Raw genomic sequence first — 461,373 nt, forward strand, 5'->3', positions numbered from 1 at the left:
CATCGGCTTGTACGCCAAGCTCGATGCGTACCGCCTGCAGGACACCGGACTGGACACCTTCGAGGCCAATCGCCGCCTCGACCTGCCCGAGGATGGCCGCGACTTCGCCATCGCCGCCGGCATGCTGCGCGGCCTGGGCATCACCCGTTGCCGGCTGATGACCAACAACCCTGACAAGGTCTCCACCCTCAGAAAGCACGGCATCCAGGTGGACGAGGTGATTTCCACCGGCGTGTTCCTGACCGAGCACAACCGCCATTACCTGGCCGCGAAAATCGCCAAGAAGAACCACGACATCAATTTGGGTCTGGATCGTTCAGCTTAAGGAAAAGTTGCGATGAAACATTTTGCCCCCATCAGCGGCATCGCCAGTTTTGCCGAGCAATACGTTGCCACTGCCGGTTACGACAATCAGGTCATCCTCTGGGATGCGCCGCGTAAACAAGCCTTGCACCGGGTGTTTCACGATCACCTGGCCAATCAATGCGCCTTCAACGCCAGCGGTACGCGCCTGGTCACCGCCAGCAGCGACTACACCGCGCGCGTCTGGGAAGTGCCGTCGATGCGCCTGAAGGCGGCGCTGGTCGGTCACCGCGACGACGTCGAGATGGCCGCCTTCAACCCGGCCGGCGACCGCATCGCCACCTGCTCGCGGGATCACACCATTCGCCTGTTCGAGGCTGAAACCGGTGCCTGCCTGCGCACCCTCGAAGGCCACAGCGCCGACGTGATTTCCATCAGTTGGAGTGCCGACGGCCAGCAACTGGTATCCAGCAGCGACGACGGCACCATTCGCCGCTGGAACGTGCAGACCGGCGAGCAAGTGGAGCGCATCGACCTGGGTGGCGTGGAAACCGACACCATCGCCCTGGCCAGCGACGGCACCATCTTTGCCGGCGACGACGAAGGCCGCCTGACTGTCATCGACGCCAGCGGCACCACCCGCCTGCAGGCCCATGCCGCTGGGGTGAAACGGGTGGTGTGGGACCAGCGCAAGGGTTGGCTGATCAGCCTGAGCTACGACCGCTCGGTGGTGCTGTGGCGCTACGAGGCTGGCACCCTGACGCGCCTGGCGCACAGTTCCCTGCCGAGCATCATCTGGCCGCGCAGTTGCGCGTTCCTGGGCGATGAGCGCATCGCCTTCGTCACCTTCGGCTCCACCTATGCGGTCTGGGATCACACGACCGACACCTGGGACCTGGAGGGCATCGACCACGCCATCAGCCTCAACGCGGTCTCCATTCACAACGGCCACACCTATGCCATCGGCGATGCCGGCAAGCTGCTGATCGATGGCCAGCCCAGCACCCTGATCGGCAGCCTGTGCAACTTCCTGCTGCCCTTCGGCGAGGAAATGCTCACCGGCGGGCAAATGGGGCAGGTCTACGACGCAGTGACTGGCCGGTTGATCCACCAGCATCGCTCGCCGCTCAATTGCGCCACGGCGTTCACCCGGCACGGCGTGGCCCACGCGGCGGTGGGCACCTACACCGGCGAGGCGCTGATCTTCAAACGCGATGTCCAGGGGCAGGCCGAGTTCGTCTGCGAAGTGTCGATGCATGACAACGCCATCAAAGGCATTTCCGCCGACGAGGAATACCTGTTCAGCGTATGCGCCACGGCCGCTGCCGCCTTCCACCGGGTAGACGACTTCTCCCTGGCCCGGCATGTGGAACAGGCGCACGAGCGCATTTCCAATGGCTGCGCCACGGTGCAAGGCGGCTTCGCCAGCATCGGTCGCGACCTCAAGCTGCGTATCTGGTCCGGTGACGCCTCGCAGGTGTACGAGACGCCGCATGTGCACTCGGTCAAGTGCATCGCCGCTTCGGCTGACCAGCAGGTGATCGCCACCGGCAGCTATGGCGGCACCGTGGCGCTGTTCGACCTTCAGCAGCGACGCTGGACGCACCGGGTCAAGCCCACCACCAGCGGCATTTCCTGCATCACCTACTCCCCGCAGGACGGCCTGTTCCTGGCCAGTTCCTACGATGGGCAGTTGTACCCCATCTCCGTCAGCGCTTGATGCGCACCCGCGCCGGCCTGCACGGCGGCGCGGGTTTTTCCGTCTGGGGGCTTCATGACCGAACACGCGGATCACCGTTACATGCAGCAGGCGCTGGACCTGGCGCGGCGCGGCAGCTTCACCACCCGTCCCAACCCCATGGTCGGCTGCGTCATCGTCAAGGACGACGGGGTGGTGGGCGAGGGCTGGCACGTGCGCGCCGGCCAGGCGCATGCCGAAGTCCATGCCCTGCGCCATGCCGGCGCCAAGGCACAGGGCGCGACGGCCTACGTGACCCTGGAACCCTGCGCCCATCATGGCCGCACCCCGCCGTGCTACCAGGCGCTCATCGGCGCAGGCGTGGCGCGGGTGGTGGTGGCGTGCGAAGACCCGTTCCACAAGGTCGCGGGCCGAGGCATCGCCGGCCTGCGCGAGGCGGGCATCGACGTGCACGTCGGTGTGCTACGCAGCCAAGCGCAGGCCCTGAACAAAGGCTTCATCAGCAGTGCACGGCGCGGCAGGCCATGGGTGACGCTCAAGCTGGGCATGAGCCTGGATGGCCGAACCGCCCTGGCCGATGGCCAATCGCAATGGATCACCGGCGCGGCCGCCCGCGCCGATGTGCATCGGCTGCGGCGTGAGCACTGCGCGATCCTGACCGGCATCGGCACGGTGCTGGCGGACGACCCCGCCCTCACGGTACGGCTCGATGACCCGCAAGCCTTCGTGCCGCCGTGGCGCGTGGTGCTGGACAGTGCCCTGCGCACGCCGCATACGGCCCAGCTGGTCGATGGCGCCGTGCCCACGTTTATTCTTCATGGTGTGACCGGTGGCCAGGCGCCCCGGGGCGCTGAAGGTATCCAGGTCGCCAGCCAAGGTGGTCGGCTGGACCTGCTCGATTGCCTCACCGCCCTGAACGACCGCGGCGTGCACAGCGTGCTGGTGGAGGCGGGCGCCACGCTGGCCGGTGCGTTGATCCAGGAAGGCCTGGTGGACGACCTGGTGCTGTACGTGGCGCCGAAGCTGCTCGGCAGTGCGGCGCGGCCATTGCTGGTGGGCGATTTCGCCAGCTCGCTGACGGCACCGGCAGGGTTGCGCCTGGTGACGGCCGAGGCGGTGGGAGAGGATGTGAAAATCAACTGGCGTTCGCTGCGCTCCGAGTCGGAGTGCTTCGCGCCGTAGCGATCAGGAGGCAGTCATGTCGGTATCCATCAGTCATCTACGCATCGCCCGCCCGGTGTCCGATCTGCAGCGCGCGGTCGCGATGTACCGCGACGGGCTGGGGCTCGAAGTGCTGGGCGGTTTCGAGGATCACGCCGGGTTCGATGGCGTGATGCTGGGCGATCCCGCGCGGCATTGGCACCTGGAGTTCACCCATTGCCGGCGGCAGAAGGTCGAGCCCCGGCACACGGTGGAAGATCTGCTGGTGATCTACGTCGACGGGCTGGAGGCGTTCGAAGCGTTTTGCCTGCGATTGAGCGGGAGTGGGTTCGAGCGCGTGGCGCCGTTCAATCCGTATTGGCGGGAGAACGGGGCGACCTTTGCCGATGGGGATGGGTATCGGGTGGTGGTGTCGCGGGTGGCGTGGCTGGCGCTCTTTTCATCCACCCGCGATGCTGCTGCGTCCGCTGCGCAGCCACACCGCTGATGCTCAGGGCACGCGCCAGTGCGTCATGCCGCTGCTACCTGGGTGTGGCTAGTAAGGCTCGAACCTGCCCAGCAGAGCCATTGCCTTGTTGGCTTCCATACACGCCTTTAGAATGGTCGGCCCTCGCAAGGCAGGAAATACCATGTGGTTCATGAGTAAAAAAACGCTCAGTGACGAGCAAGCGACTGCGCTCCATGAGCAGGCCTGGGCGGCGTTTCGCGAGCAGGATCTGGACACCGCGCAGGAGTGCTTCCAGATCCTTGCCAAGGCGCGTCCCGCCGACGCACGCTGGATGAATGGCGTTGGCGCGGTGAGCCTGGCACGTGACGATCGCGCCGATGCCCATCGACACTTCCAGATGGCCGCCGATCGTGATTATCCCGGCAGCCACTACAACCTCGGCATCATGGCCTACCAGGACGGTGATCACGACGTCGCCCGCCGACACTTCCAGAGGGCTGCCGAGCACAATTATCCGGGCAGCCACTACAACCTCGGCAGCATGGCCTTCCAGGAAGGTGATCACGACACCGCCCGCCAATACTTCCAGCAAGCCGCCGAGTACGATTGTCCCCGCAGCCACTTCTACCTTGGCAGCATGGCCCACCAGGATGGCGATCACGATGCCGCCGTCGAGCACCTCAACAACGCCGTGCGCCACGATCATCCGGAGGCGCTGAACCTGCTTGGCGACGTCCATCTGCATGCCGAGCGCTATCCGCAGGCTGAGCAGGCCTACCGGCGCGCGGCCGAGTTGGGCAATGTCGATGGCTACAACAATCTTGGCCTTCTTTACTTGCAGCTCGAAGACTATCAGCAGGCCAAGCAGGCGTTGTTGCAGGCCCTACAATCCGACCACGTCTACGCCCAGCACAACCTGGCTGTGGCCTATCACCGCCTGGGCGAGCTCGAGGAGGCCGAGCGCTGGTACCTGATCTCCTTCTCTGTGCACGGCAACCTGCAGTCGCTGGAGAATCTTGGGCATGTTTATGGCGACAGTGGGCGTGAGGTCGAGGGCCAGGCGCTGATCGCGGCCTCCGACAAGCTCTACGAGGATCAGCCTCTCAACGATTACGAGCAGGCGTTGATCGACCGGTTGCTGGCCTGAGCCTCAACGACTATTGAGACGCGCTGGGGTGCTGTTGCCATATAGGGTGACCTGAGCCTGCCGCCCGATCAGCAGATCAGCAAGATTGCCGTGCTGACACACCGATCTGTCGACACATCCGGCGAAGTACGCGATGCGCCACCGTATCCCGTACATCAGCATCGCCACTCAGTTCACCGAGCTGGCGTCGAAGTTGGCCGTGCATGTGGGCGGCTGCGCCCGCGCCGCCGGCCTGATAGAGGCCACGAACATCGCAGGCGTGCTGGTGCGCTGTCGCTGATGCAGCGCTTCTCGCGCATCGAGCGCATCGCCATCGGCGCGGTGATGGACGACCAGGACCTGGGCGGGCCGAAAAGCCAGAGCGACGTAGACGACTTTGCGACCTTCTGGTCGATCGCTACTAGCCTTAACTTTTTATTTGTCCCCGAATGCTGCAGACGGCGTGATGCATTTGGTGGTTCTGGTGGTAGATGTTCGAAGTATCTGCGGGGATTTGGCTGCGGGAGATTGCAGTCTGGGCGAAGAGGGCGTCACGTGCGGGCGATACTTTGCTAATGGGAATTGTTATCGATAGTGGGACGGTTCCTGTGGGAATGCAAGATGTGTTTGACCCGACATTGACTGCTATCCCGGTCGTAATCTGTGCCATGAGAGGCACCCTCACTCTCTGAGGAGCGGAAGCGTTTATTCGCGTCCGGCTGCTTTCGACCCAGGCTGTGTGAAAACGCAAGTAAGTACGTCGAGTAGCTAAAGAAGCTGGGGCAGCCTGTTAATTCAGCAGATGTAGGTGCAGATTTACTTCAGTCGGGTATCAGGTGCGGCTTGTACTATCTGGGTCTCGGCAGCGGCCCAGATAGCCGTATACGGACGTAAAGAAACGCTTGGACTCATGTCCTGATCACTTCAATCAGTCCAGCGATGCCAAAGATGCTCATCATTCGTTTGAGGTTGTAAGCCAGCACGTGAAGGCTCATCTCGGTGCTTACCCTCGGTAGGGTTTTGGTCAGGAAGTGGGTGCTTCCCATCCAGTATTTGAGCGTTCCGAAAGGATGCTCCACCGTCTGCCGGCGAACCTTCATTTTGCCGGGATCATGCTCTAATCGGTTCTGCACCGCTTCGACTACCGTTTCATGCTCCCAGCGCTTTAACCGGCGTTCCTTACCCGTCGTACACTGCTTCTGCATGGCGCAACTTTGGCAGCCCGAGAACCAGTAGCAGTGCAGCAACATGCCGTCTTCCACCGAAGAATGCCGGCGAGTCAGTAGCTGATCCGCAGGGCATCGGTATTCATCCGATGCAGCAATGTAGATGAAGTCCTGCTTGCCGAATCGGCCTTCCGCTTTGCTGCTTGATGTCAGCGGCTTCGGTACAAAAGTGGTGATCCCGGCCTGTTCGCAAGCAAGGATCTCCGGACCTTTGTAACAGCCTCGGTCGGCGACGACTGTCAGCGACTCAGCGCCGATCTCTTCGCGCGCCTGATTCGCCATATTGCTCAGTTGCGTTCGGTCATTGCCAACATTGGTGACTTCATGGGCAATGATCAGATGGTGTTTGTCATCGACTGCTGTTTGTACGTTATAGCCAACCGTGCCACTACCTCGGCCACTCGTGGCCATTGAGCGTGCATCAGGATCGGTAAGAGAGATTTGCTGATCTGGGCTGGCGTGAAGCTGCGCTTCAATGTCCTTGAGCTTCGTCATTTGCTGTTTCAGCTTCTCTATTTTTTCGCTCAGCCGTTCAACCTTGGCCTCGGCGACCTCGGGCGCTGCTCGATCCGCCGAATCCATCGCCGCAAGATAGCGGTCAATGCTCTGCTCGATCTGCTGTATGCGCGCCTTGATCTTGCCCTGGGTGAAGTTGCGGTCGCGGTTATTTACGGCTTTGAATTTGCTGCCGTCGATACAAGCGTATAAGCGCATTTTTCTTTGACAGCCAATAGCGCAACTGCGTTGATCATCGATAGACCGGATAGGCGGGAGCGGGACTGCACTGCGCGCCCGCGTCCGCTCAGGGGTGTTCGATCACCATGACAGCCGTGGTGTCCGCCTCGAACGCCTCGAACACATGCGGCAGGTTGGCCGAATAGCTGATGTAGTCACCGGCATGCAGCAGCACGGGCTCGTTGGCAGGGCCGACATTGGCGCTGCCGCTGCACAACACCACGTGTTCCACCGTGCCCGGCGGGTGCGGTTGCGACAGGCGCGCTTCCCCGGGCTGGACCTTCAGGCGGTAGATATCGCGCTGTACGCCAGCAGGGCAGTCGGCGAGCAAGGTGGCCGCGTAGTTGGACGCTTCGGCATAGGCGGTCATCCCTTCGTTGGCGCGGATTACCCGAAGATGCTGCTGGGGCTGTTCGAAAAAACGCGTCACCTGCAAACCCATGGCCATGGCCAACGACCACAAGGTCTCAATGCTGGGGTTACCAATGCCGGATTCCAACTGCGAAAGCGTCGACTTCGCGACACTGGCCCGCTTGGCCAGCTCCGTCACCGAGAGGCCTGCCAGCTGACGCTCGCGCTTGATTGCCAATGCCAGCAGGTCGATACGGCTTAGTGAATTACCGACTGATTCGTTCGTTATGTCATTCATTTGTTCTTTAAATCATCCTTAAACGGATTGACGGCCGGGCATGTGTTGTTCAGTATGTCGGCAGAAAGTTCATTATATCGATCACTTTTTTGGCCTTTGGGCCAGCATAAAGATGGCGCAGCTTACGCCATCACCCGCTGCAAGGAAGCCGTACAGATGAAGCCACATGCCCGCGGGGCAGTAGAGATGATATTGGCCATGATGATCTCCGGCACGGTGGGCTGGTTTGTCGTTATGTCCGGGCAAACGCCGCAGGCGGTAGTGTTCTGGCGCTGCCTGTTCGGCGCCCTGGCAATGCTGGTCGCGTGCCTGACGCTGGGTATCTTTCGGCGCTCGCGGCTGGATCTGAGGCAGTTCGCCCTAGTGTGCCTGGGGGGCGCGGCGCTGATGCTCAACTGGGTGCTGTTGTTCAGTGCCTACAGTTATTCATCGGTTGCAATCGCGACGGTGATTTATCACGTCCAGCCATTCATGCTGGTCGGCCTGGGTGTGGTGTTCTTCGCCGAGCGGCTAAACGCGGCAAAGGTGGGATGGCTGCTGCTGGCCTTTGCCGGCCTGGTGCTGATCGTCGTGGCCAAGCACGGCGGTCAGGCGGTGGGTTCAGATTACCTAGTGGGTATATGCCTGGCACTAGCCTCGGCGTTCTTCTATGCCGTTGCGGCGGCGATCACAAAGCGCCTCAAGGCACTGCCCGCGCACCTGATCGTGCTGATCCAGATGGTGGTCGGCGTCGTGTTGCTTGCGCCTTTCGTGGATGTGAGCACGGTGGACATTGCGGTCGACACATGGACATACCTGGTGATCATCGGGGTTGTCCATACCGGCGTCATGTCGACGCTGCTTTACAGCGCTATCCAGAAGATTCCCACGGGGTTGGTGGGGGCGCTGTCCTACATCTATCCGATCGTCGCAATCCTGGTCGACTGGATTGCCTTCGGTCACCCCCTGGGGATCCTGCAGATGGCTGGCGCCGCCGCCATACTGCTGGCCGCGGCGGGGATGAATTTCGGCTGGACAATGGCGCGGCATGGCGCCGGCCTGAGCAATTCATCATCTAAACAAGGGAGTTGATCGTGGCTGTGATCCTGTGTGGACTGGGAGGTTGCCTACCGCCCCAGGCAATTGACAATCAGGAGATCTCCAAGGGGCTGGATACCACCCCCGAGTGGATCGAATCGCGTACCGGCATTCGTGAGCGGCGCATGGTCAGTGCAGGCATTGGCGTGCGTGAACTGGCCATCAAGGCGGGTGCACGAGCCATCGCTTCGGCGGGTGGTCGTCGCATTGACGCCCTGGTGGTCGCGACCACCTCCCCGGAGCGAATCTGCCCAGCCGTGGCGCCGGAAGTAGCCGCCAGGCTGGAGCTCGGCGATATCGCCGCCTACGACATGACGTCCGCTTGCAGCGGTTTCGTCTATGGGCTGGCGACGGCGGCAGGGCTGATCGCTGCCGGTATCGCCGACACGGTCCTGCTCATCGGCGCCGAAGCCTTCACCACCTTCGTCAATCCGCATGACCGCAGTACGCGGCCGATTTTCGGAGACGGTGCCGGCGCCGTGGTGCTGCGCCGCGGTGAGGCCGAGGAGGCTGGCTCGCTCGGTTGTTTCGACCTGGGCAGCGATGGCGGCCGTTCCGACTTGCTGGCGATACCCGCCGGTGGCTCGAGGCAGCGCGGGGCCAGTGGTGGGCTGGGTCATGGCAACGTGGCAGCGGATGAGTTTTTCCTACACATGGAAGGTCGCGCCGTTTATGAGCAAGCCGTTGCGCGTATGGCCGCCTCGGCTCAGGCCGTGCTCGACCGGGCGCAGTGGTCGATGGAGCAGGTTGACTGGTTCGTCGGCCACCAGGCCAATGTGCGCATCTTGCAGACCGTGGCCTTCGAATTGGGCCTGGAGCCTGAAAAGGTCGCCGTCAACATCGAGCGCCTGGGCAACACCCTGACCGCCTCGATTCCCTTGCTGCTCAACGACCTTGCACTTCGCGGCGACTTGCAGGCCGGCCAGCGCGTACTGGTGAGCGCCTTCGGCGCGGGCCTGTCGTGGGGCTCTACGGTGCTGCGCTGGCCGCAGCTCAATACCCGCGACAGCGAGTGGCAGGACTGATCTCGCTTTTTCCAACCCCGCTTTACCAAACAACAGGAGTTATGTGATGACCGTTAGCAATGAAGCAATCGCCCAGGCTATCTCCGCACGTTTCAACATCGAGGAAAGCCGTATCCTGCCCGAAGCCTCCCTAGAGGACCTGGGCTTCGACTCACTGTCTCAGGTCGACCTTGCGCAGTTGCTGCGCAAGAAGCTGGGTGTGCAGATCAGCGATGCCCAGCTGTCGGACGTCGCCACGGTGGGTGACGTCCTGGCGCTGGTCAACGGTAAAGCGTGATGAGCGCTGATTCGGTGGTGGTCACTGGGATTGGTCTGGTGACCCCGGCGGGTATCGGGGTCGAGGAAAACTGGCAGCGGATCCTCGCCGGCCATACAACGGCGGCTACGGACAAAGCCCTTGAGGGTTTACCGGTGCAGATTGCCTGTCGGGTGCCAAGCTTCGACACGGCACTGCTGGGGCTGAAAAACCCCTGGCAGTGGGACCGCTATGCCCAGTTCGCGTTACTCGCGGCGCGTCAGGCGCTGGCCGATGCCGGCCTTGAAGCGAGACAGTGGCGCGATGAAAGCCGGGTGGCGGTGATCATCGGCTCGGGAGCCGGCGGCACGGCCACGCTCGAACAGCAGCATGCGCTGCTGTTGAGTGAAGGCGCCGACGAAATCTCGTCGCTGACCCTGCCCATGGGCCTGCTGAACATGGCCGCCGGGCAGGTAGCCATAGAGCTGGGCGCCCGTGGCCCATGCCTGGCGCCGTGCTCTGCCTGTGCTTCCGGCGCGTCGGCTCTGGGCATGGCCAAGGACCTGATCGACCGCGGAGTGTGCGACGTCGTCGTCGCCGGTGGTGCCGAGGCGCCGATCACGCCGCTGTACGTGTCGGCGTTTGCCCGCATGCGTGCGCTGTCCGCCAACCCTGATGCGGCGACGGCATCGCGCCCGTTCGATGCGCAGCGCAACGGCTTCGTCATCGGTGAAGGCGCCGGTGTCTTCGTGCTTGAGTCTGCGGCACATGCCCGTGCCCGTGGAGCAAGAAGCCGAGGGCGCCTGCTGGGCTATGGCGCATCGGCTGACGCCCATCACGTCACCACGCCGCACCCGCAGGGGTTGGGCGCGCGCCTGGCGATGCAGGGGGCTTTGCGCGATGCGGGTATCGAATCCGCAGAGGTCGACTACGTCAACGCTCATGGGACCTCAACGCCAGGTAATGATGTGGTCGAATCGAGGGCCATCGCCGAAGTGTTCGGCAGCCGCATGCCGGTCAGCTCAACCAAAGGAGTCACCGGCCACCTGCTGGGTGCAGCCGGTGCCATCGAGGCAGCCTACACGCTGCTGGCACTGGAGCACGGGCAACTGCCACCTACGGCCAACCTGCGAGACCCTGACCCGCAGATCACCGTCGACCTGGTACGTGCCGCGCCACGCAGGCAGCCGATCAAAGTGGCGCTTTCCAATTCATTCGGATTCGGCGGACAGAACGTCTCACTGGTCTTCGCCCCCTGAAGACGCCCGTTCATTGCAAGGACTAGCCATGACCCACCCAAGCACTGCGCAGGCGCGCGACGAGCTTCGCGACCTGCTGTTCGCTGGTACCTTTGAAAGCCACCATCAGAGCATCCGTGATGCGCTGTTCGACCCTGTCTTCGACCCACGCCAAGGCTTGAATCTCGAGCAGGCCGGGCGCCTGGCCTATGCCCGCAGTCGGCATGTGCATGCGGCGCTGGAGCGCCCACTGCAGATCCTGGCCAACCCGCGTCGCCTGTTCGCCCTGGCGGAATGGCCGAGCCTGCTGGATGTCGCCAGCTTCTCCTTGCTGATGGTCCATTACAATCTGTGCCTAGGCACGGTGTACGACCATGCGCACGGGCGCCAGGACATCGCCGAGCTTACCGAGGCGCTCGACGTGCTCACCTCGTTTGGCCCCTACATGGCCACCGAGCTGGGCTACGGCAACAATGTCGCGGCGCTGGAAACAGAAGCTGTCTACGACCCGCAGAGCCAGACCTTCACGCTCAACACACCGGGTGCGCACGCGCAGAAGTACATGTCCTACAGTGGCTTTGGCGACATCCCCAAGGTCGCCACGGTCATGGCCAGGCTCAAGATCGATGGCAAGGACCTGGGCGTCTTCCCCTTCCTAATCAGGTTGTCGACTGAAGCAGGGCTGTGCCCGGGTATCCGCGCCGCGCTGTGCCCGGAGAAGCCCGTGCAGGGGCTGGACAATGGCCTGACCTGGTTCGACAACGTCCGGGTGCCCCGCAGCAGCCTTTTGCACGGGGACATGGGCCACTTCGCCGATGATGGCCGCTTCGTGCTCGGCTCCGGCAATGCCCGGGCCCGCTTCCTGCGCGCCATGTCGCGAATCATCCCCGGTCGCCTTTGCGTGGCCAGTGCCGGCCTTGGCGCCAGCCGGGCCAGCCTCTACATTGCATTGCGCTATGGCCAGCAGCGCCTGACCAACGCGCCGGGGACCAACGGCATGCCGGTCATCGAATACCGCAGCTACCAGCGCCCGATGTTCTCGGCCCTGGCCAGCGCCTACGCGATGACCTTGCTGCTCAACGAAGCCAAGGCGCGCTTCCTGGCCTGCGAGGATGAGCCCTCGGCCGAAGTGGTCAGCCTGATCAATATCACCAAGGCCCTGGCGACCTGGGACGCCAGCGCCGTGATCGCCGAGTGCCGCGAGCGTTGTGGCGCGCAAGGCATCTTCAGCACCAACCGCATCGCTGACTACGGCTCGCTGCTGCAAGGGCTGGTGACGGCCGAAGGCGACAACCTGGTGCTGCTGGGGACCGTCGCCGGCCAGCTCCTGGCTCAGGATTGGCAGGGTGACGAGCCGGCACGGCCAGGCCGGGTGAGCAATCTGGCCGAACCAGAGTGGTTGATCGCGGCACTGGCCTACCGTGAGCATCAGCTCTGGCAGACCATCCGCGAGGACATGGCGGGCGACGAGCGCGGTTACTTCGAGGCCTGGAACGATGCCATGAACCCCGGGCTGGCGCTTGCCCGCCTGCGTGGCGAGCGGATCGCCCTGGAGCAGCTGTGGGGCGCGTCCTTGCATGCCTGTCAGGACCAGACCAAGGCAGCGCTGGCAGCGCTCGCCAGCCTCTACGGGCTTAACCTGCTGCAGCGCGACGCTGCCTGGTTCCTGGCCCACGATCGGATCGATGCCGGCCAGGCGCTGTCGCTGGAGGGTGTGATCGATCGCCAGTGTGCGGTGGTCCGTCCGCATGTGGCGACGCTGATCGATGGCTTCGCCTTGTCGCCCGAACTACTGCGCGCCCCCATCGCGCAGGACGATTACATCCAGGCATTCTGCAAGGAGGTCAACGCCAATGTCGACTGATACTCGCCGCGCCCGCATGGCGCCGCTGCCCGCCAATGTGCACACTTATCGATGCCCAGTGCGCTGGTCCGACATGGACGTCTATGGCGTTGTCAACAATGTTTCGTTCCTGCGCCTGCTTGAAGAGGCTCGGGTGGATTTCATCTGGCGCCTGGGCGCCGAGCAGGGCGACGCGTTCTTCAGCGGCGGTTCGGTGGTGGTGCGCCATGCCATTGAGTACAAGCGCCCCCTGGTCCACCGACATGAACCGGTGGACATCCATATGTGGGTGTCTGACATCCGTGCCGCGGCAGTCACTATCGAGTACGAGGTGCGCGATGGCGACACCCTGTGCGCCCAGGCCAGCACCACCATGGCCCCATTCAATTACGAAGGGCGCTACCCACGGACCATGAGCGATGAGGAAAGCGCATTCTTCGAACGCTTCCTCGACCCGCGCAAGGCGGTCGCATGAGCGGTGTCATGACATGCGCCTGCTGAGGGTCGGGGCCGCTGGCCAGGAGCGCCCGTGCGCGCTGGCTGGCGATGGTTCGGTACGAGACATGGGCAGTTGGGTCGACGACTGGGCAGGGCCTGCGCTGGAGATCACGGCTCAGCGTGAGCTGGCCGAGCGCTTCTCGCGCCTGTGGCGGAGCCTGCCGGAGGTGGACGTGCAGCGCGAACGTATCGGCCCGGCGTTGCGCCCGGGGCAGATCCTCTCGATCGGCCTGAACTATCACCGGCATGCACGCGAGGCCGGCATGCAGGTGCCGGACGAACCGATCGTGTCGAGCAAGTCGGTGCATGCTCTGGCCGGGCCTTGCGATGTGCTGCAGTTGCCACGCGAGGGCAGCAAGACCGACTGGGAGGTCGAGCTGGGTGTCGTCATCGGTTGTCGTACGCAGTATCTGGCAAGCCCGGAGCAGGCACGAGCCTGCATTCTCGGTTACTGCACCGGCAACGACCTGTCCGAGCGCAGCTGGCTGCTTGAACGGGGCGGGCAATGGATCAAGGGCAAGTCCTTCGATGGCTTCGCGCCGTTAGGCCCGTATCTGGTCACGGCCGATGAGGTGCCTGCGCCGCAGCGCCTCGAATTGGTGTGCAAGGTCAATGGTGTGATCATGCAGCATGACAGCACCGAGGACATGATTTTCGACGTCGATCGGCTGGTGCATTACCTGAGCCAGTTCATGACTCTGCACCCTGGCGATGTGATCCTGACCGGCAGCCCCGGCGGCATGGCCCTGGGGCGGCCCGACCAGCCCTTCCTGCGCGAGGGCGATGTGGTCGAGGCCGAAGTGGTCGGCCTCGGTGCCCAGCGTCAGGTGTGCCGTGCGCCGCACGGCTGAACGTATACAAGGAGTTGAGATGAGCTTGTCTGCCAAGGTCTGTGCCAATACAGCCGTGCGAGAAGCCACACCGGGGTTGATGGCTGCGCTTGCGGAGCGTTTCGTCGAGCGCTTTTCCACCGCACGAGCGGTCAGGGAGCAACATGGAAGGGACGAGTCGGCCTATGTTGATGCGCCTCTGCCACAGGGCGTGGTGTTTGCCCGCAGCACTGCCGATATCGTCGATACTGTGCGGCTTGTCGGCGCGCATGAGGTTCCGCTGATTCCCTATGGCGCGGGTTCGTCGGTCGAGGGCCATCTGCTGGCGGTGCAAGGAGGCATCAGCCTCGACCTCAGCCAGATGGACCGGATCCTAGCCATTCACCCCGAAGACATGACTGTGACCGTGCAACCCGGGGTCACCCGCAGCCAGCTCGATGAGGCACTCAAGGGCAGCGGTCTGTTCTTTCCCATCGATCCGGGCGCCGATGCGTCGCTGGGCGGCATGTGCGCCACCGGTGCCAGCGGAACCAATGCGGTGCGCTACGGCACCATGAAGGAGAACGTTCTCGCGCTGGAGGTGGTCACCGCGCATGGCGAGGTGATTCGCACTGGTACCCGGGCCAGGAAGAGCAGCGCTGGCTACGACCTCACCCACCTGATGGTTGGCAGCGAAGGCACGCTGGGCATCATCAGCGAAGCGACCTTGCGCCTTCACCCAGTGCCAGAGTCGATCAGCGCAGCGGTGTGTTCGTTCGGCAGCCTCGACCAGGCGGTGAACACAGCGATTCAGGTCATTCAATGTGCGATTCCAGTGGCCCGCATCGAACTGGTCGATGCAAATACCGTGCGCATGGTCAATGTTCACAGCAAGCTGGCACTGCCCGAGGCCCCCATGCTGCTGATGGAGTTTCACGGCAGCGCCAGTGGCGTGCAGGAGCAGGCCGAGGCGGTGCAGGCCATCGCCAAGGAGTGGGGCGGGCAGGCATTCCAGTGGGCGACCCAGGCCGAAGACCGTCGTCGCCTGTGGACGGCCCGTCATCATGCCTACTTCGCCGCGATTCAATCGCATCCCGGGTGCCGGGCGATCAGCACCGATACCTGCGTGCCTATCAGCCGCCTGGCCGAATGCCTGCTTGAATCCACAGCCGAAGTCAATGCCACGGGCCTGCCGTACTTCCTGGTTGGCCACGTGGGCGATGGTAACTTCCACTTCGGTTACTTGGTGGACCCTGAAGACAGCCGGCAATGGGCCCAGGCCGAGTCGCTGAACGATCGACTGGTGGCGAGGGCAATCCGCCTGGGAGGTACTTGCACCGGGGAACATGGCATCGGCCTGCACAAGCAGGGCTACCTGCTCGACGAGGCGGGTGAGGGGAGCGTCGCGATGATGCGTGCGATCAAGCGCACCTTGGACCCGCACAACATTCTCAACCCCGGCAAAATCTTTGCTTTCGACTGAACCGCTAACGAAGGTACGCGAATGAACGACCTCACTCCTTCCGCCCCGCAAACCATCCTGGTCACCGGTGGCTCACGCGGCTTGGGTGCCGCCATGGTCATGGACCTCGCGGCACGTGGCCGCAATGTCTGTTTCACCTACCTCAGCAGCCATTCACAGGCCGAGCAACTGGCCTCCTCGTCCAAGCCTGGGCAGGTGTTGCCGGTGTGCGCCGATGGCCGCGACGCAAGCGCTATCGAGCAGGCGGTGAAGCGCTGTGTCGAGCACTTCGGCAGGCTCGACGGTCTGGTCAACAACGCCGGCATCACCCAGGACCGCAGTGCATTGGCCATGACCGCCGAGCAATGGCACGCGGTGATCGACGGCAACCTGCACAGCGCGTTTCATGCCTGCCAGGCGGTGCTGCCGCTGTTCGTCGAACAAGGCCATGGCGCAATCGTGAATATCGCTTCGGTTTCGGGGCTGATTGGTGTACCGGGCCAGGCCAACTATGGTGCGAGCAAGGCAGGGCTGATTGGCATGACCCGCTCGATGGCGGTCGAATTCGCTTCGCGCGGCGTACGCTGCAATGCCGTGGCGCCGGGTTTCATCGACACCGACATGACCCGCAAGCTGAACGAGCGCAGAGTGGCCCAGATGCTCGAACGCATTCCGATGCGCCGCTTCGGCAATGGCAAGGAGGTAGCTAGGGTGGTGGCGTTCCTGCTGTCCGATGACGCGGCCTACCTGACAGGCCAGGTGCTGGCGGTAGACGGTGGCCTGCTGGCCTGAGGGCGCTGGCCAAGCCTTGCGATTACCTGCCTTGAGGAGATTTACAAGATGACCATGGATGCCGGTCTCACGTGCCTGCGCACGGAAGCTGCGCCGCTGTTGCCCGCCGACGTCGACCCTGAAGAAACCACGGAATGGCTCGATGCGTTCGATGGCGTGGTCCGCCATGTGGGGGTGGCACGTGCACGCTACCTGTTGTATCGCCTAATCGGGCAGGGCTTGCGGCATGGTATCGAGCCTGCCGCTGCGATGCGCACTGCCTATCGAAACAGCGTGCACCACAGCCAGCAAGCCCCATTCACCGGTGACCTGCAACTGGAGAGCGAGCTGGCTGCCCTGGTGCGGTGGAACGCACTGGCGATGGTGGTGCAGGCAAATCGCCAAGAAGGCTCTCTGGGTGGCCACATCGCCAGCTATACCTCAGCGGCGGATCTGTTCGAGGTGGGGTTCAATCACTTCTTCCGCGCCGGGCCGTCCGGTAGCGCCGACCTGGTGTTCTTCCAGGCACATTCGGCGCCGGGAGTTTATGCACGGGCTTTCCTTGAAGGGCGTCTGAGTGAGCGCCAACTTGCCAACTATCGACGTGAGGTCGGGGGCGATGGCCTGTGTTCCTATCCGCACCCCTGGTCGATGCCCGACTTCTGGCAATTTCCCACCGGTTCCATGGGCCTGGGACCGATCACTGCCATTCACCAGGCGCGCTTCATGCGATACCTGCAGCATCGCGGCCTTGCTGAAGCGTCCGAGCGTCGGGTCTGGGGATTCTTCGGCGACGGCGAGATGGACGAGCCTGAGTCGCTGGCTGCACTGGGGCTGGCCGCGCGCGAAGGGCTGGGCAACCTCACTTTCGTGATCAACTGCAACCTGCAACGGCTCGATGGCCCGGTGCGCGGTAATGGCAAGGTAATCCAGGAGCTGGAAGGCGTGTTTCGTGCCGCCGGCTGGAATGTGCTTAAAGTGATCTGGGGCAGCGAGTGGGACGCACTCCTGGACCAGGACCCACAAGGGTTGCTGCAGCAATGCTTGGAGTTGGCCGTCGATGGAGAATACCAGTCGCTATCGACGCTGGACGGCGCTGCGCTGCGCAAACGCTTCTTCGGCCAGCATCCACAGCTGTTGCAGTTGGTTGCCCATCTGGATGATCGACAGCTCGAACGCATGCGCCGAGGTGGTCACGATCCGCTGAAGATCCACGCCGCCTACAGCGCTGCCGTGGCCTGCCAGGGGCGCCCGACGGTCATCCTGGCTAAGACCGAAAAAGGCCACGGCATGGGACGTTGGGGTCAGGGCAAGATGACCTCCCATCAGCAGAAGCAGCTTGATGACGAAGCCTTGTTGGCATTTCGAGACCGCTTCGCGCTGCCGTTGAGCGATGACGATGCCCGCAGCGCACGGCTGTTCAAACCGCCTGCCGATAGCGCGCCGATGCGTTACCTGCAGGCGCGGCGCCAGGCTCTGGGGGGCTACCTGCCCAGCCGCAGTAGCCAGGCGCCAAAGTTGACGCCGCCTCTTGCCGACAGCTTTGCCGCGTTTGCCCGGCAGGTTGAGAGCAAGCCGATGTCCACCACCCTGGCGTTCGTACGCATGCTCGGTGCGCTGCTGCGTTCGGCGCCGCTGGGCGAACGTATCGTGCCCATCGTCGCTGACGAGGCACGCACCTTCGGTATGGCCAACCTGTTCCACAAACATGGCATCTACGCACCCGCAGGCCAGCTGTACGCGCCAGAGGATCAGGACTCAATCGTGTCCTACAGGGAAGCGCAGGACGGCCAGATTCTCGAGGAAGGCATTACCGAAGCGGGCGCCATGGCCGCGTGGATCGCCGCTGGCACGGCCTACAGCAACCACGGCCTGGCCATGCTGCCGGTGTACATCTTCTACTCCATGTTCGGTTTTCAACGTGTCGCCGATCTCATCTGGGCGGCCGCTGACCAGCGCAGCCGCGGCTTCCTGATCGGCGCCACCTCGGGGCGAACCACCCTTGCCGGTGAAGGCCTGCAACACCAGGATGGTTCCAGCCTCCTAGTCGCATCCACCGTACCCAATTGCGTAACCTACGACCCTGCATTTGCCGGGGAGCTGGCGGTTATTGTAGAGAACGGCCTGCAGCGTATGCTGCAAGCGCAAGAAGACGTTTTCTACTACCTAACGGTGACCAACGAAAACTACCAGCAGCGACCATTGCCCGCCGGTGCCGAATCCGATGTGCTCAAAGGTATGTACCTGCTCGAAAACCACGATGCCTCAGCCGGCGCTCCCGAGGTGCGCTTACTGGGCAGCGGTGCCATCCTAAATGAAGTGCTGGAAGCGGCGGAGGAACTCAATGCGAGTTGGGGCATCAAGGTGCAGGTATGGAGTGTCACCAGCTTCAGCGAGCTGGAGCGTGACGCCCGATCAGCAGAGCAGGCACGCCTAACGGGAGAGGGGAGGCGGCCAACTCATGTGCAACGTTGTTTGCCAGGCGCCGTGCCGGTGATCGTCGCCACCGATTACGTGAGAGCCTGGCCGCAGCTGATCGCACCTTATGTGCAGGCACCGTTCAGGGTGCTAGGTACTGATGGCTTTGGCCGCTCCGATACTCGGCACACGTTACGCAGGGTGTTCGAAGTAGACCGCCAAGCGATATGCCTGAGTGCCTTACAGGCGCTGGTGGATCAGGGACATCTGGACTCTTCGGTGCTCAGCGAGGCCCGGACGCGCCTAGCTGGCGCGGAAGAGCCTGCTGACTGACGGCAAGAGGCGCCAACCGTGAGTCTGACTCTACTTAAAGTCTCGTACCATGGCGCATGCCTATTTTGGCAAATGCTGCCTATCGGCCTTAGCGACCTGCAGGCCTGGCTGGTCGCCGAGAATTTGGGTGCACAGCAGTGCACGCGGATCTACTGCGGGCCGTTCTGAAGGAGTAGTCGTAGATCAGCACTCATAGATTGGGCACCGCTGTGTAGCCTAAGGATCAAGGGATGAGTTCACCTCCAGGCTGTGTGAAAACGCAAGTAAGTACGTCGAGTAGCTAAAGAAGCTGGGGCAGCCTGTTAATTCAGCAGATGTAGGTGCAGATTTACTTCAGTCGGGTATCAGGTGCGGCTTGTACTATCTGGGTCTCGGCAGCGGCCCAGATAGCCGTATACGGACGTAAAGAAACGCTTGGACTCATGTCCTGATCACTTCAATCAGTCCAGCGATGCCAAAGATGCTCATCATTCGTTTGAGGTTGTAAGCCAGCACGTGAAGGCTCATCTCGGTGCTTACCCTCGGTAGGGTTTTGGTCAGGAAGTGGGTGCTTCCTATCCAGTATTTGAGCGTTCCGAAAGGATGCTCCACCGTCTGCCGGCGAACCTTCATTTTGCCGGGATCATGCTCTAATCGGTTCTGCACCGCTTCGACTACCGTTTCATGCTCCCAGCGCTTTAACCGGCGTTCCTTACCCGTCGTACACTGCTTCTGCATGGCGCAACTTTGGCAGCCCGAGAACCAGTAGCAGTGCAGCAACATGCCGTCTTCCACCGAAGAATGCCGGCGAGTCAGTAGCTGATCCGCAGGGCATCGGTATTCATCCGATGCAGCAATGTAGATGAAGTCCTGCTTGCCGAATCGGCCTTCCGCTTTGCTGCTTGATGTCAGCGGCTTCGGTACAAAAGTGGTGATCCCGGCCTGTTCGCAAGCAAGGATCTCCGGACCTTTGTAACAGCCTCGGTCGGCGACGACTGTCAGCGACTCAGCGCCGATCTCTTCGCGCGCCTGATTCGCCATATTGCTCAGTTGCGTTCGGTCATTGCCAACATTGGTGACTTCATGGGCAATGATCAGATGGTGTTTGTCATCGACTGCTGTTTGTACGTTATAGCCAACCGTGCCACTACCTCGGCCACTCGTGGCCATTGAGCGTGCATCAGGATCGGTAAGAGAGATTTGCTGATCTGGGCTGGCGTGAAGCTGCGCTTCAATGTCCTTGAGCTTCGTCATTTGCTGTTTCAGCTTCTCTATTTTTTCGCTCAGCCGTTCAACCTTGGTCTCGGCGACCTCGGGCGCTGCTCGATCCGCCGAATCCATCGCCGCAAGATAGCGGTCAATGCTCTGCTCGATCTGCTGTATGCGCGCCTTGATCTTGCCCTGGGTGAAGTTGCGGTCGCGGTTATTTACGGCTTTGAATTTGCTGCCGTCGATGGCAATGATCGACTGAGAGAAAAGATTGAGGTTGCGGCACAGCACTACGAATTGCCGGCACACGCTGCGAATGGCTTTACCGTTGTCTCGGCGAAAGTCGGCAATCGTTTTGAAGTCAGGAGCCAACCGGCCCGTTAGCCACATCAGCTCGACATTGCGCTCTGTCTCGCGCTCAAGCCGGCGGCTGGACTGAATCCGGTTGAGGTAGCCATAGATGTAGATTTTCAGCAGGACTGCTGGATGGTAGGCCGGACGCCCCGTTGCAGCCGGATCGACACCCTCGAAGCCGAGTGCTCCCAGGTCGAGTTCATCGGCGAAAACGTCGACCACCCGAACTGGGTTTTCTTCGGTGATGTAATCATCCAGGCACTCCGGCAGCAGCGTGACTTGCGTCCGGACCTCACCTTCAATGAACCGCTTCATGATCGTCCCCGCCACGATCTCGACGATCAGAAGGTTAGACAATCGCAGGTGTTTTCACACAGCCTGGACCCAAAGCGGTCATAGCTGCAGGCTTGGCCAAGTCTTCAGAAAGCTTAGCCATCCCAGCCTAATCGCTGCTACTGCCCATCAAAATCCATCTTTTACCACCCTGCTGAATATCGAAAGCGAAGTCCCAGAACACTGGGTATGCCGGATGGCCCTTGGTTAGCCAAAATGAAGTTAGGGTGCTGGCCTGGTCTAGGCGCAAATGCGTGAATAGGTCCTCGAGAAGACTCAGGATTTCGGACCGTTTTGCATCCAGATCCAGTGGGCCGTAACCGCCATCCCCCGCGTGCAGCAGTTGCTCGGTAACCTCAATGCGAGCCCCGCTTGCGGTCACGCAGGACTGCCCGCCGATGATCACTTCGTTACCGGTGGAAAAAGCGAGTTGCTCTTCAAGCGTTCTATCCAGGTCAAAGGGCCCATAGGTGTTGATCCAGACCGAATAGTTAAAACCCTCCAAGAGATGCTCAAGCCTGAGGATTTCGTTTGCACGTAAATCTTGGGTGATACGCATACTGGCTCCTTTAATCAAAGCTTTGAAGCCTACCTGAGAGCTTTCAAGGCGTTCTGGCGCCAGGCCACTCGCAAACCCACAACAGAAGCCTAATTGCTCTTCAGTTACTCGTAAATTTTTCCGCAGTAAAGAAATGTCGCGAACTGCGCCCACAGGTTGGAAGGTGGAAGCCCTTGGCGAATACCAAATTCACTGTCTTCTGCCCAAGATATTGCGGCATCCAGGAAGGCTTCAACGCTGATATTCTCCCAATCGTTGTTTGCGCGCTTATCAGCCGCTAGGGCGTGGACGAAAGCCAAGAAGGTCGTCGCGTCCATGACCTCGGCCAACTGTTCATGAAGGTCCAAGAGTTTCTCCCTCGCTAAGGTATACGTAGATAGGCATTGTCTTTCAGACGCTGAATGACCGCTTGGGGTCGGTACCCGCCGCTCTTAATACTCATCTTCATACGGAGGCGTCAGTCTTATTCCGGCTATGCCGCCATCGAAGTTCCGTCCGCAGGCTTTTATCCTCACCACCTTCCGCACCTCCCAAAACCTGAGCCATCAGCCGATCACGTACCTTCGATCATCGATCAACGTCGCACGCCATACCGACAGTGTTCGCCCCGAGCATGATGCAAGCCGTTGAGCCCACCTATCCTGCCACCCCATCACAGGCGTAACTCCCGAAAACTCCCATCCGATCCCTGCGAGCACTGCACATGCCCATCGAATTCAGACCCGCTCAAGCCTCGGACGCACCCGATATCGCGCGTTTCTTTCAACTGACATCGGAGGGCATGGCCGACTACATCTGGAGCAAGCTCGCCGCACCTGGAGAAACACTGCTGAGTGTGGGTGCGTCGCGCTATGCCAGGGAGCAAGGCGACTTCTCCTATAAAAACTGCTTGATGGCTACTTCCGAAGGGCGCGTCATCGGCATGATGCATAGCTATGCCCTGCATGAAGTCCCTGACAGGCCTGTCGAAACAGACCCGGTTCTGGCGCCCTATGCCGACATGGAAATACCCGACACGTTGTACATATCCAGCCTGGCCTTGGATGAAGCCTGGCGCAGCCAGGGGTTGGGCGTTGAGTTTCTTCGCCACGCCCAACAGCGTGCCGAGGACACTGGCCTGAAGGGGCTGTGCCTGATCGACTATGCAGAAAACCACGGCGCACGCCGCTTCTACGAGCGCCACGGTTTTCAGATCGTTAAAACCTGCCAGATCGTGCCGCACCCGATGCTGGGCGTAACCGGTGAGGCCTATTTGATGTATCGCCCCAACCACAACCTGATCGAGAACAAACCATGAACAAGACCCTGACCGTGTTCCGCGAACTCGATATCCAGCCGGTGCGCGACCTTCCTTTTTTTGAAGAAGTCGTGGAAGGCGATCCTCATACACTGACGTCCAAGTACTATCACGACGAACAGCAAGGTCGCATTTCCGGGGAGTGGGAAGCCAGCACCGGTGCGTGGCGCATCGACTATAAAGTCTGGGAGTTCTGCCATGTCCTGAGTGGACGCTGCGTCATCGAACTCGAGGGTGGCGCCCCCGTCACACTGGCTGCTGGCGACACGTTCATCATCGAGCCGGGCGCCAAGGGTAAGTGGACCGTGCTGGAAGACATGAAAAAGAACTTCGTGATTCTCCTGCCCGCGAACTAGGCACGCGGCCGCTTTATCGAGCGCCACGCCTATCCTGTGTGTGGCGCTCGAGCGTTATTTGGCGTGCCGCAACAGCCTTCTACCTCAGCCCATCCACGATCCGCTTCCCATAAAGCCCAACCGCCAGCCCCGACACGATCAGCACCACCGCAACGATCTTGCTGAATGAAAGCGCCTCATCAAAGACCATCACCGAACCCACCATACCGAACACCGGTACCAGCAGTGATAACGGTGCGATGGTCGAGACTGGGTAGCGCTTCATCAGCGAATTCCACACCCAGTAGCCGAACAGGGTATTGGGGTAGACCTGAAACAGAATGGATAGCACGGCGCTCGAGTCCAGGTGGGTGAGTAGGGCGCGATACCCGCGGGTGCCGTTCACGGCATAGTCGAGCGCGAACAGCGCAAGGGGAGAGAACGCGCTGGACCACACCAGAAACGCAAACACTTGGGTGGTCTGCGCTTTCTTGTTGATGACATTTGCCACGCTCCACGCCAATGCGCCCAGCAGCACTAGCGCCAGGCCCGTCATCGTCACGCTGCCGTCGACGATGGAGGCGATGCTGAGCAACCCGCACAGGGCGATGATCATTCCGGCCACCTGGTAGCGCGACACCTGTTCGTTGAACACCTTGGCGCCCAGCACAAGGGTGAAAAACGCGCTGAACTGCAGTACCAGCGACGCGATGCCCGCCGACAGTCCCGACTGGATGCTTAGATTGACCATCCCCCACAAGCCAACGCCGAACGCGAGTCCATACCCCACCAGGTAGCGCCAGGGCACATCGGGCTTGGGGATGAACAGGATGGCGGGAAGCGCGCAGAGGGTGAAGCGAAGGCCGGCCAGGATGAAGGGATCGACGCTGGCAAGTCCCAGCTTGATCACCGAGAAATTCAGGCCCCAGATGGCGGTGATGGAGATGGCGAGCAGCAGGTGTCGGAATTTCATTGCGAGCTTCCTGGGCGGGCGGTTGAGCTGCGGACGGTCAAGCACCACAGGATCAACGCGGCAGCGCTGATCGTGGCGCCCAGCAGGCATACGGCAGGCCATCCCCAGTGCACGTAGACCTGGGTCGCGGCGGCCGCGCCGAGTGCGCTGCCGATGGCGTAGAACAGCATGTAGGCGCCGACCATGCGGCTCTGGGCATCCGGTCGTGCGGCGAAAATCAGGCTCTGGTTGGTGACGTGGACGGCCTGGACGGCGAAGTCGAGCACCACCACACCGCACACCAGGGCGATCAGCGAATGTTGGGCGAAGCCGATGGGCAGCCATGAAAGCGTCAGCAAGACCAGGGCGATAGCGCTGATCCGTTGGCCCAGGCCCCGGTCTGCCCAGATGCCGGCCCGCCTGGCGGCCAATGCGCCAGCAACACCTGCCAAGCCGAACAGGCCGATGGACGTGTGGGATAAAGACAGCGGCGGGGCGCTCAGCGGTAGCACCATCGCCGTCCACAGAACAGAGAACGCGGCGAAGACGAGCAGCGCCAGCAATCCCCGAATCTGCAATACCGGTTCGGTCAGTAGCAGCGTGAACACGGAGCGGAGCAGCGCACCATAGGTGCTCCCGCGTCGCTGCGGCGGGGCGTCGGGCAAGCACTTGGCTAGCACCAGGGTGAGTATCAGCATCAACCCCGAGGAGAGGCCGTAAACCGCGCGCCAGTCGGCCAGGTCAGCGATCAGCCCTGAGGTAAAGCGCGCCAGGAGAATCCCCAGCACGATGCCGCTGGTGACGGTGCCGACCGCCTGTCCGCGTTCTGACGGCGTCGCCAGCACGGCGGTATAGGCCATCAGCACTTGAGCGACCACCGCCATCAGACCGACGACCACCATGGCGCCCAGCAGCATCAGCCAGGTCTGCGACGCGCCGACCGCCGCGAGCGCGAGGGCGCAGAGTGCTGTCTGGGTGAGTACGAGCCGCTTGCGATCGACCCGATCGCCCAAAGGAACGAGCAGCAGCAGCCCCAGCGCATAGCCGACTTGCGTCATCGTGACCACGCTACCGATCAGCCCCGGTGCGACGTGCAGGCTTCGAGCCATCGAGGCGAGCAGGGGTTGGGCGAAGTAGACGTTGGCGACGGCCAAACCGCAGGTCACCGATAGCAGCAGCGTGAGGGAAGGGTGCAGGCCAGGGAGGTGCTTGTCATGACACTGGTCGGCGGGTGATGGCCGCCGCGATGGGTGAGGTTGCGATGGTCGATCCTTTGGGAGCTTGAATTCGGCTGTCATAACGCCTTCCATCCGGGTAGTCTGGTTGCAAATTGAAACCATTTGAAATCATGGTTTATTCCTGTTTCAAATTGCAACCAGATTTTTGTGGGACGAAGTCGCGTGATTTGAAAAGTCCCCTATTTCAGAAGGTGAGAAATGGCTGAGATATCTTCGCCCGATCCTCGGGAATGCCCTGTCGCCCGGTCGCTCGAGGCGATTGGAGATCGCTGGTCGCTGATGATCGTTCGTGATGCGTTCGACGATGTGCGTCGGTTCAGCGAATTCCAGAAAAGCCTGGGCGTTGCCAAGAACATCCTGGCATCGCGGCTCAAGGCATTGGTGGAAGTGGGGGTTTTCGACATCCGTCCGGCTTCGGACGGCAGTGCCTACAAGGAGTACGTGCTGACGGAGAAAGGACGCGAGATCTTTCCGATTGTGGTCGCCCTGCGGCAGTGGGGCGAGCGGTTCGCGTTCGAGCCGCATGAGACACGGTCGGTGTTGCTGGATAACGCATCGGGCGAGCCGGTGATGAGGATGGCGGTGCGCTCGGTGAGCGGAGAGGTGCTTGGGCCGGGGGATTGTCATCGGGTGAGGGTTGTCAGCGAGCCATGAACAGCGCATTCACAGTGGCCATAAAGCGACGCGCTTTGATAGAAGGCGCTCGGGTACCGTGTGCGACACGGATGGGTTGCATGTCAGTTCGCGGCCGTATCGGTCGGATGACGGATACGGATTTTTCTCATAACCTATGTTGTTTTTTTAAATTTACAGCGGATGGGTCGGTTCATAGACTCGAGCAGTCACTCTCTTGGTAAATAATCATCTCTTTTTAGAAAAAATTGCGGTGAAGCGCAGTTCGATTTATTGCATGGGCAGCGTACGTGTCATGCGTTGGCTTCATAAGCGATATCAAGTTCAAACAATAAAAAGTGGAGTCTTCGATGGGCATCTCAAGCGCAATTGCAGCACCTGGTCAGGAACGTCTCGATGAGTTGAAGCTCTATCGCCGCGTGGCCTGGCGGATCTTGCCTTTAACGGTGGTTTGTTATTTTTTCTCCTATTTTGATCGTATCAATATCAGTTTTGCAAAAGCTCAAATGCAGGCGGACTTAGGTCTCAGCGATGCGGCGTATGGTATTGCAGCAAGCATCTTCTTCGTCGGCTATGTGTTATTCGAAGTGCCTAGCACGATAGGCTTGAAAAAATATGGGGCCCCGAGCTGGATTTGCCGCATCATGATCTCGTGGGGTTTGGCGACAGCGGCGCTGATGTTTGCCTCGAGTGAGTATGTACTTTATTTCCTCAGGTTCCTGATTGGCGTCATGGAGGCTGGATTCGGCCCAGCGATTCTTTTCTACTTGGCGTGCTGGTTCCCGCGTAGAAAGATGGCTTCCATTAACGGGCTGTTCTTCCTTTCCGGACCGATTTCAGGTGCGCTCGGTGCGCCTGTCGCCGGTTTCATTCTTTCGCATATGAATGGCGTCATGGGTCTTGCTGGCTGGCATTGGCTCTTCTTGATGTCGGGTCTCCCTTGTGTATTGCTCGGCCTCGTCACCGTCTGGAAGCTGGATCGAGATATCAGCTCAGCCCGTTGGCTTGCTGCAGAGGAAAAAGCCTATCTTATTGAGCAACTCGGCGATGCTAAAGCAGCGGCCAAGCCAGCGCACGGCTCTATTCTGAAAGTGCTCATGAGCTGGGAGGTTCTTGCACTTGGCTTGATTTATTTCGTTGTCAAGGTTTCAGCATACGGTATCAATTTCTGGATGCCAGATCTCATCCGCCGTTCTGGCGTTGAAGACTTGACGACGATCGGTTTGCTGACCGGGATCCCCTATGCATTCGCCTTTGTTGGAATGCTGGTTGTGACACGATATTCTGATCGTAAGGGTAACCGTCGTACGCCTCTATGGGTTTCCTTGACCGTTGCAAGTGTCGGTTATTTCCTGGCGTGTACCTATCCCGAATACCCCGTGTTATTCATGAGTGCGCTGATCTTGGCAACGGCGGGTTCGTTTGTTGCGATTCCTGTGTTCTGGGCTATTCCTCAGACTAAATTCAATGGCCTTGCTATTGCGGCTGCAATCGCGGCGATCAATTCCCTGGGGCAACTGAGTGGGATCGTGGCACCTTCTGCTATTGGCTTTATCAACGAACTGTCCGACAACAAGTATTTGGGTATGCTCAGTATTGCCCCTGTTTGTCTCGTCGGTGCACTTATCGTGTTGAAGGTTGTTCCTCGCAAAATTTGATCGATTCCAGCGCGGCACGTTATGTGTCGCGCTATTTGATCGAACACGCGACCTCAGCGCCAATAGGGTCAGTGCTTTCAGGCCTCGCTCATCCGCTCGACCCGCGCCGCCAGCCCTGAGCGCATATCACTCCCGCTCGGCTGCTGATACACGCTCAACCCAAACTCCGGCAACACCGCCAGCAGGTAATCGAAGATATCCCCCTGAATCCGTTCGTAGTCGGCCCAGGCGGTGGTGCGGGTAAAGCAGTACACCTCCAGGGGTACACCTTCGGCGCTGGTCTGCATCTGGCGCACCATGCAGGTCATGTTCGGGTGCACGTCGGGGTGATTCTTCAGATAGGCGAGGGCAAAGGCGCGGAAGGTGCCGATGTTGGTGAGCTTGCGGCGGTTGGCGGCCAGCTCTTCGACCAGGCCCTGGGCCTCGTTCCAGTCGTGCAATTCCTTGCGCTTGGTGGCGAGGTAGTCGCCCAGCAGGCGCACGCCGGACAGGCGCTGTTCTTCCTGCACGGTGAGAAAGCGCACGCCGGTGGCGTCGATGAACAGGCTGCGCTTGATGCGGCGCCCGCCCGACTGCTGCATGCCGCGGTAGTTGCGGAACGACTCGCTCATCAGGCGCCAGGTGGGGATGGAGACGATGGTCTTGTCGAAGTTCTGCACCTTCACCGTGTGCAGGGTGATGTCGATCACATCGCCGTCGGCGCCCACCTGGGGCATCTCGATCCAGTCGCCGACGTGCAGCATGTCGTTGCTGGTGAGCTGCACGCTGGCTACGAACGACAGCAGGGTGTCCTTGTACACCAACAGCAGCACCGCCGACATCGCACCCAGGCCCGAGAGCAGCAGCAGCGGCGAGCGGTCGATGAGGGTGGCGACGATGACGATGGCGCTGAACACCCACAGCACCATCTTCGCCAACTGCACGTAGCCCTTGATCGAGCGGGTGCGGGCGTGCTCGGTGCGGGCGTAGATGTCCAGCAGTGCGTCGAGCAGGCACGACAGGGCCATGCTCAGGAACAGCAGGGTGAAGGCCAGGGCCAGGTTGCCGAGGAAATGCTGCGCCGTGTCGGACAGTTCCGGCACCAGACGCAGACCGAATTGCATCACCAGCGACGGGGTGGTTTGTGCCAGGCGCTGCAGCACCTTGTTATGGCGCAGGTCTTCGACCCAGCGCAGCGCCGGTTGCCGCGCCAGCAGACGGCTGGCGTGCAGCACCAGAAAGCGCGCGATGCGTCCCAGCACCAGCGAGATCAGCAGCAGCACGCCCAGGCCCAGGGCTGCGTGCAATAAAGGGTGCTGGTCGAGGGTGCCCCAGAGGTCCAGGGCGTCGACCCAGAGTCGTTGGATATCCATAGCGAAAAACGGTCTGCAATTGCCTGACGAGGCGCCATTAGAGCGCGGAAGCGGGGCAGGGTGCCAAAAGAAATTCGGCGTCGGCAGCGGAAAACGTTAACCTATGCAGCCGAATTGTCCGCATCTACCTGAGGTACACCCGTGTTTTCCCAATTCGCCCTGCACGAACGCCTGCTCAAAGCCGTGGCCGAGCTGAAATTTGTCGAGCCGACCCCGGTGCAGGCGGCGGCCATCCCCCTGGCCCTGCAAGGGCGCGACCTGCGCGTGACGGCGCAGACTGGCAGCGGCAAGACCGCCGCCTTCGTGCTGCCGCTGCTCAACCGTCTGGTCGACCTCAGCGGCCCGCGCGTGGAAATCCGTGCGTTGATCCTGCTGCCGACCCGCGAGCTGGCCCAGCAGACCCTCAAGCAGGTGCAACTGTTCTCGCAGTTCACCTACATCAAGTCTGGCCTGATCACTGGCGGTGAAGACTTCAAGGAACAAGCGGCGATGCTGCGCAAGGTGCCGGACGTGCTGATCGGCACGCCGGGCCGCCTGCTCGAGCACCTCAACGCCGGCAACCTCGACCTGTCGCACGTGCAGGTGCTGATCCTCGACGAAGCCGACCGCATGCTCGACATGGGCTTCGCCGACGACATGGAGCGCCTGTGCAAAGAGTGCGAGCAGCGCGAGCAGACCCTGCTGTTTTCCGCCACCACTGGCGGCGCGGCGCTGCGCGACATCATTGGCAAAGTGCTGAAGGATCCTGAGCACCTGATGCTCAACAGCGTCTCCCAACTGGCCGAAGGCACCCGCCAGCAGATCATCACCGCCGACCACGACCAGCACAAAGAGCAGATCGTGCAGTGGTTGCTGGCCAACGAGACCTTCGACAAGGCGATCATCTTCACCAACACCCGGGCCCTGGCCGACCGCATCTACGGTCACCTGGTGGCCAAGGACGTCAAGGCCTTCGTGCTGCATGGCGAGAAGGACCAGAAGGACCGCAAGCTGGCCATCGAGCGCTTCAAGCAGGGCAGCTCCAAGGTGCTGGTGGCCACCGATGTGGCCGCGCGCGGCCTGGACATCGATGGCCTGGACCTGGTGATCAACTTCGACATGCCGCGCAGCGGCGACGAGTACGTGCACCGCGTCGGCCGCACCGGGCGTGCCGGTGGCGAAGGTCTGGCGATCTCGCTGATCACCCACAACGACTGGAACCTGATGTCGAGCATCGAGCGCTACCTCAAGCAGCAGTTCGAGCGCCGGGTGATCAAGGAGGTCAAGGGCACCTACAGCGGGCCGAAGAAGGTCAAGGCGTCGGGCAAGGCGGCGGGCGTGAAGAAGAAAAAGACCGACAAGAAGGCCGGTGACAAGAAGGCAGTGGCCAAACGCAAGCCGAGCGCCAAGCCGCGTCCGAATGCCCCGCTGACCAGCGCTGATGGCCTGGCGCCGCTGAAAAAGCGCGCGCCGAAGGCCGAGTAATTGCACAACGGTGCAGGAGCGGCGCGAGGTCGCTCCTGCACAGGCATGGCCCGTGATTATCCTGCCTTGCGCTCCGCTTCCTTCAACTCCTGAATCCGCTTGTCGATCAGCTGGCATTTGTCCGGCAGGTCTTTGCTCGCCGTGCCCAACTCCATGCCTTGGAGTTCTTCGTTGATTTCCTTGGCCTTCTGCGGGTTCTGCTCGGTCAGTTGCGTCACCAGCCCTGCCAGTTCCTCTCGTTTTTGCGTCGCCTCGTCGGGCGTGCACGCCCAGGCGGGCAGGGCGCAGGACAGGCTGGCGAACAGGGTCATGCGGCACAGAACGTTCATCGTCGTTTCCTCCTTGTGCAGTCACAGGGTGGAGTAGCGCCCGGCGGCAAAGGTTCAGGTCAATGACCCAGAGGGCTTGGTAGTACAGCTGATGGCAAATTGACGTCAAAAAGCCATGAGGTTATGCTTCGCCCCCCGTTTTTTACCGTCCAGGGACTGGAACATGGCGACATGGTTTCGCACGCGTGCCGCTCACGCGCTCCTGCTGCTGACTGTTGGTTTCTCCGGCGCCGACGCCCTGGCCGCCACGCCGCTGGAGCAAGACCTCATTCGCGATCGTCAGGACCGCCTGCTGCAAGAACAGCAGCGGCGCCTCGATGAGCTGCGCGACCTGCCTGGTAACACGCCGGCGCCCAGCACCCAGCCGCTGCCCGAAGACACCCGCTGCTTCACCATCCGCACCCTCGAAATCAAGGGGGCCGACAGCCTCAGCGCCGCCGACCGCGAGCGTCTGACCAAGCCCTTCATCGGCCAGTGCCTGGGCGTCAGTCAACTCAATGTCCTGCTCAAGGCCATCACCGACCTGTACCTGGACCGTGGCTTGGTCACCAGCCGCGCTTATCTGCCGCAGCAGGACCTGTCCAGCGGTCACCTGCAGGTGCTGGTGGTCGAAGGGCGTGTGCAAGGTCTGCGGGCTGACCCGGCCAGCGGTCTGTCGCCGCGTGAGATCGCCATGGCCTTCCCCGGCCGTGAAGGCGAGGTGCTCAACCTGCGCGAGATCGAGCAGATGGTCGACCAGCTCAATCGCCTGCCTTCGACCCGTGCGCAAATGGAGCTGCTGCCCGGTGACGCCGTCGGCGCCAGTGTGGTGCAGGTCAAAGGCCAGCCCGACAAGCCCTGGCGCGCCTCACTGTCGCGCAACAACGAAGGCCAGCGCAGCACCGGCGAGCAGCAGGTCAACCTGGGTTTCGAATGGGACAGCCCCCTGGGCCTGGCCGACCAACTGAGCCTGCGCGGCGGTCACGATGTGGTCAGCGACCACACGCAAGGGTCGAAGAACGGTACGCTGGCGTACAACCTGCCCTGGGGGTGGTGGAACTTCAGCTACAGCTACAGCGAGTCCGATTACCGCTCCGAAGCCCAGGCCAACGGCTTCACGTTCAAGCAGACCGGAGACAGCCAGAACCACCAACTGCGCGCCGACCGTGTGCTGCACCGCGATGCCACCAGCAAGACCTCGGTGAACGTCGGCCTGGCGCACCTGCGCACCAACAACTACATCGAAGACAGCCGCCTGCAAGCCAGCAGCAACCGCCTCAGCGAAGCGCAGTTCGGCATCAACCACGGCCGGCGTATCGGCACCGCCTTCGTCAACCTTGACCTTGGCACTCAGTCGGGCATCGGCGCCTTCGACGCCCAGAGTAACGGCCATCCCCAGCCCGGCGAGCCAGTGGCGCGCTACCGCAAGTACACCGCCACGCTGAGCTACGTGCAAGGCTTCCAGGTGCTTGGCGAGAACCTGTCCTTCTCCAGCCTGGCCACCGCCCAGCGCAGCGAGGACGTGCTGTTCAGCCCGCAGCGCATCAGCCTCGGCGGGCTGTCGTCGGTGCGTGGCTTGAAGGATCAATCGCTGTCCGGGGACAGCGGCGCCTACTGGCGCAACGACCTGCGCTGGACCCGACCGGTGACCTGGCCGGTGTTGCAGCCGGCGATCGCCGAGTACGGGATGGGCCTGGGCTATGACCTGGGCGTGATCCGCAACGACCGCTACAACGGCGACCGTCACGGCCGCGCCAGTAGCCACTCGCTGGAGTTGTTCGCCCGGGGCCGGCACCTGGCTGCCAGCGTCACTTTCGCCCAGAGCCTGGAGCGCCCGGACGCCGTGCCCGACAAAGAGCGTCCGGTCTACTTCCGGCTCGACTTCTTCATCTGACGGTCGAGTCGTACGCCTTGTCCATTCTTCGTGAAAGGGCCATCGCCTGGGGACGTGTGCCTCGGGGATTCGAGATATGGAGGGGCTGCCCTGAGCAGTGCTGCGTCTTTGCGACCTGCGCCGAAGGTGGCGAAGATCGCGCTGTGCTGAGGTGTTTCAAGCTTGGGGGGTGATGGCACGGCAGCCAGTCAGCACGCCCGCTGTGACCGACTCCAGAAGCCCACCGGTACGTGATCCACCAGCCACACACCATTGTCCGCTTGATAGAACCTCGCGCCAGCGTCGCGCATCTTCGCCGTATCGATCTCCAGCAACACGGGCTCCCCGTAGCGTTTGCCCACGCCCAGGGCAGTCTGCGGATCTTCGCTGAGGTGCACATGGTGACGTGTGCCCGCTAGCAGCCCCTGGCGTTCGATGGAGGCCATGAAGCGGCTCGCGGTGCCGTGATAGAGCAGGGCCGGAGGCGTTTTCTCGACATGCTGGACATCCACCTGATCGGTGCTGTGGCCTTGGGCGGCGCGGATGTAGCAGGCGTCCTGCGAAAGGGTGAAGCGCTTCTTGTCGTTGGTATCGACCACCTCGCGCAGCGCAGCGAGGTCGAAGTTGCGCCCGTGTTGGGCGGCGTTCTGCAGCAGGGTATCCACTTCGGCCCAGCCATCGCGGTCCAACGTCAGGCCGATGGCGTGAGGTGCATGGCGCAGTACATAGCTCAGGAATTTGCTTATTTCGTCACGCTGTTTCTTGTTCAAACTCGAGTTCCTTTTTGTCTTTTCCTTTTTTGGCGTAGGAATTGTCGCCTTTGCACTCCTCGTGCTCAAGGCATCAGTGCTCAAGGCATCGGACTGACAAGCGCTTTGCCTCCTACCGCTATCGACCGAGCGGTGCCCCGCCTGAACGCACAAGGTCATTGACCAGCAGACGTTTTGAACGCCAGCGACACGCCGCCGGTCCCACCCTCTGTACAGCCCTTCGCCCATTGAACGAGGCCACCGCCATGAGCACGAGCACCTACGACTGGGATCTGATCGAACGCCTGCTGCACGAAGTGCAGAACGGCGCAGGTGAACATTTCACTCCGCGCCCCTACGCCGAACAGCACGCGGCAGCGCTGGCCAGTGCCGGTGAGCCAGTGGGCGATGTGGACCGGCTCAAGACCCGCGCTTGCGAATACGAAAAGCTGCTGCTCGACCGTGGCTTCATCGCCCCGCGCCCTGAAGAGGAGGGCGGTAATGGCGAGAATTTCGTGCTGACCGAACGCGGTTCGCGCCTGCTCAGCCTGATCGACAGTGCCATTCCGGGCGCCGACAGCCCGCGCCTGCGCCTTGATCAGGAGAGCGATGCCTTGGACGCCGCCACCTTCGACAAGGTGTCGGCCAAGCCGCAAATCACCCCCGGAGCGGTGTAGGTATCGCCATCGCAACAAGGTGAAACAGTTAACCGACCGTCGGCTGGCGCCTTTCGCGCTTGATCTGCGGCAGAATCGGCCCTATGTGTAGGATTAGACGCAGGCGACAATCAGAACATCCGACTATGATCTGTTTGACGCACCGCAGAACCGCTTCGCCGTGAGGCTGACCCGTAAAGGGGGCAATGATGAATAAACCAATGACCAACTGGCTCCATGACCTCGGCGTCGCCTTGGGTCTGATTCCGCCACCGCTGCAGCCGGTGCCGGTTCCCAGCGACGCAGAACAGCGCAAGCGCCAGCCCCGTCGGCGCTGACCGCGACAGGAAAAAGGCCGCCGCCTCCTTGAGCAGGAGGCGGCGGCCTTTTGCGTTGCGGGCGAAAACGCCAGTCGTGGATCAGGCCAGGTTGACCGCTGCCATCGGCTTGCGCGACAGCAGGCTGACCACGATGAAGCTCACCAGACCGACCGCCAGGCTGTAGTAGATCGGCGAGTTGGCTTCCAGGCCATCCTTGACCATGAACAACAGTGCCGTAGCGAAGCCCAGCGACATGCTGGCGATGGCGCCGGCGGTGGTCGCGCGTTTCCAGAAGATCGCCCCGATCAGTGGGATCAGCATGCCGCCGACCAGCAGGTTGTAGGCCAGGGTCAGTGCGGCGATCACATCGTCCACCACCAGGGCGATGGCCAGCATCGCCAGGCCGGTCAGCAGGGTGAACAGCCGGTTGACGTTCAGGCTCGACTGCTTGCCGCCGCGCAGCCGTGGCAGCAGGTCCTCGGTGAGGGTGGTCGAGGCGGCCAGCAGGCAGGCGCTGGCGGTGGACATCATCGCCGCCAGGGCCGCGGCCATCAGCAGGCCACGGATGCCGTCGGGCAGGGTGGTCTTGATCATTTCGGCGAAGGCGTTGTTGGGGTTGGCCAGGTCCGGCAGCAACACATGGGCGGCCATCCCGATCAGCGCGCAGGCCAGGCCGTAGATCACGCAGTACACACCGGCCGCGGTGCCGGCGCGCTGGCACACCTTGGCGTCACGTGCGGTGAACACTCGCTGCCAGATGTCCTGGCCGATGAGGATGCCGAAGAAGTAGATCAGGAAGTAGGTGACGATGGTGTCCCAGCCGATGGTGGTGAGCTGGAAACTCGCCGCTGGCAGCTTGGCCACCAAGCTGTCCCAGCCGCCGACCTTGAACACGCACACCGGCAGCAGGATGAACATCAGGCCCACGGTCTTGATGACGAACTGGACGATGTCGGTGAGGGTCAGCGACCACATGCCGCCGATGGTCGAGTACACCACCACCACGCCACCGCCGAACAGCAGCGCCATCCAGAACGGCACATCGAGCAGCACCTGCAGCACGGTACCCATGGCCAGCGTCGAGACCACCGCGATCATCAATGCATAGACCAGCATGATCACCGCGCTGGCCTGGCGCGCCATGGGGTTGTAGCGGCGCTCCAGCACCTGGGTCACGGTGAAGATGCGCAGGCGCAGCAGCGGTTTGGCCAGGAACAGGTTGAGGGCGACGATGCCCAGGCCCAGGGCTGCGCACAGCCAGAAGCCGGAAATGCCGTGCACGTAGCCCAGGCGCACGGTGCCGACGGTCGAGGCGCCGCCCAGCACGGTGGTGGCCATGGTGCCCATGTACAGCGTGGGCCCCAGGTTGCGTCCGGCCACCAGGTAGTCTTCGTGGGTTTTCGCCCGCCGCATGCCGTACCAGCCCAATCCCAGCATGCCGACGGCGTAGATCAGTACAACGATGATGTCCAAGGCCATGGGTGTCTCCGATTATCTTTATTATGCGAGATCGATCCGGGCACGCTGACCGCGCCCGGTGCTCCTCATCGAGTGTTGGCGGGCCTCTATGGCCCTGTCCCACGGCTCCTGCCCGGGGTGTCGCATGGATTCGGGCCTAGCGGTGCACCACGCCCGGCAGCACGCAGAGCATTTCGAACAGCAGGTTCGCTCCCAGCAGCGAGGTGTTGCCGGTGGTGTCGTAGGGCGGCGAGACCTCCACCAGGTCGCAGCCGATCAAATCCAGGCCCTGGCAGCCACGGATGATCTCCATGGCCTGGATGGTGGTCAGGCCACCGATCTCCGGGGTGCCGGTGCCGGGCGCCCAGGCCGGATCGATGCCGTCGATATCGAACGACAGGTACACCGGGCCACCGCCGACCTTTTCGCGCACTTCGGCCATGAGCGGTGCCAGGGATTGGTGCCAGCACTCCTCGGCCTGCACCACGCGAAAGCCCTGGCGGCGGCTCCAGTTGAAGTCGTCGGCGGTATAGCCCTGGGCGCGCAGGCCGATCTGCACCACGCGCTCGCAGTCCAGCAGGCCTTCTTCGACGGCGCGGCGGAAGGTGGTGCCGTGGGCGATCTTCTCGCCGAACATATGATCGTTGACGTCAGCGTGGGCGTCGATGTGCACCAGGCCGATCTTGCCGTGTTTCTTGTGCAGGGCGCGCAGGATCGGCAGGGTGATGGTGTGATCGCCGCCCAGGGTCAGCGGGATGATGTTGTGTTCGAGGATCTGGTCGTAGGCTTCTTCGATGATGCGCACGGCGTCGAGCAGGTTGAAGGTGTTGATCGCCACGTCGCCGATGTCGGCCACCGACAGTGAGTCGAACGGGGCGGCGCCGGTGGCCATGTTGTAGGGGCGGATCATCACCGATTCGGCGCGGATCTGCCGAGGGCCGAAGCGGGTGCCGGCGCGCAGCGAGGTGCCGATGTCCAACGGTACGCCGATGAAGGCCGCGTCCAGGCCTTCGGCGCTCTGCAGGTGGGGAAGACGCAGCATGGTGGCGATGCCGCCGAAACGCGGCATTTCGTTGCCGCCCAGTGGTTGGTGGAGAATCTTGTCCACGGTGGGCCTCATCAGTCGGTCGATTGTTGTGTTTGTTCGAACCTGTGTCGCGGCGCGCTCGAGCCAGGCACGGGGCCGGCGACCAGGGACATTTCGGCCGAGTGTGCGAGAGGTAGTGGCGCGGAAGAATCGCTACCGACAAATACTTACTTCAGGAATTTCTAAACTATCACTCTCCAGGCGCGGTAGACTCTGTCGGAATTTTCCGAGTGGACCGGTGTGTCATGGCCTCAACGCTGCCCGACCTGAAGCTGCTGCGCATCTTTGCCAGCGTGGTGCGTCACCAGGGCTTCGCCAATGCCCAGCGCGACCTCAACCTGTCCACGTCGGCCATCAGCACCTACATGAGCCAGTTGGAAAGCAGCCTCGGCCTGGTGCTGTGCCACCGCGGCCGTGGCGGTTTCAGCCTGACCAGCAAGGGCGAGCTGTTCCATCAGGAGACCTTGCGCCTGCTTGGCGAGCTGGACGGCTTCGAGCAGTACGCCGCCGCGCTCAAGGGCGAACTGCGCGGCACCCTCAACCTCGGCGTGATCGACTCCACCGTGGGCGACCGCGCCCTGCCGCTGGCCGAGGCGATCGGTGCCTATAGCCAGGAGCACCCGGCGGTGCACCTGCACCTGTCGGTGTCCAGCCCCTACGAGCTGCAACTGGGGGTGCAGGACAACCGCCTGGACCTGGCCATCGGCGCCTTTTCTTCGCGCATGAGCGGGTTGCTGTACCAACCGCTGTACCGCGAGCAGCACTGGCTGTACTGCAGCAACCGTCATCCGCTGTACGCCGAGCGACGCATCCCCGCCCAGGTCATCACCCAGCAGCGCATGGTCGGGCGCGGCTACTGGAGCCAGGCGGAACTGGCCCGGCATGGCTTCAAGCACAGCGCGGCCACGGTGGAGAGCATGGAGGCGCAGTTGATCCTGATCCTCTCCGGCGCCTACATCGGCTACCTGCCCGAGCATTACGCCCAGGCCTGGGCCGACAAAGGCGACCTGCGTGTGCTGTCGCCCGCGACCTTCGGCTACCAGGCGCCGTTTTCCCTGATCATTCGCCGGGGCCGCAGTCGCGAACCGCTGATCCAGACTTTTCGTGACTTGCTCAAGTCGCAGTTGAACGTCGGTTGATGACCGGCGCCACCCTGGGCCTGATCGGCCTTTTCCTATCACCGCGTCGTCGCGTCGGTGGCTGTTCGTCGAATGGCGTTATCCGGCACTGACGCGCTCTGCTAAACCTGTAAACGTTTTGTTCAATCCCTACACCCGAACCAGCAAGGACCGCCCGCGATGCGCACGAATTTGCCCGTGACCGAGCAAGAAAGAACTTTCCCCAGTGAGCAGCGGCTGATCTCCACCACCGACCTGGACAGTCGGATCACCTATTGCAACGAGGCCTTCGTGGCCATCAGCGGTTTCACCTACGAGGAACTGGTGGGCCAGCCGCACAATCTGGTGCGCCATCCCGACATGCCACCGGCGGTATTCGGTCACATGTGGGACACCATCAAGCAAGGCAAAGCCTGGATGGGGGTGGTGAAGAACCGGGCCAAGAACGGTGACTACTACTGGGTCAGCGCCTATGTCACGGCGGTCTACGAGAACGGTCGGCTCAGCGGCTACGAGTCGGTGCGCTCGGTGCCCAGCCGCGAACAGATTCGCCGCGCCGAGGCGCTCTATGCACGGCTCAATGCCGGACGTTCAGCGGTGCCGAAGGTGGCGCACCTGACCCAATGGCTCGGCACCGGTGGACCCCTGCTGGTCGCGGCAGCGATCGCCGCCGCGGGCATGCTGTGGCTGCCGCTGCCGGGCGCCCTCGGCGTGCTGCTGGCCAGCCTGCTCGGCGCCGGCTGGCTGATCGAGCACCGCCAGAACCGGGCCATCCGCCGCACCCTCGCCGATCACCCCAAGGCCTTCACCAGCCCGCTGGTGGCGCTGACCTACAGTGACAACCCGGGTCTGCGCGGGCAGCTCGACCTGGCCATCATCAGCGAAGAGGCGCGGCTGCAGACGGCCCTGACTCGCCTGGTGGACGCGGGCGTCGGGGTCAAGTCGCGGGCTGCGCAGTCGGCTGAGCTGTCCGACGCCCAGGCGCGGATGCTCGACCGTCAGCGCAGCGAAACCGACCAGTCGGCCACCGCCATCGCCGAGATGGCCGCGACCATCCAGGAGGTCACCCAGAATGTGCAGAGCACCGCCCATGCTGCCGGCGATGCCGACCAGTTGGCGCAGCAGGGCAGCGAACTGGCGCGCCAGAGCCTGCGCGCCATGGGCAGCATGAGCGAGGCGGTCGGTGACATCAGCCAGGCGGTCGACGCCCTGGCCGAGCAGACGCAGAGCATCGGCAGCGTGGTGGACGTGATCACCGCCATCGCCGAACAGACCAACCTGCTGGCGCTCAACGCCGCCATCGAAGCCGCGCGTGCGGGCGAGCAGGGACGCGGTTTCGCGGTGGTGGCCGATGAGGTGCGTTCGCTGGCGCAGCGCACCCGCACGTCCACCGAGGAAATCCACCAGATCATCGATACGCTGCGTGCTGGCGCCGAGCGTGCGGTGACCAGCGCCGGGCGCGGCGAGCAGATTTCCCGCGACAGCATGCACAGCGTCGAGGCGGTGCAGACGGCGCTGACCGGCATCGTCCAGGCCGTCAGCCGCATCACCGGCATGAGCCAGCAGATGGCGACGGCCTCCGAGCAGCAGAGCCATGTGGCCGAGGACATCAACCAGCAGATCGTGCGCATCGCCCAGTTGTGCGACGAGAGCGCCGGGCAGGCCAAGCAGGGCGCCGAGATAAGCCAGGACCTGGAGCGCATGGCCGAGTACCTGCACAGCTTGGCGGAGCGCTTCAGCCGGTAAGCGCGAAGAGGGCGTCATCACGGCGATCAGCAGCCACACCGCAGGCCGGTGTGGCACACTGCGCGCCTTGAGGAGAGCCCATGTCCAGACCCCGCTGCACACGCTGCCAGCGTCCGCTTGCCCACTGCCTCTGCGCGCTGATCCCATCGCTGCCCAGCCGTACCCGCGTGGTCCTGCTGCAGCACGCCAGCGAGGCCACCCATGCGCTGAACACCGCGCGACTGGCCGCCTTGGGCCTGCGCAATGCCGAGTTGCTGAGCGGCGAGGTGTTCGACGAGTTGCCCGCGTTGCTGGCCACGCCAGGCTATCGCCCGGCGCTGCTGTTTCCCGGCGAGCAGGCAGAGATCGTGCAGCCCTACGCCGAGCACGACGCGTTGCCGCTGCTGCTGATCGTGCCCGACGGTACCTGGCGCAAGGCGCGTAAGCTGCTGTACCTCAACCCACTGCTCGACGCGCTGCCACGCCTGACCCTGGGCCAGGTGCCGCCTTCGCGTTATCGCCTGCGCAAGGCGCCGCAGCCGGGGGCGCTGTCGACGATCGAGGCGGTGGTGCAGGCGCTCGACGTCCTGGAGGCGCCGGTCCGGTTCGATGCGCTGCTGCGCCCGTTCGAGGCGCTGATCGAAGGGCAGATCCAGGCCATGGGCGCCGAGACCTTCGAGCGCAATCACGGCCAGGGCCGGGCCTAGCGTTCACGCAGGGCCTCGGTGCGCGCCTTCAGCACCGGCTTGAGCAGGTAGTCCAGTACGCTTTTGTGTCCGGTGATGATGTCCACCGTCGCGGTCATGCCGGGGATGATCAGCAGCGGTTTGTCGGTCGTGCCCAGGTGATTGTTCTCGGTGCGCACCTGGATCAGGTAGAACGCATTGCCCTTGTCGTCGCTGACGGTGTCGGCGCCGATCAGTTCCAGGCGCGCCTTGAGGCCACCGTAGATCGTGTAGTCGTAGGCGCTGAACTTGACCATCGCCGTCTGCCCCGGATGCAGGAAGGCCACGTCCTGCGGGCGCACCTTGGCCTCGATCAGCAGGTTGTCCTCGATCGGCACGATCTCGATCAGGTCGCTGCCGGGCTGGACCACGCCACCGATGGTGTTGACCTTGAGCACTTTGACGATGCCCCGCACCGGCGAGACCACCGTGGTGCGGTTGACCCGGTCGTCGATGGCGATGCTGGTGGCGGTCAGTTTCGACAGCTCGGTGCGCTTGTCGTTGAGCTCCTTGGCGGCGTCGGAGCGAAAGCCGGCATCCGATTCCTGGATCTTGCTGCGGATTTCGGCGATGGCCGCTTCGGCGCGGGGGATGGCCAGGTTGGTGGCGTTGAGCTGCCCGCGCGCCTCGACGCTGCGTTGCTTGAGACGCAGGATCTCCACCGGTGAAATGGCACCTTTGCTCACCAGTGGCGAAGACATGTCCAGTTCCTGCTGCAGCAGCCCGACCGCCGAGCGGTACTGGTCCACCTTGGAGCGGAACGCGGCGAGCTCCTGGGTCTTCTGTCGCAACTGCTCGTTGAGCGTCTGCTTCTCGCTGGCCAGGCGGCGCTGGCGCGATTGGTACAGGGCGATCTCGTCCTCGGCCACCTGGGGCGCCTTGGCGCGTACCGGGTCGGAGAGCACGAAGGGGCGTCCTTCGGCCTCAGCCGACAGACGCTCGACCTGCGCAGTCAGGGCATAGCGGTCGGCCTCGCTTTCGCCCTTGTTCGACTTGAAGCGGGTGTCGTCCAGGCGCAGCAGGGTCGCGCCTTTATCGACCATCTGCCCTTCGCGCACGAAAATCTCGGTGACGATGCCGCCCTCCAGGTTCTGGATCACCTGCACCTTGGAGGAGGGAATGGCTTTGCCGTCGCCAACGGTAACCTCGTCGAGCACGGCGAAGTGCGCCCAGATCAGCGCCACCAGCAGCAACGCGCCGGCCAGCCACACGGTCAGGCGCGACAGGCGCGGCGAGTCCTGCAGCGTGGCGCCGGCCAGCTCCGGCATGTAGTCGCGCTCGGCGTCTGCGGGGGCAGTGCGTGCAGTGTCGGTCAGGGACATGGTTCACCTCACGCCAAGCGGACGCTCATCACAGCGCCGCGCCAATACGGCCCTTGCGCAGGGCCTCGATCACGGCATCCTTCGGCCCATCGGCCACCACCTTGCCGTTGTCCAGCACCACCAACCGCTGCACCAGCGCGAGCATCGAGCTGCGGTGGGTCACCAGCAGCAGCGTCTTGCCCGGCACCCAGTCCAGTAGACGCTGGCGCAGTTGATCCTCGCTGCTGTTGTCCAAGTGGCTGGTCGGCTCGTCGAGCATCAGGATCGGCGGCTCCAGCAGCAGCGCGCGGGCCAGCAGCACGGCCTGGCGCTGGCCGCCGGAGAGCAGTTGCCCGCGTTCGCCCACGGGCCGGTCGAAGCCCTGCGGGTGCTGGCGGGCCAGCGCGTCGACGCCGGTCAACGCGGCCACCTCGAGCAGGCGCGCGGTGCTGACGTGGCGGGCGCCGAGTGTGAGGTTGTCGCGCAGGCTGCCGGCCAGCAATGGCAGGTCGTGGGCCACGTAGCCGAGTTGGCGGCGCAGGTCGGCGACATCCAACTGACGCAGGTCCAGGTTGTCCAGGAGCACCTGGCCTTCGTCGGCGTGATACAGGCCCATCAGCAGGCGACCCAAGGTGCTCTTGCCCGAGCCGCTGCGGCCGATGATGCCGATCCGTTCGCCGGGGGTGATGCTCAGGTTGACGTCGTTCAGGGCCGCCGTGGTCTGGCCGGGATAGCGAAAGCTCACATGACTGACGTCGATGCCGCCCTGCAACGCGGTGTGTTCCAGCACCTGCTGGTCGGGCTGGCGCTCCTGGGGCAGGGCCATCAGCGCGTCGGTGCTGCGCATGGTCAGTTGCGCCTGCTGGTAGCGGGTGATCAGCCCGGCGATCTGCCCCAGTGGCGCCAGCACCCGGCTGCCGAGCATGTAGCAGGCGACCAGGGCGCCGACGCTCAGGGCGCCGGCGATGATCGCGTAGACCCCGGCGACGATGGTCGCCATGCCGCAGAACTGCTGGATGAACAGCGTGCCGTTGGTGGCCAGCGACGCCAGGTTGCGGGCGTGGGCGTCGAGCCGGGCGATGGCGCCGTTGGTGTGCTCCCACTGGTACTGGCGCTCGCTCTCGGCGCCACAGACCTTGAGGGTTTCCAGGCCGCCGAGGGTTTCGATCAGCAAGGCCTGGCGTACCGCGCCCAGGCTCAAGCTCTTGTCCACCGTGTCGCGCAAGCGGGCCTGGATCAGCAGGGCGGCGCCCATGGCCACGGGAAAGGCCAGCAGCGGGATCAGCACCAGCCAGCCGCCGAGCAGGCCGATCACCAGCAGCATCAGCAGCACGAAAGGCAGGTCGATGAGGCTGGTGAGAGTGACGGCGGTGAGGAATTCGCGCAGGCCCTGGAAGTCGTGGATGCTCTGGGCGAAGCCGCCGATGCTGGCGGGGCGCGCTTTCATGGCCATGCCGGTGATGCGTTCGAACAGCGTGGCCGAGAGGATCAGGTCGGTCTTCTTGCCGGCCTGGTCCAGCAAGTGCGCGCGCACCATGCGCAGCACCAGCTCAAAGGCGGTGCCGATGAACAGGCCGATCACCAGCACCCACAAGGTCGACAGCGCCTGGTTGGGCACCACGCGGTCGTAAGTCTGCATCACGAACAGCGGTACCAGCAGTCCGAGCAGGTTGATCAGTAGGCTGGCCAGCAAGGCGTCGCCGTACAGCCCGCGCGAATGCTTGAGGGTGTCGCGAAACCAGGCTTCGACCCGGGGCAGCAGGGGCGCGCGCAGCGCTTCGAGGGTATGCCGAGGGCGGGCGAACAGGGCGTGCCCGCTGTAGACCTGTTCCAGCGCGTGACGCTGCACCCACTGCTCGCCGCCTTCGGCCTCGCAGGGCAGGATCAGCGCCTGGCCGTCATCGCCCCAACGTTGCAGCACGGCGCTGCGGCCATCGCTCAACAGCAGCAGCACGGGCAGGTTCAGCGCACTGATCGCGCCCAGTTCACGGCGCAGCACCCGCGCCTGCAGCCCGGCGCGTGCGGCGGCACGCGGCAGCAGGGCCAGGTCCAGGCGCTGCTCGGGCAGCGGCAGGCCGGCACACAGGCTGGCACGGCTGGCCGCGCAGCCGTGCACCTTGCACAGGATCAGCAGGCCATCGAGCAGGGGGTCGTCCGCCGCCTCGGGCGGCGGTGTGCGGTGCAGTGACGTCACGATGGCCTACTCCTGTCGCGCGGGACGGGAAGCGGTCGAGGCGCACGCCCGACCGCGTCGCAGGGCTTAACGCATTTCGGGCAATTGCGCCTGAGTACGGACTTCGGTGGTGGCGATGGCTTCCGGCGGCAGGGTGATGCGCTGCTTGGTCAGCAGCTCGCCCATGGTCGCCAGCACGCGGTACATCGAGTACTCCTCGGTGTAGCGCACTTCGGTGTAGCGGCGGTTGGCGTTGTACAGCTCGTTTTCGCTGTCGAGCACGTCGAGCAGGGTGCGTTGGCCCAGACCGAACTGGTCCTGGTACGCCGCGCGCACCCGCGTGGTGGTCTCGGCGTATTCGCGAGCGCTCGGGGTCTGCTTGCGCGCATTGTTCATGGCGTTCCACGCCAGGCTCAGGTTCTCGGTGAGCTCGCGCAGGGCGTTGTTGCGGATGTCCATGGCCTGGTTAATCTTGTACGAATCAGACTCCAGGCGCGCCTTGTCGCTGCCGCCACGGAACAGGTTGTAGCTGAGCTCGACGCCGGCTTGCCAGTCGTTGTTGCTGTGACCGCGCTCACCGCCGGTGTTGTTGTTGGCGCCGGTGGCCAGCACCGCATCCAGGCGCGGGTAGAAGGGCGACTTGGCCACTTCGTACTGCTTCTCGGCGGCATTCACGTCGGCTTGTGCCGATTTCAGGTACGGGTTGTTCTCGCGCATGCCCTGGCGGGCTTCGTCCAGGGTGTTGGGCATCTGGATCTTGATGCTGCTCGGTGCTTCCAGCTCGTCCGGCTGACGGCCGACGACGCTGTAGAAGTTGGCCTCGGCGTCGGCCAGGTCCACTTCGGCGGTGTCCAGGTTGTTTTCCGCCAGCGCGCGTCGGGCGCGGGACTGGTCGAGGTCGGCGGTGCTGCCTACGCCGCGTTCGCTGCGCAGGCCGATCTGATCGTTCACGCGCAGGTGCGCTTGCAGGTTGTTACGAGCCAGGGTCACCAGTTCGCGGCGCTTGAGCACCTCCAGATACACCTCGATGGCGCGCAGCGCCACGTCCTGGGCCACGGCCTGGGTGTAGTAGGCGCGCGAGGTGGCCACCGATTGCGTGCGACCGACTTCGTTGGAGGTGTTGAAACCGTCGAAGATCATCTGCCGCAGGCGCAGTTCGGACTGTGTGTAGTTCAGGGTCGCCTTGTCGTGGTTGCGCGTGCCATCAGGGTTCACCCCACGGGTGTTCTGGTTGTCCGAGCGCTGGCGCCCGTAGCCGGCGACCAGGTCGACGGTGGGGAAGTAGCCGCCGCGCGCGAACTTCACATCCTCATCGGCCGAGAGCTTGCTGTTGCGGTTGGAACTGATCTGAGGGTGGTAGTCCACGGCACTCTGGACGGCCTCGGTGATCGACATCGCCTGTGCGTTGGCACAGACCATGGCCAACAAGATGGCACTGGTGATGGGGGTTGGAACGCGCATCGGGTACTTCTCCCTGATCGAATAAGGTGCTGCACTCGCCAAAAAAATGACGGAAATGCATGTTAAAACCGTTTCAGGTTTGTAACAACAGAGCTAAGAACATTTCGTGGCAAAGCTAAGAAGATTTCTTCATAAGTGATATGCGAAAAAAAACTTATGAGCTCTAAGAAAACCGGGACATTGTTCTACACAGTCGCTCGGTTAATTGGCTGAAGTACCTGATTTCCGGGCTTTACTGAAAGTTCCACGCTTGTTTGCAGTGCGGGCGCCGGAAAGCAAAATTTAGGCGTATTTTGGCGACAAAATATTGGCGATTAATTGATGGCTACTTGGTATTAGTCCCTGCGTATTAGGTCCAAAGTGAGCGGGATTTCTCACGGATCTGACAGGTGAAGTGGTTGAACCTGATCGCGTCGCGCGGTTTCCGGAATCGCCTGTAACGAGCACCAGCATCGGAGGCGTATGTTCATGGCGGGTTCAATCGGGGTGGTGAGCAAGGTGATCGGTCAGGTGTTCGCGGTCGCCAGTGATGGTGCCCGGCGCTTGCTGGTGGAGGGCGATCGGCTGTTCGCTGGGGAGCAACTGGACACGGGCCTGGGTGGTGCCGTGGCAGTTCGTTTAGCCAACGGTGCCGAGCTGACCCTCGGGCGAGGCAGCAGCCTGACGCTCACGCCGGACCTGCTGGCCAATCATGCGCCCCACGTCCAGGCGCCCGATCCGACGCCCACCCAGGCCCAGCTCAGCGACGTCGAGCGCTTGCAGCAGGCCATCGCCGCGGGCGGTGACCCGACCCAGGAAGGCGAGGCGCCTGCCGCCGGTCCCGGTGCCAATGGCGCACCGGGTGCGTTGGGCGGTGGGCACAGCTTCGTGCTGCTGACCGAGGTCGCCGGGCGAGTCGACCCTACGGTCGGTTTCCCCACCGCCGGTTTCAATGGCACGCCCGAGTTGGCCAATCGTGACCTCGGCGGACTCGACCCGAGCGGTAATCCCCCAGGCGCGGGCCCCGCGACCAATCCGCCACCTGTCACGCCGCCTGTCACGCCGCCTGTGACTCCACCGGTCACTCCACCTGTTACACCGCCGGTGACGCCTCCGGTGAATCCGCCTGTCACTCCGCCGGTTACGCCCCCAGACCACCCTGTCACCCTGGGCGGTCTCGACCTGAGTCCCGCAGAGCTGAGCTTGAACGAAGCCAATCTGCCACAAGGCTCGGCGCCCAATCCCCAGGCCCTGACGCAAACCGGCAGTTTCACCGTGGTCGCGCTCGACGGGCTGTTCAACCTCAGCGTCGGCGGCATCAACGTGGTCATCGCCGGCGTGGTGACCGGTGTTGGCCAGTCGATCACCACCGGCCTTGGCAACCAACTGACCATTACCGGCTATGACGCGGGCAACGGCCTGGTCAGCTACAGCTACACCCTCACTGGCGCCGAGCAGCAACCCGCAGGCGACGGCGCCAACCTGCTGGGCGAGCACTTCGCGGTGCTGGCCAGCGACACCGACGGCGATACCGCCAGCGGCTCGCTGGATGTGATCATCCGCGACGACGTGCCCACGGCGGTCAACGACAGCAATCCGCTCAGCGCCAACGAGCAGTCGGTGCAGTTGACCGGCAACGTGCTGGACAACGACATCCAGGGCGCCGACCGCATTGCCAGCGGCCCGGTGGTCGCCGGCACCTATGCCGGCACCTATGGCACCCTGCAATTGGCGGCCGACGGTTCCTACACCTACACCCTCAACCCCGACGCTGCGGACTTCAAGAACCTCCACGGAGGCGGGCGCGGCACCGAGACCTTCACCTACACCCTGCGCGACGCCGACGGCGATACCAGCAACGCGACCCTGACCCTGAACGTCACCAATCTGGACGATCCGGTGATCCTCCGTGGCCTGGACGTGGACGGCGGTGAGCTGACGGTCTACGAGAAGAACCTGAGCACGGGCACCTCCCCCGATCCGGCGGCGTTGACCCAGCAGGGCAGCTTCACGGTCAGCGCGGCAGACGGCCTGCAGAGCCTGAGCGTCGGTGGCATCGCCGTGGTCAGTGGTGGCGTGGTCGCGGGCTTCCCGCAGTCGATCGTCACGGCCCTGGGCAACACCTTGACCCTGCTCGGCTACGATCCGGCCACCGGCGTGGTGAGCTACAGCTACACCTTGCGCGGTAACGAAGGCCACCCTGACGGCCAGGGGGCGAACAGCCTGAGCGAGCATTTCAGTGTGATTGCCCAGGACACGGACGGCAGCCGCGCCACGGCCAGCCTGGACGTCAACATTGTCGACGACGTGCCCCAGGCGTCTAGCGACGTCGCCACGGTCTACGAGGGCGGCACCGTCAGCGCCAACGTGTTGGTCAACGATGTGATCGGCGCCGATGTTCGGGCCGACGGCCAGTATGTGGTGGGCGTGCGCGCGGGCGCCGACACCTCGACGTCGGCCAGCGGCAACCTGGGAACTGCCGTGGTGGGCCTGTATGGCACCCTGACCCTCGATGCCGCCGGTAATGCGGTCTACCACGCCAATCCCAATGTCGCACCGCCCTCCGGTGCGGTCGATGTCTTCGTCTACACCCTGCGCGACGGAGACGGCGACGAGAGCACTACCACCCTGACCATCGATGTCCGCGACTGTGCACTGATCGTCGGTCCCAACGATGGGGTGACGGTGTACGAGAAGGCGCTCGATCTGATCAAGGACGGCAACGACCTCGCCCCGGGCACCGTGGTGGGCAGCGACCCGCAGTCGAACGCGGAAACCGCGTCCGGAACGTTGGCCGGAACGGTGAGTGGCGGCGTAGGGGCCTTGACCTTCGCGCTGGTGGGCAACGCTGTCGGCCAATACGGCCAGATCCAGCTCAACGCCGATGGTTCCTACACCTACACGCTCACTTCGGCGCCGAAGTCGCCGGACAACCTCAATGACGGGGCGAATACGCTGACGGAGTCGTTCACCTATCAGGTGAAGGATTCGCTGGGTAACTCGACCACGGGCACCGTGGTCATCAGCATCGTCGATGACGTGCCGAAGGCGGACAGCGACTTCGTCAATGTCTACGAGGGTGGCAGCGTCAGCGGCAATGTGCTGGTCAACGATGTGATCGGTGCCGATGTACGGGCCGACGGCCAGTATGTCGTGGGCGTGCGCGCGGGCGCCGACACCTCCACCTCAGCCATTGGCCAGCTTGGCGTGCAGGTGGTCGGCCAGTACGGTTACCTGACCCTCGACGCCCAGGGCAACGCCACCTATCACGCCAGGCCAGACAGCGTGACGCCGGCCGGTGCCACCGACGTGTTCGTCTACACCATCCGTGATGCCGACGGTGACGAAAGCACCACCACCATCACCATCGATATCCACGACTGTTCGCTGGTGGTTGCGCCAGGCGGTGGCGTGACGGTGTACGAAAAGGCCCTCGATCTGGTCAAGGACGGCAATGACCTGGCGCCGGGCACGGTCACCGGCAGCGATCCGCATTCCACCGCGGAAACCGCCTCTGGCTCACTGGCCGGGTTGGTCAGCGGCGGCATCGGTGCAATGACCTTCGCGCTGGTGGGCAACGCTGTCGGCCAATACGGCCAGATCCAGCTCAACGCCGATGGTTCCTACACCTACACGCTCACCTCGGCGCCGAAGTCGCCGGATAACCTCAATGACGGGGCGAATACGCTGACGGAGTCGTTCACCTATCAGGTGAAGGATTCGCTGGGTAACTCGACCACGGGCACCGTGGTCATCAGCATCGTCGATGACGTGCCGAAGGCGGACAGCGATTTCGTCAACGTCTACGAGGGCGGCAGCGTCAGCGGCAATGTGCTGGTCAACGATGTGATCGGTGCCGATGTACGGGCCGACGGCCAGTATGTCGTGGGCGTGCGCGCGGGCGCCGACACTTCCACCTCGGCCATTGGCCAGCTCGGCGTGCAGGTGGTCGGCCAGTACGGTTACCTGACCCTCGATGCCCAGGGCAACGCCACCTATCACGCCAGGCCGGACAGCGTGACGCCGGCCGGTGCCACCGACGTGTTCGTCTACACCATCCGCGATGCCGACGGCGACGAAAGCACCACCACCATCACCATCGATATCCACGACTGCTCGCTGGTGGTTGCGCCAGGCGGTGGCGTGACGGTGTACGAAAAGGCCCTCGATCTGGTCAAGGACGGCAATGACCTGGCGCCGGGCACGGTCACCGGCAGCGATCCGCATTCCACCGCGGAAACCGCCTCTGGCTCACTGGCCGGGTTGGTCAGCGGCGGCATCGGTGCAATGACCTTCGCGCTGGTGGGCAACGCTGTCGGCCAATACGGCCAGATCCAGCTCAACGCCGATGGTTCCTACACCTACACGCTCACCTCGGCGCCGAAGTCGCCGGATAACCTCAATGACGGGGCGAATACGCTGACGGAGTCGTTCACCTATCAGGTGAAGGATTCGCTGGGTAACTCGACCACGGGCACCGTGGTCATCAGCATCGTCGATGACGTGCCGAAGGCGCACTGCGACGTCGCCAGCGTGACCGAAGGCGGCGCGGTCAGCGGCAATGTGCTGGACAATGACATCGTCGGCGCCGACGTGCGGGCCGACGGCCAGTATGTCGTGGGCGTGCGCGCCGGGTCGGATACCTCGACATCGGCGATTGGCCAGCTCGGTGTGCAGGTGGCTGGCCAGTACGGTTACCTGACCCTCGACGCCCAAGGCAACGCCACCTATCACGCCAACCCGAACAGCGTATCCAAGGCCGGTGCCACCGACGTGTTCGTCTACACCATCCGTGATGCCGATGGCGATGAAAGCAGCACGACTCTGACCATCAACGTGCAGGACAGCCGCTTGCTGGCCTGTGAGAACAGCGATGTGACGGTGTACGAAAAGGCGCTGGATCTGGTCAAGGACGGCCACGATCTGGCCGCGGGTACGGTCATCGGCAGCGATCCGCAGTCCACCGGCGAAACGGCCACTGGCAACCTGGCGGGCTCGGTCGGCGGTGGCGTGGGTGCCGTGACCTATAGCCTGGTCGGTAGTACGGTCGGTCAGTTCGGCCAGATTCAGGTCAATGCGGACGGCACCTACACCTATACCCTCACCTCGGCGCCGAAGACGCCGAGTGGTGCCGATGACGGTGCCAACCGGGTCATCGAGCAATTCACCTACAAAGCCACCGATTCGCTGGGCAACAGCGTGACCAGCACCATCGCCATTTCCATCGTCGATGACGTACCCAAAGCTGTGTGCGCCGAGCGCAGCATCACGCCAGGCCAGTTGGACTCCAACATCCTGCTGGTGATCGACGTGTCCGGCAGCATGAACTTCGCCTCCGGTGTTCAAGGGCTGAGCCGACTGGACCTGGCCAAGCAGTCGATCAACGCGTTGCTCGAGCGCTACGACGAGATGGGCGACATCAAGGTGCAGGTGGTGACCTTTGCTACCGGCGCCTGGGTCAAGACGCCGGTCTGGGTGTCGATCGCCGAGGCCAAGAGCGTGGTCGCAGGGCTGACCGCCGACGGTTCCACCTACTACGACTCGGCGGTGACCAAGGCCCAAGAAGCCTTCCTCAGCAGCGGAAAGATCGCCGGGGCGCAGAACGTCAGCTATTTCTTCTCCGATGGTGTACCGACCAATGGGCACGCTATGACGTCGGTACGCGAGGCCGCTTGGGAGCGGTTCCTTGACGACCAAGGCATCAAGTCCTACGCAATCGGTATGGGCACCGGGGTCAATCAGGCCAATCTCGATCCCTTGGCCTACGACGGCAGCAGCCATGTCGACACCGGCTCGGTGGTGGTCACCGACCTCAGTCAGCTCAGTGCGGTACTCACCGGCACCGTGCAGGGCGCGCCGATCACCGGCAGCCTGTTGAGTGGCGGGCACTTCGGTGCCGACGGCGGTTTCATCAAGGCATTGCTGGTCGATGGCACCACCTACACCTTCGACCCCAAAGCCAATGGCGGGCAGGGTGGCTACAGCGTGTCGGGCGGACCGGACAAGGCCAGCTTCGACACGCAGGGCAATACCTTGGCAGTCAAGACCGCACTCGGCGGTACGCTGCTGGTGGACATGGACACCGGCGAGTTCACCTACGCGCCGCCCAAGGACGATGGCAGTCGCCACGTGGAGCGCTTCGGTTTCACCGTCAGCGACAACGACGGCGATACCAGCAGCGCCAGCCTGGTGGTGCAGCTCAACAGCAACAGCGCGCCGGTCGCCGGGGCCGACCACATCATCACCAACATCACGGGGGCCAGCATCAGCGTGCCGATGCAGGCCCTGTTGGCCAACGACAGTGATGCTGACCATGATCGCCTGAGTGCCGCGCCGACCACCTTCACCACCGGCTTCGCCGACAAGGGGGCCGGCTTCGCCGCCGCCGGTCAGGTGCAGACCCTGCGCTTCGACGGTACGGCCAACACCACGGCCAACCAATTCAAGGAACTGCTGCGCAGCGACTTCACGGCGGTGTCGGGCAGCATGACCGCCGCGCTGGTGGTCGCGGGCTACCTGGGCGCCATCAGCACCAGCAATGCCAACGACGAAGACACGCTGACGGTCAGCTTGCGCAAGGGTGAGAGCCTGACCTTGGACCACGACCGTCCGGCCGGCAATCTGCAGATGCAGTGGAAGGACACCACGGGCAATTATCAGGCTATCGACGATGGTGGCCGCTTCACCGCCAGCCATGACGGGGTGTACAGCCTGCATGTGATCAACACTGAGAATGCGCAAGGCAACAGCAAGGCGGCCGAGAGTTACAAATTGAGCCTGGTGATCGATTACAGCCAGGCCGAGAACGAAGTCCGGCACGACAGTTATACCCTCAGCGACAACCATGGCGGCGTCGCCACTGGCGCTGTGGACATCACCTATCAGGCGGGGGCCACCTTGGTGGGGAGTGCGGGCGACGATGTGCTGTTGGCGGGTAACGGCGACGACACCTTGATCGGTGGCGCCGGGCACGATGTGCTGGTGGGGGGAGAGGGCAACGACCGGTTGTACGGTGGGGAGGGCAACGACCTGCTGATCGGCGGGCCAGGCGACGACCTGCTCGACGGCGGCGCGGGCAATGACACCGCCAGCTATGCCAGCGCTGGCACGGGCGTGACCGTGGATCTGGCCCATGTCGGGCAACAGAATACCGTGGGTGCTGGGCTCGATACCCTGGTCAGCATCGAGAACCTGATCGGTTCTGACCATGACGATCGGCTGTTCGGCAACGACGGCGACAATGTGCTCAATGGCGGCAAGGGCGACGATCTGCTGGTCGGCGGCGCGGGTAACGATACCCTGATCGGCGGGCCGGGCAACGATACCCTGACGGGGGGCAGCGGCAACGACACCTTCGTCTGGCAGCAGGGCGACAGCGGGCACGACCGCGTCACCGACTTCACCCCAGGCAGCGACACGCTCGACCTGTCGCAACTGCTGCAGGGCGAGAACGCCACGGCGGCGTCACTGGACGACTACCTGCATTTCAAGATCAGCGGCAGTGGTGCCGGGGTGGTATCGACCCTGGAAGTGAGCAGCGTGGCGGGTGCGGCGCCGACCCAGACCATCGACCTGGCGGGTGTCGACCTGGCGCAGCACTACGGGGTGACCCCGGGCGCTGGCGGCTTGATCGCTGCCGGCTACGACACGGCGGCGCTGATCAACGGCATGCTCAACGATCATTCGTTGAAGGTGGATACGGTCTGATTGCCAGGCGGCTGCGCCGGCCTGTTCAGGGCCGGTGCAGGGTCTTCTGCTTGAGGATGTAGAGACTGACCAGCACGGCGCTGGTGAGCATGAAGGCCCGTGCCCAGAACAGGGGCACCAAGTAGCACGACAGGCCGATGCTGGCCCACATCAGGCCGATGGCGTACACCTTGCCCTTGAGTGGAATGCCCTGTCCATCGAGGTAGTCGCGGATCCAGGGGCCGAGCCGGGGATGCTCGACCAACCACGCGTGAAAGCGCGGGGAGCTGCGGGCGAAACAGGCGGCTGCCAGCAGCAGGAACGGGGTGGTCGGCAAGACCGGCAAGAAGATGCCGATCACCCCCAGCGCGACACTGAGCCAGCCAATGGCCAGCAGCAGATAGCGCACCACCGCCGATCAGTGGTGGCGTGGCTTGAGCAGTGCCGGCTTCTCTTCCGGGGCGTGCAGCAGCAGGAACAAGGCGCTGAGGGCCTCGGGAATCTGCACGATCATGTCGTCCTGCAAGTTGGCGTTGCTGGCGATGTCGGCGAACTCCGGCTGTTCGTCGAACAGGCCCGAGCCGACCATGATCGGCAGCAGCATTTCGCTGACTTCCTCTTCGGCATTCTCGAACCAGGCTTCTTCGCGCAGGAACACGCCTTCCATGAACCCGATGCACCAGCCGCGCAGTTCGGAATCGTCCGGCTCGTCGGTCAGGTCGAGCTCGCAGGGCAGGTCGAATTCCTCGTCGCTGGCCAGTTGGCGGGCGATGTGGCCTTTGAGGGCGACCAGGGTGGCCTCGATTTCGACGTGCTGGGCTTCGCTGGCGTAATGCGGTTCCTCGGCGAACAGCGCGTCGATCCATTCACGTTCGGGCACCTCCTCCGAGCAGATCGACAGCGCGGTCAGGTAGCCGTGTGCGGCGACGTAGTCCAGCGCCTCTTCGTGCAGCTCGTCGGCGTCGAGGAAGGCTTGCAGGCGGGTCAGTTGCTCGGCGAAGGACATTACGGGGCTACCTTGGGGAATAAACGATGCTGAATTCTAGCACCTTGCAGCGATGGCGGGGCAAAGGGAACGTCTGTCATCCCAGCCTGCCGCAGGTCAGGGCAGTGGGGTATACTTCGCCGTTTTCGAGCCAGGTGGCGCCTTGGCGTCATTCGGCAAAAAACGCTTACGCATCCGGCGTGTGCGCAGCGGATTTATCGTCCAGCCTGTCTGCGGGATGGTACGACGATCGTGGAGTGGCAAATGCTCGAACAGGCTCAGCGCGTCCTCAAGGACATCTTCGGCTACGACAGCTTCCGGGGTCGCCAGGCGGCGATCATCGAATGCGTGGCCAACGGTGGCGATGCGCTGGTGCTGATGCCCACCGGCGGCGGCAAATCGCTGTGCTTCCAGGTGCCCGGCCTGTTGCGCAACGGCCTGACCGTGGTGGTGTCGCCGCTGATCGCGCTGATGGACGACCAGGTCGCCACCCTCGACGAACTCGGCGTGGCGGCGGCGGCGCTGAACTCCACCTTGAGTGCCGAGCAGCAGCGCGACCTGGCCGCGCGCCTGCGCCGCGGCGAAGTGAAGATGCTTTACCTGGCGCCTGAGCGCCTGGTGCAGCCGCGCATGCTGGACTTCCTGCGCGACCTGGACATCGCCCTGTTCGCGATCGATGAAGCGCACTGCGTGTCGCAGTGGGGGCACGACTTCCGTCCCGAGTACCTGCAACTGGGTCAGCTCGCCGAGTTGTTCCCCCATGTGCCGCGTATCGCCCTGACCGCCACCGCCGACATGCGGACCCGCGAGGAAATCGTCCAGCGCCTGCACCTGCAGGGCGCCGAGCGGTTCCTGTCGAGTTTCGACCGGCCCAACATCTTCTACCGCATCGTGCCCAAGGAATCGCCACGCAAGCAATTGATGGCCTTCCTCGCCGAGCGTCGGGGTAACGCCGGTATCGTCTATTGCCTGTCGCGCAAGAAGGTCGACGAGACGGCGGCCTTCCTCTGCGAGCAAGGCTTCCCGGCGCTGCCGTACCATGCCGGCCTGCCCGCCGAGACCCGGTCGGCCAACCAGCACCGGTTCCTCAACGAGGAAGGGCTGATCATGGTCGCGACCATCGCCTTCGGCATGGGCATCGACAAGCCCAACGTGCGCTTCGTCGCCCACCTCGACCTGCCCAAGTCGCTCGAGGCCTATTACCAGGAAACCGGACGTGCCGGCCGTGACGGCCTGCCCTCCGATGCCTGGATGGCCTATGGGCTGCAGGACATGGTGATGCTCAAGCAGATGCTGCAGAACTCCGAAGGCGACGAGCGCCACAAGCGTGTCGAGCAGCACAAGCTCGATGCCATGCTGGCGCTGTGCGAGGAAACCCGCTGCCGTCGTCAGGCGCTGCTGGCGTACTTCGACGAAGTGCTGGAGCAGCCTTGTGGCCATTGCGACAACTGCGTCGACCAGGTGCAGACCTGGGATGCCACCGAGCCCGCGCGCCAGGCCCTGTCGGCGGTGTTCCGCACCGGACAGCGCTATGGTGTCGGGCATCTGGTCGATGTGTTGCTGGGCAAGGACAACGAGAAGGTGCGCAGTTTCGGTCACGAGAAGCTCTCGGTGTTCGGCGTCGGCAAGGCCTTGGGCGAACACGAATGGCGCTCGCTGTTCCGCCAGTTGGTGGCGCGCGGGTTGGTGGACATCGATCTGGAAGGCTACGGCGGCCTGCGGCTTTCCGACACGTGCCGGCCGCTGCTGCGCGGCGAGGTCAACCTGCAACTGCGCCGCGACCTCAAGCCGCAAACAGTCGCCAAGTCCTCGAGCGGTGGCGGCAGCCCGGCCAGCCAATTGGTGCGTGTCGAGGAGCGCGAGCTGTGGGAGGCGCTGCGCACCCTGCGGCGCAAGTTGGCCGAGGAGCACAGCGTGCCACCGTACGTCATCTTCCCCGACTCCACCTTGCTGGAGATGTTGCGCAGCCAGCCCACCAGCCTCAGCGACATGGCCCAGGTCAGCGGCGTCGGTGCACGCAAGCTGGAGCGCTATGGCCAGGCCTTCCTCGAGGTGCTCAACGGCGCCGGTGGCACCGAGGAGGCGCCCAAGGTGGTGCTCGACCTGCGCCACGAGTTGGTCAGTCTGGCCCGTGCGGGGATGACGCCGGCGCAGATCGCCGGGCAACTGGCGTGCAGCGAGAAGAATGTGTACAGCCTGCTGGCCGAGGCCATCGGTCGTCAGGAACTGAGCCTTGAGCAGGCGCTGGACCTGCCCGAGGAGCTGATGATGGAAATTCAGGACGCCTTCCTCGACGGCGAAGGCGAGCTGCCACCGGTGTCGGCCTTGTTGCCACAGTTCGCGCAGCGGGTGCCGGAAGGCGTGCTGTACTGCGTACGCGCAGCACTGGCGGCCGAGTTCGAGCTCTGAGCTGACCGGCGTCATGCTCTGCGTCGATTTTCGGCGCATTCCCACAGGCTGAGCCTTGCCTGATCCTGTGGGGCATGATTAGCTGACTAACTATTAGTTTCCATCCACGAGTTGCCTATGCCCCTCACCGACAATCAACACCGCTTCGGCATGCAGCTGGCACAGATGTCCCGAGGCTGGCGTGCCGAACTGGACCGTCGTTTGGCCGGGCTCAATCTGTCCCAGGCGCGCTGGCTGGTGTTGCTGCACCTGGCCCGGTTCAGCGAAGCACCCACCCAGCGCGAGCTGGCGCAGAGCGTCGGCGTCGAAGGTCCGACCCTGGCGCGACTGCTCGACAGCCTGGAAAACCAGGGGCTGGTCCGTCGCCAGGCCGTCATGGAAGACCGCCGCGCCAAGAAAATCCTGCTGTGTCCGCCGGCCAAGCCGCTGATCGACCAGATCGAGACCATCGCCAACGCCTTGCGCGCGGAGCTGTTCACCGGCGTCGACGAGGCAGACCTGGACGTGTGCATGCGGGTGCATGCGAAAATTCTCGGCAACCTGGAGAAGCCTTGAGGTTCAACGGCGCACCCGCGCGCGCACGCAAAAGCGGATGGCGGCCCCATCCGCTTTTTCCATTTCTTTGGCCGGGCCCGTCGACACTCAGAAGCTGCTGCCCAAATTCAAGTACACCGCCTTCTGATGCTCGGTGTTGATTCCGTAGCTGATGTTCAAAGGCCCCAGTGGCGTCTCCAGTCCCAGGAACACGCTGGCCGCGTTGATGTAGCCGCTGTCGAAGTCGTTGTCGTTGTTCCACGCGCGGCCACGCTCCAGCGACCCGCCCAGGTACAAGGGCAGATCCAATGGCACATAGGCCCGAGGCGTCAGCCGGCGGTAATACACCATGCGCATCAGGCTGATGTTCTGGCCTGACAGCGAATCCTGGCGGAACCCCGACAGTTGCCTGGCTCCCCCGAGCACGAAGCTGGAAGTCACCACCTCGGTATCGTCCAGGGTGCGTCCGTAGCGGCCACCCAACACCCAGGTATTGGCGCCGTAACTCAAGGCTTTATCCAGGTGGAACTGCCATTGGCGGTAGTCGCTGTCCGAGTCCAGCGAGCGGTCGAACTTGCGCAGGCTCAGGCCGATGTCTTCGCCGCTGTGGGGGAAGTAGACGTTGTCGAAGGTGTCGAAGGAGTACTTCAGTTCGTAGAAGCCCTCGTTGAAGCTGACTTTGGGCAGGCTCTGATCGCCAATGCGCACCTCAGCCTCGCCCCAGGCCTTGCCGACGCCGAGTCGCACTTCGCCGTAGGTGCCGATCTGTCGGCCCAGGTTGAGGCCGAACCCGTAGCGTTCCAGGCGGTACTCGGCGACCGGATCGTTGTCCAGGGTGGCTTCGATGTTCTGCGAACCCAGGGACAGATAGGGGGCGACGAAGTAGCGCGAGCCCACGTCCAGCGGTTGGTAGAACTCGCTGTACAGCTCCTGCTGGTCGCCGATCTGCGCGCGCGTGAGCCATTCGGCGCCCAGCCGGTTGATGCCATTGACGCGGTAGCTGGCACCGAGGTTGAAGGCGCTGTCGCCGCGCATGTCGTCCGAGAGGTTCAGGCCCAGACGCAGGTAGTCGGTGCCGCCACGCCGGCCACGGGCATTGATCACCAGGGTATTGTCGTCGCCCTTGTGTACCACGCGGTACTGCACGCGGTCGAAGTAGTCCAGCCCGTACAGGGTGCCCATGTCGGTTTGCAGGCGATCCAGCGCCAGCGGCTCGCCGATGGGCTGGCGGATGTAGTAGCGGATCACCTCGTCGCTGACCTTCGAGTCGTTCTCGACCTTGATCGCCGTGATCACCGGCGTGCGCTGGCGCGGTGAGCGGGCCACGGCCAGTTCGGCGTCACCGGCCTGGCGCAGCCCGGCCAGGCGCGCGTCGAGGGCGCGGGTGGCTCGGTAGCCCGCGTCGATCATGTCCTGGGCGCGGCCGAAATCGGTGACGCCGAAGGCGCTCAGCGGTGGTTGCACAAGAATGTCTTCGCGGCCCAGGCTGGCCAGCTGTTCTTCGGAGTTGCGCCGGGTCATCAGGGTGATCGACTGATTGAGCACGTCCACCACAGTGGCCAGTTGCTTGCGCGAGCGCAGCGGGGTGCCGATGTCCACCACGATGGCCAGGTCGACGCCCATTTCCCGCACGACATCCAGCGGAATGTTGTCGACCATGCCGCCGTCGACCAGCAGGCGGCCGTCCAGCTCCACCGGCGCGAACACCGCTGGAATCGACATGCTGGCCCGCACCACCTGCGGCAGGTGGCCACGGCGGAACACCACCTTTTCGCCACTGGCGATGTCGGTGGCGACGGCGCGGAACGGGATGGGCAGTTTGTCGAAATCGCGGATGTCGGCGGTATGGGCCAGCTTGCTTTCCAGCAGCAGCGACAGGTTCTGGCCCTGGATTACCCCCAGCGGCAGACCCAGGCTGCCGTCGTCGCGAAAGCTGAGCTTCTGCTTGACCAGGAAGTCGCGGTCGTCCTGCTTGCGCCTGAACGGCACGTCCTTGCGCGGTGGCGCATCGGACAGCGCCTGCTGCCAGTCGAGGGTCAGCGCCAGGTGTTCGAGTTCCTCGATGCTGTAGCCCGAGGCGTACAGCCCGCCGACCACCGCCCCCATGCTGGTGCCAGCGATGGCGTCGATGCGCACGCCCTGTTCTTCGAGGGCCTTGAGCACGCCGATGTGGGCCAGGCCTCGGGCGGCGCCGCCGGACAGCACCAGGCCGACCTTGGGCCGGGGCGCGTCGGCCGCGTGCAGGACAAGCGGGGTGAGGGTCAGCAACAGGCATAACAGCAGACGGCGCATCGTGAGTCTCAAAACCGTGGGCAAAGACCGCTAGTATAAGCGGCCCATTTCAGCAGGAGACGTTTGACCATGGCCGATGCCAAGCCCGAAATCGTCATCGAGTATTGCACCCAGTGTCAGTGGCTGCTGCGCGCCGCCTGGTTGGCGCAGGAATTGCTCAGCACCTTCGCTGACGACCTGGGCCGGGTCACGCTGCAGCCGGGCAGCGGCGGTGTGTTCCGCATCACCTGCAACGAGCGACAGCTCTGGGAGCGCAAGGCCGACGGCGGCTTCCCCGAAGCCAAGGTGCTCAAGCAGCGGGTGCGCGATGGCATCGACCCGCAGCGCGACCTGGGCCACAACGACCGCTGAGGGGGTGTCGGTGGGCAGCGGTGACTCGTCACACAACTGCCACCAACCTGTCATCCGCACCTGCCAGTCTCCTGCAAACAACGCCGGAGGCCGCCCGATGACACACGCCGAACTGCTCCGCCCGTCACGCAAGCAACGCGTGCGAACCCTGTGGATCTCCGACGTGCACCTGGGTACTCGTGACTGCCAGGCCGAGCACCTGTCGCAGTTCCTCAAGGGGTATCAGGCCGATCGCATCTATCTGGTCGGCGACATCATCGACGGCTGGAAGCTGCGCAGCGGCGTCTACTGGCCGCAGGCTCACACCAATGTGATCCGCCGCTTGCTGACCATGAGCAAACGCGGTACCGAGGTGATCTACGTCACCGGCAACCACGACGAATTCCTGCGCCGTTACTCACGGCTGATCCTGGGCAACATCCAACTGGTGGACGAGGCCGAACACCTCACGGCTGACGGCCGTCGCCTGCTGGTGGTGCATGGCGATCAATTCGACGTGATCACCCGCTACCACCGCTGGCTGGCCTTTCTCGGCGACCGCGCCTATGAATTCACCCTGGTGCTCAACCGCTGGCTCAACCACTGGCGCGCCCGTTACGGCTATGGCTACTGGTCGCTGTCGGCGTACCTCAAGCACAAGGTCAAGGGCGCGGTGAACTTCATCAGCGATTTCGAGGATGCGATTGCCCACGAGTGCACCCGGCGCGGCTTTCAAGGCGTGGTCTGTGGGCATATCCATCACGCCGAGATTCGTCAGGTGGGCGATGTGCAATACCTCAACTGCGGCGACTGGGTCGAGTCGTGCACCGCGCTCATCGAGCACTGGGACGGTCATATCGAGTTGTATCGGTTGGCCGAGGCGCAAGCCCAGGAAAGCGAGCGCCTGGCGGCGCTGCGCGAGCTGGTCTGAGACCCGTGCTCAGAGGCTGATCTTGCCGCGCAGGATGTCGCGGAACATGGCGAAGTCGCCGGTCAGGCTATAGAGGGGATAGGTGAAAGTGGCCGGCCGGTTCTTCTCGAAAAAGAAGTGCCCGGCCCAGGCGAAGCCATAGCCGGCCACCGGCATGGCCAGCAGCAATAGCCACTGACCGCTGCCGATGGCATACGCCAACAGTGCGATGACCAGGCTGGTGCCGACGAAGTGCAGGCGTCGGCAGGTGGGGTTGGCATGCTCGCCGAGGTAGTAGGGATAGAACTCGGCGAAACTGCGAAACTGCGTCGTGCTGTTCATGGCGGGGTTCTCGCCGCTGCGTTTTTGTTCGGGGTATACGGCGTGGAGCCTGTTTCGAGTCTAGAGTCACTGGGAGCGCCCACCAGTGACAATTGGCGCCATTTGAGTATCCTTTCGAATCACCGCAGGAGCGGTCAGCACAAGAAGCCTGTCATGAGCGAAAGAACCACGTCGGCCAGCTGGGCCTCAGGGATCGTCAAAGCGCTCGAGCTCGAAGGACTCGATTGCCGGGCCATGTTCAAGCAGTTGGGCCTGGACTTCGCGGCGCTGGACGACCCGGATGCACGCTTTCCACAGGATGACATGACCCGCCTGTGGTTGCTGGCGGTCGAGCTGTCCGGGAACCAGGCCATCGGCCTGAACATGGCGCGGGTGGTGCGCCCGGCGTCGTTCCATGTGGTGGGTTATGCGCTGATGTCCAGTCGTACCCTGGCAGAAGGCTTCGAGCGCCTGGTGCGCTATCAGCGCATCATCGCCGAGAGCTCCGACCTGAGCTTCACCCTCGGCCCTGAAGGCTACTCGCTGACCCTCACCGTGCATGGCGATCACCTGCCGCCGACCCGCCACAGCGCCGAGGCGTCGCTGGCCTGTGCGCTGTCGTTGTGCGCCTGGCTCAGCGGCCGCCCGGTGCAGCCGCGGCGGGTGCTGATCCAGGGCACGCAGCCCAAAGACATCGAACCCTACCGACAGGCCTTCCGTGCGCCTCTGGAGTTCGGCGCGCGGCACGATGCGCTGGTCTTGGAACGCGCGGACATGGAGGCGCCGCTGCCCACCGCCAACGAGGCGATGGCCATACTGCACGACCGCTTCGCGGGCGAGTACCTGGCACGCTTTTCCGAAAGCCGAGTGACCCATCGGGTGCGCCAGACCCTGTGCCGCATCCTGCCGCAGGGCGAACCCAAGCGCGATACCGTGGCCCAGGCCCTGCACCTGTCGCAGCGCACCCTGCAGCGCCGGTTGCAGGAGGAGGGCACCAGCTTCCAGACGCTGCTCGACGACACCCGTCGGGAATTGGCCGAGCAGTACCTGGCGCAGCCTGGCATGACCTTGCTGGAAACCGCCTACCTGCTGGGTTTTGCCGACCCGAGCAATTTCTACCGGGCCTTCCGTCGCTGGTTCGACGCCACGCCCAGCGAGTACCGGGCGCGCCTGGAGGCGTCGCTCAATGGCGCCAGAACGCCGGCATGCACAACACCAGCACGGTGATGATCTCCAGGCGACCGAGCAGCATGCCGCCGGCCAGGATCCACTTTGCCGCATCCGGCAGGCTGGCGAAGTTGCCGGCCGGGCCGATCACCTCGCCCAATCCCGGGCCCACGCCGGAGACGGTGCTGGCGGCACCGGTCAGCGCGGTCATCCAGTCCACGCCCAGCAGCGACAGCAGCAAGGCGATGACGCAGATGGTCACGGCGAAGAAGAACGAGAAGGTCAGGATCGAGCGCACGATTTCTTCGTCGAGGCGGTGACCGTTGTACTTCTGCTTGATCACCGCGCGCGGGTGGATCAGTTGGTTGAGGCTGGCCTTGAGCAGGATGTAGGCCACCTGGAAGCGGAAGATCTTGATACCGCCGGCGGTCGAGCCGGAGCAGCCGCCGATGAAGCCTAGGTAAAAGAACAGCATCAGCGAGAAGTTGCCCCACAGGCTGTAGTCGCCCAGGGCGAAGCCGGTGGTGGTGACCACCGAGGTGACGTTCAGCGCCACGTGGCGGAAGGCGTCCAGCCAGTGCAGGTCGGTGGTGGCCCAGTACCAGGTGCCGAGCACTATCCAGGTGGCCACCAGCAGACCGAGCAGGCCCTGGACCTGTTGGTCGCGCCACAGCGCGCGATGGTTGCCGCGCAGGGTCGCCACGTACAGCGTGAACGGCACGCTGCCGAGGATCATCACCACCACCGCCACCCAGTGCACGGCCGGCATGTCCCATTTCGCCAGGGACAGATCGGAGGTGGAGAAACCGCCGGTCGAGATCGCCGACATGGCATGGTTGATGGCATCGAACAGGCTCATGCCGGCCCACCAGAACGCCAGGCTGCCGAGCACGGTGATGCCCACGTACACCGCGACGATGTACTTGGCCACCATGTGCGAACGCGGCATGACCTTTTCCGAACGGTCCGACGATTCGGTCTGGAACAGGCGCATGCCGCCGATGCGCAGCAGCGGCAGGATCGCGACCGCCATACCGATGAAGCCGATGCCGCCGAGCCAGTGCAGCATCGAGCGCCAGATGAGAATGCCCGGCGACACGCTGTCCAGGCCACTGAGCACTGTCGAGCCGGTGGCGGTGATGCCTGACATGCTTTCGAAGAAGGCGTCGGTGTAGCTGATGTGCTGGGTCAGCAGCAGGGGCAGGGCGGCGAACACGCAGACCACGACCCAACTGCTGACGGTCAGCAGGTACATGTCGCGCGGGCGCAGGTGCACGTGTTCCGGTCGCCCCTGCAGCACCATGGCCAGGCCGGCGATGAAGGTGATCAGGCTCGACCACAGGAACGAGGGCAGATCGGCCGTGCGTTCGAAGATCATCAGCGTGGCCATGGGCACGACCATGCTCACGGCCAGGGTAATCAGGAAGATGCCGATGATGAACGCGATGATCCTTAAGGTCGGCAACGCCATGTGATCTGACTCGAAACGGGAAAGGGCGACATTTTAAGCGGCGAGCCTCAAGCTGCAAGCGGCAAGTTGAAGCGAGCCGGCGTTGGCTGACCGCTTGCAGCTTGAAGCTTGCGGCTGAGCACCTGAGAATGGCGGCACTTTCAATTTGCCAGGAGGGTAGCCCGTGGAGGCTCTCGACGCTTTGCTCAACCGTGTTTCCGTGCCGCGCCTGACCGATCCCGCGCCCAATGCGGCCCAGCGTGAAGGGTTGTTTCAGGCGGCGCTGCGTGCACCGGATCACGGGCAGCTGCGACCGTGGCGATTCCTGACCATCGAGGGGGCGGCGCGCGAAGCGTTGGGCGAGCTGTTCGCCGAGGCGATTCAGGCCCAAGGCGATGCCAGCCAGGCTGCGCTGGACAAGGCCCGGGCCATGCCGCTGCGTGCGCCGTTGCTGGTGGTGGTGATCGCACGTTTGCAGGCGCATCCCAAGGTGCCGGCGTCCGAACAGCGCCTGGCGGCCGGTTGCGCGGCCCACGGCATCCTGATCGCCGCCCATGCCCAAGGCATCGGTGCGGTGTGGCGCACCGGCGACATGGCCTTCGACAGCCATGTGCACAAGGGGCTGGGGCTGGCCGACAATGAAGAGCTGATCGGCTATCTGTACCTGGGCACCCCGACTAGCGAGCCGCGCACACCGCCGGTACTGGACACCGCCGACTTCGTCACCGCCTGGGGCGAGTGACCAAGGCCTGATGGCGTGCGCCCTTAAACGGGCGCCTGAGTGACCGGCAGCGCCAGCCGGGCCTCGAACCCGCCTTGTGGGTGGTTCTCCAGCACCAGCGTTCCGCCATGGCGCTCGGCGGCGCGGCGGGCGATTGCCAAGCCCAGCCCATGCCCCGCCGCCTGCTGCCCCGGCGCGCGGAAGAACGGCTCGCCCAGGTGCAGCAAGTGTTCCGGAGCTACCCCAGGGCCATGGTCGCGCACGCTCAGCAGCACCTGCTCGTGCTCGCGGCGGGCATGGATTTCGATGGGCTGGCCCGCCGGGTTGAACCGCAGGGCATTGCGTACCAGGTTGTCCAGCGCCCGTTCGAGCAAGGTCGGCCAGCCCTGCAGGGTCAAGCCGGGTTCTGCTTCCAGGCGCACCTCCTGCTCCGCTTCGCTGAGCTGAGCGTCCCGGCGCACACTGCCCAGCAGTGCGTTGACGTCCACCGGCTCTGGGTGCGCCTGCTCGGCATCGACCCGGGCCAGCACCAGAATCTCGCTGATCAGGTCTTCCAGGCGATCGCACTCGCGGGTCAGTCGTGGCCAGAGCGTCTGGCGCTGCTCGGGCTCGGCCCGTTCGGCCAGGGCCAGGGCGATGCGCAGGCGTGCCAGCGGCGAGCGCAGCTCATGGGACACGTCGCGCAGCAATTGGCGCTGGCTGGAAATCAGGCTTTGCAGGCGCGCGCCCATCTTGTTGAAGTCGTTGGCCAGTACGCCGAACTCGTCGCGTCTGACCGACAACTGCGCCAGGCTGTTCTGCTGATAAGTGGTTTGCCCCAGGTCGTGCACCGCGCCGCGCAGACGGCTCAGCGGACGGGTGATGGACAGGGTGACCAGCAAACTGAACAACGTCAGCACCACCAGCGCGATGCCCAGGGCGCTCAGCGGCCAGATCAGGCTCTCGCGGTGCCAAGCCATCAGTTCCGGATGAGGAATGCGGTAGATCAGCAGGTAGGTCTGGCCGGTGGTGGGGCTGGTGTACTCCTCGGTGAGGCGACGCCAGGGCAGGCGCTCGTCATTGTGCTGACGGCGCTCGAAGTCTTCGGCGCGCCGCGGGAAGGTACCGGGCACCACGGCATCGCCACTGTCGTCGAGCACCTGGACGTCGATCTTGTAGCGCTGTTTACGCCGTTCCAGGAAACGTTGCGAGGCTTGCAGGCCTTCCTGCTCGTAGTGCTGGACCCAGCGGCTGGCGAGGGTGTTGAGGCCCGGGTGACGACTGAGGATCCAGGCATCCTGATTGAGCATGTGGCCAAGCAGGATCGACAGGCCGGCGACCAGGGCGATGGCCAGCCAGAAGCTGGCCAGGATGCGCCAGAACAGTGAGCGCAAGACGAGTACCTCCCAGGCATGAAAAGGCCCGGCCCGCTGGAGTGCGGGCCGGGCGTCGAACGTGCAGCTTACTGGGCCTTGGCGGCTTTTTCAGCTTTCCAGGCCTGGAACTGCTCCCACTCGGCCTTGTCGGCCGCGCGTTTGCTTTGCAGTTCGTCGAATTGCTTCTGCTGGTCGGGCTTGAGCAGGGCGCGGATCTGGGTCTGGGTCTTGTCGTGACCGGCCTTGATCTCGTCCTTCATGGCCTTCTGTTCAGGGGCCGGCAGCTTGTCCAGGTAGCGCTCGGTGATCTCGCGGCGCTGTTTCATCTGCTCGCCCATCAGCCGGCCGATCTGCTGGCGCTGCTCCGGGGTCAGGTCGAGCTGGGCGAAAGCCGCAGGGCCACGGTGATGAGGGCCTTCGCCGTGCGGGCCGGGTTCAGGCATGGCCATGGCGACGGTCGGCAGGGCGGCAGCGAACATCAGTGCGGTCAGGGTCTTGCGCATGGGTGTTTCTCCTTTTTCAGGCCGGTGGTTACCGGATGAGCCCAGTCTAGGGTGCGCAAGGTCAAGCGCGGTCAGGTCAGGGTAAAGGCTCGGTAAAGACCGCCCTCGACGTCGATCGCGGCTGGCGCCCGGATCGAACCGGTTTGGGCTGTGTTCAGCGACGCACCTGCTTGAGGGTTTCGGCGATCAGGAACGCCAGCTCCAGCGACTGGTCGGCATTGAGCCGCGGGTCGCAGTGGGTGTGGTAGCGGTCCGACAAGCCGTCTTCGGTGATCGGGCGCGCGCCGCCGATGCACTCGGTGACGTTCTGCCCCGTCATCTCGATATGAATGCCGCCGGCGTGGCTGCCCTCGGCCTGGTGCACCTGGAAGAACTGCCGCACCTCGTCGAGGATCTGCGCGAAGTCGCGCGTCTTGTAGCCGCTGCTGGCCTTGATGGTATTGCCGTGCATCGGGTCGGAGCTCCACAGCACCTGGCGCCCCTCGCGCTCGACATGACGAATGAGCGGTGGCAGGTGGTCGCCGACCTTGTTCGCGCCCATGCGCACGATCAGGTTCAAACGACCGGGGTCGTTGTCCGGGTTGAGCACGTCGATCAGGCGGATCAGTTCTTCAGGGTTCATGCTGGGGCCGACTTTGACCCCGATCGGGTTGTGCACCCCGCGCAGGAACTCGACGTGAGCGCCGTCGAGCTGGCGGGTGCGGTCGCCGATCCACAGCATGTGCGCCGAGCAGTCGTAGGCGTCGCCGGTCAGGCTGTCACGGCGCACGAACGCTTCTTCGTAATTGAGCAGCAGCGCCTCATGGGCGGTGAAGAAGCTGGTTTCGCGCAGTTGCGGCGCGCTGTCCAAGCCGCAGGCGCGCATGAAGGCCAGGGTCTCGTCGATGCGGTCGGCGAGTTGATGATACTTCTCGGCCAGCGCCGAGTTGGCGATGAAGTCCAGGTTCCACTTGTGCACTTGGTGCAGGTCGGCGAAGCCGCCCTGGGCGAAGGCGCGCAGCAGGTTGAGGCTGGCTGTGGACTGATGGTAGGCCTGCAGCAGGCGCTCGGGGTCGGGAATGCGACTGGCCGAGTCGAAGCCGATGCCGTTGACGATGTCGCCGCGATAGGCGGGCAGGGTGACCTGGCCCAGGGTTTCGTCGTTGGCCGAGCGCGGTTTGGCGAACTGCCCGGCCATGCGCCCGACCTTCACCACCGGACAGCCGGCGGCGAAAGTCATGACGATCGCCATCTGCAGCAGCACCTTGAAGGTGTCGCGGATCTTCGCGGCGGAGAATTCGGCGAAGCTCTCGGCGCAGTCGCCGCCTTGCAGCAGAAACGCGCGGCCCTGGGTGACCTCGGCGAACTGGCGACGCAGTTCGCGGGCTTCGCCGGCGAACACCAGCGGCGGATAGCTGGCCAGGGTCTGCTCGACCTTGTGCAGGTGTGCGGCATCGGGGTAGATCGGCTGCTGCTGGATCGGCAAGGCGCGCCAGCTGTCGGGGGTCCAGGGTCGGTTCATCATCGGCTCGGTCAGGTCGGTACGGGCATGCTGGCCATGTTAACAGTTGCCCGCCGGCTTGTTGCACTGCAGGCATTGGCGGACAATGCCGGTTTTGCGCGGGCAGGTGGCGGCGATGGCGATGGATCGGGAAGAGCGGCGGCTGGCCCGGGTTGAGGATGCCTACGGGGTCATCAGCGTTTACGAGGTCGAAGACTACCGTTTCCTCGAGTTCGGTGACGCCATCGAGCAAAGCTGCACCTTCACCGCCGATCCGAGTTGGCTGGAGTACGACTACACCCGGGCGATGCTGGTCGGCGCGCTGTGCCACCCACACCCGGAAAGCGCGCTGTTTCTCGGGCTGGGCGCCGGCACCCTGACCCAGGCCTGTCTGAAATTCCTGCCGCTGGAAGACGTCGAAGCCATCGAACTGCGCGCGGATGTGCCGCGTCTGGCCATGGAGTACCTGGGCCTGGACGACGATCCGCGCCTGTACGTGCGCATCGGCGATGCACTTGAACTGCTGCCTACGGCGGAAAAGGCCGACCTGATCTTCGTCGACCTGTATACCGACTACGGGCCGGGCGTTGGCCACCTGGCGTGGGGCTTTCTGGAAAAATGCCAGCAGCAGCTCAATCCGGGGGGCTGGCTGGTGATCAACCAATGGGCCGCCGATGACGGTCGGCCATTGGGGGCGGCGCTGTTGCGCGGCTTGTATCACCGCCATTACTGGGAACTGCCGGTCAAGGAGGGCAACGTGATCCTGCTGGTACCTGCGGACCTCGAGCAGAGCCTGGATCAGGACGCGGTGGGTGACCGCGCGGCAGCGTTGGCGACGCGTCTGGGCTATTCGCTGGAGTATCTGATCAAGGCGATCAGGCCCGCCAGTTGAGCGAAACGGAAACGTTTCAGTCGGCGACGCCCGTGTCGTACCCACTGCGGGTTCCCGTAGAAATTTTTCTCACGGTGCTAAACGAATTCGTATATAGTACGCGCCGGTCTTTTAGCGGACCTCAAAACCAGGCGGTGCAAATCCTCCGAGTCCAGCTTCGGCTGCACGTCCGCTAGGCGGACCTTCCCACGTAATTCTTTTTCAATCGTTTTCGCAAATCCCCGCCGCCAAAGCTGCCTGGGTGACCTTCGGGTCTTTCAAGGCATGTGCAGCTTTGGAGCATGGGTCTTTGCGGATGCACATAGAGGCAGACCCATGACCCAGGAAACCGGCGGATTCGCCGCTCTCGATCTTCATCCGAACATCGTTGCTGCCGTATTGGCCACAGGCTATGAAGAGCCATCGGCCATCCAGCAACAGTCGATCCCGATCATCCTCGCCGGTCACGACATGATCGGCCAGGCGCAGACTGGCACCGGCAAGACCGCTGCCTTCGCCCTGCCGATCCTCAACAAGATCGACGTGAGCAAGCGCGAACCGCAAGCCCTGATCCTGGCGCCAACCCGTGAGTTGGCGCTGCAAGTAGCTACCGCTTTCGAAACCTACGCCAAGCAGATGCCGGGCGTGAATGTCGTGGCCGTGTACGGTGGTGCCCCGATGGGCCCACAGTTGCGCGCCATCCGCAATGGCGCCCAGATCGTGGTCGCCACCCCAGGCCGTCTCTGCGATCACCTGCGCCGTGACGAGAAAGTGCTTTCCACCGTTCAGTACCTGGTACTCGACGAAGCCGACGAGATGCTCAAGCTGGGCTTCATGGACGACCTCGAAGTGATCTTCGACGCGATCCCAGCGACCCGTCAGACCGTGCTGTTCTCCGCGACCCTGCCGTCGTCGATCCGCTCGATCGCCGAGCGTCATCTGCGCGAGCCCAAGCACGTCAAGATCCAGAGCAAGACCCAGACTGTCACCGCCATCGACCAGGCACACCTGATGGTCCATGCCGACCAGAAGATCCCGGCCGTACTGCGTCTGCTGGAAGTCGAGGAATTCGACGCGCTGATCGCCTTCGTGCGTACCAAGCAGGCCACCCTGGATCTGGCTGCTGCGCTGGAAGCCAAGGGTTACAAGGCCGCTGCGCTGAACGGCGACATCGCCCAGAACCAGCGCGAGCGCGTCATCGACTCGCTCAAGGACGGTCGTCTGGACATCGTCGTCGCGACCGACGTCGCTGCCCGTGGTCTGGACGTCCCGCGCATCACCCACGTGTTCAACGTGGACATGCCGTACGATCCTGAATCCTACGTGCACCGTATCGGTCGTACTGGCCGTGCCGGTCGTGAAGGTCGTGCCCTGCTGTTGGTGACCCCGCGTGAGCGTCGCATGCTGCAGGTGATCGAGCGCGTCACTGGGCAGAAGGTCGCCGAAGCCCGTCTGCCTGGCCCGCAAGCCGTGCTGGATGCGCGCATCAAGAAACTGACCGCCAGCCTGGCACCATTGGTGGCCGAGGCCGAAGCGACCCACGGCGAGCTGTTCGATCGCTTGACTGCCGACTTGGGCTGCTCGGCCCGTGCGCTGTCCGCCGCCCTGCTGCGCAAGGCGACCAACGGTCAGTCGCTGGACCTGGCCGCCGTCGAGCGCGAGCAGCCGCTGGTGCCGACCCACACGCCGCGCGAGCGTAGCGGCGAGCGCAGTGACCGTGGCGAGCGCGCTGAGCGCGGCGACCGCGAGCGTCGTGCACCGATGCCACTGGCTGAAGGCCGCGTGCGTTGCCGGACTGCCCTGGGTGCACGTGACGGCATCGCCGCCAAGAACCTGTTGGGTGCGATCCTCAACGAAGGCGGTCTGGCCCGCGACGCCATCGGCCGCATCCAGGTGCGCGACAGCTTCAGTCTGGTCGAGCTGCCTGAGGAGGGTCTGGAGCGTCTGCTGACCAAGCTCAAGGACACCCGCGTAGCCGGCAAGCAGCTCAAGCTGCGTCGCTATCGCGAGGACTGAGTCCCGCGGTCATGAAAAATCCCCAGCTCAGGCTGGGGATTTTTTTGTCCGTGCGATCAAGCGCAAGGTGGTCTCAGTCGAACCGATAGATGTCCATGCCCAGCGCACCCAGCGTGAATCCCTGATGCACGATGCCAAAATGCTGGCCTGCGCCCATGGCGAAGAACAGCGGCAACAAGTGCTCGTCGCTGGGGTGGTTGCGCACCGCAAAGGGGGCCTGCTGGCGATAGTCCTGCAGAGCCGCGGTGTCGCCGTCGACCAGTCGCTGGACGATCCAATCGCGGAAACTGCGCGCCCAGGGTTCGATGACCTCCGGGCCAGCCTGCCAATCCAGTTCGCCCAGGTTGTGGGTGATACTGCCCGACCCCACCAGCAGAACGCCCTGGTCGCGCAAGCCGGCCAACGCCCGGCCAATCTGCACATGCAACGCGGGAGGGCGATGGCTGGGCAGCGAAAGCTGGAGCAGCGGAATGTCGGCTTCTGGGTACATCAAGGACAGCGGTACCCAGGCGCCATGGTCGAACGGCCGGTGGGCGTCGAGGTGCGCAATCAAGCCGGCCTGACCGAGCTGGTCGACGATCTGCCTGGCCAGGTCCGGCGCGCCGGGCGCCGGGTACTGCACCGCGTACAGCGCCGCTGGAAAACCGCGAAAGTCGTGCCAGGTTTCGGGACGAGCGGCGCTGGTAAGCATCAGCTCACGGCTTTCCCAGTGCGCCGATACCACCACGATCGCTTTCGGCCGCGGCAGGCCGGCAGCCAATCCGGCAAGCGCCGGACCGCTGGCACCCGGCTCAAGGGCAAGCATGGGGGAGCCGTGGGAAATGAACAGGCTGGGCAACATGGCGGTGTCCTGGGGCGTTAAGATGCTGCCATCTTCGATCAGGCAAAGATCGATATCCAATATAAGATTTGCGGTAAATCAATCGAAAAAACTGGAGAAATCATGGAGCCGGCGTTTTGGCACAAGCGGTGGGCGGATAACCAGATCGGTTTTCATCAGCCTCAGGTGAATACCTATCTGCAGGACCATTGGCCGACGTTGGCGCCAGGCAGTCGGGTATTCGTACCTTTGTGCGGCAAAAGTCTGGATATGGTCTGGTTGGCGGGGCAGGGCTATCGGGTGCTCGGCGTGGAGCTGTCGCGGCGTGCAGTCGAAGACTTCTTCGCCGAGCAGGGGCTGGCCGCCGAAGTCGAGCGACAGGGAGCGTTCGAAGTATGGCGCAGTGCAGACTTCGAGTTGTGGTGTGGGGACTTCTTCGCACTGCGTGCGTCGGACCTGGCAGACTGCACGGCGGTGTACGACCGAGCCGCGCTGATCGCGTTCCCCCTGAGCATGCGTGAGCGCTATCTGGACCACCTGTCCCGCTGTTTGCCAGATCGCTGCGAAGGCCTGTTGGTGACGCTGGAGTACAATCAATCGCTCATAGAGGGGCCGCCGTTTTCAGTGCCACAAGCGCAGGTGAGGCAAGGGCTCGGCGGATGGCAGGTGACGGAGTTGCAGGCGCCTCAGGTCATCGCCAGCAGCCCCAAATTTCAGGCGGCGGGTGTCACTAGCCTGCTGGAGAGGGTCTACGCTGTGCGGCGCTGAGCGTGCACTTCATTGAAAAATGAAACATGAAAAGGGCGACCGAAGTCGCCCTTTTTTGCACTGCCGATTGACTCAGCCGCGGCGACGCAGCGCGTCGATACGGTCTTCCAGCGGCGGGTGGCTCATCAGCAAGCCCGCCAGGCCTTGCTTCAGGCCGCCGTTGATGCCGAAGGCCTTTAGCGTATCGGGCATATGCACCGGCATGCCCTGCTCCGAGCGCAGGCGTTGCAGTGCCGCGATCATCGCCCCTGTGCCTGCCAGTTGCGCACCGGCTTCGTCCGCGCGGTATTCGCGACGGCGCGAGAACCACATGACGATGATGCTGGCCAGGATGCCCAGGATCAGTTCGGCGACGATGGTGGCGACGTAGTAGGCAATGCCTTGGCCTTCCTCGTTCTTGAACACCACTTTGTCGACGAAGTTGCCGATGATTCGCGCAAAGAACATCACGAAGGTGTTCACCACGCCTTGCACCAGCGCCAGGGTGACCATGTCGCCATTGGCCACGTGACCAATCTCGTGGGCCAGCACCGCACGCACCTCGTCACGCGAGAAACGCTCGAGCAGACCTTGGGATACCGCGACCAAGGCATCGTTGCGGTTCCAGCCAGTGGCGAAGGCGTTGGCCTCGTAGGCGGGGAACACGCCCACCTCGGGCATCTTGATGCCCGCCTCGCGGGACAGCTCCTCGACCGTCTGCAGCAGCCACTGTTCGTGATGGGTGCGCGGCTGGGTAATGATCTGCGTACCCGTGGTCATCTTCGCCATCCACTTGGAGATGAACAGCGAGACCAGCGAGCCGGCGAAACCGAACACGGCGCAGAAGACCAGCAGACGGCTCAGGTCGAGGTCGACGCCGTTGGCGGCCATGAACCCGTTGAAGCCGAACAGGCTGAGGGTAATGCTTGCAACCAGCACCACCGCAAGGTTGGTGGCCACAAACAACAGAATGCGCATCATGGTTGTTACGTTCTCCTGACGGATGAAAATGTCGCTCTACTGCGGGGTATATAAGGGGGCGGCCTGGGCGATTCAACCGGCCGACTATTTCAAACTGTGTACCCGGCAGTATGCCAGAGGCGCAAAGGCGCGCCGGTGGATAGACCGTTGCAGGATGTAAGAATTCATCCGTGGGGGAGGGCGCCTATTCCTGCGGGCACCTTGGATCAAGGTGCCGCAGGCGTCAGAAAGCTTACTGCGAATAGGTGCGCAGGAAGTTGCCGATACGGCCGATGGCCTGTTCGAGATCATCCACCCGTGGCAGGGTGACGACGCGGAAGTGGTCCGGCCATGGCCAGTTGAACGCAGTGCCCTGCACGATCAGCAGTTTTTCCGACAGCAGCAGATCAAGTACGAACTTCTCGTCGTTATGGATCGGGCAGACCTTCGGGTCGATTTTCGGGAAGGCATACAGCGCGCCCATGGGCTTGACGCAGCTCACGCCGGGGATGTCGTTGAGCAGTTCGTAGGTACGGTTGCGCTGTTCGAGCAAGCGGCCCGGCGGCAGTACCAGGTCATTGATGCTCTGGTACCCGCCCAGGGCGGTCTGGATCGCGTGCTGGGCCGGCACGTTGGCGCACAGGCGCATGTTGGCCAGCATGTCGATGCCTTCGATGTAGCTGCGTGCGTTGTGCTTGGGTCCGGAAATGATCAGCCAACCGGAGCGGAAGCCGGCGACGCGGTACGACTTGGACAGGCCGTTGAAGGTCAGGCACAGCAGGTCGGGCGCGAGCGAAGCGGTACTGATGTGCACGGCCTCGTCATAGAGAATCTTGTCGTAGATTTCGTCGGAGAACACCACCAGGTTGTGCTGGCGAGCCAGTTCCAACATACCCAGCAGCAATTCCTTCGAGTACACCGCACCCGTCGGGTTGTTGGGGTTGATGATTACCAGCGCCTTGGTATTGGGGGTGATCTTGGCCTTGATGTCGTCCAGGTCGGGGAACCAGTCGGCCTGCTCGTCGCACAGGTAATGCACTGGCTTGCCGCCAGCCAGGCTGACGGCCGCCGTCCACAGCGGGTAGTCAGGCGCGGGGATCAGCACTTCATCATGGTTGTTGAGCAACGCCTGCATCGACATCACGATCAGTTCCGAGACGCCATTGCCCAGGTAGATATCCTCGATGCCGACACCGTCGATCTGCTTTTGCTGGCAATACTGCATGACCGCTTTACGGGCGCTGAACAGACCTTTGGAGTCGCTATAGCCCTGGGCCGTCGGCAGGTTGCGGATCACATCCTGGAGAATTTCGTCCGGCGCCTCGAAACCAAAAGGTGCCGGGTTGCCGATGTTCAGCTTGAGGATGCGTTGGCCTTCCTCTTCCAGGCGTTTGGCGTGCTTGAGCACCGGGCCGCGAATGTCGTAGCAGACATTGGCGAGCTTGTTCGATTTGCTGAACTGCATGATGTGATCCCGAATGGATAAGTCGCGGGGCGCGGGCGTCTAAAGATTTGAAAAGGACGCGGCGCGGGTGCCAGACTGACCGTCTGCACACAAGCCGACTAATATACGTGCCACCCGCGCCAGGGAAAAGACGGCGCAGGGTGAAATTCAGCCTGCCGAGGTCCAGCCATGCAAAAGATCGACAAAACCCTGGAAGAATGGCGCGAAATGCTCGACCCCGCGCAATACCAGGTGTGCCGCCTCAAAGGCACCGAGCGGCCCTTCACCGGCAAGTACAACAGCGAAAAGCGCGCGGGCACCTACTCGTGCATTTGCTGCGGTCTGCCGCTGTTCGATTCGCAGACCAAGTTCGACTCCGGCTGCGGCTGGCCGAGTTTCTACGCCCCGATCGAAGACAGCGCGATGATCGAGATTCGCGACACCTCCCACGGCATGATTCGCACCGAGGTGACCTGCGCTCAGTGCGATGCGCACCTGGGCCATGTGTTCCCGGACGGTCCGCCGCCGACCGGGCTGCGTTACTGCATCAACTCGGTGTGCCTGGATTTCCAACCGCGAGACTGAACGGAGAGCCCCCATGACCGATGCGCTGCTGGACATTCCCTGCCTCACCCTCGGCGGTGAGCAGAAAACCTTGGGCGACTTTGCCGGTAAAGCGCTGCTGGTGGTCAACACCGCCAGTCAGTGCGGCTTTACCCCGCAGTACAAAGGGTTGGAGAAACTGTGGCAGGCCCACGCCGGTCGCGGCCTGGTGGTGCTGGGCTTTCCTTGCAACCAGTTCGGCAAGCAGGAGCCGGGGGATGCGCACGAGATCGCGCAGTTCTGCGAGTTGAATTTCGGTGTGAGCTTCCCGTTGTTTCGCAAGATCGAGGTCAACGGACCCGGTACCCATCCGCTGTTCGCCGAGCTCAAGCGCCGTGCCCCCGGCGTACTCGGCACCCAGAAGATCAAGTGGAACTTCACCAAGTTTCTGTTCGATCCCTCTACCGGCAACGTCACCCGCTACGCACCCACCACCAAGCCCCAGGCACTGGAGGCCGACATCGAGCGGCTGCTCAGCCGTTGAACGGTACCCAATGGTCGATGAGTGCCAGCAGTTCTTCGCGGCGGAACGGCTTGGCCAGGTAGTCGTCCATGCCCGCTGCGCGACAGCGCTCGCGCTCCTCAGGCATGGCGTTGGCGGTCAGGGCCACGATCGGCAATTGGCTCCAGCGACCGTCCTGACGAATGCGTCTACTGGCTTCGTAACCGTCCATCACTGGCATGTTGCAGTCCATCAGCACCAGGTCGAAGCGGTCGTGTTCGAGCATTTGCAGCGCTTCTGCGCCGTGGGCGGCCACTTGCACTTGGCAGCCGAGTTTTCCCAGCATGCCGATGGCCACCAGCTGGTTCACCGGATTGTCTTCGACCAGCAGGATGTGCGCCCGCCGCTCGGCCAATAGCGCTGTACCTGCCGGCAGTGGGTTACCGTTTTCCCCTTGTAGCGTTCGGCGCAGCAGTTGATAGAGCGTATTGCGTGCCAGCGGGCGTGCGAGTTGATGCAAGGGCGCCAGGCGCAGGGCCTGCTCGGCGGCCAGGAAATTGCCATACGCGGTGATCAGCAGGATCGGTGCGTGTGTTCGCTTGCGCAGGTCAGGTAGTTGCTCGGCATCGTCGCAGATCAACAGGTCCAGGGCAGCATTGTCGAGCTCCTCGGTGTGCTCGCAGCGCCCGTAGTCCAAGCCCCAGTTCGGTAGCAGGCGATCGAGCAGTTCGGCCAGACCGCTGGCGGCATTGGTCAGGGCCACGATCCGTCCATGCAGCGCAGGCGGGGGGACCGCCTCCAGGTGGGCGGGCAAGGGCAGGTCGGCGCTGAAGCGGCTGCCGAATCCGGTCTGCGACTCAATGGTCAGGTGCCCGTGCATGGCCTTGCACAAGTTGCGGGTCAGGGTCAGACCCAGACCGGTACCGCCGTATTGGCGGGTGATACCTGCACCGGCCTGGGTAAAGGGTTGAAAAATGCGCGCCTGAGCATCTTCGGGGATGCCGATGCCGGTGTCCGACACCTCCAGACGAATGCCGCCGACGATGCTCGAGAGGCGCACATCGACCCGCCCGAAGCGCGTGAACTTCAGCGCATTGGCCAATAGATTGCTGACGATCTGCCGCACGCGGGTTGGGTCGCCCAGCACACTCGCCGGAAAATCCGAGGCGATCAGGCAGGTCAGCTCGACGTTGGCCGCGGCATTCTGCGACAGCAGGCTGGCGGTGTCCTCGAGCAAGGTGCCGAGGTCGAATGGAATGCGTTCCAACTCCAGTTGCCCGGCATCGAACTTGGACAGGTCGAGAATATCGTTGAGCAGTTCCACCAGCACCTTGCCCGAATCGTGGGCGATCGACAGTTGCTGACGTTGCTCGCCGCTCAGGCCGCTGTCCATCGCCAGGGAAAGCATGCCGAGCATGCCGTTGAGGGGTGTGCGGATCTCGTGGCTCATGTTGGCCAGAAAGGCCGCGCGTGCCTGGGCCATGTCCAGGGCGCGGCGACGGGCATCCTCCAGTTCCTGATTGGACTGACTCAAGCGGCTGTTGCTGGCTTTGAGTTCGTCGGTACGGGCCGAGACGATGTCTTCCAGTTCGTTCAGGTATTGAGTCAGGCGATTTTCGGCGTTGCGTCGCTGCTGAATCTCGGTGGCCATGCTGATGAATTGTTGGTTGGCGACCTTGACCAGTACGCCGATCTCATCGTGCTCGTGGCCTTTGGGGTAGTCCAGGCGCGCCTGTCCGGGTTGGCGCGGATCGCGGCTGCTCAGCGCGCTGATGACCGTGACCAGCGGCTTGGTCAGCATGACGTAGAACAGCCCCAGCAGGATCACCGTCAGCACCAGGCTGCGGGCAAAACCATTGAGCAAGGTGATGCCGGCGCGCTCGAGGAAACGACTGCCGAAGGCGTAAGTGTCGACGTCCAGGTACAACGTGCCCAGGTAGTCCTTGGGCATGTGCGCCAGATACAGCGGGTCTTTGAATTGGCGCTGCTCGCCGAACAGAAAGTCGCTTAGCGGCCGGTAGCTGTTTTCCTGGCGCAGACGGCTGACATCGGCCAGCACGGTATCGTTGTTGTCGATCAGCCGAGCACGCACGATGGCGGGCGACTGCAGCAGACCCCGAGTCAGTTCCTGAGCCAGTTCGGCGTCGATGTTGTAGGCGATGCGTGATGCCGGGTCGTGGCTTATTTGCAGCAGCGCCTGCACTTCGCGGTTGATGGACGCGTCTTCGCTGGCATAATCGATGCCGATCTGGATGAGACTGAGCAATGTCCCCAGGATGAAGCCGACCAGGACTGTCAACCGGGCTTGCTTGTATGACAGGCGATTGGTGAACTTGATATCCATGCTTCCCGAGCCGGCTCTACGCCCTTTGCGCTGCGCAAGCATAGCCGATCAACCTCGGCTGCTGGCGGGTCTGTCTGTTCATTTCAGTTGATTCCCTGGTGTGCCGTCGTCGGGCATGCCTCACTGAAAATCGTAGGAGCCATCATGGACGCCCGCTTGACCGCATTTCTGGAGCGCGCCGAATCGGTGCTGGCGCGCCTTGAGCCGCTGCTTCCGGCCCAGCGGCCGACTATAGACTGGAGCGAAACGCTGGCCGCCCGTTGGCAGCATGATGGCCGCAGCGGCTATTTGATGCCGTTGCAGGTGAGCCTGGATATGCGCCTGAGCGATCTGATCGGCGTCGATCAGCAGCGCGAGCAATTGGGTCGCAACACGCACCAGTTCATTCAGGGCATGCCTGCCAACCACGCGCTACTGTGGGGTTCGCGTGGCACCGGTAAATCGTCGCTGGTGCGGGCGTTACTGGCCGAGCACGCCGGTCAGGGGCTGCGCCTGATCGAGATCGAACGCGATCATCTGGCCGACCTGCCGCGGGTGGTCGAACAGTTGCAGGGTCTAGACCAGCGTTTCATCCTGTTTTGTGACGACCTGTCGTTCGAGGCGGGCGAGGGTGATTACCGGGTGCTCAAGAGCGTACTGGACGGCTCCCTCGAACAGGCGCCGGACAACGTGCTGCTGTATGCCACGTCTAACCGTCGACATTTAGTGCCGGAGAAGCAGAGCGATAACGAGAACTGGAAAATGGTCGATGGGGAACTTCATCCCAACGAAGCGGTGGAGGACAAGATTGCACTGTCCGACCGCTTCGGCCTGTGGTTGTCGTTCTATCCATTCACCCAGGAACACTTCCTCGATGTGGTCGAGCACTGGATCGGTCAGCTTGCCACGACCGCCGGGCTGACATGGCAGCGCAACGAAGCGCTCGACATCCTCGCCACGCGCTGGGCGACCGGCCGTGGCAACCGTAATGGCCGTTGTGCCTACCAGTTCGCCCGCTATTGGGTCGGACTGCAATTGCTGGAGCAGAATCAATGATCGACCTCAATGCCAGTGGCAAAGGCCTGGATGGCTACGAACTTCTGGCGGCGCAAGTCCAGGCGCTGTTCGCCGACGAGCGCGATTTCATCGCCAATGCCGCGCAGTTCTCGGCGTTTATCTATCACCAAGTGGCAGACCTTAACTGGGCGGGCTTCTACCTCAATCGCGACGAGCAACTGGTGCTCGGCCCGTTCCAAGGGCAGGTGGCCTGCGTGCGCATTCCTTTCGGCAAGGGCGTGTGCGGCGCTGCGGCAGCGACCCGGCAGACCCAGCGGGTCGAGGACGTGCATGCATTCCCCGGCCACATCGCGTGCGATAGCGCGTCCAATAGCGAGCTGGTGATACCGCTGGTGAAAGAGGGCAGGTTGATCGGCGTGCTGGATCTGGACAGCCCGACCTTGGCGCGCTTCAGCGAGGCTGACCAGCGCGGGCTTGAGCACTTGGCCTCGATCTTCCTCAGCTTGAGCGACTGCTGAAAGACAGAAGGGCCGCAGCGCGGCCCTTCTTCAGGTGAATTCGCGGATCAATCGTAGATCACGCGCTTTTTCCAGGTTTCGTCTTCATCGGTCTTGAGGCCTTCGGTCAAGGCGTTCTGTTCGTCCTCGGTCGGCTCCATCTGGTCGAGTACCTGGGCATTGGCCCGCGCCAGTAGCTTCTCCAGGTAGATCAACTGTTCTTCGTACTGCTTGGGCTCAGGTTGCTTGCGCAGATACTGTACGCCGCGCTCGAACGCCAGTCGGGCTTGCCCGGGTTGGCCCTGCTGCAAAGCCTGTTGTCCCAGGTTATTGAAGAACTCGATGTGCAGCAGCACGAGGATGTGGCGGATTTCCTTGACCCAGTACTTGCCTTCATTGGACTGCAGGAAGTTCTCCTGGGTCGCCCGGACGATCTGGTTGTGCAGCGATTCAAGCAGAAACCGCACGTCCTTGGCCTTGACCTCGGTCTGGATCGGGCTAGGCGGATTGTTCACCGGCAGCTTGTCGCCCAAGGCGATCAAGGCTTCCAGTTCGCCGATTCGCGCCTTTATATCGCTATTTTGCTTGTCCAGCGCCAACTGCCGCTGATTGATGTTCAACTCCAGGCGCGTGAGCAGCAGCTTGAGCGCCGGGGTCATCAACTGGCCGGGAAAGGTCTCGGTGATCTCACCGCACCGGCGCAAACGATCGGTGAGCTCGATTTTCAAGCGCGTGCGTTCGAGCTTGGCGTTTTCCACGACATTGTTGAGGTAGCCGATCACGATCAGCAACGCGATACCCGCCACGATGAGCAGGGTGATCAGAAGTGGTGTCACCGTTAACGCCTCATGAAGAAGTTTTGCATCATTGAGTGTAGTGAGTCCGCGGGGGCGCGAACAGTGCAGCCTGGCGGGCAGCGCATTCAAGCGCCCATAGCGTTGTCGGCACGGGCGCATAAAACTACAGTGCTGGCACTTTGCAGCGAGCTTGCCGGGCCGCCGCCAGAAAAGCAACGTCAATCCCCGGGCACCTGTGCGGGCACACTAGGGAATTACGGAAGTCATTGATTTAAATAAATTTCCACAAAGGGGTTGACGGCTTCCGAGTGCATCCCTAGAATGCGCGCCACTTGCAGCGTAAAGCTCTTCGCCAAGCGCCGCAGGCAGTGAAAAGATCTAGCGTGTCCCCTTCGTCTAGTGGCCTAGGACACCGCCCTTTCACGGCGGTAACAGGGGTTCGAGTCCCCTAGGGGACGCCATTGCGGGAATAGCTCAGTTGGTAGAGCACGACCTTGCCAAGGTCGGGGTCGCGAGTTCGAGTCTCGTTTCCCGCTCCAGTTTCACGACGCTGCCGTCTGGCAGGGTTGGAAAAGAAATCCAGGGTCAGCCGTAAGGCTTTACACCTGGTGCGCTGAAAAGCGTTGGGTATGTCCCCTTCGTCTAGTGGCCTAGGACACCGCCCTTTCACGGCGGTAACAGGGGTTCGAGTCCCCTAGGGGACGCCATTTGCGGGAATAGCTCAGTTGGTAGAGCACGACCTTGCCAAGGTCGGGGTCGCGAGTTCGAGTCTCGTTTCCCGCTCCAGTTAATTCTGTGGCGTTCATGACGGTACAGCGGTGTTGAAGGGATCAGGTCACTTCAAGCCTCAAGTGGTTGGTTTACATTGCGGGAATAGCTCAGTTGGTAGAGCACGACCTTGCCAAGGTCGGGGTCGCGAGTTCGAGTCTCGTTTCCCGCTCCATATCTTGATCTTCAACGTTTTCAAATGTTGTTGGATCACAAAAAAAGACGCTTCGGCGTCTTTTTTTGTTTCTGATGCAAAGGCCATTCTTTGCAGGCCCGTCTATTCGATCACGGCCTCAGTGTTACGCCTGTTCGCATTTTCCCGAGGCGTTGTTGGTGATGATGCGGATGTATCGGGCCAGCCCTTGCAAGACTTGGGCGAAGCGATGCGCCATCAATCCACCCTCGGCTGGCCGCAGCCAACTGCTGTTGATCTCCAGCTGAATCGCGGGTACACCCTTGGCATGAGAGAAGCGCGTGATAGTGCGGTTTTTCTGGGCCGCGAAGTAGTTGCTGGACAAGTTGAGGATGCCTTCTTTATGCAGGCTTGCGATCAACTGGTGCAGACGCGTCGAGTCGCCGAATAAAGATTTTCCTTCCAGAGTGCCGAAATCGACCTCGTAAGGCCGAGAGTCGTGGCTGCCGTGAATGTCCAGCACGAGCATTGGCTTAGAGGTGTGAATGAGTTTGGCGAGCGCATCCTTGAACGCATTGTCGTCGTAATAATTGGCGTCGGAGCGGGTGCGGTACTGTGTATAGATCACCGTCGCACAGGTCAAGCTGTTCAGCATTGTAGCTAACGCTGCAGTGCCTGCGCCGTCGGACATGCGATAGCGGCCTTCTCGAAAGGATTCCGTGGCATGTGGGGCGGTGATGATGACTTTGTTATTGCCCGGTATGATGACCACCGGTGATGTGCCTTCTGGCGCGTCGAGGCGGCTCTGGCTGGAAATGCGTTGTTCCAGGTCGATCGCGCTCTGGACCATGCTCGGCTCGACGATCGCTCGCTCTAGTTCCTCCTCGGCAAGCGCGCTTCGAATGTACAGCGCGCTCGCGCCCAAACCCAATATTGACACTGCCAGCGCGACCCAGTGCATCTGTTTCAACGGCGATCCCTTTGCCGAGCGATTAATCATCTATCCATGCTCCTAGTGCGTGCTCACTTAACTAGTCGAGCAAGATAAGGGCATTAGGGGCCGATACACAGGGGGTGAGATTGCCCTATCAGACATCCGGTCTGGCCCAAGAAAAACGCCACTTCAACGAAGTGGCGTTTTGTACATCAAGCACTTAGCTATTGGGCACGAAGCTAATGGCGCTCGCCTTGATCAGGGGCGCTCAACAGTTGCTTCTCCAAATTCCAGTCAAACGGCCCGCCATGCTGCTCGGCCTCATAACGCCGCTCTTCCAGGGTCTGATAAAGATCCAGTTCGTCATCCGGCATGTAGTGAAGGCAGTCGCCAGCGAAGAACCAGAGCAGATCACGCGGCACCAGGTGTGCGATCTGCGGGTAGCGGGTGATGACTTGGCAGATGATGTCCTGGCCCAGGTATTGGCTTTCCAGCGGATCCTGCGGCAGTAGGCTCAACAGTTCGTCGAAGCGTTCCAGGAACAGCAGATGGCTTTCTTCCGGTACCTGCTCGGCTTCGCCCAGGGCCACCAGGATGGTGCGCAGATGTCGAAGCAGTTGCAGGTGATACTCCAGGTGGGAATTGGCCATGGGGCTGTCCTCGGTATTGAAACGGGGGGGCGGAGTATACGCAGGTTTTATTCGCGGGGGCAGGGTGGGAGATTGGCGTCGATCACCGACCGGCAGGGCGGTCGGCAATCGAGTCAGAGATTTACTTCAGCGAATCTTGCCTTCAGTGGGTAAGAGCTGCTCTTTGTCGAACGCATCCACATCGATCACGACACGGCGTGCAGCCTCCGCCGCTCGCAGCCGCTCGGCCTCGGCGGTCTGCAGCACACCTGATTGCACTGCCGCATCGATCAAGGACTGGCCGGGCGCAGGGTGCAACTTGCCTTCCTTGAGCGCTTGGTGAACAGCCTTTTGCAGCGGCTCGGTGTCGTCCAGTAGATCGCAAGCCTGTTGCAGCGCTGCTACCGGATCGCCATCCGCCTGAGGGCGGAAGCACCCTGCGAGCAGTTCTTCCAGAGCGGGGTCACCTTTGTGCCGGCCGATCAGTGCAGCCACTTCAGCGTCCAGTTCATCGCTGGGGCCGGTATGCCGCCGACCGAAGGGGAACACCAGTACCCGCAGTGCGCCGCCGACGAAGCGATTGGGGAAGTTGTCGAGCAATCGATCCAGGGCCGTTTCTGCCTGTCCCAGACTCTCTTCCAGCGCCCAGCGCAGCAAAGGCTGCATGTACTCGGGCGCGCCGAGATCATGGTAGCGCTTGAGTGCGGCGGACGAGAGGTACAGGTAACTCAGCACGTCGCCCAGTCGTGCACTGAGGCGCTCGCGACGCTTCAAGGCGCCGCCCAGGAGCATCATCGACAGGTCTGCCAGCAGCGCGAAGGCCGCTGCCTGCCGGTTCAGTGCACGGAAGTAGCCCTGGCTGAGTACATCGCCCGGCACCTTGTCGAAGTGTCCGAGACCTAACCCCAATACAAAAGTACTCGCCGCATTGCGGGTGGCGAACATGATGTGCTTCATCAGCAAATCATCGAACTCTTTCAGTGCCTGATCGCGGTCCTCACGGCCTGCCAGGGCCATCTCCTTGAGGACGAACGGATGGCAACGGATCGCTCCTTGGCCGAAGATCATCAGGTTGCGCGAGAGGATGTTCGCCCCCTCGACCGTGATGAAAATCGGCGCGCCTTGCCAGTTGCGGCCCAGGTAGTTGTTGGGGCCCATGATGATGCCCTTGCCGCCATGCACGTCCATGGCGTGCTGGATGCACGCTCGACCGCGCTCGGTGAGGTGATACTTGAGAATCGCCGACAGGACAGAGGGTTTTTCACCGAGGTCTACCGCCTTGGCGGTGAGCAGGCGCGCACTGTCCATCAGCCAGGCATTGCCGCCAATCTGCGCGAGCGATTCCTGGATGCCCTCGAATGCGGCCAGCGGCACATTGAACTGCTCGCGAATGCGCGCGTATTGTCCGGTCACCAGGCTGGTGTACTTTGCGGCGCCGGTGCCGACGGCGGGCAGCGAGATGGAGCGACCCACGGACAGGCAGTTCATCAGCATCATCCAGCCCTTGCCGAGCATGTCCTGGCCACCGATGAGGAAGTCCAGTGGCACGAACACGTCCGTTCCGCTGTTTGGACCGTTCATGAAGGCTGCGCCCAGGGGCAGGTGGCGCTGGCCGATCTGTACGCCGGGGGTGTCCGTGGGGATTAGCGCCAGGCTGATGCCCAGTGATTCTTCCTCGCCGAGCAGATGGTCGGGGTCGTAAGCCTTGAACGCCAGGCCCAGGAGCGTGGCGACTGGGCCGAGGGTGATGTAGCGTTTCTCCCAATTCAAGCGCAAACCGATGACTTCTTCGCCGTTCCATTGGCCCTTGCAGACGATACCGGTGTCGGGCATCGCGCCGGCATCTGACCCGGCCAGCGGTCCCGTGAGGGCGAAACAAGGGATCTCATCGCCCCGCGCCAGGCGCGGCAGATAATGGTTGCGTTGCTCATCGGTGCCGTAATGCAGGAGCAATTCGGCGGGGCCGAGCGAGTTGGGTACCATCACCGTTGAGGCCAGGTCGCCGCTGCGGGTAGCCAGTTTCATCGCCACCTGCGAGTGAGCGTAGGCCGAAAAGCCTTTGCCGCCGTATTCCTTGGGAATGATCAGGGCGAAGAAGCCGTGCGTTTTGATGTGCTCCCAGGCAGCCGGTGGAAGATCCAGGTCCTGGCCGATCTGCCAGTCGCTGACCAGTGCACAAAGTTCCTCGGTCGGCCCGTCAATGAAGGCCTGTTCCTCGGCGGTGAGTTGGGGAGCAGGGTAGTCGAGGAGGGTATTCCAGTCTGGCTGGCCGCTGAACAGCTGGCCGTCCCACCAGACCGTGCCTGCGTCGATCGCTTCGCGTTCAGTCTGCGACATGGGTGGCAACGTGCGCTGGAACCAGTTGAACACCGGGGCGGTGAACACCCGGCGCCGCCACTCGGGCAGTACCAACAAGGCAACCTTGGCCGCCAGCACCAGCCAGATCAGCGTCAACAACCACCCTGGGGCATCGGCGAAGACGCCCATCAGCAGTACATAGACGGCGATGGCACCGATGATGTGCAGGGGCGCCAGACGCCGATGAGTGAGATACGCGGCGCCGATCACCAGCACCACCAACCACAACAGCAACATAGACCTTCCTCCTTGGAAGCTAGGGCTCGAGGTATCCCCGCAAGCATAGACGCGCTGCGCAGGAAGACTCGCTCTGAACAGTGACAGGGTATGGCTACAGGAGTTTCAGAGGAGCCCGCTGCCGGTACAGAGGTCAGGCACAAGGAGTAAACTGGTCGGCTCTGCCTTCCTGAGGACGTGGTGATGATCAAGATATGGGGTCGCAAGAATTCCAGCAACGTGCGCAAGGTGTTGTGGGTCGCGCACGAACTGGGCCTGTCGTTCGATTTGATCGACGCTGGCGGCGCGTTTGGCATGGTCGACGAACCCTACTATCGCCAGCGTAACCCTAACGGCCTGGTGCCAATGCTCGAAGACGATGAACTGATACTGTGGGAGTCCAACGCCATCGTGCGTTATCTCTGTGCTGAATATGGCAGCAAGCAGGGTTGGTACTTGGATCAGCCGCGTCAACGCGCTCAGGCAGACAAATGGATGGATTGGACGACTTCATCCCTCGCTGCGCCATTCAGACCTCTGTTCTGGGGGTTGCTACGCACCCCCGAAGAGCAACGCGACTGGGTCGCCATCAACGCGGCGCACAAGCACTGCGCACAGTTGCTGTCCATTGCTGACCAGGCTCTGGCGACGCAACCCTATTTGACCGGTGAGCACATTGGTATGGGCGATGTTCCCTTGGGCAGTTTCGCCTACGCCTGGTTCGAGTTGCCCATCGAACGTCCAGAGATGCCTCACCTTGAGGCCTGGTACGAACGGTTGAAAGTGCGGCCGTCTTACCAGACAGCTGTTATGACGGCCTTGACCTGATCGAACACTCCAAGTGCTTCGATAGTCACTATCGATACGCATGACTGTACTTGTGCGGTCAGGCCTTGCACCATGGCCGCACCCTCTACTGCGCTGGCGCTTCAAGTCGGCGTGTTCCGAACCCTTTTTTCGGTACGTGATCTGCTATGAGTTCTGCTCTGTCCATCCGACAGTTGACCAAGACCTACGGCAACGGCTTCCAGGCCCTCAAGGGCATCGATCTGGAAGTTGCCGAAGGCGACTTCTTCGCCTTGCTCGGCCCCAACGGTGCCGGAAAATCCACTACGATCGGCATTCTCTCGACGCTGGTTAACAAGACCAGCGGCATAGTGAATGTCTTCGGCCACGATCTGGACCGCCAGCCTGCCGCGCTCAAGCGCAGCATCGGTGTTGTGCCTCAGGAGTTCAACTTCAACCAGTTCGAGAAGACCTTCGACATTGTCGTGACCCAGGCCGGTTACTACGGCATCCCGCCGAAGCTGGCCAAGGAGCGGGCCGAGCAGTACCTCACTCAGTTGGGGCTGTGGGACAAGCGTGATGTGCAGTCGCGTTCGCTGTCCGGCGGCATGAAGCGCCGGCTGATGATCGCCCGTGCATTGATCCACGAGCCGCGCCTGTTGATCCTCGACGAGCCCACGGCGGGTGTGGATATCGAGTTGCGCCGCTCGATGTGGAGCTTCCTCACCGAACTGAACCAGAAAGGCATCACCATCATCCTCACCACGCATTATTTGGAGGAGGCTGAGCAGTTGTGCCGCAACATCGGCATCATCGACCACGGCACCATCGTCGAGAACACCAGCATGCGCCAGTTGCTGGGCAAGCTGCACGTCGAAACCTTCGTGCTCGACCTGCGTCAGGATCTGATCGCCGCTCCGGTCCTGCAAGGTTACCCGTGCCGGCTGATCACGCCACACACGCTGGAAGTGCAGGTGGACAAGGACATTGGTATCACTGCGCTTTTCGGTCAGTTGGCGTTGCAGCGCATCGAAGTGCAAAGCTTGCGTAACAAGACCAATCGTCTCGAGGAGTTGTTCGTGTCCCTGGTTGAAAAAAACCTCTCGAAGGTGGCGGTATGAGCATCGAATTGCGGACCAATTGGGTCGCCCTCAACACCATCGTCTACCGTGAAGTACGTCGTTTCCTGCGCATCTGGCCGCAAACACTGCTGCCGCCAGCCATCACCATGGTCTTGTACTTCGTCATCTTCGGAAACCTGATCGGCCGGCAGATCGGCGACATGGGCGGCTTCACCTACATGGAGTACATCGTGCCGGGGCTGATCATGATGTCGGTGATCACCAACTCTTATGGCAACGTGGTGTCGAGCTTCTTCGGCAGTAAGTTTCAACGCTCCATCGAAGAGCTGATGGTCTCGCCGGTGTCGCCGCATACCATCCTGGTGGGCTATGTGCTGGGTGGCGTGTTGCGTGGTCTGGCAGTGGGCGTGATCGTGACGATCCTGTCGATGTTCTTCACCCATCTGCAGGTTCACCATCTGGGCGTGACGGTTGTGGTGGTGCTGTTCACCGCGACGATCTTTTCGCTGCTGGGCTTCGTCAACGCGGTTTTTGCACGGAATTTCGACGACATTTCGATCATCCCGACCTTTGTGCTGACACCGCTGACCTACCTGGGCGGGGTGTTCTATTCGATCAACCTGTTGCCGCCGTTCTGGCAGACCGTGTCGCTGGCCAACCCGGTGTTGCACATGGTCAACTCGTTCCGCTACGGCATTCTAGGGGTGTCGGATATCAGCATTGGCACCGCGATCACCTTCATGGTGGTGGCCACTGCACTGCTCTACGCACTGTGCATCCGACTCCTGGTCAGTGGGCGTGGCATGCGGGCGTGAGCTTCTGAGCTTGCGCCGACGCCACTGGCGACCGACCCACCAGCGCCAGTAGAACAGTGTGCTGAAGTAGGCGGCGATGCCCAGAAGTACGCCGCATACCACCGACCCCAGCAGGAAGGGCTGCCATACGGTGGAGAGCTGGTCGGTGATCCACTGAAAAGTCAGCTCGTCTGGCAGCGTGCGCGGTGGCACTTGCATCAGCCAGGCCCCGGTCATGTAAGTGACGAAGAACACCGGTGGCATGGTCAGCGGGTTGGTCAGCCACACCAAGCTCACGGCAATGGGCAGGTTGCCCCGTACGGGAATGGCCAAGGCTGCAGCCAGCAGCATTTGCATGGGAATGGGGATCAGCGCCGCGAACAGTCCGACACCCATGGCACGAGCCACCGAATGGCGGTTCAGGTGCCAGAGGTTGGGGTCATGAAGTAATCGGCCGAAGAAGCGTAAGGATTTGTGTTCCCTGATGCTGGTCGGATCCGGCATGTAGCGTTTGAATAATCGGCGCGGCATGTAGGCCCCCGGGGCTGGAGTAGGGCGAGTATGCCGCGATTTCACCGCAATCTCGTTCAGAGTTTGTGACAATTATTGAGTGAGCTCTGAGGGCATTGGCGCCTAGGCTGCAGGGGCGTTGATGCTTGCGGAGCTCTATTTCTATGCGCACAGGGATGTTTGCGCTGGTGCTCGGGTTGTTGAGCCTGGGTTTGTGGCCTGCCTTGCCATCGGTCGGGTGGCTTTTCCTTCTGTCGTTGTTGGCGCTGTTGTGCCTGCGCAGCCGCGCCTGGCCGCTGGGCTGGCTGTTGCTGGGCGTGTGTTGGGCCTGCTGGTCGGCGCAGCAGGCTCTGGACGATCGCCTGGCCAGCGGTCTGGATGGCCGCACCTTGTGGTTGGAGGGCAGGGTGGTGGGGCTTCCGGCGTACTCCGGCGGCACTGTGCGCTTCGACCTTGAGGATGCGCAGTCGCGGCGTGGTGCGCTGCCTCGGCACGTCCAGTTGAGTTGGTTCGGCGGCCCGACGATCAGGGCGGGTGAACGCTGGCGACTGGCGGTGACACTCAGGCAGCCGAGCGGTCTGCTCAACCCCCATGGTGCGGATCGCGAAGCGATGTTTCTGGCTCGTCGCATTGGTGCCACCGGAACAGTCAAGGCCGGCGAGAGACTGGAGCCGGTCCGAGGCGGATGGCGGGATCGCTTGCGTCAGCGGCTGCTGGCAGTGGATGCGCACGGACGTGAATCGGTGCTGGCGGCTTTGCTGCTGGGGGATGGCTCGGGCCTGACGCGCACGGACTGGCAAACCTTGCAGGCCACTGGCACCGTGCATTTGCTGGTTATTTCCGGACAACACATCGGTCTGCTGGCAGGGCTGATTTACGGCGTCATTGCCGGCTTGGCTCGTCTAGGCGTGTGGCCTGGGCGCTGGCCGTGGCTACCTTGGGCGTGTGGTCTGGCGATGGCTTCGGCGTTGGGCTACGGGGCGCTGGCTGGATTCCAAGTGCCCGTGCAGCGTGCCTGCCTGATGCTGGCTACGGTGCTGCTCTGGCGTCTGCGCTTTCGCCACTTGGGCGCCTTCTTTCCGCTATTGCTGGCGCTGACCGGTGTGCTGCTGCTCGAGCCACTGGCAAGCCTGCTGCCAGGTTTCTGGTTGTCCTTCACTGCCGTGGCCACCTTGATCTACTGTTTCAGTGGGCGTCTGGGCCGCTGGCGTCCTTGGCAAGCCTGGAGTCGCGCGCAATGGGTGATCGCGATCGGTTTGCTGCCTGCATTGCTGGCGCTGGGCCTGCCGATCAGCCTCAGCGCACCGTTGGTCAATCTGCTGGCCGTGCCCTGGATCAGCCTGGCTGTTTTACCTCTGGCGTTGCTCGGCACGGCCTTGTTACCGCTGACGGGCGTCGGCGAGAGTTTGTTATGGGCGGCCGGCGGGTTGATCGACATCATGTTCCGCACGCTCGGCCTGTTGGCCGAATGGCAACCGGCGTGGCTGCCTCGTCCCTTGCCGCTGTGGCGTTGGAGCCTGGTGTGTGCCGGTGCGCTGCTGCTGCTGTCACCGCGCGGCGCGCCGCTCAAGGGTCTGGGGGCGGTGATGCTCCTGGCGCTATGGACGCCCCGCGATCACATCCCGCATGGACAGGCAGAGATCTGGCAGTTGGACGTCGGCCAAGGCCTGGCGGTACTGCTGCGTACGCGGCATCACAGCCTGCTCTACGACGCCGGGCCAGCCACCCGTTTCAGCGATCTTGGGGAAAGCGTGGTACTGCCAACGTTGCGCAAGCTCGGTGTCGATCAGCTCAATGTGATGTTGATCAGTCATGCCCATGCCGACCACGCGGGCGGTGCTGCGGCGGTGTATCGAGGACTGCCGATCGCGCGCGTGCTGGCAGGCGAGCCGCTGGCGCTGCCAGCCTCGCTGCAGGCGCAAGCGTGCGCCAGCGGCGAGCGCTGGGAATGGGACGGCGTGCATTTCTCGCTGTGGCACTGGCCGCAGGGCAAGAGCAGCAACGACCGCTCCTGTGTATTGATGGTCGAGGCTCAGGGCGAGCGCTTACTGCTCGCTGGCGATATGGAGACGGCCGCCGAGCGCGTCTGGCTGAAAGAAAACGTATCGCCACGCATCGACTGGCTGCAGTCACCGCATCACGGCAGCCGCAGTTCCTCCACCGAGCCGTTCATGCGCGCAACGGCGCCACGTGGCGTATTGATTTCCCGAGGGCGACACAACATGTTCGGTCACCCTCATCCCCAAGTGATCGAACGCTATCGACGGCATGGTCTGACCGTGCATGATACGGCTCTGCATGGCGCGTTGCGCCTGTCGCTGGGTGCCCATGGCGACGTCGAGGGGCTTGGTCTGCAGAGGCGTTTCTGGCGCGGGCCACCGTCCTGAACCTGCCTTAACGGCACTGGCTCAATCAACCTGAGGAAGCCCTGACCTCCGGCAGATGAGCGTCTGGCGCGCCTATGGTAGAGTGGCGACCATTTTCAGGGGGAATGCTTACTGTGTGGGAACTGGTCAAGTCTGGCGGCTGGATGATGCTGCCGATCATTCTGAGCTCCGTCGCTGCCATGGCGATCGTGGTCGAGCGCCTGTGGACCCTGCGTGCCAGCCGCGTCGCGCCCTCCCATTTGCTGGGGCAGGTATGGATGTGGATCAAGGACAAGCAGTTGACCAGCGACAAGCTCAAGGCGCTGCGTGCCGATTCTCCACTGGGCGAGATTCTTGCGGCAGGTCTGGCCAACTCCCGCCATGGCCGAGAGATCATGAAGGAATGCATCGAAGAGGCCGCTTCCCGAGTCATCCATGAGCTCGAGCGCTATATCAGCACGCTCGGCACCATCGCCGCCATGGCGCCTCTGCTCGGTCTGCTTGGCACAGTGCTGGGCATGATCGACATCTTCAGCGCCTTCATGGGCTCGCAGATGACTGCCAATGCCGCCGTGCTCGCTGGGGGTATTTCCAAAGCCTTGGTGACCACCGCAGCCGGTCTGATGGTGGGCATCCCCGCGGTGTTCTTCCATCGTTTCCTGTTGCGCCGCATCGATGAGCTGGTCGTTGGGATGGAGCAGGAAGCGATCAAACTGGTCGAAGTGCTGCAAGGCGACCGCGAGGTCGAGGTGGCCGGAGGCGATGCGTGAAGTTTCGGCGTAATCGACAGCGCGAAAACGTCGACATCAACCTGGCGTCGCTGATCGATGTGGTGTTCGTCCTGCTGCTGTTCTTCGTAGTCACCACTACCTTCACCCGCGAGACGCAATTGCGCGTGGAACTGCCCGAAGCTGCCAACGGCGCGCCGGCGGTTGCCGATGACGCCAAACTGGTTGAGGTGACCATCAGCGCCGATGGGGTGTATTCAGTGAACAACCATCTGCTGCCCAAGAGCGATCTGGGCACTTTGACCGAGGCGCTCGAGCGCGAATCCGGCGGGGACAACACCCTGCCACTGGCCATCAGCGCGGATGGCAAGACCCCGCACCAGGCCGTGATCACGGCGATGGACGCTGCCGGCAAGCTCGGCTTCAGCCATCTGCGCATGACCACCGTCGAGGCGGCCCAGGGGACACCCTGATGAGCATCGCCGATCGTTTGCTTGCCGCCTGGTACGAAGGGCATCCGGCGTTGGCGCTGCTGCGCCCGCTCGAAGCGCTGTACCGGTGTGTCGTCACCCGCAAGCGTGTGCGCTTTCTGCAAGGGCAAAGCCCCAGCTACCGTGCACCGGTGCCAGTGATCGTGGTCGGTAACATCACCGTCGGCGGTACCGGCAAGACGCCTATGATCCTGTGGCTGATCGAGCATTGTCGGCGCCAGGGGCTCAAGGTCGGTGTGGTCAGTCGAGGCTATGGCGCCACGCCGCCCAGCTTGCCGTGGCAGGTCACGCCCGATCAACACGCCTCGCAGGCCGGAGACGAACCGCTGCTGATCGTGCAGCGCACAGGCGTGCCGCTGATGATCGACCCGGACCGTTCGCGCGCTGTGCAGGCGCTGCTGGCCTGCGAGCCATTGGACGTGGTGCTCTGCGATGATGGCATGCAGCACTACCGGCTGGCGCGTGACCTGGAACTGGTGCTGATCGATGCAGCACGCGGCTTGGGCAATGGTCGTTGCCTGCCGGCCGGCCCCTTGCGTGAGCCTGTTGAGCGTCTGGCGCAGGTCGATGCGGTGCTGCACAACGGTGCTTCGTCCGATCCCGAAGGTGGTTTCGCCTTCGCCTTGCGCCCCAGTGCCCTGGTCAATCTGCGCACTGGTGAGCGGCGCGCGCTCGATTACTTCCCTCCCGGGCAAGCTGTCCATGCCGTGGCCGGCATCGGTAATCCCCAACGTTTCTTCAATACGCTGCTGGGACTAGACTGGCAGCCCGTACCTCATCCGTTTGCCGATCATGCTCAGTTCAGCGCGCAGAACCTCAGGTTCACACCCGCGTTGCCGTTGGTCATGACAGAAAAGGATGCGGTGAAATGTCGAGATTTCGCAAGTGACGACTGGTGGTATCTGGCTGTCGATGCCGAACCTTCTTGCGCGTTCGTCGCTTGGTTCGATCGGCAACTCGACCGCCTGTTGCCTTGACCCCTTTCATTCTTTCGGCCTCCGGCCTCTAGGACACCCTCATGGACACCAAACTGCTAGATATCCTGGCCTGCCCGATCACCAAGAGTCCGCTCAAGCTCAGTGCCGACAAGACCGAACTGATCAGCAAGGCTGCTGGCCTGGCCTATCCGATCCGCGAGGGCATCCCGGTGATGTTGGAAAGTGAAGCGCGCACTTTGACTGACGATGAGCGTCTGGACAAATGAGTGTGACGTTCACGGTCGTTATTCCCGCGCGACTGCACTCCACCCGTCTGCCTGGCAAGCCACTGCTGCCGATTGCCGGTAAACCGATGGTGCAGCATGTCTGGGAGCAGGCCTGCAAGAGCAGCGCCAGCCGTGTGGTGATTGCGACCGACGACACCAGTATCGTCCAGGCGTGCCAGGCGTTTGGCGCTGAAGTGCTGCTGACCCGCGCCGACCATGAGTCCGGTACCGACCGACTGGCCGAGGTCGCCGCCCATTTGGGATTGCCCGCAGAAGCCATTGTGGTCAATGTGCAGGGTGACGAGCCGTTGATTCCGCCTTCGATCATCGACCAGGTGGCGGTCAATCTGGCAGCTCATCCGGAAGCGGGCATCGCAACCCTCGCCGAGCCGATCGACGAGCCGCAGACCGTATTCAATCCCAACGCTGTCAAGGTGGTCAGCGACAAGCACGGGCTGGCCCTGACGTTCAGCCGGGCACCACTGCCCTGGGCGCGCGAAGCGTTCGCCCGTGATCGTGAGCAACTGCCCCATGACGTGCCCTATCGCCGACACATCGGCATGTATGCCTATCGGGTGAGCTTCCTTCAGGATTTCGTCGGCTGGGGGCCTTGCTGGCTCGAGCAGACTGAATCGCTGGAGCAACTGCGTGCGCTTTGGCATGGGGTGCGTATCCACGTGGCCGATGCGCTGGAGGCCCCGGCCGTCGGTGTCGATACGGCCGAAGACCTTGAGCGCGTGCGGCGCTTGCTGGAGGTATGATGCGTATCTTGTTCGTCTGCCTGGGCAATATCTGCCGGTCGCCGACCGCTGAGGGCGTGCTGCGCCAGCAGTTGCAGGCTGCCGGGCTTGCTGACCGCGTGCAAGTGGCCTCGGCCGGCACCGGCGACTGGCACGTGGGTAACCCCCCCGACAGCCGCACCTGCGCAGCTGCCCGGGCGCGCGGCTATGATCTCAGTGCGCAGCGCGCCCAGCAGGTCAAGGCGTCCCATTTCAGCGAGTACGACCTGATCCTGGCCATGGACAACAGCAACCTGCGCGACTTGCAGGCCCTGCGTCCGAGCGGTACGAGTGGTGAGCTTGATCTCTTTCTGCGCCGCTACGGCGCCGCGCTGGATGAAGTGCCGGACCCCTATTACCGCGGCGCCGAGGGTTTCGAGCAGGTCCTCGACTTGATCGAGGCCGCGTGCCGTGAACTGGTGGTGGATATCAAGGGGCGGATATGACGATGCAGTGGCAGGAGCATGCGTCGCTCAAGCCGTTCAATACCTTTGGCATCGACGTCAAGGCGCGGTGGCTGGCACAGGCCCACAACGACGCGCAGGTGCGTTCGGCCTTGGAGAGTGCTATCCAGCGACAGATCCCGGTGCTGGTCATCGGCGGTGGCAGCAACATGCTGTTCACTCGCGACGTCGACGCCTTGGTACTGCACATGGCCAGCCGTGGTCGACGGATCTGTAGCGACGATGGCGAACGGGTCGTCGTCGAGGCCGAGGCCGGTGAGCCTTGGCATCCATTCGTCCAGTGGAGCTTGGCCCAAGGGCTATGCGGTCTGGAAAACCTGAGCCTGATTCCGGGTACGGTTGGCGCTGCTCCCATGCAGAACGTCGGCGCCTATGGGGTGGAGATCAAGGACGTCTTCGCGGGTTTGACGGCCCTGGATCGACAGACCGGCGAGTTGTGTGAGTTCACGCTCGAACACTGTGCGTTCGGCTATCGAGACAGTGTGTTCAAGCGTAACCCAGGCCGCTGGTTGATTCTGCGTGTTCGTTTTCTGCTCAGTCGCACGCTGAGCGCGCACCTGGATTACGGGCCGGTGCGCCAGCGGCTGCAGGAGCAGGGCATCGAAGCGGTGACGGCGCAGGCTATCAGCGATGCGATCAGCAGCATTCGCCGTGAGAAGCTGCCGGACCCTGCTGAGTTGGGCAATGCCGGCAGCTTTTTCAAAAATCCTGTCGTTTCAGTTGCCTTGGCTGAGCAGATTCGCACGCATTATCCGAATCTTGTGGCTTATCCACAGGCTGACGGTGGGGTGAAACTGGCGGCGGGCTGGTTGATCGAGCAAGCGGGATGGAAAGGCCATCGCGAAGGTGACGCAGGCGTGCACCGTTTGCAATCGCTGGTGCTGGTCAATCACGGTCTGGCCTCGGGCGCTCAGATGCAGGATCTGGCCCAGCGAATCCAGGCTGATATCCTCGAGCGCTTCGGTGTGGCGCTGGAAATGGAACCCAACGTCTACTAAGCCACGGCTACCTCTCGTGCTGGAACGTTGAATAAGAAAAGGCCCCGCCAGTTCGCACTGGCGGGGCCTTTTCATTCAGCAGGCTGAATCAACCGTGGTGAGGCTTGTGCTCATTCTCGGAGGTTTCCAGTGCGGGTGCAGCGGCGGCCGCAGCGGCTTCAGCCTCGCGTTTGCGGCGACGTACCTCACGCGGATCGTTCGGTGCACGACCGTTCGACAGCATGACAGTCGAGGCTGGCGCCACGGCTGGCTCTTCGACCACTGCCGTTTCGGCTACGGCAGGAGCGGGCTCTTCGGCAACTGCAGGCGCGGCAGGGGTAGCAGCGGAAGTCTCGACTTCGGGCTCGACCGCAACCGGTTCGACCGTTGCAGCCTCGACGGAGGACGCGGGCACTTCCTTGCTTTCGATGACCGGGGCCTTCTCAGCGGCGACCACTTCCACGGCCGGTGCTTCAAGGGCTGGCGTCTCAGCAGCCGTTTCCGGCTCGCTGGCAGCGATGTGTGCTACCGGTTCAGGGACGACCTCGACAACTGGCTCGACGCTCGGCTCAACCACTGCGACAGGCTCGCTGAACGGCTGTTCAACGACTGGCGCAATAGTAACGTCCTCAGCCTTGACCTCAGCCTTGACCTCAGCCGGCTGCGCCTGCACCTGAGTCTGCTCGACGGGTTGAGCTGCTTCGTGCTGCTCGGTCTCGGCGACAGCGGCAGTCGCGCGCTCGGCTTGCTCATTGGCCTGGGCTTCGGCATTGGCGCTGACCGCGCTGGTAGCCACAGCGGCAGTTACCGCCAGGCCTGCAGCCAGTTCGGCGCCCAGTTCTGTGGCCTTGTGCTGCTGAGCTGGCTGCTCTTCGCTGCCTTCTTCCTCGCTGCCTTCGATCAACTCGCCATTGGCGTTGCGCTGGCGCTCGCGGCGATTGCTGCGACGACGTTGACCGCGCGAACGACGACGTGGGCGCTCGCCATCGGTGCTTTCCTGATCGTCCTGCAGGTGCTCTTCGTCAGGCAGTTGCTCTTCGCTGGTCTCGGCGGCTTGTTCGGCAGTGCGTGGCTGACGCTCTTCGCGCGGCTGGCGTGGTTGGCGTTCCTCGCGCGGTGCGCGCTCTTCGCGAGCTGGGCGCTCCTCACGTGCGGCCTGCTCTTCGCGGGCCGGACGCTCTTCGCGCACAGCAGTGTGCTCTTCTCGCGGAGCACGCTCTTCACGGGTTACACGTTCTTCGCGAGGAGCACGTTCTTCGCGCGGTGTGCGTTCTTCGCGAGGGGCACGTTCTTCGCGAGGGGCGCGTTCTTCACGTGATGCGCGTTCTTCACGTGGCGCACGCTCTTCACGGGCCACACGCTCCTCACGAGGGGCGCGCTCTTCACGGGCCACCGCAGGGGTGGCATCCAGCGGCTCGCGCAGTTCGCGCACGCGCTCTTCGCGGTTGCCACGGCGATCTTCACGCGGTTGGCGCGACTGGCGCTCTTCGCGAGGGGCGCGTTCTTCACGAGGGGCACGCTCTTCGCGCGGCTGACGCTCTTCACGAGAGGTGCGCTCGCTGCGCTCTTCACGCGGCTTGCGTTCTTCGTCGCGACGGCCGTTACGATTGCGGCTCTGCTGACGACCGTTGCGGCGCTCTTCGTTGCGCGCGGTGCGCTCGGTGGCAGGTTTCTGCACAGTGGCGGCCGGTGCGACGACGGGCTCTTCCTTCCCGGCGAACAGGCTGACCAGCGACTTGACCAACCCCTTGAACAGGCTCGGCTCCGGGACGGCGACGTGTGCTGGAGCAGGCGTCGGCGTGCTTGGTTGCTCTTCGCTAACGGTCGGCGTCGGTGCGTTGGTGCGGGCCGGCGCAGTCTTCACGGCGGCTTCCTGGCGAACCAGTGTACGGGTGGCGGTGGGTTGCGGCGCTTCTTCGGTCTCGCTGGTGGCGATCTCGTAGCTGGATTGGTTGGTCAGCACGTCCGGGTTGTCGTCGCGCAGGCGCTGGACTTCGAAGTGAGGGGTTTCCAGATGATCGTTGGGCAGGATGATGATGCGCGCACGGGTGCGCAGTTCGATCTTGGTGATCGAGTTGCGCTTCTCGTTGAGCAGGAACGCGGCAACCGGAATCGGCACCTGGGCACGCACCTCGGCGGTACGGTCCTTCAGTGCTTCTTCCTCGATCAGGCGCAGGATGGCCAGCGACAGGGATTCGACGTCGCGGATGATGCCGGTGCCCGAGCAGCGGGGGCAGACGATGCCGCTGCTCTCGCCCAGCGATGGGCGCAGGCGCTGGCGAGACATCTCCAGCAGGCCGAAGCGCGAGATGCGGCCGACCTGTACACGGGCGCGGTCGGCTTCCAGGCATTCGCGAACACGTTCTTCGACGGCGCGCTGATTCTTGGCTGGCGTCATGTCGATGAAGTCGATGACGATCAGGCCGCCGATGTCACGCAGACGCAGTTGGCGGGCGATTTCTTCGGCCGCTTCCAGGTTGGTCTGCAGGGCGGTTTCCTCGATGTCGCTGCCTTTGGTGGCGCGCGCCGAGTTGATGTCGATCGAGACCAGTGCTTCGGTCGGATCGATGACGATGGAACCGCCGGATGGCAGGTCAACCACACGTTGGAAGGCAGTTTCGATCTGGCTTTCGATCTGGAAGCGATTGAACAGCGGGACGCTGTCTTCGTACAGCTTGACCTTGCTGGCGTACTGCGGCATGACCTGGCGGATGAAGGTCAGTGCTTCTTCCTGGGCATCGATGCTGTCGATCAGCACTTCACCGATGTCCTGGCGCAGGTAATCGCGGATGGCGCGGATGATGACGTTGCTTTCCTGGTAGATCAGGAAGGGCGCGGCGCGGTCAAGGGAGGCTTCCTTGATGGCGGTCCACAGTTGCAGCAGGTAATCGAGGTCCCACTGCATTTCTTCGCTGCTGCGGCCAAGGCCAGCGGTGCGCACGATCAGGCCCATGTCGCCCGGTACGGTCAGGCCGTTGAGGGCTTCGCGCAGTTCGTTGCGTTCTTCGCCTTCGATGCGACGAGAAATACCGCCAGCGCGTGGGTTGTTTGGCATCAGCACCAGGTAGCGGCCGGCGAGGCTGATGAAAGTGGTCAGGGCTGCACCCTTGTTGCCACGCTCTTCTTTTTCGACCTGGACGATGACTTCCTGGCCTTCGCTCAGGACTTCCTTGATGTTGACACGGCCTTCAGGGGCCTTCTTGAAGTACTCGCGGGAGATTTCCTTCAGCGGCAGGAAGCCGTGACGTTCGGAGCCGAAGTCGACGAAAGCGGCTTCGAGGCTGGGTTCGATGCGAGTGATCTTGCCCTTGTAGATGTTGGCCTTTTTCTGCTCGCGGGCACCGGACTCGATGTCCAGGTCGTAGAGGCGTTGGCCATCCACCAGTGCTACACGCAACTCTTCGGGTTGAGTCGCGTTAATCAGCATTCTTTTCATGTTGTACCGTCGGTTTCCGGGCTGCCGGAAACGGCGTTCGGCACACACGACGTCTCATGGTCGGTGCCAAGGTGCGCAAAGGGTGGCATGCCACCCCCGTGTCCAGCGACGTTCGGCACCAGCCGGTTGCCCAGCCTGCCGTTGTCGCGACGACGCGTCCTGTTTGCTGCGGTGCCTATCGCACTCAGTCAGGAGGAGGAATCAGCCGAGGGCCGTGGACGCCTCTGGGGCGTCTGCAAACACCGGTTCCGCTCGCCGGGCCAATACAGTGGGCCGGTGCCGGCCGTGCTTCACGGTCCGGGCTGTACATCTCCACCCTGCACGTATCCCTGATAATTCGGGTGCTGCCGCGCGCTGAATCCGCAACGGGTTGCATTTTTCGCCAGCGCCGTATCTGCGCTGACGCCATTCATGTCCAAGGCTGGTGTTTCCGAAGTGTTCGCCAGGCGCTGCACGGAAGCGACAAGGCGGGGCAGGGGCATGCGAAAAAGAACAGGAGGGAGATGGAACACCGCACTTGTCGTTTTTTTCGTTCTTCTCTGCTCGGCGCTGGTGGCGATTCCAGGCATCTCGGTAAACTGGCACACACCCCGTCGGACGGCCTCGCGTCCTCGAGAATTGCGTTGGCCAGAGACGGTGCGAAACCGTGCGTTACTGGCCTACCGCTTTGGGCGGCGTTCGCGACTATAGCAGCAATGATTAAGTGCTTCAATTCCATAAAAATTGTTATGATCCTGCGATGACGACCAATAATCCCCCGACTTCCGGCGTTCAGCTGATCGAAGTCGCGCCGGAACTTGCCGGCCAGCGTATCGACAACTTCCTCATCACCGCGCTCAAAGGCGTGCCCAAGACCCTTATCTATCGCATCCTGCGCAAGGGTGAGGTGCGTGTGAACAAAGGGCGCATCAAGCCCGAGTACAAGCTGCAGGCCGGCGATATCGTGCGCGTGCCGCCCGTGCGTCTGCCCGAGCGCGACGAGCCGGCGCCGGTGGCGCCAGGGCTGTTGCAGCGCCTGGAGGCGGCGATCGTCTATGAAGACAAGGCCCTGATCGTGATGAACAAGCCGGCTGGCATCGCCGTGCACGGCGGCAGCGGTCTGAGCTTCGGTGTCATCGAGGCGCTGCGCCAGCTGCGCCCCGACGCCAAGGAGCTGGAGTTGGTGCACCGTCTGGATCGCGATACCTCAGGCCTGCTGATGATCGCCAAGAAACGCAGCATGCTGCGCCACCTGCATGCCGCGCTGCGCGGCGATGGCGTGGACAAGCGCTACATGGCCTTGGTGCGGGGTCATTGGCCGACCTCGAAGAAGCAGGTCAATGCGCCTCTGCAGAAGAGCAACCTGCGTTCCGGCGAGCGCATGGTCGAAGTGAATGACGAGGGCAAGGAAGCGCTGACGCTGTTCCGTGTGTTACGTCGCTTCGGCGAGTTCGCCACGCTGGTCGAGGCTCGTCCGATCACCGGGCGCACGCACCAGATCCGTGTCCACACCCTGCATGCCGGGCACATGATCGCGGGCGACAGTAAATATGGCGATGAAGATTTCACCCGCGAAATTCGTGATCTGGGGGGTAAGCGCCTGTTCCTGCACGCCTATGCGCTGACGGTGCCGCTGCCCGATGGCGGCGAGCTCAAGCTCGAGGCTCCCGTCGATGAGGCGTGGGCCAAGACAGTCGAACGCCTGGGGGCAAGCTGAGCGGCCATGCGCAAACCCTATGAATTGCTGATCTTCGACTGGGACGGCACCCTGGCCGACTCCATAGGCCGTATTGTCGATTCGATGAATCTCGCCGCTGAGCGCGCGGGTGAGATCCCCAGTGCCGAGGCTGCCGTGAAGGGAATCATCGGTCTGGCGCTGGATGAGGCGATCTCGGTGCTCTATCCGCACCTTGACGCGAATGAAGTGGCACGTTTTCGACAGCATTATGCCGATATCTATACCGACCTCGACCGGCAGCCTTCGCCGTTGTTCGAGGGTGTGGCGCAATCGCTGGAGGTCTTTCGGGCGCAGGGCTATCGCCTGGCGGTGGCCACCGGCAAGGCGCGGCGAGGGCTGGATCGGGTGCTCAAGGCCAATGGCTGGGAGGACTTTTTCGATATCACCCGTGCTGCCGACGAGACCCGTGGCAAGCCTCATCCGCTGATGCTTCAGGAAATTCTCGCGCATTGCCGGGTCGAGGCGGGCGAGGCGTTGATGGTTGGGGATTCGGCATTCGATTTGCAGATGGCCAACAATGCTGGCATGCACTCGGTGGCCGTGGGCTACGGCGCGATGTCGCTTGAGGCGCTCGCCGAGTTTGGGCCGCAGGTGTGCATCGAGCATTTTTCACAATTGCGCGAGTGGCTGGCTGGCGCTGCGCGCTCCAATTCCAAGGTAGGTGAGCATGGCTGACGAGTGGAAGGCGCCTGCATCCGAAGATGCAGTCGAGGGCAAGGAAGAGCGCAAGAGCTGGAAGCTGCTGGAGAAGACGCTCCTGGCCAGTGTTCAAGAGCAGCGGCGTGCGCGGCGTTGGGGGATCTTCTTCAAGTTGCTGACGTTCATCTATCTGTTCGGCATCCTGTTCCTGTTCTCGCCCTTCATGGACATGGAGTCCACGGCCTCGCGCAGTGCCAGTCATACGGCGCTGGTCGAGGTGCGTGGGGTCATCGCGGATCAGGAAGCTGCCAGTGCCGACAACATCATCAAGAGCCTGCGGGAGGCATTCAAGGATGCCAAGACCAAGGCGGTGGTGATGCGCATCAACAGCCCGGGCGGTAGTCCGGTGCAGGCAGGGTATGTCTACGACGAGATACGTCGCCTGCGCGCCGAGTACCCCGCGATCAAGCTGTATGCGGTGATCACGGATCTAGGGGCCTCTGGTGCGTACTACATTGCCAGTGCGGCTGATGAGATCTATGCCGACAAGGCCAGTCTGGTGGGCTCGATCGGCGTGACGGCGGCAGGCTACGGGTTTGTCGGGGCGATGGAGAAGCTGGGAGTGGAGCGTCGCGCTTACACCTCGGGCGAGCACAAGGCGTTCCTCGATCCGTTCTCGCCGCAGAAGCCGGATGAAACAGCGTTCTGGCAAGGTGTGCTGGATACCACGCACAATCAGTTCATCGCGATGGTCAAGCAAGGTCGTGGCGATCGCCTGAAGGACAAGGAACACCCTGAGCTGTTCAGTGGTTTGGTCTGGTCTGGTGAGCAGGCCAAGGCTTTGGGGTTGGTCGATGGCCTGGGCAGCGCCAGCTATGTGGCGCGTGATGTCGTCGGCGAGAAAGAGTTGGTCGACTTCACCGTGCAGGAATCGCCTTTCGATCGCTTCTCCAAGCGCATGGGTGCCAGCGTGGCTGAGCGTCTTGCGCTGTACATGGGGCTTCAGGGGCCTTCATTGCGCTGATGCGCGCTAGCGGGGCTGCTCGACGGCCCCGCCGGTTTCAGGGTACTTGCACGCCCTCCTTGAGCAACATGTCCACCAGGCGTATGAGGGGCAGGCCGATCAAGCTTGTCGCGTCGCTGCCGTGTGTGCTCTGAAAGAGCGAAACGCCCAATCCCTCGGCCTTGAAGCTGCCGGCGCAATCCAGTGGTTGCTCGGTCTGTACGTAGCGCTCCACGCGCTGGCGGTCCAGTTCGCGCAACGTCACGGTGAAGGGGATGCAGTCAACCTGGCAGTGGCCTGTGGCGCTGTTGAGCAGGGCCAGGCCAGTCAGGAAAGTGACGGATTGTCCGCTGGCGGCCAGCAGTTGCTCACAGGCGCGCTCGGCGCTGTGTGGTTTGCCGAGGATACGTTCGCCGAGCACGGCGACCTGGTCCGAACCGATGATCAGGTGCTGTGGGTGATGTTCGGCCAGGGCTTGGGCCTTGAGTCGAGCGAGTCTGCGGACCAGTTCAGCAGCGGTCTCGTCGCCTTGGCGCGCTTCGTCTATGTCGGGACTCGCCCAGGTGAAGGGCAGGTGCAGGCGCTGGAGCAGTTCGCGCCGGTAGGGGGAGCTCGAGGCGAGCAGCAGAGGAAGCATGGTGGACTCCTTGGCAGTTGCCGTGATTCTAACATGCGTCAAGCTGCCGAATTTCCTTTGACAGAGGCGGGGGGCGTCCCTAGAATGCTGCGCCTATGTTGAATGACCCGATTCCACCTCACGTTGACCCGCGCAAATTAGCCGATCGTGGCGTAACCCTCGAGGGTTCGCTGCAACTCGCTGATTTGGAAAGACTCTGCGACCCGCTTTCCGACACTGTCGGTACGGTGCAGGCGAAGTTCGATTTTGAGCGAGACGAACAGCACGTTGTGGTTATCCACAGCGATTTGAATGTCGAAGTCAAAATGGTTTGCCAGCGTTGTCTTGAGCTGGTCACCCTGCCGATCCATAGCGAATGTACGTACGCTGTGGTGAAGGAGGGTGCGAATACCCAGTCGTTGCCGAAAGGCTATGACGTGCTGGAACTGGGCGAAGATCCTTTGGATCTGCAGGCGCTGATCGAGGAAGAGCTTTTGCTCGCCCTTCCTATCGTGCCTGCTCATCATCCGGAAGAATGCCAGCAGCCGGCGGGCGCAGACGAGCCCGAATCGAGCAAGGACGAGGTATCGCGGTCCAACCCGTTCAGTGTCTTGGCGCAGTTAAAGCGTGACCCAAACGTTTAGGAGTTAATCAATTATGGCTGTTCAGCAGAACAAAAAATCCCGCTCTGCCCGTGACATGCGTCGTTCGCACGATGCCCTGTCGGAAAACGCGCTGTCCGTAGAAAAGAGCACTGGTGAAGTTCACCTGCGCCACCACGTGTCGCCAGAAGGCGTCTACCGTGGTCGCAAAGTGATCGACAAGGGCGCTGACGAGTAATCCTTGTCCGCTCAGATCATCGCGATCGACGCAATGGGCGGGGACTTCGGTCCCCGCAGCATTGTTGAGGCCAGTATCGCTTGCCTTTCGGCTACCCCCTCGCTCCATCTGACCCTCGTCGGTCAAACCTCCCTTCTCGAAGAACTCGTCAGTGGCCTTGCAGCCATCGATCGCGCGCGCCTGCGGATCGTGGATGCCAGCGAAGTGATTGGTATGGATGAGCGGCCCTCGCAGGCCTTGCGCGGCAAGCCTGACTCTTCGATGCGTGTCGCGCTCGAGCTGGTCCGTGATGGCAAAGCGCAGGCGTGCGTAAGCGCCGGCAATACGGGCGCTTTGATGGCCTTGTCGCGTCTCGTGCTCAAAACCTTGCCGGGTATCGATCGGCCGGCCATGGTGGCGGCCATTCCTACACGGCAAGGTTACTGCCAACTGCTCGACCTGGGTGCGAACGTCGACTGCAGCGCCGATCACCTCTACCAGTTTGCTGTGATGGGGTCGGTGGCGGCGCAGGCGCTGGGCGTGCGCCGCCCACGAGTAGCTCTGCTGAACATCGGTACCGAAGACATCAAGGGCAATCAGCAAGTCAAGCTGGCTGCCAGTTTGCTGAAGAACGCCCGTGGCCTTAACTATGTCGGTTTCATTGAAGGTGACGGGCTGTATCGCGGCGAGGCCGATGTGGTGGTGTGCGACGGCTTCGTGGGCAATATCCTGCTCAAATCCAGCGAAGGGCTGGCAACCATGGTCGGCGAGCGTCTGGAAGCGTTGTTCAGGGCCGGTTTGTTCGCCCGTGTTGCGGGTGCTTTGGCCAGGCCCTTGTTGCGGCGCCTGCAATCGGACCTGGCGCCGGCGCGGCACAACGGCGCAAGCTTTCTGGGATTGCAGGGTATCGTCGTGAAAAGCCACGGGTCGGCGGGTGTGCAAGGCCTGCAGAGTGCTATCCAGCGGGCGCTGATCGAGATTCAGGAAAATCTACCGCAGCGTTTGCATGGTCGCCTGGAAGACCTGTTGCCTTAGGTGTATCGGCCATGAAGTGGTTAAATGTGACCGCTTGGTCTGCGTTTCCATCCAAGTTTTCAGATTCCGTGCCCTGCCGATGGCAGGGTGCACCCCATTCGACGACAAGATCATAAGGGCTTGTTCAATGTCTGCATCCCTCGCATTCGTCTTTCCTGGCCAAGGTTCCCAGTCACTGGGCATGCTCGCTGAACTCGGTGCCGAGCAGCCGCTGATCATCGAGACCTTCAAGGAAGCTTCCGAGGCTCTGGGCTATGACCTGTGGAAATTGGTCCAGGAAGGTCCCGAGGAACAACTCAATCAAACCGACAAGACGCAGCCAGCTATCCTGACGGCCTCCATCGCGCTATGGCGCCTGTGGCTGGAGCAGGGCGGCGCGCGTCCGGCATACGTTTGCGGTCACAGCCTGGGTGAGTACAGCGCCCTGGTCGCCGCGGGTAGCTTGTCGCTCAAGGACGCCGTACGTCTGGTCGAGCGCCGCGGCCAACTGATGCAGGAAGCGGTGCCGGCCGGTCATGGCGCCATGGCTGCCATCCTGGGGCTGGACGACGCCGTGGTGGTGGATGTCTGTGCGCAGGCGGCCGAAGATGACGTGGTCAGTGCGGTCAATTTCAACTCGCCTGGCCAAGTGGTCATCGCTGGCAACAAGGCTGCAGTCGAGCGTGCCATCGAGCTGTGCAAGGCCAAGGGCGCCAAGCGTGCATTGCCTCTGCCGGTCAGCGTGCCGTCGCACTGCGCCTTGATGAAGCCAGCCGCCGAGCGCTTCGCCGAGGCGGTCAGTGCCGTCGAGTGGCAGGCTCCGCAAATCCCGGTGGTGCAGAACGTCTCTGCCGCCGTACCTGCCGATCTGGACGCCCTCAAGCGTGACCTGCTGGCACAGTTGTACCAACCAGTGCGTTGGGTCGAGTGCGTGCAGACCCTGGCTGCCAACGGCGCGGTCAATTTGGTGGAATGCGGTCCTGGCAAGGTACTGGCCGGCCTGAACAAGCGGTGCGCCGAGGGCGTCACCACTTACAACCTCAATACCCCTGACGCCATCGCCGCCGCCCGCGCGGCGCTGGTCTGACATCTGGAGAAGCTTGCATGAGCCTGCAAGGTAAAGTTGCACTGGTTACAGGTGCCAGCCGTGGCATTGGCCAGGCTATCGCCCTCGAGCTGGGTCGCCAAGGCGCGACCGTGATCGGCACCGCCACTTCCGCCTCTGGCGCTCAGCGCATCGCTGAGACACTCAAGGAACACGGTATCACCGGTACCGGCCTTGAGCTCAATGTCACCAACGAGGCATCCGTGACTGGCGTCCTGACCTCTATCCAGGAGCAGTTCGGCGCGCCGACGATTCTGGTCAACAACGCCGGGATCACGCGTGACAATCTGATGTTGCGGATGAAAGATGAAGAATGGTTCGATGTCATCGACACCAACCTCAACAGCCTTTACCGTTTGTCCAAGGGCGTGCTGCGCGGCATGACCAAGGCCCGCTGGGGTCGTATCATCAGCATCGGCTCGGTGGTCGGTGCGATGGGTAACGCAGGTCAGGCCAACTATGCCGCCGCCAAGGCAGGTCTGGAGGGCTTCAGTCGTGCCTTGGCGCGTGAAGTGGGATCGCGCGGTATCACGGTGAACTCGGTGACGCCGGGTTTCATCGATACCGACATGACCCGCGAGCTGCCAGAAGCACAACGCGAAGCGCTGCAGACGCAAATTCCGCTGGGTCGCCTGGGTCAGGCTGAGGAAATTGCCAAGGTGGTTTCCTTCCTGGCATCTGATGGCGCGGCCTATGTCACCGGCGCTACAGTGCCGGTGAACGGCGGGATGTACATGTAACAGCCGCAACTCAATGTGACGGATTGCTTAAAAAAACAGTCATACTGCGTGCCTAAAATCCGTTATAAAGCTGCAACCAGATTCCAGGCGGCAGGCCAGGCGACTCTCGTGAAGGCGCGTTACGCTTGAAAAGCAGGCGTCTTCCTATAAACTTGGGCACCGGCCAGCTGCCTGACATATATCCACTAGGAGTGAAAACTAGGTATGAGCACCATCGAAGAACGCGTCAAGAAAATCGTCGCCGAGCAACTGGGCGTGAAGGAAGAAGAAGTGACCAACAACAAGTCCTTCGTCGATGACCTGGGTGCCGATTCGCTTGACACCGTTGAGCTGGTGATGGCTCTGGAAGAGGAATTCGAGACCGAAATCCCTGACGAAGAAGCCGAGAAGATCACTACCGTTCAAGCCGCCATCGACTACGTCAACAGCCACAAGGCCTAAGACGTTGTAGTCGACGCTTCTTGTCGGGAAAAACCGCACTGCCTTCGGCGTGCGGTTTTTTCTTTGCGAGCCCTGCTGTCGATACTCGAGCAACCGAGAGCCTGTTGCCATTTCATTCCGGATGGATGAATGCAATGGCAAGAGACTCTGTTATTAGAAAAGGAGAGTGCTGTGTCGCGTAGACGCGTCGTGGTCACCGGTATGGGTATGCTGTCGCCACTGGGTACTGACGTACCGAGCACCTGGCAGGGCATTCTGGCTGGCCGCAGTGGCATCGGTCCGATCGAACACACGGACCTGAGTGCCTACTCCACCCGTTTTGGCGGCTCGGTGAAGGGGTTCGAGGTCGAGCAGTACCTGTCGGCCAAGGAAGCTCGCAAGCTTGACCTGTTCATTCAGTACGGCCTGGCGGCCGGTTTCCAGGCGGTGCGCAACGCCGGCCTGGAGGTCACTGACGCCAATCGCGAGCGTATCGGCGTGGCCATGGGTTCGGGCATCGGTGGCCTGACCAATATCGAAGACACCAGCCGGACCTTGCACGAGCAGGGGCCGCGGAGGATCTCACCGTTCTTCGTGCCAGGCTCGATCATCAACATGATCTCCGGTTTCCTGTCGATCCACTTGGGGCTGCAAGGTCCGAACTACGCCATCTCCACCGCCTGCACCACGGGCACCCACTGCATCGGCATGGCCGCGCGCAACATTGCCTATGGCGAGGCGGACGTGATGATTGCCGGCGGTGCCGAGATGGCTGCCTGCGGTCTGGGCATGGGCGGTTTCGGTGCCTCGCGTGCACTGTCGACCCGAAATGACGAGCCGGCCCGCGCCAGTCGTCCCTGGGACAAGGGGCGTGATGGTTTCGTACTCTCCGACGGTGCAGGCGCACTGGTGCTCGAGGAGCTTGAGCACGCCAAGGCGCGCGGGGCGACCATCTACGCGGAATTGGTTGGCTTTGGCATGAGTGGTGACGCCTATCACATGACCTCGCCACCGGACACCGGAGAAGGGGCTGCACGGTGCATGATCAACGCCTTGCGCGATGCGGGTGTAGCACCATCGCAGGTCAGCTACATCAATGCCCACGGTACCTCGACCCCTGCTGGCGACATCGCTGAAGTCGCTGCTATCAAGCACGTGTTCGGCGAGCATGCCTATAAGCTGGCGGTCAGCTCGACCAAGTCGATGACCGGTCACTTGCTCGGCGCCGCGGGTGCCGTCGAGGCGATCTTCAGTGTGCTGGCGATCAACAGTCAGATGGCGCCTCCGACCATCAACCTGGATGAGCCGGACGAAGGCTGCGATCTGGACTTCGTGCCGCATCAGGCGCGTAGCATGCCGATCGACGTGGTGCTGTCCAACTCCTTCGGTTTCGGCGGGACCAACGGTTCCCTGGTATTCCGTCGGTTCGCCGACTGATGCACAGCTGGATCGACGGCCAGCCTGGCTCTGCGGTCAACCTGCAGAATCGCGGCCTGGCTTACGGCGATGGTCTGTTCGAGACCATCGCCGTTCGCGGCGGCAGGCCTAGCCTGCTGCAGCGTCACCTGGATCGGCTGGCGATGGGGTGTCGGCGCCTGGCGATCGATCTCGATGTGCCGCTCGCTCGCGACGAATTGGTGGCCTATGCGGCGCAACTGGGTGAGGGTGTCGTCAAACTGATGGTCACTCGCGGCGATAGCCCACGCGGCTATGCGCCCGCGCCCGGAGCCCCGGCCCGACGAATCCTGCAGAACAGCCCGCTCCCGGCCTATCCGGCAGCGCATGCCGAGCAAGGTATCTCGCTGTTCGACTGTCAAACGCGCTTGGCTCGGCAACCCCTGCTGGCCGGGCTGAAACACCTCAACCGCCTGGAGCAGGTGCTGGCGCGTGCCGAGTGGCAGGATCCTGCCTACGCCGAAGGCTTGATGCGCGATGCCCAAGGTCTGTTGATCGAAGGTGTCTACAGCAACCTGTTCCTGGTGCGCGATGGCGTGTTGACCACGCCTGAACTGAGTCACTGCGGGGTAGCCGGGGTCATGCGCGGCGCACTCTTGGATCAGGCTCGTGCGCTTGGCATCGAGGCATGCACCGCCGAGCTTGCACAAGCCGATCTGCAGCAGGCCGATGAAGTGTTCACCTGCAACAGCGTCTACGGTATCTGGCCAGTGCGCAGCGTTCCGGCGCTCAAGCTTGACTGGCCGGCCGGGCCGCTCACCCGTAAACTGCAGGCCGTCGCCCGTACGTTACTGGATACCTGATTCGTGAGACGTAAATTCCTGCTGCTGCTGGAGATGGGCCTGGTACTCGCTGGTCTGGCGCTGGGCTGGTCGGCCTGGAAGGTTCATTCGGCCTTGCAGCAACCGCTGCACATCGCTGAGGAGCGACTGATCGACGTGCCCACCGGCACTAACCCCAACCGTATGTTCTATCGCATGCAGAGCGAGGGCTTGATCGACGATGCGCTGTGGCTGCGCCTGTACTGGCGCTTCAATATGGCTGGCACCGCTCTGCACACTGGCGAATACCGCCTGACACCGGGGATGACGGTGGAAGGCCTGATCGACGCCTGGCGCCGTGGCGACGTGGTGCAGTACAACCTGACGCTCGTCGAGGGCTGGACTTTCCGGCAGTTGCGTGCCGCGCTGGCCAAGCATGACAAGATCAAGCATACCCTCGAGGGCTTGTCTGACAGCGAAGTGATGGAGAAGCTCGGTCACGAGGGCGTTTTTCCCGAAGGTCGATTCTTTCCCGATACCTATCGCTTCGTGCGCGGGATGAGCGATGTCGAGCTGTTGCAGCAGGCCTATCTGCGCCTGGATGAGGTGCTGGCCAAGGAATGGGCGCAACGCGCCGGTGATCTGCCCTACAGCGACCCGTATCAAGCCCTGATCATGGCCTCTCTGGTGGAGAAGGAAACCGGCATTGCCCAGGAGCGTGGGCAGATCGCTGGCGTATTCGTGCGTCGGTTGCGCCTGAACATGATGCTGCAGACCGATCCGACAGTGATTTACGGAATGGGTGAACGCTATAACGGCAAGATCACCCGTGCCGACCTGCGTGCGCCAACGCCCTACAACACCTACACCAATACCGGACTGCCACCGACACCGATCGCCATGGTCGGACGCGAGGCGATTCATGCTGCGTTGAATCCATCTGCGGGCACCAGCCTGTACTTCGTTGCCCGTGGCGATGGCAGTCATGTGTTCTCCGACGATCTGAACGATCACAACTCCGCAGTCCGTGAGTATCAGCTCAAGCGCCGGGCCGACTACCGCTCCAGCCCCGCCCCGCGTGCGCCGGCCGGAGCGTCGCCGCAGGCCCAGGACGCCGAGCTTCCTGCCAGCAGCCCGTCACCCTCGAGCGAGGTGCCGGACAGTGTTCCGGGCGAAACCTCCGAATCCTCCGTGTCGGGCGATGCGCCGGCAACCCACTAAGCACATCAAGGAATGCCTGTGAGCGGTCTGTTCATCACCTTGGAAGGCCCCGAAGGCGCGGGCAAAAGCACCAATCGCGAGTATCTGGCGCAGCGCCTGCGCGAGCACGGCATAGATGTCGTGATGACTCGCGAACCCGGCGGCACGCCGCTGGCCGAACGCATTCGCGAGTTGCTGCTGGACCCTAGCGATGAAACGATGGCGGTCGATACCGAGCTGTTGCTGATGTTCGCCGCCCGCGCTCAGCATCTGGCCATGATCATTCGTCCTGCTCTGGCGCGTGGTGCTGTGGTGCTGTGTGATCGTTTCACCGATGCCACTTACGCATACCAGGGCGGCGGTCGCGGTCTGCCCATCGAGCGCATCGCCACGCTGGAACACTTCGTTCAGGGCCAGTTGCGTCCCGACCTGACGCTGGTCTTCGACCTGCCCGTAGAGATCGGCCTTGCCCGCGCAGCGGCTCGTGGGCGTCTGGATCGCTTCGAGCAGGAGGGCCAGCCGTTCTTCGAGGCGGTGCGTCAGGCCTACCTGCAACGCGCTGCTGCGGCCCCCCAACGCTACCATCTACTGAATGCGGCGCAGCCACTGGCTGCGGTGCAGCAAGCCATCGACACGTTGCTGCCCGACATCCTGGAGCGCAGCCGTGGCTGAGGTGTTTCCCTGGCAACAGGCGCTCTGGCAGCAGGTGGCCGGGCGTCGGCAGCATGCCCATGCCTACCTGTTCCAAGGGCCACAGGGTATCGGCAAGCGCGCCTTGGCCGAAGGGCTGATGGCGCTGCTGCTATGCCAGAAACCGCACGCTTCGCAAGCGTGCGGCCAGTGTAAATCCTGCCTGCTGCTCAAGGCTGGCAGCCATCCCGACAACTTTGTGCTCGAGCCGGAAGAGGCCGACAAGCCGATCAAGGTCGATCAGGTGCGTGATCTGGTCGCGTTCGTGGTTCAGACCGCCCAGCAAGGCGGACGCAAGGTGGTGCTGATCGAGCCGGTCGAGGCGATGAACGTCAATGCCTCGAATGCATTGCTCAAGAGCCTGGAAGAGCCCTCGGGCGACACGGTGCTGCTGCTGGTAAGCCATCAGCCCAGTCGCCTGCTGCCGACCATCAAGAGTCGCTGTCAGCAGATTGCGTGCCCGCAACCTACGCCTGCGCAGAGCCAGGACTGGTTGGCTGCGGCATTGCCCGACGTCGATCAGGGCGAACGTGATGAGTTGCTGAGCCTGGCTGCCGGCTCGCCATTGATGGCGCTCAGCTTGCAAGCTCAGGGTGTGCGTGAGCAACGCGCATTGGTCACCGAGGGCATCAAGAAACTGCTCAAGCAACAGCAATCACCTACGCAATTGGCCGAAGCCTGGAATGCAGTGCCGCTGCTGTTGCTATTCGACTGGTTCTGCGACTGGTCGCACCTGATACTGCGCTATCAACTGACCCAGGACGAGGATGGGCTGGGCTTGGCCGACATGCGCAAAGTGCTGCAGTACCTTGCGCAGAAAAGTCGTCAGAGTCGCGTGCTGGAGATGCAGGCCTGGATTCTGGAGCAGCGTCAGAAAGTCATGGGCAAGGCCAACCTCAACCGTGTGCTGCTGCTCGAAGCGCTGCTTGCCCATTGGCTGCAGTTGCCGGGTGCGCGCTGATTCTTCCACCGCTTTTTTCAGATATGTGCCAATCCCATGCTTGTAGATTCCCATTGCCACCTAGATCGTCTTGACCTGAGCGCCCACGCAGGTTCGCTCGACGCTGCCTTGCAGGCGGCTCGCCAGCGCGGGGTCGGGCATTTTCTATGCATTGGCGTGAGCGCCGAGAATGCTGGAGCAGTCAAAGCCCTGAGCGAGCAGTATGGCGATGTCGACTGCTCGGTTGGCGTGCATCCGCTCGATCTGGCGCCGGGCGAGACGCCGGCGCTCGAATGGCTCCTGCGCGAGCTGGCTCACCCTCATGTGGTCGCAATCGGCGAAACGGGTCTGGATTACCACTACGAGCCCGAAGCTGCGACACTTCAGCAGGCGTCGTTCCGCCTGCATCTGGAAGCGTCGCGACAGACCGGCAAGCCGGTGATCGTGCATACCCGTGCCGCGCGGGCCGACACCCTCGCGTTGCTGCGCGAGGCCAACCTGCCACAGGCCGGCGTGTTGCATTGCTTTACCGAAGACTGGGACATGGCGCGGGCGGCACTGGATCTGGGCTATTACATCTCACTTTCCGGGATCGTCACCTTCCGCAACGCCGATGCCTTGCGCGAGGTGGCGCGCCAGGTTCCGCACGACCGCTTGCTGGTCGAAACCGACTCGCCTTACCTGGCGCCGATTCCTTATCGCGGCAAGCCCAACCTCCCGCAATACGTGCGTGAGGTTGCCGAGTACGTAGCGTCGTTACGCGGGGTGAGCTACACCCAGTTGGCCGATCAGACCACCGCCAACTTCAAACGACTGTTCCCGCTGGCACGCGTCGCCTGATCAAGGTTTGCAGCGAGCGATTGATCGATCGCTGCAAACGGCAAAAAAAACCCGGCTTCTGGGGGAGGAATCCGGGTCAAGACCATTAGGAGTAATACACAGGCACGCGGTCCCTAGGTGCCTTCATCAATGCTTCGCTTGGGGGGAAGCTCAGCATCGACACATCTAGTATTGGTCAGTCTTGGCGCTGTGCCAGCGTCGATTGATGATTTTTTAAACAGATTTGGCATACGTTCTCGATGCGACATGCCTTGACCGCATGAGTCGAGGGCGGAACTGCCGTTTTCAGTACCCACCGCACGCACACTCACGATGAAACACTCACGTCAGCGGAAGAACCGTGCAATTTGGCAGCACTTAGGCATAATAATCCGCTTCGATTGTCATCCCAGTCCTTCCTATGCAGAAAGAACCTCGTAAGGTCCGTGAGTTTCGCCGTCGCGAACAAGAGATCCTCGACACGGCGCTCAAGCTGTTTCTCGAACAGGGTGAAGACAGCGTCACCGTCGAGATGATTGCCGACGCGGTCGGCATCGGCAAAGGCACGATCTACAAGCACTTCAAATCCAAGGCAGAAATTTATCTGCGCTTGATGCTCGACTACGAGCGCGATCTGAATGCGCTGCTGCATTCGAGCGATGTCGACCGCGACAAGGAAGCCCTGTCGCGCGCCTATTTCGAGTTCCGCATGCGTGATCCCCAGCGCTACCGTTTGTTCGACCGGCTTGAAGAGAAAGTGGTCAAGGGCAATCAGGTGCCGGAGATGGTCGAGCAGTTGCACAGCATCCGTGCCTCGAATTTCGAGCGTCTTACCCAGTTGATCAAGGGACGGATCAGCGAAGGCAAGCTCGAGGACGTTCCGCCGTATTTCCATTACTGTGCAGCCTGGGCGCTGGTGCACGGCGCGGTCGCCCTGTATCACTCGCCGTTCTGGAGCAACGTGCTGGAAGACCAAGAGGGTTTCTTCCAGTTCTTGATGGATATCGGTGTACGCATGGGCAACAAGCGCAAGCGTGATCCGGACCCCGCCACTTGACCACCCTGTTCCCGGCGGGTTGTGATGAATGCATGCACGAGTCGTTCAACCGGGGGCAGTGATCAGCGAACTGGCGTAAAAGCTGCATCACGCGGCTATTCGCCGGTTTTTCGTCACCGGTCACTGGAGGAAAGATGCGTAGCCTGGTCTTGCTGCTGGCGCTGATGGCGTTGGGCGGCTGCATGAAAGTCAGCGACATGGGGGAGGGGGTGCGCTACCAGTTGAGCGATGCGGGTCTGCTCGACCACAGTGACACGACGCGCACCCTGTCGGTCCGTCTGCAGCCTGACTCTTTCATCTTCATTGGCCAAGGCGCATTCGTTCCGCCGGGTAAAGGCCCGGTACCCAGACAGAACGCCGTCGCTGACGAGGCGTTCAAGAGCTTCGTCGAGTACTTTCCGCTGGTACGTCGCGCGAAGGCTCCCCTGGGTCTGGAAGAAGCCATTGCTGAAGCTCGTTCGGTCGGCGCCCATTATGTGCTCTACACCCGGTTCGCCCGTACGGATGATCGCATCGGCAACGGTGACGAATGGTATGACGAGCAGGCTGTAGATCGTCTTGGCTGGGACACTGGCGTCGTGCAGATGATGCTGATTGAAACCAGCACTCGATATCTGATCGACACTGCGCGGATCAAGAGTCGCGGCGGTTTGTTGACGTTCCACGACAATACGCCCCAGGATTTGCTCGCTGAGCCGATGCGCGAGTACGCTCGCAGTCTTCTTGGGATGAGTCGTTAAGGAGTACGCGATGACGGGTGAGGGCAAGGCCAGTGACATCCTCGGGCAAATTCCCAAGGACAAAGGGCTGCCGCCCGTGCATCTCTGGAACCCTGATTTCTGCGGCGATATCGACATGCGCATCGCCCGTGACGGTACGTGGTATTACTTGGGTACCCCCATCGGGCGCAAGCCCATGGTTCGGCTGTTTTCCACTATCCTGCGGCGTGATGGGGACGATTACTTCCTGGTGACGCCGGTCGAGAAGGTCGGCATTCGTGTCGACGACGCGCCGTTCGTGGCTGTCTCGATGCAGGTCGAGGGTGAAGGCGAGGGTCAGGTATTGCGTTTTATCAGCAATGTCGACGACCAAGCCGAAGCCGGACCAGAACATCCTTTGCGCGTGCACACCTGCGCTGACACGGGCGAGCCAGCGCCTTATCTGCTGATGCGCAGCAACCTGGAGGCACTGATCCACCGCAACGTGTTCTACCAATTGGTGGACCTTGCAGTGCCACGGATGATAGAGGGCCAGTCTTGGCTTGGCGTGTGGAGTCACGGTCAGTTCTACCCGTTGGGGCGAGCCGACTGAGTTGGGGCTGCAGAGAGAAAACGTGCGCCCGAAAACGAAAAACCTCCAGTGCTTGCGCCTCTGGAGGTTTTCAATGTGTGGCTCCGCGACCTGGACTCGAACCAGGGACCCAATGATTAACAGTCATTTGCTCTACCGACTGAGCTATCGCGGAATCTGCGCGTATCTTAATGAATGCCAAGGGGAAGTCAACCCGCCCCTTGGCAAATCAAGCGCTTACAGCACTTCGACGATAGCTTTGGTCACCACGTGGATGTTGCTCTGATTCAGCGCAGCCACAGCGATGCGTCCGGTGTCCAGCGCATAAATGCCGAACTCGTTCTTCAGGCGTGCCACTTGCTCGACGGTCAATCCGGAGTACGAGAACATTCCGACCTGACGGCCGACAAAGCTGAAGTCGCGCTTGGCGCCATATTGGGCCAGCAATTCGACCATCTGCTTGCGCATGCCATGGATGCGTTCGCGCATCTCGCCTAGCTCGGTTTCCCACATCTGCCGCAGTTCGGCGTTGTTGAGTACGGTGGCGACGATGGTAGCGCCATGGGTCGGTGGGTTGGAGTAGGTGGTGCGGATCACACGCTTGACCTGTGACAGCACGCGGGTGCTTTCGTCCTTGGAGCCGGTGACGATCGACAGGGCGCCTACGCGCTCGCCGTACAGCGAGAACGATTTGGAGAACGAGCTGGAGACGAAGAAGTCCAGACCCGATTCGGCGAAAAGACGCACCGCGAGCGCGTCTTCGGCGATGCCGTCGCCGAAGCCCTGGTAGGCCATGTCCAGGAATGGGATATGGTTTTTGGCTTTGACCACTTCCAGCACGTTCTTCCAGTCGTCGAGCGACAGGTCGACACCCGTTGGGTTATGGCAGCAGGCGTGCAGGACGATGATCGAGCCCGAGGGCAGGCTGTTCAGGTCTTCGAGCATGCCGACGCGATTGACGTCGTTATTCGCAGCGTCGTAGTAGCGGTAGTTCTGCACAGGAAAACCGGCCGACTCGAACAGGGCGCGGTGGTTTTCCCAGCTCGGATCGCTGATGGCGACGGTGGCGGTGGGCGACAGACGCTTGAGGAAGTCGGCGCCGATCTTCAGGGCGCCGGTACCGCCGACGGCCTGTACGGTAACCACGCGGCCGGCAGCGAGTAACGGGGATTCTGCACCGAACAGCAGCTTCTGCACGGCTTGATCGTAGCTGGCGATACCGTCGATCGGCAGGTAGCCGCGCGAGGCCCGTTGGGCTGCACGCTGGGTTTCAGCCTCGATCACCGCACGCAGTAGCGGGATGCGACCTTCCTCGTTGCAGTAAACACCAACGCCCAGATTCACCTTGTCGGTGCGTGGGTCGGCATTGAAGGCTTCGTTGAGGCCCAGAATGGGATCGCGGGGTGCCAGCTCGACAGCGGAAAACAGGCTCATTGTTACCTTGGCTCTGAAGTGGAGAGTGATGGGAAAAGCACGCTCCAGCCCAGTGCACTGAAGCGGTGCAAACGGGGAGTCAGTATAGAGATACCGCTGGGTGACCGCGACAGTCCGGCGCAGGTTTTTGCCACAGTTGGCGCAAATATTTTTCGACCCTTGGGTCAATTGCCCGGTCCACTGCAATGAGTGTTCACACGTAGGGACGGGCGGATTCGCCCGATGCGCATTTTTGCGTATAGACTACTGGCTAAACTTACAGTTGCCGCGATTTCCACGAGGTCCTTCATGTCCGAGTTCCAGCTCGTCACGCGCTTCCAGCCGGCCGGTGATCAGCCCGAGGCCATTCGTCTGATGGTCGAGGGGCTGGAGGCGGGGCTGTCGCACCAGACGCTGCTCGGCGTCACCGGCTCTGGCAAAACCTTCAGCATCGCCAACGTCATCCAGCAGGTGCAGCGTCCAACCATGGTCCTGGCGCCCAATAAAACGTTGGCAGCCCAGCTGTATGGTGAGTTCAAGGCGTTTTTCCCGAACAACGCGGTCGAATACTTCGTTTCTTATTACGACTACTACCAGCCCGAAGCCTATGTGCCGTCTTCGGACACCTTCATCGAGAAAGATGCGTCGATCAACGACCACATCGAACAGATGCGCCTGTCGGCGACCAAGGCCCTGCTCGAGCGACGCGACGCGATCATCGTTACGACGGTGTCCTGCATCTATGGTCTGGGCAGCCCGGAAACCTACCTGAAGATGGTGCTGCACATCGACCGCGGCGACAAGCTCGATCAGCGCGCGTTGCTACGCCGGCTGGCTGACCTGCAGTACACCCGCAACGAGATGGATTTTGCCCGTGCGACGTTCCGTGTCAGGGGTGATGTGATCGATATTTTCCCGGCTGAATCGGACCTCGAAGCCATTCGTATCGAGCTGTTCGATGACGAGGTGGAGAACATCGCCGCTTTCGATCCGCTCACCGGCGAGGTCATTCGCAAGCTGCCGCGTTTCACGTTCTATCCCAAGAGCCATTATGTGACCCCTCGGGAAACGCTGCTCGACGCGGTCGATGGCATCAAGCAGGAGCTCAGCGAGCGCCTGGAGTATCTGAACAAGGCCAACAAGCTGGTGGAGTCACAGCGCCTCGAACAGCGTACTCGTTTCGACCTGGAGATGATTCTCGAACTGGGCTATTGCAACGGTATCGAAAACTACTCCCGCTACCTCTCCGGTCGCCCATCGGGGGCTCCGCCGCCCACGCTTTATGACTATCTGCCGGCCGATGCCCTGTTGGTCATCGACGAATCCCACGTTAGCGTGCCCCAGGTCGGGGCCATGTACAAAGGCGACCGTTCGCGCAAGGAAACCCTGGTGGAGTACGGTTTTCGGCTGCCTTCTGCGCTGGACAACCGACCTATGCGTTTCGACGAGTGGGAGTCGGTCAGCCCGCAGACCATATTCGTTTCTGCGACACCCGGGCCCTACGAAGAGGCGCACGCCGGCCGAGTGGTCGAACAGGTGGTGCGCCCGACCGGCCTGGTCGACCCCGAGGTCGAGATTCGGCCGGCCTTGACTCAGGTCGATGATCTGTTATCCGAGATCGGCAAGCGTGTGGCAGCCGGTGAGCGAGTGCTCGCCACGACCTTGACCAAGCGCATGGCCGAAGACCTGAGTGACTATCTGGCCGATCACGGCGTGCGCGTTCGCTATCTGCACTCGGACATCGACACCGTGGAACGCGTTGAAATCATCCGCGATCTGCGTCTTGGAACCTTCGATGTGCTGGTGGGCATCAACCTGCTGCGCGAAGGTCTGGACATGCCCGAGGTATCGCTGGTAGCGATCCTCGACGCCGACAAGGAGGGCTTCCTGCGCTCCGAGCGTTCACTCATCCAGACCATTGGCCGTGCGGCGCGAAACCTGAACGGCAAGGCCATCCTGTACGCCGATCAGATCACCGGATCCATGCAGCGGGCGATCGACGAGACCGAGCGGCGCCGTACAAAGCAGGTGGCCTTCAACGAAGCCAACGGCATCGTGCCCAAGGGTGTGGTCAAAGACATCACTGACATCCTTGAGGGCGCCACGGTACCGGGCGCGCGCAGCAAGAAGCGCAAAGGAATGGCCAAGGCGGCGGAGGAGGCTGCGCGTTACGAGGCCGAACTCAAGACGCCTGGCGAAATCACCAAGCGCATCAAGGTGTTGGAAGAGAAGATGTTCCAGATGGCGCGCGACCTCGAATTCGAAGCCGCCGCACAGTTGCGCGACGAGATTGGACAGCTGCGTGCACGGTTGATCAGCAGTTGAGTCACTGATCGCTCAATCGCTTACCTGGCGTACGGGCCCTGCGCGCGAGCGCGTCCGATCCGATGTTGCAAACGCCTTTGCTGGAGCCCGCAGCCTGCTCCCTGCTAACATTCCGTCTTTGTTTCATCCTTCGTCCGAGACTGTCCATGACCACCGTTCGCACGCGCATCGCGCCATCGCCTACCGGCGACCCCCATGTCGGCACCGCCTACATCGCTCTGTTCAACTACTGCTTCGCCAAGCAGCACGGCGGCGAATTCATTCTGCGTATCGAAGACACCGATCAGTTGCGTTCGACCCGTGAGTCCGAGCAGCAGATCTTCGATGCCCTGCGCTGGCTGGGAATCGAGTGGAACGAAGGTCCGGATGTCGGTGGTCCGCATGGCCCATATCGGCAGAGCGAGCGTGGCGAAATCTACGCGCGCTATGCCAAGGAATTGGTCGATACCGGTCACGCTTTCTATTGCTTCTGCACGGCGCAAGAGCTGGATCAGATGCGCGCCGAACAGATGGCCCGCGGCGAGACGCCCCGCTATGACGGGCGTGCGCTCAAGCTCAGTGATGAGGAGGTCCAGCGCCGTCTGGCGGCAGGCGAGCCTCATGTGATCCGCATGAAGGTGCCCAGCGAAGGTATCTGCGTGGTGCCGGACATGCTGCGTGGCGATGTCGAGATTCCGTGGGACCGCATGGACATGCAGGTGCTGATGAAGAACGACGGTCTGCCCACCTACTTCCTGGCCAATGTGGTCGATGATCACCTGATGGGGATCACCCACGTCTTGCGCGGTGAGGAATGGCTGCCTTCGGCGCCGAAGCTGATCAAACTCTACGAGTATTTCGGTTGGGAACAGCCCAAGCTGTGTTACATGCCGCTGCTGCGTAATCCAGACAAATCCAAGCTGTCAAAGCGCAAGAATCCGACCTCCGTCACCTTTTACGAGCGCATGGGCTTCATGCCCGAGGCGATGCTCAATTACTTGGGGCGCATGGGTTGGTCGATGCCCGACGAGCGCGAGAAGTTCTCCCTGGCGGAAATGGTCGAGCACTTCGATCTCTCGCGCATCTCGCTGGGTGGGCCGATCTTCGATATCGAGAAGCTGTCCTGGCTCAATGGCCAGTGGCTGCGTGATCTGCCGGTCGAAGACTTCGCTGCGCGTGTGCAACAGTGGGCGTTCAACTCCGACTACATGATGAAAATCGCCCCGCACGTTCAAGGTCGGGTGGAAACGTTCAGTCAGATTGCGCCGTTGGCCGGTTTCTTCTTTGAAGGTGCGCTCAAGCTCGATGCCAAGCTGTTCGAGCACAAGAAGCTGACGCCTGAGCAGGTCCGCCAGGTGATGCAGTTGATCTTGTGGAAACTCGAAAGTTTGCGTCAGTGGGAAAAAGAGCGCATCACTGGCTGTATCCAGGCAGTCGTCGACGCGCTTGGCTTGAAGTTGCGTGACGCCATGCCGCTGATGTTCGCTTCGATTTCCGGTCAGGCCAGTTCGGTGTCGGTGCTTGATGCCATGGAGATTCTTGGCCCTGACCTCACGCGCTATCGCTTGCGGCAGGCGCTGGAGTTGCTGGGGGGCGTGTCCAAGAAAGAAAACAAGGAGTGGGAAAAGCTCCTCGCCAGTATCGCCTGATCGTTTGTGAATGGTCATCGCCTGGGCGGCGGCGGTGGAGCAAGCCTTCACTGCCGTGGACAGCTCTTCTTGGGGCGCCAGGGCAGGGCGGTAAGTGATTGTTATCTGTGAAAAAAATTTTGAGTTTTTTCACGAATTCGTTTGACAGCCCTTCAATCCACTCTTAATATGCGCCCCGTCCACAGCGATGAACGAAAACGAAACATTTGGCGCCCAGTCGATGCTTCGGTTCACCGCGACATTGTGGGGCTATAGCTCAGCTGGGAGAGCGCCTGCATGGCATGCAGGAGGTCAGCGGTTCGATCCCGCTTAGCTCCACCACATTCCGCTTCATGTCCAGCAACATGAAGCAAGATCGGGTCTAGTACACGGTCTTGAAGGCAAGAAGGTTCGTCCCCTTCGTCTAGTGGCCTAGGACACCGCCCTTTCACGGCGGTAACAGGGGTTCGAGTCCCCTAGGGGACGCCAGTTTCACACAAGCGATGCTGCAAGGGTCGCTGGGCCGCGAGGCTAGAAATCTGGGGCTATAGCTCAGCTGGGAGAGCGCCTGCATGGCATGCAGGAGGTCAGCGGTTCGATCCCGCTTAGCTCCACCAATTTTGCCGCGGCTCGTGAAAACGGGCCGGCACGAAGGTCAACGTCCCCTTCGTCTAGTGGCCTAGGACACCGCCCTTTCACGGCGGTAACAGGGGTTCGAGTCCCCTAGGGGACGCCACTTCTTCCCGCGTATTGCGGGGTTGAGAGGCTCATTCGGTTGTTGGATGGGCTTTTTGTTTTGTTTCGGGGCTATAGCTCAGCTGGGAGAGCGCCTGCATGGCATGCAGGAGGTCAGCGGTTCGATCCCGCTTAGCTCCACCAAATCTGCCAGGATTCGTGAAAGCGAGTCTGCACGAAGGTTTCACGTCCCCTTCGTCTAGTGGCCTAGGACACCGCCCTTTCACGGCGGTAACAGGGGTTCGAGTCCCCTAGGGGACGCCACTTTTACCCGCGTTTTGCGGGACTTCAAAGGCTCATTCGATTATTGAATGGGCCTTTTGTTTTTCTACTTCTCGGCATTGGTTACACTCTGCCTCTTCACTCATTGGGGAGCAGGCATGAGCTGGGATCTGGCAGCGCCGTTCATCATCGACCTTCGGGTCGGCAGCGAAGACATCGACGGCCTTGGCCACGCCAACAATGCGGTTTACGTGACGTGGCTGGAGCGTTGTGCCTGGCGTCATTCGCAGCGCCTGGGCCTGGACTTGGCCGAATACCGTCGGCTGGACCGAGCCATGGCCGTTGTTCGTCATGAAATCGACTATCTGGCGGCCGGCTATGAGGACGACGAGCTGCAACTAGGCACGTGGATCGTCGAATGGGACCAGCGTCTGCGCATGACTCGTCGTTTCCAGCTCAGGCGTCCAAGCGACGGCGTCACGCTGCTTCGTGCGCAGACCACCTTCGCCTGCATCGAGCTGTCCAGCGGCAGGCCTCGGCGCATGCCTGCCGAGTTCATCGAAGGCTATGGTCCGGCACTACTCGGTGCCTGATCGTCCCGTCTTTTTGCTAGACTCCCGCTTTTTCTCGAGACCCCAACATGCAAATTGCCCTGGCCCCCATGGAGGGTCTGGTCGACAACATCTTGCGCGACGTGCTGACCCGTGTCGGTGGCATCGACTGGTGTGTCACCGAGTTCATCCGCGTCTGCGATCGCCTGCTGCCGCCCTCGTCATTCGACAAGTTGGCGCCTGAGCTGCGCCATGGGGCTCAAACAGCGGCAGGTGTGCCCATGCGTGTGCAGTTGCTGGGCTCGGACCCCGTATGCCTGGCAGAGAATGCCGCGTTGGCTTGCGAGCTGGGTGCGCCGGTTATCGACCTGAACTTCGGTTGTCCGGCCAAGACCGTCAATAAATCCCGCGGTGGCGCCGTGCTGCTCAAGGAGCCTGAACTGCTGCACGCCATTGTCCATGAAGTTCGCCGCGCCGTACCTGCGCATATCCCTGTGACCGCCAAGATGCGTCTGGGCTTCGACAGTCCAGACGGTGCGCTGGAGTGCGGTACGGCGCTGGCCGAAGGCGGGGCAGCGCACCTGGTGGTGCATGCGCGAACCAAGGTCGAAGGTTACAAGCCGCCAGCCCATTGGGAATGGGTGGCGCGGGTGCAGGACGTGGTTCAGGTACCGGTGTTCGCCAACGGCGAAATCTGGACGGTCGAGGACTGGCGGCGCTGCCGCGAGGTCAGCGGTGCCGAACACATCATGTTGGGGCGTGGTCTGGTGTCTCGGCCCGACTTGGCACTGCAGATCGCAGCAGCACACGAGGGGCGCGACTACCGACCTTTGGCCTGGTGCGAACTGTTGCCGCTGTTGCGCGAATTCTGGCGTCAGGCCCAGGCCAAGCTGTCGCCGCGCTATGCGCCAGGACGGATGAAGCAGTGGCTGGCCATGTTGACTCGCAGCTATCCAGAGGCTGTGGCACTGTTCGCCCAATTGCGCCGTGAAGACGACTGCCAGCGGATCAGTCAGTTGCTGGGCGTTGGAGTACTCACCGGGCAAGGCGTTGAACTGGATGTTGCCTGAAGGGCACACGAATTTTTTGCCGATGTCCCTTGAAACCGTTGTTGAAGACCTTATCTCTTGAGTACGCGATGCCGAAGTCGGGTCGCGAAGTGACTTACTTGCTGAATCTCAGGAGTTAATGACTATGACTACCGCTTTCTCCCTCGCACCGCTGTTCCGCCACTCCGTTGGCTTCGACCGTTTCAATGACTTGTTCGAGTCTGCGGCACGTAACGAGGCTGGTAGCAGCTACCCGCCCTACAACGTTGAAAAGCATGGTGATGACCAGTACCGCATCGTTATTGCTGCCGCCGGCCTGCAGGAGCAGGACCTCGATCTACAGGTCGAGAAGGGTGTACTGACGGTCTCGGGTGGCAAGCGTGACAAGGCCGCCACCGAGGTGACCTATCTGCATCAAGGTATTGCCCAGCGCGCGTTCAAGCTGTCGTTCCGTCTGGCCGATCACATCGAGGTCAAGGCCGCCGACCTGGCCAACGGGCTGCTGAGCATAGACCTCCTGCGTGTCGTGCCGGAAGAAGCCAAGGCCAAGCGCATTCCAATCAATGGCGATAAGCCAGCGCTCAATTGATACCTTGAAACTGCTCGGTGAGCATCGATCGGGGCCGCTTTGCGGCTCCGATCTTGTTGGCGTTGCGCATCGTTCTACCTGATTTCTCTCGCCAGCCAGTCATGTGCGACCGCTTGTCTCAGCCAATAGACGGCGAAACTCAGCCAGAGCCAGTGGTCGGCTGAACAGATAACCCTGATAGAGATGACAGCCTTGGCGCTGGAGGAACGTCAGTTGTTCGGTCAACTCGACACCTTCGGCGATTACCGTCAGCCCGAGGCTGTGTGCCATGGCGACGATGGCGCGAACGATTTCCGCATCGTTCGAATCGTTGGGTGCATCGCGCACGAAGGTCTGATCGATCTTCAGTGCATCGACGGGCAACCGCTTGAGGTAGGTCAGCGAGGAATAGCCCGTGCCGAAATCGTCCATGGCGAAGGTCACGCCGTGACGCTTGAGCTCGCGCATCTTGCCGATGGTGTCCTCCAGGTTCTGGATCACGATCCCCTCGGTGATTTCCAGCTTGAGCATGTAGCGGGGCAGATGATGCTCGTCCAGGCTGCGCAAAACCCTTTCGACGAAATCATTCTGGCGAAATTGTTTGGGGCTGATGTTCACGCACAGGCTGAACTCACCAGCATCGATCAAGCCCTCATCCAGCAGGCGCGCGCAGGCCTCGCAGGCCTGGTCGAGGATCCAACTGCCCACCTCGAGTATCAGTCCGCTTTCCTCCAGCACCTGTATGAACAGCGCAGGGGATTGCTGCCCCAATTGTGGGTGATGCCAGCGCAGCAAGACCTCTACGCCCACGATGCGATTGGCGCGCGCGTCAACCTGGGGCTGGAAGTGCAGCGCCAGTTCGTCACGCGACAGCGCCAAGCGCAGGTCGTTTTCCATGCGCAGCCGTTCGCTGGCGGCTTCCTGCATGGTGGTGTGAAACAGTTGCGTGGTGTTGCGTCCCGAGTCCTTGGCCCGGTACAGGGCGATGTCGGCACGTTTGAGCAGGTCGGCCGGGGTGGAGCCATGATCCGGAATCAGCGCTACGCCAATGCTCGGCGTCACCTGCAGGCGCTGACCATCCAGCGACATCGGTGCGGCCAGCAGCTCGCGCAAGGTGTCGGCCAGTTCGCGCACCTGGGCCTCGACCCGTTCGCGGCTGCCGGCCAGGCCGCTGAGCAGCACCACGAACTCGTCGCCACCCAGCCGCGCCACCGTATCCTCCAGACGTACGCTGGCTTCCAGGCGTGCGGTGATGATCTTGAGCACGGTATCGCCGACCGGGTGGCCGAGTGAATCGTTGATGTGCTTGAAATGATCCAGGTCCAGGAAGAGCAAGGCGCCGCGCAGATCATGGCGTTTGAGCAGGGCGATCTGCTGGCTCAGCCGATCGGTCAGCAGGGCGCGATTGGGCAGGTTGGTCAACGGGTCGTGGTAGGCCAGGTGACGAATCTGCGCCTGGGCATTCTTCAGTTGGCTGACGTCGCGTGCAGTCATCAACAGGCAGTCGGTGTCGTTGAGGCTGATCGGTTCGACCGAGACTTCCACGGTCAAGACCTCGCCCTGCTTGTTATGTCCGAGCATTTCCCGATGGTGCACCCGGCCATGCTCGCCGAGGTCTGCCAACAGCGCCGCGCGCTGCTTTTCGTCGGTCCAGATGCCCAATTCGAAAACGGTCCGGCCGACCACTTCGTGGCTGCTAAAGCCGGTCAGTCGGCAGAAGCCGTCGTTGACCTCCAGGTAACGACCGCTTTGACGTTCGGTGATGGTGATGGCATCGGGGCTTGAATGAAACGCTTTGGCGAACTTTTCCTCGCTGGCCTTCAGGGCGGACTCGGCGCGTTGTTGCTGGGTAATGTCGCGTAGCGTGGTCACGCTGCAAGGTCGGTTGTCGACTGTGATCAAGCGGCTGGAAATCATACAGGTCAGCGGTATGCCGCTCAGGTGGTTGACCACTACGGCAATGTTGCTCAAGCCCTGTTCGCGAATGACCCGCTCGATACGTTGGGCGCGGGCGTAAGGTTCGGCCCACAATCCGATCTGGTCGGGGCTGCGCCCTATCACCTGCGTGGCGGTCCAGCCGAACGTTTGGGTGAAGGCCGGGTTGATTTCGATGAACTGGCCGCTGTCCTGATCCAGAACGCAAATCGGATCGGGGCTTACCTGGAACAGGCTGGCGAATTTTTCCTCCGAGGCGCTCAGGCGCTGCTCGCGTTCGACCTGATCGGTAATGTCCAGCAATGTACCGGCCATGCGCAGCGGAGTGCCCTGATCATCCCGGTACAGCCGTGCTCGGCTTTCGATGTAGCGCGAGGCGCCGTTTTCCAACTGCACCCGGTAGGTGATCTGGTAATTGCCCGCCGGCCCTTCGCGCAAACTGCGGTAGGCCTGGCGCATGGCGCTGCGTTCTTCTTCCGGCACACCTTCGAAGAACGCGTCGAACGACTCGTGGAAGGGGGCAGGGTCCAGGCCATGCAACTGCGCGGCGCGCGCTGAGCCATAGAGCATGCCGCTGGGGATGTGCCAGTCCCAGGTGCCCAGTTGTGCGGAGTCCAGCGCCAAGTCCAGGCGCTCTTGGCTGTCCTTGAGGGCTCGCTCGGCGCGCTTGCGCTCAGTGGTGTCGACAAAGGTGCTGACCAGATAAGTAATACCTTCGAGTTCAATGCCCTGGGTGCACAGAATGCCGTCCTGGACCCGGCCGGTCGCGGTGCGGAACTGCACTTCCATGGTCACCGGCTTGCCGCTGTTGCGGGTGGCGTCGAGCATTTGCTGGCGTTGTTCGGCGTGGACCCACATGCCCAGTTCGACACTGCTCTTGCCGATCACCAGCGCGCCGGGCCAGCCGAACATGGCCTCGAAGTGCTGGTTGACCTCGAAGATCATGCCGTCGTGGCGACGGGTCAGCAGGATCGCATTGGGACTGAGGTGGAAAAGGGTGGCAAAGCGCTTTTCCGAGTTGACCAGCGCGGCCTCTCGATCGCGCTGGCGGGTGATTTCGCGAATCACCCCGATCATCTGGCGGCGACCATTGTGATCGTGGGTCAGGCTGCCGTTTATTTCCAGCCAGTGCAGGCTGCCGTCGGGCCAGCGGATGCGATGGCGCATGGCTTGATCCGCCGGTTCGCCATCGACCACCGCCTGGAACAACTGGCGGGTTCGCGCACGGTCTTCTTCGGGGAGCAAATCCAGGTAATCGATACCTTCTGCCAGTGGGTGCTGCGGATCGAAGCCAAATAGCGCCTGGGTGCCGCGCGACCAGCTCACCCGGCCTGTTTCGATATCCCACAGCCACGCGCCGAGGCGCGCACCGTTGAGTGCAGTGAGCAATTGCGGGGCGTTCTGCCACGCCTGCTCCGATTCCAATGGGTCGACTGCAGGAATATGAGGCAGGCGCGGGTAGGTTTTGTCTGGTTTGGGCATGGCTCGCAGACCTTCGGCAGATGAAGCTCGCTATGGATCACACGCCGTACCGCGATGCAGTCAGGCAGGCTCGCGCTGGCTGTCGAGCAAGGCCATGAACGCCCTGGCCGCATTGGACAGCGTTCGTTCCGTATGCAGGATGTAGCCTAGCTGGCGAGACAGGCATATGCCGGGCAAAGCGATGGATGCGACCTGCCCATCGAGCATGGTGCGCGGTAGAACGCTCCAGGCCAGACCAATGGACACCATCATCTTGATAGTCTCCAGGTAGTTGGTGCTCATGGCGATGTTTGGCGTCAGTCCCTGGCTCTCGAACAGGCGTTGCACGATGTGATGAGTGAACGTATTACCGCCGGGGAACACGGCGGGATGGCGTGCGACATCGGCCAGTCGAACATGGCTGTCGCGTGCCAGTGGGTGCTCTGGGGCGGCGACGAAATCCAGTGCGTCGTTCCAGACAGGGGTGGCCCGAATCAGGTGATGAGGCTCGGGGGCCAGGGTGATCACGGCAATTTCTGCGCGGCCGTGGAGAACTTCGTCGTAGGCCGCTTCTGAATCGAGAAACTGGATATCCAGCGCCACGCCAGGGTATTCCCGGGTGAACGCCCGCAGGACCGGGGGCAGGCGGTGTAGGCCGATATGGTGGCTGGTGGCCAGAGTTAGGCGGCCCGTCACTTCTCCTGTCAAATTGGTCAGTGCACGCCGTGTGTCGTCCAGTACATTGACGATCTGGTAAGCACGCGGGAGCAGGGCTCGCCCGGCCTCGGTCAGGCTCACCTCGCGGCCGAGTCGATCGAAAAGGCGTACGCCCAGTAGCTGCTCCAGGCCTGCGATGCGTTTGCTGACCGCCGGTTGGGTCAAATGCAGGCGCTCAGCGGCACTCGAGAAGCTGCCGGTTTCAGCAATCGCAATGAAGGCACTGAGGTTTGCCAGATCCACGCTTTCGAATTCCTTTTGGTTATCCAAAGCATAAAAATTATGAATTTGAGTTATTCAATCTAGCCCTTTAGCATCGACCGTACAAGCCAAGGGGTTATTGGCATAGAAATACGCTGATGAGGAACAGTCTGATGGCTGGCAAAACGCTTTACGACAAACTCTGGGATGCGCACGAAGTCAAGCGACGCGACGATGGTTCGTCCTTGATTTACATCGACCGTCACATCATCCACGAAGTGACTTCGCCCCAGGCCTTCGAAGGCCTGCGCCTGGCCAACCGCCAGCCATGGCGCATCGACGCCAATATCGCCACCCCTGACCACAATGTGCCGACCACGCCTGAACGCAAGGGCGGTATCGAGGCCATCGCCGACCAGGTCTCGCGTTTGCAGGTGCAGACGCTCGACGAGAACTGCGACGAATATGGCATCGTCGAATTCAAGATGAACGACGAGCGCCAAGGCATCGTGCACGTGATCAGCCCCGAGCAAGGCGCGACATTGCCGGGCATGACCGTGGTCTGCGGCGATTCGCACACCTCCACGCATGGCGCTTTCGGCGCGTTGGCCCATGGCATCGGTACGTCGGAAGTCGAGCATGTGCTCGCCACGCAGTGCCTGGTCGCCAAGAAAATGAAGAACATGCTGGTGCGGGTCGAGGGGCAGTTGCCTGCCGGCGTCACCGCCAAGGACATCGTGCTGGCGGTCATCGGCAAGATCGGTACCGCTGGTGGCAACGGTCATGCCATGGAGTTCGCCGGTAGCGCTATCCGCGCATTGTCCATGGAAGGCCGCATGACCATCTGCAACATGTCCATCGAGGCCGGTGCCCGCGTCGGCCTGGTCGCCGTGGACGACACCACGATTGCCTACGTCCAAGGACGCCCCTATGCGCCCAATGACGAGCAGTGGCCGCAGGCGGTCCAGGTCTGGAAGGGGCTGGTATCCGACGCGGATGCCGTGTTCGACACTGTCGTCGAGCTGGATGCCGCCCAGATCAAGCCGCAAGTGAGCTGGGGCACGTCGCCCGAAATGGTGCTGGCGGTCGATCAACGTGTTCCGGATCCGGCGGCCGAGCCAGACCTGATCAAACGCGGCTCGATCGAGCGCGCCCTCAAGTACATGGGGCTGGCAGCCAATCAGGCCATTACCGATATCAAGCTCGACCGGGTGTTCATCGGATCGTGCACCAACTCGCGCATCGAAGACTTGCGCGCAGCGGCCGAGATCGCCAAGGGCCGCAAGGTGGCGGCGAACGTCAAACAGGCGTTGGTGGTGCCGGGATCGGGGCTGGTCAAGGCCCAGGCCGAACGCGAGGGGCTGGACAAGATCTTCCTCGAAGCCGGCTTCGAATGGCGTGAGCCAGGTTGCTCGATGTGCCTGGCGATGAATCCGGACCGCCTGGAAAGCGGCGAGCATTGTGCCTCTACCTCCAACCGTAACTTCGAGGGGCGTCAGGGCGCAGGTGGGCGTACCCATTTGGTCAGCCCGGCCATGGCCGCCGCTGCGGCGGTGACTGGTCACTTCATCGATGTCCGCGAGTTGATCCAAGGGAGCGCAGCATGAAAGCCTTCACCCAGCACACCGGTCTCGTGGCACCGTTGGATCGGGCCAACGTCGATACCGACCAGATCATTCCCAAGCAGTTTCTCAAATCGATCAAGCGCACCGGCTTTGGCCCCAACCTGTTCGATGAGTGGCGTTACCTGGATGTAGGTCAGCCCTACCAGGACAACAGCAAGCGCCCGCTGAACCAGGAGTTCGTGCTCAACCACGCCCGCTATCAAGGCGCCAGCGTGCTGCTGGCACGGGAGAACTTCGGCTGCGGTTCGAGCCGCGAGCATGCGCCTTGGGCGCTGGATGAGTACGGCTTTCGCAGCGTCATCGCGCCGAGCTTCGCCGACATCTTCTTCAACAACAGTTTCAAGAACGGCTTGCTGCCGATCATCCTGGCCGACGAAGAAGTGGACGAATTGTTCAAGCAGGTCGAGGCCAATCCGGGGTATCAACTCACCATCGACCTGCAGGCCCAGGCCGTCACTCGCCCGGACGGCAAGGTCCTGCATTTCGAGATCGACGCCTTCCGCAAGCACTGCCTGCTCAATGGCCTGGATGATATTGGCCTGACCTTGCAGGATGGCGACGCCATCAAGGACTTCGAAATCGGGCACCGCGCTGCGCAGCCGTGGTTGTTTCGCGACGCTTGAGTGAGCGGGCCAGACGCACCGCATCTTGAAACGACCCCATGAGGATCGACACCATGACCAGCAGCACCCACGCCGATGTGGTCCAGCGCCAGTTCGGCGAACAGGCCAGCGCTTATCTGAGCAGCACCGTACATGCCCAGGGCACCGAGTTCGCTCTGCTGCAGGCTGAACTGCAAGGCCAAGGTGCTGCGCGGGTGCTGGACCTTGGCTGTGGTGCCGGCCATGTCAGCTTCCAGGTGGCGCCCTTGGTGGCCGGGGTGGTGGCCTACGATCTCTCGCAGTCGATGCTCGATGTGGTTGCCAGTACGGCGGCGGCGCGTGGGTTGAACACTATCGTCACCGAGCGCGGCGCGGCCGAGCGTCTGCCATTCCCCGATGCCTCTTTCGAGTACGTCATCAGTCGTTATTCGGCGCATCACTGGAGCGACCTGGGCCTGGCCCTGCGGGAGGTGCGTCGGGTGCTCAAGCCCGGTGGCGTGGCTGCTTTCATCGACGTCATGTCGCCGGGCAGCCCGCTGCTCGACACCTACCTGCAAAGTGTCGAAGTCCTGCGCGACACCAGTCATGTGCGCGATTACTCTGCCGACCAGTGGCTGCGCCAGGTCAGTGATGCGGGGCTGTTCACCCGCAGCCACAGCCGCCAGCGTTTGCACCTGGAATTCGCCTCCTGGGTCGAGCGCATGCGCACACCCGAGCCGATGCGCGTGGCCATCCGCCAGCTCCAGCGGGCCATGGGAGAGGAAGTGCGGCAGTATTATCAGATCCAAGCCGACGGCTCCTTCAGCACGGATGTCATCGTGCTGTGGGCCGAGCGCTAGCATTTCGGCGCGGCGCATCCAGCCGCGCTGCTTGAACGAATAGAGGAAAGCATGAGCAAACAGATTCTGATTCTCCCAGGTGATGGCATCGGCCCGGAAATCATGGCCGAGGCCGTCAAGGTGCTGAACCTGGCCAACGAAAAGTTTGGCCTGGGTTTAAGCCTGGCGCACGATGTGATCGGCGGCGCGGCCATCGACAAACACGGCGTGCCGTTGGCCGATGAAACGCTGGAGCGCGCGCGCAACGCCGATGCTGTGCTGCTGGGCGCTGTCGGTGGACCGAAGTGGGACAAGATCGAGCGTGACATCCGTCCCGAGCGTGGCCTGCTGAAGATCCGCGCACAACTGGGCCTGTTCGCCAACCTGCGTCCGGCGATCCTCTACCCGCAACTGGCGCAGGCTTCTTCGCTCAAGCCGGAGATCGTGTCCGGTCTGGACATCCTCATCGTCCGCGAGTTGACCGGCGGTATCTACTTCGGCGCACCTCGTGGTCAGCGCGAGTTGCAGGGCGGCGAGCGTCAGGCCTACGACACCTTGCCGTACAGCGAGAGCGAAGTGCGTCGCATCGCCCGTGTCGGCTTCGACATGGCCCGCGTGCGCGGCAAGAAGCTGTGCTCGGTCGACAAGGCCAACGTCCTGGCATCCAGCCAGCTCTGGCGTGAAGTGGTCGAAGAGGTGGCCAAGGACTATCCGGACGTCGAGCTCAGCCATATGTACGTGGACAACGCCGCCATGCAGCTGGTCCGCGCACCCAAGCAGTTCGATGTGGTGGTCACCGATAACATGTTCGGAGACATCCTTTCGGACGAAGCTTCCATGCTGACCGGCTCCATCGGCATGTTGCCGTCTGCGTCGCTGGACGCCGACAACAAGGGCATGTACGAGCCGTGCCATGGCTCGGCGCCGGACATCGCCGGGCAAGGCATCGCCAACCCACTGGCGACCATTCTTTCGGTGTCCATGATGCTGCGCTACAGCTTCAACCAGCAGGTGGCCGCCGAGGCCATCGAGCGTGCCGTCAGCCTAGTGCTCGACCAAGGGCTGCGCACTGGCGACATCTGGTCGGCCGGTTGCACCAAGGTCGGTACCCAGGAAATGGGCGACGCAGTAGTCGCGGCTCTGCAGAATCTGTAATCTCTCTGGCCCGCCGTCGTTTCCCCTCGACGGTGGCCCACTTTTTAGCAAAGGTGTAGTTGCGATGAAACGTGTAGGTCTGATCGGTTGGCGCGGTATGGTCGGTTCCGTGCTCATGCAGCGGATGCTGGAAGAGCAGGACTTCGACCTTATCGAGCCGGTGTTCTTCACCACCTCCAATGTCGGCGGCCAGGGCCCGAACGTGGGCAAGGATACGGCGCCGCTCAAGGACGCCTATTCGATCGAAGAGCTCAAGACCCTCGACGTGATCCTGACCTGCCAGGGCGGCGACTACACCAACGAAGTCTTCCCCAAGCTGCGCGAAGCAGGCTGGCAAGGCTACTGGATCGACGCCGCGTCGTCCCTGCGCATGCAGGACGATGCAGTCATCATTCTCGACCCGGTCAACCGCAAGGTCATCGACCATCAACTGGACGCTGGCACCAAGAACTACATCGGCGGCAACTGCACCGTCAGTCTGATGCTGATGGGCTTGGGCGGGCTGTTCGAAGCCGGTCTGGTGGAGTGGATGAGCGCCATGACCTACCAGGCAGCCTCCGGTGCAGGCGCGCAGAACATGCGTGAGCTGATCCGGCAAATGGGCGGTATCCATGCCGCGGTAGCGGACGAACTGGCCAATCCCGCCAGTGCCATTCTCGACATCGACCGCAAGGTCGCCGAGACCATGCGCGGTGATGGCTTCCCCACCGAAAACTTCGGTGTGCCGCTGGCCGGTAGCCTGATTCCGTGGATCGACAAGGAATTGCCCAACGGTCAGAGCCGTGAGGAATGGAAGGCCCAGGCCGAAACCAACAAGATTCTCGGTCGCTTCAAAAGCCCGATTCCGGTCGACGGCATCTGCGTGCGGATCGGCGCCATGCGTTGCCATAGCCAGGCACTGACCATCAAGCTGAACAAGGATGTGCCGCTGGCCGATATCGAAGGCATGATCAGCCAGCACAATCCGTGGGTTAAGTTGGTACCCAATCAGCGCGAGATCAGCATGCAGGAACTGAGTCCGACTCAGGTCACTGGCACCCTGAACGTTCCGGTTGGCCGTCTGCGCAAGCTGAACATGGGCTCGCAGTACCTTGGGGCATTCACAGTCGGCGACCAACTGCTGTGGGGCGCAGCCGAACCGCTGCGCCGCATGCTGCGAATTCTTCTGGAGCGTTGATCGCTTCGGCGTGTCGAAAAACCCGTGCCGGGCAACCGCACGGGTTTTTTGTTTGTCTGTCAATCAAGTACAGTGCCGCTCCCGCCGTTCCCGTACAAGGATTCAAAGCATGAGCCAAGCCTTAGATATCGCCGTCGTCGGCGCCACCGGCAGTGTCGGTGAAGCCCTGGTGCAGATCCTCGAGGAGCTTCAGTTTCCAGTGGCAACCCTGCATTTGTTGGCGAGCATGGAGTCAGCGGGCAGCAGTGTGATGTTCGCCGGCAAGAAGGTCCGTGTGCGCGAAGTCGACAGTTTCGATTTTGCTCAGGTCAAGCTGGCGTTCTTCGCCGCTGGTGCGGCGGTGAGCCGCACTTTTGCGAGCAAGGCGCGTGAGGCTGGGTGTTCGGTGATCGACCTCTCTGGCGGGCTCGAAGAGGCGTTGAGCATCGTACCGGAGGCCAACCCTGAGGCGCTGGACGGGCTAAAGCTGCCCGTAGTGGTGTCGAGCCCGAGCAGCGGTGCGATCGCCTTGGCGGTGGCGCTGGCACCGCTTCGAGGTGTGCTCGATATCGAGCGAATTCAGGTCATGGCCTGCCTGGCCGTGTCGTCGCAGGGACGCGAGGCCGTGAACGAACTGGCCAGACAGACTGCCGAGTTGCTCAACGCACGCCCTCTCGAGCCGCGCTTCTTCGATCGGCAGGTGGCGTTCAACCTGCTGGCGCAAGTGGGCGCTACCGATGAGCAGGGGCACGGCACCCTGGAGCGGCGCTTGGTCAGTGAGAGTCGCGTGCTGTTGGGGCTGCCTGAACTGAAGATTTCTGTGAGCTGCGTTCAAGTCCCAGTGTTTTTCGGCGATAGCTTCAGTGTGTCCGTACAAAGCCGAACTCCCGTGGATGTGCAGGCGGTCAAGCTGGCGCTGGACGGCGCTGCCAGCGTCGAACGCGTGGAGAATGACGACTATCCGACGCCAGTGGGTGACGCAGTGGGGCAGGACGTGGTCTATGTTGGTCGTGTACGCCAGGGAATCGACGCGGATCACCAACTCGATCTGTGGTTGACGACCGACAACGTGCGCAAGGGCGCGGCCCTCAACGCCGTACAATTGGCGCAATTGTTGATTAAAAAAATGGCGTAAAAGATACTGGCCAGCACATTTGTCCTACGCCTGGCAGGTATTGGGGACGATTCATACAAGGGAACAGGTCCATGCTTCGAATTCGCAAATTGGTTCTGGCTATCGCGGCCGCTTCGGCGCTGTCGTCCGGCATGGCCAATGCACTCGGTCTTGGCGAGCTGACCCTCAAGTCGGCGCAGAACCAGCCGCTGGACGCCGAGATCGAGCTGCTCGATGTACGCGACCTGACCCCTGCGGAGGTGGCGCCTAGCCTGGCGCCCGCCGAGGAGTTCGCCAAGGCTGGCGTGACGCTACCGGCCTATCTGCAGGACCTGAGCTTCACCCCGGTGATCAACCCCAACGGCCGCAGCGTGCTGCGTGTCACCTCCAGCAAGCCGCTGCCCGAGCCTGTCATCAAGTTTCTGGTGCAAGTGATGTGGCCGCAAGGGCGCCTGCTGCGTGACTACAGCGTTGCGCTCGATGCGCCGCAAGCTGCCACTGCCGCGCCAGCGCAGGGAACCGTCAACCCGGCGACCACTGTGGGCAGCTACACCACCCGTCAGCGTGACACGCTCTGGCAAATCGCTGCGCGTAATACCCAGGGTGGCTCGATTCAACAAACCATGCTGGCGATCCAGGCTTTGAATCCTGACGCCTTCATCGGTAACAACATCAACCAGCTCAAGACCGGCCAGGTGCTGCGCCTGCCGGATCAGCAGCAGATCCGCGCCATCCCCCAGGGCGAAGCGATTCGTGAGGTGGCCGAACAGTACGCCGCCTGGCGCGAAGGACGGCGCCTGGGGCCTCGCGCTCGGCAATTGGACGCGACCCGTCGTGGCGCCGCCGATGCTGCCCCGGCACGGATTGCCCAAGGCGATAACCTGCGCCTGGTCTCACCGAATAACCAAGGTGCGGCGAATGACGCCAAGGCCCTCAGCGACAAATTGGCGGTCGCTCAGGAGAGCCTGGATACCAGTCGCCGTGACAACGAAGAACTGCAGAGTCGAATGACCGATCTGCAAAGCCAGTTGGACAAGCTGCAGCGCCTGATCGAACTGAAGAATGATCAACTGGCGCGTCTGCAGGCTCAAGGTGACGCGGCGCCGGCCGCTACGGTAGCGCCGCCGCCGGTCGAGCCTGCGGTGAATGCCCAACTGACGCCGGCCGAACCTGTGGTCGTACCCCCTCCGGCTGCGGTCGACACCGCGCCGGTGCCGGAGCCAGAGACCGCTGCCCAGCCCCAGACCGAACCGAGCATGCTCGACGATCTGCTGGGTAATCCGTTGTTGCTGGGACTGTTGGCCGGTTCGGCGTTCCTGGTCCTGCTGCTGTTGCTGCTGCTTCTGGCGCGCAAGCGCAAGGCGCAGCAAGAGGCGGAAAAACATCTGCGCATGGCGCGGGCGCTGGCCGAGGACGATGAGCGCGGGCCGGACCCAGACTTGCCACCAGGCAGCTTCGATGGCCTGGACGTGTCTGCCCCCACGGTGACCCTGTCGCCGGCGGTGGTGGCGGCCTCTGCAGCGGCCGCCGCCGCGGCTGAGAAGCCGGTCGCTGCCAGTGCGCCTGTGGTTGCCGATCGCTATGCCGCACTGTTGGCCGAGGTCGATGACAGTGTCGCCAAGGGGCATCTGAACCACGCCGCTAGCCTGCTTGAGCCTGTTGTGGCTGCTGAGCCGCAGCGCAGCGACCTGCGCCTGAAGTTGATGGAGGTCTATGCGCGTCAAGGCGATCAACACGCCTTTGCCGAGCAGGAGCACCAGTTGGCCGACACCCCGGAGAATCAGGGTGAAGTCGAAGGCATCAAGCAGCGTTACCCGGCCATGGTTGCCGTCGTGGCTGCGACGGCAGCCGTCGGGCTCGGCGCCGCCGCTTTGGCAGCAGAGCAGGATGAGCAATACGTCCAGGAGCTGTTGCAGGACCCAGAGCCGCTAGTCGAGGCGCAGCCTGAGCCCGTGCAAGCCGTCGAGCCCGCGCCGCAGGACGCCAGCGAAGCTGACGTCGAATCCATCACGGCCACGCCGGATTTGGGCGACGACTTCGACCTGAGCCTGGATGACGACCTGCTGTTGGACGAGCCGCTCGACGCGCCGGTGCTCGACGCCCCAGAAGCACCGCAGGCCGACCAGATGCAGAGCGGCGCAGACGACGATTTCGAGGCGCTGCTGGCGCAGGCTCAGGCGCAGTCCCAGCCGCAGCCACTGGATGATCTGGCGGACTTCGACCTGGATGTCGGTGAGCCTGCTGCTGCCACGCCAGCCGCAGACAGCGAGACGCCCGTTGATGTCGCTGCCGAGCTTGCGGCGTTCGACGAGATTCCTGAGTTCGATCCGATTTCCGAACTGGAACTGCCGGAGGACTTCGACCTGTCGTTGTCGCTGGATGACGAAACACCCGCCGACAAGCATTTCGCGTCTGAGCTCGATGATGTCAACGCCGAACTGGACAAGCTTTCGCAGAGTCTGGCGTCGCCTTCGCTGGAACCGCATTTCACCGCCGAGGATGCGGCGCTCGAGCCCGAAGCCCTGGACGACCTGGATTTCGATTTCTTCTCCGGGACCGATGAGGTGGCGACCAAGCTGGACCTGGCGCGTGCCTACATCGATATGGGCGACCATCAGGGGGCCCGCGACATCCTCGATGAAGTGGTCAAGGATGGTGACGATACCCAGCGTCAGGAAGCTGAGGACATGCTCTCGCGTCTGGTCTGACAGGCAGCGTGCTTGAGGTGGTTGACGGCAGCCCAGTGGGCTGCCGTTTTCTTTATAATGGCCGCCTTTCGATCAGCTCCACAGGTTTGGCTTTCTTGGACATCAACGACATCGAGGCGGCCGAGTCGGCCGCCGAAGGCTACTCGCGCATCGCCCTGGGCGTGGAATACAAAGGGTCGCGCTATCGCGGCTGGCAGCGTCAGGCCAGCGGCGTGCCCAGTGTCCAGCAGGCGCTGGAGCAGGCGTTGTCGAAGGTCGCCGACGCGCCGATCAGCGTGGTGTGCGCCGGGCGCACCGATGCCGGTGTGCACGGTTGTGGTCAAGTGGTGCATTTCGACACGTGCGCGGTGCGCGACGAGCGCGCCTGGACCTTGGGCAGCAATTTCAACCTGCCCCACGACATCAGCGTGGTCTGGGCGCGGCCAATGCCTGCGCACTTTCACGCACGCTTCAAGGCGACCGCTCGGCGCTACCGCTACGTGATCTACAACGATCCGATCCGTCCGGCGCACCTCGCCGAGGAAGTGACCTGGAATCATCGCCCGCTGGACATCGCCGCGATGGCCCAGGCGGCCGAGTACCTGCTCGGCACTCATGACTTCAGCGCGTTTCGCGCCAGCCAGTGTCAGGCGAAGTCGCCGATCAAGCATATCCATCACCTGCGTGTGACGCGCCACGGTCGCATGATCGTGCTGGATGTACGTGCCACCGCTTTCCTGCATCACATGGTGCGCAACATCGCCGGCGTGCTGATGACCATCGGCGCCGGCGAGCGGCCGGTGGAGTGGGCACGGCAGGTGCTGGAGGGGCGCAATCGGCGCGAAGGCGGTGTCACCGCCCACCCCTACGGCCTTTATCTGGTGCAGGTGGAGTACCCGGACGAGTTCGCGCTACCGCAGCGTTACATCGGTCCACACTTTCTCACCGGCTACGAGTCGCTGTCCGACTGACGGGCGATACGTCATTTGCTAACATCCGGCCCTTCACCGATCACCCAGGGTTGTCGTCCATGAGCAACGTGCGCACCAAGATCTGTGGCATCACCCGCATCGAGGATGCCCTGGCGGCTGCCGAAGCGGGAGCCGACGCCATCGGCTTCGTGTTCTATGCCAAGAGCCCGCGCGCGGTGGATGTACGCCAGGCCCGGGCCATCATCGCCGCGCTGCCGCCTTTCGTCACCACCGTGGGCCTGTTCGTCAATGCCTCGCGTTGCGAACTGAGCGAGATCCTCGAAGTGGTCCCGCTGGACCTGCTACAGTTCCACGGCGATGAAACACCGGCCGATTGCGAGGGGTACCATCGTCCATGGATCAAAGCGCTGCGCGTGCGCCCGGGCGACGATCTGCAGGCGGCCTGCGAGCACTACCATGGCGCCCGCGGCATTCTGCTCGATACCTACGTGCCGGGTGTGCCGGGCGGTACGGGTGAAGCGTTCGACTGGTCGCTGGTGCCGGCAGGCCTGAGCAAGCCCATCATTCTGGCCGGAGGATTGTCGGCGGGTAACGTCGCTCAGGCGATTCGCCAGGTTCGACCCTATGCGGTCGATGTCAGTGGCGGGGTCGAACAGGCCAAGGGCATCAAGGATGCGGGCAAGATCGATGCCTTCCTCGAGGCGGTCAGGCTGGCATGAGCTTGGATGTGACGGTTGGCCGTGCGCCATCGTCCATAGCTATCGCAGCGCGATGCTGCCGGCCGGCCCTGCGGGGCTGGCCATCAGAACACGCGGCGCCGCGGGCGTCGGCGTACAGGTTGAAGGTGGAGTGGTGCAACGGGTGGTCCCGTTGGCCGGTCCATCATCGTTTTGAACACGATTTTGAGCTCAAGGGTCGGGGCAGGGCAGGCGACAGTCAGCCCGCCACCGGCCGGAACGGGAGAAATAGAGCATGAGCAACTGGTTGGTAGACAAACTGATCCCTTCGATCATGCGTTCCGAGGTGAAGAAGAGCTCGGTACCGGAGGGCCTGTGGCACAAGTGCCCATCCTGCGAAGCCGTGCTGTATCGTCCGGAGCTGGAAAAAACCCTCGACGTCTGCCCCAAGTGCAACCATCACATGCGCATCGGTGCCCGTGAGCGTATCGATATCTTCCTCGATGCCGAAGGGCGTGCCGAATTGGGTGCCGACCTGGAGCCGGTCGACCGTCTGAAATTCCGTGATGGCAAGAAGTACAAGGACCGCCTGACCGCTGCTCAGAAGCAGACGGGCGAAAAAGATGCCCTGGTGTCGGTCAGTGGAACGCTGATGGGTCTGCCGGTTGTCGTCAGTGCCTTCGAGTTCTCGTTCATGGGCGGTTCCATGGGCGCCATCGTCGGTGAACGGTTCGTCCGCGCTGCAAACCATGCGCTGGAACACCGTTGCCCGATGATCTGCTTCTCCGCCTCGGGTGGTGCGCGCATGCAGGAAGCGCTGATCTCGCTGATGCAGATGGCCAAGACCTCTGCGGTGCTGGCACGTCTGCGTGAAGAAGGCATTCCGTTCATTTCGGTGCTGACCGATCCGGTCTACGGTGGTGTATCGGCCAGTCTGGCCATGCTCGGCGACGTCATCGTCGGCGAGCCCAAGGCGCTGATCGGCTTCGCCGGCCCACGCGTGATCGAGCAGACCGTGCGCGAGAAGCTTCCCGAGGGCTTCCAGCGCAGCGAATTCCTGCTGGAGCACGGCGCCATCGACCTGATCATTTCGCGTCAGGAACTGCGTCCGCGCCTGGCCCGACTGCTGGCGCAAATGACCGGCCAGGCCACGCCTGAGCAGGCCCAAGAAGCTGCCGTCGTCGCGTGATGAGCGAGCGTACCCTGGGTGAGTGGCTCGCTTACCTGGAACAACTGCATCCCTCGGCGATCGACATGGGCCTCGAGCGATGCCGACAGGTGCTGGCGCGCCTCGACCTGGGGCGCCTGGCTGCGCGAGTGGTGACGGTAACCGGCACCAATGGCAAAGGCTCGACCTGTGCCTTCGTCGCCGCGCTGTTGCGCGCCCAGGGGCTCAAGGTGGGCGTCTACAGCTCGCCGCACCTGGTGCGCTACAACGAGCGGGTACAGATCGATGGCAACCAGGCCAGCGACCGTGACCTGTGTCGGGCCTTCGCTGCCGTAGAGGCCGCGCGTGGCGAAATCTCCCTGACCTATTTCGAGATGGGTACCCTGGCGGCCTTCTGGTTGTTCAGGCAGTCGTCCTTGGATGCCGTGGTGCTTGAAGTGGGGCTAGGCGGGCGTCTGGACGCCGTCAACCTGATCGACGCCGACCTGTCGCTGGTGACCAGCATCGGCGTGGACCATGTCGACTATCTGGGCGATACCCGGGAGCAGGTGGCCTTCGAGAAAGCCGGTATCTTCCGCCAAGGCACGCCAGCCTTGTGCGGCGATCTCGACCCGCCCCAGCCGCTGCTGGATAAAGTGTCCGAATTGGCTTGCCCGTTCTTCTTGCGCGGGCGCGATTTCGATCTGGCGAGCACTGACGCACATTGGCAATGGCGTGGTACCACGCTCAGGGGCGAGGCGGTGGAGTTGGTCGATCTGCCCCAGCTCGACTTGCCGATGGAGAACGCAGCCCTGGCAGTGCAGGCGTACCTGCTGATGGATCTGCCCTGGGTTGCGTCGGATATCGCCCAGGCGCTGCTGGGTACCCGCATGACCGGCCGCCTAGACCGTCGCACGGTGACGTGGCGCGGCCAACGGTTGGAATTGCTCCTGGATGTCGGCCACAACCCCCATGCTGCCGAGTACCTGGCACGCCGCTTGGCCACCCGGCCTGTCTCCGGGCGCCGCCTGGCGGTGTTCGGGCTGCTGGCGGACAAGGATCTCGAGGGCGTGGTCGCGCCGTTGCTGCCACTGGTCGATTCCTGGGCGGTGGCGCCGCTAGAGACGCCGCGCAGTCGCACCGGGCAGGAGCTTGCCATGGCCTTGACGAACCACGGCGCGACGGTGAAGTCATATGCCAGTGTCGCCGCTGCCCTCGAGGGGCAATGTGCGCAGGCAACGGCAGATGACCAGATCCTGCTGTTCGGTTCGTTTTTCTGCGTCGGCCAGGCCCTCGAATGGCTTGAGCGGCAGGCCCTGGAGGATGGAGTAGATGGCAGTGCTGGATAAGGGAATGAAGCAGCGCATGGTGGGTGCGCTGGTGCTGGTGGCGCTGGCGGTGATCTTCCTGCCCATGCTGTTCACCCGAGAGGACGAGATGCGCCAGGTGCATGTCGAAGTGCCTCAAGCCCCGGCCATGCCAAGCCCGTCCGAGGTCAAGGTCGAGCCGGTCCAAGTGCCTGAGCCTCAGCCGCTGCCCGATCTTTCCGAGCAGGCGCCGGTGGTGGTCGATGAGTCCACAGCGCCTCCCAGCGCTCCCAGCCAGCCGATCACGCCGTCGCCGTCGCAGAACGCCCAGCCCTCCGCCGCGAAGCCTCAGGCGCCCGTTGCCGATGCCAAGGTCGAAAGTCGTGCTGCACAACCGGCTGCCCAGCCCCCTGCGGCCAGTGCAACGGCCAGCAAGCCGGCGGCAGCTTCCAAGGTCGATGCCAATGGTTTGCCGGTGAGTTGGTCGATCCAATTGGCCAGCCTGTCCAATCGTGCAGGCGCCGACACTCTGCAGAAAACCCTGCGCAGCCAAGGCTACAACGCCTACATTCGCTCCACCGGTGGACTGAATCGGGTATTCGTCGGCCCGATCATTGACCGTGCCGAAGCCGAGCGTCTACGCGATACGATCAACCGCCAGCAGAACCTCAAGGGCATCGTTGTGCGCTTCCAGCCTGAGCGCGGTTGAGTCCATGCGGCCCTGTTCAGCCTGCGCTCAAGCGTCGGCCAAACAGGGCCTTTTTGTGCGCCCGGGTGGGGTGCCGAGGCTTGTTAAGTTGTCTTGGAAGTCAAGCTGCAAGCCTGCAACGGCGTGACTTTCCGCTTACCCCACGCCCTTTGCTCTGCTAAAATGCGCCGCCTCAAACGTCTGCAGGCCGTACCGTGGCATTTACCTGGGTTGATTGGGCGATCATCGCGATCATCGCCATTTCCTCACTGATCAGTCTCAAGCGCGGTTTCGTCAAGGAAGCCTTGTCCCTGCTCATCTGGATCGTTGCCGGCGCGGTGGCGTGGATGTTCGGCGGGTCCCTGTCGCAGTACCTGGAAAGCTATATCCAGACGCCTTCGGCACGGGTCATCGCAGGCTGCACCATTCTCTTCATCGCCACGCTGCTGGTGGGGGCGATGATCAATTTCCTCATCGGCGAGCTGATCCGCGTGACCGGGCTGTCCGGCACCGATCGCTTTCTCGGCATGGCCTTCGGCGCCGCGCGCGGAGGCTTGCTGGTGGTGGTGGCCGTTGGGCTGCTCAGCCTGGGGCCGGTACAACAGGATTCGTGGTGGCAGGAATCACGCCTGATACCACAGTTTCTATTGGTCGCCGACTGGTCGAAGAACCTGATCCTGGGCTTCGCGGGTCAGTGGATGTCCAATGGGATCAGCTCACCGGTTGATCTTCCGTTCAAGGAACAGTTGCTCGGACCTTCCCGGCCCTGAGCGCTTTTCACTCCGTTTCATCAAAGTAGGGGTTGCGTCGCATGTGTGGCATCGTCGGTATCGTCGGTAAGTCGAACGTCAATCAGGCGCTGTATGACGCGCTAACGGTCCTCCAGCACCGCGGCCAGGACGCTGCCGGTATCGTGACCAGCCATGATGGCCGGTTGTTCCTGCGCAAGGATAATGGCTTGGTGCGCGATGTATTCCAGCAGCGCCACATGCAGCGCCTGGTCGGTCACATGGGCATCGGCCACGTGCGCTACCCCACCGCGGGCAGCTCGACTTCGGCCGAGGCCCAGCCGTTCTATGTCAACTCGCCGTACGGCATCACCTTGGCGCACAACGGTAATTTGACCAACGTCGAGCAGTTGGCCAAGGAGATCTACGAGTCCGACCTGCGTCACGTCAACACCAACTCCGACTCGGAAGTGCTGCTCAACGTGTTTGCCCACGAGCTGGCCGTACGCGGCAAGCTGCAGCCGACCGAGGACGATGTGTTCGCGGCGGTGTCCCATGTGCACAGCCGCTGTGTCGGTGGCTACGCCGTGGTGGCGATGATCACCGGCTACGGTATCGTCGGTTTCCGTGACCCCAACGGCATTCGTCCGGTGGTCTTCGGCCAGCGCCACACCGACGAAGGCGTCGAGTACATGATTGCCTCCGAAAGCGTGGCCCTGGACGTGCTGGGCTTTACCCTGATCCGCGACCTGGCGCCGGGCGAAGCGGTGTACATCACCGAAGACGGACAGATGCACACCAAGCAGTGCGCTGAGGCCCCCCTGTTGCAACCGTGCATCTTCGAGCACGTCTACCTGGCCCGCCCCGACTCCATCATGGATGGCGTGTCGGTGTACAAGGCGCGTCTGCGCATGGGTGAGAAGCTGGCCGACAAGATCCGTCGCGAGCGCCCCGAGCACGACATCGACGTGGTCATCCCGATTCCGGACACCAGCCGCACCGCAGCCCTGGAACTGGCCAACCACCTGGGCGTGAAATTCCGTGAAGGCTTCGTCAAGAACCGTTACATCGGCCGCACCTTCATCATGCCTGGCCAGGCGGCACGCAAGAAGTCGGTACGGCAAAAGCTCAATGCCATCGAATTGGAATTCCGTGGCAAGAACGTGATGCTGGTGGACGACTCGATCGTGCGCGGCACCACCTGCAAACAGATCATTCAGATGGCCCGCGAGGCCGGGGCGAAGAATGTCTACTTCTGCTCCGCAGCGCCCGCTGTACGCTACCCCAACGTCTACGGCATCGACATGCCGAGCGCTCACGAGCTGATCGCCCACAACCGTACCACTGAACAGGTGGCCGAGTTGATCGGCGCCGACTGGCTGATCTATCAGGACCTCCCGGACCTGATCGACTCGGTCGGTGGCGGCAAGATCAAGATCGAGCATTTCGATTGCGCGGTGTTCAACGGTGAGTACGTCACCGGCGACATCGACGACGTCTACCTGGAGCGGATCGAACAGGCGCGCAATGACGCTGCCAAGGTCAAGACCCAGGCCGTCAGCGCGATCATCGACCTGTACAACAACTGATCTGCACTTTGTGAGGAGTACGGCATGACGGATCAATGGGAGGCCGGACGGCTGGACAGCGACTTGGAGGGTGTCGGTTTCGACACCCTGGCAGTGCGCGCCGGCCAGCACCGGACGCCTGAGGCCGAGCACAGCGAAGCGCTGTTCCTGACCTCCAGCTATGTGTTCCGCACCGCGGCCGATGCGGCTGCGCGGTTTGCTGGTGAAACGCCAGGTAACGTCTATTCGCGCTACACCAACCCGACGGTGCGCGCCTTCGAAGAGCGCCTGGCGGCGATGGAGGGGGCCGAGCAGGCCGTGGCTACCTCCACGGGCATGGCGTCGATTCTGGCCGTGGTCATGTCGCTGTGCAGCGCTGGCGATCATGTGCTGGTGTCGCAGAGTGTCTTTGGCTCGACCATCAGCTTGTTCGAGAAGTACTTCAAGCGTTTCGGCCTGCAGGTGGACTACGTGCCGCTGGTCGATCTGGGGGCCTGGAAGAGTGCGCTGAAGACCAACACCAAACTCTTGATCGTCGAGTCGCCGTCCAATCCACTGGCCGAGCTGGTGGACATCCGCGCGCTGGCCGATATCGCCCACGCCGGTGATGCGATGCTGGTGGTGGACAACTGCTTCAGCACGCCAGCGCTGCAGCAGCCTCTGAAGCTGGGCGCCGACATCGTCTTCCATTCCGCGACCAAGTTCATCGACGGCCAGGGCCGTTGCATGGGCGGTGCGGTAGCCGGGCGTGCCGAGCAGATGAAGGAAGTGGTGGGTTTCCTGCGCACCGCAGGCCCGACGCTCAGCCCCTTCAATGCGTGGATCTTCACCAAGGGCCTGGAGACGCTCAAGCTGCGCATGCGTGCGCATTGCGAGAGCGCTCAGGCCTTGGCCGAATGGCTGGAGCGCCAGGACGGTATCGAGAAAGTGCACTACGCGGGTCTGCCCAGCCATCCCCAGCATGAGTTGGCCAAACGGCAGATGAGTGGTTTCGGCGCGGTCGTCAGCTTCGAGGTCAAGGGTGGCAAAGAGGGCGCCTGGCGCTTCATCGACGCCACTCGGGTGATCTCCATCACCACCAACCTGGGTGACAGCAAGACCACCATTGCCCATCCGGCAACCACTTCCCATGGTCGCCTGACGCCACAGGAGCGCGAAGCTGCCGGTATTCGTGACAGCCTCATTCGCGTGGCCGTGGGACTGGAAGACGTGGCCGATCTGCAGGCCGATCTCGCCCGCGGCCTGGCCGCGCTGTGATCGACTGGCCAGGTGAGGCGCCCGACCACAACGGTCGGGTCGCCCTGGTGACCGGGGCCGCGCGCGGCATTGGTCTGGGCATCGCCGCCTGGCTGATCTGCGAAGGCTGGCAAGTGGTGCTTACCGACCTGGATCGCCCACGCGGCGCCAAGGTGGCCAAGGCACTGGGCAGCAATGCCTGGTTCATCGCCATGGATGTGGCCGACGAGGCCCAGGTCATCGCGGGCGTCGCCGAGGTGCTCGGCCAGTTCGGTCGTCTGGATGCGCTGGTGTGCAACGCGGCCATCGCCAATCCCCACAACCACACCCTGGAAAGCCTCAGTCTGGCGCAGTGGAACCGGGTGCTGGCGGTCAACCTCAGCGGTGCGATGCTGCTGGCCAAGCATTGTGCACCGTACCTGCGTGCCCACGGCGGTTCGATCGTCAACCTGGCGTCGACCCGCGCCCGTCAGTCTGAACCGGATACCGAGGCCTATGCCGCGAGCAAGGGTGGCCTGGTTGCCCTGACCCATGCCTTGGCCATCAGCCTGGCGCCGGAGATTCGCGTCAACGCGGTGAGCCCCGGCTGGATTGACGCACGCGACCCGTCGCAGCGCCGCGCCGAGCCTTTGAGCGACGCCGACCACGCCCAGCACCCGGCAGGTCGGGTAGGGACTGTGGAGGATGTGGCTGCGCTGGTGGTCTGGTTGCTGTCGCGTCAGGCCAGCTTCGTCACCGGCCAGGAGTTCGTGGTCGACGGCGGCATGACCCGCAAGATGATCTACAACTGAGCGGCAAGTTTTAAGCGGCAAGCTACAAGTAGGAGCGCTGTCGAGCCTGCCGGCGCGTTCATATGCGATCAGGCTTTTTCTCGCCACTTGCGGCTTGAAGCTTTCCGCTGTTTTTGAAAAAAAACTCAACAGGGCTATTGACTTAGCTTCGGCACCTGCGTAAATTTCGCGGCCTCAGCGAAGCAAACGCAACAAGCAACATCGCGGGGGTGATTAGCTCAGCCGGGAGAGCATCTGCCTTACAAGCAGAGGGTCGGCGGTTCGATCCCGTCATCACCCACCACTTCCTGAGAGTTCCTGGACCGGAACGCTTCCAACGAAGCTTTCCAGCAGAGAGGAACAGGACGCAAGTCCACTATGCGCAGCGGTAGTTCAGTCGGTTAGAATACCGGCCTGTCACGCCGGGGGTCGCGGGTTCGAGTCCCGTCCGCTGCGCCACTTCTTCAACGGATGGGTGAGATTCACCGGTCCGTGGTCATAAGGCAAATCCTTAAGGCCAGATCCTAGTTTCAAGCAGGCCTCGGCCTGTGAGATACGCAGCGGTAGTTCAGTCGGTTAGAATACCGGCCTGTCACGCCGGGGGTCGCGGGTTCGAGTCCCGTCCGCTGCGCCATCTTATGCTTCGAAGCCCTAGAACTCTTCGAGGCGGCAATCAAGGCGATGAAACGAGTCGCCTTTTTTGTGCCTGCAACGCCAGCGTCTTGCGCCGGCGAGCAGATCCCAGTTTCAAACAGGCCATGGCCTGTGCGATACGCAGCGGTAGTTCAGTCGGTTAGAATACCGGCCTGTCACGCCGGGGGTCGCGGGTTCGAGTCCCGTCCGCTGCGCCATACTCGCCTCGAGGTCACTGAACGCCTCGAAGCTCAAATCAAGCGACCTGTGGGTCGCTTTTTTTGTGCCTGCTATTACAGGCCTGGCCAAAACCTTGCAGGTGCGATGCTGAACGCATCTTCATCGACCGGCGGTTCCTGCCATCGAGGGATGTGTTGCACAATACGCCCCATTCGTTTACCCGGAATCGACAATGTCCAGATCTAACGTCTGCGTAGCGCTCGGGCTGGCCCTGACGCTGGCGGGCCTCGCCGGCTGCGCCACGAAGAAGGCAGCGGTCTACGAGCATGAAAACTTCGCCGACTCAGGCACCTTCTCGCGCACCTTCGCGGTGGGGGAGGCCGGTTCATGCGAGGCAGCACGCCGAGCCTTGCTGAGCCAGGGCTACATCATCACCAGCAGCGATGCCAATCAGGTGGCGGGCAACAAGAGTTTCCAGCAGAACGCCGAGAACCATCTGCAGATCAGCTTCAACATCACCTGCGTGCCGGACAGCAACGACGAGCAGCGCTCGACCATCTTCGCCAACGCCTTGCAGGACCGCTACGCCCTGAAGAAATCCAACACCTCGGCCAGTGTCGGTGTGGGCGTGCTGGGCTCGTTGTCGATGCCTATCGGCTCCACCGACGATTCCATGGTCAAGGTCGCCAGCGAAACGGTGTCCTCGCCGCAGTTCTACGACCGCTATTTCGCGTTGGTGGAGAACTACCTGCCCAAGCCGCGCACGTCGAGCAGGCTCGAGCCGCAGGCCGAAGCACCAAAGGCGCAACAACCTGCGCAGGCGTTGGGACTGCCGGAGCCCGCGGGGCTGACACCGGCCAATCCTCCGGCAGCGGCGGCGACACCGGTCAGTCCCGTCCAGGCGGTCCCGCAAAGTCCAGTCGAGCCTGCACCGGTGCCTACGGCGAATCAGACCTCGGCAGCCCCAGCCCTCGACGACAGTCAAGGTTCCCAGCCCGTGGCGCCGCCGGCCGATCCCGCGCCCCTCCAGGTGCAGTCTCCAGCGCCCGCCAGCGACGAGCAGACCGCACCGGTGCAACAGAGCGAGTGAACCTCTCGCTGATGTCCTCGCTCATATGTTTGTCATGATGTTTTAACCTGGCCCGCTTAGCGTGACGGCCACAGACGAGAAGATGAGCGAGAGGACGCAGGCCCATGGACGATTATCAGGAAGAGTTGCTTGAGTTCCAGGCGTACGAACTGGACATCCCCGAGCAGGCAGAAGATGCCACCGAGCTTTAACCCATTCGCCGCTGCTGGCGGCGAAACTCCCCCGGCGTCAGGCCCGTCCAGCGCTTGAATGCGCGCTGGAAGGCCTCTGCCGAAGCGAACCCCAACAGATAGGCGATCTCCCCGAAGGCCAGCGCGGTATCGCGGATGTAGGTCTGCGCGAGGTCGCGTCGTGTGTCGTTGAGCAGGCTGCGGAAACTCGTGCCCTCTTCAGCAAGCTTGCGCCGCAAGGTCCAACTGGGCATGTGCAACTGTTGCGACACCTGCTCCAAGTCAGGCTCGCGTCCACCGCTGAGCAAGGGGCCCAGCAGATGAATGATGCGCTCGCTCAGGCTGCGCACACGGGTGCGCTGTACCCACTCGGCTTCGCACAGTTGCAGCAAATGTCGCCAGGTGCTGGGGCAGTGCTGCGGGTTGCGCGCATCGAGCACCTCGTGTGCAAGGTGCAGTTGATTGCAGCCGGCATCGAACTGCACAGGCGCACTGCACAGGCTTTGATACTGGGCGCAGTACGCAGGCGCTTCGAACTCGATTTCCAAACGGTCAGCGATGGCGGGTGTGCCCGTTACGGCTGACAGTTGCGCCAGCCACCCGGAAAGCACCGAGTCGACGACGAAGCGGTTATAGGCGTTGTAGGGGCTGATCGAGTAGAACCGCAGCCAGGCGCCCTGTGGGTCTTCGATGAACGCAGAGCTGCCCCTGTAGTTGGCGGCATACAGTGGCTCGAAACGCAGCAGTGTGTGCGCCGCTTCGCGCACGGTCGGTGCCTGCGCGGCGGTCACGCCGGCCAGGCCTGCCTGCGCCAGCCGGCTGAGGCGGCCCATGTGCAGACCCAGCGCCGGCTCGCCACACAGCTCGATCGCCGCATGACCCAGGTGCATGTAGCGCGGGATCGACAAGCGTGCCCCGGCCTCATCCAGGCGCGGTGTATCCAGGCCGTAGCGCTGTAGCAAGGGTGCCGGATCATGGCCCAGTTCACGCATGGCTTGGGTCAAAGGCTGGACGAATCCGACTGACAGATCACCCAGGCGCACGCGCTCGCGCATCAATCTACAGCCACAGGTTCAGCAGGCGCGCGCCCGGGCTCGGTCGGCCCACCAACTGCTCGCCTGCCTGGTTGGCGAAACCCTGGCCGTCGCTGCCCAGCTCCCAGAACTGTCCACGCATGAATACGCTGAGGCTGGGCAGGCCAGGGTTGGCCGCTCGGGTCAACTGGTGCCACGCCATCTCTTCGCTGGTCTGGCCCTTGGCCAGCGGCAACTCGGCCGCCGCAGCTTGATGGCGATTGCCCCGCCACGGTTGTTGCCAACTGCCCTTGCCGCTGAGAAATACGGGATTGGCGATCAATTGTGCCGATTGGCGCACCAGTTGTTCGTGGTTGCGCGGGTACCAACTGTCGCTGCCGACCAGCACCCCCAGGCGCCCGGCCGCGGTCTGCAGCACCTGCAATGGGCGTGACTGGCCATCGTCGATGTAACGCCGTGCTTCACTGTCGACATACTGCTGCAACTGCGGTTGCCCAAGCGGCGAGCCATCACTGGCGAACACCAGGCTGCTGTTGTACAGCGGGCCGCTGCCGACCTTGAGTCGGCCCTCTTCGACGTAGGGCGCTGGCAGCACGATGGAACCGGCCACCAGGGTGACGCCGAACTCGCGGGCCAGACCGCCGAAGAGCTGCTGATAGTCGGTCGCCATCTGCCGCGCCTTCATGCGCAGATGCGCGTCTGAGCGACGGTCGTCGCCGGTCGCGGCCAGCATGGCCAGGCCGTAGTGCAAGGGGTTGCTCAATTCCAGCCATTGCCAGGCGTCGCGCAAGCGAGTGGCCTGGTACAGCTCGTTCTTCTCGCCGCGCGTCCACAGCCAGGTGCCGATGTGCTCGGGCAGCACCACCACCGTGCGCGAGCTGACCAGGCCCTGATCACGGGCTTGACTCAGGTAAGCCGAGAGCTTGCGGTGCAGGCGTTCGAGGTTTTGGTAGTCGCTAGGGTAGAGCAGCGGCTCGATCCCCAGCAGATTGCCACGATCGCCAGGCACGCCTTGGTCGAGCACCCGCTCGATGCGCAGGTCGGAGAGGAAGTGGCCTTCCGGGCGCTGCTGGGTCCAGAACGCGTAGCCGCACAGGGCGGCGATCATCACCAGCGCCAGAGCGCTTGCCAGAAGTTTGCGCATGAAGCGATACGGCACCTTGAAAGGACGGTGTCCTAGGGTAGTCGTGCTGCACGTCAGGATCAACGAATTGTCAGTTTCGATCATTGAGCCCGTTCAAACGCCTGTTTAATGTCACTGCCAGACAACCGACGGGCCCCGGACGAGGCGCCCGCATTCCGTGATCATGCCCTCTGTGGAGACCTCCATGGCCGCTCAACACTATCCCCACCTGCTGGCCCCTCTCGACCTGGGCTTCACTGTACTGCGCAACCGCACCCTGATGGGCTCCATGCACACCGGTCTGGAAGAGCGTCCCGGCGGCTTCGAGCGCATGGCCGCCTATTTTGCCGAGCGTGCGCGCGGCGGCGTCGGCCTGATGGTGACCGGCGGCATCGCACCGAATGACGAAGGCGGCGTGTACGCCGGTGCCGCCAAGCTCAGCACCGAACAGGAGGCCGAACAGCATCGCCTGGTCACTGACGCGGTGCATGCCGCAGGCGGCAAGATCTGCTTGCAGATCCTGCACGCCGGACGCTACGCCTACAGTCCCCGTCAGGTCGCCCCGAGTGCGATCCAGGCACCGATCAACCCGTTCAAGCCCAAGGCGCTGGACGAAGAGGGCATCGAGAGGCAGATAGGCGATTTCGTCAACTGCGCGCGCCTGGCCCAGTCCGCGGGTTACGACGGGGTCGAGGTGATGGGCTCGGAAGGCTACTTCATCAATCAGTTCCTCGCCGCCCACACCAACCAGCGTACCGACCGCTGGGGTGGCAGCTATGAGAACCGCATGCGCCTGGCGGTGGAGATCGTGCGCCGGGTGCGCGAAGCGGTGGGCCGCGAATTCATCATCATCTTCCGCCTGTCGATGCTCGACCTGGTCGAAGGTGGCAGCGACTGGGCGGAAATCGAGCAGCTGGCCAAGGCCATCGAGCAGGCGGGCGCCACGCTGATCAACACCGGTATCGGCTGGCACGAGGCACGGATCCCGACTATCGCCACCAAGGTGCCGCGGGCGGCGTTCAGCAAGGTCACTGCCAAGCTGCGCGGCGCGGTGGGCATCCCGTTGATCACCACCAATCGCATCAACACCCCGGAGGTGGCCGAGCGGGTACTGGCCGAGGGCGACGCCGACATGGTGTCCATGGCCAGGCCTTTCCTTGCCGATCCCGAATTCGTCAACAAGGCCGCGCAGGGGCGCGCGGCAGCGATCAACACCTGCATCGGCTGCAACCAGGCCTGCCTGGATCACACCTTCGGTGGCAAGCTCACCAGTTGCCTGGTCAACCCACGCGCCTGCCACGAGACCGAGCTGAACTACCTGCCGGCGCCCGTGGCCAAGCGCATCGCCGTGGTGGGCGCCGGTCCCGCTGGGATGGCAGCGGCCAGCGTGGCGGCCGAACGCGGTCATCAGGTGACCCTGTTCGACGCGGCAGGTGAGATCGGAGGCCAGTTCAACGTCGCCAAGCGTGTGCCGGGCAAAGAGGAGTTCAACGAAACCCTGCGCTATTTCGCCAGCCAACTGACTCAGACCGGTGTACATCTGCGCTTGAACACGCGGGTGGGCGTCGACGACCTGGTGGGGGGCGGTTTCGACGAGGTGATCCTGGCCACCGGTATTACTCCGCGTACCCCGTCCATCCCCGGTATCGAGCATGCCAAGGTGCTGAGCTACCTGGACGTGCTGCTTGAGCGCAAGCCGGTGGGTGAGCGCGTGGCGGTGATTGGCGCAGGCGGCATCGGCTTCGATGTGTCCGAGTACCTGGTGCACGCTGGCACCGCCACCAGCCTCGACCGAGAGGCGTTCTGGCGCGAATGGGGGATCGACACCGATCTGCGCGCCCGTGGTGGTGTAGCGGGGATCCACCCCGAGCCGCAGGCGCCGGCACGGCAGGTCTACTTGCTGCAACGCAAGAAGAGCAAGGTCGGCGACGGCCTGGGCAAGACCACCGGCTGGATTCATCGCACCGGCCTGAAGAACAAGCGGGTGCAGATGCTCAACGCCGTGGACTACCTGAAGATCGACGACGAAGGCCTGCACGTACGCATTGCTGACGGCGAGCCGCAGGTGCTGGCGGTGGACAATGTGGTCGTCTGCGCCGGCCAGGAGCCCTTGCGCGAACTTCATGACGGGTTGCTGGCCAGGGGCCAATCGGTACACCTGATCGGCGGCGCCGATGTGGCCGCCGAACTCGACGCCAAGCGCGCCATTGACCAAGGTTCGCGGCTGGCCGCCGCCTTGTGAGGGCTCTACATAGTTAGCACCGGCGGCGGTTGGGCCCTCGGCAAGCTCCAGGCTTTTCGCTTGGAGAGTGCCTCATGTCCTCGCTCGATCTGTCCGCCGCGCTGCTGGCGCAACTGCCAGAGGGTCTGCCCGACATCCACGGTCTGCCGTCGCTCGACACGGCGGCCCGTGCCTTGTTCGAAGCCCGCCTGCCCGGCGTGCTCGACCTCGATCTCTACCTGCTGCAGCTAGGCCCTGCCGATGAATCGGGGCAACGTGCAGTGCTCGCGGCCCGTTCGTTGTTCGAGTTGTTGCAACAGGCTCGGCAGGGGCAGCCGGCGGCGCCAGGCGACTTCGAGCCAGCTGACGCGGCGCTGTCGTTGCGTGCCGATGCCGTGCAGTTGCCCGAGGCGTTGCCTGGCCTGACCCTTAAGCAACTGCGTGAGGCGTTGCAGCAGATCGATGTGCAGCGTGTCGCGGCGCGCTGGGCGGCTGACGCATTGACCTATTGGGACGTGCCGCAACGCGTGTCCGAGAACAGTCGACGCTTGGCTTTGCAGATTCAGGTGCGCCAAAGCCTGCGCGAGACCGTGGAATTGTTCGCAGCGGCTGGATGGATCGCGCCTGAGGCCATGACGTTGGTCGAGGACATCGTCGCGCACCCGCGTCTGGTTGATCGCAGCACCCGACGCGGTGTCTATGCACTGGTCGCGCGGACCTGGGGCGACGGCCAAGAGGTGCTTTTGCCTGGGGTGATGGCGGTGTGCACTGAGCCTGCGGGCTATCAGCCAGCGCTCGGTCGAGTGACCGAACGGCAGACCCTGACCGGTACCACGGTGCTCTATTGCACCGGCTATTTCGGTTTCGTGAGAGCCCATGCGCACTTGCAGGAGGCGTTGCATGGGGTGGCGATGGCATTGGCGGGGCAGGGGCCTTGGTTGCAGGCGCTGCTGCGTCGATTGGGCGCTGTCGATCAAGCGCGGATCCTTGGCGAGCGCGCCCGCTTGGGCGGTGGCTTCGAGCTGTTCGCTCGGCCCATCGACGACAACCCGTTCGAAGCCCTGGCCGAGCAGCAGATCGCCGCCTGGCGCAGCAATGCGATGGCGAACGGACGTTCGCTGTGGAACCCGCAACTGGGGCTGGATGCATCACCCCCGCGTGCACTGCACGACCTGCAGGCCTTCGTTGCACATCGACAGGCCTTGCGTGCCCAGTTGCCGATGGGCCTGCGCGAGCTCACTGCCACGCGTCAGGCGCAGTTGGACGCGTTGATCCTGTCGCTACTGGAACAGCAGGCCCAGGCCGAGCGCTTTTGGCTGGCACTGCCGTCTTTCGAGACCTTCGCCGGCCAACGCATTGCTGATGCCTTGGCCGCACGCGGCTTGGCCATCGACCCGGCGCAGGTCAAGGTGATGATCACCATCACTCAATTCTCAGCCGAGACGATCGGTTCGGAGCTTGCGCCGGGCGTCGAGCCCGAGCGGGGGCATGTCCAACCCAGCGTGGTCGAGTGCACGCTGGTGGAGTACCTGGCGATGCGCATGCATGCACGTGCCGATGCCTCCTGGCAGGTTCAGTTCGAGGGCCTTACGCTCGTCCAGGCCGCACGCCTGAACGCGTCCTATCTGGAGACGCTGGGGCAGCAACTCGATTTGCCTGGGCGCTATGCGCAGTTGCTCACCGATGCGATGCGGCCGACCACGCAGGCGGGGTTCGAGGCGAGCCGCACCGCTGCGCTGTCGCAGTTCGAAACGCGGTTGCGCCTGGATGCGCTGTTGGCCAACGCCTGTGGCGTGCTCGACGACTCGGGGCATAGGCAGGTGCTCGAGGTGCTTGCGCCCTCCGAGTCGCCACGCAGTGGCGCACGGGTGGAGGGCCTGGCGATCGGTGGTAACTCGCTGCGGGACGTGCTGGTCTTCTCCATTCGTGGTGAGTCGTCCATCCTCTGCTATCTTCCGGATCACCCGTCTGGGCAGCCATTCAGGCGCTGCCAGTCGCGCAGCGCGCTGGTCGCAATACTGCGCCAGGAGCTGGCGGGAATCGGCATGCCATCAGCCTGGCAGGCAACGCTGCGGTACTGGCTGTCGCGTTTCGGCAAGCATCAGCAGGCTGCCGTCTATCCCCTGTTGCGGCAAATCGCCGAAGGCAAGGGCGGAGCGCAGATCGCCACGGTCGTGATCGACAAGCCACTCGCGCAGCAGGTCTTCGATTATCGGCTCGCCTTCCTGGCTGCCGAAGCCGACAGCTTGGCCTTATCCGAGGCAGAACTGGCACTTGAGCGTGGCTTGGAAATCGCCGTGGCGATTTTTCGTCTGCTCAGCGTGGTATTTCCGGCGCGCGTGATGACGGTATTGGACCTGGCCGAGTTAGGCTACTACCTGTTCAACGGCTATGCCGCCTACGCTCAAGGCCAGCGTCAAGAGGCAGGCGAATACGTGATACAGGCCCTGACCAGCATCACCGGGCTGGCCAATGCCCGTTTTCCCACGCTGATCCCGGCAGCGCGCGCTCAGGCTCCGGTACGTCTGCAGTCGGTGGGCGCGCGTCTGAGCTTGACGCCGGTGCCGAGCTCTGCGCCCATGGCCGGGCTGGTGCGGATCGAAACAGGGGTACGCGAAGGCCTGTTTGCCGCCGACGGCAAGCTCCATGTCCGGCTGGACGGCCGCTACTACCGGGTCTATGAGGTACACGACAGCCTGGAAGGAATCTCGCGTTTCTACCTGGGCGACGGTCAGGGTCCGCTGGCCCGTTCGCTGTTTTCCAATCCTGATACGCGTGTCGAGCGCATGGCTGGCTCGCCGCGTTGGCACGTCATGCCGAAGCTGCAACTGCGCGCCGGCATGCCGATGGTGCCGGTAGGGCGGGCACCGGCACTGCTGTATCTACGTGGGATCAACAGCAGTCAGGTGCCCGATGGTGTCGAGCATCGTCTGCACGATGGTCAGCGCAGTCAATTGGTGTATTTCGATCTGGATACCTGTCGCTGGTATTCGGCCGACAACCGATTGTTCTATGAATACGATGCGTTGGCCGCCCGTCATCGCAGCGTTACCAGGCCCACGCGCCTGCCCAGTGAACTCGAACGCCAGCAGGCACGTTACGAGTTGGAGTGCGTCGATCGCCCGGTATTGCCGATGCTCAAGTCGGCGGCGCTGGGCGAGGCAGTGCCCAAGGCCATTCACCAGATATGGATCGGTAGCGCCGCTGCGCTGATCGCTGCCCACGATGCCACGCTCAAATCCAATGTGGCGTTGGCCCGACAAAGCGGCTACAGCCTGCAGGTGCATTTTCTGGGTGAGGGGGGGCGGCTGCGGACCTTGACGCAATTGACCCGCCTGCGTCTGCGTTACCCCGGCGCGACATTCGTCAGCCTGGCCGGCGAAGCGTTCTATACCTCGTTCAAAGCCAGCGCTCAGGGGCGAGTGTTCGACGCTTTTCTGCAACCACAGTGGCGTAATCACGCTGCAGCCAGCGACGTGTTGCGCTACCGCTTGCTGTTCGAACTGGGCGGGGTGTACCTGGACATGGACGACCGCCTGCTCAAGCCGCTCGAAACGATCAGCCTGCGGCCGGGACAGCTGGCTGTTGGCGCGGTGGTGGAAAACTATCTGCTCATGCTCAAAGGGCCGAACAACAGCCACTTCGCCAGCCTGGCAGGGAATCCGTTGCTCGACGCGATGCAGGCCGAAATCGTTCGGCGTTTCGATCAGGCACGGTTGCCCGAACAGCGTCCACTGCACGATCAGCCCGGCTTCACCGCGTACATGCGGGAGATTTCCGCGATCAGCGGTCCACGGTTGTTCAACGACATGCGCCATCTGGCCGATGTCGAGATCGCTGCCGTGGACGCAGCCAAAGGCTATGTGTTCGATCTGATCGGGCAAGGCGTGTTCGCCGAGCGCGAGGTGATGCAGTGGATCGAAACCGCCGAGGTGCTGCACCCGACGCTGGAGCGCTTCATCGATGTGGGCAATGCGCACAGCTGGCGAACCACCCGGCGTTGAGCTGTTAATCTTGGGCGCCTTGCCGCTGTTCGACGAGACGCCCGATGTTCGCAGACCTTCCCTCCGCGCCGCTGCACCCGCTGCGCCTGCCCTGGCTGGCGCAGGCGGGCGTCGAGTGCGCGATCCTGCGCCTGGACCTGATCGACCCGCTGATCAGCGGCAACAAGTGGTTCAAGCTGCAGCGGCCTTTGCAACGCGCACGTCAGGCCGGTTCGCCTGGCCTGATCAGCCTGGGCGGCAACCACTCCAATCACCTGCACGCCCTCGCGGCCGCGGGTCGCCGCTTCGGCTTCGCTACCGCCGGCCTGTTGCGTGGTCATCGCCAGGACACGCCCACGGTTCGCGATTTGGAGGCGTTCGGCATGCAGCTGCATTGGCTGGGTTATGCGGGTTATCGGGCGCGGCACCATCAAGACTTCTGGCGGCCCTGGCAGGCCCGCTACCCGGGCTGGCACTGCATCGCCGAAGGCGGCGCCGGCGAGGACGGGTTGGTGGGGTGTGCGCAGATCGTCGAGCAGGCCCGTGCTGGACTGGGTGCACTCGGTTGGGCGGACTATCACGCCTGGTGGCTGGCAGTTGGGACCGGCACCACCTTGGCTGGCCTGGTGCAGGCCGAGCAGGGCGCGCATCCCGTGCACGGTGCGCTGGCGGTCCCCGAAGACCACGGCGCGGCGCAGAACGTCGCGGCGCTGGTCGGCGCTTCGGGCTATCACCTGCACGCCGCTTGCCGCGGGGGCTTCGCCCGGATCGACGAAGCATTGCTGGACTTCATCGCCGCCAGCGAGCGCCACAGCGAGGTGCCCCTGGAGGCGCTGTATACCGGCAAGGCGCTGCTGGCGCTGCGCGAGCAGGTCGAGGCTGGGCGCTTTGGCCGTGGCACTCGCCTGATCTTCGTTCACACCGGCGGCCTGCAGGGGCGCCGCGGTTACTTGTAAGGCAGCATGCGCAGCAGCGTGTTGTCGCGGCGCACGTAGTGGTGGTAGAGGCCGGCCAGCGCATGCAGGCCAATCAACCAGTAGCCCCAGGTGCCGACCTGCTCGTGCCAGCCCTTGATGAACTTGGCCAGGTCCGGGTCCTTGCCGATCAGCGCGGGCAATTCCAGTCCATAGAAGGGGATGGGCTTGCCCGCTGCGCTGAGGATCAGCCAGCCGGCGATCGGCATGCCGATCATCAGCAGATACAGCAATGCGTGCATCAGGTGCGCCAGGCCGGTCTGCCAGGCCGGTGGCCGGGGCAGGATCGGCGGCGTCGGACGCATCACGCGCATGGCCAGGCGCAGCCACACCAGCACGAACACGGTCAGGCCGAGCATGAAGTGCAGGCTCTTGATCAGGTCGCGTTCAGCGCTGTCGCGGGGGAACAGACCGCGAAACTCGATACAGGCGTACACCGCGGCGAGCAGCACCAGCATCAGCCAGTGCAGGATGATGGACAGGCGCGCGTAGTGCGGCGTCGGGGTGGATGAAAGCATGGTCGATCCTCGTCATCAGGTCAGTGAGGCGCTCTTGCTGGCGCCTGCTGTGGACTGTAGCGCGTCGGATGATAGTTTTTCGTTGATCCTAGCGGTGAGTTTCTTCGATCGGCGCCACTCATGCTGACCCACGCCCTGTATGCCGGGGCGATGGCCGTTTGCTGCTGGCCAGGGGTTTCGCCCATAATCGCGCCATCGTCACCCGCCGCAGAGCCTTGCAGGAGCCCCATGGAGCAATTTCGCAATATCGGTATCATCGGTCGCCTCGGTAGCTCGCAGGTGCTCGACACCATTCGCCGACTGAAGAAATTCCTGCTCGAGCGCCACCTGCACGTGATTCTCGAGGACACCATCGCCGAAGTGCTGCCCGGTCATGGCCTGCAGACCTCGTCGCGCAAGCTGCTGGGCGAGGTCTGCGACCTGGTCATCGTGGTCGGCGGCGATGGCAGCCTGCTCGGCGCTGCGCGCGCACTGGCCCGCCATAACATCCCGGTGCTGGGCATCAACCGCGGCAACCTGGGCTTTCTCACCGACATTCGCCCCGACGAACTGGAGACCAAGGTCGCCGAGGTGCTCGACGGTCACTATCTGGTCGAGAACCGTTTCCTGCTGCAGGCCGAGGTGCGCCGTCACCACGAGGCCATCGGCCAGGGCGATGCGCTCAACGATGTGGTGCTGCACCCGGGCAAGTCGACGCGGATGATCGAGTTCGAGATCTACATCGACGGCCAGTTCGTCTGCAGCCAGAAGGCCGACGGCCTGATCGTGGCCACGCCCACCGGCTCCACCGCCTACGCGCTGTCGGCGGGCGGGCCGATCATGCACCCCAAGCTCGACGCCATCGTCATCGTGCCGATGTACCCGCATACCTTGTCCGGGCGGCCGATCGTGGTCGACGGCAACAGCGAGCTGAAGATCGTGGTGGCCAAGGACCTGCAGATCTATCCGCAGGTGTCCTGTGACGGCCAGAACCATTTCACCTGCGCACCGGGCGACACCATCACCGTGAGCAAGAAGTCGCAGAAGCTGCGCCTGATCCATCCGCTGGGGCACAACTACTACGAGGTCTGCCGGACCAAGCTCGGCTGGGGCAGCCGTCTGGGCGGCAGGGACGACTGATGCTCGATCCGGCTCGCAGTTTCGACATCATCGGTGACGTCCATGGTTGCGCGCAGACCCTCGAACGCCTGCTCGACGCCCTCGGCTACCACCGCGTGGGTGGCGTGTGGCGTCACCCACGGCGCCAGGCGCTGTTCCTCGGCGACATCGTCGACCGCGGCCCGCGCATTCGCGAGGCGTTGCACATCGTCCACGACATGGTCGAAGCGGGGCAGGCGCACTGCATCATGGGCAACCATGAGTACAACGCCCTGGCCTGGGAAACCCCGGCGCTGCCGGGCAGCGGCAAGACCTTCGTACGCGAGCACACGCCGCGCCACGCGCGCCTGATCGACGAGACCCTGGAGCAGTTCGCCCAGCACCCGGGCGACTGGCACGACTTCCTGCGCTGGTTCTACACCTTGCCGTTGTTCATCGATGCCGAGCGCTTTCGGCTGGTGCATGCCTGCTGGGACCACTCACTGATCGCGCAATTGCGCGCCCAGCATCCGGACGGACGTATCGATCCGCACTTCGTGCAGGCCTCGGCGGTGTCCGGCAGCTTCGCCGCGACCGCCTGCAACCGCTTGCTGCGCGGCACCGACATGCGCCTGCCCGGCGGTCTGACCCTGACCGGTGGCGACGGCCTGACCCGCGCGTTCTTCCGCACCAAGTTCTGGGAGGAAGACCCGCAGACCTATGGTGACATCGTGTTCCAGCCTGACGCTCTGCCCGAAGAAGTGGCCCGCGCGCCGCTCAGTCACAGCCAGAAGAATGCCTTGCTGAGGTACGCCGAAGACGAGCCCTTGCTGTTCGTCGGCCACTACTGGCGCAGCGGTCATCCCGCGCCGATCCGCCCCAACCTGGCCTGCCTGGACTACAGCGCAGTGCTGTACGGCAAATTGGTGGCCTACCGGCTGGATGCGGAAACCCGCGTCGACCCGCACAAGTTCGTCTGGGTCGATGTCGACCGTCCGCAGGCCGGCCAATGAACGTGGTCGAAGTGCTGCGCCTGCCCTTGTCGGTCGACCTGGGCGGCTTCGTGACCTTGCTCCAGCAGTTGCAGGTGCCGCACCGGGTGGTGGAAGAGGGCAGCGATCAAGTGCTGTGGGCACCGCCGGAACTGGCTGAGCAGGTGTTGGACCTGTACCGCCGCTATCGCGAAGGCGACGCCGACCTGCATGCACTGGCCACGCCCGAACGTCCGGCCCAGGACAACGCAGCGCCCTCGCTCAAGGCTCAGGCCCGCGCCTGCAAGGTCACCGTCGCCGTGCTGCTGCTGTGCCTGGTGGTGGCGGGCCTGACCGGCCTTGGCGACAACCTCGCCACCTTGAGCGGGTTCACCTTCCAGGACTACCAGGTGCAGGGCGATTACCTGTACTTCGTGCCCCTGGCCCAGAGCCTCGGCGAGGGTCAGTGGTGGCGGCTGATTTCACCCATCTTCGTGCACTTCGGCGTGCTGCACCTGCTGATGAACGGCATGTGGTACTGGGAACTGGGGCGGCGCATCGAGCTGCGCCAAGGCCCATGGACGCTGCTGGCCCTGACGCTGGTGTTCGGCGTGGTGTCGAACCTGGCCCAGCATGTCATCGGCGGCCCGAACCTGTTCGGCGGGCTCTCCGGTGTGCTCTACGGCCTGCTCGGCTACCTCTGGCTGTACCAGCGCCTGGCGCCGCACCCGCTGTTCGAACTGCCTCGCGGCGTCCTGGCAATGATGCTGATCTGGCTGGTGGTCTGCCTGAGCGGCGTCGTCGGTCAGCTCGGTTTCGGCCAGATCGCCAATGCCGCCCATGTCGGCGGCCTGCTCATCGGTTGCCTGAGCGGCCTCTTGGGTGGGCTGCTGGCCCGGCGTAAACTGTCGGCTTGATTCAGGAGACGTTCATGTCCACTTTCGCGCAAATGATCGAAAACATCACACCCGAGATCTACCAGAGCCTGAAGACGGCCGTGGAGATCGGCAAATGGTCCGATGGCCGCAAGCTCACCGCCGAGCAGAAAGAGCTGTCGTTGCAGGCCATGATCGCCTGGGAGGCCAGCAACCTGCCCGAGGAGCAGCGCACCGGCTACATGGGCGCCCAGGAATGCGCGTCCAAGTCTGCGCCGATCCCCAACATTCTGTTCAAGTCGGACTCGGTACATTGATCGAACTCGCTCGCGGCTCTTTGAGCAAGATGGCGGTGCGCCTGGACGCACCGGTGGTGCAATACAGTTTTCGCCTTGGCGAACAGCAGGTGCCGGTCAATCCGCTGATCGGCCAGACCCTGCGCCTGGAGTACCTGGGCGCGATTCATTGCAGTCATTGCGGCAAACGCACCAAGACCAGCTTCAGCCAGGGCTATTGCTACCCGTGCATGACCAAGCTGGCGCAGTGCGACCTCTGCATCATGGCGCCGGAGCGCTGCCACTACGACGCCGGCACCTGCCGCGAACCGTCGTGGGGCGAGCAGTTCTGCATGACCGACCACATCGTCTACCTGGCCAACTCGTCGGGCATCAAGGTCGGCATCACCCGCGCCACCCAACTGCCCACCCGCTGGCTCGACCAGGGCGCCAGCCAGGCGTTGCCGATCCTGCGCGTTGCCACGCGCCAGCAGTCCGGGCTGGTCGAAGACCTGCTGCGCAGCCAGGTGCCGGACCGCACCAACTGGCGCACCCTGCTCAAGGGCGATGCCGAGGTACTCGATTTGCCGGCCGTGCGCGAGCAGATCTTCGATGCCTGCGCCGAGGGCCTGCGCGGGCTGCAGGCACGGTTCGGCCTGCAGGCGATCCAGCCGCTGGCCGATGCCGAGGTGGTGCAGATGCGCTATCCGGTCCAGGCCTACCCGAAGAAGATCGTCAGCTTCAACCTGGACAAGGATCCGGTGGTCGAGGGCACGTTGCTGGGCATCAAGGGTCAATACCTGATCTTCGACACCGGCGTGATCAACATTCGCAAGTACACGGCTTATCAGTTGGCCGTGCTCCAGTAAAAGGATCGTCCGCATGCGCACCGAACAACCGCAAGTGATCTACCTCAAGGACTATCAGGCCCCCGAGTACCTGATCGACGAGACGCACCTGACCTTCGAGCTGTTCGAAGACCACAGCCTGGTGCACGCGCAACTGGTCATGCGACGCAACCCTGAGCGCGGCGCCGGCTTGCCGCCGCTGGTGCTCGACGGCCAGCACCTGGAGTTGCTGCGCGCCGCGCTGGACGATCAGGAACTGCACGCTGGCGAGTATCAACTCGATGACGACAGCCTGACCCTGCAGCCCGAAGCCGAGCGCTTCACCCTCGACACCAGCGTCAAGATCCACCCGGAAAGCAACACTGCGCTGGAGGGGCTGTACAAGTCCGGCAGCATGTTCTGCACCCAGTGCGAAGCCGAGGGCTTTCGCAAGATCACCTATTACCTCGACCGCCCGGATGTGATGAGCACCTTCACCACCACGGTGATCGCCGAACAGCATCGCTACCCGGTGCTGCTGTCCAACGGCAACCCGGTCGACAGCGGTCCGGCCGAAGACGGGCGCCACTGGGCCACCTGGGAAGACCCGTTCAGAAAGCCCGCTTACCTGTTCGCCCTGGTAGCGGGCGACTTGTGGTGCGTCGAGGACAGCTTCAGCCGTCAGTCCGGTCGCGACGTGACGCTGCGCATCTACGTCGAACCCGAGAACATCGACAAGTGCCAGCACGCCATGGTCAGCCTGAAGAAGTCCATGCGCTGGGATGAAGAGGTGTATGGCCGCGAGTACGACCTGGACATCTTCATGATCGTCGCAGTCAACGACTTCAACATGGGCGCCATGGAAAACAAGGGCCTGAACATCTTCAACTCCAGCTGCGTGCTGGCGCGCGCCGAGACGGCCACCGACGCCGCTCACCAGCGTGTGGAAGGGGTGGTAGCCCACGAGTACTTCCACAACTGGTCGGGCAACCGCGTGACCTGCCGCGACTGGTTCCAACTGTCGCTCAAGGAAGGCTTCACGGTGTTCCGCGATGCCGAGTTCAGTGCCGACATGAATTCGCGCACGGTCAAGCGCATCGAAGACGTCGCCTACCTGCGCACCCACCAGTTCGCCGAAGACGCCGGCCCCATGGCCCACCCGGTGCGTCCGGACAGCTTCATCGAAATCTCCAACTTCTACACCCTGACCGTCTACGAGAAGGGGGCCGAGGTGGTCGGCATGGTCCGCACCCTGCTGGGCGCCGAGGGTTTCCGCAAAGGCAGCGACCTGTATTTCGACCGTCATGACGGCCAGGCCGTGACCACCGACGATTTCATCAAGGCCATGGAAGATGCCAACGGCGTCGACCTGACCCAGTTCAAACGCTGGTACAGCCAGGCGGGAACGCCGCGCCTGGAGGTCAGCGAGGCCTATGACGCTGGCGCCCAGACCTACAGCCTGACCTTCCGCCAGAGCTGCCCGGCGACCCCGGACAAGGCCGAGAAACGACCGTTCGTGATCCCCGTGGCGCTCGGTCTGCTCGATGCGCACGGCAACGACCTGCCGCTGCAACTGCTCGGCGAGGCGCAGGCCACTGGCACCCACCGCGTGCTGGCGGTGACCGAAGCCGAGCAGACCTTCACCTTCCAGGGCATCGCTGCCAAGCCGCTGCCTTCGCTGCTGCGCGGTTTCAGCGCGCCGGTCAAGCTGAGCTTCCCCTACGACCGCGACCAGCTGATGTTCCTCATGCAGCACGACAGCGACGGTTTCAACCGCTGGGAGGCGGGGCAACAGTTGGCCGTGCAGGTGTTGCAGGAGCTGATCGGTCAGCATCAGCGCGGCGAAGCGCTGAAACTCGATCCTCGGCTGATGACCGCCCTGGGTACGGTACTGGGCAACGAGTCGCTGGATCCGGCCATGGTCGCCGAGATGCTGTCGCTGCCAGGCGAGGCGTACCTGACCGAAATCAGCCAGGTGGCGGATGTCGACGCGATTCATGCGGCCCGTGAATTCACCCGCAGGCAGATCGCCGAGCAACTGTTCGATGCGCTCTGGGCGCGCTACCAGGCGCACCGCGAGGTGTCGCGCAACACCGCCTATGTGGCCGAGGCCGAGCACTTCGCCCGCCGCAGCCTGCAGAACATCGCGCTGTCGTACCTGATGCTCACTGGCAAGGCGCAGGTGCTGGAAGCGACCCTCGAGCAGTTCGAGCACGCCGACAACATGACCGAACGCCTGACCGCCCTGGCGGTACTGGTCAACTCGCCGTTCGAAGCCGAGCGCGCCAAGGCGCTGGAGGCCTTCGCCGAGCACTTCAAGGACAACCCGCTGGTCATGGACCAGTGGTTCAGCGTGCAGGCGGCAAGCAGCCTTCCGGGCGCGCTGGCACGGGTCAAGGCATTGATGCAGCACCCAGCCTTCACCTTGAAGAACCCGAACAAGGTGCGTGCAGTGGTCGGCGCCTTCGCCGGGCAGAACCTGGTCAACTTCCACGCCGCCGACGGTTCGGGCTATCGCTTCCTGGCGGACCTGGTGATCGAGCTCAACGCCCTCAACCCGCAGATCGCCTCGCGTCAACTCTCGCCCCTGACCCGCTGGCGCAAGTACGATGCCGCGCGTCAGGCGCTGATGAAGGGCGAGCTGGAGCGGATTCTCGCTTCCGGTGAGCTGTCCAGCGATGTGTATGAGGTGGTGAGCAAGAGCCTGGCTTGATGCGTGGCGACAAGGCCGTCTCCGCAACCATTGGGAGGCGGCCTTGTCGCGTCTGAGTGCCATGTTGCTGGCATAACAAAACATAACGTCCCGCCCGTTGTGTCCGCGCGAAGTTCCCCGATAGGATCGCCCCACGCTATCGCAGGGCTCTGGATCAAGGGTTTTCGCAGGACCTGCAAGGCATTGACCCACTACAAGAACACAACAGGGGGCGGTGATGAGGGAATGGCTGAGGGTGGATGTCAGGCGCGCAGCCTTGGCGTTGACGGCCAGCGCACTAGTGGCGCTGGGCACCTGGACAAACACCGCGCAGGCGGCCGCCGCCACCGAATACTCGGTGGAGTCGGCCAAGGCCAGCCGCAGTCTGCTGATCGACGCCGCCCACGCCGGGCCGCGTCTGGTGGTGGTCGGCGATCGCGGCCACATCCTGTTTTCCGATGACCAGGGCAAGACCTGGAGCCAGGCCCGGGTGCCGACCCGGCAACTGCTCACCGCCGTGTTCTTCCTCGATGACAAGCGCGGCTGGGCGGTGGGGCATGATGCGCAGATCCTTGCCACCACCGATGGCGGCGCGACCTGGAACAAGCAGTTCGAGGACCTCGCCCGCGAAGCGCCGCTGCTGGATGTGCGCTTCATCGACGCCCAGCATGGCTTCGCCGTCGGCGCCTACGGTGCGCTGCTGGAAACCACCGACGGTGGCCAGCACTGGCAGGATGTGGGCGAGCGCTTGGACAACCCCGAGCAGATGCACCTCAATGCCATCACCCAGGTCAAGGACGCTGGCCTGTTCATCGTCGGCGAGCAAGGCAGCATGTTCCGCTCAAGTGATGACGGCCTGACCTGGACGCCGGTGCAAAGCCCCTATGAAGGTTCGCTGTTCGGTGTGATCGGCACTGCCCAGCCGCGCACCCTGCTGGCCTTCGGGCTGCGGGGCAACCTGCTGCGCTCCACCGACTTCGGCGACAGTTGGCACGCCATTGAGGTGCAGACCCCACGCGGGCCGCTGGAATTCGGCCTGGCCAACGCCACGTTGCTGGGCGACGGCAGCCTAGTGGTGGTGGGCAACGGCGGCAGCGTCTTGCGCAGCCGCGACGACGGCCAGACCTTCAGCCTCTACAACCGCGCCGACCGTCTGGCCCTGGCCGGTGTCAGTGGCCTGAGCAACGACCGCCTGCTGCTGGTGGGGCAGGGCGGGGTGCATCTGGCCAGTGCCGAAGGTGCCGATGAGGTGCAGCCATGAACCGTCCGGAGAAGCTCGACATGCATCATAACGACAAGGCCACCCTGCTCGAGCGGCTGATCTTCAACAATCGCCCGGTGGTCATCGCACTGTGCGTGGTGGTCAGCCTGTTCCTGTTCTGGCAGGCCACGCAGATCCGCCCGTCCACCAGCTTCGAGAAGATGATTCCGCTGCAGCACCCCTTCATCGAACAGATGCTGGAGCACCGCGACGACCTGGCCAATCTCGGCAACACCGTGCGCATCTCGGTGGAGGCCGTCAACGGTGACATCTTCGACAAGGACTACATGGAGACCCTGCGTCAGATCAACGACGAGGTGTTCTACCTGCCCGGCGTCGACCGCGCCGGGCTCAAGTCGCTGTGGAGCCCCAGCGTGCGCTGGAGCGAAGTGACCGAGGAAGGTTTCTCCGGCGGAGAGGTGATCCCCAACACCTACGATGGCTCGCCGGACAGCCTCGACACCCTGCGCGACAACGTGCTCAAGTCCGGGCAGGTCGGCCGGTTGGTGGCCAACAATTTCAAGTCGAGCATCATCGACATCCCGCTGCTGGAGACTTTCCCCGACCCGCAGGACCCCGGCACGCTCACCCGGCTGGACTACCAGAAGTTCTCGCATCAACTGGAAGAGAAGATCCGCGACAAGTTCCAGGCACAGAACCCCAACGTGAAGATCCATATCGTCGGCTTCGCCAAGAAGGTCGGCGATCTAATCGACGGCCTGGTGATGGTGGCGATGTTCTTCGGCATCGCCTTGCTGATCACCTGGGCACTGCTGTACTGGTTTACCTGGTGCATCCGCAGCACCATCGCCGTGCTCATCACCACCTTGGTGGCGGTGGTCTGGCAACTGGGGCTGATGCATGCGGTAGGCTTCGGCCTGGATCCGTATTCGATGCTGGTGCCGTTCCTGATCTTCGCCATCGGCATTTCCCACGGGGTGCAGAAGATCAATGGCATCGCCCTGCAGTCCAGCGACGCCGATAACGCCCTGACCGCCGCCCGACGCACCTTCCGCCAACTGTTCCTGCCGGGGATGATCGCCATCCTCGCCGACGCCGTGGGCTTCATCACCCTGCTGATCATCGACATCGGCGTGATCCGCGAATTGGCCATCGGCGCCTCGATCGGCGTGGCGGTGATCGTCTTCACCAACCTGATCCTGCTGCCGGTGGCCATCAGCTACGTCGGTATCAGCCAGAAGGCCATCGCCCGCAGCAAGAAGGATGCGGTCTGCGAGCACCCGTTCTGGCGCCTGCTGTCGAACTTCGCCAGCCCCAAGGTGGCGCCAGTGTCCATCGGGTTGGCGCTGTTGGCCTTCGCGGGTGGGCTCTGGTACAGCCAGAACCTGAAGATCGGCGACCTCGACCAGGGCGCGCCTGAGCTGCGTCCCGACTCACGCTACAACCTGGACAACCGCTTCATGATCGGCAACTACTCCACCAGTTCCGATGTGCTGGTGATCATGGTCAAGACCGCTGCCGAGCGCTGTTCGGTGCACGACACGATGGCGCCCATCGACGAGTTGATGTGGACGATGGACAACACCCCCGGCGTGCAGTCGACCATCTCCCTGGTGACCGTGTCCAAGCAGGTGATCAAGGGCATGAACGAAGGCAGCCTGAAGTGGGAGACGCTGTCGCGCAACCCGGACATCCTCAACAACTCCATCGCCCGTGCCGACGGGCTGTACAACGCCAACTGCTCGCTGGCCCCGGTGCTGGTGTTCCTCAACGACCACAAGGCCGAGACCCTCGAACGGGTCACCGCCGCCGCCAAGGCCTTTGCCGAGGCGCATGATCGTGACGGCTTGCAGTTCCTGCTCGCGGCCGGCAACGCCGGCATCGAGGCGGCCACCAACGAGGTGATCAAGTCGGCCGAGCTGACCATCCTGATCCTGGTGTACCTGTGTGTGGCGGTGATGTGCCTGATCACCTTCCGCTCCTTCGCCGCGACCCTGTGCATCGTATTGCCGCTGGTGCTGACCTCGGTGCTGGGCAACGCCCTGATGGCCTTCATGGGCATCGGCGTGAAAGTGGCGACACTGCCGGTGGTGGCCTTGGGCGTGGGCATTGGGGTGGACTACGGCATCTACATCTACAGCCGCCTGGAAAGCTTCCTGCGCGCGGGGTTGCCGTTGCAGGAGGCCTACTACGAAACCCTGCGCTCCACTGGCAAGGCCGTGCTGTTCACCGGTCTGTGCCTGGCCATCGGCGTGTGCACCTGGATCTTCTCGGCGATCAAGTTCCAGGCCGACATGGGCCTGATGCTCACCTTCATGCTGCTGTGGAACATGTTCGGGGCGCTGTGGCTGCTGCCGGCACTGGCGCGCTTCCTGATCAAGCCGCAGAAGATGGCGGGCAAGCCGGGCGGCTCGATCTTCGCCCACTGAGCCAGGGGCGGGCAGGCGGCCGGGGCGATATACTGGCCGCCTTTTTTCGCCCTAGGTGGTTCCCATGCCCGCTCTTGCTACCGCTCTCGAATCCTGCGACATGCTGCTGATCGACGGCTTGCATGCCTTTGACTTCACCTGCGACGACACCGGCCTGGTGGTCGAGTGCATGGACGGTCGCCAGCTGCGCCGCTGGACTTTCAGTGCCGAGCAGGTCGCCGCCGCCCGCGCCGAGGGGAACGATTGGTTGCTGGCCGATGCCGAAGCTGAACACCGCCTGGTGTTGATGAGTGCCTTTCGCGCCCCCGATGAGGACGAAGATGAACCGGAACTGGAAGCGCCTGCTGATCGTTAGTCTCATGGGTCTGGGCGTCAACGCGCAGGCTGCCACGTTGCTGGTGGGCAGCTATACCGATGGCGCCAGCAAGGGCCTGTATCGCTATGCCTTCGATACCGACACCGGGCGCATCGAACAGCAGCCGCTGCAAGTGATCGAGGTCGACAGCCCGTCTTGGCTGGTGCTGTCCGAAGACCACAAGCAGCTGTTTACCGTCAACGAGACGCGTGCAGGTCATGTCAGCAGCTATGCGGTGGGCAGCGACGGCGAGCTCGAACCGCTCGGACAGGTGCCCAGCCTGGGCGATGAGCCGACCCATGCCAGCTTGAGCCAGGACGAACGCTACCTGTTCGTGGCCAACTACGCCGTGGCCCCCGACCCCGGTGGCAGCCTGGTGGTGATTGCGGTGGACCGCGACGGCAAACTGGGCAAGGTGCAACAGCAATTGCGGCATGCGCCGAGCCAGGTCAATGCCGAGCGCCAGCGCGGTGGCCATGTGCATTCGGTGGTGCGCTCCCCCGATGGCAGCCACCTGTATGCCAGTGACCTGGGCGCCGACAAGGTGTTCATCTATCGCTACGACGGCGCCAGCAGCGATCAGCCATTGACCCCGGCCACTCCGGCATCGGTCACGCTGCCGCCGGGCAGCGGGCCGCGTCACCTGCTGTTCGATGCCAAGGGCCGGCATGCCTACCTCACCCTGGAAATGAGCGCCGAAGTGGTGATGTTCGATGTCCGTCAGGTCGAGTTGATCGAGCGCCAGCGCCTGCCCCTCACCGACAGCGCCGACCCGGCGGCGAAGGCCGCTGCAGGGCTGCACCTGTCGGACGATGGGCGGTTTCTCTACGTCAGCAACCGTGGCACCGCCAACCAGATCGTGGTCTATGCCGTCGATCCCGAGGATGGCCACCTGACCCTGGTGCAGCGTCGCTCGGTGGAAGGCGATCATCCCCGGGAATTCGCCTTGGACCCCAGTGGCAAGTTCCTGCTGGTGGCCAACCAGAAGAGCAACCAGATCGTGGTGATGCACCGAGACCCGCGCAGCGGCAGGCTCGGCGACACGGTGCAGACCCTGGCTCAGGACGCGCCCTCGGACCTGAAGCTGTTCGAGTGATTGGCGCTCAGGGCTGCTTGGCCATGATCGCCGTGAACAGCTCCGACGCCAGCCATCCTTGTAACCATCGGCGCAGGCGCGGATAAGCGGCCTCGGCGAACCATTGCGGTTCGACCCCGGCGAACTGGCGCAGCAAGGGCATCAACGCGGCATCGGCCAGACTTGGGTGATCGGCCAGCAGGAAGAGCCGCTGCGCCAGCAATCCTTCCAGTTCGGCCAGCCAGGTTTCAGCCTGCCGGCGGTAGTGTTCGCGCGAATGCTCGGGGTAACGTTCGGCGTACTTGTAGCGGTTCACCTGGGCCTTGAAGTCCGTGTCGTTGCGGGCAATGAGCACCTCGGCGCGGGCTGCGGCGGGCGGGTCGTCGAGCAAGCGCCAGTCTTGCGGGTCATGCCGGTCCAGAGCCCAGTGCATGATGTCCAGGCTTTCCTCCAGCACCCCGGCGCCGGTATCGAGCACCGGCACCGTGCCCTTGGGCGACAAGGCCAGCAGTTCGGCGGGCTTGTGCTTCAGCGACACTTCGCGGATCTCCACGTCGCAGCCGGCATAGCGCAGCGCCAGGCGCGCCCGCATGGCCCAAGGGCAGCGCCGGAACGAGTAGAGGATCACCCGCAGACCTCGACATCGCTCAAGCCGTTGCCTTGGCGGCGCACCTGGATTTGCACGGGGATCCGCTCGTGCATTTCCTGCACGTGGGAGATCACCGCGACCTTGCGGCCCTGGGCCTGCAAGCCGTCCAGCGCGTCCATGGCCAATTGCAGCGATTCCGGGTCGAGGCTGCCGAAGCCTTCGTCGATGAACAGCGACTCGATGCGCAGGGTGCTCGAGGCCATGGACGCCAGGCCCAGGGCCAGGGCCAGCGACACCAGGAAGGTCTCGCCGCCGGACAGCGAATGCACCGAGCGCAGTTCGTCGCCCATTTCCGTGTCCAGCACCAACAGGCCGAGGGCGCTGCCGCCGCGCTTGAGGCGGTAGCGCCGGGCCAGTTGGCGCAACTGCTGGTTGGCGTGGTGCAGCAGCAGGTCGAGGTTGTAGCCCTGGGCGATCTTGCGGAACACATCGCCGGAGGCCGAGCCGATCAGTGCGTTCAGGCGCGCCCAGCGTTGCCATTCGTGGCGGGCCTGCTCGATGGCGTCGGCCAAGGCCTGATGCGCCTGCTGGCGGCGTTGGTCGTCGGCCTGGCGGGCGCGCAGTTCGGCGCACTGCTGTTCCTGGGCGTTGAGGTGTTCCCGCAGCGCGACCAGGCGTTGTTGCAGGTCTTCGATCGACGCCTGGACCGCACCCGAGGCGTTGTGCTGTTGCAGGCGCTGCTCGCGCTCCTGCAACAGCACCCGGGCCTGTTCGACCGCTTTCTCGGCCTGCTGCAGGCGCTGACGCAGCGCGCTGACCTCGGCGTCGTCGATGGCCAGCAAGCGTTGCAACCCAGCGTCGTCGAGTTGCGGATGCTCGGCGCGCCAGTCGGCGATCTGGCTGTCCAAGGCGTGCCGTTCCTGCTCCAGCGCCTGCTGACGGGCGGTGTTGGCCTTGAGTTCGCCGGCCAGTTGCACGTCCTGGGTACGCAGCGCGTGAAGCTGCTGCGCCGTCTCGCTGTCGAGTGCCCGGGCCTGTTCGAGCTGGGTGTCGCCATGCTGCTGCCAGGCTTCGGCGCTGGGCTGCTCGCCGAGTAGTTCGGACAGCTCGGCGTGCGCCTGCTGACGCTGGGCATCGAGCGCTGCGCGTTGCTGCTGCAACTGTTCCAGCGCCTGGGCCTGGGTTTGGTGGTGATCGTGCAACTTGTCCAGTTGCGCTTGGCGGGCCTGCTGCTCCTGTTGTTCTTCCTGGCGCTGGGTCTGCTGTTGCAGGCGCAGGCTGATCTGCTGGTCGAGGGCGACGAAGGCGTGGGTGGGGTCATCGCTGAGGGCTTTGAGCACGTCTTCGGGCAGCACGCTGGCCAAGTCCGTCAGGCCTTGCCGCAGTTGTTGCTCGTCGTTATCCAGGGCCTGGTGCTGCTGCTCCAGATGGCGCTGGGCCTGCTGCTGGGCCTGCTGCGCCGCCTGCATCTGCTGGGTCAGGCGCGCGGCATCTTTTTGCAGCGTGAGCAGGGCGCTCTGGCGCTGCTCGTCCCGGCCGATTTCCGTCTCCAGCCGGCGCAATTGGCTGTCGAGCCAGGCGCTGCGGGCCGGGTCGTCCTGGGGCGCCAGCGCTGGCCACAGGCTGTGGGCCTGCAACTGGGCCGCCAGCGGTTGCAACTGTTCGTCCAAGTGCAGGTGTTGCTGCTGGAGGTCCTTGAGCTGGGCGTTGACTACGCCGAGCTGGGTGCGCAACTCCACCAGTTGCTGGGTGAGCGTCGCGACCTGTTGTTGCGCCGCTTCTTCTTCGACCTTGTCGTGCTGTCCAAGGCTCTGCAACAGCGCCTCGGGCTGGTGAAACGGATGCTCGGCGCTGCCGCAGACCGGACAGGCTTCGCCCTCGCGCAACTGACTGCGCAGCGCTTCGACACTGCTGTGGCGCGCCTGACGCTGGCGCTCCAGCAATTGCCGGGTCAGCGCCAAGGCCTGCTCGGCGGTGTCCAGTTCGGCTTTGGCGGCGGTGCCCTGGGCGATCAACTGCTGGCGCTGCTGCATGGCCTGCTGCTGGCGTTCGCGCAGCCCATCGCGTTGCTGGCTCAACTCGCGCTCGCGGCCGTGCAGGCGCGACAGTTCCTCCACGGCACGCTGCTGTTTGCGATTGTCCTGAAGCATGCCGCCGAGCAGATCGATCTGCTCGGCCAGTGCCTCGGGCTCGGCCTTGGCTTCGCGGAACAGCAGTTCGAGGCTGTCGCGCTGGCTCTGTACCTGCGCAGTGGCCTGGCTGGCCTGGGCCTGAAGACCGGGCAACTCTTCGCGGCCCTGGGCCAGGCGGGCGCCGATCTGCACCACCTGACGCACTTGCGGCAGGTACGCCTGCCAGGCGTCGGCCAGCCCGGACAAATGCTGGCTCTCGGCCAGAGTGGTGTCGATCAGCGCCAACTGCGCCAGGCTACGCTGCTGGTGTTCTTGCACCTGCTCAAGGTGTTGCTGGCCCTCGACCAGACGCTGTTCGGCGTCCTGGCAGAGCGACTGCTGTTTCTCCAGGTCCTGGTCCAGGCGCGCCAGTTCGTGCTGGGCGGCGAACGCCTGACGCAGGCGCGGGGCCTGTTCGGCCTGCTGCGCTTGCTGTTGCGCGAGGGCTTCGCGCGCCGCGAGCTGAGCCTGCTCCTGCTCGCCGAGGCGGGCGTGCAGGTCGGCCTGCTGACGCGTCTGCTCGGCCATCTCGGCCGCCAGCGGCGCGAGCTGGGCGCCCAGGGCGTGCTGACGCTGGAACTGATGACGCTGCGGCGCCAGCCGCTCGAGGCGCTGCAGGTCCAGACGCTGTTCGCCCAACTGCTCGCTGGCCTGCTCGGCGGCCTGGAGTGCTTCGACCACTTCCTGGCGTTGCGCCTGTAAGCGCTGCTGCTCGGCCAGCCAGGCGCATTGCTGCTCCAACTGCCGTTCGTTGGCTTGCTCGGCCTTGAACTGCAGCAAAGCCTGTTCGAGCTGTCGATCCAGCTCGGCGCGTGCGTCGGCCGCCAGCGGTAGCAGATGGCTGGCCTGCTCTTCCAGGGTCTTGAGCGCGTCGGCCGCTTCGCGGGTGCGGCTGAAGGCGCGCTGGCCAAGGCGGGTGTAGATCGCCGTGTTGGTGAGTTTTTCCAGCAGCTCGCTGCGCTCACGGTCGTCGGCCTTGAGGAAGGCGCCGAATTCGCTCTGGGCCAGCATCACCGCGCGGGTGAACTGTTCGAAGTTCAGCCCCAGGCGCGCCTCGACCAGCGACTTGTATTCCTGCTTGCCGCTGGCCAGCAGTTGCTCGCCGTCCAGGTCATAGAGGCTATGGCGGCTCTGCTGCAGTTTGCCGGTGGCCTTGTCGCGGGCGCGGTTGGCCTCCCAGCGGGCGCGGTAGCGCTGGCCGTCGATGCCGACGAAATCGACCTCGGCAAAGCCGCTGCCGGTGCCACGCCGCAGCAGGTTGCGCGGGTCGGACGTGGGAATCTCGCCGTCGGCGTCGGGCACCTTGGCTTCGCGACCGATCGGTTCGAGCCGCGGCACCGTGCCGAACAGCGCCAGGCACAGGGCATCGAGCAAGGTGCTCTTGCCGGCGCCGGTCGGCCCGGTGATGGCGAACAGGCCAGCGCTGGCCAGGGGCTCGGCGGTGAAGTCGATGTCCACGGGGCCGGCCAGGGAGGCCAGGTTCTTCAGGCGGATGGCCAGGATCTTCATGGCTGCGACGCCTCCAGTTGCACGTCCTGCAGCAGCAGGGCGAAGTCGTTCAGGGTCTGCTCGTCGACGGGGCTGCCATAGGCCTGCTCCCAGGCGCGGCCGAACAGATCCTGCGGCGTGAGCTGCGACAGCTCGACGAACGCCTGGCCGTCGTCGTCATGGGCCTCGCGCCCGGCGTATTCGGCGCTGATGCGCACCAGGCGCACGGCCTTGCCGTGCAGAGCGGCCTCGATGCGCTGGCGCAGGTCCGGCTGAGGCTCGTCCAGGCGCACGCGCACTTCCAGCCAGGGCTGACGGTTGGGATCGTCCAGCAGATCGATCACCGGCAATTCGGCCAGTTGCTCGAGCAGCTCGCTCAACGGCGCCGGCCCCATGCGCTGCAAGGCCACGGCGCGCGGCACCAGGCGCGGCTCGACGCTCACCAGCGCGGCGCCGTCCAGCTCGATCTCCAGCACCTGGTGCGGGTAGTTGATCTCGGCGAACGACAGCGGAATAGGCGCGCCGCTGTAGCGGATGCGTTGCTCGCGGTTGACCTTCTGCGGCTTGTGCAGGTGGCCCAGGGCGACATAGGCGATGGCTGGGTCGAACAGCCGCGCCGGCAGCGCTTCGGCGTTGCCGATGATCAGGCTGCGTTCGGAGTCTTCGCTGATCGAGCCGCCGGCCATGTGCGCATGGCTGATGGCGACCAGCGCCTGGTCCTTGCGGCGTTTGCCCAGCGCTGCGCCGATCAGTTGCTGGTGCACCTGATGAATGCCTTGCAGGTAGTCGTCGCCCAGTTGTGGGCCGGTGACTTCGGCTGGACGCAGGAAGGGCAGGGCCAGGCACCAGGCGCAGACCTTGCCGCGGGCGTTGGTCAGCGGAATCAACAGGCGCTCGGCGTCGAGCTGGCCGTCGTCCATCCAGTGCACACGGCCCAGGGCATGGGTGCGCAGGCGCCGCATCAGCGGTGCAGGCAGCTCGATGCGCGAACCGGAGTCGTGGTTGCCGGCGATCATCACGATGTCCAGCTTGGGCTGCTGTTCGTGGGCCTGGACGATGAAGTCGTAGAGGCGTTCCTGGGCTTTGACCGGCGGGTTGACGGTGTCGAAGATATCGCCGGCGATCAGCAGCGCGTCGGGCTGGCGCAGGCGCAACTGGCCCAGCAACCAGTCGAGGAAGCAGGCGTGTTCGAAGTCGCGTTCCTGGCCGTGGAGACTCTGGCCCAGGTGCCAGTCGGAGGTGTGAAACAGACGCATGGGGGACCTGTCGATGTCGAGTCGAGCGAACGCGGGTCGCGCTTGAAGGGGCGCTCGGGAGGGTCGCCATGGTAACTCAACTCGTCCGCGACCGGTTCTGCCGATGCTCAGGACCGTGGGGGCGATGCGGTCCTTATTTCGGGTACAGCGGCGGCAGGTTGCCGCTGTCGCCACCGGGCGCGACGGCAGGCTGGGCAGGCGGGATGCTGCCGATTGCGCGCCACAATTCGTCGCCATGCCAGTTCTGGCCGCTCTCGCTGTAGAGCGCCCCATTGAGTCCATCCAGCGCATCGGACAACGGTACGAAGCGCGCGGCCATTTCGGCCAGCGTCTCGGGCTGCTGACGGGCCCAGGCATCGAGCGCCTGGCGGGTGGCATGCGGATCGTTGGCCTGGCAGGCGCGCTTGAGATCGTCGAGCAACGTGCGTGGGCTCGGGCCACTCTGCGCCGTGCGCAGCACTGCCGGTTGCGAGCGGGCGCGCCACCACAGGCCGAAGCCCAGCAGCGTGGTCAGCGCCAGGATCAGCGTCGCCAGTTGCCAGGGCCACAGCAGGCTGCTACCGCCCGCGCCGTCGGCGGCAGGCGTGTCGGTGTTCAGGGCCGGGTTGTCGTCGATCTGCAGACCACGGGCCGGCAGGCTGCTGTGTTCCAGATGGTCCTCCAGGGTGTTCCACCAGGTGACTTCCAGCGCCGGCAACTGCAGGTGGCCGCTGCGGGTGGGGACCAGGGCTTCGCGCTCTTCGCGGTTGGCGGTCATGCCGCGTTCGTTGATCTCGTTGCGCAGCAAGGGCTGGTCGGGGTAGCGGCGCAGGCCGGGTGCTTCGGTGGCCGGCAGCGGCGGCAGTTGGGTGCTGGACAGACCCTCGGCGCGCAGGGTGATGCTGCGGGTCAAGGAGTCACCGATCTGCGTGGGTTGCTGGCTGGGGTCGGGGTTCCAGCGCTCTTCCAGGGTCAGGCTGCGCGCCGGCAGCCAGGTCAGCCCGGCGGGCCAGGCGGCGGGGATCGGTTTGACCTGCAGGCTCAGCGGCAACGAGCTGACCTGCACTTGGCGCCCGCCGTTGCCGGGCTGCTGGCCGCTGTCGGCCGCCGTGGCGGTGAAGGTCAGCGGTGGCAGTTGCAGTGGGCCGCTGCGCTGCGGGTAGAGGGCATAGCGGGTTTCGATCACGCCGTGGCGCACGCCGTTGATGTCCTTCTCGTAGGTGCGCGACTCGCCCAGTGGCTCGACCTTGACCTCGTCCAGGCGCAACGGGCTGAGGCTGCTGTCGTCGTACAGCGATACCGAGTGATAGATGCGCACGGTCAGCACGGCCTGGGCCTGAACATAGACCTCGGGGCTGTCCAGGCTGGTCTCGATGAACACCTGCGAGGCGCTGTCCGGGCGGTTGGGATCGGCTTGCACCACTTGCAACTCGATCGGCTCGCTGCGGGACTGACCCAATTGCAGCGCCGGGATCTGCAGGCTGCCGCTGCGCTTGGGCAGCAGGGTGACGATCCAGCGGGTGCTGGCCCGGGTTTCGCCATCCAGGGTGCGCAGGCTGTTGAGCTGGCGGGTGCCGCGCACCTCGAAATCGCCCTCCAGGGCGCGCAGGTCGGGTTTGCCGAACTGGGTGACGTCCTGGCTTTCCAGGGTCAGTTCCAGGGTTTCGCCGGCCTCCACGCGGGTACGGTCGACGCTGGCCTGCAGCGCGGGTTGGGCCTGGGTGAGGGTGAACCAGAGCAGGCCGAGTACAAAGACGCCGAGGCGACTCATCGTTTGGGTTCCTGATGCAATTGCTGTTCGTACCAGAACTTGCGCCGCAGCAACTGCGCCGGGTTGTCGGGGATTTCCCGCAACCACTGTTCCAGGGCCTGGCGCTGTTCGGCGTCCAGGCCGGTGGCGGCCGGTCGTTGCGGCGGTTGGGTGACGCTGTCGTCATCGTCGCCGGGGCTGCTGGAGCCGGTCGCATTGTCGTTGCTGGGGGCATTGCGGGCGTCGCGGCTGTCCTGGGCCGGGCTCTGCTCGTCGTTGCCGGGCGTGCCTTGGGCGCTGCTGTTGGGCGAACTGCTGTTGCCGTCGGTGTCGCGACTCGGGCTCTGTTCGGCCTGGTCGCTGTCGGTTTGCGCCTCGGCCTTGCCTTGGCGTTGCTGCAACAGTTGCTCGACCAGCGCCTGGTTGTCCAGCGCCGGTTGCAGGTCGGGTTGACGTTCCAGGGCCTGCTCGTAGGCGTCGAGCGCGGCCTCCAGCTCGCCGGCCTGGGCCAGCGCGTTGCCGCGGTTGTAGTGGGCGGCCGCGCTGTTGCTCTGGGCGAAGGCCTGGGCCGCGCCGCTGTAGTCACCAGCCTGGTACAGCGCCATGCCACGCCACTGCGGATCCTCGAAGCGTTCGGCGGCCTCGGCGGGGCGCTGGCGTTGCAGCAGGTGCTGGCCCTGTTGATCGGGGCGTCGCCACAGGTCCTGGAACTCGAAGGCTTGGCTGGGCTGGGGCAGGGCCAGCAACAGTGGCAGGCAGAACAGCCAGCCGCGCCGCCCGGCGCAGGCGGCCAGCAGCAGCAGCGGCAGCAGTAGCCAGTAACCCTGGTCGGCCCAGCTGTCCAGGTGCAGGGTCTGGCCGTCGTCGCGCAGGGCGCGCGGATTGTCGAACAGGCCCAGGCCGCGCAGGTCCAGGTCGTCGACGCGGGCGTGGCGGTAGCGACCGCCGCTGCCGGTGACGAAGCGCTTGAGCTCGGGGCTGTCCAGGTGCGGCACGAGAATGCCGCCCTGGGCGTCCTTGAGGTACTCGCCGTTGGCTTGGCGCACAGGGGCGCCTTCGGCGGTGCCGACGCCGAGCATCAGCAGCGAAGGCCCTTGACGGCCGAGGGCCTGACGGATGCCCTGGCGCTCCTGGGCACTGAGCGAGGAACCGATCAGCAGCACCCGGCCTTCGCCCAGGCCGCTCTGGGCCAGCAGCGCCAGACCCTTGTGCAGCGCCAGGTCGGCGCGCTGGCCCGGCTGCGGCATGATCGCCGGATCGACCGCTTCGAGCAGGTTGCGGGTGGTGCCCAGGTCGTCGGACAGCGGCACCAGCGTGTGCGCGCTGCCGGCGTAGACGATCAGCGCGGTCTGGCTGTCGCGGCGGTGTTCGAGCAGGTCGAGGATCTTGCGTCGAGCTTGCTCCAGGCGGTTGGGCTGGACGTCCTCGGCGAGCATCTGCGGGGTGAGTTCGAGCAGGATCACCAGCGGATCGGCGGGGCGCTGACGGGTTTCTTCCAGGCGTTGCCAGCTCGGTCCGAGCAAGGCCAGTACCAGCAGCAGCCAGGCCAGGCCCAGGGCGATCCAGGGCAGTTTGCTGCGGCTGCCGCTGCCGCCACCGAGCAGCACGGCGTGGAACTGCGGCGGCAGGATCATCTGCCAGCGTCCGGCGCGCTGACGCCGATGCCAGAGCTTGAACAACAGCCAGGCGAGCACGGGCACGCTCAGCAGCCAGAGCGGGCGTAGCCAGTGTGGCCAGAGTTCGATCATCGCCGCCTCCTCAGGCGCAGGCGTTCGAGGCGCTGACGCCATTGCGGATGGGGCTGCAGGAACCGCGGGCGACGCAGCAGGCGCTGCAGAAGGTGGTCGGGCCACTGTACGGCGATCACCAGCAGCACGCTGAGCAGCAGCGCCAGGGCCAGTGGCCAGGCATAGAGCTCATGGGCGGTGCGCGCCTGAGTGGGTTGCTGGGCCACCGGTTCGAGGCGGTCGAGGGTATCACCGATGGCGTCCAGTTCGGCACCGTCGTGGGCGCGGAAGTAGGCGCCCTGGGTCAGGCTGGCGATTTCCTTGAGCGAGGCTTCGTCCAGGTCCAGGCTTGGATTCAGGCCGAGCAGGCCCGGTGTGCCGTTGGCGTCGGGATCGGCGCCGATGCCGATGGCATAGATGCGCACGCCTTCCTGAGCGGCCAGGCGCGCGGCGGTCAACGGGTGGATCTGCCCGCCGTTGTTGGCGCCATCGGTGACCAGCACCAGCACCCGGCTCTGTGCCGGTCGCTGGCGCAGGCGCTTGACGGCCAGGCCGATGGCGTCGCCGATGGCGGTGTTCTTGCCGGCGATGCCGATCTGCGCTTCGTCGAGGAAGGTGCGCACGGTGCGCCGGTCGAAGGTCAGCGGCGCTTGCAGGTAGGCTTGGCTGCCAAACAGGATCAGGCCGACCCGGTCGCCTTCGCGGTCCTGGAGAAAGTCGCCAAGCAGTGCCTTGACCAGGTCCAGGCGACTGATGTCGTCGCCTTTCCAGTGCATGTCGGGGAAATCCATCGAGCCCGATACGTCCACTGCGACCAGCAGGTCGCGGCCGCTGGCGGCGATCGGCACGGGTTCGCCCAGCCATTGCGGGCGCGCGGCGGCCAGCAGCAACAGCAGCCAGATCACCAGGAACGGCGCCTGCTGGCGCCAGGTCGGCAGGTTCAGCCGCGCGCGGCGCCCGGCCAGGCTTTCCAGTTCGTCGAGAAAACCCACCTTGAGCACCGGCTCGCCGCTGTCGGCGGCGGGCAGCAGCAGGCGCATCAGCCAAGGCAGCGGCAGCAGCGCGAAGATCCACGGCCAGGCCAGGTCAAACATGTTTGCGAATCCAGGTCTCGACCGCCTGGGCAAGCCCGGCGATGGCCTTGTCGTCGAGCTTGCACTCGGGCTTGTAGGCGCCTTCGACCAGTACCATCCAGCGCGTCAGGCCGGCGGCCGGGCAGCGGTTGTCGAGAAAGGCCAGCCATTGGCGGCCGTTGAGGGTATGGCTGTGGGCACCGGGATAGTGGTTGCGGCACAGGCGCTTGAGCAGGGCATTGATCTGCTGCAGCCAGGCGCCGGCCGGCGCACCGTCGTAGGGGCGCGGCAGGCGGGCCAGTTCGGCCAGCGCCTCGACCCGCACCGGATCCAGCGGCTGCTCGGCGCGCACCACCTTGCGCGGGACCGGGCGCCAGCGCAGCAGGCGCCACAGGCCCCAGCCCAACAGCGGCAGCACGGCCAGCAACAGCCACCAGCCCGGTGCCGGCGGCCAGATACTGATCGGCGCTGGCGCGATCAGCGGTTGCAACTGATCCAGCGGGTTCATTGGCTGCTTCCAGGGCGCTGGTTGAGGGACTCGCGCAACTGCTCGATCATTTCGCTCTGGGTGCTCAGCGGAATCAGCACCACGCGCAGTTTCTGCGCCAGCAACTCCCAGCGCTCGATGCGCGCTTCGGCCTGCTGGCGGTAGAGCAGGCGCAGGTTGGCGTCCAGGGTATCGAGTTCCAGTTGCGCGCCGCGCTGGGCGAAGCGCAGCAGGCCGGCGGCGGGCAGGGCATGGTCGAGCGGGTCGCTGATCGGCAGCAGCAGCAGGTCGCAATGGCGCGAGAGCATCGCCAGGTGCTGTTCCACCGCCGGAGTGAGCGCGCGTTCGTCGCAGATGACGATGGCCAGGCTGCCCGGGCGCAGCACCTCGCGCGCACGGCGCAGGGCCAGGCCCAGGCTGTCCGCTTGCGACACGGCTTCGGTGTGCAGCGCCTGGTTGATGCGCGCCAGGCGATTGAGCAACTGCAGCAGGCTCTGCTTGCTGCGACGTGGTTTGATCTCGTGGTGCTCGTGGTCGCCGAACACCAGGCCGCCGATGCGGTCGTTGTGGCCCAGGGCGGCCCAGCCGAACAGCGCGGCCGCCTGGGCGGCGAGCACCGACTTGAACATCAGGCCCGAGCCGAAGAACAGGCGCTGGCTCTGCTCGACCAGGATGAAGATCGGCCGCTCGCGCTCTTCATGGAACAGCTTGGTGTGCGGCTCCTGGGTGCGGGCGGTGACGCGCCAGTCGATGTTGCGCACATCGTCGCCGGCCTGGTAGACGCGAACCTGGTCGAAATCCACGCCGCGTCCGCGCAGCTTGGAGTGGTGCAGGCCCACCAGCGGGCTGCGCTGGCCGGGTCGGGAAAACAGCTGGATTTCGCGCACGCGGTGGCGCATGTCGATCAGCTCGGCCAGGCCGATGCGGATGCCGGGTTCGCTCAGGTGGGCGGCGGGCATGCGCGTCAGGCGACGGCGACGACGTCGAGGATGCGCTGCACCACGCGGTCCTGGTCGACACCGGCCGCTTCGGCCTCGAAGGACAGGATGACGCGGTGGCGCAACACGTCGAACAGCACCGCCTGAATGTCCTCGGGGCTGACGAAGTCGCGTCCGGCCAGCCAGGCATGAGCGCGTGCGCAGCGGTCCAGGGCGATGGAGCCGCGCGGGCTGGCGCCATAGGCGATCCAGTCGGCCAGCTCGGCGTCGAACTTGGCGGGTGTACGGGTGGCCATCACCAATTGCACCAGGTATTCCTCCACCGCATCGGCCATGTACAGGCCGAGGATCTCCCGGCGCGCGGCGAAGATCGCCTGCTGGCTCACCTGGCGTTCGGGCTTGACCTCACCGCCCAGCGCTTCGCCGCGAGCCTGCTGGAGAATGCGCCGCTCGACGGCGGCATCCGGGAAGCCGATCTTGACGTGCATGAGGAAGCGGTCGAGCTGGGCTTCGGGCAGCGGGTAGGTGCCTTCCTGCTCGATGGGGTTCTGCGTGGCCATCACCAGGAACAGCGGCGACAGCTCGTAGGTGCTGCGGCCAACGCTGACCTGGCGCTCGGCCATGGCTTCGAGCAACGCCGACTGGACCTTGGCCGGTGCCCGGTTGATTTCGTCGGCCAGCACCAGGTTGTGGAAAATCGGCCCTTGCTGGAACACGAAGCTGCCGGTTTCCGGACGATAGATCTCGGTGCCGGTGATGTCGGCCGGCAGCAGGTCGGGGGTGAACTGGATACGGTGGAACTGCGCCTCGATGCCTTCGGCCAGTTCCTTGATGGCTTTGGTCTTGGCCAGGCCCGGCGCGCCTTCGACCAGCATGTGGCCGTCGGCGAGCAGTACGATCAGCAGGCGATCGACCAGCTTCTCCTGGCCCAGGATCTGGGAGGAGAGAAAGGTGCGCAGCGCGATCAGCGCTTCACGGTGTTCCATCGGCGACGGTTCCTGGACATGGGCCGGGCGCTTGGCTGAAGGCGGGGTGCCGGGCAGGGGCACATACTTTAATCCATCCAGGGGGGTGGCGACCAATGGCCGCCGGAAAAATACCTGCGCCGTGCCCAGCCGAGGCCTACAGGAACACGAATTTGGCGATGAAGATCAGGCACAGCACCCACAGGCTGGCCGAAATCTCTTTGAATTTGCCGGTGCCGGCCTTGAGCACCACGTAGGTGATGAAGCCCAGTGCGATACCGTCGGCGACCGAGAACGTCAGCGGCATCATGATCGCGGTGACGATCGCCGGGATGCTGTCGGTGGCCTCGTCCCATTCGATGTGGGCCATGCTACCCATCATCAACATCGCCACGTAGATCAGCGCGCCGGAGGTGGCGTAGGCGGGGATCATGCCGGCCAGCGGGGCGAAGAACATCGCGGCGACGAACAGCACGCCGACCACCACGGCGGTCAGCCCGGTGCGCCCACCCGCCGCCACGCCGGCGGCGCTTTCCACGTAGCTGGTCACCGGCGGCACGCCCACGGCGGCGCCGAACACGCTGGAGGCGCTGTCGGCCTTGAGCGCCCGCGACAGGTTCTCGATGCGGCCGTTGGCGGCCACCAGGTTGGCCCGCTGGGCGACGCCCATCAGGGTGCCGGCGGTGTCGAACATGTGCACGAAGAGAAAGGCCAGCACCACGCTGATCATGCTGACGTTGAACACACCGGCCAGGTCCATGGCCATCCAGGTCGGCGCCAGGCTCGGCGGCAGCGAGAACACCCCGCCGTACTGCACCAGGCCCAGGCCCCAGCCGGCCAGGGTCACGGCGATGATGCTGATGAGAATGGCGCCGAACACCCGGTGGTAGCTCAGCACCGCGATCAGCAGGAAGCACAGTGCCGCCAGCAGGGGCGCGGGTTCATGCAGCGAGCCCAGCCTGATCAGGGTCGCCGGGCTGTCGACGATGATGCCGGCGGTCTTCAGGCCGATCAGTCCGAGGAACAGGCCGACCCCGGCGCCCATGGCGTGGCGCAGGCTAAGGGGAATGCTGTTGAGCAGCCATTCGCGCACCCGCGACAGGGTCAGCAGCATGAACAGCACACCGGAGACGAACACCGCGCCCAAGGCGGTCTGCCAGCTGTAGCCCAGGGTGCCGACCACGGTGTAGGTAAAGAAGGCGTTCAGGCCCATGCCGGGAGCCAGGCCCACCGGCCAGTTGGCGTACAGGCCCATCAGCAGGCACCCGAGGGCGGCGGCGATGCAGGTGGCGACGAAGGCGGCGCCGTGGTCGATGCCGGCGTCGGCCATGATGTTGGGGTTGACGAAGATGATGTAGGCCATGGTGATGAAGGTGGTCACCCCGGCGATCAGCTCGGTCCTGACCGTGGTGCCATGGTGCTTGAGCTTGAAGAGGCGCTCCAGCCAGTCGGGCTTGGGCGAGGTGGCGAGGTCCAGCGACGGGGCTTCGGATTTGCGGCTTTCCACAGCGAGTACTCCTCAAGTCGTTCTTGTTGTTCTGGAGCCCTGGTCCTGCGCATGCGCTGGGCGGCTCCGTGAGGGTAGGGCAGATGGCAGGATTTCCTGACTGAAAGGTCAGGAACTTGCACGGTGGATTATGCTTTTGTGTACAAAGAAAGCAAATAATGTTTTATCTTTCGTGCCCACAGGTGTCGTTCGGCGGGCTATAAGGGCACTGGGCATCTGCAGAAACGCCTCAGCCTGTGTACAATGCGCCGATACCTTGACCCCCTTTTTTCACCCCAGGACTTGCCAGCTACCCTGCGACAGGTATTACAGTCGAGGCTCCACTGGCCGACCCCTTGTGCTCGAGTGCCCATGAACGAACAGCTGCAACCTCTGAAGAAACCTGCGCGCGCGCCCAAGGCCGGTCGCAGCGGCACCCAGGACGACATCGTCTATGCGCACATCTTCGAGGCCATCCTCGAACAGCGGTTGGCGCCGGGTACCAAGTTGAGTGAGGAAGCGCTGGGCGAAATCTTCGGCGTCAGCCGCACCATCATCCGCCGCGCGCTGTCGCGCCTGGCCCATGAAAGCGTGGTGCTGCTGCGGCCCAACCGCGGTGCGGTGGTCGCCAGCCCGACGGTGGAGGAGGCGCGCCAGGTGTTCTTCTCCCGGCGTATGGTCGAGCGCGCCATCACCGAACTGGCCGTTCAGCACGCCAGCGTCGAACAGCTCAACGAACTGCGCCAGATGGTGCGCGAGGAGCGCGACAGTTTCTCGCGCGGCGACCGCGGTGCCGGCATCCGCCTCTCCGGCGAGTTTCACCTCAAGCTGGCCGAGGCAGCAGGTAACGCGCCACTGGTCAGCTTCCAGCGCAGCCTGGTGTCGCAGACCTCGCTGATCATCGCCCAATATGAAAGCGGCAACCGTTCCCACTGCTCCTACGACGAGCACATGCAACTGATCGACGCCATCGAGGCGGGCGATGCCAGTCAGGCGGTGAGCTTGATGATGCACCACATGGATCACATCGACAGCAAGCTCAATCTTGACGAAGACAGCGCCTCGGACGATCTGCACGCGGTGTTCTCGCACCTGCTGAACAAGTCCAAAGGCTGATCGTCTGCCGCGCTGATCGAGGACCGCTGCACAGCCCCTGGCCGGGCTGGGCAGCGGTTTTTTTCATCCGCGCCGATGGACCGAACGGCCGGCGGCGAAGGTCTCGCGCACGGTGCGGTCGTCGCCCAGAGTGGTCAGCACGAACAAGGTTTCCTCGATGCTGCGCGACTGCTGGATGCGGTAGTCCAGCAGCGGCGTGGCCTTGTAGTCGAGTACCACGAAGTCGGCGTCGTTGCCGGGGCGCAGGCTGCCGATGCGGTCGTCCAGGCGCAGCGCGCGGGCGCCGCCCAGGGTCGCCAGGTACAGCGACTTGAACGGGTGCAGGCGCACGTCCTGCAACTGCATCACTTTGTAAGCCTCGTTCAGGGTGTTGAGCAGCGAGAAGCTGGTGCCGGCGCCGACGTCCGTGCCCAGGCCCACGTTGACCTTGAAGCGCTCGGCCTGGGGCAGGTTGAACAGGCCGCTGCCCAAGAACAGGTTCGAGGTGGGGCAGAAGGCCACGGCCGAGCCCGTGTCGGCCAGGCGCTGGCATTCCTCGTCGCACAGGTGCACGCCGTGGGCGAAGACCGAGCGCTCGCCGAGCAATTCGAAGTGATCGTAGACATCCAGGTAGCCGCTGCGCTCGGGGAACAGCGCCTTGACCCACTCGATTTCCTTGAGGTTCTCCGACAGGTGAGTGTGCAGATAGACGCCGGGATGCTCCTTGAGCAAGCGACCGGCCATGGCCAGTTGCTCGGGGGTGCTGGTGGGGGCGAAACGTGGGGTCACGGCGTAGTGCAGGCGGCCCTTGCCGTGCCAGCGCTGGATCAGCGCCTTGCTGTCGGTGTAGCTGGATTCGGCGCTGTCGGTGAGGTAGTCGGGGGCGTTGCGATCCATCATCACCTTGCCGGCGATCAGGCGCAGGTCCAGGCGCTCGGCGTGCTCGAACAGCGCATTGACCGATTCGGGGTGCACACTGCCGAACACCAGGGCGGTGGTGGTGCCGTTGCGCAGCAGTTCGGCGAGAAACAGCTTGGCCACCTCATCGGCATGGGCCTTGTCGGCGAATTGCCGTTCGCAGGGGAAGGTGTAGGTGTTGAGCCAGTCCAGTAGCTGTTCGCCGTAGGAGCCGATCATGCCGGTCTGCGGGAAATGGATGTGGGTGTCGATGAAGCCCGGCGTGATCAGCGCGTCCTGGTGGTGCACCACCTCGATGTCGGCATCGAGGGTCGGCAGCAGGTCGGCGGCGTGGCCCACGGCGCTGATACGGCCCTGGTCGATCACCAGCAGACCGTCTTCGAAATACTCGTGGGAGGCCTGCAGGCCGACCTCGGCGGGGTCGGCGATGCTGTGCAGGATGGCGGCTCGGTAGGCTTTGCGAGTGGCAGTCATGAAACGCTCTTCAAATGGCGTGGCTGCGCCGGGAGGGCGGCAGCAACTGGGCAATGGGGCCTGCATTGGCACCAGCGTCGTGCTGGCCGAAACAGGCGTTGTAGGTGGCGATGATCTCGCCGGCGATGGACACGGCGATCTCGATGGGCAGCTTGCCTTTGACCTGCGCCAGCCCCATGGGACAGCGCATGCGTGCCACCACCGCGTCGTCGTAGCCGCGCTCGCGCAGGCGGTGTTCGAACTTGACCCGTTTGGTTTTCGAGCCGATCAGGCCGAACCAGGTGAAGTCGTTGCGCGCGAGAATGGCGGCGGTCAGTTCCAGGTCCAGCTGATGGTTGTGGGTCATGACGATGCAGTAGCTGCCCACTGGCAGCTCGGCCACTTCGTCGACCGGCTCTTCGCTGAGCACCTGGGTCACGCCGTGGGGTATCGACGGCGGGAACTCGTCCGGGCGCGAGTCGATCCAGCGCACCCGGCAAGGCAGCGCGGCGAGCAAGGGTACCAGAGCCCGTCCGACATGGCCCGCGCCGAACACGGCGATCTGCGCCTGCACGGGGGCCATGGGTTCGAACAGCAGCACCGTCACGCCGCCACAGCACTGGCCGAGGCTGGCGCCCAGGCTGAAGCGCTCCAGATGCGGTGTGCTGCGCTGCTCGGCGAGCATCTGCCGGGCAATGTGCAGGGCCTTGAACTCCAGGTGCCCGCCGCCGATGGTGTCGAACAGCTGGCTGGCGCTGACCACCATCTTCGAGCCGGCATTGCGCGGCGTCGAGCCGCGCTCCTCGATGATGGTCACCAGTACACAGGGTTCGCCACGGGCCTGATGATCGGCGAGGGCAGTGATCCATTCATGCATGTGCTGAATCCTCGGTGAGGCCGGTGTCGTCAGGGGGCGACGGTTTCCGCCACGGGCTGGGTGGCGAGTGGCTGCATGCGCGCCTGGCGCATCTGTTCGCAGCCCCAGAGTACGCGTTCGGGTGTGGCGGGCGCGTCGATCTGCGGCTGCACGCGATAGTCGGCCAGGCTCGCCACGGCGTCCTTGAGCGCGCACCAGGCGGCGATGCCGAGCATAAATGGCGGCTCGCCGACGGCCTTGGAATGGAACACCGTGTCCTCCGGGTTCTTGCGGTTCTCCACCAGCTTCACCCGCAGGTCCGGCGGCATGTCGGCCACCGCCGGGATCTTGTAGCTGGCCGGGCCGTTGGTCACCAGCTTGCCCTTGGCGTTCCACACCAGCTCTTCGGTGGTCAGCCAGCCCACGCCCTGGATGAACCCGCCCTCGACCTGGCCGATGTCGATGGCCGGGTTCAGCGAGTCGCCGACGTCATGCAGGATGTCGGCGCGCAGCATCTTGTACTCGCCGGTGAGGGTGTCGATGAGCACTTCCACGCAGGCGGCGCCGAAGGCGTAGTAGTAGAACGGCCGGCCGCGGGCCTGGCTGCGGTCGTAGTAGATCTTCGGCGTGCGGTAGAAGCCGGTGCTCGACAGCGAGACCTGGCCGAAGTAGGCCTGCTGCACCAGTTGTTCGAAGCTCAGCAGTTGTTCGCGCACACGCACGTGGCCGTTGCGGAATTCGACGTCTTCTTCGCTGACCTGGTAGTGCCGGGCGGCGAACTCGGTCAGGCGCCGCTTGAGAATCTCGGCGGCGTTCTGGGCGGCCTTGCCGTTCAGGTCGGCGCCGCTGGAGGCCGCGGTGGGCGAGGTATTGGGCACTTTATCGGTGTTGGTGGCGGTGATCTGGATGCGCTCGATGTCGACCTGGAACACCTGTGCCACCACCTGGGCGACCTTGGTGTTCAGGCCCTGGCCCATCTCGGTGCCGCCGTGGTTCAGGTGAATGCTGCCGTCGGTGTAGAGGTGGATCAGCGCACCGGCCTGGTTGAGGAAGGTGGCGGTGAAGGAGATGCCGAACTTCACCGGCGTCAGGGCCAGGCCCTTCTTCAGGACGGGGTTGGCGGCATTGAACTGGCGGATGGCTTCGCGGCGTTCGGCGTACTGGCTGCTGACTTCCAGCTCGGCGGTCATTTCCTCGAGCAGGTTGTGCTCGACGGTCTGGTAGTAGTGGGTGACGTTGCGTGTCTGCTTGCCGTAGTAGTTGGCCTTGCGCACCGCCAGTGGATCGAGGCCCAGGTGCCGTGCGATGTGGTCCATCACCTGTTCGATGGCGACCATGCCCTGGGGGCCGCCGAAGCCGCGGTAGGCCGTGTTGGAGGCAGTGTGGGTCTTGCAGCGGTGGCCGTTGACCGTGGCATCGCCCAGGTAATAGGCGTTGTCGGCGTGGAACATGGCGCGGTCGACGATCGAGCCAGACAGGTCGGGGGAGTAGCCGCAGTTGCCGGCCAGGTCCATGGCGATGCCGTGCAGGCGGCCGCTGTCGTCGAAGCCGACGTCGTACTCGACATAGAACGGATGACGCTTGCCGGTCATGGTCATGTCCTCGACCCGTGGCAGGCGCATCTTGGTCGGTTGCCCGGTCAGGCGCGCGATCACCGCGCACAGGCACGCGGGGCTCGCGGCCTGGGTCTCCTTGCCGCCGAAACCGCCGCCCATGCGGCGCATGTCCAGCACCACCTTGTTCATCGGCACGTCCAGTACCTCGGCCACCAGCTTCTGCACTTCGGTGGGGTTCTGCGTCGAGCAGTACACCAGCATGCCGCCGTCCTCGGTGGGCATGACCGACGACACCTGCGTCTCCAGGTAGAAATGCTCCTGGCCGCCGATGTGCAGGGTGCCTTGCAGGCGGTGCGGGGCGCTGGCCAGGGCGGCGCTCGAATCGCCGCGCTGATGGGTGTGGCTGTCGAGCACGAAGTGCTTCTGGCGCAGGGCCTGGACCACGTCCAGCACGGGCTCCAGGTCTTCGTATTCGACGATCGCCGCCTGCGCGGCGCGGCGCGCGGTGGCCAGGTCGCGGGCGGCCACGGCGAGCACCGGTTGGCCGTAGTATTCGACCTTGTCGATGGCCAGCAAGGGGTCGCCGGGCATTATCGGGCCGATGTCCTTGAGGCCGGGAATGTCCTCGTGGGTGATGACGATGCGCACGCCTTCGAACTGGTAGCACGGCGTGGTATCGATGCGCAGGATGCGCGCGTGGGCGCGGTCTGCCGTACGTGCATAGACGTGCAACTGATTGGGAAACTCCAGGCGGTCGTCGATGTACACGGCCTCGCCGGACACGTGTTTGTCGGCGCTTTCGTGGCGCACGCTGCGACCGACGCCGGTGCTCAAGTCCTGGCTGAACAGTTCGGCCATCTCGGCCTGGCTCTTGACGGTGTGATGGTTAGACATGGTCGGTCACCCGGGTCGCGAAGGACGGCGATTGCTGTTCGATGAAGTACTTGCGCAGCAGGTTCTGCGCGGTCAGCAGGCGATAGGCCTGGCTCGCGCGAAAGTCGCTCAGTGGGCTGAAGTCCTCGGCCAGCGCCTGGCAGGCGCGCTCTAGTGTGGCCGAATTCCACGGCTTGCCCAGCAAGGCGGCCTCGCAGGCACGGGCGCGCTTGGGGATCGCCGCCATGCCGCCGAAGGCGATACGGGCGCCGGCCACGGCGCCGTCGTCCAGACTCAGGTTGAAGGCCGCGCATACCGCCGAGATGTCATCGTCCAGGCGCTTGGAAACCTTGTAGGCACGGAAGGTCCAGTCGGCGCTGGCGCGCGGCACTCGAATCGTCTCGATGAACTCGCTGTCCTGGCGGGCGGTGATGCGGTAGTCGATGAAGTAGTCTTCCAGCGCCAATGTGCGCTGGCGCTCGCCCTGGCGCAGCACGATCTCTGCATTCAGGGCGATCAGCAGCGGGGGCGAGTCGCCGATGGGCGAGGCGTTGCCGATGTTGCCGCCCAGGGTGCCCTGGTTGCGGATCTGCAGCGAGGCGAAGCGCTGCAGCAGGGCGCCGAAGTCCGGATACTCGCTCGCCAGCGCGGCGTAGCAGTCGGTGAGGGTGACGGCGGCGCCGATTTCCAAATGCGTGGCGGTGAGGTCGATGCGCTTGAGCTCGGCCACGTGACCGACATGGATCATCACCGGCAGGGTCTTGTGCATCTGCGTGACTTCCAGCGCCAGGTCGGTGCCGCCGGCCAGCAGGCGCGCCTCGGGGTGCGAGCCGTAGAGCTCGGCCAGGTCGGCGACGGTCAGTGGCACCAGGCAACGTTTGTCGCCGCTGTTGAGCTCACCGGTCTGTTGCGGGGCGATAGTCTTCAGAAGGGCGATGGTCTGCGCCTGCCCAGCGTCGAACTGATCGGGGCAGGGCTGGGTGCAACTGCGCTCGGCGGCCTCGAGAATCGGCCGGTAGCCGGTGCAGCGGCACAGGTTGCCGGCCAGGGCTTCATGGGCCTGGTGCGGGTCGGCGCCGCTGCTGTTCTTCTGCAAGGCGAACAGCGACATGACGAAACCAGGGGTGCAGAAGCCGCATTGCGAGCCGTGACACTCGGCCATGGCCCGCTGCACGCTGTGCAACTGGCCCTGGTGCTTGAGCGCTTCGACGCTGATCAACTGCTTGCCGTGCAGCGCCGAGACGAAGGTCAGGCATGAATTGAGGCTGCGGTAGCGCAGGGTGTCGGCGCCGTGCGCGTCCTGGGTCAATTCACCGACCACCACGGTGCAGGCGCCACAGTCGCCACTGGCGCAGCCTTCCTTGGTGCCGGTCTTGCCCAGGTGCTCGCGCAGGTACTGCAGCACCGTCATGTTCGGGTCCAGCGCGTGCTCGCTGTGCAGCGCCCGGTTAACGAGAAACTGGATCACGGAGGAATGCCTCGTAGCGTTTTATTGTTGTTGGGCGGACTCTAAGCAAGCGCTGACCTCGGGGTCAATAATTTTCTGACCCAAAGGTCAGGATTTTACCCGCGCCTTTGTCCAGCCACCCAACGCTGACCTTCTGACAAGCATAGATCGCGCCGGCTCGGCCGGGTGACCGCGAGGTCGCACAAAGCCGTGTGTGGCGCTGCGCGGTTGCCCAATGAGTGCGCTACAATCGCGCCCTTGTGCACTGTTTTCGACTTCCAAGGAACATCATGACCTTCAAGGCGCCTGACAGCCTCTGCGAGCAGATCGCTCACTACCTGGCCGAGCGGATCATCCGTGGCGAGCTCGCACCCGGTGAGCGCATCCAGGAGCAGAAGGTCACCCAGGCGCTGAACGTCAGCCGTGGCTCGGTGCGCGAGGCCCTGCTGATTCTCGAACGTCGCCATCTGGTGGCGATCCTGCCGCGACGCGGCGCCCACGTCACCGAACTGGACGAGCGCAGCGTGCGCAGCCTGTGTGCGCTGATGGGCGAACTGTACATCCTGCTCGGTTACGCCGTGGCCCAGCAGTGGCGCAGCGAGAGCGACCTGCTGCCGTTCCTGGAGATCCAGCAGCGCCTGCACCAGGCCCGCGCGGCCCAGGACATCGAGTCGTTCGTCGCCGACAGTTTCGCGGTAATGCGCGCGGCCTACCCCTTCGCCGCCAACCCCTACCTGCAGGAAACCGTGGAAAACCTGCAGCCGGCCATGAGCCGCGCCTACTACCTGGCCCTGGACCAGCGCCAGGCCAACATGGACGACTACCTCGAATTGTTCGCCCGCCTGCTCGACGCGGTGCTGCTGCGTGACATGCCGCGCATCCGCGAGGTGCTGGTCGCCTATTGTCAGCGCAGCTGCGAGCTGGTGCTGGCTGCGTTGGCGCGGATCTGACCGATGCGCCTGAAGTGTATCCGCCTGGCCGGCTTCAAGTCCTTCGTCGACCCCACCACCGTCAACTTCCCCAGCAATATGGCGGCGGTGGTCGGGCCTAACGGCTGCGGCAAGTCCAATATCATCGATGCGGTGCGCTGGGTGATGGGCGAGAGCTCGGCGAAGAATCTGCGCGGCGAATCGATGACCGACGTCATCTTCAATGGCTCCTCCGGCCGCAAGCCGGTCAGCCAGGCCAGCATCGAGCTGGTGTTCGACAACAGCGACAGCACCCTGGTGGGCGAGTACGCCGCCTACGCCGAGATTTCCATTCGCCGCAAGGTCACCCGCGACGCGCAGAACACCTACTACCTCAACGGCACCAAGTGCCGACGCCGCGACATCACCGACATCTTCCTCGGCACCGGTCTGGGTCCGCGCAGCTACTCGATCATCGAGCAGGGCATGATTTCCAAGCTGATCGAGGCCAAGCCCGAGGAACTGCGCAACTTCATCGAAGAGGCGGCGGGCATCTCCAAGTACAAGGAGCGTCGCCGCGAAACCGAGAACCGCATCCGCCGTACCCAGGAAAACCTGGCGCGCCTGACCGACTTGCGCGAAGAGCTCGAACGGCAGCTCGAACGCCTGCACCGCCAGGCCCAGGCGGCCGAGAAGTACCGTGAATACAAAGCCCAGGAACGCCAGCTCAAGGCGCGTCTGTCGGCCTTGCGCTGGCGGGCGCTGGATGAACGCGTGCGCCAGCGCGAAAGCCTCATCGGCGACCAGGAAGTGGCTTTCGAGGCGCTGGTGGCCGAGCAGCGCAACGCCGATGCCAGCATCGAGCGCCTGCGCGACGGTCACCATGAACTCTCCGAGCGCTTCAACCAGGTGCAGGGGCGTTTCTACTCGGTGGCCGGCGATATCGCCCGCGTCGAGCAGAGCATCCAGCATGGTCAGCAGCGCCTGCGCCAGTTGCAGGATGATCTCAAGGAAGCCGAGCGTACGCGCCTGGAAACCGAGTCGCACCTGGGCCACGACCGCACCTTGCTGGCTACCCTCGGCGAAGAGTTGGCCATGCTCGAACCCGAGCAGGAGATGACCCTGGCGGCGGCCGAGGAATCGGCGGCCACGCTCGAGGAAGCCGAGCTCGGCATGCACGGCTGGCAGGCCCAGTGGGACGATTTCAACACCCGTTCCGCCGAGCCTCGGCGCCAGGCGGAGGTGCAGCAGTCCAAGCTGCAACAGTTGGAAGGCAGCCTTGAGCGGCTGGCCGAACGTCAGCGCAAACTCAGCGAAGAGGGCGAACAGCTCGGCGCCGATCCACAGGATGCCGCGTTGCTCGAAGTGGCCGAGCAGGTGGCTGACGGCGAGCGACTGCTCGAGGAGCTGCAAGCGCAGGAGCTGCAGGTGGTCGAAAGCCTGGAGGCGCAGCGCGAAACCTTGCAGCACCTGAGCCAGGATCAGCAGCAACGCCAGGGCGAGCTGCAGCGCCTGGGCGGTCGGCTGGCGTCGCTGGAGGCCTTGCAGCAAGCGGCGCTGGAGCCAGGCGCTGGGGCGGGCGAGTGGTTGCAGCGCCAGGGGCTGGGCGAGCGGCCGCGGCTGGCCGAAGGTTTGCGGGTGCAGCCGGGCTGGGAGCTGGCGGTGGAAACCGTCTTGGGCGCCGATTTGCAGGCGGTGTTGGTGGACGATTTGGCCGAGCTGGATTTTGCTGCCCTGGAGCAGGGTGACCTGCGCTTGCTGGTTGCGGACCAGGGCGGTCGTGCGCAGGCTGTGCCCGGAAGCTTGCTGGACAAGGTCGAGGGCCGCGGCGACCTGACGCCCTGGCTCGGCCAGATCACCCCGGTCGAAACGCTCGAGCAGGCCCTGGCGCTTCGCGCGACCCTCGGTGACGGCCAGAGCCTGATCAGCCGCGATGGCTACTGGGTGGGTCGGCATTTTCTGCGGGTCAGTCGCGGCGGCGATGCCGCCGGCGGAGTACTGGCCCGCGGTCAGGAAATCGAGCGGCTCGGTCAGGAGCAGCAGGCGTTGCAGGACGCGCTCGCTGAGCTGGAGGCGCAACTGCAAGCGCTACGCGAGCGCCAGCGCAGCCAGGAAGAGCAGCGCGAGCAATTGCGCCGTCGCAGCCAGGAGGAAAGCCGTGGGCTCGGCGAGGCCAAGGCGCGCCTCTCGGCGGGCCGGGCACGCGCCGAGCAGTTGGAGCTGCGCCGCCGTCGTTTGCAGGAAGAACTGGCCGAACTTCAGGAGCAGCGTGCGCTGGAGCTCGAACAGTTGGGTGAGGCGCGGCTGGTGCTGCAGGACGCACTGGACCTCATGGCCCAGGACACCGAACAGCGCGAGCAGTTGCTGGCCCGGCGCGACACCTTGCGCGAAGGTCTTGATCGCGTGCGCCAGGAAGCCCGGCAGCACAAGGACCATGCTCATCAGCTGGCCGTGCGCCTGGGCTCGCTGCGCGCCCAGCACGACTCCACCCGCCAGGCCCTTGAGCGTCTGGAGCAGCAGGCGGCGCGCCTGCATGAGCGTCAGGAGCAATTGAGCCTGAACCTGGAGGAGGGCGAGGCACCGCTGGAAGAGCTGCGCCTGAAACTGGAAGAGTTGCTCGAGCGGCGCATGGGCGTCGATGAAGAAATGCGTCAGGCCCGCCTGCACATGGACGAAGCCGACCGGGAACTGCGCGAGGTCGAGAAGCGTCGAACCCAGGCCGAGCAGCAGGCGCAGTTGCTGCGCGGGCAACTGGAACAGTCGCGTCTGGAGTCGCAAGGCCTGGACGTGCGCCGCAAGACCTTGCAGGAACAGTTGCTCGCCGACGGCTACGACCTGAACGGGGTGCTCGCCACCTTGGAGCCCGAGGCCAGCGAGCAGGGCACCGAACAAGAACTGGAGCAGACCGAGGCGCGTATCCAGCGCTTGGGGGCGATCAACCTGGCGGCCATCGAAGAATACGAGCAGCAGTCCGAGCGCAAGCGTTACCTCGACGCGCAGAATGCCGACCTAGTCGAGGCGCTGGACACGCTGGAGACGGTGATTCGCAAGATCGACAAGGAAACCCGCAGCCGCTTCAAAGAGACCTTTGATCAGATAAATGACGGATTACAGGCACTTTTTCCAAAAGTTTTCGGTGGTGGCAGCGCTTATCTGGAACTGACGGGCGAAGATTTACTCGATACAGGGGTGACGATCATGGCGCGTCCCCCGGGCAAGAAGAACAGCACCATCCATTTGCTGTCCGGCGGCGAGAAAGCACTGACTGCCCTGGCGCTGGTGTTTGCCATCTTCAAGCTCAATCCGGCACCGTTTTGCATGCTCGACGAAGTCGATGCGCCGCTGGACGATGCCAACGTGGGACGCTACGCCCGCTTGGTCAAGGAAATGAGCGAGACGGTGCAGTTCATCTACATTACGCATAACAAGATCGCCATGGAGATGGCCGATCAACTGATGGGGGTCACCATGCATGAGCCTGGTTGTTCACGTCTTGTTGCAGTTGATGTGGAGGAGGCAATGGCCATGGTTGACGCGTAATGCGCGAAGATTGGCCGGTATTCGTAGGGAAATGCGCCTTACAGGTGCGACAGACGGTGTAAAGTTGCCGGTGGTCGTGCTAGCTTAACGTCACTCGTTTTGCGCGTGGGTAAAACGCCTGTCAGAACATAGAGTTGGCGCCACGTGTTAAAGGGCTTTCAAGCCTTTGTTTTCAAGCATATTTCTATAGAGGCACGGGATTACATGGAAATCGGTCTGCGCGAGTGGCTGATCCTCATCGGCATCATTGTCATCGCCGGTATTCTTTTCGACGGCTGGCGCCGCATGCGCGGCGGCAAGGGCAAGTTGAAGTTCCGTCTGGATCGCAGCTATTCCAACGTCGCGGACGACGAGGGCAGCGCCGAGGTGCTGGGCCCTGCGCGCGTCCTGGATACGCACAAAGAACCTGAACTGGACGAGACCGACCTGCCGTCGATGAGCGCGCCGTCCCGTGAGCGCGAGCGTGAAGCCAAGCCGGCCAAGGCCGCCAAGCGCGGCAAACGCGCCGCCAGCGACGCGCCTGCCGCCGACCTGAAGCTCTCCGCCGAGCCGCGCGAACCCGACCTGTTCGCCGACGAGGGCGACCACTACAGCGCCGATACCAGTCGCAACAGCGGATTCGCCACCAGCAACAACGCGGCCAAGGAGCTGCCACCGGTCGAGGAAGTGCTGGTGATCAGCGTCATTTCCCGTGACGAAGGCGGTTTCAAGGGTCCTGCGTTGCTGCAGAACATCCTCGAAAGCGGCTTGCGCTTCGGCGAAATGGACATCTTCCACCGCCACGAAAGCATGGCCGGTCACGGCGAAGTGCTGTTCTCCATGGCCAACGCGGTCAAGCCGGGCATTTTCGACCTGGACGACATCGACCATTTCAGCACCCGTGCGGTGAGCTTCTTCCTCGGTCTGCCAGGCCCACGCCATCCGAAGCAGGCGTTCGACGTGATGGTCGCTGCCGCACGCAAGCTGGCTCACGAACTGGACGGCGAGCTCAAGGACGATCAACGCAGCGTGCTGACGGCGCAGACCATCGAGCACTACCGTCAGCGCATCGTCGAGTTCGAGCGCCGCGCGCTGACCCAGAAACGCTGAAACACCCAGACTCAAGAGCAGCCCATGGGGATTGCGGGTCGGTTCGGGAGACACCACGTCTCCCTGACCCCCACATGACCCAGGCTGCTCTTTTGCTTTTCCAGAGACCTGACCCATGAACGCCGAAAACCGAATCCACGCACTGCGCGCCGAGCTCGACCAGCACAACTACCGTTATTACGTGCTCGACGAGCCCAGCGTGCCTGACGCCGAATACGACCGGCTGTTCAACGAGCTCAAGGCCCTGGAGGCCGAGCACCCGCACCTGGTTACGCCGGACTCGCCCACCCAACGGGTCGGCGGCGCGGCGTTGGCTGCGTTCAGCCAGGTCCGCCACGAGATCCCCATGCTCAGCCTGGGTAATGCCTTCGAGGAAGCCGACCTGCGCGAGTTCGGTCGGCGCGTGGTCGAGGGCCTCGACCAGCGTGAGGCGGTCGATTACAGCTGTGAGCCCAAGCTCGATGGCCTGGCGGTGAGCCTTTTGTACCGCAACGGCCAGTTGGTGCAGGGCGCCACCCGTGGCGACGGCACCACCGGCGAAGACATCAGCACCAACGTGCGCACCATTCGCAATGTGCCGCTCAAACTGCACGGCAAGGGCTGGCCTGAGGTGCTGGAGGTCCGCGGTGAGGTGTACATGAGCAAGGCCGGTTTCGAGCGCCTGAACGCCGCTCAGGCCGAGGTCGGTGGCAAGACCTTCGCCAATCCGCGCAACGCCGCGGCCGGCAGCCTGCGCCAGCTCGACTCGAAGATCACTGCCAGCCGGCCGCTGGAATTCTGCTGCTATGGCGTGGGACAGACCTCGGCCCGCGTCGCTGACAGCCACATCGCCACGCTCGAACAGCTCAAGGTCTGGGGGCTGCCCATCAGTCCCGAGCTCAAGCATGCCGAAGGCATCGAGCAGTGCCTGGCCTATTACCAGGACATCGGCGCACGGCGTAACAGCCTGGCCTACGAGATCGATGGCGTGGTGTTCAAGGTCAACAGCCTGGCTGCCCAGCAGGAGCTGGGCTTTCGCGCCCGCGAACCGCGTTGGGCCATCGCCCACAAGTTCCCCGCCATGGAAGAGCTCACCGAGGTGCTGGACGTCGAGTTCCAGGTCGGTCGTACCGGCGCGGTGACGCCGGTCGCGCGTCTTAAACCAGTCAAGGTCGCAGGCGTTACCGTGTCCAACGCGACCCTGCACAACATGGATGAGATCGCCCGCCTGGGCCTGCGCATCGGCGACACGGTCATCATCCGCCGCGCCGGCGACGTGATCCCCCAGGTCATGCAAGTGGTGCTCGACCGCCGTCCCGACGACGCCCGTGCGGTGGAGGTGCCCAGCGCTTGCCCGGTGTGCGGTTCGCAGGTGGAGCGCACGCAGTTGGTCAAGCGCAGCAAAGGCCGCGAAACCACCAGCGAAGGCGCGGTGTACCGCTGTGTCGGGCGGCTGGCCTGTGGCGCCCAGCTCAAGCAGGCGATCATTCACTACGTATCGCGCCGGGCGATGGACATCGACGGTCTTGGCGAGAAAAGCGTCGAACAATTGGTCGATGAGGGCCTGATTCGCTCGCCGGCTGACCTGTACGCGCTCAAGCCCGAGCAAGTCTTCGAGCTCGAAGGCTTCGCCGAAGTGTCCAGCCGCAAGCTGGTCGAGGCCATCGAGGCGAGCAAGCGCCCGACCCTCGCGCGTTTCATCTTCGCGCTGGGCATTCCCGATGTGGGCGAGGAAACCGCCAAGGTGCTGGCCCGTTCGCTGGGCAGTCTGGAGCGGGTGAAGGTGGCGTTGCCGCAGGTGCTGACCTATCTGCCGGACATCGGTCTGGAAGTCGCCCACGAGATTCACAACTTCTTCGAGGACGCGCACAACCGTGACGTCATCGAGCAGTTGCTCGCCAGCGGCATGCAGTTGCAGGACCAGGGCGAGCTGGCGGCCGAGTTCGCCGCCAGTACCACGCTGGCCGGCATGATCGCCAAGCTCGACATCCCCTCGGTCGGCCCGACCGGCGCCGAGAAGCTGGTGGACAAGCTCGGCACCCTCGACAAGATCATCGCCGCCGACGGTATCGACCTGCGCCAGGCGCTCACTACCAAGCAGGCCGAGGCCGTGCGTGAGTTCTTCAAGGTCGAGGCCAACCAGCAACTCGCCCGCGCCATCGAGGCACAGCTCAAGGACTTCGGCATGCACTGGCACAGCGAGAAGAAGACCGCCAACGGCCTGCCCCTGGCCGGCCAGACCTGGGTACTCACCGGCACGCTGGAGCGCATGAGCCGCGACATCGCCAAGGAGAAGCTGGAGAGCATCGGCGCCAAGGTGGCCGGGTCGGTGTCCGGCAAGACCCATTGCGTGGTCGCCGGCCCCGGCGCCGGGTCGAAGCTGGCCAAGGCCAGCGAGTTGGGTGTCAAGGTGCTGGACGAGGACGCCTTCGTGGCCTTCCTCGCGGAGCAGGGCATCGCGGTGTGAGGGTGACGCACGCCTGCGCGGACCTTGCTTGAATCGTCAAGTCATTGAGAAATGATGGGTTTTTTCACCCGCAACGGTTGTAACTTCCTCACGTAACGGTACAATGGCGCGGCTCGTCACCTGATGAGCTGCGTTATGGTGGCCCCACCGGTCCCCCCGCATTGATTACCCGTTAACCTGGTCAGGCCCGGAAGGGAGCAGCCACAGCGGGAACATCGAGTGCCGGGGTGTGGCTGGTGGGGCCGCCACCTTTCTATAAGTCCTTAATTCTAGGGGCTTTCTTCGCAAGATCTCTAAGCATGACAGCGTTTAGGTACACCTTGTGGTGCACTGTGCTGGTGATCTTACATTGATCATTAACCTCTCACCATTAAAGCCGTTTAGGTTGAATCGCCATTGACTGGTTGCTGTGGCTGAGTGGTGGATGCGAAAGCCTATTGTGGTCTTGGCGCTCGGCAATTTTCGAATCCTAACCTCTTCGCCCTATCTAGAAAACCCTTTTAATTAAACGAGTTACTTGGTTTTTTCTGTTTAGGTCGTACTACTCGATTCAGCAGGTTCAGCGGGGCTTTCCTCAAGATAGAGGCGATTGAGCAGTACACCGCACGCACGCAGCGAGTTCTGAAGCTCCACCGTTCCTTCCAGTGCCTCTCGGACCCAGCACGTTGGGTAATCTTTCTCCTGGTGCCTAAAGCCCTCGACCCTGTCGCCCCTGTTTTCATCTATGAAAGAAATCGACGCATTGTGAACGACAAGTTGATGATGCTTGATCATGTTCATGAAGGCGTGTGTGTATCCAAACCACTCTGAGGTGAGAGCGTCCTTCAGGCGATCTTTAAGTTCTCCGACCCGAAGGACTGCTTGCACATCGTGGATATAGAATTTTTTTCTCAGTGGCGCGGTTGGTACCACAAGACCGCGTAGCAACTGCCCGAAGCTGTCTTACGAGTTGCGGGTGATTGCAATACAGGCAATTAGGTTGGCTTCGCTGATTAAGCTCGCTTGCGCCGAATCGTCACGCGCTTCGACAAGCTCGCAAAAAGTTATGCCGCAATGGTCTCGCTGGCCTATGTCATGCGGTGTATGCGACGGTATTTTTCAGGCAGAGCCTAAACCCCTATTGTTCGCTCTCTATGAGCAAGCCAGTGTCGGCTGCGGGGGAGCACCGAGTTTGTGGACTCACCCGGCCGATGAACGCCTGGCCGCCAACCCATTCGCATGTTGGGCGAACCAGGCGTGTATCGCCGACCAGGCCAATCTCGACATGCTGTTTTTTGCCGATGTATTGGGCTTCTACGAGGTGTTTGGCGGCAACGCCGAGGCACAGTGAAATGGGCGGTCGAAGCGCCTGCCAACGACCCACTGATGATCATTCCGGGTCTGGCTGCCATCACCCAGCACCTCGCATTCGGCGCGACTGTTTCCACGACTTACGAACAGCCGTTCAGCCATGCCCGACGGTTCAGTACCCTTGATCACATGACCAATGGGCGAATCGGCTGGAACATCGTCACCTCTTATCTATCGAGTGCAGCGCGCAACTTTGGACTGGAGCAGATGATCAAGCATGGCGATCGGTACGAACGCGCCGAGGAATTCATGGACGTGGTCTATAAGCTCTGGGAGGGCAGTTGGGCGGACGACGCCGTAGTTGCAAACAAAGCCCGCTAGGTATATGCGCAAGGTCATCGTGTGAAACCGATCAATCACATGGGTGAGCGTTATCGTGTGGCTGGCCCCCATCTGACTGCGCCGTCGCCACAGCGCACGCCGTTGCTGATCCAGGCTGGCTGGTCGGGTCGAGGGCGCGAGTTCGCAGCCAAGCAGGCTGAACTGATATTCATCTCGTACATGGTGCGCCCCGATGGCAGCGGCAAGCCATTAACTGCAGGAGATGTCAGGCGGCGCTTTGCCAGCGTCACGCGTGGCACGGACCTGATCCTGGTCGGCACGCCTGCGCAGGTGGCTGACCGCATTGAAGGGCATGCTGAGGTTATTCAGGCCTGTTTCACTGAGCCGTTTTGCGTGCCGATGGCTTCGGTTTTGCAGGTAGAATTTGTGGCTCTGTTCGGGGGCGTTCTCGCTCTCTTCAACCTCAAATGTGTAAGGCTTGCGTATGGATCTGCGTCAACTCGAAGCTTTTGCCGCTGTCATGTCTGCCGGTAGTGTCACCGCTGCTGGGAAAATGCTTGGGCGCTCACAGCCTTCGGTCACTCGGGCCATTCAGGAGTTGGAACTGGAGCTGGGCTTTGCCCTGTTCGAGCGCAGCGGGCCAAAAGTCACCCCGACCCAAAAGGCGTTCATGATGTACGGCGAGGTGGAGAGCGCGCTGCTGGGCATCCGTAATATACGGCAGCACGCACTGCAGATCGCCGCCGAGGAAAATCGCCAGATCAAACTGGTGGCGATCTCGGCGCTGGCCTCGGGGTTGCTTCCGGCGGCACTTGCCCGACTGCCCGAGTCCCTGCGCCCACGGCAGATCCAGTTGCAAAGCATGTCGCCTGAAAACGTGGTGCAGGCAGTTCTGTCCAAAACCATGGACTTGGGTGCGGTAAGCCTGCCGCTGGAGCACCGTGGCTTGGACATCCATTGGATCGGCGAGGCCCCTTGTGTGGCGGTGTTACCGGTTGACTCGCCGTTGGCCAGCCAAGCTCGACTGTCAATGGAATTGCTGGCGGGCCAGACCCTGGTGACCATGGCGAACCCGTACCGTTTTCGTCGGCGTATCGACAAGGCTTTCGCCGATGCCGGTTATGGCACGCCGCACATGCTCGACAGCAATACATCTCTGGTCGCAATGCAGATGGCCAGGGCAGGGCTGGGTATCGCTCTGGTCGATCCGTTCACCGCGCATGGCGTGCCGGTGGAGGGGGTGGTGGTGCGGCCTATTGCCTGCAATATTCCGTTTTTCTTCGGCTTGATCTCGGCTTTTGCCAGTCCTTTATCGGATGTGGCACGCGCGCTGGTCGATGAGGTGGCGCAGACGGCTAGGCGGCTGCTGCCTGAGATGGCCCTGCACGAGGCCAGCGCACATGACGCGCTGCTGCAAAGTATTTACGCTGAATAACTCCTCCTAAATTCAAAAAAGTTATTTAAGTATGCTTTTTTGAGCATTGCGAGAATAAAAAGTGCCTCTTACTATTCTGTTTTCGCATTCAATGGCTTAATGAATTCACATTTTTCGCCTTTTGGGTGCTCAACGACATGATCTGAATCAGGATCCGGCCCTTTCCCGACCGTCACCCGAGTACGAAGCCCCATGTCCGAAGTGAACGCCCCCGCAGGCCTTACTGCCCTGGAAACCCGCCTGCGCGAGGATCTGGCCTGGCTAGACCTGCCCGCCAGCCCCTGGGTTAAGCCCCGTGTCAGCGACGGTGAAGCGGTGCTGGAGGTGGCGATCATCGGCGGCGGCATGGCCGGCCTGGCGCTGGCCGCAGAGTTGCGCCACCAGGGCGTGGCGGCGGTTATCCTCGATCAGGCGCCGGCAGGTTTCGAAGGGCCGTGGGCCACCACCGCGCGGATGCAGACGCTGCGCTCGCCCAAGCAACTGACCGGCCCCGCGCTGGGCCTGCCGGCGCTGACCTTCCGCGCCTGGTACCAGGCGCAGTTCGGCGCCGAGGGCTGGGCGGCTCTGGACAAGATCCCGCGCCTGCAATGGGCAGAATACCTGCGCTGGTACCGCAAGGTGCTGGGGCTCGAGGTGCGCAACCAGCACCGCGTCAGCCGCGTCACGCCGCGCGCCGACGGGCTGGTGGCACTTGAGGTGCAAAGCAACGGCCGCACCCAGCATCTGCGCGCCCGGCACGTGGTGCTGGCCACCGGACGCGACGGCCTGGGCGGGCCCTGGGTGCCGGAATTCGCCCGCGGCCTGGCGCCCGAGTTGTGGGCGCATTCGGCCGATGGCCTGCAGGATGCCTGGTTCGAAGGCAAGCGCGTGGTGGTGATCGGCGGCGGCGCCTCGGCCATGGACAGCGCGGCCACCGCCCTGGAGGCCGGTGCGCTGCAGGTCGACTTGCTGATTCGTCGGGCGGACCTACCGCGCATCAACAAGGGCAAGGGCGCCGGCAACCCCGGCATGACCCATGGCTACTGGCGCCTGCCGGACGCCTGGAAATGGCGTATCCGCAACTACCTCAACACCCAGCAGGTGCCGCCGCCACGGGGCAGCACACTGCGCGTGTCGGCCTCGCCCAATGCACGTTTTCTGCTGCAAAGCCCGGTGCTGTCGGTAGCCGTCAACCCCGCCGGCGGCCTGTGGGTGAATACCCCGCAGGCCCGCCTTGACGCCGATTTTCTGGTGTTCGCCACAGGTTTTCGCACCGACTTCAGCCTGCGCCCGGAGTTCGCCGCGTTCGCCCCGCAAATTCGCGTATGGGGTGACCGCTACCAGGCGCCGGCCGGCGAAGAGGACGCCGAGCTTGCCGAGCTGCCCGACCTTGGCAGCAGCTTCGAATTCCAGGAGAAAACCCTGGGCGCCTGCCCAGGCATTGGCCAGATCCATTGCTTCAGCTACCCGGCAGCACTGAGCTACGGCGCGGTGTCCGGGGACATCCCGGCCATCAGCGAGGGCGCCAAGCGGCTTGCCCATGCCCTGATCGGGCGGCTGTTCAACGACGACATCGAGCAGCACTTCGAGGCCATGCGCAACTACGCCGAGCCCGAGCTGCTGGGTGATGAGTGGGTCGCCGGCGAGCCCTCCGCCGCCGAGCGGCAAGCATGATCGGCTGGGCCCTGCGCCGGCTGAGCCAGTCGCTGCTGGTGATCCTGCTGATGACCCTGGTGGTGTTCGTCGGCTTGAACGCCATCGGCAACCCCATGGACATCCTGGTGGGCGAGGACCTCAACCAGGCCGAGCGCCTGCAGGCCATCGCCCACCTAGGCCTGGACAAACCCCTGTGGGAGCAGTACCTGATCTTTCTCAAAGGTGCGCTGCACGGCAACCTGGGGCAAAGCTTCGTTTACCATGAAGACGCCATGCGCCTGATCCTGCAGCGCCTGCCGGCCACCTTCGAGCTGGCATTCAGCGCATTGCTGCTGGCGGTGTTGATCGGCGTGCCGCTGGGCATGTTCGCCGGCTGCTACCCCGAGCACTGGCTGTCGCGGCTGATGATGGCCGGCAGCATCGTCGGCTTTTCGCTGCCGGCGTTCTGGGTGGCGCTGATGATGATCATGCTGTTCTCCATCACCCTGGGCTGGCTCCCGGCCAGCGGCCGCGGCGCCACCGCCGAGCTGCTCGGCGTGCAGTGGTCGTGGCTGACCTCGGACGGCCTGCAGCACCTGTTGCTGCCGGCCTTCAACCTGGCGCTGTTCAAGATCTCGCTGGTGCTGCGCCTGACCCGCGCCGGGGTGCGCGAGGTGCTGCCCCAAGAGTTCGTCAGGTTCGCCCGGGCCAAGGGCCTGTCGCCGCTGCGGGTGATGTGCATGCACGTGATGCGCAACACCCTGATCCCGGTGGTGACGGTGCTGGCCATGGAGCTGGGCTCGACCATCGCCTACGCGGTGGTGACCGAAAGCATCTTTTCCTGGCCCGGCGCCGGCAAGTTGATCCTGGACAGCATCAATACCCTGGATCGCCCGGTGGTGGTGGCCTACCTGATGGTGGTGGTAGTGATTTTCGTGGTGCTCAACCTGATCGTGGACGGGCTGTACTACCTGCTCGACCCGCGCGTACGTGTGGAGGCGGGACGATGACGGCCGTGCTCGATACCGTGCAGGCGCGCTCGCCGTGGCGGCGGGTGGTGCAAGACTTTGTCGGTGCGCCAGCCGCCATGGTTGGCCTGGTGGTGTTGCTGGCCATCGTGCTGCTGGCGTTGCTGGCACCGTGGATCGTGGTGCAGAACCCCTACGACCTGATGCAGCTGAACGTGCTCGATGCGCGACTGGCGCCGGGCAGCGCCAACCTCGACAGCGGCTACCACTACTGGCTGGGCACCGACGGCCAGGGCCGCGACTTGGTCTCGGCGATTCTCTACGGGCTGCGCATCAGCCTGTGGGTGGGCATCGGCTCGGCGTTGATTGCCGCCGTGCTCGGCACCCTGGTGGGCCTGGTGTCGGCCTATGCCGGTGGCTGGGTGGACGCCTTGCTGATGCGCCTGGTCGACTTGCTGCTGTCGTTCCCGGCGATTCTCATGGCGTTGATGATCCTTGCCTGGCTGGGCAAGGGCGTGGGCAACGTGATGCTCACCCTGGTACTGCTGGAGTGGGCCTACTACGCCCGCACCGCACGCGGCCAGGCCTTGAGCGAAAGCCGTCGCGAGTACGTCGATGCCGCGCGCGGGCAGGGCATCAGTCCGTGGCGCATCGTCATCGGCCATGTGCTGCCCAACTGCCTGCCGCCTTTGATCGTCATCGGCGCATTGCAGATCGCCCGTGCCATCACCTTGGAAGCCACCTTGTCGTTCCTCGGACTTGGCGTGCCTGTGACCGAACCTTCGTTGGGGCTGCTGATTGCCAACGGCTTCCAGTACATGCTCAGCAACGAATACTGGATCAGCCTATTCCCGGGCCTGGCGCTGCTGATCACCATCGTCGCCATCAACCTGGTGGGCGACCGCCTGCGTGATGTGCTCAACCCGAGGTTACAGCGATGAGCCTGCCTGAAACGTCGCTGCCGGCGACCCTTGAACCGATCCTCGAGGTGCGCGACCTGCACACCGTGTTCGACACCCGCGCAGGTTCGCTGCCGGCAGTGCGCGGGGTGTCGCTGCAGGTGCAGCCCGGGCGCATTCTCGGGCTGGTGGGCGAGTCCGGTTCGGGCAAGTCGGTCACCGGCTTCTCGATCCTTGGCCTGCTCGACGCACCAGGGCGCATCAGCGCAGGCCAGGTGTTGTTCAAGGGCCGCGACCTGGTGGGCCTGGCGCCCGCGCAACTGCGCGCGCTGCAGGGCAACCGCATCGCGATGATCTTCCAGGACCCGATGATGACCCTCAACCCGGTGCTGCGGGTCGACACCCAGATGATCGAAGCGGTGCGCGCCCACCAGCCGGTGAGCAAGTGCGAAGCCCGCGCGCTCGCCAGCCAGACCCTGGCGCTGATGGGCATCCCGAGCCCCGAAGAGCGCCTGCGTGCCTACCCGCACCAGCTCTCCGGCGGCATGCGCCAGCGCGTGGCGATTGCCATCGCGCTGCTGCACGGCCCCGACCTGATCATCGCCGACGAGCCCACTACCGCGCTGGATGTGACCATCCAGGCGCAGATCCTCAGCGAGGTACAGAAGCTGGTGCGCGAGCAAGGCACCGCGTTGATCTGGGTGACCCACGACCTATCGGTGGTGGCGGGCCTGGCCGACGATGTGGCGGTGATGTATGCCGGGCAGATCGTCGAGCAGGGCGCGGTGGCCGATGTGCTGGACCGCCCGCAACACCCCTACACCCAAGGCCTGATCGACAGCCTGCCGAGCCGCAACCGGCGCGGCCAGCGCTTGCGCCAGATCCCCGGCATGGCCCCGGATCTACAGTCGATGCCTGGCGGTTGCGCCTTCGCCCCACGCTGCACACGGGCCAGCGCGCAGTGCGCGCAAATGCCGGTGCTGCGCCAGGGCGCAGGCGGGCAGTGGGTGCGTTGTTTTTACCCAGGAGCTGCCGATGCGCAATGAACACCCACCGCTGATCCAGCTTGAGCAGGCCAGCAAGACCTTCGGCAAGGCACCCGCCGAGCACGGCGCCCGGCGCCTGCTGCAACGCCTGCACCTGGCACGCGCCAAACCTGTGACCCACGCCGTGGACCGCGTCGACCTGCGCATCGCGCGCGGCGAAGTGGTGGGCCTAGTGGGCGAGTCGGGCTGTGGCAAGTCGACCCTCGGGCGCATGGTCGCCGGCTTGTTGCCGCTGTCTTCGGGCAGGGCGGCGATGAATGGCCAGCCCCTGGACACACTCAGCGTGGCCCAGCGCCTGAAAGTGCAGATGGTGTTCCAGGACCCGTCCTCCAGCCTCAACCCGCGCCTGCGCGTGGACCGCATCATCGGCGAGGGCGCTTTGCTGCATGGGCTCACCGACCGGCGCGGTTTCGACGACTACGTCAGCGCCCAGTTGCAGCGCGCCGGGCTCAGCCCGCAGTTGCGCCAGCGCTACCCGCACGCCTTCAGCGGCGGCCAGCGCCAGCGCATCGGCATTGCCCGGGCGCTGGCGGTGCAGCCGGACCTGCTGGTGTGCGACGAGTCGGTGGCGGCGTTGGACGTGTCAATCCAGGCGCAGATCCTCAACTTGTTCATGGACCTGCGCGACGAACTGGGCCTGACCTACCTGTTCATCAGCCACGACCTCGGCGTGGTCGAGCACCTGTGCGACCGTGTGGTGGTGATGTATCTGGGCCGGGTGGTGGAAAGTGCCACCACCGAGGAGCTGTACGCACGGCCCAACCACCCCTACACCCAGGCCCTGCTGGCGCAGGTGCCGCGCTTCGATATGCGCAATACCCGATATGACGCGATCCAAGGGGAAATCCCCAGCCCGCTGAACCCGCCCGCCGGGTGTCATTTCCACCCCCGCTGCCCGCACGCCACGGCGCGCTGCCGCGAGGACGTTCCAGTGCTCAGGGAGGTTTCGCCGAACCACCTGAGCGCGTGTCACCTCAACGCCCCGGCGTGAGCGGGCGCACCGCGCGCCCGCCATGCCTTTGCCAACGCCTACAAGGGAAACCCCATGCAACCACGTGTTCGCTCGCTGCTCGCCTCGGCGCTGATTCTGGCGGCCGGTAGTGTCTCGGCGCAGGACCTGCGCATCGGCTATGCCGACCCTGTTTCATCCCTCGACCCACAACTGAACAACTACGCCGGTGACCGCTCGGTGGCGCTGCACGCCTTCGAGTCGCTGGTCAACCGCCACGACGACAAGACCCTGCCGGGCCTGGCCAAAAGCTGGAAAGTCGTCGACCCCACCACCTGGGAGTTCACCCTGCGTGATGACGTCAAGTGGCAGGACGGCACGCCGCTGACCGCCGACGACTTCGTGTTCTCGTTCGAGCGTGCGCGCAACGTGCCAGGCAGCGTGGCGTCCTACGCCGGCGCAACGCGCACCGTGGCCGCGGTGCAGGCCAAGGGTGAGCACACGGTGATCATCAAGACCCGCATTCCGAATGCCAACCTGCTGCCGGACGTCGACTCGATCTACATCGTCAGCCGCCATGCCGGTGCCAACGCCAGCAGCGCCGACTACAACAGCGGCAAGGCAACCATCGGCACCGGGCCTTACCGCTTCGTCTCGTACGTGCCGGGCGACCGCACAATCTTCGAACGCAACGCCAGCTACTGGGGCGCCAAACCCACCTGGGACAAGGTCGATTTTCGCTTCATCGCCAACGCCGCCAACCGCACCGCGGCCTTGCTGGCGGGCGACGTCGATGTGATCGACAAGGTTTCGCCCACCGATGTCGAGCGGCTGCGCAAGACGCCGGGCTTCAATGTGTTCGCCTACCAGGGACTGCGCGCGCTGATCATCCAGCCAAGCTTCCGCGAGGGGCCCAACGAATTCATCCGCGACAACAGCGGCAAGTCGTTGGCGCAGAACCCGCTGCGCGATGTACGGGTGCGCCAGGCGCTATCGCTGGCGATCAACCGCCAGGCCATCGACCAGCGCATCATGCAAGGCACGGTCACCGAGGCCAACCAGTGGATGCCGGCCAATACCTTCGGCTACAACCCCGAGGTCAAGAACATCCCTTACGATCCGCAGCAAGCAAAGGCGCTGCTGGCCCAGGCTGGTTTCCCCGAAGGTTTCCAGCTCACCGTGCACGTGCCGGGCGACCGCTACCCGCAAGCGCCAGAAGCGATGCAGGCGGTGGCGCAGTTCTGGTCGCGGGTTGGTGTGAAGGTGCAGCTTGAAGTGCTGCCATGGGCGGTATATGCCGGCAAGGCCAACAAGAACGAACTGGCCGTGAGCGTGATCGCCTGGGGCAACGGTACCGGCGAGGCGGCCTATGCGCTAACCAACATCCTCACCACCGTGGACAGCGCCAAAGGGCAGGGCGCCTCCAACTGGGGCCGCTATAGCAACCCGCTGGTGGACAAGGCGCTGCTCGACTCCACCGCGGAGTTCGACGACACGCGCAGGCGCCAGATCCTCGAAGGCGCGGTAAAGGTAGTTAGCGACGACGTGGGCATCATCCCGTTGTTCCACTACCAGAACATCTGGGCTGCGCGCAAAGGCCTGAAGGTCGAACCGCTGGTCAGCGACCGCACTGCCGCGATCATGGTCACCGAACAACCTTGAACCCCAGGCGTTGCCCGAATCGCGCAGCCGCGGGCAACGCTGCCAACCCAGCAGGAACCCTGCCATGACTTCGAACGTCCCAACCCCCGTCGCCGTCGACATGCTCGACAGCCTCCTGCAACTGCAGCCCGGCACTGCCGAGCATGCTCTGCGTCATGCCCGTGACAAGGTCGTCTCGGCGACCCAGGCCAGCCACGCACTGTTTTTTGCCGCCGAGGGCCATAAGCTGTCGCTTTACGAGCGTTTGTGGGTGGCGTACTACGCCGCCTACCTCACGCCGCAGGCCGCACTGGCCGCTCACTATCTTGAGCATCTGCAAGCCGAGGGCCTGGACAGCGCAGTGCTGGCCAGCCTCCACTCAGGCAACCTTGATGCGCTCGAGAATGTGCGCTTGGGCGCCATCCTTACTTTCACCCGCACCCTAATCCAGTCGCCCAGGCATGGCGACCAGACCGCACTGCGGGCTTTGCAGCAGGCAGGATTGGGTACCGAGGAAGTCGTAGTGCTGGCACAGCTGATCGCTTATTTGTCCTACCAGGTGCGCCTTGCGGCCGGCCTGGGGGCATTGTTCGCCACAGGAGACGCAGCATGAGCGAGACGATACGCAGCAATGGCTTTACCAACGAGGTACTAAGCTGGAAGGCTTGGCTGCCAACTGTCGAGCTGGCCAGCGCCACGCCGGAACAAGTGACTGTGCTGGAAGAGAGCCACCCACAGGCAAAAACCTCGGACTACTACCTGACCCTGGCCCACCATCCGGCCATACTGCGTCAGCGCTCGCTAGCGTTCAACGCCATCATGTATGCGCCGGGCGGCTTGCCGCGGGCCGAGCGCGAGTTGGCAAGCACCGTGGTGTCGCGGCTGAACGAATGTATCTATTGTGCATCGGTGCATGCCCAGCGTTTTGAGCAACTCGCTAAGCGAAACGATGTCGTTGCACAGATTTTCGCTGACCCGGCTACCGCTGGAGTGAGTGAACGTGAGCAGGCTATTGTCCAGTTCTCAATCGTGCTGACGCTCGAGCCTGCTTCGCTAAACGCGAGCCATATCGAGTCGCTTCGAGCTCAGGGGCTGGATGACGGGCAGGTGCTGGATCTCATTCATTCGATTTCTATTTTCGCGTGGGCCAACCGACTGATGCTGAATTTAGGTGAGCCGGTTTTTCCGGGGGCTCAAGAAAGCCGGGAAAATAGCTGCCCTGACGCAGTTAAGGGATTTTGAGATCGACATCGCCAGCGCGGGTTTGCCAGAGGCGATCATGGTAGCCGTTGCGGCTATTTATCCAGTCAGCGCTTTTAACGTCGAAGCCGGCGCCGCACAGACTTTCGACATCGAATTCCATCATGCGCTGGGCAACGAACTGGATCATTTGCTTGAGCAGATCAGCGTCTGACCCTTCCTCAGCCAACTCGGTCAGTGCGATAGTGGGCTTGGTCATCGTGGTTTCCCTGGTGAGTGTTAGGTCTTCGCAAATTCAACGTTAGCCAAGAACCACGATGACCACTCTCTTTCGCCCACAGGGCGCCTTCGGCTGGTTCAGTTACACCACTTCTCGGGACACGATCTCTGCCTGAAATCGTTGATCCATAATCGTTGCATTGATAAACGGATTCCCGAGCATGTTCGCTGCGATCTGGTCAGGCCCGGAAGGGAGCAGCCACAGCGGGAACATCGAGTGCCGGGGTGTGGCTGGTGGGGCCGCCACCTTTCTGTAGCAGCAAAATCCCTCGCCACGTCCCCCCTCACCCGCACCCCATGCCACCCGCCGCATGCGATTTCGTGCAGCCCCTCCCAACTCCAACTGCCGCAACTGGACAACTCAAAACACCCTTGCTAGTTTCCCCGAGCCATATGTTTCAACGTGTAACTACGGCGCGAAACTGACATTGAAGTGCTATCACTTCACCCACTCGGCAAGGACGCAATCCCATGAAAAGCTTGCAAGGCCTCCCCAGTCTCATCAGCGCGTCGGTGGGTACGCCCGGCAAGGCGCGCAACTTGCCAGCCGATGTCCAGTGCATTCAATACCTCTTCAACCTGATCGGCACGCAGCTGGGTTTTCCGCTGCCGGAAAATGGCCGCTGCGATAACCAGTTGGTGCAGCGCATCAGCCAATACCAGTTCCGCCAACTCAAGTACGCGCACCCCGATGGGGTGGTGGACCCCCGGGGGCGTACCTTCAACAGCCTCATCGAACAGGCCGTGCGGGTGCCGGTCAAGCTCAGCCCGGCGCTGCGCCTGCCCACCTTCGTCAATGCCTTCGCCAACAACGGCAATGCCCAGGTGCAGGGCACGGTCAATCATTACCTGGACCGGGTACGGGCGATGATCGAGGCCGAGCGGCGCAATCGGGAGATGGTGTTGCAGGTCACCTGCGACGGTAATACCAGCCTCAGCGACACCGACTTCGAGAATGCCGCCAAGCGATTGGGCAACGGGATCTCGGCCAACCTGATCAAAGCCTTCGCCACCGTGGAATCCGGTGGTCGATCAGGCTTCGGTCCGGCCCGGTTGCCGGTGATCGCGTTCGAAGGCCATATCTTTCAACGGCTGACCAAGCACAAGTACGACCAGACCCACCCGCTGCTGTCGTACAAGTATGTGAGAAAGGCCGGACCGCAATGGCAGGTCAACAACAAGGACCAGACCAAGGCCTGGGAAACCATGGCCACAGCGTTCGGTTTGGATCAAGACGCCGCCTTGCAGTCGGCCTCCTGGGGCATGTTCCAGATGATGGGGTTCAACTTCGCCGATTGCGGTCATGCCAATGTGTTTGAATTCGTCGCGGCCATGAAACTCAACGCCGGCAAGCAACTCGATGGCTTCCTCGGCTTCTGTGCAAAACGCCCAGCCTTCATCAAGGCCGCCAAGAACAAGGATTATGTCGGCATGGCCACCAGTTACAACGGCTCGGATTATGGCGACTACGACGTGCGTATCAAGAAAGCCTACGAAGCACTCGAAGGGAAGAAATGACATGAACCACCTGTTTTCCCGCGCGCTGCACACCGGTGCGGCGCTGCTGCTGGGACTGTCCTGCGCCGTGCAGGCCAGCGCTGCCGAGATCAAGGCCGGTCAATACGACGCGCTGATGCTGGCGGTCACCCCCGACCACCAGGTCGAGGGCTACTATTCCGAAACCCTCGGTCAAGGCGTCACCCGCACCTGTTCGTTCTACCTCAAAGGGCCGATCAACGGCGACGGTGCCGTGCCGCTGAACACCTGGGAGTACGACAGCTTCCCCGGCAGCCTGAAGGCCACCGCCGACGGGGTTACCCTCACCATCGAGAAGGGCCGGGAACACTCAGGTTGCGCCAGTGTGATGATGCCGCAGATCGCCACCGGGCTGGATCTCAGCCGTTACGCTGAAAAGCCGTGGATCGGCCTGCTCAAGATCAGCGCCGACAAGGCTTATCTGCGCAAGCAGGCGCGCGGCAGCACCAGCAAGCGCCCCTACATCGTCAAAGACGACGTGGTCGGTGTGCTGGCGTTCAAGGACGGTTGGGCCAAGGTCGAGTTCATCAATGACAACGACCGCTCGTTCAGCGGCTGGATCAGCCAGGAACAGTACAGCCGTCTGGTGCCACCCAAGCCTTGAGGCGTGTCGCGGCACCTGCTTTTATCGCCGAACAGGCTTATGATGCGCCTCTCGCAGCCCACCCATTCCTGAGAGAGGTCATCAGCATGGATCAGGTTGACGATCTGACCCGCCAGCGCATTCGTGACTGGCAAGCCCGCCGTCTGCAGATCAAGGATGAGATGGCCAGCCATCCCGAGCGCACCCTCGAACTGTCGACGCTGCTCGACCAGATGGAAGACGAGCACGCGCGCATTCTCGGCGAGGCCACGCCGCTGGCTACCCAGCCTGAAGCCCCGGAAGAGGCTGAACCGGCACCGGGCCTGGCGTTGCGCCTGAGCGTCTCGGCGCGCAGCGCAGCCGACCTGCGCAAGCTGCTGGAACTGGCGCTGCATGAGCTCGACGGTGCGTTGACTGCCCAGGCGGCCGCGTCGGCTGACAGCCTTCGCCGGTATCCGGGCGGCATGTCCGGCTCGTTGGGCACTTATGCCTATGAACTCCAAGCCACACCCCATCCCGATTCCGCTGAATGACCTGCGCGCATGCAACCTGAACATTACGATTTCGCCACCGCCGCCTTTTTGCCGGTCAGTCTGGAGGTGTGCCAGGCCCTGCTCGACGACGCCAGTGCCCTGGACGGTCTGAGCGACCCGGAGCTGGCTGCGCTGCTGGTGATCCAGAACCTGGCGCAGGCGCGCGAGCAGGTGCTCGATCCGACCGCGGCCGAGCGGGTGCTGGTCAAGCTGTTGCACTGGTCGGTCCATGGTCCGCATTCGGCAGGGGTGACCCTGACGTCCGAGGCGCAGCGCCTGTTCGACGCCCACAAGCTGTATTTCGGCCTGGAACTGCTCAAGGGCTCGCGCCTGCACCTGATGGACGCCGAGGAGGTGGCCGAGCGCGCTTACCTGCTGCCCGACGGCACCTGGGACACGCGCTTTCGCGCGCAGCGTCACCAGGCCCACAACCCGTTCAGCCAGCAGGCCATCACCGGCTTCAACAAGGAGCGCTGGCTCACCACCGAGCAGGACAAGCTGCTGCGCGTGCTGCGTGCCAATCCCGACGAGGACCTGCACGTGCAGGGCTATGCCGGCATCGGCAAGAGCTACCTGCTCGGTGCGCTGATCGACTGCCTGCCCAAAGGCCGGGTGCTGGCCCTGGCGCGCACACCGAACAAGCTCGACGCCCTGCGCCGCCGAATCGGTAGCGGCTCGCGCGCCGGCAAGACCTTCGCCGAGTTCGCCCAGGCCCTGATCAGCGGCCCCGGCGGCTATGCGCCGCGCTCGCCAGCGCGGTTGCCGAGCAAGCGTGCGGTCGCCGAACGCCTGGCGATCATGGGCTTTCGTCAGTACGACGGCGAGAAGACCCTGGATATCGCGCTGGAAGTACTCAAGCGCTACTGCGAATCGCGCGAGCACAGCCTCAGCGCCCAGCACCTGCCGCACTTCGCCCAAGCGTTGAGTCGCGCCGACGCCCAGGTGCTGCTCGAGTACACCAGTCGCCTGTGGCTTTACGTGCAGGATCATCCCGCCTGGGACCGCCAGACCGGTTTCGCCACGCTGCTGCTGCTCAAGCGCGCCAGCCTGTCCGGCCACAGCGTGCCGAGCCGTTACAGCCATGTGATCGTCGACGAAAGCCAGGACATGCCCGGCCCGCTGCTGCAGATCATCGAGCGCGGTCGTCAGGTGCTGATCACCCTGGGCGACGAGTACCAGCGTGCCGACGGCCCAGGGCTGCGCCGCGGTCGCCAGGTGCGCCAGCGCGACATTGCCTTCTCGGTGCGCTGCGGGCAAAAAGTCGAGAAGTTGATCAATCCGCTGATCGGCATGCACTCGAACAAGTCCAAGCTGGCGTTCGAGGGCGCCGGCAGCGTCGAGGTGGGCATCGAGTACTATCCGCTGGACTTCGTGCCCCCGCCTGGTTGCGTGGTGCTGACCGCTTCGCTGTGGGACTCGATGAAGTGGGCCCTGCAATTGGCCGACAACCAGTGCCAGGTCGGTTTCGCCGACAACCCGGCGATGAAGCGCTTCATGCACAGCGCCGTGCAGTTGTTCCGCGCCGACCTGTATGGCGCAGGCAGCGAGGGCGAGCAGACTCACCCGGCGTTCGCCCATGCGTTGAACTGGCGGCAGGTGCAAGACGAGCATCGCTATGACGAGTCGTTCCTGTGGGTCGAGGCGCGCTTGCAGGCCGGTTTTCGCATCGCCGACCTCAACGCCCTGGCCACGCGCTTCAGTCAGGACCCCGGCAGCCTGCTGCTGATGCCGGCGCAGGAGGCCGGCGGTCAGGAGTTCGACCGCGTGCTGCTGACCCAGGAACTGATGGCGCTCAGCCCGTTCCAGGACGCCTACGCCTTCGACAGCCGCCTGTGCGCGGTGTACATCGCCCTGTCACGGGCGCGCCGCCACCTCTATCTGCCCTATGACGTGGAAGAGTGGGTGGCCTATCACAAAGGCCGCACGTTCCGGCAGTCGCATGGCTATTGATCGGCACTCTGCAGTTCCGCGGCCTGGGTGTAGCGCTGGACGATACGCTCCACTTCGCCGGACTGCTTGAGCCGGACCATGGCGCGCAGCACGCGCTGGGCCGGGATGTTCGGATCGTTGCGCACCATGCAGCCCAGGTCCTGTTCCTCGAGCAGCAACAACGGACGCAGACGTTGCTCGGCCGGTTGCTGGCGATTGAACCACTGCAGTGACAACTGGTTGCTCACCGCGTAGCGGTAGCGGCCGGCCTGCAGTTTTTGCAGGGCCAGGTCCTGGTTGCGGCTGTCTTCGCGCTGTAGCAGGTGCTGGGCGAACAGCGGCTGGAGGGCGGGGTAGGTGTAGCCGAGCACGGTGCCGATGGCTTGAGCCGGCAACTGCGCCAGCCCACCGGGCAGGGTGTCGCCGGCACGCCCCACCAGCAGGTCGCGCTGGCGGATCAAGGGCACGCTCCAGATGAAATTGCCCGGGCGCTCATTGAGCCAGTCGCTGGCCACGTAGCAGCGCACGTCGATGTCGCCGTCGAGCATCGCCTGTTCCAGGCGCAGGCGCGCCAGCACATGGTACTGCGGGGTGATCTCGGCTTCGCGGGCCACCGCCTGCATCAGGTCGAAGAGAATGCCCTGGACCGGCACCTGATCCTCCAGGCGGATCAAGGGCATGCTCCAACTTTCGGCGATGGAAAAGCGCATCACCGACGGCTCGGCCAGCGCGCTGGCGCTGCACACGGACAGGATGGCGAGAAATCGGCGCACGTCTACCCTCCAGGTTCATTCACGATTTCAGCGGCGTGTACCGCAGGCATGCGGCGCAGGGTGCAATTTTGCCCCCGCTCCGCTAGCATTGGCGATCTTCCGCTTGTTCTGGCTGCGATGGTTTTTCGATGAGTTATCAGGTTCTTGCACGTAAATGGCGGCCGCGCTCGTTCCGCGAGATGGTCGGGCAGACCCATGTGCTCAAGGCATTGATCAACGCCCTGGACAACCAGCGCCTGCACCACGCCTATCTGTTCACCGGCACGCGCGGCGTGGGCAAGACCACCATCGCGCGGATCATCGCCAAGTGCCTGAACTGCGAAACCGGCATCACCTCCACCCCCTGCGGCACCTGTTCGGTGTGTCGCGAAATCGACGAGGGCCGCTTCGTCGACCTGATCGAGATCGACGCCGCCAGCCGCACCAAGGTCGAGGATACCCGCGAACTGCTCGACAACGTGCAGTACGCACCGAGCCGCGGGCGCTTCAAGGTCTACCTGATCGACGAAGTGCACATGCTCTCCAGCCATTCCTTCAATGCCTTGCTCAAGACGCTGGAGGAGCCGCCGCCCTACGTCAAGTTCATCCTCGCCACCACCGATCCGCAGAAGCTGCCGGCGACCATCCTGTCGCGCTGCTTGCAGTTCTCGCTGAAGAACATGAGCCCGGAGCGGGTGGTCGAGCACTTGAGCCACGTGCTCGAGGCCGAAAACGTGCCGTTCGAGCAGGACGCCTTGTGGCTGCTCGGCCGCGCCGCCGACGGTTCGATGCGCGATGCCATGAGCCTGACCGACCAGGCCATCGCCTTCGGCGAGGGCAAGGTGCTGGCCGCCGACGTGCGGGCGATGCTGGGCACGCTGGATCATGGTCAGGTCTACGGCGTGCTTCAGGCGCTGCTCGAAGGCGACGCCCGCGCGCTGCTGGAGGCAGTGCGCGAGCTGGCCGAGCAGGGCCCGGACTGGAGAGGCGTGCTGGCCGAGATGCTCAATGTGCTGCACCGGGTGGCCATCGCCCAGGCGCTGCCCGAGGCGGTGGACAACGGCCAGGGCGACCGTGACAAGGTGCTGGCCCTGGCCGCCGCGCTGCCGGCCGAGGACGTGCAGTTCTATTACCAGATGGGCCTGATCGGCCGACGTGACCTGCCCCTGGCACCGGAGCCGCGCGGCGGCTTCGAGATGGTCCTGCTGCGCATGCTGGCGTTCCGTCCGGCTGATGCCGACGACGCCCCGAAACCGGTGCTAAAGCCGGTGGGGATCAGCCAGGCCACAGCTGATCCCGCCCAGCCGGTGGCGACGGTGGCGGTTGCCGAGGCGCCTGCGCCGGTCGTCGAGCCGGCCCCGGCGCCGGCCGTCGAAGCGCCGCTGCCCGCCGAGCCTGCGGTACCGGTGCAAGCCGAACCCGTCGCCCAGGACGAACCTGACGTCGAGCCCGCCGATGAACACGCTGTCGAGGAGGTGATCGACCTGCCGTGGGAAGCGGCCGTGGCGCCTGAGCCCCAAGCGCCTGCGCCTGTCGCGGCTCCCGCCCCGGTCCAACCGCCGCGTGGCCAGCCTGATTACGACGAGCCGCCCTTCGATCCAGGCGCCTATGCGTCGGTCGGGATGGAACGCGACGACGACGGCCCGGATGACGACTACTACGCGCCCGAAGCCGACCCCGCCAGCTTCACCTACCTGGACGAGCTGGCCGAGCACGTGCACGAAGCCGAACCGCTCACCCCGCCCGAGCCGCTGCCAGCGGCCCAGCCGGCCACCGGGCTAGCCCTGCAGTGGCTGGAATTATTCCCGCACTTGCCGGTCTCGGGTATGACAGGCAACATCGCCGCGAACTGCACGCTGATCCGCGCCGAAGGCGACGACTGGCTGCTGCACCTGGACCCGGGGCAGGGCGCGCTGTTCAACAGTACCCAGCAACGGCGCCTGAACGAAGCGCTCAACCAGCACCTGGGGCGCAGCCTGCGCCTGCAGATCGAGCTGATTCGCCCCGAGCAGGAAACCCCAGCCCAGGCCGCCGCGCGCAAGCGCGCCGAGCGTCAGCACGACGCCGAGGTGTCGATCGAGCAAGACCCGCTGGTCCAGCAGATGATCCAGCGGTTCGGCGCACGCGTGCGCCACGATACAATCGAACCCGTGGAGACCGCCCAGGCCAGTCCTGGGCAGTGAACGAACACCCTGCACCCGACCCAGAGCCGGGTGCATACATGACCCAATCGAGGATTTCCCCATGATGAAAGGTGGCATGGCCGGCCTGATGAAGCAGGCCCAGCAGATGCAGGAAAAAATGGCCAAGATGCAGGAAGAACTGGCCAATGCGGAAGTCACCGGTCAGTCCGGCGCCGGCCTGGTCAGCGTGGTGATGACCGGTCGTCACGATGTCAAGCGGGTCAATATCGACGCCAGCCTGATGACCACCGACCCGGACGACAAGGAAGTGCTCGAGGACCTGATCGCTGCGGCGCTGAACGACGCCGTGCGCAAGATCGAGCAGAACAGCCAGGACAAGATGGGCAACATGACCGCTGGCATGCAACTGCCGCCGGGCTTCAAGATGCCGTTCTGAGGGGTTCTCGGACACCTACAGGGAGCACGGTCCTCTGACCGCTGCTCCCTTCTTCATTCTGCACCACTGACAGGCCTGTCCCCATGAGTTTCAGCCCTTTGATCCGCCAACTGATCGACGCCCTGCGCGTGCTCCCCGGCGTCGGCCAGAAAACCGCCCAGCGCATGGCCCTGCAGTTGCTCGAACGCGACCGCAGCGGCGGCACGCGCCTGGCCCAGGCCCTTGGCCAGGCCATGGAGGGCGTTGGCCACTGTCGCCAGTGCCGCACCCTCACCGAACAGGAACTGTGCCCGCAATGCGCCGACCCACGGCGCGACGACACCCAACTGTGCGTGGTGGAAGGGCCGATGGACGTGTATGCGGTGGAACAGACCGGCTATCGCGGCCGCTACTTCGTGCTCAAGGGGCACCTGTCGCCGCTCGACGGCCTCGGCCCCGAGGCCATTGGCATTCCACAGTTGATGGCGCGCATAGAAGAGCAGGGCACCTTCACCGAGGTGATCCTGGCGACCAACCCGACCGTGGAGGGCGAGGCCACCGCGCACTACATCGCCCAGTTGCTGGCCGAGAAGGGCCTGACCGCTTCGCGCATCGCCCACGGCGTGCCGCTGGGTGGCGAGCTGGAACTGGTCGATGGCGGCACGCTGGCGCATGCTTTCGCGGGCCGCCGACCGATTTCGCTCTAGCGTCAAGCGGCGCCGTCGCGGCAGCCAGGTGCTGCGGCGACGGCGCGAGCGGCCTGATTACTGGCCGGTGTAGATCTGGTCGAACACGCCACCGTCGTTGAAGTGGGTCTTCTGCACGGTGCGCCAGTCGCCGAAGGTCTTCTCCACCGAGAGGAAATCGACTTTCGGGAAGCGGTCGGTGTACTTGGCCAGAACCGTGGCATCGCGCGGGCGCAGGTAGTTCTGAGCGGCGATCTCCTGGGCCGCTGGCGACCACAGGTATTTCAGGTATTCCTCGGCCACGGCCTGGGTACCCTTCTTGGCCACCACCTTGTCGACCACGCTGACCGGCGGCTCGGCCTCGGCCGACACGCTCGGGTAGACCACCTCGAATTGATCGCGGCCAAATTCACGAGCGATCATCTCCGCCTCGTTCTCGAAGGTCACCAACACGTCGCCGATCTGGTTGGTCATGAACGTGGTGGTGGCAGCGCGACCCCCGGTGTCGAGCACCGGCGCCTGCTTGAACAGCTTGCCGACGAACGCGCGCGCCTTGGCCTCGTCACCGCCCTGCTTGAGCACATAGCCCCAGGCCGAGAGGTAGGTGTAGCGGCCGTTACCCGAGGTCTTGGGGTTCGGCACGATCACCTGGACGCCGTCCTTGAGCAGGTCCGGCCAGTCTTTCAGGGCTTTGGGGTTGCCCTTGCGCACGATGAGCACGGTGGCCGAAGTGAAGGGCGCACTGTTGTTCGGCAGACGGCTGACCCAGTTGTCCGGGATCAGCTTGCCGTTGTCGACCAACGCGTTGATGTCGGTGGCCATGTTCATGGTGATCACATCGGCCGGCAGGCCGTCGATCACCGCGCGCGCCTGTTTGCTCGAACCGCCGAAGGACATCTGCACATTGACCTTCTCCTGGTGCTCTTGCTCCCAGTGCTTCTGGAATGCCGGGTTGTAGTCCTTGTAGAAGTCGCGCATCACGTCGTAGGACACGTTCAACAGCGTCGGTGCGGCCTGGGCCAGCGTGCCCAGCGTAAGCCCGGCGACGAGCAGCGAGGCACTGAAGAGTTTTTTCACAGCGGGCGATCCTTGTTGTGAGTGAAAGTTTGGCAATTTGCCAGCAACTATAACCGTGGGTTCTTGCGCCTTTAAAGACCGAAACGGACTTTGCTTATGCCTGTCCGGCCTTGGGAAACAACGGGTTGCCGCAGCGCGAGCAGAATGCCGCCGCCGGCTCGTGGGTGTTCTTGGCACAGGTGGGGCAGTCGTGGCGCAACTGCTCGCCGCGCATGGCGTTGGCCAGCTCGGCGGTGAAGATGCCGGTGGGCACCGCGATGATCGAGTAACCGATGATCATCACCATCGAGGACACCACCTGGCCAAGCGGCGTCCTGGGCACGATGTCGCCGAAGCCCACGGTGGTCAGGGTGACGATGGCCCAGTAGATACCCTTGGGAATGCTGGTGAACCCATGTTCGGGGCCTTCGATCACGTACATCAGCGTGCCGAACACCGTCACCAGGGTCGAGACGCTGACCAGGAACACGATGATCTTCTGCTTGCTGCCGCGCAGTGCATCGAGCAGGTAGTGCGCCTGCTTGAGGTAGGGGCCGAGCTTGAGCACGCGGAAAATGCGCAGCATGCGGATGACCCGCACGATCAGCAGGTACTGGGCGTCGCTGTAGTACAGGGCGATGATCCCCGGCACGATAGCCAGCAGGTCGACCAGCCCGTAGAAACTGAAGGCGTAGCGCAGCGGCTTGGGCGAGCAGTACAGGCGCGTCAGGTATTCGGCGAGGAAGATCGCCGTGAAGCCCCACTCGATGCCTGCCAGCAGGCCTGAGTAACTGCGGTGCACCTCGTCGATGCTGTCGAGAATGACCGTGACCAGGCTGGCGAGGATGATCAGCAGCAGGGTTTTGTCGAAGCGTCGGCCAGCCACCGTGTCGGACTGGAAGACGATGACGTAGAGCCGCTCGCGCAGGCTCGCAGGTGTGTCCATCTGAAGCGTTCCATAGGGCGTAGCGGCTGAGCCTATGGCCTGGCTCTCAGCCGTGCAAGCGTTGCACGTTGCGCCGCCGCGCGAGCCCGGCGAGATGGCCGCCCAGGTGCATCAGCCAGCAGGCGATGACGAAGGGTGCGGTGAGCGACGGCAGCGCGGCATGCGCGAACAGGGCCTGCACCAGCAGGGCCAGGGCGATGGCCAGCAGGGTGATCCAAGGACGCTCGCCGTGCCGGCTGAACGCCAGCGCCGCCAGGGCGGTGTTGAAACCGTACAGCCCCAGCGCCGCGGCCTGGGGCTGGTCAGCCAGCAGGGCCGCACCACCGCCGAGCGTCGAGCCGAGCACGGCCCAGAGCGCCGCGTAGGGATGGGCGATCAACAGGCCGAGTACGATCAACAGCCCGGCCAGCGGCGCGTCCAGCAGGAACACCTGGCCCAGCCCGCGCAGCACGCCTTGCACGGGTTCGCCCGCCACCACCAAGGGCGCGGCGGGTTCGGCGAGCGCCAGGGCCGCCCAGCCCAGGAGCACGAAGGGTGCCGTGTAGGCCGTCAGCAAGGGCCCGCCGCGCTTGCGCCATTGGTGCGTGAGCATGCTCGACAGGCCCCCGGCGGCGAGAATCAAGGGCGGCAGGATGGCCGACCACGGCAGCACGGCGCTGATCAGCAGGCCGATCAGCACGCCGTTGTAGCTGTACAGCCCGGCCTGGCGGTCGGCGCGCTCGTAGCCTCGGCGTTGTGCCGTGAGCAGCCCGGCGAGCGCGCCGAGCAGGGCGCCGCCGACCAGGGCCGGCGCCGTGAGCAGGATGGCCAGCAGGCAGCACACGCCGCACAGGGGATTGCGCAGCAGCAGGACCTGGCTGAAGCCGTTGAGCAGGGCCGTGGCCCAGTCGGGGCACGGGTTGACGAAGTTCTTGGTGTACATGGGGCAGTCAGTGAAGGTGGCAGGAAGGCGCTGGGCCTCTTCGGGCCTCGGTTTTGCGCCGTGTCGTGGTGCGCTGCGCGGCGGCGGGTAGCCGCCCCGGCAGTCAGATCAGGGTCTCGATCCTCAAGGTGTTGGTGGTGCCCGGTTTGCCGAAGGGCACCCCGGCGGTAATCAGCAAGGTATCGCCGCGACAGGCCATACCTTGGGCCTGGGCGATCTCCAGCGCTGTCGAACAGATTTCGTCGACCTGATGCAGGCGGTCGTTGACCACCGAATGCACGCCCCAGGTCAGGCTCAGGCGTCGGGCGGTGCGCAGGTTGGGCGTCAGGTTGAGGATCGGCGCCGTCGGCCGTTCGCGCGCGGCACGCAGGGTCGAGGCGCCCGACTCGCTGTAGTTGACCAGCACCGCCACCGGCAGGATGGCGCTGATACGGCGGATGGCGCAGCTGATGGCGTCCGACACCGTGGCCTCGGCCTTGGGCCGGGCGACGTCGAGCTGGGCCTGGTAGTCCGGGCCGTTCTCCACCTGGCGAATGATCTTGCTCATCATCTGCACCGCTTCCATCGGGTAGTCGCCGGACGCCGTCTCGGCCGACAGCATCACCGCATCGGCGCCTTCGGCCACGGCATTGGCCACATCGGTGACCTCGGCGCGGGTCGGCGCCGGAGAAAAGCGCATGGACTCGAGCATCTGCGTGGCCACCACCACTGGCTTGCCCAACTGGCGGCAGGTGCCGATGATGCGTTTCTGGATCTGCGGCACCTGCTCGGCCGGCACCTCCACACCCAGGTCGCCACGGGCGATCATGATCGCATCGGCCAGTTCGGCGATGGCCTGCAGGTGCTCCACCGCCGAAGGCTTCTCGATCTTGGCCATCAGGTAGGCACGCTCGCCGATCAGTTGCCGGGCCTCGACGATATCCTCCGGGCGCTGCACGAACGACAACGCCACCCAGTCCACCCCCAGTTCCAGGCCGAAGGCCAGGTCGCGGCGGTCCTTGTCGGTGAGTGGCGAGAGGTCGAGCAGCGCCTGGGGCACATTGACGCCCTTGCGGTCGGACAACTCGCCCCCGACCAGCACCTCGGTGTCGATGGCCTCGGCGTGCTTGGCGACAACCCGCAGGCGCAGCTTGCCGTCGTCCAGCAGCAGGTCCATGCCCGGCTGCAACGCCGCGATGATCGCCGGGTGCGGCAGGTTGACCCGCTGGCTGTCGCCCGGTGTCTCGTCCAGGTCCAGGCGCAGGTGCTGGCCGCGCTGCAAGTGCACCTGGCCTTCGGCGAAGCGCCCGACGCGCAGCTTCGGCCCTTGCAAGTCCATGAGGATGCCCAGCGGCCGATTCATCTGCTGCTCGACCTCGCGGATCCACTGGTAGCGCAGGGCGTGGTCGGCGTGCTCGCCGTGGCTGAAGTTGAGGCGAAACAGGTTGACCCCGGCCTCGACCAGTTGGCGCACCGCGTCGCGGCTGCCGATGGCAGGCCCCAGGGTCGCGAGGATCTTCACTTTCTTGTCGAGCGTCATGGATGCGGGGCCTCGAGGATCAGAATGGCGCGGAAGTCGTTGACGTTGGTGCGGGTCGGTTCGGTGATGACCAGGGCGTCGAGTGCGGCGAAGTAGCCGTAGCCGTCGTTGTTGTCCAGCGCGGCGCTGCTCGACAGGCCCAGGGCCTGGGCGCGGGCGTAGGTGTCCGGGGTCATCAAGGCGCCGGCGTTGTCTTCCGAGCCGTCGATACCGTCGGTGTCGCCGGCCAGGGCATAGACGCCGGGCAGTCCCTTGAGGCTGTCGGTGAGGCTCAGCAGGAATTCGGCATTACGCCCGCCGCGGCCGGTGCCGCGCACGGTGACGGTGGTCTCGCCGCCGGACAGAATCACGCAGGGCGGCTTGAGCGGCTGGCCATGCAGGACGATCTGACGGGCGATGCCGGCATGCACTTTGGCCACCTCGCGCGCCTCGCCCTCCAGGTCGCCGAGGATCAGTGGGCTGAAGCCGGCCCGGCGGGCGGCGACCGCGGCGGCTTCCAGGGATTGCTGGGGCTTGGCGATCAGTTGGAAATGGCTGCGGCTGAGCGCCGGGTCGCCTGGCTTGACGGTTTCCGACGCGGGATCGTGCAGCCAGTCGATCACGGCCTGCGGCGCGTCGATGGCGTAGCGCTTGAGAATCGCCAACGCGTCGGCCGAGGTGCTGGGATCGGCCACGGTCGGCCCGGAGGCAATGACCGTGGCCAGGTCGCCCGGCACATCGGAAATGGCGTAGGTGTAGACACTGGCGGGCCAGCAGGCCTTGGCCAGACGCCCACCCTTGATCGCCGAGAGGTGCTTGCGCACGCAGTTCATCTCGCCGATGGTGGCGCCGGACTTGAGCAGCGCCTTGTTTACCTGTTGCTTGTCCGCCAGGCTCAGCCCCGCGGCGGGCAGCGCCAATAGCGCGGAGCCGCCACCGGACAGCAGAAAGATGACCCGGTCGTTTTCAGTCAGGTCGCTCACCAGCGCCAGCACCCGCGTGGCCACGGCCAGCCCGGCCGCGTCGGGCACCGGATGGGCCGCTTCGACCACTTCGATGTTCTGGCAGCGTGCGCCGTGCCCGTAGCGGGTGACCACCAGTCCGCTGACCTCACCCTGCCAGCACTGCTCGACCACTTCGGCCATGGCCGCCGCAGCCTTGCCCGCGCCGATGACGATGACCCGCCCACTGCGATCGGCAGGCAGATGGCCCTCAAGGACCTGACGAGGATGTGCAGCCGCAATGGCCGTTTCAAACAATTCGAGCAGACGTTTCTGTGCATCGACCAACATGGCACTCTCCTAAGCGGCAAGCTACAAGCGGCAAGCTGCAAGCCGATCTGCTTTAGCTTGCAGCTTGCAGCTTGCCGCTTGCCGCTTGCCGCTCGAATCTTCGGCTAGTCGCGAATGGAAAAGTTGGCCATGTGCTCGAGGCCTTTGATCAGCGCCGAGTGGTCCCAGTTGCCGCCGTCCAGGGCCTGGCAGGTGTTGAACACCTGCTGGGCGTTGGCGGTGTTGGGCAGGTTGATGCCCAGCTCCTTGGCGCCCTGCAGGGCCAGGTTGAGGTCTTTCTGGTGCAGGTTGATGCGGAAACCTGGATCGAAGGTGCCCTTGATCATGCGCTCGGCGTGCACCTCGAGAATCTTCGAGGAGGCGAAGCCGCCCATCAGCGCCTCGCGCACCTTGGCCGGGTCGGCGCCGTTCCTGGCTGCGAACAACAACGCTTCGGCCACCGCCTGGATATTCAGGGCGACGATGATCTGGTTGGCCACCTTGGCGGTCTGGCCGTCGCCGCTGCCGCCGACGCGGGTGATGTTCTTGCCCATGGCCTGGAACAGCGGCAGGGCGCGCTCGAAGGCCTTTTCGCAACCGCCGACCATGATGCTCAGGGTCGCAGCCTTGGCGCCGACCTCGCCGCCTGAGACCGGTGCGTCCAGGTAGGTCGCGCCGCTGCGTTCGATCTTCTCGGCGAAAGCCTTGGTGGCGGTGGGCGAAATCGAGCTCATGTCGATCACCACCTTGTTCGGGCCGACGCCCTCGGCGACGCCCTGCTCGCCGAATAGTACCCCCTCGACCTGCGGCGTGTCGGGCACCATGACGATGATGAACTCGGCCTCCTGGGCCACTTCCCTGGGGTTGGCCAGGGCCACCGCGCCGGCGGCGATCAGGTCGGCGGGGGCCGCTGAGTGGTGGGTGGAGACGAACAGGCTGTGACCTGCCTTTTGCAGGTTCTGGGCCATGGGCTTGCCCATGATGCCGGTGCCGATGAAGCCGATCTTGGCCATGAGAATGTGCCTCTTTTTATTAGCGTTGTGGGTAGCTGATCGCGGGGCTGCCACGAAACCCTGTGGGAACGGGCTTGCCCCGCGAATGCGTTCGGTCAGGCGATGGAGGTGTCTGTGCGGGCGCTTTCGCGGCACACGCCCGCGCCCACCTGGGTCTTCAGCCAGCCCAGGCCGGCTTCGGTCGTGGTCAGCGGTTTGTACTCGGCGCCCACCCACCCCTGGTAACCGATACGGTCCAGGTGCTCGAACAGGAAGCGGTAGTTGATCTCGCCGGTGCCGGGCTCGTGGCGACCGGGGTTGTCGGCCAGTTGCACGTGGTTGATCAGCGCCAGGTTGGCTTGCAGCGTGCGCGCCAGGTCGCCTTCCATGATCTGCATGTGGTAGATGTCGTATTGCAGGTACAGGTTGGCACTGCCGACTTCGGCCTGGATCTCCAGGGCCTGCGCCGTGGTGTTCAGGTAGAAGCCGGGGATGTCACGGGTGTTGATCATCTCCATGACCAGACGGATACCGGCGGCCTGGAGTTTGTCGGCGGCGTACTGGAGGTTGGCGACGAAGGTCTGGCGCACGCTGGCCTCGTTCGCCGCAGGCGGACGGATGCCGGCCAGGGCGTTGACCTGGGTATTGCCCAGCACCTTGGCGTAGTCGATGGCCTTGTCGACGCCGGCGCGGAATTCCTCGACCCGGTCCGGGTGGCAGGCGATGCCGCGCTCGCCGCTGGCCCAGTCGCCGGCGGGCAGGTTGAACAGCACCTGGGTCAGGCCATGGGCCTGCAGCTCGCGCTGGATGTCGTGGGCGCTGAAGTCGTAGGGAAACAGGTATTCGACACCGCTGAAGCCCGCGTCGGCGGCGGCCTTGAAGCGGGCCAGGAAGTCCTGTTCGGTGAACAGCATGGACAGGTTGGCGGCAAAGCGCGGCATGGGAGTCTCCTTGCGTGGGCAGGCCCCGCCTGGGCGGGGCGTGGGCAGTCAGTCGAGCAGCGAGAGGGCGGTTGGCGCGTCATTGCCGACCAGCGCCAGGTCTTCGAATTCGTTGACCGCATTGATCTCGGTGCCCATGGAAATATTGGTCACGCGCTCGAGTATCACCTCGACCACCACCGGTACGCGCAACTGCTGGGCCATTTCCTGCGCCTTGCGCAGGGCCGGGGCGATGTCGTTCGGCTCGAACACCCGCAGTGCCTTGCAGCCCAGGCCCTCGACCACCGCGACGTGGTCCACGCCGTAGTTGCCGGCCTCGGTGGCGTTGATGTTCTCGAAGGCGAGTTGAACACAGTAGTCCATGTCGAAGCCACGCTGGGCCTGGCGGATCAGGCCGAGGTAGGCGTTGTTCACCAGCACGTGGACATAGGGCAGGTTGAACTGCGCGCCCACGGCCAGTTCCTCGATCATGAACTGGAAATCGTAGTCGCCCGACAGCGCCACCACCTGGCGCGCAGGGTCGGCCTTGACCACGCCGAGGGCGGCGGGGATGGTCCAGCCCAGCGGGCCGGCCTGGCCGCAGTTGATCCAGTGCCGTGGCTTGTACACATGCAGGAACTGCGCGCCAGCGATCTGCGACAGGCCGATGGTGCTGACATAGCAGGTGTCCTTGCCGAACACCTGGTTCATCTCCTGGTACACCCGCTGCGGCTTGACTGGCACCTGGTCGAAGTGGGTCTTGCGTTGCAGGCTGGCCTTGCGCTGCTGGCAGTCCTGCAACCAGTCCTTGCGGCACTTGAGCTTGCCGGCCGCCTGCCACTCGCGGGCCACCTCGATGAATGCGTCGAGCGCCGCGCCGGCATCGGAGACGATCCCCAGGTCCGGGGTGAACACCCGGCCGATCTGGGTGGGCTCGATGTCCACGTGAATGAAGCGGCGGCCCTCGGTGTAGACCTCCACGGAGCCGGTATGGCGGTTGGCCCAGCGGTTGCCGATGCCGAACACCAGGTCGGATTTGAGCAAACTGGCATTGCCGTAGCGGTGCGAGGTTTGCAGCCCGACCATGCCGACCATCTGCGGATGATCATCGGGCAGGCAGCCCCAGCCCATCAAGGTCGGGATCACCGGCACGCCGGTCAGTTCGGCGAATGCCACCAGCTTGTCGCTGGCATCGGCATTGATGATGCCGCCGCCGGCCACCAGCAGCGGGCGTTCGGCGTCGTTGAGCAGTGCCAGGGCCTTTTCCGCCTGGATGCGCGTGGCCGAGGGCTTGTGCACCGGCAGCGGCTCGTAGGCCTCGATGTCGAACTCGATCTCGGCCATCTGCACGTCGAACGGCAAATCGATCAGCACCGGGCCGGGGCGGCCGCTGCGCATTTCGTGGAAGGCTTTCTGGAAGGCGTAGGGCACCTGGCCTGGCTCCAGCACGGTGGTCGCCCACTTGGTCACCGGCTTGACGATGCTGGTGATGTCCACCGCCTGGAAGTCTTCCTTGTGCAGGCGCGAGCGCGGCGCCTGGCCGGTGATGCAGAGGATGGGGATGGAGTCGGCCGAGGCACTGTACAGGCCAGTGACCATGTCGGTGCCGGCAGGACCGGAGGTGCCGATGCACACCCCGATGTTGCCGGGGTTGGCGCGGGTATAGCCTTCAGCCATGTGCGAGGCCCCTTCGACATGGCGCGCGAGGACGTGATCGATGCCGCCAACCTTCTTCAGGGCCGAGTACAGCGGGTTGATCGCCGCGCCTGGAATGCCGAAGGCGGTGTCGACGCCTTCCCGGCGCATGACCAGTACGGCGGCATCGATTGCTCTCATTTTGCTCATGTCTTGTGCCTCATTTATTTTGTAATTGTATACAACGCGACTTGCGGACGAGTGTATTCATGGTCTGAGTTCAAGGTCAATGGGTTTTCATCGGATGCTCAGCAGATCGAATTGATGAGTGGGCGTGGCGCTTGATTGGTGCTGCTTTGCAGCCCTGTCGCGACACCGGACCGCTCCCATACCTAACGCGTGAGCTCAGGTTTTCGGGCAATTCTCGGGGACGGCTGCGGGACGTAGGAAGGCCACGACGCAGTGTGAACGTGCCGAAGCGTCAGGCGAATTGATCGAAATTATTGTATACAAATATCTATTATTCTGTGCTCTATTGGTCCGCCTGCATTCCGGCCCCACACAACAATAAAAGGACCTCCCATGACTGCACTCACCCTCAACGTCGCCAACACCCTGGTCCACGCCGCGCTCTGCGCTGGACGCCGGATCGACGCGGCCCCTCTCACCGTGGCCGTGCTGGACGCCGGCGGGCATCTGTTGGCCTTGCAGCGCGAGGACGGGGCCAGCCTGCTGCGTCCGCAACTGGCCACGGCCAAGGCCTGGGGCGCGGTGGCGCTGGGTAAGGGGTCGCGCCTGCTGGCGCTGGACGCGCAGCAGCGCCCGGCGTTCTTCGCCGCGCTCAACGGGCTGGGTGACGGCGCCGTGGTACCGGCGCCGGGAGGCGTGCTGATTCGCGATCAGGCCGGCACGGTGCTGGGCGCGCTGGGCATCAGTGGCGATACCTCGGATGTCGACGAGCAGTGCGCGATCAGTGCGATCGAGTCGCTGGGGTTGCGCGCAGATGCGGGCGCGGCGGTGTGAGCCGGCGGGCAGTGTCGGGCCCTTGGCAGGTGAAGGCCCGGGGGATGTTCACGCAGGCTCCGGCTCGCAACCCTTGAGCACCAGGCGGATGATGGTGTCGGCGGCCGCGTCGTAGTCGCTGTCGCTGAGTTTCGCCTTGCCGGTGACCACTGCGATCTGCCAGTCGAAGTCCGCGTAGGTCTGGGTCGCGGCCCAGATGCTGAACATCAGGTGGTGCGGATCGACCGCAGCGATCTGCCCGCGTTCGATCCAGCGCTGGATGCATTCGATGTTGTGCCGGGCCTGCTCGTTGAGCTGCTCCACCTGCGACGGCGACAGGTGCGGGGCGCCGTGCATGATCTCGCTGGCGAACACCTTGGACGCATGGGGCAGGTCGCGGGAGATGCGGACCTTCGAGCGGATGTAGTTGCTGAGCACTTCCTGCGGATCGCCCTCGGCATTGAACGGCGTGGAGGCCTGCATGATCGGCGCGATGATGCTTTCCAGTACCTCGCGGTAGAGGTTTTCCTTGGACTTGAAGTAGTAGTAGACATTCGGCTTGGGCAGCCCGGCCTTGGCCGCGATGTCGCTGGTCTTGGTAGCCGCGAAGCCCTTGTCGGCGAATTCCTCGCTGGCCGCGCGCAGGATCAGTTCCTTGTTGCGCTCGCGAATCGTGCTCATGGTCTGTGAATCTTCCTGTGACTGGCCGCCTCTAAGAGCGAGCAGGCATGGTAGCACCGTGCCGCAGAACCGCTCAAGGTAACGGCCTGAGTGGTCTCCGTCGCGTATCATGCGCTCGGCAGGCCGGTCGGATGGGCTCGCCGAGGTGCTGACACGGCACGAATCTATCAAGGGTAAAAGCAATGGCAGGCAGCAGTTTTTTCGCGTTGTTGGATGATATCGCGGCCCTTCTGGACGATATTTCGCTGATGAGCAAAGTGGCGGCGAAGAAGTCCGCCAGCGTGCTCAGCGACGACCTGGCGGTCAATGCCGAGCAGGTCACCGGCATGAAGGCGGACCGGGAATTGCCGGTGGTGTGGGCAGTGTTCAAGGGCTCGCTGAGGAACAAGGCCATTCTGGTGCCGTGCGCGCTGATACTCAGCGCCGTGCTGCCAGCGGCGGTCAAATGGCTGCTCATGGCTGGCGGCCTGTACTTGTGCTACGAGGGCTTTGAGGCGATCAAGGACAAGCTGTCACGCGACAAGCCCGGCGATGAGGCGCAGGCCAGCAAATCGGTACCGCGCAGCGCCGAGGCGCTAGCCGAGTACGAACAGCGCAAGATCAAGGGGGCGATCAAGACCGACTTCATCCTCAGCGCCGAAATCATCGTCATCACCTTGAACGTGGTGGCCGAGGCGCCGTTGTACCAGCAGATTCTCACGCTGGTGATCATCGCCCTGTTGATGACGGTCGGTGTCTACGGCCTGGTCGCCGGCATTGTGCGGCTGGATGACGCTGGCTTCGCCCTGGCCAAGTCCAAGGCCCAGGGGCTGTGGGGGCGGTGCGTGAAAAGCGTGGGGCGGGGCCTGGTGGCCGCGGCGCCGATGCTGATGAAGGCGCTGTCCTGGATCGGCACGGTGGCCATGTTCCTGGTGGGCGGCACGTTCATCGCCGAAGGCATCCACCCGTTGGAGCAGGCCCTGGAGTCGCTCGTGGCGGCCAGCGGCGCCTGGGGGCCGGTGGTCAAATATGCCCTGTTCGGGGTGGTCGGCGCGGTGGCCGGCTTCATCACGGCGCTGATCGTCGGCGGCTTTTCCAAGCTTCGCCAGCGCCAGGCGGCGTAAACCGTCCGGCGCAGGACGCGGGCTGGCCAGCAGCCCGCGCCCCCCTCAGAAGTGCACCTTGACCAGCAGGCTCATGGTGTTCTGGTCGGTGGTGAAGGCATCGCTGTCCTTGATGCCGTACTTGTTGCTCCAGTAGTCGTACTCGATGCCCACGTACAACTGTTTTTCACCCATGTGCAGCGCCTTGCCCAGGTCGTACTTCACCTGCGGGTTGAAGTGCAGGTTGGCGTGGTAGCTGCCGCGCCCATTGCGGTCGTTGTCCACCACCCAGTCCATGAAGCCGTCGATCAGCACGTCGGAGGCGCCCACCGGCAGGGTGTAGCCCCACACCGGGGTGATCTGCCAGACATGATCGCCCGGGCGGCTGCCGTCGGTGGTGCGGTGGTAGAAGTTGAGCTGGAAGTAGTCGAAGCCCGGCACGGCCAGGTCGAAGCCGGGGCCGATCAGGTACGACTCGGTATCGCCTTCGCCGAACTCGTAGGTCATGGCCAAGAGCACGTCGGTCACTGGGCCGAAGGCCAGCTTCTGATCGAAGATCTTGCCGAACGACAGGCGCGGGGAGATCTCACCGTAGTAGGTGTTGGCGCCGTTGTTCCCGTCTTTCTTGCCCTGGTAGAAGATCTTGTCGACGAACAGGAAGTTGTCGCCGTACTTCCAGGAGTCGGCGTGCTCGAAGGTCAGGGTCTGCTGGGTTTCAGGGTTGACCTTGAAGTTCTTGCCCCACAGGTAGGTCAGGCTGTTGTTCTGCCAGTTCAGCAGGTCACCGGCGTGGCTGGTGGCGCAGGCCAGCAGGCCACCGGCGAGGATCAGGCTGTTGAGAATCCGCATGGTTGAGGTCGCTCCCTTGAGTGGATGTGTGTCAGCGCTCGTGTCGGCGCTTTTTCTGTCTTTTTGGTCAGGTTTGAAGCGTGGGCCACAGCTCCCTGGCAAGTGCTGCGCCAACTTTTGCGGGTCGGTCGCAGCCATCCTGCTCGACGGCGTTCTGAACGGATGAAAAAGGGTGCTGCTGGCTGGCACGACATCGACCAACCGCCCGAATTCATTGACTGAGCGGTCAGTAAACGCGGGCAGGATCCGACCTGCCCTGAGCGAGGGGGCGCGCAGATTACTGACTTGCGCGCCGGGCCTCAAGTGCTCCTTCCTGGAGCGTGCTGTCGCAAAACTGGGCGTTCGGTCAGGTTGTCAGGCGTGACGCGCCATCGCCTGTGCCGAGCGCCCCGGATCGACGGGGTCGGCGCTGCCTCAGTGCCGGTGACACACCCTGGTGTGGGCGGCCCGCTCGGCGCCGCCAAGAATGTTGAACAGCAGGTTCAACAGCAACGCGCTGAGGGTGGCCATGGCGATGCCACTGTGGGTGATCGGCTCCATCCAGGTCGGCATCTGCGCGAAGAATTCCGGACGCACCACCGGTATCAAGCCGAAGCCTATGCTCACCGCAACCAGCAGTTGATTACGACGGTCGCTGATGTCCGCTTCCTGCAGAATCTTGATGCCCGTGGCCGTGACCATGCCGAACATGGCGATCGACGCACCGCCCAGTACCGCCGGTGGGATCGACGCAATCAGGAACGCCGCCTTGGGCAGCAGGCTGAGCAGCATCAGCAAGACACCGGCGACCGCCGTGACCGAGCGGCAGCGCACGCCGGTCATCTGCACCAGGCCGATGTTCTGGGCGAAGGAGGAATGGGTGAAGGTGTTGAAGAAACCGGCCACGAACGAAGCGCCGGCATCGCACAACAGGCCGCGCCGCAGCATGCCGGGCGTGACCGGCCGATCGGTGACCTTGCCCAGGGCCAGGAACATGCCGGTGGACTCGACGAAGATGATCACCACCACCAGGCACATCGACAGGATCGGTGCCAGGCTGAAGGTCGGCAGGCCGAAGTGCAGCGGCGTGACCACCTGCAACCATGGCGCCTGGGCCAGGCCCGACAGATCGACCATGCCGATGCAGCCGGCCAGCACGTAGCCCAGGCCCATGCCGACCAGCACCGAGACGTTGACCCAGAAACCGCGCATGAAGCGGTTGATCAGCAGGATCACCGCGAGCACCAGGCCGGCGACCATGAGGTAGATGGGCGCGCCGAAGCTGTCCGCCTGCTGACCACCACCGGCCCAGTTGACCGCCACCGGGAACAGCGACAGGCCAATGGCGGTGATCACCGTGCCGGTGACCAGCGGCGGGAAGAACCGCACCACCCTGGACATGAACGGCGCGATGAGCAGCCCGAACAGCCCAGCGGCGATGGTCGCGCCGAAGATGCCCTGCAGGCCCACGCCGGGCATGCCGGCCATGGCCACCATGCTGCCGACGGCGGCGAAGCTGGCACCCATCATCACCGGCATGCGGATACCCACCGGGCCGATGCCCAGCGACTGGATGACGGTCGCGACCCCGGCCACGAGCAGGTCGGCGTTGATCAGGAAGGCGATTTCCTCGCGTGACAGACCCGCGGCCTGGCCGATGATCAGCGGCACGGCGATGGCGCCGCCGTACATCAGCAGCACATGTTGCAGGGCCACCAGGACGAGCTGGGCCAGGGGCAGGGGTTGTCGTGGCGGCGCGACGGGAATGGACGCCTGCGGTGACGTGGACATGCAGCACCTCGAGTGTTGTTCTTATTCTCGGATCCAAGCGGGCGGCGCCCGGCGCCAGGCGCTTCGCATGAAGGCCTGGATGTACCGGGGGAGCCGAACGCTCGATGCTTGCTTTTGTGTCTGTGGTGCAGCGCAGGCCGGTCGGCTATCGCGACGGGCCTGCGCCAGCCGCTAGTTGACCGGCGCACCCTTGGCGATCCAGTCGCCGACCAGCTTGCGCTCCTCCACGGTCATCTGGGTGATGTTGCCCAGCGGCATGATCTGGCTGGCCACGGCCTGTGCCTGGATGCGCGCGGCCTGGGTCTGGATCTGCTGTGGCGTGTCGAACATCACCCCGGCCGGAGCCGTGCTGAACAGCGGGCTGGTGGGTTTGGACGAATGGCACACGGTGCAGCGTTCCTGGATCACGTGATGGATCGCCTCGAAGTTGCCGGGCTCAGCCTGGGCAGTAGCCTGGGCCGGGGCGGCGGCGGGGGCTTCGGCCGCCTTGGCTGCGGCCTCGGCGCGGTGCTCGGCGGCGGTCTTGCCGCCCACGGCACTGGCCGGCAGCGGCTGGTACTGGATCGGCGCGGCGGCCTGCTCGGGGCTGGCCGGCAGGGGCTTGGGCGCGGTCACGTAGGCCAGGCAGATCATCGCCAGGGCGCCGGCTGGCAGGGTCCAGGCGTACTTATTGCTGGCATGGCGGGTGTTGAAGTAATGCCGTACCAGCACCGCTGCCACCGCGATCCCGGCCAGGATCAACCAGTTGTACTGGCTGCCGTAGGTGCTCGGAAAATGGTTGCTGATCATGATGAACAGCACCGGCAGGGTGAAGTAGTTGTTGTGCCGCGAACGCAGCAGGCCCTTGGCGGGCAGCAAGGGGTCAGGCGTCTGGTTGGCAGCGATCGCCGCGACCAACTGGCGCTGGGCCGGCATGATGATGCGGAACACGTTGCCGACCATGATGGTGCCGATGATCGCCCCGGTGTGCAGGTAGGCGCCGCGTCCGCTGAACACCAGGCTGAAGCCCCAGCAGGCGGCGATGATCAGCACGAACAGCACGCCGCCGAGCAGGGCAGGGCGCTTGCCCAAGGGCGAATCGCAGAGGAAGTCGTAGACGAACCAGCCCGCCACCAGCGAGCCGATGCCGATGGCCACGCCCTCGGCGCCGCTCAGGCTGCTGCCGGGGGCGAGCAGGTAGAGGGTCGGGTTCCAGTAGAACACCACGCAGAGCAAGGCGATGCCCGACATCCAGGTGAAATACGCCTCCCATTTGAACCAGTGCAGGTCATCGGGCATTTTCGGCGGTGCGAGCTTGTATTTCTCCAGGTGGTAGATGCCGCCGCCGTGGATGGCCCACAAGTCGCCCGACAGGCCGTCGCGCGGGTTGCTGCGGTTGAGATTGTTCTCCAGCCAGACGAAGTAGAACGATGCACCGATCCAGGCCACGCCGGTGATCATGTGAACCCAGCGAATGCTCAGGTTCAGCCATTCGTGAAGATGTGCTTCCACAGTATGTACCTCTGCCGGTCACCGGCAGGCCGCGGACCTGTGATGACCGACCTTCTCTTATTGGTGGGGATCGAGGATCAACATCTGCTCCTCGGGGAAGTAATGCTCGTCGCAGTTGTTGCCGGAACCACTGCGATCAACCACCAGGAAGTCATCCCGCTTTTCGATCGTCAGCACCGGGTGGTGCCAGACGCCGCGATGGTAATTGACGCCCTGCCTGCCGTTGCTACGGAAGGCGCGGACCAGACCTGATACAGGTGCATCGCCAAGTGGCGCGACCACGATCAGAAAGGGGTTGCCCAGCAGCGGCACGAAGGCCTGGCTGCCCAGCGGATGGCGCTCCAGCATGCGGATGGTCAATGGCACCTCCAGGGCATCGGCGCGGAAGATGCTGATGATCGCCCGGTCTTCCGGCTCGGCGGTTTGCACCGTGGCGAGCTTGTGGAAGCGCATGGTCGAGCCGTTGTTGATCATGAAGTGGTCGCTGCCGTCGGTTTCGATCACGTCACCGAAGGGGGCGAAGGCTTCTTTGGTCAGCGGCTCGATCATCAGGGTACGCATGCGGTTTTCTCTTGTAGTCGTTATCGGTCAAGGGGCGAGGCCGTGTTCGGCCAGGCCTCACAATTGCTGCAGACGGAACAGGGCGATCTGGTTGATCTGCGCCAGCGCCTCGCGGAACTCGGCGTCGGCATCGTTATGGATGCGCTGCTCGAAGGCGGCGAGGATCTGGTGCCGGTCGCTGCCTTTGACCGCCATGATGAACGGAAACTGGAATTTTGCCTTGTAGGCGTGATTGAGCTCGGTGAAACGGGCGAATTCCTCGGCCGTGCACAGGTGAATGCCGGCGCCGGCCTGCTCGTGGGTGCTCGACTCGGTCAGCTCGCCACGCACCGCCGCTTTGCCGGCCAGGTCCGGGTGCGCATTGATCAGCGCCAGTTGCTCGGCGTGGCTGGCGGCCAGCAGCACCGCGCTCATGCGCTGGTGCAGGGCCTCGATCTGGTCCAACGCACTGTGCTCGCCCTGGTCGAAGGCCCGCTCGGCCACCCACGGCGAGTGCTCGTAGATGTCGGCGAAGGCGGCGACGAACGCGTCGCGGCTCAGGGTCGAAGGGGTGACGGTGGTGAAGGCGCTCATCGGGCGTTCTCGGGCGTGTAGGGGTGGGTGGCGTGCCAGTGACGGGCGATGTCCACGCGGCGGGCGAACCAGACTTGCTCGTGGCTTTTCGCGTAGTCGACGAAGCGCTTGAGCGCGGCCAGGCGCGCCGGACGGCCGACCAGGCGGCAATGCAGGCCGATGGAAAGCATCTTCGGCGCCTCGGCGCCCTCGGCGTAGAGCACGTCGAACGCGTCCTTTAGGTACTGGAAGAATTGCTCGCCGCAGTTGAAGCCCTGCACCTGGGTGAAGCGCATGTCGTTGGTGTCCAGGGTGTAGGGGATCACCAGGTGCGGCTTGTCGGTGGGGGTGTTCTTTTCCCAGTAGGGCAGGTCGTCGTCGTAGGTGTCGCTGTCGTAGAGGAAGCCGCCTTCCTCCATCACCAGGCGCCGGGTGTTGGGGCCGGTACGGCCGGTGTACCAGCCCAGCGGGCGTTCGCCTGTGATCTCGGTGAGGATGCGGATGGCTTCGAGCATGTGCTCGCGCTCCTGGGCCTCGTCCATGTACTGGTAGTCGATCCAGCGATAGCCGTGGCTGCAGATCTCGTGGCCGGCCTCGACCATGGCGCGAATCACGTCCGGGTGGCGCTGGGCGGCCATGGCCACGGCGAAGATGGTCAGCGGTACGCCGCTGTCCTTGAACAGCCGCAGCAGGCGCCAGACGCCGGCCCGGCTGCCGTATTCGTAGAGCGACTCCATGCTCTGGTTGCGTACGCCTTGCAGCGGTTGCGCCGCCACCATCTCGGAGAGGAAGGCTTCGGACTCCTTGTCGCCATGCAGGATGCAGCGCTCGCCACCTTCTTCGTAGTTGAGCACGAAGGACAAGGCGATGCGGGCGTTGCCCGGCCAGTGCGGGTGAGGAGGCGTGTTGCCGTAGCCGATCATGTCGCGAGGGTAGTCAGCGCTCATGCAGTCTTCCTTATGAACGTAGAGGCTAGGTGCTGACCGCGGCGGGTTGTCGCAGGCACCGGAGTGGGACGATTGTATACAACTTGTTCGGCCATTTGTAAGCCCGATTTGCCGCAATTCTTCGTTTTTGTCGTCCTTGGATACGCCTTCAGTGCCTTGCAAGAAACCTGCCTGATTGGTCAGGTAATCCGATAGGCCGTGATGCCGGCCGTAAGTTTTCCGCCTGACGCCTGGAGATCCCGATGCAGCGGCGCAGACGCGGAGAGTGGCTTACAAAATTGTGTACAATCTGCGATTCAAGTGTCTTAATTGGCCCCGTTCCGGCAAGCGCTTGCCCCGCGCAGGTGCATGCCGTCTATCTTTTGCCCAGGCCAATGACAAGAGGCGATACGCAGATGGGACGTTTGACTACACATGTGCTGGACGCCGCCCACGGCTGTCCGGGGAGCTCGATCCGAGTCGAGCTGTACCGCGTCGAAGGCCAGCAACTGACGCTGGTCAACAGCGCGCTGACCAACAGCGATGGTCGGGTCGATGCACCGTTGCTCGAAGGCGATGCGTACCGCACCGGCGTGTATCAGTTGCAGTTCAGTGCCGGCGACTACTATCGGGCGCGTGGCGTGGCGCTGCCTGACACCGCGTTTCTCGATGTCGTGGTGCTGCGCTTTGGCATCGATCAGGGGCAAGCGCATTACCATGTGCCTTTGCTGATTTCGCCGTACAGCTATTCCACCTATCGCGGAAGTTAGGCGCGCCAAGAAAGCGGGCTGAGCGCGACTCGCCCGCTTTCACAAACGCGCCGGTGCAGGGTTTCACAGCCTGGGACGGCATCGTGCGCTCAAGCCCAGGCGATCGACTGCCCTGCGCGATTTTCGAACCTTTGTGCGTTTCAAGTGGGAGCGGCCGTGTGTCGCGATCGGGCGCGCAGCGGCCGCAGCCCAGCACTGGAGATTGCCTCATACACCTCAGCGCCCGAGTGACGGCCGCTCCGAGGTCGATCGCGACGCAAGGTCTCTCGACTTCCCTCGCTGGCCATCATTTATTTGACGCCACTATATTGCCACCTTATCATCCGCGCCGGTTATTGGCACAACGCCATACAAAAGGACCTAACCGATGTGGCGTTTGGAACGCCGGGCCGCGCATTCGATGCCGCCCACCTTCACTGACCCGGACACTGTCGTGTCGGCGCGAGTCGCCCTGATCGAGCCACTCACCGCCCACTACCCCCGTTTTCTGAAACCACCGGCCCCCGCCACCGATCGGGCAGCGCCGGTGCGTTTACGCATGGACTTCTTTCTCTAATTTTTTCACCGCCCTCGGGCATCGGGATTTCACATGGACGTTCGTCAGTTCGCCTTCCTCGTGCGTCAGCCTTCGGCTGCCCTCAAAAGCCGTTCCCACTTTCTGGGGATGCCCAAGCGGGGTCTGGCGTTCATCCTGGCCAACGCCATGTTCTGGCAGCCGCTGCTGGTCCAGGCCGAGGGCATCGCGGTCAGCGGGCAGGGCACCACGCTCGGGCAAGCGGGCAATGGCGTGCCGATCGTCAACATCGCCGCGCCCAACGGCAGCGGCCTGTCGCACAACCAGTTCCAGGACTACAACGTCGGCGCCAACGGGGTCATTCTCAACAACGCCACAGGCCGTACCCAGGACACCCAACTGGGCGGCATCATCGTCGGCAACCCCAACTTCCAGGGCACGGCCGCGCAGGTCATCCTCAACGAAGTCAATGGCGCCAACGCCAGCCAACTGCGCGGCTACACCGAAGTGGCCGGGCAGTCGGCCCATGTGATCGTCGCCAACCCGCACGGCATCACCTGCGACGGCTGCGGCTTCATCAACACGCCGCAGGCGACCTTGACCACCGGCAGGCCGGTGATCGAAAACGGCCAGCTCACCCGCTATCAGGTCGACCAGGGCAGCGTCGCCATCGAAGGCGCGGGCCTGAACGCCAGCAACGTCGACCGCTTCGAAATCATCACCCGCGCTGCCCGCCTCAATGCGCAGATCCAGGCGAACAAGCTGACCATCGTCGCCGGGCGCAACGATGTCGAGGCCGGCACCCTCAACGCCACCGCGCGCGCTGCCGACGGCAGCCAGGCGCCGGACCTGGCCATCGACTCCTCGGCGCTGGGCGGCATGTACGTGGGCGCGGTCAAGCTGGTCGGTACCGAGGCCGGGGTCGGTGTGCGCATGGCCGGCGACATGATGTCCGGTGGCGATATCCAGATCGATGCGGCAGGGCAACTGCTGATGGGCCAGACCTCGGCAGCCACCTCGGTCAACGTCAAAGCCCAGAGCGTCGATGTCCAGGGCGCCGTATATGCCGGCAGCGATCTGGCGCTGACCACCCAGGGCGCATTGACCAACCAGGGCACCTTGGCAGCCAGGAACAGCGTCACCTTGGACGCCGGCGGCCGCCTGACCAACCGCGGCATCATCGAGGCCGGCGTCAACGCGGACAACAGTCGCAACAGCCAAGGCGATCTGCAGCTCAAGGCGCAGGCCTTCGATAACACGGGCAAAAGCGTCATCGCCAGTCGCGACCTGCGCGTGCAAACCGGTGAACTGATCAACCAGCGCGGCACCCTCAGCGCTGCGCGCAGTGCCCAACTGGCCGCGACCAGCCTGGACAATCAGAACCAGGGCCGCGTGCTCAGCGCCGGCAATCTCGGCATCAGCGCCGACCAGTTGCTCAACAGCCAGGCTGGACTGGTCACCGCCTCCGGCCTGCTGACGGCGAACGTCGGCCAGTTGATCAACCGCCAGGGCGAACTGTCGAGCCTCGGCCAGGCCAGCCTGCACGTGGCGTCGCTGGATAACGTCGCCGGGCTGGTGTCGGCCGGACAAACCTTGAGCCTGAATGCGCAAGGCGCCATCGACAACCAGGGCGGACGCATCGCCGCGCAGCAGGCCGTGCAGGTCAATGCCGCCTCGCTGAACAACAGCCAGCGCGGTGTGCTGACCAGCCAAGGCGCGCTCGGCGTCGAGGTGAGTGGCGCCCTGGCCAACCAACAGCAGGGGCGCATCGAGTCCACGGCGGGGGCGACGATCAAGGCCGCGGCGCTGGACAACCAGCAGGGCGGCAAGCTCAGCGGCCAGACGCTGAACCTCACGGCAGGCGCGGTGAACAACAGCGTCGGTGGCGAGATCGCCAGCGCACAAGGCACGAACGCCAACCTGGGCCGCCTCGATCAGCACGATGGCGGCCGCTTCTACAGCAACGGCGACCTGTACCTGAACCTCAACCAGGGCCAGTTGGATAACCGCAGTGCCCTGATCAATGCCGCCGGGCAGTTGACCTTCGACCACCTCGACAGCGTCGACAACCGCCAGGGCGAAATCTCCAGTGCTCGAAGCTATTCGGTCACGGCGCGCACCCTCGACAACACGGCCGGCAAGTTGCTCAGCGACCAAGGCCTGATCCTCAGCATCGTCCAGACCTTGAACAACGGCGCCGGACTGATCGCCGCCAGCGGCCTGCAGATCGGTGCCGCCAGCCTGATCAATGACCAGCAGGGCACCGTGAACAGTCGCGCGGCGCTGGACGCGCGTGTCGCGGGACTGTTCGACAACCGCAGCGGCAGCCTGACCAGCGCCGCCGCCAGCCAGCTCAGCGTCGGCAGCTTGAACAACGCGGGCGGCCGGGTATCCAGCCAGTCCGGCTTGAGCCTGGACCTCAATCGCGGTCATCTGGACAACCAGTCCGGGCTGATCAGCGCGCCTGGCGCATTGCTGCTGAACAACCTGAACACGGTCGATAACCGTAACGGCGCCGTCTCCAGCAGCAGCGCATTCTCCTTGCTGGCCGATGCGCTGGATAACCGGGGCGGCACCGTGCAGAGCGACCAGTCGCTGACGGTGGCGGCTGCGCAGGTGTCGAACAGCGCGGCGGGTCGGCTATCGGGTGCGTCGCTACAACTGTACGCCGGCAACCTCGACAACAGCGGCGGTCACGCCTTGGCCAACGGCGGCCTGAGCCTGGATGTCGCCGGTGCACTGCTCAACCACAGCGGTGAGCTGCTGGCCCGTGACGTGCGGCTCACGACGGGCTCGCTGGATAACACCCAGGGCCAGGTGCAGGCCGACCAGTCGTTGACGATCGACAGCGGCGCTCTCGGCAATCGCGCCGGCACGCTCGCCAGCGGCCAGACCCTGGCGCTGACCGCCAGCGCCCTGGACAACACCTCCGGCAAGGTGACCAGTGCGGCGGCGCTGACCGCCGCCATCTCCGGCAACCTGCTCAACCAGAGCGGGTTGATCAGCGCAGGCGCAGACCTGCAACTGAGCAGCGCCGACCTGAACAACCAGGCCGGCCAGATCAGTGCCGCCCAAGCCCTGCGCCTGCGTACCGCGCAGCTGGACAACAGCGCCGGTGGCCGTATCAGCGGCAACACCCTCAGCGCCCAGGTGACGGGCCTGGACCAGCGCGGCGATGGGCGTTTGTACAGCCAGGGCGACTTGAGCCTGGACCTCGCTCGCGGCTTGTTGAATAACCAAGGGGGTGTGATCAGCGCGCCGGGCGCGTTGCTGCTGACCCAGTTGGCGACCGTCGATAACCAGGGCGGCGAAATCTCCAGCGCCCAAGGCTTCAGCCTGCAGGCGGACAGCCTGGACAACCGCGCGGGCAAGGTGGTGAGCGAACAAGCGCTCACCCTGCGTATCGCCCGTGCGCTGGAAAACGCCAAAGGCCTGATTTCGGCCTCGAGCCTGGACGCGCGCAGCGCCAGCCTGGGCAACCAGAACGGCACCCTGAGTGCGCGCGACGGCGTGATGCTGAACGTCGAGGACTTGCTGGACAACCGCAGTGGCAAGCTCCTGGGCCGTGACTTGTCGCTGAGCGCAGGTACGCTCGATAACAGCGACGGTAAAGCGCAAGGCGACACGCGCCTGACCGTCGCCAGCGGGGCGCTGACCAACCAGCGCGGCCGCCTGGTCTCGGCCAATACCGTCAGTCTCAGCGCTGCCAGCCTGGACAATACCGAGGGCACCCTCACCAGTGACGGCGCCCTGACCGCCATCATCGCCGGCGCCGTGCTCAACCAGGCCGGCCTGCTGGCGGCCACTGCCAACCTCGACCTGACCCTGGGCAGCCTCGACAACCAGCGCCAAGGGCGCGTCAGCAGCCAAGCCAACCTGACCCTGGCCGGCACCTCGCTCGACAACCGCAACGGCAGCCTGGCGGCGGTCGGTGTGCTCAAGCTCGATGCGACGCGCCTGGATAACCGCCAGGGCAACGTCTACGCCCAGCAGCGTCTGGACCTGGCGTTGGGCGCAGAGCTGAACAACAGCCAGCACGGCACCCTGCGCGGTGACGCCCAACTGAATCTGCGCGCCGGCCCGGTGGACAACAGCGAAGGCGGGCGCATCAGCGCCGGGCAGACGTTGATCGCCAGCGTCACCGGGCTGGACCAGCACAACGACGGGCGGCTGTCAGGCCAGGGCGACGTTAGCCTCGACCTCAATCGCGGCCACCTGAACAACCAGGGCGGCACCTTGACCGCGCCGGGTCAGTTGCTGTTGAGCCACCTCGCCAGCGTCGATAACCAGGGCGGGGAAATCTCCAGCAGCCAGGCCTTCACCCTGGCTGCCGACACCCTGGACAACCGTGGTGCCAAGGTGCTCAGTGAACAGGCCCTGATCCTGCGCATCGCCCGTGCACTGGACAACACCCAAGGCCTGATTTCAGCCAAGGCGTTGACCCTGCAGGCTGGCAGCCTGGACAACCAGAGCGGCCTGCTCAGCGCCAACCAAGACCTGGCAGTGCAGGTCGGCGCGGCGCTGGACAACCGCAGCGGTCGGGTACTGGCCCGCAGCGCCTCGGTGAAGGTGGGCGCTCTGGACAATCGCCTGGGTCTGCTGCAGAGCGACAGCCTGCTCGACCTCTCCAGCCTTGGCGCCGTGGATAACCGCCAGGGCACGCTGTTCGCCGCCCAGGCCTTCGACCTCGACGCCGGCAGCCTGGACAACAGCACCGGCAAGCTGACCAGCGATGGGCGCTTGACCGCGACCCTCGCCGGTCAGTTGCTCAACCAGACCGGCCTGTTCAGCGCGGGCAGCGACCTGCACCTGATCGCCGCCAGCCTGGACAACAGCGCCGGCCAATTCACCAGCGATGCGCGCCTGACCGCGACCCTCGCCGGTCAGTTGCTCAACCAGACCGGCCTGTTCAGCGCGGGCAGCGACCTGCACCTGATCGCCGCCAGCCTCGACAACAGCGCCAAAGGCAGCCTGCACGCCAAGGGGCCGCTGGCGCTCACCGTGGGCGGCGCCTTGAACAACGCCCAAGGCGTGCTCGACAGCGACAGCACGCTGGTACTCACGGCGGGCCAAGTGGACAACAGCCGCGCAGGACGCATCAGCAGCCAGGAGCAACTCACCGCCTCGGTCACCGGCCTCGACCAGCACGATGGCGGTCGCCTGTATGGCCAGGCCGGTGTCAGCCTGGACCTGAATCACGGCCTGCTGAACAACCAGGGTGGCTTGATCCACGCGCCCGGCGCGCTGCTGCTGAGCCACCTGGCCGAGGTGGACAACCGCGCCGGGGAAATCTCCAGTGCCCAGGCGCTGAGCTTCGACGCCCAGAGCCTGGACAACCGCCGCGGCAAGCTGCTCAGCGAGCAAGGGCTGAGCGTGCGCATCGCCCAGGCGCTGGACAATGCCCAGGGCCTGGTGCGCGCCACTGCGCTGGATCTGCGGGCCAACACGCTGGTCAATACCGCCGGTACGCTGAGCGCCCGCGACGACCTGACCGCCCAGGTCGAGGCGACACTCGATAATGGCCAGGGCGAGATTCTCGGCGCCACGACTCGCCTCACCGGCACCACGCTGGACAACCGCTCCGGCCTGATCCAGGGCGACCAGCGGCTCACCCTCGCGGACTGGCAAGCGGTCGGTAACCGCAATGGCCGGCTCGTCACAGGCCAACGCTTCGACCTGAACGCCGCCCGCCTCGACAACACCCAAGGCACGCTCACCAGCGACGGAACGCTCGACGCCCTGATCAGCGGCCAGTTGCTCAACCAGGCCGGTCTGATCGGCGCCAGCGCGCAACTGCAACTGACCGCAGGCAGCTTCGACAACCAGGCCAAGGGCCGCCTGCTGGGCAAGCGCGACCTGAGCCTGACCGTCGGCCAATTCGACAACCGTGGCGGCAACGTCGCCGCAGTGAACCAGTTGCAGCTCAACGGCACGTCGCTGGATAACCGCGACGGTGGCCTGCTCAATGCGGGTCAGGGCATGACCGTGGCCCTCGACAGCCTGGACAACCGTGCCGGTGAGGTCTCCAGCGTCGGTGGCCTGACCCTCGCGGCCCGCGAGCTCGACAACAGCGCCGGTGCGCGGCTGCTGGCCAATGACGCCCTGCAGGTGACCGTGCAGCGCCTGAACAACCAATTCAAGGGCATCATCTCCGGGCAGCGCTCCGTCGAGTTGAACACGGCGCTGCTGGACAACAGCGGCCAGGGCAGCGTGTATGCCAAGGGCAACCTGTCCCTGCTCGCCAGCGGCCAGGTGTTCAACCAGCAAGGCGCGCTGCGCAGCGATGCGGGCCTGAGCCTGCACGCCGACAGCCTCGACAACGGTAGCGGGCGCATCAGCAGCGCCGCACCGCTGGTTTTGGTCAGCACCGGCGCGCTGGGTAACCGCAACGGCGAGGTGCTCAGCGCCTCGACCCTGAGCCTGACCAGCGCCAGCCTCGACAACCAGAGCGGCACGCTCATCGGCGACGGGGCCGTGCAGGTCACCACCGGCGCCCTGAACAACCAGCAAGGTGGACGCCTCACCAGCGCCGACCGCCTCGACCTGGTGGCCGGGCAGGTGGACAACCGCGCCGCCGGTCGCATCGCCAGTGCCCACGCACTCACGGCCAGCCTCACCGGTCTCGACCAGCGCGGCGGCGGCAAGCTGTACAGCACCCGCGCCCTGACCCTGGACCTGAACCAGGGCACGTTGAACAACGCCGGTGGCTTGATCAATGCGCCCGGCCCGCTGGTACTGCGCAACCTCGCGCAGGTCATCAACCAAGGCGGCGAAATCTCCAGCCAGCAAGCCTTCACCCTGGCGGCGCAGAGCCTGGACAACACCGACGGCAAACTGCTGAGCGACCACGGGCTGAGCCTGACGGTCGAGCGGGCGCTGCTCAACGTCAGGGGGCAGATCACAGCCGCCGGGCTCAAGGCCCAGGCGGGCAGTCTGGACAACAGCAAGGGCGTGTTCAACAGCGAAGAAGACCTGGCCCTTTCGGTCAGCGACGCCTTGCTCAACGTCGACGGCGAGCTGTCCAGCGCCGGCGCCAGCGTGGTCGATGCGCAGACCCTGAACAACCGCAACGGGCAGGTGATGGGCGACGTCAGCCTGGTGCTGACGACCCGAGGCGCGCTGCTCAACCAGGGCGGCACCCTGGGCGCCGCCGAGCGCTTGCAGGTGACGGCGGCGAGCCTGGACAACAGCCAGTCCGGCAGCCTGGTGAGTGACGGCAGCCTGACCGCGAAGGTCGATGGCCTGCTCGACAACCAGGACCAAGGCCGGGTCATGGCCAAGGGCGCCATGGCGGTGCAGGCCGGTGCGCTGGACAACCGTGGCGGGCGGGTGTCCGGGCAGGATCTGCTGACCCTGAGCGGTGATCGCCTGGACAACCGTGGCGGCGCGGTGCGCGCCAATCAGGCGCTCGACCTGGCCATCGGCGAGGTGGACAACCGCGCAGGCGTGCTCAACAGCAAGCAGGCCTTGATGATCGCCAGCCAGACGCTGAGCAACCAGGCCGGGCTGATCAGCGCCGCAGGCCCGGTGCGCCTGACCGCGCAGCGTGTGGAAAACGGCACCGGCCGCATCGCCAGCCAGCGCGACCTGGACGCCAGCGTTGGCGTGCTCAATCAACAGGGCGGCGAGCTGGTGGCCCAGGGAGAACTGACCCTCACCGGCAGCGCCCTCGATAACCGCAACGGCGGTCTGGTGGGCGCCACAAAAGCGCTGAAACTCAAGGTGGACGCGGTCGATAACCGCGCCGGGGAGCTGTCCAGCCAGGCCGCTGCCGAGTTCAGCGGCCAGCGCCTGGACAACAGTGGCGGCAAGCTGCTCGCCGCCACCGCGCTGCAACTGGCCGTGGCTCAGGTCATCAACCAGGCCAAGGGCCTGGTGTTCGCCCAGGACACGCGCTTGACCGGTGCGGGCCTGGACAACGCCCAAGGCACCTTCGCCGGCCAGCGTTCGCTGGCGCTGGAACTGACCGCCGCGCTGGACAACACCCAAGGCACACTCAGCAGCGAAGGCACGCTGCAACTGACCGGCGAGCGGATCGACAACACCGCTGGCCGTATCACCAGTGCCGACACGCTGACCCTCGACAGCACCGCTGCGCTGATCAACCAGGGCGGGGTGGTGGAAACCGCGCAGGGCCTGACGCTCAACAGCGCCAGCCTGGACAACAGCCAGCAGGGCCTGCTCAAGAGCCAGGGCGCCGCGCGCCTGACCACCGGCCAGTTCGACAACACCCAGGGCGGGCGCCTGATCGGTTCCGGGCCGCTCGATCTCACCGCGACACAGCTCAGCAATGGCGGCCGTGTCGCCAGCGCCGGCACCCTCAACGCCAGCCTCACCGGCCTCACGCAACAAGGCGGCGAGCTGTTCAGCAACAGCCAACTGATCCTCGACCTGAACGGCGGTGACGCCACCAACAGCGGCTTGATCAACGCACCGATCCTGGTCCTGAAAAACCTCGGCAACCTCGACAACCGCCACGGCGAGCTCTCCAGCCAGAACGCCATCACCCTGGCCGCCCGCAGCCTGGACAACAGCCAGGGCAAGCTGATCAGCAACCAGACACTGGTGCTGCGCATCGAACAGGCCCTGGCCAACGCCAAGGGCCACATCAGCGCCGCACGCCTCGAGACCCGCAGCGCACGCCTGGACAACAGTGACGGTCTGCTCAGCAGCCGCAGTGACCTGGACATCGTCGCCCGCGAAACGCTCGACAACCAGCGCGGCACCTTGATCGCCGACGGCCAATTGCTGCTGACCAGCGCCCAGCTGGACAACCGGGGCGGCGAGATCGCCGGCAAGGCCGACCTGAGCGTCAATGCCGCGCGCCTGGACAACCGCAGCGGCCAGTTGATCGGCACCCAGGCCGTGCAGGTCAGTGGCGCCAGCCTCGACAACCGGGGCGGTCTGGTCGGCGCCACAAAAGCGCTGAAACTCGACGTCGGTGCCGTGGATAACCGGGCCGGCGAGCTGACCAGCAACGCCGGCGTGAGCATCACCGGCCAGCACCTGGACAACAGCGACGCGGGCCAGGTGTTCGCCGTTGAGGGCCTGACGCTGAACGTCGAGCAGGTGCTCAACCGCCAGGGCGGTTCGCTCAGCGCCCAGCGCCTGGCGCTGACCGGCAGCCGCCTGGACAACACCGGCGGCACGCTGCTCAGCCAGCAGCCGTTGCGCCTGCAGGTGAGCGGCGAGCTGGACAACAGTTGGGGCCTGCTGAGCAGTGAAGACAGCCTCGACATCGAGGCCGGCAGCCTGAACAACAGCCACGGCAGCCTGTCCAGCGCGCACGCCTTGAACGTGGCGCTCAATGGCCAGTTGAACAACCAGAGCGGCCAGTTGGTCACCGACGGCGCCCTGGTGCTGAGCAGCACCGCGCTGGCCAACCAGCACGGCAGCATCAGCGCCAAAGGCGCGGTGACGGTGAGCGCCGGTACGCTGGATAACCAAGGCGGTCGCCTCAACAGCGGCGACACCTTGCAGTTGACCAGCGGCCAGTTGAACAACGGCGGCAGTATCGGCAGCGCCAAGGGACTGACCGCCAGCGTCAGCGGGTTCGACCAGCAGGGCGGTACGCTCTTCAGCCACAGCGGCCTGAGCCTGGACCTGAACAACGGCGCGCTGAGCAACCAGAACGGTTTGATCAATGCCACAGGCCCACTGCTGTTGAGCAACCTCGCGGCGGTCAATAACCAGAACGGTGAAATCTCCAGTGCCCAAGCCTTCACCCTGGCCGCGCAGCGCCTGGACAACGGCAACGGCAAACTGCTCAGCAACCAGGCCTTGGTGGTGCGCGTCGGCCAAGTGCTGGCCAACGTCAAAGGCCTGATCGGCGCCGCCCGCCTGGACGCGCACGCCGGCGCCGTGGACAACCGCGGCGGCACCCTGAGCAGTCGCAGCGACCTGCAACTGACCAGCGATGGCCTGCTCGACAACCAGGAGCAGGGCCTGATCAGCGCCAGCCAGACGCTGACCCTGAACACCGGCAACCTCAACAACCTCACCGGCAGCCTGCTCGGCGCGGCGGGCGTGACGCTCACCGCCATGGCCCTGGACAACAGCGGCGGTGGCCTGATCAACAGCCAGGGCACCCTCGACCTCAGTGCCGCCAGCCTGAACACCGGCAGCGGCGGTGAAGTGTCCGCCCGGGGCGCGATGGGCCTGAAGCTGAGCGCCCTGGCGCTGGCGGGCGGTCGGGTGATGGGCGAGCAGGGCGTGACCCTCGACCTCAACGACAGCGACCTGGACAACCGCAATGGCCAGATCCTGGCCAAGGGGCCGCTGACCCTCAAGCGCCTGCGCAGCTTCAACAACCAGAACGGCGAACTGTCCAGTCAACGCAGCCTGACCCTGAGCACCGGCACCCTGGACAACAGCGGCGGCAAGCTGATCAGCAACGAGGTGCTGACGGTCCAAGCGGCCAGGCTGATCAACCAGAACGGCCTGGTGTCCGGCTGGCAAGGGCTGAGCGTCGGCGGCGGCAGCCTCGACAACCGCAACACCGGCACCCTGTCCAGCCGCAGCGGCGCGGTCGATGTGCGGCTCTCCGGCGAACTGCTCAATGCCGGGGCCGGCGCCCTGGTCAGCCAGGGTGCGCTGACCGTCAGCGCTGCCAGCCTGGACAACACCGGCGGCATCCTCTCCAGTGGCGCAGGGCAAACCCTGGTGGTCGGCGGCACGCTCGACAACGCCAGCGGCGGCCTGATCGACAGCGGCGCCGAGCTCGATGTACAGGCGGCCAGCCTGAACAACACCGCCGGCACCGTCACCGCCCAGCAGGCGCTGGCCGTCACCGCCACCGACCTGGGCAACCAGAGCGGTACCCTGGTCAGCAATGGCCGCCTGACCCTCGACCTGCTGGGTCGCCTGGTCAACAACCAGGGCAAGCTCGCCAGCGCCGGAACGTTGCTGTTGCAGCGCGCCACGCAGGTGGACAACCAGGGCGGCCAGATCGCCAGCCAGGGCGTGCTGACGCTGCTGGCCGGCGGCATCGACAACCGCCAGCGCGGCACCCTCGCCGGCAAGGAGCGGGTGGCGATCACCAGCACCGGCGTGCTGCAGAACGATGCCGATGGCTTGATCTACAGCCAGGGCGCGGACGTGCACGTCAGCGCGGCCAGCCTCAGCAACCGCGCCGGCGTGGTGCAGGGCCAGCAGGGCCTGGGCCTGAGCCTCACGGGCGACTTGGACAACGAAGGCGGTACGCTGCTGGCCCAGACCGGCGACCTGAGCGCCGCCGCCAGCACCCTGAACAACCAGGGCGGCACGCTGGCCAGCGTGGCCGGGTCGCTCGATGCCCGCGTTGGCGGGCAACTGCTCAACGGCGTCAACGCCGCCAACAAGGCAGGCGTGATCCAGGGGCAGCGCTTGAACCTGATCGCCGCCAGCGTCGACAACCAACGCGGCCGCATCGCCGCGCAAAACGGCGACGCGCTGATCAACGCCCGTTCCTTCGCCAATGCCTATGGCGGCCTGTATGCCAAGCACTTGCTCCAGGTGATGGGGGCCGCGCTCGACAACAGTACCGGTCAGATGGCGGCCAATCGCGTGGACCTGGGGCTCGACGGCCAGTTGGGCAACCGTGGCGGGATCATCGAAAGCGACAGCGTGCTCAACGTGCGCGCCAGCGACGTCGATAACCAGGGCGGGCAGTTGCGCGCCTTGGGCAGCAGCGGCAAGACCGACTTCCAATTGCTCGGCGGATTCGACAACCGCAATGGCCGACTCGAGACCCGTAACAGCGACCTGACCCTCAACGCCACTGGCTTGCAGAACCAGGGTGGTAGCTTGCTGCACAGCGGCAGCGGCACTTTCGAGATCGCTACCAGCAACCTGATCGACGCCGGCGGCACCCTGGTGACCCGAGGCGGCCTGACCCTGGCTGCTGACACCTGGACCAACAGCAGCGTGCTCCAGGCCGGGCGCCTGACCCTCAACGTCAACACCCTGAACCAGACCGCTAGCGGCCAGTTGCTGGCCTCCGACAGCCTGGTCGGCACGGGCGTCAACTGGAGCAACGACGGCCTGATCGCCAGCGATGGCACCGCGCAACTGACGCTGACCGGCCGCTACAACAGCAACGGCCGCTACAGCAGCCTCGGCCAACTCGGCCTGAGCGCCGCCCAGGTAGACCTGAGCAGTGCGGCGTCCATCGCCAGCGGGCAGGACAGCACCCTGCGCGTGGGCGGCCAGCTGAACAACGCCGGGCGCCTGACCGCCGCTGGCAACCTGACCCTCGGCAGCGCCAGCATCGGCAACACCGGCACCCTGGCCAGCGGCGCCAACCTGACCCTCAGCGCCGACACCCTGCTCAACGACAAAGGCCTGATCACCAGCGGCGGCGACATGCAGTTGCTGGCCAACCGCTTCACCAACTCGTTCGCCGATGTGTACAGCCTGGGCAACGTGCTGATCGGCAAGGACACCAGCCAGACCAAGGCCGAGTTGCTGGACAACCGCTCCAGCACCCTCGAAAGCGCGAAGAACCTGACGATCAACGCCATGACCGTCAACAACGTGCGTGACGTGCTGGAGTATTCGGCGCATGAAAAGAGCTACGCGAAGATTACTGAGCTCGATTGCAACCTAATTCCGCTGGCGGGATGTGACTTCCGCAAGCATGGCCATCGCAATGGTTTGTGGCAGGTCGATGAAACTGACCGGTTGAAGGTCACGCGCAGCTCGGTAGCCTCGGCGCTGAGTAGCGGCGCGGACTTGCTGGTCAACGCCCAGACCCTCAACAACTTCAGCAGCACCATTGCCGCGACCGGCAACCTCACCGCCAACGCGACCACCATCACGAACCAGGGTCTGCAAGCCCAGGAGATCAAGACCACCCGGACCTACTGGAGCTACGAAAGTCAGATCTTCCTTGCGACGCAGGCGGCTGCCAACTTCAACGCGAAAAACAGCCCTACGCCTTCAGCGGCGGTGGAAGCGGATCTCGCCTATTTCCTCGGCTTCATGGGCGGCGGCAAGCTGTCGGAAACCACGACCACTCTCAACAGCGATGGGCAGTCTTACGATGCCGTCATCCAGGCCGGCGGCAACGTCACGCTGAGCGCTTCGCAGAACATCAACAACAGCGTCGTCCGCCCCCACTACGCCTATGTCGCGGCAGGCCGCAACACGACCGACACCGGTGCAGGCAGCCGCTATTCCACGGCGGTGTCCATCAACGCCCAGTTGCCGCCTGACCTGGCCCAGCAACAGGTCAACCCGCTCGCGCTGCCCGGCTTCAGCCTCCCCACCGGCCAGAACGGCCTGTTCCGTCTGAGCGGGCAGGGCGGCAGCAGCGGGCAAGTGGCTCAAGGTTCGGCCGGGCCTGCCAGTTGGACCCTGGGCGCTGCCAGCGTCGGCCTGGAGCAACGCCAGCAACGCCTTCCCGAAACCCAAGGCCGGACGATTCAACTCGACGACGTCGCCCAGGTGTCTGCCAGCAGCCGCCAGGTGTCGGTCACGGCCCGCGAGGCCAGCGGCATCCAGGCCAGCGTGAACGCGATCAATGTGGGCGGTGTGAGCGATGCCGACGTCGGCACGCTGCAACCTGGCCGCAGCGGCGGCGGCACCATCACCGCAGTGGATGGCATCACCGCGCAGAAGCCGGTCGATGGCTCGCGCCCGGCCGTGGACCTGTCACGCCCGAACATCGACCTGTCCGGCCTGACCCCCGCCGAGCGCGACGCCCGCATCGTGCTGACCACGCCCGACCAACCGGTTTCCGATAGCAGCCGTCCGACCTTGAACGTCCCCGGCCTGTCCACCGCCGAGCGCGACACCCGCGTGGTCACCGTCGCACCGGACAGCGCCCGCCCAGACCTCAGCGTGCCCGGCGTCACGCCGCTGGCCCCTGCGACCCAGGTGTCCGTGGAGCGGCAGCAGCCGTCGACCGTGGCGACCGTGGTGCCGACCTCCCGCGAGTTCCTACCCGCCGTCAGCCCCGTCGATCAGCCTGTCGTGGACAGCACCGCCACCCGCCCGGCCGCCGTCACGGTCGAGCAGGTCGCCGCGAACCCGACGCCGGTCGCCAGCCAAACCCTCGAGCGCGTCCAAGGCCTTCCCGAAAAGCGCCCGGTCTCCCAGCCGCACAAATACCTGATCGAAACCAACCCCGTGCTCACCGACATGAAGCAATTCATGAGTTCGGACTACCTGCTCTCGGGCCTGGGCTACAACCCGGACGAAAGCGCCAAGCGCCTGGGCGACGGCCTCTACGAACAGCGCCTGATCCAGCAAGCCGTGGTGGCCCGCACCGGCCAACGCTTCATCGACGGCCAAACCACCGACGAAAAGCTGTTCCGCCACCTGATGGACAACGCCATCGCCAGCCGTCAAACGCTGAACCTGGCGGTGGGCGTAACCCTCACCTCCGAGCAGGTCGCAGCGCTGACCCACGACATCGTCTGGCTGGAAACCCATGTGGTGAACGGCGAGGAAGTGCTGGTGCCGGTGCTGTATCTGGCCAACGCCAATAACCGCCTGGCGCCCACCGGCGCGCTGATCGCCGGTAACGACGTCAACCTCATCGCTGGCCAGGACCTGCGCAACGTCGGCACCTTGCGCGCCAGCAACAACCTCTCCGCCCAGGCCGGCAACGACATCATCAACGGCGGTCTTATCGAAGCGGGCAATCGGCTGGACCTGCTGGCGGGCAACAACATCGTCAACAAAGCCGGCGGCATCATCGCCGGCCGCGACGTCACCCTCACGGCCCTCAAGGGCGACGTGATCAACGAACGCACCGCCACCACCCACGCCAGCAGCGACGGCAGCCTCAGCGAACGCCGCGACTTCCTCGACAGCGCCGCGCGCATCGAAGCGGCCAATGACCTGAGCATCGGCGCAGGTCGCGACGTCTCGAACCAGGGCAGCGTGCTGCAAAGCGGGCGTGACCTGACGATTCAGGCAGGCCGCGATGTGAGCTTCGGCTCCGTCGAGCAGGTGGAGAGCCGCGACTATCGCGGTAAGCGTGACAGCAACAACAGCAGCACCGTGACCCAGAACGGCTCGACGGTGACCGCAGGACGGGATCTGTCAGCGGTGGCGGGGCGAGATCTGAAGGCCATCGCCAGCCAGATCGACGCCAAGCGCGATGTGGCCATGGCGGCGACTGAAAACCTCAGCCTGAGCTCAGCGGCGGATGAACAGCACTCGGCGTTCAAGACGAAGAAGGCCAAGGGGCAGGAAGACCATGTCAGCCAGGTCGGCACGGCGGTGACGGCGGGCGGCGACGTGAGCCTGCGCGCTGGACAGGACCTGGCGATGACGGCCAGCCGGGTATCGGCGGGGGATGAAGCGTATCTGGTGGCCGGTGGTCGGTTGGAACTGCTGGCTGAGGCTGACAGTGATTACTCGTTGTACGACAAGAAGAGCAAAGGGAGTTTTGGCAGCAAGAAAACCCAGCGCGATGAAGTGACCGATGTGAAGTATGTCGGCAGTGCGGTGTCGGCTGGGGGCGATGTGACCCTCGCGAGCGGTGGAGATCAGCGGTATCAGGCGGCCACGCTTGAGAGTGGGAAGGATCTGACGCTTGAGAGTGGTGGTGGGATTGCGTTTGAAGGCGTGAAGGATCTGCATCAGGAGAGTCACGAGAAGAGCAAGTCGGATCTGGCGTGGAATAGTGCGAAAGGCCGTGGCACGACTGACGAGACTCTTCGACAGAATCAGCTGGTTGCGCAAGGCATCTTGACAATCAAGGCTGTCGACGGATTGAAGATTGATATCAAGCATATCGATCAGGCCACTGTCAGCCAGAGTATCGACGCCATGATCGTGGCTGATCCCAAGCTTGCGTGGCTCAAGGAAGCTGAACTACGGGGTGATGTGGACTGGCGTCGAGTCAAGGAGGTTCACGACAGCTTCAAGTACGACCACTCAGGTTTGGGGACGGGAGCTTCACTCGTCATCGCAATCATCGTGACCTATCTGACTTGGGGAGCTGGAGCCACTTTGGTTGGAGCGGCTAGTAACTCAACAATCGGTTTTGCCGCCAACTCGGTGGTCAGTGCTGCCGCTACTAACGCTGCCACCAGTACGGTAAACAACCGTGGCAATCTCGGTGCGGTGGTCAAGGATGTGACCTCCAGCAATGCCATGAAAGGTTATGTGATGGCGGCGCTTGCACCGGGCGGTGACAGCATCGTGTCACGCATTGCGCTCAAAGCGGCGCTGAGTACGGTGGTCTACGGTGGCAGCCTGAAGGACAACGCTGTCCAGGCCGGCTTGGAGGTTGCTGCGGACGCACTGAGCGGAGCGATCTTCAATGAGGTGGGAGATCGCCTGATGGGCAGCGGGTTGCCCAAGCGTATCGCAGTGCATGCCGTCGTCGGTGGTCTGATTGCTGAAGCGGCGGGCGGTGACTTCCGCACGGCGGCTTTGGCGGCAGGTGCGAATGAGGCTTTGGTGCAACTGGTCGGGGACAAGATCTTTCCCGGTGAAGCTCACGACCGTGTATTGGGCATGACCTCACAATTGGTCGGTATGACGGTTGCTGCCGGCCTGGGTGCTGACGCCAAAGATCAACAGGTGGCTGCTTGGGTCGCACAGCAGGCGACTCAGAACAACTTCCTCCGACATAAAGAGGTCGAGGCGTTTCTCGCCGAGCTCAAGACGTGTGATGCGACCAATTCGTGCGCTGATGTACGCAAGCGGTATGGCGACCTGAACATCGAAAATCAGGAGCGGCTTGAGCAACTGTGTGCCCGTGACATGGACGCCTGCCGCAGCGAGTACAAGTCGTTCTCCGATGACTACCAGAAGACCCATGCGTTGTTGGCTGACAGCATGAAGGAGGTCGGGTGGAAAGATCAGTATGCCCTCGGGGCTACGGTACTCAGTAACTACCAGGCCATGCAGACCCTCGTCGGAACCGCCATGACCAAGGCGGTGACCGATGCAGCCCAAGAGGCTGCGGGACAGGTAGGCGTTGGGGTTGATGCAGAGGATGTCGGTAAGTTTGGGATGTGGTTGCGAACTGTCGTCAAGGCAGTCACAAATCGCAAGGGAGCAGTAGGTGGTGCTGTTGGACAGGCTGGAGATAAGCCGAAGGCTTCTACCAGTGGCGGCGCGTCACAAAATCCTAACTCGACAAGTTCGCAGACAGACGCTGAAGCCGGTACGCTGGTTGATCGGAATGTTATTGGTGGAGGGGCAAAGGCCATAGGCCCTGTTCCAAATCTTACTGAGCGGGGCACGTTAGTTAACCTGCACCCAAATGATGTTGCTATTGCACAGCGACCAGTAAGAACACTCGTACAGGATGAGTCTGGTCGCTATTGGCTGCAAACCTCAACCGGGAAGCGAATAACACCATCAGGTTCATACGATTTTGTAACTATGCCGGACGGAAGTATTCGGGTTGCCAGACCGAATGTGAACCAAAACTTCTCAACCCATCTTGGGTTGAGTGGTGGTGGAGAAGTTAAATATGCGGGCTCTATACGCTTCGGGAATAACGATGGTCCAAGCCGAGGGACAATAAATCAGTGGACTAACAATTCTGGGCATTATCAACCACCTGCAACTTTAAGTGGTAATGCCGGGTTGCCGCAAGGCTTGTTTAATCTGAGGTAGACCAGGTTATGAATGAAAGACAGAAAAATCTATGTGTGCAGCTTGCAAAAATGGGTTCTGAGGAGGCTGCTGAGTGGTTGATGACCAAATACCCAATAGAGTCAATAGATTATGGTGAGGCTCTGCTATTGATCCCCCATCGCTCCTGGAAACGATCCGATCAGAAGCGACTGGCTCAGTACTACTTCAGGAAATTGCCTTTCTCTGGCGCAAGAGGATATGAGGCGTTTGCCTCATTTATGTCCATGAGGACTTTTCTGGACTGTGTTAAGGAGCGCTTGCCAATGAGTGCTTCTGATGCAAGTTTGCTGCTGTATTACTTGATTCCTGTTCTCAATAAGACTGCTAAAAGCGACTCTGATCGCCAGCTTATTATGAGTCTTATCAATGAAATTCAGCTCCATGACCGCGCTGAACCGACATAACCCGCTGCTCTGGCTGTACCTGCTATTGCTGCCCTGGGCGGTTCTGGGCGTGCAGCTTGCAACGCCGAAAGTCGGTAACCGATCCATGAACCCACCTACCGCAAGGTGGAAGCCAAGGTTACCGTGGCATCTCTGGCGAACAGTTCCATGGCAGCAGCGCTTCGTAGTCTGCTACTGACGACGCATGCGGCAGTCGCTCAAGTACGTGGCGCAGCCACGTATAGGGCTCTTGGCCGTTGATCTTGGCGGTTTCGACCAAGCTGTAGATCTGCGCGCTGGCCGTGGCTCCCTTGGGCGTGTCACTGAACAGCCAAGCCTTGCGCCCGATCACAAACGGCTTTATGGCCCGCTCTGCCAGGTTGTTGTCGATCGGCAGGTGGCCCGCCTCGACGTAGCGTTCCAGGCGGTTCCAGTTGTTTGCCAGGTAATGCACCGCCTTGCCCAGTACGCTTTGCGGTGTCACTTGCGAGTGCGTCTTGTCGAGCCAACTTTTCAACTGCTCAAGGATCGGCAGGCTTCGTTCCTGACGACCGATAAAACGATGTTCATCGCTGGCATCCTTGAGGTCACGTTCGATGCCATACAGTTTGTTGATCATCGTCAGCGCAACATCGGCGCGACCAGTCTTGCCCTTGGGCTGCACCTTCTGCGCTTCGACGAATTTACGCCGGGCATGCGCCATGCACGCCAGTCGTTCAACACCCGGCTGTAGCGCCAACGCGTTGTAGCCGGCGTAATCATCGGTCATCACGTAGCCGCGATAGCCCTCCAGCAGGCGCAGCGGCACCTCCTGCGCGCGGCTGGTGGTGTAATCGAACAGCACGACTTGTCGATCAGGCGGGCCACTGGCCTGCACCCACATCCAGGACTGACTGGTCGGATCACGATCCGGCTCTTTGAGCACCTGCACTCTGGTTTCGTCGCAATGGATCACCGGGCTTTCCAGCAGGCGGTCACGCATCAGGTTCAGCAATGGCTGAACGTGTTCGCTGCACTGGATGACCCAGCGGGCCAGGGTTTGCCGGGGGATCTCGATACCATGTCGGCTCAGCACCGTCTCGAAGCGGTGCAGCGGTAGGCCATCGACGTACTTGGTGGTCAGCAACATGGCCAGCACGCTGGGACTGGCCATGCTCTTTTCGATCAATTGCGCCGGCTTGCCAGCGGTGACCGGCGCAGTTTCGCAACCACGGCAGCCATAGACTTTGCGTACGTGTTTGAGCACACGGATCTGCATCGGCACGATGTCGAGCTGTTCGCTGGTTTGCTCGCCAATCACGTGTTTGCGGCAACCACAGGCGCAAGTCAGTTCGTGCTCGGGCAAGTCATGAATGACTTCAATACGTGGTAGGTCAGCCGACAGAGGTTTGCGTTTGCCACGCGGCTTGGCCGGCGCAACCACGTCTTCTTCGGCATCATCAGCGGCAGGTACCCACTGGCTTTCAGGTTCGTTAAACAACGCCAGTTGGGGTGTGTTGGACTCGACGGTTTGCTCGGACTTGCGAACAGTCGGTCGCGCAGCAGCTTGACCTGTTCTTTAAGATCGACGATCTGGCCTTTATCGACCGTGCGCTCGGCCAACAACTTCGCAAGCAGTTGTTTGAGCGCGGCAGGGTCATCAGGAAGATCATCGGGCACTGAAATCATGGCCCGGATTATACCGACTCAGGCGACGAAACGGGGTGTCAAAACCTGATGCGGACGGTTGCGCCAGAGATCGAAACCGTCGAGTAGCCAATTCAGTTCCTGAACGGTCAAAACGATGGCTTCGTCGGTGACGTCGGGCGAGGTTTTGAAACGCTCGGCTTCGAGGCGCTTGAGCCAAAGGCAGAAGCCGTTGCGCTCCCAGTACAACACCTTGATGCGGTTACGGGCTTTATTGAGGAAGACGAAAAGTACCGGGTCGGACACGGCGACTTTGATATCCAGTTCGACCAGGGCAGTGAGCCCGTCGATGGACTTTCGAAAGTCCACGGACTTGGGGTAGAGTAGACTTTTTCGACTTTGCTGTCGGGACGCATCATGGTGGGCTGGCTCCAGAAAGAAATCGGGAGCGCAGCATCGTGAATCAGGTGGACGCTTGGAATGTGGGGATGATGGATCCCTTACGGTCGATTGACAGCTGAGTAGTGGGTGTGATCAAGCCGATGCGTTCCTTGAGGCACGCTCTGGCTTGTTCAAAAATCTTTGTTCGCTATAGGCTTTCGCTGGTCTCTAATAAAAGGCTATTAAATGAAAATTAAATATTATGCTATGGCGTTGTTTTTTATAGTTTCAGGTTGTCAAAGTTCTGATCCAAATACGTCGGTTGAGCGTGGCGGGTCAAGTCAGAGTCGTGAAATTTTCAATTCAGAGTATGAAAATCGCCTGAAAAAACTTATTGTGCCCAGTGAAAATGTAGAAGTGAACGTCGTTGAAATCATGGAGGTCAGTCTTCAGGAGTGCAGAAGTCTGAATTCTCAAAGCTATCTCGATAAGTCTGAATGTGCTTCTGATTCTCTGGCATTTATGTATGATTATTTTGAGCGTAACTTTGGTTCTGAGGATGTGGCTTTAAATTCGGATAATGAGGTGTTTGTTGGTGCAGTTGAAAAGTGGCTTTTGTACATGTCTAAGGTGAAATCAGACCCGACTTATGCTGGTCTCGCAAATCTGGAATTGCAAGCCTATTACTCTGTATTGGTAGCCTCCAAGACAATTTCTCGAAAAAATTGATTTGGATTATCAGGCTTGTTCGTTGAGCTTTTGCGCTGCATGTCAATAACTGTCTATGAATGTCGTGACTCGATAACGCATATGCGATGCTCTAAATTATGTGTTTTCTCCGCGTGCTTTACTGGTCGGGGCTGCTAGGTTATTTGTTCGAGCCGCTATACTTCATGAGTCCCAAATATGGCTGCCGTACAACAGAGCGCTCACCGAACACGTCCTTATTGAAGGACTGTCAAGCTCTGCTGCCGTACTGCTCAAGAACCAAGGCTAACCGCTAGTACGCCGCCGCACCCTCAAATAAGTAATACTTAAACATCACCCGAGAAAACCCCATCCAATAACCACTCCCCCCATAGCGGGCCCACTCCCCCGAGCCCGCCACACCGCTCCTACCTCAAGGACACTGACACGTCGAAGGCCCAAACACCGGCCCGCTGCAAGGGTCTTTCGACGGGCCGAACACCGGGCACGCCGCTTGGGCAGTCAGGGAGAAACCACAGAGCAGAAACACCGCCAACAGTACGTTCTTCATTCGCAAGCTCCTGAGTGGGTAAACCCACGCGTTCTATCCATAGTGAGGGTACGGTCGGTCATCACGGACGCTGGCGGGCTCGCCACACTCGCCCGGAAGGTCCGTTCGCCCGGTCGCGGCACATCGCCAGACAGGCCAGCGAGGGCCGGACCCGGAGCAGTAAAGATCAGCCCCGTCGAACGCGCCAGTGTGGCGTAACGTCGCAAATCCCCGCCGCCTCAGTTCTTGGCGCTGGAATACTTGCGCCCTTGGTCGAGCAGGGCGAACACCACCACCAACACCCCAGCCACCGCCAGGATGAGCGCGACGCCATCGGTAGAGTGCGTCGCCGAGCCTGCCACCAATGCCAGCCCGCCCAGCGGTGCCAGGCCGCCTGCCACCGCCGTGCCGATTTCGCGGCCGGTGCCGAAGCCTGAGGCGCGGGTCTGGGTGGGGAACTGTCGGCTCAGGAACGAGCCCTGTGGGGCGAACATCATTGGCGCCAGGATGCCGGTGCCGAGGGCGATCGCCACATAGATCAGCGTCGGCTCGCCGGTGCTCAGCAGGCGCAGGAAGGGGTAGGCGAACAGCACCGACAGCAGGCCGCCGAGCATCAGTACGGTCTTGCTGCTCCAGCGGTCGCACAGCCAGCCGAAGAAGGGCACGGCGAAGATCGCTACCAGGCTGGCGATGGTCACCGACAGGGAGGTGACGTGGGCCTCGACGCCTTTGAACTGGGTCAGGTAGGCCAGGGAAAAGGTCTTGAAGATGTAGCTCAGGGCGTTGTAGCCGACCGCCACGAAGAACACCACGGCCAGGCCTTTGCGGTCATTGCGCAGCAGCAGCTTGAGTGGCGAGACCTTGGGGGTGTCCTCGGCCGTGTCCAGGGCTTTGAAGTCCGGGGTTTCCGGGATGCTCTTGCGCACCCACAGGCCCACCGCCACCAGTGCGATGCTGGCGATGAAGGGGATGCGCCAGCCACCGGCCAGCAGGAAGTCGTTGCCGTTCATGGTCAGCAGGTACACGGTCAGCGACGACAGCAGCAGGCCCAGGTTCAGGCCCAGCGCTGGCCAGGCGCCTTGGCTGCCGCGCTTGCCTTCGCTGGCGTGCTCGTAAGAGGTGACCGCTGCGCCGGACAGTTCGGCGCCGGCGCCCAGGCCTTGGATGATGCGGATCACCACCAGCAGGATCGGCGCCCAGATGCCGAGGGTGGCGTAGCCGGGGATCAGGCCGATCAGCGTGGTGCATACGCCCATCAGGCAGAAGGTGATCACCAGCACGTGCTTGCGGCCGAAGCGGTCGCCCAGGTAGCCGAACAGGATGCCGCCGAACGGGCGGGCGATGAAGCCGATGGCGAAGGTGGAGAAAGCCAGCAGGGAGGCCACCGCTGGGTTGCTGGCGTCGAAGAAGATCTTCGAGAAAACGATCGCGGCCATGGTCGCGTAGAGGTAGAAGTCATACCACTCCAGCATCGAACCGAAGATGGTCGCCGCCGCGACCTTGCGCAGGCGCTTGCGTTGCTGGTCGGGGGTTTCCGTCGCGGACGGGGCCGTTTCATGTGCCGACATGGGTTATTCCTTATTGTCTTTGTAGTGGAAGGTGCAGCAGAAATCAGCGGGCCTTGAGGATGCGCTGGGCGATCATCTGGCCGATGGGAATGGCCGAGGTGGCGGCCGGCGAGGGGGCGTTGCAGACATGCACCATGCGCGGCGTCTCGGCGAACAGGAAGTCATGCACCAGGGTGCCGTCGCGCATCACCGCCTGGGCGCGGATGCCGGCTTCATGCGGCAGCAGGTCGTCGATTTCCAGCGACGGGCAGTACTTGCGGCACTGCTCCAGGTAGCCGCGCTTGAACAGCGAGTTCTTCATTTCCGTGGTGCCGGAACCCAGGTTGTTCCAGAGGGTTTTCCAGAACCCGGGAAAGCGGGCGTACTCGGCCACGTCGCGCCAGTTCACCGAACCTTTGCGGTAGTTTTCGCGGCCCAGGCCGAGCACGGCATTCGGGCCGACGGTCACGCTGCCGTCGATCATTCGCGTCAGGTGCACGCCGAGAAAGGGCAGGTCGGGGTCGGGGATGGGGTAGATCAGGTGGTTGACGATGCCGTTCTTGCTCGGCGGCAGGCGGTAGTACTCGCCGCGGAAAGGGATGATCTGGTGATCGATGCTGACCCCGGCCAAGCGCGCCAGGCGGTCGGATTGCAGGCCGGCGCAGGCCACCAGTTGCCGTGCACGCCAGGTGTTGGCGTCGCTGGTGATGGTGACGTGGTCGGTGTGCTCCTGGATCGCGCGCACTGTGGTACACAGGCGCACCTCGCCGCCGGCGCGCTCGATCACCCGGGCCATGGCCTTGCACACTTCCTTGTAGTCGACGATGCCGGTGGCATCGAGGAACAGCGCGCCCTGGCCGACGATGTTCGGCTCGCGATGGCGCAGGGCGTCCGCGTCCAGGCGCTCGACCTTGAGGCCGTTCTGCTGCGAGCGCTGGTACAGCGCCTGCATGCGCTGCATCTCAAGGTCGTTGGAGGCCACCAGCAGCTTGCCGCACACCTCGAAGGCGATGCCGTGTTCGTGGCAGAAGTCCTTGGTGGCCTGGGCGCCGCGTTTGCACAGTTCGGCCTTGAGGCTGCCGGGTGCGTAGTAGATGCCGGCATGGATCACGCCGCTGTTGTGGCCGGTCTGGTGGCGACCCAATTGGTCTTCCTTGTCCAGGAGCAACAGCGAGGCGCCGGGGCGCTGTTCCAGCAGGGCCATCGCGGTGGCAAGGCCGACGATGCCGCCGCCGATGATGCAATAGTCGTGGGTCATGCGGATTACCTTGAGTGCGTGTCTTTGAATCTGATTATCAGGTTGTCAGACAAAGTAGTGCGTTAAAAATCCGGGGCCTCTGCCCCGGAGCGTTATGGGCTTCAGTCGAGTGCGGGCAGGTCGATCTTCAGGCGTTTGGCCGAGGCGCGCAGGTGCGCTTCAGCGCACCCGGCGGCGGCGTGGCGGTCGCCGTCGGCAATGGCTTGGTACAGCGCCTGGTGCTCGCGGCTGGCGTCGGCCGAGCCGCCGATCGCTGGGCGGGCGGAGTTTTCCCAGGCGGTACGGCGGGCGCTGGCCAGTTGGCCGCCGAGGAAATCGTGGAAGGCGACGAAGTAATCGTTCTTGCTGGCTTCGGCGATGGCGCGGTGAAAGGCCACGTCGGCGGCTGCGGCGCGAGTCAGGTCGCTGCCGGGGTCGAGCATGATCTGCAGGGCATCGGCCATGCGCGTCAGGTCGGCGGCATCACGCCTGCGCGCAGCGATGGCGGCGGCCTGGGTTTCGATCCACAGGCGCATCTCGAACATCTGCACCAGGTCGGGCGCGCGTCCGCTGCTGCCGGGGAAGCGGAACACGGTGCCGCCGGGGGTCTGGGAAATGTAGGAGCCCAGTCCGCGTCGGGCTATAAGCACGCCATCGGCCTTGAGCTGCGCCACCGCCTCGCGCACCACGGAGCGGCTGACGTTGAGCTGCTCGGCCAGTTGCTGTTCAGTGGGCAGGCGCGATTCGGCGGCCAGTCGGCCGGCGTCGATCTCGGCGCGGATGGCGCTGACCACTCGGTCGACGAGGGTGTCGGGGCGCTGAAGCTCAAGCATGGAGGGATTGCCTAGTGGTCAGGTTGTCAGACAATGCCTAGGCCCTGGCGATCTGTCAATCGTGCCTGCGGCCGTCAGAGCTCGGAGACGAAGGTGCCGGTGCCGTCGAGAATATTGCGCAAGGTCAGCGCCACTTCGTCCAGGTCGCTACCGGCCGAGGTCAGTAGGATTTCCAGGTGCGCGTCGCCCTTGAGGGCATCGCGATCACCGGGGGCCACCTCGATCAGCAGGCGCTCGGCGCTCAACGTCACGGTCAGCCCATCCAGCGTCGAAGGCTCGTCGTCCAGGGTCAGGTCGACGGTGTCTTCGTCGGGGTAGCGGGTGAGCAGGAACATCTGGCCCTTGTCGCTGTGGCAGCACAGGGTCGCCATGTCGTCTTCTTCGTCGTCGCACGGGGTGGCGAAGAGCAGGGCGGTTTTCAGTTGCATGGGCGGCTCGGTTCAAGGAAGTGAAACGCGATTGTGCCAGCCTTGGCACCGCGCATAAATGCACAGTTACCGCCGCTTGACCGAATATGTCGCAGCGCTGCAAGCCGCGGTGACCGCTCAGTCGTTAAGCTGCCCAGTCGATGGGCAGCCGTAAGGCCACAGCCCCGGCAGTCGTCTTTGCAGGTGCTCATCCTTGGCGGGTAGCCCGGAACGTCGACGCGCGGGACCTGTCCGACGCCTTGATTCCATCGTTCTGTCGCCATGGGTTGGCTATGGTTGATCCTGAACGGCGGACGTACACGTACACGACGCTTCACCAAAAAAAAGCCCAAGCGGAGTACCACAGATGGCGTTTTTCACCGCAGCCAGCAAGGCCGACTTCCAGCATCAACTGCAAGCGGCCCTGGCGCAGCACATCAGCGAACAGTCCCTGCCACAAGTGGCGCTGTTCGCTGAGCAGTTCTTCGGCATCATCTCTCTGGACGAACTCACCCAGCGTCGGCTGTCCGACCTGGCCGGCTGCACCCTTTCTGCCTGGCGCACCATCGAGCGCTTCGACTCGGCCACCCCGCTGGTGCGGGTCTACAACCCGGACTACGAGCGCCATGGCTGGCAGTCCACGCACACCGTGGTCGAAGTCCTGCATGACGACCTGCCATTTCTGGTCGACTCGGTGCGTACCGAGCTCAACCGCCGCGGCTACAGCATCCACACCCTGCAGACCACCGTGCTCAGCACCCGGCGTGGGGCCAAGGGCGAACTGCTCGAACTGCTGCCCAAGGGCACCCAGGGTGAAGGCGTCAATCACGAATCGCTGATGTACCTGGAGATCGACCGCTGCGCCAACGCTGCCGAGCTGACCAGCCTGACCCGCGAGCTGGAGCTGGTGCTGGCCGATGTGCGCGTGGTGGTGGCCGACTTCGAGCCGATGAAGGCCAAGGTCCGCGACCTGCTGGCGCTGGTGGGCGAGAACGCCTTCGGGCCGGCGCAGCATGACAAGGCCGAGGTGCAGAGCTTCCTCACCTGGCTGCTGGACAACCACTTCACCTTCCTCGGCTACGAGGAATTCGTGGTCGAGACCGACGCCGCCGGCGGCAGCCTGGCGTATGACGAATCCTCGTTCCTCGGCCTGCCGCGCGTGCTGCGCACTGGCCTGAGCAGCGACGACCTGCGCATCGAGGACTACGCCGTCAGCTACCTGCGCGAGCCGCGCCTGCTGTCGTTCGCCAAGGCCTCGCAGCCGAGCCGCGTACACCGCCCGGCCTACCCGGACTACGTGTCGATCCGTCAGATCGATGCCGACGGCAAGGTCCTCAAGGAATGCCGCTTCATGGGCCTGTACACCTCCACGGTGTACGGCGAGAGCGTCTATACCATTCCGTACATTCGCGAAAAGGTCGCCGAAGTGGAGCGTCGCTCGCACTTCGACCCCAAGGCACACCTGGGCAAGGAGCTGACCCAGGTCCTGGAAGTGCTGCCGCGCGACGACCTGTTCCAGACCCCGATCGACGAGCTGTTCAGCACCGCGATGTCGATCGTGCAGATCCAGGAGCGTAACAAGATCCGCGTGTTCCTGCGCAAAGACCCCTACGGCCGCTTCTGCTACTGCCTGGCCTACGTGCCGCGTGAGGTCTATTCCACCGAAGTGCGACAGAAGATCCAGCAGGTGCTGATGGAGCGCCTGAAGGCCTCGGACTGCGAGTTCTGGACCTTCTTCTCCGAATCGGTGCTGGCGCGGGTGCAACTGATTCTGCGGGTCGATCCGAAGAACCGCATCGACATCGATCCGCAGCAACTGGAAAACGAAGTGATCCAGGCCTGCCGCTCGTGGCAGGACGACTATTCGGCGCTGGTGGTGGACAACTTCGGCGAAGCCCAGGGCACCAACATCCTGGCCGATTTCCCGAAAGGCTTCCCGGCCGGTTACCGCGAGCGCTTCGCCGCGCACTCGGCGGTGGTCGACATGCAGCATGTGCTGGCGTTGTCCGAGGCCAAGCCCCTGGCCATGAGCTTCTACCAGCCGCTCACCCAGATCGGCGAGCGTCAGTTGCACTGCAAGCTGTACCACGCCGACACGCCGCTGGCGCTGTCCGATGTGCTGCCGATCCTGGAGAACCTGGGGCTGCGCGTGCTCGGCGAGTTCCCGTATCGGCTGCGTCATGCCAATGGCCGCGAGTTCTGGATTCACGACTTCGCCTTCACCTACAGCGAAGGGCTGAGCCTGGACCTGCAGCAGCTCAACGACACCCTGCAGGACGCCTTCATCCATATCGTCCAGGGCGAGGCCGAGAACGACGCGTTCAATCGCCTGGTGCTCACCGCTGGCCTGCCGTGGCGCGACGTGGCGCTGCTGCGCGCGTATGCCCGCTACATGAAGCAGATCCGTCTGGGCTTCGACCTGGGCTACATCGCCAGCACCCTGAACAACCACACCGACATCGCCCGCGAGCTCACCCGGCTGTTCAAGACCCGCTTCTACCTGGCGCGCAAGCTCGGCCAGGATGACCTGGACGACAAGCAGCAGCGTCTGGAGCAAGCGATTCTCAGCGCGCTGGACGACGTTCAGGTGCTCAACGAAGACCGCATCCTGCGTCGCTACCTGGACCTGATCAAGGCCACCTTGCGCACCAACTTCTACCAGACCGACAGCAGCGGTCAGAGCAAGGGCTACTTCAGCTTCAAGTTCAACCCACGGCTGATACCCGAGCTGCCCAAGCCCGTGCCCAAGTTCGAGATCTTCGTGTACTCGCCACGGGTCGAAGGCGTGCACCTGCGCTTCGGCAACGTCGCCCGCGGTGGCCTGCGCTGGTCGGACCGCGAAGAAGACTACCGCACCGAAGTGCTCGGCCTGGTCAAGGCCCAGCAGGTGAAGAACTCGGTGATCGTGCCGGTCGGCGCCAAGGGCGGCTTCCTGCCGCGTCGCCTGCCCTTGGGCGGCGGGCGCGACGAGATCGCCGCCGAGGGCATCGCCTGCTACCGCATCTTCATCAGCGGCCTGCTCGACATCACCGACAACCTCAAGGACGGCGGCGTGGTGCCGCCGGTCAACGTGGTGCGTCACGATGAGGACGACCCCTACCTGGTGGTGGCGGCGGACAAAGGCACCGCGACCTTCTCCGACATCGCCAACGGCATCGCCAACGACTATGGCTTCTGGCTGGGCGATGCCTTCGCCTCCGGAGGCTCGGCGGGCTACGACCACAAAGGCATGGGCATCACCGCACGTGGCGCCTGGGTCGGCGTGCAGCGCCACTTCCGCGAGCGCGGGATCAATGTGCAGGAAGACCCGATTACCGTGGTCGGCATCGGCGACATGGCCGGCGACGTGTTCGGCAACGGCCTGCTGATGTCGGACAAGCTGCAACTGGTGGCCGCGTTCAACCACCTGCACATCTTCGTCGATCCGAATCCGGATCCGGCCAGCAGCTTCGTCGAGCGCAAGCGCCTGTTCGAACTGCCGCGTTCGGCCTGGACCGACTACGACACCACGCTGATGTCCGAAGGCGGCGGTATCTTCCCGCGTAGTGCCAAGAGCATCGCCATCAGCCCACAGATGAAGGCCCGCTTCGCCATCGAGGCCGACCGCCTGACCCCGACCGAACTGCTGCACGCGCTGCTGCAGGCCCCGGTCGATCTGCTGTGGAACGGGGGTATCGGCACCTACGTCAAGGCCAGCAGCGAAAGCCACGCCGACGTCGGCGACAAGGCCAACGATGCCCTGCGGGTGAACGGCAACGAGCTGCGCTGCAAGGTGGTGGGCGAGGGCGGCAACCTGGGCATGACCCAACTTGGCCGCGTCGAATTCGGCCTGCACGGCGGCGCCACCAACACCGACTTCATCGACAACGCCGGTGGCGTGGACTGCTCCGACCACGAGGTCAACATCAAGATCCTGCTCAACGAAGTGGTGCAGGCCGGCGACATGACCGAGAAGCAGCGCAACCAACTGCTGGGCAGCATGACCGAGGAAGTCTCGGCCCTGGTGCTGGGCAACAACTACAAGCAGACCCAGGCGCTGTCGCTCGCCGCCCGTCGCGCCCGCGAGCGGATCGCCGAGTACAAACGCCTGATGGCCGATCTGGAATCGCGTGGCAAGCTCGATCGCGCCATCGAGTTCCTGCCCAGCGAAGACCTGCTGGCCGAGCGTCTGGCCGCCGGCCACGGCCTGACCCGTGCCGAGCTGTCGGTGCTGATCTCCTACAGCAAGATCGACCTCAAGGAGCAACTGCTCAAGTCCGAGGTGCCGGACGACGAGTACCTGACCCGCGACATGGAAACCGCGTTCCCGCCGTCGCTGGTCAGCAAATTCGCCGAGGCCATGCGCCGTCACCGCCTCAAGCGCGAGATCGTCAGCAACCAGATCGCCAACGACCTGGTCAACAACATGGGCATCACCTTCGTGCAGCGCCTGAAGGAGTCCACTGGCATGAGCCCGGCCAATGTCGCCGGTGCCTACGTGATCGCGCGCGACATCTTCCACCTGCCGCACTGGTTCCGTCAGATCGAGGCACTGGATTACCAGGTCCCGGCCGACATCCAGCTGACCCTGATGGATGAGCTGATGCGTCTGGGCCGTCGCGCCACCCGCTGGTTCCTGCGCAGCCGCCGCAACGAACAAGACGCTGGCCGCGACACGGCGCACTTCGGGCCGAAGATCGCGCAGTTGGGACTCAAGCTCGACGAACTGCTGGAAGGTCCGACCCGCGAGCGCTGGCAGACGCGCTACCAGAGCTTCGTCGAAGCGGGTGTGCCGGAGTTGCTGGCGCGCATGGTGGCCGGCACCACCCACCTGTACACCCTGCTGCCGATCATCGAGGCCTCGGACGTCACCGGCCACGATCCGGCCCAGGTGGCCAAGGCGTTCTTCGCCGTGGGCAGCGCGCTGGACCTGACCTGGTACTTGCAAGAGATCAGCAACCTGCCGGTGGAGAACAACTGGCAGGCCCTGGCCCGCGAGGCGTTCCGCGACGACATCGACCTGCAGCAGCGCGCGATCACCATTTCCGTGCTGCAGATGGCCGATGCCCCGGACGACATGGATGCCCGCGTGGCCCTGTGGGCCGAGCAGCACCGGGTGATGGTCGAGCGCTGGCGCGCCATGCTCGACGACCTGCGCAATGCCAGCGGCACCGACTATGCGATGTACGCGGTGGCCAACCGCGAGCTGGTCGACCTGGCGCTTAGCGGGCAGGCGGTGGTAATTCCGTCCTGAGTCTTGCGCTGAAATGAAAAGCCCCGGCAGCGATGCCGGGGCTTTTTTGTCTGTCTTCGACGGCCTGGTGGTGGGCCGTTACGGTGTTACTTGAACCGTCTTTCCACCCCTTTCTCCACCAGAATCTTCGCCGAAATCTCTTCCACCGAGAAATGCGTGGAATTGATGTGGGGGATGTTCTCGCGGCGGAACAGGTTCTCCACTTCGCGCACCTCGAACTCGCACTGGGCAAAGCTCGAATAACGGCTGTTGGGTTTGCGCTCGTGGCGAATGGCGGTGAGGCGGTCGGCGTCGATGGTCAGGCCGAACAGCTTGTTGTGGTGCTTTTTCAGCACCGGCGGCAGTTGCAGGCGTTCCATGTCGTCTTCGGTCAACGGGTAGTTGGCGGCGCGAATGCCGAACTGCATAGCCATGTACAAACACGTCGGCGTTTTGCCACATCGCGACACGCCCACCAATATCAGGTCGGCTTTGTCGTAATAATGGGTGCGCGCGCCGTCGTCGTTGTCCAGGGCGAAGTTCACCGCCTCGATCCGCTCCATGTAGTTGGAGTTGCCGCCAATGGAATGCGACTTGCCCACCGAATAAGACGAGTGGGCGGTCAACTCCTGTTCCAGCGGCGACAGGAAGGTGGAGAAGATGTCGATCATGAAGCCATTGGAGGTGGCCATGACTTCGCGGATGTCCTGGTTGACGATGGTGTCGAAGATGATCGGACGGACGCCGTCGCGCTCGGCCGCTGCATTGATCTGCTGGACCATGGCGTGGGCCTTGTCGAGCGTATCGATGTAGGGGCGGGTGAATTTGGCGAAGGGGATGGTATCGAACTGCGCCAGCAGACTTTGGCCCAGTGTTTCGGCCGTGATGCCGGTACCGTCGGAGATGAAGAACGCGGATCGTTTCATTTGCGCCAAGGGCCTTAAGCTGCCGAATGTTTCTGGATATGATAGGTTCGGTTTGCCGAACGCGGACGTTCGGCATTCTCACTTATTTTCCAGGTCCAGGCCACAAGCGTCCCGGCCCAGCCGCAACCCCGACAGGCGGGCGCCCTTGAGCTTTTCCAACACAGTCAGTGGAGAGATCACCTTGGTAGAGTACGTAGTTTCCCTCGATAAGCTCGGCGTCCATGATGTGGAGCATGTGGGGGGCAAGAACGCATCCCTGGGCGAGATGATCAGTAATCTTGCAGGTGCCGGCGTTTCGGTGCCGGGCGGCTTTGCCACTACGGCTCAGGCGTACCGTGATTTTCTCGAGCAAAGTGGCCTGAACGAGCGCATCCATGCCGCGCTCGATGCCTTGGACGTGGACGACGTCAACGCCCTGGCCAAGACCGGTGCGCAGATCCGTCAGTGGGTGATGGACGCGCAGTTCCCGGCGCGCCTGGATGCCGAAATTCGTACGGCCTTCGCCGAAATGGCTGCCGGCAACGACAACATGGCCGTCGCCGTGCGGTCCTCGGCCACGGCCGAAGACCTCCCGGACGCTTCGTTCGCCGGTCAGCAGGAAACCTTCCTCAACATTCGTGGCGTCGACAACGTGATCCGCGCGGCCAAGGAAGTGTTCGCCTCGCTGTTCAACGACCGCGCCATCGCCTATCGCGTACACCAGGGCTTCGACCACAAGCTGGTGGCCCTGTCGGCCGGCGTGCAGCGCATGGTGCGTTCGGAAACCGGCACCGCTGGCGTGATGTTCACCCTGGACACCGAATCGGGCTTCCGCGACGTGGTGTTCATCACCGGCGCCTACGGCCTGGGCGAAACCGTGGTGCAGGGCGCGGTCAACCCTGACGAATTCTACGTGCACAAGAACACCTTGCAGGCTGGCCGCCCGGCCATTCTGCGCCGCAACCTGGGCAGCAAGGCGATCAAGATGGTCTATGGCGACGAAGCCAAGGCCGGTCGCTCGGTCAAGACGGTCGAGGTCGATCGCGCCGAGCGTGCGCGCTTCTGCCTGAGCGACGACGAAGTCAACGAGCTGGCCAAGCAGGCCATGATCATCGAGCAGCACTACCAGCGCCCGATGGACATCGAGTGGGCCAAGGACGGTGACGACGGCAAGCTGTACATCGTCCAGGCCCGCCCGGAAACGGTGAAGAGCCGCGCCAGCGCCAATGTCATGGAACGCTACCTGCTCAAGGAAAAGGGCACGGTGTTGGTCGAAGGCCGCGCCATCGGCCAGCGCATCGGCGCCGGCAAGGTGCGCGTGATCCGTGATGTGTCGGAGATGGACAAGGTTCAGCCCGGCGATGTGCTGGTCTCGGACATGACCGACCCGGATTGGGAGCCGGTGATGAAGCGCGCCAGCGCCATCGTCACCAACCGTGGCGGTCGTACCTGCCACGCCGCGATCATCGCCCGTGAGCTGGGCATTCCGGCCGTGGTCGGTTGCGGCAATGCGACGCAACTGCTCAAGGACGGTCAGGGCGTGACGGTGTCCTGCGCCGAGGGCGACACCGGCTTCATTTTCGAAGGCGAACTGGGCTTCGACGTCAAGCAGAACTCTGTGGACGCCATGCCGGAACTGCCGTTCAAGATCATGATGAACGTCGGCAACCCTGACCGTGCCTTCGACTTCGCTCAGTTGCCCAACGCCGGTGTCGGCCTGGCGCGCCTGGAGTTCATCATCAACCGCATGATCGGCGTGCACCCCAAGGCGCTGCTGAACTATGCCGGCTTGCCGCCGGAGCTCAAGGACAGCGTCGACAAGCGCATCGCCGGCTACAACGACCCGGTCGAGTTCTATGTCGAGAAGCTGGTCGAAGGCATCAGCACTCTGGCGGCAGCCTTCTCGCCGAAAAAGGTCATCGTGCGTCTGTCGGACTTCAAGTCCAACGAATACGCCAACCTGATCGGCGGCAAGCTGTACGAGCCGGAAGAAGAGAACCCGATGCTGGGCTTCCGCGGGGCGTCGCGCTACATCAGCGAGTCGTTCCGTGACTGCTTCGAGCTCGAGTGCCGTGCGCTCAAGCGTGTGCGCAATGAGATGGGGCTTACCAACGTCGAGATCATGGTGCCATTCGTGCGTACCTTGGGCGAAGCCAGCCAAGTGGTCGACCTGCTGGCCGAGAATGGCCTGGCCCGTGGCGACAATGGCCTGCGCGTGATCATGATGTGCGAACTGCCGTCCAACGCCATTCTCGCCGAGGAGTTCCTCGAGTACTTCGACGGCTTCTCGATTGGCTCCAACGACCTGACCCAGCTCACCTTGGGCCTGGACCGCGACTCCGGCATCATCGCCCACCTGTTCGACGAGCGTAATCCGGCGGTCAAGAAGCTGCTGGCCAATGCCATTGCCGCCTGCAACAAGGCCGGCAAGTACATCGGCATCTGCGGCCAGGGCCCTTCGGACCACCCGGATCTGGCCAAGTGGCTGATGCAGCAAGGCATCGAAAGCGTGTCGCTGAACCCGGACTCGGTGCTCGAAACCTGGTTCTTCCTGGCCGAGGGCCAGGGCGCAGCCTGATGCGTTCAATGCGGGGCGCACGTCGATGCGTCCCGCGTTCGTGTTTTCTTCGCGGGTAAATCGCTGCGGCGAGCCGCCGCTTCTTCGAGTGAGAGCGGCCGTTCGCTGCAGCGATTTACCCGCGAATGCGCTGGAGCCGACGTTCAGCGTGGCCAGCGCCCGCTCATTCCGTATTCCTTTCTCATTGCCGTGAATTCATGCAAAGCAGCAGTACTCTTTTTCCCGTGGCCCTGCTCAGTGCCGAGCGCCGTGGCGACCTCAGCGAAGACGTCTACCGAATAAAAGCCGGCAACAGCCCGGACCCCAGCGTGGAGCTGGCCGTGACCCGTCTGGGTCTGGCCGATCAGCCCACTGAGCGAGCGGTGCCGGTGATCCTCCTGCATGGCAGCTTTTCCAACCGCCGTTTCTGGTATTCGCCCAAAGGCATTGGCCTGGGGGCGTTCCTGGCGAGGGCGGGCTTCGACGTGTGGATCCCGGAGATGCGCGGCCATGGCCTGTCGCCGCGCAATCGCCAATGGCGCGCCAACTGCGTGGCCGACTACGCGCGTTTCGATCTGCCGGTGATCGGCGCGTTCGTACAGGAGATGACGGGGCAGGCGCCGCACTGGGTCGGGCATTCCCTGGGCGGCACCACGCTGGTTGCCGCCCTGGGCGGTGGCTACTTGGACCCGAACAAGGTGGCCAGCGTGGCGCTGTTCGGTACCCAGGTCACTCGCCGCTACTGGCCTCTGAAGTTGCCGCCGGTGGTGTGGGGCGCGCGCCTGCTGCTCAAGCGCTTTGCCCAACTGTCGGGGCCCAGGCTCAAGCGTGGCCCGGAGGACGAGCCGATCGGCCTGGCCTTGGAGTGGTTGCGCTGGCAGGGGCTGTTCGGCCGCTTCGGGGTCAAGGACCGTGACTGGTGGGCAGGGCTGGCCGAGGTGCGAGTACCGCTATTGGCCGTGGCAGCGGTGGCCGATACCCAGGATCCGCTGTGGGCCTGCTGCGCGCTGTTCGAACAGTGGGGCGATGCCCGCAAGCGATTCCTGCGCCTGGGGCGCGAGGATGGCTTCGAGGCGTTCGGGCATGTGGACATGCTGGTGAGCAAGGCGGCTCAGGACCAGGTGTGGCCGCAGGTCGAGCGCTGGCTGGCGCAGGCGCAGAGCACGCCACATGCCGCGGCGACTGACTACCCAGTCCCGGATGACTGCACGGCCTCGGAGGGTGTAGCCTTGCCCGACACCCGCCTTCGTTGTGACTGACAGGAGTTTCCCATGCAGCATTACGTAACCCCCGACCTGTGCGATGCCTATGCAGACCGGGTCCAAGTGCTCGAGCCGATGTTCAGCAACTTCGGTGGCCGCGACTCGTTCGGTGGGCAGATCGTCACCATCAAGTGCTTCGAGGACAATTCCCTGGTCCGCGAGCAGGTCGAGCTCGACGGCACCGGCAAAGTGCTGGTGGTCGACGGCGGTGGTTCGCTGCGCCGCGCCTTGCTCGGCGACATGCTCGCCGAAAAAGCCGCCAAGCACGGTTGGGAAGGGCTGGTGATCTACGGATGCGTGCGTGACGTCGATGTTTTGGCGCAGACCAACGTCGGCGTGCAGGCCCTGGCCAGCCATCCGATGAAGACCGACAAGCGCGGTATCGGCGATCTGAACGTCCCGGTCACCTTCGCCGGTGTCACCTTCCGTCCCGGCGAACACGTCTACGCCGACAATAATGGCGTGATCGTCTCGCCCAGCCCGCTGAGCCAACCGCAGTGACGCGCCGCGGGCGCTGATGGAGCATCGATGTTCGAGGAAGACAACGCGCAGTGGGGCCTGGTGCATGCCCTGGTGCTCGACGGCAAGGGCGGCGCCCGTGCGATCGCCCGTACCGAGTTGGACAGCCTGCAGTTGCAGGATCATGAAAGCCTTTGGTTGCACTGGGATCGCAGTCACCCGCAGACCCGCACCTGGCTGCTGCACGACAGCGGCCTGAGCGAGTTTGCCTGCGAGCTGCTGCTGGAGGAAAACACCCGTCCGCGCTTGTTGCCGCTGGCCAATGAGCAGATGTTGCTGTTTCTGCGCGGGGTCAATCTCAATCCCGGGGCCGAGCCGGAAGACATGGTGTCGGTGCGCATCTTCGCCGAAGCCCGGCGCATCATTTCGCTGCGCCTGCGGCCGCTACGGGCCAGCGACGAGATCCTGCAGCAACTGGGCGAGGGCCGAGGACCGAAATCGGCGTCGGAGCTGCTGCTGCTGATGGGCGAGTTGCTGACGGAAAAGGTCCAGGCGCTGGTCAGCGACTTGTCGGAAGCAGTCGATCTCGAAGAAGAGAAGGTGGAATCCGACGAGCGGTATAGCCCAGCCCAAGGCAGTCTCCAGCAGATCCGCCGCCGTGCCGCTGGCCTGCGGCGTTTTCTCGCGCCCCAGCGAGACATCTATGCCCAGCTGTCGCGGCATAAGTGGAGTTGGTTCGCCGAAGTCGATTCCGACTATTGGAACGAGCTCAACAACAGCCTGATTCGGTACCTGGAGGAACTGGAACTGGCCCGCGAGCGCGCGGCGCTGGTGCTTGAGGGCGAGGACCGGCGGCGCAGCGAACTGATGAACCGGACCATGTACCGCTTCGGCATCATCACCTGCATCTTCCTGCCCATGAGCTTCATCACCGGTCTGCTCGGTATCAACGTCGGCGGCATCCCCGGGGCAAGCAACCCCTATGGATTCCTGGTGGCCTGCCTGGTGGTGCTGGCGCTGGCCGTGGGGCAGTGGTGGTTGTTCAGGCGCTTGCGCTGGGTGTGAGGCGATCCATGCTACTGCTCTCTTATTTTGAAACAGTCGTACCACCTTTCGGTGTGACCTGCGCAGCAGAGCCCTCGTCTTTGACTGACATCACGCGAGGTGCCCATGCACGATCCGTTTGAAGAATCCCTGCGCGACCTGCTCAAGGCGTCGCCGTCCGGCCAGGATCGCGACGACGATGCCTGCCTGGGTCGGGTGCTCAAGACCGCCAACCGCCAGGTGGGCGCGGGCGATCTGTTCAGCTTGCTGGGCCGTTGGAGCCAGGCGCTGCTGATCGCTGTCAACAATGGCTCGGCGCATGTGGCGCCGGTGCGCCGTACCTCTGCCGCTGGCAGACCGCAAGCTGATAAGGCCGAATGAATATGGAACTCGATCTCTGGACCCAGAGCCTGGTTACCGCCATGACTGCACTATGGACCAAGGTGGCGAACTTCATCCCCAACTTGTTCGGTGCGCTGGTGGTGGTGCTGCTGGGCTTCGTGGTAGCCAAGCTGCTCGACACCTTGCTGTCCAAATTGCTCGCCAAGTTCGGTCTGGACCGCCTGATGAGCGGCACTGGCCTGACCAAGATGCTCAGCCGAGTCGGCATTCAGGTGCCGATCTCGACCCTCATCGGCAAGATCGTCTATTGGTTCATCCTGCTGATTTTCCTGGTGTCGGCCGCCGAATCGCTCGGCCTCGAGCGGGTGTCGGCCACCCTCGACATGCTCGCCCTCTACCTGCCGAAGGTCTTCGGCGCGGCGCTAGTGCTACTGGCCGGGGTGCTGCTGGCGCAACTGGTCAATGGCCTGGTCCGCGGCGCGGCCGAAGGCATCGGGCTGGAGTATGCGGCGGGCGTCGGACGCATTGCCCAGGGACTGGTCATCATCATCTCGATTTCGGTGGCTATCAGCCAGTTGGAGGTCAAGACCGACCTGCTCAACCACGTGATCGTGATCGGCTTGATTACCGTTGGTCTGGCCGTTGCACTGGCAATGGGCCTGGGTAGCCGCGAAATCGCCGGGCAGATTCTGGCCGGCATTTATGTACGCGAACTCTACCAAGTGGGCCAGCACGTGCGTGTTGGCGAGGTCGAAGGCCACATCGAGGCCATCGGAACAGTCAAGACCACACTGATGACCGATGAGGGTGAATGGGTGTCGCTGTCGAACCGAGAACTGCTCGAGCAGCGCGTCAGTAGCCGCTAACGGCACAAAAGCTGTTAATGTATGCCGCCGCTGAAATCCGCCTCCGGGCCTTGCGGCGACATTGACCTGACTGTCGGCCAGATCCGTTTTGAATACAGTGCACACGCCGCCCATGCGTTACGACCCCCGCGACCTCACTGACGAGGAACTGGTAGCGCGTTCGCATGAAGAATTGTTCCACGTTACCCGCGCCTATGAGGAACTCATGCGGCGCTACCAGCGGACCCTGTTCAACGTCTGTTCGCGTTATCTGGGGAACGACCGCGATGCCGACGATGTCTGTCAGGAAGTCATGCTGAAGGTGCTGTACGGCCTGAAGAATTTCGAGGGCAAGTCCAAGTTCAAGACTTGGCTGTACAGCATCACGTACAACGAATGCATCACCCAGTACCGCAAGGAGCGACGCAAGCGCCGATTGATGGATGCCTTGAGCCTGGACCCCATTGAAGAGGCGTCCGAGGACAAGGCACCGAAAGCGGAAGAAAAGGGTGGTTTGGATAAGTGGCTGGTGCATGTGAACCCGATCGATCGGGAGATTCTGGTGCTGCGTTTCGTGGCTGAGCTGGAGTTCCAAGAGATCGCGGACATCATGCACATGGGCCTGAGCGCCACGAAAATGCGCTATAAGCGTGCGCTCGACAAGCTTCGTGAGAAATTTGCTGACTCAACTGAAACTTAGTCCTACGCAAATGGCTCAAACGAATCGGCAAGGTCTGCTAGACTTGCCGTCGAGTTGTCCCGCGGCTATTGGTGGGACGGCTTAACTATCACTAGATGGGGATTTAACGGATGAAATTGAAAAACACCTTGGGCTTGGCCATTGGTTCGCTCGTAGCCGCCACCTCGATTGGCGCTATGGCACAAGGCCAAGGCGCCGTCGAAACCGAGATCTTCTATAAGAAGGAGTTCTTCGACAGCCAGCGCGACTACAAAAACGACGGCAACCTGTTCGGCGGTTCGATCGGTTACTTCCTGACCGACGACGTTGAACTGCGTCTGGGCTACGACGAAGTTCACAACGCTCGTGGCGACGACGGCAAGAACATCAAGGGCTCGAACACCGCTCTTGACGCCGTTTACCACTTCAACAACCCGTACGACGCCATCCGTCCGTACGTGTCGGCCGGTTTCTCCCACCAGTCGATCGGCCAGAGCTTCCGTGGCGGTCGTGACCACTCCACCTTCGCCAACATCGGCGCCGGTGCCAAGTGGTACATCACCGACATGTTCTACGCCCGTGCTGGCGTTGAAGCCCAGTACAACATCGACAAAGGTGACACCGAGTGGGCACCAAGCGTTGGTGTTGGCCTGAACTTCGGCGGTAGCCCGAAGCAGACCGCAGCGCCTGCACCTGCTCCGGTTGCTGAAGTTTGCACCGACAGCGACAACGACGGCGTCTGCGACAACGTCGACAAGTGCCCAGACACCCCGGCCAACGTCACCGTTGACGCCGACGGCTGCCCGGCTGCCGCTGAAAACGTCCGCGTTGAGCTGGACGTGAAGTTCGACTTCGACAAGTCGGTCGTCAAGCCTAACAGCTACGGCGACATCAAGAACCTGGCTGACTTCATGAAGCAGTACCCACAAACCACCACCGTGGTTGAAGGTCACACTGACTCCGTAGGTCCAGACGCTTACAACCAGAAGCTGTCCGAGCGTCGCGCCAATGCTGTCAAGCAAGTTCTGACCCAGCAGTACGGCATCGAATCCAACCGTGTTGACTCGGTTGGCTACGGTGAGACCCGTCCGGTTGCCGACAACGCCACCGAAGCTGGTCGCGCTATCAACCGTCGCGTTGAAGCTCAAGTAGAAGCCCAAGCCAAGTAATTGGTCTGACGCTTCAGAAGCCCAAGCCAAGTAATTGGTCTGACGCTTCCTGAAAAACCCGGCCTAGGCCGGGTTTTTCTTTACCTGCGATTCTTGGTCGGCGCAGCGTTGCAAAGGCCTGTTGCACAGGCGACCCGGTAGCTATAATTGCCGACTCACTCATCCCCGAGTTTTGCCCGCCCATGTATACCCTGGCCCGCCAGTTGCTGTTCAAGCTCTCCCCGGAATCCTCCCATGACCTGTCTCTGGACCTGATCGGTGCAGGAGGGCGTCTTGGCCTCAACGGTGTGCTGTGCAAGCGTCCGGCATCGCTGCCGGTGACCGTCATGGGCTTGAACTTCGCCAACCCGGTGGGGTTGGCAGCAGGGCTGGACAAGAACGGCACGGCTATCGATGGTTTTGCGCAGTTGGGCTTCGGCTTCGTCGAAATCGGTACCGTAACCCCGCGTCCTCAGCCAGGTAACCCAAAGCCGCGTTTGTTCCGTCTGCCCGAAGCCACGGCCATCATCAACCGCATGGGTTTCAACAACCTGGGGGTAGATCATCTGCTATCGCGGGTGCGCGCAGCGCGCTATGAGGGTGTTTTGGGTATCAACATCGGCAAGAACTTCGACACGCCAGTCGAGCGCGCCCAGGACGACTACCTGATCTGCCTGGAGAAGGTCTACTCACACGCCAGCTACATCACCGTCAACGTCAGCTCACCCAACACCCCAGGCCTGCGCACCCTGCAGTTCGGCGACTCACTCAAGCAGCTGCTCGATGCATTGGCTGAGCGTCGTGAGCGACTGGCGGCCGAGCAGGGCAAGCGTGTGCCGTTGGCGATCAAGATCGCACCAGATATGAGCGATGAAGAAACCGCACTGGTGGCCGCTGCGCTGATCGAGTCGGGCATGGATGCGGTGATTGCCACCAACACCACGCTCAGCCGGGAAGGGGTGGAGGGGTTGCCGTTCGGGGGGAGGCCGGAGGGTTGTCCGGTGCACCCGTGCTGGAAAAGAGCACACATATCGTCAAGGTGCTGGCTGGCGAATTGGGCGGCAAGTTGCCAATCATTGCTGCGGGTGGCATCACCGAGGGCCGTCATGCAGCGCAGAAAATAGCCGCTGGAGCCAGCTTGGTGCAGATCTATTCGGGCTTCATCTATAAAGGCCCTGCGCTGATTCGCGAGGCGGTCGATGCCATTGCGGCAATGCCCCGCTAAGCGCCTTTCCATGAAAGATGGGCCCCATGAAGGGGCCCTTGGGCACTAGCCCGTCGTCCGAGTGGGACGTTCATGGTGAATCGAACTCAGTAACCTCGTTCAGCCAACGGCGTGATTTTCGTTGAGTCTGTGGATACCAGCAGTGCCGGTCATGCCGTCCCAGTTGTCGCCGCGACCCTCACGCCAGCCGTTGATCCAGGCCTGGCGAACCGAAGGCAGGCTGAAGGGGCAAAGTTCGCGGGATTTTCCGGTGACTCCATACTGGTAGCCACGTGAATATGCTCTTTCCAACGGATCACGCTTAAGTCTTCTCATAGGGTGTTGCCCTCACTTGTTGACTGTAATGTCCCGTCGGCCTCTCTGAGGCCGGGCAGAGTCTTTCTGCCGGTTTGCGCTCGCTGCCGGCGTGGCGAGCTGGAAGTGTCGCCCCGTTGCAAGGCGACCTGAGGTCAGTTCTAACCAATGCGAGTCACACTGTGAATGATCGATTTGTCATAAGGACGTAACCTTTCAGCCGATGAAAGGATAAGTAAGTAAATGCGACTCAACCTTGTTTCAGGAAACACCCGCATTGGTCGGGGTTTGCCAGGGGTTGAAATCATTTGGCCATTGGCGCCAGCGATCTGACGTAATATTCAGCAATGCGACGAAGGGTCACGCGTGGCCTGAGTCCTACGAAATTTTCATACTGCCCGACGATCAAATTTCCTCTCGCGCTTTGGCGGATGGGAACGAACGGGCGGCCCGGCGTCTCGTTATCGAGGCGCCACCTGGATATCTGATGAAAAGGTATTCGGGCAAACAGAGGCAATGACGATGCGTCGTCTTGCCAGCACACAGCCAGAGGCACTGCACTGCACATGTCGGACTCAATCGAACTCTATCTCACCTGTCCCAAGGGCCTGGAAGGCCTGCTAGCCGAAGAAGCCCGCGGGCTGGGCCTGGCTGAGGTGCGGGAGCACACCTCGGCGATCCGGGGCGCGGCCGATATGGAAACTGCCTATCGTCTATGTCTTTGGTCGCGCCTGGCCAACCGGGTGCTCTTGGTGGTCAAGCGCTTCGCCATGAAGAACGCTGACGATCTGTACGATGGTGTCAATGCCGTTGACTGGCAGGAGCATCTGGCCGCTGACGGCACACTGGCCGTCGAGTTCAGCGGCCACGGCTCCGGCATCGACAACACCCACTTCGGCGCACTCAAGGTCAAGGACGCCATCGTCGACAAACTGCGCAACCGCGACGGGCAGCGTCCTTCGGTGGACAAGATCGACCCGGATCTGCGGGTGCACCTGCGCCTGGATCGCGGCGAGGCCATCCTTTCGATCGACCTTTCCGGTCACAGCCTGCACCAGCGTGGCTATCGCTTGCAGCAAGGCGCAGCGCCGCTCAAGGAGAACCTGGCGGCGGCCGTGCTGATCCGCGCCGGCTGGCCACGTATTGCCGCTGAGGGTGGTGCGCTGGCCGACCCCATGTGCGGTGTCGGTACCTTCCTGGTCGAGGCGGCGATGATCGCCGCCGACATCGCGCCGAACCTCAAGCGTGAGCGCTGGGGTTTCAGCGCCTGGCAGGGCCATGTACCGGCACTGTGGCGCAAAGTGCATGACGAGGCCCAGGCCCGCGCCGAGGCCGGGCTCGGCAAGCCACCGCTGTGGATTCGCGGCTATGAAGCCGATCCGCGGCTTATTCAGCCTGGGCGCAACAACGTCGAGCGAGCCGGACTGGGCGACTGGGTGAAGATCTATCAGGGTGAGGTGGCCAGCTTCGAGCCTCGGCCGGATCAGAACCAGAAAGGCCTGGTGATCAGTAACCCGCCGTATGGCGAGCGCCTGGGCGACGAAGCGAGCCTGCTGTATCTCTATCAGAATCTGGGTGAGCGCCTGCGCCAGGCCTGTCTGGGCTGGGAGGCTGCCGTATTCACCGGCGCGCCTGAGCTGGGCAAGCGCATGGGTATTCGCAGCCACAAGCAATACGCATTCTGGAACGGCGCGCTGCCGTGCAAGCTGCTGCTGTTCAGGGTCCAGCCCGACCAGTTCGTCACCTCCGAGCGCCGCCCGGCCGAACAATCGGGCGACGCCGCGCGCACCTCGCCAGCGCTGAGCTCCGAAACGGCGCGTCTGTCCGAAGGCGCGCAGATGTTCGCCAATCGCCTGCAGAAGAATCTCAAGCAACTAGGCAAGTGGGCCCGGCGCGAGCAAGTCGACTGCTACCGTCTGTACGATGCCGACATGCCTGAGTACGCGCTGGCGGTCGACCTTTATCAAGACTGGGTGCATGTGCAGGAATATGCGGCGCCACGTTCGGTCGATCCGGAAAAAGCCCAGGGCCGTCTGCTCGACGCGTTGGCAGCGATTCCCCAGGCGTTGGGCATCGATCCGCAGCGGGTCGTACTCAAGCGCCGCGAGCGCCAGGGCGGGACCCGTCAGTACGAGCGCCAGGCGACGGAGGGGCGCTTCCAGGAGGTTAATGAGGGCGGCGTGAAGTTGCTGGTCAACCTCACCGACTACCTCGATACAGGCCTGTTTCTCGATCACCGGCCCATTCGTCTGCGCATTCAGCGTGAGGCAGCCGGCAAGCGCTTCCTCAACCTGTTTTGCTACACCGCGACAGCGACCGTGCATGCGGCCAAGGGCGGCGCGCGCAGCACCACCAGCGTCGACCTGTCGAAGACCTATCTGGATTGGGCGCGGCGCAACCTTTCGCTCAATGGCTTTTCCGAGCGCAACCGTCTGGAGCAGAGCGATGTCATGGCCTGGCTGGAAAGTGCGCAGGACAGCTACGACCTGATCTTCATCGACCCACCGACATTCTCCAACTCCAAGCGTATGGAAGGGGTATTCGACGTGCAGCGCGACCATGTGCGCCTGCTAGACCTGGCAATGGCCCGGCTGGCGCCGGGTGGTGTGCTGTACTTCTCCAACAACTTCCGCAAGTTCCAGCTCGACGAGCACCTGCTGGAGCGTTATGCGGTGGAGGAAATCAGCACCCAGACCCTGGATCCTGACTTCGCTCGCAACAACCGCATCCACCGGGCCTGGCGCCTGCAGTTGCGCTGAAGCGCCACGGGGCGGGGTGCCGACCTGTTCGGCGCACCGCCCCGTCTGCGTTTCTCGCCTGACGTCGACCCTTCCCTAGGGCTGGCGGTACAGGTCCAGCAGCACCTGGTCCAGTACCTGCGAGGCGCCCCACGGTTTAGGGTCGTTGAGGATGGCCGAGACGGCCCAGGTGTGGCCATTGCTGTCGCGGCTGAAACCGGCGATGGCACGAACCGTATTCAGCGTACCGGTCTTGATGTGGCCTTCCCCGGTCATGGCGGTGCGTTTCAGGCGTTTACGCATGGTGCCGTCCATACCCACCAGCGGCATGGAGCTGATGAATTCGGCGGCGTAGGGGCTTTTCCAGGCTGCTTGCAGCATCGCCGCCATCTCGCGGGTGCTGACCCGCTCGGCGCGCGACAAGCCGGAGCCATTTTCCATCACCAAATGCGGCGCCGTGATACCTTTCTTGGCCAGCCATTGGCGCACCACGCGCTGCGCGGCGCGGGCGTCGTCACCGTCGGCATCGGTGCGGAACTGTGCGCCGAGGCTGAGGAACAACTGCTGAGCCATGGTGTTGTTGCTGTACTTGTTGATGTCACGGATCACTTCGACCAGGTCTGGCGAGAAGGCCCTGGCCAGCAGACGAGCACTCTTGGGAACGTTTTCTATGCGATCGCGGCCCTGGATGCTGCCGCCCAGCTCGTTCCAGATGGCGCGCACCGCACCGGCGGCGTAGGCGGGGTGGTCGAGCAGAGCGAGGTAAGTCTGTGAGTTGCAGCCGTCGCCGAGTTGGCCGCTGACCGTGACACTGACGCCGTCTGGCTGCACCACCGGGTTGTAGCGCACATCGCCGGTGCACTGCTTGGACGCCACCGGCTTGACCTGATTGTCGATGCGGATGCTGGCGATCGGTGGCTCGACCGACACCACGACCTTGCCACCGTCGTTGCGTGCCACGAAGCGCAGGGCCTTGAGGTTGACCAGCAGCGAGTCGGGTTTGACCAGGAACGGCTTGTTCACATCGCCGCCGTCATCGTCGAAATGTGGCAGGTTGGGCTGGACGAAGTGGCTGCGGTCGAGTACCAGGTCGCCGGTGACGGTGCGCACGCCATTGGCACGCAGGTCGCGCATCAGCAGCCAGAGTTTTTCCATGTTCAGCTTGGGATCGCCGCCACCTTTAAGGTACAGGTTGCCGTTGAGCACGCCGTTGCTCAACGTGCCATCGGTATAGAACTCGGTCTTCCACTGGAAGGTGGGGCCGAGCAATTCCAGGGCTGCGTAGGTGGTCACCAGCTTCATGGTCGAGGCCGGATTCACCGAAACGTCGGCATTGAAGATGGTCGGGTTACCGGGGCCGTCGAGGGGGAGCATCACCAGCGACAAGGCGTTGTCCTGCAGCTTGTTGGCCTTGAGGGCCTGCTGCACCTTGGGCGGCAGGGTGGTGTTGACAGCGGCGGCCGAGACGGGAAGGGCGATGGGGAGCAGCAGGCCGGCCAGAAACAGTGGGCGAAGCGTCTTGATCATAGGTGACCCTGCGGACGAGGGAAAAGAAAACGGGGCTGTAAAAGATGATGGCCCCTTGACGAAATCAAGACGGCATTATGCCCCAAGCGTACAGTTTGTGGGCATGTTCAAGACAAAAGCGCCTTTGCGTGACGGAAACTGGTAAAGTGCCGCGCGTAATTACTCAAGAGGATTGTTTCAATGGCTACCAACCGTTCCCGTCGTCTGCGCAAGAAGCTGTGCGTGGATGAATTCCAGGAGCTGGGTTTCGAACTGAACCTGGATTTCAAGGAAGACCTGTCCGACGAAGCCATCGACGCTTTCCTCGACGCCTTCCTGGCAGAGGCCATGGATGCCAATGGTCTGGACTATGTCGGCGGCGATGATTTCGGTCTGGTCTGCCTGGCCAAGCGTGGCTCGGTCAGCGAAGAGCAGCGCGCCACCGTCGAATCCTGGCTCAAAGGTCGCAGCGAACTGACCAAAATCGAAGTCAGCCCGCTGCTGGACGCTTGGTATCCTGACAAGCCGATCAACTCGGCGTCCTGATCCCGCGCCCCTTCAAGGAGTCCTGATCGGCCGCTCACGCTGGCCGGACAGGGCTCTCTGCACCCGTCGCAGGTGGCGCGCCAACGCCTGGCGACGCAGTTTCAGCTGGGACAGCGACACGCCTTTCTCCTCCAGCGCCTCGCAACTGTTCATCAACGCCCTCGCGTCCAGCATGCGTGCGACGCCCAGTATCTTGTGCGCCTGATCGATGATGGCCTGCTGTTCATGTTCCGCATCCAGGGACATCAGCAGTGTCAGGTCGTCTGCCAGGCTCATCTGCAGGGTGGTGAGCATTCGCACGCGATCTTCGCTGCGATGGCCAATCAGCTTGTCGAGTCCGATCAGGTCGAATGGCGTCCGGGCAGAACGTTCGCGCATGGGCTGCACGGTGCAAAGATGCCTGCTCAGTGTATGCAGGCTGATAGGCTTGAGTAGGCAGTCATCCATGCCAGCATCCAGACAACGCTGGCGCACCTCAGGCTGGGCATTGGCGGTGTAGCCCAGGATGGTGCAGGGCGACAGGCCCTGGCGGTGTTCTTCGCTGCGAACGGCCTCGGCCAGTTGGTAGCCATTCATGCGTGGCATGTTGCAGTCGAGTATCAGAACGTCGAAGTGACCCGTGCGCCACTTCTCCAGACCTTCCCGGCCGTCGCGGGCGCTTTCAGGTTGAAGTCCCAGGAAGGCCAACTGTTGGGCCATGAGCAACAGGTTGGCGGGGTGGTCGTCGATCACCAGTACGCGCAGGTGTAAGTTCGGCGTGTAGAGGCGCGGCTCCTGCTCGATGCTGACCGGAAACGGCTCGATACACTGCAAGGGCATCATCAGTCGCACTTGGGTACCGACGCCCTGCAAGCTCTTGATCGCCAGTTGCCCCCCCATCATGTCGCACAGCGTTCGGCAGATCGCCAAGCCCAGGCCGGTCCCGGTACGGGCGTTTTCGCTTTGCGGGTTGATCTGGACGAAGGGGTTGAACAGCCGTCGTAGGTCATCGTCATGGATACCGATGCCACTGTCGCGCACCTCGAGTTCGAGCCGGGGGCGTTCACCATTCTGCACTGAGGCTTTGATCCGTACATGGCCTTCATGGGTGAACTTGATGGCGTTGCTTACCAGATTGGACAGGATCTGCTTGAAACGCAGCGGGTCGAGCAAGGCGTGGCAGCGAGCGGACGGCTCGATGCACACTTCCAGCATCAAGCCTTTTTCCCGCGCCTGTCCTTCGAACACGCGCCTTACCGACTCGATCAGCGCTGCCAGCTCCACAGGCTCCGGCGCGAGGGACACATGGCCGGACTCAATACGGACGATATCGAGGATGTCGCCGATCAAGCCAAGCAGATCCTTGGCTGAGTGGTAGGCGACTTCGATCGAGGATTTGTCCAGTTGGCCATGATCGGCGCGTTTGACCGCCAGTTCCAACATGCCAATCACAGCGTTCATCGGCGTGCGTATTTCGTGGCTGATGGTAGCCAGGAACGTGCTTTTGGCTCGGTTGGCATCGTCGGCCTGCTGCTTGGCCAGGCGCAGGTCCTGGATCAGTTCGCGGCGCTCGCTGATGTCGATCCAGCCGCCAATGATGCCCTGGACCTCACCGAGCGAGTCGCGATAGGGCAGGATCCAGTGGTAGATGGTCAGCTCGCGATCCTTCAGGCGCAGCGGACGGTCGATGATCAGCGGCGTGCCTGCCGCCATCACCTGCAGGTAATCGGCGTGAATCTGTCGGGTGTAGTCGCAATTGCTGAACAGGCTTTCCTGCAGGCGCTTGCCCATGACCTCTTCGGCGCTGGCATCCACCGCTTCCAGGTAGCTGTCGTTGCAGCTTTGCAGACGTCCTTCGCGGTCGCGTACATACATCGGGTGAGGCGTGCCGTTGAGCAGTGCGCGCATGAATTCGAGCTGATCGTTCAAGGCCCGTTCGGCCTGGCGGCGTTGTCCGATCTGGTGTCTCAGGTAGGCATTCCATGCCAGTGCCATGAGCAGCAGGATGCCGATGCCGAGCACCACTTGGATCACCAGTCGTTGATACTCGCGCCACTGGCCGCCGTCGTGCAGGGCGTAGCCGCGCCAGCGGCTGTTGATGACGCCGAGCTCTTCCGGAGTGATACTCAGCAGCGCCTTGTCCAGAATAGAGGCCAGAACGGCCTGCTCCTTGGCGCTGGCCATGGAAAATGAAGCCGGTTCGCTACCGAAGCTGGCACGGATCACCAGGTTGCTGTTGGCGGCAATGGCATGGTTGGCATCGAGCAGGGTGGTAATGGTCGCATCCACCGCCCCGCTGCTCAGCAGGGCCAGTGAGTAGAAGGTACTCTCGGTTTCGATGCGGCGTATCTGCGCGTGACGCGCAGCCAGAATGGCAGCCGCCGGGGTGTGGCGAGTCACTGCCACACGGCGGCCCTTCAACTGCTCGAGCGAGGCGAAGGGCCTACCGCTGCGAGTGACGATGACGTACGGACTTTCCAAGTAAGCGCGGCTGGGCTTGAGCCCCGTGCCGTCGGCGCCGCCGAGGGTGATGGCGGCGATCAGGTCGGCGTTACCTGCCTGGACCTGTTCGATCATTTCACCAATGCCGCTGGCGCGCTGGATCTTGAACTTCAGCCCCGTGCGCAGACGAATCAGCTCAAGTAGATCGGCGGTGATACCGCGAAAATGACCGTTGCTGTCGAAGAACGACAGTGGCGCAGAGGTATCGGTCACCACGACTCTCATGCTGGGGTGCTCTGCCAGCCAGTGTTCTTCACGCGGGGTCAGTTGTAGTCGTCGGTCGGTCAGCAGCAGGTCGCTGCCTGCGCTCCAGCGCTTGAAAATCGAACTGGTTACGCTAGCAGGTTGGGTGTCCAGGGTGACGTTGATCAGACTCATCAGCACGTTGTCTTCGCGGCGCAGGGCGAAGCTGAAGCCGGTGGCCTCGTGCTTGCCGAAATTCGCCATGCGCAGACTCGGCAGATGGCCGCGGTTGAGCTGGAAGTGGGTCGAGATGGTGTCGCCGAGAAACACGTCAGCTTGACCGAAGGCTACGGCGTTGAGCGCTTCAGTGGTGGAGGCGAACGTCTGCAGCCTGGCCTGTGGGTAGAGTGCGCGCACTTCCTTCAAAGGTAGATAGTGGTAAAGCATGCTCAGCCGTAGGCCCGCCAGCCCCGTGTCCAGCGGGCGCGTGTCGTCTTCTCGGGTCACCAGCACGGGTTGGTCGACTGCGTAAGGGCGTGACAGCGCGATGTCGGCGACTGCGGCCTCATAGCCATTGGCGCTGCCGAGCATGTCGATTCGCCCGGACTTCAAGGCCTGTACGGCCTCCTGGCGGCTGGTAAAGCGCAGCACCTGCACCGATACGCCCAGAGCGCGTCCGATCAGGGAAGCATACTCGGCGGTAATGCCCTGATATTCGCTGTTGCTGGCCACGTCGAAGGGCGGGTTGTCCGGCGCAGAGGTTCCCAGAAGCAAATGCTTGCGGCCCCGCAACCATTGGCGCTGCGCCGGGGAAAACGGCGGTTTGACGGCTTCGGCGCTCGAACGCGCGAGCAGGTTCAAAGGCTTGGGGGCGCTTGGCTGCGCATGGGCTTGAACCCCCAGGCCCATCAGGATCAGCAGCAGATAGGTGAAGTACCTTGGCATGATGTGCCTCACCTCACACCAACGCGTTGCGCTTGGCCGCTTCTATCAACTCGACCAGTGTTGAAACCTGCAGTTTCTGCATCAGACGTTTCTTGTAGGTGCTGACCGTTTTGTTGCTGAGAAACATGCCTTTGGCGATGTCCTTGTTGCTACGCCCCATGGCAAACAGCTGAAGGACCATCAACTCTCTGTCGTTGATCTGTCGGAACATTTCCAATTCCTGAGCGGATGATTCAGTTCCGTTTTTTATTGCCTGACTGGGGAAGTAGTTGTATCCGCAGAGCACGGCCTTGACGGCACTGAGCAGCTCGCTCAGATCTTCCTGTTTGCACACGAAGCCAGCGGCGCCTGAATGCATGCACCGGATGGCGAACAAGGCTGGCGATTGTGCGGTGAGCACTAGCACTTTAGGTGGAAGTCCGATGGCCTGGAAACGCGACAGTACCTCCAAGCCGTCGAGACGGGGGATGCTGATGTCCAGAATAACCAGGTCCGGCAGGGTTTCACGGATCATCTGCATGGCATCGACGCCATTGTCGGATTCGCCGATGACCGTGTAATCCTGGTTTTCCAGCAACAGGCGTACGGCCAAACGAATGACAGGGTGGTCATCAACGATGAAGATCGTGCTCATATCAACTTCCCGGGCGATGAGTGGCAAAGGCGAGCGAGACCTTATCGCAGTTGACAGACATCGGGCGTATGAGCGTGCAGTACAGTGTAACTATGGGAAAAAACCTACAGCGATGTACTACAGTTGTTTCGAATATTTACAACTCACGGGTAGAAATCGGTAGGCAGCCTGCATCCGTCAATATTTGTTTGTGGTCGTTTAGACGGGGGATGCTTGTGTAGGAACTTGCCTTCAACAGGCGCGAGGCCTTCACCTCGCGCCTATCGAGATCAGTGGGGGATGGACCGTCCGGTCATTTCGCCAGCCATTTCACTGGCGTAGCTGTCGGTCATGCCGGCGATGAAGTCGATCATCCGCAAGAACGCATTGTGCAGCGAGCCGTGCGGATCCGGTGCGTGATTACCGATCAGGTCCAGTACGCGTCGGCTCTTGAACGATGGCGTACGACCGCCGTGTTGTTCCAGTGCGGCGCCGCAGAAGGCGTTCAGCAGGATTTCCAGCGTGGTGTAGGCACCGATCTCGTGAAGGGTCTTGCGCTTGTCCTGGAAAATTTTCTTGCGGGCGATTTCCTTGGCCTGGAGCACGCAGTGTTTGGCCGGACCATGCATGTGCTCGACCAGATCGCCACTGAGCACGCCGGCGAGCAGGGCCGGTTGCTGTTCGACGAATGCCTGGGCTGCGGCATTGGTCAGATGTTCGATGGCCTTGCCGCGCAGGATAGCCAGCTTGCGCCGTCGTGAATCGTCGGGTCCCAACTGGCGATAAGTGTCCGGTAGGTCGTCACCCACCAGGTCCAGCAGCAGCGCCTCCACTTCCGCGTATTGCAGCAGCTCCATCTCCACGCCGTCTTCCAGATCGATCAGGGCATAGCAGATGTCGTCCGCCGCCTCCATCAGATACACCAAGGGATGACGCGCCCAGCGCTGCTCTTCCAGTTGCGGCAGGCCGAGTTTCTGGGTGATCTGCTGCAGGAGCGGCAATTCGCTCTGGTAGCAACCGAACTTGTGTTTCTTGTACCCGAGTGCATCGGCGTGTCGAGCGCTCCAGGGGTACTTCAGGTAGGTGCCTAGGGTGGCATAGGTAAGCCGGGTGCCGCCGTCGAACTGATGGTATTCCAATTGCGTGAGTACGCGAAAACCTTGGGCGTTGCCTTCGAAATTGAGAAAGTCGGCGCGCTGATCGTCGTTCATGTCATCCAGCCAGCCGCGCCCGGCAGCTTGCTGGAACCAGTGGCGGATCGCATCTTCACCGGAGTGGCCGAAGGGCGGATTGCCAATGTCGTGGGCCAGGCAGGCCGACTGCACGATCATGCCCAGGTCGCTGGGGTCGCACCATTCGGGCAATGCCTCGCGCAGGGTCTGGCCGACCCGCATCGCGAGCGAGCGGCCGACGCAACTGACTTCCAGTGAGTGGGTCAGGCGGGTATGGATATGGTCGTTGCTGGACACCGGATGAACCTGAGTCTTGCGGCCCAGGCGGCGGAAGGCGCCGGAGAAGATGATGCGGTCGTGATCTTTGTGAAACGGGCTACGCCCGAGTTCCTCGGGGCTGTACAGGGCCTTGCCGAGGCGTTCGCGGTTGAGCAGGGTGTGCCAGTCCAAGGCGTGATCTCCGTCAGGGGGTGGCCATAGCTTCCCGATTAGCAGGCGCCCGCGCAAGCGTCGGGCGCCGGGCTTCAGCCGCGACGACCGTTCTTCAGGTACAGGCGCACCAGCGGCGCCAGGCTGCCGCCCAGACGCAGCAGGCGTGCCAGCGTACCGTTACGCACGCCTTTACCGGTCAGAAAGCCCATCGCGACGACGGCGCCAATGCCCCAGAGCGGCGCGTGCTTGATGCCGAGTCCGTCCTGAACCGAAGCGCCCATGCCACGCAGGCGTCGGACCGGTTCGAGCAGCTGCCCGGATTCGTGGCGAATTTCCTGGCGATGCATTTCCATGCGCAGACGCAGCAAGGCCTTGCGCAGTTCGCGCGGGTTACGGCTGGTGGGCAGTTCAGGCAGGCTCATGGCAACAGGCGCTCCCGGTCCTTGGCAAGTTCTTCGAGGGTGCTGTGGAACGGTGAAGACTCATCGAATACTGCCGCTTTCAGACGCACGCCACAGAACACTGCGGCAAGGCCGTAGAACACGCAGAGGCCGATGATACCGGCCAGCCGATAGCTGTCCCACAGCAGCACGAGCAACAGCCCCGAGAGTGCGGTCAGCAACAGCAGTGCGAACACCAGTGCCAGGCCCGCGAACAGCAGCAGACGCAGCGTACGACCCTTTTGCTCCTGCAACTCGATGCCGAACAGTTCGATATGACTGTGCAGCAGGCCCAGTATGGCCGCGCCGAGGCGTCTGCCGGTGGCGCCGGTGCCGATGGCGTCGTTGTCCATGCGTCCTCCTCAGCGGCGGCTGGCAAGCAGGCCGATCAGCAGGCCGACACCCGCTGCGATGCCGATGGCCTGCCAAGGATTTTCCTGCACGTATTCTTCGGCAGTCCCCAGAGCGGCCTGGCCGCGCTCGCGCACCGATTCCTGGGTTTCCTGCAAGCTGTCACGGGCCTGCTGCAGGCGTTCGTGGATCTGGCCGCGCAGTTCGTCAGCCTGATCGCCGGCCAGGTTAGCGGTGTCGGCGAGCAGTTTCTCGGTGTCGCGCACCAGTGCTTGGAAGTCAGCCATCAAGATGTCTTGTGCAGTCTTTGCCGATTTGCTGGCCATGGGCCTCTCCCTGTTGATGTCTGTGGGTCTTTCGAGTGATGAGTGTGGCCGAAGGTTCAGCCGCTGTCGTCGCTGCGCCCCTTTGCGCGCAGCGCCAATGGGTTGGCACCCGCACAGGCGAGGACTGCTGGGCAGATGCAGCGCGCGACCAACGGGCCTAGAATAGCTTTCTTTTCACCACGCCCGGGAACTGGACCATGCTGCCTGAATGCCAATTGCTCGGCACCTTGGGGTGCCATCTGTGCGAAGTGGCCGAAGCGGTGCTCATGCCGTTCGTCGAGCACGGGCTGCTGGTGGAGTTGGTGGACATCGCCGATGACCCAGCGCTGTTTGAGCAATACGGGCTGGTCATTCCGTTGTTGCGGCGTTGTGACAGCGGTGCCGAATTGCTCTGGCCGTTCGAAGCTGAGCAGGTCGTCGCGTTTCTACGCTGACCGCCTTTGTGGTCGCCCGCGAGTGCCGTCCATCGGAGAAGGCGAGGGCGGCCTTGGGTGAATTGACGGGACGGTGCAGGGTTCGTATGCTGTATAAATATACAGTATCCGGGATAAGGTCATGCATAACGTCGAGCAACTGAAGTACAGCGTCAATCGCATGTCTCCCGACACCGTCTGCGATGCCGTGCTCGAACTGCGCATGGAAGGCGTGGTCACCGACGATCGCACGCCGTTCGGCAAGGTGCATTTCAACACCTGTTTCGCTGAAATCGAGGCGCTTTTTCAGCGCGCTGGTTTCCACCGGCCGTTGGATGTGGTGGGCTACGAAGGCATGGTTTATGCCCTCTACGACGCCGGGCGCTGGGAAGCCGTGCAGGTGTTGCGTTGGCTCAAGTCGCGTTGCGAACTGGCCCACGAAGCTGGTTGATCATGTGGCCATTGGCGATAATGCCTGCCCCCTGACTGCCGAGTACGCCATGTCCACCCCGTTCGACCCTGCACGTCAGCAAGCCAGCACGGTTTGCCTTCCTCCTGGGCGTTGGGCCACCGTGCTCGACTGTCTCTGCGATCACTTCAAGGCGATCGCCCGCGAGCAGTGGCTCGATCGCTTCGCCCGTGGCCGTGTACTCGATGCCAACGGTCAGCCTGTCGCTGCCGATCTGCCTTACCGCCGTGGCTTGCGCCTGCATTACTTTCGTGAAGTGCCTAACGAGCGCCCCATCCCGTTTCAGGAAACCCTCCTGCATTGCGACGAGCATCTGGTGGTGGCCGACAAGCCGCATTTCCTGCCAGTCACCCCCACCGGCGAGTATGTCGAGCAGACCTTGCTGCGTCGCCTGATCCGCCGTCTGGACAATCCGCACCTGGTGCCCTTGCACCGTATCGATCGACACACGGCAGGGCTGGTGCTGTTTTCGGCCAACCCGCAGTCGCGCACTGCGTATCAGCAGTTGTTCCCACAGCGCCGCATCGAGAAGCGCTATCAGGCCATCGCCGCTCCTCTGCCGCAGCGCAGCTTTCCCTTGGTGCATCGCAGCCGTCTCGAGCATGGTCAGCCGTTTTTTCGCATGCAGGAAGTGCCGGGTGTGGCGAATAGCGAGACCCTGGCCGAGGTGTTGAAGCGTGACGCAGAGCGTTGGCTGTATAGCTTGTCGCCGGTCACCGGCAAGACCCACCAACTGCGGGTGCATATGGCCGCGTTGGGAGCGGCGATCTGCAACGATCCGTTCTATCCCGATCTGCAGCCGGACGTCGACGACTACCAGAAACCCTTGCAGTTGCTGGCCCACAGCCTTCGCTTCGAAGACCCACTGAGCGGAGAGGCGCGCGAGTTTGAGAGTCGTCTGACCCTGGCCTGGTGATCAGGCATGGGCCAGGGCGACCAGCTCGCCCTGGCCCATGGCCGGTTCAGCGGTTGAAGCGCTCCACCAGCGAGTACTGGGTACCTGCCGTGCTGGTCAGTTCCTCGCTGAGCGATGCCGAATGCTGGGCCTGTTCGGCGGTCTGGTCGGCCAGGTCGGCGATGGTGCTGATGTTGCGACTGATCTCCTCGGCCACCGCCGATTGCTCTTCGGTGGCCGCCGCGATCTGGGTCGCCATATCGGTGATATTGGCCACCGCCTCGCTGATGCCCACCAGCGCCTGATCGGCCTGCAGCACGCGTTCGACCCCTTCTTCGGCCTGGCGATGGCCGGTCTCCATGGTCTGCACCGCATTGCTGGCGGTTTGTTGCAGCTTGGCGATCAAGCCATGGATCTGCCCGGTGGATTCGGCGGTACGCTGCGCCAACTGACGGACCTCGTCAGCCACCACGGCGAAGCCGCGACCCATTTCTCCTGCCCGCGCCGCTTCGATGGCCGCGTTGAGTGCCAGCAGGTTGGTCTGGTCGGCGATACCTTTGATCACGTCCACCACGCCGCCGATTTCGTCACTGTCCTTGGCTAGTTGGGTAACGGTCTGACCCGTTTCGCCGACGGCTACCGACAGGCGCTGGATGGCGTCGCGGGTTTCTCCGGCGATCTGCCGACCTTCGCTGGTCAGGCGGTTGGCTTGCTGGGTAGCGTCGGCCGCACGTTGCACGTGGGTCGCCACTTCCTGGGTGGTGGCCGCCATCTGGTTGACGGCAGCCGCGACCTGCTCGGTCTCTACCCGCTGGCGCTCCAGGCCCGACGAGCTCTTGTGCGCCAGTTGATCGGACTGTCGGGCCTGCTCGCTGAGGTGCTCGGCGCTGTCCTGAAGGCGGGTCAGGCACGTCTTCAGGCGCGATTCCTGACTGAGCATGGCCATTTCCAAACGTGCCTGAACGCCCCGGCTATCGGTATACATCTGGGCGATCAGCGGATCGGAGGTGGTCTGCTCGGCCAGGCGCAACAGGCGCTTGAGGCCCCGTTGCTGCCAGCTCAGTCCGAGCAGGCCCAATGGCACGGAAACCGCCGCAGCCAGTGCGAAGCCCCAGGAATGGCCGAACCAGTTGCCGATCAGGAAGCCGATCTGGCTGATGAGGATGAATGGCACCCAGTCCTGCAGCACCGGCAGCCATTTGTCGCGGCGCGGTATTGCCGTCTTGCCTTGGTTGATGCGCTGGTAAAGTGCCTCGGCCCTGCGGATCTGTTCGGCACTGGGCTTGACCCGCACCGACTCGAAACCGACCACCTGGTCGTTGTCGAAGATCGGCGTAACGTAGGCATTGACCCAATAATGGTCGCCGGACTTGCAGCGGTTCTTAACGATCCCCATCCAAGGCTGCCCTTGCTTGAGGGTCTGCCACATATGGGCGAAGACTGCTGCTGGGACATCCGGGTGGCGCACCAGATTGTGCGGCGCGCCCATCAATTCCTCGCGCGAAAAACCACTGATCTCGATGAAAGCATCGTTACAGTAGGTAATCACGCCCTTGGCGTTGGTGGTGGAAATCAACCGCTGCTGAGCAGGGAAAGTCCGTTCTCTCTGTGTAATCGGCTGGTTGTTGCGCATGGGTTGCTCGATCCGCGTGGCTTTCCCCAAGTATCGGCACGTCAGGGAATTTATTGAGCCGATATTTGTCCCGCTTGATCCAGAGCAAAGAGTCAGCGTCCGCTATCGGTTACGGAAGGCGGATTTTAGCGGGAATTAGCGGCATGATTACATTTTTTAGGCGGTTTTGTGACGGATTGGTCACAGGTGTCATTGGCTGACTTGTAGGATGATCTGTGCAGAAGCGGCGTTTGTAACTGGCCGCCTCTGCACAGTGTGTTCACCCGATCTGACTCAACCTGCGATCAGTTGACGCAGCACGTAGTGCAGGATGCCGCCGGACTTGAAGTATTCCACTTCGTTGAGGGTGTCGATGCGGCATAGCACTTCGATGTCCCGCTGCTGACCGTCCTGCGCGGTGATGCGCAGGGGCAGGCTCATGCCGGGGCGAATCTGCGTACCCTCCAGGCCCATCACATCAATTCGCTCCTTGCCGGTAAGACCCAGGCGCTTGCGATCCTCGCCGGCCTTGAATTGCAACGGCAGTACGCCCATGCCTACCAGGTTGGAGCGGTGGATGCGCTCGAAGCTCTCGGCCAGCACGGCCTTGACCCCCAGCAGATTGGTGCCCTTGGCCGCCCAGTCACGGCTGGACCCTGTGCCGTACTCCTGACCGGCGATCACCACCAGAGGTGTGCCTTCCTGCTGATAGCGCATGGCCGCATCGTAGATCGACAGTTTCTCGCCGCTGGGCACGAACAGGGTGTTGCCGCCTTCTTCGCCGCCGAGCATCTCGTTGCGGATACGGATGTTGGCGAACGTACCGCGCATCATCACTTCGTGGTTACCCCGGCGAGAGCCGTAGGAATTGAAGTCGTGTGGTTCGACACCTTTGCTGCGCAGGTAGCGACCGGCGGGGCTGTCGGTCTTGATATTGCCAGCAGGTGAGATGTGGTCGGTGGTCACCGAATCGCCAAGCAACGCCAGGATTCTTGCGCCGCGGATGTCGGTAATTTCCGGCAGAGGTCCGGCAATGTCCTCGAAGAAGGGTGGGTGCTGAATGTAGGTGGAATCGTCCTGCCACACGTAGGTCGCAGCCTGTGGCACTTCGATGGCCTGCCACTGGGCATCGCCGGCGAAGACCTCGGCGTATTCCTTGTGGAACATCGCGGTATCCACCTTGGCCACGGCGTCGGCAATTTCCCGTTGGCTCGGCCAGATGTCCTGCAGGTATACCGGTTTGCCATCCTTGCCCGTGCCCAGTGCATCGCGGGTCAGATCGATGCGCACGCTGCCGGCCAGGGCATAGGCCACCACCAATGGGGGCGAGGCCAGCCAGTTGGTCTTGACCAGTGGATGCACGCGGCCCTCGAAGTTGCGGTTGCCCGAGAGCACCGAAGCGACGGTGAGGTCGGCGCGGGTGATGGCTTTTTCGATGGCCTCGTCCAGTGGCCCGGAGTTGCCGATGCAGGTGGTGCAGCCATAGCCCACCAGGTCGAAGCCCAGTTCGTCCAAGTACTGCGTCAGGCCTGCGGCCTGGAAGTAGTCGGTCACCACCTTCGACCCTGGAGCCAATGAGCTCTTGACCCAAGGTTTGCGCGTCAGACCCTTCTCAACGGCTTTCTTGGCCACCAGCCCGGCAGCCATCATCACGCTGGGGTTGGACGTGTTGGTGCAAGAGGTGATGGCGGCGATCACCACCGCGCCGTCACGCAGCGTGTGGGTCTGGCCGTCGTGCGTGTAGGCGATCTCGCCGGCCTGGTCGGCATTGCCGACCGCCACGCCGCCGCCGCCCTCGCTTTCCAGCCGACCAACCTCCTTGGCCGGCGGCTTGGGCTGCAATTCGACGAAGCCGTCGAACGCCTGGCTGACATCGGGCAGCGCCACCCGGTCCTGAGGCCGCTTGGGTCCGGCCAGGCTGGCTTGAACCTCATGCATGTCCAGCGCCAGGCTGTCGCTGAACAACGGCTCTTGACCCGGATTTCGCCACAGGCCCTGGGCCTTGCAGTAGGCCTCGACGAGTTCGACCGTCTCATCCGGACGGCCAGACAAGCGCAGGTAGTCGAGGGTCACCTCATCGACCGGGAAGAAACCACAGGTGGCCCCGTATTCGGGGGCCATGTTGGCCAAGGTGGCGCGGTCGGCCAAAGGCAGCTCGGCCAGGCCGTCGCCGTAGAACTCGACGAACTTGCCCACCACGCCTTTCTTGCGCAGCATCTGCGTGACGGTCAGGACCAGGTCGGTGGCGGTGATGCCTTCGCGCAGCTTGCCGGTCAGCTTGAAACCGATGACCTCTGGAATCAGCATCGATACCGGTTGACCGAGCATGGCGGCCTCGGCTTCGATGCCGCCGACGCCCCAGCCGAGTACGCCCAGGCCGTTGATCATGGTGGTGTGCGAGTCGGTGCCGACCAAGGTGTCGGGGAAGGCGTAGGTGCGGCCGTCTTCTTCCCGGGTCCAGACGGTGCGACCCAGGTACTCCAGGTTCACCTGGTGGCAGATGCCGGTGCCCGGCGGCACCACGCGGAAATTGTCGAAGGCGCTCTGGCCCCAGCGCAGGAAGGCGTAGCGCTCGCCATTGCGCTGCATCTCGATGTCGACGTTCTCGGCAAAGGCGGCCTGGCTGGCATAGTGATCGACCATCACCGAATGGTCGATCACCAGATCCACTGGCGACAGCGGGTTGATCCGCTGCGGGTCGCCGCCGGCCTTGGCCATGGCGGCGCGCATGGCCGCCAGGTCGACCACGGCGGGCACGCCGGTGAAGTCCTGCATCAGCACCCGCGCCGGGCGGTACTGAATCTCTCGGTTGGAACGGCGATCCTTGAGCCAGTCGGCCAGGGCGTGCAGGTCCTCGCCGCTGACGGTCTTGCCGTCCTCCCAGCGCAGCAGGTTCTCCAGGAGCACCTTGAGCGACATGGGCAGGCGATCGAGGTCGCCCAATTGGCGGGCGGCTTCTGGCAGGCTGAAGTAGTGGTAGGCGCGTTGGCCCACCTGGAGGGTCTTGAGGGTGTTCAGGCTATCGAGCGAGGGCATTGCCAACTCCTTCTGCGCCGGTGCCCGGCACTCGTCGATGCCGGTGTCACCGCTCTGTGTCGGCCCGCACGGCACGGGCCTGGCTGATCGATCAGGGTAGACCGCTTTGGCGGTACTGACCCTGTTCTGGACCTGCGGGGCATGTCGCAGGTTCCGAACTTCCTTTATCATTCGCCGCCCTGGCGCTGTCTGCGCCAGTGATGTGGAGTGAGAGATGACTACCCTGTTCATGCATTGCCGCCCCGGCTTCGAGGGCGAAGTCTGCGCCGAAATCAGCGAGCATGCCGCACGCCTGGGCGTTGCCGGCTACGCCAAGGGCAAGCCGCATAGCGCCAGCGCCGAGTTCGTCTGCCTGGATGAGGGCGGCGCGGAACGGCTGATGCGTGAGCGCCGCTTCGATCGGCTGATTTTTCCGCGTCAGTGGGCGCGTGGCGACTACCTCGATCTGCCGGAAACCGACCGCATCAGCGTATTGCTGGCGCACCTGGCACAACTGCCGGTGTGCGGCAGCCTGTGGCTGGAGGTGCTCGACAGCAACGATGGCAAAGAATTGTCGACCTTCTGCCGCAAGTTCGAAGGGCCACTGCGCAAAGCGCTGGAGAAGGCGGGCCGTTTGATTGACGATCCCACCGCGCCGCGTCTGCTGCTGACGTTCATCAGCGGTCGGCGGGTATTCGTCGGCGTGGCTGAAGCCGACAACTCGGCGCTTTGGCCCATGGGCATCCCGCGCCTGAAGTTCCCGCGCGAGGCGCCGAGCCGCTCGACGCTCAAGCTCGAAGAAGCCTGGCATCAGTTCATCCCGCGCGAGCAGTGGGAGCAGCGCCTGAACGACGACATGACCGGGGTCGATCTCGGCGCGTCGCCAGGCGGCTGGACCTACCAACTGGTCAAGCGCGGCATGCTGGTCACCGCCATCGACAACGGCCCCATGGCCGAGAGCCTGATGGACACGGGTCTGGTGCAGCACCTGATGGCCGACGGCTTCACCTGGAAGCCCCGGCAGACCGTGGACTGGATGGTCTGCGACATCGTCGAGAAGCCGGCGCGTACCGCCTCGCTGATCGAAACCTGGCTGGGCGAGGGCCTGTGCCGCGAAGCGGTGGTCAACCTCAAGCTGCCGATGAAGCAGCGGTACGCCGAGGTGCACAAGCTGCTCGAACGTCTGGAGGCGGCGTTCAAGGCGCGCAAGATCAAGGTGTCGATCGCCTGCAAGCAGCTCTACCACGACCGCGAGGAAGTGACTTGCCACCTGCGCAGGCTCGACCTGAAGCCGCGCTGAGCCCGTCCGGCGCGATATCCACCCCATTTGCGGAGCCCAGCATGACCGACCTGACCCCAGACGCGACCCTCGATGCCACCGGCCTCAACTGCCCGGAACCGGTGATGATGTTGCACCAGCACGTGCGCAACCTGAACGCCGGCGGCTTGCTGAAGGTCATCGCCACCGATCCCTCGACCCGGCGTGACATCCCCAAGTTCTGCACCTTCCTCGGCCACGAACTGGTGCAGCAGCACGAAGAGGCCGGCACCTACCTGTACTGGATCCGCAAGAAAGCCGACTGACCCAGGCTGGATCGCCCGGCGTGCAGCGCCTACACTGCGCTCCCCCACAGGAGAGCGCCCATGCTGATCGTTGCCGACGAAAATATCCCGCTGCTCGATGCCTTCTTCGCCGGGTTCGGTGAAATCCGCCGCTACCCAGGGCGGGCCATCGACGCGGCCTGCGTCAAGGACGCCGATGTGTTGCTGGTGCGCTCGGTGACCCGCGTCGATCGACAACTGCTCGAGGGCAGTCGGGTGCGCTTCGTCGGCACCTGCACCATCGGCACCGATCACCTGGACCTGGAGCACTTCGCCCAGGCCGGTATCCAGTGGAGCAGCGCCCCAGGCTGCAATGCCCGGGGCGTGGTGGACTATGTGCTGGGCAGCCTGTTGACGCTGGCCGAACTCGACGGCGTGGCGCTCGGCGAACGGGTCTACGGTGTGGTCGGCGCCGGCGAAGTCGGTGGCCGCCTGGTGCGGGTACTGCGGGGGCTGGGCTGGCAGGTACTGGTGTGCGATCCGCTGCGCGCGGCGTGCGAGGAGGGCGAGTTCGTCAGCCTGGAGACGGTGCTGGAGCGCTGCGATGCCATCAGCCTGCATACGCCGCTGCAACGCGACGGCGAGCACCCCACTTGGCATCTGCTCGACGCCTCCGCGCTCGCCCGCCTGCGCCCTGGCGCCTGGTTGATCAACGCCAGCCGTGGCCCGGTGGTCGACAACGCCGCCCTGCGTGCGCTGCTGCTCGAGCGTGACGACGTGCACGCGGTGCTCGACGTCTGGGAGGGCGAGCCCCAGGTCGACCTGGGGCTGGCCGAGCTGTGCACCCTGGCCACCCCGCACATCGCCGGCTATAGCCTGGACGGCAAACAGCGCGGCACAGCGCAGGTCTATCAAGCCTTCTGCCGGGCTCAGGGCCTGCCTGAAACGGTGCGTCTGGGCGACCTGCTGCCGCCGCAGCCGCTGGCGAGCGTGGAGCTCGATGCCAGTGCCGATCCGACCTGGGCCTTGGCGACCCTGTGCCGGGCAGTCTACGACCCCCGCCGCGACGATGCGGACTTGCGACGCAGCCTGAGCGATGACGCAGAGGCCCAACGCGCGGCCTTCGACCTGCTGCGCAAGCACTACCCGGCGCGTCGCGAGATCGAAGGGCTGCGGGTGCGGGTGCCGGAAGGGGCGCCGCGGCTGGCGCAACTGGTCAATGCGCTGGGGGCGGCACTGGTCTGACGGCAGCGTTCAACCCTGCATCACCTGGGCAAAGGCCTGGCGAAAACGCTGCATGTCGCTTTCGCTGCCCACGCTGACCCGCATCCAGTTCGGCCAGCTTTGCCACACGCGCCCGACCAGCACCCCGTGCTCGGCCAGGCGCTCTATCACCGGCTGCGCGGCTGTGCGCAGGTCGATCATGAAGCAATTGGTCTGGCTCGCGGTGCAGCGCCAGCCGCGCTCGGTGAGCCAGGCCAGCGTGGTGTCGCGCAGGCGCGCGTTGGCGGCCTTGCGGCTGGGCACCAACTGCGCATCGTTCAAACTGGCGAGTCCGCCCAGCAAGGTCGGTGCAGCGGCCACATTCTCGCCGTCGTACACCTCCAGGCGTTGCAGCAATGGCGCTTGGCCGATCGCCAGGCCCAGGCGCGCCCCGGCCATGCCGTAAAGCTTGGAAAAGGTCTGCAAGACCAGCAACTGCGGGTAGTCGCGCACCAGGTCGATGCAGCTCGGTGCGTCGCTGAAATGGATATAGGCTTCGTCGACCACCACGGTGGTGTTCGCCGCAGAGCGGGCCAGCAGCCGTTCGATGGACCGGCGCGGTGTGAGCGTGCCCGTGGGGTTATTGGGGTTGCACAGGTAGATCATGCCGGGCGCCGGGTCGGCGGCGAGCATGGCATCGACGTCATGTGCGTGATCCGCGTCCAACGCCATGGCGTGCACCGTCGTGCCGCGTGCTCGGGCAGCTTCCACGGGGGCCTCGTACGAAGGGTCGGCCAGCACCAGGCTGCCGCGTTGGGTGAAGGCCATCACCGCATGTTGCAGGGCCAGCTTGGAGCCGCAGAACACCTGGACCTGATCGGCTTGCAGGCCATGCTGCGAGGCGAACAGGTCGACCAATCGATACTGGGCCTTGTAGGGATAGCGCCCACAAGCGCCGATGCCCTCGGCCATCGCCTGGCGCGCCGCTGCGCTCGGACCCCAGGGGCTTTCGTTGTAATTGAGTGGCACCTGCCCGGAATCGACCGGTGCCGCCTGTGTCATGCGCAGGGCACCCAGCGCGGGTAGAGCCAGGCCGAGGCCGACCAGGGAACGACGTGACAGCTCGAACATGCTTCGACTTCCTTGTGCTGATGGGCTACCTGGGAAGACGAAGCGCGAGCCGGCAAATGAATGGTGGCAATTAGACGCTGATGGGCGCGCGCTCATCGGACGGTAGCAGCACCTGGCAGGCATCGAGCCAGTGCGCGAAGCATTCGAACGTCGCTACGGCGCAGGCCACGCTATCGGCAACGGCGGCAGGCGACGTTGGCGCCTGCTCCAGCCGTTGCAGGAAGCTACGCCAACGGCTGGCGGTGGCGCTGCCATACACATCGAGAAAACCGCCGCCGCTGTCGGCATCGATACCCAGGCGTTGAGCCATGGCACGCTTGAGCACCTGACCGCCCAAGGTCGAGCCTTCCAGTACGTACATCACCCCCAGCGCATGGGCGTGGTTAGTGATGATCGGCAGCTCGCGGCACAGCGGCAGGGCGTCGATCTGCGCCACAGTCAGGCCGAGCGCCTGCAGATCGCGGCGCAGCGTGGGCGCCTTGTGTCGCTCGTCGTCCTGGTAATCCGACAGTCGCGCCTCCAGCGGCGCATGAAAGCCATGGTAGGCGGCGACCAAGCGGCGATAGGCGTGCAGATCGAAGGCGTCGCTGAAAAATGGCAGGCGTGTTTCCAGCGTCTTGTGACACGCATGGGTGCCCTGACGCAGGGCGAGCAGCAAGGGGCTGGAGGGCGGGCGCGGGGTGTCTGGCATTGAATCGACTCGGATGGATATTGCCTGGGTTAGACTGGCCATCCTATCGCAGCGTTCATTGATGCCCTAATTCCACCGGCCCGAGATTCCAACGGTGAAACCCGTCCGCCTGACCCTGATCTGCCATGCCCAGACCCGTTCCCAGCAGACTGGCTGCTTTTCGCATCCTGAAGAGCCTGTCTTGGCGCAAACGCCGCTTCTTGCCAGCGCACCTCCCGGTACGCATCTGATCAGCGCGCCCGAGCGGCGCGCGCGGCAGACGGCGGCCTGGTTGGGCGCCGAAGTGCAGCTCGAACCCGCCTTGGCCGATTGCTACATGGGCCGTTGGCAAGGCCTGAGCCTCAAGCAGGTTCAGCGAGAGGAAACGGACGCGCTGGCGTGGTGGGGGTTGGATGTACAGGCGACGCCCCATGGCGGCGAGTCGTTTGCAGCGCTGCATGGGCGGGTCGCCGCTTGGCTGGAGTCCTTCGCTGCGCCAGGGGACTGGCTGGCGGTCACTCACCCGCTGGTGATACGCGCTGCACTGGCTGAAGTCCTGGACGCGTCGCTGGGCACGTGCCAGGCGATCGACGTGCTGCCGTGCGCGCGGATCGAGTTGAGCCGTACCGAGCGCTGGCGCCTGCGACTACTGCCGGGCTGAGTGAAACGTCAGAACGCCAGTTTGTAGCCGATCAGCAGCAGCATCCCCGCCAGGCACGGGCGCAGCACGCGGTCGGAAATGCGCCCGGTGAGGTGGCTGCCCAGGTAGATGCCGGGCAGCGAGCCCAGCAGCAGGTAGCCGAGCAGCGACCAGTCCATGTTGCCCATACCGGCATGGCCCAGGCCAGCCACCAGTGTCAGCGGCACGGCGTGGGCGATCTCGGTGCCGACCAGGCGTCGGGTGACCAGGAACGGATAGAGCAGGAACAGCGCCACCGTCCCCAGTGCCCCGGCGCCGATGGAGGTCAGGGTGACCATGACCCCCAGCACGATGCCGGTGGTCACCGTGAGTAGGTTCAGGCTGCGGGCACTGAGGTGGTAATGGTCGCCCGCATGGCGGCTGGCGAAGGCCTGCAGACGGGATTTGAACAGGATGGCCAGTGCGGTGAGGATCAACACCACGGCCAGGCCCTGCTTGATGATGGCGTTGAGCGCCGAGGTGTCGGTGTGCAGCGTGCTGAGGAACCACAGGGTCAGGGCTGCTGCCGGTACGCTGCCCAGGCTCAGCCAGCCCGTGATCTTCCAGTCGATGTTCTTGTTGCGCGCGTGCACCCAGACACCACTGGCCTTGGTGATGGCGGCATAGAGCAGGTCGGTGCCCACGGCAGTGGCAGGGTTGATACCGAACCAGAGCAGAATGGGTGTCATCAGCGAACCGCCGCCAACGCCGGTCATGCCGACGATGAAACCCACTACCAGCCCGGCAATGGTGAAACCGAAAGAACCTACATCCATACGCTACTCAATCTGCCTGCTAGCCCGTGGTCGGATGCTGGGCAGCATATAGATTGTTCGTTATAGCCAAATAGAATTCTTCGTTATGAGGTTATAACGCGCCGCAGCCATCCCCGCTGACCAGTCGGCGGGGGTGACTGCGTGCTGGGCAACTTCAGATCCTGAAGCTGCCCACCAGTTGCTTCAGACGACCCGCCTGCTGAGTCAGGGCGTCGCAGTGGCGCAAGGTCTCGTTGAGGTTCTGCACGCCTTGCTGGTTGAGTGCGTTGATCTGGGTGATGTCCAGGTTCAGGCTTTCGACCACCGCGCTCTGTTCCTCGGTGGCCGTGGCCACCGACTGGTTCATGCCATCGATCTCGCCGATGCGCGACGTCACGCTGGCCAGCCGTTCGCCCGCGCGGTTGGCCACTTGCACGGTCTGTTCGCTGGACACCTGGCTGGCGTTCATGGTGTGCACGGCTTCGCGCGAGCCGACCTGCAGACCGGTGATCATGCGGTGAATCTCTTCGGCCGATTCCTGGGTGCGGTGCGCCAGGTTACGCACCTCGTCGGCCACCACGGCGAAGCCGCGCCCAGCCTCGCCGGCACGAGCGGCCTCGATGGCGGCGTTGAGCGCCAGCAAGTTGGTCTGCTGGGAAATGCCTTTGATCACATCGAGGATCTTGCCGATTTCGTCGGTGCTGGCGTTGAGCGTTTCGATCTGCTGGCACGATTCGCTGATCTTCTGCGACAGCGCAGTCATGGCGCTGATCGCATCATCGACCACCTGGCGCCCATCATTGGCCTGGTCGCTGGCGCCGCTGGCGTGCTGCGAGGCATCGGCGGCATTGCGGGCAATTTCCTGGGTGGCGGCGCCCAACTGGTTGATCGCCGCCGCCACGCTGTTGGTCCTCAGGCTCTGCTCCTCCGAGCCGTTGATCGAGGCATTGGATGCGCTCATGACCTGCTCGGACAGGTCGTGCACCAGCCGCGTGGCCGAGGCCACTTCGCTGATCGAGGCATGGATCCGCTCAACGAAGCGGTTGAAAGCGGCTGCCAGCTCGCCGAACTCGTCCTTGTTCTGCACCTGCAGGCGGCGGGTGAGGTCGCCTTCACCTTCGGCGATATCGTGCATGGCGCGGCCCATGGTGGTCAGCGGACGCATCAGCACGGGAATCAGCAGACCCAGCACAGCGGCGATGGCGACCACGGCGATGAGCATGGCGATGATGGCCGAGCTGCGGAACTGGCCCAGAGCGGCGTAGGCTTTGTCTTTATCAATCGACAGGCCGATGTACCACTGCGCCGAAGGCAGACCTTTGACCGGCGTGAAGGAGACGATGCGCTCGGAGCCCGCGAGGGTCACGTCCTGCATGCCGGGTTCGACGCGCAGGCCGCTGTTGGGGTAGAGGTCCTTGAGATTCTTCATCAGCTGGTCCTTGTCGGGGCTGACGATCACCTGGCCTTCACGGTCGACCAGGAACGCGTGGCCGATGCCGCCGAAGTCCACGGCGTTGATGATGTCGACCAGGCTGTCCAGGCTCAGGTCGCCACCGACCACACCGAGCAGTTCGCCGTTGCCGCGCGCCTTGACCGGGATGGCGATGGTCACCACCAGACCGCCCACCGAGGCTTGGTAAGGCGGGGTCAGCAGGGTCTGGTTGGCGCTGACGGCGGCGCTGTACCACGGACGCTTGCGCGGATCGTAGCCGTCGGGCATCTGCGCGTCAGGGCGCTGGGTGAAGGCGCCATTGTTCTGGCCGAAGTAGGTGAACTGGAAGTTGCTGGTGTAGGAGGGCTGATCCACCAGACCGGCCACTTGACTGCCGGTGCCTTGCTGGGCGATGTCCTGGGCCAGATTCTCCAGTACCAGGATGCGCCCGCTCATCCAGTTCTGCACGCTGCTGGCGGTCAGGGCGCCCGCCTGCTGCACAGACGACTCAATGTTCTGGGCGATGGTCTTGCGCTGCAGGTAGTCGTTGTAGAGGGTGAACAGTGCGAATGCCAGTACCACGACACCGCAGGCACTGAGGAGGATCTTGTGGCGAAACTTCAGGTTCATGTTTCGAGACCTTGAGCCGAAATCGGAGATGGCGGCCGCCCGCTCGTGGCGGGCTGGCGGTGCCTGTCGGAATCGATATCGGCATGCTCGACGAAAGGTTGAGGGCGTTGCTGTAGCGTCCGACGGATGGTGAAGGCTCAGCGGCTGGTCAGCATGCCCACCAGCGCTCGCGCCGCCTGGCCCAGCGGTTGGCTTTTGCGCCACAGCGCATGCACCGGCAACTGCAGTTCATTGCGCGTGTTGCGAAACGCCAGTCGCACCAAGCGTCCAGCCTGCACCCGCGGGGCGATACGCGCGCAGGGTAGATCGCCCCAACCCAGACCCGCTTCGACCATCTGCACGGCCAGGTCGACGCTGTCGGTACGCCAATGGGCGGTTCCGATCAGCGAGCGGGTATCGCCCAGCGGCAGGTGGCGGCTGTGCACCAGAATCTGGCGGATGTTCACCAGGTCTTCGAGGTCGCGAATACGCCCTTCGCGAAAGGCCGGGTGATGCGGCGACAGCACCGCCACCAGCGCCTCGCTGCCCAGGTGCTGGAAGCTGCGCTGCGGATCCACCTGCAGTTCGGCGAAGGCCAGGCACAGCCCGACGCGGCCGCTGTCGAGCAACTGCAGGGCATCGTCCTGGGGCGCGCTGAGCAATTCGATGTCGAGCAATGGGTAGCGCTCGCCCAGTCGGGCGATGGCCGCCAGCAACGCAGCCGGATCGATATCGGTCACTACGGCGATGGACAGACTGCTCTCCAGGCCGCGCGACAGCTCCAGTGCATGCACCTGCAGCAACCCCAGTTGTTCGGCGATCAGCCGGGCATGGGGTTCCAGGGCGCGAGCGCGATCGGTGGCGCGCACCTCGCGCGAGCCCCGCTCGAACAGCGGGTAGCCCAGTTCGGCTTCAAGATTGCCCACGGCCATGCTCACCGCCGAGGGTACGCGGCCGAGCAGTCGTGCCGCCGCGGAGAACGAACCGCCATCGAGCACGGCGAGAAACAGCTGGATGTTGTCACTGGAAAAGTTCATTGCGCCTCCTGTCAGTAAATCTGAAAGGAGCTGACTTTTTCTGTCAACAGAATTGATTCAGTCTTGGCGCCCTCATTAACGGCTATGGAGCGACAACGACTGTGCAAGGCGCCAAACGCAAACTGGTCTACGTGACCTTCTATGAACTGATTGGGTTGTGCATGTCGACCCTGGGACTGGCGTACCTGTCAGACACCCAAGCCACGCACACCGGCCCGCTGGCGGTGATGATCACCACCATCGCCATGGTCTGGAACCTGATCTACAACACCCTGTTCGAGCGCTGGGAAAGTCGCCAGGCCAAGCGCGGGCGCGGCTTGGCCAGGCGGGTAGGGCACGCGGTGGGCTTTCAGTTGACCCTGGTGGTGTACCTCATCCCGCTGATCGCCTGGTGGCTGGACATGAGCCTATGGGAAGCGTTTGTGGTGGACCTGGCGTTCATCGTGTTGGTGCCGTGCTACACCTTCGTCTACAACTGGGCGTTCGATCGGATCTTCGGGTTGCCGACCTCGGCGTTGGCGACGGCGTGAGCCACGCTCAGTCAGCGTCATCGAGGTCGAGCTTGGCTTCCAGCCGATCCAGATGCTGATGCATCAGCCGGAGCGCCGATGTGGCATCGCCATCTTCTACTGCGTCGATGATGGCCGCGTGCTCTTCCCAGGCGCAGTGCTCGCAGCAGGGCGCTTCATAGCGAGCGATGATCAGTGAGGTCATCGGTACCAGGCCATTGAGAAACCGCGCCAGCGGGGCGTTGTTGGCCATTTGCGCGAGCTTTAGGTGGAATTCGCCGCCCAGACGGATGGCCGTGCAGCGCTCGCCGCGTTCATGGTGCAGCCGTTCACGTTCCACCAACTGACGCAACTGACGGATCTGGTTGGGGCGAGCACGCTGGGTGGCCAGGCCGATCAAGGTGGTTTCGGCCAGGCGCCGGGCGCTGAGCACCTGGCGCGCCTGCTGCGGATCGGGCGCGGCCAGGTGCGCGGTGTGACTGGGCCGTTGGACCACCACCTGCTGGTCGGCCAGGCGACCGAGGACGCGGCGGATGACGGTGCGACTGACGCCGAACGCATTGCCCAGGGCCTGTTCGGGCAAAGCGCTGCCCGGCGGCAGGCGCTGTTCGAGGATGGCGTCGAACAGTCGCGGATAGATCTGTTCGGCACCCAGTCGGCCTTCGCCGGTCTTGATCAACTGGGGCAAGCGCGATGGATGGGCCAAGGCAGTCATGGTCGCTCTCCTGGGTCAATGGTCCGGGGCCGGATGCTCGTCCGGAATGTTCAGCTCGATGCCCATGCGCAGGCCTTCGGCGAGGATGTGCCGGCGCATCTGGGCGCTGGCCTCGGCGCTGTTGCGCGCACGGATCGCACGCACCACCGCTTCGTTTTCTTCCAGCCGCGCGGCGAAGTGTTCGGGCGAGTCGCGCAGCATTGCCGCGCTCTGCTTGAGGGCATTGCTGGTCTGCTGCACCACGCTCTGGAAGATTGGGTTGGTGGTCAGCGCGAACAGCGCTTCGTGCAACGCGATGTAGGCCACTACGCCGGCCTCGCTATCGCTGGCGTCCACGGCCTCGCGCAGGTCCATCAGGGTCAAACGCAACTGGCCGATGTCCTGGCTGCCGGCCGCTTGCGCAACCAGCCCGGCGATGAAGGGCTCGAGGGTGTAGCGCAGCTCCAGCACGTCGGCCAGGCTGGCGGCGCCGACGCTGTCGCTGACCGAGACCAGAGCAAGGTCGGCGTCTAGCACCAGCACGCCCTTGCCCGGCATGGCCCGCACCAGCCCGAGGGTTTCCAGCACAGTCAGCGCTTCACGCAGGCTCGGGCGGCTGATACCCAATTGCTCGGCCAGCTCGCGCTGACCGGGCAGCATTTGACCGCTGCGCCATTGGCCACGGGCCAGGGCGCTGCGCAGTTTTTCCACCACGGCGGTGACGACGGTCGATGAACTGATCACGGTGCTTTCCCCGATTGAGGCTTGAGTCTTGCTGCCTGCGGGCCGACGTCGGGCGTCGGCCCTGGCCTGCTCAGAACTCCTGCTGATGGGCCTGGCCTGGTTTACGGGGCAGCGGCGCGAAACCCGGCTTGCCGGACAGCACGTTGTTGGCCCGCTCCATGTCGATGTCCTTCTCCCAGCGGGCGATGGCCACGGTGGCGACGCAGTTGCCGACCAGGTTGGTCAGCGCGCGGCCGATGCCCATGAACCAGTCCACCGCCAGTACCAGCACCAGGCCCACCACTGGGATCGCCGGTACGGCGGTGAGGGTCGCCGCCAGGATCACCAGCGCGGAGCCGGGAATGCCGTGGGCGCCTTTGGAGGTCACCAGTGACACCAGCAGGATGGTCAGCAGGTCGGTCATGGCCAGCGGCGTGCCAGTGGCGTTGGCAATGAAAACGATGGCCAGGGTCAGGTAGATCGAGAAGCCGTCGAGGTTGAACGAATAGCCGGTGGGGATCACCAGTCCGACGGTGGAGCTGCCGATACCCAGGTGTTCGAGCTTGCGCATGACCTGGGGCAGCACGGCATCGGAGGACGCGGTTCCCAGCACGATGGTCAGCTCTTCGCGCAGGTACTTGAGGAAGGGAATCATCTTCAGGCCCGACACGCGCATCACGGTGCCCAGTACCAGCAGGACGAAGCCTGCGCAGGTGATGTAGAACAGCGCGACCAGTCCGCCCAAATGCTGCAGCGATTCCAGGCCGTACTTGCTGGTGGTGAAGGCGATGGCGCCGAACACGCCGATCGGCGCCAGGCGCACGATCATGCCCATGATGCGGAAGATCACGTGGCTGAGTTCGTTGATCAGTCGGGAAATGCCCGAGGCGGATTCACCGACCAGGTTCAGGGCGCTGCCGAACAGCACGGCGAACAGCAGGACTTGGAGGATGTTGTTGTCGGCGAAGGCGCCGATCACTGACGTGGGGATCAGGTCCATGAAGAACGCTGTGGCCCCATGCAGGTGTGCGCCGCGGTCAGCGAGGGCTCCGGCATCGGCGCTGGAGAGCTGGTCGAGGTGGATGTTGGCGCCTTGGCCGATGCCGGTGGAGAAGGCCAGCACCAGCCCGATGACCAAGGCGATGGTGGTGAGGATCTCGAAATAGATCACCGACTTCAGGCCGATGCGGCCGACCTTCTTCAGGTCGCCTGCGCCTGAGATGCCCGTCACCACCACGCAGAACACGATGATGCCGATGAGCATCTTGATCAGCTTGATGAAGCCGTCACCGAGGGGTTTGAGTTGCAGGGAGAGGTCAGGGAAGCTCAGACCGCAGACAATGCCGAGGGCTAGGCCCAGGACAACTTGGAGGAAGATCGAACGCGAGCACCATTTGAGCATGGGAGGGATCTCTGATTCGGTGTCCCTGCTTCGATGCCCCCAGGGGAGTGCGGGCGAAAGAGCGCGGGACTTAATTATTGTGGTCTTACCGGTTTGTCCAGTGCGGGGTCGAATGTAAGCGCTGGTGGGTGGGGGTGGCAAGAGGTTTTGGTTTGACCGGTCTGACCAGTTACGGGGTGTTTCTTGGGTAGGGCTCTAGGGCGGGGGTGTTGGCTGATGAATTTTTTGATGGGGCTTGTTTGGGGGGCTAGGTCTTTTGGGGTGAATATCCGTTGGCTTGGGTGAGGCTGATTCACCTTTTCGCCCTTACGGCGACCTACTTTTTTTCTGGGAAAAAAGTAGGCAAAAACCGCTTGCTCCCGCATCCGGCCCCTTCGCTGCGCTGCGGGGTTCCCTCGCGCCGGTGGCACTCCGGGGGTACCGCGCTTAGGGGCCATCCATGGCCCCAAGCGCTTGACGGGCATCCATGCCCGTCAACCCCCTCCATGCCACCTCTGCTCGGCCTCCTGAGGTCGCGATGGGCGGCGTCTGAACTGGCGCGCGCTTAGAAGCAGGGCGGTGGGCAGATGTTCTGGAGCGCTGCGCGATCAAATCGGCGTTGCCGTTGCCGTTGCCGTTGCCGTTGCTTTTGATCTTAGTGCGCGGTAGCTCAAACACCGCCAACCGCGACCTCAGGAGGCCGAGCATAGGCGTTGCGCAGGGAGGTGACGGGCATGGATGCCCGTCAAGCGCTTGGGGCCAGGACGGCCCCTAAGCGCGGTCCTCCCGGAGCGACGCCGGCGCGAGGGAACCCCTGCGCATAGCGCAGGGGCCGGATGCGGGAGCAAGCGGTTTTTGCCCCCCTTTTTTCCAAGAAAAAAAGGGGGTCGCCGTAAAGGCGAAAAGGTGACTCAGCCTCACCCCAGAATCCGGATATTCACTCCAGAGTCCGGGTATTCACCCCAAAATCCGAATATTCGCCCCGGAACCCCCCCCCTCGCCAAAGCAAACAAACCAAATCACCCCCTATCAACCATAGCCCAGGTAATCTCCCGAACCAGCCCATCCAACGCAATCGCCCGACTACTCACCAACAATTCACTGGCCCGCCGATACACCTCCCCCTCATTGGCATACCGCCCAGACACCAGATCAACCCTCTGCACCACCCCATCCACCCGCCACCGCAACCCCGGAATATCCCCCAGGTGCTGTTCGAGCGCGACCAGGTAGGGCTCGGCGACCACCGCGCCTTCATAGGCCCCCACCTGCTCAGTGGCCTCGCTAAGGCTGGAGTGATAGTCCACGGCGCCCTCCCAGGCCTGCTCCTGGGCCTGAAAGGCAGGCTGATGCAGACGCTGGATCCAGTCGCGCCACAGCGGCTGCTGCACCGCCCAATCGCTGAAGCGCTGGGCATCGACCTCCGCCAGTACCGCAGCCCCCAGCCGCTCGACGGTCGCCTCGCTCAGCTGCGCCAGATACCCGAATGCGATCGCCTGCGGCTGCGGCGGCAGTCCCAGGCGTGCCTGCAGGCGCCGTCTGGCATCGAGTTGGATTTCGATCTCATCGATCAGGAAATTGGCTGCCCCCAAACTGGCGTCGTCCAGGTCGTCATCGGGATGCAGCGGTGGAAGCTCAGTCGCCATCCCCGTATCACCAGGTTCGGCCAAGGCCCGTCTACGGGCGACTCGAGCGTCGTAGAGGCGGGCGATACGCTCATCCAGGAGGTGCTGGCGCAACACGCCAAGCGCACTGCCGAGCAGGGCCTGGGCATCGTCCGCCGATGGGCCGGCATGCGAGAACATATGCCACATCAATACATCGGTTTCTGTCTGCTGAAATAACAGGCTGGCCTGATCGACACAGGTCTGTGCCGCATCTTCCAGGCGTGCGCTGATCTGCTGCAAGAGCTCGGCCCGCCCCCAGCCACCCTCGGCGCCCGGCTGGACAGGCTCGCTGAGCAAGCGCACGACCTGCTGCATGCGCTGGATCACCTGTGCCGGATGCTGCTGGTACTCGGCGGTGTCGGGCATCCGTGCGAACAGCGCGTAGAGCGGCTGCCACTGGGGGTGTTCAGCGGTGTCGGAGACATGGTCGAGCAGGTCCATCGGCCAGTCGAAATACCAGCCATTTTGCATCGGGTAGTCCGGTGAAGCGGACAGACCGGCATCGGTCAGGCGTTGCAGGCTTTGCTCATCCAGCGGGTTGCTGTCGAAGTTGTAGAGCGTGCCTTCTTCTGCGGCGGCCGCCTGGGCGAACTGAGTACCCGCCAGGGGCGGTAGTTCGGTCAGCAGATTGTCACTTAGGTCGATTTGGCGAAGGCGCAAGGGACGCTGGTCAAGCAGTGCCGTGAGGCCCACCGGCCATTCGAAGATTGAAGTGTCCTGCAGGTCCAGCAATTCCAGGCGTGTCCAGCCGGTGAAAACGGGCGACAGTTCCAGAGGGTTGTCGCTCAGATAGAGCTGTTCGAGGCGGTTGAGTCGCGCCAGCGCATCGCGGCTCTGCACCGTCAGGTGGATGCTGTTGTCTCGCAGGCTGAGCGCCCGCAGCGCCGGCCACTGTTCCAGCGCCTGCAGTTGGGCCGCGTCGAGATTGAGGTTGTTGGATTCGATTTGCAGCGCTTCCAGACGCGGCAGTTGCGCCCAGCGTTGCAGGGCGGTGACCGGCAGGTTGGAGATAGCGTCCGTCAGATTGAGTTGGCGCAGCCGGGTCAGCCGGGCAATGACCTCGACGTTCTCCGCGATCTGGAGATCGATGAGATTCTCCGCCAGCATCAGGCTCTCCAACGCCCCCAGTCTGCCGAGCTGCGTAGGCAGACGACCCAGCAGGCAGGATGAGAGGTCCAGGTGGCGTACGGCGCCGAACGCCTCGAGAAAACCACCCAGGTTGGAGGTTTGGCCACCGTCCAGATTTACCAGGCTCAATGATCGAACCTGGGTCAGAGGGCCTGGCAAGTTCGGCAGTCTGCCAACGCGGTTGGCGTTCAGGTGCAGCACCAATCGGTCGAAGCCACCCAGCCCATGCATGGGCGCTTCGCGCCGCCAGGCCTGGCGTATGCTTTGGGCGAAAGCGATGCGCGCCGTGCGCCGAGCCTCGGGGTTTTCCAGTGGCGGGGTGTGCGGTTCCTCCACCCACAATTCCAATGCGCTGTTCAGACGCCGGTAATCCTCGCGCAGTTCCAGCAGCAGGCGCGAGAAGGCATGGGGCGCGGTGCCCGCCTGCTGGCGCAGGTGGTTACGAAGGGCCTGGCGGTCGTCTTCAGGCGTACTGGGATACAGCTCGTCGAACAGCGCGTCGGGGTCGACCCAACCTCGGCCGCGACCGCTGAGGCGGTAGCCCAGGCGTGGATCGCCGGGTTGGCGCATCGGCAGGCGCAGCAGAGGACGGATCGGCTGCATGCCCAGCGCTTGGGCGCAGCCCTCGCGGTCGTTGGCGGCCAAGTCGAACAGTGCATCGCTCAGGCGCTGTGGCTGGTGGATGTCGATGGACAGAGTGACGCGTTCGGCGTCCGGCAGCGCCTGTAGCAGGGCCTGGAACAGGTCGGTGTCGTTGCCGAGGGTGAGGCCGGTTTCATCGAAGGGGCGGTAGCGACCGCCATCGCGCACGATCACTTTGCAGGCCCCTTCCTGCGGGCCGGCGGCCGCCAGCAGGCGACCGGCGAGGCGTTGTTCGCGCAGTTCTACCCGGGTGTTCCCGCTCCAGCCTGGTAAGCGTTGCAACTGGCGCAGGACGATCAGGTCGCGGTCAGCGTACGCGCCTGTATCGAGTTGAAAGGCGCTCAAGGCGCGGTTGAGGCGGGCATTGCGCAGGTACAGCCGAGCCGATTCGCCAATCGCCAGCGGCAGCCGCTGGCTGCGTTGCAGTTGGCGCAGGTCGTCGTGCTGGGCGCTGGCCAGCAACTCGCTGCGGACCCGCTCGCTGAGCGACGGAAAATGCCGGGCCAGCACCTCGGCCTCAGGGCCGAGCGGTACGGCGTCACTCAAGCCGCTGGCGCCTTGGGTTTGCAGGCTGTCCAGAAGCAGGGCGGGCAGCGGCTGATGATCGACCACCCGTTGTCTTACTTCGGCTTCGCTGTAACCACTGCAACGCAGCGCCCGTTCCAGGTTGGCGTCGTCGAGCCCCGTGCTGATCGGTGTCAGACGCCTGAGCAAGGTCTGTCGATCCCAGGCCAAGGGATTTTCGTGTTCGAATACCGGCACGCTCGCACTATGTCCTCTCAACGCGGGTGCGACGGTGTGGGTCCCGGCAGGATTGTTCAAACGCCAGCGCGCATCGGTGTCACGGCCCAGCGCATAAGCCTTGGCGTCGATCTCCAGCCATTGCCGGCCCTGCCAGTGCAGCAAACCATCGGCAGAGACGTTGGTCCCTGACGGCCAAGGGCGATTAGCCGCGAACAATGTCGTGTCGCCGTTCCACAGGCGCTGCCTGCCTTGGTGTTCCAGCAAGTGCCAATCCTGCAACGGGCCTTCGACCTCGACGTAGCGGGCTGCGGCGCCCAGGGCCGCGAAGGTGATCAGACTGTCGAACACGCCGAACAGGTGTGCGATGGCGGCATCGCTGTCGCCTTCATTGAGTGCGTGAACGCCATCGAGGAACTCGTCCACCACCTGTGCAGCACCGACGACCATCATCACCGTGCCCAGGGCCGGAACGAACAACCCGGCCAGGTTGGCCACATTAAGACCTAACTGCAACCACCCCTCCAGGCGCTCGCGCTGGGCGGCAGCGTTACGCTCGGCAACGGGGACGGCCAGGGTGGCAGCGTCAGCCAATGCGCGGACGACGTTGTGCCGGGCACGCGCAGCGAACGGGTCGCCGGACCACAGTCCGCAGGTCCATGGCAATCGCGCATTCTTGTCCAGTGTTGGCTGCCAGATACTGTGCGGCGAGGGAAACGCACGCTCCAGCCAACTGATCGCCTGGCCCTTCTCCAGGACCGGGTCGTGCTGCACCGTGCTGTAGGGGTAGAGCGGATACAGCGCCTGGCGCAGGCGCGTGGCGAACAGCGTGAACTGCTTATGGCTGACGAAACCGGCGAAGTAGCGACGAACGTCCGCTTTCCAGAGCTTGCGGGTCAACGCGCTGCCCAGCGCCTGCATCGAGGGGTACTGGTGCAGGGATTCGCCTGGCGCCCCCGGCAGATAGAGCAAGCAGGGTTCGGTCGCGTCGCGGGGTTCCAGGCGAATCAGCAGCGGGCCGTGCAGCGGGATGCCGAACACGCTCAAGTACGCACACTGCAGCCGTCTGCTTTGGCCATCGGCCATCGGCAAGTCGAATTGTCCAGACAGCACGGCGTCGCCCAGCATCTGGCCGCGGCTGTCGATGCGCCGCTCCAGTACGGCGAGCAGTAGCTCGGCGGCGAATGCACTTCGGTCTTGCTGCAGCAGCCGTCCACGGTAGTCGTCGTTATCCAGATGCTCGCGCAGATGATTCTGGTAGCGCCATCCCAGGTCCAGGTTGCGCACGCCTTTGACGAACCGCGCGCTGTCCAATGGCAACGGACGCAGGTCTTGGGCCGAGACATGCAGCGAGATCGGCTCGTTGGCGTCGAAATTCTGCAGGGCCGCTTCCAGCCACGTGCTTTCACGCACGGGGTCGCGGCGTTGCACGATGCCTTGTTCAGGCGCAGGCAGCGGTGTGTCCGGATACCAACTGGCGAGCGCCTCGATCAGCAACGGGCGGCAGAAGCTGTCGACATCCTGCACCTGGGCAAGCACCTCGCGCACCCTCCGGGCAGCGTTGACGCTGTCTTGCACGCGCCGTTGCAGCAGGTCGCGTTGCCCCGGTGTGGCGCTGTGCATCCATGCAGGCAGGCGGGCATGGATGAAATCAAGGGTCGGGGAGGGGTGAGGGGCTGGCATCGGCACTGCTCCTGTGGGGATGAGGCTGCGATGCTAGGCGGCGGTGTCAGCGGCCGGGCCGTAGCCGATTACCACCTGCCGACCCCGGTAAATTTTCTGGCGCAGGGTACGTTCTAGCTTGGATAGAGGCCGCAGCATGGCTGCAACGGACAGAGACGCAATGACCATTTCCCGACGAGGATTCATCGCAGGCCTGGCAGTGGCGGGGGCCGCGGGGGGCGCGGCCTATCATGCACACAAGGTGCTGACCCACGATCCGCAGGACGATGTCGTCACCCCGGGCGAGGCCAGCGTCGAGCTCGCCGACCTGGCCGGGCAATGGCTCGCCGACCAACTGCGCGGGATCTGGGACATTCGTTTCGAGGGCCGCGACGGTGGCCTGGAGGGTTTGCCGGGCGCGGGCGTCGAGGTGTTTTTCGACATCGCTACCAAGGGGCGCGGCCTGCGCGGCTTCGTCGACACCGGCGAGCGCCTGCGTGGCGTAGGCCCTGCCGCCTACCGGGTGTTGGGCGATCTGGTCGGCGCATCGTCGGCCCAGGTGCGCTGGCGTCTCATCGGCCAGCGCGGCGGACCGAGCTATGAGTGCGTGGCCAGCCTCGACGAGGTCTGGGGCGCATTCGCCAACGCCGGCAGTGGCACGCTCAGCGGGCGCTTGCAGCGCCTGGACCGCCCGTTGACCTTGCTGGTGCCGGACAGCCGCTTCGTGGCCGTCAAGCGCCTGTTTCCCGAAGCCCGCGAACGCCTGCCCTACAACGCGGCCATGCAAGCCTGGGTGATCAGTCCCGAGCACCGCTTGTTCCATCAGCTTTGGCACGCCAGTCGCGATCAATGGCACAAGATGTCCGATGAAAAACGCAATGCGCTCAGGGGCCTGGGCTGGCAACCGGGGCCGCGCGACCATGAACGTGATGCCCGAGGGCCGCGCAAACACCGTAATGGCTCGGGCGTAGACTTTCTATTCATGCACCGGCACATGCTCGGCACCGCCCGGGCGTTGCAGGACCTGCCGTCCTGGCAGCAGTTTCCGCTGCCGCAGCCCAGCGTCGAGTTCGATCGCCAAGGCTTTGCCCGTTACTACGATAACCACGACGGTTGCCGCGTGCCGCCGCCCTGGCGAGCGCCGGGCGACGACGACTACGGACAGTGGGTGTCGGCGATCAAGGCCGGCGAGACCTTCACCAGCAACTTCCAGGTGTGGGAGTCGCAGTACCAGGACCCGCTGTACCTGTCCAAATTGAGCCTGGGCGCCTTTGGTTCCGAGCTGGAAATGAACCTGCACGACTGGCTGCACATGTGCTGGGCGTCGGTGCCGCGCGATCCGTCCAATGGTGTGCCGGTGCCGTTCGCGCGTGAGCAGGACGACTTCGCCGGACGCTGGTTCGCGCGCGAGAACGATTTTCTCGGCGACCCGTTTTCATCCCATGTGCACCCGGTGTTCTGGGGCTTTCATGGGTGGATCGACGACCGCATCGAGGACTGGTATCGCGCCCACGAGCGACACCATCCCGGCCAGGTCCGCCGCCTGGAGGTCAATGGCGTGCAATGGTTCGCGCCGGGGCCCTGGGTCGAGGTGGCCGATCCCTGGCTCGGCCCGGATACCCATGGCTGCAGCACACTGCCAGGTATTCGTCCCGGCAAGAGCGTCGAAATGGACCCTGAGGTGATGAAGCTGGCGCTGCGCATCACCTTTGGCGAGCCGGACTCGCTCGATCAGTGGCTGCGCCGTGTGCCGCGTCGGCCGTGGTATGCGCGGCACCTGTCGATGAGGAACATCCTGTCCTGAGCGGCGAGTGTCGCCCTGTGTTTGCCGCCCGCACTCCTGCAGGCGGCGTCCATCGCCTCAAAGTCTCCAGCCGCCGCCCAAGGCCTTGTACAATGCCACGCTGCCCTGCAGGCGAGCCAGGCGCAGTTGGGCCTGCTGATCCTCGGCCTGGTACAGGGTGCGCTGGGTTTCCAGTACCGTCAGCAGCGTCTCGGCGCCGGCGGCGTAGCGCTGCTCGGCCAGGCTGAAGGCGATGCGCGCCTGCTCCACCTCTTGGTCCTGCCACTGGCGTTGGCGCTCGACGCCGTCGATGGCATTCAGTGCTTTCTCCACGTCGCCGAAGCCCGCGATGATTTGTTGGCGATAGATTTCCAGCAGCTCCTGCTGGCGTGCCGTGGCCCGGTCGCGCTCGGCGCTACGCCGCCCATGATCGAAGATCGGCGCGGTGAGCGCGGTGGTCAGGGTGTAGAACGGACTGTCGAGGACGTCGGCGAAGGTTCGCGCGCCGCTGCCCAGTTCGGCACCGAGCACCACGCGCGGCAACAGCGCCGCCCTGGCCACTTGCACGTCAGCACGGGCCGCTGCCAGGCGAGCTTCGGCAGCGGCGATGTCGGGACGACGGCTGAGCAGCTCGCTGGGCACGCCGCTGCCGATCGCCGGCCAGCTCAGTTGGGCGAGCGATTCGGTGCCGGTGCGCAGGCGCTGTACCGGCTCGCCGAGCAACGTGGCCAGGGCCACTCGGTTGTCCTTCCAGCGCTGCTCGAGCAGCGGCACCTGCCGCTCCTGTGACGCCACCAGGCTGCGCTGCTGAGCCAGTTCCAGGCGCGTGGACGCGCCGGTACGCTCGCGTGCTTCGACCAGGTTCAATACGTCGCGGGCATTGGCCAGGTTGAGGCGGGCGATGCGCAATTGCTCCTCAAGGGCCAGGCCTTGCAGGTAACTGTCGGCGACAGCACTGGTCAAGGTCAGCTCTACGGTCTGACGGTCGAAGCGGCTGGCCTGGAGTGTGTTCAAGGCGCTGTCACGCACGCCGCGCAGCCCGCCCCAGAAGTCGATTTCGTAGCTGGCGCTCAGGCGCGTGCTGAAGGCGGTGCTGGTGCGCTCGCTGCTCGAGGCATCGAGCCGATCGCTGCCTTCGCCACGCAGCAGGCGCTGACGGCTACCGTCCACCCCGAATTGCACCTCCGGCAACAACGGCGCTCCCGCGATCACGGTGCTGGCCTGGGCCTGGCGCACGCGCGCAGCGGCGGCGGCCAGGTCATGGCTGTTTTCGCGGGCACGTAGGATCAAACGGTCCAGTTCCTGGCTGGAGAACGCTCGCCACCACGCTCGATCCGGCAGCGCAGCTGTCGGATTGGCAGCCCCTTGCCAGGTGCTCGGCAGTTCTATCGGCGTCTGCGGCGCAGGCGCAGTGGCGCAGGCGGCGAGGCAGAGGCTCAGGGTCAGCAGGCTGATGCGGCTTGGCAATGTCATGGGCTACACGCTGGTAAGGGCTTTGACCGGGTCGAGTCGGGCGGCTTTGCGCGCTGGCATGAAGCCGAACACGACACCGGTGATCACGGCGCAGGCGAAGGCGCCGAGGATGGCGGGCAGGGCGAAGGCCACGGCGATATCGGCCAGCAGCAGCGCGCCGCCGATACCCAGGGCCAAGGCGATGCCAGTGACGCCGCCGACCATCGACAGCATCACCGCTTCGGTGAGGAACTGGCGCAGGATGTCACGCTGACGGGCACCGGTGGCCATACGAATGCCGATCTCGCGGGTGCGTTCGCGCACGGTCATCAGCATGATGTTCATCACGCCGATGCCGCCGACCAGCAGCGAGATGGCGGCAATCGCGCCGAGCATCAGCGACAGGCTGTTCTGGGTGCGCGCCTCGGCCTGGATCAGTGCAGCGTCGTTGGTCAGGTCGAAATCGCGCTTGCCTTGGCGTCGCTTGCGCATCAACTGGTCGATGGCCGCCTCGGTTTCCGACACCCGGCTCGAGTCGGCGGCGGTCATGATCACGTATTCGGGGTCGCGCGAGCCGAACAAGCGGGTCGCAGCGGCCGAGTAGGGCACCACGATGCGCTCGTCGCTGTCCTGATTGCCGGAGCTGGCGCCCTTGGCAGCGAGCACGCCGACCACCTGGAATGGCACATTTTCGATCAGCAGGTACTGGCCCAGCGGGTCGCTGCCCGGTGCCAGCAGCTTGTCGCGGACTTTCTGGCCAATCACTGCCACGGCCGCGCCGCGCTGTTCATCGGCTTCGGTGAACAGGCTGCCCTGGACGACCGGCCAGTTGAGGATCTGTGGAAATTCGGTGTTGTTGCCGCCCACGTAGAACGTCTGGTTGTTGTTGCCGTGGCGCACCATCAGCTCGCCGCCGATCACTGGCATGATGCGGTGCACCTGGGGCAGGCCGCCGATGGCGGCGACATCGTCGAGGGTGATCTGGCCGGCCGCTTCGCGTGAGGTGGCGTGCTTGGCACTGATGTAGAGGATGTTGGAGCCGAAGGCGGCCATCTGCGCCATCACCTGGCGCTTGCTACCTTCGCCGACCGCCAGCATCACCACCACCGAAGCCACGCCGATGACGATGCCGAGCAGGGTCAAGGCGGTGCGGAAGCGGTTGATCCACATCACCCGCCAAGCCGCTTGCAGCGACTCGATCAGCTCGCCTTTCCAAGCGCCGCGCAGGCTTGCACCGCGGTCCAGGCGTCGGCGCAACTCATCGGCCTGCACGCCGGGCACGGTGGGTGGCTCGGCGCTGGCCGAGTCGCTGACGATCTCGCCGTCGCGAATCTCGATGATACGTCGCGCCCGCGCCGCCACTTCTCGGTCGTGGGTGATGAGAATGATCACGTGGCCCTGGCTCGCCAGTTCGTCGAGCAGGGTCATCACCTCGGCGCCACTGTGGCTGTCGAGGGCTCCGGTGGGTTCGTCGGCGAGGATGATATGACCGCCGTTCATCAGCGCGCGGGCAATCGACACCCGTTGCTGTTGACCGCCGGACAACTGATGCGGTCGGTTGCCGGTACGGCTGGCCAGGCCCAGCCGCTCGAGCAGGGCGGCGGCCCGGGCATGGCGCTGGTCGGCAGGCGTACCGGCGTAGATGGCCGGCATCTCGACGTTTTCCTGGGCTGAGCCTGAGGGAATCAGGTGATAGCCCTGGAACACGAAACCGAAGGCTTCGCGGCGTAGCCAAGCCAGCTCGTCGCTGTCCAGTTCGGCGACATCGCGTCCGGCGAAGCGATAACGGCCGCTGGACGGACGATCGAGGCAGCCGAGGATGTTCATGAGGGTGGACTTGCCCGAGCCAGAGGCGCCGACGATGGCGACGAATTCTCCGGGTTGGATGCTCAGGCTGATGCCGCGCAGCACCTGAACCTCGGGGGAGTCGATGCCGCCGTAGACTTTGTGGATGTCGTCGAGCTCGATCAGCGCTGCACTCATTCAGCCTCCACTGGCGCGCGGCGCGCCGATGACCAGGTGCTCGCCTTCGCGCAGCCCGTCGAGAATCTGCACCCGAAGGCGGTCGCTGAGCCCGGTGCGCACCTGGCGCTGTTCGACCTTGCCGTCCGGGTTGAGCACTTGGGCCAGGCGCAGGCTGTCATCAGGTGCATCGTCCAGCGCGGCCAGCGGCGCGGTGAGCACTTGGCGGGCTTGACCGGCGACGAAGAACACCTGGGTGGTCATCTCGGCCATGAGCGCGCCATCGGGATTCTCCACATCGAGCAAAACGGTGTACTGCACCACTTTGCTGCCCGTGCTGCCGCTGCTGGCGCTGGTCGGGCTGCCGCCGCCCTGACTGCTCTGGTCGAGTGGCTTGGGCGGGATCGGCAGGATCTGCCGCACGGTGCTGGTCCAGCGTCGCTTGCCACCGGCCAGGGTGGTGAAGTAGGCGGTCATGCCCGGTTTGACCTGGCCGATGTCCGCCTCCGAAACCTGGGCCCAGACGGTCATCGGCGACAGCCGGGCGATGCGCAGTATCAACGGCGTCTGCTGCTGGGCGTTGAGCGTCTGGCCTTCACGGGCATCGACCGCCACCACGGTGCCGTCCATCGGCGCGTAGATGCGTGTGTAGCCAAGCTCGGCTTCGTCGCTGCGCAGGCTGGCCTGGGCCTGGAGGATCTGCGCCTGGTACATGTCGATCCGGGCCTGGGTCACTTTCAATTCCGCCTGAGCGCGCTGCACGTCCTCTTCGCGTGTGGCACCGGCGCGAGCCAGATCTTGCTGGCGCTTGACCTGTTGTTGGGCCAAGAGGTGCTGTGCGCGCTGCTCGGCCAACTGGGCCTTGAGGTTCTCGATCGAATAGCGTCCGGCATCCAGGCGCGCCTGCTGGGTGGACGGGTCGATCTCCACCAGCAGTTGGCCCTTTTTCACCTGATCGCCGGCTTCGACGTGCAGCGTGCGGATTTGCCCGGAGGCCTGGGCGCCGACATCGACGTAGCGACGCGGCTGCAGGGTGCCCAGTGCGGTGACGCTGCTTTCGATGTCGGCGCGGGTGACGGGCACGGTGCTCAGCGATGGTGCGCCGAGGGGCAGGGTTTTCCAGGCCAGCAGGGTACCCAGTGCCAGCAGGCTCAGGGCGCCGAGCAGCAGTCGACGGGGGAGCGGGGAGGTGCGTCTCATTGCAGACTTCCAGGCGGAGGTATGAGGCGTGGCATGGCGTGCAGGCACATACGAACGTCACCGATAGACGAACCTTGTGCACCGGGATTTAGCGGACCGGGTGGGCTGCGTTGCTGAGAATGGGTGTAATTTGTAATATGTCACACTGATATCACCGATGCGCATTCTCAACTTTATCGGTGTTGCCTGGAGGAGAAGCGAAGGCCGTGGTGGAACATTACTATCGCGAACTGTTGAGCTTTCTCTGCGCGCGGCTGGGCAGCCGGCATGTGGCCGAGGATGTGGCGCACGATGTCTGGGTTCGGTTACTTGAGCGCAGCGGTCAGCCGCCGATCGAACGGCCTCGCCCGTTCCTCTATCGTACGGCGCTGAATTTGGTCATCGACAGGCATCGGCGGCAGTTGGTGCGGCAGGTCGAGCCGCTGGAAGTGCTGGAGGACGATGAGCGCTGGCACAGTCCGGCGCCTTCGCAGCAACTGCATCTTGAGCAGCGATTGGCGATGGTGCGGCGGGCGCTGGATGAACTGAGCGGGACGTGCCGGGAATGCTTTTTGCTGCGCAAGCTCGAGGGGTTGTCGCATGGGGAGATCGCGGCGCGGCTTGGGATATCGCAGGGGATGGTCGAGAAGCATATCGTTAATGCCATGAAGCATTGTCGGGGGCGGATTCGGGGGTGGGATCGGTGATTTGTTCTGGCTGGGGGGTGGGGGCTTATCCGTTGGCTTTGGTGGGGCTTAGTCACCTTTTCGCCTTTACGGCGACCCCCTTTTTTCTTGGAAAAAGGGGGGCAAAACCGCTTGCTCCCGCATCCGGCCCCTTCGCTGCGCTGCGGGGTTCCCTCGCGCCGGTGGCACTCCGGGGGTACCGCGCTTAGGGGCCATCCATGGCCCCAAGCGCTTGACGGGCATCCATGCCCGTCAACCCCCTCCATGCCACCTCTGCTCGGCCTTCTGAGGTCGCGATGGGCGGCGTCTGCAAGATGGCGCGCTTAGAAGCAGGGCAGTGGGGCAGATGTGCTGGAGCGCTGCGCGATCGAATCGTCGTTGCCGTTGCCGTTGCTTTTGATCTTAGTGCGCGGTAGTTCAAACACCGCCAACCGCGACCTCAGGAGGCCGAGCATAGGCGTTGCGCAGGGAGGTGACGGGCATGGATGCCCGTCAAGCGCTTGGGGCCAGGAAGGCCCCTAAGCGCGGTCCTCCCGGAGCGACGCCGGCGCGAGGGAACCCCTGCGCGCAGCGCAGGGGCCGGATGCGGGAGCAAGCGGTTTTTGCCCCCCTTTTTTCCAAGAAAAAAAGGGGGTCGCCGTAAAGGCGAAAAGGTGACTAAGCCTCACCAAAGCCAACGAATATTCACCCAAGACAAGCAGCCCTCAAAAACCCCCGCTTTTCAGCTTTTGCTATCCTGTGCCCCCCAAACACCAGCTCAGCAGATCCCAATGACCCCCATCGCCCCCCCTAGAGCCCCCCGTTTCAGCCGCAGGGACCACAAGACCCTGGGCCTGGCAGCCCTCGGCGGAGCGCTGGAAATCTACGATTTCATCATTTTCGTTTTCTTCGCCCTGACCCTGAGCCAACTGTTCTTCCCGCCGCAGATGCCCGAGTGGCTAAGGCTACTGCAGAGCTTCGGGATCTTCGTCACCGGTTATCTGGCGCGCCCGTTGGGCGGTATTCTCATGGCCCATTTCGCCGACCACCTGGGCCGCAAGCGCGTTTTCAGCCTGAGCATTCTGATGATGGCGCTGCCGTGCCTGCTGATCGGCGTGATTCCCACCTACGCCGACATCGGCTACGCCGCGCCGCTGCTGCTGCTGGCCCTGCGCATCCTGCAGGGCGCCGCCGTCGGTGGCGAGGTGCCCAGCGCCTGGGCTTTCGTCGCCGAGCATGCGCCACCGGGTCGACGTGGCTATGCATTGGGCTTTCTCCAGGCAGGCCTGACCTTCGGCTACCTGCTCGGGGCGTTGGTCGCCACGCTCTTGGCCCGACTCTATAGCCCGCAGGAAATCCTCGAATTCGCCTGGCGCTATCCCTTCGTGCTTGGCGGCGTGTTCGGCGTGCTCGGCGTATGGTTGCGCCGCTGGTTGAGCGAGACGCCAGTCTTCCTGGCCCTGCGCGAACGCCGGACGCCGCCCGTGGCGTTCCCGCTGCGCAGCGTGTTGACCGAGCACCGACGTTCGCTGATCCCGGCGGCGCTGCTGACCTGCGTGCTGACCTCGGCGGTGGTGGTGCTGGTGGTGATTACCCCCACCGTGATGCAGCAGCGCTTTGGCATCGATGCTGGGCGAACTTTCGCCTTGAGCAGCGTCGGGATCGTCTTTCTCAATATCGGCTGCGTGCTGGCCGGACTGCTGGTCGACCGCATCGGTGCTTGGCGCGCGCTGATGCTCTACAGCCTGGTCCTGCCGCTGGGCATTGGCCTCTTGTATGCGAGCCTTATGGGGCAGTGGGGCTGGAGTTGGCTGGCCTACGCGCTGGCGGGTCTGAGCTGCGGCGTGGTGGGCGTGGTGCCGTCGGTGATGGTCGGACTGTTCCCGGCGCAGATCCGCGTGTCCGGGATCTCCTTCACCTACAACCTGGCCTATGCGCTGTGGGCCAGTACCACGCCCTTGGCGTTGATCGCCCTGATGCCGTGGAGCCCCTGGGTGTGCGTAGGCTTCTGCCTGATCATGGGCGTTGTGGGCGCCGTGACCGGTGCCGTCTACGGTCAGCGCGCACCTCTGTGTGTCGAAGAGCGCGCTGTGGGCTACTGAGTCGGGGTCAGGACTTGAAGCGTCCGACCAGGCCGTTGAGCTCTTCCGACAACTGCGACAACCGCCCGGAGTCCGATTGTGCCGAGCTGGCCAGACCCTCGACCAGGCGCGCCTCGTCGTAGATCTGCTGGATATGCCGGTTGATCTCCTCGGCCACGCTGTGCTGCTCCTCGGCTGCGGCGGAAATCTGCAGGTTCTGGTCGCGGATCTCGTTTACCGACAATTGGATGCCCTCGAAGCTGTCGCGCGCGCTTTCGATCGATGACACGCTGGCGCGCGACAGGTCCAGGCAACTGTCCATCTTCTGCGACACTTCTTGAGTCTTGTTGCCCAGCGCGTTGAGCAACTGATCGATTTCACCCGTGGAGTCGGCGGTGCGTTTGGCCAGTGCCCGCACTTCGTCGGCGACCACCGCGAAGCCACGGCCCTGATCGCCAGCGCGGGCGGCCTCGATCGCTGCGTTCAACGCCAGCAGGTTGGTCTGTTCGGCGATGGCGCGGATGGTGCCGAGAATCTGGTTGATGTTGCGGCTGCCTTCTTCGAGTTCGACCATCGCCTGCGACGATTCGCTCAGGCGCGTGCCCAGGCGGTTGACGTTGTCGGTGGTCTGTTCGATCTGCTGCTTGCCCTCGGCCACCCGACGATGTCCGTTCTCCGCAGCGCCCGCCGCACTGCTGCACGAGCGGGCCACTTCGTTGGCGGTGGCGACCATCTCGTTGAAGGCGGTGGAGACCAGTTCCACGGCTTCGCGCTGGCGACCGGCGGCTTCATTCATGCTGCCGGCCAGCTCGCTGTTGGCGCGAGAGGCTTCATGCAAGTTACCGGACGCGGCGCCGATGTGCTGGATCAACTGGCGGATCGCGGCGAGGAACTTGTTGAACCAGCCGGCCAACTCGGCGGTTTCGTCCTTGCCCTGGACCACCAGGTCGCGGCGCAGGTCGCCCTCACCCTGGGCGATTTGCTGCAGGCCCGTACTCACTTGGCCGATGGGTTTGACGATGACTCGCGAGAACGCAGCGGCGATCAATGCGAAGACCAGCGCCAATACCAGCACGATGACGATCGTGAGGTAGGTCATGGAGGTGGCGGCGCCCATCACTTCGCTGTATTCGATCAGGCCGACGAAGCGCCAGCCGAGCACCGGCGAGGTCCAGACGTTGGCCATGTAGCGCACGCCGTCGATCACCACCTCGGTCGAACCCTGTTCGGTGGCCGCCAGTTGCGCATAAGGCGCACCGAGATCCTTGAGCTGCTTGAAACCGTGGCTGGCATCGCGCGGATCGACCAGCACCGTACCATTCTCGATCAGCATCACGTAGCCGCTGTCGCCCAGCTTGATGCTCTTGATCAGCTCGGTGAGATTCTTCAGTGACACGCTGACCACGAACACGCCCTTGGGCTTGCCGGCAGCGTCGTTGAGGGTGCGGGCCGTGCCGACCAGGGCGACGTCATCCTTGTCGTAGTAGTACGCCGCCGTGCGCACGGTCTTGCCCGGTGCAGCCATGGCGGCCTTGTACCAGGGGCGGGTACGGGGGTCATAGCTGGCGAGCTTGGGGTCGTCTGGCCATTTGGCGTAGGTGCCGTCTTCCAGGCCGATGGAGAGGATCGCGGCGGCCGGATGGGTGGTGCCGTAGCGGGAGAAGGCGTCGATGACCTGTTGAGCGGAGGCGGGGAGTGGGCGGCTGGCGGCGTCGGCCGCGGTGTAGTCCTTCAGGGTGCTGACCGAGGTGTAGAAGGGGTCGGTCGCCATCTGCTCTACGTTCTGCAGGGTCCCGTCGAAGAACTGGCGCATGTTGCCGTCGATCTGACGAATCTCACGGGTGCTGCCATCGATGAACTGATCGACGGCCTCGGTGCGAATGTTCAGCACGGAGATGGCGCCGACCAAGGCCACCGGGATAAATGCCACCAGAACGAACGCAATCACCAGCTTATTTTTTATCTTCATCGGGACGAACCATTCGTGGGAAAACACGCAGGGCGTGGCCCGCCGTAACACTGGCCACATGCTATCTACCCTGTTTCGGCGCGTACCTGGCAAAGCTTTAGGGCGATTTAGTGTACAAAAAAGTCCTCGATTGTTTTTAGAGCGTTTTCGGCCCGCCAGAAATGAAAAACCCGGCGCGGGCGCCGGGTGTAAGCAATTCGGTGAGGCTCAAGCCTGGCGGATCTTCTCCACTCGGCTTTCCTCCAGCTCCTTGCAGGCCTTCTGGATCATCTGCTCGGTGATCGGAATTTCGCGGCCTTGGGCATCGATGATCGAGCCGCACACCTGATGTTGAGTGTGCTGGGCGTTCTTAACGGTGTCGCTGCTATGTTGCAAGCTCATTTCCTGTCTCCTCTTCAGGTTGCAAGCTCAGACTAAACGCTCGCCGTGACTGACCTGTGACAGTTCCCTCGGTATCACGACACGCACAGTCCAACAGAAAGCACGATAAAGCTCCAGTGCCCCAATTAGATCGATGAGCTATAGGCACTGTGCTCACTCGGCATGCGATCCCACTGAGCCTTCGAGAGTTCCAACAGGATGAACAAGCGGCGTTGCATGCTTTCCACAGGCAACAAAAAACCCGCACGAGGCGGGCTTTTCGAAGGATTTGGTCGGAGAGACAGGATTCGAACCTGCGGCCTTCTCGTCCCGAACGAGACGCGCTACCTGGCTGCGCTACACTCCGATGGGCAAAATCCTACTGCATCGCATTTTTTAACGCAAGCCCTTGTTGTGTAAAGGGCCTTTGCCTCAAAAGCGGTGCGAATCAGAGCTCTTTGACAGTCCGCACCTGGTCTTTGTTGATGCGTGCACGCTTGCCGTCGAGCTGCTCGAATTCATAGAAGCCGGAGTCTTCGTCGTAGGAAGGTTTGTCCACGGCTTGAATCTCGCGGCCATCGTTCAGCGTGATGACGGTGGGCGATGCGCAACCGGCGACGGCAGCCAGGCCCAGGGCAAGCAGGAAGGCGGGGAGGGTCCGTTGGATCATCGTGTGTCTCCATTTCGATGGTGCATGATGTGCCTCTGACGCTGCCTGAGCATGCAAAGTTCCTCGTGGCGTGCAGTGCAAGGACAATCGCGTGGATACCGATCCAGGACGGAGGCGGCCTTGTGCTATAACGGGCGCTTTACTTCCCGCATGACGGATTCCCATGAAAGCCAAGGCAGATACTCCCTTCGTGCCGCTGAACATCGCTGTGCTGACGGTCAGTGACACCCGTGCGTTCGACACCGACACTTCTGGCCAACTGTTCGTCGACCGGCTCACCGCTGCCGGACACCGGCTGGCTGAGCGCGTGCTGCTCAAGGACGACCTGTACAAGATTCGCGCCCAGGTCGCCACTTGGATTGCCGATGACCTTGTGCAGGTCGTACTGATCACCGGCGGAACCGGCTTCACCGGTCGCGACAGTACCCCGGAAGCCGTCGCGTGCCTGCTGGACAAGCAGGTCGATGGCTTCGGCGAGCTGTTCCGCCAGATATCGGTGGCGGACATCGGCACGTCCACCGTGCAATCCCGTGCGCTGGCAGGTTTGGCCAACGGTACCCTGGTATGCTGCCTGCCCGGTTCGACCAATGCGGTGCGTACGGGTTGGGACGGCATTCTCGCCGAGCAACTCGACGCCCGTCATCGTCCGTGCAATTTCGTCGCTCACTTGAAGCAGGCACCGGCCTGTGAAAGTCGTGGCTGAGGTGGCTGCGAGCCGGCCCTTGATGCCGGTGGAGCAGGCCTTGGAGCGCCTGCTGGCGCTGGCCGAGGCGGCGCCTATCGAGGGAGTCGAGGAGGTCGCCCTGGGCGAGGCCGAGGGGCGCGTGCTGGCCCAGGCGCTGGTTGCCACCCTCGACTTGCCGCCTTGGCCGAACAGCGCCATGGACGGCTACGCCGTGCGCCTGGAGGACCTGCACGATCAGCCTCTGGCGGTCAGCCAACGCATCTTCGCCGGCCATGCGCCGGCGGCTTTGCAAGCGGGCACCTGTGCGCGGATCTTCACCGGGGCACCGCTGCCCGAAGGCGCCGACTGCGTAGAGATGCAGGAAAACACCGAGGTGCTCGCAGACGGCCGGGTGCGTTTCCTGCACCCGCTTGTCGCTCAGCAGAACGTGCGGCCCCAAGGTCAGGAAACCCGTGCCGGCGAACAGATCATGGCCGCGGGCACCCGTTTGGGGCCGATCGAGCTGGGTCTGGCTGCGACCCTGGGGCATGCCACGGTTCAGGTGCGTCGACGCCCGCGCGTCGCGGTGTTGTCGACCGGCGACGAACTGGTCGAGCCCGGACTGCCCCTGGGGCCCGGACAGATCTACAACAGCAATCGTCGACTGCTGGTCAGTTGGTTACAGCGCATGGGCTGCCAAGTGATCGACGCCGGGATCCTCGCCGACGATCTGACGCTGACCCGCCAATGCCTGGAGCATCTGGGCGAAGTCGATTTGATCCTCTCCACCGGCGGCGTTTCCGTGGGCGAGGCCGACTACTTGGGCATGGCGCTGCGCGAGGCGGGCGAGCTGGCACTCTGGAAGCTGGCGATCAAGCCCGGCAAGCCGCTGACTTGCGGGCAATGGCGCGGTGTGCCGGTGATCGGACTGCCTGGCAACCCGGCCTCGACGTTGGTCACCTTCGCCTTGCTGGCGCGTCCTTACCTGCTGCGTCGGCTTGGCGTCAGCGAGGTCGCACCGCTGCGCTTCTCGGTCCCGGCAGGCTTCGACTGGCCAAAGCCTGGCAGTCGCCGCGAGTATCTACGGGCACGTATCGAGGACGGCCAGGTGTGCCTTTATCCCAACCAGAGCTCTGGCGTGTTGCGCAGTGCAGTCTGGGCACAAGGGCTGGTCGAGGTGCACGAAGGTCGCACCGTGGCCATGGGCGACAGTGTCCCGTTCATCCCTTTCAGCGAATTGCTCGATTAACGTCCGACCTCAAGCGACTAAACCCATCCGGCAGGGATTAGCGCAGATTTGATCGACGGCGTGCAGCATTCGTCGATCTTCGGTGGTCGAGATTGCAATTGGCGTCTATCAGGAGAGTTTCGGATGCACGGGCACAAGGCGATGTTGATCCTGCACGGCAAGCAGGCGCTGAACGAAGAGGTACGCGAGGCGGTAGGTGCCGTGCGCGAACGTGGCCAGCATCTGGACGTACGCTTGACCTGGGAAGCCGGTGATGCCCGGCGCCTGGTCGAGGAGGCGTTGAGCGCCGGCTACACGCAAATCGTGGCGGGAGGCGGGGACGGCACCTTGCGCGATATCGCCGAGGCCATTGCCCAATCCGATGGTCAAGCCAGCCTGGTGCTGCTGCCGCTTGGCACCGCCAACGATTTCGCCCGCGCGGCGGGGGTTCCGCTGGAGCCGGCAGCCGCATTGGCATTGCTTAATGTGCCCGCGCGGGCAGTGGACCTTGGGCGTGTCGGCGAGCAGATGTTCCTGAACATGGCCACCGGTGGTTTCGGCAGTCAAGTGACGGCCAGCACCTCGGAGGATCTGAAGAAAGTGCTCGGCGGGGCGGCCTATCTATTCACCGGTTTGTCACGTTTCAGCGAGCTGCAGGTGGCTTCGGCCACCTTGCACGGCCCGGACTTCCATTGGCAGGGCGAGTTGCTGGCGCTGGCGGTCGGCAATGGTCGTCAGGCGGGCGGAGGTCATGTGCTGTGCCCTGAGGCCCTGGCTGACGATGGACTGTTGGATGTCGCCATCCTGCCCGCGCCTCAAGCCATGGTTGGGGCACTGCGCGACTTGCTCAGTGGTGAGGAATTGTTCGTTCGGGCGCGGCTGCCTTGGGTGGAGATCGGCCAGGCTGAAGGACTGGCGCTGAATCTCGACGGCGAACCGTTGAAAGAGGGCAGTCTGCGCTTCGAAGCCGTGCCGGGGGCACTGCGCGTGCACCTGCCCAGCGACTCCCCCTTGCTCAGTCATCCAGGCTGATGATGCCTTCGCGCACGGCGAACAGCACCAGGCCCGCCACATCGTAGATCTGCAGGCGTTTCATGATCTGCGAGCGGTGGGTCTCGACGGTCTTTATCGATAATCCCAACCCGTTGGCAATCTCCCGGGTCGATTTCCCGCGCACGATCAGGCGCAGGATTTCCAATTGCCGGGCTGTCAGGTGGTGCCGGTCGCTGGATGACGGCCTGCTGCTCTGGGCGCGCAGCAGGGCTTGATTGATCACCGTGTGGGCGATCGCTGGGCTCAGGTAACGTTCGCCGCTGCACAAGGCACCTAGGGCGTGCTCCAGTTCGCTGGCGCTGGTGTCTTTCAGCAGATAGCCGTGTGCGCCGCTTTCCAGCGCGCGCATGATCAAGTCCGGCTCGGTGTGCATCGACAGGATCAGTACTTTGCACGCGCAGCCGCTGTCGCGCAGTTGGGTCAAGGCATCCAGGCCGTTGGTCGAGCGCATGGAAATGTCCAGCAGGACGATGTCCGGGCTCAAGCTTTGTACCCTCTCCAGAAGATGCTGGCCGTCATCGGCTTCGCCCACCACTTCATACCCGACGAGGTCGGTGACCAGCGCACGCACGCCGGCTCGAATCAGTGAATGATCATCGATCAGCAGCAGCCTAATCATCGCAATGTGCCGTGCTGGCTCGTTCTTCGCGGCGTGCAGGCCAAGGGAACAAGACTTCGATGCGGGTACCTTGACCGGGCTGGCTGATCACCTCCAGGCGGCCTTGCAGCGCGGCTATCCGCTCCTGCATGCCGGCCATGCCGCCGTGGCCGCGCAGCCCTGTGACGTGGGTCGGTTCGAAGCCGATGCCATCGTCCTTGATGGACAGGCGCAGACCTTCAGGCGTGCGCTTCAGGCGAATCAACAGGTTGTGTGCACGGGCGTGGCGCAGCACGTTGGTGACTGCCTCCTGGGTGATGCGAAAAGCTGCCATGGTCACCGCTTCGCCGATACCACCCAGGCGCTGCTGGCATTCCAGGCTCCAATGCACGTCGCTGTTTTCCAGCGCTCGCAGTAGGTGAGCCCGCAAGCTTGCCTCCAGGCCCTGACTGTTCAGTTGTCGCGGATTGAGCAGCGCGGACACATCGCGCACGCTGTCCAAGGTGGTGTCGAGCGTGTCGCGCAGGATGTCGCAGTGCGGGAGCAGCGTGGTCGGCATCCGACGCCGTAGCCAGTCGAGCTGGAGCTTCGCGGCGGTGAGCGACTGCCCGATGTCGTCATGCAGTTCGCGGCTCAGGCGCTGGCGTTCGCCTTCCTGGACTTCGAGCATGCGCTCTGCCAGTTCCTCGGGCTGCAGATGAATCGCGCCCCTGCAGCGGCACAGTTGCCACGCGACGGCGAGCAGGGCGATCAATTGCAGGATGAGCGCCGCCGTCGACAAGCGTTGAGCGCTGGCATAGGCGACCACGCTGGCGATCAAGGAGGCCGCACAGAGCAACGCAGTCGCCGCAGGCAGCCAGGTGACGCGCGGGCGGCAATGCAGAGGAATCTTCAAGCGTGAAAGCATAGATTGGAAAGCCACTGGATAATTGCCGGCGCAGGTCGCGAAACACGCCTTGGCGCTGTGAATGACCTGCTTATTCAATCAACAATGAACACGCTGATTAGTGTGGAACCAGCGTGTGGTGGGTGTTGTTTAGTGCGCATGGTATCACTTCGAATCGATTTGGTCGCGGCTGCTTAGTTGCTCTGAGCCGAGTTAATACGGGGCGCGCAGAGGTTAAGTGAACCCTGGAGAAAATGGCCATGCGCTATTATCTCTACAGAATCAGAAACTTCTTGAATAACTAAGCTAATGCGCTATCACGGCCCTGACATTACTTGACCTATCCAACAACTTACCGAGTGTTGATGGGGCAACACTTTGACTCGTTAGTGGGAATGGTCTCTTCACTCATTCAGGGAACGCGTTGCCGACGCGGGGGAGGGGCAAGGTTGGTCAAGGGCACTGGCCAAGGCGCCGACGAGCAATTGCTGCTCCGTGCCGTCCAAATGCAGTTGGCCTGTGTGTGGATCGACCAACTCCAGTTGCCAATCCAGCAGATCAAGACACTCCGCCAGCGCCGAAAGCGCGCCAGACGGTAACCGACAACCCTCGCAACTGGGCTGGAGTAACTGCCGCAGCACGGTTGAGTAACAGGATATTTCGCGCATCCCCGATGCGCTCGCGCCTTGGGCCAGGGTGTGCAGACATTCGTCCAGGCAGCGGCAGGCGTCGGGGTCGTTGCCGATCAGTGCCAGATGCTGCAAGCACTCCTGGGCGCGTTTGAGCAAGGCTTGCGCATCTGGCATAAATTCCCGCAACACGGCGGAGTTAGAGGGCCCGCGTTCCATCGTCAGCCTCCGCTGCGCGACGAGCAAGCAGGGGGTAACCACATCCAGATGTTCGCTGACAAAAGCCTGACTCCGTCCATGCACTGAGAATGGCGTCACATTAATGGCTAAAGGATATCGCGAATATCAGGTTGCTCCCGATTGAACCTAAGGGTTTCCCTGATGAGGTGTTTGCGAGGCGGCGCTAGGGCTTTGAAGTAGGTGGCAGCAGTTAAGCATGATGGTAAAGTGATATCAATCGCCGTTCGGGGATTTTGTCGCGTGCATCAAGCTCTGGCCAATTGTGCCGATACAGGTCAGATGCATCCAATATTTTCGCTTCAAAGCCTGGGGGTTGTGCAATGGCTGGCATTCTCGACACGGTAGATCAACGCACGCAATTGGTGGGCGAGAACCGCCTGGAAATCCTCATGTTTCACCTGGCCGGTCGACAGTTGTTCGCGATCAACGTGTTCAAGGTCCAGGAAGTGCTGCAGTTGCCCAAGCTGACGCTCATGCCGCAGCGCCACACCTTCGTGTGCGGCGTGGTCAACCTGCGCGGGCAGACTTTGCCGGTGATCGACCTGTCCCAGGCGATCGGCATGCGTCCCCTGCAACCGGGGCCTGACAGCACCATCATCGTCACCGAATACAACCGCTCGGTGCAGGCGTTCCTGGTCGGCGGCGTGGACCGCATCGTCAACATGAACTGGGAGTCCATCATGCCGCCGCCCACCAGCGCCGGCCGCCAGCATTACCTGACAGCCATCACCAAGGTCGATGACAAGCTGGTCGAGATCATCGACGTGGAAAAGGTTCTGGCCGAGATCGTGCCGTACAGCGCCAAGGTCTCGCGCGACAAACTCGAAGATCCGGTACTGGCCCGTGCTCGTGGTCGCGAAGTGCTGCTGGTCGACGACTCCAGCGTGGCCTTGGCGCAACTGCGCGACACTCTGTCGCAACTGGGGATGAAGCTGCACGTCGCCAGCGACGGTCTCAAGGCGCTGCGCCTGCTCAAAAGCTGGGCCGATGCTGGGGAGGATGTCTGCGAAAAATTGCTGATGATCTTCACCGATGCGGAGATGCCCGAGATGGATGGTTATCGCCTGACCACCGAGATCCGCAACGATCCTCGGCTGCGTGGGCTGTACGTCGTACTGCACACTTCATTGTCGGGTAGTTTCAACGAATCCATGGTGAAGAAAGTAGGTTGCGACAACTTCCTGTCCAAGTTCCAGCCAGACCGGTTGGTGGAAGTGGTGCGCGAGCGCCTGTCGCTCGATCACGCTGCGGTCTGAGCCCTGCACGCGACGTGCAGCGGGTATAAGCTTGGGCTTTGACGAGCGTGAGGCGGTTGGCATGTTTCTGAGTGCGTTGTACCGGTATCCGGTGAAATCAGGCCAGGCGCAGTGCCTGGCCGAATCGGCGCTCGACGCTCTTGGCCTGGACGGCGACCGACGCTGGATGGTGGTCGAGCAGGACACGGGTCGGTTTCTGACCCAGCGCGCCTGGCCGCAGCTTGGGCGGCTCAAGGCCTGCCCCGATGAAGACGGCGCTTTGTTGCTGGAGGCGCCGGGGCATTCGCCGTTGCAGGTGCGGGTGCCGGAAGCCGACGAAAATCTGCGAGGGGTCACTCTGTGGCGCGACACCTTGCGCGTGCCCGACGCTGGAGAGGCCGCCGCACAGTGGCTCAGCCAACTGCTGGACAAGCCCGTGCGCCTGGTGCATTGCCCACGCCAGCGGGCACGCTACTTGCCCAGCGGCTATGGGCTGGACACCGATCGAGCTGCCTTTCCCGACGGTTTTCCCTTTTTGCTGATCGGTCAGTCGTCGCTCGATGAGCTCAATCGACGCATCGGTCGTCCCCTGCAGATGTTGCGTTTTCGCCCTAACCTGGTGGTCGAAGGCGCCGAGCCCTTTGCCGAGGATGGTTGGAAGCGTATCCGTATCGGTGAACTGACCTTTCGCGTACTCAAACCGAGCGTGCGCTGCATCCTGACCACCCTTGACCCGGACACGGGCGAGCGCAGCGCCGATCGGGAGCCGTTGACCACGTTGAAGACATTCCGCGAGCGCGACGGCGATGTGCTGTTCGGGCAGAACCTGGCCGTCGATGGCCGCGGACGTCTCGAGGTGGGCATGCCGGTGGAGGTGTTGGAGTAGCGGCTTGGGGGAGGCGACGGCAGGCGCTTGTCGCGCCATAATCGGCCCTTAATCGCACCCTGTTGCACTGCGCGTCCCATACCCGGAGATTCCCTTAAATGCATGTTCTGCTCTGCGAGGATGACGATCTGATCGCCAGCGGCATCTGCGCCGGACTGGCGGCTCAGGGGCTGACGATCGATCGGGTGGCCAGCGCCTCGGCGGCGCGGGCATTGCTGCAGGCAGCGCAGTTCGATGTGATGATTCTCGATCTGGGGCTGCCTGACGAAGACGGTCTCAAACTGCTGCGTCGTCTACGTCAGCAGGGCGAATTGCTGCCGGTGCTGGTGCTGACGGCCCGCGACGCCGTCACTGATCGTGTCGAGGGGCTTCAGGCGGGGGCCGATGATTACCTGCTCAAACCTTTCGACCTGCGCGAGCTCGCCGCGCGTCTGCACACCCTGCTGCGGCGCGTGGCCGGGCGTGCGGTCAATGTCATCGAGCATGGACCTTTGTGCTACAACCCCAGCAGCTGCGAAGCGACGCTGGCTGGGCGGCCCGTGGATCTGTCGCGGCGCGAACAGGCGCTGCTCCAGGCGTTTCTGCAGAATCCTGGTCGAGTGCTGTCCGGCGAGCAGCTCAAGGATTGCGTATACGGCTTCAGCGACGAGGTCGAAAGCAACGCTCTCAACGTCCATATCCATCACCTGCGGCGCAAGCTTGGCAACAGCATCGTCGAAACCGTGCGTGGCCTGGGCTACCGTCTCGGTCCAGCGCAGGTCAACGAGGAGCGCGCGCCATGAGCTTGCGCGTGCGCCTGTCACTGATTCTCGGCAGTGCCTTCATCCTGATCTGGATTCTGGCGGCGGCCTGGATGCTGCGCGACTTGCGCCAACAGATGATGTTTTCCCTCGACCAGCGCCTGGTGGCCTCCGCGCGCATGGTGGCGGGACTTGTCGATCAACTGCCTCAGCCGCTGACCGGCAAGGACCGTGAAGCGCACTTTGCCGCCGACCAGTTCAGCGTTCCAGACGGCATGGCCTGCCAGGTCAGCTCCCTGCGTGGTGAGATTCTGGCCAGCAACCATAAGCACGACGGCAGCATGGACGACCAGCGCAGCGGCTTTCGCGATCAGATCATCGATGGCAGTGCCTGGCGTACCTTTACCTACAATCACGGTGATGTGCGTATCACCACGGCCGATAGGCATCAGGAGCGCGAGGCGCTCAATCGCTCGATTTTGCTGGCGGCCTCGGCGCCGGTGTTGATGGCCCTGCTCGGCAGCCTGGGCCTGCTGTGGATCGGTCTAGGCAAGGGTCTGGAGCCGCTCAACCGCATGCGCGATGCCTTGCGCCGGCGCCGCGCCGACAGCGTCGAGCCGCTGCAGGTGGCGGGTATGCCCAGCGAGTTGCAGCCGCTGCTGGAAACCCAGAACCAGTTGTTCCTGCGCATCGCTCAGACCCTGGAGCGCGAGCGGCGTCTGACCGACGATGCCGCGCACGAGCTGCGCAGCCCCCTGACCGCGATCAAGACCCATCTGCAGGTGGCGCGCATGACCGACGGCCAGGTGCGCGAGCAGGCGCTGGAGCATGCCGAGCAAGGCACCGATCGCATGCACCGCACCTTGGAGCAGTTGCTGATGCTGGCGCGGGTCGAGGGCAGCTTGTCGTTCGACGATGGGGTGCAGTGCAGCGCCGAGCAGGTCGCACGCCTGGCGATGCAGGATGCCAGTGGTGGAGATAACCGGCGCATCGCGCTGCATTTGCCGCAGGAAGCGGCGCGCGTTTACCTGGGCATGCCGGCGCCACTGGCAGTAGCGGCATTGCGCAATCTGCTGGATAACGCGCTGCGCCACGGTGGCAGCGAGGCGGTGGAGCTGGAGGTGCAGATGGCCGAAGGGCAGGTGGGGTTCGTGGTGCGCGACCACGGTCCGGGTATCGCCGATGAAGATCTGGAGCATTTGACCGAGCGGTTCTGGCGCAACAGCAAGAGTTTGGGCAGCGGGCTGGGCTTGGCGATCGTGCAGGCGATCGTGCAGCGTTGCGCCGGCAGCTTGAAATTCGACAGTCGCAGCGATGGTCTGCGGGTGTGCCTGCAGGTGCCGGTGCGCGAGCTGACTTGAAGTAAGAAGGGGGCTAAATCCCCGCCTGGCTCAAGCGTTTCACAAGCAATGACTTCCCGGCACTCTCTGCGCTGACAGGCGCGTGACGGGCGTCTCTACTTGCTTGCGAGGGTTCGCCGATGTCGACCGTTTCCCGTCTCGCCCAGGCGCTGCCTGCCTGCGTGCCAGAGACCCTGTATACGTTTCGTGAGTCACCCCTGCTGTTGCGTCAACAGCAGCAGGAGTCCAACGCGCGCAGTTATCCGCGGCGTATTCCGCTGGCACTCAAGCGCGCCCGTGGCATTCATGTGGAAGACGTCGAGGGGCGACAGTTCATCGACTGCCTCGCTGGAGCGGGCACCTTGGCATTGGGGCATAACCATCCGGTTGTGGTGGAGGCGATCCAGCGCGTGTTGGCCGACGAGTTGCCGCTGCACACCCTCGACCTGACTACGCCGGTCAAGGATCAATTCGTTCAGGACTTGTTCGCCGTGCTGCCGGAGTCCTTGCGGCGGGATGCGAAGATCCAGTTCTGCGGGCCAACGGGCACCGACGCGGTGGAAGCTGCATTGAAGCTGGTGCGCACGGCCACCGGGCGCAGCACTGTGCTCGCTTTCCAGGGTGGCTACCATGGCATGACTCAGGGCGCGCTGAGCCTGATGGGCAGTCTGGGGCCGAAGAAAGCACTGGGGGCGCTACTGGGCAGCGGCGTGCAGTTCATGCCTTATCCGTATGATTACCGATGCCCGTTCGGTCTCGGCGGCGAAGCTGGCGTGCGGGCCAATCTGCACTATCTGGAAAATCTCTTGCTCGACCCCGAGGCGGGTGTGCAGTTGCCTGCTGCGGTCATCCTGGAGGTGGTGCAAGGTGAGGGTGGCGTCATACCAGCGGACATCGAGTGGTTGCGTGGTGTGCGCCGAATCACCGAAAAGGCCGGAGTGGCGTTGATCGTCGATGAAATCCAGAGCGGCTTTGCCCGTACTGGGCGGATGTTCGCCTTCGAACATGCCGGCATCGTGCCTGACGTGGTCACCCTGTCCAAGGCCATTGGTGGCAGCCTGCCGCTTGCCGTGGTGGTCTACCGTGATTGGCTGGATACCTGGGCACCGGGCGCTCATGCGGGCACCTTCCGCGGTAATCAGATGGCCATGGCGGCAGGCTCCGCGGTGATCGACTATCTGGTGGAACACCGCTTGGACGAACATGCGCATGCCATGGGGCAGCGGCTGCGCGGCCATTTGCAGCACCTGCAGCGTGATTATCCGCAGTTGGGCGATATCCGTGGGCGGGGTTTGATGCTAGGTGTGGAGTTGGTCGACCCGCAGGGTGCGCGGGATGCGCTCGGTCATCCGCTCGCCTCGCCGGAGCTGGCGCCCAAGGTGCAGCGCGAATGCCTGAGGCGCGGGCTGATTCTCGAGCTCGGCGGCCGGCATGGTGCGGTGGTGCGGTTCCTGCCACCACTGATCATCAGTGCCGAGCAGATCGATGAGGTCGCCGAGCGCTTCGCGCGTGCGGTACAGGCGGCGGTCGCCTCGGACTGAGTGAGCAGCCGTCTGTTCAGTTGGGCGATGGCTTAGAAGAAAGGCACCTTTTCAGGTGCCTTTCTTTATAGGGTGCCCTCAGCCGTGCAGCTCTTCTGCTGCGTAGAGGGTGTTCTCCAGCAGGCAGGCGCGGGTCATGGGACCGACGCCGCCTGGAACTGGCGTGATCCATCCTGCACGCGGCAGGGCAGTTTCATACACGACATCGCCGACCAGCTTGCCGTCGTCCTGACGATTGATGCCGACGTCAATGACGATGGCGCCTTCCTTGATCCATTCCCCCTTCACCAAGCCGGGCTTGCCCGCCGCCACCACGACCAGATCGGCGCGGCCGACATGGCCTGCCAGATCCTGCGTGAAGCGGTGGCAGACGGTCACGGTGCAACCAGCCAGGAGCAATTCCATGGCCATGGGGCGGCCAACGATGTTCGAGGCACCCACGATCACGGCGTTCATGCCGTAAAGCTCCTGACCGGTGCTGTGCAGCAGGGTCATGATGCCTTTCGGTGTGCACGGGCGCAGCAGTGGAATGCGCTGGGCCAGACGGCCGACGTTATAGGGGTGGAAACCGTCGACGTCCTTGTCTGGACGAATGCGCTCGAGCAGCAGCGAAGCGTCCAGGTGGGCAGGCAGTGGCAGTTGCAGCAGAATGCCGTCGACGGCTGGGTCGTCGTTGAGGCGGTCGATCAGATCGGATAGGGCTTGCTGCGTGGTATCGCTGGGCAGGTCGAACGCCTGGGAGATGAAGCCGACTTCTTCACAGTCTTTGCGCTTGTGCGAAACGTAGACTTGGGAGGCCGGATCGGTGCCGACCAGGATCACCGCCAGGCCCGGGGTACGCAGGCCCTGCTGGCGGCGTTGCGCGACACGTTGGGCGATCTGCTGGCGCAGGTTGGCGGCGATCGCCTTGCCATCGATAAGGTGTGCAGTCATAGACGCGTGATTAACCATCGAGAAGGGAACAATAAAGAGGGCGCATTCTCGCACGACCGCAGCCGAGGGCAAAGGCGCGTGGTCGGGCAAATCTTCTAAGCCCTTCAATAATTTAAATTTTTTTGAGAAAGGTGTTGACGCTAATACAAGGTGCCTATTAAGATTCGCCGCACTTGTCGGGCACAGCCTAGCACTGGTTGGTGAAGTCGGGCAGAATGGGTGGTTTTCTGATCGCTTGTTCGGTTTGGCATCAGCTCTTGCGCCCGTAGCTCAGCTGGATAGAGCATCCGCCTTCTAAGCGGATGGTCGCAGGTTCGAGTCCTGCCGGGTGCGCCATTAGGCAGCTTGGGCAAGCAAGTCGGTCTGTAAAGCGATATGGTGGGCGTAGCTCAGTTGGTAGAGCGCTGGATTGTGATTCCAGTTGTCGTGGGTTCGATTCCCATCGTCCACCCCATATTTTGCGAAGGCGCCTTGATGGTAAATCCGGCGCCTTTGTCTTGAGCGTCATGCGGACGTGGTGAAATTGGTAGACACACTGGATTTAGGTTCCAGCGGCGCAAGCTGTAAGAGTTCGAGTCTCTTCGTCCGCACCATGTTTCTCTAAGTTGTACGGTAACAATGCATTCTGGTGGGCGTAGCTCAGTTGGTAGAGCGCTGGATTGTGATTCCAGTTGTCGTGGGTTCGATTCCCATCGTCCACCCCATATTCATTCGAGGGCGCCTTGATCTTGCGATCGGGCGCCTTTGTCGTTTCTGCTCGGGTTGTTGCGCTGCTTGAGGCGTGTCTGTTTTGCCGCTCGCGCGAGTCTACTGGTGGCGCGAGCCTGGAAGCTGATAGATTTCAACCGGTTGAGAAGCGGGTCGTGGCCGGTGGAGGGCTTACCGATGATTGCAAAAGAAGCACGTCAGGCTTTGGCATTGCAGCGCTTCTGCCAAAGCCATCCGCAACTGCTCGAAGAGATTCGTGAGCTTGAGCCGCGCGAGCAGGCGCAGCAAATCGAATGGGCGTTCGAGGACGCGGCTCAGGAGCAGGGTATCGAGCCCTGGGAGTTGGCGTTGCAACTGATTGCAGAAACGCCGGAGCAGTTGCAGGCCATGCGCCTGGAGACCCATCGCGAGGTCGCAGATGCGCTGGGTATGTCGTGGCAAGAATACTGCGGTTTCAATGACATCGAGCCGTCTTGAGCGGCTTTGCGGCCAGCGTCGAGCGAGTGAGTTCCAGGGGGGGCTGGGTGATCGCCCTCCAGGCCGCAATTAATGAGGCCTCAAGCGTTTCGTTACAGGTTTATCAAGGAAAACGACCGTCGTAGCGTTCGGTATTCTGGGTGGGGTGACTTCTGGTGTCTGAATCACTAGAATATTCGCCCTTGATTCTGGAGTCGGGCTATCGCCGGCTAACGTCTGTGCAACGAGGAATATCCATGCAAGTTTCTGTTGAAAACACTTCCGCTCTCGAGCGCCGCATGACCATCGCCGTTCCGGCCGAGCGCGTCGAGAACGAAGTCAACAAGCGTCTGCAACAGACTGCCCGTCGTGCCAAGGTCCCGGGCTTCCGTCCAGGCAAGGTTCCGATGAGCGTTATTCGTCAGCGTTACGAAGACGCGGCCCGTCAGGAAGCCTTCGGTGACCTGGTGCAGGCCTCCTTCTACGAAGCCGTGGTCGAGCAGAAACTCAACCCTGCGGGTTCGCCGGCCGTCGAGCCGAAGTCGTTCGAAAAAGGCAAGGATCTCGAGTTCGTTGCCATCTTCGAAGTATTCCCTGAGTTCACCGTCGCCGGTTTCGAATCGATCAACGTCGAGCGCCTGAGCGCCGAAGTAGCGGATGCCGATCTGGACACCATGCTCGAAGTGCTGCGCAAGCAAAACGTGCGTTTCGAAGCGGTAGAGCGCGCGGCCGAGAAAGACGATCAGGTCAACATCGACTTCGTCGGTAAGATCGATGGCGAAGCCTTCGCGGGCGGCTCGGCCCAGAACACCCCGTTGGTATTGGGCTCCGGGCGCATGATTCCGGGCTTCGAAGATGGCCTGGTCGGCGCCAAAGCCGGCGAAGAGCGCGTGGTCAACGTGACCTTCCCAGAGGATTATCAGAACCTGGACCTGGCCAACAAGGCCGCCGAGTTCACCATCACCGTGAACAGCGTTTCTGCGCCGGTACTGCCTGAGTTGAACGAAGCGTTCTTCGCCCAGTTCGGTATCAAGGAATCGTCCCTGGAAGGTTTCCGCACCGAAGTTCGCAAGAACATGGAGCGCGAACTGCGCCAGGCCATCAAGACCAAGGTCAAGAATCAGGTCATGGATGGTCTGCTGGCCGCCAACCCGGTCGACGTACCGAAGGCGCTGCTGGAAAATGAAGTCAATCGTCTGCGCGTCCAGGCTGTTCAGCAGTTCGGCGGCAACATCAAGCCTGATCAACTGCCAGCCGAGCTGTTCGAAGAGCAAGCCAAGCGTCGCGTGGTGCTGGGCCTGATCGTTGCCGAGGTGGTCAAGCAGTTCGACCTCAAGCCGGACGACGCCAAGGTTCGCGAGATGATCGAGGAGATGGCGTCCGCTTACCAGGAGCCTGAACAGGTCATCGCTTGGTACTACAAGAATGACCAGCAAATGAACGAAGTGCGTTCGGTTGTGCTGGAAGAGCAAGTTGTAGATACTGTCCTGCAGAAAGCGACTGTGACCGACAAGTCGGTCTCGTACGAAGAGGCTGTCAAGCCAGCACAGGCTCCTGCCGAAGCTGAGTGATTTGCTACTTTGTAGGAAACCCCACAAGCCAGCCTTCGGGCTGGCTTGTGCGTTATTAAAGCCATGACTATTTGGGAGTGAGTGCAGGACATGTCCCGCAATTCTTATATTCAGCAGAGCTCTGACATCCAGGCCGCAGGCGGTCTGGTCCCGATGGTTATCGAGCAGTCCGCCCGTGGCGAACGTGCCTACGACATCTACTCGCGCCTGTTGAAGGAGCGTGTGATCTTCCTGGTCGGGCCTGTAGAAGACTACATGGCCAACCTGGTCGTGGCGCAGCTGCTGTTCCTTGAGGCGGAAAACCCCGACAAGGATATCCATCTCTACATCAACTCGCCGGGCGGTTCGGTGACCGCTGGCATGTCGATCTACGACACCATGCAGTTCATCAAGCCCGACGTTTCCACCATCTGCATCGGCCAGGCCTGCAGCATGGGTGCGTTCCTGCTGGCTGCAGGTGCCGCGGGCAAGCGTCATTGCCTGCCCAACTCGCGAGTGATGATTCACCAGCCGCTGGGCGGCTTCCAGGGCCAGGCGACCGATATCGAGATCCATGCCCAGGAAATCCTCAGCATCAAAGCACGCTTGAACGAGCTGTTGGCTTTCCACACCGGCCAAGATCTGGAAACCATCAAGCGCGATACCGAGCGCGACAACTTCATGAGCGCCTCGCGCGCGGCCGAGTACGGTTTGGTCGACTCGGTCTACGACAAGCGGCAACTGGTGTCCTGAGCCCAGGCGCCAGAGCGGGCGGGCGCCCAAGGCGCCTGCCTGCGGACTTGAAAAAGCCCGCAATTGCCTTCATCTTGTGTTGCAAGCCTACCGGATTGGATCGATCGAATGACTGACACCCGTAACGGCGAGGACAACGGCAAATTGCTCTATTGCTCCTTCTGCGGCAAAAGCCAGCACGAAGTGCGCAAATTGATTGCCGGGCCCTCGGTATTTATCTGCGACGAGTGCGTCGACCTGTGCAATGACATCATCCGCGAGGAGGTGCAGGAAGCCCAGGCCGAAAGCAGCGCGCACAAATTGCCTTCGCCGAAAGAAATCAGCGGCATTCTTGACCAGTATGTGATTGGTCAGGAACGTGCCAAGAAGGTGCTCGCCGTAGCGGTGTACAACCACTACAAGCGCCTCAATCAGCGTGACAAGAAAGGCGACGAAGTCGAGCTGGGCAAGAGCAACATCCTGCTGATCGGGCCGACTGGCTCGGGTAAGACCCTGCTCGCCGAAACCCTCGCTCGCCTGCTGAACGTACCCTTCACCATCGCTGACGCCACCACCCTGACCGAAGCCGGTTATGTCGGTGAGGACGTCGAGAACATCATTCAGAAACTGCTGCAGAAGTGCGACTACGATGTGGACAAGGCCCAGATGGGTATCGTCTACATCGACGAGATCGACAAGATTTCGCGCAAGTCGGACAACCCGTCCATCACCCGTGACGTTTCGGGCGAGGGCGTGCAGCAGGCGCTTTTGAAGCTGATCGAAGGCACCGTCGCCTCCGTACCGCCGCAGGGCGGTCGCAAGCACCCGCAGCAGGAGTTCCTGCAGGTCGATACCCGCAACATCCTGTTCATTTGCGGCGGGGCATTCTCGGGCCTGGAGAAGGTCATCCAGAATCGCTCCACCAAGGGCGGCATCGGCTTTAGCGCACAAGTGCGCAGCCAGCAGGAAGGCAAGAAGGTGGGTGAGTCGCTGCGCGAGGTCGAGCCGGACGATTTGGTCAAGTTCGGCCTGATCCCTGAGTTCGTGGGTCGTCTGCCGGTATTGGCGACGCTCGACGAACTGGATGAGGCTGCACTGATGCAGATCCTCACCGAGCCGAAGAACGCCTTGACCAAGCAGTACGCCAAGCTGTTCGAGATGGAAAGCGTGGATCTGGAGTTCCGCAGCGACGCGCTCAAGGCAGTTGCCCGCAAGGCGCTGGAGCGCAAGACTGGTGCGCGCGGTCTACGTTCGATCCTCGAAGGCGTTCTGCTCGACACCATGTACGAGATTCCTTCGCAGAAGGAAGTCAGCAAGGTGGTCATCGACGAGAGTGTCATCGAAGGTACCTCGCAGCCGCTGCTCATCTACGAGAACAGTGAGCCGCAAGCCAAAGCCGCACCTGACGCCTGAGTCGGACGCGGCGTGAGTGAAGTCTGAAGGGGCCTACGGGCCCTTTCTGCTTTTCTGGCGCCAGCGCTTGTATTTTTGCCTACCTACCCCCACATTAGCCCCAAGCACTATTTCCACCGGTTTCCGGCCGACAGGCCGCTGTAGAGGCGAAATCATGAAGACCACTCTCGACTTGCCTCTTTTGCCATTGCGCGATGTCGTCGTTTATCCGCATATGGTTATCCCGCTGTTCGTGGGACGCGAGAAGTCCATCGAAGCACTTGAGGCTGCGATGATGGGTGAAAAGCAGATTCTCCTGCTCGCCCAGAAAAACCCAGCCGATGACGACCCGGGTGAAGATGCCCTGTACCGTGTCGGCACGGTCGCTACTGTCCTGCAATTGCTCAAACTGCCCGATGGCACCGTCAAGGTGCTGGTCGAGGGTGAGCAGCGGGGTGCGGTCGAACGCTTCAGCGAGGTCGATGGGCATATTCGTGCCGAGGTCAGCCTGATCGACGAAGTCGAGACGGCGGAGCGTGAGTCTGAAGTCTTCGTACGTACGCTGCTATCGCAGTTCGAGCAGTACGTGCAGTTGGGCAAGAAAGTGCCGGCAGAAGTGTTGTCGTCGCTCAACAGCATCGAAGAGCCTGGACGCCTGGTCGATACCATGGCGGCCCACATGGCATTGAAGATCGAGCAGAAGCAGGAAATCCTCGAGATCATCGAGTTGTCGGCGCGTGTCGAGCATGTACTGGCGCTGCTGGATGCCGAAATCGACCTGTTGCAGGTCGAAAAGCGTATTCGCGGCCGGGTCAAAAAACAGATGGAGCGCAGTCAGCGCGAGTACTACTTGAATGAGCAGATGAAAGCCATTCAGAAGGAGCTTGGCGACGGCGATGAAGGTCACAATGAAATCGAGGAGCTGAAGAAGCGCATCGATGCTGCGGGTCTTCCCAAAGATGCATTCTCCAAGGCTCAAGCCGAGCTGAACAAGCTCAAGCAGATGTCCCCGATGTCTGCCGAGGCCACCGTTGTGCGCTCATACCTCGACTGGCTGGTCCAGGTGCCGTGGAAAGCCCAGAGCAAAGTGCGGCTGGACCTGACCAAGGCCGAAGAGATTCTGGACGCCGACCACTACGGTCTGGAAGAGGTCAAGGAGCGCATTCTCGAATACCTCGCTGTGCAGAAGCGGGTGAAGAAAATTCGCGGACCGGTGCTGTGCCTGGTCGGCCCGCCTGGGGTGGGCAAAACCTCGCTGGCTGAGTCGATCGCCGCTGCCACCAACCGCAAGTTCGTGCGCATGGCGCTGGGTGGCGTACGTGACGAAGCTGAGATTCGCGGACACCGCCGCACCTATATTGGCTCGATGCCGGGTCGTCTGATTCAGAAAATGACCAAGGTGGGCGTGCGCAACCCACTGTTCCTGCTCGACGAAATCGACAAAATGGGCAGCGACATGCGCGGCGATCCTGCTTCCGCGCTGCTCGAAGTGCTCGACCCCGAGCAGAACCACAATTTCAACGATCACTATCTGGAAGTCGATTACGATCTCTCGGATGTGATGTTCCTGTGCACCTCGAACTCAATGAACATCCCGCCGGCGCTGCTCGACCGGATGGAAATCATCCGTCTGCCCGGCTACACCGAGGACGAGAAGATCAACATCGCGGTCAAGTACCTGGTGCCCAAGCAGGTCAAGGCCAATGGTTTGAAGAAGGACGAACTTGAGGTCGATGTTTCGGCGATCCGCGACATCATCCGCTACTACACCCGCGAAGCCGGGGTGCGCGGTCTGGAGCGTCAAATCGCCAAGGTGTGCCGCAAGGTGGTCAAGGAGCACACTGGCCTGAAGCAGGTGAAAGTCAAGGTCACAGGCGATCAACTGGAGCATCTGCTCGGTGTGCGCAAGTTCCGCTACGGCCTGGCCGAAACCCAGGATCAGATCGGCCAGGTCACCGGCCTTGCCTGGACTCAGGTCGGTGGCGAGTTGCTGACCATCGAGGCTGTGGTCATTCCGGGCAAAGGCCAACTGATCAAGACCGGCTCGCTTGGCGATGTCATGGTCGAGTCGATCACCGCCGCGCAGACCGTGGTTCGCAGCCGTGCACGCAGCCTCGGCATCGCTGCCGATTTTCACGAGAAGCACGATGTGCACATTCACATGCCCGAGGGCGCTACGCCCAAGGACGGTCCTAGTGCCGGTATCGGCATGTGCACCGCGTTGGTTTCGGCGCTGACCCAGATTCCAGTGCGTGCCGATGTCGCCATGACTGGCGAGATCACCTTGCGTGGGCAGGTGCTGGCCATCGGTGGATTGAAGGAAAAACTGCTGGCGGCGCATCGCGGCGGGATCAAGACCGTGATCATTCCCGAAGAGAATGTGCGCGATCTCAAGGAGATTCCGGAAAATATCAAACAGGATCTGCAGATCAAACCGGTTAAATGGATTGACGAGGTCCTGCAAATTGCGCTGCAATACGCCCCGGAACCCTTGCCAGATGTGGCTCCGGAGATTGTCGCGAAAGAAGAGAAGCGCGACAGCGATGCCAAGGAAAGAATGAGCACGCACTAGTTCGTATCTCATTGGGGGGTTGATCGACACGCTTTCGTCGCCTCGCGCTGAAGCGCAGCGCCAGTGTCACCGAGCCACCCAATGATCGTTTCATGCGGTTTATTACATACTTAGAAACATACTCATTAGAGAGATAAGGGGACTTAGAGTGAACAAGTCGGAACTGATTGACGCTGTTGCTGCTTCTGCTGATATCCCGAAAGCTGTTGCTGGCCGTGCTCTGGACGCAGTAATCGAGTCCGTGACCAATGCTCTGAAAGAAGGTGACAGTGTGGTCCTGGTTGGCTTCGGCACCTTCGCTGTCAAAGAGCGCGCCGAGCGCACTGGCCGCAACCCGCAAACCGGTAAGCCGATCAAGATCGCTGCTGCCAAGACGCCAGGCTTCAAAGCTGGCAAAGGCCTGAAAGACGCCGTCAACTAAGTCGTCTCTTCAGCCGGATCCGGCCAAGTCGGTTCCGAGCACGTCGCGGCGGGGGCCGCAAACGTTCCCGCCGCCACGTTTGCTAAGAAAAGGCGCATCCTCGGATGCGCCTTTCTTTTATCAGGATTCTACCCACTCTCCGCGGTTGTCGATGCAGTGGTACGACCGTTTTTGGGGGACGCATGCTGCAGAATATCAGGGACAATTCACAGGGTTGGATTGCCAAGACCATCATCGGTCTCATCGTTGTGCTTATGGCACTTACCGGTTTTGAGGCCATCTTCCAGGCTGCCAGTCATAGCCAGGACGCTGCCAAGATCAACGGTCAAACCATCAGTCAGGCCGAACTGAGCCAGGCAGTGGACATGGGCCGCCGTCAAATCATGCAACGGATGGGCAAGGACTTCGACCCGGCAAGGCTGGACGAAAAAGTGCTGCGCGAGGCTGCACTGAAGCAGCTGATAGACCGCAAGCTGTTGCTGCAGGGTGCCGAGGATGCCAAGTTCGCCTTCCCGGAAACCGCGCTGGATCAGCTTATCCTGCAGATGCCACAGTTCCAGGTTGCTGGCGCCTTCAGTGCCGAGCGTTTCGACGGCGAAATTCGTCAGTTGGGCTATAACCGGATGCAGTTCCGCGAGGCGCTCAGCCAGGACATGCTGATCAATCAACTGCGTAACGGCATAGGCGGTAGCAGCTTCGTGACAGATCAGCAGGTCGATGCCTTCGCTCGTCTGGAAAATCAGACCCGCGACATCGCCACCATGACCTTCAAGGCCAACCCGGCAGCGGTGCAGGTGAGCGATGCAGAGATCAAGGCTCACTATGATCAGCACGCAAAGGAATTCATGACGCCCGATCAGGTGGTCATCGATTACATCGAGCTGAAGAAAGCAGCCTTCTTCGACCAAGTATCGGTCAGCGACGATCAACTCCAGGCTGAATACCAGAAGGAAATCGCTAATCTTGCCGAGCAGCGCGATGCTGCGCATATTCTGATCGAAGTCAACGATAAGACTGACGACGCTCAGGCCAAGGCTCGAATCGAAGAGATCCAACAACGCCTGGCTAAAGGTGAAGATTTCGCCAAGCTAGCCAAGGAGTTCTCTCAGGATCCAGGGTCTGCTGCCAATGGTGGCGATCTGGGGCTGGCCGGCCCCGGTGTGTACGACCCAGCATTCGAAGCGGCGCTGTACAAGCTGAACAAAGATCAGGTATCCGCTCCGGTTCGTACCGAATACGGCTATCACCTGATCAAGCTGCTCGGCATTGAGGCGCCTCAGGTTCCGACCTTTGCCAGCCTCAAGGACAAGCTGACCCACGAGCTGAAAACTCAGCAGGTGGAGCAGAAGTTCGTCGAAGTCACCAAGCAGTTGGAGGACTCTGCCTTCGAAGCCTCGGACCTCGCCCAGCCTGCGCAGGAACTGGGCCTGAAAGTGCATACCTCGGCGCCGTTCGGTCGTGAGGGTGGGGAAGGTATCACTGCCAATCGCGCAGTCATCCAGGCAGCCTTCAGCGAAGAAGTGCTGAATGAAGGCGCCAATAGCAATGGCTTGGAGCTCGATCCGGAAACCGTGGTGGTCGTACGGGTCAAAGAGCACCGCAAACCTGAACAACTGGCCTTGGAAGCGGTGTCGTCCACCATCCGTGAGCATCTGGCCAAGGAGAAAGCCACTGCAGAGCTCAAGGTCAAGGCCGACAAGCTGATCGCCGGGCTGCGCGACGGCTCCATTGTGCCGGGCACCGCGCAGGAGGGTCAGCAATGGAAGGTGCTCGAGGCGGTGACTCGCGACCAGGAAGGCGTAGATCCTACCGAGTTGCAGGCGGCCTTCCGCATGGCCAAGCCTGAGTCCAAGGACAAGTCCGTCTACGCCAGCGTGGTGCTCAAGGATGGCAGCCTTGCGGTGTTGCAACTCAAGGGCGTCAACGAGGGTGCAGCAGCGTCCGAACTGGAGAAGCAGCAAATTCGTCAATACCTGGCCTCGCGCACGGGGCAGGCAGACTTCGCGGCTTATCTGAAACACCTGGAAGACACGGCAGACATCACTCGCTACTGAGGGACGCCTTGCTATTGAAACAGGCCGCTTTAGCGGCCTGTTTCATTTCAATACGCACACGTGTTCGCAGCGCCCTACCGGCAGATCAGCCATTGTGCGGGCCGTTGAGCAACGCTCGTTCAGCGTTTCTGTGCTTCGTGCCCGTCGAGTGTATCGCGCGCGATTTCCCGCCCCAGCGCGATGAGTTCGGGCGCCTTGTAGAACTCGAAAAAACGGCATACCCGCTTGGGCACGTTGATCAGCACGTCTGGTGGATAACCTGCAATCTTGTACTGGGCTAATGAGGTTTGCATGACCTCGAAGCTTTGGTTGATCAGATCGAGTAGGGAAGCAGGTCCGACGTTGTCGATGATGAACGACCCGGTCGCCGACTTGGGCGCCCCTTCACGCTCTGGCGCTGCGGCCGGCTGTCCCTGTTGGTCGGTCGGGTCGCTCAACCATGGGTTGCTCTGGCTCATGCGCTCGGCGACGATTTCCTGCTCGATGCGCATCAACTGCTCCGCAGGCTTGCGCCTGAATGGCATGCGCGAACCCAGCGAACTGATCACTGATTCGAAACGCATCCGAAAAGCCGCCGGGCGTTCGACGACCGGCAACTGATACTGTTTCTGATTGGTAGCGTTGAGGTTGACCGCGATGATCAGGTCGCAGTGACTGGAAACCACAGGCACGATCGGCAGTGGGTTCAAGATGCCGCCATCGACCAGCATGCGATTGCCCTGCATCACTGGGGTGAATAGGCTGGGGATCGCTGCGGACGCACGCATGGCCTGATGCAGGCATCCCTCCTGAAACCAGATTTCCTGCTGGTTTGTCAGATCGGCTGCCACAGCAGTGTAGGGGATACGAAGTTGCTCAATATTCATTTCCCCCACGATCTTGCGGATTTGTCCGAATACCTTGTCACCGCGGATGGCCCCCAGGCGAAAGCTCACGTCGACCAGGCGCAGCACATCCAGATAGTCGAGGCTCTCGATCCAGCGCCGATACTCATCGAGTTTGCCAGCAGCGTAGATACCGCCCACCACTGCGCCCATCGAGCAGCCGGCGATACAGGCGATCTCATAGCCGCGGCGTTCGATTTCCTCGATCACACCAATGTGCGCGTACCCTCGGGCGCCGCCCGAGCCAAGTACCAATGCGACACGTTTGCTCATAGTTTTCCCCGCGAGAGTCGGCAATGATCGCCACAATGCACGCTTTGGCGCTCGGGCTTCAATGGTGCTGTGCGCTATGTCAGGCGCGACGGGCACTTTTCACCGTGCCGACCGTCGAAACAGCGACTGTTGTCCCTTCTTGAGGTATCACCCGATGAAAGCGTGGATCTTCGTTCCCTTGATGGCGCTGGCGGTAGCCGGTTGTGCAGGCAAAACGGCTTACCGCGACAGTTGCGCGACGCAACTCGATGCCGCCTGGAAAGAGCTCGATCTAGCCAAGGCCGAGGGGTTCGCCGGCACCGTCAGCTACTCCAAGGCGCTGTCCCTTCTGACTGGAGCCAAAACCCAGCAGCAGTTCGAAGCGTTCGAAGGGTGCAGCACCAAAGCCGAGCGTGCGCGCTTCTACATCCGTGAGTCCCGTGCCGGTCGATGACCGAGGAGAGTGGAAATGTCCGCGATGATGGATCATGTGGTTGCCCAGGTGCTGGCCCTGCACGTCCGTCTGCTCGCTTGTCGCGAGCGCCTGGCTGCTGATACCGACAGCGAGGCGCTGCATGACCTGCGCACCATTCTGCGACGCCTGCGCAGCCTGCTGCGGCCCCTGCGTGGCCTGCCTGGGATCGAGCAGCTAGAAGACGCGGCACGGTCCCTGGGCACGTTGACCACGCCCTTGCGAGACCGCGAAGTGCTTGCTGCGCAGTTGATCGCCAGTGGCCACGCCGAGGCTGGCCAGCGGCGACTGCAGGGCAGGGCGGCCACCTTTGCCAGCGTTGCTGCCAGCGCACAATTGAGGCGTGTCCTAGCTATTCTCGATACGTTCCCGTTGTTCCTGCGCGCCGCCGATCGCGAAGGTTTGGCCCACGAACTGCGTACCCGGGTCGATAAGCGGCTAGGCAAGCAATGGCGCAAACTCCAGGCCGGCATTGACGACCCGGCGCATGATCGTCATCGCCTGCGTCTGTTGATCAAGCGGGTGCGCTACGGCGATGAGGCTTATCCGCAGTTGCGCCATGCGAAGAAGCCGCTGCAGCGCCTGCTCAAGCAGGCACAGGCGGATCTTGGCGACTGGCATGATCGTCTCCAGTGGCTGCTGCAGGTACGTGAGCATGCCGATCTGGCGCCCTGCGCCGAAATGTGGAAGCTGCAGTTGCAGCAAGCCGAGCGTCATTGCGATGTCACGCTCAAGTCGCTGCGCAAGGCGCTGTCACACCGATAGTCCCTGTAAATGACCGATATGTAGGCTGTCACCGATCTGTGCGCTGGATACTCTGCAGCCTGGTTGCACTACGAACGAACAGGGCTGTGAGCGCCATGAATCTAGATGAACTGCTGGTTGCCGTGCGTAACCACCCCGAGAACCTGAGCATTCCAGCCAGTTGGGGCCAAGGCCGCGCGTGTTTTGGTGGTCTGATGGCGGCTCTGGTGCATGAAACGATGTGTTTGAAAGTCGGCGGTGACAGACCGGTACGGTCGCTGGCCATCACGTTCGTGGGCCCTGCGGTGCCCGAGATGCCGATTCGCTTCGACGCCGAGGTGCTGCGAGAGGGCAAGGCCGTGACCACCGTCCTGGGCAGGGCCGTTCAGGCGGGTCAGATGGTGACGTTAGTGCAAGGCAGTTTCGGTGAAAGCCGTGCGTCTGAGGTGCAGGTGGGGGCCGGCTCGGCGACGCCTATCAAGCCTCTCGCAGAAGCGACGCCAGAGTTACCCTACATCGCTGGCGTCACTCCGGCGTTCATGCGCCACGTTTCGTTGCGTTGGGCACTGGGTGGTCTGCCATTCAGCGGTAATGACTCACGAGAAATGGGCGGCTGGGTGCGCTTGCGCGATGTGGCGAAGGCGCCTCTGAGCGTCGGACACCTGTTGGCGCTGGTAGACGCCTGGCCGCCCAGCGTGCTGCCAATACTGAGCAAGCCGGCTGCCGGTAGCACGTTGTCATGGACCATTGAATTCGTTCAGCCCATACCCGAGGTCAGCACTTCGGATTGGTGCCAGTACCGAGTCGAGACTGAGCATGCCAAAGACGGCTATGGCCACGCTGCCGCCAGGTTATCCTCGGCTGACGGCAGGTTACTTGCACTGAGTCGTCAAACGGTGACCGTCTTCGCCTGAACGGGCCACGTCAGCGCCGGAGTCTGTGGCGCTCACGCCAGGCGCGCAACCATCCACCTGAAAGCACAAAGCGCGGAAAGGTCACGAACTGTTCGGTCAGCAGACGTCTGAAAGCATCGCTTCGATCGCTGAACGGTTCGGGCTGCTCAGCCTCCAGTCGATGACCCTGACGTTGCATGCCAAGCGCTGCGATCAGCGCAAGAGCGCCCACCGCCAATTGAGTGAGGTCCATCGCGAACAGGCCCGAAAGCAGCAGTAGAAACGCCAGGATGAACAAAGGGACGGCGATCAAGTGCAGCACCAGATTGGCCGGATGGCGGTGGTGATGATGATAGCCGCGCCATTGCCAGGCGGGCAGGTTGGGTAGACGCTTGCTCATGGACATCTCCTCTCGGTCATGTCCAAAGCTTAGTGCGGCCCCTGGATCGGGGCCAATCGATGCCCTTTATGGGGGCTATAGCTTGAGCTGGCCGATGGCTTTGTTCAGCTCGCCGGCCAGCGTTGCCAGCTCGTTGCTGGTGGTAGCCGAACCCACGGTCTGCTGTACGGTTTGCTCGGTGACGTCGCGGATGCTGACCACCGCCCGGTTCATCTCTTCGGCCACTTGACTCTGCTGCTCTGCAGCCACCGCGATTTGGGTGTTGCTTTCGCGCATTTGAGCCACTGCCTGGGTGATCTCGGCGAGGGCGTCACCCGCTTCACGTGCCTGCTGCACGCAATCGTCGGCTTTGAAGGAACTCTCCTGCATGAAGTCCACTGCATCGCGGGTCCCATCCTGCAGTGCTGAGACCATGGTGGTGATCTCGTCTGTGGAACTTTGTACCCGCTTGGCCAGGTTGCGCACCTCATCGGCGACCACCGCGAAGCCCCGACCCAGGTCGCCCGCCCGCGCTGCTTCGATAGCCGCGTTGAGTGCCAGCAGGTTGGTCTGTTCGGCAATGCTGTGGATCACGCTGACCACGCTGTTGATCTTCTGGCTGTCGTCGGCCAGTTGGCGAATCATCTCGGCAGTCTGCTGTACGCCGCTGGACAGGCCAGAGATGGAGTCCTGGACGCGGGTCACCACTGCCTGTCCACTGCCGGCAAGGGTATCGGCGCTCTGCGATAAATCGCGAGTAGCGCCTGCATGCTGGGCAATGTGGTGGACCGTGGCGGACATCTCGTTGATGGCGGTGGCAGCCTGGTCGGTCTCGCTCTGTTGGCCGATCATGCCGTGGCGCACTTCGTTCATGCTGGTCGCCAAGCGTGCGGCACCTGCGTCGAGCTGTGCGGCCGTTCGCGCCACGGTGCTCACCACGCGGTGGTAAGTGGTCTGCATGGCATTGAAGGCACCGGCCATCTGGCCCACCTCGTCGCCGCAGGCCAGCGGCACCCGGGCCGACAGGTCGCCGGTGCGTTCGACGTGCAGCATCACGTCCTTGAGCATGTTGAGTTGGCTCAGCAGAAAGCGGATGAGCAATTGCGAGGCGCAGAGCATCGCCAGCATGAGGATCAGCACGCACAGCGCATATTGGGTGAAGCGGTCAAAAAATACCTGGCGCAGGCTGGGTGACTGCGCCAGCACGGCAATGTGCTGGTCGCCCAGGCGTAGTACCTGGGCGCCGCGCAGGGGATCGGTGCCGAGCAACCAGGCTGCCGGTAGATCGACCCAGCCTTGCGCCTCGCGCAGTGACTCGAGGGACTGCCCTGCGAACGTAGGGGTTTGGCCGGTTTGCCAAGTGATGATCTGAGCCAGGTGAGGAATGGGCTGGTTGGCGGGCCATCTGGCCAGCACCTCAGCTTGAGCCAGGGCCTGCGCGTGTGCCGCCTCGGCACGGGCCTGTTGCTCGAGATTGACGGCGTAAAGTACCAGCAGCAAGGTCGTGACAAAGGCCACCGCATTGACGGCCCAAAACTTGTATTTCAAGGAAATATTGCTAAGCCAGGCACCCATGGAAGGTCTTCTCTGAGTTGAGCGGAAACATTATTGGCAAGGTGCCATCATTGTGCGCGCTCGATGAGTCGACTGTCATGATGTGCATCAAGGGAGTTTGAAGAAAGCCTTTGCCGTCGCCGTCGTGTGTTCAGCGCACTGCTCGACGCTCTCGTTACGGTGCATGGCAACCTCGCGCAGTACGTAGGGTAGGTAGGCGGGTTCGTTGCGTCCACTTTTGGGCTTGGGGCGCAGGCTACGTGGGAGAAGATAGGGCGCGTCGGTTTCCAGCATCAGTCGGCCCTGGGCAATGTCGCCGACCAGCGGATGCAAATGCGTACCACGGCGTTCGTCGCAGATCCAACCTGTGATGCCGATGTGCAGGTCCATGTCCAGATAGGCGAACAAGGCGTCGCGTTCTCCGGTAAAGCAATGCACCACTGCAGCGCTCAGATGGTCGCGGTAGTCCTTGAGAATGGCTAACAGACGTTGACTGGCGTCACGTTCGTGCAGAAACACCGGCAACTGCAGTTCAGCTGCCAGCGCTAACTGCGCGTGCAGGGCACTTTCCTGCAGGGGACGAGGAGAGAAGTCGCGGTTGAAATCCAATCCGCATTCACCCACCGCTCGCACGCGTGGCGCTTTCAGCAGTTCGCGCAGACGGCGCTCGCTTTCTCCACTCCAGGTGCTGGCCTCATGGGGGTGGACGCCGGCCGTGGCGAATAGGCACTGACCCTGCGCATCGAGTTGCTGACACAGCTCAAGTGCTTGCTCGCTCACGTCCAGGTTGGTGCCGGTAACCACCAGCTGCGCCACGCCGGCCTCACGGGCGCGTTCGATGATTGCCGCTTCATGCTGATGGAAGCTGCTGTTGGTCAGATTGACGCCGATATCGATCAGTTGCATGGTGCTGTCTCATGCTGCGGGACGGCCACGATAGCAAAGTCCGCCATTTCGCGGGAAAACCAAGAACTTCGCACAAGATTGGTGGTCTTTTGCCATCATCTCTTGACCGTTCCCGGATGCACTTCCCATGCTGCGATTGTTGCTGACGACTCTGCTGTTGCTCGGCCTGCTCAACGTGGTGCCTGCCTTCGCGCGTGAAGCCGGTCCGGTGCAGCACGCGCCAGCTTCTCAGGTCCGTGACCTGCCGCAGATCCGCGCCAGCAAGGTGCTGAGGGTGCTGGTCAATCAGAGCCGTAACAGCTCAGGTGAGGTCAAGGGTGAGCCGGTCGGCGTCGAGTACTACCGCTTGCGAGCACTGGAGCATGCACTCAACGCACGGATGGATGAAGGACAGCGAATAACCTTCAAGGTCGTTCCCAGAGCCAAGGAGCAGCTCATTGGCGCATTGCGTCGCGGCGAAGGCGATTTGGCAGCGCCTGGTGAGTTGCTCGATGCGGCGCTGGTACATGAAGTGGGCGTCAGTGCACCCGTGGTCGATCAGGTAGCACTCGTGCTGGTCGGGCGCAAAGGTGATCGGTCTTTCAGTCGGATCGAACAGTTGTCTGGACGCACGATTGCGTTGACCACAGCCAGTGCGGCGGGACCTGTGATCGAGCAGATCAATCAGCAACTGGCGCTGCGCAAGCGTGCGCCAGTGAGGATCGAGTGGGTAGACCCGACCCTGGCGGTGGAGGATGTGCTGGAAATGGTTCAGGCCGGCATCTATCACCTGACTGTGGTAGAGCGTCCCATTGCCCAACGTTGGGGGCGTGTGATGTCCAAACTGCGGCTAGACACGCGCTTGCACCTTGGCCAGCCACAGGCCATGCGTTGGTATGTGCGCAAGGATGCCACGCAGTTGCTCAGCAGCATCGACCGCTTTCTGGCGAGCTATCGTGCCCCAGATAACCAGGATGCCGCGTTTGAGCGAATCTATCGACGTCAGTACCGCGTCCATGATCCACTGGCTCGGCAAGATCGCCGGCGCTTGGTATCGGTGCGTGCGATATTGCAGAAGCATGCGGCCGAGCAACAGATCGATTGGCTCAACCTGGCCGCCCTGGCCTTCAAGGAGTCGAGCCTTGACCCCAAGGCGCGTGGCGTGGGTGGTGCTCACGGCCTGATGCAAATCACTCCCTCTGCTGCTCAGCGAGTGGGCGTGAGCGATACCTCGACGGTCGATGGCAATGTTCAGGCGAGCGCGCGCTATCTGGCCATGATTCGTCGCAAGTTCTTTTCCAGCCCCCAACTCAATGAGCGTGAGCGCATGGCCTTTGTACTCGCGGCTTACAACCTTGGTCCCGAGCGGGTTCAGGCCATGCGGGCGCAGGCGCGTCGGCGCGGGCTGAACGCCAATCAGTGGTTCTTTCAGACTGAGCGAATCGCGATGGAGCAGGTGGGGATGGGAACAGTCAACTTCGTCAATAGCGTCAACAAGTACTTCCTGGCATTCAACCGTGAGCGATCAGGACTTGAACAGGGGATAGGGCGACAATAGGTTCTAATTAATCGATAGGTTGGTTCGGTTTTTTGCGGTTTTCGTATCTTTAAAATCGATTAATATGGCGCTCATTCCCCACATCCGTTCAAGGAAACTGCAAGATGAGCCCTACCATCAAAGCCCTCCTTTCCACCCGCGCCGGTTTTGGCGTCAGCTTGTTGCGTGTTCTGATTGGTTTCATACTCATGGCGCACGGCGCACAAAAGCTCTTCGGTTGGTTCGGCGGCTACGGCCTTGAGGGGACCGGCCAGTGGATGGAAAGCATCGGACTGGCACCTGGTTATCTGATGGCCATGCTTTCCGGCAGTGCCGAGTTCTTCGGCGGGCTGGGTTTACTGCTCGGGCTGCTGGCGCGTCCCGCGGCGCTGGTGCTGAGTGCAACGTTGGTGGTGGCAATTTTCACTGTGCACATTAGCAACGGCTTGTTTATGGCCAACAATGGCTATGAGTTCGCGCTTGCGTTGATGGCCGGCACCCTCGCCATTCTCTCAGAAGGCGCCGGTCGGGTGTCGTTGGATCGCCTGATAGCCCGCTGACATATGCCTGCAAACCGTTAACGGCAAACTGCAAGTGAGCAGCCACTTGCAGCTTGCCATCAGACGCTCTAGGATAACGCTTGCGCCGATTTAAACAGCTACTTGCGGGGCGCAGGAAAGGTCTGCAAGGCCATCCGAAATACCGCTAAAGCGCTGGTTCGGTGACGCCTCCCACCGCTGCCCAGCGGGATCTGCGAGGCGGAGAGATACTCCATGAGTTGCCCACGTACCAGCGTCTGCTTGACTCCACTGCCAGCCGATCAGGCCGCACGCACGCCTCGCATCCTTTTAGGTGGTCAGCACCAACCCACACTGCTGCGCAATCTCGATGGATTTTCCCGCCGCAAGGGTCAAGCCCGCGCCTTCCTCATCCAGTTCGCCGAAAACGCCTGCGACCTTGCCCGGTACGCCAGTGACCGCTTTGATCTGGCAGTCATCCAGGCACCGACGGGCGAACAGGCTGGCGAAATCATCGGTCACCTTACCCGCATTGCCCGCCAGGGATTGATTACGCGCAGCTGATTCTCTGGTAGATGTCGTGCGCTGTGTTTTTTGGTTAAGCTCCCAGCCCCGCCAGGCCGATGTCGCCTGCGCAGGTAGTCGTGAGGAGAGCGAGCGGTTTGAGCACCAATATCATCACCATCGAAGGCCATGAGGCGCTCAAGAAGGAGCTGGATCATTTGTGGCGCGTCTACCGTCCGGAGATCACGCAGAAGGTAACGTGGGCGGCGTCTTTGGGCGATCGCAGCGAGAACGCTGATTATCAGTACAACAAGAAGCTGCTGCGCGAGATCGATCGTCGGGTCCGCTATCTGCGCAAACGTCTCGAGGACGTCAAAGTGGTGAGTTATTCGCCACAACAGGAGGGGCGCGTGTTCTTTGGCGCCTGGGTCGAGATCGAGAATGACGAGGGGCAGACCCTGGCGTTTCGTATCGTCGGCTACGACGAGATCCATGGCCGCAACGACTATATTTCCATCGATTCGCCCATGGCCCGTGCTTTGCTTAAAAAGGAGGAGGGCGACGAGGTGCGAGTGCATACCCCAACCGGCGATGCGACCTGGTACATCAATCGCATCCACTATGGCGCGACCTGAGCACGCCATGGCGGATGGTGGTCAGGTGTCTCGCAACACGCTCAAGGGTGATGCATTGAGCGCACGCCGGGTGCCGAAGACGCCGGCTGCGCCCACCAGCAGTGCGCCGATCAGTGGCAGCACCAGTAGCCACGGATGCGGTGCCCATTGCAGGTTAAAGGCGTAGCGGTACAGCCCCCAACTGATCAGCTCGCAGCCCAGTGCTGCCAATACACCGCTGGCCGCGCCGAGCAGGCCGAACTCGATGCGCCGGGCCTTGACCAGCAGGGCGCGTCCGGCACCGAGTGCGCGCAGCAGGGCGCCTTGGCGAATGCGCTCGTCCAGAGTGGCCTGTAATCCAGCGAGCAGTCCCGTCACACCCGCCGCCAATACGAACAGCAGTACGTACTCTACAGCCAGGGTGACCTGGGCCAGGATGCTGCGCAGTTGCCCCAGCAGTGCATCGACCTGCAGCAGGGTCACGGCCGGGAAGGCGCGTGACAGTGCGACCACTTCAGCATCGTGGCCTGGCGCGAGGTAGAAGCTGGTCAGGTAGGTGGCTGGCAGTCCTAGCAGCGTACCCGGCTGGAAGATCATGTAGAAATTGGGCTGGAAGCTGTCCCAATGTACGGTCCGCAGGCTGGTGACCTGTGCCTGACGCTGCTCGCCCCCGATATCGAAGGTCAACAGGTCGTTAAGTTTCAGGCCCAGGCTGGCAGCCAGATCGGCTTCGACCGACACGCCGGGAGGCCTGTTATCGGGGGGGGATGATTGCCACCAAGTGCCGTCGACTATGGCATTGCCCTGGGGCAGATTGGCGGCCCAAGTCAAGCTCAGATCACGCTGTACGGCCCGCTCCCCAGCAGAGTCTTTGCTCACCCGTTGCTGGACCGATTGCCCGTTGATCTGCGTGAGCCGGCCTGGCATGACGGGATACAACGGGGCGGACGTGGCGTTGAGTTCGCGTAACCGCTGGGTAAACGGCTCGCGGTCGTCCGGCAGAATGTTGAGGGCGAAGTGATTGGGCGCGTCTTCGGGCAACTGGGCCTGCCAGTTGTCGAGGAGCTCCGCGCGCAGCAGTGCGATCAGCGCCATGGCCAGCAGTATCAGGCCGAAGGCGAGTGCCTGTCCGGCGGCGGCCAGCGGGTGACGCAGCAGTTGACCCAGGCCCAGTCGCCAGGCAAGCGGGGCGGCGGACAGCATTCGCCTCAGGCTGCGCAGGGCCAGCAGCAAAAGGCCGGCGAGCAGGGTTGCGGCCACGATCCCGCCGCCGAGCAGGGCGAATGTCAGGATCAGGTCGAGGCTCAGCCGCCACATGATCAGCCCCAGAGCAAACAGTGCGGCGCCGTACACCAGCCAACTGCTGGGCGGGGTGGGTAGCAGGTCGCGGCGAAGGACGCGCAGAGGCGGGACCCGTCCCAGCGCGGCCAAAGGTGGCAGAGCGAAGCCGGCCAGCGCGACCAGTCCGGTGCCGATGCCGGCCAGCGCCGGCGCAAGATTGCCGGAAGGGACCGCACTGGGCAGTAGCCCTTGCAGCAACGCGAACAGCCCAAGTTGTGCCAGCCAGCCCACCCAGGCACCGCTCAGCGATGCGACCAGGCCCAGCACGGTCAACTGCAGTGAAAAAAGGCCCAGTGCCTGGTGGCGTGACAAGCCCAGGCAGCGAAGTAGGGCGCTGGCATCGAGACGGCGAGCGGCGTAGCGGCTGGCTGACAGCGCCACTGCCACGCCGGCCAACAACACCGCCACCAGGCTGGCCATGTTCAAGTAACGCTCGGCGCGACCAAGAGCGCCACCGATCTGACGATTGCCATCACGGGTATCGAGCAATCGCTGGTTGGCGGCTAACTGCTGCTCGATTGCCTGGCGATAGCTTTCCAGCGCTTGGGGCTCGCCGCGCCAGAGGTCGCGATAGGTAACCCGGCTGCCCGGTTGGATCACTCCAGTGGCCTCCAGATCGGCCATGTTCATCAGCACGCGCGGGGTAAGGCTGTAGAAATTGCCGGCACGATCCGGCTCGTACGTGAGCACACGGGTCATGCGCAGGGGTTTCATGCCCACGTCGATGCTATCGCCGAGTGACAGCCCGAGCGCCGTCAACAGGCGCGCTTCTACCCACGCCTCACCCGGCGCAGGGCTAGCTCCTGGGCTTTCGCTGCCGTAGGGCGTGGCTGCGCTGCGCAGCTCCCCGCGCAAGGGGTAGGCCGAGTCGACTGCCTTGATGCTGGAGAGCTGGATGCCCGCGTCGGCGGCCACCACACTGCTGAACTCAACCACGCGGGCGTGCTGAAGACCGCGTGATGTGCCCGCGTCGAGTTGCTCGATTCGGATGGGGGAGGAGCCTTGCAGCACCAGGTCGGCTGCCAGGAATTCGCTGGCCCGCAGTTGCATGGCGCTGTTGAGGCGAGCGCCGAAGTAAGCGATGGCGGTGCTGGCTGCTACTGCCACCAGCACCGCCAAGAACAGCACTCGCACTTCGCTCGCGCGAGCATCGCGCAGCAGTTGGCGCAGGGCCAGCGTGCACAAATGCTTGACCGACAGGCGCGTCATTGAGGCGCCTGCGGCGCGACGAGGCGACCGGCCTCGAGGTGGATCAAGCGGCGGCACCGCTTGGCCAGGCGCTCGTCATGGGTCACCAGGACCAGGGTGGTATCACGCTCGCGGTTCAGCTCGAACAGCAGATCACTGATGCGCTCGCCGGTCTGGCTGTCGAGGTTTCCGGTAGGCTCGTCAGCGAACAGTACCGCCGGATGTGCAGCAAAAGCCCGTGCAATCGCCACCCGTTGCTGTTCACCGCCGGACAGTTGCCGAGGTGTGTGACTCATTCGATGGCCCAGGCCGACCCGATCGAGCAAGGCGCGCGCTTGTTCGCGTGCGTCGCGGCGACCGTCGAGCTCCAGGGGTAGCATCACGTTTTCCAGGGCGTTGAGGCTGTCCAGAAGCTGAAATGACTGGAACACGAAGCCGACATGCTCGGCGCGCACCTGGGCGCACTGGTCCTCGTCCAGTGCGCCCAGGTCGTGGCCGGCCAGCAGTACATTGCCCCCGCTGGGCCGATCAAGACCGGCGAGCAATCCGAGCAGGGTCGACTTGCCGGAGCCGGACGCGCCAACGATCGCCAGGCTGTCCCCTTGGCTGAGATCCAGCGACAGGGGGTGGAGGATGGTAAGGTCGCCTTCCGCGCTGGAGACCACTTTGCTAAGGTTCTGCGCAACGAGAATGCTGGGGCTCATGGAGAATCCAATGCGAATGTGGTGGTTGAGCGCCGGTCTGGCCCTGTGCGGCCTGGCTCAAGGCGCGGCGGCGGGGACGGTGCTGATTGTCGGCGATAGTATCAGCGCAGGTTTTGGCCTGGATACCCGCCAGGGCTGGGTCACGCTGCTGCAGCAGCGCCTGCATGACGAGGGATTCGCTGATCAAGTGGTCAACGCGTCGATCAGTGGTGACACCAGTGCCGGGGGGCAGGCGCGGCTACCGGCGCTGCTTGCGGCGCACAAGCCGGATCTGGTGGTGCTCGAGTTGGGCGGTAACGACGGGCTGCGGGGACAGCCGCCACAGCAATTGCAACAAAATCTTGCATCAATGATCGATCGCTCGCGGGCCGCGGGTGCCAAGGTGGTATTGCTGGGCATGCGTCTGCCACCCAATTATGGTGTTCGCTATACCTCCGCATTCGCTCAGGTCTATGAGCAGTTGGCTAGCGACAAGAAGGTGCCCTTGGTGCCGTTTTTCCTCGAGGGCGTCGGTGGCGTCCCGGCGTTGATGCAGGCCGACGGTATCCACCCGGCCGAAGGCGCCCAGCAGCGCCTGCTGGACAATGCATGGCCGACGATAAAACCCATGCTCTGACGCTTTCAACGGGGAACGCTTTCGGCTAATGTTGCGCCCCCCGTTTCGAGTGCCCCCGATGCCCCGCCCCGCCTGGTCCCTGTACGCCTATCAACTGATCGAGCCCGACGAGCAATTGGATCTGTTCGCGTGTCAGGAGGTGCGTGTTCATCTCGCCGCGCGTCAACTCGAACTGGGTGCTCCAGCCGACCGCACCTTGTGTGGCGGATTGCTGCCAGCGCAGCCGCGCTGGTCTTCGGTGCAGCGTACGGTCTATCGCGATGAGCGCCTTTGCCCTTTGTGCCGCGCAATCCTCGATGCCCAGCGGCGGGGCACCCGGCCGGTGTGGCCCGAGCTCTGAGCACGCCTTTCATCATTTGTCATTCTTGCGTACCCGGCCGATGCCTCCCCCTCGGCAACAGCCGAGTGTACAATCGAACCTCTTGAACCCTCTGTCGAAGGATTTACCGGATGCTGCCGCGCTTTACCGCCGTCACCCGTTGCCTGTCCCTGGCTGCCCTGCTGATGACCGGTCCCGCCGTCGCGCTGGAGCTGCCACTGCCACCGCCCGGAGAAGATGTCGTCGGCCAGGTGCGCACGATCAAGGCCAAGTACGAGGACACCTTCGCCGACATCGGCACCGCCAACGACCTGGGCTACCTGGAAATGATCGCGGCCAACCCCGGCGTCGATCCCTGGCTGCCGGGTGCCGGTACAGAGATCATCCTGCCGACGCGCTATATCCTGCCCCCGGGGCCGCGCGAGGGGATCGTCATCAATCTGGCCGAGTACCGCCTTTATTACTACCCTAAAGGGCAGAATGTGGTGTACACCTTCCCGCTGGGTATCGGTCGTGAGGGCTGGGGCTCGCCAGTGGCCAATACCAAGATTACCGCCAAGACGCCCAACCCTACCTGGACCCCGCCGGCCTCCATCCGTGCCGAGCACGCCGCTGACGGGGATATCTTGCCCGCCGTAGTGCCGGCCGGCCCCGACAACCCACTGGGGCCCTTCAAATTCACCCTAGGCCTGCCGGGCTATCTGATTCATGGGTCGAACAAGAAGTTCGGCATCGGTATGCGCACCAGTCATGGCTGCTTCCGCATGCTCAACAACAATGTGGTCTCGCTCTCGGAGATGGTCCCTGTGGGCACGCCGGTGCGCATCATCAACGAACCCTACAAGTTCGGCGTGAGCGGCGGTAAGGTGTACCTGGAGGCGCATACGCCCTTGGACGAGCAGGGCAATCCTTCGGTCGTGGACAAGCACACGGCTGTCATCAATGCATTGCTCAAGCGCGAAGATCTCGCCAACAATCTGCGCATGAACTGGGACATGGTGCGCGACGTGGTCGCCGCCGAAGATGGTATCCCTGTCGAGATCGCTGTACCCGGCACTGGCCAGGGTGGCACCTCGATGGTCTCTGAAATTCCGCCCGAGATTCAGTAGCCGTAGCGATGTCTAGCCAGGCCCGCCTCATGGCGGGCTTTCTTCATCCTGAGCTTCTGTGTCGGCGGATGGACGCGCATAAAAAAGCCGACCCACGAATGGGTCGGCTTCTCAATAATCCGTGAGGACTATTACTTGCGGCTGGCTTTGTCCAGCATACGCAGAGCGCGCTCGTTGGCTTCGTCAGCGGTCTGCTGAGCCTTCTGAGCGGCGGCCAGAGCGTCGTCAGCCTTACGATAGGCTTCGTCAGCACGGGCTTGAGCGCGAGCAGCTGCGTCTTCGGTCGCAGTCAGACGAGCTTCGGTTTCTTTGGATACGCTGCTGCAACCGGTAGCCAGAACTGCGGCCAGAGCCAGAGCAGAGAATTTCAGAACGTTGTTCATCGTGTTCCCCTTCAAGGACTTTCTATTAAATAGCCATCTCTCGGAAAAGAGAAACTGGCCGGCGTACATACTACCCATTACTTGTAGTAAGTAAACTGACTGAGCGCAAGAAGCGTAAAAAAAATGTTGCCAGAAGCCCCGTATGGCAAGCCTTGCGATGAAGTTGACGCTGCTGATCCATCCGCCTCTCAGCGCTGCCCCAAGAAACTTTTCGTTGAACTAAGGGTGACTTGCACGGTCATGCAGCGTCTCAGGTACTAGAGCATCCGGCTGGCAGTTTGGTATTGATCGATGCCCGTCAGGCGATCCTTCTGCGCGCCATTGTTAGTCTGCACGGCTTGAGCAACGGCGCCTTGTCCGCCTACTATCTACCGCATCAGCGACCGCGAACGATTGCCAATGCGTAGTGGTCGAAGTGGCATTGGGTGGCGTCGAGCGCGCTCCGCCGGATAAATCATCGTTCAAGGCCAAGGTCTGCCATAAGGCCTGCGAGGAGTAGTGATGAGTGAAGCGCTGACCATCCACCATGACCAAGTCGGTCATCAGTTCGAGACCAATGTCGACGGTCATCGTGCTTATCTCACCTACATGGATCTGGGCAAGCAGACGCTCGATATTTATCGCACCTTCGTTCCAAACGCGCTGCGCGGACGTGGCATCGCTGCCGCGTTGACGGAGAAAGCGCTGGAGTATGCCGAGCAGATGGGATACACCGTGATTCCCTCATGTTCCTATGTCGAACGCTACATGGAGCGTCAGCAGCGACATTCCAGCAAGGCCTGATCGGCTTACACCTACGAAAACGCCGGGCAATTGCCCGGCGTTTTCGTAGGTGTTCCGTCACTGCGATGCATCAGCCACGCTGACGTTTTGGCAGTACGTCCTTGAGTTTGGCGTGCATGCTGCGCAGGCTTTTCTCGGTCGCGGCCCAATCGATACAAGCATCGGTCACGGAGACGCCGTACTGGAGATCTTCCAGGTTTTTCGGAATCGCCTGACAGCCCCAGTTCAAATGGCTTTCCACCATCAGGCCGATGATCGACTGGTTGCCCTCGAGGATCTGGTTGGCCACGTTGTCCATGACCAGAGGCTGCAAAGCAGGGTCTTTGTTGGAGTTGGCATGGCTGCAGTCGACCATGATATTGGGCTTGATCTTGGCTTTGGCTAGATCCTGCTCGCACAGCGCCACACTGACCGAGTCGTAGTTGGGCTTGCCATTGCCGCCGCGCAGTACCACGTGGCCATAGGCGTTGCCTTTGGTAGTGACGATGGAGACGCCACCTTCCTGGTTGATGCCCAGGAAGCGGTGCGGCTTGGAGACCGACTGCAGGGCATTGATCGCAACGGTGAGGCCGCCGTCCGTGCCGTTCTTGAAGCCAACCGCCGACGACAGTCCAGAGGCCATTTCACGGTGGGTCTGGGATTCAGTGGTGCGCGCGCCGATGGCCGACCAACTGATCAAGTCCTGCAGGTACTGGGGTGAGATCGGGTCCAAGGCTTCGGTGGCGGTGGGCAGGCCCATCTCGGCCAGGTCCAGCAGTAGCTTACGACCGATGTGCAGACCGTCCTGGATCTTGAATGAGTCATCCAGGTACGGGTCGTTGATCAGACCTTTCCAGCCAACAGTGGTACGAGGTTTCTCAAAGTACACGCGCATGACCAGATAGAGCGTGTCGGACACTTCTTCGGCCAGCACTTTGAGGCGCTCGGCATACTCATGGGCAGCCTTGATGTCGTGGATGGAGCATGGGCCGATCACGACGAACAGGCGGTGATCCTTGCCGTCGAGGATGTCGCGTACCACTTCGCGGCCAGCCGTCACGGTCTGCAGGGCCTTGGCGCTGAGCGGGATTTCTTTCTTCAGCTGATCGGGGGTGATCAGGGTCTCGTTGGAGGCAACGTTGAGGTCATCGATCGGTAAATCAGCCATCGTGTTACTCGTCAGGTCACGGGTGCCGGCCGCCAGCAAACCCCGTGCGGCCCAGCAGCAGATTGTTCGCAGCGGGGGGAGCCGAACCTTAGCGCGTTACGTCGGGCGCGACAATGGTCATGGCCCTGTCCAGGAGGATTAACCCTGCCGACGGAGACGCTAGGTATAGTGGCGCGATCAAACGACGGTCGCTGCCTGCAGGCATGCGGTCGAGCAGACTTCGCCTGGACAGGAGGGCAGCATGGTTTCCCGCACTACACGCATCGGCATCATCGGTAGCGGTGCAATCGGTGGCTTCTATGGATTGATGCTGGCCCGCGCTGGTTTCGATGTGCACTTTCTGTTGCGTAGCGAGTACGCGGTGGTGCAAAAGGATGGGCTGAGTATCGATAGCGCCCTCCATGGAGCACTGCACATGAAGGTGCAGGCCTACGCCTCGGCTGGCGACATGCCGCCCTGTGACTGGCTGCTGGTCGGCGCCAAGGCCACCAGTAATGCCGAGCTGGCGCCGCTGCTCGTCCAGGCCGCAGCACCCGGTGCCCGTGTCGTATTGCTGCAGAACGGACTGGGCGTCGAGGAGCAATTGCGCCCTGCGCTGCGCGACGACATGCATCTGCTCGGCGGGCTGTGCTTCATCTGCGTGAATCGCCAGGCGCCCGGGGTCATTCGCCATCAAGCGCTGGGTGCGATCAACCTGGGCTACCACAGCGGCCCGGATGGCGTTGATGCTGGCGTAATCGCTGCTGAAGGCGCTGGGCTGTTCCGCGCCGCAGGGGTTGATTCGCAGCCGATGGACGACGTTGGCCAGGCGCGCTGGCAGAAATTGGTGTGGAATGTGCCTTACAACGGACTCTCAGTACTGTTGCAAGCCAGCACCAAAGCACTGATGAGCGATCCAGGCAGCCGTGAGCTGGTGCGCGCGCTGATGCACGAAGTGGTCATCGGGGCTCAGGCCTGTGGGCAGGTTTTACCTCAGGGCTATGTCGAGCACCTGTTGCGCGTGACCGATCAGATGCCCGAATACTGGCCGAGCATGTACCACGATCATGTTCATCGCAGACCGCTGGAACTGCAGGCGATCTATGCCGAGCCACTGGCCCGTGCGCGGCAGGCCGGTTGTCATTTACCGAGGATCGAATCCCTGTACCAGGCGCTGACGTTCATCGACCGACGTAACCGCGCCGACTGAGCGACTTCCGCAACTCGGCCCGCGACGGCGAGACGCTGCCGCGCAGGCGCTGCTAAGCTCAAGCGTGCTCTGCCCGCCGAGGCAGTCGAGGAGGCCGTATGATCCGCTCCATGCTGTACGCCACCGATCTTGGCGTCTACGCGCCTTTCGTCATGCAGCATGCTCTGGCCCTGGCACGCACGTTCGAGGCGCAGTTGTATGTGATCCACGCTGTCGAGCCGATGGGCCAGTTCGCCGAATCGCTCCTGCAGAGCTACCTCGATGAGCAGACGCTCGAGCGGTTGCACTCCCAGGGAGTGAATACGGTCATGGCCAACATAGAGCAGCGTGTGCTGGAAAGCTTTCGCGACGAGCTGGGCGAGGATGCTGACCTGGCCGTGATCAAGGCTGTGCGCGTGCGTCAGGGTGATCCGGCGCAAGTCATTCTGGAGCAGGCCCAGCGTCTGGCGGTTGACCTGCTGATCTTCGGCAGTCACGCCGAGGGCGCAGGGGTCGACGTGCCCATTGGAAGGACTGCGGTGCGGCTGCTCCAACTATCGCCTGTACCGGTGTATATGGTGCCGTTGGCTCAGCACCTGGGTCGTAGGAAAGGCTGAAACTGGCAGTAGGTCTTTTCCGTCAGACGTAACAAAATAGTTCTAGATTTCTTCATCTGACCACTAATATAGTTATAACTCGTCGCTGCCAGCAGCCGGTGACCTACCGCTGATCCGAGGGAAACCTATGAAGCTTCAACAACTGCGCTACATCTGGGAAGTGGCGCACCATGACCTCAACGTCTCTGCCACTGCGCAGAGTCTTTACACCTCCCAGCCGGGGATCAGCAAGCAGATCCGCCTTCTGGAGGATGAGTTGGGGGTCGAAGTCTTCGCCCGCAGCGGCAAGCACCTGACCCGCGTCACGCCGGCCGGTGAGCGCATCATCACGACTGCCGGTGAAATTCTGCGCAAGGTCGAGAGCATCAAACAGATCGCCCAGGAATTCTCCAACGAGAAGAAGGGGACGCTGTCGATCGCCACCACCCACACCCAGGCGCGCTATGCGTTGCCACCGGTGATCAGCAATTTCATCAAGCAGTACCCTGAAGTGTCCTTGCACATGCACCAGGGCTCGCCGATGCAGATCGCAGAGATGGCGGCCGATGGCACCGTCGATTTCGCCATCGCCACCGAAGCGCTGGAGTTGTTTGGCGACCTGATCATGATGCCCTGCTACAAGTGGAATCGTTGCGTTGTGGTGCCTCAGGGGCACCCGCTTACCAAGCTGCCCAAGCTCACCCTTGAGGCGCTGGCCGACTACCCCATCGTCACTTATGTGTTTGGTTTCACCGGTCGCTCGAAGCTGGACGAGGCGTTCAATCATCGCGGTCTGACGCCGAAGGTGGTGTTCACGGCGGCCGACGCTGATGTGATCAAAACTTACGTACGCTTGGGCCTGGGCGTGGGCATCGTGGCCAAGATGGCGGTCGATGCGAAGCTTGACAGCGATCTGGTCTGCCTGGACGCCAGCGAGTTGTTCGAAGCCAGCATCACCAAGATTGGCTTCCGTCGCGGCACTTTCCTGCGCGGCTTCATGTGCGACTTCATCGAAAAGTTCGCCCCTCACCTGACCCGCGAGGTGATGGCCAAAGCCATCCAGTGCCACAACAAGCAGGAGCTCGAGGCCCTGTTCGAAGGCGTCGAGCTGCCGGTGCACTAGAACGGCAGCTGCAAGCTATAAGCTTTGAGCTTCAAGAAAGAGCAGGCCGTGTGTGGTCTGCTCTTTTTGCTTGCAGCTTGCAGCTTGCAGCTTGCAGCTGTTCAGCCTTTGCTGATCAGGTTGCCCGCATGCAGGCCGCATTCCTTCTGGGTCGATTCCTCCCACCACCAACGGCCTTCGCGTTCGTGTTGGTTCGGTAGCACTGGGCGGGTGCACGGCTCGCAGCCGATGCTGATGAAGCCGCGTTCGTGGAGGCTGTTGTAGGGCAGCTCGAGCATGCGGATGTAGCCCCAGACTTCCTCGCTGGACATCTGTGCCAGGGGATTGAACTTGTACAGGGTGCGCTCGGCTGTGGAGAAGGCCGAGTCGATTTCCAGTGCTGCCACCTGGCTGCGAGTGCCGGGGCTCTGGTCGCGGCGCTGACCGGTCGCCCAGGCGCTGACGCCCGCCAGCTTGCGGCGCAGAGGTTCGATTTTGCGAATGCCGCAGCATTCGCCGTGGCCGTCCTTGTAGAAACTGAATAGCCCTTTGTCCTTGACGAAGGGGTCGAGCTTGGCGCGATCCGGGCTGAGAATTTCGATCGGCAGGCTGTAATGCTCGCGAACCTGATCGATGAAACGGTAGGTTTCCGGGTGCAAACGGCCGGTGTCCAGGCTGAAGACCTTGACCTGCTTGTTCAGCTTCCACGCCATGTCGACCAGCACCACATCTTCAGCACCGCTGAAGGAGATCCACAGGTCGTCACCGAAATGCTCGAAGGCGAGCTTGAGAATATCCTGGGGGGACTTGCTGGCGTAGGTCGCCGCCAGGGTGGCGACATCGAAGATTTGGCTCATCAGGCGGTTTCCATCGTGTGTATGGCGCTGTGCGCTCGTAGTGGGGCGATGGTAACAAAAAATGGCGTGGCAGACGCTTCCATCTCCGTCTGTCCGACCGCAATCACAGTCCTTGCAGGGTTTGCATCAGCACGCGGACTTTGGCGATGGATTCTTCGTATTCGGCTTCCCAGTTCGAATCGGCTACCACCGCGCCGCCTCCCCAACAACTGACTTGGCCGTCTTTGACCAGCAGGCTGCGGATGGCGATGGAGCTGTCCATTTCGCCACGTACGTCGATGTACAGCAGCGAGCCGCAATACAGCGCCCTTCGGGTCGGTTCCAGCTCGTCGATGATCTGCATGGCGCGGATCTTTGGTGCGCCGGTGATGGAGCCACCGGGGAAGCTGCCGGCGATCAGGTCGAGCGCATCCTTGTCGTCAGCCAGTCGGCCAGTGATGCTGCTGACCAGGTGATGGACATTCGGATAGCTTTCCAGGCTGAACAGCTCCGGTACCTTCACCGAGCCGATCTGGCAAGTGCGCCCTATGTCGTTGCGCAGCAGGTCAACGATCATCAGGTTTTCGGAGCGGTCTTTTTTGCTGGCTTGCAATTCGCGCGCGTTGCGCAGGTCTTCGGCAGGGTCTTCGGCGCGTGGGCGAGTGCCTTTGATCGGCCGGGTTTCGACCTGCCGCTGGCTGACGCGGACGAAGCGCTCGGGCGAGAAACTCAGTAGTGCGCTATTCGGGGTGAGCTGTTGGAACCCCGAGAAGGGCGTCGGGCAAGCGGCGCGCAGTGCCTGGTAGGCATGCCACGCGTCGCCTTGGCAGGGTGCGCGAAAACGCTGGGTCAGGTTGATCTGGTAGCAATCGCCCGCTTGGATGTAGCGCTGCACCTGGTCGAATGCAGCTCGGTAGTGTTCCGGTGCGAGATCGCCCTGCATGGGGGCCAGCAGCCTGAAGGTTTCGACTGAAGGTGACTCTGTTTGCTCGAACAGGTCGATCAGGCGCAGACGTTCAGCGTGTGGGAGTGCCGGGTGAAACATCAGTTGCGAGGTATGCAGCGCATGGTCCGTGATCATCGCCCAGGCATACAGGCCCAGTTGCGCATCGGTTAGTTTGAGGTCGTCCGTGGCCAGCTCGGGCAGGCGCTCCAGCCGTCGACCGAAGTCATAGCTCAGATAACCGATCAGACCGCCGGCAAAAGGTAGCTCGCTGCCGTCGGGGAGTCTGGCTTCACCCAGTTCGCTCAGTCCCTGGCGCAGTCGATCCAGGAATGCCTGGCCGCTTTCGCCGTCGGCGGCTTGCAGTTGCTGAATGGGCCAGGCACTGAACAGGTCGAAACGCCCACGCTCGGCAATCGGGCGCGCGCTGTCGAGCAGAATGGCGCCCGGAGCCTGACGCAGGCGCCCGAAATAATGCCCTGGATCGGGTCGGTAGGGCAGGGGATGAAGGGTACAGGTCGGCATCGGCATCGGCGGCGCTGAAAAACAAGGAGGGGGATTGTAGGCCGCTGTAGGACGGGTGCCTAGCACCCGCCCTATTGGAGCCAGTACCTCACTGCTGAACGACGTGGCCGAACAGGTTTTGCGCCACATGCACGCGGGTCTCGGCATCTTCGCTGATACCGTCCTTGGCCAAGGCCTCGATGTGCGCCTCGATGGCATGGGTCCGTTGGGTCAGGCCGCAGTCGTTGGCGATCTGAATATTCAAGCCCGGGCGGGCGTTGAGTTCGAGGATCAGTGGACCCTTCTCCTGGTCCAGTACCATGTCCACGCCGATGTAGCCGAGGCCGCACAGTTCATAACAACTGGCCGCCAGCTTCATGAAACCGTCCCAGTTCGGCAATTGCACACCGTCCACCGAGTTGGTGGTGTCCGGATGCTTGCTGATGATGCGGTTCAGCCAGGTTCCACGAAGGGTGACGCCGGTGGCCAGGTCGACACCCACGCCGATTGCGCCCTGGTGCAGGTTGGCCTTGCCGCCGGATTGCCGAGTGGGCAGGCGAAGCATGGCCATCACCGGATACCCCATCAGCACGATGATGCGGATGTCCGGTACCCCTTCGTAGCTGATGCTCTTGAAGATCTGGTCCGGCGTCACCCGGTACTCGATCAACGCGCGGTCGCGATGCCCGCCCAGCGAGTACAAGCCGGTGAGGATGCTGGAGATCTGATGCTCGATCTCTTCATGGCTGATGATCTTGCCCGACACCGTTCGATAGCGATCCTCGAAGCGGTCGGCGACAACCAATATGCCATCACCCCCTGCGCCTTGGGCGGGTTTGATCACGAAATCGCTGCGACCGCCGATGATCTGGTCGAGCTTGTCGATCTCTTTTTCGGTCTCGATGACGCCGTACATTTCCGGCACGTGAATGCCGGCTGCCAGTGCACGCTCTTTGGTGATGATCTTGTCATCGACGATCGGATACAGATGGCGCTTGTTGTACTTGAGTACATAGTCCGCGTTGCGCCGGTTGATGCCCATGATGCCCCGGGCTTCCAGGGCCTTCCAGGTCTTGATCAGTCCGAACATCAGGCGTCAGCCTTCTTCAGGAATGCCTTGAAGCGCACGAGCTCGGTCAGGCGGTAGCCGCGGTAGCGACCCATCGCCAGCATGAAGCCCACCAGAATCAACAGCACCGCCGGGAAGGTGAAGACGAAGTACACCGCTTCCGGCACGGTCATCAGCAGGTGCGCCAGCGAGGCGGCGAACAAGGTGCCGATGGCGACTTTCATCGCATGGCCGCCACCGCGTTCTTCCCAGGTGATCGACAGGCGTTCGATGGTCATGGTCAGGATCACCATCGGGAACAGGGCTACCGACAGTCCGCGTTCCAGGCCCAGCTTGTGGCTGAACAGGCTGATGGCGGCGATCAGTACCACCACGAAGGTCAGCACCACCGACAAGCGCGGCAGCATCTGCAGTTTAAGGTGTTCGAGATAGGAGCGCAGCGACAGGCCCAAGGCCGTGATCACCGTGAACAGCACGATGCCGAAGCCCAGCTGCGTCTCGCGGAATGCCAGGGCGATCAGTACGGGGGTGAAGGTGCCCAGGGTCTGGATGCCGATCAGGTTGCGCAGCACCAGGATCACCAGCACGCCGATCGGGATCATCACCATGATCATGAAGGTTTGCTGGGTTTGCAGTGGCAAGCCGTACAGGGAGTACTCGAGGAAATCGGCGTCGGTGTTCTCGTCGGTCAGCTTGGCCAGGCGAATGGCATTCATCTCGCTGTTGTTCATGCTGAAGGTGACTGTGGCTTTCTTGCCGCCGTCGACGGTGATCAGGTTGTCATCGCCTGTCCACCACAGCAGGCGATCGTTGGGCAGGCCTTGCTCGCCGGTTTCCGGGTTGAAGTACAGCCAGTCATTGCCGTTGAAGCTGCGCAGCCACAGTTCAGGGCTCTGCGGCGTATCGGCCACCAAGCGCACGGTATGGACCTTTTCCATCGGCACGTGGGCGATCGACAGCAGCAGGTCGATGACCTGGGCCTTTTTCAGCGGCGAGCTGTCACCGGCCAGCAGGAGCTTGGCGTTGTCGTCGTTGGGGTTGTTGACGCGCTTGATGGTCTCGCTGACGAAGGTCTCGACGTCGGCCGAATGCTGGCGAATAGGGGCCATGAGCGCTTCGGCGGCGATCTTCTCCGGACCCTCGACGGCCAGGCTGTCGCGGAAAGTCGGGCCTTTGATCTTGGCCTTTTCGGTGCTGTAGCGCTTGGTCAGGACCAGGCGGTAGTAAAGGGTCTGGTTACCGCTGGCGCGACGGGCCGACCAGGTGACCTTGCGGTTGCCGTCAGCGCGGTTGACGCTGACGCCATAGTTGTTGGAGATGAAGCTCTCGTTGAGGCTGACGTAATCACGGTTCAGCGGCGGAACGTACATCTGGATCTTCACCGGGTCCTTGGGACTGGCGACGAACTCGACCTTGGCGTCGATGTTCCACAGATCGTCCGTCTCGTCTTCGGTCACCGGGATGCCGAGGACGAAGATCTGATAGCAAGTGACCGTCACGCCCAGCAACACCAGGATGGTGATCAGGACTTTCAGGTGCAGGGTCAGAGAGCGCATCGGGGTTACTCTACTTTGGGAGCTTCGGTGGCGCAGGCAGGTTTGCCGGCCGCGTATTTGAGGCTAGGGTCGACCAGCGCGTCGAAGTGCTTGAGCGCCTCGGAACCGATGAGCAGCGGGAACTGGAACGCGCTGCGGTCGGTGAGGTTGACTTCGATGGTGCGCAGGGCCTGGCCCATGCAGATGTTCAGTTCGATCACCGGGCGATTGGTGTAGGCCTTGCCCTGGTCGGGATCGTAATCGCTGGCGCGTCGCTTGATCTTGCTGATACGGGCCAGGGGACGTTCGATGGGGTGCTTGTGGGCGGCGTCGATGGCCAGGTAGAAGCGTACCCAGCTCTCCCCGTTGCGCTTGAAGCGCTTGATGTCACGGGCGCTGAGCGACGCGGTCTTGGCGCCGGTGTCCAACTTGGCGGCCACTTCGAGGTCCAGGTCGCCCAGGCGGGCGTATTCGTTCAGGCCGTACACGGTCTTCTCGCCCGCGTGGCCGAGCGCCGGCAGTGCGGCGAGGCAGAACAACAGTGAAGAAAAAATGGGTCTCATAGTCCTGGCGCGGTGCTGTCTGAGTTCGGGGCAGGGCGCGAGCGCCTCGTTCATCTGTCAACAGCATGAAATGATGACAGGCACACTATCCGTAATCCTTCGGGAGCGCGGCATTCTATCACGCCGACGTCTTGACGCCAGCGCGCTGCGATCAGACCGCAGCGTTGGGCGGTAAGTTCTGCGTTGGTAGATTGTCGACAATATGGTTTTCGCCTTTGACTATAAATCGGTTTGTGGCTAAATTCAGGGTCGTAAGCCTTAAAGGTGTCGACAATAATGCTACAAGCACCCTCAGCCTTTGCCCCGGCTGCCGAGGATGGCGAAACCCTGTCCGAGCATGTGTTTCGCCGCATCCAGGCGGCCATCGTCAAGGGCGACATCGCGCCCGGCAGCAAGATCTCCGAGCCCGAGCTGGCGCGCACCTATGGCATCAGCCGTGGCCCTCTGCGCGAGGCCATCCACCGTCTGGAGGGGCAGCGTCTGCTGGTGCGCATCCCCCATGTCGGTGCGCGGGTGGTCTCGCTCAATCCTGCCGAGCTGGTCGAACTCTATGAAATCCGCGAGTCGCTCGAAGGTATGGCCTGTCGCTTGGCCGCCGAGCGCATGAGCGTGGAGCAGATCGACGAGCTGCGCCGCGTGCTCGATACCCACGAGCGCGACGCAGCCTTCCAGGCAGGGCTGGGTTACTACCAGCAGGAAGGCGATTTCGACTTCCACTATCGGATCATCCAGGGCAGCGGCAACCAGACCCTGGTGAAGATGCTCTGTGGCGAGTTGTATCAACTGGTGCGCATGTACCGTATCCAGTTCTCGGCCACGCCCAACCGGCCGCGCCACGCCTTCGCCGAACACCACCGCATTCTCGATGCCATCGCCGAACGCGATGGTGAACTGGCCGAACTGCTGATGCGTCGCCATATCGCGGCGTCCAAGCGCAACATCGAGCGTCACTACCAAGGCGCCGACAACACTAGTCCACGAGGTGAGTCATGACTGTGAAGAGCACTCCCGGCCAGCGTTTCCGCGATGCGGTCGCCGCCGAACATCCGCTGCAGGTGGTCGGGACCATCAACGCCAACCATGCGCTGCTGGCCAAACGTGCCGGATTCAAGGCCATCTACCTGTCTGGAGGGGGCGTCGCCGCCGGGTCCCTGGGGTTGCCTGACCTGGGCATCACCGGGTTGGACGACGTACTCACCGATGTCCGCCGGATCACCGATGTCTGCGACCTGCCGCTTCTGGTGGATGTGGACACCGGCTTTGGCGCCTCGGCGTTCAACGTGGCTCGCACGGTGCGCTCCATGAGCAAGTTCGGAGCTGCAGCCATTCATATCGAGGACCAGGTCGGCGCCAAGCGCTGCGGTCATCGACCGAACAAGGAAATCGTCTCGCAGCAGGAGATGGTCGATCGTATCAAGGCGGCGGTCGATGCGCGGACCGACGACAGCTTCGTGATCATGGCGCGCACCGACGCGCTGGCAGTCGAAGGGCTGAACGCGGCCCTGGACCGCGCTGCGGCCTGTGTCGAGGCGGGCGCCGACATGATCTTCCCCGAGGCCATTACCGAGCTGCAGATGTACAAGACCTTCGCTGACCGAGTAAAGGCGCCTATCTTGGCCAACATCACTGAGTTCGGCGCCACGCCACTGTTCACCACCGAGGAGTTGGCAGCCGTCGACGTGTCCTTGGTGTTGTATCCGTTGTCGGCATTCCGCGCCATGAACAAGGCGGCCGAGAACGTCTACACCGCGCTGCGCCGTGATGGCACGCAGAAGCAGGTGGTGGACACGATGCAGACGCGTATGGAGCTTTACGATGCCATTGGCTACCACGCCTTCGAGCAGAGCCTCGATGCGTTGTTCGCACAGAAAAAAGGCTGATGACCGAACAGGTCAGGCCCGATTAGCCAGCAAGACTTCATAACAATTTCAAGAAAGGAGAACCATCCCATGGCCGAAGCAAAAGTACTCAGCGGTGCCGGCCTGCGCGGCCAGGTGGCCGGGCAGACCGCGCTGTCGACCGTCGGCCAGGCCGGTGCCGGCCTGACCTACCGTGGCTACGACGTGCGTGATCTGGCAGCAGGTGCCGAATTCGAGGAAGTGGCGTATTTGCTGCTGTATGGCGAGCTGCCGAGCAAGGCCGAGCTCGCCGACTACAAGCACCGACTCAAAGCGCTGCGTGACCTGCCGCAGGCGCTCAAGGAAGTCCTCGAGCGTATCCCGCGCGACGCCCACCCGATGGATGTCATGCGCACGGGCTGTTCGCTGCTCGGCACGCTGGAGCCGGAGCTGACCTTCGATGCTCAGCGCGACAGGACCGACCGTCTGCTGGCGCTGTTCCCGGCAGTCATGTGCTACTGGTATCGCTTCAGTCACCACGGCGTGCGCATCGACTGCAGCAGCGACGAGGACAGCCTGGGTGGTCATTTCCTTTATCTGTTGCACGGCAAGAAGCCCAGCGATCTGCACGTGAAGGTGATGAACGTCTCGCTGATCCTTTACGCCGAGCACGAGTTCAACGCCTCCACCTTCACTGCGCGCGTTTGCGCCTCGACATTGTCCGATCTTTATTCGTGCATCACAGCGGCCATCGGCGCGCTGCGCGGACCGCTGCATGGCGGCGCCAACGAGGCGGCCATGGAGCTGATCGAGCGCTTCCAAAGTCCGCAGGAGGCCAGCGCCGAACTGCTGCGCATGCTTGAGCGCAAGGACAAGATCATGGGCTTCGGCCATGCGATCTACAAGGAGTCCGATCCGCGCAACGAGGTGATCAAGGGCTGGTCGAAACAGCTCGCCGACGAGGTGGGTGATACCGTGCTCTACCCAGTCTCCGAAGCCATCGACAAGACCATGTGGGAGCAGAAGCGGCTTTTCCCCAACGCCGATTTCTACCATGCCTCGGCGTATCACTTCATGGGCATCCCGACCAAGCTGTTCACACCGATCTTCGTCTGTTCGCGGCTGACCGGCTGGGCCGCGCATGTCTTCGAGCAACGGGCAAACAACCGCATCATTCGACCCAGTGCCGAATACACCGGTGTCGAGCAGCGTCAGTTCGTGCCGATCGATCGGCGCTGACTCACCGGTCGTGGGGCTGCATTGCAGCCCTGTTGCGATCCAAGACCGCTCCCGCAGGGGCGGCGCTGTACCTGTGGGAAGCGGCCTTGGGTCGCGAAAGGGCCGCGCAGCGGCTCCCGATGCCCGGCAATGCTCCTGCTACCGATCACCGTGACGAGCCTGATAACGACATGAACAGCGCATACCGCAAACTCCTGCCAGGCACCGGCCTGGATTATTTCGACGCTCGCCAGGCGGTCGAGGCGATCACGCCCGGCGCCTACGACCGTCTTCCCTACACCTCGCGCGTACTGGCCGAAAACCTGGTGCGCCGCTGCGACCCCGCGACGCTGAACGCCTCGCTGGCGCAGTTGATCGAGCGCAAGCGCGACCTCGATTTTCCCTGGTACCCGGCACGTGTGGTGTGCCACGACATTCTTGGCCAGACTGCATTGGTAGACCTGGCTGGCCTGCGCGACGCCATCGCCGACATGGGCGGCGATCCTGCACAGGTCAACCCGGTGGTGCCGGTGCAACTGATCGTCGACCACTCGCTGGCCGTGGAGTGCGGCGGCTTCGATCCGCAAGCGTTCGAAAAGAACCGCGCCATCGAGGATCGGCGCAACGAAGATCGTTTCCATTTCATCAACTGGACCAAGCAGGCGTTCAAGAACGTCGATGTGATCCAGCCGGGCAACGGCATCATGCATCAGATCAACCTGGAGAAGATGTCGCCGGTCATTCAAAGCGACCATGGCGTGGCGTTCCCGGACACCTGTGTCGGTACCGACAGCCATACCCCGCATGTCGATGCCCTGGGGGTGATCGCGATCGGTGTGGGCGGTCTCGAAGCCGAGAACGTGATGCTGGGGCGTGCGTCGTGGATGCGCCTGCCGGAAATCGTCGGCGTTGAGCTCACCGGCAAGCTCGACCCAGGCATCACCGCCACCGACCTGGTGCTCGCGCTGACCGAGTTCCTGCGCAAGCAGAAAGTGGTCGGCGCCTACCTCGAGTTCCACGGCGTCGGTGCCCAGGCGCTGACCTTGGGCGACCGCGCGACCATCTCCAACATGGCGCCTGAGTACGGTGCCACGGCGGCCATGTTCGCCATCGACCAGCAGACCCTCGACTACCTGCGTCTGACCGGGCGTGAGGATCGCCAAGTGCAGTTGGTGGAGACTTACGCCAAGGTCGCCGGCCTGTGGGCCGACAGCCTGGCCAAGGCCGAGTACGAGCGCACCCTGAGCTTCGATCTGTCGAGCGTGGTGCGCAACATGGCCGGTCCGTCCAACCCGCATGCCCGCGTGGCCACACGCGACCTGGCAGCCAAGGGCATCGCGGGGGCGTGGGAAGACGTGCCGGGACAGATGCCCGATGGGGCGGTGATCATCGCGGCCATCACCAGTTGCACCAACACCAGCAATCCGCGCAACGTCATCGCCGCCGGTCTGTTGGCGCGCAACGCCAACCGCCTCGGACTGACACGCAAGCCGTGGGTGAAGTCGTCTCTGGCGCCGGGTTCCAAGGCGGTCCAGTTGTACCTCAAGGAGGCGGGCCTGGAGCAGGAACTGGAACAGTTGGGCTTTGGCATCGTCGCTTTCGCCTGCACCACCTGCAACGGCATGTCCGGCGCACTGGACCCGGCGATCCAGCAAGAGATCATCGACCGTGACCTGTACGCCACTGCCGTGCTATCGGGCAATCGCAATTTCGACGGACGCATCCATCCCTACGCCAAGCAAGCGTTCCTGGCCTCGCCACCGCTGGTGGTGGCCTACGCCATTGCCGGGACCATCCGCTTCGATATCGAGAAGGATGTACTCGGCGTCGTCGACGGTCAGCAGATCCGCCTGATGGACCTGTGGCCGAGCGATGAGGAGATCGACGCCGTGGTGCGCGCCTCGGTCAAGCCTGAGCAGTTCCGTCAGGTGTACATCCCCATGTTCACCATCGAGGAGGACACCGGGCCGAAGGTTGCGCCGCTGTACGACTGGCGCCCGATGAGCACCTACATCCGTCGCCCGCCTTACTGGGAGGGGGCCCTGGCCGGTGAGCGCAGCCTGCGCGGCATGCGGCCGCTGGCGGTGTTGCCGGACAACATCACCACCGATCACCTGTCGCCCTCCAACGCCATCATGCTCGACAGCGCTGCCGGCGAGTACCTGGCCAAGATGGGCTTGCCGGAGGAGGACTTCAACTCCTACGCCACGCACCGCGGCGATCACCTGACGGCTCAGCGCGCCACCTTCGCCAACCCGAAGTTGTTCAATGAAATGGTGCGCAGCGAAGACGGGAGCGTGAGGCAGGGTTCGCTGGCGCGCATCGAGCCGGAAGGCAAGGTGACGCGCATGTGGGAAGCGATCGAGACCTACATGCAGCGCAAGCAGCCACTGATCATTGTGGCCGGTGCCGATTATGGCCAAGGCTCCTCGCGCGACTGGGCTGCCAAAGGCGTGCGCCTGGCGGGGGTCGAAGCCATCGTTGCCGAGGGCTTCGAGCGTATTCACCGCACCAACCTGATCGGCATGGGTGTGTTGCCGTTAGAGTTCCATCCTGGAACCACGCGCCTGACCTTGGCTTTGGACGGCAGTGAAACCTATGACGTGCTTGGCGCGCGTACACCGCGCGCGACCTTGACCTTGGTGGTCAACCGACGCGATGGCGAGCGCCTGGAAGTGCCGGTTACCTGTCGACTGGACACCGCCGAGGAAGTGTCGATCTATGAAGCCGGTGGCGTATTGCAGCGCTTTGCCCAGGACTTCCTGGAAGGCAAGGCCTAACCCACCTCTAGCCCCTGTAGGAGGGGAATCGGACATGACACATGCAGCGCAAATCAAAATCGCCGCCACCTACATGCGGGGCGGCACCAGCAAGGGCGTGTTCTTCCGTCTGCAGGATCTTCCCGAGCGTGCTCAGGTGCCTGGGCCTGCGCGCGACGCCTTGCTGTTGCGGGTCATCGGCAGCCCCGACCCGTACGCCAAGCAGATCGATGGTATGGGCGGCGCGACCTCGAGTACCAGCAAGACCGTGATTCTTTCGCCAAGCACACGCCCCGATCACGATGTCGACTATCTGTTCGGTCAGGTGGCCATCGACAAGGCTTTCGTCGATTGGAGCGGCAACTGCGGCAACCTGTCGGCGGCGGTCGGCTCGTTCGCCATCGCCAGCGGTTTGGTGGACTCGACACGTGTACCGCATGACGGCGTCGCCACTGTACGGATCTGGCAGGCCAATATCGGCAAGACCATCATCGCCCATGTGCCGATCAGTGCAGGGCAGGTGCAGGAAACGGGTGATTTCGAGCTGGACGGCGTGACCTTTCCCGCAGCCGAAGTGCAGTTGGCGTTTCTCGATCCCGCCGCGGATGAAGAAGGTGAGGGGGGCGGGGCGATGTTTCCCACGGGTAATCTGATCGACGACCTGGAGGTGCCCGGCATAGGAACCTTCAAGGCGACGCTGATCAACGCCGGGATCCCGACCATCTTCGTCAACGCCGCAGACCTTGGCTATACCGGTACCGAGCTTCAGGAAGCGATCAATGGCGATGCCGAGGCGCTAGCGCGTTTCGAGACGATCCGTGCCCAGGGGGCGGTGCGCATGGGACTGATCGACCACATCGAGCAAGCGGCCGGTCGCCAGCACACGCCAAAGGTCGCCTTCGTGGCGCCCGCCACCGGGTACAACGCTTCCAGCGGCAAGGCAGTGGCTGCCAGCGATATCGACCTGGTGGTGCGGGCGCTGTCGATGGGCAAGCTGCATCACGCGATGATGGGCACCGCTGCGGTGGCCATTGGCACCGCTGCTGCGATCCCAGGCACGCTGGTCAATCTGGCTGCCGGCGGTGGCGAGCGCAGTGCCGTCCGTTTCGGGCATCCCTCCGGCACCTTGCGGGTCGGGGCCGAAGCGCATCAGGTCAATGGTCAATGGACGGTGACCAAGGCCATCATGAGCCGCAGTGCGCGGGTGCTGATGGAAGGGTGGGTGCGGGTCCCGGGAGATAGTTTCTAGGTCATCCAAGCGTCTAGTCCTGAAGGGAGGTCAAAAGGTGTAAACCTTCTTCAGGATGGGGCACACAAAAAAGCCCGGCACATTGGCCGGGCTTTTTCTTGTCGCTTGCAGCTTCTAGCTTGCCGCTGCCTTACGCCTGAACCACCGGGATCTGGGCGTTGGCCGCTGCTTCGCGGAACTCGGCGATCTGGTCGAAGCTCAGGTAGCGGTAGACGTCGGCAGCCATGCTGTCGATGTCCTTGGCGTACTGCAGGTACTCCTCGACGGTCGGCAGTTTGCCGAGAATCGAGGCGACTGCCGCCAGCTCCGCCGACGCCAGATAGACGTTGGTGGCATCGCCCAGACGGTTGGGGAAGTTGCGGGTCGAAGTGGACACCACGGTCGAGCCAGTCTGGACGCGTGCCTGGTTACCCATGCACAGCGAGCAACCTGGCATTTCCATGCGTGCGCCGGCCTTGCCGTAGATGCCGTAGTAGCCTTCCTCGGTCAACTGGTGCGCGTCCATCTTGGTGGGCGGCGCCAGCCACAGGCGAGTCGGGATACCGCCCTTGACCTTCTCCAGCAGCTTGCCGGCTGCGCGGAAGTGACCGATGTTGGTCATGCACGAGCCAATGAACACCTCGTCGATCTTCTCGCCCTGGACCTGCGACAGCAGGCGAGCGTCGTCCGGGTCGTTCGGCGCGCAGAGCACGGGCTCCTTGACGTCAGCCAGGTCGATTTCGATGATTTCAGCGTATTCGGCGTCGGCGTCGGCCGAGAGCAGTTGTGGATTGGCCAACCAGGCCTCCATGGCCTGCGCGCGGCGCTCCATGGTGCGTGCATCACCGTAGCCTTCGCTGATCATCCAGCGCAGCAGGGTGATGTTCGACTGCAGGTACTCGGCGATGGCCTTTTCCGGCAGCTTGATGGTGCAACCCGCCGCCGAGCGCTCGGCCGACGCATCGGACAGCTCGAAGGCCTGCTCGACGGTCAGTTCGTCCAAGCCCTCGATCTCCAGGATGCGACCGGAGAAGGCGTTTTTCTTGCCCTTCTTCTCGACGGTCAGCAGACCCTGCTGGATGGCGTAGTAAGGGATGGCATGGACCAGGTCACGCAGGGTGATGCCGGGTTGCAGCTTGCCCTTGAAACGCACCAGGACCGACTCCGGCATGTCCAGCGGCATGACGCCGGTGGCAGCGGCGAAGGCGACCAGGCCGGAACCGGCCGGGAACGAAATGCCGATCGGGAAGCGGGTGTGCGAGTCGCCGCCGGTGCCGACGGTGTCAGGCAGCAGCATGCGGTTCAGCCAGCTGTGGATGATGCCGTCGCCTGGACGCAGGGACACGCCGCCACGGGTGCGGATGAAGTCCGGCAGGGTGTGGTGGGTGGTGACGTCGATCGGCTTTGGATAAGCAGCGGTGTGGCAGAACGACTGCATGACCAGATCGGCGGAGAAGCCCAGGCAAGCCAGGTCCTTCAGCTCGTCGCGGGTCATCGGGCCGGTGGTGTCCTGAGAGCCGACGGTGGTCATCTTCGGTTCGCAGTAAGCGCCCGGGCGAACGCCTTGGCCTTCGGCCAGGCCACAGGCGCGACCGACCATCTTCTGCGCCAGGGTGAAGCCCTTGCCGGTGTCGGCAGGCTGCTCGGCTTTCTTGAACAGGTCCGAGGGCCCGAGGTTGAGTTCGGCGCGCGCCTTCTCGGTCAGGCCGCGGCCGACGATCAGAGGGATACGGCCGCCAGCGCGGACTTCGTCGAGCAGCACTTCGGTCTTCAGTTCGAAGGTGGTGACCAGCTCACCGCTGTCGTGGCGCTTGACCTCGCCCTTGAATGGGTAAACGTCGATCACGTCGCCCATGTTCAGGTTGGTGCAGTCGAATTCGATCGGCAGAGCGCCGGCGTCTTCCATGGTGTTGTAGAAGATCGGCGCGATCTTGGTGCCGAAGCAGAAGCCGCCAGCGCGCTTGTTCGGCACGTTGGGAATGTCGTCGCCGAAGAACCACAGCACGGAGTTGGTGGCCGATTTACGCGAGGAGCCGGTACCGACCACGTCGCCGACGTACGCTACCGGATGGCCTTTGGCGCGGACCGCCTCGATTTGCTTGAGCGGGCCGACGGAGCCGGGTTGTTCTGGCTCGATGCCGTCACGGGCCATCTTCAGCATGGCCAGGGCGTGCAGCGGGATGTCCGGGCGCGACCAGGCATCGGGCGCAGGAGACAGGTCGTCGGTGTTGGTTTCGCCAGGCACCTTGAATACGGTCAGGGTGTACTTGTCGGCGATGGCCGGGCGCGAGGTGAACCACTCGCCAGCAGCCCAGGATTCCAGGACGGCCTTGGCGTGCACGTTACCGGCCTTGGCTTTTTCCGCCACGTCGTGGAAGGCATCGAACATCAGCAGGGTGTGCTTGAGCTGTTCGGCCGCGACGGCGCCCAGTTCGGCGTCATCCAGCAGCGCGACCAGCGTTTCGATGTTGTAGCCGCCTTGCATGGTACCCAGCAGCTCGGTGGCGTGCTTGCGGTCGATCAGGGGCGATTTGGCTTCGCCTTTGGCGATCGCGGACAGAAACGCGGCCTTGACGTAGGCCGCTTCGTCGACGCCTGGCGGAACACGGTTGGTGATCAGGTCTACGAGGAAGGCTTCTTCGCCGGCCGGCGGGTTTTTCAGCAGCTCGACCAGGCCTGCAGTTTGTTCGGCGTTCAGCGGCTGGGGCACGATACCCAGGGCGGCACGCTCTTCGATGTGTTTGCGGTAGGCTTCAAGCACAGTTATTACCCTCATCAGTGGTCCCTAAAGGGAGTCCGGGACGCTCATCCAGCATTCCCCACACCCATGCGCGGTTCACGGCTTTTTGAGCCGTCCAGCCAGGGTCGCAGAGAATCCTTACAGAAGCTGCTTTCAAAGTTTTACGCCTGTAGAACGGAAGGCTGATGAGGGGTTGGCGCGGCCATGCAAGGGGCATGGTCCGGGCCAACGCCGTTCTACCGGATCAACTGTGCTCGTGACGCTTTGAAAACAGCTTCCAACGGACATGGTTGCCTTGAAAAGGCGGGATGATTCTACGGCAAAAAAAGGCGGAAGGTAAGTTGCCGTCGCTGACTTTAGCCCGTGACCCCGGTTAGACAAAGGGCTAACATGCCCGGGTGTGCCACCCCCAGATCATTGTTTTCTCATGTCCAACCAGTCCATCAAAACGCCCTGTGTCGGTCTTTGCTCTACCGTGTATGGCGATACCGTCTGTCGGGGCTGCAAGCGTTTCCACCATGAAGTGATTCATTGGAACGGATATGACGAAGCGCAGAAGCGGGCTGTCTGGCAGCGACTGGAACAGTTGCTGGTGCAGGTCATGATGGCCAAGCTGGAAATATTCGACAGCGACCTTCTGCGCCAGCAACTGGAGCAGCGCTCGATTCGCTTTGTGCCGCAACAGTCGGTGTATTGCTGGGCCTACCAATTGATCGCTCGCGGTGCCCGCATGATCCGTGATCTGGACGCCTATGGCATGGCCCTGCTGCCTGAGTTCCGCGAATGGGAGCTGCCCCAGTTGCGCGACGCTATCGACCGCGAGTTCTTCCTGCTGTCCGAAGCGCATTACGATCGTTACATAGCCCCCGCCTTCCTCAAACAGACGCAGGGGTAGCGATTTCTACCTGCCTGACGCTGCACACAACCGCCAGGGTAGTGCCTCATTTCGAGGAGGCACCTGTCATGGATTCATTGAAATTCGAGCCACTGATCAGTTTCACCGCCCGCTGCCAGTGGCAATTGGACGAGGCGCCAATGCATCCTGGGCAGTGGGACGAAGACAGCGATTTGCTGCGCCCCTTCTGGGTCGAATTCGATGATTGGAATGGCAACGATGGCTGGTTGATTACCAGCACCGACTACAGCGAAGAGATGATCCAATCATTTCTGATCGACCAGTTGCTGGGCCCCCAGGCACGGCAGCGGCGTTTCTGCGACAGTTTCTGGTTCGGCGTGTATCGCCACGCCACCGGCTTTTTCTATGAGGTCCGGCCCGCCTACGAGGGAGACAATGTGGACTCGTGGCCACTCTTGGACTACTGGCTGAATGTCAGTCGCAACGGCTACCTGGGCTTCTACACGGCCCGCTCACCGGCGGGAAAGTGTGTGACCGAGCAGGCTCGCCTGGAAGTGCGTGATCCCTTTGGTGTTCGTGCCGGGATGACACTGCCGATCGACCCACCGTTCGAGATCGCCACCCCTCTCTACACGCTCACCTGCTCACGTGGAACACCTTTGTGGCATGTCCCCGAACTCGATCCTTCGGACTTGGAGGCTGGCGACGTGCTGACCAACCTGACGCTTCACAGTCCGTGGGGGCGACGCGTCAGGCGGGTTGCGGAAGATGTCGCCTACCTCAACGATCACCAAGGCACGAGCGGACGCTTCAGTTTGGTGATTCAGAACCCCTGTGTGCCCCCTCACCCCAAACCCAAGGCCTGACAGCAGGCTCAGTCGCCGGTGTACTCACAGCCGCTGGTGCAGGTCTCGTGGATGCGCACCTTGGACAGCTCCGGCAGCAACGGCTTGACCTGCTCCCAGATCCACTTGGCGATCACTTCGCTGGTGGGGTTCTCCAGGCCGGGAATGTCGTTCAGGTAGTTGTGGTCGAGGCGTTCGTAGATGGGTTTGAAGATCGCCTTGACCTCTGCGAAGTCGCGGATCCAGCCGGTATGCGGGTCGAGTGGTCCGGTCAGGTGCAACGCGACCTTGAACGAATGGCCATGCAGGCGTCCGCACTTGTGGCCGGCGGGAACGTTGGGCAGGCGGTGGGCGGACTCGAAGGTGAACTCTTTGAAAATTTCCACGCTGGCAGAACTCTGTGTGAATCGACAATGCGCGCAGTCTACCAGCATGCTTCCTACAAGGCTTGCAACCGTTCGTGCAGGTGCCCGCTGGCGATCAGTTCGAGTAGCTCATCGCCTAGGCGCTGGCTCTCGGCAATCGCCTTGTACCAGTAACGCTTGCGTGCTGGCGCATCACCGATGAATCGCTTGAAGTCGCCACGGTCTGGAAGCTTGCCGTAAGGCAGGGTTGCCAGATACTGCGGTGATGGCGTCATCAGCAGCACGTTCTGCAGGCGCGTCGCGTCGCCCCGGCGCCAGGGCAGTGCCTTGTCGAACCAGCCGGGTATCACTTTGTCGGTGAAGTGCGGGTAAAGCACCAGATCGTCGCCGCAGTAGGGCAGGTCCAGGTGATAGTCCAGCAGACCGCCGTCGCGATAGGTGCCAGTGCCAGCGCCGGGAATGTCTCGTACCCCCTCCATCACCATCGGGATGGAGCCGGAAGCGAGCAGGGCTTGGCGCAGGTTGTCCAGGTGCAGCGGCAGGCAGCGTGACGGGAAGTCGGTGAGCGCATCCAGTGGAGGCGCGCAGCGGCCGTCGTGAAGGATCACCCGTTCGAAATGCCGAGCTAGGCGTGAACGGCCTATCAGATTGCTGGCGATGACTGAGGACAATCCCGCGCCGAGTGTCGCCCTACCGTCAAATGCCAACGCTCCATGGCTTTTGACAGCCAGAATGTTCAGCCGGTAGTTGGGATTGGCAAGGATCTCGCTGTCCCGGCCTTGCAGTAAGTCGTCGAGCATGCGCTGGCAGCTCTGGGTCACTTGCGCCGGAGTCACGCCCCTGGCGAAGTCCTGTTCGGTGTACAGCTCGCCCAGGCGGCGCAGGCCGGCAATGGGGTCGTTCAGGCAGGCGCTGGCGAAGCGCCAAGCGCCTATCGAGGCGCCGATCAGCGAGCGCTGGCGCGGCGCGGAAGGTAGCAAATGGCCGAAGATCGCCAGGTCCAGGCCCTGGATGCCCAGGGGTTTGGGGCCTCCTGCGGCGCCAGGCAGTGTGCCGATATCGCCAGCGCGCAGGCCGCGTTCGCGAATGTGTACCAAGGCGCGTCTGCCCGCTTTGAAGGTCAGGGCGGGGTACTTGATATGGATGGCGCTCATGGCAGTCTCTAGTTGGGCAGGCACGCATTATAGGCAAGTCACCAGGGTGTGTGCCGAAGTGCTGGATAACGGCGCTATCATGTCGCCCGTTATTTTCAGGTTGAGTTAAGGGCTAATGATTAATCTCAATGGCGTAGACAACTCGTAAAGTTCGATGGAGAAACATCATGAAAACCCTGACTGCTCTGTTCGCCGCCGCTGCTCTGACTTTCGGCACCACTGCCGCGTTCGCCAAGGATGTCCAGCCCGACCAAGTGGTCAAGCTGGTCAACGAAAAGACCATCAAGTCGCTGGATGAACTCAAGGCGGCTGCGGTGGCCAAACATCCCGGCTCAACCGTTACCGACAGCGAGCTCGAAGAGGAATATGGCCGTTACATCTACAAGGTCGAACTGCGTGATGCGCAGAACGTCGAATGGGACGTGGACCTGGATGCCAAAACCGGCGAAGTTCTGAAGGATGCGCGAGACAGCTGATGAACACCTTGCCGCGAGCAGTGCCTTGCCTGGCCTTGGCACTGCTGGTCGCCTGCCCACTGGCAAGTGCCCGTGACCTGGATCAGGATGAGGCCCTGGCGTTGCGCCAGCAGGGTGTCATCCTGCCGCTCGAACAATTGCTCGAGGCCGCCCTGGGGCGTCACCCCGGGGCGCGCTTGTTGGAGGCCGAGCTTGAGGAAAAACATGATCGCTACGAATACGAGGTCGAACTTCTGACCCCGAATGGCGTGGTTCGCGAGATCAAGTACGACGCCCGCACCGGGGTCTTGATCAAAGACGAGGAAGACGACTGAATGCGCCTGTTGCTTGTCGAAGACAATGTCCCGCTGGCTGATGAGCTCACGGCCAGCCTGCAGCGCCAGGGTTACGCCGTGGATTGGCTGGCCGATGGTCGTGACGCGGTGTTTCAGGGGCAGAGCGAGCCCTATGACCTGATCATCCTCGACCTCGGCCTGCCTGGCCTGCCCGGGCTCGAAGTGCTCGAGCAATGGCGCGCTGCCGCCCTTGCTGTGCCAGTTCTCATCCTCACAGCCCGTGGCTCGTGGGCCGAGCGTATCGAAGGGCTCAAAGCAGGGGCCGATGACTATTTGAGCAAGCCTTTTCATCCGGAAGAGTTACAGTTGCGCATCCAGGCGCTGCTGCGCCGTGCTCGCGGCCTGGCCAACCAGCCGCGGCTGGAGGCTGCCGGCCTGCATCTGGATGAAGGGCGGCAATGCGTCACCCGCGACGGCGTCGACATCCAGTTGACCGCTGCCGAGTTCCGTTTGCTGCGGTATTTCATGCTGCACCCGCGTCAGGTGCTTTCGAAAAGCCATCTGGCCGAACATCTCTACGACGGCGAGACCGAACGGGACTCCAACGTGCTTGAGGTGCATGTCAATCACTTGCGACGCAAGCTGGGTCGTACTGTGATCGAGACGCGCCGGGGTCAGGGCTATGTGTACGCCGGGAGTGCCGGCGGGTGAAGTCGATCCAGGCGCGCCTGAGCCTTGGTCTGGTGGTGGTGCTGGTGGTGGTCGGCGTGGCGGTCGCGCAGGTGACCCTTTGGCTTTTCGAGGCGGGCCTGCAACGCTACCTTGAAGCTGGATTGCGCAAGGAAAGCGAAAACCTGCTGGTGGCGCTCGTGCATGGGCCGCGCGGCTTGCAGCTGGACGAGCGACGGGTGTCGGCGGCGTACCAACGGCCGTTTTCAGGCTACTACTTTCGTATCGACTTCGCCCAAGGTACCTGGCGTTCACGCTCGCTCTGGGATCTGGACATGCCCAAGCCGGAGCGGCCAGGCCTGGATGATGGACATGAGCTGGGGCCCGAAGGCCAGCAACTGCTGGCTTATCGCGGCGATTACCGGCGTCTGGGCCAGCAGGTATCGATCAGTGTCGCGCAGGACTATTCACCTGTAAGTGCAGCGTTCAGGCGCCTGCAGCAGGTAGGTCTGGGCATGGGCGTGGTGGCCTTGGCGCTGATCCTGATCCTGCAGCGCATCACCATCACCCGCGCGCTGCGACCCCTGGAGCGTGCCCGCCAGCAGATCGCCCAGTTACAGCAGGGTCAGCGTTCGCAACTAGATGCCGAGGTGCCAAGCGAACTGCAGCCGCTGGTGGAGCAGATCAACCATTTGCTCGCACACACCGAAGACAGCCTGCGGCGCTCGCGGAACGCCTTGGGCAATCTAGGACATGCCCTGAAAACGCCCTTGGCGGTTCTGTTGAGTCTGGCCGGGAGCGAGCGCCTGCGCGACACGCCTCAGCTCCAGTCGCAACTGCGCGAACAGCTGGAGCAGATCCAGCAACGTCTGACGCGAGAGCTCAACCGCGCGCGGTTGGCCGGCGATGCTTTGCCTGGTGCCCGGTTCGATTGCGATGCTGAACTCCCAAGTCTTCTGTCGACCTTGAGCATGATTCACGGCGCCGGGCTTGCGATCGAGCAGGACGTTCCGGCGCGTTTGCAACTGCCATGGGACCGTGAAGATTTGCTGGAACTGCTGGGTAACTTGCTGGACAACGCCTGCAAGTGGGCGGACAGTCAGGTTCGCCTGTCGATCCGGTCAACGCCGCAAGGTTATAGGCTTTGGGTGGACGATGATGGTCCAGGTATTCCTGACCAGTCTCGACAGCAAGTGCTCGAACGCGGCTCTCGCCTGGACGAGCAAGTGGCGGGGCACGGGCTGGGCTTGGGTATCGTTCGCGACATTGTCGAGGCTTGGCAGGGCCAGATCGAGCTTCAGGAAAGCCCGCTGGGAGGCCTACGCGTCGATATCCGCTTACCGCGCAAGGGCCGCTGATCAACAGCAAGCTGTTCGTCGTTGCCTGCCCACCGCTATGCTTCAACCTGTCCATGCCCGAGCTTTGCCCACATGACCTTGCTGCCGCTCCAGCTTAGCGCTGCCCGCGATGCCGACCGCGATTTCGCTCGCGACTTGACCCGCCGAGCCATGCTTCCCTATTACCAGCAATTCGACCTGCTCTGGGTTGAGGACGCCTTCGATCAGGCCTGGGAATGGCGCGAGCAATGGCTGATTACCTCGGGCGGACAGGTGATCGGTTTCTGCAGTTTGAGCCAGGATAGCCAGGCACTGTTCATTCGCGAACTGCACCTGTTGCCTGAGTTTCGTGGTCAGGGCGTGGGTAAATGGGTCCTCGGTCAGTTGGCCTGTTGGGCGCAGCAACGCCGTCTGCCACTGCTGCGTCTGATGGTCTTCAGCACCAACCCTGCTCGGCGACTCTACGCAGCTACCGGTTTTGTTGAAATGGGCGAGGATGCCTGTTTCGTTCGAATGCAGCGCTGGGTCGACAGATCTGCCGCCGCCACCACGTGAGAGTGTTTCTGCAGGGCTGAGAGGATCGGCTCGGACGGGTGGTAGGTGCTCGGCTTGTGTTCATTGGATCCAATGTGCATAGTGCGACCTTGGCACCGAGCTGAGCGCCCGTGGCTGCCTGCATCCCAGGGATGTCGGATGAGTCGATAAGGACATCAAATGAAAGGTTTTGGACTGCGGTTAAGGGAAGAGCGTGAACGGCTGGGCATGACCCAGCGGGTATTCGGCGACATTGGCGGGGTCGAGCCCAACGCGCAAGGCAAGTATGAGAGCGGGGAGCGTACTCCGCGGATCGACTATCTGGCCGCAGTGGCCAGTAAGGGCGTCGATGCGCTCTATGTATTGACGGGTACGCGCACACTCGCGCCGTTGGAGTGCTTGAGTGCCGAAGAGAGCCGACTGCTGCGCGGCCTCAGGCAGTTGATGCCGGCCGACCGCGCCGCCGTCTGGCACTTGCTCGGTCGCCTGGTTGCGGACGGCCATTTGCAGGGGAGCGGCCTGCAGCGCAGAGGAGAGGGTCAGACTTATCTGCATGACGCGTTGCGCTAGGTTTGCGGTGAAATTTTTTGTTAAGGTGGCCGGATCCAATCGCCCCACTACGAGGTGTCTGCTTGATTAGGGTACTGGTGGTCGATGACCACGATCTGGTGCGTACCGGCATCACCCGTATGCTGGCTGATATCGATGGCCTGCAGGTGGTGGGCGAAGCGGACTCTGGTGAGGCGGCGCTCAAGCTGGCCCGCGAACTCAAGCCGGATGTAGTGCTGATGGACGTCAAGATGCCGGGCATCGGTGGTCTTGAGGCAACACGCAAGCTGTTGCGCAGCGATCCGGACAGCAAGGTGGTGGCAGTCACCGTCTGTGAAGAGGATCCGTTTCCTACGCGTCTGCTTCAGGCCGGGGCAGCAGGTTATCTGACCAAAGGCGCCGGGCTCGACGAAATGGTCCAGGCCATTCGCCTGGCCTTCGCGGGACAGCGCTACATCAGCCCGCAGATCGCCCAGCAACTGGCGCTGAAATCGTTCCAGCCGCAGGGCTCGCCGTTCGATGCGCTGTCGGAGCGGGAAATTCAGATCGCTCTGATGATCGTCGGCTGTCAGAAAGTGCAGGTCATCTCTGACAAGTTGTGTCTGTCCCCCAAGACCGTCAATACTTACCGTTATCGGATCTTCGAAAAACTCTCGGTCACCAGCGACGTCGAACTGACATTGCTGGCCGTTCGCCACGGTATGGTTGACGCAAGTCTGTAATCCCTCATGTCCCAACTCTTTGATGCCAGCGCGTTCCTGGCGACCTGCAGTGGTCGCCCGGGCGTGTACCGAATGTTCGACGCCGAGTCGCGGCTGCTCTATGTGGGCAAGGCGAAAAACCTCAAGAAACGTCTGGCCAGCTATTTCCGCAAAGCTGGCCTGGCGCCGAAGACGGCTGCCCTGGTGGCGCGCATTGCCCAAGTCGAAACCACCATCACTGCAAACGAAACTGCAGCGCTTCTGCTGGAGCAGACGCTGATCAAGGAATGGCGTCCGCCCTACAACATCCTGCTGCGCGACGATAAGTCCTATCCCTATGTGTTTTTGTCCGATGGCGAGTTTCCGCGCCTGGGCATTCACCGGGGTGCCAAGAAGGCCAAGGGCCGCTACTTTGGGCCCTATCCCAGTGCTGGGGCGATCCGCGAAAGCCTGGGTCTGTTGCAGAAGGCCTTTTCGGTGCGCCAATGCGAGGACAGTTACTACGCCAACCGAACTCGCCCCTGCTTGCAGTACCAGATCAAGCGTTGCAAGGCGCCGTGCGTGGGTTTGGTCGAGCCCGGTGACTATGCCGAAGACGTGCGCCATTCGGTAATGTTCCTCGAGGGCCGCAGCCAGCAATTGGGCAACGAGCTCAATGCCGAGATGGAGCAGGCCGCTATGGCACTGAACTTCGAGAAGGCTGCCGAGTTGCGTGATCAGATCGCGCTGTTGCGCCGCGTTCAGGACCAGCAGCATATGGAAGGCGGTTCAGGCGATGTCGACGTGGTCGCCGCCTTCGTCAACCCGGGCGGCGCCTGCGTCCATCTGATCAGTGTGCGCGGCGGGCGGGTGTTGGGCAGCAAGAATTTCTTCCCGCAGGTGGGTATCGAGGAGGAAGTTTCAGAAGTGATGGCCGCGTTCCTGTCGCAGTACTACGTCGGCAACGCCGAGCGCGAACTGCCCAGCGAACTGATCGTCAACGTGGTGCATGAGGACTTCGAAGCAATCATCGAAGCGGTGCAGAGCCTGCGAGGCCGTGAGCTGAGCATCAGCCATCGGGTTCGGGGCACGCGTGCGCGCTGGCAGCAGTTGGCGGTCACCAATGCTGAGCAAGCGCTCAATGCCCGTTTGGCGAACCGTCAGCACATGGCCGCGCGCTTCGACGCGCTGGCGCAGGTGCTGGACCTGCCGGAGGTGCCGCAACGCCTGGAGTGCTACGACATCAGCCATTCCAGTGGCGAAGCGACTGTGGCGTCTTGCGTGGTATTTGGTCCCGAGGGCCCGATCAAGTCTGACTACCGCCGTTTCAACATCGAAGGTGTGACGGCCGGCGACGACTATGCCGCGATGCAGCAGGCCCTGACTCGCCGCTTCGGGCGCATCAAGGACGGGGAGGGTAAGCTGCCGGATGTACTGCTGGTCGATGGTGGCAAGGGTCAGTTGAATATGGCGCGAGAGGTCATGCAGTCATTGGCCTTCACCGACCTCACCTTGCTCGGGGTGGCCAAGGGCGTGACCCGCAAGGCCGGTTTCGAAACGCTGTATCTCAACGATGCAGCTCACGAGTTCACCCTCAAGGGTGACTCGCCGGCGCTGCACCTGATTCAGCAAATTCGCGACGAGGCTCACCGCTTTGCCATCACCGGTCACCGTGCGCGACGCGGCAAGGCTCGCCGAACGTCCAGCCTGGAGGATGTGGCCGGGGTCGGCCCCAAGCGCCGTCGCGACCTGCTGAAACATTTCGGCGGCCTGCAAGAGCTGAACCGGGCCAGTGCCGATGAGATCGCCAAGGCGCCCGGCATCAGTAAAAAGCTTGCCGAGTCGATTTATGCCAGCCTGCATAGCGAGTAGAATGCCGGGCTCAACCTGCAGCCAGTCGTATCGATGAATATTCCAAACCTGCTCACCGTTCTACGCGTCCTGCTCATTCCGATCTTCATCCTGCTGTTCTACGTGCCTTATCACTGGAGTTACGTAGCGGCCAGCAGTGTGTTCGCGATTGCTGCGGCGACCGACTGGCTCGACGGCTATCTGGCGCGTCGACTGCAACAGAGCACGCCTTTCGGTGCGTTTCTGGATCCTGTGGCAGACAAGCTGATGGTCGCCGTCGCCTTGGTGCTGCTGGTGCAGGTGCATGCCAACTTCTGGCTGACGCTGCCAGCGGCCATCATCATCGGTCGTGAGATCGTGGTCTCGGCGCTACGCGAGTGGATGGCCGAATTGGGCGCGAGGGCGCACGTGGCGGTGTCCAACCTCGGCAAGTGGAAGACTGCTGCGCAAATGCTGGCGCTGGTGATCCTTCTGGGCAATCCGCCAGTACTTACCTTCTGGGTCGCGTTGGGCTACGCGTTGCTGCTGGTGTCGGCAGGATTGACGCTGGTGTCGATGGTGCACTACCTGCTGGCGGCGTGGCCGCACTTGCGCGAAGGCTCGGAGCAGAAGTAAAAGTTTTTTTGAATCAAGGGGTTGACCTTCGCTGGCAGCTCGTTAGAATGGCGCCTATCACGACGCGGGAATAGCTCAGTTGGTAGAGCACGACCTTGCCAAGGTCGGGGTCGCGAGTTCGAGTCTCGTTTCCCGCTCCAAATATTGATTTTCAGGTTTACTCAAATCTGCAAATCTTCGAAAAAAGACGCTTAGGCGTCTTTTTTCGTTTCCGTCAGAGCCACTTCGATCCATGGCCATCCGGGCTTTCCTAGCCCAGAAATGAGTCCACGAAATCCAGACTTGCAACGTGCCGGTTTGTTGATCTACTCCTTCAAAGCGCAACTATTCCGTTCTCGACATCCCTGACAGGCTGCACGATGACTGCAGCGGCTGTGTAGTCATCGACTTGTTAGGCAAAACCACCCCGCAGATACCCGGCGCCACACAATCGATGGCGCCCCGGGCTAATTTGTCGCCTCGCTTCCTGGTAACAGCAACCTAGCCTCCAGCACGTAGCGCACTGGCCACACGTAGGCGATAGAACTGATTGCCGTGCACCCCGTTAAGGTCGATCGAGACGGTGCACGACAGGTGACGCGACGCGGCCGGGCGATGCGGTTTGGCCTTCCAGTACCTGCCCACTGAGCCGCAGCTTCACTGCTGCCGTCCTAGCGGTGGCTGACTGGGACATTTTTCATGCGATTTGCCAATCTGAGTCACCTTCTATCAGCACGCCACCATGATCGGTGCGATCGCCTTGGCGGGCGACCGCTTTCCCTCCTACGTGAAAGCTCGATGCCCCGGTCTGGATAATGGCGCCGCAACTAATGCGGTCCCCCACAAGCGCGGCCGCTCGGCCTTTCACAGTGAGGCTGGAGGTGCCGGAAATGACTTCGCCCTCGCCATGAAGGGGGCAATCATGTTTATGGCCGATCAGCACGATGGGTTTCACAGGGGATCTCCTTTTCGAGGGTCGAGGTTTCCACTTCGGTCTTTGGCTTACGCGTAGAGGTGCGTTTCTTTCTCTCCGGACGCTTGCCTGGGCGAGCAGCCCAGAGGTAAGCGTTTTCGCGCAACCGTTCTTGGATAGCCGGTGGATAGTCTTCAAGCGTGGTCAATGGCGGAGTGGGCTTTCCGGGTAGGCCGGCTTCGCGAATAATCTTGGGCCAGCGCGGTTTCCAGCACAGCATGAGGCTCAGCCAGTGACCGGTTCCGATGATCAGGAAGGCGGGCGAGATCAAGAGCAGGCCGATCTTGGTGATTCGGGAGGAAGTTCGAAAGTAGTGGGTCAGCCCTTCGAATTGAGGGGTGAAAGCTTGCCAGGGCCAAGGGAAGTGCGAGGTGATGTGGGGGCGTGGCAAACCCTCTGGCCCTTCATCCATGAAGCGGCGGATGAACTCCCATTCGGCTTGCAGTTCTGCGAAGTTGTTAGTGGCCTTGCCTACATGGACGAGCTCAGGATGAAGTGTGCCGGTGAACGAGGGTGGCCATATCAGCACTAAAGGAACGCCTAAGCTACCGGCAGCGGCATATTTTTTATCCGAGCCACTGCACATGACACCGTGCCAGGGGAGTGTGACGATGCCGCCACAGTACGATGGGCGATGCAGGTAGACTTGCTGGGTAGTGCGGTTGAAGCGTATTAGCAAGTGGCGGGATGTGAACATCTCGAATCGCGTGAAGCGCAGTCCAAATTTTAAGTAAAGCCATAATGTACCCACGCCCATGCTTAAGAAGAACAGAGCCAGGAAAAGTCGTTCACCGTAGGGTTCACCGTTATAATTTTGGCTAAGTCTGGCTAAAATTTTTATAGAACTTGTAAAAACATAAATATCGCTAATTATCATAGATATTATAGTGAGAGATAGTATGCTTATCAGTCCGCGTTTATCCTCCCACATGCCGATACGCATTTCTAGTACTTGCTTGTTGTAAACATAGACTGGTCCGCGGCTCTTGGGAGTGTCGCAAGCAGAACTCTTGGCAGAGGCGAGCATTTCCAAGTCGTCGCTTTCATATATGTCTTTTAGTTTGGGTTGTTTATGCTGCTTGTTAAAAGCGTCGCGCTCTTCTTTTGGATCGATGTACGAGAGCCATGTGAGCCATTCAACAAAATACATTATATGACCTCGCTAATCGCATAGAACAAAGCTTCAAGCTCTTCCACATCTTCTGCGTAACCTTGGTGAGATAGCTGAAGGCGGAAGCAGCATTTACTGCACCATTTTTCTAGCGCGTTTTCATCGATGACCAGTAAGGCGATGCTGCTGGCGAGCACGATGGTGCTTCCAATCCAACTCAAGCGACTAAGCCAAAGCATGGCAGCCCTATTAGCGGCCAATCGCACAGATGATCTTGACAAGAGCGCGTATGATTTACTTGCACGAGCAGCGGGGTCTCTAACCGACAGCCAATGGAAGAACGCACTACCCTGAGAGAACGCTATGCCTCCTTGTCCCAACAGAAGAACAATGGTAGATACCGCCCTCATTCTGTAGGCTAGTGCTGGTAGTGATTTGGATCTATCACTTGCATCGCGCGCGTCGGAAAGGTCCCAAGTAATACTGACAACCCCACCCACTGTCGCTAACCCAGCCCCCCACAACCGATAACGCCCCAGGCTAACTTGCGCACCCCGCGCAGTAACGCTGTTCTCCCCAATACCTCTAAGCGTTACTTCAGTCCCCACTGCAAGTAGTTCCATCCCTGCAGCCGCACTGGTCAATGCGGCCGCAGTCACTTCGCTCCAGAAGCGTCGGTTCATGTCATCTTTCCGTCCCTGCAACAGCAGCAACCCGGCCTCCAGCAGCAGTAGCGCACTGGCCACACGCAGGCGATAGAACTGATTGCCGTGTACCCCGTGCAAGGTCTCGACATAAGCGCGATCAAGGCGGCGCACGACAGGTGCCGCGACACGACCGGCCGACGCGGTTTGACCGTCCAGCGCCTGCTCACTCAGCCGCAGGTTCACTGCTTGCTCGCCCAGTGAGGCAATGAGGTAAGTGCTCAGGCGTCGGTACAGCAAGCGATCGACGCTGCCCGGTGCCCCCACTGACAAGCTCTGTCGCCCCAATTGCCCGAGCCAGACCAACGCGCCGGCCGTGTTGGCGGGGCTGTGTTGCGCGAGCTGGTCTAAATGGCTATCGACCTGGCTGAAGTGTGCGGCGAGTTCCTTGGCGTGTTTGAGCGACGTATCCAGTTGCTGCCAATGATCGCCATCCGGCGGCAATGCAGCCAGTTTTGCGCGCGTCTGCTCGAGCACCTCTGCGGTCCCGCGCTGGTTGAAGACAAACGAGCGCAGTGCCAAGTTATCGGGGGAAATATTGTCGGCGTGCCACCATCTGGCAAGTAACGCTGCGCCGGCGGGCACGCCTTCGAGACCGACCACGCACAGCCCTGTCTGGTGTGCAAAGCATAGGCCGTTGTCGATGTCGTTCTCGTCGTAGTGGGCAAGTGCGTTCAGCAGCTCGGAGGACTTCAACCACGCGAGGTGATCTGCCGCTCTGGACTCGGCCAGACGTTGTGCTTCACGGCTCTGCACATCGAACGAATCAAGGTGTTGGTGCATACCTTGTAGGTTCACCTGTGACAAGTAGCGCTCCTCGAAATGCTTGGCAAATTCGCCGCTTCTCGCACGGGTCTCGAGACTCTGCCTTTTCAATTCACTGGCGCTGTCGAGAATGGCTTCTTGGGTCTGCGCCCACCATTCGGCCATCTGCGGATGAACGGCCTGTTCGCTGGGGGCGAGATAAGCGCGCATCGCCTCTTTATGGTGATCGACCAGCGCGGCGACTTTGCGCTCAGTGAATTGCTGATGCAGTTCTGTGAATGCGTGTGCGACCAGAACCTTGCGCTCGTTGCTAGGGCCGTCTTTTTCGGCGCCGGATTCCAACCAGTGCTTGAGGTGCTCCATGCCAGCGTTGCGCCAGGCGTTGAGTTCCTGAGTAATACCGATGGCATCCTCCACCACGATGGCGACCCCCCTTGCTTGAGGTCTATCGCCCAAAGGACCCAGTGCTTGCCGCGCCGCGGCCAGTGAGCTGATGCTGGGGGCACTGAATACTTGGGCGTCCAGCAGCGTGCGCAACGCGTCGTTGGATTCGGCGGCAAAGTCGGCGACAAGCTCCAATTGGTCGTGACGAAGCATGTAAGGCCTGGGCGTCGGACAGCTGGGACCGGCGAAGGGCGCTATGTTCAAGGCCGGTAGCCTGTCGCGTCGACGCAGCAATTGTTGCTGGGCGGCGATGGTCAAAGGGTCAGGGCTGTAGAACAGGCGCAGTTCAAGCAGGTCATCGAGGTCCTGCACCTGGAACGCCCAAGCCATGTTGCGAATGAAGGCCTGGAGGGTTTGGGTACCGGATGGTTGAGGCTCTGGATGTTCAGGATTGACGAGCGACAGGGCCCCGTTCGCGGCGATTCGATAGGGTAGATGCAGACTGTTTCGCCCAGTGCTTTTGCGCTTTTCCATGACATACAGGAAGCCTTCGCGAAGCGGGCGAATGGCGTAGTCGGCATGACCCAGCGCCGTGATGCGATGAGGGTGACGCAGGTGGTCAGGCAGGGCAGGTAATCGTTGCCGCTGGTGGGTGCTGCCGCCCACGGCGGCATAGCGTAATGGCAGCACCGTAAAGGTGCGTGTGCAGGTGACCTCCGGGCCTTTGGAAAAAGGATCGTGCAACGCCTCGCAGTTCTGCTGGTTGATTTCTAGCAGCGTCTTCAGATCTAGCATGAGCGGTCCCTAGCGAAGTAACGGGTGCAGGTGTGTTTCAAGGCGTTGGGCAAGTGGCAGTCTTTGCTCAAGAGACTCTTTCATGGCTGCCTGCCAAATCGGATCGAGCGTCAGCCTGTCGCCAAGCAGCGCTGAATAGGTGACGTAGGTGATCAAGTCTTGTTGCTCGATAAATCCTGTTTCTCGCGCAGCAGCGAGGTACTTGCGTACCCTGCCCAGACGTACACCGTGGCACTGTTCAGATTGCCCACTTGCGGTCAGCGAGCTTTTCAATTGATCGGCGAGTCGATGTTCAAGCGGGTCTCCTGCCAGTGCCTCCCAGCACGCATGGTCTAGCGTAAGGTTTTTGAGTTCATCGGTTGCCGATCTGTCGCCACCCATCAAACAGCACCAGATTTCTTCATCGGCATCTGGATAAGGCACCCACCAACTATGGATGGGCGCAAACCATTCGACGATTCCAGGCAGATCCTTACGTGCATGCAGCACACGCAGACATTGTTCGGTGTGATAGCGCAGTAAGTAGCGTTGGCCGTCAGGTGCCAGAACGGTGTTGGCTTGCGCCAAGTGCGTGGCTAACGCAGCAGCAGGCAACGCGCTGATGATCCAGCCGCAGATTGCATCGGTTGCGAACTCGCTCAACTCCCAGAAGAAATCAGATTGGCCCTGTAATGTGGTGTTGGTGGTGGCTGCATATAAACCAGTGCCGAACTGGCGCACGTTGCTGAGCTCATCCTGTTGCATCAGTGGACATAATATTCCGCGCTCCCGCTTTACCAGGCTTTCCACCTGGCCAGTGCTTAATCGGGAAAGTTCGAGAACAGCGGAAAGTCGATAGTGTTCTGCTTGCCGTAGAGGCCGGAGTAGTTTTTCGACGAAAAGGTCTTTCATTCGTTCTCCCCTTCCATGCGAATGACATTGCGACCTTCTGCAATGGCTTTCAGTAGACAGCTGATGCAGATGGGTTCCGCGGGCGCTGGCGTGGAACTTATGGCGAGGTTATGTGTGCTTCCTGTCGGGCTTTGGGCGACGGGGCCCTTGATTTTGATTGCAACGGCGTCAAGTGTGATGCCGCTCCCATCGAGCCTCAATGTTGCTCCCGGAGCCTTGATGGTCAGACTGTTTGATACCTGAAACTCTATGACTTGCGTTTCTTGGCGAATCGCTTGCCCAGCCCTTAGCTCAACATGTCCAACCACCTGTTGCTCCAAGTGGCCTCCAATCTCTATCGAGTGATTGGCTGTGGTTTTGTCGCACCTGTTATTACCCACCTGCTCGGTACGGTCTTCTGCAGTTGTGATCATGCGATGGCGGCCTATTTGAAGCACGTCATCCCGGCCTATTTGACGATGATGGTCTCTTCCAACTTTCAAACTTTGATCGTTACCCACTTCCTCGTGTCGGTCATGACCAATGTTGATCTGCTCATCCCGCGCGACACGTTCAGATCTATCATTTCCAATCTGGGTAGTCTCATCGTGCTTGACCACATTGTTCTGATCCCGCTCGGCATGAATGAACACCTCTTGCCGTCCCAGTTCATCCTCGAAGCGCAGCTCATTGAAACCATCCCCTTTGTGGGTCTGGCTCTTGATGGTCATGCGGGTCTTGTGTTCGGGCAGGTCATAGGGCGGCAGTTGATCGCCACAGTAAGTGCGCCCGGTAATCATGGGTTGGTCGGGGTCGCCATTGACGTACTGGATGATCACGTCCTGGCCGATGCGCGGAATGGCCATCGAGCCCCAACTGCCCCCGGCCCAGCCTTGGGAGACGCGCACCCAACAGGAGCTGAACTCGTTGTTCTCGCTCTCGCGATCCCAAGGGAAACTGACCTTGACCCGCCCCCACTCGTCGCAATAGATCTCTTCACCCTTCGGACCGACCACGGTGGCCATGTGCGGACCGTCGATTCGCGGTTTTGCCAGTGGGGAAGGTCGCCATTCGGTCTGGCCGGGGACTAGTACGGCGGTCTGTTGATAGCGCGTGCTCTGGTCGATGCTTGTGGCTTCTTCCTGCAGGCTGGTGAGCTGGCTGCCCTTGTGAGTGACCGTGTTCACTCGCCAGTGGGCATTGAGGTCGCCTCGCGGGTGTCCGGTCAGCGTGAAGCTCAGGCCCGGTTGCAGGCGAACATCGTCACCCTCGACCTCCGCAATGCGGACATCGTGACGCAGTGCCGTGATCCGGTTTTCGGTGAACGGCTTACCCACGGCATCGCGCTTGTAGCGGCCTGGGTAATCGAAGTATTCGTAGTCTTTGGATTGATGTTCCAGGAAGGGCCCGGCGGCTCTGTGCTCCTGTCGATAGGCAGGGTTGGTGAAGGTGTAATCGCGCTGAACCTGGGCAGCGGTGCGCACCTGCTCGCTGTAGCGTAAGCGCCGAAGGCAGGGCATGGCTTGATCGCCACCGCTGCTGGCTTGGTACAGCACGCTATCAGGGGCTACAGGCTCGTCGTTATCAAAGAAGCCCTCGTCTCCATCCTCGGGCTTGATGGCGCCATGACTGATCAGCCCGAGTGATTGCAGCCGATCGGTGAGGATCAGTTTGTGCAGCTTGTCACTGTGCACGAAGCGGTAGACAAAACCTTCCTCAGCAGCAAGACGAGCGATGAACGCCAGGTCCGTCTCGCCGGCCTGGACGCAGAACTCGCGGACCTGGTGGTCCATGCTGGCACGTATTTCGTACTGGTCGATGCCCTGGTGCTTGAGCATCAACTCAAGAATTTGCGGCACGGTCTTCTGTTGGAAGATACGCCAGTTCGAGCGCAAGTCGGCACGGGCCAGTTGTGGCTCAACCAGCGCGTGATAGTAAGTGCGATAGAAGCCACTTTCAGCCTGGCTGAAACGGCTGACCAGACCGTGCACGTAGCGCACTGGGCGTGCACCTTCCCAGAGGGTGAATAGCACGGGCTGGTCGAGCAGCTTGCCAAAGTCGATATCGTGGTCGTGGCTGACCAGTTGAAGTTCGAGCGTGAACGGCTGGCTGATGCCCTCGTTGAGGGTGAACGACACCACTTCGAACTGGGCGTTGCCAACGAGTGGCTGGAAGCTGTAACGCAATTTGGATTGGCTAGGCATAAGCAATCCCTGTCCGCCGTCTGAGGTTACAAAATGCCTAGGCAGCCCTGGCTGCCTGGGCGTATTTGCATGCGATTTGCCAATTTGGGTCACCTTCGATCAGCAACCAGCATGGTCGGAGCAGTCGCCTTGGTGGCCATCGATTTGGCTTCTACTTGAAAGCTCGAGCTCCTACGGCTAGTCAATGAGCCAACCTGAATACCCTTCGATCAGAGTTCCCCCATGACTGGTAGTGTCACCTTCTCTGGCTGCCGGCTGGCCATCAATGAGCGTGCAGTTTGCGCCGGTTTCAATAACAGCCCCGCAACTGATACGGTCGCCCACGCGTGCGACGGCCTTGCCATCCATGGATGTTGCGCTTGCGCCGGTTTCTACCGTCCCTGCACCATGAAGTGGGCAGTCATGGGCGTGGCCGACGAGAACGATAGATTTCATTAGCGTCTCCTTTTGTCTGGCTGTGCAGGAGCCTCTTCGAACGCCTCTGGCGGAGGAAGCGCAGCCCGTACATTGAATAGCCAGCAGACGCCATACCAGCAGACGGCGACTAAAAGGTTGTAGGGGAAAAGCACGGCCCAGAACGGCAGTTGCCAGTTTTTCTTGCCCTGGAGTTCCCCGGGCTCCCCGGTTCGCCAGGGAGCGTAATGACGCCAGGCTTCTGCTGGGGTTAGGCAAATGGCGTGCAGTGGTCGGTGCCACCAGTTAGGTTCACCAGGTGGCGGTAGATTGTCTGGGCCGTGGTCCATGAAATGGCGCAGGTATTCCCAGACTTCGGCGACGTGTCTGATGTCGGGGTCAGTGGGTTCGTTGCTATCGACCCACAGGCAGTCCTTCTGGTGAAGGCTGCCATCCGCTCGGCAGGGGGCGAAGGCGAGTGCATAGCTGGTGGTGAAAGATGAGCCGCCGGATTCGGTGCGTTTGAAAAGGCCACCGCCAGTGTTGTGCCACTCAAAGACTAATGTCTTGCTCAAGCGTTTGTAGTAGATTTTTTGGGTGGAGCGATTAAAGCAAAAGCTTGATAAGCCTTTGATGAACCATATCCTATAAATAAGGAATGGGAAGAAGATGAAAGGCGCGAGTGTCATTCCGATTAGGAGTAAAAGGTCGCGCGAGAGGTTGCTCCACGTGTCGCCGGAAAGTAGGAGAGGGTAGAATCCGATTATTAAGCTGGCTGTGATTGCACAATATAGCTTTCCCATAAATACAGAGTCGGAAACCCAAGGATTTATTAGGCATAGTGTGGTTTCTGATATGCTTGATACCTGTCCTTTAATGGCGGGTTTGTAGTTGGAGTTTAAAGATGGGTCGAATATCCAGAGGGTTGCCATGTTATCGCTCGAGTTGAAAAGATGATGTGATCTCTGTGTTGTCTTCTAAGCCTTGATTACTGCTGTAGGAGAGGTGTAATGTGACTTGTCTCCGGTGTGGGAGTTTCTCTTTGATATGCAAGATTAAGCCGGCCTCTGTGATGTGGCTGGTGGCAAATAGTGGAAATACATCTAACCCCTTGTCGTCACGAAGACTGCTTAAGCCTCCCGACCACTCGCTTATTCCTATCACAAAACCGGGGAGTAATACTGCGAACTCAGCGACTGGCTGAGGTGTTACGACTGAGTTGCTAGTGATGGCTGTCCAGTTTGGTGGTGCCCAATTGTTGTTCTGATGCCACTTGGTATCTATGCCGGCTAGACCAAGTGAAAGAGCCTGCTCTGCCGAAATTAGCTTTGGTTCATAGTGCTCAATGTGCCAGGCTCTGATTTCTGCTTGCAATGAGGGGAATGCTGGAAGCTTTTTCTCATTGTCCAAAATTATGTTAGGGCGAGCTTCGCCATCGTTTATACGATTGCCAAAAACGCTGCGTGCTACCCAAAGCTCAATCGGGAGATGAAGGCGTTCGTGTGCCTTGGCATGAAGATACATGCCTCCAGCGATGATCGCTGCGCCTGCGAGCACCAATGCAGCTGCGGCCCATCCGGCGAAAGGAATTATCGACGTAACCCCTGCCACTGCTAGCCCGGCCTCCAGGACGATGACGGAGCCAATAGCCACGCTTGCTCCGCCGGCTAGCGTATAGCGGGCTGCAGTTAAATCCCCGTTATCGGACTGACGTTCTGCTTTAACTAAATCAGACAATAGTCCAAACGCTATTGCTGGATATCCCGCTAGCCGCGCGAAAAGATTACTCCCCAAAAACTTTACAAGGCCGTTGCCAAATGCCATCCCCGGCGCTGTCGGACTCAATCTCAGCATCACGGCCTTTTGCGTCGCCCGAATACTAACCAACGTCGCTGCAGCCGCGCCGATCACGCCAAATATTGACGATGCAAACCCCAGTGTGTATTCGAGGGCGTAGCTCTTCCGCAGGCTGTTATAAGCTGTTTTTAGTGAAATTACGTTGAACCACAGCATGCCGGCATTCAAAGCTCCGCCACCTCCCGACGTCAGCAATCCAATAAAGTTGGGTTTCATGTGCGCAGTAGTGGTCAGCTCGATCGCTATCGTGCGGCTGCCCGAGATGCGCAGTTGCCTCATCTCTTCAACTTGGGCCAGACCTCTGTTCAAGTACTGTTCTACGGCCTGGCTGAAAGGGTTATTCCGAATGGCCTGATCGGTGATCTGGTAGCGCGCCGCCAACAACCCCAATACCTTTTCGGCATTAGCCTCACGCGCTGCCGTCAGCACTTGCTGCCGCAGACCATGGCTAGCGTCCCAGCGGGTAGTGCCACGCAGGCGCTTGAGCACCACGGTGCTGACCGACTGTGCGGTGAGTTCGGTGATGCCGGCGCTTGCCGGGAAGCGGTCAGCCAATCCCTCGATCACGTTGTCGGCGGCGCCCAAAAGGCTGCCGATCGCATCGGCTTTGTCCTTGAATGGGTTGAACGGTGCCAGGGCCGTATACAGCGGGCTGTCGTACTGATCGAGCCACTGCTCCAGGCGCCTGAACCGTGGGTCCTGATCTTCGCTGCCGGGGGTTGGCTGGCTCATGGGCAGAATCAGCAGCGCCAGGATGATTTCCAGCCCGCGGGCGGAAGTGAGATCGTCGCGGTCATAGCAGGCCAGGGCGGCAGCCAGGCTATAAGGGTCATCGATATGCTCGGCCTCTGCAGTGGCCAGCCAAGTATCGTGATCATGGCTGGCTTGCAATGCCAGGTCACGCAGGTGTGCCATGCGCTGATCCAGCGCATCGCGCTCGTCGAGGAATCGCAGGTATTTCTCGGTATCGATGCGCAGGCCTAGGCGTGCCCCATTGGCTGAGTAGTCTTCGTGGGTGAGGGCCAGGTAGCGTGCCGCAGCGGGCGAATGGGCAGGGTTGTCACGGGTTGGTTTCAACCTGATACCCACCAACTGCGGTGAAGGCGCATCTGTCGGGTACAGGCTCTCCAACGTCTTGTTCAGCAGCATGGCCACCAGGTTGCGATGGTGAAAGTCGCGGCTCTGAGGGCTCACTTGCTCCACGTCCAGCTTGAAGCAGGACGGTAACTGCTGTTGCTCGGGGCTTTGCGCGGGTTTCGTATGCTCCAGTTGCTCGGCGGGCATCAGGTCGCGCAGTTGGTGCTGGTAGGCCGAGACCGACAGGCTCAGGTCCAGGGCCATGCCTTCGGCGTCGGCGAGTGCCACCACCACCGGTACTTTCGGCTGCGACCACGGATAATGCCGAGCCGCTGCGCTGAGCGTGCCGATCGGTAAAGTATCGGCGACTGGGTGGCTGCTCCAGGTCAGGGGCATGCGCCGATTGGCCGGTTTGAAGTCTTCGACCCAGTTTTGCAGCGCGCTGATAGGCAAGATATGAGGCTGGGAGGAGGGGGCCTGATTGCCGGCCACCAGCTCGGCGATGTCCAGCAGGCGCATGTGCCGTTTGCGCAGGGCGGGCGAAGCGCTGATGCGGGCAGTGGTGGAGTTGGTCCACAAGTGGGGGCTGTACCCGATCCACACTTCCTTGGCTGACTCCTGGGAGGTATCTGCCCATACCCAAGCCATGGTTTTGCCAGAGCGATAGCGGTTGCGTAGGTGGTATTTCTCTAATCCCTGGTAGCGCAACTCTTTGTAATTCCCTTCTCCGTCGTATTCATGAATGACAAGCTTTTCGCCCAGAGGGCCTTTCATGAACACATAGACGTATCCTGGGCGCAGGGCCCGCAGCGTGTAGGCGCAATGCTGTAGCGGGGGCAGGCCCTGCTCCAACTTGAAACCTGAATCGGTATACCGGTAGGTAGGAGTGTCGGCGGCACGGGGCACGATCGCGTAGCGCACTGGCAGGATTGGAACGCGCGGGCTGCAGGCGGGGCCGGCAGTGGCACTGCTGACCGAAGCGTCAGTCATGAAGGGGCTCCTTGCTGTCAATCAGCGCTTGCAGTTGCCGAAGGCGCTCCTGGGGCGATTCTTCGAGGTCGGTGTAGATCTCCCCGGCTTGGCCATCGCTGATGATGGACATGTGTTTGGCCGTCATCCGGATGAACTGGCCGGCAACGTCCTCGTCACGAAAATTGAGCGCTTTGAGTTGCGGGAGCAGGGTTTCTATCCAGTGGCGGATCTCCGGCAAGGTACGGGTCGTGTAGGTCGGCATGGCCAGTACCTCGTGTGCCAATGAAAGGACAAAGTGCTCATGCAGGCCGGCCTGCAGCCGCTCCAGTTCGTGTGTGCCAAGGGTCAATGCGGGATCGGATATCGAGCGTGCAGCAGTCGGACGGCGTTCGAGGGCGTGCCATTGGTGGGCGGGGCCCCAGTTGGTTCGCCATGCCAGCCGAGATATGGGCCCCAGCCAAAGCTCGCGATTGCCTTCATCCAGCGCATCCAGCCAGGCTGAGAGATGATCCGGTTTGAGATGAAACAGGGCGGCGCCCTGGTCCGGGAGTGTCACTTGCACAAGGCTGCTGAGGTGGCCATTCAGCACTTCGAGGTCAACTTCGGCGTCCAGCGCGATGGCACCGCCGATGGGCATCCAGATCTGGATGGCATGGGTGCGGAGCTCAGGTGCTTTTGAGGTGTTTACCAGCAGAGGGCCGAAGTCATGTTGGTTATCCAGCGCGCTGCGCTTCCATGGCCATGCATGCGGGGCAGTTCGGCTGATGTCATGAAGGAGGTCGAGTACCGAAGGAGCATAGGCGGGTATCCATTCGCCTTCCTGGGGAATGGGTCGATACGCCCAGTCTTCGAGCGTATTGGTCATGAGCAGCAAAAAGTTGCAGTCGCAGGCTACATTGCCGTTGCCGGGTGGCTGAAGAGGCATGTTGCTCATTGGCTTGGCCTCTTGATGCAGCGGCAATCGGGCAAGGGGCACGTGCCATCTGCGCGGCGTCCGCAGAGGCGCTCGAGCGGCTTGCCGCTGACGAAGTCACTTGCGATGGAGAACAGATTTGTGTTGCCGCCTGGCGATTTGAGTAGCTGTCCGTTGATATGGATCGTCGAGCCGTCCAGGGTGATGCCTGTCTCGTCAATCCGGATGGAGCCACCTGGTCCTTGAATGAGCACCGTTTCCGTTGAAAGCAGTTCGTAGCGACGGGTGTGTCTGCGGATTTCAACACGAGCCTCCAGCTCGGCGTGCCCTTCAACTTGCTGTTCCAGGTTGCCGCCGATGCGGGTGTGATGATTGGCAGTGATCTGTTCGTGGCAATGATTGCCGATGGTTTCAACGCGGTCCTTGGCAACGGTGATTATCTGGTTACGACCGATTTTCAGAAAAGTGTCATTGCCGATTGTGGCTCGCTCATCATTACCAACAGTCTTGTCGCAATCGTGGCCAATCAGGATGGACTCGTCGTTATCGACCTGCTCCTTGCGGTCGTTGCCAATCTTTGTCGTCTCATCGTGCTTGACCACATTGTTCTGATCCCGCTCGGCATGAATGAACACCTCTTGCCGTCCCAGTTCATCCTCGAAGCGCAGCTCATTGAAACCATCCCCTTTGTGGGTCTGGCTCTTGATGGTCATGCGGGTCTTGTGTTCGGGCAGGTCATAGGGCGGCAGTTGATCGCCACAATAAGTGCGCCCGGTAATCATGGGTTGGTCGGGGTCGCCATTGACGTACTGGATGATCACGTCCTGGCCGATGCGCGGAATGGCCATCGAGCCCCAACTGCCCCCGGCCCAGCCTTGGGAGACGCGCACCCAACAGGAGCTGAACTCGTTGTTCTCGCTCTCGCGATCCCAAGGGAAGCTGACCTTGACCCGCCCCCACTCGTCGCAATAGATCTCTTCACCCTTCGGACCGACCACGGTGGCCATGTGCGGACCGTCGATTCGCGGTTTTGCCGGTGGGGAAGGTCGCCATTCGGTCTGGCCGGGGACTAGTACGGCGGTCTGTTGATAGCGCGTGCTCTGGTCGATGCTTGTGGCTTCTTCCTGCAGGCTCGTGAGCTGGCTGCCCTTGTGAGTGACCGTGCTCACTCGCCAGTGGGCATTGAGGTCGCCTCGCGGGTGTCCGGTCAGCGTGAAGCTCAGGCCCGGTTGCAGGCGAACATCGTCACCCTCGACCTCCGCAATGCGGACATCGTGACGCAGTGCCGTGATCCGGTTTTCGGTGAAGGGCTTGCCCACGGCATCGCGCTTGTAGCGGCCTGGGTAATCGAAATATTCGTAGTCTTTGGATTGATGTTCCAGGAAGGGGCCAGCGGCTCTGTGCTCCTGTCGATAGGCAGGGTTGGTGAAGGTGTAATCGCGCTGAACCTGGGTAGCGGTGCGCACCTGCTCGCTGTAGCGCAAGCGCCGAAGGCAGGGCATGGCTTGATCGCCACCGCTGCTGGCTTGGTACAGCACGTTATCAGGGGCTACAGGCTCGTCGTTATCAAAGAAGCCCTCGTCTCCATCCTCGGGCTTGATGGCGCCATGACTGATCAGCCCGAGTGATTGCAGCCGATCGGTGAGGATCAGTTTGTGCAGCTTGTCACTGTGCACGAAGCGGTAGACAAAACCTTCCTCAGCAGCAAGACGAGCGATGAACGCCAGGTCCGTCTCGCCGGCCTGGACGCAGAACTCGCGGACCTGGTGGTCCATGCTGGCACGTATTTCGTACTGGTCGATGCCCTGGCGCTTGAGCATCAACTCAAGAATTTGCGGCACGGTCTTCTGTTGGAAGATACGCCAGTTCGAGCGCAAGTCGGCACGGGCCAGTTGTGGCTCAACCAGCGCGTGATAGTAAGTGCGATAGAAGCCACTTTCAGCCTGGCTGAAACGGCTGACCAAACCGTGCACGTAGCGCACCGGGCGTGCACTTTCCCAGAGGGTGAATAGCACGGGCTGGTCGAGCAGCTTGCCAAAGTCGATATCGTGGTCGTGGCTGACCAGTTGAAGTTCGAGCGTGAACGGCTGGCTGATGCCCTCGTTGAGAGTGAACGACACCACTTCGAATTGGGCGTTGCCCACGAGTGGCTGGAAGCTGTAACGCAATTTAGATTGGCTAGGCATAAGCAATCCCTGTCCGCCGTCTGAGGTACGAAAGGCCCAGGCAGCGATGACTGCCAGGGCATTTCTGTTAAATCAGGCGATCGGCTTACGCCAGTCGTCGGAGCCCTCGGTGCCCGCGGTTACGTGGGTCCAAGAGATCTTGCGGTACGACAGCGATACCTCGATAAGCTGGGTGAACTCCGCGTTACTCTTGTCTTGTGCATGAGGCAGCACCGTATTGATATCGACGATGGTTGCATCCTCCATCTTGGTCGTGAAGAAGTGCTCCTGCTTGCCCTCTACCGAGGTGCGGTACCAGTTGACTTCGACGGTGGGCAGCATTTCACCGCTGGCTAAGGCTTGATACATCAACGGCGTGGCCTTGTTCAGCGAACTGGTGAAGATGAACGGTTTGTGCACCCGTTGTCCTGCGGGCTGACCGCTTTGCGGATCCGTAGGCACGGTCACTTGGTGCTTGATTTCCTGCACCAGAATCTCGTCTTCGTGGCCCTCGACAAACACATTGCCCACCGAGTCGGAGGTGAAGGCGCCCGCAGTAATGTTGCCTTGGGTCTGGCCTTCGATCTTGATGTAAGCGGGTGTTGGCATGGCAGTTTCTCCTGCGTCCATGTAGATTGAGCACGCGCACAGGCGGTGGCGTGGCCATCGGGAACGATGGGCTTGTCAACGAAGCAATTGCCTCGTCAATTCGTTGAATTCCATTACGCCGGATGTCGGCTGACTACTGCTGCAAGATGCCGTTGAGCGATGCCAGCACCTCTGTGGTAATGAGGTGCAGGCGGTAGCTGTAGATGCTGTAGGCCACAGCCATGGCTGTGGCAGATATTGCCAGCGGGCTCCACCATGGCCATTGCCGGTTCATGCGGTAGTTGCGCGGGGCCACGTTGGTGTAGGGATCGCAGACGTGTACCGGAGCTGGGCCGCGTAGTTCACGGATGATCCCGTGCAGCTTGTGGATCAAAGCGTTCAAGGACTCATCGCCTTTCGGAGCGATGGCGTATTTGCCCTTCAGGCCCAGGCACAACGCGAAGTACATGAACTCCAGTACGTCGTGATAACGCTTGGGTTCTTGCATCAGCCGAGCAAGCACCGTGAAGAGTTTTTCCCCACCCCAGGTTTCGTCGTGGAAGATGCTGAGCAAGGGTTCCTGACTCCAGCAACTGGCTTTACCCCATGGCCGTTCCATGACCGCTTCATCGATGTAGAGACATAGCCCGTACGAGTACGCCAGCAACTGAGCATGCTCGTAGCCGTGCTGGCGCACCTGCGCCCTGATGGTGTCGATCTGGTTGCGGACCTGCTGATACACATCTTTGATGTTGGGCAATGCATCAAGTGTCCGCAGGCGTATTACCAGACCGAACAGAGGTACGGCAGCATCCAGCATGGGATTGGCATATCCGCCGCACAGTTGGAAGTCGGGGTCGGCGAAGTAGCTTTGAAAAGGAGTTTTTGCCTGCGCATTCGGGTCAGTGTCGACGGATGATTTCCTAGCTTCCCTACCTGCCTTGGCCATCGTGTCGAAGAGGCCGCTGTTGCCATCCTGGCTGACGTGAATAACATCACTCATCTCATTCACTCCTGATTGCCCAAAACTGCAGTTCGAGCCCGGGGAACTCGCCAGCGACATGAATACCGAAGCCGGTGGAGGTCTTCATGTCCGACCATGCCGGACCGCGACGCTCCAGTTCGAAGTAGGTGAAGCCTGCATGGAAAGGCAGATCCCGAGGTGCCACAGGCAGTGCAAGCAATGGAATACCCGGCAGTTGCAGTGGCACTGCCTCGTTCAGTGACTCCAGCGCAACGACTTTTGCCTTCTGGACGAACATCTGCCGCAACGTGTGCGGTGGCAGATTGGCCCGGACCGCCAGGATGAAGTCCGCCTGGTCGATCAGGCGGCGGTCTTCCAGTAAGGTCGTCATTACGCCGTACTCCAGCGTCTGCAGAGGCAACGAAACGGCGCGCGGCTGTAGTACGGTGCTCAGCGCCCGGCGTAGGGTATCTTGCAGTGGTTTGAACGACGTGCGCAGCGCGGTGTGCTGATACGTAGGGTATTCCTGCGGCAGCCGGGTCTCGTCAGTGAAGGTGACGAACTCGCCACTGGCCTGGCTCATGCACAGATATAGCTGCTCGGGGTGTGTCTGGCCTTGCCTGGCCAGGTGCTGGAAGCAAGGCCACCAGCGGTTCATGGCCTGCAGCAGGTTGAAGTCGCGGATGTCCGCGATACCGGACTGCCCAGAGGCGCCGATGCGGGCTGCTAGATTGCGTGCGCGTTCGCGCAGCGTATGGGTGATCTCTTCCAGGAAGCGCTGCAGCGCTGGTATGGCGCGTACCGAAATGCTGGTGGGGTAGAAGCCTTCGTCCAACTGCAGGCTGCCATCGGGACGCCGCTCCAGAATCCGTGTCACGGCCAGGCGGGTGTAGGAACTGCTGTCATCGGCCTTGCGCTTGAGCTGAAAGTTGGGCACTGCCAAGTCGACCTGTACCAGGTCACCGTCCGCGCTGTGGGTGTCCTTGATCTCCTCGGCATGAGCGCTGTACCGGTAGTTGGCGGCATTGCCTGGCCAGCTTACCTCTCGGCCACCTTCGGTGCGCAGCGGCAGGCACAGGTAGATCTCGCTGTCTTTCGCCCCGTCATCCTCGATTTCCAATGGTGGAGGGGGCGGCAGATCGGCGGGGATATCGAACACTGTACCATCCGGCATGATGCCCCGCGCACGGGTGATAGCGATCTTGCCCAGACTGAGGTACTCGTCGTTCAACAGCAGTTCGCTGAACCCAAAGAAAGCTGCATTCAAGCTCCCTATGCGTTGGAGCAGGGCCGCTTCGCTGGCTCTAGCTGCCTGTTGAAAATGCTGCGGTTTGACGAACAGGCCTTCAGGCCACAGGACGGAATTGCGTGAACTCATGAGTGCTCCGTTTCAGCGTAATTAAGAAAGGAAGGCTGGGCGGGCATCAGTCTTCCTCTCTGAGCAGAACCTGCGTGTCGTTGAGCAACACCGACAGGATGATCTGGTGGCCGCGAGGGGGAATGCGCAGCACTTGGCTCCAGGTGGCGTTTTCCTTGTTGCGGTAGCCGGCGATCACCGCGATGAAGTGGGTTTCCGGATCAATAGGCGCAAAGGGGATGAACTTGAACTGTCCAGGTCGCAGCAGGTAGTCGTCATCACGGATGTAGGTGCTGCGCAGCGCCTTGGCCGGATCCTTGTCCAGCAGTTCGTAGACGCTATTGCGCAGGAGCGAGTCGTCACGCAGTTGCAGGATCTTGATCGCTATGGGTGTAGCGATAGGCTCGGCGGCCACGGTGGTGGTGTGGGGTAAGGTCAGGACCACGGCCGGGTCGTCGTAGCTGCCAGGAGTGCTCTCTTCCATGGGCGATCGCAGCAGGTCGTCGTCCTCGTCAAGAGGCATCGAGACCGGCGACATGGCAGGGAACTGTTGCTGGAGGTATTCGAGCAAGGTCCCGACTTTCTCGGTCAAGGCGTACGGATCGCCTGCGCTCAAACTGACCGCGTAGGGGCTCGGTTCCAGTGCGTCAGGCTGCTCGATGGGCACCTCGACGCTGTGAGCGTTGCCGTTGAGTGTCGGGCTGGCGTTGATACTGAACGCGACCTGGGTGAGATGCTCCTTGGGTGGGCCTACGGGTACAGAGGGGTCCATGATCACTTGGCCGATTTTGCTCAGAGAAGTGCAACCGGAAACTCCGATCAACACCGTCAGCAGACCAGCAGAGAACGAACAACGGGTCATGGGTGTTTTCCCGTAATCAGGTGGTCCATCGGGTTTTCCTGTACAGGCGCTGCCACAGTGTCTAGAGCGACCAAGGGGTCTTTACCCATGTTCGATTCGAAGGCGGCACAGATTTCAACCGCAGCGTCACGGGTGACAGATACGGGCTCCCACGCTTGGGCGGGTACATCGAGTAGCCATTGATCAAGGGTTCTCTGGTCAGGGCTAAACAGGTCTTCCAGCGAGCGCACATCCGCTTGTGAAACTTGAGCTTGCAGCAGGCAAGCGCCAATGCGCAGTTGGTCACCTTCTAACAGCCGTCTGGCGGTGAGCGATCCCACACTCTCAAGGCTGTCATTCAGATAGGTGCGTTGGCAGCGATCGATTACACAGAAACTGCCCTCGAACCAGCGAATCTCGCAGTGAATCGGCGCAACGTTTCCTTCACGATCATCAATCCGCCAGGTAGCCCCTGCGCTGCCAATAGTGCCGCCGGAGCAATCGAACTGATGTCGGGCAGTGACGTTATGCCGCAGTTGTTCAAGGTTGGTGATGCTCAAGGTCAAGGCGCTCATGAGCGCCCCCGGAACCGTACAACCGGGGCGATCTGACCGTTGCGGTCATCAACGAAACTGGTCCAGCCCAGGTAGGCGCCCTGGCTGTTGTGCAGGCGAAAGGGCAGTAGGGCGTTCTGCTTGAGGCGCAGCTCCAGGTCGTAGGCCAGGCCATCGCGTAGCAGAAAGTCGATCAATGCACGCAGGCGATTGAAGTTGATGCCACTGGGCAACAGTTCGCGCAATTGATCCTGATCGAGTTCACTGATCACTATGGTGAACTTGCTGCTGCGAGTTCGTGTGCGGCTGCCGATCGTGAAGGAACTGCCCAGATTGCCATTGCTGCAACCCAGGCTTACCCGTTGCTGGGTCGTGGTGTAAACCGAGCCGGTTTCGAACTCTCGAATCTGTACCTGCTTGAGGTCGAAGCAGTGGGCAATGATGCCGGCGACGGTGCCTGGCGAACGGCTGCGACTGGCGATCACGCCGGCAAAACTGAGCAGTCGACTCCAAGGCAGTGCCGTGTCGCCGCGCAGCTTTTTGTCATTCAATCCAAGCAGGGCGAAGATATATTGGGAGAAGCCATCGCTGGCACCCGGCTGGAAACGAATGTAGTAGCGGTACTTGCGCCAGATGCGGTGTAACAGACTGAGCAGGTAGTGATTGAAGAAATCGAAGAAGGCCGGACGCACACCGATACCCTGCGCATGCTCATACGCCACCTGCTCCAGGTAGTAGGACGGCAACGGGGAGTCCGTGCCATGCAAGCCCATGAACGTGGTGCAGATGCGGTACCGGTCTTGCGCCGCAGGCATGCGTTCCGCTTTGTACACGTCCGAAATGGGAAAGGTCAGCCGCGGGTCGCAGCCAAGCCGTACACGCAGGCGGGTGGCTCTATCTGGCCAACGCGGTTCCAGATCATCCTCGTGCAAGCCGTGCAGGCGCTCCAGCAACTGGAAGAAGTTGTACTGATGTGCCTCGGCGAGCAACGTGTCGGCTAGATCAGCGGTTGCTTGCCGGTCTGGATTGGCCATGTGTAATGCTCATTATTGGTGATGTTGATCACTTCCAGTTGATGGAAGGAATTGATGCTGGCGTAGAGGGCGAAGAAGTGTGCGAGCACGCAACCGAATAGGTAGAGGTCGCCTTCGCAGAGGAACGCCGTCTGATCCAGCTTCAATCGTGTCCGCAGGCCACGAACGGGCTGTCCTTTGATCAGCCAGTCCAATGGCTCTGTTTGAACATCCTGGATGCCATCGAGGCGTTTGCGGGTGGTGCGTGTCTGCTGGATATCGTGCAACGCCGCGAAGTCGTAGGCCCGAATGATCGCTTTGAGCGCTTCAGCCGAAAGCAACGACAGATAGTTGAGTGACATGTTGGAAATCAGGACCCACTGCAGTTGGCCGTCCAACACCGGCCGATAGGGGCGCGTAGGGGCACAGATGTTGCTGTAGCTGGCAAGTGGAGGCGTGACCTCGGAGGTTACATTGATATCATCCACTGCCAGTGCCAGCGGTAGGTCGCGATTGGTGCAGGTCAGATCGATGGATGCGGTTTCCAGCTCGCCGATGTAAGCGTTGGCGTCCGCGCGCACAAAGGCGATGCGGTGCGTAACGCCATCACCGCGCAGGGACTGCTCGAGTGTGTAGCGGTAGTACAGTGCTGTGCGTCCTTGAGCATGTTCGATCTCATGAGCGAACGATTCGAAAGGGCGGAAGGTCCGCAGGTGTCCGCCGACAGTACCGTCGGTTGTCGTGCGGGTGCTGATTACCTGATCGACACTGAAGATCTCATAGGCATGCCGCTCGCTCCCCTTGGGCGTGAGCTCGACCTGAGCAGCCTTATTCGAAAGGTCGATTGGTTCCGCGCTGTGTGCGAATAAGTTCACCGCAGGTGTACAGCACAGGCTGAAGTCTGCTTCTGCGACATGCAGTAAGTCGGGCAACTGGCGGGTGAAGTGGAACTCCAAGCCCACGTGCTGGGCCACTTGATCAGGCCAGATCCTTTCCAGACCCGTTAGCGTGAAGAAATGGAAGCGCTCAGGAAAAACGAAGTATTCCTGGAGAATTCGGTAACCATCGAAGACGTTTTGCGGGTAGGGCAGTAAAGCCTCGTCTGGTCTGAAGCCTGGGAAAGCAAGGCTACTGGCTGGTAGCCGGCGAACTTCACCATTGATCACCACACTGACATATTTGAGGTACTGAGCGATCCAGAGATACAGGGTGCGGGCGGTCTGGGTGTCACCGCTCAGATGGAAGTCCAGGCTGTGGCAGCTCATGGTGTTCAACGGCCGCTTGGCCAAGGTTCGCAGGTCGAGCCGGACTACCGAACTGTCGAGTGTTTGGGTAGCGTGTACCTTGTCGATCGCGAATGGATGGATGTCCACTTCGGTACAGGTGCGAAACTCGCAGGGCACCCCATCCACAGGCTTGGAAAACAGTCGCGAACCCCTCGGTATACGCTGGGATTGACTGAGTGCCTGCTTGCGTGGCGTGAACTGGATGATCGTGGCGCTCGGCAGCGGCCGCAGGTAGTTGGGCCACAGCAGCTGCAGCATTGGATGCGTTAGCTCAGGGAGATCGTCTTCCAGCTTGAGCCGCAGCTTGGCGGTGAGGAAAGCAAAAGCCTCCATCAAGCGTTCGACATCCGGGTCGCTGCCACCCTTGCCTAGCAGTCGGGCAAGCTGCGGGTTGTCTTTGGCGAAGTCATTCCCCAGCTCATGGAGGAAACGCAACTCTTCGCTGAATCTATCCTTGAGCGACATGCGTCACCTCACTCGGGTGTGGTGGTTATGGCCGTTGACCAGCAGATCCAGTTGCAACTGCTCAGAGTGGTTGTTGACCTGTATGTGGCAGTCCAGCCTGAAATGCAGTTCCAGCGAGGCGTGGCAATCGGGCATTGCTTTGAGCGCGTGCACGTGCACGCGCGGTTCGAAGCGCAGAATGGTGCGACGGATGTCTGCGCTCACTTGCTGCAGCAGATCGCCACTGCTTGCGTCGTGTCCGTTGAAGTCACGCAGGCCCAGCTCAGGGCTGCTTTGCGAGCAACCCTGACGAGCGTTGAGCAATATTTCGAGGTGGCGCTTGATGGCAGCGAATTTTTGACTAGCGTTTTCCTGCCGGGACGGCTCTCGGCAGACGGATTGATTCGCCGTCAAACGATCGAAAAATCCACTCATTGCGTGTCGAGCCGCCCAACGAGGGAAATTTCGAAGTTCGCCCCCATGTACTTGAAGTGCGGGCGTACGGCGAGCGAAACCTGATACCAGCCTGGATCGCCGGCAACGTCCGACACCTCGACTCTCGCGGCACGCAATGGCCGACGGCCGCGCACATCGGCAGAAGGATTTTCCTGGTCGGCAACGTATTGCTTGATCCATTTGTTGAGCTCGGACTCAAGGTCACGACGCTCTTTCCAGCTGCCGATCTGCTCGCGCTGCAGCACCTTGATGTAGTGGGCCAGGCGGTTGACGATGAACAGGTAGGGCAACTGGGTGCCGAGTTTGTAGTTAGTCTGCGCCTGCAGCCCTTCTGGGGTCTTGGGGAAGTTCTTCGGCTTTTGTGCCGAGTTGGCGGAGAAGAACACGGCGTTGTCGCTGTCCTTGCGCATGGTCAAGGCGATGAAGCCTTCTTCAGCCAACTCGAACTCCTTGCGGTCGGAAATCAGCACCTCAGTCGGGATCTTGGCCTGCAACTGGCCGAGGGACTCGTACAGGTGCACCGGTAGATCCTCGACGGTGCCACCGGACTGCGGGCCAATGATGTTCGGACACCAACGGTATCGGGCGAAGCTGTCGTTGATGCAACTGGCCAGCAGGAACGCTGAATTGCCCCACAGGTAGTTGTCGTGCTCCCCGTCGATATTCTCGTAGTAGTGGTAGCTCTGGACGGGGTTCTCTTGTGGGTGATAGGCCGAGCGAAGCATGAAACGCGGACCGGTCAGCGCAGCATGGCGGGCATCCTCACTTTCACGGAACGCTCGCCATTTGGCATGCCGCGGGCCAGCGAAAATGTCCTTGATCTCTTTCAGGTTGGGGAGCTCTTCGAAGCTGCTCAGATTGAAGAACTCAGGTGATGGCGCTGCGAGGAAGGGAGCGTGAGACATTGCGCCGACGGAGGCCATGTAACTCAGCAGTTTGATGTCCGGGGAAGAGGGGCCGAAGTTATAGTTGCCCACCATGGCCGCAACTGGCTCGCCGCCAAATTGACCGTAACCTGCTGTGTAGACATGCTTGTACATTCCGCTGCAGGTGATATCGGCAGCATTCTCGAAATCGTCGAGTAGGTCGTCCTTACTGACATGCAGGACTTCAAGCTTGATATTCTCGCGGAAGTCAGTGCGGTCCACCAGAAGTTTGAGGCTGCGCCACGAGGACTCAAGCTGCTGAAACTCAGGCTGGTGCAGGATCGCATCCATCTGTTTGCTGAGTACCCGATCCACCTCGGCGATCATCTGATCGACGCGATGTTTATTGATTATTTGATTTGGATCATTACTTTTAAGTAGTTCAGCGATAAAGGCCGAGACGCCCTGCTTGGCGACCTGATAACCCTCTTGTACGGGAATCAATTTGGTTTCCGCCATGAGCTCGTCGAGTAAACTGGCAGAGCCCAATGTGTCGGCAGTTTTTTCAACGGCCACAGGAGTGCTGTTTTGCTTAGGCATGGGACGCTCCGTTGTCTCAGTCTTGTTTTGGTGCTTCGAACACTATGTCCAGTTCTTCAGCGAGCTGCTTTCGTGCACGCTCATTGCTCAACAGATGCTGCAAGTGCTTGCGAAATGTCGGCACATTGCCCAGCGGGCCTTTGAGGGCAACCAGTGCTTCACGCAACTCCAGCAGTTTGTTCAGCTCCGGTATCTGACGGGCGATCCGGTCTGGCCCAAAGTCATTGATCGACCGGAACTGCAATTGCACAGCGAGCTCTGTCCCTGGCGCGGCATTGAGCATGGAAGGTACGGACATGCCTAAGCTTACGTCGGCGTCATGCAGTACATTGTTGAACGTGTGTTTATCAATACGCATGACCTGGCGGTCCTCCAGAGCACGGTTGTCATCCAAGCCGAAATCGCCCATGACCAACATCTTGTGGGGGAGCTCTATTTCGGCTTGCTCGTCTCCAGTTGCCGAAACATATTTGATATTTATACGTTCCTTGGGCGCGACCGAGCCAGTGCTCTTGACCATTGAAACTCTCTCCTTGATATGTAGGGATTTTCCGAAAGATATGAATTTTAAAGATTGCTTGTAGGAAAATTCTCTGATGGCGGTGCGAAAGTTGGCTTTATGAAGTTGGCGGCGATTCGAATATTTAAAACCTTGCACTGGGAAGGATTGCTTGGTCGAGCGTGAATTTGTAAATGAATATTTGTTTGTTATTTTTCTTTCCTATGGCCTACGCTTTCGCCAGTTTCCAGGCCCGGCTGACATCGAGTGATGAGCAGGCCTGGTCTCGGCCAAGTGCAGATCTAGAACAGGAAGTTATTGTCAGTGATTGTGCGGAGTACATATAGCGTAGCTATTTCGCTGCTACTCAGTTGTATGCCGGTGCTTGCATACGCTGATCGAGATTGCCCAAGAATTGTGTCCAACCTCGAGCGCCTGGCTTGTTTCGACAAGTCCGCCGGAACACCGGCTCGCGTTGAGCCAGTGAGGTGGTCCGCGCCGGAGCAGGACTCATCCACCCTGCGCCGCGTATTGGATCACGAGGCGGGTCGGCCGCCAGAGGACCTGACGTTTCGCCTGAGCGCTGAAGGGGAGGGGTTGTTGTTTTCCGCGCCCGCTATCGCATCGGCAGCCCCAGCTCCGTACCTGGTCATCAGCTGTGTGCAGAACATCTCCAGATTGCAGTTGGTCCTCGGCCGCCCTGTCGATGTGGGTCGGGTGAAGGTGCGGTTGCAGGGCGAGCAGCGCTCGACACACGCGACGTCATGGCGGGTACTGGAAAACGGCCAGGTACTCGATGCTGGTCGAGGTTTACCGGGGATCGAGCAGATTAGGCAACTGATCGGAGCTCATCGCATCCATGTTCAGAGCGACAACCCGGCGGTCGATGGCTTGATCTTCGATGCCCAAGGGCTTGATCCACTCATCGATAAGGCGCGCAAGACATGTCGCTGGTAGCAAAGGTCTCGGCTGAGGAAATCGCCCGGCTGCTTGCGCCGATTGACCCACAGGCACCTGCCGGCCTGTTCGATGTGGAGGACGAAACGTATCAGGCCATTGATCAGGAGATGGTCAAGCTGGGCGGGCTGCAGGAAGCCTCGATCGACTGGGCCTACATCGAAGAAGCGTCCCGGCAATACTTAGGCCAGCAGTGCAAGCATTTACGGATCGTCGCCCACCTGAGTGCTGCATGGCTGCGCGTCGATTGCTGGCGGCGCTGGGTATTTACCTTGGAGCTGTTGGCGGGTGTTGTTGAGCGCTATTGGGAAGCCGCTCATCCCAAACCGGGCCCCAAGGGCTACCTAGGCAAGCGCAAGCTGGTCGTCATCGTGGTCACGCGTTTGATCGAGGCTCTACCGCGGCTAGACCGTTTTACTTACAGCACCTCCCATGCCGCAATGGCTCTGGATGGGTTGACGCGCCTACAGCAGCAACAGAACACCGCACAATTGGATGCCGGGGGGCTGGGGGAGTTGGAGCGCGTGCTACGTAAACAGTTGGAGCTTGCCAGCGGTGTTGGCGAGTCCTGCGTGGCCACTAATCTTGCTCCTAGCACCGACTCTGCACCGCTTGCGCAGGTCATCGCCAAGCCAGCGCCGCGAGTGTCGCTGAGCAACGAGCGAGAAACGCGGCGAGCCCTATTGAGCATGGCTGAGCTCATCAATCAGCAGGACCCCTACGATCCTACCGGCTACCAGTTACGCCGCTTCGGCCTGTGGGCACATATTCAGGCTGCGCCGCAGACCAGGCAGGACAATCGTACGGAACTGATGGCGGTTCCGCAGGACATTGCCGGTGACTATGAGGAAGCCATAGGTGGCACGACGCTTGATGCCGCATTGCTGCAGCGGATCGAGAAAAGCGTGACGGCTTGCCCTTACTGGATTCACGGCAGTTTCCTCGCGGCGACCGCCGCAACCCGGTTGGCGATGGGCGAAGTGGCCGAGGCTATTCGCGCTGCCACCGCGCGGTTCGTGCTGCGCATGCCGGCGTTGCAGCAATTGTGTTTCAGCGACGGCCGGGTATTCGTGGATGACCAATGCCTGGCCTGGCTCAAGGGCTCTCAAGGGCAATCTGATCAGGACGCAGGCGCTCAGGAGTTTTCAAGCTTGCGCGAGGAGCTGACCGGCCAACTGGAAGCCGGTGGCGTCGAACCGGTTCTGCTCAGGCTGCAAGGGATGCAAGCCGATCTGCGAACGCCCCGGGAGCGCTGCCATACCACAGTGATCGCTGCTGACTTGCTGGCTGCGCGGGGGGTGTCCTGGCTGGCGCAGGACCTGTGCGCGAGCGTTGCCCGGACGATGCAGCACACCACCGCCAGCGCATGGGAGCCAGAGGTCTTTCAACGGCTTCAGCAGTATGCCGCCCCCCAGTTGCTGGTTGAACGGAGCAAGGAGCAGGAGTCTTGATGACGCAATTATGGAAGCAACTCAAACGCTGGAACTTGCCGCTGGTAACGCGTATTGGTCTGGCGATGCCGTTGCTGCTCGTGCTGGCTGCTCTGCTGATGCTCGTTGCCATTTGGTGGCTTGGTCCGCAATGGAGGTGGCACGAGCAGCAGCCGTTGGCCAGCACGGCCCATCGGGGGTTGGCAAGCCTGGTGCTTGTGCTAATACCGCTGCTGTGCTGGCTGGTTGTGCTGCGCGGCCGTAATCAACGCCTGCAGTCCGAGCGCAATCAGGCCGTGGCCGCCGAGCTGGACCAAACGTTGCCGTTCGTTCAAGCGCAAGAGAAGGCACTGGACCAAGGGCTGTCGCGATTCCTGCACAATGCCGGTGGGCGACGTGCATTGTACCGACTGCCCTGGTACCTGGTAGTGGGCGACCAGTATGCAGGCAAGACCAGCTTGATCGACCGTACCGAACAGAATTTTTCTCTGACTCGCATCGACCAGACACAGGCGCGCGGCCGACAAGTGCAATCACTGGCCCACCCGATCGGTTGGTGGATCAGCAACGATGCGGTGATCATTGACCCGCCAGGCGCCTTTATCAGTCAGGAATCAGGGGACGCTTCGCCTGCCGCGGAAGCAGGCGCAGTGCCACCCGCCACTGCGGCCAGATTATGGCAGCACCTGCTGGACTGGCTGCTGCGCAACCGGAGCCAGAGAGCTCTCAACGGTGTGTTGCTGGTCGTCGATTTGCCTGCACTGCTGCACGGCACGCCTGAGCAACGCATTGCGCTGGCGCACGTGTTGCGCACGCGGGTGTACGAGGTGAGTAGCCAATTGGGCTCGCGCCTGCCACTGTATGTGATATTGAGCAAGTTCGACTTATTGGATGGTTTCGATCAGCTTTACGCCGGGCTTCCCGCCGCAGCGCGGGAAGAGATGCTGGGTTTCACCTTCAAGCTGGACGCGATTGGAACGTTCGACGCCTGGCTGGACGAGTTTAGCGATCACTACGACCGAATGATCAGCCAAGTATTTGAGCAGGTGCTGGACCGACTCGATACATTGGGCGATGCAACACTGCGGGCGCGTCTTTTCTCATTGCACGCCCAGTTGGTTGGGCTGCGCCCGATACTACTGGGATTCCTGCAAGAAGCATTGGCAAGTGACCGCTTCACCACGCCAGCACTGGTGCGTGGTGTGTACTGGTCTTCGGTGGTACAGCAAGGCGACATGCTCAATGCATTCGTTCGTGAGGCCGCACAGCCCTACAAGACAAAACTTCCGCTGCGCGAGGGCAAGGCACAGAGCAAGGCACTGGTCTATTTCATCCAACATGCCTTCAGGCGTGTCATCTATCAGGAAGCCGGACTTGCCGGGGATAACATCAGAGTGGCGCTTAGGAAGCGGCAGTTACTCTGGGTTGGCACGGGTGTGGGGATACTGGCTCTTAGTGTCACCATCGCCAGTTGGCAACGTTATTTCGAAATCAATGGCGCGAAGGCCGCCAACGTGCTCGCCAAAAGTCGAGTGTACAGTCATCGTGAAGTGGACCAGCGTTTGGACCCGACTGGACACAACCTGCTGCAGCCGCTGGATCAGATCCGCGACGCCGTGTCGGTATTTGGCGACTACCGTGACGCATGGCCGGGTGTGGCTGACTTAGGTTTGTATCAGGGGCGTGTCATCGGTCCGCGTGTCGATGAGGCTTACCTTAGCTTGCTCTCGAAACGTTTCCTGCCGGCCTTGGCCAGCGGGGTAATCGATGTCATGGATACGGCCTCCCCAGGCAGTGAGCAGCAGATGGCGGCCCTAAGGGTCTACCGGATGCTGGAGGATCGCCAGAACCGCCGACCCGAATGGGTAGAGGATTGGATGGCTCGCCAGTGGCAGCAAAAATTTCCTGGCCAGGGCCAATTGCAACGCGACCTCATGCGGCACCTGAAGTACGCGATGGCCTATGCCGATGCCGAGCTGCCGCAATACAACCAGCGAATCGCTGAGGTGCAGCAAAGTTTACGCAAGATGCCGCTGCCAGAGCGGGTCTATTCGAGCCTGAAGCAGCAGGCAGGAAAACAATTGCCTACTGACTTGGACCTGCGTCTTCAGGTCGGGCCGGCCTTCGATGTGGTATACCAGTCGTCTGTCGGTGGCAGGCAGGGTGAAAGTGTGCTGGTAGCACCCATGCTTACGGCAAAGGGCTTCAGGCAATACTTCGAGCCGCATAGTCAGCGCTTTGCCGAAATGGCGATGGTCGACGAGTGGGCACTGGGTGAGCGCGGCCAGCTCGACTATTCGGATGCCGACCGAGAGGCGCTGGGTGAACGGCTGCGTAATTTGTACAGCGCCGACTTCATCGACAGTTGGCGGCGTGCCTTGAATGCTTTCTCGGTGGCCGACTTCCGCGATCTGGATCATGGCGTTGAGGTGCTGCAGCAGTTCACCGGTCCATCTGCACCCCTGCATCGGCTGTTGGATACGGTGAGGGCCAATACCTGGCTGACATCCGCTGTGGATACTGATGCAGTTGCGAAGGCTGAGATGTTAGGGCCGACAACCCGCAAGTCTGAGCAACAGCAGGCGTGGGCGATTCAGCGTGCCTTTGCGGGGCTGACCGCCATGCTGCGCGCAACGGGTGAAAAGCCTAGCTATTACGATGAAACCCTAGGTGCCATCGCCGCCGTACATGATTACGCGAAGGCGGTGCAGGACAGTCCGGACAGAGGCAAAGCGGCACTCCAGGCGGTGCTTCAGCGCTTCTCGATGACAGGACCTGATCCGATCGGCACCCTGCAACGCGTAGCCACCGGCTTGCCAGAGCCAATCAACCATCAGGTTGGAAAATTGGCCGATCAAACGGCACAAGTGCTCAACGTCGAGGCCCTGCGCGAGCTTGAGCGCCGCTGGGATGCCGAGGTGTACAGCTTCTTCCAGCAGCGCCTGGCTGGGCGCTACCCCTTTGTGGTGCGGGCACCCGATGCTTCGCTGGATGATTTTGAAGCATTCTTTGGACCGAAGGGGCGGCTGCAGCAGTTCAACAATCAATATCTGCGGATTTTCCTAAAGGACAATCTCGAAGCCATGCAGGCTGACAAGCAAGGTCGGTCGTTGATTCGCAGCGATGTGATCGAGCAGTTGGAGCAGGCAGATCGTATCCGCGAAACGTTCTTTGATCAGCGCGGCAACCTGAGCGTGCAGTTCAGTATCGAGCCGCTGGGGCTCAGCGCGAACCAGCGCACCAGTCTGCTTGACCTCGATGGTCAGTTGATTTCTTACACCCATGGTCCGCGCCAGATCATCGGTATCATCTGGCCTAATACCCTGGGGCAGCATGTGCGTAGCAACCTGACCTTGCTTAGGCAGAACGGCAACAGTAGCAGCCTGGAATACCGCGGGCCGTGGTCGATGTTCCGCTTGCTCAGTCGTGGCTCGCTCAATGGGCGCACTGCGACCAGCGTGGACTTGAGCTTCCGCACCGGCGACGGCGTGATGCGCTATCGACTCAACGCCGAGAAGGCTTTCAACCCCATCACGCAAGAGCCTTTTAAAGGTTTCAAATTGCCACGCGGATTGTTGCAGCAGTCGTCCAATCTGGAGCCAACCGCGCGGGCCCGGCTATAAGCGGGACCAATCTGAAGTAAGTTGAGGGCGGCGTTTCGGCGCCATTATCCTAGGCAGATTCAATGTGCGGTATGCCGCTGATGGTTATTTAACATTCAAGGTAGCGTCACCTATATGAGTGACTGCTCATGGTACCCATGCAGGTGACCCGCACATTAGGCGTCTTTATTCATTTCAGCCTCTTCTAGACTACGACTGGCCTATCCACGCCTGTCATGCGAGCTCATCCAGGACTTCAGTACACTTGAACGCCAAATAGCTATTGTCGAGCAGCCGAACGCCATGAACTGCACGAAACAGTCAGCCCTGGAAGCGATCAGCGAGGTGCTGTTCGCTTCGCTCGCAACCTCGTTCAAGCCTTTATGTGGTGCGCTCGAAGAGCGGCTGGCGAGGCGTCCTGACCAATCCTGGTTGTGCCTCAGGCATCGGGTCCAATGTCATGTGGGCGCTCCTTGCCGCACGCCATCTACCACAGCCGAGGTTCAGTGATGTCTGCACCACTGTTCGTCTCGCTGGACGGTCCCAAGGGTGTCGGCAAGACCACCTTGCTAGAAGCCATCGCTCGTGCGCTACGGCTTGAGGATCACAAGGTAGTACGACTCAGCGAGCGTAATCACGATCCATTCCGGGCGCAGACCATGGCGCTCGTCAATGCGTTCGCCAGAGCGCCTTGTGTGGAACTGGAGCTGCGTATCTGTGAGCAACTGGCGGACAGCCGTGCCTGGATTTCACGTCACGTGCTGCCCAACCAGTTGCCCGGCAGCATCATCCTGATGGACCGCTGGTACGCCTCAGATGCGGCATTCCGGCGCACTGTTTCTTTCGCGGACATTCAGCGGCTGAATCTTGAACGCGGTGTCCAAGTGCCAGATCTGCAAGTGGCCGTAATCACTCGCTCGGAGCTGTCGTGGGCCAGGGCGCAGGCACGCCGCGGCGGTCTGCGCAGTACGGTGCTGCAGAGCGCTCAGGGCCATGCAGCCTGCACCGATGCTTTCGAGCAGGCAATGGCCGGCCAGGACTGGCTGGTGTGTCGCAACGAGGGAGCGCTGGAGGTAGCCATCGCGCAGGTAGTGGCCGGAGTGCGGGAGCGTTTGGAGGCAAGGACTGATGGCTGAGGTGTTCTTGCGGCGCCTGCTGACCCGTGCCGTCAGCGGCCGCACGTGTCGCTAACTTCAGAACCTTGATGATGGATCAGTGAGGCTCGATGCAACTGCTGCGCCGCCCACATGACGAAACCGGCTTTGCGGTAGAGCTCTTGAGGGGAGATGACACAACGGGGGCGTAGGACCGTCAGGCTGCTGTGGGTGCCCTCAAGATGGGACGGCTGGACCCAGCCATGACGCAAACCACTGGCTTGCAGGACAGCCCACAAATCAGGTGCTGTCAAGAACGCGTCGACCGTCCACAGTAGCGGCAGTTCATGGGTTTCGACGTATCCCGGAATCGGGTTGCTGCTGGCGAACGCGTCCAGGCATGCCAGTTCTTCCGGCCCCAGGTTTGAGTGCAACTGCGAAGTTGGGCTGGTGAAGAGATAGAATTCGAAACCCAGAAGATGAACGAGCTTGGGCATGCCCTCCAGCAATGGCCGAAGATTGCCCGCGCTTGCCCAGCGCGCCGCAGCTGTCTCTAACATCATGCCTCCCTGCTGGATAATTCCGTTAGTTTCACACTCTGCACAGCGTGGATACGTCAAACGTTGCTAGCCTGCCGTATTTACGGTGTGAATGTATAGTCATTGATGATTGGCGGTCATCAAAAGCGTGATCCTGTATACGCGTAGGCTGGCTAAACCGTTGTAGCCCTACGTCGTTCGCCGATCGATAGTTCCGAATCATTTTGTAGAGGAGGCAGCATGAAGCAACTGTTGCTGATTGGCATAGGCCCCGGCGATCCTCGTCAGATCACGTTCGAGGCGGTCGATGCGATGCGGCGTGCGACTGTCTTTTTCATGATTGAGAAGGGCGGCGACAAGGAAGAGTTGGCGCGAATGCGCAAGGACGTTCTGGCGCGTTACCTTCCACATGACGGCTATCGAATCGTGCGTGTGACGGACCCGTGTCGAGACGGCAGTGCGCAAGATTACATCGGCGGAGTGCAGGATTGGCACCGGGCACGGGCGAATTTGTATCGCCAAGTGATTGAGCATGAACTCCACGAAGGCGATATTGGGGCGTTCCTGCTGTGGGGAGAACCTACGCTGTATGACAGTACCCTACGCGTCTTGGATCTGGTGCGCGAGCAGGGGATGGCGCTGAAGCTGGAGGTGATTCCCGGTATCAGCAGTGTGCAGGCGCTCGCCGCACGTCATTGCTTGACGCTCAATCGCATCGGAGAGCCGTTGACGGTACTGCCGGCCCGCCGTTTGGCCGAGCTGGAGACACTCGATAATGTGGTAGTCATGCTTGATGGCCACGCCACTTTCGCCGAACTGAGTGACCCAAATCTGACGATCTATTGGGGGGCATATCTGGGAACGGCGGACGAGATTCTGGTGTCTGGGCCGCTCATGGAAGTGAAAGCGCAGATCGTTGCGCTACGGTTGGAGGCGCGAAGGCGCAAAGGCTGGATCATGGATACCTACCTATTGCGCCGTGAGGGGTGAAGCTGAGTACCGGTCGAGGGGGCTCAGGGCGTACCGAGAATGCTGACCACTTTGTCGCGTAATTGGTCGATACTGAATGGCTTGCCGATCAAGTGCATGCCCTCCGGAACGTCCACGGTTTCCGCATAACCGCTGGCGAACAGAACCGGCAGCGAGGGCCGGATCTCGCGTGCTAGGCAGGCCAATTCATCGCCACGCATATCGGGTAAACCGACGTCCGTCATCATTAACGCCAGCGGCTGGGTTTTGTCCTTGAGGATCGCCAAGGCTTTGGTGGCATTTTCCGCCTCGACCGCCTTATAGCCCAGTTCGTCGAGCACATCGACCATCAGCATACGAACGATGTCGTCGTCTTCGACTACCAGAAGGTGCATGTATTGAATCCTGTTGCAGGGAGAGGTAGTAACTCTGTGTCTGTTACCAGCACAGAAGTTCCCTCAGAATAGCGGGCCTTGCAATTGGATGGAACGATTCTATGGGGTTGCCTTCAAATACTGGCTAAATGCCCCGATCCAGTAGCGCTCACAGTGCTTAATGACCGTGGCAGCACTGGATGCAAAGGTCAGCGACGGCCGCCGTGCTAGTAGTGTCGTCCACCTACTCTTCAATGGATTCTTCGTTCGGGCGTTATCAGATGATTCAAGCAGCCTCCATGGATCAACGCAGCTTCCGCAGACTGCTGAGCCGCAATATCGGCCTGCCGTTAGGTGTCGGGCTGCTGGGCGCCGTGGCCTTCGTCGCGGTAATCAACTACCTGCTATCGGCCATGCAGTGGGTGGAGCACACCGACCGGGTGATCGGTAATGCCAATGAAACGGTCAAGCTCTCGATCGACATGGAAACCGGCATGCGCGGCTTCCTGATTACGGGTGACGAGCGTTTTCTCGATCCCTACGAGGTGGCCAAGCCGCAGATTTTCGGCAGCCTGGAGAATCTGCGCGAAATGGTCGGTGACAATCTCCCGCAGGTCGATCGCATCAATCGTCTGACGGGCCTGCAACGCGCTTGGAACGATTTCGGCAGCGAACTGATCACCCTGCGCCGCCAGAGCGGTGACTTCCAGGGTGCGATCGGTGGCGGTCGCGGCAAGCGCATCACTGACCAGATCCGCAAGGAATTCGAGGACTTCATCGCAACCGAGCAGCAACTGCGCCAGACCCGTACCGAGCAGGTCAGCACCGTCACAGTTACGGCCATTACCGCGTTCGTGCTGTTCATCGTCGGCCTCAGCGGGTTGCTGGCCTATCTCGGGCGCCGCGATCTGCTGGCGCTGTCCGACAGCTATGTCGGCAACCTCAAGGCTCAACAGCGTGCCGCCGAGCGTTTGGAGCACCAGGCGTGGCTACGTAACGGGCAACAGCAATTGTCGCAGCAAGTACTGGGTCAGCTGACGCTGACGGCTCTGGGCGACAACGTCTTGCGCTTCTTCGCCAGCTACCTGGGCAGCGTGGTGGGCGCACTCTACGTGCGCGATGCCCATGGCCAATTGGTGCGCGTCGCTACCTACGGCCTGGATGCTGAGCAACAGAAACGTAGCCAGACCCTGGGAGAGCACGAAGGCCTTCTGGCGCAGAGCGTGCGTGAGCGGCGACTGATCCGGCTGGACGATCTGCCCGCGGACTACTATCGCCTGAGTTCCGGCCTGGGCAGCGGCTTGCCGCGCAGTGCTTTGTTGATTCCTTCGAGCGATGAAGGTGAGGTCAATGGCGTGCTTGAGTTGGGCTTCCTGCGCCCGTTGCTGGACCGCGATGGCGAATTGCTCGAGCGCATTGCCGATAACTTGGGCATGTCCATCGAGAGCGCGCGCTATCGTCAGCGACTGCAAGAGGTACTTGCCGAGACGCAGCAGTTGAACGAAGAGTTGCAGGTCCAGCAAGAGGAGCTCAAGACCGCCAACGAAGAGCTCGAGGAGCAGTCTCGTGTGCTCAAGGAATCCCAGGCCTATCTGGAGACCCAGCAGGCCGAACTAGAACAGACCAACGAGCAACTGGCCGAGCGCACGGTGGCCCTGGACCGCAAGAACAGCGAACTCAACAGTGCCCAGCAGGAACTGCAGGCCCGCGCCGAGGACCTGCAGCGTTCGAGCCGCTACAAGTCTGAGTTCCTCGCCAACATGTCTCATGAGCTGCGTACGCCGCTCAATAGCTCGCTGATCCTGGCCAAGTTGCTGGCCGAGAACGGCGAAGGCAATCTTACCCAGGAGCAGATCAAATTCGCCGAGTCCATCTACTCGGCCGGCAACGATCTGCTCAACCTCATCAACGACATCCTCGATATCGCCAAGGTCGAGGCAGGCAAGCTTGAGGTGCGACCGGAGACCACCCAGGTGGTGCGCCTGGTCGAAGGCTTGCGCGGCATGTTCCAGCCGCTGGCCGACGACAAGCAACTGGGCTTCGAGGTGTCGCTCGAGTCGCAGGTGCCGAGCACGCTGTTCACCGACCGCCAGCGCCTGGAGCAGATTCTCAAGAACCTGTTGTCCAATGCCATCAAGTTCACCGATCGAGGTCAGGTCAGCCTGAGCATCAGCCATCGGCCTGACACGGGTATCGTTTTCACCGTACGTGACAGCGGGATCGGCATCCCCGCCGATCAGCAGGAGGCCATCTTCGGTGCCTTCCACCAAGTCGATGGCACCAGCAATCGTCGCTTTGGCGGTACCGGCCTGGGGCTATCGATCTCGCGAGACCTGGCACACCTGTTGGGTGGGCAGATCACGGTGCAGAGCAGTGACGGTCAGGGCAGCATCTTCAGTCTGACCATTCCTGAGCGCTATGAGTCGGCGGATGAGCAGGGAGAGGTTCAGAGCTCTCGACCGACACTCGATCGCCTGCCACCCATCGTGCGGGCCACGCCGGTGTCTCAGCCTACAGTGATGACTCCGAGTTTCGCCGATGACCGTGCACAGGCGCCGTTCACGGGTCGCTGCATCCTGGTGATCGAGGACGAGCCCAATTTTGCCCGTATTCTTTACGATCTGGCTCACGAGCTGGGCTACAACTGTCTGGTCGCCCATGCTGCCGACGACGGTTTCGCCCTGGCCGCCCAGTACTTGCCCGATGCCGTGCTGTTGGACATGCGTCTGCCCGACCACTCCGGATTGACCGTGCTGCAGCGTCTTAAAGAGCAGGCCAGTACCCGTCACATCCCTGTGCACATCATCTCGGTGGAAGATCGCGTCGAAGCAGCCATGCACATGGGTGCGGTGGGTTATGCGGTCAAGCCGACAAGCCGTGAAGAACTCAAGGAGGTCTTCGGGCGCCTCGAAGACAAACTCACGCAGAAGCTCAAGCGCATTCTGCTGGTGGAGGATGACGATCTTCAGCGTGAAAGCATTGCGCGTCTGATCGGCGATGACGACATCGAGATCACCGCGGTAGCCATGGCTCAGGACGCGCTGGAGCTGCTGCGCGAAAACATCTACGACTGCATGATCATCGACCTCAAGCTGCCCGACATGCTGGGCAACGAGTTGCTAAAGCGCATGACCGCCGATGACATCCGCAGCTTCCCTCCAGTGATCGTTTATACGGGCCGTAACCTGACCCGCGAGGAAGAGACCGACCTGCTCAAGTATTCGCGCTCGATCATCATCAAAGGCGCCCGCTCGCCGGAGCGTCTGCTCGATGAGGTGACGCTGTTCCTGCACAAGGTCGAGTCGCAGTTGTCCCACGAACGCCAGCGCATGCTCAAGACGGCCCGCAGCCGTGACAAGGTGTTCGAGGGACGCAAAATCTTGCTGGTGGACGACGATGTACGCAACATCTTCGCCCTTACCAGTGCACTGGAGCACAAAGGCGCCATCGTCGAGATAGGACGTAATGGTCGTGAAGCCCTTGAGCGGCTTGACCAACATAGCGACATCGATCTGGTGTTGATGGATGTGATGATGCCGGAAATGGATGGCTACGAAGCCACCCGGTTGATCCGCCAGCAACCTCGTTGGCGCAAGCTGCCGATCATTGCGGTGACTGCCAAGGCCATGAAAGACGACCAGCACCGCTGCTTGCAGGCCGGCGCCAATGACTACCTGGCCAAGCCAATCGACTTGGACCGTTTGTTCTCCCTGATCCGCGTCTGGCTGCCGCAACTGGAGCGAATTTGATTAGCGAGCGCAACACCGATATCGAAATTCGTCTGCTGATCGAGGCCATCTACCTCAAGTACAGCTACGACTTCAGGAATTACTCCGGTGCCTCGATTAAGCGCCGAATTCTTCATGCCTTGCGTCAATTCGACTGCCGTACCGTTACGGCATTGCAGGAACGCGTATTGCACGATCCTGGCATGTTCATGCAGTTGCTGCAGTTCCTGACGATTCCGGTCAGCGAAATGTTTCGTGATCCTGGCCATTTCCTGGCGTTGCGCCAGGAGGTGGTGCCATTATTGCGAACCTGGCCGTCGCTGAAAATCTGGATCGCCGGATGCAGCACGGGTGAAGAGGTCTACTCCATGGCGATCCTGCTGCGCGAGGAAGGGTTGCTGGAACGCACCATCATCTATGCAACCGACATCAATCCCAGCTCGCTGGACAAAGCCAAGCAGGGTATCTATTCGATGCAGAGCCTGCGCGAATACGAAGAAAACTACCGCAAGGCCGGGGGGCGTCGCGACTTTTCCGACTACTACACGTCGGCCTACGGCAATGCCATCATGGACAGCAGCTTGCGAGACAATGTCACCTTTGCCGACCATAGCTTGGCTACCGACAGCGTGTTTTCCGAAACCCAACTGGTGTCCTGCCGGAATGTGCTGATCTACTTCAACAAAGATCTGCAGGACCGTGCGCTGGGTCTGTTCCACGAGTCGCTGTGCCACCGGGGCTTCTTGTTCCTTGGCAGCAAAGAGTCAGTTGACTTTTCCGCGTACGGTGATCGCTTCGAGCCTTTGGTGCGGCCCGAGCGGATCTACCGGAAAACATGATGGGCGTTCGCGCGGTGGTAATCGGTGCCTCGGCGGGTGGCGTTGCGGCGCTATTCGAGGTGCTTGGCGCTCTGCCGATAGATTTTCAGCCGCCGGTGCTCTGCGTGTTGCATCTGCCGGCGGATCGTCACAGCCAGTTGGCCGAGGTGTTGCAGCGGCGCTTGCGTCGGTCCGTACGTGAGGCCTGCGACAAGGAGCCCATCGAGGTGGGAGGCATCTACGTGGCAGGGCCGGCCTATCATCTGTCGGTGGAACGTGACCTGAGCTTATCGCTGAGCCAGGAGGCGCCGGTGCATTTTTCTCGGCCTGCAATCGATGTGTTGTTTCATTCGGCCGCCGATGCCTACGGCGAAGCGCTGCTTGGCGTGTTGCTCACCGGTGCCAACGAAGACGGCGCCGAGGGATTGGCCTATATCAAGAAATGCGGAGGTCGGACGCTGGTTCAGGATCCCCGCGAAGCACAGGTCGCGTCAATGCCCGAGGCTGCTCTGGCCCTGCATCGGCCCGATCATATTCTTTCTCTGAGCGGTATCGGGCAGTTGCTCGCCACCCTGGAAACCAGCACATGCTAAGCCACATCATCGCCAAACTGCTGATCGTCGACGATCTGCCGGAAAACCTGCTGGCCCTCGATGCTCTTCTGCAAGGTGAGGATCGCGAGGTGCACCGCGCTCAGTCGGCCGAGCAGGCTCTTTCTCTGCTGCTCGAGCACGACTTCGCCCTGGCTATTCTCGATGTGCAGATGCCGGGTATGGACGGTTTCGAGTTGGCCGAGCTGATGCGCGGTATGGAGAAGACCAAGAACATCCCGATTGTGTTCGTCAGCGCCGCCGGTCGCGAACTGAACTACGCCTTCAAAGGCTATGAAAGCGGTGCGGTCGATTTCCTGCACAAACCGTTGGATACCCAGGCGGTTAAAAGCAAGGTGTCGGTCTTCGTCGATCTGTACAGGCAGCGCCAAGTGCTCGGCCGCCAGTTACAAGCCCTGGAGCGCAGCCGTCAGGAGCAGGAGCAGTTGCTGGCGCAGTTGCAGGTGGCTCGCGGTGAGCTCGAGCGGGCAGTGCAAATGCGCGACGACTTCATGTCGATCGTTTCCCATGAAGTTCGCACGCCGCTCAATGGCCTGATTCTGGAAACGCAATTGCGCAAGATGCACTTGGCTCGAGGCAACTTGGCGGCATTCAGCGAGACGCACTTGCAGGCCATGGTCGAGCGTGATGAGCGGCAGATCAACAGCCTGATCCGCCTGATTGAAGACATGCTGGATGTTTCGCGGATCCGTACCGGTAAATTGTCGATCAGGCCACGCGCTGTGGATCTGGCCAAGCTGGTCGAGGGGCTGGTCGAGCGCTTCGCTGCTCAGGCCGCAGCCTTGGACACCTCCATTGAACTGACCCGTTGCGAGCCCTTGCAAGGTGAGTGGGACGAATTTCGGATTGAGCAAGTGCTGGCCAATCTGTTGTCCAACGCTTTGCGTTATGGCGAACGGCGTCCAGTGCAGGTTAGAGTTTTCGAGCAATGTGGCATGGCTTGCGTGCAGGTTCAGGATCACGGCATCGGCATCAGCGCTGCCAACCAGCAGCGCATCTTTCACCAGTTCGAACGGGTATCTGCTCAGCAGGCCAGTGGTGGATTGGGCCTTGGGCTGTTCATTTCAGAACAGATTGTTCACGCCCATGGCGGGCGGATCCGGGTCGACAGCGAGGAGGGTAGGGGCTCCACATTCAGTATCCTGCTGCCACTGGCGACTGTCGGCCAACAAAGTGACCAGACCCAGGCAACCTCTGCGTGACCCTGGGGTCAGATAGCCAACTTTTTGAAATTCAAGGCATTGTCATGAGCGAAGACGCACAAGATGTAGTACTGGTAGTGGAAGATGAACCGCTGATCCGGATGATCCTGCGCGACTACCTGGCAGGGCAGGGCTACCACGTGCTGGTGGCGGAAGATGGGGCAGAAGCTTTCGCCATTCTAGCTAGCAAGCCGCATTTGGACCTGATGGTCACCGATTTCCGATTGCCGGGTGGCATTTCCGGTGTGGAGATCGCTGAGCCTGCGCTTAAACTGCGGCCGGATCTGAAAGTGATCTTCATCAGCGGCTACCCAGCCGAGATTCTTGAATCGGGCAGCCCTATTGCACGCAAGGCGCCGATTCTGGCGAAGCCTTTCGACCTTGATACCTTGCACGAGCAGATCCAGGCCTTGCTCAAGTGACGTGTCTGCAAGACTGTGACTGCAAACGTTCAAGCAAAGTAGTCAGCTCATCAATGAGCATTGGGTATGCGTGCTCAGTGGCTGCGATTGCTGCCGCTGCTGACCTCTTCAGGCACCGCATCGCCCGCCATGCGCTTGCGGAACAATGCTGCCCGCGCCAGCAACAATGTCGTCACCGGTACAGTGATTGACAGTACGATGGGGATTAACCAGGCGTGCAGTACGGGCCCGTGCTTGAGCTCGGAGAAGTACAGGATCGATGCCAGGCTCACGCACCAGGCACCAAGAGTCGACGCCAGTGCCGGTGGGTGCATACGTTGGAAGTAGTCTTTGAGTCGCACCAGCCCGATTGCCCCGAGCAAGGCGAACAGACTGCCCGTCAGTAGCAGTGCGGCGGTGACCAACTCCAGCCAGAATGGCAACTCAACGGTCTGGATCATTCGATCACCTCCCCGCGCAGCAGAAACTTGGCCAGGGCGAATGACCCGACGAAGCCAAACAGTGCGATCAGCATGGCGCCTTCGAAGTAGGTGTCACTGCCATATCGGATGCCCAACACCAACATCATCAGCATCGCCAGGATGTACAGGTAGTCCAGCGCCAGCACTCGGTCTTGTGCCGAGGGGCCGCGAAACACCCTGATCAATGCCAGCGCCATGGCGATGACGAAGATGAACAGGCTGGCGAGGATGGCATTGGCAAGTAGGCCAGTCATTCGAAGATCTCCATCAGCGGACGTTCGTAAGTGTGTTTGAAATGCGCGATGAAGGTCTCTTCGTCGTCAAGGTCAAACACATGTAGCAACAGCACGCTGCGGTCCAGGGCCAACTCCGACCAGACTGTTCCAGGAACCACCGTGGTTATCATCGACAAGGCGGCCAACCCGTGAGCATCGCGAAGTGCCAAAGGGATATGCACGAACGACGAGCGAGGAGGATGGTTGCGCGCCCGTAGCACGCCCCAGGCCACCTGCAGGTTCGATAAAATCACGTCCAGGCCGACGCGAGCGATTAGGCGGATGACCGTCCAGGGGCGGCGCACGTGTGCATGCTGGGGGCGCAGCGGCGCCATTAGCAGGGGCGCAAGAATACCTAGCGCTGCAGCAAGCAGCAGATTGCCGGGACTGATCGAAACGTTCAGGGCCAGCCACAGTACGAACAGCGAAAGGGACAGCAGCGGGGCGGGGAATAGTCGCTTCATGGCTGTACCTGCGAGAGCGTGGTCGGGCCGGGCAGGGTGCGCGTCGACAAGACTGCCTGGATGTAGGTATCCGGGGCCTGCAGGCCAGCGGCGGTATCCTGCGTATACCGCAGTAGGGGCTCGGCCTGGACGCTGATTAGGATGCACAAGCCCAGCAATAGCACGATCGGCATACATTCGTAGCGACGCAGCAGAGGAGAGGCCGGCTCTTCGGGTTTCCAGAACCGTTGGATACCGACTCGGCCGAAGGCGATCAACGACGCCATCCCGGAGAGCAAGAGTAATGCCACCAGGCACCAGCCCGCCGCCGACAATGGCTGTTCTGGCGCAGCGCCAAGGCCCAGTGGGTTGAACAGCGCACTGATCAGATTGAGCTTTCCGATGAAGCCAGACAGTGGCGGCATACCAATGATCAGCAGCGCACAGGCGATAAAGCTCAGACCGAGGAAGGCCATGGTCCACGGGATGATCTGTCCGATGACGGCTTTCTGCTCATCGTCCAAGTTGATGCCCTTGGGCGGATGCAGAGACTCGAGCAGGGGGGGGATGGCATCTTCCTCGTCATCCAGGGGCGCCTCGTTGGCCGAGCGCGAACGCTCAATCAGTTCGGCGAGCAGGAACAAGGCGCACAGTGCAAGAGTGGAACTGACCAGATAGAACAACGCTGCGCCAGTGAGAACCGGCTGGCCGAAGCCGACCGCTGCCAACAGAGTGCCGGCCGAGACCAGAATGCTGAGTGCCGCCAAGCGCTCCAGACGCTGCGCAGCCAGAATGGAGACCACTGCCACAGCCAGGGTTACCAATCCTCCATAGACCAGCCATTGCCCACCAAAGTGTGCCGAGGCGCCGGCCTGTTCGGAGAACAGCAGTGTCCACAAGCGCAGTAAGGCATACAGTCCAACCTTGGTCATGATAGCGAACAGCGCCGCCACCGGTGCGCTGGCCGAGGCATAGGCCGGCACCAGCCAGAAATTCAACGGCCAGACCCCGGCCTTGACCAAGAAGGCCATGGCCAAGATCGCAGCACCGGCGTGTAGCAGGCCGCGATCGGCCTCGGCCACCAGAGGAACTTTCAATGCCAGATCGGCCATGTTCAGCGTGCCGGTCACGCCGTAGAGCATGGCGGCCCCGACCAGGAACAGAGAAGAAGCGAACAAATTTATGGCGACGTAATGCAGGCCGGCCTTGACTCGAGCCCTGCCCGAGCCATGCAGCAACAGGCCGTAGGACGCCGCCAGCAGGACTTCGAAAAATACGAACAGGTTAAACAGATCGGCCGTGAGGAAGGCGCCGTACAGCCCCATCAGTTGGATCTGGAACAGAGCGTGGAAGCTGGCCCCGGCACCATCCCAACGGGCACGCGCGAACAGCAGTGCACTGACGCCGATGACTCCGGTGAGCGTCAGCATCAGCGCCGATAAATGATCGACTACCAGTACGATCCCAAACGGCGCTGGCCAGTTGCCCGGCAGGTACACGCCGATGGATTCGGCCTGCCCCTGATTTCGTACCCACAGCAGCAGCGTGATGGCGACCCCCAGGCCGATCAAGCTGGACAGCAGGTTGAGCCGGCCCTTGAACTGGCGGTGTTTCTCACCGATCAGCAGCATGATCGCGGCAGTTACCAACGGCAGTAGGATGGGGGCTACGATCAATTGATTCATCCCACTCATTCCCCACGCTCCCGGCCGTCGACGTGGTCGGTACCTGTAAGACCCCGCGAGGCCAGGAGCACCACCAGAAACAAGGCCGTCATGGCGAAACTGATGACGATGGCGGTGAGTACCAGGGCCTGTGGTAGCGGATCGGTATAGTTCAGCAGATCCTGTGGCACGCCATCCTTGATGATCGGTTCCTTACCGATGAACAGGCTGCCCATGCTGAAGATGAACAGGTTCACGCCATAGGACAGCAAGCACAGCCCCATGATCACCTGATAGGTGCGTGGACGCAGTACCAGCCACACACCGGAGGCAGTCAGTACGCCGATTGCGACTGCGATGACTTCTTCCATCAGGCGGCTCCTGCTTGGCTGGATTTCTGGTTGCCCGGGCGGTAGGCGCGTACCGACTGGTGCGCCAGAGCAGTGAGGATCAGGAGGGTCGAGCCGACCACCACTGTGTACACGCCGACGTCGAAGAACAGGGCGCTGGCCACGTGGATATCTCCAAGCAAAGGCAGGTGCAGGTGCGCGGTATGGGTGGTGAGGAATGGATAACCGAGGAACATGGCGCCGATACCGGTGAGAGTGGCGCACAGTAATCCGGTGCCCATCCAGCGCAGTGGACGCAGGCTCATCTGCGCTTCGACCCACTGGGTGCCGGCCACCATGTACTGAAGAATGAAGGCCACGGACATCACCAAACCAGCGACGAAGCCTCCTCCAGGTTGGTTGTGACCGCGCATGAACAGGTACATCGACACCAGGAGGGCGATGGGCAGCAGTAATCGCACCAGCACTGCCGGGACCATCATGAAGCCCAGCGCGGTATCGGCAACCTGTCGCGGGTTCACCAGGTCGGTGACCAGGTCCGGGGCCAGGTGGCGCTGCTGTGCTGGCAGTTGCATGCTTTCTTTTGGCGGGCGGAAGCGACGCAGCAGGGCGAAGACAGTCAGCGCGACGGCCACCAGTACGGTGATTTCGCCGAGGGTGTCGAAACCGCGGAAATCGACCAGCATCACATTGACGACATTGGTGCCTCCGCCTTCTGGCAAGGCGCGACTGAGGTAGAACGAAGAAATGTTATTGGGGGTGGCACGCGTCAGCATTGCATACGACAGCAGCGCCATGCCGCCACCGACCAGGACCGCCAGCAGCAGATCGCGCAGACGTCGTACCCGCGCTCGCTCGCGGCTGCCGGGCAGTGGCGTGACGCCTTCGATCCTGCGTGGTAACCAGCGCAGGCCTAGCAGAATCAGAACGGTGGTCACGACTTCGACCACCAATTGGGTGAGCGCCAGGTCGGGTGCCGAGAACCAGACGAAGGTGATACAGGTCATCAGCCCGCACACGCTGACCATGATCAGTGCGGCCAGCCTGTGGTACTTGGCCTGCCAGGCGGCGCCGATCGCGCAGGCGATCGCGATCAGCCACATCACTACGAATACGCCGGAACCCGGGATCTTCGGCCGGTCGCCCCAGCTGATGCCGCTATAGAGCATCGGTGATAGACCGGCAATGAACGCGGCTGTCACCAGCATGAACAGTTGTGTCTGCAGGCGGCGACTTGTCAACAGGGCCTCGGCGCGTCGGGCGATCAGCATCAGGCGTACCAGGCCATGTTCGAACAGGCGCTTGCCGTTGAAGCGTTCGATCAGCGGCGGGTAAGGGAAGCGGCCCCGGCGCAGTTGCTTACGCAGCAGCAGGTACAGCACCACACCGCCACACATGGCGATCAGGCTCATGATCATCGGTGCGTTCCAGCCATGCCAGATTGCCAAGCTGTACTCTGGCAGCGTTCCGCCCACCACCGGCAGCGCCGCAGCAGCCAGTAACGGGCCGACAGATTGGGCGGGAAAGATGCCGACTACCAGGCAGGTCAGCACCAACAGCTCGACCGGTGCACGCATCCAGCGTGGCGGCTCGTGCGGAGTATGTGGCAGGTCCTGCGCAGTGGGCCCGAAGAAAACGTCGACGGTGAAGCGCAACGCATAGGCCACACTGAAGGTTCCGGCTAGAGTCGCGATCACTGGCAAGGCTATTTCGACCCAGGCTGATGAGGTGATGAACACGGTTTCAGCGAAGAACATTTCCTTGGAAATGAAGCCGTTCATCAGCGGCACGCCTGCCATGGATGCGCTGGCGACCATGGCCAGAGTGGCGGTGTACGGCACCAGGCGGATCAGACCGCTGAGGCGTCGGATGTCTCGGGTGCCGCTTTCATGGTCGATGATGCCCGCGGCCATGAACAGCGATGCCTTGAAGGTGGCGTGGTTGAGTATATGGAAGACCGCTGCTACCGCTGCCAGCGGGCTGTTCAGTCCCAATAGCAAGGTGATCAGACCCAGGTGGCTGATGGTCGAATAGGCCAGCAAACCCTTGAGATCGTTCTGAAACATGGCGGCGAACGCACCGAGTAACAAAGTGCAGGCACCGGCACCGCCGACGATCCAGAACCATTCCTCGGTGCCTGCCAGTGTTGGCCAAAGCCGAGCCATCAGGAACACTCCTGCCTTGACCATGGTCGCGGAGTGCAGGTATGCCGAAACTGGCGTGGGCGCAGCCATTGCGTGCGGCAGCCAGAACTGGAAGGGGAATTGCGCACTCTTGCTCAAGGCGCCCAGGAGGATCAACGGTAGCAGCACCGGATAGAGCGCATGCTGGCGCACGGCATCGCCGGCAGCCAGTACCTTGTCCAGGTCGTAGCTGCCGACCACATGTCCGAGCAATAGCGCCCCGACCAGCAGGCAGAGCCCGCCTGCGCCGGTGACCATCAACGCCATGTAGGCGCCACGGCGGGCGTCGGCGCGGTGGTGCCAGTAGCCAATCAGCAGGAAGGAGAACAGGCTGGTGAGCTCCCAGAAGAACACCAGTTGAATAAGGTTGCCGGAAATCACCAAGCCGAGCATGGCGCCCATGAAGGCCAGGAAGAAGGCAAAGAAGCGTGGCACTGGATCCTGGGGCGACATGTAGTAGCGCGCATACAGAGACACCAGGGTACCGATGCCCAGCACCAGCAGCGAAAACAGCCAGGCAAAGCCGTCCATGCGCAGCACCAGGTTCAAGCCTAGGCTCGGCAACCACAGAAATTCTTCGCGAATCACGCCGCCATGCGCGACCTGCGGATACAGCAGCGCCACCTGGACAGTGCCGACCAGGGCTACGAGTCCGGCAAGGATGGACTCGGCATTACGCGCATTGTGCGGCAGGACGGCTGCCAGGCAACTGCCGATGAACGGCAGAAGCAATAGCACTATCAATGACATAGCGTTCTAATCTGCGAAGGTTGGTCAAGGATCATACGTGCGCAGGTGGTGGATCACCAACACGCAAGCTGTGGCAGAATCCTACAAAAGCGTGGTGACAAGCAGTTTTTTTATAACAGTTTTTTTCAGAGCATAGTCATTGGGCGAGAGTTCAACGCCCGCTCTCGCCTGCATTGTTCGGTGAGAGCGCCGAGGTATCGTCCGGCACGGTGCTCCTGCGCCGGACCTTCAGTTCGCTGATAACGACCGCTGTCACGATCAATGCGCCACCCAACAGCGCCAAGCCCGGTAGGCGTTCTCCGGCAAGACGACCGACAATCCCTGCCCAGACCGGCTCGCCGGCGTAGATCAAGGTAGCCCGGGTGGGCGATACCGACTTCTGCGCCCAATTCATCGCGACTTGGATGACTGCACTCATGGCGCCCAGGCCAATGGCGCTGATAAGCAGTAGCCAGGAAAAATCAGGCAAGCGCTCCTGAGTTGGAATAGTCATCAGAAATGACAGCACAGAAGCGGTCGCCAGTTGCACCACGGTCACTCGGCGCACGTCCACCTTACCGGCATAGCGGCTGATCAGGATGATTTCACCGGCGATCGCCACCGCGCTGATCAGCGTCACCAGTTCACCTTCGCTCATGTGCAAAGTGCCGCCCTCAGGGCCTGCCAACAACATCAGGCCAACGAAGGCCAAGACGATTCCGAGGCTGGGCATCAAGCCAGGCCGCCGCCCTAGTACCAGCCACTGCAGCAAGGGCACGAAAGGCACGTACAGCGCGGTGATGAAGGCTGACTGACTGCTGCTGATGCTTTGCAGGCCCATGGTTTGAAGTCCGTAACCGAGCATGATCGAGGCGCCAATCACTACCCCGGCTTTCAATTCGGTGAATGTCAGTCCTGGCAATGCGCGCATCGAGACCAGCCCGACGAACAGCGCCGCTGCGGCAAACCGCAGTCCGACGAAGTACATCGGCCCACTGACGCTCATGACGTTGTGGACGATCAGGAAGGTTCCGCCCCACAGCATGGTAATGAACACCAGCACCATCTCAGCTTTGCTCAGGCGGAAATAGATGTAAGGCCGTGGACGGCAGTTGGGCTGGCTCATGATCTTGCGCACTCGTGGAGGGCGGCGCACAATCGCCGCAAAGTGCGCAGTATACTGCGCAGCCCCTTCTGGTGAGCAATATAGTGCACAGAGATTCTTCCCACCGCGCTTCGGTGTTGCAATACGTCAGCCAGAACATCCGCCGCTTGCGCACTGAGCAACGCTATAGCCAGACTCTTTTGGCAGAGCGCTCGGGCGTCAGCCGACGGATGCTAGTGGCCATCGAAGCTGGCGAAAAGAATGTGAGCTTGACCACCCTTGACCTGATCGCCGAAGCCTTGGGCGTAGCGTTCAGTACGCTTATCCAGGCACCCGAACAGCGTGATTCGGCACGCATCAACCAACTGGCCTGGGCTGGGCAGCACCCCGAGAGTCGTGCTGTATTGCTGGGTAGCAGTTCGGCACGGCGTGAAGTGGAATTGTGGGAGTGGACCCTGGGGCCAGGCGAGTACTATGCCAGTGAGGCCGATGCTGAAGGCTGGAGTGAGCAGATCTATGTCTGCTCAGGTTGCCTGACCGTGGTGATCGAGGGGGGCGAAGTGCGCCTGCAAGCAGGCGACTTCTACATCTTCCAAAGCAATTGCCGTTATGCCTACCGTAACGACGGCGACCAACCCACTCGCTTCGTGCGCAACGTAGTGATTTGAGCGCAGTGCTTCACGCCTCGGCGAGCAGTGAGGCGGTGTCTTGTACGCGAGCGAACGCAAATGCCAGGGCGGCCATGGCTGCACCATGCACTTGCTCAGCCGGTATGCTGTGCTCGGCGAAGGTAAGTCCCAGTGTTGCGCAGGCGTCGTGTGCCACTGTCACTTGGTATCCATGGTCTGCTGCGGCGCGGGTGGCCGAGTCGATGCACATATGGCTCATGGCTCCGACAATGGTTATCGCCTCTACGGCCTGCTCATCCAGCACTTTCTTGAGCTCAGTGTCACGAAAGGCGTTGACCTGATGCTTGAGCACTACCACCTCATCGGCGGTGGGTAGCACCTTTACATGAATTTGCGCGCCGTGCGAACCAGGCGCGAAGAACGGCGCGTCAGCCGACTCGAACTCGTGGCGAACATGCACCACCAGGTCGCCGCGTTCGCGAGCTTTGGCCAGCAGGCGCGCGGCATTGTCGGCCGCCGCTTCGATGCCGTCCAAGGTCCATTTGCCGCCGGGGAAGTAATCGTACTGGATATCGATGAGAATAAGGGCCTCTTTAGCCATGTCGCGAGTCTCCGGTGAAGTGTGCTGAGAGTGCGATGAGGTTAGCCCGAGATGGAGCCGGCCGGGATTGGCGCGACCGACAGATTGAAGGCAAAAACTGACATGGGGTCTGAAGTGGAAGTAGGCGTGTTGATCTACCCGGATGTGCAGATCGCGGCGGTACACGGCTTGACGGATCTGTTCGCAGTCGCCAACAGGGTGGCTGGAGAGATGGGCAATATTCAGTTGTCGAGGATCCGCGTCACTCACTGGCAGCTCGATAGCGTCGGCAGATTGGCCCCTGTGTATGACAGTCACCCGGGAGCGGTCCATGCGCTCAACGTGTTGGTGATCCCGCCCAGTCTTGGTGGCGCGCCTCCCTCGGAGCTGCTTGAGCGTCATTGTCCGCACCTGTGTGACTGGCACGGACGTGGTGCGGTGCTGGCCTCAGTATGCATTGGTGTGTTCTTCCTCGCCGCCAGCGGGGTGCTGGATCGGCGTCCGGCGAGCACTCACCAAAACTACGTGCACGCTTTGCTCGAGCGCTACCCCGAGGTCCGCGCTGACGCCAATGTGCCCCTACTGGACGACGGCGACGTCGTGACCTCGGCGGGCTTGATGGCTTGGACCGGGCTGGGACTGCGATTGCTCGAGCGTTTTCTTGGCGCCACGCTCGCCTTTGAGACTGCCCGCTACCTTTCGCTGGAGCCGCTGCCAAGCGCAGTCGCGGGAGCACTGTTCGTCCCTCGCCTGGACCATGGTGATGAGGCTGTGCTCAAAGTGCAGCATTGGTTGCAGGGCGGTGCGGTGCAACACGCAAGTGTGAGCAGTATGGCGGCATGCGCCGGTTTGGAGGAGCGCACCTTCCTTCGCCGGTTCCGTGCTGCAACTGGATTGCGTCCTACTCATTATTGTCAGCAGATCCGGGTGGGGCGTGCTTGTCGCTTGTTGGAGTTTACCAGGCGTAACGTGGACCAGATCGCCTGGGAGGTGGGATACCAGGATCCTGGCGCGTTTCGCAAGGTGTTCCAGGCCGCCACAGGTTTTACACCCAGTGACTATCGACGACGTTTCGCCCCGACCGTTTGATCGAGCCGCGCTGGCATAACTGACGGCAGCACCGGCATCTGGCTCCGATTGCAGGACATGGCCTGCTGTTCCATTATCCAGCGTCTGAAACCGTCGACGATATTGCCGCAGGAGAGTGCATGAGCCGTTCCCCAACCCCCCAGGATTCCGTTGCTTCGCGTCTGGCACGTGTTCGTCAGGTGCTGGCCAGAGAAGGCGTCGATGCCTTGTTGGTGCCTTCTGCCGATCCTCATTTGTCGGAATACCTGCCTGAGCATTGGCAAGGCCGTCAGTGGCTTTCTGGATTTCAGGGGTCGGTGGGAACGCTGGTGGTCACGGCGGAGTTCGCCGGTCTATGGGTCGATAGCCGCTATTGGGAACAAGCCGCAGTGGAGCTGTCAGGCAGTGGCATCGAACTGATGAAGCTGCAGGGAGGTGGGCCCGGCGCACTCGATTGGCTGGGTGCGCATACCGTCAGTGGCGGGGTGGTTGCAGTCGATGGCGCGGTGATGTCCCTGACCTCCGCCCGTCAACTGGAAGAGCGTCTGAAAGTACGTCACGCGAAATTGCTCACCCATCTGGACGTGTTTGAAGAGGTGTGGAGTGCGCGTCCGGCGTTACCTGGCAATCGTGTCTATGAACACTTGGCGCCCTATGCCACGCGTGCGCGCGCTGACAAGCTCGCAGCGTTGCGCTGCACAATGGCCGAGAAGGATGCTGATTGGCATTTCATTGCCACCTTGGATGATATCGCCTGGCTGTTCAATCTGCGGGGTAGCGATGTTTCCTACAACCCGGTGTTTGTGGCGTTTGCCTTGATCGGTGGTGACCGAGCGACGCTTTTCGTTGCGCAGGAAAAAATCGATGCCAGCCTGCGTCAGACACTCGCTGCCGATGGTGTCGAGGTGCAGGATTACAGTGAAATCCATCGAGCACTGGCCGCGATCGAAACTGATCACCGTCTTTTGTTTGATCCGGCACGTGTGACCTGTGGTCTTCTGGCGTCTGTCGATGAACGCGTTACGTGGATCGAGAGCCTCAACCCGACGACGTTGAGTAAGTCGCGCAAAAGCGAGGCCGAACTGATGCATATCCGTAAGGTAATGGAACAGGATGGTGCAGCCTTGTGCGAGTTCTTCGCCTGGTTCGAAATGACTCTGGGACAGGAGGTCATCACCGAACTGTCGGTGGATGAGCACTTGAGTGCAGCGCGGGCGCGACGGCCTGACTTCGTCTCGTTGAGCTTCTCGACCATTGCTGCGTTCAATGCCAATGGCGCAATGCCGCACTATCGCGCGACTGCCCAGTCCCATGCGGTGATCGAGGGTGATGGCTTGCTGCTCATCGACTCGGGCGGACAGTACTTTGGGGGGACTACCGACATCACCCGCATGGTGCCGATCGGTACGCCCAGCGAGGCGCAGAAGACGGACTGTACGCGCGTGCTCAAAGGCATGATCGCACTATCACGCGCGAAGTTTCCGCGAGGGATTCTCTCGCCGATGCTCGACGCCATCGCCAGGGCACCGCTGTGGGTGGATCAAGTCGATTACGGGCATGGCACAGGGCATGGGGTAGGCTACTTCATGAATGTGCACGAGGGGCCGCAGGTGATTGCCTATCAAGCCTCCGCCAGTCCGCAGACAGCGATGCAGGAGGGCATGATCAGTTCCATCGAGCCGGGTACCTACAGGCCTGGTGAGTGGGGCGTACGGATCGAAAACCTGGTGGTCAATCGCGAAGCAGGGCGAAGTGTCTTCGGCGAGTTTCTGGCGTTCGAAACGTTGACCCTGTGCCCGATCGATACACGTTGCCTGATACCAGAGTTACTGGACGCTTCAGAACGGCATTGGCTCAATCAGTATCACCAGGCAGTGCGCCAGCGTCTTGCGCCTCTACTTGAGGGTGATGCCCTTGCGTGGCTGGAGCGCCGGACCCAGCCTCTATGAGAGAGTTGAAAGAAGGGCAGCGAACGCTGCCCTTCTTTACTTGCAGATCACGATCATGCTGCGACTGGTATAGCCGGCCGGATTGATTCCGAACACATAATCGCCAGGCTCCTCCTCACTGTCGCTGGAGCGAGCGATGACTTTGTACCCTTTGCTGCTGCAAGAGGCTTGAGCGTTGGCGTAGCACTTGTCCCAAGAGGAAGAGAGGCCCGAGCAATTGATGTGGATGCCTTTCTTTCCTCGTTTCACCTCGGTCTTGGCGGTAGCGGCGCACCCAGCAATGGCCACGATGGCCAGGATGAGAAAAATACGTTTCATTCCTGTCCTTATCAGGGCGTTTACAGGTGTAGGCCCTTTCAGTGGTGACTGCGTTCTTCCTGAAACTCCCTGCTTCCGTGCCCAGCTTAGTAGATCGTCTGAAAATGATGATTCTTCGACAGCTTAAACAGCCTGACAGACCGGTACAAGGCTGAAGAAGGCCCAATGAAAGTATTTCTCAGATCAATCGACTGCAACAGGTGGAGGGTTCTCCTTGCGCATGGAAAGGGTTGCGCCCACAGAGGCCGTGATGATCGCCAGAATTGCGAGCCATTGAGTCAAGCTCAGCACTTCACCGAGAAATAGCAATCCGGACAGCGCTCCGAAGACTGGCTCAATGCTCATCAAGGTGCCGAAGGTGCGAGCTGGCATGCGGGTGAGTGCGACCATCTCCAGGCTGTAGGGTAGGGCGGTAGAAAGCACCGCCACGCCCAGGGCTATCGGAATTAGCCCAGGTGTCAGCAAGGCGCTGCCTGCGTGTGCAATCCCAATGGGGGCGATGAACAGGGCTGCGATCAACACGCCAAGGGCTGCGGTCTGGATGCCATTTTCAGCGCCTGCGCGTTGCCCATATAAAATGTACAGCGCCCAGCACACGCCCGCCCCCAATGCGTACGCAGCGCCTGTGAGGTCTAAGGCAGCGTCAGTTTGTCCGGTCGGCATCAGCAAGAGCAAGCCGGCGATCGCCAACGCGATCCAGAGAAAATCGAGTGCGCGGCGCGAGGCGAAGATCGCTACCGCCAACGGTCCCGTGAATTCCAAGGCCACAGCGATGCCTAGCGGTACGCTACGCAGAGACATATAGAAGAGGAAGTTCATGCCGCCCAAGGCCAACCCGTAAATGATGACGCTGCGCAGAGTGCTAGCGTTGAGCTTGGCGCGCCATGGCCGCAGTAGGGCTAGCATGATGATGCTGGCAAAGATCAGGCGCAATGCTGTAGTGCCTTGGGCACCTACGATTGGAAACATGCTTTTAGCTAAGGAGGCGCCTGACTGGATCGAGGCCATGGCGATTAGCAGCAGGCCAATGGGGAAAAGCGTGGTGGCCAAGCTGCGGGAGGTATTGTTCATTGGGTAGGGCAGTCCATAAAGGAGGCGATTCAGTTGCGCACTATATTGCGCAATTGGTCGCTGGGTATGCAACTGGGTCATGGTTGGCTTATCGATGAGGCTTGATTTATAGGGCGCAGGGGGCGGCACTGGATGGCCTTGACTACCATTGCACCAATCAACTATTTGAATTTATTTGAAATTAAGCCTTGACCGCTGTTCAGATCCCCTTATAATACGCCCCACTTCCGCAGCAAACGGAACGCGAAACTCCTTGATAATCAACGAGTTAAGCGAGTTCGGTGTGGTGTGAAGGGCTTCGATCCTCGGGTTGAAAGCGGTGAAAAAAGCAGTTGACAGTATCGTTTGGTGCTGTATGATTCGCCTCCCGCTACGAGCGATCGCAGCGAGTCAAGTGTTTGAAGCTAAACGAGTTTCTCGGAAAGAACTTCAAAATAAACGCTTGACACGAAGTAAGGCTGCTGTAGAATGCGCGGCCTCGGTTGAGACGAAACGCTCTTAGCCAAACGCTCTTTAACAAATCGAATCAAGCAATTCGTGTGGGTGCTTGTGAGTATGGACTGATCGTCGCCTAGATTATCAGCATCACAAGTGGCCATGCGAGAAATCACATAGTCATTTGAGATTGCTGAGCCAAGTTTAGGGTTTCTTAAAAACCCAAGCAGTATTGAACTGAAGAGTTTGATCATGGCTCAGATTGAACGCTGGCGGCAGGCCTAACACATGCAAGTCGAGCGGATGAGAGGAGCTTGCTTCTTGATTCAGCGGCGGACGGGTGAGTAATGCCTAGGAATCTGCCTGGTAGTGGGGGACAACGTTTCGAAAGGAACGCTAATACCGCATACGTCCTACGGGAGAAAGCAGGGGACCTTCGGGCCTTGCGCTATCAGATGAGCCTAGGTCGGATTAGCTAGTTGGTGAGGTAATGGCTCACCAAGGCGACGATCCGTAACTGGTCTGAGAGGATGATCAGTCACACTGGAACTGAGACACGGTCCAGACTCCTACGGGAGGCAGCAGTGGGGAATATTGGACAATGGGCGAAAGCCTGATCCAGCCATGCCGCGTGTGTGAAGAAGGTCTTCGGATTGTAAAGCACTTTAAGTTGGGAGGAAGGGTTGTAGATTAATACTCTGCAATTTTGACGTTACCGACAGAATAAGCACCGGCTAACTCTGTGCCAGCAGCCGCGGTAATACAGAGGGTGCAAGCGTTAATCGGAATTACTGGGCGTAAAGCGCGCGTAGGTGGTTTGTTAAGTTGGATGTGAAAGCCCCGGGCTCAACCTGGGAACTGCATCCAAAACTGGCAAGCTAGAGTACGGTAGAGGGTGGTGGAATTTCCTGTGTAGCGGTGAAATGCGTAGATATAGGAAGGAACACCAGTGGCGAAGGCGACCACCTGGACTGATACTGACACTGAGGTGCGAAAGCGTGGGGAGCAAACAGGATTAGATACCCTGGTAGTCCACGCCGTAAACGATGTCAACTAGCCGTTGGAATCCTTGAGATTTTAGTGGCGCAGCTAACGCATTAAGTTGACCGCCTGGGGAGTACGGCCGCAAGGTTAAAACTCAAATGAATTGACGGGGGCCCGCACAAGCGGTGGAGCATGTGGTTTAATTCGAAGCAACGCGAAGAACCTTACCAGGCCTTGACATGCAGAGAACTTTCCAGAGATGGATTGGTGCCTTCGGGAACTCTGACACAGGTGCTGCATGGCTGTCGTCAGCTCGTGTCGTGAGATGTTGGGTTAAGTCCCGTAACGAGCGCAACCCTTGTCCTTAGTTACCAGCACGTCATGGTGGGCACTCTAAGGAGACTGCCGGTGACAAACCGGAGGAAGGTGGGGATGACGTCAAGTCATCATGGCCCTTACGGCCTGGGCTACACACGTGCTACAATGGTCGGTACAGAGGGTTGCCAAGCCGCGAGGTGGAGCTAATCTCACAAAACCGATCGTAGTCCGGATCGCAGTCTGCAACTCGACTGCGTGAAGTCGGAATCGCTAGTAATCGCGAATCAGAATGTCGCGGTGAATACGTTCCCGGGCCTTGTACACACCGCCCGTCACACCATGGGAGTGGGTTGCACCAGAAGTAGCTAGTCTAACCTTCGGGGGGACGGTTACCACGGTGTGATTCATGACTGGGGTGAAGTCGTAACAAGGTAGCCGTAGGGGAACCTGCGGCTGGATCACCTCCTTAATCGAAGACATCAGCCTGCTGATGAGCTCCCACACGAATTGCTTGATTCATTGTGAAAAGACGATGCTGTAACGCGACCCTGTTATAGGTCTGTAGCTCAGTTGGTTAGAGCGCACCCCTGATAAGGGTGAGGTCGGCAGTTCAAATCTGCCCAGACCTACCAATTACTTGGTGCGGCCTACGAGATGTAGCAGATACACGGGGCCATAGCTCAGCTGGGAGAGCGCCTGCCTTGCACGCAGGAGGTCAGCGGTTCGATCCCGCTTGGCTCCACCACCTTTGTACAGCACTGTTAGAACTCAGAAATGAGCATTCGCGCGTCGTGTTGACGCCGCGTTGGAATGTTGATTTCTGGCTTTTGTCAGATCGTTCTTTAAAAATTCGGATATGTGATAGATACAGACTGATGACCAGTTTCACTGCTGGGCATCAGGCTGAGGTAAAATTTGTGAGTTCTGCTCGAAAGAGCGACGTGCGAATTTTCGGCGAATGTCGTCTTCACAGTATAACCAGATTGCTTGGGGTTATATGGTCAAGTGAAGAAGCGCATACGGTGGATGCCTTGGCAGTCAGAGGCGATGAAAGACGTGGTAGCCTGCGATAAGCTTTGGGGAGTCGGCAAACAGACTGTGATCCAGAGATCTCTGAATGGGGGAACCCACCTAGGATAACCTAGGTATCTTGTACTGAATCCATAGGTGCAAGAGGCGAACCAGGGGAACTGAAACATCTAAGTACCCTGAGGAATAGAAATCAACCGAGATTCCCTTAGTAGTGGCGAGCGAACGGGGACCAGCCCTTAAGTTGATTTGAGATTAGTGGAACGCTCTGGAAAGTGCGGCCATAGTGGGTGATAGCCCCGTACACGAAAGTCTCTTTTCAATGAAATCGAGTAGGACGGAGCACGAGAAACTTTGTCTGAACATGGGGGGACCATCCTCCAAGGCTAAATACTACTGACTGACCGATAGTGAACCAGTACCGTGAGGGAAAGGCGAAAAGAACCCCGGAGAGGGGAGTGAAATAGAACCTGAAACCGTATGCGTACAAGCAGTGGGAGCCTACTTTGTTAGGTGACTGCGTACCTTTTGTATAATGGGTCAGCGACTTATATTCAGTGGCGAGCTTAACCGAATAGGGGAGGCGTAGCGAAAGCGAGTCTTAATAGGGCGCTTAGTCGCTGGGTATAGACCCGAAACCGGGCGATCTATCCATGGGCAGGTTGAAGGTTAGGTAACACTGACTGGAGGACCGAACCGACTACCGTTGAAAAGTTAGCGGATGACCTGTGGATCGGAGTGAAAGGCTAATCAAGCTCGGAGATAGCTGGTTCTCCTCGAAAGCTATTTAGGTAGCGCCTCATGTATCACTGCTGGGGGTAGAGCACTGTTTCGGCTAGGGGGTCATCCCGACTTACCAAACCGATGCAAACTCCGAATACCAGCAAGTGCCGAGCATGGGAGACACACGGCGGGTGCTAACGTCCGTCGTGAAAAGGGAAACAACCCAGACCGTCAGCTAAGGTCCCAAAGTCATGGTTAAGTGGGAAACGATGTGGGAAGGCTTAGACAGCTAGGAGGTTGGCTTAGAAGCAGCCATCCTTTAAAGAAAGCGTAATAGCTCACTAGTCGAGTCGGCCTGCGCGGAAGATGTAACGGGGCTCAAACCATGCACCGAAGCTACGGGTATCACCTTTGGTGATGCGGTAGAGGAGCGTTCTGTAAGCCTGTGAAGGTGAGTTGAGAAGCTTGCTGGAGGTATCAGAAGTGCGAATGCTGACATGAGTAACGACAATGCGAGTGAAAAACTCGCACGCCGAAAGACCAAGGTTTCCTGCGCAACGTTAATCGACGCAGGGTTAGTCGGTCCCTAAGGCGAGGCTGAAAAGCGTAGTCGATGGAAAACAGGTTAATATTCCTGTACTTGCAGTTATTGCGATGGAGGGACGGAGAAGGCTAGGCCAGCCTGGCGTTGGTTGTCCAGGTTTAAGGTGGTAGGCTGAAATCTTAGGCAAATCCGGGATTTCAAGGCCGAGAGCTGATGACGAGTTGCCTTTAGGCGACGAAGTGGTTGATGCCATGCTTCCAAGAAAAGCTCCTAAGCTTCAGATAACTGGGAACCGTACCCCAAACCGACACAGGTGGTTAGGTAGAGAATACCAAGGCGCTTGAGAGAACTCGGGTGAAGGAACTAGGCAAAATGGCACCGTAACTTCGGGAGAAGGTGCGCCGGCGAGGGTGAAGGACTTGCTCCGTAAGCCCATGCCGGTCGAAGATACCAGGCCGCTGCGACTGTTTATTAAAAACACAGCACTCTGCAAACACGAAAGTGGACGTATAGGGTGTGACGCCTGCCCGGTGCCGGAAGGTTAATTGATGGGGTTAGCGCAAGCGAAGCTCTTGATCGAAGCCCCGGTAAACGGCGGCCGTAACTATAACGGTCCTAAGGTAGCGAAATTCCTTGTCGGGTAAGTTCCGACCTGCACGAATGGCGTAACGATGGCGGCGCTGTCTCCACCCGAGACTCAGTGAAATTGAAATCGCTGTGAAGATGCAGTGTATCCGCGGCTAGACGGAAAGACCCCGTGAACCTTTACTATAGCTTTGCACTGGACTTTGAGCTTGCTTGTGTAGGATAGGTGGGAGGCTTTGAAGTGGGGACGCCAGTTCTCATGGAGCCATCCTTGAAATACCACCCTGGCAACCTTGAGGTTCTAACTCAGGTCCGTGATCCGGATCGAGGACAGTGTATGGTGGGTAGTTTGACTGGGGCGGTCTCCTCCCAAAGAGTAACGGAGGAGTACGAAGGTGCGCTCAGACCGGTCGGAAATCGGTCGTAGAGTATAAAGGCAAAAGCGCGCTTGACTGCGAGACAGACACGTCGAGCAGGTACGAAAGTAGGTCTTAGTGATCCGGTGGTTCTGTATGGAAGGGCCATCGCTCAACGGATAAAAGGTACTCCGGGGATAACAGGCTGATACCGCCCAAGAGTTCATATCGACGGCGGTGTTTGGCACCTCGATGTCGGCTCATCACATCCTGGGGCTGAAGCCGGTCCCAAGGGTATGGCTGTTCGCCATTTAAAGTGGTACGCGAGCTGGGTTTAGAACGTCGTGAGACAGTTCGGTCCCTATCTGCCGTGGACGTTTGAGATTTGAGAGGGGCTGCTCCTAGTACGAGAGGACCGGAGTGGACGAACCTCTGGTGTTCCGGTTGTCACGCCAGTGGCATTGCCGGGTAGCTATGTTCGGAAGAGATAACCGCTGAAAGCATCTAAGCGGGAAACTTGCCTCAAGATGAGATCTCACTGGGATCTAGAATCCCCTGAAGGGCCGTCGAAGACTACGACGTTGATAGGTGGGGTGTGTAAGCGCTGTGAGGCGTTGAGCTAACCCATACTAATTGCCCGTGAGGCTTGACCATATAACACCCAAGCAATTTGAGCGTGAGCGCCGAATTGTGGTGGTGAAGACGAGAGAACCGAAAGTTCGCGACGAACCACAGAATCACATATCCGAATAGGCTGGGGTGTCCGTAAGGGCGCACTGGCAACCGAATTTCTTGACGACCATAGAGCATTGGAACCACCTGATCCCATCCCGAACTCAGCAGTGAAACGATGCATCGCCGATGGTAGTGTGGGGTTTCCCCATGTGAGAGTAGGTCATCGTCAAGATTCATTTCGCAAAACCCCTATCTGCGCGAGCAGGTAGGGGTTTTGTCTTTTTGGTGTTTTCAAAATCAGCGCTGCCCTCTTGGGAGGCAGCTTGTAACCCCAACAGAACTCTCACACCTTGACCGGTCGTGTGAGGGCGCTTACAGCCTGATCACTCTTGAGTACAAGCACATCGCCTTCAAGTGCGTCGAGCACCACCTCAGCAGTGTTGCCAATCAGGGCCCCGGAGATACCTGTGCGCCCAACTGTTCCGATAATGGTCACCACCGCATCGATTTTCTTTTCGGTGTAAGGAATCAGCACATCCGCTGGTCCTTCGGCGACATGCAGCCGCTGATCGCTGATGTCGAACTCCGCCTGGAAAGCTGAACACGCCTCACGGTAGCGCTTTTCGATAGTCTCGCTGAGCTGATACACCGGATCGGAGGCAGCCAACATGGGCGAAGGGTGAGCGCTGATCACGTGCAGTTCACCTTTGGCCAAACTGGCGATAGCGTAGCCATGGTCAATGATACTGGCATGCAGGCGGCGGTGATCTTCATCCTGATTGCCCACATCCACTGCCGCCAGGATGGCGCCGCCGGTCCAAGGCCGCTCGCTCTTGACCATCAGTACGGCACACGGACAGTTGCGCAACAGTTTCCAGTCGCTAGGCGTCAGCAGGGCTTTGCGCAGGGGGTTATCCGGGTGATGCTCTTTGATGACCAATTCGCAGCCTTCGGCCTGCTGCACAGCGATGATTGACTCATGCAGGCTGTCCTGCCAGGCCTGTTCGTGGCTGACACTATCGTAGCCATCGTCATGCAACTGACTGGCGAGCAAGCTCAGCAGTGCGTGATGGTCGCGCTTCTTGTCACACATCAGCAGATGCAGGCGTGCACCGGTAACCCCGGCAATCAGCTTGGCGCGAGTCAGCGCGCGACTGTGGGCGTGTTCAGGGTCGAGCACGACGAGGATGCTGCGAACGGCTTGCATGGCATGAAACTCCTTGGATCGCGAGGGCTCACACCTGACTATAGTTGGCCGATGCGGCGATGCCGTTTGACCTGTATCAAGCGCAAGCGCTGGCGATGGCTGTCACCGTCGGTATAATCCCGCGCTCCTGCGTTGCCAACCTCCGTGAATTTATGTCCCTGACTCCTGAAATCGATGCCTTCCTTGGCTGCCCCACACCCGACGCCTGGATCAAGGCTGCGTTGGCCGATGAGCACACCTTGCTGATCGACCACAAGAACTGCGAGTTCAAGGCCGCCAGTACCGCACTCAGTTTGATCGCCAAGTACAACACGCATTTGGAACTGATCAATATGATGTCGCGCCTGGCGCGTGAGGAACTGGTGCACCACGAACAAGTGTTGCGCTTGATGAAGCGTCGGGGTGTACCGTTGCGCCCCGTTTCAGCCGGGCGTTATGCCTCTGGACTGCGGCGAGTGGTGCGTGCCCATGAGCCGGTGAAGCTGGTCGATACCCTGGTGGTCGGCGCTTTCATCGAGGCCCGCAGTTGCGAGCGCTTCGCGGCCTTGGTCCCACACCTGGACGAAGAACTGGGTACGTTCTACCACGGCTTGCTCAAAAGCGAGGCGCGCCACTATCAAGGCTATTTGAAACTGGCGTATGAGTATGGAGAGGCGTCAGATATCGCGCAGGTCGTGCAGAAGGTTCGGGAGGTAGAGGCGGAACTGATAAGTTCCGCCGATGGGGAAATGCGCTTTCACAGCGGTATCCCAATGGCCCAGCCAGCCTGAGTGGGCCAGAAGTTTCCTTAATTACTGCCTACGGCCGAGTAGCAGGCCTACCACCAGACCGATGCCAGCGGAGATCGCCACAGTCTGCCAAGGATGAATGCCGATGAGCTCTTCGGTCGCCTCGACCACCGGCTGCGCTTTTTGCCCCAGACGGCTGGTGGCCTGACGCGCCTGACGTAGCTTCAGACCGAGCTGGGCGCGCAGTGTATCCGCTTCCTCGCCCACTAGAGACGCGCTGCTGTCTAGAAGCTTTTCCGACTCCTCGATAAGCGCCTGCAACTCGCTGAAGACCTGATCCTTGATCTGCTCGGTTTCGCTGGTCGCGTTGGATTTCCTGGCCATGGATGCCTCCTTGTAGGTGTGTTGGTGTAAACAGTGGAAAGCAGTGGTCGGCGAAAGTTGCACTGGCTTGGCGATGGTGCATCGCAAGCGTGTAAGATATCGCTCATTTTCAAGCGGCAGGAAAGACCATGAGTTTCAATCTGGCCAATAGAGACTTCGCCGAGCGTGCGCAGATCGAGTCGGAAAAGGCGCGCTTGTTCGAGCTGTGGCAGAACAACCTGGGCAAGGCCAAAGCCGAGGCGGCCAGGATGATTGCCGAAAAGTCGCGGCGCAAGGGCAAGTGGGCGGAGTGGGTGCGTGCGGAGCTGGACGGCATATCGCCCCCTGAATTCGCTAACATGATTCGCAGCGAAATCAACAAGATGATGGCCGCCGCCAGCGCCAATCGTTGATGGCTACCAGCCGAGAGTACCTGGCTGGGGCAGATCGAGTTTGCCCTTGTCTGTGAAACGGATCGTTCCCAACGGACCCCCGGCCAACTTGCCACGTAGTATGTAGGGCAGACCCTGTAGCGACTGTGCACGGCTCAGGCCGTAGGCTTGGCGTAGAAAGGAAAACGCGGTAATGCTCACCGGTACTACGATGACCGTCTCCTCATAACGCCCGATGTGGCCGCGTTGATCGCTGACACCAGCCGCCAAGGGTTGATCGTTCACCTCCAGATTCAAGGCAACGCCGTTGAAATCCACAGGCGTTTCGTTGGGGTTCTGAATGCGGATCTTGACTGCCATGCGTAACTCTAGATCTTGCCCCGCAAGAGGTTCGATACCGATGACGCTGATGTTCAGAGGATCTCGTGGTTGCAACAGCGCGCAGGCGTTGAGCAGCAGGGCCAGCATCAGCACCATGCACAGGCCTGGTCTTGAGCGAAAGCGGACAGTCATGAGCAGGCGCCTTGGCGTGTGGACGAGCGCGCAGTGTGGCAAATGCGGCGTGTCGTTGAAAGTGACAGTGGATATGAAAGATACTCTTTCGCATTAACACCAATCCTACTGGCATCATCTCTCCATGCTGACGTCTCCCGTGTCCAGCCTGCTGGCAAGCTTCCAGGAGCACTACGACGACTTGTTGTCGTTCCTCACGCGTCGTATGCAAGACCGACAGCGCGCCGCCGACGTTGCGCAGGAAACATACCTGCGCTTGGTGCGTATCGAAGCACAGGCCATCGCGGTCGCGCACCCACGCAGTTTCATCTTCCGCGTCGCCGGCAACCTGGCCATCGACGCGCTGCGGCACGAGCGACGCCGAGCGTCGAATCATGAACCGGAGGAGGGTAGGGGCGAAATCCCGTGTCCCTCACCTGCCCCGGAAGCTACGCTGTTAGCTCGCGAGCGCCTGCAAATCTTGGATGACGCCTTGCTGCAGTTACCGAGCAACGCCCGTCAGGCCCTGCTGCTGAACCGGGTCGAGGGCCTGACTCAGGCGCAGATCGCTCAGCGCTTGGGCGTTTCCCCGAGCATGGTGGCAAAATACATCGGCCAGGCCCTGCGCCACTGTCGTGACTGGCTCGAGCAAAACCATGACTGAGCGGCCTGCGATGACCCCGCGACCTCCCCACAACGACCTCTGCGACGATGCCCTCGACTGGCAGGTCGTGCTCCACTCCGGTAATGCCGGTGCCGATGACCATGAGCGTTACCAGCGCTGGTGTGCGTCCAGTCCGGCCCATGCGCGTGCCGCTCGTGAGGCCGAGGCGCTGTGGGGCGATCTCGGGCAGACCCAGGCTGCACGGACGTTGCACACAAAGCCGCTATCGCGTTCTCGGCGGCGCTGGCCACGCGCACTGGCCGCATCGATAATGATGGCCACCATCGCTTGCACCGGATGGCAGCAAGCACCGATGTGGTTTTCTGACTATCACACCGCAATGAACCAGCGTCAGACTTTCACTCTGGCCGACGGCACACGTGTCACTCTGAACGGCAATAGCGCATTGTCGGTGTCATTCAGCGATACACGGCGTGAGGTCGTGCTGCAGGCAGGTGAAGCATTGTTCGATACCGCCAGCGATCCGCGTCCGTTCGTGGTCGATGCCGGAGGCGAACCGGTCGAGGGCCGCCATGCCTTGTTCAGCGTGAGACGCCAGGCGTCCGGTGCTGAAGTGGTGTTGACCCGGGGCGAAGCGCAACTCGGTGAGCGACAGCTTTCACTCACCCCTGATGCCGAGGCCCGGACCGCCTGGCAGCGCGGCAAGCTGATCTTCAATGGCAAGCCGCTTGGCCAGGTACTCGCCGAACTGGAGCGATACCGTCATGGGCGTATCTTCATTTCCGATGCCCGCCTGGCAGGCCTCGAAGTGAGCGGGGTGTTCGATCTCGACCAGCCGGACGCTTTGCTTCGTACCCTGGAGCAGCGCTACGGTTTGACAGTGACCTACCTGCCGCTTCTGGCAGTGGTGCGTTGATCGAGAAGATAATCGAAATATTTTTCATTTCCTGCTGCAAGTTTCCGCTGGCCAGATCGTCGTAGGGGGACTGATCCGTACACCCCCCTCGACTCGCCTGGAAGCTCACTTGTGAAGGCCACGCTCAACTCCCTGAACCGCTGCGGCGGTGGTTTCAAACATGTCCTGGCATCCTGCAGCGCCGTGCTGTCGCTGGCAGGCCCGCTGCCGCTGCTGGCTGCCGAGTCCCTCGACAGTGCCCAGGTGCAGTCACGCCAAGTTCGGCTCGACCTGCCCGCGCAACCGCTGGATCGCTCACTGACCGCATTTGCCGACCAGGCGGGTTTGCATGTGCTCTACACCACGGCCGATGTCGCTGGTTTGGACGGACCACCTCTGCAGGGTAGCTACACCATCAACCAAGCGCTCCAGTTGCTGCTGGCCAGTACGGGTATCGACTGGCAGTTCAACGATGCCTGCACCGTCACACTGCGCAGGGCCGACGTAGCGCCGCAGAGCATCAACCTCAAGCCCATCGAGGTGAGTGTCGCCTCTCGCACCAGCACTGCGATCAGTGAAATCCCCGGTACTGTCTGGGTGGTGGATCAACAGCAACTGCGCGAGCAGATCGACAGCGGCGTGAGCCTCAAGGAGGCGATTGGCAAGCTCGTCCCTGGCCTGGACTTGGCGCCGGAAGGCCGCACCAATTACGGCCAGAACATGCGTGGGCGCAATGTGCTGGTGATGATCGACGGTGTCAGTCAGAACAGCTCACGTGGTCTTTCGCGTCAGTTCGACAGCATTTCGCCATTCAACGTCGAGCGCGTCGAGGTGCTTTCCGGCGCCAGCGCCCTCTATGGCGGCGGTGCCACCGGTGGAATCATCAATATCGTGACCAAGAAGGGAGAACCGGGGCCGGCGCGTTTCGAGACGCAGATCGGTGCCAGCAGCGGTTTCAACAACAGCGACGACCTGGCGACCCGCATCGCTCAGTCGATCAGTGGTGGTAACGAGCGGATCAGCGCCCGTCTGGGTATCTCCGGTGAGCAGAACCAGGCCTTCTATGATGGCGCGGGCAAGCAGATCTTCATCGACAACACGCAGACCGATCTGCAGTACAACCGCACCCTCGACCTGCTGGGCACACTCGGCCTGCAACTGAACGACGAACAGAGCCTGGAGTTTCTTGCCCAGTACTACGACTCCGGTAACACAGGCAGCACGGGCATTTTCTTCCCCAACCTCAAGCACAACGCGCCGTCGGATCTGGAAGACGCGCAATTGCGCGGTGGCTATTCCTCCGACTTGCAACCGCGTACCCGGCGCCTGCTGCTCAACGCCAACTATCACCATAGCGACGTGCTTGGCCAGGACTTCTACCTGCAGGCCTCGTATCGCAAGGAAAACGACAACTTCTACCCGTTCCCGTATTACAACGCCGGCTCGCCGCGTGGATCGCGCGGCGTGTACTTCGCAGCCTCGCAGCAGAATTTCGAGGTCAGCAGCCTCAAGGCGCTGTTCTCCAAGCAATGGGATCGCTTGAAGCTGACCTACGGCGTCGATATCGATCGCGAGCGCTTCAGCGCCGAGCAGACCACCTTCGATGCGCTGACTTCATCGAACAGCGGCGGTCTCGACCTGGACAAGGCCAGCAAGGCGGCGCGCTATCCCAGTTATCGGGTCGACGGTGTCTCGCTCTATGCCCAGGCCGATTGGCGCCTCACCGATAACCTCACGCTATCCGGCGGCGCTCGGCGTCAGCAGATGGACGTGGACGTGGGGGACTTCAAACGAGTGCCGGGCGGTAGCAACGACTATCAGGTCAATCTGTACAACCTGGGCGCGATCTACGATTTCAAGAACGGTCACCAGATCTGGACCAATTACGGCGAAGGGTTCGATCTGCCAGACCCGGCCAAGTACTACGGCAAGCCAGGGCTGTCCGTGGCCGACAACCCCCTGGCTGGCATCAAGAGTCGCCAGGTCGAGATGGGCTGGCGCTACAGCGATCTGCAATGGGATGCCCAGGCGGCGCTGTATTACATCTGGTCGGACAAGATCATCAACGTCGACCAGCAGACCTTGACCATCAATGTCGATGAGCAGAAAAGTCGCGACTTCGGCTTCGAAGGTGCCTTGACCCGGCACTTCGACAGCGGCTGGGAGGCTGGCGGCACCTTGCACCTGGTACGTTCGGAGGAGGAGGCGGCCAACGGCGGCTGGAACAAGCGTGATGCGCGTTACGCCTCGCTCTCCAAGTCTACGGCGTTCGTCGGCTGGAAGGGCGATGGGCGCAGCGCGCGTCTGCAGGCCAACAGGGCCTTCACGCTCAAGGACGATGCCGACCATCAGATCGACGGCTACACCACCTTCGATTTACTGGGCAGCCAGGAAACCGGCTTCGGGACCTTCAGTGCGGGTATCCAGAACCTGTTCGACAAGCAATACAGCACGGTATGGGGCCAACGGGCGACGCTGTTCTATTCGCCGACCTACGGCCCTGCCTACTTGTACGATTACCAAGGCAGGGGCCGTACTTACAGCCTGACCTGGAGTCTGGCGTACTGACCGGCTGCACGCGTCTGGTCAAGGCAGGGGGCTCGCGGTGCCCACCTGCCTAGCTGAAACATCGCGAATCAACTCAATACGGCTTCATGCTTTTTTGGCGAACCTGTCGAGACTTAGGCTATCCAACGCT

Annotated in this window: 370 protein-coding genes, 24 tRNA genes, 3 rRNA genes, 2 other RNA genes and 12 pseudogenes (1 of these 411 only partly in view); 250 read left to right on the plus strand and 161 right to left on the minus strand. The window is 62.5% G+C overall.

Going from position 1 to position 461,373, the window contains the following annotated elements:
- From NJ69_RS03275 to NJ69_RS22590, 6 genes are all read left to right on the plus strand, one after another.
- Positions 1-325 carry the 3' portion of a GTP cyclohydrolase II gene (locus NJ69_RS03275; protein ID WP_039576189.1) on the plus strand. Its footprint begins 287 nt before the window's first position, so 325 of the gene's 612 nt are visible here — the last part of the coding sequence; its start codon lies off the left edge, out of view; the stop codon is at positions 323-325.
- 12 nt (positions 326-337) lie between these two features.
- Entirely contained in the window at positions 338-2,023 is a 1,686-nt protein-coding gene (locus NJ69_RS03280) for a WD40 repeat domain-containing protein (RefSeq protein ID WP_039576191.1), read from the plus strand.
- A gap of 54 nt (positions 2,024-2,077) precedes the next feature.
- Positions 2,078-3,184, plus strand: a complete 1,107-nt coding sequence (gene ribD, locus NJ69_RS03285; RefSeq protein WP_039576192.1) for a bifunctional diaminohydroxyphosphoribosylaminopyrimidine deaminase/5-amino-6-(5-phosphoribosylamino)uracil reductase RibD — start codon at positions 2,078-2,080, stop codon at positions 3,182-3,184.
- A gap of 16 nt (positions 3,185-3,200) precedes the next feature.
- Positions 3,201-3,650, plus strand: coding sequence for a VOC family protein (locus NJ69_RS03290; RefSeq protein ID WP_039576194.1), 450 nt, complete (start codon positions 3,201-3,203; stop codon positions 3,648-3,650).
- 151 nt (positions 3,651-3,801) lie between these two features.
- On the plus strand, positions 3,802-4,758 hold the full coding sequence (locus NJ69_RS03295; RefSeq protein ID WP_245219499.1) for a tetratricopeptide repeat protein: 957 nt from the start codon (positions 3,802-3,804) through the stop codon (positions 4,756-4,758).
- A gap of 133 nt (positions 4,759-4,891) precedes the next feature.
- Positions 4,892-5,038 carry a hypothetical protein gene (locus tag NJ69_RS22590; RefSeq protein ID WP_155290511.1) on the plus strand — a complete coding sequence of 49 codons (147 nt, stop codon included), beginning with the start codon at positions 4,892-4,894 and terminating at the stop codon, positions 5,036-5,038.
- Between the two features lie 607 nt (positions 5,039-5,645).
- Here the strand turns inward: NJ69_RS22590 and NJ69_RS03300 are convergent.
- Both NJ69_RS03300 and NJ69_RS03305 read right to left on the minus strand, forming a co-directional pair.
- Positions 5,646-6,659 (minus strand): annotated as a pseudogene (locus NJ69_RS03300) (IS1182 family transposase); the annotation flags it as partial.
- 106 nt (positions 6,660-6,765) lie between these two features.
- Positions 6,766-7,347 (minus strand): helix-turn-helix domain-containing protein, encoded by a 582-nt coding sequence (locus NJ69_RS03305; RefSeq protein WP_039576197.1) that lies wholly within the window; start codon positions 7,345-7,347, stop codon positions 6,766-6,768.
- 156 nt (positions 7,348-7,503) lie between these two features.
- Here NJ69_RS03305 and NJ69_RS03310 point away from each other — a divergent pair, with 156 nt between their 5' ends.
- From NJ69_RS03310 to aceE, 10 genes are read left to right on the plus strand one after another with little or no spacing between them, the layout of a single operon-like run.
- The gene (locus tag NJ69_RS03310; RefSeq protein ID WP_039576199.1) at positions 7,504-8,418 is read left to right on the plus strand and encodes a DMT family transporter; all 915 of its coding nucleotides are present in this window, start codon (positions 7,504-7,506) and stop codon (positions 8,416-8,418) included.
- A 2-nt stretch (positions 8,419-8,420) separates the two neighbouring features.
- Positions 8,421-9,449, plus strand: a complete 1,029-nt coding sequence (locus NJ69_RS03315; RefSeq protein ID WP_039576201.1) for a beta-ketoacyl-ACP synthase III — start codon at positions 8,421-8,423, stop codon at positions 9,447-9,449.
- A gap of 46 nt (positions 9,450-9,495) precedes the next feature.
- On the plus strand, positions 9,496-9,726 hold the full coding sequence (locus NJ69_RS03320) for an acyl carrier protein (protein WP_039576203.1): 231 nt from the start codon (positions 9,496-9,498) through the stop codon (positions 9,724-9,726).
- A complete protein-coding gene (locus NJ69_RS03325) occupies positions 9,726-10,943 on the plus strand; it encodes a beta-ketoacyl-[acyl-carrier-protein] synthase family protein (RefSeq protein ID WP_039576205.1) in 1,218 nt (405 codons plus the stop codon). Before NJ69_RS03320 ends, NJ69_RS03325 begins: the two co-directional genes overlap by 1 nt.
- Positions 10,944-10,971: 28 nt before the next feature.
- Entirely contained in the window at positions 10,972-12,786 is a 1,815-nt protein-coding gene (locus NJ69_RS03330; RefSeq protein ID WP_039576206.1) for an acyl-CoA dehydrogenase, read from the plus strand.
- Positions 12,776-13,240 carry an acyl-CoA thioesterase gene (locus tag NJ69_RS03335; RefSeq protein ID WP_080754708.1) on the plus strand — a complete coding sequence of 155 codons (465 nt, stop codon included), beginning with the start codon at positions 12,776-12,778 and terminating at the stop codon, positions 13,238-13,240. The genes NJ69_RS03330 and NJ69_RS03335 overlap by 11 nt, the downstream gene beginning before the upstream one ends.
- A gap of 13 nt (positions 13,241-13,253) precedes the next feature.
- A complete protein-coding gene (locus NJ69_RS03340) occupies positions 13,254-14,114 on the plus strand; it encodes a fumarylacetoacetate hydrolase family protein (protein WP_039576208.1) in 861 nt (286 codons plus the stop codon).
- Between the two features lie 19 nt (positions 14,115-14,133).
- Positions 14,134-15,555, plus strand: a complete 1,422-nt coding sequence (locus NJ69_RS03345; RefSeq protein WP_052191981.1) for an FAD-binding oxidoreductase — start codon at positions 14,134-14,136, stop codon at positions 15,553-15,555.
- 21 nt (positions 15,556-15,576) lie between these two features.
- Positions 15,577-16,326: a 3-oxoacyl-ACP reductase FabG gene (gene fabG / locus NJ69_RS03350; protein ID WP_052191982.1), complete on the plus strand. Its 750-nt coding sequence runs from the start codon at positions 15,577-15,579 to the stop codon at positions 16,324-16,326.
- Between the two features lie 54 nt (positions 16,327-16,380).
- The gene (aceE, locus tag NJ69_RS03355) at positions 16,381-19,056 is read left to right on the plus strand and encodes a pyruvate dehydrogenase (acetyl-transferring), homodimeric type (RefSeq protein WP_052192193.1); all 2,676 of its coding nucleotides are present in this window, start codon (positions 16,381-16,383) and stop codon (positions 19,054-19,056) included.
- Positions 19,057-19,476: 420 nt separating this feature from the next.
- On the opposite strand, the gene NJ69_RS03360 is transcribed toward aceE, so the two are convergent.
- The 3 genes from NJ69_RS03360 to NJ69_RS03370 form a co-directional block, all read right to left on the minus strand.
- Positions 19,477-20,913 carry an IS1182 family transposase gene (locus NJ69_RS03360; protein ID WP_039583080.1) on the minus strand — a complete coding sequence of 479 codons (1,437 nt, stop codon included), beginning with the start codon at positions 20,911-20,913 and terminating at the stop codon, positions 19,477-19,479.
- A 127-nt stretch (positions 20,914-21,040) separates the two neighbouring features.
- Positions 21,041-21,490 carry a hypothetical protein gene (locus NJ69_RS03365; RefSeq protein ID WP_039576210.1) on the minus strand — a complete coding sequence of 150 codons (450 nt, stop codon included), beginning with the start codon at positions 21,488-21,490 and terminating at the stop codon, positions 21,041-21,043.
- A 104-nt stretch (positions 21,491-21,594) separates the two neighbouring features.
- The gene (locus tag NJ69_RS03370; RefSeq protein WP_029612354.1) at positions 21,595-21,837 is read right to left on the minus strand and encodes a DUF7660 family protein; all 243 of its coding nucleotides are present in this window, start codon (positions 21,835-21,837) and stop codon (positions 21,595-21,597) included.
- A 356-nt stretch (positions 21,838-22,193) separates the two neighbouring features.
- Here NJ69_RS03370 and NJ69_RS03375 point away from each other — a divergent pair, with 356 nt between their 5' ends.
- Positions 22,194-22,787: a GNAT family N-acetyltransferase gene (locus NJ69_RS03375; RefSeq protein WP_039576211.1), complete on the plus strand. Its 594-nt coding sequence runs from the start codon at positions 22,194-22,196 to the stop codon at positions 22,785-22,787.
- A complete protein-coding gene (locus tag NJ69_RS03380; RefSeq protein WP_029612351.1) occupies positions 22,784-23,143 on the plus strand; it encodes a cupin domain-containing protein in 360 nt (119 codons plus the stop codon). Before NJ69_RS03375 ends, NJ69_RS03380 begins: the two co-directional genes overlap by 4 nt.
- A gap of 79 nt (positions 23,144-23,222) precedes the next feature.
- Here NJ69_RS03380 and NJ69_RS03385 read toward each other — a convergent pair whose 3' ends face one another.
- Positions 23,223-24,095 (minus strand): EamA family transporter, encoded by an 873-nt coding sequence (locus tag NJ69_RS03385; RefSeq protein ID WP_039576214.1) that lies wholly within the window; start codon positions 24,093-24,095, stop codon positions 23,223-23,225.
- Positions 24,092-25,372: an MFS transporter gene (locus NJ69_RS03390; RefSeq protein ID WP_039576215.1), complete on the minus strand. Its 1,281-nt coding sequence runs from the start codon at positions 25,370-25,372 to the stop codon at positions 24,092-24,094. Before NJ69_RS03390 ends, NJ69_RS03385 begins: the two co-directional genes overlap by 4 nt.
- 138 nt (positions 25,373-25,510) lie before the next feature.
- On the opposite strand from NJ69_RS03390, the gene NJ69_RS03395 reads away from it, so the two are divergent.
- A complete protein-coding gene (locus NJ69_RS03395; protein WP_039576217.1) occupies positions 25,511-25,966 on the plus strand; it encodes a winged helix-turn-helix transcriptional regulator in 456 nt (151 codons plus the stop codon).
- Positions 25,967-26,295: 329 nt separating this feature from the next.
- Positions 26,296-27,603 carry an MFS transporter gene (locus NJ69_RS03400; RefSeq protein WP_039576219.1) on the plus strand — a complete coding sequence of 436 codons (1,308 nt, stop codon included), beginning with the start codon at positions 26,296-26,298 and terminating at the stop codon, positions 27,601-27,603.
- Positions 27,604-27,680: 77 nt separating this feature from the next.
- On the opposite strand, the gene NJ69_RS03405 is transcribed toward NJ69_RS03400, so the two are convergent.
- The gene (locus NJ69_RS03405) at positions 27,681-28,955 is read right to left on the minus strand and encodes a mechanosensitive ion channel family protein (RefSeq protein WP_039576220.1); all 1,275 of its coding nucleotides are present in this window, start codon (positions 28,953-28,955) and stop codon (positions 27,681-27,683) included.
- 141 nt (positions 28,956-29,096) lie between these two features.
- Here NJ69_RS03405 and NJ69_RS03410 point away from each other — a divergent pair, with 141 nt between their 5' ends.
- Positions 29,097-30,419, plus strand: coding sequence for a DEAD/DEAH box helicase (locus NJ69_RS03410; RefSeq protein ID WP_039576222.1), 1,323 nt, complete (start codon positions 29,097-29,099; stop codon positions 30,417-30,419).
- Between the two features lie 56 nt (positions 30,420-30,475).
- Here NJ69_RS03410 and NJ69_RS03415 read toward each other — a convergent pair whose 3' ends face one another.
- Positions 30,476-30,748 carry a hypothetical protein gene (locus NJ69_RS03415; protein WP_039576224.1) on the minus strand — a complete coding sequence of 91 codons (273 nt, stop codon included), beginning with the start codon at positions 30,746-30,748 and terminating at the stop codon, positions 30,476-30,478.
- A gap of 163 nt (positions 30,749-30,911) precedes the next feature.
- On the opposite strand from NJ69_RS03415, the gene NJ69_RS03420 reads away from it, so the two are divergent.
- Positions 30,912-32,621: a ShlB/FhaC/HecB family hemolysin secretion/activation protein gene (locus tag NJ69_RS03420; protein ID WP_039576225.1), complete on the plus strand. Its 1,710-nt coding sequence runs from the start codon at positions 30,912-30,914 to the stop codon at positions 32,619-32,621.
- Positions 32,622-32,809: 188 nt separating this feature from the next.
- On the opposite strand, the gene NJ69_RS03425 is transcribed toward NJ69_RS03420, so the two are convergent.
- Positions 32,810-33,370: an RNA 2'-phosphotransferase gene (locus NJ69_RS03425; RefSeq protein ID WP_039576227.1), complete on the minus strand. Its 561-nt coding sequence runs from the start codon at positions 33,368-33,370 to the stop codon at positions 32,810-32,812.
- A gap of 245 nt (positions 33,371-33,615) precedes the next feature.
- Between NJ69_RS03425 and NJ69_RS03430 the strand changes: the two genes are divergently transcribed.
- Together NJ69_RS03430 and NJ69_RS23035 are read left to right on the plus strand one after the other, a co-directional pair.
- A complete protein-coding gene (locus NJ69_RS03430) occupies positions 33,616-34,026 on the plus strand; it encodes a hypothetical protein (RefSeq protein WP_029615210.1) in 411 nt (136 codons plus the stop codon).
- Positions 34,027-34,214: 188 nt separating this feature from the next.
- Positions 34,215-34,343 carry a PA1414 family protein gene (locus NJ69_RS23035; protein WP_348529585.1) on the plus strand — a complete coding sequence of 43 codons (129 nt, stop codon included), beginning with the start codon at positions 34,215-34,217 and terminating at the stop codon, positions 34,341-34,343.
- Between the two features lie 81 nt (positions 34,344-34,424).
- Here the strand turns inward: NJ69_RS23035 and NJ69_RS03435 are convergent, their stop codons facing one another.
- A complete protein-coding gene (locus tag NJ69_RS03435; RefSeq protein ID WP_039576230.1) occupies positions 34,425-35,804 on the minus strand; it encodes a sodium:solute symporter in 1,380 nt (459 codons plus the stop codon).
- Between the two features lie 136 nt (positions 35,805-35,940).
- The gene (gene speB / locus NJ69_RS03440) at positions 35,941-36,891 is read right to left on the minus strand and encodes an agmatinase (RefSeq protein WP_029615209.1); all 951 of its coding nucleotides are present in this window, start codon (positions 36,889-36,891) and stop codon (positions 35,941-35,943) included.
- A gap of 224 nt (positions 36,892-37,115) precedes the next feature.
- Here speB and NJ69_RS03445 point away from each other — a divergent pair, with 224 nt between their 5' ends.
- The 4 genes and pseudogenes from NJ69_RS03445 (at position 37,116) to NJ69_RS03455 (ending at position 40,420) form a co-directional block, all read left to right on the plus strand.
- A complete protein-coding gene (locus tag NJ69_RS03445) occupies positions 37,116-38,009 on the plus strand; it encodes a LysR family transcriptional regulator (protein WP_029615208.1) in 894 nt (297 codons plus the stop codon).
- A 159-nt stretch (positions 38,010-38,168) separates the two neighbouring features.
- A pseudogene (locus tag NJ69_RS23100) lies at positions 38,169-38,480 on the plus strand (PAS domain-containing protein); the annotation flags it as partial.
- A gap of 732 nt (positions 38,481-39,212) precedes the next feature.
- Positions 39,213-39,734, plus strand: a pseudogene (locus NJ69_RS23105) (methyl-accepting chemotaxis protein); the annotation flags it as partial.
- Positions 39,735-39,814: 80 nt separating this feature from the next.
- Complete coding sequence (locus tag NJ69_RS03455) at positions 39,815-40,420, plus strand: tRNA-uridine aminocarboxypropyltransferase (RefSeq protein WP_039576235.1); 606 nt, start codon at positions 39,815-39,817, stop codon at positions 40,418-40,420.
- On the opposite strand, the gene NJ69_RS03460 is transcribed toward NJ69_RS03455, so the two are convergent.
- The 3 genes from NJ69_RS03460 to NJ69_RS03470 all read right to left on the minus strand — a co-directional run bounded on the left by NJ69_RS03460 (position 40,417) and on the right by NJ69_RS03470 (position 45,373).
- Entirely contained in the window at positions 40,417-41,760 is a 1,344-nt protein-coding gene (locus NJ69_RS03460; protein WP_039576237.1) for an HlyD family type I secretion periplasmic adaptor subunit, read from the minus strand. The two genes, NJ69_RS03455 and NJ69_RS03460, sit on opposite strands and share 4 nt — an antisense overlap.
- Positions 41,761-41,788: 28 nt before the next feature.
- Positions 41,789-43,933, minus strand: coding sequence for a type I secretion system permease/ATPase (locus NJ69_RS03465; RefSeq protein ID WP_039576238.1), 2,145 nt, complete (start codon positions 43,931-43,933; stop codon positions 41,789-41,791).
- A 66-nt stretch (positions 43,934-43,999) separates the two neighbouring features.
- Positions 44,000-45,373, minus strand: a complete 1,374-nt coding sequence (locus tag NJ69_RS03470; RefSeq protein WP_039576240.1) for a TolC family outer membrane protein — start codon at positions 45,371-45,373, stop codon at positions 44,000-44,002.
- 468 nt (positions 45,374-45,841) lie between these two features.
- On the opposite strand from NJ69_RS03470, the gene NJ69_RS03475 reads away from it, so the two are divergent.
- Positions 45,842-53,059: a retention module-containing protein gene (locus NJ69_RS03475; protein ID WP_039583081.1), complete on the plus strand. Its 7,218-nt coding sequence runs from the start codon at positions 45,842-45,844 to the stop codon at positions 53,057-53,059.
- 25 nt (positions 53,060-53,084) lie between these two features.
- Here NJ69_RS03475 and NJ69_RS03480 read toward each other — a convergent pair whose 3' ends face one another.
- The gene (locus NJ69_RS03480) at positions 53,085-53,447 is read right to left on the minus strand and encodes a YbaN family protein (RefSeq protein ID WP_029612940.1); all 363 of its coding nucleotides are present in this window, start codon (positions 53,445-53,447) and stop codon (positions 53,085-53,087) included.
- 9 nt (positions 53,448-53,456) lie between these two features.
- A complete protein-coding gene (locus tag NJ69_RS03485) occupies positions 53,457-54,044 on the minus strand; it encodes a YecA family protein (RefSeq protein WP_029612941.1) in 588 nt (195 codons plus the stop codon).
- Positions 54,045-54,287: 243 nt separating this feature from the next.
- On the opposite strand from NJ69_RS03485, the gene recQ reads away from it, so the two are divergent.
- Positions 54,288-56,432 (plus strand): DNA helicase RecQ, encoded by a 2,145-nt coding sequence (recQ, locus tag NJ69_RS03490; protein WP_039576242.1) that lies wholly within the window; start codon positions 54,288-54,290, stop codon positions 56,430-56,432.
- A gap of 117 nt (positions 56,433-56,549) precedes the next feature.
- The gene (locus tag NJ69_RS03495; protein ID WP_029612943.1) at positions 56,550-56,987 is read left to right on the plus strand and encodes a MarR family transcriptional regulator; all 438 of its coding nucleotides are present in this window, start codon (positions 56,550-56,552) and stop codon (positions 56,985-56,987) included.
- A gap of 87 nt (positions 56,988-57,074) precedes the next feature.
- On the opposite strand, the gene NJ69_RS03500 is transcribed toward NJ69_RS03495, so the two are convergent.
- The gene (locus NJ69_RS03500; protein ID WP_039576244.1) at positions 57,075-59,258 is read right to left on the minus strand and encodes a patatin-like phospholipase family protein; all 2,184 of its coding nucleotides are present in this window, start codon (positions 59,256-59,258) and stop codon (positions 57,075-57,077) included.
- Between the two features lie 69 nt (positions 59,259-59,327).
- On the opposite strand from NJ69_RS03500, the gene NJ69_RS03505 reads away from it, so the two are divergent.
- Both NJ69_RS03505 and NJ69_RS03510 read left to right on the plus strand, forming a co-directional pair.
- Positions 59,328-59,609 carry a SelT/SelW/SelH family protein gene (locus NJ69_RS03505; protein ID WP_039576247.1) on the plus strand — a complete coding sequence of 94 codons (282 nt, stop codon included), beginning with the start codon at positions 59,328-59,330 and terminating at the stop codon, positions 59,607-59,609.
- A gap of 97 nt (positions 59,610-59,706) precedes the next feature.
- Positions 59,707-60,519, plus strand: coding sequence for a UDP-2,3-diacylglucosamine diphosphatase (locus NJ69_RS03510; protein WP_039576249.1), 813 nt, complete (start codon positions 59,707-59,709; stop codon positions 60,517-60,519).
- Between the two features lie 9 nt (positions 60,520-60,528).
- Here NJ69_RS03510 and NJ69_RS03515 read toward each other — a convergent pair whose 3' ends face one another.
- Entirely contained in the window at positions 60,529-60,840 is a 312-nt protein-coding gene (locus tag NJ69_RS03515; protein WP_039576250.1) for a DUF962 domain-containing protein, read from the minus strand.
- Positions 60,841-60,993: 153 nt separating this feature from the next.
- On the opposite strand from NJ69_RS03515, the gene NJ69_RS03520 reads away from it, so the two are divergent.
- Positions 60,994-62,046, plus strand: a complete 1,053-nt coding sequence (locus NJ69_RS03520; protein WP_039576252.1) for an AraC family transcriptional regulator — start codon at positions 60,994-60,996, stop codon at positions 62,044-62,046.
- Here NJ69_RS03520 and NJ69_RS03525 read toward each other — a convergent pair.
- A complete protein-coding gene (locus NJ69_RS03525; protein WP_039576254.1) occupies positions 62,003-63,457 on the minus strand; it encodes a TrkH family potassium uptake protein in 1,455 nt (484 codons plus the stop codon). The two genes, NJ69_RS03520 and NJ69_RS03525, sit on opposite strands and share 44 nt — an antisense overlap.
- A gap of 163 nt (positions 63,458-63,620) precedes the next feature.
- Between NJ69_RS03525 and NJ69_RS03530 the strand changes: the two genes are divergently transcribed.
- A complete protein-coding gene (locus NJ69_RS03530; RefSeq protein ID WP_039576256.1) occupies positions 63,621-64,178 on the plus strand; it encodes a nitroreductase family protein in 558 nt (185 codons plus the stop codon).
- 23 nt (positions 64,179-64,201) lie between these two features.
- Here NJ69_RS03530 and NJ69_RS03535 read toward each other — a convergent pair whose 3' ends face one another.
- From NJ69_RS03535 to NJ69_RS03545, 3 genes are all read right to left on the minus strand, one after another.
- Positions 64,202-65,530: a sensor histidine kinase gene (locus NJ69_RS03535; RefSeq protein WP_039576257.1), complete on the minus strand. Its 1,329-nt coding sequence runs from the start codon at positions 65,528-65,530 to the stop codon at positions 64,202-64,204.
- A 68-nt stretch (positions 65,531-65,598) separates the two neighbouring features.
- Positions 65,599-66,015, minus strand: a complete 417-nt coding sequence (locus NJ69_RS03540) for a Spy/CpxP family protein refolding chaperone (RefSeq protein ID WP_039576259.1) — start codon at positions 66,013-66,015, stop codon at positions 65,599-65,601.
- A gap of 154 nt (positions 66,016-66,169) precedes the next feature.
- Positions 66,170-67,516, minus strand: a complete 1,347-nt coding sequence (locus NJ69_RS03545) for a class II 3-deoxy-7-phosphoheptulonate synthase (RefSeq protein WP_039576261.1) — start codon at positions 67,514-67,516, stop codon at positions 66,170-66,172.
- 115 nt (positions 67,517-67,631) lie between these two features.
- Between NJ69_RS03545 and NJ69_RS03550 the strand changes: the two genes are divergently transcribed.
- A complete protein-coding gene (locus NJ69_RS03550; RefSeq protein WP_029612951.1) occupies positions 67,632-68,387 on the plus strand; it encodes a spermidine synthase in 756 nt (251 codons plus the stop codon).
- Between the two features lie 281 nt (positions 68,388-68,668).
- Positions 68,669-70,382: pseudogene (locus NJ69_RS03555) on the plus strand (DEAD/DEAH box helicase).
- A 73-nt stretch (positions 70,383-70,455) separates the two neighbouring features.
- Here the strand turns inward: NJ69_RS03555 and NJ69_RS03560 are convergent.
- Complete coding sequence (locus NJ69_RS03560; protein WP_039576265.1) at positions 70,456-71,223, minus strand: DODA-type extradiol aromatic ring-opening family dioxygenase; 768 nt, start codon at positions 71,221-71,223, stop codon at positions 70,456-70,458.
- 102 nt (positions 71,224-71,325) lie between these two features.
- On the opposite strand from NJ69_RS03560, the gene NJ69_RS03565 reads away from it, so the two are divergent.
- Positions 71,326-71,970: a thiopurine S-methyltransferase gene (locus NJ69_RS03565; RefSeq protein ID WP_039576267.1), complete on the plus strand. Its 645-nt coding sequence runs from the start codon at positions 71,326-71,328 to the stop codon at positions 71,968-71,970.
- Between the two features lie 72 nt (positions 71,971-72,042).
- Here the strand turns inward: NJ69_RS03565 and htpX are convergent, their stop codons facing one another.
- On the minus strand, positions 72,043-72,930 hold the full coding sequence (gene htpX / locus NJ69_RS03570; protein ID WP_029612955.1) for a protease HtpX: 888 nt from the start codon (positions 72,928-72,930) through the stop codon (positions 72,043-72,045).
- Between the two features lie 232 nt (positions 72,931-73,162).
- Positions 73,163-74,374: a pyridoxal phosphate-dependent aminotransferase gene (locus NJ69_RS03575; RefSeq protein WP_029612957.1), complete on the minus strand. Its 1,212-nt coding sequence runs from the start codon at positions 74,372-74,374 to the stop codon at positions 73,163-73,165.
- A gap of 168 nt (positions 74,375-74,542) precedes the next feature.
- Here NJ69_RS03575 and msrB point away from each other — a divergent pair, with 168 nt between their 5' ends.
- Both msrB and NJ69_RS03585 read left to right on the plus strand, forming a co-directional pair.
- Complete coding sequence (msrB, locus tag NJ69_RS03580) at positions 74,543-74,938, plus strand: peptide-methionine (R)-S-oxide reductase MsrB (protein WP_029612960.1); 396 nt, start codon at positions 74,543-74,545, stop codon at positions 74,936-74,938.
- A gap of 13 nt (positions 74,939-74,951) precedes the next feature.
- A complete protein-coding gene (locus NJ69_RS03585) occupies positions 74,952-75,440 on the plus strand; it encodes a glutathione peroxidase (protein WP_039576269.1) in 489 nt (162 codons plus the stop codon).
- On the opposite strand, the gene NJ69_RS03590 is transcribed toward NJ69_RS03585, so the two are convergent.
- Positions 75,430-77,784 (minus strand): hybrid sensor histidine kinase/response regulator, encoded by a 2,355-nt coding sequence (locus NJ69_RS03590; RefSeq protein WP_039576271.1) that lies wholly within the window; start codon positions 77,782-77,784, stop codon positions 75,430-75,432. The genes NJ69_RS03585 and NJ69_RS03590 overlap by 11 nt on opposite strands.
- Positions 77,785-77,886: 102 nt before the next feature.
- Here NJ69_RS03590 and NJ69_RS03595 point away from each other — a divergent pair, with 102 nt between their 5' ends.
- Both NJ69_RS03595 and NJ69_RS03600 read left to right on the plus strand, forming a co-directional pair.
- Positions 77,887-78,777: an ATP-binding protein gene (locus NJ69_RS03595; RefSeq protein ID WP_039576273.1), complete on the plus strand. Its 891-nt coding sequence runs from the start codon at positions 77,887-77,889 to the stop codon at positions 78,775-78,777.
- Entirely contained in the window at positions 78,774-79,256 is a 483-nt protein-coding gene (locus NJ69_RS03600) for a GAF domain-containing protein (protein WP_039576275.1), read from the plus strand. The genes NJ69_RS03595 and NJ69_RS03600 overlap by 4 nt, the downstream gene beginning before the upstream one ends.
- A gap of 47 nt (positions 79,257-79,303) precedes the next feature.
- Here NJ69_RS03600 and NJ69_RS03605 read toward each other — a convergent pair whose 3' ends face one another.
- Positions 79,304-80,071 (minus strand): hypothetical protein, encoded by a 768-nt coding sequence (locus NJ69_RS03605; RefSeq protein ID WP_029612970.1) that lies wholly within the window; start codon positions 80,069-80,071, stop codon positions 79,304-79,306.
- 346 nt (positions 80,072-80,417) lie between these two features.
- On the opposite strand from NJ69_RS03605, the gene NJ69_RS03610 reads away from it, so the two are divergent.
- The 5 genes from NJ69_RS03610 (at position 80,418) to NJ69_RS03630 (ending at position 80,975) form a co-directional block, all read left to right on the plus strand.
- Positions 80,418-80,493 (plus strand) — tRNA-Glu (locus tag NJ69_RS03610).
- A gap of 2 nt (positions 80,494-80,495) precedes the next feature.
- A tRNA-Gly gene (locus NJ69_RS03615) sits at positions 80,496-80,571 on the plus strand.
- A gap of 92 nt (positions 80,572-80,663) precedes the next feature.
- A tRNA-Glu gene (locus NJ69_RS03620) sits at positions 80,664-80,739 on the plus strand.
- Positions 80,740-80,742: 3 nt separating this feature from the next.
- Positions 80,743-80,818: transfer RNA gene (locus NJ69_RS03625), tRNA-Gly, on the plus strand.
- A gap of 81 nt (positions 80,819-80,899) precedes the next feature.
- Positions 80,900-80,975 (plus strand) — tRNA-Gly (locus NJ69_RS03630).
- 124 nt (positions 80,976-81,099) lie between these two features.
- Here NJ69_RS03630 and NJ69_RS03635 read toward each other — a convergent pair.
- The 3 genes from NJ69_RS03635 to NJ69_RS03645 form a co-directional block, all read right to left on the minus strand.
- Positions 81,100-81,933, minus strand: coding sequence for a ketol-acid reductoisomerase (locus tag NJ69_RS03635; protein WP_052191984.1), 834 nt, complete (start codon positions 81,931-81,933; stop codon positions 81,100-81,102).
- 173 nt (positions 81,934-82,106) lie between these two features.
- Positions 82,107-82,517 carry a PA2817 family protein gene (locus NJ69_RS03640; protein WP_039576276.1) on the minus strand — a complete coding sequence of 137 codons (411 nt, stop codon included), beginning with the start codon at positions 82,515-82,517 and terminating at the stop codon, positions 82,107-82,109.
- 126 nt (positions 82,518-82,643) lie between these two features.
- Positions 82,644-85,091 (minus strand): acyl-CoA dehydrogenase, encoded by a 2,448-nt coding sequence (locus tag NJ69_RS03645; protein WP_039576277.1) that lies wholly within the window; start codon positions 85,089-85,091, stop codon positions 82,644-82,646.
- A 183-nt stretch (positions 85,092-85,274) separates the two neighbouring features.
- Here NJ69_RS03645 and NJ69_RS03650 point away from each other — a divergent pair, with 183 nt between their 5' ends.
- The 3 genes from NJ69_RS03650 (at position 85,275) to NJ69_RS03660 (ending at position 87,753) form a co-directional block, all read left to right on the plus strand.
- Complete coding sequence (locus NJ69_RS03650) at positions 85,275-85,898, plus strand: glutathione S-transferase (protein WP_039576279.1); 624 nt, start codon at positions 85,275-85,277, stop codon at positions 85,896-85,898.
- A 146-nt stretch (positions 85,899-86,044) separates the two neighbouring features.
- A complete protein-coding gene (locus NJ69_RS03655) occupies positions 86,045-86,977 on the plus strand; it encodes an ABC transporter ATP-binding protein (RefSeq protein WP_039576280.1) in 933 nt (310 codons plus the stop codon).
- Positions 86,974-87,753 carry an ABC transporter permease gene (locus NJ69_RS03660; RefSeq protein WP_029612976.1) on the plus strand — a complete coding sequence of 260 codons (780 nt, stop codon included), beginning with the start codon at positions 86,974-86,976 and terminating at the stop codon, positions 87,751-87,753. The genes NJ69_RS03655 and NJ69_RS03660 overlap by 4 nt, the downstream gene beginning before the upstream one ends.
- Here the strand turns inward: NJ69_RS03660 and NJ69_RS22270 are convergent.
- Entirely contained in the window at positions 87,637-88,263 is a 627-nt protein-coding gene (locus tag NJ69_RS22270) for a DUF2062 domain-containing protein (protein ID WP_116887815.1), read from the minus strand. The genes NJ69_RS03660 and NJ69_RS22270 overlap by 117 nt on opposite strands.
- Before the next feature lie 143 nt (positions 88,264-88,406).
- Here NJ69_RS22270 and NJ69_RS03665 point away from each other — a divergent pair, with 143 nt between their 5' ends.
- The 8 genes from NJ69_RS03665 (at position 88,407) to murB (ending at position 95,272) form a co-directional block, all read left to right on the plus strand.
- Entirely contained in the window at positions 88,407-90,629 is a 2,223-nt protein-coding gene (locus NJ69_RS03665; protein ID WP_039576282.1) for a DNA internalization-related competence protein ComEC/Rec2, read from the plus strand.
- 113 nt (positions 90,630-90,742) lie between these two features.
- Positions 90,743-91,378, plus strand: coding sequence for a MotA/TolQ/ExbB proton channel family protein (locus tag NJ69_RS03670; protein WP_029612977.1), 636 nt, complete (start codon positions 90,743-90,745; stop codon positions 91,376-91,378).
- Positions 91,375-91,809, plus strand: a complete 435-nt coding sequence (locus NJ69_RS03675) for an ExbD/TolR family protein (RefSeq protein ID WP_039576284.1) — start codon at positions 91,375-91,377, stop codon at positions 91,807-91,809. Before NJ69_RS03670 ends, NJ69_RS03675 begins: the two co-directional genes overlap by 4 nt.
- Positions 91,809-92,804 carry a tetraacyldisaccharide 4'-kinase gene (gene lpxK, locus NJ69_RS03680; RefSeq protein ID WP_029612979.1) on the plus strand — a complete coding sequence of 332 codons (996 nt, stop codon included), beginning with the start codon at positions 91,809-91,811 and terminating at the stop codon, positions 92,802-92,804. Before NJ69_RS03675 ends, lpxK begins: the two co-directional genes overlap by 1 nt.
- Positions 92,805-92,845: 41 nt before the next feature.
- Positions 92,846-93,031: a Trm112 family protein gene (locus NJ69_RS03685; protein WP_029612980.1), complete on the plus strand. Its 186-nt coding sequence runs from the start codon at positions 92,846-92,848 to the stop codon at positions 93,029-93,031.
- Entirely contained in the window at positions 93,028-93,792 is a 765-nt protein-coding gene (gene kdsB, locus NJ69_RS03690) for a 3-deoxy-manno-octulosonate cytidylyltransferase (protein ID WP_029612981.1), read from the plus strand. The genes NJ69_RS03685 and kdsB overlap by 4 nt, the downstream gene beginning before the upstream one ends.
- On the plus strand, positions 93,792-94,256 hold the full coding sequence (locus tag NJ69_RS03695) for a low molecular weight protein-tyrosine-phosphatase (RefSeq protein WP_029612983.1): 465 nt from the start codon (positions 93,792-93,794) through the stop codon (positions 94,254-94,256). The genes kdsB and NJ69_RS03695 overlap by 1 nt, the downstream gene beginning before the upstream one ends.
- Positions 94,253-95,272, plus strand: coding sequence for a UDP-N-acetylmuramate dehydrogenase (gene murB / locus NJ69_RS03700; protein ID WP_039576286.1), 1,020 nt, complete (start codon positions 94,253-94,255; stop codon positions 95,270-95,272). The genes NJ69_RS03695 and murB overlap by 4 nt, the downstream gene beginning before the upstream one ends.
- 88 nt (positions 95,273-95,360) lie before the next feature.
- Here the strand turns inward: murB and rne are convergent, their stop codons facing one another.
- On the minus strand, positions 95,361-98,687 hold the full coding sequence (rne, locus tag NJ69_RS03705) for a ribonuclease E (protein WP_039576288.1): 3,327 nt from the start codon (positions 98,685-98,687) through the stop codon (positions 95,361-95,363).
- Positions 98,688-99,426: 739 nt separating this feature from the next.
- On the opposite strand from rne, the gene rluC reads away from it, so the two are divergent.
- From rluC to NJ69_RS03720, 3 genes are read left to right on the plus strand one after another with little or no spacing between them, the layout of a single operon-like run.
- Complete coding sequence (rluC, locus tag NJ69_RS03710) at positions 99,427-100,383, plus strand: 23S rRNA pseudouridine(955/2504/2580) synthase RluC (RefSeq protein ID WP_039576290.1); 957 nt, start codon at positions 99,427-99,429, stop codon at positions 100,381-100,383.
- Between the two features lie 6 nt (positions 100,384-100,389).
- The gene (locus NJ69_RS03715) at positions 100,390-101,079 is read left to right on the plus strand and encodes an HAD family hydrolase (protein ID WP_039576291.1); all 690 of its coding nucleotides are present in this window, start codon (positions 100,390-100,392) and stop codon (positions 101,077-101,079) included.
- The gene (locus NJ69_RS03720; protein WP_039576293.1) at positions 101,072-102,067 is read left to right on the plus strand and encodes a S49 family peptidase; all 996 of its coding nucleotides are present in this window, start codon (positions 101,072-101,074) and stop codon (positions 102,065-102,067) included. The genes NJ69_RS03715 and NJ69_RS03720 overlap by 8 nt, the downstream gene beginning before the upstream one ends.
- A gap of 37 nt (positions 102,068-102,104) precedes the next feature.
- On the opposite strand, the gene NJ69_RS03725 is transcribed toward NJ69_RS03720, so the two are convergent.
- Positions 102,105-102,683 carry a Maf family protein gene (locus tag NJ69_RS03725; RefSeq protein WP_039576294.1) on the minus strand — a complete coding sequence of 193 codons (579 nt, stop codon included), beginning with the start codon at positions 102,681-102,683 and terminating at the stop codon, positions 102,105-102,107.
- A gap of 95 nt (positions 102,684-102,778) precedes the next feature.
- On the opposite strand from NJ69_RS03725, the gene NJ69_RS22280 reads away from it, so the two are divergent.
- From NJ69_RS22280 to NJ69_RS03800, 15 genes are all read left to right on the plus strand, one after another.
- Positions 102,779-103,306, plus strand: a complete 528-nt coding sequence (locus NJ69_RS22280; RefSeq protein WP_080754710.1) for a YceD family protein — start codon at positions 102,779-102,781, stop codon at positions 103,304-103,306.
- 13 nt (positions 103,307-103,319) lie between these two features.
- Positions 103,320-103,502 carry a 50S ribosomal protein L32 gene (rpmF, locus tag NJ69_RS03735; protein ID WP_008096416.1) on the plus strand — a complete coding sequence of 61 codons (183 nt, stop codon included), beginning with the start codon at positions 103,320-103,322 and terminating at the stop codon, positions 103,500-103,502.
- Positions 103,503-103,505: 3 nt separating this feature from the next.
- The gene (gene plsX, locus NJ69_RS03740; RefSeq protein ID WP_080754711.1) at positions 103,506-104,516 is read left to right on the plus strand and encodes a phosphate acyltransferase PlsX; all 1,011 of its coding nucleotides are present in this window, start codon (positions 103,506-103,508) and stop codon (positions 104,514-104,516) included.
- A gap of 127 nt (positions 104,517-104,643) precedes the next feature.
- Positions 104,644-105,582: an ACP S-malonyltransferase gene (gene fabD / locus NJ69_RS03745; protein WP_080754712.1), complete on the plus strand. Its 939-nt coding sequence runs from the start codon at positions 104,644-104,646 to the stop codon at positions 105,580-105,582.
- Positions 105,583-105,599: 17 nt separating this feature from the next.
- The gene (fabG, locus tag NJ69_RS03750) at positions 105,600-106,340 is read left to right on the plus strand and encodes a 3-oxoacyl-ACP reductase FabG (RefSeq protein WP_039576305.1); all 741 of its coding nucleotides are present in this window, start codon (positions 105,600-105,602) and stop codon (positions 106,338-106,340) included.
- A gap of 204 nt (positions 106,341-106,544) precedes the next feature.
- Positions 106,545-106,781 (plus strand): acyl carrier protein, encoded by a 237-nt coding sequence (gene acpP, locus NJ69_RS03755; protein ID WP_029612986.1) that lies wholly within the window; start codon positions 106,545-106,547, stop codon positions 106,779-106,781.
- Positions 106,782-106,952: 171 nt separating this feature from the next.
- The gene (gene fabF / locus NJ69_RS03760; protein WP_029612988.1) at positions 106,953-108,197 is read left to right on the plus strand and encodes a beta-ketoacyl-ACP synthase II; all 1,245 of its coding nucleotides are present in this window, start codon (positions 106,953-106,955) and stop codon (positions 108,195-108,197) included.
- On the plus strand, positions 108,197-109,018 hold the full coding sequence (gene pabC / locus NJ69_RS03765) for an aminodeoxychorismate lyase (RefSeq protein ID WP_039576307.1): 822 nt from the start codon (positions 108,197-108,199) through the stop codon (positions 109,016-109,018). Before fabF ends, pabC begins: the two co-directional genes overlap by 1 nt.
- Before the next feature lie 3 nt (positions 109,019-109,021).
- On the plus strand, positions 109,022-110,197 hold the full coding sequence (gene mltG, locus NJ69_RS03770; protein WP_039576309.1) for an endolytic transglycosylase MltG: 1,176 nt from the start codon (positions 109,022-109,024) through the stop codon (positions 110,195-110,197).
- Between the two features lie 18 nt (positions 110,198-110,215).
- On the plus strand, positions 110,216-110,848 hold the full coding sequence (gene tmk / locus NJ69_RS03775; protein ID WP_039576310.1) for a dTMP kinase: 633 nt from the start codon (positions 110,216-110,218) through the stop codon (positions 110,846-110,848).
- Positions 110,841-111,827: a DNA polymerase III subunit delta' gene (locus NJ69_RS03780; RefSeq protein ID WP_039576312.1), complete on the plus strand. Its 987-nt coding sequence runs from the start codon at positions 110,841-110,843 to the stop codon at positions 111,825-111,827. The genes tmk and NJ69_RS03780 overlap by 8 nt, the downstream gene beginning before the upstream one ends.
- A 36-nt stretch (positions 111,828-111,863) precedes the next feature.
- Positions 111,864-112,646, plus strand: a complete 783-nt coding sequence (locus tag NJ69_RS03785) for a TatD family hydrolase (RefSeq protein WP_039576314.1) — start codon at positions 111,864-111,866, stop codon at positions 112,644-112,646.
- Between the two features lie 400 nt (positions 112,647-113,046).
- Complete coding sequence (locus NJ69_RS03790; RefSeq protein ID WP_029612997.1) at positions 113,047-113,682, plus strand: TetR/AcrR family transcriptional regulator; 636 nt, start codon at positions 113,047-113,049, stop codon at positions 113,680-113,682.
- 134 nt (positions 113,683-113,816) lie between these two features.
- On the plus strand, positions 113,817-114,422 hold the full coding sequence (locus NJ69_RS03795) for a DUF4823 domain-containing protein (RefSeq protein WP_039576316.1): 606 nt from the start codon (positions 113,817-113,819) through the stop codon (positions 114,420-114,422).
- A gap of 10 nt (positions 114,423-114,432) precedes the next feature.
- Positions 114,433-114,993: a DUF1285 domain-containing protein gene (locus NJ69_RS03800; protein WP_039576318.1), complete on the plus strand. Its 561-nt coding sequence runs from the start codon at positions 114,433-114,435 to the stop codon at positions 114,991-114,993.
- A gap of 78 nt (positions 114,994-115,071) precedes the next feature.
- Here NJ69_RS03800 and NJ69_RS03805 read toward each other — a convergent pair.
- A tRNA-Asn gene (locus NJ69_RS03805) sits at positions 115,072-115,147 on the minus strand.
- 62 nt (positions 115,148-115,209) lie between these two features.
- On the minus strand, positions 115,210-116,406 hold the full coding sequence (locus NJ69_RS03810) for an amino acid aminotransferase (RefSeq protein ID WP_039576319.1): 1,197 nt from the start codon (positions 116,404-116,406) through the stop codon (positions 115,210-115,212).
- Positions 116,407-116,694: 288 nt separating this feature from the next.
- Here NJ69_RS03810 and uvrB point away from each other — a divergent pair, with 288 nt between their 5' ends.
- The 11 genes from uvrB (at position 116,695) to NJ69_RS03865 (ending at position 123,463) form a co-directional block, all read left to right on the plus strand.
- Positions 116,695-118,710: an excinuclease ABC subunit UvrB gene (gene uvrB / locus NJ69_RS03815; protein WP_039576321.1), complete on the plus strand. Its 2,016-nt coding sequence runs from the start codon at positions 116,695-116,697 to the stop codon at positions 118,708-118,710.
- Between the two features lie 146 nt (positions 118,711-118,856).
- On the plus strand, positions 118,857-120,338 hold the full coding sequence (gltX, locus tag NJ69_RS03820; protein WP_039576323.1) for a glutamate--tRNA ligase: 1,482 nt from the start codon (positions 118,857-118,859) through the stop codon (positions 120,336-120,338).
- Positions 120,339-120,583: 245 nt separating this feature from the next.
- A tRNA-Ala gene (locus NJ69_RS03825) sits at positions 120,584-120,659 on the plus strand.
- A 71-nt stretch (positions 120,660-120,730) separates the two neighbouring features.
- Positions 120,731-120,806: transfer RNA gene (locus NJ69_RS03830), tRNA-Glu, on the plus strand.
- Positions 120,807-120,858: 52 nt separating this feature from the next.
- Positions 120,859-120,934: transfer RNA gene (locus NJ69_RS03835), tRNA-Ala, on the plus strand.
- A 43-nt stretch (positions 120,935-120,977) separates the two neighbouring features.
- Positions 120,978-121,053: transfer RNA gene (locus NJ69_RS03840), tRNA-Glu, on the plus strand.
- 67 nt (positions 121,054-121,120) lie between these two features.
- Positions 121,121-121,196 (plus strand) — tRNA-Ala (locus tag NJ69_RS03845).
- A 44-nt stretch (positions 121,197-121,240) separates the two neighbouring features.
- Positions 121,241-121,316 (plus strand) — tRNA-Glu (locus NJ69_RS03850).
- Positions 121,317-121,432: 116 nt separating this feature from the next.
- Positions 121,433-121,867, plus strand: coding sequence for an acyl-CoA thioesterase (locus NJ69_RS03855; protein WP_039576325.1), 435 nt, complete (start codon positions 121,433-121,435; stop codon positions 121,865-121,867).
- A 47-nt stretch (positions 121,868-121,914) separates the two neighbouring features.
- On the plus strand, positions 121,915-122,895 hold the full coding sequence (locus tag NJ69_RS03860; RefSeq protein ID WP_039576327.1) for a tRNA dihydrouridine synthase: 981 nt from the start codon (positions 121,915-121,917) through the stop codon (positions 122,893-122,895).
- A 124-nt stretch (positions 122,896-123,019) separates the two neighbouring features.
- Entirely contained in the window at positions 123,020-123,463 is a 444-nt protein-coding gene (locus NJ69_RS03865) for an Hsp20 family protein (RefSeq protein ID WP_029614178.1), read from the plus strand.
- Between the two features lie 99 nt (positions 123,464-123,562).
- On the opposite strand, the gene NJ69_RS03870 is transcribed toward NJ69_RS03865, so the two are convergent.
- The gene (locus tag NJ69_RS03870) at positions 123,563-126,859 is read right to left on the minus strand and encodes a PAS domain S-box protein (protein WP_039576330.1); all 3,297 of its coding nucleotides are present in this window, start codon (positions 126,857-126,859) and stop codon (positions 123,563-123,565) included.
- A gap of 60 nt (positions 126,860-126,919) precedes the next feature.
- Positions 126,920-127,798, minus strand: coding sequence for a LysR family transcriptional regulator (locus NJ69_RS03875; RefSeq protein ID WP_039576332.1), 879 nt, complete (start codon positions 127,796-127,798; stop codon positions 126,920-126,922).
- A gap of 131 nt (positions 127,799-127,929) precedes the next feature.
- Between NJ69_RS03875 and leuC the strand changes: the two genes are divergently transcribed.
- The 21 genes from leuC to NJ69_RS03980 all read left to right on the plus strand — a co-directional run bounded on the left by leuC (position 127,930) and on the right by NJ69_RS03980 (position 147,869).
- Positions 127,930-129,363 (plus strand): 3-isopropylmalate dehydratase large subunit, encoded by a 1,434-nt coding sequence (leuC, locus tag NJ69_RS03880; RefSeq protein WP_039576334.1) that lies wholly within the window; start codon positions 127,930-127,932, stop codon positions 129,361-129,363.
- Complete coding sequence (leuD, locus tag NJ69_RS03885; protein ID WP_039576335.1) at positions 129,360-130,004, plus strand: 3-isopropylmalate dehydratase small subunit; 645 nt, start codon at positions 129,360-129,362, stop codon at positions 130,002-130,004. The genes leuC and leuD overlap by 4 nt, the downstream gene beginning before the upstream one ends.
- 53 nt (positions 130,005-130,057) lie before the next feature.
- Entirely contained in the window at positions 130,058-130,822 is a 765-nt protein-coding gene (locus NJ69_RS03890; protein WP_039576338.1) for a class I SAM-dependent methyltransferase, read from the plus strand.
- A gap of 51 nt (positions 130,823-130,873) precedes the next feature.
- A complete protein-coding gene (gene leuB, locus NJ69_RS03895) occupies positions 130,874-131,956 on the plus strand; it encodes a 3-isopropylmalate dehydrogenase (RefSeq protein WP_039576340.1) in 1,083 nt (360 codons plus the stop codon).
- A gap of 64 nt (positions 131,957-132,020) precedes the next feature.
- Complete coding sequence (asd, locus tag NJ69_RS03900) at positions 132,021-133,133, plus strand: aspartate-semialdehyde dehydrogenase (RefSeq protein ID WP_039576342.1); 1,113 nt, start codon at positions 132,021-132,023, stop codon at positions 133,131-133,133.
- 109 nt (positions 133,134-133,242) lie between these two features.
- The gene (locus NJ69_RS03905; protein WP_039576343.1) at positions 133,243-134,247 is read left to right on the plus strand and encodes an aspartate-semialdehyde dehydrogenase; all 1,005 of its coding nucleotides are present in this window, start codon (positions 133,243-133,245) and stop codon (positions 134,245-134,247) included.
- A 71-nt stretch (positions 134,248-134,318) separates the two neighbouring features.
- The gene (locus tag NJ69_RS03910) at positions 134,319-136,934 is read left to right on the plus strand and encodes a FimV/HubP family polar landmark protein (RefSeq protein WP_039576345.1); all 2,616 of its coding nucleotides are present in this window, start codon (positions 134,319-134,321) and stop codon (positions 136,932-136,934) included.
- Between the two features lie 95 nt (positions 136,935-137,029).
- Positions 137,030-137,884 carry a tRNA pseudouridine(38-40) synthase TruA gene (truA, locus tag NJ69_RS03915; RefSeq protein ID WP_029614181.1) on the plus strand — a complete coding sequence of 285 codons (855 nt, stop codon included), beginning with the start codon at positions 137,030-137,032 and terminating at the stop codon, positions 137,882-137,884.
- 59 nt (positions 137,885-137,943) lie between these two features.
- The gene (locus tag NJ69_RS03920; RefSeq protein ID WP_039576348.1) at positions 137,944-138,564 is read left to right on the plus strand and encodes a phosphoribosylanthranilate isomerase; all 621 of its coding nucleotides are present in this window, start codon (positions 137,944-137,946) and stop codon (positions 138,562-138,564) included.
- Positions 138,565-138,817: 253 nt separating this feature from the next.
- Positions 138,818-139,711, plus strand: coding sequence for an acetyl-CoA carboxylase, carboxyltransferase subunit beta (gene accD / locus NJ69_RS03925; protein WP_029614183.1), 894 nt, complete (start codon positions 138,818-138,820; stop codon positions 139,709-139,711).
- Complete coding sequence (folC, locus tag NJ69_RS03930; protein ID WP_039576350.1) at positions 139,711-141,018, plus strand: bifunctional tetrahydrofolate synthase/dihydrofolate synthase; 1,308 nt, start codon at positions 139,711-139,713, stop codon at positions 141,016-141,018. The genes accD and folC overlap by 1 nt, the downstream gene beginning before the upstream one ends.
- Positions 141,002-141,685: an SPOR domain-containing protein gene (locus tag NJ69_RS03935; RefSeq protein ID WP_039576352.1), complete on the plus strand. Its 684-nt coding sequence runs from the start codon at positions 141,002-141,004 to the stop codon at positions 141,683-141,685. Before folC ends, NJ69_RS03935 begins: the two co-directional genes overlap by 17 nt.
- 194 nt (positions 141,686-141,879) lie before the next feature.
- Complete coding sequence (locus NJ69_RS03940) at positions 141,880-142,434, plus strand: CvpA family protein (RefSeq protein ID WP_029614185.1); 555 nt, start codon at positions 141,880-141,882, stop codon at positions 142,432-142,434.
- Positions 142,435-142,475: 41 nt separating this feature from the next.
- Positions 142,476-143,981 carry an amidophosphoribosyltransferase gene (gene purF / locus NJ69_RS03945; protein WP_039576355.1) on the plus strand — a complete coding sequence of 502 codons (1,506 nt, stop codon included), beginning with the start codon at positions 142,476-142,478 and terminating at the stop codon, positions 143,979-143,981.
- A 24-nt stretch (positions 143,982-144,005) separates the two neighbouring features.
- Positions 144,006-145,217 carry an O-succinylhomoserine sulfhydrylase gene (locus NJ69_RS03950; RefSeq protein WP_029614186.1) on the plus strand — a complete coding sequence of 404 codons (1,212 nt, stop codon included), beginning with the start codon at positions 144,006-144,008 and terminating at the stop codon, positions 145,215-145,217.
- Positions 145,214-145,987, plus strand: a complete 774-nt coding sequence (locus NJ69_RS03955; protein WP_039576356.1) for an SDR family oxidoreductase — start codon at positions 145,214-145,216, stop codon at positions 145,985-145,987. Before NJ69_RS03950 ends, NJ69_RS03955 begins: the two co-directional genes overlap by 4 nt.
- Before the next feature lie 207 nt (positions 145,988-146,194).
- Positions 146,195-146,270 (plus strand) — tRNA-Val (locus NJ69_RS03960).
- A 78-nt stretch (positions 146,271-146,348) separates the two neighbouring features.
- A tRNA-Asp gene (locus NJ69_RS03965) sits at positions 146,349-146,425 on the plus strand.
- A 98-nt stretch (positions 146,426-146,523) separates the two neighbouring features.
- Positions 146,524-146,600: transfer RNA gene (locus tag NJ69_RS03970), tRNA-Asp, on the plus strand.
- Positions 146,601-146,740: 140 nt separating this feature from the next.
- Positions 146,741-146,817 (plus strand) — tRNA-Asp (locus NJ69_RS03975).
- A 194-nt stretch (positions 146,818-147,011) separates the two neighbouring features.
- The gene (locus tag NJ69_RS03980) at positions 147,012-147,869 is read left to right on the plus strand and encodes a DUF2242 domain-containing protein (protein ID WP_039576358.1); all 858 of its coding nucleotides are present in this window, start codon (positions 147,012-147,014) and stop codon (positions 147,867-147,869) included.
- Positions 147,870-148,056: 187 nt separating this feature from the next.
- Here the strand turns inward: NJ69_RS03980 and NJ69_RS03985 are convergent, their stop codons facing one another.
- Both NJ69_RS03985 and NJ69_RS03990 read right to left on the minus strand, forming a co-directional pair.
- The gene (locus NJ69_RS03985) at positions 148,057-149,097 is read right to left on the minus strand and encodes an AraC family transcriptional regulator (RefSeq protein ID WP_039576360.1); all 1,041 of its coding nucleotides are present in this window, start codon (positions 149,095-149,097) and stop codon (positions 148,057-148,059) included.
- Position 149,098: 1 nt separating this feature from the next.
- Positions 149,099-150,217 (minus strand): nitrilase-related carbon-nitrogen hydrolase, encoded by a 1,119-nt coding sequence (locus NJ69_RS03990; protein ID WP_039583085.1) that lies wholly within the window; start codon positions 150,215-150,217, stop codon positions 149,099-149,101.
- Between the two features lie 184 nt (positions 150,218-150,401).
- Here NJ69_RS03990 and NJ69_RS03995 point away from each other — a divergent pair, with 184 nt between their 5' ends.
- The 3 genes from NJ69_RS03995 to NJ69_RS04005 all read left to right on the plus strand — a co-directional run bounded on the left by NJ69_RS03995 (position 150,402) and on the right by NJ69_RS04005 (position 157,356).
- A complete protein-coding gene (locus NJ69_RS03995; RefSeq protein WP_039576362.1) occupies positions 150,402-152,438 on the plus strand; it encodes an NADPH-dependent 2,4-dienoyl-CoA reductase in 2,037 nt (678 codons plus the stop codon).
- A 74-nt stretch (positions 152,439-152,512) separates the two neighbouring features.
- Positions 152,513-156,421 (plus strand): dermonecrotic toxin domain-containing protein, encoded by a 3,909-nt coding sequence (locus NJ69_RS04000; protein ID WP_039576364.1) that lies wholly within the window; start codon positions 152,513-152,515, stop codon positions 156,419-156,421.
- Between the two features lie 44 nt (positions 156,422-156,465).
- Positions 156,466-157,356, plus strand: coding sequence for a 1-aminocyclopropane-1-carboxylate deaminase/D-cysteine desulfhydrase (locus NJ69_RS04005; RefSeq protein ID WP_039576366.1), 891 nt, complete (start codon positions 156,466-156,468; stop codon positions 157,354-157,356).
- Here NJ69_RS04005 and NJ69_RS04010 read toward each other — a convergent pair.
- Positions 157,347-157,892, minus strand: coding sequence for a cytochrome b (locus NJ69_RS04010; RefSeq protein ID WP_039576368.1), 546 nt, complete (start codon positions 157,890-157,892; stop codon positions 157,347-157,349). The genes NJ69_RS04005 and NJ69_RS04010 overlap by 10 nt on opposite strands.
- Positions 157,893-158,120: 228 nt before the next feature.
- On the opposite strand from NJ69_RS04010, the gene NJ69_RS04015 reads away from it, so the two are divergent.
- The 10 genes from NJ69_RS04015 to NJ69_RS04060 all read left to right on the plus strand — a co-directional run bounded on the left by NJ69_RS04015 (position 158,121) and on the right by NJ69_RS04060 (position 169,711).
- Positions 158,121-159,011: an NAD(+) kinase gene (locus NJ69_RS04015; RefSeq protein WP_039576369.1), complete on the plus strand. Its 891-nt coding sequence runs from the start codon at positions 158,121-158,123 to the stop codon at positions 159,009-159,011.
- Entirely contained in the window at positions 159,008-159,982 is a 975-nt protein-coding gene (locus tag NJ69_RS04020; protein WP_209435533.1) for a metallophosphoesterase, read from the plus strand. Before NJ69_RS04015 ends, NJ69_RS04020 begins: the two co-directional genes overlap by 4 nt.
- Positions 159,979-160,857, plus strand: a complete 879-nt coding sequence (locus NJ69_RS04025) for a rhomboid family intramembrane serine protease (RefSeq protein ID WP_039576372.1) — start codon at positions 159,979-159,981, stop codon at positions 160,855-160,857. Before NJ69_RS04020 ends, NJ69_RS04025 begins: the two co-directional genes overlap by 4 nt.
- A 14-nt stretch (positions 160,858-160,871) precedes the next feature.
- Positions 160,872-161,132 (plus strand): YeaC family protein, encoded by a 261-nt coding sequence (locus tag NJ69_RS04030; RefSeq protein WP_029614797.1) that lies wholly within the window; start codon positions 160,872-160,874, stop codon positions 161,130-161,132.
- A complete protein-coding gene (locus tag NJ69_RS04035) occupies positions 161,129-161,959 on the plus strand; it encodes a DUF2797 domain-containing protein (RefSeq protein WP_039576375.1) in 831 nt (276 codons plus the stop codon). The genes NJ69_RS04030 and NJ69_RS04035 overlap by 4 nt, the downstream gene beginning before the upstream one ends.
- A 13-nt stretch (positions 161,960-161,972) precedes the next feature.
- Positions 161,973-164,630, plus strand: a complete 2,658-nt coding sequence (gene pepN, locus NJ69_RS04040; protein WP_039576377.1) for an aminopeptidase N — start codon at positions 161,973-161,975, stop codon at positions 164,628-164,630.
- Between the two features lie 217 nt (positions 164,631-164,847).
- Positions 164,848-165,870 carry a WD40/YVTN/BNR-like repeat-containing protein gene (locus NJ69_RS04045; protein ID WP_039576379.1) on the plus strand — a complete coding sequence of 341 codons (1,023 nt, stop codon included), beginning with the start codon at positions 164,848-164,850 and terminating at the stop codon, positions 165,868-165,870.
- On the plus strand, positions 165,867-168,260 hold the full coding sequence (locus tag NJ69_RS04050) for an efflux RND transporter permease subunit (protein ID WP_039576381.1): 2,394 nt from the start codon (positions 165,867-165,869) through the stop codon (positions 168,258-168,260). The genes NJ69_RS04045 and NJ69_RS04050 overlap by 4 nt, the downstream gene beginning before the upstream one ends.
- A 64-nt stretch (positions 168,261-168,324) precedes the next feature.
- Entirely contained in the window at positions 168,325-168,615 is a 291-nt protein-coding gene (locus NJ69_RS04055) for a DUF5629 family protein (RefSeq protein ID WP_039576382.1), read from the plus strand.
- Positions 168,581-169,711 (plus strand): lactonase family protein, encoded by a 1,131-nt coding sequence (locus NJ69_RS04060; protein ID WP_209435523.1) that lies wholly within the window; start codon positions 168,581-168,583, stop codon positions 169,709-169,711. Before NJ69_RS04055 ends, NJ69_RS04060 begins: the two co-directional genes overlap by 35 nt.
- Positions 169,712-169,718: 7 nt before the next feature.
- Here the strand turns inward: NJ69_RS04060 and NJ69_RS04065 are convergent, their stop codons facing one another.
- The 10 genes from NJ69_RS04065 to NJ69_RS04110 all read right to left on the minus strand — a co-directional run bounded on the left by NJ69_RS04065 (position 169,719) and on the right by NJ69_RS04110 (position 183,620).
- Positions 169,719-170,318: a glutathione S-transferase gene (locus NJ69_RS04065; protein ID WP_039576386.1), complete on the minus strand. Its 600-nt coding sequence runs from the start codon at positions 170,316-170,318 to the stop codon at positions 169,719-169,721.
- The gene (locus NJ69_RS04070) at positions 170,315-173,959 is read right to left on the minus strand and encodes an AAA family ATPase (protein WP_039576388.1); all 3,645 of its coding nucleotides are present in this window, start codon (positions 173,957-173,959) and stop codon (positions 170,315-170,317) included. Before NJ69_RS04070 ends, NJ69_RS04065 begins: the two co-directional genes overlap by 4 nt.
- On the minus strand, positions 173,956-175,194 hold the full coding sequence (locus NJ69_RS04075; protein WP_039576390.1) for an exonuclease SbcCD subunit D C-terminal domain-containing protein: 1,239 nt from the start codon (positions 175,192-175,194) through the stop codon (positions 173,956-173,958). Before NJ69_RS04075 ends, NJ69_RS04070 begins: the two co-directional genes overlap by 4 nt.
- Before the next feature lie 133 nt (positions 175,195-175,327).
- On the minus strand, positions 175,328-176,944 hold the full coding sequence (locus NJ69_RS04080; protein ID WP_039576392.1) for a BatD family protein: 1,617 nt from the start codon (positions 176,942-176,944) through the stop codon (positions 175,328-175,330).
- Positions 176,941-178,671 (minus strand): tetratricopeptide repeat protein, encoded by a 1,731-nt coding sequence (locus tag NJ69_RS04085; RefSeq protein WP_039576394.1) that lies wholly within the window; start codon positions 178,669-178,671, stop codon positions 176,941-176,943. Before NJ69_RS04085 ends, NJ69_RS04080 begins: the two co-directional genes overlap by 4 nt.
- Entirely contained in the window at positions 178,668-179,744 is a 1,077-nt protein-coding gene (locus NJ69_RS04090) for a vWA domain-containing protein (protein ID WP_039576396.1), read from the minus strand. Before NJ69_RS04090 ends, NJ69_RS04085 begins: the two co-directional genes overlap by 4 nt.
- A complete protein-coding gene (locus NJ69_RS04095) occupies positions 179,737-180,231 on the minus strand; it encodes a DUF4381 domain-containing protein (protein ID WP_039576398.1) in 495 nt (164 codons plus the stop codon). Before NJ69_RS04095 ends, NJ69_RS04090 begins: the two co-directional genes overlap by 8 nt.
- Positions 180,228-181,169 (minus strand): DUF58 domain-containing protein, encoded by a 942-nt coding sequence (locus NJ69_RS04100; protein ID WP_039576400.1) that lies wholly within the window; start codon positions 181,167-181,169, stop codon positions 180,228-180,230. Before NJ69_RS04100 ends, NJ69_RS04095 begins: the two co-directional genes overlap by 4 nt.
- A 5-nt stretch (positions 181,170-181,174) precedes the next feature.
- A complete protein-coding gene (locus tag NJ69_RS04105) occupies positions 181,175-182,134 on the minus strand; it encodes an AAA family ATPase (protein WP_039576402.1) in 960 nt (319 codons plus the stop codon).
- Positions 182,135-182,270: 136 nt separating this feature from the next.
- A complete protein-coding gene (locus NJ69_RS04110) occupies positions 182,271-183,620 on the minus strand; it encodes an NCS2 family permease (protein ID WP_039576404.1) in 1,350 nt (449 codons plus the stop codon).
- 351 nt (positions 183,621-183,971) lie between these two features.
- On the opposite strand from NJ69_RS04110, the gene NJ69_RS04115 reads away from it, so the two are divergent.
- Positions 183,972-184,715: a GntR family transcriptional regulator gene (locus NJ69_RS04115; RefSeq protein WP_039576406.1), complete on the plus strand. Its 744-nt coding sequence runs from the start codon at positions 183,972-183,974 to the stop codon at positions 184,713-184,715.
- A gap of 63 nt (positions 184,716-184,778) precedes the next feature.
- Here NJ69_RS04115 and guaD read toward each other — a convergent pair whose 3' ends face one another.
- The 4 genes from guaD to xdhA are packed head-to-tail and all read right to left on the minus strand — an operon-like array spanning position 184,779 to position 190,818.
- Entirely contained in the window at positions 184,779-186,086 is a 1,308-nt protein-coding gene (gene guaD, locus NJ69_RS04120; protein WP_039576408.1) for a guanine deaminase, read from the minus strand.
- Positions 186,087-186,096: 10 nt separating this feature from the next.
- On the minus strand, positions 186,097-186,942 hold the full coding sequence (gene xdhC, locus NJ69_RS04125; protein ID WP_029614943.1) for a xanthine dehydrogenase accessory protein XdhC: 846 nt from the start codon (positions 186,940-186,942) through the stop codon (positions 186,097-186,099).
- Between the two features lie 29 nt (positions 186,943-186,971).
- Positions 186,972-189,371, minus strand: coding sequence for a xanthine dehydrogenase molybdopterin binding subunit (gene xdhB / locus NJ69_RS04130; protein WP_039576410.1), 2,400 nt, complete (start codon positions 189,369-189,371; stop codon positions 186,972-186,974).
- Positions 189,364-190,818 (minus strand): xanthine dehydrogenase small subunit, encoded by a 1,455-nt coding sequence (gene xdhA, locus NJ69_RS04135; RefSeq protein WP_039576412.1) that lies wholly within the window; start codon positions 190,816-190,818, stop codon positions 189,364-189,366. Before xdhA ends, xdhB begins: the two co-directional genes overlap by 8 nt.
- Positions 190,819-191,087: 269 nt before the next feature.
- Here xdhA and NJ69_RS04140 point away from each other — a divergent pair, with 269 nt between their 5' ends.
- The 16 genes and pseudogenes from NJ69_RS04140 (at position 191,088) to NJ69_RS04210 (ending at position 210,206) form a co-directional block, all read left to right on the plus strand.
- Entirely contained in the window at positions 191,088-191,747 is a 660-nt protein-coding gene (locus NJ69_RS04140; protein WP_039576414.1) for a GntR family transcriptional regulator, read from the plus strand.
- Between the two features lie 3 nt (positions 191,748-191,750).
- Positions 191,751-195,245 carry a chromosome segregation protein SMC gene (gene smc / locus NJ69_RS04145; RefSeq protein WP_039576416.1) on the plus strand — a complete coding sequence of 1,165 codons (3,495 nt, stop codon included), beginning with the start codon at positions 191,751-191,753 and terminating at the stop codon, positions 195,243-195,245.
- Positions 195,246-195,449: 204 nt separating this feature from the next.
- Complete coding sequence (gene zipA, locus NJ69_RS04150; RefSeq protein ID WP_029615240.1) at positions 195,450-196,334, plus strand: cell division protein ZipA; 885 nt, start codon at positions 195,450-195,452, stop codon at positions 196,332-196,334.
- Between the two features lie 115 nt (positions 196,335-196,449).
- Entirely contained in the window at positions 196,450-198,780 is a 2,331-nt protein-coding gene (ligA, locus tag NJ69_RS04155) for an NAD-dependent DNA ligase LigA (RefSeq protein WP_039576419.1), read from the plus strand.
- A gap of 145 nt (positions 198,781-198,925) precedes the next feature.
- An RNA gene (gene ffs, locus NJ69_RS22285) (signal recognition particle sRNA small type) lies at positions 198,926-199,022 on the plus strand.
- A 763-nt stretch (positions 199,023-199,785) separates the two neighbouring features.
- A pseudogene (locus NJ69_RS22595) lies at positions 199,786-199,893 on the plus strand (IS5/IS1182 family transposase); the annotation flags it as partial.
- Positions 199,850-200,775, plus strand: a pseudogene (locus tag NJ69_RS22290) (NtaA/DmoA family FMN-dependent monooxygenase); the annotation flags it as partial. The pseudogenes NJ69_RS22595 and NJ69_RS22290, both read left to right, overlap by 44 nt.
- 121 nt (positions 200,776-200,896) lie before the next feature.
- Positions 200,897-201,847 carry a LysR family transcriptional regulator gene (locus NJ69_RS04170; protein ID WP_039576423.1) on the plus strand — a complete coding sequence of 317 codons (951 nt, stop codon included), beginning with the start codon at positions 200,897-200,899 and terminating at the stop codon, positions 201,845-201,847.
- A gap of 192 nt (positions 201,848-202,039) precedes the next feature.
- A complete protein-coding gene (locus NJ69_RS04175) occupies positions 202,040-203,500 on the plus strand; it encodes an NAD(P)-binding domain-containing protein (RefSeq protein ID WP_039576425.1) in 1,461 nt (486 codons plus the stop codon).
- Complete coding sequence (locus NJ69_RS04180; protein ID WP_039576427.1) at positions 203,497-204,471, plus strand: ABC transporter permease; 975 nt, start codon at positions 203,497-203,499, stop codon at positions 204,469-204,471. The genes NJ69_RS04175 and NJ69_RS04180 overlap by 4 nt, the downstream gene beginning before the upstream one ends.
- On the plus strand, positions 204,468-205,370 hold the full coding sequence (locus tag NJ69_RS04185) for an ABC transporter permease (protein WP_039576428.1): 903 nt from the start codon (positions 204,468-204,470) through the stop codon (positions 205,368-205,370). Before NJ69_RS04180 ends, NJ69_RS04185 begins: the two co-directional genes overlap by 4 nt.
- Complete coding sequence (locus NJ69_RS04190; RefSeq protein WP_039576430.1) at positions 205,367-206,374, plus strand: ABC transporter ATP-binding protein; 1,008 nt, start codon at positions 205,367-205,369, stop codon at positions 206,372-206,374. Before NJ69_RS04185 ends, NJ69_RS04190 begins: the two co-directional genes overlap by 4 nt.
- Positions 206,364-207,365, plus strand: a complete 1,002-nt coding sequence (locus tag NJ69_RS04195) for an ABC transporter ATP-binding protein (protein ID WP_039576432.1) — start codon at positions 206,364-206,366, stop codon at positions 207,363-207,365. The genes NJ69_RS04190 and NJ69_RS04195 overlap by 11 nt, the downstream gene beginning before the upstream one ends.
- Positions 207,366-207,419: 54 nt before the next feature.
- Positions 207,420-208,985 carry an ABC transporter substrate-binding protein gene (locus tag NJ69_RS04200; protein WP_039576434.1) on the plus strand — a complete coding sequence of 522 codons (1,566 nt, stop codon included), beginning with the start codon at positions 207,420-207,422 and terminating at the stop codon, positions 208,983-208,985.
- Between the two features lie 64 nt (positions 208,986-209,049).
- On the plus strand, positions 209,050-209,577 hold the full coding sequence (locus NJ69_RS04205) for a CMD domain-containing protein (protein WP_039576436.1): 528 nt from the start codon (positions 209,050-209,052) through the stop codon (positions 209,575-209,577).
- The gene (locus NJ69_RS04210; RefSeq protein WP_039576438.1) at positions 209,574-210,206 is read left to right on the plus strand and encodes a peroxidase-related enzyme; all 633 of its coding nucleotides are present in this window, start codon (positions 209,574-209,576) and stop codon (positions 210,204-210,206) included. Before NJ69_RS04205 ends, NJ69_RS04210 begins: the two co-directional genes overlap by 4 nt.
- On the opposite strand, the pseudogene NJ69_RS04215 reads toward NJ69_RS04210, so the two are convergent.
- A pseudogene (locus NJ69_RS04215) lies at positions 210,196-210,423 on the minus strand (transposase); the annotation flags it as partial. The gene NJ69_RS04210 and the pseudogene NJ69_RS04215 overlap by 11 nt on opposite strands.
- Before the next feature lie 165 nt (positions 210,424-210,588).
- On the opposite strand from NJ69_RS04215, the gene ffs (NJ69_RS23110) reads away from it, so the two are divergent.
- The 5 genes from ffs (NJ69_RS23110) to NJ69_RS04235 all read left to right on the plus strand — a co-directional run bounded on the left by ffs (NJ69_RS23110) (position 210,589) and on the right by NJ69_RS04235 (position 215,045).
- An RNA gene (gene ffs / locus NJ69_RS23110) (signal recognition particle sRNA small type) lies at positions 210,589-210,683 on the plus strand.
- Between the two features lie 231 nt (positions 210,684-210,914).
- On the plus strand, positions 210,915-211,961 hold the full coding sequence (locus tag NJ69_RS04220) for an N-acetylmuramidase family protein (protein WP_039576442.1): 1,047 nt from the start codon (positions 210,915-210,917) through the stop codon (positions 211,959-211,961).
- Position 211,962: 1 nt separating this feature from the next.
- Positions 211,963-212,583 carry a hypothetical protein gene (locus tag NJ69_RS04225; RefSeq protein WP_052191988.1) on the plus strand — a complete coding sequence of 207 codons (621 nt, stop codon included), beginning with the start codon at positions 211,963-211,965 and terminating at the stop codon, positions 212,581-212,583.
- A gap of 86 nt (positions 212,584-212,669) precedes the next feature.
- The gene (locus tag NJ69_RS04230; RefSeq protein ID WP_039576444.1) at positions 212,670-213,095 is read left to right on the plus strand and encodes a hypothetical protein; all 426 of its coding nucleotides are present in this window, start codon (positions 212,670-212,672) and stop codon (positions 213,093-213,095) included.
- Positions 213,096-213,104: 9 nt separating this feature from the next.
- The gene (locus NJ69_RS04235) at positions 213,105-215,045 is read left to right on the plus strand and encodes a hypothetical protein (RefSeq protein WP_039576445.1); all 1,941 of its coding nucleotides are present in this window, start codon (positions 213,105-213,107) and stop codon (positions 215,043-215,045) included.
- On the opposite strand, the gene NJ69_RS04240 is transcribed toward NJ69_RS04235, so the two are convergent.
- Entirely contained in the window at positions 215,039-215,797 is a 759-nt protein-coding gene (locus NJ69_RS04240) for a substrate-binding periplasmic protein (RefSeq protein WP_039576447.1), read from the minus strand. The two genes, NJ69_RS04235 and NJ69_RS04240, sit on opposite strands and share 7 nt — an antisense overlap.
- 128 nt (positions 215,798-215,925) lie before the next feature.
- Here NJ69_RS04240 and dnaX point away from each other — a divergent pair, with 128 nt between their 5' ends.
- The 3 genes from dnaX (at position 215,926) to recR (ending at position 219,042) form a co-directional block, all read left to right on the plus strand.
- Entirely contained in the window at positions 215,926-217,959 is a 2,034-nt protein-coding gene (gene dnaX, locus NJ69_RS04245; protein ID WP_039576450.1) for a DNA polymerase III subunit gamma/tau, read from the plus strand.
- A 61-nt stretch (positions 217,960-218,020) separates the two neighbouring features.
- A complete protein-coding gene (locus NJ69_RS04250) occupies positions 218,021-218,356 on the plus strand; it encodes a YbaB/EbfC family nucleoid-associated protein (RefSeq protein ID WP_029614614.1) in 336 nt (111 codons plus the stop codon).
- A gap of 83 nt (positions 218,357-218,439) precedes the next feature.
- Positions 218,440-219,042 (plus strand): recombination mediator RecR, encoded by a 603-nt coding sequence (gene recR / locus NJ69_RS04255; protein ID WP_039576452.1) that lies wholly within the window; start codon positions 218,440-218,442, stop codon positions 219,040-219,042.
- Positions 219,043-219,099: 57 nt separating this feature from the next.
- Here the strand turns inward: recR and NJ69_RS04260 are convergent, their stop codons facing one another.
- The 8 genes from NJ69_RS04260 to gcl form a co-directional block, all read right to left on the minus strand.
- Complete coding sequence (locus tag NJ69_RS04260) at positions 219,100-220,098, minus strand: sulfate ABC transporter substrate-binding protein (protein ID WP_039576454.1); 999 nt, start codon at positions 220,096-220,098, stop codon at positions 219,100-219,102.
- A 94-nt stretch (positions 220,099-220,192) separates the two neighbouring features.
- Entirely contained in the window at positions 220,193-221,023 is an 831-nt protein-coding gene (locus NJ69_RS04265) for an ion transporter (RefSeq protein WP_039576456.1), read from the minus strand.
- Positions 221,024-221,069: 46 nt separating this feature from the next.
- Positions 221,070-221,945, minus strand: coding sequence for an urea transporter (locus tag NJ69_RS04270; protein ID WP_039576458.1), 876 nt, complete (start codon positions 221,943-221,945; stop codon positions 221,070-221,072).
- 103 nt (positions 221,946-222,048) lie between these two features.
- Positions 222,049-223,464 (minus strand): pyruvate kinase, encoded by a 1,416-nt coding sequence (gene pyk / locus NJ69_RS04275; RefSeq protein WP_039576460.1) that lies wholly within the window; start codon positions 223,462-223,464, stop codon positions 222,049-222,051.
- Complete coding sequence (locus NJ69_RS22165) at positions 223,461-224,735, minus strand: glycerate kinase type-2 family protein (RefSeq protein WP_052191991.1); 1,275 nt, start codon at positions 224,733-224,735, stop codon at positions 223,461-223,463. The genes pyk and NJ69_RS22165 overlap by 4 nt, the downstream gene beginning before the upstream one ends.
- 104 nt (positions 224,736-224,839) lie before the next feature.
- On the minus strand, positions 224,840-225,727 hold the full coding sequence (locus tag NJ69_RS04295) for a 2-hydroxy-3-oxopropionate reductase (RefSeq protein WP_039576466.1): 888 nt from the start codon (positions 225,725-225,727) through the stop codon (positions 224,840-224,842).
- A 95-nt stretch (positions 225,728-225,822) separates the two neighbouring features.
- Positions 225,823-226,647: a hydroxypyruvate isomerase gene (gene hyi, locus NJ69_RS04300; RefSeq protein WP_039576468.1), complete on the minus strand. Its 825-nt coding sequence runs from the start codon at positions 226,645-226,647 to the stop codon at positions 225,823-225,825.
- Positions 226,648-226,695: 48 nt separating this feature from the next.
- Positions 226,696-228,471 carry a glyoxylate carboligase gene (gene gcl / locus NJ69_RS04305; RefSeq protein ID WP_039576470.1) on the minus strand — a complete coding sequence of 592 codons (1,776 nt, stop codon included), beginning with the start codon at positions 228,469-228,471 and terminating at the stop codon, positions 226,696-226,698.
- 372 nt (positions 228,472-228,843) lie between these two features.
- Between gcl and NJ69_RS04310 the strand changes: the two genes are divergently transcribed.
- On the plus strand, positions 228,844-229,284 hold the full coding sequence (locus NJ69_RS04310) for a GlcG/HbpS family heme-binding protein (RefSeq protein WP_039576471.1): 441 nt from the start codon (positions 228,844-228,846) through the stop codon (positions 229,282-229,284).
- Positions 229,285-229,332: 48 nt separating this feature from the next.
- Here the strand turns inward: NJ69_RS04310 and NJ69_RS04315 are convergent, their stop codons facing one another.
- Positions 229,333-229,944 (minus strand): TetR/AcrR family transcriptional regulator, encoded by a 612-nt coding sequence (locus NJ69_RS04315; protein ID WP_039576473.1) that lies wholly within the window; start codon positions 229,942-229,944, stop codon positions 229,333-229,335.
- 182 nt (positions 229,945-230,126) lie between these two features.
- Between NJ69_RS04315 and NJ69_RS04320 the strand changes: the two genes are divergently transcribed.
- Positions 230,127-231,047, plus strand: coding sequence for a DUF808 domain-containing protein (locus tag NJ69_RS04320; RefSeq protein ID WP_039576474.1), 921 nt, complete (start codon positions 230,127-230,129; stop codon positions 231,045-231,047).
- Positions 231,048-231,092: 45 nt separating this feature from the next.
- On the opposite strand, the gene NJ69_RS04325 is transcribed toward NJ69_RS04320, so the two are convergent.
- The 6 genes from NJ69_RS04325 to puuE all read right to left on the minus strand — a co-directional run bounded on the left by NJ69_RS04325 (position 231,093) and on the right by puuE (position 237,196).
- Positions 231,093-231,875 (minus strand): outer membrane protein OmpK, encoded by a 783-nt coding sequence (locus NJ69_RS04325; protein ID WP_039576476.1) that lies wholly within the window; start codon positions 231,873-231,875, stop codon positions 231,093-231,095.
- Positions 231,876-232,289: 414 nt separating this feature from the next.
- Positions 232,290-233,645 (minus strand): nucleobase:cation symporter-2 family protein, encoded by a 1,356-nt coding sequence (locus NJ69_RS04330; RefSeq protein WP_039576478.1) that lies wholly within the window; start codon positions 233,643-233,645, stop codon positions 232,290-232,292.
- Positions 233,646-233,816: 171 nt separating this feature from the next.
- Complete coding sequence (locus NJ69_RS04335) at positions 233,817-235,136, minus strand: urate hydroxylase PuuD (RefSeq protein ID WP_039576480.1); 1,320 nt, start codon at positions 235,134-235,136, stop codon at positions 233,817-233,819.
- A gap of 57 nt (positions 235,137-235,193) precedes the next feature.
- Positions 235,194-235,697 carry an ureidoglycolate lyase gene (locus tag NJ69_RS04340; RefSeq protein WP_039576482.1) on the minus strand — a complete coding sequence of 168 codons (504 nt, stop codon included), beginning with the start codon at positions 235,695-235,697 and terminating at the stop codon, positions 235,194-235,196.
- Positions 235,698-235,754: 57 nt separating this feature from the next.
- Positions 235,755-236,270, minus strand: coding sequence for a 2-oxo-4-hydroxy-4-carboxy-5-ureidoimidazoline decarboxylase (gene uraD / locus NJ69_RS04345; RefSeq protein WP_039576484.1), 516 nt, complete (start codon positions 236,268-236,270; stop codon positions 235,755-235,757).
- A complete protein-coding gene (gene puuE, locus NJ69_RS04350) occupies positions 236,267-237,196 on the minus strand; it encodes an allantoinase PuuE (RefSeq protein WP_039576487.1) in 930 nt (309 codons plus the stop codon). The genes uraD and puuE overlap by 4 nt, the downstream gene beginning before the upstream one ends.
- A gap of 395 nt (positions 237,197-237,591) precedes the next feature.
- Between puuE and uraH the strand changes: the two genes are divergently transcribed.
- From uraH to NJ69_RS04370, 4 genes are all read left to right on the plus strand, one after another.
- Positions 237,592-237,945, plus strand: a complete 354-nt coding sequence (gene uraH / locus NJ69_RS04355; protein WP_029613862.1) for a hydroxyisourate hydrolase — start codon at positions 237,592-237,594, stop codon at positions 237,943-237,945.
- 367 nt (positions 237,946-238,312) lie between these two features.
- A complete protein-coding gene (locus tag NJ69_RS04360) occupies positions 238,313-238,501 on the plus strand; it encodes a hypothetical protein (protein ID WP_039576488.1) in 189 nt (62 codons plus the stop codon).
- 33 nt (positions 238,502-238,534) lie between these two features.
- Positions 238,535-256,027, plus strand: a complete 17,493-nt coding sequence (locus NJ69_RS04365; protein ID WP_039576490.1) for a filamentous hemagglutinin N-terminal domain-containing protein — start codon at positions 238,535-238,537, stop codon at positions 256,025-256,027.
- A gap of 8 nt (positions 256,028-256,035) precedes the next feature.
- A complete protein-coding gene (locus NJ69_RS04370) occupies positions 256,036-256,452 on the plus strand; it encodes a hypothetical protein (RefSeq protein ID WP_039576492.1) in 417 nt (138 codons plus the stop codon).
- Positions 256,453-256,570: 118 nt separating this feature from the next.
- Here NJ69_RS04370 and tnpC read toward each other — a convergent pair.
- Together tnpC and tnpB are read right to left on the minus strand one after the other, a co-directional pair.
- Positions 256,571-258,099: pseudogene (tnpC, locus tag NJ69_RS04375) on the minus strand (IS66 family transposase).
- An 18-nt stretch (positions 258,100-258,117) separates the two neighbouring features.
- A complete protein-coding gene (tnpB, locus tag NJ69_RS04380) occupies positions 258,118-258,426 on the minus strand; it encodes an IS66 family insertion sequence element accessory protein TnpB (RefSeq protein ID WP_039576494.1) in 309 nt (102 codons plus the stop codon).
- 258 nt (positions 258,427-258,684) lie between these two features.
- Here tnpB and NJ69_RS22600 point away from each other — a divergent pair, with 258 nt between their 5' ends.
- Positions 258,685-259,167 (plus strand): hypothetical protein, encoded by a 483-nt coding sequence (locus NJ69_RS22600; RefSeq protein WP_155290512.1) that lies wholly within the window; start codon positions 258,685-258,687, stop codon positions 259,165-259,167.
- 391 nt (positions 259,168-259,558) lie between these two features.
- Here NJ69_RS22600 and NJ69_RS22845 read toward each other — a convergent pair whose 3' ends face one another.
- The 5 genes from NJ69_RS22845 to NJ69_RS04400 form a co-directional block, all read right to left on the minus strand.
- Positions 259,559-259,696 carry a PA0050 family protein gene (locus NJ69_RS22845; protein WP_240326970.1) on the minus strand — a complete coding sequence of 46 codons (138 nt, stop codon included), beginning with the start codon at positions 259,694-259,696 and terminating at the stop codon, positions 259,559-259,561.
- 218 nt (positions 259,697-259,914) lie between these two features.
- On the minus strand, positions 259,915-261,243 hold the full coding sequence (locus tag NJ69_RS04385; protein WP_039576495.1) for an MFS transporter: 1,329 nt from the start codon (positions 261,241-261,243) through the stop codon (positions 259,915-259,917).
- Between the two features lie 43 nt (positions 261,244-261,286).
- Positions 261,287-262,480, minus strand: coding sequence for an L-2-hydroxyglutarate oxidase (lhgO, locus tag NJ69_RS04390; RefSeq protein WP_039576496.1), 1,194 nt, complete (start codon positions 262,478-262,480; stop codon positions 261,287-261,289).
- 101 nt (positions 262,481-262,581) lie between these two features.
- A complete protein-coding gene (locus tag NJ69_RS04395) occupies positions 262,582-263,292 on the minus strand; it encodes a FadR/GntR family transcriptional regulator (protein ID WP_029613995.1) in 711 nt (236 codons plus the stop codon).
- A 74-nt stretch (positions 263,293-263,366) separates the two neighbouring features.
- Entirely contained in the window at positions 263,367-263,720 is a 354-nt protein-coding gene (locus NJ69_RS04400; RefSeq protein WP_029613994.1) for a hypothetical protein, read from the minus strand.
- Positions 263,721-264,066: 346 nt separating this feature from the next.
- Here NJ69_RS04400 and NJ69_RS04405 point away from each other — a divergent pair, with 346 nt between their 5' ends.
- A complete protein-coding gene (locus NJ69_RS04405) occupies positions 264,067-268,932 on the plus strand; it encodes an NAD-glutamate dehydrogenase (RefSeq protein ID WP_039576497.1) in 4,866 nt (1,621 codons plus the stop codon).
- An 86-nt stretch (positions 268,933-269,018) separates the two neighbouring features.
- On the opposite strand, the gene ppsR is transcribed toward NJ69_RS04405, so the two are convergent.
- The gene (gene ppsR, locus NJ69_RS04410; RefSeq protein WP_029613993.1) at positions 269,019-269,837 is read right to left on the minus strand and encodes a posphoenolpyruvate synthetase regulatory kinase/phosphorylase PpsR; all 819 of its coding nucleotides are present in this window, start codon (positions 269,835-269,837) and stop codon (positions 269,019-269,021) included.
- Positions 269,838-270,018: 181 nt separating this feature from the next.
- On the opposite strand from ppsR, the gene ppsA reads away from it, so the two are divergent.
- The 9 genes and pseudogenes from ppsA to NJ69_RS04455 all read left to right on the plus strand — a co-directional run bounded on the left by ppsA (position 270,019) and on the right by NJ69_RS04455 (position 279,377).
- Entirely contained in the window at positions 270,019-272,394 is a 2,376-nt protein-coding gene (ppsA, locus tag NJ69_RS04415) for a phosphoenolpyruvate synthase (RefSeq protein ID WP_039583090.1), read from the plus strand.
- Positions 272,395-272,591: 197 nt separating this feature from the next.
- The gene (locus NJ69_RS04420) at positions 272,592-273,632 is read left to right on the plus strand and encodes an alpha/beta fold hydrolase (RefSeq protein ID WP_080754713.1); all 1,041 of its coding nucleotides are present in this window, start codon (positions 272,592-272,594) and stop codon (positions 273,630-273,632) included.
- A gap of 12 nt (positions 273,633-273,644) precedes the next feature.
- Positions 273,645-274,136: a ribonuclease E activity regulator RraA gene (rraA, locus tag NJ69_RS04425; RefSeq protein ID WP_039576498.1), complete on the plus strand. Its 492-nt coding sequence runs from the start codon at positions 273,645-273,647 to the stop codon at positions 274,134-274,136.
- A 27-nt stretch (positions 274,137-274,163) separates the two neighbouring features.
- Positions 274,164-275,159 (plus strand): zinc transporter ZntB, encoded by a 996-nt coding sequence (locus NJ69_RS04430; RefSeq protein WP_029613990.1) that lies wholly within the window; start codon positions 274,164-274,166, stop codon positions 275,157-275,159.
- Between the two features lie 105 nt (positions 275,160-275,264).
- Positions 275,265-275,519 (plus strand): hypothetical protein, encoded by a 255-nt coding sequence (locus NJ69_RS04435; protein ID WP_039576500.1) that lies wholly within the window; start codon positions 275,265-275,267, stop codon positions 275,517-275,519.
- 2 nt (positions 275,520-275,521) lie between these two features.
- Positions 275,522-276,346, plus strand: a complete 825-nt coding sequence (locus NJ69_RS04440; RefSeq protein ID WP_029613988.1) for a mechanosensitive ion channel family protein — start codon at positions 275,522-275,524, stop codon at positions 276,344-276,346.
- A 112-nt stretch (positions 276,347-276,458) separates the two neighbouring features.
- On the plus strand, positions 276,459-277,025 hold the full coding sequence (sigX, locus tag NJ69_RS04445) for an RNA polymerase sigma factor SigX (protein WP_037028127.1): 567 nt from the start codon (positions 276,459-276,461) through the stop codon (positions 277,023-277,025).
- A 110-nt stretch (positions 277,026-277,135) separates the two neighbouring features.
- On the plus strand, positions 277,136-278,173 hold the full coding sequence (locus NJ69_RS04450; protein ID WP_039576502.1) for an OmpA family protein: 1,038 nt from the start codon (positions 277,136-277,138) through the stop codon (positions 278,171-278,173).
- 182 nt (positions 278,174-278,355) lie between these two features.
- Positions 278,356-279,377: pseudogene (locus NJ69_RS04455) on the plus strand (quinone-dependent dihydroorotate dehydrogenase).
- A gap of 99 nt (positions 279,378-279,476) precedes the next feature.
- Here the strand turns inward: NJ69_RS04455 and rmf are convergent.
- Positions 279,477-279,692 carry a ribosome modulation factor gene (gene rmf, locus NJ69_RS22295; RefSeq protein WP_080754714.1) on the minus strand — a complete coding sequence of 72 codons (216 nt, stop codon included), beginning with the start codon at positions 279,690-279,692 and terminating at the stop codon, positions 279,477-279,479.
- Between the two features lie 545 nt (positions 279,693-280,237).
- Here rmf and rlmKL point away from each other — a divergent pair.
- Positions 280,238-282,430, plus strand: a complete 2,193-nt coding sequence (rlmKL, locus tag NJ69_RS04460) for a bifunctional 23S rRNA (guanine(2069)-N(7))-methyltransferase RlmK/23S rRNA (guanine(2445)-N(2))-methyltransferase RlmL (RefSeq protein WP_039576503.1) — start codon at positions 280,238-280,240, stop codon at positions 282,428-282,430.
- Positions 282,431-282,505: 75 nt separating this feature from the next.
- On the opposite strand, the gene dacB is transcribed toward rlmKL, so the two are convergent.
- Positions 282,506-283,936 (minus strand): D-alanyl-D-alanine carboxypeptidase/D-alanyl-D-alanine endopeptidase, encoded by a 1,431-nt coding sequence (gene dacB, locus NJ69_RS04465; RefSeq protein ID WP_037028091.1) that lies wholly within the window; start codon positions 283,934-283,936, stop codon positions 282,506-282,508.
- Positions 283,937-284,116: 180 nt separating this feature from the next.
- Here dacB and NJ69_RS04470 point away from each other — a divergent pair, with 180 nt between their 5' ends.
- Positions 284,117-284,461: a YggL family protein gene (locus NJ69_RS04470; RefSeq protein ID WP_029613883.1), complete on the plus strand. Its 345-nt coding sequence runs from the start codon at positions 284,117-284,119 to the stop codon at positions 284,459-284,461.
- A gap of 12 nt (positions 284,462-284,473) precedes the next feature.
- On the opposite strand, the gene NJ69_RS04475 is transcribed toward NJ69_RS04470, so the two are convergent.
- The 6 genes from NJ69_RS04475 to NJ69_RS04500 all read right to left on the minus strand — a co-directional run bounded on the left by NJ69_RS04475 (position 284,474) and on the right by NJ69_RS04500 (position 291,404).
- Positions 284,474-288,070, minus strand: coding sequence for an ATP-binding protein (locus NJ69_RS04475; protein WP_039576509.1), 3,597 nt, complete (start codon positions 288,068-288,070; stop codon positions 284,474-284,476).
- 13 nt (positions 288,071-288,083) lie between these two features.
- Positions 288,084-288,704 carry a response regulator transcription factor gene (locus tag NJ69_RS04480; RefSeq protein ID WP_039576511.1) on the minus strand — a complete coding sequence of 207 codons (621 nt, stop codon included), beginning with the start codon at positions 288,702-288,704 and terminating at the stop codon, positions 288,084-288,086.
- A 269-nt stretch (positions 288,705-288,973) separates the two neighbouring features.
- Positions 288,974-290,305 carry a deoxyguanosinetriphosphate triphosphohydrolase gene (locus tag NJ69_RS04485; RefSeq protein WP_029613885.1) on the minus strand — a complete coding sequence of 444 codons (1,332 nt, stop codon included), beginning with the start codon at positions 290,303-290,305 and terminating at the stop codon, positions 288,974-288,976.
- Between the two features lie 74 nt (positions 290,306-290,379).
- On the minus strand, positions 290,380-290,709 hold the full coding sequence (locus NJ69_RS04490; protein ID WP_029613886.1) for a hypothetical protein: 330 nt from the start codon (positions 290,707-290,709) through the stop codon (positions 290,380-290,382).
- Positions 290,706-291,080 (minus strand): phage holin family protein, encoded by a 375-nt coding sequence (locus NJ69_RS04495; protein WP_029613887.1) that lies wholly within the window; start codon positions 291,078-291,080, stop codon positions 290,706-290,708. Before NJ69_RS04495 ends, NJ69_RS04490 begins: the two co-directional genes overlap by 4 nt.
- Positions 291,081-291,089: 9 nt before the next feature.
- Entirely contained in the window at positions 291,090-291,404 is a 315-nt protein-coding gene (locus NJ69_RS04500; RefSeq protein ID WP_029613888.1) for a DUF883 family protein, read from the minus strand.
- Between the two features lie 197 nt (positions 291,405-291,601).
- On the opposite strand from NJ69_RS04500, the gene NJ69_RS04505 reads away from it, so the two are divergent.
- From NJ69_RS04505 to NJ69_RS04515, 3 genes are all read left to right on the plus strand, one after another.
- Positions 291,602-291,838, plus strand: coding sequence for a glutaredoxin family protein (locus tag NJ69_RS04505; protein WP_029613889.1), 237 nt, complete (start codon positions 291,602-291,604; stop codon positions 291,836-291,838).
- A gap of 121 nt (positions 291,839-291,959) precedes the next feature.
- Positions 291,960-292,268, plus strand: coding sequence for a hypothetical protein (locus NJ69_RS04510; RefSeq protein WP_029613890.1), 309 nt, complete (start codon positions 291,960-291,962; stop codon positions 292,266-292,268).
- 49 nt (positions 292,269-292,317) lie between these two features.
- Positions 292,318-293,202, plus strand: coding sequence for a pseudouridine synthase (locus tag NJ69_RS04515; protein WP_039583093.1), 885 nt, complete (start codon positions 292,318-292,320; stop codon positions 293,200-293,202).
- 46 nt (positions 293,203-293,248) lie between these two features.
- Here NJ69_RS04515 and NJ69_RS04520 read toward each other — a convergent pair whose 3' ends face one another.
- Positions 293,249-294,814, minus strand: a complete 1,566-nt coding sequence (locus NJ69_RS04520; protein ID WP_039576514.1) for a methyl-accepting chemotaxis protein — start codon at positions 294,812-294,814, stop codon at positions 293,249-293,251.
- Between the two features lie 273 nt (positions 294,815-295,087).
- A complete protein-coding gene (gene acnA, locus NJ69_RS04525) occupies positions 295,088-297,829 on the minus strand; it encodes an aconitate hydratase AcnA (RefSeq protein ID WP_039576515.1) in 2,742 nt (913 codons plus the stop codon).
- Between the two features lie 214 nt (positions 297,830-298,043).
- On the opposite strand from acnA, the gene rlmM reads away from it, so the two are divergent.
- The 3 genes from rlmM to pdxB are packed head-to-tail and all read left to right on the plus strand — an operon-like array spanning position 298,044 to position 300,595.
- Positions 298,044-299,108 carry a 23S rRNA (cytidine(2498)-2'-O)-methyltransferase RlmM gene (rlmM, locus tag NJ69_RS04530; RefSeq protein WP_039576516.1) on the plus strand — a complete coding sequence of 355 codons (1,065 nt, stop codon included), beginning with the start codon at positions 298,044-298,046 and terminating at the stop codon, positions 299,106-299,108.
- Between the two features lie 41 nt (positions 299,109-299,149).
- On the plus strand, positions 299,150-299,392 hold the full coding sequence (gene tusA, locus NJ69_RS04535; protein ID WP_029613893.1) for a sulfurtransferase TusA: 243 nt from the start codon (positions 299,150-299,152) through the stop codon (positions 299,390-299,392).
- Between the two features lie 60 nt (positions 299,393-299,452).
- A complete protein-coding gene (gene pdxB / locus NJ69_RS04540) occupies positions 299,453-300,595 on the plus strand; it encodes a 4-phosphoerythronate dehydrogenase PdxB (protein ID WP_039576517.1) in 1,143 nt (380 codons plus the stop codon).
- 9 nt (positions 300,596-300,604) lie between these two features.
- On the opposite strand, the gene NJ69_RS04545 is transcribed toward pdxB, so the two are convergent.
- Both NJ69_RS04545 and NJ69_RS04550 read right to left on the minus strand, forming a co-directional pair.
- Complete coding sequence (locus NJ69_RS04545) at positions 300,605-301,684, minus strand: pyridoxal phosphate-dependent aminotransferase (RefSeq protein ID WP_039576518.1); 1,080 nt, start codon at positions 301,682-301,684, stop codon at positions 300,605-300,607.
- 70 nt (positions 301,685-301,754) lie between these two features.
- The gene (locus tag NJ69_RS04550) at positions 301,755-302,375 is read right to left on the minus strand and encodes a biliverdin-producing heme oxygenase (protein ID WP_039576520.1); all 621 of its coding nucleotides are present in this window, start codon (positions 302,373-302,375) and stop codon (positions 301,755-301,757) included.
- Between the two features lie 94 nt (positions 302,376-302,469).
- On the opposite strand from NJ69_RS04550, the gene NJ69_RS04555 reads away from it, so the two are divergent.
- A complete protein-coding gene (locus NJ69_RS04555) occupies positions 302,470-303,015 on the plus strand; it encodes a histidine phosphatase family protein (protein WP_039576522.1) in 546 nt (181 codons plus the stop codon).
- Positions 303,016-303,023: 8 nt separating this feature from the next.
- Here NJ69_RS04555 and NJ69_RS04560 read toward each other — a convergent pair whose 3' ends face one another.
- The 3 genes from NJ69_RS04560 to NJ69_RS04570 all read right to left on the minus strand — a co-directional run bounded on the left by NJ69_RS04560 (position 303,024) and on the right by NJ69_RS04570 (position 306,866).
- The gene (locus NJ69_RS04560) at positions 303,024-303,809 is read right to left on the minus strand and encodes a sulfite exporter TauE/SafE family protein (RefSeq protein ID WP_039576524.1); all 786 of its coding nucleotides are present in this window, start codon (positions 303,807-303,809) and stop codon (positions 303,024-303,026) included.
- A gap of 154 nt (positions 303,810-303,963) precedes the next feature.
- Entirely contained in the window at positions 303,964-305,850 is a 1,887-nt protein-coding gene (locus tag NJ69_RS04565; RefSeq protein ID WP_039576526.1) for a methyl-accepting chemotaxis protein, read from the minus strand.
- A gap of 137 nt (positions 305,851-305,987) precedes the next feature.
- Positions 305,988-306,866 (minus strand): LysR family transcriptional regulator, encoded by an 879-nt coding sequence (locus tag NJ69_RS04570; protein ID WP_039576527.1) that lies wholly within the window; start codon positions 306,864-306,866, stop codon positions 305,988-305,990.
- 101 nt (positions 306,867-306,967) lie between these two features.
- Here NJ69_RS04570 and NJ69_RS04575 point away from each other — a divergent pair, with 101 nt between their 5' ends.
- Positions 306,968-307,396: a PACE efflux transporter gene (locus tag NJ69_RS04575; protein ID WP_039576528.1), complete on the plus strand. Its 429-nt coding sequence runs from the start codon at positions 306,968-306,970 to the stop codon at positions 307,394-307,396.
- A gap of 7 nt (positions 307,397-307,403) precedes the next feature.
- Here NJ69_RS04575 and NJ69_RS04580 read toward each other — a convergent pair whose 3' ends face one another.
- From NJ69_RS04580 to NJ69_RS04595, 4 genes are all read right to left on the minus strand, one after another.
- Positions 307,404-308,090: a GntR family transcriptional regulator gene (locus NJ69_RS04580; protein WP_039576529.1), complete on the minus strand. Its 687-nt coding sequence runs from the start codon at positions 308,088-308,090 to the stop codon at positions 307,404-307,406.
- A 15-nt stretch (positions 308,091-308,105) separates the two neighbouring features.
- Entirely contained in the window at positions 308,106-308,813 is a 708-nt protein-coding gene (locus NJ69_RS04585) for a FadR/GntR family transcriptional regulator (protein ID WP_039576530.1), read from the minus strand.
- A gap of 70 nt (positions 308,814-308,883) precedes the next feature.
- On the minus strand, positions 308,884-310,194 hold the full coding sequence (locus NJ69_RS04590) for a C4-dicarboxylate transporter DctA (protein WP_029614702.1): 1,311 nt from the start codon (positions 310,192-310,194) through the stop codon (positions 308,884-308,886).
- Positions 310,195-311,192: 998 nt separating this feature from the next.
- Entirely contained in the window at positions 311,193-316,034 is a 4,842-nt protein-coding gene (locus NJ69_RS04595; protein WP_039576531.1) for a dermonecrotic toxin domain-containing protein, read from the minus strand.
- Between the two features lie 160 nt (positions 316,035-316,194).
- On the opposite strand from NJ69_RS04595, the gene NJ69_RS04600 reads away from it, so the two are divergent.
- Positions 316,195-317,817, plus strand: coding sequence for a twin-arginine translocation signal domain-containing protein (locus NJ69_RS04600; protein WP_039576533.1), 1,623 nt, complete (start codon positions 316,195-316,197; stop codon positions 317,815-317,817).
- A gap of 57 nt (positions 317,818-317,874) precedes the next feature.
- On the opposite strand, the gene NJ69_RS04605 is transcribed toward NJ69_RS04600, so the two are convergent.
- The 3 genes from NJ69_RS04605 to NJ69_RS04615 are packed head-to-tail and all read right to left on the minus strand — an operon-like array spanning position 317,875 to position 322,410.
- Positions 317,875-319,269, minus strand: a complete 1,395-nt coding sequence (locus NJ69_RS04605; protein ID WP_039576535.1) for an efflux transporter outer membrane subunit — start codon at positions 319,267-319,269, stop codon at positions 317,875-317,877.
- A gap of 3 nt (positions 319,270-319,272) precedes the next feature.
- Entirely contained in the window at positions 319,273-321,231 is a 1,959-nt protein-coding gene (locus NJ69_RS04610) for a MacB family efflux pump subunit (protein WP_039576537.1), read from the minus strand.
- Positions 321,232-322,410: an efflux RND transporter periplasmic adaptor subunit gene (locus NJ69_RS04615; protein ID WP_039576538.1), complete on the minus strand. Its 1,179-nt coding sequence runs from the start codon at positions 322,408-322,410 to the stop codon at positions 321,232-321,234.
- A gap of 209 nt (positions 322,411-322,619) precedes the next feature.
- Between NJ69_RS04615 and NJ69_RS04620 the strand changes: the two genes are divergently transcribed.
- Together NJ69_RS04620 and NJ69_RS04625 are read left to right on the plus strand one after the other, a co-directional pair.
- Positions 322,620-323,096 carry a sigma-70 family RNA polymerase sigma factor gene (locus tag NJ69_RS04620; RefSeq protein ID WP_039583094.1) on the plus strand — a complete coding sequence of 159 codons (477 nt, stop codon included), beginning with the start codon at positions 322,620-322,622 and terminating at the stop codon, positions 323,094-323,096.
- Between the two features lie 749 nt (positions 323,097-323,845).
- Positions 323,846-325,156, plus strand: a complete 1,311-nt coding sequence (locus tag NJ69_RS04625; RefSeq protein ID WP_039576539.1) for an MFS transporter — start codon at positions 323,846-323,848, stop codon at positions 325,154-325,156.
- 7 nt (positions 325,157-325,163) lie between these two features.
- Here NJ69_RS04625 and NJ69_RS04630 read toward each other — a convergent pair whose 3' ends face one another.
- The 4 genes from NJ69_RS04630 to NJ69_RS04640 all read right to left on the minus strand — a co-directional run bounded on the left by NJ69_RS04630 (position 325,164) and on the right by NJ69_RS04640 (position 328,134).
- Positions 325,164-327,104, minus strand: coding sequence for a methyl-accepting chemotaxis protein (locus NJ69_RS04630; RefSeq protein ID WP_039576540.1), 1,941 nt, complete (start codon positions 327,102-327,104; stop codon positions 325,164-325,166).
- A 207-nt stretch (positions 327,105-327,311) separates the two neighbouring features.
- The gene (locus NJ69_RS22720; RefSeq protein ID WP_162889501.1) at positions 327,312-327,485 is read right to left on the minus strand and encodes a PA1571 family protein; all 174 of its coding nucleotides are present in this window, start codon (positions 327,483-327,485) and stop codon (positions 327,312-327,314) included.
- Positions 327,486-327,754: 269 nt separating this feature from the next.
- Positions 327,755-327,831 (minus strand) — tRNA-Pro (locus tag NJ69_RS04635).
- 81 nt (positions 327,832-327,912) lie between these two features.
- Complete coding sequence (locus tag NJ69_RS04640) at positions 327,913-328,134, minus strand: YgdI/YgdR family lipoprotein (RefSeq protein ID WP_029613518.1); 222 nt, start codon at positions 328,132-328,134, stop codon at positions 327,913-327,915.
- Positions 328,135-328,297: 163 nt separating this feature from the next.
- Here NJ69_RS04640 and moaB point away from each other — a divergent pair, with 163 nt between their 5' ends.
- The 3 genes from moaB (at position 328,298) to yegS (ending at position 331,058) form a co-directional block, all read left to right on the plus strand.
- Complete coding sequence (gene moaB / locus NJ69_RS04645; RefSeq protein ID WP_039576542.1) at positions 328,298-328,837, plus strand: molybdenum cofactor biosynthesis protein B; 540 nt, start codon at positions 328,298-328,300, stop codon at positions 328,835-328,837.
- Complete coding sequence (locus NJ69_RS04650) at positions 328,821-330,047, plus strand: molybdopterin molybdotransferase MoeA (RefSeq protein ID WP_155290513.1); 1,227 nt, start codon at positions 328,821-328,823, stop codon at positions 330,045-330,047. The genes moaB and NJ69_RS04650 overlap by 17 nt, the downstream gene beginning before the upstream one ends.
- A gap of 123 nt (positions 330,048-330,170) precedes the next feature.
- Complete coding sequence (gene yegS, locus NJ69_RS04655; RefSeq protein ID WP_039576544.1) at positions 330,171-331,058, plus strand: lipid kinase YegS; 888 nt, start codon at positions 330,171-330,173, stop codon at positions 331,056-331,058.
- On the opposite strand, the gene NJ69_RS04660 is transcribed toward yegS, so the two are convergent.
- The 3 genes from NJ69_RS04660 to NJ69_RS22300 form a co-directional block, all read right to left on the minus strand.
- Positions 331,042-331,698 (minus strand): response regulator, encoded by a 657-nt coding sequence (locus NJ69_RS04660; RefSeq protein ID WP_039576545.1) that lies wholly within the window; start codon positions 331,696-331,698, stop codon positions 331,042-331,044. The two genes, yegS and NJ69_RS04660, sit on opposite strands and share 17 nt — an antisense overlap.
- Positions 331,691-332,584 carry a sensor histidine kinase gene (locus NJ69_RS04665; protein WP_039576547.1) on the minus strand — a complete coding sequence of 298 codons (894 nt, stop codon included), beginning with the start codon at positions 332,582-332,584 and terminating at the stop codon, positions 331,691-331,693. Before NJ69_RS04665 ends, NJ69_RS04660 begins: the two co-directional genes overlap by 8 nt.
- A 383-nt stretch (positions 332,585-332,967) precedes the next feature.
- Positions 332,968-333,411 (minus strand): hypothetical protein, encoded by a 444-nt coding sequence (locus NJ69_RS22300; protein ID WP_080754715.1) that lies wholly within the window; start codon positions 333,409-333,411, stop codon positions 332,968-332,970.
- Between the two features lie 341 nt (positions 333,412-333,752).
- Here NJ69_RS22300 and NJ69_RS04680 point away from each other — a divergent pair, with 341 nt between their 5' ends.
- The 5 genes from NJ69_RS04680 to NJ69_RS04700 all read left to right on the plus strand — a co-directional run bounded on the left by NJ69_RS04680 (position 333,753) and on the right by NJ69_RS04700 (position 339,174).
- Complete coding sequence (locus NJ69_RS04680) at positions 333,753-334,688, plus strand: chemotaxis protein CheV (RefSeq protein WP_029613525.1); 936 nt, start codon at positions 333,753-333,755, stop codon at positions 334,686-334,688.
- A 61-nt stretch (positions 334,689-334,749) separates the two neighbouring features.
- Positions 334,750-335,553 (plus strand): MOSC domain-containing protein, encoded by an 804-nt coding sequence (locus NJ69_RS04685; RefSeq protein WP_039576555.1) that lies wholly within the window; start codon positions 334,750-334,752, stop codon positions 335,551-335,553.
- Between the two features lie 98 nt (positions 335,554-335,651).
- Complete coding sequence (locus NJ69_RS04690; RefSeq protein WP_039576556.1) at positions 335,652-336,335, plus strand: response regulator transcription factor; 684 nt, start codon at positions 335,652-335,654, stop codon at positions 336,333-336,335.
- A complete protein-coding gene (locus NJ69_RS04695) occupies positions 336,332-337,654 on the plus strand; it encodes an ATP-binding protein (RefSeq protein ID WP_039576559.1) in 1,323 nt (440 codons plus the stop codon). Before NJ69_RS04690 ends, NJ69_RS04695 begins: the two co-directional genes overlap by 4 nt.
- 119 nt (positions 337,655-337,773) lie before the next feature.
- A complete protein-coding gene (locus NJ69_RS04700) occupies positions 337,774-339,174 on the plus strand; it encodes an aspartate aminotransferase family protein (protein WP_039576568.1) in 1,401 nt (466 codons plus the stop codon).
- Positions 339,175-339,252: 78 nt separating this feature from the next.
- On the opposite strand, the gene folD is transcribed toward NJ69_RS04700, so the two are convergent.
- The gene (gene folD, locus NJ69_RS04705; RefSeq protein ID WP_039576569.1) at positions 339,253-340,107 is read right to left on the minus strand and encodes a bifunctional methylenetetrahydrofolate dehydrogenase/methenyltetrahydrofolate cyclohydrolase FolD; all 855 of its coding nucleotides are present in this window, start codon (positions 340,105-340,107) and stop codon (positions 339,253-339,255) included.
- Positions 340,108-340,366: 259 nt separating this feature from the next.
- Here folD and NJ69_RS04710 point away from each other — a divergent pair.
- From NJ69_RS04710 to NJ69_RS04760, 11 genes are all read left to right on the plus strand, one after another.
- Positions 340,367-340,443: transfer RNA gene (locus tag NJ69_RS04710), tRNA-Arg, on the plus strand.
- 42 nt (positions 340,444-340,485) lie between these two features.
- Positions 340,486-340,561: transfer RNA gene (locus NJ69_RS04715), tRNA-His, on the plus strand.
- Positions 340,562-340,615: 54 nt separating this feature from the next.
- Positions 340,616-340,700, plus strand: a tRNA-Leu gene (locus NJ69_RS04720).
- A gap of 35 nt (positions 340,701-340,735) precedes the next feature.
- Positions 340,736-340,811, plus strand: a tRNA-His gene (locus NJ69_RS04725).
- A 181-nt stretch (positions 340,812-340,992) separates the two neighbouring features.
- Complete coding sequence (locus NJ69_RS04730; protein WP_039576570.1) at positions 340,993-341,292, plus strand: DUF6388 family protein; 300 nt, start codon at positions 340,993-340,995, stop codon at positions 341,290-341,292.
- Positions 341,293-341,528: 236 nt separating this feature from the next.
- The gene (gene tig / locus NJ69_RS04735; protein WP_039576571.1) at positions 341,529-342,842 is read left to right on the plus strand and encodes a trigger factor; all 1,314 of its coding nucleotides are present in this window, start codon (positions 341,529-341,531) and stop codon (positions 342,840-342,842) included.
- 90 nt (positions 342,843-342,932) lie between these two features.
- The gene (clpP, locus tag NJ69_RS04740) at positions 342,933-343,574 is read left to right on the plus strand and encodes an ATP-dependent Clp endopeptidase proteolytic subunit ClpP (protein WP_029613529.1); all 642 of its coding nucleotides are present in this window, start codon (positions 342,933-342,935) and stop codon (positions 343,572-343,574) included.
- A 108-nt stretch (positions 343,575-343,682) separates the two neighbouring features.
- A complete protein-coding gene (clpX, locus tag NJ69_RS04745) occupies positions 343,683-344,966 on the plus strand; it encodes an ATP-dependent Clp protease ATP-binding subunit ClpX (RefSeq protein ID WP_029613530.1) in 1,284 nt (427 codons plus the stop codon).
- 154 nt (positions 344,967-345,120) lie between these two features.
- A complete protein-coding gene (gene lon, locus NJ69_RS04750; RefSeq protein WP_029613531.1) occupies positions 345,121-347,517 on the plus strand; it encodes an endopeptidase La in 2,397 nt (798 codons plus the stop codon).
- A gap of 148 nt (positions 347,518-347,665) precedes the next feature.
- Entirely contained in the window at positions 347,666-347,938 is a 273-nt protein-coding gene (locus tag NJ69_RS04755) for an HU family DNA-binding protein (RefSeq protein ID WP_029613532.1), read from the plus strand.
- 182 nt (positions 347,939-348,120) lie between these two features.
- Positions 348,121-349,992 carry a SurA N-terminal domain-containing protein gene (locus NJ69_RS04760; protein WP_039576578.1) on the plus strand — a complete coding sequence of 624 codons (1,872 nt, stop codon included), beginning with the start codon at positions 348,121-348,123 and terminating at the stop codon, positions 349,990-349,992.
- A gap of 119 nt (positions 349,993-350,111) precedes the next feature.
- Here NJ69_RS04760 and NJ69_RS04765 read toward each other — a convergent pair whose 3' ends face one another.
- A complete protein-coding gene (locus NJ69_RS04765; protein ID WP_039576581.1) occupies positions 350,112-351,149 on the minus strand; it encodes a patatin-like phospholipase family protein in 1,038 nt (345 codons plus the stop codon).
- 154 nt (positions 351,150-351,303) lie between these two features.
- Here NJ69_RS04765 and NJ69_RS04770 point away from each other — a divergent pair, with 154 nt between their 5' ends.
- The 3 genes from NJ69_RS04770 (at position 351,304) to NJ69_RS04780 (ending at position 353,258) form a co-directional block, all read left to right on the plus strand.
- Positions 351,304-351,582, plus strand: a complete 279-nt coding sequence (locus NJ69_RS04770) for a hypothetical protein (RefSeq protein WP_029613534.1) — start codon at positions 351,304-351,306, stop codon at positions 351,580-351,582.
- Positions 351,583-351,597: 15 nt separating this feature from the next.
- On the plus strand, positions 351,598-352,365 hold the full coding sequence (locus NJ69_RS04775) for a CHAD domain-containing protein (protein ID WP_039576583.1): 768 nt from the start codon (positions 351,598-351,600) through the stop codon (positions 352,363-352,365).
- Positions 352,366-352,460: 95 nt separating this feature from the next.
- Positions 352,461-353,258 carry an acyl-CoA thioesterase gene (locus tag NJ69_RS04780; protein ID WP_039583098.1) on the plus strand — a complete coding sequence of 266 codons (798 nt, stop codon included), beginning with the start codon at positions 352,461-352,463 and terminating at the stop codon, positions 353,256-353,258.
- Between the two features lie 10 nt (positions 353,259-353,268).
- On the opposite strand, the gene NJ69_RS04785 is transcribed toward NJ69_RS04780, so the two are convergent.
- The 3 genes from NJ69_RS04785 to NJ69_RS04795 form a co-directional block, all read right to left on the minus strand.
- Positions 353,269-353,637 carry an Mpo1-like protein gene (locus tag NJ69_RS04785; RefSeq protein ID WP_039576585.1) on the minus strand — a complete coding sequence of 123 codons (369 nt, stop codon included), beginning with the start codon at positions 353,635-353,637 and terminating at the stop codon, positions 353,269-353,271.
- A gap of 75 nt (positions 353,638-353,712) precedes the next feature.
- Positions 353,713-355,191: a methyl-accepting chemotaxis protein gene (locus NJ69_RS04790; protein ID WP_039576587.1), complete on the minus strand. Its 1,479-nt coding sequence runs from the start codon at positions 355,189-355,191 to the stop codon at positions 353,713-353,715.
- 87 nt (positions 355,192-355,278) lie between these two features.
- Entirely contained in the window at positions 355,279-356,076 is a 798-nt protein-coding gene (locus NJ69_RS04795) for a TatD family hydrolase (protein ID WP_029613538.1), read from the minus strand.
- A gap of 127 nt (positions 356,077-356,203) precedes the next feature.
- Between NJ69_RS04795 and NJ69_RS04800 the strand changes: the two genes are divergently transcribed.
- From NJ69_RS04800 to greB, 4 genes are all read left to right on the plus strand, one after another.
- Positions 356,204-357,613, plus strand: a complete 1,410-nt coding sequence (locus NJ69_RS04800; RefSeq protein ID WP_039576589.1) for a transglycosylase SLT domain-containing protein — start codon at positions 356,204-356,206, stop codon at positions 357,611-357,613.
- Positions 357,614-357,717: 104 nt separating this feature from the next.
- Complete coding sequence (locus NJ69_RS04805) at positions 357,718-358,152, plus strand: DoxX family protein (RefSeq protein ID WP_039576591.1); 435 nt, start codon at positions 357,718-357,720, stop codon at positions 358,150-358,152.
- Between the two features lie 213 nt (positions 358,153-358,365).
- Positions 358,366-358,674: a hypothetical protein gene (locus tag NJ69_RS22305; protein ID WP_080754716.1), complete on the plus strand. Its 309-nt coding sequence runs from the start codon at positions 358,366-358,368 to the stop codon at positions 358,672-358,674.
- Between the two features lie 98 nt (positions 358,675-358,772).
- The gene (gene greB / locus NJ69_RS04815; protein WP_039576595.1) at positions 358,773-359,249 is read left to right on the plus strand and encodes a transcription elongation factor GreB; all 477 of its coding nucleotides are present in this window, start codon (positions 358,773-358,775) and stop codon (positions 359,247-359,249) included.
- 21 nt (positions 359,250-359,270) lie between these two features.
- Here the strand turns inward: greB and NJ69_RS04820 are convergent, their stop codons facing one another.
- Together NJ69_RS04820 and NJ69_RS04825 are read right to left on the minus strand one after the other, a co-directional pair.
- Positions 359,271-361,778, minus strand: coding sequence for an ABC transporter permease (locus tag NJ69_RS04820; RefSeq protein ID WP_039576597.1), 2,508 nt, complete (start codon positions 361,776-361,778; stop codon positions 359,271-359,273).
- Positions 361,775-362,461, minus strand: a complete 687-nt coding sequence (locus NJ69_RS04825; protein ID WP_029613541.1) for an ABC transporter ATP-binding protein — start codon at positions 362,459-362,461, stop codon at positions 361,775-361,777. Before NJ69_RS04825 ends, NJ69_RS04820 begins: the two co-directional genes overlap by 4 nt.
- A 10-nt stretch (positions 362,462-362,471) precedes the next feature.
- Here NJ69_RS04825 and NJ69_RS04830 point away from each other — a divergent pair, with 10 nt between their 5' ends.
- The 3 genes from NJ69_RS04830 (at position 362,472) to NJ69_RS04840 (ending at position 364,505) form a co-directional block, all read left to right on the plus strand.
- Positions 362,472-363,077 carry an arylesterase gene (locus NJ69_RS04830; protein WP_039576599.1) on the plus strand — a complete coding sequence of 202 codons (606 nt, stop codon included), beginning with the start codon at positions 362,472-362,474 and terminating at the stop codon, positions 363,075-363,077.
- 58 nt (positions 363,078-363,135) lie between these two features.
- A complete protein-coding gene (locus tag NJ69_RS04835) occupies positions 363,136-363,417 on the plus strand; it encodes a hypothetical protein (protein WP_039576600.1) in 282 nt (93 codons plus the stop codon).
- A gap of 110 nt (positions 363,418-363,527) precedes the next feature.
- On the plus strand, positions 363,528-364,505 hold the full coding sequence (locus NJ69_RS04840; RefSeq protein WP_039576602.1) for a L,D-transpeptidase family protein: 978 nt from the start codon (positions 363,528-363,530) through the stop codon (positions 364,503-364,505).
- 131 nt (positions 364,506-364,636) lie between these two features.
- Here NJ69_RS04840 and oprI read toward each other — a convergent pair whose 3' ends face one another.
- Entirely contained in the window at positions 364,637-364,888 is a 252-nt protein-coding gene (oprI, locus tag NJ69_RS04845; RefSeq protein WP_003259780.1) for an outer membrane lipoprotei OprI, read from the minus strand.
- 501 nt (positions 364,889-365,389) lie between these two features.
- On the opposite strand from oprI, the gene NJ69_RS04850 reads away from it, so the two are divergent.
- Positions 365,390-365,671, plus strand: coding sequence for a GNAT family N-acetyltransferase (locus NJ69_RS04850; protein ID WP_029613543.1), 282 nt, complete (start codon positions 365,390-365,392; stop codon positions 365,669-365,671).
- A gap of 70 nt (positions 365,672-365,741) precedes the next feature.
- Here the strand turns inward: NJ69_RS04850 and NJ69_RS04855 are convergent, their stop codons facing one another.
- The gene (locus NJ69_RS04855) at positions 365,742-366,818 is read right to left on the minus strand and encodes a 3-deoxy-7-phosphoheptulonate synthase (protein WP_039576648.1); all 1,077 of its coding nucleotides are present in this window, start codon (positions 366,816-366,818) and stop codon (positions 365,742-365,744) included.
- Positions 366,819-367,059: 241 nt separating this feature from the next.
- On the opposite strand from NJ69_RS04855, the gene NJ69_RS04860 reads away from it, so the two are divergent.
- From NJ69_RS04860 to cysB, 3 genes are all read left to right on the plus strand, one after another.
- The gene (locus NJ69_RS04860) at positions 367,060-368,007 is read left to right on the plus strand and encodes a putative 2-dehydropantoate 2-reductase (RefSeq protein WP_039576650.1); all 948 of its coding nucleotides are present in this window, start codon (positions 367,060-367,062) and stop codon (positions 368,005-368,007) included.
- Between the two features lie 98 nt (positions 368,008-368,105).
- Positions 368,106-368,603 (plus strand): universal stress protein, encoded by a 498-nt coding sequence (locus NJ69_RS04865; protein ID WP_029613546.1) that lies wholly within the window; start codon positions 368,106-368,108, stop codon positions 368,601-368,603.
- A 127-nt stretch (positions 368,604-368,730) separates the two neighbouring features.
- Positions 368,731-369,705: an HTH-type transcriptional regulator CysB gene (gene cysB / locus NJ69_RS04870; RefSeq protein ID WP_039576653.1), complete on the plus strand. Its 975-nt coding sequence runs from the start codon at positions 368,731-368,733 to the stop codon at positions 369,703-369,705.
- A 101-nt stretch (positions 369,706-369,806) separates the two neighbouring features.
- Here the strand turns inward: cysB and NJ69_RS04875 are convergent, their stop codons facing one another.
- The 5 genes from NJ69_RS04875 to NJ69_RS04895 all read right to left on the minus strand — a co-directional run bounded on the left by NJ69_RS04875 (position 369,807) and on the right by NJ69_RS04895 (position 375,134).
- The gene (locus NJ69_RS04875) at positions 369,807-370,541 is read right to left on the minus strand and encodes a phosphoadenylyl-sulfate reductase (protein ID WP_039576658.1); all 735 of its coding nucleotides are present in this window, start codon (positions 370,539-370,541) and stop codon (positions 369,807-369,809) included.
- 103 nt (positions 370,542-370,644) lie between these two features.
- Positions 370,645-371,988 carry an aminodeoxychorismate synthase component I gene (gene pabB / locus NJ69_RS04880; protein ID WP_039576661.1) on the minus strand — a complete coding sequence of 448 codons (1,344 nt, stop codon included), beginning with the start codon at positions 371,986-371,988 and terminating at the stop codon, positions 370,645-370,647.
- A gap of 88 nt (positions 371,989-372,076) precedes the next feature.
- Complete coding sequence (locus NJ69_RS04885; RefSeq protein WP_029613549.1) at positions 372,077-373,057, minus strand: alpha-L-glutamate ligase-like protein; 981 nt, start codon at positions 373,055-373,057, stop codon at positions 372,077-372,079.
- On the minus strand, positions 373,057-374,592 hold the full coding sequence (locus NJ69_RS04890; RefSeq protein ID WP_029613550.1) for an inactive transglutaminase family protein: 1,536 nt from the start codon (positions 374,590-374,592) through the stop codon (positions 373,057-373,059). The genes NJ69_RS04885 and NJ69_RS04890 overlap by 1 nt, the downstream gene beginning before the upstream one ends.
- A gap of 5 nt (positions 374,593-374,597) precedes the next feature.
- Positions 374,598-375,134 (minus strand): ATP-dependent zinc protease family protein, encoded by a 537-nt coding sequence (locus tag NJ69_RS04895; protein WP_029613551.1) that lies wholly within the window; start codon positions 375,132-375,134, stop codon positions 374,598-374,600.
- A 276-nt stretch (positions 375,135-375,410) separates the two neighbouring features.
- Between NJ69_RS04895 and NJ69_RS04900 the strand changes: the two genes are divergently transcribed.
- The 5 genes from NJ69_RS04900 (at position 375,411) to prpF (ending at position 382,198) form a co-directional block, all read left to right on the plus strand.
- Positions 375,411-376,127, plus strand: a complete 717-nt coding sequence (locus NJ69_RS04900; RefSeq protein WP_039576664.1) for a GntR family transcriptional regulator — start codon at positions 375,411-375,413, stop codon at positions 376,125-376,127.
- Positions 376,124-377,014: a methylisocitrate lyase gene (gene prpB / locus NJ69_RS04905; protein ID WP_039576667.1), complete on the plus strand. Its 891-nt coding sequence runs from the start codon at positions 376,124-376,126 to the stop codon at positions 377,012-377,014. The genes NJ69_RS04900 and prpB overlap by 4 nt, the downstream gene beginning before the upstream one ends.
- 69 nt (positions 377,015-377,083) lie before the next feature.
- On the plus strand, positions 377,084-378,211 hold the full coding sequence (gene prpC, locus NJ69_RS04910) for a bifunctional 2-methylcitrate synthase/citrate synthase (RefSeq protein ID WP_039576671.1): 1,128 nt from the start codon (positions 377,084-377,086) through the stop codon (positions 378,209-378,211).
- Positions 378,212-378,381: 170 nt separating this feature from the next.
- Positions 378,382-380,970 carry a Fe/S-dependent 2-methylisocitrate dehydratase AcnD gene (gene acnD, locus NJ69_RS04915; RefSeq protein WP_039576673.1) on the plus strand — a complete coding sequence of 863 codons (2,589 nt, stop codon included), beginning with the start codon at positions 378,382-378,384 and terminating at the stop codon, positions 380,968-380,970.
- Positions 380,971-381,004: 34 nt separating this feature from the next.
- Positions 381,005-382,198, plus strand: a complete 1,194-nt coding sequence (prpF, locus tag NJ69_RS04920; RefSeq protein WP_039576676.1) for a 2-methylaconitate cis-trans isomerase PrpF — start codon at positions 381,005-381,007, stop codon at positions 382,196-382,198.
- Positions 382,199-382,328: 130 nt separating this feature from the next.
- On the opposite strand, the gene acnB is transcribed toward prpF, so the two are convergent.
- Positions 382,329-384,938: a bifunctional aconitate hydratase 2/2-methylisocitrate dehydratase gene (gene acnB, locus NJ69_RS04925; protein ID WP_039576678.1), complete on the minus strand. Its 2,610-nt coding sequence runs from the start codon at positions 384,936-384,938 to the stop codon at positions 382,329-382,331.
- A gap of 406 nt (positions 384,939-385,344) precedes the next feature.
- Here acnB and NJ69_RS04930 point away from each other — a divergent pair, with 406 nt between their 5' ends.
- On the plus strand, positions 385,345-385,812 hold the full coding sequence (locus tag NJ69_RS04930) for a DUF1289 domain-containing protein (RefSeq protein ID WP_037027936.1): 468 nt from the start codon (positions 385,345-385,347) through the stop codon (positions 385,810-385,812).
- A gap of 68 nt (positions 385,813-385,880) precedes the next feature.
- The gene (locus NJ69_RS04935) at positions 385,881-386,639 is read left to right on the plus strand and encodes a hypothetical protein (RefSeq protein ID WP_039576682.1); all 759 of its coding nucleotides are present in this window, start codon (positions 385,881-385,883) and stop codon (positions 386,637-386,639) included.
- Between the two features lie 8 nt (positions 386,640-386,647).
- On the opposite strand, the gene queD is transcribed toward NJ69_RS04935, so the two are convergent.
- Both queD and NJ69_RS04945 read right to left on the minus strand, forming a co-directional pair.
- On the minus strand, positions 386,648-387,004 hold the full coding sequence (gene queD, locus NJ69_RS04940; protein WP_039576684.1) for a 6-carboxytetrahydropterin synthase QueD: 357 nt from the start codon (positions 387,002-387,004) through the stop codon (positions 386,648-386,650).
- A gap of 53 nt (positions 387,005-387,057) precedes the next feature.
- Complete coding sequence (locus NJ69_RS04945; protein WP_039576687.1) at positions 387,058-388,137, minus strand: patatin-like phospholipase family protein; 1,080 nt, start codon at positions 388,135-388,137, stop codon at positions 387,058-387,060.
- 167 nt (positions 388,138-388,304) lie between these two features.
- On the opposite strand from NJ69_RS04945, the gene NJ69_RS04950 reads away from it, so the two are divergent.
- The 10 genes from NJ69_RS04950 (at position 388,305) to NJ69_RS04995 (ending at position 395,263) form a co-directional block, all read left to right on the plus strand.
- Positions 388,305-388,613: a PepSY domain-containing protein gene (locus NJ69_RS04950; protein WP_029613557.1), complete on the plus strand. Its 309-nt coding sequence runs from the start codon at positions 388,305-388,307 to the stop codon at positions 388,611-388,613.
- Positions 388,613-388,927: a PepSY domain-containing protein gene (locus tag NJ69_RS04955; protein WP_029613558.1), complete on the plus strand. Its 315-nt coding sequence runs from the start codon at positions 388,613-388,615 to the stop codon at positions 388,925-388,927. Before NJ69_RS04950 ends, NJ69_RS04955 begins: the two co-directional genes overlap by 1 nt.
- On the plus strand, positions 388,928-389,599 hold the full coding sequence (locus NJ69_RS04960; protein ID WP_029613559.1) for a response regulator transcription factor: 672 nt from the start codon (positions 388,928-388,930) through the stop codon (positions 389,597-389,599).
- A complete protein-coding gene (locus NJ69_RS04965; RefSeq protein WP_039576691.1) occupies positions 389,596-390,915 on the plus strand; it encodes a sensor histidine kinase in 1,320 nt (439 codons plus the stop codon). The genes NJ69_RS04960 and NJ69_RS04965 overlap by 4 nt, the downstream gene beginning before the upstream one ends.
- Before the next feature lie 81 nt (positions 390,916-390,996).
- On the plus strand, positions 390,997-391,449 hold the full coding sequence (locus NJ69_RS04970; RefSeq protein ID WP_039583099.1) for a GNAT family N-acetyltransferase: 453 nt from the start codon (positions 390,997-390,999) through the stop codon (positions 391,447-391,449).
- 159 nt (positions 391,450-391,608) lie between these two features.
- The gene (locus NJ69_RS04975) at positions 391,609-391,998 is read left to right on the plus strand and encodes a helix-turn-helix domain-containing protein (protein ID WP_029613560.1); all 390 of its coding nucleotides are present in this window, start codon (positions 391,609-391,611) and stop codon (positions 391,996-391,998) included.
- Positions 391,999-392,060: 62 nt separating this feature from the next.
- Positions 392,061-392,699: a response regulator transcription factor GacA gene (gene gacA, locus NJ69_RS04980; RefSeq protein ID WP_039576693.1), complete on the plus strand. Its 639-nt coding sequence runs from the start codon at positions 392,061-392,063 to the stop codon at positions 392,697-392,699.
- 6 nt (positions 392,700-392,705) lie between these two features.
- Complete coding sequence (gene uvrC, locus NJ69_RS04985; protein ID WP_039576694.1) at positions 392,706-394,529, plus strand: excinuclease ABC subunit UvrC; 1,824 nt, start codon at positions 392,706-392,708, stop codon at positions 394,527-394,529.
- Between the two features lie 33 nt (positions 394,530-394,562).
- Positions 394,563-395,123 carry a CDP-diacylglycerol--glycerol-3-phosphate 3-phosphatidyltransferase gene (pgsA, locus tag NJ69_RS04990; RefSeq protein WP_039576696.1) on the plus strand — a complete coding sequence of 187 codons (561 nt, stop codon included), beginning with the start codon at positions 394,563-394,565 and terminating at the stop codon, positions 395,121-395,123.
- A gap of 64 nt (positions 395,124-395,187) precedes the next feature.
- Positions 395,188-395,263: transfer RNA gene (locus NJ69_RS04995), tRNA-Gly, on the plus strand.
- 536 nt (positions 395,264-395,799) lie between these two features.
- Here NJ69_RS04995 and NJ69_RS22310 read toward each other — a convergent pair.
- The 20 genes from NJ69_RS22310 to tssB all read right to left on the minus strand — a co-directional run bounded on the left by NJ69_RS22310 (position 395,800) and on the right by tssB (position 419,774).
- Positions 395,800-396,057: a PAAR domain-containing protein gene (locus NJ69_RS22310; protein WP_039576697.1), complete on the minus strand. Its 258-nt coding sequence runs from the start codon at positions 396,055-396,057 to the stop codon at positions 395,800-395,802.
- Positions 396,029-397,225, minus strand: a complete 1,197-nt coding sequence (locus NJ69_RS22605) for a DUF6708 domain-containing protein (protein ID WP_155290514.1) — start codon at positions 397,223-397,225, stop codon at positions 396,029-396,031. The genes NJ69_RS22310 and NJ69_RS22605 overlap by 29 nt, the downstream gene beginning before the upstream one ends.
- Positions 397,225-399,834 carry a T6SS effector BTH_I2691 family protein gene (locus tag NJ69_RS05010; RefSeq protein ID WP_039576700.1) on the minus strand — a complete coding sequence of 870 codons (2,610 nt, stop codon included), beginning with the start codon at positions 399,832-399,834 and terminating at the stop codon, positions 397,225-397,227. Before NJ69_RS05010 ends, NJ69_RS22605 begins: the two co-directional genes overlap by 1 nt.
- A 9-nt stretch (positions 399,835-399,843) precedes the next feature.
- Positions 399,844-400,725, minus strand: a complete 882-nt coding sequence (locus NJ69_RS05015) for a DUF4123 domain-containing protein (protein ID WP_039576701.1) — start codon at positions 400,723-400,725, stop codon at positions 399,844-399,846.
- Positions 400,722-402,908 (minus strand): type VI secretion system Vgr family protein, encoded by a 2,187-nt coding sequence (locus tag NJ69_RS05020; RefSeq protein WP_039576703.1) that lies wholly within the window; start codon positions 402,906-402,908, stop codon positions 400,722-400,724. Before NJ69_RS05020 ends, NJ69_RS05015 begins: the two co-directional genes overlap by 4 nt.
- Positions 402,909-403,085: 177 nt before the next feature.
- Positions 403,086-403,343 carry a PAAR domain-containing protein gene (locus NJ69_RS05025; RefSeq protein WP_039576707.1) on the minus strand — a complete coding sequence of 86 codons (258 nt, stop codon included), beginning with the start codon at positions 403,341-403,343 and terminating at the stop codon, positions 403,086-403,088.
- On the minus strand, positions 403,343-404,233 hold the full coding sequence (locus NJ69_RS05030) for a DUF6708 domain-containing protein (RefSeq protein ID WP_039576710.1): 891 nt from the start codon (positions 404,231-404,233) through the stop codon (positions 403,343-403,345). The genes NJ69_RS05025 and NJ69_RS05030 overlap by 1 nt, the downstream gene beginning before the upstream one ends.
- A gap of 1 nt (position 404,234) precedes the next feature.
- A complete protein-coding gene (locus tag NJ69_RS05035; protein WP_039576713.1) occupies positions 404,235-407,225 on the minus strand; it encodes a T6SS effector BTH_I2691 family protein in 2,991 nt (996 codons plus the stop codon).
- Positions 407,218-408,132, minus strand: a complete 915-nt coding sequence (locus tag NJ69_RS05040; RefSeq protein WP_245219542.1) for a DUF4123 domain-containing protein — start codon at positions 408,130-408,132, stop codon at positions 407,218-407,220. Before NJ69_RS05040 ends, NJ69_RS05035 begins: the two co-directional genes overlap by 8 nt.
- 5 nt (positions 408,133-408,137) lie before the next feature.
- Complete coding sequence (locus tag NJ69_RS05045) at positions 408,138-410,306, minus strand: type VI secretion system Vgr family protein (protein ID WP_039576725.1); 2,169 nt, start codon at positions 410,304-410,306, stop codon at positions 408,138-408,140.
- 72 nt (positions 410,307-410,378) lie between these two features.
- A complete protein-coding gene (locus tag NJ69_RS05050; RefSeq protein ID WP_029612742.1) occupies positions 410,379-410,894 on the minus strand; it encodes an Hcp family type VI secretion system effector in 516 nt (171 codons plus the stop codon).
- A 133-nt stretch (positions 410,895-411,027) separates the two neighbouring features.
- Positions 411,028-411,876: a type IVB secretion system protein IcmH/DotU gene (icmH, locus tag NJ69_RS05055; protein ID WP_052191995.1), complete on the minus strand. Its 849-nt coding sequence runs from the start codon at positions 411,874-411,876 to the stop codon at positions 411,028-411,030.
- Position 411,877: 1 nt separating this feature from the next.
- Entirely contained in the window at positions 411,878-413,215 is a 1,338-nt protein-coding gene (tssK, locus tag NJ69_RS05060; RefSeq protein WP_039576728.1) for a type VI secretion system baseplate subunit TssK, read from the minus strand.
- Between the two features lie 46 nt (positions 413,216-413,261).
- Entirely contained in the window at positions 413,262-414,056 is a 795-nt protein-coding gene (gene tssJ, locus NJ69_RS05065; RefSeq protein WP_039576731.1) for a type VI secretion system lipoprotein TssJ, read from the minus strand.
- Complete coding sequence (locus NJ69_RS05070) at positions 414,053-414,610, minus strand: FHA domain-containing protein (protein WP_039576734.1); 558 nt, start codon at positions 414,608-414,610, stop codon at positions 414,053-414,055. The genes tssJ and NJ69_RS05070 overlap by 4 nt, the downstream gene beginning before the upstream one ends.
- Positions 414,607-415,623, minus strand: coding sequence for a type VI secretion system baseplate subunit TssG (gene tssG / locus NJ69_RS05075; RefSeq protein ID WP_039576737.1), 1,017 nt, complete (start codon positions 415,621-415,623; stop codon positions 414,607-414,609). The genes NJ69_RS05070 and tssG overlap by 4 nt, the downstream gene beginning before the upstream one ends.
- Positions 415,587-417,353 (minus strand): type VI secretion system baseplate subunit TssF, encoded by a 1,767-nt coding sequence (gene tssF / locus NJ69_RS05080; RefSeq protein ID WP_039576740.1) that lies wholly within the window; start codon positions 417,351-417,353, stop codon positions 415,587-415,589. Before tssF ends, tssG begins: the two co-directional genes overlap by 37 nt.
- 3 nt (positions 417,354-417,356) lie before the next feature.
- Positions 417,357-417,767, minus strand: coding sequence for a type VI secretion system baseplate subunit TssE (tssE, locus tag NJ69_RS05085; RefSeq protein WP_029612733.1), 411 nt, complete (start codon positions 417,765-417,767; stop codon positions 417,357-417,359).
- Positions 417,764-419,254, minus strand: coding sequence for a type VI secretion system contractile sheath large subunit (gene tssC / locus NJ69_RS05090; RefSeq protein ID WP_039576743.1), 1,491 nt, complete (start codon positions 419,252-419,254; stop codon positions 417,764-417,766). Before tssC ends, tssE begins: the two co-directional genes overlap by 4 nt.
- 16 nt (positions 419,255-419,270) lie before the next feature.
- Positions 419,271-419,774: a type VI secretion system contractile sheath small subunit gene (gene tssB, locus NJ69_RS05095; protein WP_029612731.1), complete on the minus strand. Its 504-nt coding sequence runs from the start codon at positions 419,772-419,774 to the stop codon at positions 419,271-419,273.
- A gap of 396 nt (positions 419,775-420,170) precedes the next feature.
- On the opposite strand from tssB, the gene vasI reads away from it, so the two are divergent.
- The 4 genes from vasI (at position 420,171) to NJ69_RS05115 (ending at position 426,878) form a co-directional block, all read left to right on the plus strand.
- On the plus strand, positions 420,171-420,710 hold the full coding sequence (gene vasI / locus NJ69_RS05100; protein ID WP_029612730.1) for a type VI secretion system-associated protein VasI: 540 nt from the start codon (positions 420,171-420,173) through the stop codon (positions 420,708-420,710).
- Positions 420,698-422,161: a type VI secretion system protein TssA gene (gene tssA, locus NJ69_RS05105; protein WP_039576746.1), complete on the plus strand. Its 1,464-nt coding sequence runs from the start codon at positions 420,698-420,700 to the stop codon at positions 422,159-422,161. Before vasI ends, tssA begins: the two co-directional genes overlap by 13 nt.
- The gene (gene tssM, locus NJ69_RS05110) at positions 422,161-425,763 is read left to right on the plus strand and encodes a type VI secretion system membrane subunit TssM (protein WP_039576749.1); all 3,603 of its coding nucleotides are present in this window, start codon (positions 422,161-422,163) and stop codon (positions 425,761-425,763) included. Before tssA ends, tssM begins: the two co-directional genes overlap by 1 nt.
- A gap of 488 nt (positions 425,764-426,251) precedes the next feature.
- A complete protein-coding gene (locus NJ69_RS05115) occupies positions 426,252-426,878 on the plus strand; it encodes a dTMP kinase (RefSeq protein ID WP_039576752.1) in 627 nt (208 codons plus the stop codon).
- Between the two features lie 32 nt (positions 426,879-426,910).
- Here NJ69_RS05115 and NJ69_RS22170 read toward each other — a convergent pair whose 3' ends face one another.
- Complete coding sequence (locus tag NJ69_RS22170; protein ID WP_155290515.1) at positions 426,911-427,333, minus strand: autoinducer binding domain-containing protein; 423 nt, start codon at positions 427,331-427,333, stop codon at positions 426,911-426,913.
- Positions 427,334-427,615: 282 nt separating this feature from the next.
- Between NJ69_RS22170 and cobF the strand changes: the two genes are divergently transcribed.
- On the plus strand, positions 427,616-428,365 hold the full coding sequence (gene cobF / locus NJ69_RS05125; RefSeq protein WP_039576754.1) for a precorrin-6A synthase (deacetylating): 750 nt from the start codon (positions 427,616-427,618) through the stop codon (positions 428,363-428,365).
- Between the two features lie 23 nt (positions 428,366-428,388).
- Here cobF and NJ69_RS05130 read toward each other — a convergent pair whose 3' ends face one another.
- Positions 428,389-428,739, minus strand: coding sequence for a response regulator (locus NJ69_RS05130; protein WP_029612727.1), 351 nt, complete (start codon positions 428,737-428,739; stop codon positions 428,389-428,391).
- Between the two features lie 260 nt (positions 428,740-428,999).
- Here NJ69_RS05130 and NJ69_RS23115 point away from each other — a divergent pair.
- The 6 genes and pseudogenes from NJ69_RS23115 to NJ69_RS05155 all read left to right on the plus strand — a co-directional run.
- Positions 429,000-431,138 (plus strand): annotated as a pseudogene (locus NJ69_RS23115) (CHASE3 domain-containing protein); the annotation flags it as partial.
- A 105-nt stretch (positions 431,139-431,243) separates the two neighbouring features.
- Positions 431,244-432,467, plus strand: a pseudogene (locus NJ69_RS23120) (response regulator); the annotation flags it as partial.
- The gene (locus NJ69_RS05140) at positions 432,464-433,285 is read left to right on the plus strand and encodes a CheR family methyltransferase (RefSeq protein WP_039576760.1); all 822 of its coding nucleotides are present in this window, start codon (positions 432,464-432,466) and stop codon (positions 433,283-433,285) included. The pseudogene NJ69_RS23120 and the gene NJ69_RS05140, both read left to right, overlap by 4 nt.
- On the plus strand, positions 433,282-433,857 hold the full coding sequence (locus NJ69_RS05145; RefSeq protein WP_039576763.1) for a chemotaxis protein CheB: 576 nt from the start codon (positions 433,282-433,284) through the stop codon (positions 433,855-433,857). Before NJ69_RS05140 ends, NJ69_RS05145 begins: the two co-directional genes overlap by 4 nt.
- Positions 433,851-435,077, plus strand: coding sequence for a hybrid sensor histidine kinase/response regulator (locus tag NJ69_RS05150; RefSeq protein ID WP_039576764.1), 1,227 nt, complete (start codon positions 433,851-433,853; stop codon positions 435,075-435,077). Before NJ69_RS05145 ends, NJ69_RS05150 begins: the two co-directional genes overlap by 7 nt.
- Before the next feature lie 44 nt (positions 435,078-435,121).
- On the plus strand, positions 435,122-435,499 hold the full coding sequence (locus tag NJ69_RS05155; protein ID WP_029612722.1) for a response regulator: 378 nt from the start codon (positions 435,122-435,124) through the stop codon (positions 435,497-435,499).
- Between the two features lie 74 nt (positions 435,500-435,573).
- On the opposite strand, the gene NJ69_RS05160 is transcribed toward NJ69_RS05155, so the two are convergent.
- The 7 genes from NJ69_RS05160 to NJ69_RS05190 all read right to left on the minus strand — a co-directional run bounded on the left by NJ69_RS05160 (position 435,574) and on the right by NJ69_RS05190 (position 442,730).
- Positions 435,574-435,939 carry a Na+/H+ antiporter subunit G gene (locus tag NJ69_RS05160; RefSeq protein WP_029612721.1) on the minus strand — a complete coding sequence of 122 codons (366 nt, stop codon included), beginning with the start codon at positions 435,937-435,939 and terminating at the stop codon, positions 435,574-435,576.
- Positions 435,936-436,214, minus strand: coding sequence for a K+/H+ antiporter subunit F (locus NJ69_RS05165; protein ID WP_029612720.1), 279 nt, complete (start codon positions 436,212-436,214; stop codon positions 435,936-435,938). The genes NJ69_RS05160 and NJ69_RS05165 overlap by 4 nt, the downstream gene beginning before the upstream one ends.
- Entirely contained in the window at positions 436,211-436,699 is a 489-nt protein-coding gene (locus tag NJ69_RS05170; RefSeq protein ID WP_029612718.1) for a Na+/H+ antiporter subunit E, read from the minus strand. Before NJ69_RS05170 ends, NJ69_RS05165 begins: the two co-directional genes overlap by 4 nt.
- Positions 436,696-438,372: a monovalent cation/H+ antiporter subunit D gene (locus tag NJ69_RS05175; RefSeq protein WP_039576768.1), complete on the minus strand. Its 1,677-nt coding sequence runs from the start codon at positions 438,370-438,372 to the stop codon at positions 436,696-436,698. Before NJ69_RS05175 ends, NJ69_RS05170 begins: the two co-directional genes overlap by 4 nt.
- A complete protein-coding gene (locus tag NJ69_RS05180; RefSeq protein ID WP_029612715.1) occupies positions 438,369-438,713 on the minus strand; it encodes a Na+/H+ antiporter subunit C in 345 nt (114 codons plus the stop codon). The genes NJ69_RS05175 and NJ69_RS05180 overlap by 4 nt, the downstream gene beginning before the upstream one ends.
- Positions 438,713-441,625 (minus strand): monovalent cation/H+ antiporter subunit A, encoded by a 2,913-nt coding sequence (locus tag NJ69_RS05185; RefSeq protein WP_039576772.1) that lies wholly within the window; start codon positions 441,623-441,625, stop codon positions 438,713-438,715. Before NJ69_RS05185 ends, NJ69_RS05180 begins: the two co-directional genes overlap by 1 nt.
- A gap of 151 nt (positions 441,626-441,776) precedes the next feature.
- Positions 441,777-442,730: a DMT family transporter gene (locus NJ69_RS05190; RefSeq protein WP_039576775.1), complete on the minus strand. Its 954-nt coding sequence runs from the start codon at positions 442,728-442,730 to the stop codon at positions 441,777-441,779.
- Positions 442,731-442,813: 83 nt separating this feature from the next.
- On the opposite strand from NJ69_RS05190, the gene NJ69_RS05195 reads away from it, so the two are divergent.
- Positions 442,814-443,377, plus strand: coding sequence for a helix-turn-helix domain-containing protein (locus tag NJ69_RS05195; protein WP_029612711.1), 564 nt, complete (start codon positions 442,814-442,816; stop codon positions 443,375-443,377).
- Positions 443,378-443,387: 10 nt separating this feature from the next.
- Here NJ69_RS05195 and NJ69_RS05200 read toward each other — a convergent pair whose 3' ends face one another.
- Positions 443,388-443,939, minus strand: a complete 552-nt coding sequence (locus NJ69_RS05200; RefSeq protein WP_039576777.1) for a cysteine hydrolase family protein — start codon at positions 443,937-443,939, stop codon at positions 443,388-443,390.
- Between the two features lie 84 nt (positions 443,940-444,023).
- Between NJ69_RS05200 and NJ69_RS05205 the strand changes: the two genes are divergently transcribed.
- Positions 444,024-445,007, plus strand: coding sequence for a GlxA family transcriptional regulator (locus tag NJ69_RS05205; protein WP_039583106.1), 984 nt, complete (start codon positions 444,024-444,026; stop codon positions 445,005-445,007).
- Between the two features lie 119 nt (positions 445,008-445,126).
- The gene (locus NJ69_RS05210) at positions 445,127-446,935 is read left to right on the plus strand and encodes an aminopeptidase P family protein (protein WP_039576780.1); all 1,809 of its coding nucleotides are present in this window, start codon (positions 445,127-445,129) and stop codon (positions 446,933-446,935) included.
- 36 nt (positions 446,936-446,971) lie between these two features.
- Here the strand turns inward: NJ69_RS05210 and NJ69_RS05215 are convergent, their stop codons facing one another.
- Positions 446,972-447,253 carry a hypothetical protein gene (locus NJ69_RS05215; RefSeq protein ID WP_029612706.1) on the minus strand — a complete coding sequence of 94 codons (282 nt, stop codon included), beginning with the start codon at positions 447,251-447,253 and terminating at the stop codon, positions 446,972-446,974.
- 183 nt (positions 447,254-447,436) lie between these two features.
- The gene (rhtA, locus tag NJ69_RS05220) at positions 447,437-448,324 is read right to left on the minus strand and encodes a threonine/homoserine exporter RhtA (RefSeq protein ID WP_039576783.1); all 888 of its coding nucleotides are present in this window, start codon (positions 448,322-448,324) and stop codon (positions 447,437-447,439) included.
- A 669-nt stretch (positions 448,325-448,993) separates the two neighbouring features.
- Here rhtA and NJ69_RS05225 point away from each other — a divergent pair.
- From NJ69_RS05225 to rrf, 5 genes are all read left to right on the plus strand, one after another.
- Positions 448,994-450,530, plus strand: a 16S ribosomal RNA gene (locus tag NJ69_RS05225).
- An 86-nt stretch (positions 450,531-450,616) separates the two neighbouring features.
- Positions 450,617-450,693: transfer RNA gene (locus NJ69_RS05230), tRNA-Ile, on the plus strand.
- 37 nt (positions 450,694-450,730) lie between these two features.
- Positions 450,731-450,806 (plus strand) — tRNA-Ala (locus NJ69_RS05235).
- Between the two features lie 254 nt (positions 450,807-451,060).
- Positions 451,061-453,952 (plus strand): 23S ribosomal RNA (locus NJ69_RS05240).
- 137 nt (positions 453,953-454,089) lie between these two features.
- Positions 454,090-454,205, plus strand: a 5S ribosomal RNA gene (gene rrf / locus NJ69_RS05245).
- Together the 16S, 23S and 5S rRNA genes with 2 tRNA genes alongside form the textbook arrangement of a ribosomal RNA operon.
- A 111-nt stretch (positions 454,206-454,316) precedes the next feature.
- Here rrf and NJ69_RS05250 read toward each other — a convergent pair.
- On the minus strand, positions 454,317-455,180 hold the full coding sequence (locus NJ69_RS05250; protein ID WP_039576786.1) for a universal stress protein: 864 nt from the start codon (positions 455,178-455,180) through the stop codon (positions 454,317-454,319).
- 152 nt (positions 455,181-455,332) lie between these two features.
- Between NJ69_RS05250 and NJ69_RS05255 the strand changes: the two genes are divergently transcribed.
- Entirely contained in the window at positions 455,333-455,950 is a 618-nt protein-coding gene (locus NJ69_RS05255) for a tRNA-(ms[2]io[6]A)-hydroxylase (RefSeq protein ID WP_039583108.1), read from the plus strand.
- Positions 455,951-455,971: 21 nt separating this feature from the next.
- On the opposite strand, the gene NJ69_RS05260 is transcribed toward NJ69_RS05255, so the two are convergent.
- Positions 455,972-456,292, minus strand: coding sequence for a DUF883 family protein (locus NJ69_RS05260; protein ID WP_029613111.1), 321 nt, complete (start codon positions 456,290-456,292; stop codon positions 455,972-455,974).
- A gap of 128 nt (positions 456,293-456,420) precedes the next feature.
- On the opposite strand from NJ69_RS05260, the gene NJ69_RS05265 reads away from it, so the two are divergent.
- The gene (locus NJ69_RS05265; RefSeq protein WP_039576789.1) at positions 456,421-456,684 is read left to right on the plus strand and encodes a hypothetical protein; all 264 of its coding nucleotides are present in this window, start codon (positions 456,421-456,423) and stop codon (positions 456,682-456,684) included.
- Between the two features lie 3 nt (positions 456,685-456,687).
- Here the strand turns inward: NJ69_RS05265 and NJ69_RS05270 are convergent, their stop codons facing one another.
- Positions 456,688-457,176, minus strand: a complete 489-nt coding sequence (locus NJ69_RS05270; protein WP_039576791.1) for an LEA type 2 family protein — start codon at positions 457,174-457,176, stop codon at positions 456,688-456,690.
- A 124-nt stretch (positions 457,177-457,300) separates the two neighbouring features.
- Between NJ69_RS05270 and NJ69_RS05275 the strand changes: the two are divergent.
- The 3 genes and pseudogenes from NJ69_RS05275 to NJ69_RS05285 all read left to right on the plus strand — a co-directional run.
- Positions 457,301-457,811 (plus strand): annotated as a pseudogene (locus tag NJ69_RS05275) (RNA polymerase sigma factor); the annotation flags it as partial.
- Positions 457,812-458,696, plus strand: coding sequence for a FecR family protein (locus NJ69_RS05280; protein WP_116887955.1), 885 nt, complete (start codon positions 457,812-457,814; stop codon positions 458,694-458,696).
- Between the two features lie 132 nt (positions 458,697-458,828).
- The gene (locus NJ69_RS05285; protein ID WP_039583109.1) at positions 458,829-461,243 is read left to right on the plus strand and encodes a TonB-dependent siderophore receptor; all 2,415 of its coding nucleotides are present in this window, start codon (positions 458,829-458,831) and stop codon (positions 461,241-461,243) included.
- Positions 461,244-461,373: the final 130 nt, after the last annotated feature.

The organism is Pseudomonas parafulva (assembly GCF_000800255.1).
GTDB lineage: Bacteria > Pseudomonadota > Gammaproteobacteria > Pseudomonadales > Pseudomonadaceae > Aquipseudomonas > Aquipseudomonas boreofloridensis.

Bases quoted from the DNA above. Each gene is read 5' to 3' on its own strand.
- NJ69_RS03280 (WP_039576191.1), top strand. From the start codon at position 338: ATGAAACATTTTGCCCCCATCAGCGGCATCGCCAGTTTTGCCGAGCAA.
- ribD (WP_039576192.1), top strand. From the start codon at position 2,078: ATGACCGAACACGCGGATCACCGTTACATGCAGCAGGCGCTGGACCTG.
- NJ69_RS03290 (WP_039576194.1), top strand. From the start codon at position 3,201: ATGTCGGTATCCATCAGTCATCTACGCATCGCCCGCCCGGTGTCCGAT.
- NJ69_RS03295 (WP_245219499.1), top strand. From the start codon at position 3,802: ATGAGTAAAAAAACGCTCAGTGACGAGCAAGCGACTGCGCTCCATGAG.
- NJ69_RS22590 (WP_155290511.1), top strand. From the start codon at position 4,892: ATGCGCCACCGTATCCCGTACATCAGCATCGCCACTCAGTTCACCGAG.
- NJ69_RS03305 (WP_039576197.1), bottom strand. From the start codon at position 7,347: ATGAATGACATAACGAACGAATCAGTCGGTAATTCACTAAGCCGTATC.
- NJ69_RS03310 (WP_039576199.1), top strand. From the start codon at position 7,504: ATGAAGCCACATGCCCGCGGGGCAGTAGAGATGATATTGGCCATGATG.
- NJ69_RS03320 (WP_039576203.1), top strand. From the start codon at position 9,496: ATGACCGTTAGCAATGAAGCAATCGCCCAGGCTATCTCCGCACGTTTC.
- NJ69_RS03325 (WP_039576205.1), top strand. From the start codon at position 9,726: ATGAGCGCTGATTCGGTGGTGGTCACTGGGATTGGTCTGGTGACCCCG.
- NJ69_RS03330 (WP_039576206.1), top strand. From the start codon at position 10,972: ATGACCCACCCAAGCACTGCGCAGGCGCGCGACGAGCTTCGCGACCTG.
- NJ69_RS03335 (WP_080754708.1), top strand. From the start codon at position 12,776: ATGTCGACTGATACTCGCCGCGCCCGCATGGCGCCGCTGCCCGCCAAT.
- NJ69_RS03340 (WP_039576208.1), top strand. From the start codon at position 13,254: ATGCGCCTGCTGAGGGTCGGGGCCGCTGGCCAGGAGCGCCCGTGCGCG.
- NJ69_RS03345 (WP_052191981.1), top strand. From the start codon at position 14,134: ATGAGCTTGTCTGCCAAGGTCTGTGCCAATACAGCCGTGCGAGAAGCC.
- fabG (WP_052191982.1), top strand. From the start codon at position 15,577: ATGAACGACCTCACTCCTTCCGCCCCGCAAACCATCCTGGTCACCGGT.
- aceE (WP_052192193.1), top strand. From the start codon at position 16,381: ATGGATGCCGGTCTCACGTGCCTGCGCACGGAAGCTGCGCCGCTGTTG.
- NJ69_RS03360 (WP_039583080.1), bottom strand. From the start codon at position 20,913: ATGAAGCGGTTCATTGAAGGTGAGGTCCGGACGCAAGTCACGCTGCTG.
- NJ69_RS03365 (WP_039576210.1), bottom strand. From the start codon at position 21,490: ATGCGTATCACCCAAGATTTACGTGCAAACGAAATCCTCAGGCTTGAG.
- NJ69_RS03375 (WP_039576211.1), top strand. From the start codon at position 22,194: ATGCCCATCGAATTCAGACCCGCTCAAGCCTCGGACGCACCCGATATC.
- NJ69_RS03380 (WP_029612351.1), top strand. From the start codon at position 22,784: ATGAACAAGACCCTGACCGTGTTCCGCGAACTCGATATCCAGCCGGTG.
- NJ69_RS03385 (WP_039576214.1), bottom strand. From the start codon at position 24,095: ATGAAATTCCGACACCTGCTGCTCGCCATCTCCATCACCGCCATCTGG.
- NJ69_RS03390 (WP_039576215.1), bottom strand. From the start codon at position 25,372: ATGACAGCCGAATTCAAGCTCCCAAAGGATCGACCATCGCAACCTCAC.
- NJ69_RS03395 (WP_039576217.1), top strand. From the start codon at position 25,511: ATGGCTGAGATATCTTCGCCCGATCCTCGGGAATGCCCTGTCGCCCGG.
- NJ69_RS03400 (WP_039576219.1), top strand. From the start codon at position 26,296: ATGGGCATCTCAAGCGCAATTGCAGCACCTGGTCAGGAACGTCTCGAT.
- NJ69_RS03405 (WP_039576220.1), bottom strand. From the start codon at position 28,955: ATGGATATCCAACGACTCTGGGTCGACGCCCTGGACCTCTGGGGCACC.
- NJ69_RS03415 (WP_039576224.1), bottom strand. From the start codon at position 30,748: ATGAACGTTCTGTGCCGCATGACCCTGTTCGCCAGCCTGTCCTGCGCC.
- NJ69_RS03420 (WP_039576225.1), top strand. From the start codon at position 30,912: ATGGCGACATGGTTTCGCACGCGTGCCGCTCACGCGCTCCTGCTGCTG.
- NJ69_RS03430 (WP_029615210.1), top strand. From the start codon at position 33,616: ATGAGCACGAGCACCTACGACTGGGATCTGATCGAACGCCTGCTGCAC.
- NJ69_RS23035 (WP_348529585.1), top strand. From the start codon at position 34,215: ATGAATAAACCAATGACCAACTGGCTCCATGACCTCGGCGTCGCCTTG.
- NJ69_RS03435 (WP_039576230.1), bottom strand. From the start codon at position 35,804: ATGGCCTTGGACATCATCGTTGTACTGATCTACGCCGTCGGCATGCTG.
- NJ69_RS03445 (WP_029615208.1), top strand. From the start codon at position 37,116: ATGGCCTCAACGCTGCCCGACCTGAAGCTGCTGCGCATCTTTGCCAGC.
- NJ69_RS03455 (WP_039576235.1), top strand. From the start codon at position 39,815: ATGTCCAGACCCCGCTGCACACGCTGCCAGCGTCCGCTTGCCCACTGC.
- NJ69_RS03460 (WP_039576237.1), bottom strand. From the start codon at position 41,760: ATGTCCCTGACCGACACTGCACGCACTGCCCCCGCAGACGCCGAGCGC.
- NJ69_RS03470 (WP_039576240.1), bottom strand. From the start codon at position 45,373: ATGCGCGTTCCAACCCCCATCACCAGTGCCATCTTGTTGGCCATGGTC.
- NJ69_RS03475 (WP_039583081.1), top strand. From the start codon at position 45,842: ATGGCGGGTTCAATCGGGGTGGTGAGCAAGGTGATCGGTCAGGTGTTC.
- NJ69_RS03485 (WP_029612941.1), bottom strand. From the start codon at position 54,044: ATGTCCTTCGCCGAGCAACTGACCCGCCTGCAAGCCTTCCTCGACGCC.
- recQ (WP_039576242.1), top strand. From the start codon at position 54,288: ATGCTCGAACAGGCTCAGCGCGTCCTCAAGGACATCTTCGGCTACGAC.
- NJ69_RS03495 (WP_029612943.1), top strand. From the start codon at position 56,550: ATGCCCCTCACCGACAATCAACACCGCTTCGGCATGCAGCTGGCACAG.
- NJ69_RS03500 (WP_039576244.1), bottom strand. From the start codon at position 59,258: ATGCGCCGTCTGCTGTTATGCCTGTTGCTGACCCTCACCCCGCTTGTC.
- NJ69_RS03505 (WP_039576247.1), top strand. From the start codon at position 59,328: ATGGCCGATGCCAAGCCCGAAATCGTCATCGAGTATTGCACCCAGTGT.
- NJ69_RS03510 (WP_039576249.1), top strand. From the start codon at position 59,707: ATGACACACGCCGAACTGCTCCGCCCGTCACGCAAGCAACGCGTGCGA.
- NJ69_RS03515 (WP_039576250.1), bottom strand. From the start codon at position 60,840: ATGAACAGCACGACGCAGTTTCGCAGTTTCGCCGAGTTCTATCCCTAC.
- NJ69_RS03520 (WP_039576252.1), top strand. From the start codon at position 60,994: ATGAGCGAAAGAACCACGTCGGCCAGCTGGGCCTCAGGGATCGTCAAA.
- NJ69_RS03525 (WP_039576254.1), bottom strand. From the start codon at position 63,457: ATGGCGTTGCCGACCTTAAGGATCATCGCGTTCATCATCGGCATCTTC.
- NJ69_RS03540 (WP_039576259.1), bottom strand. From the start codon at position 66,015: ATGCGCAAGACCCTGACCGCACTGATGTTCGCTGCCGCCCTGCCGACC.
- NJ69_RS03545 (WP_039576261.1), bottom strand. From the start codon at position 67,516: ATGAACCGACCCTGGACCCCCGACAGCTGGCGCGCCTTGCCGATCCAG.
- NJ69_RS03550 (WP_029612951.1), top strand. From the start codon at position 67,632: ATGGCGATGGATCGGGAAGAGCGGCGGCTGGCCCGGGTTGAGGATGCC.
- NJ69_RS03560 (WP_039576265.1), bottom strand. From the start codon at position 71,223: ATGTTGCCCAGCCTGTTCATTTCCCACGGCTCCCCCATGCTTGCCCTT.
- NJ69_RS03565 (WP_039576267.1), top strand. From the start codon at position 71,326: ATGGAGCCGGCGTTTTGGCACAAGCGGTGGGCGGATAACCAGATCGGT.
- htpX (WP_029612955.1), bottom strand. From the start codon at position 72,930: ATGATGCGCATTCTGTTGTTTGTGGCCACCAACCTTGCGGTGGTGCTG.
- NJ69_RS03575 (WP_029612957.1), bottom strand. From the start codon at position 74,374: ATGCAGTTCAGCAAATCGAACAAGCTCGCCAATGTCTGCTACGACATT.
- msrB (WP_029612960.1), top strand. From the start codon at position 74,543: ATGCAAAAGATCGACAAAACCCTGGAAGAATGGCGCGAAATGCTCGAC.
- NJ69_RS03585 (WP_039576269.1), top strand. From the start codon at position 74,952: ATGACCGATGCGCTGCTGGACATTCCCTGCCTCACCCTCGGCGGTGAG.
- NJ69_RS03590 (WP_039576271.1), bottom strand. From the start codon at position 77,784: ATGCTTGCGCAGCGCAAAGGGCGTAGAGCCGGCTCGGGAAGCATGGAT.
- NJ69_RS03595 (WP_039576273.1), top strand. From the start codon at position 77,887: ATGGACGCCCGCTTGACCGCATTTCTGGAGCGCGCCGAATCGGTGCTG.
- NJ69_RS03600 (WP_039576275.1), top strand. From the start codon at position 78,774: ATGATCGACCTCAATGCCAGTGGCAAAGGCCTGGATGGCTACGAACTT.
- NJ69_RS03635 (WP_052191984.1), bottom strand. From the start codon at position 81,933: ATGATTAATCGCTCGGCAAAGGGATCGCCGTTGAAACAGATGCACTGG.
- NJ69_RS03640 (WP_039576276.1), bottom strand. From the start codon at position 82,517: ATGGCCAATTCCCACCTGGAGTATCACCTGCAACTGCTTCGACATCTG.
- NJ69_RS03645 (WP_039576277.1), bottom strand. From the start codon at position 85,091: ATGTTGCTGTTGTGGTTGGTGGTGCTGGTGATCGGCGCCGCGTATCTC.
- NJ69_RS03650 (WP_039576279.1), top strand. From the start codon at position 85,275: ATGATCAAGATATGGGGTCGCAAGAATTCCAGCAACGTGCGCAAGGTG.
- NJ69_RS03655 (WP_039576280.1), top strand. From the start codon at position 86,045: ATGAGTTCTGCTCTGTCCATCCGACAGTTGACCAAGACCTACGGCAAC.
- NJ69_RS03660 (WP_029612976.1), top strand. From the start codon at position 86,974: ATGAGCATCGAATTGCGGACCAATTGGGTCGCCCTCAACACCATCGTC.
- NJ69_RS22270 (WP_116887815.1), bottom strand. From the start codon at position 88,263: ATGCCGCGCCGATTATTCAAACGCTACATGCCGGATCCGACCAGCATC.
- NJ69_RS03665 (WP_039576282.1), top strand. From the start codon at position 88,407: ATGCGCACAGGGATGTTTGCGCTGGTGCTCGGGTTGTTGAGCCTGGGT.
- lpxK (WP_029612979.1), top strand. From the start codon at position 91,809: ATGAGCATCGCCGATCGTTTGCTTGCCGCCTGGTACGAAGGGCATCCG.
- NJ69_RS03685 (WP_029612980.1), top strand. From the start codon at position 92,846: ATGGACACCAAACTGCTAGATATCCTGGCCTGCCCGATCACCAAGAGT.
- kdsB (WP_029612981.1), top strand. From the start codon at position 93,028: ATGAGTGTGACGTTCACGGTCGTTATTCCCGCGCGACTGCACTCCACC.
- NJ69_RS03695 (WP_029612983.1), top strand. From the start codon at position 93,792: ATGCGTATCTTGTTCGTCTGCCTGGGCAATATCTGCCGGTCGCCGACC.
- murB (WP_039576286.1), top strand. From the start codon at position 94,253: ATGACGATGCAGTGGCAGGAGCATGCGTCGCTCAAGCCGTTCAATACC.
- rne (WP_039576288.1), bottom strand. From the start codon at position 98,687: ATGAAAAGAATGCTGATTAACGCGACTCAACCCGAAGAGTTGCGTGTA.
- rluC (WP_039576290.1), top strand. From the start codon at position 99,427: ATGACGACCAATAATCCCCCGACTTCCGGCGTTCAGCTGATCGAAGTC.
- NJ69_RS03715 (WP_039576291.1), top strand. From the start codon at position 100,390: ATGCGCAAACCCTATGAATTGCTGATCTTCGACTGGGACGGCACCCTG.
- NJ69_RS03720 (WP_039576293.1), top strand. From the start codon at position 101,072: ATGGCTGACGAGTGGAAGGCGCCTGCATCCGAAGATGCAGTCGAGGGC.
- NJ69_RS03725 (WP_039576294.1), bottom strand. From the start codon at position 102,683: ATGCTTCCTCTGCTGCTCGCCTCGAGCTCCCCCTACCGGCGCGAACTG.
- NJ69_RS22280 (WP_080754710.1), top strand. From the start codon at position 102,779: ATGTTGAATGACCCGATTCCACCTCACGTTGACCCGCGCAAATTAGCC.
- rpmF (WP_008096416.1), top strand. From the start codon at position 103,320: ATGGCTGTTCAGCAGAACAAAAAATCCCGCTCTGCCCGTGACATGCGT.
- fabD (WP_080754712.1), top strand. From the start codon at position 104,644: ATGTCTGCATCCCTCGCATTCGTCTTTCCTGGCCAAGGTTCCCAGTCA.
- fabG (WP_039576305.1), top strand. From the start codon at position 105,600: ATGAGCCTGCAAGGTAAAGTTGCACTGGTTACAGGTGCCAGCCGTGGC.
- acpP (WP_029612986.1), top strand. From the start codon at position 106,545: ATGAGCACCATCGAAGAACGCGTCAAGAAAATCGTCGCCGAGCAACTG.
- pabC (WP_039576307.1), top strand. From the start codon at position 108,197: ATGCACAGCTGGATCGACGGCCAGCCTGGCTCTGCGGTCAACCTGCAG.
- NJ69_RS03785 (WP_039576314.1), top strand. From the start codon at position 111,864: ATGCTTGTAGATTCCCATTGCCACCTAGATCGTCTTGACCTGAGCGCC.
- NJ69_RS03790 (WP_029612997.1), top strand. From the start codon at position 113,047: ATGCAGAAAGAACCTCGTAAGGTCCGTGAGTTTCGCCGTCGCGAACAA.
- NJ69_RS03795 (WP_039576316.1), top strand. From the start codon at position 113,817: ATGCGTAGCCTGGTCTTGCTGCTGGCGCTGATGGCGTTGGGCGGCTGC.
- NJ69_RS03800 (WP_039576318.1), top strand. From the start codon at position 114,433: ATGACGGGTGAGGGCAAGGCCAGTGACATCCTCGGGCAAATTCCCAAG.
- NJ69_RS03810 (WP_039576319.1), bottom strand. From the start codon at position 116,406: ATGAGCCTGTTTTCCGCTGTCGAGCTGGCACCCCGCGATCCCATTCTG.
- uvrB (WP_039576321.1), top strand. From the start codon at position 116,695: ATGTCCGAGTTCCAGCTCGTCACGCGCTTCCAGCCGGCCGGTGATCAG.
- gltX (WP_039576323.1), top strand. From the start codon at position 118,857: ATGACCACCGTTCGCACGCGCATCGCGCCATCGCCTACCGGCGACCCC.
- NJ69_RS03855 (WP_039576325.1), top strand. From the start codon at position 121,433: ATGAGCTGGGATCTGGCAGCGCCGTTCATCATCGACCTTCGGGTCGGC.
- NJ69_RS03860 (WP_039576327.1), top strand. From the start codon at position 121,915: ATGCAAATTGCCCTGGCCCCCATGGAGGGTCTGGTCGACAACATCTTG.
- NJ69_RS03865 (WP_029614178.1), top strand. From the start codon at position 123,020: ATGACTACCGCTTTCTCCCTCGCACCGCTGTTCCGCCACTCCGTTGGC.
- NJ69_RS03870 (WP_039576330.1), bottom strand. From the start codon at position 126,859: ATGCCCAAACCAGACAAAACCTACCCGCGCCTGCCTCATATTCCTGCA.
- leuC (WP_039576334.1), top strand. From the start codon at position 127,930: ATGGCTGGCAAAACGCTTTACGACAAACTCTGGGATGCGCACGAAGTC.
- leuD (WP_039576335.1), top strand. From the start codon at position 129,360: ATGAAAGCCTTCACCCAGCACACCGGTCTCGTGGCACCGTTGGATCGG.
- NJ69_RS03890 (WP_039576338.1), top strand. From the start codon at position 130,058: ATGACCAGCAGCACCCACGCCGATGTGGTCCAGCGCCAGTTCGGCGAA.
- leuB (WP_039576340.1), top strand. From the start codon at position 130,874: ATGAGCAAACAGATTCTGATTCTCCCAGGTGATGGCATCGGCCCGGAA.
- asd (WP_039576342.1), top strand. From the start codon at position 132,021: ATGAAACGTGTAGGTCTGATCGGTTGGCGCGGTATGGTCGGTTCCGTG.
- NJ69_RS03905 (WP_039576343.1), top strand. From the start codon at position 133,243: ATGAGCCAAGCCTTAGATATCGCCGTCGTCGGCGCCACCGGCAGTGTC.
- NJ69_RS03910 (WP_039576345.1), top strand. From the start codon at position 134,319: ATGCTTCGAATTCGCAAATTGGTTCTGGCTATCGCGGCCGCTTCGGCG.
- NJ69_RS03920 (WP_039576348.1), top strand. From the start codon at position 137,944: ATGAGCAACGTGCGCACCAAGATCTGTGGCATCACCCGCATCGAGGAT.
- accD (WP_029614183.1), top strand. From the start codon at position 138,818: ATGAGCAACTGGTTGGTAGACAAACTGATCCCTTCGATCATGCGTTCC.
- folC (WP_039576350.1), top strand. From the start codon at position 139,711: ATGAGCGAGCGTACCCTGGGTGAGTGGCTCGCTTACCTGGAACAACTG.
- NJ69_RS03935 (WP_039576352.1), top strand. From the start codon at position 141,002: ATGGCAGTGCTGGATAAGGGAATGAAGCAGCGCATGGTGGGTGCGCTG.
- purF (WP_039576355.1), top strand. From the start codon at position 142,476: ATGTGTGGCATCGTCGGTATCGTCGGTAAGTCGAACGTCAATCAGGCG.
- NJ69_RS03950 (WP_029614186.1), top strand. From the start codon at position 144,006: ATGACGGATCAATGGGAGGCCGGACGGCTGGACAGCGACTTGGAGGGT.
- NJ69_RS03980 (WP_039576358.1), top strand. From the start codon at position 147,012: ATGTCCAGATCTAACGTCTGCGTAGCGCTCGGGCTGGCCCTGACGCTG.
- NJ69_RS03990 (WP_039583085.1), bottom strand. From the start codon at position 150,217: ATGCGCAAACTTCTGGCAAGCGCTCTGGCGCTGGTGATGATCGCCGCC.
- NJ69_RS03995 (WP_039576362.1), top strand. From the start codon at position 150,402: ATGGCCGCTCAACACTATCCCCACCTGCTGGCCCCTCTCGACCTGGGC.
- NJ69_RS04000 (WP_039576364.1), top strand. From the start codon at position 152,513: ATGTCCTCGCTCGATCTGTCCGCCGCGCTGCTGGCGCAACTGCCAGAG.
- NJ69_RS04005 (WP_039576366.1), top strand. From the start codon at position 156,466: ATGTTCGCAGACCTTCCCTCCGCGCCGCTGCACCCGCTGCGCCTGCCC.
- NJ69_RS04010 (WP_039576368.1), bottom strand. From the start codon at position 157,892: ATGCTTTCATCCACCCCGACGCCGCACTACGCGCGCCTGTCCATCATC.
- NJ69_RS04015 (WP_039576369.1), top strand. From the start codon at position 158,121: ATGGAGCAATTTCGCAATATCGGTATCATCGGTCGCCTCGGTAGCTCG.
- NJ69_RS04025 (WP_039576372.1), top strand. From the start codon at position 159,979: ATGAACGTGGTCGAAGTGCTGCGCCTGCCCTTGTCGGTCGACCTGGGC.
- NJ69_RS04030 (WP_029614797.1), top strand. From the start codon at position 160,872: ATGTCCACTTTCGCGCAAATGATCGAAAACATCACACCCGAGATCTAC.
- pepN (WP_039576377.1), top strand. From the start codon at position 161,973: ATGCGCACCGAACAACCGCAAGTGATCTACCTCAAGGACTATCAGGCC.
- NJ69_RS04045 (WP_039576379.1), top strand. From the start codon at position 164,848: ATGAGGGAATGGCTGAGGGTGGATGTCAGGCGCGCAGCCTTGGCGTTG.
- NJ69_RS04050 (WP_039576381.1), top strand. From the start codon at position 165,867: ATGAACCGTCCGGAGAAGCTCGACATGCATCATAACGACAAGGCCACC.
- NJ69_RS04055 (WP_039576382.1), top strand. From the start codon at position 168,325: ATGCCCGCTCTTGCTACCGCTCTCGAATCCTGCGACATGCTGCTGATC.
- NJ69_RS04060 (WP_209435523.1), top strand. From the start codon at position 168,581: ATGAACCGGAACTGGAAGCGCCTGCTGATCGTTAGTCTCATGGGTCTG.
- NJ69_RS04070 (WP_039576388.1), bottom strand. From the start codon at position 173,959: ATGAAGATCCTGGCCATCCGCCTGAAGAACCTGGCCTCCCTGGCCGGC.
- NJ69_RS04075 (WP_039576390.1), bottom strand. From the start codon at position 175,194: ATGCGTCTGTTTCACACCTCCGACTGGCACCTGGGCCAGAGTCTCCAC.
- NJ69_RS04080 (WP_039576392.1), bottom strand. From the start codon at position 176,944: ATGAGTCGCCTCGGCGTCTTTGTACTCGGCCTGCTCTGGTTCACCCTC.
- NJ69_RS04085 (WP_039576394.1), bottom strand. From the start codon at position 178,671: ATGATCGAACTCTGGCCACACTGGCTACGCCCGCTCTGGCTGCTGAGC.
- NJ69_RS04090 (WP_039576396.1), bottom strand. From the start codon at position 179,744: ATGTTTGACCTGGCCTGGCCGTGGATCTTCGCGCTGCTGCCGCTGCCT.
- NJ69_RS04095 (WP_039576398.1), bottom strand. From the start codon at position 180,231: ATGAACCCGCTGGATCAGTTGCAACCGCTGATCGCGCCAGCGCCGATC.
- NJ69_RS04100 (WP_039576400.1), bottom strand. From the start codon at position 181,169: ATGCCCGCCGCCCACCTGAGCGAACCCGGCATCCGCATCGGCCTGGCC.
- NJ69_RS04105 (WP_039576402.1), bottom strand. From the start codon at position 182,134: ATGGAACACCGTGAAGCGCTGATCGCGCTGCGCACCTTTCTCTCCTCC.
- NJ69_RS04115 (WP_039576406.1), top strand. From the start codon at position 183,972: ATGAACGAACAGCTGCAACCTCTGAAGAAACCTGCGCGCGCGCCCAAG.
- guaD (WP_039576408.1), bottom strand. From the start codon at position 186,086: ATGACTGCCACTCGCAAAGCCTACCGAGCCGCCATCCTGCACAGCATC.
- xdhC (WP_029614943.1), bottom strand. From the start codon at position 186,942: ATGCATGAATGGATCACTGCCCTCGCCGATCATCAGGCCCGTGGCGAA.
- xdhB (WP_039576410.1), bottom strand. From the start codon at position 189,371: ATGTCTAACCATCACACCGTCAAGAGCCAGGCCGAGATGGCCGAACTG.
- NJ69_RS04140 (WP_039576414.1), top strand. From the start codon at position 191,088: ATGACCTTCAAGGCGCCTGACAGCCTCTGCGAGCAGATCGCTCACTAC.
- smc (WP_039576416.1), top strand. From the start codon at position 191,751: ATGCGCCTGAAGTGTATCCGCCTGGCCGGCTTCAAGTCCTTCGTCGAC.
- zipA (WP_029615240.1), top strand. From the start codon at position 195,450: ATGGAAATCGGTCTGCGCGAGTGGCTGATCCTCATCGGCATCATTGTC.
- ligA (WP_039576419.1), top strand. From the start codon at position 196,450: ATGAACGCCGAAAACCGAATCCACGCACTGCGCGCCGAGCTCGACCAG.
- NJ69_RS04170 (WP_039576423.1), top strand. From the start codon at position 200,897: ATGGATCTGCGTCAACTCGAAGCTTTTGCCGCTGTCATGTCTGCCGGT.
- NJ69_RS04175 (WP_039576425.1), top strand. From the start codon at position 202,040: ATGTCCGAAGTGAACGCCCCCGCAGGCCTTACTGCCCTGGAAACCCGC.
- NJ69_RS04180 (WP_039576427.1), top strand. From the start codon at position 203,497: ATGATCGGCTGGGCCCTGCGCCGGCTGAGCCAGTCGCTGCTGGTGATC.
- NJ69_RS04185 (WP_039576428.1), top strand. From the start codon at position 204,468: ATGACGGCCGTGCTCGATACCGTGCAGGCGCGCTCGCCGTGGCGGCGG.
- NJ69_RS04190 (WP_039576430.1), top strand. From the start codon at position 205,367: ATGAGCCTGCCTGAAACGTCGCTGCCGGCGACCCTTGAACCGATCCTC.
- NJ69_RS04195 (WP_039576432.1), top strand. From the start codon at position 206,364: ATGCGCAATGAACACCCACCGCTGATCCAGCTTGAGCAGGCCAGCAAG.
- NJ69_RS04200 (WP_039576434.1), top strand. From the start codon at position 207,420: ATGCAACCACGTGTTCGCTCGCTGCTCGCCTCGGCGCTGATTCTGGCG.
- NJ69_RS04205 (WP_039576436.1), top strand. From the start codon at position 209,050: ATGACTTCGAACGTCCCAACCCCCGTCGCCGTCGACATGCTCGACAGC.
- NJ69_RS04210 (WP_039576438.1), top strand. From the start codon at position 209,574: ATGAGCGAGACGATACGCAGCAATGGCTTTACCAACGAGGTACTAAGC.
- NJ69_RS04220 (WP_039576442.1), top strand. From the start codon at position 210,915: ATGAAAAGCTTGCAAGGCCTCCCCAGTCTCATCAGCGCGTCGGTGGGT.
- NJ69_RS04225 (WP_052191988.1), top strand. From the start codon at position 211,963: ATGAACCACCTGTTTTCCCGCGCGCTGCACACCGGTGCGGCGCTGCTG.
- NJ69_RS04230 (WP_039576444.1), top strand. From the start codon at position 212,670: ATGGATCAGGTTGACGATCTGACCCGCCAGCGCATTCGTGACTGGCAA.
- NJ69_RS04235 (WP_039576445.1), top strand. From the start codon at position 213,105: ATGCAACCTGAACATTACGATTTCGCCACCGCCGCCTTTTTGCCGGTC.
- dnaX (WP_039576450.1), top strand. From the start codon at position 215,926: ATGAGTTATCAGGTTCTTGCACGTAAATGGCGGCCGCGCTCGTTCCGC.
- NJ69_RS04250 (WP_029614614.1), top strand. From the start codon at position 218,021: ATGATGAAAGGTGGCATGGCCGGCCTGATGAAGCAGGCCCAGCAGATG.
- recR (WP_039576452.1), top strand. From the start codon at position 218,440: ATGAGTTTCAGCCCTTTGATCCGCCAACTGATCGACGCCCTGCGCGTG.
- NJ69_RS04265 (WP_039576456.1), bottom strand. From the start codon at position 221,023: ATGGACACACCTGCGAGCCTGCGCGAGCGGCTCTACGTCATCGTCTTC.
- NJ69_RS04270 (WP_039576458.1), bottom strand. From the start codon at position 221,945: ATGTACACCAAGAACTTCGTCAACCCGTGCCCCGACTGGGCCACGGCC.
- pyk (WP_039576460.1), bottom strand. From the start codon at position 223,464: ATGACGCTCGACAAGAAAGTGAAGATCCTCGCGACCCTGGGGCCTGCC.
- NJ69_RS22165 (WP_052191991.1), bottom strand. From the start codon at position 224,735: ATGTTGGTCGATGCACAGAAACGTCTGCTCGAATTGTTTGAAACGGCC.
- NJ69_RS04295 (WP_039576466.1), bottom strand. From the start codon at position 225,727: ATGGCCAAGATCGGCTTCATCGGCACCGGCATCATGGGCAAGCCCATG.
- hyi (WP_039576468.1), bottom strand. From the start codon at position 226,647: ATGCCGCGCTTTGCCGCCAACCTGTCCATGCTGTTCACCGAACAGGAC.
- gcl (WP_039576470.1), bottom strand. From the start codon at position 228,471: ATGAGCAAAATGAGAGCAATCGATGCCGCCGTACTGGTCATGCGCCGG.
- NJ69_RS04310 (WP_039576471.1), top strand. From the start codon at position 228,844: ATGACTGCACTCACCCTCAACGTCGCCAACACCCTGGTCCACGCCGCG.
- NJ69_RS04315 (WP_039576473.1), bottom strand. From the start codon at position 229,944: ATGAGCACGATTCGCGAGCGCAACAAGGAACTGATCCTGCGCGCGGCC.
- NJ69_RS04320 (WP_039576474.1), top strand. From the start codon at position 230,127: ATGGCAGGCAGCAGTTTTTTCGCGTTGTTGGATGATATCGCGGCCCTT.
- NJ69_RS04325 (WP_039576476.1), bottom strand. From the start codon at position 231,875: ATGCGGATTCTCAACAGCCTGATCCTCGCCGGTGGCCTGCTGGCCTGC.
- NJ69_RS04330 (WP_039576478.1), bottom strand. From the start codon at position 233,645: ATGTCCACGTCACCGCAGGCGTCCATTCCCGTCGCGCCGCCACGACAA.
- NJ69_RS04340 (WP_039576482.1), bottom strand. From the start codon at position 235,697: ATGCGTACCCTGATGATCGAGCCGCTGACCAAAGAAGCCTTCGCCCCC.
- uraD (WP_039576484.1), bottom strand. From the start codon at position 236,270: ATGAGCGCCTTCACCACCGTCACCCCTTCGACCCTGAGCCGCGACGCG.
- puuE (WP_039576487.1), bottom strand. From the start codon at position 237,196: ATGAGCGCTGACTACCCTCGCGACATGATCGGCTACGGCAACACGCCT.
- uraH (WP_029613862.1), top strand. From the start codon at position 237,592: ATGGGACGTTTGACTACACATGTGCTGGACGCCGCCCACGGCTGTCCG.
- NJ69_RS04360 (WP_039576488.1), top strand. From the start codon at position 238,313: ATGTGGCGTTTGGAACGCCGGGCCGCGCATTCGATGCCGCCCACCTTC.
- NJ69_RS04365 (WP_039576490.1), top strand. From the start codon at position 238,535: ATGGACGTTCGTCAGTTCGCCTTCCTCGTGCGTCAGCCTTCGGCTGCC.
- NJ69_RS04370 (WP_039576492.1), top strand. From the start codon at position 256,036: ATGAATGAAAGACAGAAAAATCTATGTGTGCAGCTTGCAAAAATGGGT.
- NJ69_RS22600 (WP_155290512.1), top strand. From the start codon at position 258,685: ATGAAAATTAAATATTATGCTATGGCGTTGTTTTTTATAGTTTCAGGT.
- NJ69_RS22845 (WP_240326970.1), bottom strand. From the start codon at position 259,696: ATGAAGAACGTACTGTTGGCGGTGTTTCTGCTCTGTGGTTTCTCCCTG.
- NJ69_RS04385 (WP_039576495.1), bottom strand. From the start codon at position 261,243: ATGTCGGCACATGAAACGGCCCCGTCCGCGACGGAAACCCCCGACCAG.
- lhgO (WP_039576496.1), bottom strand. From the start codon at position 262,480: ATGACCCACGACTATTGCATCATCGGCGGCGGCATCGTCGGCCTTGCC.
- NJ69_RS04395 (WP_029613995.1), bottom strand. From the start codon at position 263,292: ATGCTTGAGCTTCAGCGCCCCGACACCCTCGTCGACCGAGTGGTCAGC.
- NJ69_RS04400 (WP_029613994.1), bottom strand. From the start codon at position 263,720: ATGCAACTGAAAACCGCCCTGCTCTTCGCCACCCCGTGCGACGACGAA.
- NJ69_RS04405 (WP_039576497.1), top strand. From the start codon at position 264,067: ATGGCGTTTTTCACCGCAGCCAGCAAGGCCGACTTCCAGCATCAACTG.
- ppsR (WP_029613993.1), bottom strand. From the start codon at position 269,837: ATGAAACGATCCGCGTTCTTCATCTCCGACGGTACCGGCATCACGGCC.
- NJ69_RS04420 (WP_080754713.1), top strand. From the start codon at position 272,592: ATGCAAAGCAGCAGTACTCTTTTTCCCGTGGCCCTGCTCAGTGCCGAG.
- rraA (WP_039576498.1), top strand. From the start codon at position 273,645: ATGCAGCATTACGTAACCCCCGACCTGTGCGATGCCTATGCAGACCGG.
- NJ69_RS04430 (WP_029613990.1), top strand. From the start codon at position 274,164: ATGTTCGAGGAAGACAACGCGCAGTGGGGCCTGGTGCATGCCCTGGTG.
- NJ69_RS04435 (WP_039576500.1), top strand. From the start codon at position 275,265: ATGCACGATCCGTTTGAAGAATCCCTGCGCGACCTGCTCAAGGCGTCG.
- NJ69_RS04440 (WP_029613988.1), top strand. From the start codon at position 275,522: ATGGAACTCGATCTCTGGACCCAGAGCCTGGTTACCGCCATGACTGCA.
- sigX (WP_037028127.1), top strand. From the start codon at position 276,459: ATGCGTTACGACCCCCGCGACCTCACTGACGAGGAACTGGTAGCGCGT.
- NJ69_RS04450 (WP_039576502.1), top strand. From the start codon at position 277,136: ATGAAATTGAAAAACACCTTGGGCTTGGCCATTGGTTCGCTCGTAGCC.
- rmf (WP_080754714.1), bottom strand. From the start codon at position 279,692: ATGAGAAGACTTAAGCGTGATCCGTTGGAAAGAGCATATTCACGTGGC.
- rlmKL (WP_039576503.1), top strand. From the start codon at position 280,238: ATGTCGGACTCAATCGAACTCTATCTCACCTGTCCCAAGGGCCTGGAA.
- dacB (WP_037028091.1), bottom strand. From the start codon at position 283,936: ATGATCAAGACGCTTCGCCCACTGTTTCTGGCCGGCCTGCTGCTCCCC.
- NJ69_RS04470 (WP_029613883.1), top strand. From the start codon at position 284,117: ATGGCTACCAACCGTTCCCGTCGTCTGCGCAAGAAGCTGTGCGTGGAT.
- NJ69_RS04475 (WP_039576509.1), bottom strand. From the start codon at position 288,070: ATGCCAAGGTACTTCACCTATCTGCTGCTGATCCTGATGGGCCTGGGG.
- NJ69_RS04480 (WP_039576511.1), bottom strand. From the start codon at position 288,704: ATGAGCACGATCTTCATCGTTGATGACCACCCTGTCATTCGTTTGGCC.
- NJ69_RS04490 (WP_029613886.1), bottom strand. From the start codon at position 290,709: ATGAGCCTGCCTGAACTGCCCACCAGCCGTAACCCGCGCGAACTGCGC.
- NJ69_RS04495 (WP_029613887.1), bottom strand. From the start codon at position 291,080: ATGGACAACGACGCCATCGGCACCGGCGCCACCGGCAGACGCCTCGGC.
- NJ69_RS04500 (WP_029613888.1), bottom strand. From the start codon at position 291,404: ATGGCCAGCAAATCGGCAAAGACTGCACAAGACATCTTGATGGCTGAC.
- NJ69_RS04505 (WP_029613889.1), top strand. From the start codon at position 291,602: ATGCTGCCTGAATGCCAATTGCTCGGCACCTTGGGGTGCCATCTGTGC.
- NJ69_RS04510 (WP_029613890.1), top strand. From the start codon at position 291,960: ATGCATAACGTCGAGCAACTGAAGTACAGCGTCAATCGCATGTCTCCC.
- NJ69_RS04515 (WP_039583093.1), top strand. From the start codon at position 292,318: ATGTCCACCCCGTTCGACCCTGCACGTCAGCAAGCCAGCACGGTTTGC.
- NJ69_RS04520 (WP_039576514.1), bottom strand. From the start codon at position 294,814: ATGCGCAACAACCAGCCGATTACACAGAGAGAACGGACTTTCCCTGCT.
- acnA (WP_039576515.1), bottom strand. From the start codon at position 297,829: ATGCCCTCGCTCGATAGCCTGAACACCCTCAAGACCCTCCAGGTGGGC.
- rlmM (WP_039576516.1), top strand. From the start codon at position 298,044: ATGACTACCCTGTTCATGCATTGCCGCCCCGGCTTCGAGGGCGAAGTC.
- tusA (WP_029613893.1), top strand. From the start codon at position 299,150: ATGACCGACCTGACCCCAGACGCGACCCTCGATGCCACCGGCCTCAAC.
- pdxB (WP_039576517.1), top strand. From the start codon at position 299,453: ATGCTGATCGTTGCCGACGAAAATATCCCGCTGCTCGATGCCTTCTTC.
- NJ69_RS04545 (WP_039576518.1), bottom strand. From the start codon at position 301,684: ATGTTCGAGCTGTCACGTCGTTCCCTGGTCGGCCTCGGCCTGGCTCTA.
- NJ69_RS04550 (WP_039576520.1), bottom strand. From the start codon at position 302,375: ATGCCAGACACCCCGCGCCCGCCCTCCAGCCCCTTGCTGCTCGCCCTG.
- NJ69_RS04560 (WP_039576524.1), bottom strand. From the start codon at position 303,809: ATGGATGTAGGTTCTTTCGGTTTCACCATTGCCGGGCTGGTAGTGGGT.
- NJ69_RS04565 (WP_039576526.1), bottom strand. From the start codon at position 305,850: ATGAACCTGAAGTTTCGCCACAAGATCCTCCTCAGTGCCTGCGGTGTC.
- NJ69_RS04570 (WP_039576527.1), bottom strand. From the start codon at position 306,866: ATGAACTTTTCCAGTGACAACATCCAGCTGTTTCTCGCCGTGCTCGAT.
- NJ69_RS04580 (WP_039576529.1), bottom strand. From the start codon at position 308,090: ATGACTGCCTTGGCCCATCCATCGCGCTTGCCCCAGTTGATCAAGACC.
- NJ69_RS04590 (WP_029614702.1), bottom strand. From the start codon at position 310,194: ATGCTCAAATGGTGCTCGCGTTCGATCTTCCTCCAAGTTGTCCTGGGC.
- NJ69_RS04595 (WP_039576531.1), bottom strand. From the start codon at position 316,034: ATGCCAGCCCCTCACCCCTCCCCGACCCTTGATTTCATCCATGCCCGC.
- NJ69_RS04600 (WP_039576533.1), top strand. From the start codon at position 316,195: ATGACCATTTCCCGACGAGGATTCATCGCAGGCCTGGCAGTGGCGGGG.
- NJ69_RS04605 (WP_039576535.1), bottom strand. From the start codon at position 319,269: ATGACATTGCCAAGCCGCATCAGCCTGCTGACCCTGAGCCTCTGCCTC.
- NJ69_RS04610 (WP_039576537.1), bottom strand. From the start codon at position 321,231: ATGAGTGCAGCGCTGATCGAGCTCGACGACATCCACAAAGTCTACGGC.
- NJ69_RS04615 (WP_039576538.1), bottom strand. From the start codon at position 322,410: ATGAGACGCACCTCCCCGCTCCCCCGTCGACTGCTGCTCGGCGCCCTG.
- NJ69_RS04625 (WP_039576539.1), top strand. From the start codon at position 323,846: ATGACCCCCATCGCCCCCCCTAGAGCCCCCCGTTTCAGCCGCAGGGAC.
- NJ69_RS04630 (WP_039576540.1), bottom strand. From the start codon at position 327,104: ATGAAGATAAAAAATAAGCTGGTGATTGCGTTCGTTCTGGTGGCATTT.
- NJ69_RS22720 (WP_162889501.1), bottom strand. From the start codon at position 327,485: ATGAGCTTGCAACATAGCAGCGACACCGTTAAGAACGCCCAGCACACT.
- NJ69_RS04640 (WP_029613518.1), bottom strand. From the start codon at position 328,134: ATGATCCAACGGACCCTCCCCGCCTTCCTGCTTGCCCTGGGCCTGGCT.
- moaB (WP_039576542.1), top strand. From the start codon at position 328,298: ATGAAAGCCAAGGCAGATACTCCCTTCGTGCCGCTGAACATCGCTGTG.
- yegS (WP_039576544.1), top strand. From the start codon at position 330,171: ATGCACGGGCACAAGGCGATGTTGATCCTGCACGGCAAGCAGGCGCTG.
- NJ69_RS04660 (WP_039576545.1), bottom strand. From the start codon at position 331,698: ATGATTAGGCTGCTGCTGATCGATGATCATTCACTGATTCGAGCCGGC.
- NJ69_RS04665 (WP_039576547.1), bottom strand. From the start codon at position 332,584: ATGCTTTCACGCTTGAAGATTCCTCTGCATTGCCGCCCGCGCGTCACC.
- NJ69_RS22300 (WP_080754715.1), bottom strand. From the start codon at position 333,411: ATGGAACGCGGGCCCTCTAACTCCGCCGTGTTGCGGGAATTTATGCCA.
- NJ69_RS04680 (WP_029613525.1), top strand. From the start codon at position 333,753: ATGGCTGGCATTCTCGACACGGTAGATCAACGCACGCAATTGGTGGGC.
- NJ69_RS04685 (WP_039576555.1), top strand. From the start codon at position 334,750: ATGTTTCTGAGTGCGTTGTACCGGTATCCGGTGAAATCAGGCCAGGCG.
- NJ69_RS04690 (WP_039576556.1), top strand. From the start codon at position 335,652: ATGCATGTTCTGCTCTGCGAGGATGACGATCTGATCGCCAGCGGCATC.
- NJ69_RS04695 (WP_039576559.1), top strand. From the start codon at position 336,332: ATGAGCTTGCGCGTGCGCCTGTCACTGATTCTCGGCAGTGCCTTCATC.
- NJ69_RS04700 (WP_039576568.1), top strand. From the start codon at position 337,774: ATGTCGACCGTTTCCCGTCTCGCCCAGGCGCTGCCTGCCTGCGTGCCA.
- folD (WP_039576569.1), bottom strand. From the start codon at position 340,107: ATGACTGCACACCTTATCGATGGCAAGGCGATCGCCGCCAACCTGCGC.
- NJ69_RS04730 (WP_039576570.1), top strand. From the start codon at position 340,993: ATGATTGCAAAAGAAGCACGTCAGGCTTTGGCATTGCAGCGCTTCTGC.
- tig (WP_039576571.1), top strand. From the start codon at position 341,529: ATGCAAGTTTCTGTTGAAAACACTTCCGCTCTCGAGCGCCGCATGACC.
- clpP (WP_029613529.1), top strand. From the start codon at position 342,933: ATGTCCCGCAATTCTTATATTCAGCAGAGCTCTGACATCCAGGCCGCA.
- clpX (WP_029613530.1), top strand. From the start codon at position 343,683: ATGACTGACACCCGTAACGGCGAGGACAACGGCAAATTGCTCTATTGC.
- lon (WP_029613531.1), top strand. From the start codon at position 345,121: ATGAAGACCACTCTCGACTTGCCTCTTTTGCCATTGCGCGATGTCGTC.
- NJ69_RS04760 (WP_039576578.1), top strand. From the start codon at position 348,121: ATGCTGCAGAATATCAGGGACAATTCACAGGGTTGGATTGCCAAGACC.
- NJ69_RS04765 (WP_039576581.1), bottom strand. From the start codon at position 351,149: ATGAGCAAACGTGTCGCATTGGTACTTGGCTCGGGCGGCGCCCGAGGG.
- NJ69_RS04770 (WP_029613534.1), top strand. From the start codon at position 351,304: ATGAAAGCGTGGATCTTCGTTCCCTTGATGGCGCTGGCGGTAGCCGGT.
- NJ69_RS04775 (WP_039576583.1), top strand. From the start codon at position 351,598: ATGTCCGCGATGATGGATCATGTGGTTGCCCAGGTGCTGGCCCTGCAC.
- NJ69_RS04780 (WP_039583098.1), top strand. From the start codon at position 352,461: ATGAATCTAGATGAACTGCTGGTTGCCGTGCGTAACCACCCCGAGAAC.
- NJ69_RS04785 (WP_039576585.1), bottom strand. From the start codon at position 353,637: ATGAGCAAGCGTCTACCCAACCTGCCCGCCTGGCAATGGCGCGGCTAT.
- NJ69_RS04790 (WP_039576587.1), bottom strand. From the start codon at position 355,191: ATGGGTGCCTGGCTTAGCAATATTTCCTTGAAATACAAGTTTTGGGCC.
- NJ69_RS04795 (WP_029613538.1), bottom strand. From the start codon at position 356,076: ATGCAACTGATCGATATCGGCGTCAATCTGACCAACAGCAGCTTCCAT.
- NJ69_RS04800 (WP_039576589.1), top strand. From the start codon at position 356,204: ATGCTGCGATTGTTGCTGACGACTCTGCTGTTGCTCGGCCTGCTCAAC.
- NJ69_RS04805 (WP_039576591.1), top strand. From the start codon at position 357,718: ATGAGCCCTACCATCAAAGCCCTCCTTTCCACCCGCGCCGGTTTTGGC.
- NJ69_RS22305 (WP_080754716.1), top strand. From the start codon at position 358,366: ATGAGTTGCCCACGTACCAGCGTCTGCTTGACTCCACTGCCAGCCGAT.
- NJ69_RS04820 (WP_039576597.1), bottom strand. From the start codon at position 361,778: ATGACGCGCCTGTCGGTCAAGCATTTGTGCACGCTGGCCCTGCGCCAA.
- NJ69_RS04825 (WP_029613541.1), bottom strand. From the start codon at position 362,461: ATGAGCCCCAGCATTCTCGTTGCGCAGAACCTTAGCAAAGTGGTCTCC.
- NJ69_RS04830 (WP_039576599.1), top strand. From the start codon at position 362,472: ATGCGAATGTGGTGGTTGAGCGCCGGTCTGGCCCTGTGCGGCCTGGCT.
- NJ69_RS04835 (WP_039576600.1), top strand. From the start codon at position 363,136: ATGCCCCGCCCCGCCTGGTCCCTGTACGCCTATCAACTGATCGAGCCC.
- NJ69_RS04840 (WP_039576602.1), top strand. From the start codon at position 363,528: ATGCTGCCGCGCTTTACCGCCGTCACCCGTTGCCTGTCCCTGGCTGCC.
- oprI (WP_003259780.1), bottom strand. From the start codon at position 364,888: ATGAACAACGTTCTGAAATTCTCTGCTCTGGCTCTGGCCGCAGTTCTG.
- NJ69_RS04850 (WP_029613543.1), top strand. From the start codon at position 365,390: ATGAGTGAAGCGCTGACCATCCACCATGACCAAGTCGGTCATCAGTTC.
- NJ69_RS04855 (WP_039576648.1), bottom strand. From the start codon at position 366,818: ATGGCTGATTTACCGATCGATGACCTCAACGTTGCCTCCAACGAGACC.
- NJ69_RS04860 (WP_039576650.1), top strand. From the start codon at position 367,060: ATGGTTTCCCGCACTACACGCATCGGCATCATCGGTAGCGGTGCAATC.
- NJ69_RS04865 (WP_029613546.1), top strand. From the start codon at position 368,106: ATGATCCGCTCCATGCTGTACGCCACCGATCTTGGCGTCTACGCGCCT.
- cysB (WP_039576653.1), top strand. From the start codon at position 368,731: ATGAAGCTTCAACAACTGCGCTACATCTGGGAAGTGGCGCACCATGAC.
- NJ69_RS04875 (WP_039576658.1), bottom strand. From the start codon at position 370,541: ATGAGCCAAATCTTCGATGTCGCCACCCTGGCGGCGACCTACGCCAGC.
- pabB (WP_039576661.1), bottom strand. From the start codon at position 371,988: ATGCCGACCTGTACCCTTCATCCCCTGCCCTACCGACCCGATCCAGGG.
- NJ69_RS04885 (WP_029613549.1), bottom strand. From the start codon at position 373,057: ATGTTCGGACTGATCAAGACCTGGAAGGCCCTGGAAGCCCGGGGCATC.
- NJ69_RS04890 (WP_029613550.1), bottom strand. From the start codon at position 374,592: ATGCGCTCTCTGACCCTGCACCTGAAAGTCCTGATCACCATCCTGGTG.
- NJ69_RS04895 (WP_029613551.1), bottom strand. From the start codon at position 375,134: ATGAGACCCATTTTTTCTTCACTGTTGTTCTGCCTCGCCGCACTGCCG.
- NJ69_RS04900 (WP_039576664.1), top strand. From the start codon at position 375,411: ATGCTACAAGCACCCTCAGCCTTTGCCCCGGCTGCCGAGGATGGCGAA.
- prpB (WP_039576667.1), top strand. From the start codon at position 376,124: ATGACTGTGAAGAGCACTCCCGGCCAGCGTTTCCGCGATGCGGTCGCC.
- prpC (WP_039576671.1), top strand. From the start codon at position 377,084: ATGGCCGAAGCAAAAGTACTCAGCGGTGCCGGCCTGCGCGGCCAGGTG.
- acnD (WP_039576673.1), top strand. From the start codon at position 378,382: ATGAACAGCGCATACCGCAAACTCCTGCCAGGCACCGGCCTGGATTAT.
- prpF (WP_039576676.1), top strand. From the start codon at position 381,005: ATGACACATGCAGCGCAAATCAAAATCGCCGCCACCTACATGCGGGGC.
- NJ69_RS04930 (WP_037027936.1), top strand. From the start codon at position 385,345: ATGTCCAACCAGTCCATCAAAACGCCCTGTGTCGGTCTTTGCTCTACC.
- NJ69_RS04935 (WP_039576682.1), top strand. From the start codon at position 385,881: ATGGATTCATTGAAATTCGAGCCACTGATCAGTTTCACCGCCCGCTGC.
- NJ69_RS04945 (WP_039576687.1), bottom strand. From the start codon at position 388,137: ATGAGCGCCATCCATATCAAGTACCCCGCCCTGACCTTCAAAGCGGGC.
- NJ69_RS04950 (WP_029613557.1), top strand. From the start codon at position 388,305: ATGAAAACCCTGACTGCTCTGTTCGCCGCCGCTGCTCTGACTTTCGGC.
- NJ69_RS04955 (WP_029613558.1), top strand. From the start codon at position 388,613: ATGAACACCTTGCCGCGAGCAGTGCCTTGCCTGGCCTTGGCACTGCTG.
- NJ69_RS04960 (WP_029613559.1), top strand. From the start codon at position 388,928: ATGCGCCTGTTGCTTGTCGAAGACAATGTCCCGCTGGCTGATGAGCTC.
- NJ69_RS04975 (WP_029613560.1), top strand. From the start codon at position 391,609: ATGAAAGGTTTTGGACTGCGGTTAAGGGAAGAGCGTGAACGGCTGGGC.
- uvrC (WP_039576694.1), top strand. From the start codon at position 392,706: ATGTCCCAACTCTTTGATGCCAGCGCGTTCCTGGCGACCTGCAGTGGT.
- pgsA (WP_039576696.1), top strand. From the start codon at position 394,563: ATGAATATTCCAAACCTGCTCACCGTTCTACGCGTCCTGCTCATTCCG.
- NJ69_RS22605 (WP_155290514.1), bottom strand. From the start codon at position 397,225: ATGTATTTTGTTGAATGGCTCACATGGCTCTCGTACATCGATCCAAAA.
- NJ69_RS05010 (WP_039576700.1), bottom strand. From the start codon at position 399,834: ATGCTAGATCTGAAGACGCTGCTAGAAATCAACCAGCAGAACTGCGAG.
- NJ69_RS05015 (WP_039576701.1), bottom strand. From the start codon at position 400,725: ATGAAAGACCTTTTCGTCGAAAAACTACTCCGGCCTCTACGGCAAGCA.
- NJ69_RS05020 (WP_039576703.1), bottom strand. From the start codon at position 402,908: ATGCCTAGCCAATCCAAATTGCGTTACAGCTTCCAGCCACTCGTTGGC.
- NJ69_RS05025 (WP_039576707.1), bottom strand. From the start codon at position 403,343: ATGAAATCTATCGTTCTCGTCGGCCACGCCCATGACTGCCCACTTCAT.
- NJ69_RS05030 (WP_039576710.1), bottom strand. From the start codon at position 404,233: ATGGCAACCCTCTGGATATTCGACCCATCTTTAAACTCCAACTACAAA.
- NJ69_RS05035 (WP_039576713.1), bottom strand. From the start codon at position 407,225: ATGACTGACGCTTCGGTCAGCAGTGCCACTGCCGGCCCCGCCTGCAGC.
- NJ69_RS05040 (WP_245219542.1), bottom strand. From the start codon at position 408,132: ATGCCTCTTCAGCCACCCGGCAACGGCAATGTAGCCTGCGACTGCAAC.
- NJ69_RS05045 (WP_039576725.1), bottom strand. From the start codon at position 410,306: ATGCCTAGCCAATCTAAATTGCGTTACAGCTTCCAGCCACTCGTGGGC.
- NJ69_RS05050 (WP_029612742.1), bottom strand. From the start codon at position 410,894: ATGCCAACACCCGCTTACATCAAGATCGAAGGCCAGACCCAAGGCAAC.
- icmH (WP_052191995.1), bottom strand. From the start codon at position 411,876: ATGAGTGATGTTATTCACGTCAGCCAGGATGGCAACAGCGGCCTCTTC.
- tssK (WP_039576728.1), bottom strand. From the start codon at position 413,215: ATGAGTTCACGCAATTCCGTCCTGTGGCCTGAAGGCCTGTTCGTCAAA.
- tssJ (WP_039576731.1), bottom strand. From the start codon at position 414,056: ATGACCCGTTGTTCGTTCTCTGCTGGTCTGCTGACGGTGTTGATCGGA.
- NJ69_RS05070 (WP_039576734.1), bottom strand. From the start codon at position 414,610: ATGAGCGCCTTGACCTTGAGCATCACCAACCTTGAACAACTGCGGCAT.
- tssG (WP_039576737.1), bottom strand. From the start codon at position 415,623: ATGGCCAATCCAGACCGGCAAGCAACCGCTGATCTAGCCGACACGTTG.
- tssF (WP_039576740.1), bottom strand. From the start codon at position 417,353: ATGTCGCTCAAGGATAGATTCAGCGAAGAGTTGCGTTTCCTCCATGAG.
- tssE (WP_029612733.1), bottom strand. From the start codon at position 417,767: ATGAGTGGATTTTTCGATCGTTTGACGGCGAATCAATCCGTCTGCCGA.
- tssC (WP_039576743.1), bottom strand. From the start codon at position 419,254: ATGCCTAAGCAAAACAGCACTCCTGTGGCCGTTGAAAAAACTGCCGAC.
- tssB (WP_029612731.1), bottom strand. From the start codon at position 419,774: ATGGTCAAGAGCACTGGCTCGGTCGCGCCCAAGGAACGTATAAATATC.
- tssA (WP_039576746.1), top strand. From the start codon at position 420,698: ATGTCGCTGGTAGCAAAGGTCTCGGCTGAGGAAATCGCCCGGCTGCTT.
- tssM (WP_039576749.1), top strand. From the start codon at position 422,161: ATGACGCAATTATGGAAGCAACTCAAACGCTGGAACTTGCCGCTGGTA.
- NJ69_RS05115 (WP_039576752.1), top strand. From the start codon at position 426,252: ATGTCTGCACCACTGTTCGTCTCGCTGGACGGTCCCAAGGGTGTCGGC.
- NJ69_RS22170 (WP_155290515.1), bottom strand. From the start codon at position 427,333: ATGCCCAAGCTCGTTCATCTTCTGGGTTTCGAATTCTATCTCTTCACC.
- cobF (WP_039576754.1), top strand. From the start codon at position 427,616: ATGAAGCAACTGTTGCTGATTGGCATAGGCCCCGGCGATCCTCGTCAG.
- NJ69_RS05130 (WP_029612727.1), bottom strand. From the start codon at position 428,739: ATGCACCTTCTGGTAGTCGAAGACGACGACATCGTTCGTATGCTGATG.
- NJ69_RS05145 (WP_039576763.1), top strand. From the start codon at position 433,282: ATGATGGGCGTTCGCGCGGTGGTAATCGGTGCCTCGGCGGGTGGCGTT.
- NJ69_RS05150 (WP_039576764.1), top strand. From the start codon at position 433,851: ATGCTAAGCCACATCATCGCCAAACTGCTGATCGTCGACGATCTGCCG.
- NJ69_RS05155 (WP_029612722.1), top strand. From the start codon at position 435,122: ATGAGCGAAGACGCACAAGATGTAGTACTGGTAGTGGAAGATGAACCG.
- NJ69_RS05160 (WP_029612721.1), bottom strand. From the start codon at position 435,939: ATGATCCAGACCGTTGAGTTGCCATTCTGGCTGGAGTTGGTCACCGCC.
- NJ69_RS05165 (WP_029612720.1), bottom strand. From the start codon at position 436,214: ATGACTGGCCTACTTGCCAATGCCATCCTCGCCAGCCTGTTCATCTTC.
- NJ69_RS05170 (WP_029612718.1), bottom strand. From the start codon at position 436,699: ATGAAGCGACTATTCCCCGCCCCGCTGCTGTCCCTTTCGCTGTTCGTA.
- NJ69_RS05175 (WP_039576768.1), bottom strand. From the start codon at position 438,372: ATGAGTGGGATGAATCAATTGATCGTAGCCCCCATCCTACTGCCGTTG.
- NJ69_RS05180 (WP_029612715.1), bottom strand. From the start codon at position 438,713: ATGGAAGAAGTCATCGCAGTCGCAATCGGCGTACTGACTGCCTCCGGT.
- NJ69_RS05185 (WP_039576772.1), bottom strand. From the start codon at position 441,625: ATGTCATTGATAGTGCTATTGCTTCTGCCGTTCATCGGCAGTTGCCTG.
- NJ69_RS05190 (WP_039576775.1), bottom strand. From the start codon at position 442,730: ATGAGCCAGCCCAACTGCCGTCCACGGCCTTACATCTATTTCCGCCTG.
- NJ69_RS05200 (WP_039576777.1), bottom strand. From the start codon at position 443,939: ATGGCTAAAGAGGCCCTTATTCTCATCGATATCCAGTACGATTACTTC.
- NJ69_RS05210 (WP_039576780.1), top strand. From the start codon at position 445,127: ATGAGCCGTTCCCCAACCCCCCAGGATTCCGTTGCTTCGCGTCTGGCA.
- NJ69_RS05215 (WP_029612706.1), bottom strand. From the start codon at position 447,253: ATGAAACGTATTTTTCTCATCCTGGCCATCGTGGCCATTGCTGGGTGC.
- rhtA (WP_039576783.1), bottom strand. From the start codon at position 448,324: ATGAACAATACCTCCCGCAGCTTGGCCACCACGCTTTTCCCCATTGGC.
- NJ69_RS05250 (WP_039576786.1), bottom strand. From the start codon at position 455,180: ATGCAAGCCGTTCGCAGCATCCTCGTCGTGCTCGACCCTGAACACGCC.
- NJ69_RS05255 (WP_039583108.1), top strand. From the start codon at position 455,333: ATGTCCCTGACTCCTGAAATCGATGCCTTCCTTGGCTGCCCCACACCC.
- NJ69_RS05260 (WP_029613111.1), bottom strand. From the start codon at position 456,292: ATGGCCAGGAAATCCAACGCGACCAGCGAAACCGAGCAGATCAAGGAT.
- NJ69_RS05265 (WP_039576789.1), top strand. From the start codon at position 456,421: ATGAGTTTCAATCTGGCCAATAGAGACTTCGCCGAGCGTGCGCAGATC.
- NJ69_RS05270 (WP_039576791.1), bottom strand. From the start codon at position 457,176: ATGACTGTCCGCTTTCGCTCAAGACCAGGCCTGTGCATGGTGCTGATG.
- NJ69_RS05280 (WP_116887955.1), top strand. From the start codon at position 457,812: ATGACTGAGCGGCCTGCGATGACCCCGCGACCTCCCCACAACGACCTC.